We start from the raw sequence: 461,373 nt of genomic DNA, 5'->3' as shown, positions 1-461,373 counted from the left end.
ACAGCCTCGGCCTGGCACTGGGCCTCTACGACGAGGTCATCGTCGAGACGGTCGAGGCCGGCCTGGTGGTGCAGGTCGAGGGGGAGGGCGCCGGCCAGGTTCCGCTGACGTCGGATCATCTTGTGGTCCAAGGCATCCAGCGCGGGCTGCGGGAAGTCGGTGTCGACGTCCCCGGGATGGTGGTGCGCTGCCGCAACGCCATCCCGCACCAGCGTGGGCTGGGCTCGTCGGCGGCCGCGGTGGTCGGAGGCTTGGCCGCGGTCAACGGCCTTGTCGCGCAACTTGATCGGCCCGGGCTGTCGGAATCCCAGTTGATCCAGCTGGCTTCGGAATTCGAGGGCCACCCCGACAACGCCGCCGCCGCGGTGCTGGGCGGTGCCGTGGTCTCGTGGACCGCGAGCAGCGGCGAGGCTGCGGCAGAGCAGGTGGACTATGCGGCGGCGGCGCTGCGACTGCACCCCGACATCCATCTGTTCCCGGCGATACCGCAACGGCGGTCATCGACCGCGGAGACGCGCATGCTGCTGCCCGAGCGGGTCAGCCACCGCGACGCCCGATTCAACGTCAGCCGCGCCGCGCTGCTGGTGGTGGCGCTGACCGAGCGGCCCGATTTGCTGATGACGGCGACCGAGGACGTGCTGCACCAGCCGCAGCGCGCCGCGGCGCAGCCCGAGTCGGCGCAGTTCCTGCAACTGCTGCGCCGGCATGGGATCGCCGCTGTGCTCTCCGGCGCCGGTCCGGCGGTGATCGCGCTGAGCACCGCGGCCGAATTGCCCGCTGAGGTGCTGGAGGACCCGGCGGCGCGCGGGTTCGCTGTGAGCGAGATGCGAGTCGGCGACGCGGTCAAATGGAACACCGGTGTGGTGGTGCCCGGTTGAGGCACGCCGGCGCCTTTTGTTGCGTCAGGCTCCAAACCAGGTTATTCTCGGTGCCGTCCCGCATTCGCGGCATCAGCACCTGGATCAGACTGCGATGTCACTGGGATGCCACCAAATTCTTCCCGTAGCTGACGGCTTGCGATTCGATGCCGTCGATACGGGTATCACCGTTACACAGTCGACGGTGACACGCACTCGGCGACTCCGCTGAATGCACCCAACCCCTCGCGTGACAAAACCGACGAGGGAAGAAAGGAAATCCGTGACCGAAACGGACCTCTTCACGGCTGAAGGCGGCACTGGACAGGATTCTCTGTCGGCCCCCCAGAGCGCTCCCGAGAACCTCGATCAGGGCGCTCCTGCGGCCCCCGCTGCCAGCGACGATGCCACCGCGGCGTCTGCCGCGGACGCCACCTCGGCGCCGGCCACCACGGAGTCGGCGCCTGTTGCGGCACCTGACAACGGTGCCGCGACGACCACGCCGGACCCCTCGTTGTCGGCGATGGTGCTGCCCGAGCTGCGGGCGCTGGCCAACCGCGTCGGCGTCAAAGGCGCTTCCGGGATGCGCAAGAGCGAGCTGATCGCCGCGATCCGCGAGGTCGGCGACAACGGCGGCAATGGCGGTAATGGCGGTAATGGCGGCAATGCCGGCAATGCCGTGGCCCCGAAGGCCGAGGACGCGCCCGCCGAGACATCTGCCAACGGCGCGGCCAACGGCGCCGAGCCCACCCGGGCCGAGGCCGGCGAAAGCGGCGAGGCCAAAGCCACCGAGGCGCCGCCGCGTCGTGAACGGCGCAGCGCCAGCCGCGACACCGGCGCACCCGCCGCCGACGGCGGAGAGCAGGCCAAGGGTGAGCCCCGCAAGCAGGGCGAAGCCCACAAGCAGGACAAGCCCGACGAGAAAACCGAGCAGTCCGGTGGCCGTCGCGACGGCGCCAAGTCCGAGGAATCGGCTCAGGGCAAGGGCAGCGAACAAGGCGGGGACCAGAACCGGGGCCAACAGGGCGGCCAGCAGAACTCCGACGACGACGATGGGCGCGGGGGCCGGCGTGGCCGGCGCTTCCGGGACCGTCGCCGCCGCGGCGAACGGGGCGGCGAGGGCGGAGAGGCCGAACTGCGCGAGGACGACGTCGTCCAGCCGGTGGCCGGGATCCTCGACGTGCTGGACAACTACGCGTTCGTGCGCACCTCCGGCTACCTGGCCGGTCCCAACGACGTCTACGTGTCGATGAACATGGTTCGCAAGAACGGGCTGCGCCGCGGCGACGCGGTGACCGGCGCGGTGCGGGTGCCCAGAGAGGGAGAAGGCGGCGACAAGAATCCGCGGCAGAAGTTCAACCCGCTGGTGCGGCTGGACTCCGTCAACGGCGGGCCCGTCGAAGACGCCAAGAACCGTCCCGACTTCAACAAGCTGACCCCGCTGTACCCCAACCAGCGGCTGCGGCTGGAGACCTCGGGCGACAAGCTGACCACCCGGATCATCGACCTGATCATGCCGATCGGCAAGGGCCAGCGCGCGCTGATCGTGTCGCCGCCCAAGGCCGGTAAGACCACGATCATGCAGGACATCGCCAACGCGATCACCCGCAACAACCCGGAATGCCACCTGATGGTGGTGCTGGTCGACGAGCGGCCCGAGGAAGTCACCGACATGCAGCGCTCGGTCAAGGGTGAGGTCATCGCCTCCACCTTCGACCGGCCGCCGTCAGACCACACCCAGGCCGCCGAACTGGCCATCGAGCGGGCCAAGCGCCTGGTCGAGCAGGGCAAGGACGTCGTGGTGCTGCTGGACTCGATCACCCGGCTGGGGCGTGCCTACAACAACGCCTCGCCGGCGTCGGGCCGCATCCTGTCCGGTGGTGTGGACTCCACCGCGCTGTACCCGCCCAAGCGGTTCCTGGGCGCGGCCCGCAACATCGAAGACGGCGGCTCGCTGACCATCATCGCCACGGCGATGGTCGAGACCGGCTCCACCGGTGACACGGTGATCTTCGAGGAGTTCAAGGGCACCGGCAACGCCGAGCTCAAGCTGGACCGCAAGATCGCTGAGCGCCGGGTGTTCCCGGCGGTCGACGTCAACCCGTCCGGCACCCGCAAGGACGAGCTGCTGCTCTCGCCGGACGAGTTCGCCATCGTGCACAAGCTGCGTCGGCTGCTCTCGGGCCTGGACTCGCATCAGGCCATCGATCTGCTGATGAGTCAGCTGCGCAAGACCAAGAACAACTACGAGTTCCTGGTCCAGGTCTCCAAGACCACACCGGGAATGGACAACGACTGACCGGTCCGGCGCCGAAGGAATGCGCACGTCCCTCCCGACGTTTTGGGGGGCGACAGCGTAGCTGGCATAATCGAACACCTCAGGTTCCGGTTCACGTCCACCTCAAGGGCGGGCGACCCGGCGACCCACGATCGAAGAGGACATCATGAAATCTGGCATTCACCCCGCCTACGGCGAGACCACCGTGGTCTGCGGTTGTGGCAACAGCTTCACCACCCGCAGCACCAAGGAGAGTGGCCACATCGTGGTCGAGGTCTGCTCGCAGTGCCACCCCTTCTACACCGGCAAGCAGAAGATTCTCGACAGTGGCGGCCGGGTCGCCCGCTTCGAGAAGCGCTACGGCAAGCGCAAGGCCGGCTCCGCAGCCGACGCGGCAGAAGCCACCGACAAGTAGCGTCCTCACCGACGCCCGGAACGTGTCCGCACGTCGCCCGGGCGTCGGCTTGCGTTCGGGGATGGAGGTGAGATGACCCGCAGCATTCAGGCGATCGATGCCCTGCTGGCCGAACACGCGGCGCTGGAAACTCAACTCTCCGACCCCGAACTGCACAACAATCCGATCGAGGCCCGCCGCGCCGGGCGCCGCTTCGCCCAGTTGGCGCCGATCGTCGCCACCCACCGCAAGCTCGAGTCGGCCCGCGGCGACCTGGAGGCTGCCCGTGAGCTGGCCGCCGACGACGCATCGTTCGCCGCGGAGGTGCCCGAGCTGGAGGCCCGCGTCGCCGAACTGGACATCGCGCTCACCGACATGCTCGCGCCCCGTGACCCGCACGATGCCGACGACATCGTGCTCGAGGTCAAATCCGGCGAGGGCGGCGAGGAATCGGCGCTGTTCGCCGCCGACCTGGCCCGGATGTACATCCGCTACGCCGAACGGCACGGCTGGTCGGTGACGGTGCTCGACGAGACCACCTCCGACCTCGGCGGCTACAAGGACGCGACGATCACCATCGCCAGCAAGGGCGACAGCGCCGACGGCGTCTGGTCGAAGATGAAGTTCGAGGGCGGGGTGCACCGCGTGCAGCGGGTGCCGGTGACCGAGTCCCAGGGCCGGGTCCACACCTCCGCCGCCGGCGTGCTCGTCTACCCCGAACCCGACGAGGTCGGCGAGGTACAGGTCGACGAGTCGGACCTGCGTATCGACGTCTACCGGTCCTCGGGCAAGGGCGGCCAGGGCGTCAACACCACCGACTCCGCGGTGCGCATCACCCATCTGCCGACCGGGATCGTGGTCACCTGCCAGAACGAGCGGTCCCAGTTGCAGAACAAGGCCAGGGCACTGCAGGTCCTGGCGGCCCGGCTGCAGGCACTCGCCGAGGAGCAGGCGCAGGCCGACGCCTCGGCCGATCGTGCCAGCCAGATCCGCACCGTGGACCGCAGCGAGCGCATCCGCACCTACAACTTCCCGGAGAACCGGATCACCGACCATCGCATCGGCTACAAGTCGCACAACCTCGATCAGGTTCTCGACGGAGACCTCGACGCGCTGTTCGACGCGCTGGCCGCCGCCGACAGAGAATCCCGGTTGCAGGAGACGCCGTGAGCGCGCTGCGGGACGCGATCGACTCCGCGACAGCGGTCTTCGCCGACGCCGGAATCGACTCGGCCCGATACGACGCCGAAGAACTCGCCGCCCACGCCGCCGGTACCGATCGTGGCCGGCTGGCGCTGCTGGAGCCGCCCGGTGACCTCTTCTTCGGGCGTTACCGGGAACTGGTCGCCGCGCGTCGATCCCGGATCCCGCTGCAGCATCTGATCGGGACCGCGGCGTTCGGACCGGTGACGCTGCACGTCGGTCCGGGGGTGTTCGTCCCGCGGCCGGAGACCGAGGCCCTGCTCGAATGGGTTCTGAAACAGGTTGTGGATCAACGGTTTCCCCCGAGTCCGGTGATCGTCGACGCCTGCACCGGTTCCGGCGCACTGGCGGTCGCATTGGCCCACAGCCTTCCCGGCGCCCGGGTGCTCGCCGTAGATGACTCCGAGATCGCGCTGGGCTACGCGCGACGCAATTGCGCGGACACATCGGTGGAATTGATCCGAGCGGATGTCACCGCGCCCGGTCTGTTGTCCGAGCTGGGCGGCCGGGTCGACCTGCTGGTCAGCAACCCGCCCTACATTCCCGACGGCGCACAGCTGGATCCCGAAGTGGCCCAGTACGATCCGGCTCATGCACTGTTCGGCGGGCCGGATGGCATGTCGGTGATCACCCCGCTGGCGGCCCTGGCCGCACGCCTGCTGCGCCCCGGTGGCCTGTTCGCCGTCGAGCACGACGACACCACCGCCGCGGCCACAGTCGAAACCGTGCGCGGCACCGGATCTTTCGACGACGTGGTGTCCAGATCGGACCTGACCGGCCGGCCCCGGTTCGTCACGGCGGTCAGGAACGGTCAACTATGACAGAGGTTTTCGACTGCACCGACGTCGAGCAGCGTGCCGCGGGCATCGCGGCGGCGATCGACGCGGTGCGCGGCGGCCGGCTGACGGTGCTGCCCACCGACACCGTCTACGGCATCGGCGCCGACGCCTTCAATGCCGCCGGGGTGACTGCGCTGCTGGCAGCCAAAGGACGTGGCCGTGAGATGCCGGTGGGCGTGCTGGTCGGATCATGGAACTCCATCGACGGGCTGGCCCTGGTGGTGCCCGATACCGCCCGCGAGCTGATCCGGGCGTTCTGGCCCGGGGCGATCAGCATCATCGTCACCCAGGCGCCGTCACTGCAGTGGGACCTCGGTGAAGCCCACGGCACCGTCATGGTGCGCATGCCGCTGCACCCGGTGGCGCTCGAGGTACTCAAAGCCGTGGGCCCGATGGCGGTGTCGAGCGCCAACGTCTCCGGTGGCGCACCGGCCGTCGACGCCGCCGAGGCGCGCCGCCAACTCGGCGAGGCCGTCGACGTCTACCTTGACGCGGGCCCGGCCGAACAGGGGGAGGCCTCGACGATCGTCGACCTGACCGGACCCGCGCCGCGCATCGTCCGGGGCGGGCCGGTCTCGGCCGAGCAGATCGGGGCGGTGCTGGGGCTGGACCCGGCCGCGCTGACGGGGGCGTCGTGAGCAGCCTGCTCGCGCTTGCCGATCGTGGTGCCGGCGTGCCGTTGCGCGAGCTCGCGCTGGTCGGGCTGACCGCCGCGATCATCACCTACTTCACCACCGGGCCGGTCCGCTGGCTGGCCACTCGGCTCGGTGCGGTCGCCTACCCGCGCGAACGCGACGTCCATGTGCAGCCGACCCCGCGGATGGGCGGGCTGGCGATGTATGTCGGAATCGTCGCCGCGATCTTCCTGGCATCCCAGCTGCCGGCGCTCACCCGCGGCTTCGTCTACTCCACCGGCATGCCGGCGGTGGTGCTCGCCGGCGGGGTGATCATGGGCATCGGCCTGCTCGACGACAAATGGGGCCTGGACGCGTTGACCAAGTTCGCCGGCCAGATCACCGCGGCCAGCGTGCTGGTCACCATGGGCGTCGCCTGGAGCGTGCTCTACATTCCGATCGGCGGTGTCGGCACGGTGGTGCTCGATCAGGTGTCGTCGATCCTGCTCACCCTGGCGCTGACGGTGTCGGTGGTCAACGCGATGAACTTCGTCGACGGGCTCGATGGGCTCGCGGCCGGACTCGGTCTGATCACGGCACTGGCGATCTGCCTGTTCTCCGTCGGCCTGCTGCAGGATCACGGGGGCGACGTGCTGTTCTACCCGCCGGCGCTGATCTCGGTGGTGCTCGCGGGGGCCTGTCTGGGCTTCCTGCCACACAACTTCCATCCAGCCAAGATCTTCATGGGCGATTCCGGTTCGATGCTGATCGGGCTGATGCTGGCCGCCGCGTCCACGACCGCGGCGGGACCGATCTCGCAGAGCGCCTACGGCGCCCGCGACGTCTTCGCGCTGCTGTCGCCGTTCCTGCTGGTGGCGGCCGTGGTGTGTGTGCCGGCGCTGGACATGTTGCTGGCGATCATCCGCCGCACCCGCGCCGGACGCAGCCCGTTCAGCCCCGACAAGATGCACCTGCACCACCGGTTGCTGCAGATCGGCCACTCCCACCGCCGAGTGGTGTTGGTGATCTATCTGTGGGTGGGGATAGTCGCGTTCGGTACGGCCGGCACCATCTTCTTCGACCCGCGCTACACCGGGGCGGTGATGCTGGGTGCGATGCTCATCGCGATTGTCGTTACGCTCATCCCGCTGCTGCGCCGCGAGGACGGCCTGGAGGACAACCCCTACGACGCGCGGTAGTAGCACCGTCTAGGATGGTGTTGTAGGTGGTTCCGCAGCGCGTTCGGGCATCCGATACGCTCGGCGGGCAACTTCACGACAGTGACACAGAGCAAGTCGAGATTGGGGTGAGGCGGTGACGACACCAGCGCAGGATGCGCCGTTGGTGTTGCCGTCGGTGGTATTTCAGCCGATTCGGCTGCTGCTCATCTGTGCGGCACTGACCGGTGTCGCGATCGCCGCGGCCGCCCAGTTCGGCCGGCCGATGTTCGGGGTGTTCTTCGGGCTGGGCCTGGCGCTCGGGCTGGCCAATGCGCTGCTGATCCGCCGGTCGGCGCTGAGGATCACCGCCCAAGACCATCCGCTGAAGAAGAAGATGGCGCTGAACTCGGCGTCCCGCCTGCTGGTCATCAGCGTGATCGGCCTGGCGATCGCCTACCAGTTCCGGCCCGAGGGCCTCGGTGCACTGTTCGGATTGGCCTTGTTCGAGGTGGTGTTGGTGCTGACCACCATGCTGCCAGTGGTAAGAAAGCTCCGCGCGCAAGCGTCTGAGTCCGGCGCTGAAGGGACGGAAAATGACTGAGTCGATCCTGGCCGCGGGAGGCATCGAGGTCGGCCACCACGAGACCGCGGTGTGGCCGCTGCTCGGTGAGGTCAACATCGACACCATCATCTCCAGCTCGATCGCCGCAGTGATCGTGATCGCCCTGGCGCTGTTCCTGCGTGCCAAGGTCACTTCCACCGGGGTTCCCAGCGGTGTACAGCTGTTCTTCGAGGCCATCACCATTCAGATGCGCAACCAGGTCGAGGGCGCCATCGGGATGAAGATCGCGCCGTTCGTGTTGCCGCTGGCGGTCACCATCTTCGTATTCATCCTGACCTGCAACTGGCTCTCGGTGCTGCCCGTGCAGTACTCCAACGAGCACGGCGTCCACGAGTTGCTTTCTTCAGCTGCTGCCGACATCAACTTCGTGCTGGCGCTGGCGCTCTTCGTCTTCGTCGGCTACCACCTGGCCGGCTTCTGGCGTCGGGGCTTCATCGGCCACCCGCTGCGGGTGCTCAAGGGCCACGTGACGGTGCTGGCGCCGATCAACCTGGTCGAGGAGATCGCCAAGCCGGTCTCGCTGTCCCTGCGTCTGTTCGGCAACATCTTCGCCGGCGGCATCCTGGTCAGCCTGATCGCGTTGCTCGGGCCCTACTTCATGGTGCTGCCGAACGCGATCTGGAAGTCCTTCGACCTGTTCGTCGGCCTGATCCAGGCCTTCATCTTCGCGCTGCTGACCATCTTGTACTTCAGCCAGGCCATGGAGCTCGATGAAGACCACCACTAGAACCTGCACGACACATCAGACCTGGTAGAGCACTACCAGCTAGCAAGGAGGATATGAAATGGCAGATCCCAATCTGATCGGACTTGGGGCACTCATCGGCGGCGGCCTCATCATGGGCGGCGGCGCCATCGGCGCCGGTATCGGTGACGGTATCGCCGGTAATGCGCTGATCGCCGGTATCGCCCGTCAGCCCGAGGCTCAGGGCCGGCTGTTCACCCCGTTCTTCATCACGGTTGGTCTGGTCGAGGCGGCCTACTTCATCAACCTGGCCTTCATGGCGTTGTTCGTCTTCGCCACCCCGATCGCCGCGACGCAGTAACGCGCACCATGGGTGACATGAGCGTTGCTGTTCTGGTACTGAGCCAGGCGGCCGAGGAAGGCCCGAAGAAGAGCTTCCTTGTACCCGACGGCACCTTCTTCGCCGTGCTCGCGATCTTCCTGATCGTGCTCGGCGTGATCAGCACTTTCGTCGTGCCGCCGATCATGAAGGTGCTGCGGGAGCGCGAGAACATGGTCACCAAGACGCTCGCCGACAACCGCGAGTCAGCCGAGCAGTTCGCTGCCGCGGACGCCGACTACGAGAAGCAGATGGCGGCGGCGCGCCTGGAGGCGTCGACGGTTCGCGACGAAGCTCGGGCCGAGGGCCGCAAGGCCATCGAAGAGCAGCGGTCGGCAGCGGAGGCGGAGGTGGCCTCGACATTGCAGGCCGCCACCGACCAGCTCAAGCAGGAAGGCGATGCGGTGAGTGAGCAGCTGCAGGCCCGGGTGGCGACGTTGTCGACCACCCTGGCCAGTCGGATTCTCGGCGTCGAGGTCGAGACACTCTCCGCGGCGAGCACGGGGCGGTAGCAACAAAGATGTCGACATTCATCGGACAGCTGGCCGGCTTTGCGGTCATCGTCTGGCTGTTGGTCAAGTTCGTGGTTCCGCCGGTGCGCAAGCTGATGGCCGACCAGCAGGAGTCGGTGCGCCGGCAGTTGGAAGAGGCTGCCGCGGCCGCCGCCCGGCTGGCCGAGGCCGGCCAGGCGCACTCCACCGCGCTGGCCAACGCCGAGAGCGAGGCGCAGCGGGTCACCGCCGAAGCCCGCACCGACGCCGAGCGGATCGCCGAGCAACTGCGCGGTCAGGCCGGTGTCGACGCCGAACGCGTCAAGACCACCGGCGGCCAGCAGGTCGGTCTGATGCGTGCCCAGTTGATCCGCGAACTGCGGTCCGGCCTCGGGGCGGAAGCCGTACAGCGGGCGGCCGAGCTGGTTCGCGACTACGTCGCCGACCCGAAACGGCAGGCCGCCACCGTCGACCGGTTCCTCGACGAGCTCGAAGCGATGGCGCCGAAGTCGATCGACGTCGAATCGCCGATCCAGGCCCGCATGCGCTCCGCCAGCCGGGAGGCGCTGGCGGGCCTGCTGGACAAATTCGGCGAGGTGACAGGCGACCTGGATGAGCAGGGCTTGTCCGCTCTGGCCGCTGACCTGACCGCGGTCGCCGAACTGCTCGAGCGCGAGACCGTGGTGGCACGGCACCTGAGCCAGCCGACCGAGGACGCCTCGCCGAAGCTGCGCCTGGTGCAGCGGCTGTTCGCCGACAAGATCGGTGCTCCCGCCCTGGCGCTGGTGACCGACGCCGCGTCTGCCCGGTGGTCCAACCAGGCCGACCTGATCGCGGCGGTCGAACACGTCGCCCGGCAGACGCTGCTGCTCTCCGCCGAGCGCCAAGGCACGGTCGATGAGGTGGAGGACCAGCTTTTCCGGTTCTCCCGCGTGATCGACGCCCAACCCCGGCTGGACGCCCTGCTCGGTGACACCGCATCGCCGGCTGCGGGCCGGGTCGGGTTGCTGCGCAACATCATCGGCGGTGGAAGCGGCGCCAGCCCGATCACGACGGCGCTGCTGGAGCAGACCATCCGGTTGCTGCGCGGTCAGTCCGCGCACCAGGCGGTCACCGAACTCGCCCAGATCGCGGTGGCGCGCCGCGGCGAGGTGGTGGCGCACGTCGGCGCGGCCGCCGAACTGAGCGAAGCCCAGCGCAGCCGGCTCAACACCGTGCTGAGTCGGATCTACAACCACCCGGTGCGTGTGCAGGTCGGCGTCGACCCCGCACTGCTGGGCGGGCTGGCGATCTCGGTCGGCGACGAGGTGATCGACGGGACGCTTGCCTCGCGCCTGGCCGCCGCGAAGACGCAGTTGCCCGACTGACCAAGACCCACCCGGACCTACCAGGTCTCAGAGCCCAATACCCATTCGAAGGCAGGAAGACGAAAAGCCATGGCAGAGTTGACAATCTCCTCTGACGACATTCAGGGGGCGATCGAGGAGTACGTGAGCTCCTTCAGCGCCGACACCGCGCGCGAGGAGGTCGGCACCGTCATCGACGCCGGCGACGGCATCGCACACGTCGAGGGCCTGCCTTCGGTGATGACCCAGGAGCTCCTGGAGTTCCCCGGCGGGGTGCTGGGCGTGGCCCTGAACCTCGACGAGCACAACGTCGGCGCGGTGATCCTGGGCAACTTCGAGAACATCGAAGAGGGCCAGCAGGTCAAGCGCACCGGCGAGGTGCTGTCCGTGCCGGTCGGCGACGGCTTCCTCGGTCGCGTCGTCAACCCGCTCGGCCAGCCGATCGACGCCCGCGGTGAGATCGAGGCCGAGACCCGTCGTCCGCTGGAGATGCAGGCTCCCTCGGTGGTGCAGCGCCAGAGCGTCAGCGAGCCGCTGCAGACCGGTGTCAAGGCCGTCGACGCCATGACCCCGATCGGTCGCGGCCAGCGTCAGCTCATCATCGGTGACCGCAAGACCGGCAAGACCGCGCTCTGTGTGGACACCATCCTCAACCAGCGCCAGAACTGGGAGACCGGCGACCCCAACCAGCAGGTCCGCTGCGTGTATGTCGCGATCGGCCAGAAGGGCACCACCATTGCCAGCGTGCGTCGCGCGCTGGAAGAGGGCGGCGCCATGGACTACACCACGATCGTGGCCGCTCCGGCCTCGGACTCCGCCGGCTTCAAGTGGCTGGCCCCCTACACCGGCTCGGCGATCGCCCAGCACTGGATGTACCAGGGCAAGCACGTCCTGATCGTGTTCGACGACCTGACCAAGCAGGCCGAGGCCTACCGGGCCATCTCGCTGCTGCTGCGTCGCCCGCCGGGCCGTGAGGCCTACCCGGGTGACGTGTTCTACCTGCACTCGCGGCTGTTGGAGCGTTGCGCGAAGCTCTCCGATGAGCTCGGCGGCGGGTCGCTGACCGGTCTGCCGATCATCGAGACCAAGGCCAACGACATCTCGGCCTACATCCCGACCAACGTCATCTCGATCACCGACGGCCAGTGCTTCCTGGAGAGCGACCTGTTCAACCAGGGTGTGCGGCCGGCCATCAACGTCGGTGTGTCGGTGTCCCGCGTCGGCGGCGCCGCCCAGATCAAGGCGATGAAGGAGGTGGCCGGCTCGCTGCGTCTGGACCTGTCGCAGTACCGCGAGCTGGAGGCCTTCGCCGCGTTCGCCTCCGACCTGGACGCCACCAGCAAGGCCCAGCTGGAGCGGGGTGCCCGGCTCGTCGAGCTGCTCAAGCAGCCGCAGTACGCGCCGATGCCCGTCGAGGAGCAGGTGGTCGCCGTCTTCCTGGGTACCGAGGGGCACCTGGACTCGGTGCCGGTCGAGGACGTCGCCCGTTTCGAAGCCGAGCTGCTGGACCACATCCGGGCCTCGGAGGGTGAGATCCTGAGCGGGATACGCGAGTCCAAGAAGCTTTCCGATGAGGCCAGCGAGAAGCTGGTCGCGGTCATCGGACAGTTCAAGAAGGGCTTCGCCGCCACCGACGGCAGCTCCGTGGTTCCCGACGAACACGTCGAGGCGCTCGACGAAGACAAGCTCGGCAAGGAAGCGGTGCAGGTCCGCAGGGCCGCGCCGGCGAAGAAGAAGTAACTTCGCCATGGCAGCCACACTTCGCGAACTACGCGGGCGAATCCGCTCCGCCGGGTCGATCAAGAAGATCACCAAGGCCCAGGAGCTGATCGCCACCTCGCGTATCGGCCGGGCGCAGGCCCGGCTCGAGACGGCGCGGCCGTACGCCACCGAGATCACCCATATGCTCACGACGTTGGCCGCCGAGGCGGCCCTGGACCACCCCCTGCTGGTCGAGCGCGGCGAGCCCAAGCGGGCGGGCGTGCTGGTGGTCTCGAGCGACCGCGGCCTGTGTGGCGGATACAACGCCAACGTCTTCCGCCGGGCCGAGGAACTGTTCGCACTGCTGCGCTCCGAGGGCAAGGATCCGGTTCTCTACGTCGTCGGCCGCAAGGCACTGGCCTACTACAGCTTCCGGCACTGGGAGGTGACCGACTCGTGGGCCGGTTTCTCCGAGCAGCCGACCTATGAGAACGCCGCCGAGATCGCTTCGACCCTGGTCGACGCCTTCATGTCCGGTGTCGACGACGACGACGATCACCCGGGTGCCGACGGGGTGCTGGGCGTCGATGAGCTGCACATCGTGTCCACCGACTTCCGCTCGATGCTGTCGCAGTCGGCCGAGGCGCGGCGGATCGCACCGATGCTGGTGGAGTACGTCGGCGAGGAGAGCGGTCCGAAGACCCTGTACTCCTTCGAGCCCGACGCCACCACGCTGTTCGACTCGCTGCTGCCGCGGTATCTGACCACCCGCGTGTACGCGGCGCTGCTCGACTCGGCGGCATCGGAGCTGGCCTCGCGCCAGCGCGCAATGAAGTCGGCGACCGACAACGCCGACGACTTGATCAAGGCGTTGACGCTGGAGGCCAACCGCGAGCGCCAGGCCCAGATCACCCAGGAAATCAGCGAAATCGTCGGTGGTGCGAACGCCCTCGCCGACACAGCCCGGTAAGCCCCGCTAAGCACTAGGAAGCGAAGAAGATAATGACAGTTACCGCTGACAAGACAACCGCCGGCCGCGTGGTGCGCGTGACCGGGCCCGTCGTCGACGTCGAGTTCCCCCGGGGCGCGGTGCCCGAGCTGTTCAACGCTCTGCACGCCGAGATCACCTTCGAGGAGCTGGCGAAGACGCTGACCCTCGAGGTGGCCCAGCACCTGGGTGACAACCTGGTCCGCACCATCTCGATGCAGCCCACCGACGGCCTGGTGCGCGGCGTCGAGGTGACCGACACCGGCGCGGCGATCTCGGTGCCGGTCGGTCACGAGGTCAAGGGCCACGTCTTCAACGCCCTCGGCCACTGCCTGGACAAGCCGGGCTACGGCGAGGACTTCGAGCACTGGGGCATCCACCGCAAGCCGCCGCCCTTCAACGAGCTGGAACCCCGCACCGAGATGCTCGAGACCGGGCTGAAGGTCGTCGACCTGCTCACCCCGTACGTGCGTGGCGGCAAGATCGCCCTGTTCGGTGGTGCCGGCGTGGGCAAGACGGTGCTGATCCAGGAGATGATCAACCGCATCGCCCGCAACTTCGGCGGCACCTCGGTATTCGCCGGCGTGGGCGAGCGCACCCGTGAGGGCAACGACCTGTGGGTCGAGCTCGAAGACGCCAACGTGCTCAAGGACACCGCGCTGGTGTTCGGCCAGATGGACGAGCCGCCGGGCACTCGTATGCGCGTGGCGTTGTCGGCGCTGACCATGGCCGAGTGGTTCCGCGACGAGGCGGGCCAGGACGTGCTGCTGTTCATCGACAACATCTTCCGGTTCACCCAGGCCGGCTCCGAGGTCTCGACCCTGCTGGGCCGGATGCCCTCTGCCGTGGGTTACCAGCCCACGCTGGCCGACGAGATGGGCGAGCTTCAGGAGCGGATCACCTCGACCCGCGGTCGGTCCATCACCTCGATGCAGGCCGTGTACGTGCCCGCCGACGACTACACCGACCCGGCGCCGGCGACCACCTTCGCGCACCTGGACGCGACCACCGAGCTCAGCCGTGCGGTGTTCTCCAAGGGCATCTTCCCGGCGGTGGACCCGCTGGCGTCCAGCTCGACGATCCTGGACCCGGCCATCGTCGGTGAGGACCACTACCGTGTCGCCCAGGAGGTCATCCGGATCCTGCAGCGTTACAAGGACTTGCAGGACATCATCGCGATTCTCGGTATCGACGAGCTGTCCGAAGAGGACAAGCAGCTGGTCGGCCGGGCGCGGCGTATCGAGCGGTTCCTGAGCCAGAACATGATGGCGGCCGAGCAGTTCACCGGCCAGCCTGGCTCGACGGTTCCGCTCAAGGAGACCATCGAGGCCTTCGACCGGTTGACCAAGGGCGACTTCGACCACCTGCCCGAGCAGGCGTTCTTCCTGATCGGTGGCCTCGACGACCTGGCCAAGAAGGCCGAGAGCCTGGGCGCCAAGCTGTGACCCGGAATCCTGTGGCGGCGAAAGGCGGTGGGTAATGGCCGAGCTTGACGTCGACATCGTCGCGGTCGATCGCAAGGTGTGGTCGGGCAAGGCGACGTTCATCTTCACCCGCACCACTGTCGGTGAGATCGGCATCATGCCGGGTCACATCCCGCTGGTCGCCGAACTCGTCGACGACGCGATGGTGCGCGTGGATCGCGTCGAGGAGGACGAGCTGCGGTTGGCCGTGCACGGCGGCTTCCTGTCGGTGACCGACGAGGGGGTCAGCATTCTGGCCGAATCCGTCGACTTCGCCGCGGAGATCGATGAGGCGACAGCTCGCCACGAAGCCCAGTCCGGTGATCCCAAGATGGCCGCACAGGGCAGAGCCAGGCTGCGCGCCCTGGGTGTCATCGATTAGCGGAGCGTGAATCGATGAGCACGCCCATGGTGTTCATGGTCGTGCTCGTCGCCGTGCTTTTCGGTGCCGTTGTCGCGCTGAGCTACCGGTTGTGGAAGCTGCGTCAGGGCGGTACAGCGGCCATCATGCGTGACCTGCCGGCGGTAGGCGGACACGGGTGGCGTCACGGCGTGGTCCGTTACCGCGGCGGCGAGGCCGCCTTCTACCGGCTTTCGAGTGTGCGGCTGTGGCCGGATCGCCGCCTGTCCCGCCGCGGCGTGGACGTGGTGGCGCGGCGCGCTCCCCGCGGTGACGAGTTCGACATCATGACCGACGAGCTCGTGGTGCTCGAACTGTGGGACACCACGGGGGAGCGCCGGGCCGGGTTCGAGATAGCGCTGGACCGCGGCGCCCGCACCGCATTCCTTTCCTGGCTGGAGGCACGGCCGTCACCGCGGTCTCGCCGTCACAGTTACTGAGCAGCCGAAACCCGTTGGTTCCGCCTATTTTTCGGGACGATCCGTCCGATCCCCACCGGGCTGCCAAAGCACGTCGCCGTCGGCGTTGGCCACTCGGCACAGCACGAACATCAAGTCCGACAAGCGATTCAGGTATTTCGCCGGCAGTACCGACACGCCGGTCGGATAGGCATCGGCCGCCGCCCACGCCGACCGCTCCGCGCGGCGCACCGCGGTGCGGGCCACGTGCAGCAACGCCGACAGCGGCGAACCGCCCGGCAGGATGAACGAGTTCAACGGCGGCAGCGGTTCGTTGTATTCGTCGCACCACGCTTCGACGCGGTCGATGTAGTCCTGGGTGATCCGCAGCGGTGGATATTTGGGGTCCTCCACTACGGGAGTGGCCAGATCGGCGCCGGTGTCGAACAGATCATTCTGGATGTGCAGCAGTGTTGCGCCGATCGGTTCGTCAGGGTCGCCGAGCGCGATCGCGACACCGATTGCGGCGTTGGCCTCCTCACAATCGGCGTAGGCCACCAACCGGGGATCGGTCTTGGGAACCCGGGAGAAGTCGCTCAACCCCGTCGTGCCGTCATCGCCGGTACGCGTGTAGACGCGGGTGATATGCACTGCCATGGTCCAAACCGTACCGGCCGCGGCAACCGGTGGGAGTCGGGCTCGGGTCCGCGCCGGCATTCATTCGGGATCGCCGTCGAGTCCTCACTACACTGACGCGGGTGGGTGAGCGTTTCGTGGTTACCGGCGGCAATCGGTTGTCCGGTGAGGTCGCCGTCGGCGGCGCTAAGAACAGCGTCCTCAAACTGATGGCCGCGGCGCTGTTGGCCGAGGGCACCAGCACCATCACCAACTGCCCGGACATTCTCGACGTGCCGTTGATGGCCGAGGTGCTGCGCGGGTTGGGCGCCAACGTCGAGCTCGACGGGACCACGGTGCGGATCACCTCGCCGGACGAACCCAAGTACGACGCGGACTTCGCCGCGGTCCGTCAGTTCCGGGCCTCGGTGTGTGTGCTCGGGCCCCTGGTGGGCCGTTGTCTGCGTGCGAAGGTCGCACTGCCCGGCGGTGACGCCATCGGGTCCCGCCCGCTGGACATGCACCAAGCCGGCCTGCGCCAGCTGGGCGCCACCTGCAATATCGAACACGGCTGTGTGGTCGCCCACGCCGACGCCCTGCGCGGCGCCGAGATCCAGCTGGAGTTTCCCTCGGTCGGCGCCACCGAGAACATCTTGATGGCCGCCGTGCTGGCCGAGGGCGTCACGACCATCCACAACGCTGCGCGCGAGCCGGACGTCGCCGACCTGTGCACGATGCTCAACCAGATGGGGGCGCAGGTTGAAGGTGCGGGCTCCCCGACGCTGAAGATCACCGGGGTGCCGCGTCTGCACCCGACCGAGCACGAGGTGATCGGCGACCGGATCGTCGCCGCCACCTGGGCGATCGCGGCGGTGATGACCCGCGGCGATATCTCGGTGACCGGTGTCGACCCGGCCCATCTGCAGCTCGTCCTGCACAAGTTGCATGACGCGGGGGCGACCATCACCCAATCAGACAACGGCTTCCGGGTGGTCCAGTACGACCGGCCCAAGGCCGTCAATGTCGCGACCCTGCCGTTCCCGGGTTTCCCCACCGATCTGCAGCCGATGGCGATCGGCCTGGCGGCGATCGCCGACGGCACATCGATGATCACCGAGAACGTCTTCGAGGCCCGGTTCCGGTTCGTCGAGGAGATGATCCGCCTGGGCGCCGACGCCCGCACCGATGGACACCACGCGGTGGTGCGCGGTCTGCCTCAGCTCTCGAGCGCGCCGGTGTGGGCCTCCGATATCCGGGCCGGCGCCGGTCTGGTCCTTGCGGGCCTGGTCGCAGACGGTGACACCGAGGTTCACGACGTCTTTCACATCGATCGCGGCTACCCGCTGTTCGTGGAGTACCTGGCCGGTCTCGGCGCCGAAATCGAGCGTGTAAGATAGGTCAGGCCGGCGAACCGCACGCGGATCGTCGAGCAGTCTGGAAGACCTTTCCGGTAGCCCCGAAAACGTCGGAGTTGACTCAACTCCGGCGTACGAGTAGAGTGGCGGGGTTGCCTGAAAACCGGGCGTGTTGTTTGAGAACTCAATAGTGTGTTTGGTGGTTTTTGTTTGTTGTTGTTTTTTGCCATGCCTTCGGCGCCCCGTGTTGGGGGTGTGGTGTTGTTTTTGATGTCAGTTTTTGACTGATGTTTTTGGGATTGTTTCCAAATGGTTTTTGTTTGGAGAGTTTGATCCTGGCTCAGGACGAACGCTGGCGGCGTGCTTAACACATGCAAGTCGAACGGAAAGGCCCTTTCGGGGGTACTCGAGTGGCGAACGGGTGAGTAACACGTGGGTGATCTGCCCTGCACTCTGGGATAAGCCTGGGAAACTGGGTCTAATACCGGATAGGACCATGGGATGCATGTTCTGTGGTGGAAAGCTTTTGCGGTGTGGGATGGGCCCGCGGCCTATCAGCTTGTTGGTGGGGTGATGGCCTACCAAGGCGACGACGGGTAGCCGGCCTGAGAGGGTGTCCGGCCACACTGGGACTGAGATACGGCCCAGACTCCTACGGGAGGCAGCAGTGGGGAATATTGCACAATGGGCGCAAGCCTGATGCAGCGACGCCGCGTGGGGGATGACGGCCTTCGGGTTGTAAACCTCTTTCAGTATCGGCGAAGCTCCGTGGTTTTCTGCGGGGTGACGGTAGGTACAGAAGAAGCACCGGCCAACTACGTGCCAGCAGCCGCGGTAATACGTAGGGTGCGAGCGTTGTCCGGAATTACTGGGCGTAAAGAGCTCGTAGGTGGTTTGTCGCGTTGTTCGTGAAAACTCACAGCTTAACTGTGGGCGTGCGGGCGATACGGGCAGACTAGAGTACTGTAGGGGAGACTGGAATTCCTGGTGTAGCGGTGGAATGCGCAGATATCAGGAGGAACACCGGTGGCGAAGGCGGGTCTCTGGGCAGTAACTGACGCTGAGGAGCGAAAGCGTGGGGAGCGAACAGGATTAGATACCCTGGTAGTCCACGCCGTAAACGGTGGGTACTAGGTGTGGGTTTCCTTCCTTTAGGGATCCGTGCCGTAGCTAACGCATTAAGTACCCCGCCTGGGGAGTACGGCCGCAAGGCTAAAACTCAAAGGAATTGACGGGGGCCCGCACAAGCGGCGGAGCATGTGGATTAATTCGATGCAACGCGAAGAACCTTACCTGGGTTTGACATGCACAGGACGCCGGCAGAGATGTCGGTTCCCTTGTGGCCTGTGTGCAGGTGGTGCATGGCTGTCGTCAGCTCGTGTCGTGAGATGTTGGGTTAAGTCCCGCAACGAGCGCAACCCTTGTCTCATGTTGCCAGCACGTTATGGTGGGGACTCGTGAGAGACTGCCGGGGTCAACTCGGAGGAAGGTGGGGATGACGTCAAGTCATCATGCCCCTTATGTCCAGGGCTTCACACATGCTACAATGGCCGGTACAAAGGGCTGCGATGCCGTGAGGTTTAGCGAATCCTTTAAAGCCGGTCTCAGTTCGGATCGGGGTCTGCAACTCGACCCCGTGAAGTCGGAGTCGCTAGTAATCGCAGATCAGCAACGCTGCGGTGAATACGTTCCCGGGCCTTGTACACACCGCCCGTCACGTCATGAAAGTCGGTAACACCCGAAGCCGGTGGCCTAACCCTTGGGAGGGAGCCGTCGAAGGTGGGATCGGCGATTGGGACGAAGTCGTAACAAGGTAGCCGTACCGGAAGGTGCGGCTGGATCACCTCCTTTCTAAGGAGCACCACTTTTTCTCCCCCGTGCCTCACATGGGTGAGGGTTTTTGCGGTTGGGACAGTGTTTGCCGGTGCCTGTAGTGGGTGGCCGGTGGTGCAGAGGAATTACGAACAACAACAAGCTTGCGAGATCATCAACTGCCAGGAGTCCTTGGGGGTTTCTGGTGGCCGGCTTTTGTGCTGGGCACACTGTTGGGTCCTGAGGCAACAGGCCCGTTTGTGCCCCCGGGTGGGGGTGGGTGTTGTTGTCGCCTCACACTTGGTGGTGGGGTGTGGTGTTTGTTTTGTGGATAGTGGTTGCGAGCATCTAACAAGCAGATTTTTGGTCTGTTTGTTTTGCAATTTTTGTTTCTTGGTTTTTGTGTTTGTAAGTGTTTAAGGGCGCATGGTGGATGCCTTGGCATCGAGAGCCGATGAAGGACGTGGGAGGCTGCGATATGCCTCGGGGAGCTGTCAACCGAGCGTGGATCCGAGGATGTCCGAATGGGGAAACCCGGCACGAGTGATGTCGTGTCACCCTCCGGTGAATGTATAGCCGGTGGGGAGGTAACGCGGGGAAGTGAAACATCTCAGTACCCGTAGGAGAAGAAAACAAAATGTGATTCCGTGAGTAGTGGCGAGCGAAAGCGGAGGATGGCTAAACCGTATGCATGTGATACCCGGCGGGGGTTGTGTGTGCGGTGTTGTGGGGTCTGTGTTCCTCTTACCGCCGTGAGGGGCAGCAGTGAGAAAAGATTGTGTTAGCGGAAGTGGCCTGGGATGGTCTGCCGTAGACGGTGAGAGCCCGGTACGTGAAAACATGATCTCTGCTGTCACAGTGTCCCCGAGTAGCAGCGGGCCCGTGGAATCTGCTGTGAATCTGCCGGGACCACCCGGTAAGCCTGAATACTTCTCGATGACCGATAGCGGACGAGTACCGTGAGGGAATGGTGAAAAGTACCCCGGGAGGGGAGTGAAATAGTACCTGAAACCATGTGCCTACAATCCGTCAGAGCCTTCTCTTTTGAGTGGGGTGATGGCGTGCCTTTTGAAGAATGAGCCTGCGAGTCACCGGCACGTCGCGAGGTTAACCCGTGTGGGGTAGCCGTAGCGAAAGCGAGTCTGAATAGGGCGTATCGCATCCGTTGGGGTGTGTGTAGTGGCGTGTTGTGGACCCGAAGCGGAGTGATCTACCCATGGCCAGGGTGAAGCGCGGGTAAGACCGCGTGGAGGCCCGAACCCACTTAGGTTGAAGACTGAGGGGATGAGTTGTGGGTAGGGGTGAAAGGCCAATCAAACTCCGTGATAGCTGGTTCTCCCCGAAATGCATTTAGGTGCAGCGTTGCGTGTTTCTCACCGGAGGTAGAGCTACTGGATGGCCGATGGGCCCTACTAGGTTACTGACGTCAGCCAAACTCCGAATGCCGGTGAGTGTAAGCGTGGCAGTGAGACGGCGGGGGATAAGCTCCGTGCGTCGAGAGGGAAACAGCCCAGATCGCCGGCTAAGGCCCCTAAGCGTGTGCTAAGTGGAAAAGGATGTGCAGTCGCGAAGACAACCAGGAGGTTGGCTTAGAAGCAGCCACCCTTGAAAGAGTGCGTAATAGCTCACTGGTCAAGTGATTGTGCGCCGATAATGTAGCGGGGCTCAAGCACACCGCCGAAGCCGCGGCAATACGTATGTATTGGGTAGGGGAGCGTCCTGCATCCGGTGAAGCCACAGAGTGATCTAGTGGTGGAGGGTGTGGGAGCGAGAATGCAGGCATGAGTAGCGATGAGGCAAGTGAGAACCTTGCCCGCCGAAAGACCAAGGGTTCCTGGGCCAGGCCAGTCCTCCCAGGGTGAGTCGGGACCTAAGGCGAGGCCGACAGGCGTAGTCGATGGACAACGGGTTGATATTCCCGTACCCGTGTGTGGGCGTCCCTGATGAATCAGCGGTACTAACCACCCAAATGGCAGATGATCTGATCCCTTCGGGGTGAGGGCGTTCGCCGGCTGCGTGGGACCTTCGTTGGTAGTAGTCAAGCGATGGGGTGACGCAGGAAGGTAGCCGTACCAGTCAGTGGTAATACTGGGGTAAGCCGGTAGGAAGTCAGATAGGCAAATCCGTCTGGCATATATTCCGAGAGGTGATGCATAGCCAATTGTGGCGAATTCGGTGATCCTATGCTGTCGAGAAAAGCCTCTAGCGAGCACGCACACGGCCCGTACCCCAAACCGACACAGGTGGTCAGGTAGAGAATACCAAGGCGTACGAGTGAACTATGGTTAAGGAACTCGGCAAAATACCCCCGTAACTTCGGGAGAAGGGGGACCCTCATACCGTCAACACCTTCGCGGTGGGCAGCGGGAGGGGGTCGCAGAAACCAGTGAGAAGCGACTGTTTACTAAAACACAGGTCCGTGCGAAGTCGCAAGACGATGTATACGGACTGACGCCTGCCCGGTGCTGGAAGGTTAAGAGGACCGGTTAACCCTTCGGGGTGAAGCTGAGAATTTAAGCCCCAGTAAACGGCGGTGGTAACTATAACCATCCTAAGGTAGCGAAATTCCTTGTCGGGTAAGTTCCGACCTGCACGAATGGCGTAACGACTTCTCAACTGTCTCAACCATAGACTCGGCGAAATTGCATTACGAGTAAAGATGCTCGTTACGCGCGGCAGGACGAAAAGACCCCGGGACCTTCACTATAGCTTGGTATTGATGTTCGATGCGGTTTGTGTAGGATAGGTGGGAGACTGTGAAACCCGCACGCCAGTGTGGGTGGAGTCGTTGTTGAAATACCACTCTGATCGTATTGGACCTCTAACTTCGAACCATGAAGCTGGTTCAGGGACAGTGCCTGGTGGGTAGTTTAACTGGGGCGGTTGCCTCCTAAAATGTAACGGAGGCGCCCAAAGGTTCCCTCAACCTGGACGGCAATCAGGTGTTGAGTGTAAGTGCACAAGGGAGCTTGACTGTAAGACTGACACGTCAAACAGGGACGAAAGTCGGGACTAGTGATCCGGCACCCCCGAGTGGAAGGGGTGTCGCTCAACGGATAAAAGGTACCCCGGGGATAACAGGCTGATCTTCCCCAAGAGTCCATATCGACGGGATGGTTTGGCACCTCGATGTCGGCTCGTCGCATCCTGGGGCTGGAGCAGGTCCCAAGGGTTGGGCTGTTCGCCCATTAAAGCGGCACGCGAGCTGGGTTTAGAACGTCGTGAGACAGTTCGGTCTCTATCCGCCGCGCGCGTCAGAATCTTGAGGAAACCTGTCCCTAGTACGAGAGGACCGGGACGGACGAACCTCTGGTATACCAGTTGTTCCACCAGGAGCACGGCTGGATGGCCACGTTCGGACAGGATAACCGCTGAAAGCATCTAAGCGGGAAACCCACTCCAAGACCAGGATTCTCACCCATTTAAGTGGGATAAGGCCCCCCGCAGACCACGGGATCGATAGACCAGACCTGAAAGCACCGCAAGGTGTGAAGGGAACTGGCACTAACCGGCCGAAAACTTACCAACACACAACAAACAATGTGTTGCCCGCAACCACAACCACAAAACACCGTAAACCCACACCCCACCACCAAACACAAACATTGGTGACCCAGTGGACCCCCCAAAAAAAAGGGGAAACCGTCCACACACGGGGGAAAAATAAATAGAGTTACGGCGGACATAGCGACAGGGAAACGCCCGGTCCCATCCCGAACCCGGAAGCTAAGCCTGTCAGCGCCGATGATACTGCCCTACCGGGTGGAAAAGTAGGACACCGCCGAACACAACATAAAGCCCTGTGCCCCCCAAGAAATTGGGGGGCACAGGCATTTGTGTTTCATGCCCAGAAGTCAGCCACCTCCGCCGCGCATACAAAAGGCAAACGCGGCGCAGATCCCGAAATAGCCGCCGGTCGACCGGACCCTTACCAGACTGAACGTGGATCGTGGGGCAGATGGACTCGGGACAAGAATCGTCGGCTCCACCGTCGTTGTGAAAGAACCATCCCGGTTGACCCCAGTTCGTACCCTCGAGGCGAAACTCCTATTCGGCGGCGACGAGCAACTCTGCACTCGCCGGCACTGCCAATCCCACCCCGCAGCGGCCGCCACCGCGGCCAGGACCGCAACTCTGGCGATACAGGGTTTTACCATGCAGTTCTCCGGCTGGAACAGCAGGAGGCCTCCGGTGGGGTTTGCAGCCGATTCAGCGTGACGAAAACAAGAGCAAAGCCGCTCCCACCTCTACCAAACAGTAGAACCAATTGGGATAGAACGGTGTCCGGCGACGTTCGATGGCGGCGGATAGCATGCGCCCCAAAGCCATTCCGGCCAGGGCGACCGCTGCGGTAAGCGTGATTCCAGTGCGGTAGTCGGGATTGACGGCCGCGATTGCCAAGATTCCTGCCATGGCCACACCGAATCCGCCGTATACGGCGCGAACCTCCGACCGCGACGTTGAGGAGGTGAGCGTGATGCCGAACGGTCGGACCAGGGCTGTCGGTGCTGCGAGTGCGTAGAGGCCCATGCCCAGGAAAAAGACGGCTATGAAGAGTATTGCGAATACCGCCATTTCAGTGGTCCTTGCTGTCGTGGGTGCCCTGGACTAGCGGCTCCCGCAGCTCACCGGTATTGCGCGATCGACCGAGGAGCTATAGCGTTCAGGTTCAGTTAAGGAAATTAACAGGAGGATACTCGGTGCGCAGCTACTTTTGTCCGCCACTTGTTGCCGCGGTCGTAGCGGCCGGCCTGGTTGCCGGTGTGCCGGTGGTCGGAGCGCAATCGCGGGCGTTCGAGCTCACCGGCAACGGTACGTCGCTGGGTGACGGGGTCGCGTTCCTGATGGGCGGAACCGGGATCCCGCAGCCACCCCAGACTTACCTCGACGCTGTCAATGATCTGTTCTTGAGCCCGCACGGATTCGGTGGCGAGCTGGTGTCGCTGTTCACACCGGAGAACGTCAGCGACACCTCACGCGCGGTCGGCCTGCAGCTGCTCGAGAATGCGGTGGCTGAGCGACTCAACAGTGGCGAGGTCGACGCCGAGCACCCGATCGTGGTGTTCGGATATTCGCAGAGCTCCTCGATCTCGGTGGGGTTGATGCAATGGCTTGACGAGCATGACGTGTCGAACGACCTCGTCCGGTTCGTACTGATCGGCTCCCCGGCCACCAGCTCCATCCCCACCGACCTGTATCACACCGACGTCTACAACTACGAGTACGACCCGGTCGCGTTCAAGCCGACCTACTTCAACCCGCTGGCGGACCTCAACTCGGCGCTGGGCTTCATCTACGGACACTCGGTGTATCTCAGTGCGACGCCCGATGAAATCGCGAACGCTATCGAGTTGCCGGTTTCGGACCCCGATTCGCTGACCACCTTCCACATGCTGCCCTCCGAGATCCTGCCGCTATTGGCGCCGCTGCAGTTGGTCCCGATTTTCGGATTGCCGCTCTACGAGCTGTTGGAACCCGTTACCCGGATCCTGGTGAATCTCGGCTACGGCAGTATCGACCATGGTTGGCCGCCGGGTGACGTCGATGTGGCCGCGGGATCCGGGTTGTTCCCGACCGACATCGATTTCGGTGAGCTACTCACCGCGTTGGGCAAGGGTGTCGTCGACGGTCTCAACAACTCGATCGCGAGCTTGTTCGACCCCGACACCTACACGATTTACTCGTTGCAGGAGCACCCGTCGCTGGCCGGGCTCGTTAACGAGGGATACCTCGCGGGCTACCTCGATTCGCCGCACCCATCGCTCGAGGAAGCCATCACAGGTCTGTTCAACTTCGTGACGGCGTTCACCGATACCACCCCCTACGACATGCCCGAGCCGGTGGATCTGCTGGGCTAAACCGGGCCACGCCGGCCTCAGTCGAACAGCGTGGCGTGGCTGTGCTGCCGCTCCAGATCCAGCAGAAGCCGCTTCCGGTCGATACCGCCGCCGTAGCCGGTCAGGCTGCCGTTGCTGCCGATGACACGGTGGCACGGGACGATGATCGAGATCGGGTTGCGGCCATTGGCCAACCCAACCGCCCGCGATGCCGTCGGCGCCCCGATCTGCATCGCCAGCTGCCCATAGGAGCGGGTCTGGCCGTAGGGGATCGTCAGCAGGGCGGTCCACACCCGGCGCTGGAACTCGGTACCGGCCATCTGGTAACTCAGGTCGAACTCGGTGAGATCGCCGGCGAAATACGCCGCGAGTTGCTCGACGACCTCGGGGAATGCGGCGTCGTCGCGTCGCCACCCGCTGCTGTCGGGGGCGTGGGAGTGGTCGAGCATCAACAGATGGCTGAGCTTGCCGTCCTCGCCGGCCAGGGTCAGCGGCCCGATCGGGCTGTCGATGGTGCGTTGGCAGGTCATGCGGTCTCCTTGGAAGTCGGGGGCCAGTCGTTGACGGCGTGATCAAGCGCGGTCCATAGATGTTGGGTGGCGTAGGACCGCCACGGGCGCCAGCGGGCCGCGCGCCGGCTCAGCGCCCGCGGCTGATCCGGCAGGCCCAGCTGCCGGGCGGCCACCTGCACCCCCAGATCGGTCACCGGAAAGGCATCGGGGTCGCCCAAACCACGCATCGCGATGACCTCCGCCGTCCAAGGGCCGACGCCGGGAAGCTCCAGCAAAGTGTGCCGGGCCCGGTCCCAATCGCAGCCCGCGCCCAGCTCGATGGTGCCCTCTGTGAGCCCCGCGACCAGAGATAGCAGGGTGCGCCGGCGGGCCCGGGGCAGAGCGAGCTGGTCGGGATCGATGTCGGCGAGGCGCTCCACCGAGGGAAAGACGTGTGTCAGCCCGCCGGCCGGATCACCGATCTGCTCACCGTGGGCAAGCAGGAGTCGATGCGCGTGGGTACGGGCCGCCTTGATCGACACCTGCTGGCTGAGCACCACCCGCACCGCCAGTTCGGCTTCATCGACCGTCCTCGGAATGCGCTGACCCGGTGCCTTGGTCACGACCACCGCCAACTCGGGATCGTCGGTCAAGGTGTCGACGACCGCTTCGGGATCGGCGTCGAGGTCCAGCAGCCGCCGGCAACGGGTGATGGCGGCCGTGAGGTCCCGGAAGTCCTCGAGCACCAAATCGCAGCGGACGTGATCGGCGGCCGGAGTCAAGCTGACGATGCCGTTGCCGTGCGGCAGGCGCAGCGTGCGTCGGTACGCTCCGTCACGGACCTCTTCGCAACCGGGAACCGCGCAGGCAGCCAGGTGCCCGAAGACCCCTTCGAACGCGAACGGGGTGCGGACGGGCAGGCGCAGCGACACGGCTCCTGCGCCGGGCGCATTCTGGCCGGACCGGGTCTTCGACCGGGTTATCGCCTGCTGCCGCAATGCCGTTGGGGTGGTGGCGCACACGGCGCGGACGGTGTCGTTGAACTGTCGGATGCTGGCAAAGCCGGCCGCGAACGCGACGTCACCCAACGGCAGGCCCGTGGTCTCGATCAAGATCCTGGCGGTCTGCGCCCGCTGGGCGCGGGCCAGCGCCAGCGGTCCGGCGCCGACCTCGTCCTGCAGCAGCCGCTGCAACTGGCGGGCGGAGTAGCCGAGGTGGCCGGCGAGCCCGGTCACCCCCTCGCGATCCACCGTGCCATCGGCGATCAAGCGCATCGCCCGCCCCACGATGTCGCCGCGGATGTTCCATTGCGGAGAACCCGGTGCAGCGTCGGGTAGGCACCGTTTGCAGGCCCGGAAGCCGGCCCGCTGCGCGGCGGCCGCGCTGGGGTAGAACCGCACGTTCTGCGGCAGGGGCGGGCGCACCGGACAGCTGGGCCGGCAATAGATCCGGGTGGTCAGCACGGCCGTGTAGAACCAGCCGTCGAAGCGGGCGTCACTGGACTGCACGGCACGATAACAGCGGTCGAAGTCGTCGTGCACCTTGTAACCATGGCACGCGGCAGCCGACGACACTAGCGGAAATGCGACACGATAGTCCGGACCGCTGAGGCCTCCGGGGCTACCATCTGGTCGTGACGGCACTGGTACAGCGATACTTGGACGGGATACTCGCCGAGCATGCCGACGTCAACGTCGGCGCCTTGGCGAGCTACATTCCGGAGCTGTCCCGGGTTGATCCGACCGCCTTCGGTCTCTCGTTGTCCTCCTCGGACGGTTATGTCTACGAATCCGGCGATGCCGGCGTGGAATTCACGATGCAGTCGATCTCCAAACCGTTCACCTACGCCCTGGCGCTGGATCAGCTGGGGCAGGCGGCCGTCGACGCGCGGATCGGAGTGGAACCCTCCGGTGAGGGATTCAACAGGATCAGCGTCGATCAGGTCACCAACGTCCCGAAGAACCCGATGATCAACGCCGGCGCGATCGTGGCATGCTCTTTGGTCCCGGGTAAGACGGCCGACGATCGGTTCGGCCTCATCCGCGAGTTCTATAGCGCCTGCGCCGGACGCAGCCTCGACTTCGATGAGGACGTCTATCGATCCGAGAAGGCCAGCGGCAGCCGCAATCGCGGGATCGCCTATCTGCTGGACAGTTTCGGCGCTCTCAGCGCTGATCCCGATGACGCGTTGGACGTTTACATCCGCCAGTGCTCGCTGAAGGTCACCAGCACCGATCTGGCCCGGATGGCGGCGACGCTGGCGCGGGGCGGGTTCAATCCCCTGACCGGCCGGCAGGTGACCGACGCGGCGGTGGTGCGGCGCACCCTGTCGGTCATGGTGACCTGCGGTATGTACGACGCCGCTGGTGAGTGGGTCAGCGCGGTCGGGATGCCGGCCAAAAGTGGGGTGGGCGGCGGCATCGTGGCGGTTCTGCCCGGCCAGCTCGGAATCGGGGTCTATTCGCCGCGGATCGACGACAAGGGTAACAGTGTGCGCGGGGTCCTGGTGTGCCGCAGCCTTTCCCAACAGCTCGGTCTGCATTTTCTGACCGTGAGCAGCGAGGCCCACGCGGCCATTCGCGGGGTCTACACGCCCCGTCCCGGCGTCCGGGTCTACGAGGTGCACGGGGATCTGCTGTTCGCCGGTGCCGAACAGGTGGCGCGCACCGCCACCCGCGACTGCGGCGACTTCGACATCGCGATCCTGGATGTGTCCCGGCTGCACGCGATCAGCGATCCGGCGCGTGGCCTGCTCGCCGGGCTGGCAGACGATCTGCAGAGCCTCGGCAAACGGGGTCTGCTCGTCGATCCCAATGGTGCGGTGACGCCAGACCCGGCGGCCTACGACGTGCTGGTGTTCGACACGGTCGAAGACGCTCTCGCCGCGGCGGAGGAGCGGGCGGGGTAGCGCCGGCTACAGCGGCCCGGCCAGCACGGTGGGCTGGTCATAGCCGCGCAGCACCATCGACTCGCCCAGCACCCAATGCGCCTGCTCGCTGACGCTGGCGGCGCGCAGCGTCTGCGCCGTGGTCAACAGCTGGAGCTGCCGAGTCTTGGCCAACTCGCACAACCGGGCCGCCTCGTTGACCGGTTCGCCGATCACGGTGTACTCGAAACGTTCTTTGGCGCCGACATTTCCGGCGACGACCTGGCCGGCCGCCACGCCGATGCCGGCCCGGATCTCAGGTACCTCCTCGGCCAGCCGATACAGAATGCCGCGAGCGGCGGCCAGCGCTTCGTCTTCGGGCTGATCGAGGTGGTTCGGGGCGCCGAAGATCGCCAGTGTGGCATCACCCTCGAACTTGTTGATCAGGCCCCGATGACGGTCGACCTCATCGACGACCACTGCGAAGAACCGGTTCAGCAAGGCGACGACTTCGGTAGCAGGCTGGGCGGTCACGATCTGTGTCGAGCCGACAATATCGACGAAAAGGACTGCGACATGGCGTTCTTCGCCGCCGAGCTGTATCCGGTCGCGTTCCGCGGCGGCGGCCACCTCGCGCCCGACGTGACGACCGAACAAGTCGCGTACGCGTTCGCGTTCCCGCAATCCGTGCACCATCGCGTTGAAACCGCTCTGCAGCTCACCGAGTTCGGTGCCGTCGAACACCACCAGGTCGCCTTGCAGGTTGCCCTGCTCGACGCGCTTGAGAGCCGCGCGCACCACCCGCACCGGAGTTGCGGTGAGCCACGACAGAATCCACATCAACAGGAATCCGAAGACCAGCGTCGCCACCGACACCATCAACACCGCGATCCCGAACTGCGTCATGGTCAGGTTCTTCAACACCAGGGCGAACAGCGCCGTCAGTGCGATGCCCAGCACCGGAACCCCCGAGCTGAGCAGCCACACCATCATGGTGCGGCCCATGATGCCCGACAGGAACCGCCGCGGCGGTGGGCCCGCGGCCAGTGCCTGAGCGGCAACCGGCCGCAATGCGAACTCGGTGAACAGGTAGCAGGCGGTGGCGACCAGGGTGCCGCAGATGCTCAACGTGAAGCCGATGATCGGGATGAAGACTTTGTCGGCCAACCCATAGAGCACCGTGAACAGCACTGTGGCGCCCCCCCACAGGGCGAGCACGACCTGAGCGACCCGCCAGGGCGTCTGGAAGGCGTTGCGCTCGTCCACCCGAGTCGGCTCGCGTTCGATGATCGCCCAGCGCAACTTCTTGATGGTGCGCCGGGTAATCCCGTATGTGCCGCCGGCCAGTGCGGTCGCCACGTATGCGGGCACGAGCCCGTATGTCAGCCACGCCGGGGCGTCACTGAACACACTGGGAACCGGGAACGCCACGGTCACCAGCAGCGCGGCAACGCCGACACCGATCAGGTTCGTCCCCACCATGACGACCGTCATGATGAACTGGATGCGAATCCGGCGCAGATACTGACTTTCCGACACCCTGCCCAGCAACCAGGAGCCGTATTCGGGTGTCTCGGGCAACCGGCCGCTCTGGCGGGTCAGCATCTCCAGGATCCGGCCCAGGCGTTGCGCGGTCGTCAGTGGCGGCTTCATCGTGGCGTAAGAATAATTGCTCGGCGCTGCCCCTAAGGTGGTTCGGATGCGACTCGTGATCGCCCGATGCACCGTCGACTACGTCGGCCGGCTCACCGCGCACCTGCCGTCGGCCCGGCGACTACTGCTGCTGAAGGCCGATGGATCGGTCAGTGTGCATGCCGACGACCGTGCCTATAAGCCGCTGAACTGGATGAGCCCGCCGTGCCGGCTCACCGAGGAAGCCGGCGGCGAGTTCCCGGTGTGGGTGGTGGCGAACAAGACCGGAGACCAGTTGCGGATCACCATCGAAGAGATCGAACATGACTCCACCCACGAACTCGGTGTCGACCCGGGATTGGTGAAAGACGGTGTCGAGGCCCAGCTGCAGGCGCTGCTCGCGGAGCATGTCGAACTGCTCGGCGAGGGGTATTCCCTGGTGCGCCGGGAGTACATGACCGCGATCGGCCCGGTGGACCTGCTCTGCCGCGACGCGCAGGGACGGTCGGTCGCGGTGGAGATCAAGCGGCGTGGCGAGATCGACGGTGTCGAGCAGCTCACCCGCTACCTGGAATTGCTCAATCGTGACACTCTGCTCGCGCCGGTCAGCGGTGTGTTCGCCGCCCAGCAGATCAAACCGCAGGCCCGCACGCTGGCGATCGACCGCGGTATCCGTTGTCTGACACTGGATTACGACGCAATGCGGGGCATGAACAGCGACGAATACCGCTTGTTCTGATCGCCGGGCGGAATAACCGCCAAAACTCACGCGTTGGAGCGGTCCATGGCAGTCAAGGATCTTTTCCAGCCGCTGACGGTCCGCTCGCTGACCGTCCCGAATCGCTTCGCGATGGCGCCGATGACCCGTCAGGCATCACCTGGCGGAATCCCGGGCCGCGATGTCGCGGAGTACTACCGGCGGCGCGCCGCCGGCGGTGTCGGCCTGATCATCACCGAGGGGATCCGGCTGCCCGACCCAGCCGCAGGCTACCCGTTCAGCGTGCCGACGATCGCGGGCGACGAGGTGCTCGCCGGGTGGACCCGCGTTGTCGATGCCGCGCATTCCGAGGGCGCGACGATCGCCGCTCAACTGTGGCACCAGGGCGTGCAGCGCGACGACACCGACGGTGTGGTGCCCGTCGGCCCGTCCGGTATCGACGGGCAGGGCAACCCGCGGGGCCGGGCGCTGCAGACCGGGGAACTGCCGGTGATCGCGGAGCTGTACGCCCACAGTGCCGCCGCCGCGCGAGACATCGGTTTCGACGCGGTTGAGATCCACGGCGCGCACGGTTATCTGCTCGACCAATTCTTCTGGGAGCGCACGAATCGACGCACCGATGGCTATGGCGGATCGCTGGCCGCGCGGACCCGCTTCCCGGCCGAAGTGGTCGCCGCGGTACGGGCCGCGGTGGGGCCGGATTACCCGGTCATCTTCCGCTTCTCGCAGTGGAAGGGAACCGACTACACGGCGTCGATCGTCGACGACCCGACCCGGTTGCAGGAACTGCTGACACCCCTGGTCGAGGCGGGTGTCGACGTGTTGCACCCCTCGACGCGCAGGCACAATATCCCGGCGTTCCCCGACCATGATGCGAACCTGAGCCTGGCCGGGTGGACCAAGAAGGTCACCGGGGCGCCGGTCATCGCGGTGGGATCGGTCGGGCTGCAAACGCAGTTCCGCAGCGAAAAGCGCGGTGAGGTGATCCAACCTGCCCCGGTGGACCGACTGGTCGAGCAGTTCGAGGCCGGGGAGTTCGATGTCGTGGCGGTCGGACGCGCACTGCTCGCCGACCCGACCTGGGTCAACCGTCTTCGCCGGGGCGAACTGGACGGGTTCGGCGGCTACGATGCGGCCGCCGCGCTGGCGGCGCTGGCCTGACCTCGCCTGATGGCCGCTAGGCTGATCGGCATGGCTCGGCGCCGCAGCCCGTCGCACCGGCAACAGCCGTTGCGGCCGCTGCCGCTCTCACAGCGGATCGAGGCCGGACCCGACGGGTATGACTACGTCGTCGCGGCGATCGCCGGCTCGCGGGCTGTGAAGGTCTACCGGTGTCCCGGATGCGATCACGAGATTCGCCCCGGCATCGCCCATGTGGCGGTGTGGCCGCATGACTCCGCCGATGGCGACGACCGGCGGCACTGGCACACGCCGTGCTGGGCTAATCGCGCCACCCGGGGGCCTACCCGGAAGTGGTCTTGACCGCAGGTGGTCAGTGCGCCCGAGCGGCCGTGGCGGTCGAGGCGGGCTCGACCAGCTCGATCAGCACGCCGCCGGCGTCCTTGGGGTGGATGAAGTTGATCCGGGAGTCCGACGTGCCGCGCCGGGGGGCGTCGTAGAGCAGCCGCACACCCTGCTCACGCAGCCGCTCGGAGAGCGCGTCGATGTCACTGGTCCGATAGGCGAGTTGCTGCAGACCGGGGCCGCGCTTGTCCAGAAACTTCGCGATCGTCGACGACTCGTCGATCGGGGCCATCAGCTGAATCTGGGCACTGCCGACCGGGGCGCCGCGCACGGCCAGCATGGCCTCCACGATGCCCTGCTCCTCGTTGACCTCTTCGTGCAGGACGATCATGCCGAGCTGGTCGTGGTACCACTTCTTGGCCGCTTCCAGGTCCGGCACGGCGATGCCGACGTGGTCGATCGCCGTCACCAACGCGGAAGCCAGGGCGGGACGTACCTCGAACGAGCCAGCGACGGATTCGGTCGTCATAACGTAACGGTAACCTGAGCGGAAACATCGCGCTGCGCCGATCCGGCAGATCGGCCACCCACACCCGCCCGGGAGGTAGTCATGACGACATCGGTGATCGTTGCTGGGGCACGGACCCCAATCGGCAAGCTGATGGGTTCGCTGAAGGATTTCTCCGGTAGCGACCTGGGCGCGATCGCCATCGCCGGGGCGCTGGAGAAGGCGAACGTCCCGGCCTCGCTGGTGCAGTACGTGATCATGGGCCAGGTGCTGACCGCGGGAGCGGGCCAGATGCCGGCGCGGCAGGCGGCGGTGGGCGCCGGCATCGGATGGGACGTTCCGGCGCTGAGCATCAACAAGATGTGCCTATCCGGGATCGACTCCATCGCACTGGCTGACCAGCTGATTCGCGCCGGCGAGTTCGACGTGGTGGTGGCCGGCGGCCAAGAATCCATGACGAAGGCGCCGCACCTGCTGATGGACAGCCGGTCGGGCTATAAGTACGGCGACGTGACGGTGCTGGACCATCTCGCCTACGACGGCCTGCACGACGTGTTCACCGACCAGCCGATGGGTGCGCTCACCGAGCAGCGCAACGACGCCGACAAGTTCACCCGCGCCGAGCAGGACGAACTCGCGGCCGAATCGCACCGCAAGGCCGCCGCGGCGTGGAAGGACGGCGTGTTCGCCGACGAGGTGGTGCCGGTGAAGATCCCGCAGCGCAAGGGGGATCCGCTGGAGTTCACCGAGGACGAGGGAATCCGGGCCAACACCACCGCCGACTCCCTGGCCGCGCTCAAGCCGGCGTTCCGCAAGGACGGCACCATCACCGCCGGCTCGTCGTCGCAGATCTCCGACGGTGCGGCAGCCGTGGTGGTGATGAGCAAAGCCAAGGCGCAGGAGCTGGGGCTGGACTGGTTGTGCGAGATCGGCGCGCACGGGGTGGTGGCCGGGCCGGATTCGACCCTGCAGTCCCAACCGGCCAACGCCATCAAGAAGGCCATCGCCCGCGAGGGCATCTCGGTCGACCAACTCGACGTGGTGGAGATCAACGAGGCGTTCGCGGCGGTATCGCTGGCCTCGACCCGCGAACTCGGGGTGAATCCCGATGTCGTCAACGTGCACGGCGGCGCGATCGCGGTCGGGCACCCGATCGGGATGTCCGGTGCGCGCATCACGCTGCACGCCGCGCTCGAGCTCAAGCGGCGTGGTTCGGGCTACGCGGTGGCCGCATTGTGCGGTGCCGGCGGCCAGGGTGACGCGCTGATCCTGCGGGCCGGATAACAGCCTCCCTACGGTTGCGTAGGTTGCTGGATGCCGCCGGAGCGGGGCACCGAAATCGAAGTGTGATATTGGTCATAGTCGACTTCGTCGACCGGGAATCAGCCGTCGGAACCGGCGCCACGACGGCGTGACAGACTTGGTGTCGTGACTCGTCCTCGACCCCCGATCAGCCCGGCGTTGGCCGGAGCAGTGGATTTGTCCGGTCTCAAGCAGTCGGCCCCACCCAGTGGCGCCGGTGGTGACGGTTCGGCTCCGCCGGGCGCCACTGAGATCACCGAGGCCAATTTCGAAGACGAAGTGCTGGTCCGGTCCAACCAGGTGCCGGTGGTGGTGCTGCTGTGGTCGCCGCGCAGCGAGGCCTGCGTCCAGCTGGCCGACACCCTGGCCGGGCTGGCCACCAGTGACGGCGGCAAATGGTCGCTGGCCACCGTCAACGTCGATGTTGCCCCCCGGGTGGCGCAGGTGTTCGGTGTGGACGCGGTGCCCACCGTGGTGGCATTGGCCGCCGGCCAGCCGATCACCAGCTTTCAGGGCGTGCAGCCGCCCGACCAGCTCCGCCGCTGGGTGGATTCGCTGGTCTCGGCCACCGCGGGCAAGCTCTCCGGCGGCGACGAATCCGAGCAGCCCGACCAGGTCGACCCCGCGCTGGCGCAGGCTCGCGACCAACTCGACGCCGGTGACTTCGCCGCGGCCCGTGACTCCTACCAGGCGCTGCTGGATGCCGACCCCAACCACGTCGAAGCCAAGGCGGCGTTGCGCCAGCTGATCTTCCTGGAGCGGGCGACCGCCCGGCCTCCGGATGCGCCGGCGCTGGCCGACGGCGCGCCGGACGACATCGAGGCGGCGTTCGCCGCGGCCGATGTGCAGATTCTCAGCCAGGACGTCACCGCCGCCTTCGACCGGCTGATCGGATTGGTGCGACGGACCTCCGGCGATGAGCGCGGCACGGTGCGGGCCCGGCTGGTCGAGCTGTTCGAGCTGTTCGATCCGGCCGACCCCGAGGTGGTGGCCGGCCGGCGCAACCTGGCCAACGCGTTGTACTGATTCCCGGGAGAGCTTCCCGGCGAGCAGACAGAGAGTCGCACTCCGCTATGCGGATTTGTGCGATTCTCTGTCTGCTCGCGCTACTCGGGCGCCAACCACAGGGCGGACAGAGCCGGCAGCACCAGCACGGCCGAGGCGGGCCGGCCGTGCCACGGGTCCTCGGTGGCTTCGACTCCGCCGAAGTTGCCCGCCCCCGAACCGCGGTAGGCGACCGCATCGGTGTTGAGCACCTCCCGCCACCGGCCGGCGCGCGGCAGGCCCAGGTGGTAGTCGGAGTGTTCGATGCCGGCGAAGTTGAATACGCAGGCCAGCGTCGAACCGTCGGCGCCGAACCGCAGAAAGCTCAGCACATTGTTGGTCGAATCGTTGGCGTCGATCCAGGAATAGCCACGGGGGTCGGCGTCCTGGCTCCACAAGGCGGGAAGCGCACGGTAGTGGGCGTTGATGTCGCCGACCAGGCGCAGGATGCCGGCCGAGTAGCCGTCCGCCTCGAGTTCCGGGTCCAGCTGGAACCAGTCGACGCCGCGCTCGTTGCACCATTCACTGCGCTGGCCGAATTCCTGACCCATGAACAACAGCTGTTTGCCGGGATGCGCCCATTGGTAGGCCAGCAGGGTGCGCAGGCCCGCCGCCTTGCGGTAGTCGTCACCGGGCATCCGCGACCACAGCGTGCCCTTGCCGTGCACCACCTCGTCGTGGCTGATCGGCAGTACGTAGTTCTCGCTGTAGGCATAGAGCATGGAAAACGTCATGTTGTGGTGGTGATAGCTGCGGTGCACCGGATCATGACCGAGATAGGCCAGCGTGTCGTGCATCCAGCCCATGTTCCATTTCATCGAAAAGCCCAGGCCGCCAAGACCGGTGTCGCGGGTGACACCTGGCCAGGAGGTGGATTCCTCGGCGATCGTCACGATTCCCGGCGCGACCCGGTGCGTGGTCGCGTTCAGCTCCTGCAGGAATTGCACCGCCTCCAGGTTCTCCCGGCCGCCGTGAACGTTGGGGGTCCAACCGCCCTCCGGCCGCGAATAATCCAGGTAGAGCATCGATGCCACCGCGTCCACCCGCAGCCCGTCGACGTGGAATTCGGTCAGCCAGTACAGCGCGTTGGCCACCAGGAAGTTGCGCACCTCCGGCCGGCCGAAGTCAAAGACGTAAGTGCCCCAGTCGAGTTGCTCACCGCGCCGCGGATCGGCGTGCTCGTACAGCGGGGTGCCGTCGAAGCGGCCGAGTGCCCAATCGTCCTTGGGAAAATGCGCCGGCACCCAATCCACGATCACGCCGACGCCCGCCCGGTGCAGCGCATCGACCAACGCCCGGAAATCGTCGGGTGTGCCGAAGCGTGCCGTCGGAGCGTAGTACGACGTCACCTGGTATCCCCACGACCCGCCGAACGGGTGCTCGGCGACCGGCAGTAGCTCGACGTGGGTGAAGCCGTGCTGCACAAGGTATTCCGTCAGCTCCGACGCGAGCTGGCGATAGTCCAGCCCGGGCCGCCAGGACCCCAGGTGCACCTCGTAGGTGCTCATCGGCTCGGCCACCGGGTTTCGCCGGGCGCGCTGCGCCATCCAGTCCGCGTCATTCCAGAGGTAGTTGCTCTCCGTCACCCGCGACGCGGTTCGCGGCGGAACCTCGGTGGCGAAGGCGAACGGATCGGCACGGTCGCTGACCGTGCCGTCGGCGCCGTGGATGCGGAACTTGTACAGGCCGCCGGCGGGGAAGTCGGGCCAGAACACTTCCCAGACCCCGGAGGAACCCAGCGCCCGCAGCGGTGCGTCGTTGCCGTCCCAGCCGTTGAAGTCACCGATCAGGCCGACACCGGTGGCGTTGGGCGCCCACACCGCGAACGACACACCGGACACCTCGCCGTCGGCGGTGAGGAAGGTGCGGTGATGGGCGCCCATCACGTCCCAGAGCCGTTCGTGGCGGCCCTCGGCGAACAGGTGCAGGTCCATCTCGCCCAGAGTCGGCGGGAAGCGGTAACCGTCGGCGACCGTGCGGATTCCGGTGGGCTCGCCGAATTGCGCAGTGTCGGGATAATGCACCTCGAGGCGGTAGTCGGTCAGGCCGGTCAGCGGCAGAGCCGCCGCGAACAGCCCGGAACCCAGATGCCGCATCGGGAACCGGTCGGCGCCGACGAGCACCACGATGCGGGCTGCGCGCGGCCGCAGAACCCGAACCACGGTGAGTTCACCGTATTCATGGGCACCCAGGATCGCATGCGGATCGTGGTGTTCCCCGGCGAGCAGCCGGGCCAGATCCGCGCGTTCGGGCGCCAGGGGTCGCATCATCGTGCTCACCGGCGACGCAGCAGTTCGGTACGGGCATGGGCGTTGATCGGCGGCATATTGACGATGTGGGCGACCGCCCGGGCCGGGTCGAGCCGCACCCAATTCTCCCGCCCCCAGTGGTAGTCCTCGCCGGTGATCTGGTCACGCACCCAGAACCGTTGGTAGTCCTCCATTCCCAGCGCCCACATGTCCAGCCGCAGCGTCGCGTGCTCGGGGGCGAACGGGTTCAGGGTGACCACCACCAGAACGGTGTCGCCGCTCTCCGGATCGAATTTGCTGTATGCCAGCAACGCATCGTTGTCGATCGAGTGGAAGTGCACGGTGCGCAACTGACTCAATGCCGGGTGCAGCCGGCGGATCTCGTTGAGCCGGGCGATGAACGGCTCCAGGGACCTACCCTCGGCGACGGCGGCGGCGAAGTCACGAGGACGCAGTTCGTACTTCTCCGAGTCCAGGTATTCTTCGCTGCCCTCCTGCAGCGCACGGTTTTCGAACAATTCGAAGCCGGAGTAGACGCCCCACGTCGGGCTCAGGGTGGCCGCCAGCACCGCACGGATGGCGAACATTCCGGGGCCGCCCGCCTGCAGGCTGGCGTGCAGGATGTCGGGGGTGTTGACGAAGAGATTCGGCCGACGGTAGTCGGCGAGTTCGGCGATCTGCTGTCCGAACTCGGTCAGATCGTGTTTCGTTGTCCGCCAGGTGAAGTACGTGTAGGACTGGGTGAAGCCCAGTTTGGCCAGTCCGTACTGACGCGCCGGCGGGGTGAATGCTTCGGACAGGAACAGCACATCCGGGTCGATGTTCTTGACGGCGCCGATCAGCCAGACCCAGAAGTCCGGCGGCTTGGTGTGCGGATTGTCGACCCGAAAGACCTTGACGCCGTGGTCCATCCAAAACCGCACCACCCGCAGTACTTCGGCGTACAACCCGGCCGGATCGTTGTCGAAGTTCAGCGGATAGATGTCCTGATACTTCTTCGGCGGGTTCTCGGCATAGGCGATGGTGCCGTCGGGCAACTCGGTGAACCATTCCCGGTGCTGCCTGGCCCAGGGGTGATCCGGTGCGCACTGCAGGGCCAGGTCCAACGCCACCTCGAGGTCCAGCCGGCGGGCGGCGGCCACGAAGTCGTCGAAGCCGTCGATGGTGCCGAGATCCGGGTGTACCGCGTCGTGGCCGCCCTCGACGCTGCCGATGGCCCACGGCGAACCGACGTCACCGGGCTCCGCGGTCGCGGAATTGTTGCGGCCCTTGCGATGCACCCGGCCGATCGGATGGATCGGCGGCAGATAGACCACGTCGAAGCCCATCTCGGCGATCCGCGGGAGCGCTGCCGCCGCGGTGGCGAACGTCCCGTGCACCGGGCGGCCGTCGGCATCCCAGCCCCCGGTCGAGCGGGGGAACATCTCATACCAGGCCCCGCGGCGGGCCAGCGGCCGATCCACCCACACCTGGTGGTCCTTGCCGGGGGTGATCAGCTCCCGCAAGGGATGGCGGTCCAGCAGTTCGCCGACCTCTGCCGACAGGGCCAGGGCGGCCCGGGATACCGGATCGCCGGGAGTGCGCAGGGCCGCGGCCGCCGCCTGCAACGGCCGGCGCCGGGCGGGCGGGATCGCGGCCGCGGCGCGGTCGAACAACTCGGCGCCGATCAACAGGTCGTTGGAGAGCTCCGCTTCATCCTGGCCGGCGTCGAGCTTGACCGTCACGGCGCTTCGCCAGCTCTGCAGGGGATCGCCCCAGCCCTCCACCCGGAAGGTCCACAGCCCGACGGCGTCGGGGGTGAAGCAGCCGTGGAACACGTAGGCGTCGAACCCGGTCTGCATCGGCAGGTGCAGCGGCGCGGTGCCCGTGCCGGATGGGCTCACCGGCGGTTCCCCGGGCAGTGGATAGTGCCGCCCGAGGTAGCTCACCACCAGGGTCGCGGCGACCGCGTCGTGGCCTTCTCGCCACACGGTGGCCTTCACCGGCACGGTTTCGCCGACCACGGCCTTGGCCGGGTAGCGGCCGCAGGAGATGACCGGTTCGACGTCGTCGACCTCGACGCGACCAGGCACTCATACTCCGTTCGTCGTGGGGCTGTCTTTGCCCACGGTAATGGGCTGCTGATACCGACCGGAACGAAGCGGCCGGTTCGCAACCGAATCGTCAGGTTCCTATGCGGCGGCCTTCGGGCCGACTCCGGCGAGCCTCGCTGAACCGCCGGCCTGTTTCGGCGGTCCCAGCTTCGCCTCGCCTCCGCCGACCCTTCGGGCCGACTCCGGCGAGCCTCGCTGAACCGCCGGCCTGTTTCGGCGGTCCCAGCTTCGCCTCGCCTCCGCCGACCCTTCGGGCCGACTCCGGCGAGCCTCGCTGAACCGCCGTAAGGTGGTGACGCGTGAAAGCACTCCGCCGGTTCACCGTTCGTGCGCACCTTCCCGAGCGGCTGCGGGCGCTCGAGCAACTGTCGATGAACCTGCGCTGGTCGTGGGAGCAGCCGACACAGGAGTTGTTCGCCGCCATCGACCGGGAATTGTGGGCCGGATGCGGCCGGGATCCGGTGGCGTTGCTGGGCGCGGTGAGCCCGAACCGGCTTGATGAGCTGGCCGCCGACGAGGCGTTCACCGGCCGGCTCGATGCCCTGTCGGCCGATCTGACCGAGTACCTGACGCAGCCCAGGTGGTATCAGCACCAGCTGGACGGTGGCGCGGAGCTTCCCGCCGCGATCGCATACTTCTCGATGGAGTTCGGAGTCGCCGAAGCCCTGCCCAACTACTCGGGAGGCTTGGGAATCCTGGCCGGGGACCACCTGAAGTCGGCGTCGGACCTGGGCGTGCCGCTGATCGCGGTCGGCCTGTACTACCGCTCCGGGTATTTCCGCCAATCGCTGACCGCCGACGGCTGGCAACGAGAAACCTATCCGTCGCTGGACCCGCAGGGACTGCCGCTGCGGTTGCTGGCCGACGCGGCGGGCAAGCCGGCGCTGATCGAGGTGGCGCTACCCGGTGCGGGTCGGTTGCGCGCGCGGATCTGGGTCGCACAGGTCGGCCGGATCCCGCTGCTGCTGCTGGACTCCGACATCGGCGAGAACGAGCACCAGCTGCGCGGGGTCACCGACCGGCTGTACGGCGGCGACCAGGAGCACCGGATCCGTCAGGAGATCCTGGCCGGGATCGGCGGGGTGCGGGCGATCCGGGCGTTCACCGCGCTCAAGGGCATCAACGCCCCCGAGGTGTTCCACATGAACGAGGGCCACGCGGGCTTTCTCGGGATCGAGCGCATCCGCGAGCTGATGGCCGAAGAAGGCCTGGATTTCGACACCGCGCTGAGCGTGGTGCGATCGGCGACGGTGTTCACCACCCACACCCCGGTCCCGGCCGGTATCGACCGGTTCGGCGAGGGCATGGTGCGGCGCTACTTCGGCGGCGACGCTCTGGCCGCGGGGGTGCCCGTCGAGCGGATCATCGAGCTGGGTGCCGAAGACGAACCCGGCATGTTCAACATGGCCCACATGGGTCTGCGGCTGGCCCAGCGGGCCAACGGCGTCTCGCGGCTGCACGGTCGGGTCAGCCGGGCCATGTTCAACGGCCTGTGGCCCGGATTCGACGCCGACGAGGTGCCGATCGGCTCGATCACCAACGGCGTGCACGCGCCTAGTTGGGCGGCCCCGCCGTGGTTGCAGCTCGGTCGCGACCTGGCCGCAACCGACTCGTTCAGCGATCCCGCGGCATGGCAGCGTCTGCAAGAAGCCGATCCGGTTGCGCTGTGGTCGATCCGCTCCCAGCTGCGGTCGCTGCTCGTCGATGAGGTCAGGTTGCGGCTGCTGCGGTCCGGGCTGGATCGCGGTGCCTCGGAGGCCGAATTGGGCTGGATTGCAACGGCTTTCGATCCCGATGTGCTGACCATCGGGTTCGCCCGCCGGGTACCGACCTACAAGCGCCTGACGTTGATGCTGCGCGACCCGGACCGATTGGAGCAGCTACTGCTCGACGAGCAGCGGCCGGTGCAGCTGATCGTCGCCGGCAAGTCTCATCCGGCCGACGATGAGGGCAAGGCGCTGATCCAGCAGGTGGTGCGCTTCGCCGACCGTCTGGCCGTGCGTCACCGCGTGGCGTTCCTGCCCGACTACGACATGTCGATGGCGCGACGACTTTACGCCGGATGCGATGTGTGGCTGAACAATCCGCTGCGACCGCTGGAGGCGTGCGGCACATCGGGGATGAAAAGTGCGCTCAACGGCGGACTGAACCTGTCCATCCGCGACGGCTGGTGGGACGAGTGCTTCGACGGGGAGAACGGCTGGGCGATACCGACCGCCGACGGGGTGGCCGATGAGAACCGCCGCGACGATTTGGAAGCCGCGGCCCTCTACGACCTGCTGGCTCGGTCGGTGGTGCCGAAGTTCTATGACCGCGACGAACGCGGCGTGCCGCCACGATGGATCGAGATGGTGCACCACACGCTGCAGACGCTCGGGCCGAAAGTGCTGGCCTCACGGATGGTCCGCGACTACGTCGAGCAGTGTTACGCCCCGGCGGCGCAGTCCGTGCGGCGCACCTGCGAACCGATCGACGGAGTGCCCTACGGTGCGGCTCGGCGGCTGGCCGACTATCGCAGCAGGGTGGAGCGGGCCTGGCAGCAGATCGAGATCACCGACGTCGACAGCACCGGACTGCCCGACACCCCGCTGTTGGGTTCGGAGCTGACGCTGACCGCCACCGTTCGGTTGGCCGGCCTGGCGCCCGGCGAGGTGACGGTGCAGGCGGTGCTGGGCCGGCTGGATTCCGGTGACAGCCTGCTGGAACCGGCCACCGTGGTGATGACACACGAGCGCAGCGGCGCCGATGGCACCGAAGTGTTCTCGACGACCACCCCGTTACCGGTCGCGGGCTCGGTGGGCTACACCGTGCGGGTGCTGCCGAGCCATCCGTTGCTGTCCGGTGACGCCGAACTGGGCCTGGTCACCCTGGCCTGAAGATCGCCGGCCCGTTCACGGGCGGTCCGGCCCGGCGGTCCCGGGGGTGCCGGGGGTGCCATCGGCCCCGCCGTTGCCACCCGCGGTGCCGTCGCCGCCGTCGTACTGCTCGGCGGTGCCGTCGCCGCCGTTGCCGCCGTCGCCGCCGGCGCCGTTGCCGTTCGGGCCGGCGGATCCGCCGTTGCCGCCCTGCCCACCGTCGCCGCCGAACCCCCAGTTGATGCCGTCGCCGCCGTCGCCGCCGTCACCGCCGGCGGCGCCGAGGCCCCCGTTGCCGCCGTTGCCGCCGTGGCCGCCCGCGCCGTTGAAGACATCAGGGCGAACGTCGCCGTCGCCCCCGTTTCCGCCGCGGCCGCCGTCGGCGCCCGGCCCGACGCCCCCGTTGCCGCCGTTGCCGCCGTTGCCGCCGTTGACATGACCGCCGTCCCCGCCATCACCCCCGGCGCCGCCGTTGGCACCACCCCGGCCGCCGCTGCTGATGCCGCCCCAGCCGCCCTGTCCGCCGTCGCCGCCATTGCCGCCGTTGCCGGCGGTACTGCCGGGGGCGCCCGGTCCGCCGCCGCCTCCGCCGCCGTAGTTGCCGGTGCCGTCGGCGTATTGGTGGGCGAAGCCGCCTCCGGCGCCGCCCGTTCCACCGTGACCGCCGGAGAAACCATCCACCGCACCGCCGTCGCCGCCGTCGCCGCCGGCGCCCCCATGGCCGTCGCTAGCAGGCCTGATGCCACCCGCGCCTCCATAGCCGCCCCACCCGGCGTCTCCGTTGGGACCTGCGTTGCCGCCGTTGCCGCCGGCACCGCCGTCGCCGGTGAGGCTCTCGCCACCGTCGCCGCCGTTGCCGGCGTGGCCGTTCGCGCCGGCACTGCCGCCGTCGCCACCGTTGCCGGCGCGCAGGCCGCCCACCAGACTGACGCCGCCCTCGCCACCGTTGCCGGCGTGGCCGCCATCGCCGGTGCTGCCGCCGTCGCCGCCGTCGCCGCCGTCACCGCCACGATTTGGCGGACCGCCGGGAGCGCCGACGCCGAGGCCCAGACCGCGCCCCCCGTCTCCACCGTCGCCGGCATGGCCGCCATCGCCGGTGCTGCCGCCGTCGCCGCCGGCTCCACCGTTGCCGCCGTCCCCGCCACTGCCGGCGGGTACGGCGACACCGTCGGTGTTGCCGTGATAGTCGCCGCCCACATTGCCGAAGCCGCCGTTGCCGCCCTGGCCGCCATTGCCGCCGATACCGGAGTTGCCGCCGTTGCCGCCGTCGCCGCCGGCGCCGGCATCCCCGCCGTCGTGCCCCGAACCGCCTTCACCGCCCCAACCGCCGGTGCCACCCGCCCCGCCCCAGCCGCCGTCACCGGAGTCGCCGCCGGTGCCGCCGTTGCCGCCGGCACCGCCGCCGCCGGCGACGCCGGTGCGGATGGGGTCATACGGACTGGCCCAGCCGAACGAGGTGCCCCCGCCCGCGCCGCCGGCGCCGGCGTTGCCTCCCGCTCCGGCGTGGCCGCCGGCACCGGTGTCGCCGCCCTCGCCGCCGTCGCCGCCGTTGCCGCCCTGGCCTCCTGCACCGGCATTGCCGACCGATCCCGCGGTGCCGAAGAGACCGACCGCCCCGGGAAGCCCGCCGCGCGCTCCCCAGCCCCCGTATCCGCCCGATCCGCCCTCGCCGCCGTTGCCGGCCGTGCCGGGACCGTCACCGCCGGCACCACCGTTGCCACCGTGGCCGGCATCCCCGCCGTCGCCACCGATGCCGCCGTTGCCAGCCGTGCCGAAGAACAGTCCGCCGGCACCACCATTGCCTCCGACCCCGCCGAATCCTCCGGACTGACCGGCTTGGCCAGGCTCGCCGTCCTGGCCCGCGAGGCCCGCCCCGCCGTCACTGCCGTCGCCCCCGGCGGCCCCGGTTCCGCCATTGCCGCCGTTGCCGCCCTTGCCGAACCAGAGCCCTCCGGCACCACCGGCGCCGCCGTCGCCGCCGGAGCCGCCCGCCGTTCCGTTGCCACCGTTGCCACCGTCTCCGCCGTTGCCCCACCAGATTCCACCGGCGCCGCCGGCCCCGCCGGCGCCCCCGTCACCCCCGTCGATTCCGTCGGTGCCGTTGGCTCCGTTGCCCCCATTGCCCAACAGGAACGCGGCATTGCCCGCCTGTCCGGGTGTTCCGTCGATCGGCGTCTGGTAAGCGATTGCATCGAGCGCATTGATCTCCGGTGAAGGCGCCACCCCGCCGGCATCCCCGCCGTCGCCGATCAGCCAGCCGCCGTTGCCGCCGTCGCCGCCGTAGTAGCCGTCGCCGCCGTCGCCGAACAGCAGCCCGCCATCCCCGCCGTCGGGGTGCGATGCTGTCCCGTCGGCACCGTCACCGATGAGGAACTGCCCCGACCAAGTGTTGACCAGCCCGGCGAACTGTGCGCCGTCGGAGCTGTTGATCCAGTCGTCGATCGCGGTGTGGATCGGGGTGTAAATGTTTTGGTCGAACCAGGCGGCGCCGTCGACGGGGCCGGCCAGCGCGGCTCCCAGCCAGTCGGTGCCCACGTCGACGCCCCATGAGGAGGGGTCCCCCCAGGCGGCGGGATCCAGCCAGGTCCACGCCGCAGGGTCGGAGACGTCGACGCCGGTTTCCGAATTGATCAGCGGATCAAGGAGATCGACCAGCCACTCGAAGTCCGCTCGCACCGGTGGCGCGGTGACGAACGGGGTCACCCCGAACGTCACCAAGGCCGTACTCGCACCGACCACACAACGGCAACGGCGACCGTGCCCCCGACCGGTGCCCGGGCTGCCACCCTGCTGGTCGCTCTGCCGAGTTGCCATGATCCCCGTACCTCCAGGAGCGCCGCGTCATCCCGATTTTCTGGTCGCTCCGAGGTGTAGCACCCGTCGGCGGTGGGTGGCCTAAGTAGTCCACTACTGCAACCGACGGGGAGGACCGCTCAGGGGAAGCGCTGCAGGCAGCGGTCGAAGTCGCCGAGCACCCCGGTGCGGTAGGCGTCGATGCGCGAGAAGCCCGCGGGCACCGATTCACCGTTGACGTCGCCGGCGGCCAGACCGTTGGTGAGCAGGCCGGCGACGGCTTCGTCCAGATCGCCCGCGGTCAGCGCGATGGTGCTGCCGTTGGAGGTGGTCACCCCCTGGGAGAGCCTGGTGGTGGCCACCCCGGTCAGGCACGCGGTGCGCAGCGCGGCGGCGGCGTTGTCGAGCACCAGACCACCGTGCTCGATCTGCACCGCCTGCAGATGCCGCGACATCAGCACCGAATAGGCGGTGTTGTCACCGGACAGTGTCGCCAACTTCTGGTCCTTGCCGGGCGTGCCCATGACCTGCAGGGCCGGCAGGTCGACGGCGATGGTGTTGGTCGCCGGGCAGTACGACGCCGGAGGGCTGGGGCGGGCGTCAGCGCACGATGACGCGGCGGCGGCGTCGAACGTGAGTTGCGGCGGCTCGGCCGGAGTGAACGCGATGTTCATCGCGTCGACGACGACGCGCACCGAATCCTCGCTGACCGGCACCTCACCGGTCTCGTTCTGCTGCAACTGGACGGGCAGGTCACCGCGACGCTGCTCGATCTCCTTGGCGTCGATGGCGTTGCACGATCCGGCGCCGTCGGTGAACCCGAACTGGAACGCCGAGATCCGTTCGAAGGCCGAGCCGTGCTCGTTGCTGCCGACCGTCTCGCCGGGGTTCAGCAGCGGGTCGCGCAGCGCCAGCATCGCGGCCAGCACACCGTTCAACCCGTCACCGGTGCTGAGCGTGAAGCGAGGCGAGTCGCCCTGGGCCACCCAGCGCAGGTAGACACCCGCCAGACAGTCGGCCTGCTGCTCGGCCACCAGCGTCGGTGTCTGGCGCCGCTTGGTGATCCCGGCCGCCCGCGCGATCGCGTGACCGTACTCATGGGCGAGCACCATGGTGATCGCCATGTCGCCGTAGGCGCTGCGCAGCGCCGGCAACAGCAGCCGGCGGTCCCACCCGATGGTGTCGTCCAGGTAGCAGTAGGCCGCGTTGACCAGCAGGAAAGTCCTACTCTTGCAGAATGTTCCGCGTAGCTGGCCGGGATCCCAGGAGAGCAGGGACCGCACCGGCTCGAACTCGCCGTCGAAGGTGTTGGGATAGCTGATCGTCCAGAACGCCTCGAGGTCGCTGACCGACTGGGCGGCGATCTGGTCGATGCGACCGCCATCGGTACCCGCGACCTCGCGGCTCGGTGGCGGCGCGTCGGGCCGCAGCCCGGTGGGCCCGTCGACCGCCTGCAGTCCGCCCACCCGGAACGGGTCGGCGAAGATCGAAACCGGTGTGCCGTCCAGCATCCGGGCGCACCCGCTCAACAGCAGCATCAGCGTGCAGGCGGTGGCGAGAACGCGGTGCCTTCGGCGGCCAGGTCGCATGGGAGATCACGATAGTGCGCTCAACCGCCCCGTAGTCGCTGCAGCGCCAGACGGACCTTGGCGGTGTCGGTCGTCGCCCAGAACGGCGGCAGCGACGCGCGCAGATATCCGGCGTAGCGGGCGGTCGCCATGCGCGAGTCGAGCACCGCCACCACCCCCCGGTCCTCGACGCTGCGCAGCAACCGGCCCGCACCCTGGGCCAGCAACAGCGCGGCGTGGTTGGCGGCAACCGCCATGAAACCGTTGCCGCCTCGGGCACTGACCGCGCGCTGCCGGGCGGTCAGCAGCGGGTCGTCGGGCCGCGGGAACGGGATGCGGTCGATGAGCACCAGGGACAGCGACGGTCCCGGTACGTCGACGCCCTGCCACAGCGACAAGGTGCCGAACAGCGACAGGTCGGCATCGGCGGCGAACTGCTCGACCAGCGCGCCGGTGGTGTCGTCGCCCTGGCACAGCACCGGGGTGTCCAATCGCTCCCGCATCGCCTCGGCCGCGGCGCGCGCCGCGCGCATCGACGAGAACAGTCCCAGGGTGCGCCCACCGGCCGCGGTGATCAGCTCGGCGATCTCGTCGAGCTGCGCGTCGGTGCCGGTGCCGTCACGCCCGGGCGGCGGCAGGTGCGCGGCCACGTAGAGGATGCCGGCTTTGGCGTGCGCGAACGGCGAGCCGACATCGAGTCCGCGCCACCGCGCATCGCTCGGGTCGGGCGAGCCGCCGGTCAGGCCCCAGGCGCCGGCCATCGCGTCGAAGGTGCCGCCGACAGTCAGCGTCGCCGAGGTCAGCACCGTCGTCGCCCGGGCGAACAGCCGTTCGCGCAACAGGCCGGCCACCGACAGCGGGGCCACCCGCAGCACCGGGCGCACCGACCCCCGGTTGTCTTCGTGGCTGAGCCACACCACGTCGGTGCGCTCGGGGATGGCCGGTTCGAACGAGGTCAGGATCCGCGCGGCGGTGTCGGAGATCTCCGACAGTGCGGCGACCGCCTCCTTGCGGGCGGCCGCGGCCTTGGGATCTGACGGTGCGGTGTCGATCGCCGAGCGGACCGCGCCGGCGGCATCGCGCAGCGCGGTCAGGTATGCCGCCAAGTCGTCGTCGAGGTGATCCAGCCGCCCGGGCGTGCCGTCGTGAATCGCCGAGCCGAACGTCAGGGACGCGGTGTCGAGGCGCTGAACCAGCTCGGGGGAGACCAGCCGGGTGATTCGCCGCACCGCGACACTGAGCGCGGCCGCGGTGAGCTCGCCGGTGGCCACCGACGTCACTCGGTCCACCAGCTCATGTGCCTCGTCGACCACCAGCAGTTCGTGCTCGGGCAACACGTTGGTCTCCGAGATCGCGTCGATCGCCAGCAGGGCGTGATTGGTGACGACGATATCGGCCTCGGCGGCGACGCCGCGGGCTCGCTCGGCGAAGCAGTCGATGCCGAACTGGCAACGGGCAGCGCCCAGACATTCCCGCGCCGACACGCTGACCTGAGACCAGGAGCGTTCGGGCACACCGGGTTTGAGGTCATCGCGGTCACCGGAGTCGGTGGTCTGCGCCCAGGCGGTGAGCCGCTGCACGTCCCGGCCCAGGGCGCTGGCGGCGAACGGTTCGAACAGCTCCTCCTGCGGCGCCTCGTCGGAATCATCAGCCGACCCGCTATGGATCTTGTTCAGGCACAGGTAATTCCGTCGTCCCTTGAGCAGCGCGAAGGTGGGGCGCCGGGGGAGCACCTTTTCGAGGGCATCGGCCAGGCGGGGCAGGTCGCGGTCGACGAGCTGACGCTGCAGCGCGATCGTCGCGGTCGACACCACCACCGGGTGTTCGTCGGTCACCGCCCGGGCGATCGCCGGAACCAGGTAGGCCAGCGACTTCCCGGTGCCGGTGCCGGCCTGTACCGCCAGGTGTTCGCCGACTTCGAAGGCCCGCGCCACCGCTTCGGCCATACGCACCTGGCCGTCGCGTTCGCTGCCGCCCAGGGCGGCCACCGCGGCGGCGAGCAGCTCGGGTACGGACGGGTCAGCCATGGTGTGCACACGGTAGCCCGCGCCCCGGCGGCGCCGTCATCTCCTCAGTCCGAGCCGGCCGGCCCGGTGACGAAATAGGTTCCGTGCCCCTCGATGACCCGGCCGTCGTCGTCGAAGCGCAAGACCTCGTTGACCAGGCCGTGGTTCTGGTTGCGGTAGGTGATGACGACGGTGTCGATACCCCGATAGACGGCTTCGACGACGAAATGCAGGTCCGGCAGCCGCGCCAGGGCCGCGGTCCAGTAGCTGCGCAGTGCGGGCTTCCCGCGAATCACTCCCGCCGTCTCGGGAAACAACCGGGCGGCTACCGGGGAGGTGAACAGCACGTCGTCGTGGAAGTGCGCCAACACCGCCTCCACGTCGTGGGCGTTCCACGCCTGCACCCAGCGGTGGCTGAATGCTGTCGCATCGAGCTCCATTCCGCGAACTGTAGCGACACGGCCACCCCGGCCCCAGCCCTTTTCGTTGCGGTTCTCATTACCATGAAGCGATGAGCAGCCACCGGTTGCCCGGCGGGGCGGTACACGAGCTGCCCGCCGACCTGCGCGACGGGCTGCTCGTCAGCCCGACCGCGTTGGCGGCATGGCAGAGCATTACCCCGTTGGCGCGCAACGAGTTCATCTGCTGGGTCGAAGACGCCAAGCAGCAGGTCACCCGCGAACGACGAATCCGCCGGACCCGCGAGGAGCTGGAGGAAGGCAAGCGGCGCCCCTGTTGCTGGCCCGGGTGCAAGCACCGCGAACGCAACGGTCGTTAGGCCGACGGCCCGCCCGGAGTCAGCCGGGTCGGGATCGCCGGCTCACCGTGCGCCAGTTTCAGGCCCTCCCACGGCAGGCTGCGCAGTCCGGAGGCGACGCGATCCCGCGCCGCGGCCAGGGCATCGGCACCGGTAGCGGCCACCACGTCGCCGCCGCGTATCAGCGGAACGGTCAGCACCCGGCCGGAATCCGCCGGCGGGCGGCCGACGGGGTAGACCACCTCCTCGACGAGGGTGCCGCTGGGACGAGACACCCGCAGCGCCTGCTTGCGTCCGCCCGCCGAGGTCTTGGCGGCGCTGCGCTTGTGCACCGGCAGGCCGTCCACCTCGACGAGCTTGTAGACGAAGCCCGCCGCCGGGGCGCCCGACCCGGTCACCAGCGCGGTGCCGACGCCGTAACTGTCCACCGGAGCGGCTCGCAACGCCGCGATGCCGAACTCGTCGAGATCGCCCGAGACCACGATCTTGGTGCCCGTGGCACCCAGCCGGTCCAGCTGGTCGCGGACCTGACGAGCCAGCACCGCCAGCTCACCGGAGTCGATACGGACCGCGCCGAGCCCCGGGCCGGCCGCCGCGACGGCGTTGGCCACCCCGGTGGTGACGTCGTAGGTGTCCACCAACAGCGTGGTGTCGACACCCTGCGCGGCGACCTGGGAGCGGAACGCCGCCAGTTCGCCGGCGCCGTCGGCACTGTCGGCAATATCAGAGCCCGCGTGCAGCAGCGTGAAGGCGTGCGCGCTGGTGCCCAACACCGGCACACCGAACCGGCGGTGCGCTTCCAGGTTGGACGTCCCGGCAAAACCTGCCAGGTAGGCGGCCCGGGCCGCCGCCACGGCGGCCTGCTCGTGAGTGCGGCGCGAACCCATCTCGATCAGCGGCCGGCCGTCGGCCGCGCTGACCATCCGGGCGGCCGCCGAGGCGATCGCGGTGTCGTGGTTGAAGATCGACAGCATCAGCGTCTCCAGCACGATGCATTCGGCGAAGCTGCCGTGCACGCTGAGCACCGGTGAACCGGCGAAGTACAACTCGCCTTCGGGGTAGCCGTCGATGTCGCCGCGAAAGCGGAAATCATTCAGGTAGCTCAGGGTCTGCGGATCCAGGAACCGCGAAAGCAGATTCAGTGCGGCATCGTCGAAGCTGAACGCGGTCAGCGCATCCAGGAAACGGTCGGTGCCGGCCACCACCCCGTAGCGGCGTCCCTCGGGGAGCCGGCGGGAGAACAATTCGAAGCTGGTCCGCCGACCGGCCGTGCCGTCATGCAGCGCCGCGGCCAGCATGGTCAGCTCATACTTGTCGGTGAGCAACCCGCCGCGGCGGGCCGAGGTGTCCACCCGACAACCGTATCGGCTGGACTCGACCCCACCCCGGCTCGGTATCCTGAGCGGTATGGCCACGTCAGCACCGACGTCCACCCCGGTGAAACCCCAGGGCACCGGCCAGCGGCATGCGGACACGGTCGAGGACACCGCCTCGCCGTGGGTGACCATCGTCTGGGACGACCCGGTCAACCTGATGACCTACGTGACGTACATCTTTCAGAAGCTTTTCGGTTACAGCGAGCCGCACGCGACCAAGCTGATGTTGCAGGTGCACCACGAGGGCAAGGCCGTAGTGTCGGCGGGGAGCCGGGAGTCGATGGAGGTCGACGTGTCCAAACTGCATGCCGCCGGGTTGTGGGCGACCATGCAGCAGGATCGCTGAAACGTCAACCGAAGGGAATCGGGCCGCACCGTGCACAAGTGGAAGCGGGTTGAAACCGACGATGGCCCCCGCTTCCGGTCCGCGCTGGCACTGCACGAGGCTGCGTTGCTCGGGAACCTGGTCGGCTCGATCATCGGCATGCTCGAGGCACGTGAATCCGCCTCTCCGCCGGACGAACTCGAACAGATAACCGGAATGCGAACGGGCAACACCAAGCCGCCCGAGGACGCCACCACGCGGCGGCTGCTGCCGGACTTCTACCGACCCGACGGCGAGGGTGAAGGTACCCCGGCCGGCGACTGCGCGCCCGATGCGAAAGGTCTGAACGCGGTACTGCGCAGCCTGCACGAGCCGGGGATAATCGACGCGAAACGTGCTGCAGCACAACAGTTATTGGACACACTTCCGGAGCAGGGCGGTCGTTTCGAGCTGACCGAGGAACAGGCGAATGCCTGGATCGCGGCGGTCAACGACATCCGCCTCGCGCTGGGCACCATGCTCAAGATCGGCCCGGACGGCCCGGATCGGCTGCCGCCGGGTGACCCGATGGCCGGCCAGCTCAGCGTCTACCAGTGGCTGACCGTGCTGCAGGAATACCTGGTCGTCGCGTTGATGGGAGGGCCCAGGAGATGACGGGCATGGGTTCGATCACCGATGTCGCGGGCATCCGGGTGGGCCATCACCACCGGCTCGACCCGGATGCGACGCTGGGGTCCGGCTGGGCGAGCGGCGTCACCGTGGTGTTGACGCCGCCCGGGACGGTCGGCGCCGTCGATTGCCGTGGTGGTGCGCCGGGAAGCCGGGAGACCGATCTGCTGGACCCCGCCAACAGCGTGCGCTGGGTGGACGCGGTAGTGCTCTCCGGTGGGAGTGCCTACGGGCTGGCGAGCGCAGACGGCGTCATGACCTGGCTGGAGGAGCAGGGCCGCGGGGTGGCGCTGGACGGCGGCGTGGTGCCGATCGTCCCGGCCGCGGTCATCTTCGACCTGCCGGTCGGGGGCTGGGATCGACGGCCCACCGCGCAGTTCGGCTATGCCGCCGCGGCGGCGGCCGCCGGTCCCGACGGGGCAACCCCGGCGGTCGGCAGCGTGGGCGCCGGAGTCGGTGCCCGGGCCGGGGTGTTCAAGGGCGGGGTGGGAGCAGCCTCGACCACGCTGGAGCTCGGGGACCACACCGTCACGGTGGGGGCGCTGGTGGTGGTGAACCCCACCGGTGAGGTCATCGACGCCACCACCGGGCTGCCCTGGCCGGCCCAGCTCATCGAGGAATTCGGTCTGACCTCCCCGCCGTCCGAACAGCTGTCGGTGCTCGCCGGGCTGGAGCCCAAATCCCTGGCGCTCAACACCACCATCGCGGTGGTGGCCACCGACGCCGCACTCAGCCCGGCCGGCTGCCGGCGGGTGGCGATCGCCGCCCAGGACGGCCTGGCTCGCACCATCCGGCCCTCCCACACCCCGGTGGACGGCGACACGGTCTTCGCGTTGGCGACCGGGGCCGTCGAGGTTCCGGCGCTACCGGGAACCCCGGCGGCGCTCTCGCAGGAGTCCGGCCTGATCACCGCGGTCGGTGCCGCCGCGGCGGACTGCCTGGCGCGAGCGGTGCTGGTCGGGTTGCTGGCCGCCGATCCGGTGGCCGGAATACCGACCTACCGCGGCACGTTGCCGGGGGCATTCGCCGACAAGCTCACGGGAAGGCCGTGACGTGCACGACGAATCCGAGGATGGGCTGGAAGGACAATCGTGGGCATGACCTCCCGGGCCGGCTCGTCGCCCGCGCCGCGGCCCGATAACAAGTCCGCCTGGCGCACCGGCGGGGCCACCGTGGTGGGATTCGTCGCGCTGCTCTACCTCATCGAGGCCGTTGATCAGCTCGGCGGCCACCGGCTGGACCGCAACGGCATCCGGCCACTGGAGACCGACGGCCTGTGGGGGGTGCTGTTTGCACCGCTGCTGCACGCCAACTGGGGGCATCTGCTGGCCAACACCGGTCCGGCGCTGGTGCTGGGCTTCCTGGTGACGTTGGCCGGGCAGTCCCGGTTCCTGCTCGCCACCGCGATCGTGTGGCTGTTCGGTGGTCTGGGCACCTGGCTGATCGGCAATGTCGGATCGTCGTGCGGGCCCACCGACCACATCGGCGCCTCCGGCCTGATCTTCGGCTGGCTGGCCTTCCTGGTGGTGTTCGGTTGGTTCACCCGCCGTCTCTGGCAGATTCTGGTCGGGCTCGTGGTGCTGGTGCTCTACGGCGGGATTCTCTGGGGGGCGGTGCCGGTGCTGAATGTCTGCGGCGGAGTGTCCTGGCAAGGTCACCTGTGCGGGGCGATCGCCGGAGTGGGGGCCGCCTATCTGCTCTCGGGCCCCGAACGCAAAGCCCGTGCCCGTCGGCGGGCGGTATCGGCGTGATCGGGATCTTCGACTCCGGGGTCGGCGGGCTGACCGTCGCACGCTCGATCATCGACCAGCTGCCCGACGAGGACATCCTCTATGTCGGCGACACCGCCAACGGACCCTACGGCCCGCTGACCATCCCGGAAGTACGCGCGCACGCGTTGGCCATCGGCGACGACCTGGTCGATCGTGGCGTCAAGGCCCTGGTGATCGCCTGCAACACCGCGTCGGCGGCCTGCCTGCGCGATGCCCGGGAACGCTACGACGTGCCGGTCGTCGAGGTGATCCTGCCGGCGGTGCGCCGGGCGGTGGCCACCACCCGCAACGGCCACATCGGGGTGATCGGGACGAGCGCGACCATCACCAGCCACGCCTACCAGGACGCGTTCGCCGCGGCCCGCGACACCGAGATCACCGCGGTGGCCTGCCCGCGCTTCGTGGACTTCGTCGAGCGCGGCATCACCAGCGGCCGGCAGGTGCTGGGGCTGGCCGAGGGATACCTGGAGCCGCTGCAGCGCGCCGGGGTCGACACCCTGGTGCTGGGCTGCACCCACTATCCGCTGCTGTCGGGGTTGATCCAGCTGGCGATGGGTGAGCAGGTGACGCTGGTGTCCAGCGCCGAGGAGACGGCCAAGGAGCTGCTGCGGGTGCTCACCGAGCGCGATCTGCTGCGCCCGCACGGGGCTTCCGCGGCCACCCGGGTGTTCGAGGCGACCGGTGACCCGGAGGCGTTCGCCGCATTGGCCACCCGATTTCTGGGGCCGGCGATCACCGGTGTCGGCGGCGTCCGTCGTCACGCGCCGTTGAGTTAGCCACGACCGTGATTTCGATGACGAATAGCGGGCAAAGCGCCCGTGTCTTGGTCATCGTTGCGGCGAACATGGCACAGTAGGGAACGTGCGACTCACGGTGCTCGGCTGCTCCGGCAGCGTGGTGGGTCCGGACTCGCCGGCATCGGGTTACCTGTTGCAGGCTCCGGACACCCCGCCGCTGGTCATCGACTTCGGGGGCGGCGTGCTGGGCGCGCTACAGCGGCACGTCGACCCGGGTGCGGTGTGTGTGCTGTTGTCGCACCTGCATGCCGACCACTGCCTGGACCTGCCGGGACTGTTCGTCTGGCGCCGCTACCACCCGTCGGTCGCGACCCAGCCGTTCGCCAAGGGCTTCATCTACGGGCCCAGCGACACCTGGTCGCGGATGGGCGCAGCGTCCTCTCCCTACGGCGGGGAGATCGACGACATCACCGATATCTTCGATGTCCACACCTGGGTGGACGGCGAGCCGGTCGAGTTCGGAACGGTCCGTGTGCAGCCCAGGCTGGTGTGTCACCCGACCGAGTCGTTCGGAATGCGGATCACCAACGCCGCGGGCGCGACCCTGGTCTACAGCGGCGACACCGGCTTCTGCGACGGGGTGATCGAGTTGGCCCGCGGCGCCGACGTGTTCCTGTGCGAGGCGTCCTGGACCCACGAGGCCAACCGTCCGCCGAATCTGCATCTGTCCGGCACCGAGGCCGGGCGCATCGCCGCGGCCGCCGGCGTCGGCCAACTGCTGCTCACCCACATCCCGCCCTGGACCTCGCGCGAGGACGTGATCGGCGAGGCCAAAGCCGAGTTCGACGGGCCGGTGCACGCCGTGGCGTGCGACGAGAGTTTCGACATCTAGCGGTCCTGACGCACCACCGGTCCTGACACACCACTCCATTAGGGTTAACGGCGTGTCCAAACGAGAAGACGGTCGCCTCGACGACGAGCTGCGCCCGGTCGTCATCACCCGGGGGTTCACCTCGAACCCGGCCGGGTCGGTGCTGGTCGAATTCGGCAACACCCGGGTCATGTGCACGGCCAGTGTCACCGAGGGGGTGCCGCGCTGGCGGAAAGGTACCGGGCGCGGTTGGCTGACCGCCGAGTACGCCATGCTGCCGGCCGCCACGCACACCCGCTCCGATCGCGAATCGGTCAAGGGCCGGGTCGGTGGCCGCACCCAGGAGATCAGCCGGCTGGTCGGCCGTTCGCTGCGGGCCTGCATCGACCTGGCGGCGTTGGGGGAGAACACCATCGCGATCGACTGCGACGTGTTGCAGGCCGACGGCGGCACCCGCACCGCGGCGATCACCGGCGCCTATGTGGCACTCGCCGATGCGGTCACCTACTTGTCGGCCGCCGGCAAACTGTCCGACCCGCGCCCGCTGTCGTGCGCCATCTCGGCTGTGAGCGTCGGGGTCGTCGACGGGCGGGTCCGCGTCGATCTCCCGTATGAAGAGGACTCCCGCGCCGAGGTCGACATGAACGTCGTCGCCACCGACACCGGAACCCTGGTGGAGGTCCAGGGCACCGGCGAGGGGGCGACGTTCCCGCGCTCGACGCTGGACAAGATGCTCGACGCGGCACTGGCCGCCTGCGAGAAGTTGTTCGTGGTGCAGCGCGAAGCGTTGGAACTGCCCTATCCCGGGGTGCTGCCCGACGGTCCGCCACCGAAGAAAGCGTTCGGCAGCTGATCGATCTGCTGGTGGCCAGCCGCAACCGCAAGAAGCTGGCCGAACTCAGCCGGGTGCTCGAGCACGCCGGTATCTCGGGGCTGCGGCCGGTCTCACTGGATGAGGTGGCACCGTTCCCCGACGCGCCCGAAACCGGAGCGACCTTCGAGGACAACGCCCTGGCCAAGGCGCGTGACGGTTATGTGGCGACGGGATTGCCTTGTGTCGCAGACGATTCCGGCCTCAGTGTCGACGCGCTCAACGGCATGCCCGGGGTGCTGTCGGCGCGCTGGTCAGGCGAGCACGGCAACGACGGCGCCAACACCGCGCTGCTGCTGGCCCAACTGCACGACGTTCCCGACGAGCGGCGCGGGGCGGCGTTCGTGTCGGCCTGCGCGCTGGTCTGGGGAATCGGGTCCGACCACGAGGTGGTGGTGCGTGGCGAATGGTCGGGCAGCATCGCCCGGCAACCCCGCGGCGAGGGGGGCTTCGGCTACGACCCGGTGTTCGTCCCGGAAGGGGCCGTGCGCACCGCGGCGCAGCTGAGCCCGGTGGAGAAGGACGCCGAATCGCACCGGGGCCGTGCGTTGGCGCTGCTGCTGCCGACGCTGCGGCGGCTCGCGGACTGAGCCAACCGTGCATCCGACGCAGCGCGTGACCGTCACCGTGACGGAGTCGACCACGCTGCCGGCGCCGCTGATGTCGCCGCCCGCGCTCGCACCGTCCCAGACGTTCGCACCGCCACCGGCGACGTCGATCGAGCCCGTCGCGCCACCAACCGGGGCCAGCGCAGTCTGTCGTGACGGCAGCTACTCATTCAGCAGGCACCGCAGCGGTGCCTGCTCCAACCACGGCGGCGTGCAGCGTTGGGTGAACCCGCCTGCGAAGTGAGCCCGCGTCAGAGGTTGAACTGGGTTTTGATGTTTCGGCTCTGGAAGTGCTCGACGATGATGCCCAGCAGCGGAATGGTGCCGGCCAGCAGCACCCCGATGGTCTTGGGAAGCGGCCAGCGCACCTTGACCGCCAGATTGAATGTGGCCAGTAGGTAGACGAAGTACACCCAGCCGTGCACCACGCCGATCCAGGTGGGCGGGTTGTCCACCTGGACCACGTAGCGCACGAACACCTCGTAGCAGAGCGCGATCAGCCAGACACCGGTTGCCCACGCCATGACCCGATAGGGCAGGAGAGCGCTGCGGACCTTCTCCGCGGGAGCGGCCTGGGCGGGTGTCTCGGTCATGCGGGATTCCTGTTCTTTCGGTCGTTCTCGGTGAGTTCGGCCAAGTAGGCGTTGTACTGCCGCAGCGCGGGGTCGTCGGCGGGTGTGGCGGCGGCCGCGGGCCGCTCCGGCAGCAGTCCGGCCGGTATCTCGGTCACCGCATCGGGTCGGTGCGGCTCGGGCGGCGACTCTTCGTAGCGGACGAATTTGCGGTAGGCGTAGACGCAGAACCAGGCGAACAACGGCCACTGCAGGGCGTAGCCGAGGTTCTGGAACGTGCCGTTGACCTCCTGGAACCGGGTCCACTGCCACCAGCCCAGAGCCAGGCACGCGCAGGCGGCAACGATCACCAGCACGACCAGTGCCGGTCTCCGACGCCGTGTAGTGGACACCCTTTGACGGTACCGCGTCGGGATGACGGCGCCGGACGGGTTCGTGGTGGCCGGCGGATGCCATCGGAAAAGCGTGGCGCCGCGGAGGCCGGTCTGCGGGGCGATCGCGCACTCGTTCATCCCCCGGAAGCGATGCGGTGCGAGGCCCTACTGACACATTCGTTGCTGTACCGGATCGCTAGACTGAGTGGCCTTGCGGGCGTGGCGTAATCGGCAGCCGCGCGGGTTTTAGGTGCCCGTGCTCGAAAGAGCGTGAGGGTTCGAGTCCCTCCGCCCGCACGTTTTTGCCCGGCTCACAGCGACAAATCTGCAGGGATAACATCGTGCCGCCGGGCCTCAGCGGTGCAAGAATGGATGCATTAGTTTCCCCGGGGATCGGTGCAGCCTGATGAAGAAACAACTCATCGCAACGGCCCTCAGCGCGGTGCTGGCCGGCTTCGCAGTAGGGCCCGCTCCCGCGGCTTTGGCCGACGAACCCAGCAATGACGACCAGGTCTTCTTCACCGACCTCGAGGAAGAGGGGCTGCACCCGTCCTACGACCAGCAGATCTGCGGCACCCTCAAGTGCGAACCGCTGCGGGATCTTCTGGTGCAGGAGGGTCACGCGGTCTGTTCGGCGCTGAGCAGCTCCCCGCGATTGGTGCCGATCTCGGTGATCGCCAATCTGGAAGTGTCGCCTGATAAAGCGCACGCCATCATCAACGCGGCTCGGCGCGCCTATTGCCCGCAGTCGCCGGATCCGTATAACCGGACCGCCTGAACGGTCAGTGCTCCGCGGCGACCACCGAGGTGGGTGCCTCACCGAGCGCCTCGGAGTGCTGTGCCCGGCGCGCGTTGATCACCACTCCCGCGGCGGCCACCGCCCAGATGACGTACTGGACGGTCCAGGCCAGCCGGAAGGCCGAAAACGAGTAGCCGCCGGCCAGGGCGATGACGATTCCCATCGCCTGCATGATCAGCAACGTGGCGATGAAACCGCCGGTGTTGACCATGCCCTGCGCGGTGCCCAACGCGGCCGGCGGGTTGTAGGTGCGGGCGAAGTCGAAGGCCAGGATGGACACCGGCTGGCCCGCCGAGATCACCACGATCAGCACCACCAGCAGCCAATGCGGCGCGGGCGCGCTCAGTGCCAGCAGCACCGCCCAGACCGCGGCGGTCAGCGCGATCATCGCCAGCACCAACCCCGCCCGGTGCTGGGGCCGGCGCGCCGAAAGGGTTCCGGTCAACAGGCCGACCACCACGAAGGTCGCCACCGACAACGTCAGCAACGCACCGGCCACGCCACGTGAAAACCCCTGTGCGGTGGTCAGGTACGGCACGCCCCACATCAGTGCAAAGACGTTCGCCGAGAAGGGCGTGCCCATGTGGGTGAAGAAACCCAGCTTGGTGCCAGGCCGTGACCAGACCGTCTTGACGTCACCGAACACCGCTCGAAACGTCCGCGGCTGCACGGCCACCGGCGTCCCCGCCGGGGCATCCCGGCACAGGGCGAGGGTCAGCATCACGGCGAGCACACCCAGGGCGGCTGCCGAGAGGTAGGCCGCCGTCCAGCCGCCGTGCAGCAGGATCGCCAGAAACGGTACTGCCGAGAGCAGCTGGCCGAACTGCCCGCAGATCCCGGTCAGCTGAGTCAGTAACGGAACACGTTCCGGCGCAAACCAATTGGGCAGTAGCCGGATGACCGAGATGAACACGAACGCGTCGCCCAGGCCGACAACGCCATAGGCGCCGACGGCCACCGGCAGTGAATGGGTCAGCGACAGCGTCAACTGGGCGGCGGAGAGCACCGAAACCCCGCTGGCGATCATCGCCTTGGGGCCGAAGCGGTCCAGCAGCACCCCGGCCGGGATCTGCATGGAGGCGTAGACGATGAGCTGCAGGATCACGAACGACGACAACGTGCTCGGACCGGCGCTGAAGCGCTCGGCGGCGTCGAGGCCCGAAACGCCGAACGTGGTGCGGTCCAGCACCGCCACCACATAGGACAACAGCCCGGTGCCCCACACGATCCAGGGACGCAATGATCGACCCGCCTTCCACGCCCGTGCCACCCGCTCATCCTGCCCTGCGCCGGTTGAGGCTCGAGGAGGCGGCAGGGCTCTGCCGTATCCTTTGGCACGTGGTGATTTCCCGGCGTGACGTGCTCAAACTCGCCGCGACGGCTCCGGCGGCGGTCGGCCTGGGGGCCGCGGCATCGGCGCTGCTCGCCGCGACCGCCCAGGCGGCTCCGCTGGGCATCCTGCTGGACTACGCGGCCGGCGTGCTGTCCGCCGACGAGATCCGCGCGGCCGGAGCCCTCGGCGCCATCCGCTACGTGTCGGACCGCCGGCCCGGCGCCGATTGGATGCTGGGCAAGCCGATGCAACCCGCCGAGGCACACGATCTGCACGAGAACGGGCTGAACATCGTCTCCTGCTACCAGTACGGCAAGCAGGCGACCGCCGACTGGCTCGGCGGCCAGGACGCCGGCGTCGAGCACGCCAGACGGGGCGCGGAACTGCACTCCGCGGCGGGCGGCCCGGACACCGCCCCGATCTACGCCTCGATCGACGACGACCCCACCTACGAGCAGTACCAGGCGCAGGTGGCGCCCTACCTGCGCGGGTGGGAGTCGGTGATCGGGCATCAACGCACCGGTGTGTACGCCAACTCCAAGACCATCGAGTGGGCGGTGCAAGACGGCCTGGGTTCCTGCTTCTGGCAGCACAACTGGGGTTCGCCCGGCGGGGTCGCCCACCCGGCGGCCAACCTGCATCAGGTCGAGGTCGACAAACGCAAGGTCGGCGACGTCGGTGTCGATATCAACGAAATCCTCACCCCCGAGTTCGGTCAGTGGGCCTGACCCGCGGGCCGGGCGCCACCGGCCGCACCCGAGCGGCACGCGGTGGGCCGCGGGTGGTGAGGATCACGGTGCCCGGTTGACACTGCGACTTCAGCTGTCAACGACGGCTGCGACCGCCCGGACTCAAACATTACGATTAGATAACAATGCAGCCTTGATCAGCGCTGTTGTGGCTACTCGACCGTAACCCCGCGCACGCAGGAACTTTGTTCTCCGAGGATCGAGACGGCGTCGGACGGTGTGATATCCGCAGGTGGGTTACCCGGGCGTAGAACTCATGAGTAACCAATTAGCTGCAGAAACGGCACAGGTTCTTATGACACTCTTACTGCTGTAGCGCGGCCGCGACGACGCGAGAGCCCGCCGCCCGACGAGGGGCCCAGCCGGCCATGCCGGCAGGCGACGACCAAAAAGACGCGATGTGCCAGAGCAGGGGAGATATATAACGTGACGATCCACGAACATGACCGGGTGTCCGCCGACGGCGCTGGCTCGGGCCCGTTCGCCAACGCCTCGTCCGCCCTGGTGGATCGTCTGACGGCCGGCGAGCCGTACGCGGTCGCTTTCGGCGGTCAGGGCAGCGCCTGGCTGGAATCGCTCGAAGAGCTGGTGTCCTCGGCCGGGATCGAGACCGAGCTGGCCACGCTGGCCGGAGAGTCCGAGCTGCTGCTGGAGCCGGTCGCCAAGGAACTCGTCGTGGTCCGGCCTATCGGCTTCGAGCCGCTGCAATGGGTGCGGGCGCTGGCGGCCGAGGACCCGATCCCGTCGGCCAAGCAGCTGACCTCGGCCGCGGTGTCGGTGCCGGGGGTTCTGCTGACCCAGATCGCCGCGGTACGGGCGCTGGAACGTCAGGGTCTGGACCTGTCGGCCCACCCGCCGGTGGCGGTCGCAGGGCATTCGCAGGGCGTCCTGGCCGTCGAGTCGCTGAAGGCGCGTGGCGCCACCGACGTGCAGCTGCTCGCGATCGCCCAGTTGGTGGGCGCCGCCGGAACCCTGGTGGCCCGCCGCCGCGGCATCTCGATCCTGGGCGACCGCCCGCCCATGGTGTCGGTCGCAGGCGCCGACCCGGAGCGCATCCACCAGTTGCTGGAGGAGTTCGCCACCGATGTGCGCACCGTGCTGCCGCCGGTGCTGTCCATCCGCAACGGCCGGCGTTCGGTCGTCATCACCGGCACCCCCGAGCAGCTGTCGCGCTTCGAGCTGTACTGCGAGCAGATCGCCGACAAGGAGGCCGCCGAGCGCAAGAACAAGCTGCGCGGCGGCGCGGTCTTCGCGCCGGTCTTCGAGCCGGTGCAGGTCGAGGTCGGATTCCACTCGCCGCGGCTGTCCGATGGCATCGAGATCGTCGCGAAGTGGGCCGCTCAGATAGGTTTCGACGCTGAGGGGATCGCTCTGGCCCGCGCGATGGCCGAGTCGATTCTGGTGGGCCAGGTCGACTGGGTCGACGAGATCACCGCTCTGCACGAAGCGGGCGCGCGCTGGATTCTGGACCTGGGCCCCGGCGACATCCTGACCAGGCTGACCGCGCCGGTGATCCGCGGCCTGGGAATCGGCATCGTGCCGGTGGCCACCCGCGGTGGGCAGCGCAACCTGTTCACCATCGGGGCCGTTCCGGAGGTAGCCCGGCCCTGGACGAGCTACGCCCCGTCGGTGGTCACGCTGCCCGACGGCCGGGTCAAGCTCGACACCAAGTTCACCCGCCTGACGGGACGCTCACCGATCCTGCTGGCCGGCATGACCCCGACCACCGTCGACGCCAAGATCGTCGCCGCGGCCGCCAATGCCGGGCACTGGTCCGAGCTGGCCGGCGGCGGGCAGGTCACCGAGGAGATCTTCAACGACCGGGTCGCCGAGCTGACCGCACTGCTGGAGCCCGGTCGCACCGTCCAGTTCAACTCGTTGTTCCTGGACCCCTACCTGTGGAAGTTGCAGGTCGGTGGAAAGCGGTTGGTGCAGAAGGCCCGTGCGTCCGGTGCCCCGTTCGACGGACTGGTGATCAGCGCCGGCATCCCGGAGCTCGAGGAGGCCGTCGAGCTGATCGGTGAGCTCAACGAGGCGGGCATCACCCATGTGGTGTTCAAGCCGGGCACCGTCGAGCAGATCCGGTCGGTGATCCGCATCGCCGCCGAGGTGCCGACGACCCCGGTGATCGCGCACGTCGAGGGCGGCCGCGCCGGTGGTCACCACTCCTGGGAAGACCTCGACGACCTGCTGCTGGCGACCTACTCCGAGCTGCGTTCGCAGCCCAACATCACGCTCTGTGTCGGCGGTGGCATCGGCACCCCCGAGCGGGCCGCCGAATACCTGTCGGGGCAGTGGTCGCAGGAGTACGGCTTCCCGTCGATGCCCGTTGACGGCATCCTCGTCGGCACCGCGGCGATGGCCACCTTGGAAGCCACCACCTCGCCGGCGGTCAAGCAGATGCTGGTCGACACCAAGGGCACCGATCACTGGATCGGCGCAGGAAAAGCGCAGGGCGGCATGGCCTCTTCGCGCAGCCAGCTCGGTGCCGACATCCACGAGATCGACAACACGGCCTCGCGGTGCGGCCGGCTGCTCGACGAGGTCGCCGGCGACGGCGAAGCGGTCCAGGCCCGCCGCGACGAGATCATCGCCGCACTGGCCGACACCGCCAAGCCCTACTTCGGTGACGTCACCGAGATGACCTACGCGCAGTGGCTGCGGCGGTACGTGGAGTTGGCGATCGGTGACGGTGACTCGACCGCCGACACCGCCTCGCCGGACAGCCCCTGGCTGGCCGACACCTGGCGGGAGCGGTTCGGCTCGATGCTGCAGCGCGCAGAAGCCCGGCTCAACGAGATCGAGTCCGGCCCGATCGAGACGCTGTTCGCCGATTCCGAAGCAACGATCCTGGAGCGCCCGGCCGACGCCATCGCCGCGCTGCTGGCCCGTTACCCCGACGCCGAGACCGTCGTGCTGCACCCCGCTGACGCGCCGTTCTTCACCCAGCTGTGCAAGACGCCGGGCAAGCCGGTCAACTTCGTGCCGGTGATCGACAAGGACGTGCGCCGCTGGTGGCGCAGTGACTCGCTGTGGCAGGCGCACGACGCCCGTTACACCGCCGACCAGGTCTGCATCATTCCGGGTATCACCGCCGTGGCCGGTATCACCCGGGTCGACGAGCCGGTCGGCGAGTTGCTGGACCGCTTCGAGCAGGCGGCAGTCGACCAGGTGCTGGCCACCGGGGTGGAGCCCACCCTGGTCACCGCGCGCCGTCAAGGCCGCACCGATGTGACCGGCCCGCTGGCCGTGCTGCTTGACGCTCCCGACGTGTTGTGGGCGGGTCGTACCGCCACCAACCCGGTGCACCGGATCGGTGCCTCCTCCGAGTGGCAGGTGCAGGAGAACCGCGCCGCCACCCACGCGACGACCGGCGCGCGTCTCGAGGTCGTGTCGGATCAGAACGTCGTGCTCAGCGTTCCGCTGTCCGGTGTCTGGATCAATATTCGCTTCACCGTGCCGGCTTCCGTCGTCGATGGCGCCACCCCGCTGGTGTCCACCGAGGACGCCGCAGCCGCGATGCGCGCCGTGCTGGCCATCGCCGCCGGTGTCGACGGCCCGGAGGCCCTGCCGCCGGTGCACGACGGCACGGCCACCGTCACCGTGGCGTGGAACCCCGAGCAGGTTGCCGACCACACCGGGGTGACCGCCACCTTCGGCGCGCCGCTGGCGCCCGGACTGTCCACCGTGCCCGATGCCCTGGTCGGTCGGTGCTGGCCCGCGGTGTTCGCCGCGATCGGCTCGGCCACCACCGACGCCGGGTTCCCGGTCGTCGAGGGCCTGCTGTCGCTGGTGCACCTGGACCACGCGGCGCGCCTGATCGCCGCGCTGCCCGCCGAGCCAGCCGAATTGACCGTCACCGCAACGGCTTCGGCGGCCACCGACACCGAGGTCGGACGTGTTGTCCCGGTCTCGGTCACGGTCTGCGCCGCTGATGGAACCGTGCTGGCCACCCTCGAGGAGCGGTTCGCGATCCGTGGGCGCACCGGTGCGGCGGAACTGACCGACCCGGTGCGGGCGGGCGGCGCGGTCTCCGACAACGCCACCGATACCCCGCGCCGCCGCCGGCGCGACGTCACCGTGACCGCGCCGGTCGACATGCGGCCGTTCGCGGTGGTATCCGGAGACCACAACCCCATCCACACCGACCGGGCCGCGGCGCTGCTGGCCGGCCTGGAATCGCCCATCGTGCACGGCATGTGGCTCTCGGCCGCGGCCCAGCACGTGGTGACCGCCACCGACGGCCAAGCCCGGCCGCCGGCACGGCTGATCGGCTGGACCGCGCGTTTCCTGGGCATGGTCAAGCCCGGCGACGAGGTCGACTTCCGGGTCGACCGGGTCGGAATCGACCTCGGTGCAGAGGTTTTGGAGGTTTCGGCGCGAATCGGCTCGGACCTGGTGATGTCTGCCACCGCCCGGCTGACCGCCCCCAAGACGGTCTACGCCTTCCCCGGCCAGGGAATCCAGCACAAGGGCATGGGCATGGAGGTCCGGGCCCGCTCCAAGGCCGCCCGCAAGGTCTGGGACTCCGCGGACAAGTTCACCCGCGAAACCCTGGGGTTCTCGGTGCTGCACGTGGTGCGCGACAACCCGACCAGCCTGATCGCTTCCGGCGTGCACTACCAGCACCCCGAGGGCGTGCTCTACCTGACGCAGTTCACCCAGGTGGCGATGGCGACCGTGGCGGCCGCGCAGGTCGCCGAGATGCGTGAGCAGGGCGCCTTCGTCGAAGGCGCGATCGCCTGCGGTCACTCGGTGGGCGAGTACACCGCCCTGGCGTGTGTCAGCGGTGTCTACGAACTGGAAGCGCTGCTGGAGGTGGTGTTCCACCGCGGCTCGAAGATGCACGACATCGTGCCGCGTGACGCTTTGGGGCGCTCCAACTACCGGCTGGCCGCCATCCGGCCGTCGCAGATCGACCTCGACGACGCCGATGTCACCGCGTTCGTCGCCGAGATCTCCGAGCGCACCGGGGAATTTTTGCAGATCGTGAACTTCAACCTGCGTGGTTCGCAGTACGCGATCGCCGGCACGGTGGCCGGCCTGGAGGCCCTCGAGGAAGAGGTGGAGCGGCGCCGAGAGATCTCCGGCGGTAAGCGCTCGTTCATCCTGGTGCCCGGCATCGACGTGCCGTTCCACTCCGAGGTGCTGCGTATCGGTGTGGACGACTTCCGGCGTTCGCTGGAGCGGGTGATGCCGCGGGACAAGGATCCCGACCTGATCATCGGCCGCTACATCCCCAACCTGGTGCCCAAACCGTTCTCGCTGGATCGCGAATTCATCCAGGAGATCCGCGATCTGGTGCCGGCCGAGCCGCTGGACGAGATCCTCGCCGACTACGACACCTGGCGTAGCGAGAAGCCCGCCGAACTGTGCCGCAAAGTCGTCATCGAGCTGCTGGCCTGGCAGTTCGCCAGCCCGGTGCGCTGGATCGAGACTCAGGATCTGCTGTTCATCGAGGAGGCCGCCGGCGGCCTGGGTGTGGAGCGGTTCGTCGAGATCGGGGTGAAGTCCGCCCCGACGGTCGCCGGGCTGGCCACCAACACGCTGAAGTTGCCCGAGTATGCCCACAGCACGGTGGAGGTGCTCAACGCCGAGCGCGACGCCGCGGTGCTGTTCGCCACCGACACCGACCCCGAGCCGGAGCCGGAAGAGGAGGCGCCGGTTGAGGCTTCCGCGTCGGAAGCCGCTCCGACCGACGCGGCCCCGGCGCCTGCTGCCCCGGCGGCTCCCTCCGGTGGCCCGCGCCCCGACGACATCGTGTTCGACGCCGCCGACGCCACGCTGGCGTTGATCGCCTTGAGCGCCAAGATGCGCATCGATCAGATCGAGGCGCTGGACTCCATCGAGTCCATCACCGACGGCGCGTCGTCGCGGCGCAACCAGCTGCTGGTGGACCTGGGTTCGGAGCTGAACCTGGGTGCCATCGACGGAGCCGCCGAGGCCGACCTGTCCGGGCTGAAGTCACAGGTGACCAAGCTGGCGCGCACCTACAAGCCGTACGGGCCGGTGCTGACCGACGCGATCAACGACCAGCTCCGCACCGTCCTCGGGCCCTCCGGTAAGCGGCCCGGTGCCATCGCCGAACGGGTGAAGAAGACCTGGGAGCTCGGCGACGGCTGGGCCAAGCACGTCACCGTGGAGGTGGCGCTGGGCACCCGCGAAGGCACCAGTGTCCGGGGCGGTGCCCTGGGCGGGCTGCACGAGGGTGCGTTGGCCGATGCCGCGGCCGTCGACAAGGTGATCGATGCCGCCGTCCAGGCCATCGCCGCACGGCGCGGGGTGGCAGTGAGCCTGCCGTCGGCCGGCGGGGGCGGCGGTGCCACGGTGGATGCCGCCGCGCTGGGCGAATTCACCGCCCAGATCACCGGCCGCGACGGCGTGCTCGCCTCGGCGGCCCGGCTGGTACTGGGCCAGCTCGGCCTCGACGACGCGGTGAGTGCACCGGAGGCCGCCACCGACGCCGAGCTGATCGACCTGGTGACCGCCGAACTGGGGTCGGACTGGCCGCGCCTGGTGGCGCCCTCGTTCGACGCGCGCAAGGCGGTGCTGTTCGACGACCGCTGGGCCAGCGCCCGTGAGGATCTGGTCAAGCTGTGGCTGACCGACGAGGGCGACATCGACGCCGACTGGCCGCAGCTCTCCGAGCGCTTCGAGGGCGCCGGGCACGTCGTGGCCACCCAGGCCACCTGGTGGCAGGGCCGGGCACTCGCGGAGGGTCGCCAGATTCACGCGTCGCTGTTCGCCCGGATCGCCGCCGGCGCGGAGAACCCGGGCCGAGGCCGCTACTGCGACGAGGTCGCGGTGGTGACCGGCGCGTCGAAGGGCTCGATCGCCGCGTCGGTGGTCGGCCAGCTGCTCGACGGCGGTGCGACCGTCATCGCGACCACGTCCAAGCTCGACGACGAGCGCCTGGGCTTCTACCGCAACCTCTACCGCGACCACGCCCGCTTCGGCGCGGCGCTGTGGGTGGTTCCGGCCAACATGGCCTCCTACTCCGACATCGACGCGCTCGTCGAGTGGGTGGGCAGCGAGCAGTCCGAAAACCTTGGACCGCAGTCGATCCACCTCAAGGACGCTCAGACACCGACGCTGCTGTTCCCGTTCGCGGCGCCGCGGGTGATCGGTGACCTCTCGGAGGCGGGCGCGCGTGCCGAGATGGAGATGAAGGTGCTGCTGTGGGCGGTGCAGCGACTGATCGGCGGCCTGTCGAAGATCGGCGCCGAACGCGACATCGCCTCCCGGCTGCACGTGGTGCTGCCCGGCTCGCCCAACCGCGGCATGTTCGGCGGTGACGGAGCCTACGGCGAGGCCAAGGCCGCGCTGGACGCGGTGGTGGCGCGCTGGAAAGCCGAGTCGTCCTGGGCTTCTCGGGTCAGCCTCGCGCACGCCCTGATCGGCTGGACCCGTGGCACCGGGTTGATGGGCCACAACGACGTCATCGTCGACGCGGTCGAGGAAGCCGGCGTCACCACCTACTCGACCGAGCAGATGGCGGCCATGCTGCTGGGCCTGTGCGACGTCGAGTCCAAGGTCGCCGCGGCCAACGCACCGATCGAGGCCGACCTGACCGGTGGGCTGGCCGAGGCGAACCTCGACATGGCCGAGCTGGCCGCCAAGGCCCGCGAGGAGATGACGGCCGAAACGGCAACCGACGACGCGGAGGATGCCGCCAACACCATTGCGGCACTGCCGAGCCCGCCGCGCGGCTACACCCCCGCGCCCCCGCCGGTCTGGGACGACCTCGACGTCGACCCGGCCGACCTGGTGGTCATCGTCGGCGGCGCCGAGCTCGGCCCGCTGGGCTCGTCGCGCACCCGTTTCGAGATGGAGGTCGCCGGCGAGCTGTCGGCCGCCGGGGTGCTGGAGCTGGCCTGGACCACCGGACTGATCAAGTGGGAAGACGACCCGGCCCCGGGCTGGTACGACACCGAAACCGGTGACCTCGTCGACGAGTCCGAACTGGTCGAGCGCTACCACGACGCCGTCGTGGAGCGGGTGGGGATCCGCGAATTCGTCGACGACGGCGCGATCGACCCCGACCACGCCTCACCGCTGCTGGTCAGTGTGTTCCTGGACAAGGACTTCTCCTTCGTGGTCTCCAGCGAGGCCGACGCACGGGCGTTCGTGGAGTTCGACCCCGAGCACACCGTGGTGCGCCCGGTGCCGGACTCCTCGGACTGGCAGGTGATCCGCAAGGCGGGCACCGAGATCCGGGTGCCGCGCAAGAGCAAGCTGTCGCGCACCGTGGGCGCCCAGATCCCGACCGGGTTCGACCCGACGGTGTGGGGGATCAGCCAGGACATGGCCACCTCCATCGACCGGGTGGCGCTGTGGAATGTCGTCGCGACCGTGGACGCGTTCTTGTCGGCGGGTTTCACCCCGACCGAGCTGATGCGCTGGGTGCACCCGTCGTTGGTGGCCAGTACCCAGGGCACCGGTATGGGCGGCATGACCTCGATGCAGACCATGTACCACGGCAACCTGCTGGGGCGGTCCAAGCCCAACGACATCCTCCAGGAGGTCCTGCCCAACGTCGTTGCCGCGCACGTGGTTCAGAGCTACGTCGGGTCCTACGGCGCGATGATCCACCCGGTGGCCGCATGTGCCACCGCGGCGGTCTCGGTCGAGGAGGGTGTCGACAAGATCCGGTTGGGCAAGGCCGAGCTGGTGGTCACCGGCGGCTACGACGACCTGACCCTGGAAGCCATCATCGGCTTCGGTGACATGGCGGCCACCGCCGACACCGAGATGATGCGCAACAAGGGCATCAGCGACTCGAAGTTCTCCCGCGCCAACGACCGCCGCCGGCTGGGCTTCGTCGAGGCTCAGGGCGGTGGCACCATCCTGCTGGCCCGCGGAGACCTCGCGGCCAAGATGGGTCTGCCGGTGCTGGCCGTGGTGGCCTACGCGCAGAGCTTCGCCGACGGCGTGCACACCTCCATTCCGGCCCCGGGGCTGGGTGCACTCGGCGCCGGCCGGGGCGGCAAGGACTCGATGCTGGCCCGCTCGCTAGCCAAGCTGGGCGTCGGCGCCGACGACATCGCGGTGATCTCCAAGCACGACACCTCGACTCTGGCCAACGACCCCAACGAGACCGAGCTGCACGAGCGGCTGGCCGACTCGCTGGGCCGCGCGCCAGGCGCACCGCTGTTCGTGGTCAGCCAGAAGAGCCTGACCGGGCATGCCAAGGGCGGTGCGGCGGTCTTCCAGCTGATGGGGTTGTGCCAGGTGCTGCGCGACGGGGTCATCCCGCCCAACCGCAGCCTGGACTGCGTCGACGACGAGCTGGCCACCGCCGGGCACTTCGTGTGGGTGCGTGAGCCCCTGCACCTCGGGGACAAGTTCCCGCTCAAGGCCGGGCTGGTCACCAGCCTCGGGTTCGGCCACGTTTCCGGTCTGGTGGCGCTGGTGCACCCGCAGGCCTTCCTGGCCGCACTGGACCCGAGCCGGCGCGAGGCCTACCTGGAGCAGGCATCGAGCCGGGTGCTCGACGGTCAGCGCCGACTCGCCTCGGCGATCGCCGGCGGAAAGCCGATGTATGAGCGGCCCGCCGACCGGCGATTCGACCACGACACATCGGAGAAGCGACAGGAGTCGGCGATGCTGCTCAACCCGGCGGCCCGGCTCGGCGACGGCGACGTCTACATCGGTTAGCGTTAGCCCGTGTCAATCGTTGGTGTCGGGATCGACCTTGTCTCGATCCCTGACTTCGCCGAACAGGTCGACCAGCCGGGGACGGTGTTCGCCGAGACGTTCACCCCCGGTGAGCGCCGCGACGCCTCCGACAAGAGTTCGTCGGCGGCGCGGCACCTGGCGGCCCGGTGGGCGGCCAAGGAGGCGGTGATCAAGGCCTGGTCGGGGTCGCGGTTCGCCCAGAAACCGGTGCTGCCGGAGGCGATTCACCGCGACATCGAGGTGGTCACCGACATGTGGGGGCGTCCGAAGGTAAGGCTGTCCGGCGAGATCGCCCGGCACCTGGCCGACGTGACGATCCACGTGTCGCTGACCCACGAGGCCGACACCGCCGCCGCCGTGGCCATCCTCGAGGTCAGTTAGTGCCGAGCAGACACAGAATCGCACTCACGTGGCCTCGGGCGTGCGATTCTGTGTCTGCTCGCGGAGGGAAAGCGCGCCATGGGTGATCTGGTGCAGCGAGTCCGCGATGTGCTGCCGTCGGTGCGGGCCGACCTGGAGGACCTGATGCGCATCGAATCGGTGTGGGCCGACCCGGCACGGCGCCCCGAGGTGCAGCGCAGTGCGCAACTGACCGCAGATCTGCTGAGCCAGGCAGGATTTCCGGACGTGCAGATCGTCGCCGAGGGCGGCGCACCGGCCGTGATCGCCCGCTACCCGGCCCCACCCGGTGCGCCGACCGTGCTGCTCTACGCCCATCACGACGTGCAGCCCGAAGGCGACGCCGGCCAGTGGGCGTCGCCGCCGTTCGAGCCGACCGAACGCGACGGGCGGCTCTACGGCCGAGGCAGTGCCGACGACAAAGCTGGTATCGCAACACATCTGGCGGCGTTTCGGGCGCACGACGGCCGCCCTCCGGTAGGGGTGACGGTCTTCGTCGAAGGCGAGGAGGAGTCCGGCTCGCCGTCGCTGGGCGCGCTGCTGTCCGCGCACCGCGAAGCGTTGAGCGCCGACGTGATCATCATCGCCGACTCCGACAACTGGACCACCGAGATCCCCTCGCTGACGGTCTCGCTGCGCGGGCTGGCCGACTGTGTGGTCGAGGTTGCCACCCTCGACCACGGCCTGCACTCGGGACTGTGGGGTGGGGTGGTGCCCGACGCGCTGAGCGTGCTGGTGCGGTTGCTGGCCAGCCTGCACGACGACGACGGCAACGTCGCCGTTGCCGGACTGCACGAAAGCGTCGCTGCCCCAGTCGATTACCCTCCGGAGCGGGTGCGCGCCGACACCGGACTGCTGGCGGGGGTCAACGAGGTCGGTTCCGGTTCGGTACCGCAGCGGTTGTGGGCCAAACCGGCGATCACCGTCATCGGTATCGACACCACCAGTGTGGCGGCGTCCTCGAACACGTTGATCCCGCGGGCACGCGCCAAGATCAGCCTGCGGGTGGCCCCCGGCGGCGACGCGGCCGCCCACCTGGAAGCGCTGAAAACCCATCTGGAACAGCATGTTTCGTGGGGAGCGCAGCTGACCGTCACGCCCGGCGACGTCGGCGAACCCTACGCGATCGACGCCACCGGTCCAATCTACGACGCGGCCAGGGACGCGTTCCGCCAGGCGTGGGGTGCCGAACCGGTGGACATGGGCATGGGCGGTTCGATCCCGTTCATCGCGGAATTCGCCGCCGCCTACCCGCAGGCCACCATCCTGGTCACCGGGGTGGAAGATCCAGCGACTCAGGCGCACAGCGTCAACGAGAGTCTGCACCTGGGTGTGCTGGAGCGCGCCGCCACCGCCGAGGCGCTGCTGTTGGCGAAGCTGGGCCCCGCATCACAACGTTGACGGTAAGCCGAACGCTGCGAACAATTCGGGGGCAAACCAGGCGGTGACCCGTTCGATTCCGTTCGGCCCGACGTGGAGCTGCTGTAACTGGAAGGCCCGGTGCAGGCCGGCCCCTTCGCGCAGGTAGACCGCAAACGCGGGCAGCCCGTTCGCCGATGTCGGCGCCAACCGCATGTCACCGATTCCCCGGGCCGGGCACCAGGTGCCGATCAAGGTGCCCACCTGCGCGGCGCCTTGATACCAGCCGGGGAACGGGGGCATCTCCCAGACCACGTCGGCTGCCAGCAGTTCGACGATGGCCGGCACGTCGTAGTTCTCGAAGGCGCGCAGGTATGCCGCGAGCAGCCGGCGTTGTTGTTGAGTGTCTGGTTCGGTGGGAGTGGCGAGATCGGCGGATTCACCCATCCGCGCGTGGGCCCGTTGCAACGTCGAGTTCACCCCGGCGACCGACAGTCCCAGCGCCTCGGCCACCTCCCCGGCGCGGAGGGCAAGCACATCGCGCATCAGCAGCACGGCGCGTTGCTGCGCGGTCAGGTGCTGCAGCGCGGCGATGAACGCGATCCGCACCGACTCTCGGCTGATGGCACGCTCTTCGGGGTGGGGCGGTTCGCTCGTCCACAACCACGTGTCGGGGACAGGCTCCAGCCACCGGGTCGACGTGTCCTCCTCGGGCCGGTGACCGGCGTCGGTGGCCGGAGCACCCAGGCCGGTCGGTAGCGGACGGCGTCGCCGTTGGTCCAGATAGTTCAGGCACACGTTGGTGGCGATGCGATACAGCCAGGTGCGCACCGAAGATCGGTGTTCGAAATCTTGGAACGAGCGCCACGCCCGCAGGTAGGTCTCCTGCACCAAGTCCTCGGCTTCGTGCAGACAGCCGGTCATCCGATAGCAGTGGGCACGGACCTCACGGCGAAACGGATCCAGAAGGGAGACAACGTCGAGATCTGCGGCCGTCTGGGACACCGGCATACGCCCAAGCTACCGGCCGGCGCACCGTGCGGCCAGCGCCGAGCGGGCCTGTTCACCCTGCCTCGGCTGCTGCCTCCAAGGCGGCGACATCGAGTTTGACCATCGCGAACATGGCTTCCTTGACGCGTTGCACCCGCGCCGGGTCTGGATCGGTCATTAATTCACCCAGCCGCCGCGGTGTGACCTGCCACGACAGCCCGTAGCGGTCCTTGAGCCACCCGCACTGCACCTCACTGCCACCGCGGGACAGGGTGCTCCAGTAGTAGTCGAGCTCAGTCTGATCAGCGCACTCGATCTCGATCGAGATCGCCTCGGTGAACGGGAAGTCCGGGCCGCCGTTGACGGCCGAGAACTCACGGCCGTCGAGAGTGAACAACACCACCAGGGGGGTGCCTTCGCGGTCGGGGTTCTCCGGGCCCCAGTAGGAGACATGGCTGATCTGGGAGTTGGGGAAGATCGCTACGTAGTATTCGGCGGCTTCCAGTGCTTGGGTGTCGAACCACAAGCCGATACGGGTCGTGGGCATCGTCTGCTCCTCTCGGGGGCCATCGGTGAGCCGGTTGGCTCTCGGATATATCGACCGGGCCCGAGACGAAAACTCATCGCGAAGCGCTAAATCGACAGATCCCGCCGCAGTTTGGCCACATGCCCGGTGGCCCGCACGTTGTACTGTGCCTCGGCGATCTTGCCCTGCTCGTCGACGACGAACGTCGAGCGGATGACGCCCTGCACGGTCTTGCCGTACATCTTCTTCTCACCGTAGGCGCCCCAGGCCGACAGCACGGCGCGGTCCGGGTCGGACAGCAGCGGGAACGTCAGGCCCTCGGCGTCGCGGAACTTCGCCAGCTTGGCCGGCTTGTCGGGGGAGATGCCGATGACATCGAGCCCGGCGTCGCTGAAGTCACGCAGGTTGTCCCGGAAGTCGCAGGCCTGCTTGGTGCATCCGGGCGTCGACGCCGCCGGGTAGAAGTAGACGACCACCCGTCGGCCCCGGTAGTCGGCCAGTGACACGGTGTTGCCGTCGGCGTCGGGCAGGCTGAACGCGGGCGCTACATCGCCGGGCGCAAGGCGTGCGGTGTCGGTCGCTCGGTCGGTCACTGAAAGCCCCTTTCTGCTCGCCGGAGCGTGAGACCAAGCCCGGCTGCTCTAGGGTAGTTCGGCAGGGGCAGCATCGGGCGGACAGGGAGGACGACAGTGGCGGAACGCGATCCCGAGCGGATCAAGAAGGACATCGACCAGGCGCGCGACCAGTTGGCGTCGACGGTGGACATTCTCGCGGACCGGGCCAACCCCCGTCACCTGGCTGAGCGGGCCAAGACCCGGATTGTCGGCTTCGTCACCCAGCCGGTGGTGATGGTCTCGCTGGCGGGGGCCGGCGGCTTGCTCGTCGTGTTGGCGATCCGGCGCATCCGCAACCGCTGATGCCTTCGCGCCACGGCGCGAATCTGGTTCCAACCTGTGAAGGCTACGACTTCAGGACAATCGTGCGAAGGCGTTGCATCGACATTCACCTCCGGGATGGGGTGAACGGCAGACCACGCGACAACGATCCGATGTACATGTCCGGTCCGAACCGGATGGCCACAGCGACGAAAGAGCCGAGACTGTCGCGATAATGCGAAGTCGCGTCACGGTCGGCTGTCCAGCCACACTGCGACGCCCCCATGGTCCGCGCAGGAACCGCTCCGATGGCTCGAGTATGAATAGGTGCCATCTCGGCACTCCGCGGTCGCTCGGCCAGGCAACGAATTGGAGGCGGACGGCTGCGGAACGCACTCCCCATTCACATTGCGGTAGCAGGTGGAAGATGACTGCGATGTCGTCGGACGGCTACTTGTCGGCGACCAAATACCCGGAGCAGGTTCCGTATCTCCGTTTCTCGACCGGACCAGTGCCACAAGCACAACGACAACGAGAATGACGGCTGCCAGGACGAGGAGCCACTTCCACAGCGAGGGGCTGGTCGTTGTGACTGTTGAGCCAGTTGTGTCCGTCCCAGAAACGGCATCCGGCGAACGAGAGGTTTGGTCAGTCTTGGCTCGCCAGCTCTCGGCGATCGTAAGCCAGTGCTCGGAGATGCTCTTGAACCGTTTCACCTGTTCATCGGGTAGCCCGTATTCCTCCGCTTGACGGTGGAGGCGCTGCCAGACGAAGCCGTATTCATTGGCGGCGTCAGCGCTTGGAGCGGTGCCGGTGGCCGGGGGTATCGGCGAGTAGGGGTCTTCGTCGGGCGGGGCGGGAAAGCCGGGGGCGGGGAATCCTGCTGCGCGTTGCGCGGCCCAGAGCCACGCCACCGTGTCGGCGTCAGCTTTCCGTGCTTCTGCTCCTGCTTCGTCGGGCACCAGGCTCGTGATGGTTTTGATCGGAGCGCCCTTTGCATCGCCGTGGTTGCCGAATCCGGTGACAACGGCGTAGTTCTCGGGGTGCGGGGTATCAGGGACGATCACCCACTGGCCTGGAAGTGGAGGTTCACGGAAGGGCCAGTAGTAGACGTAAGGGTCTTCACGCCCGTTGTCGGGAACCGGCCTGGCCGGGGACCGGTATGCAATCCGGACGATCGTCAGACCCCTGCTGGTACCGGTGACGCCGTCGTTGTCGTTCTGCATCAGCAGGCATCGAGAATTCGGGCCAGGGCGTCGTGCTCTGGCTGGGTTATCCACAGTCCGTATCGGGTCTTCACGTCGACGATTCGTGTCGCGTAGGTGCAGCGGTAGGAGGTTCGCGGCGGGAGCCACGACGCCGCGTCGCTTGAGCCCTTTTGGTCGTTGACTGCCGCAGTTGTCGTTTGGAGGTTGATCGGGTCGTTGGCGAAGTTCCTGCGAGTCATGTAGTTCCAGTCCTGGGCGCCTTTCTGCCAGGCGTCGAGGATGGGCACGATGTGGTCGATCTGGATTCGGTTCGACGATCCGGGCCCGCGCTGGTAGAGGATCGTTTCGCCGGTGTAGGGGTCGTTGAGTATGCCGGACAGGACGATGCAGGCTTTGCGTCCCGGCCTGAAGCCTGCTCCGGTGAGGTCGCGTCGAAGGATGTCGTTGCGGGTGTCGCAGCCGTTGTGGCCGCCGTCCACGGTGACGTCGTCACTCCATGGGCTGCCGAACAGGGCGCGGTCGTAGTTGGTCTTCGGCGCGCGACCTTTGATGGGAAGAGCGGAAAGTTTCGCCGATGCTGGACTGCTCGTTGAGGTTAGGGCGCGCGATGTGGTGGGGAGATAATTCGAAGTTACTGTTGTCGCGGTGGTGGATGAACCTGAGTCGACCGCCAGGACAGTTGCGATGTAGATGATGGCGCACGCGATGGCAGCGAGGAGCGTCATTCTGGCTCGTCTACTCAAGGTCATCGCGGACGATCTGCTCATACCGACGAGAAGTGCGCCGACTGGACTGGGGTGCGGTCCATGGGCGTTGAGTTTAGGCGTGGTGCCAATTTCTCTAAGATCGTTTTAGAAAAATATCCCGAGTTGTCGCGAAGTTCCGATAGCTGCGGGTTGCGGTGGCGTGGGCGCGGGTGGGGAGTGTCCGAAGTGAGCAACGGACGGCCCCCGCGAGCCATGACGATGCGAGAACATGGCGGCGTGGGAGCGCAATCCCGCTGCGCTGGTATTCAGCCAAATGTCGACTTCGGCCGCGGCGGATCCCAGTTGGAGCCGATCGGGTACATCCTTGGGTGCGCCGGAAAATCGAAAACCCGCTCTGAACTGTGCGCCGTCAGGGTTTCGAACCCCGGACCCGCTGATTAAGAGTCAGCTGCTCTACCAACTGAGCTAACGGCGCTGGGCGGTCAAGACCGCGAGGAAGACAATAACAGGCGCTGCACCGCGAGGCGAAATCCCCTGGTGCCCGGGCGGGCGATCGCCCGGCAGCGGTACGCCCGATTAGCCACTAGACTGCCTGCGAGCAGTTTGAGCTGGGTCAGGTGGGAAAAGAGCATGGGGCAGGTTGGTTCGACACGCCGCTGTCGGGGGTATCGGTCCCGGCTTGCGGCGGTGCTGATGGTGCCGGTCACGGTGTTGGGACTGAGCGCCTGCGGCGGCAATGCCGACGCGGAGGCGACGAAGATCATCACCGACAAGGGCACCCCGTTCGCCGACCTGCTGGTGCCCAAGCTCACCGCCTCGGTCACCGACAAAGCTGTCGGCGTGGCGGTGGACGTGCCGGTGACGGTGACCGCCGAGGACGGCGTGCTCGACTCGGTCACCATGGTCAACGAATACGGTTCGGTGGTCGACGGTCGGCTCAGCCCCGACGGGCTGACCTGGTCGACAACCGAGCCGCTCGGCTACAACAAGCGCTACACGGTGAACGCCAAGTCCCTCGGGCTGGGTGGGGTGACCAGCCGGCAGATGACGTTTCAGACGCATTCGCCGCAAAACCTGACCATGCCCTACGTCATGCCCCGCGACGGCGAGGTCGTCGGCGTCGGGCAGCCGGTGGCGATCCGGTTCGACGAGAACATCGCTGATCGCGCGGCGGCCGAAAAGGCGATCAAGATCACCACCGACCCACCGGTGGCCGGCGCGTTCTACTGGCTGAACAATCGCGAAGTGCGCTGGCGCCCACAGTCTTTCTGGAAGCCGGGCACCAATATCGATGTTGCGGTCAACACCTACGGTGTGGACCTGGGCAACGGCGTGTACGGCCAGGACAACGCGTCGAGCCATTTCGTCATCGGCGACGAGGTCATCGCCACCGTCGATGACGACACCAAGTCGCTGGTGGTGCGGGTCAACGGCGAAATCGTCAAGACCATGCCGGTGTCGATGGGCAAGGACAGCACTCCGACGAACAACGGCACCTACATCGTCGGCGAACGTTTCCCCCACATCGTGATGGATTCGTCGACCTACGGGGTGCCGGTCAACTCGCCCAACGGCTATCGCACCGATGTGGACTGGGCCACCCAGATCTCCTACAGCGGAATCTTCGTGCACTCGGCGCCGTGGTCGGTGGGCGCGCAGGGTTACTCCAACACCAGCCACGGCTGCATCAACGTCAGTCCCAGCAACGCGCTGTGGTTCTACGACCACGTCAAGCGTGGCGACGTGGTGCAGATCAGCAACACGAGCGGGCCGCTGCTGCCCGGCACCGAGGGCCTCGGCGACTGGAACGTGCCGTGGTCGCAGTGGGAAACCGGCAACGCCAACGAACCGACGCGTTAGCGCCGGCCGGGCCTCGCGGCTCAGGCGGGGGCCGGCTCGTTCTCTTCGTGCAGGTATTCTTCGCCGCCGTTGGGATAGCCGCCGCCGAACGTGGTGATGTGCACGTGGTCGTAGTGGCCGTTGCCGCGGCCGCTGGGCCCCGCAGGCGTGTAGTAGGTGCCCCGCCAGATCGCGTCTTGCAGGGCGAATCGGCCGGCGTTGCGCAGCGCGTACGCCACGATTTGGTCTCCCAGCGCGATGCCCTCGGGGCTGCCGGAGTTGGGGATCATGATGTCGATCGCCAGACCCGACGGATGCCAGCGCTGGCCGTCCGGGCGCACCCCGATCATGTTGTGCACCTGCGGGAACGCCTCGCTGATGCTGCGCGAGACCAGGATGGTCTTGACCTGCATGCCGCGCTCGTTGGCGATGCCGGGCGGCAGCGCGTGCGGCGCCGGCATGCCCCAATTGCCCACGGCGAAGGCTTCGGCCGGTGGTGGCGGTAGGTCTTCGGGTGGCGGCGGGGGCCCGTCCTCCGGCGGGGGTGGCCCGTCTTCGGGAGGCGGGGGAGGCATGTCCTCGGGCGGAGGCGGTGGTGCTTCCTCGGGCGGGGGCGGCGCTTCGGCGACGGCCGCGGATTCGTCGTTGCTTCCCGGTTCCGCGCCGGCTCCGCCGGCCAACAAAACGGCGGCCGGCAACACCGCCGTCGCCGCCAAAACCGAGGATTTCATGCGCAGATCAATCAGTCCTTGCGTGAGCACGCAGGGAACCGTAACCAAAACGTGACATATCGCCAAACCGACGCGCCCCGATTTCGTTACAAATATCCACTGCGGTGACACGTTTTGGCGACCGGACTCACCGCGCTCCAGCCGGTGTCAACGGCAGCGAAGAATCATCCTGACCTCGGCAATTAAGATAATCGGCGGCTGCAGACCCACGACGCTGCCCGGTACACCCTCCAGAGCCGGTCGAGTGTGGCGCAGATCTCGTCCCAGGGCGCATGGCGAGCGGCCGCGAGCTCACCGTCGCCGGTGCGTGGACAAGCCAGGTCCGGCAACTCCGCTGCCGACGGTTAGGCCACGAAACAGATGTGGCGTCCGGTAACGGGTCCCCACGAAAGAAAAAGGTCGGAGGGCGAACCCTCCGACCTGTCGGGGTGGCTGACGGGACTCGAACCCGCGACACCCAGGATCACAACCTGGTGCTCTACCAGCTGAACTACAGCCACCATTTGCTGCCGATCGGCGAGCCGAGCACGCAGCGTCGTCGATACTAGCCGCTCGGGCGCTCGGCGACCGAATCGATTTCCTCCGGCGCGTCCGAGGGCGGTCCCAACTCGGCTGCAATTGCGGCAATGTCGCTGGTAGGCGGTCCGGGAGGGGCCACGAACGCGGTGCCCCGGTAGAACTTGAGCTCCCGGATGGACTCGTGGATGTCAGCCAGGGCCCGGTGCGCGAGCCCCTTCTCCGGCTGGCCGAAATAGATCCGCGGGTACCAGCGCCGGCACAACTCCTTGATCGAGCTGACATCCACCATCCGGTAGTGCAGATAGTCGTTGAGCGCAATCATGTCGCGGGCCAGAAACGCGCGGTCGGTGCCGATCGAGTTGCCCGCCAGCGGCGCCGTCTTGGCTTGCTTGACGTGGGTCCGGATGTAGTCGAGCACCATCGCCTCGGCGGTGGCCAGGTCGATGGTCGAGGCCCTGACCTCCTCGATCAGCCCCGATCGGGTGTGCATGGCGGTCACGACGTCGCTCATGGCGTCCAGCGTGGCGTCGTCGGTGTGGATCACCACGTCGATCCCGTCGCCGAGGATGTTCAGCTCACCGTCGGTGACCAGGGCGGCGATCTCGATCAGTTTGTCCGAAGCCAGATCAAGACCGGTCATCTCGCAGTCGATCCAGACGAGTTCGTCTCGTGCAGCGCTCACAGTTTGCCCACGTTAGCCCCTCGGGGCTCCCGTAGTCGCATGACGGTGCGGACCGGGCAAGTAATGTCGTGGCCTGTGAGTCCCGATTCGGCGGCGAACGCCGCACAGCAGATCGCGGCCGGCTACACCGCCGACGGTCAGGCCCTGGAACTGGGCGCGGTGGTCATCGACGGGACCGCCGACCCCTCGGCGCAGGTCCGGATCCCGCTGGCCACGATCAACCGGCACGGGCTGGTGGCCGGCGCCACCGGTACCGGCAAGACCAAGACACTGCAGGTGATCGCCGAACAGCTGTCCGCGGCCGGCGTCCCGGTGCTGATGGCCGACGTCAAGGGCGACCTGTCCGGGCTGTCGCGGCCCGGGGAGGCGGGCGACAAGATCAGCCAGCGTGCCACCGAGACCGGCGACGACTGGTCGGCGACCGCGTTCCCGACGGAGTTCCTGTCGCTGGGCACCGGCGGTATCGGCGTACCGGTGCGTGCCACCATTTCCAGCTTCGGCCCTATTCTGTTGTCGAAAGTGCTGGGGCTCAACGCCACTCAGGAGTCGACGCTCGGGTTGATCTTCCACTGGGCCGACCAGAACGGCTATCTGCTGCTGGATTTGAAGGACCTGCGCTCGGTGATCAGCTACCTCACCAGCGACGAGGGCAAACCGGCGCTCAAGCAGCTCGGCGCGGTTTCCCCGGCGACCGCCGGGGTGATCCTGCGAGCACTGGTCAATCTGGAAGCCGAAGGCGCCGACACCTTCTTCGGGGAGCCGGAACTGGACCCCAAGGATCTGATCCGGCTCGACCCGCAGGGCCGCGGCATCATCTCGCTGCTCGAACTCGGCGATCAGGCGGCGCGCCCGGTGCTGTTCTCCACGTTCCTGATGTGGGTGCTGGCCGACCTGTTCACCTTCCTGCCCGAGGTCGGCGACCTCGACAAACCCAAGCTGGTGTTCTTCTTCGACGAGGCGCACCTGTTGTTCACCGACGCCTCGAAGGCGTTCCTGGAACAGGTCGAGCAGACCGTCAAACTGATCCGCTCCAAGGGTGTCGGGGTGTTCTTCTGCACGCAGCTGCCCACCGACGTGCCCAACGCGGTGCTGTCGCAGCTGGGTGCGCGCATCCAGCACGCGCTGCGCGCCTTCACCCCCGACGACCAGAAGGCGCTGAGCAGAACGGTGCGCACCTACCCGAAAACCAAGGTGTACGACCTGGAGTCGGCGCTGACGTCGCTGGGTATCGGCGAAGCGGTCGTCACCGTGCTCTCCGAGCGTGGCGCCCCGACCCCGGTCGCGTGGACCCGGCTGCGGGCGCCGCGGTCCATGATGGGGACCATCGGCCCCGACGCGATCGCCACGGCCGCCAAAGCCAGTGCGCTGCAGTCTGAATACGGCCAGACCGTCGATCGGGAATCGGCCTACGAAATCCTGTCGGCGAAGCTGACAGCCGGAGAGGGCAGCCGGCCCCCGCAGGGTGACGGCAGTGTTCCGCCGCCCCCGGAGCGGCTGCACTGGTGGCAGCGTTTCGGACGCTGGCTCACCCACTTCCTGTCGACCCGGGAGGGCAAGAGGGCGGTGACCGTGGTCACCAGCGTGGTGGTCGGGCAGATCTCCCGCGGCGCGATGGGGACCGGTCGCCGCAGGCGCTAAACCGGCGCCGGCGACCCGCTTCGCCCGGCTCCGCCGCGCTACCGATCGCCGCTAGCCCCCGCCGAGCTTCTTGTAGACCGCGCCCACGATCGGCGTGACGATCGCGCGCGGGGCGTACCCGCTGGCCATCGACATGGCCTTCGACGTGATTCCGGGAACGACGCGCATCTTGTTGCGGTCCAACGCATCCAGCGACAGCTTGGCGGTGTGCTGGGTGGAGATCCACAAGAAATCCGGTATCAGCTTGTCGACCAGTGACGCTTCGGCGGCATCGGGCGCCTCGGCGCGCACCGGCCCCGGCGCCAACAACGTCACGTGCACCCCGGACTTGAGCAGCTCGCCGCGCAGCGACTCGCTGAAGGTGTTGGCGAAGGCCTTGGTCGCGGCGTAGGTGGCGTTGTTGGGTATCGGCGAGTTGCCGGCAGCCGAACCCGAGATCAGGATGCCGCCGGCGCGGCGCGCCAGCATGCCCGGCAGCACCGCCAGCACCAGGTCGTGCACCGCAACCGCGTTCAGCTGCACCTGTGCCTTCTCCGCGGCCGGGTCCAGGCCGGAGATCGGCCCGAACGTCGCGGTGCCGGCGTTGGCGCACAGCACCGAGATCTCCCGGTCGGCCAGTTCGGCGCAGAACCGGTCTCGGGCCGGCGGGTCGGCCAGGTCAACCGCCCGCACCTCCACAGCCACCCGATACTTGTCGCGCAGGCGGGCCGCCACGTCGTTGAGCACGTCCTCGCGGCGCGCGGTGATGATCAGCGCGTGGCCACGGGCGGCCAGCTCGGTGGCCAGCGCTTCGCCGATCCCCTGGGACGCTCCGGTGACGACGGCGCGGGCATCCGGACTGGGAGCAGGCACTGGCATGGGCCAATCGTAGAGTGCCAGGCATGGATGCCCCGGGGGTGGTCAGAGCCGGGCGATCGCGGATCGTGGCGTGGGCGTTGTGGGATACCGGCGCCGCGGCCGTGAGCGCGATCGTGGTGACATTCGTGTTCTCGGTCTATCTGACCAGCAGCGTCGGCCGGGAGCTGCCCGGTGCGGTGTCGCCGGCCAGCTGGCTGGGCCGCACGCTGGCCATCTCCGGTCTGACCGTGGCCGCGGTGGCGCCGGTGGTCGGGGTGTGGGTGGCCGCCCCGCACCGCCGTCGGATCACACTGGCGGTCCTGACCGGGGTCGCGGTGGTGCTGATCGCGTCGATGAGCACGATTCGCGACGCACCGGCTTACCTGGCTCCGGGGCTGGTGCTGCTGGCGCTGACCGCCGCCTGCGGTGACCTGGCCAGCGTCCCCTACAACGCCATGCTGCGGCAGGTGTCGACGCCGCTGAATTCCGGGCGGATCTCCGGATTCGGCTGGGCCGCAGGCTATGCCGGCAGCGTGGTGCTGCTGTTGGTGGTCTATCTGGGCTTCATCGCCGGCAGCGGCCCGGAGCGGGGTCTGCTGGGTCTGCCGGTCGAGGGCGGGCAGAATGTTCGGGCGGCGATGTGGCTGACCGCCGCGTGGCTGGCGATGTTCGCGCTGCCGCTGCTGCTGATCGCACACCGGCTGACGGGCACCGACGAGCCGCCCCCGCCCCGGGTGGGCCTGCTCAGCGGCTACCGCCAGTTGTGGCGCGACATCAACGCCGAATGGCACCGCGACCGCAACCTGGTCTACTACCTGGTCGCCAGTGCGATCTTCCGGGACGGGCTGGCCGGGGTCTTCGCCTTCGGGGCGGTGCTCGGCGTCAACGTCTACGGCATCTCGGCCGGCGACGTGCTGATCTTCGGGGTCGCCGCCAGTGTGGTGGCCGCGCTCGGCGCGATCGCCGGCGGCCTGCTCGATGACCGGATCGGATCCAAGACCGTGATCGTCGGGTCGCTGATCGCCATGGTGGCCGCCGGCACCACGCTGATGACGCTGTCCGGGCCGGTCGCGTTCTGGGCCTGTGGGCTGCTGCTGTGTCTGTTCATCGGGCCCACCCAGTCCTCGGCGCGCACCCTGCTGCTGAGAATGGCGCAGGAAAGCCGGGACGGGTTCGAAGGGGTGGCCTTCGGGCTCTACACGATGACCGGCCGCGCCGTGTCGTTTCTGGCGCCGTGGCTGTTCTCGCTCTTCGTCGACGTCTTCCACAGCGACCGGGCCGGTATGGGCGGGCTGTGCACCGTGCTGGTGCTCGGTCTGCTGGCGATGCTCGGCGTGCGCGTTCCGCGCCGGGCGGCGTGACGGTTTAGCCCTTCGCCGTGCAGACCGTGAGGATGGACCCGGTGCGCTGACGCACCTGGGCGCCGTCCACCGACAGCGAGCAGGTGACCTGCTCGCCGAAGTTGACCACCGTGACCGCTGCCGCAGTCGATGCGGGCGGTGTCAGGGTGACCTGCTTGGTCCAGGGCAGCGCCACGTTGAACTCGGTCTGCAGCACCCCGCCGGTGTCGATGTAGGCGATGCTGAGCGCCCGGCCGGTGCCGGTGACGCTGTAGACGATGGTCTCGGGGACCCCGGCGGTGGTCGATGTGGTCGGCGGCGGTGTGCTCGGTGTGGTGCCGGGCGTCGTCGACCGCGTCGGCGGCGGCGTGGTGGTCGGGGTGCGCTTGGGAATCGGTGTGCTCGGGGCCGTCGGTAGCGGCGAAACCGGCGTCACCGTAGCCGAATTCTGCCCCGAGCCGTTGGCGATCACCAGCGCGATCACCATGCCGACCACCAGCAGCACCGCGGCCCCGGCCACCAGCCACAGCCAGTTCGGGAACCGCGGCGGTTCCGGTGGACCGCCCTCGCCACCGCCTGCCGAGGGGCCACCCGGCGGGGGCGGTGGCGGTTCCCAGTGCTGCCGCGGCAGTTGGGCGGTCGGGTTGGGGGACTGCGGCGGATAACCCGGCGGGTACGTCGGAAGCTGTCCCGCGTAGGCCGGATCGACGTGCGGCGGAATGCCGACGGTGGGCGGTTCGCTCACCCCGTTGTGCTGCCAGGGCTGATCAGAACCCTCGGGTCGATACGGATCGGTCATACCCACCTCATGGGTTGCAGGGTACCTGCGCCGGGCCGTCCGCGACCGGACGTCGTTGCGCCATTCAGATTCCGGCGGCAGCCAGCGCGCTGATCGTCATCGCCCGCAACACCGCTCGGGAGCGCTCGGGGGCGGCAGGCCTGGCTCCCGCCGGCTTCATGCTGTACGGCGTCGAGTTCAGCAGGCCGAACACCGCGTGGGCCATCAACCGGGCGTCGGCCTCGGCCAAGCCGGGGTCGCGGGCGCACAGCACACCCACCCAGACCTCGACGTACTGACGCTGGGCACTGCGCACCTGCCGCTGCGCCCCGGCCGGCAGATGTGCCAGGTCGCGATCCTGGATCCGGATCAGGTCCGGCTCGCCGAACGCGAAATCGAGATGAAACTCGACCAGGCCGTCGAGCACCTGTTGCGGGTCGTGTCCACTCGATTCGACGGCGCGCGCCCCGGCGAGCAGTCGGGTGCTGATACCGACCAGCAATTCGACGAGAAGTGCTTCCTTGTTGGGGAAGTGCCGATAGATCGCCGGACCGCTGACGCCGGCGGCCGCGCCGATGTCCTCCAACCGCACCGCGAGAAAGCCGCGCTGGGCGAAGAGACGTTCGGCGGCCGCGAGCAACTGGGTGCGCCGGTCGGACTTCAACCGGCTGCGCCGGTTGGCCGGTTCGTCGCTTCCCGTCGAGCCGGGCGGAGCGGATGCCGCCATCACGCCCTCCGCTCATCATGGACAGCTGAGTTAATGGTCACTAACGTAGCACCCATCGCCTCGGGGCCGACCCGGCTTCGGGCGACACCGGTGGAGGCCTGATGGCAACTGCGGGACCCGCGGCACGTCGCGAGTTGTCCTACGCCCGCGGCGAGACCCGACCCGCCCTGTTGGAGACGACCATCGGTGCCGATCTGGCTGCCACCGCGAACGCGCACCCCGATCGCGATGCGTTGGTGGACGTTGCGTCGGGCCGGCGCTGGAGCTATGCCGAGCTGTCGGCTGATGTGCGACGGCTGGCGAGCGGCCTACTGCAGGCCGGTATCGGCGCCGGGGACCGGGTGGGAATCTGGGCGCCCAACTGCGCCGAATGGGTGCTGACCCAGTACGCCTGCGCCGAGATCGGAGCCGTGCTGGTCAACCTCAACCCCGCCTACCGCTCCCACGAACTGGCCTACGCGCTCAAGCAGTCCGGGGCCGCGATGGTGATCTCGGCGTCGCGTTTCAAGTCCTCGGATTACGTTGCGCTGCTGGGCGAAGCCGCCCCCGAGTGTCCGGAACTTCGTGAGGTGGTGTTCATCGACAACCCGCGGTGGCGCGAGCTGGCCGGCACTGCGGCCGACGCCGCAGCCTTGAGCAAGGCGGCCGCCGCACTGCATACCCGCGACCCGATTGACATCCAATACACCTCGGGCACAACGGGTTACCCCAAAGGCGCGACGCTGAGCCACCACAACATCCTCAACAACGGCTACCTGGTCGGGGAGTTGCTGGGCTACACCGAGCAGGACCGGGTCTGCCTGCCGGTGCCGTTCTACCACTGCTTCGGGATGGTGATGGGGAACCTGGCGGCGACCAGTCACGGTGCGGCCATCATCATCCCGGCACCCGGTTTCGATCCGGCGGCCACGCTGCGTGCCGTGCAGGATGAGGCGTGCACCAGCCTCTACGGGGTGCCCACGATGTTCATCGCCGAGCTCGGTCTGCCCGACTTCGCCCGCTACGACCTCACCAGCCTGCGCACCGGGATCATGGCCGGCTCGCCGTGCCCGGCGGAGGTGATGCGGCGGGTGATCGACGACATGCACATGACCGGAGTCGCGATCTGCTACGGCATGACCGAGACCTCCCCGGTGTCGACTCAGACCCGCGCTGAGGACTCGCTGGCGCAGCGGGTCGAGACAGTCGGGCGGGTGGCCCCGCACCTGGAGATCAAGGTGACCGAACCCGGCACCGGCCAGACGGTGCCGCGAGGGGAGGTCGGCGAGTTCTGCACCCGCGGTTATTCGGTGATGACCGGCTACTGGAACGACCCGGCCAGGACCGCGGCGGTCATCGACGCCGACGGCTGGATGCACAGTGGGGATCTGGCCGTCATGGACGACGACGGCTACGTGCGGGTCACCGGGCGGATCAAGGACATGGTGATTCGCGGTGGTGAGAACATCTACCCGCGTGAGATCGAGGAGTTTCTGCACACCCACCCCGACATCCTCGACGTCCAGGTCGTCGGCGTGCCCGACGAAACCTACGGCGAGGAGCTGATGGCGGTGGTGATGATGCGCGACGGTGCGCTGCCGCTGACCCGCGAGGCGCTGCGGGACTTCTGCGCCGGCCGGTTGGCGCACTTCAAGGTGCCGCGGTATCTGCGGGTCGTCGAGGAGTTCCCGCTGACGGTCACCGGCAAGGTGCGCAAGGATGAGATGCGCCGCCAGGCGATAGTGCATTTGAGCGGTGGCTGACAGGGTCGCGGGAGAATGGTATTCTCTGAGATCAGTTAATCAACATTAACTGAAAACGAGGAGGCGCTGGTGGCGATCGACAAGGTCGTGGCGACGGCGGCAGAAGCAGTGGCCGACGTGACCGACGGTGCGTCACTGGCGGTGGGCGGGTTCGGGTTGTGCGGCATACCGGAGGCGTTGATCGAGGCGGTGCTACGGCTCGGGGTCACCGATCTGGAGACGGTTTCGAACAACTGCGGTGTCGACGGCATCGGGCTGGGAGTGCTGTTGGAGCACAAGCGGATCCGCCGCACAGTCAGCTCCTACGTGGGGGAGAACAAGGAGTTCGCGCGGCAGTTCCTGTCCGGCGAACTCGAGGTGGAGTTGACCCCGCAGGGCACCCTCGCCGAACGGCTGCGCGCAGGCGGAGCCGGAATTCCGGCGTTCTACACCCCGACGGGCGTGGGCACCCAGGTGGCCGACGGCGGTCTGCCGTGGCGCTATGACGGGGCCGGCGGGGTGGCGGTGGCCTCACCGCGCAAGGAGACCCGCGACTTCGACGGGCGCACCTACGTGCTGGAGCGGGCGATTCGCACCGATTTCGCGCTGGTGCACGCCTGGAAGGGCGATCGGCACGGCAACCTCGTCTACCGCGAGGCCGCCGCCAACTTCAACCCGGACTGCGCCGCTGCCGGCCGCATCACGATCGCCGAGGTCGAGCACCTCGTCGAACCCGGCGAGATCGGCCCGGCGGAAGTGCATACGCCGGGGGTGCACGTGCACCGGGTGGTGCACGTACCGAATCCGATCAAGCGAATCGAGCGGGAGACGGTGCGGCAGTCATGACACTCACCAGGGACCAACTGGCAGCACGGGTGGCCGCCGAATTGGAGGACGGGCAGTACGTCAATCTCGGCATCGGGCTGCCCACCCTGATTCCCAACCACATCCCCGACGGCGTCAGCGTCGTGCTGCATTCGGAGAACGGGATCCTCGGTGTCGGGCCGTACCCGCGCCGCGAGGACATCGACGCCGACCTGATCAACGCCGGCAAAGAAACAGTGACCGTCCTTGCGGGCGCGTCCTTCTTCTCGTCGTCCACCTCGTTCGGGGTGATCCGCGGCGGCCACCTCGATGTGGCGGTGCTTGGCGCCATGCAGGTTTCAGCGGTCGGCGACCTGGCCAACTGGATGATCCCCGGCAAGATGATCAAGGGCATGGGCGGGGCGATGGATCTGGTGCACGGGGCGCGCCGCGTCCTCGTGATGATGGAGCACGCGGCCAAAGACGGCAGCGCGAAGATCGTCGAGCACTGCACGCTGCCGCTCACCGGCGCCCGCTGCGTCGACCGCATCATCACCGACCTGGCCGTCATCGACGTCACCGACGCGGGCCTGCAGTTGGTCGAGACCGCGCCGGGCGTCTCCGTCGATGAGGTCGTCGCGAAAACCGATGCGCCGATGGACCTGTCGAAACTGTCATGACGGCACCCACATTCGCCGATGAGCACCGGCGCCTGGTCGACGAGCTCAACACCAAGCTGGCGACCGCCGCGCTCGGCGGCAGTGAGCATTCCCGGCAGCGTCACGTGGCGCGGGGCAAACTGTTGCCGCGTGACCGGGTCGACCGGCTGCTGGATCCGGGCAGTCCGTTCCTGGAGCTGGCTCCGCTGGCCGCCGACGGCATGTACGACGACGAGTGCCCCGGGGCCGGCATCATCACCGGGATCGGGCGGGTGTCCGGGCGGGAATGCGTGATCGTCGCCAACGACGCCACCGTCAAGGGCGGCACCTACTACCCGGTCACCGTCAAAAAACACCTGCGTGCCCAGGAGGTCGCACTGGGCAACCAGCTGCCCTGCATCTATCTGGTCGACTCCGGCGGTGCGTTCCTGCCCCGCCAGGACGAGGTCTTTCCGGACCGCGAGCACTTCGGCCGCATCTTCTACAACCAGGCGACCATGAGTGCCCGGGGTATCCCGCAGATCGCCGCCGTGCTCGGCTCCTGCACCGCCGGCGGCGCCTATGTGCCCGCCATGAGCGACGAGGCTGTCATCGTGCGCGAGCAGGGCACGATCTTCCTCGGCGGTCCGCCGCTGGTGAAGGCTGCCACCGGAGAGGTGGTGACCGCCGAAGAACTCGGCGGCGGCGAGTTGCACTCCAAGGTCTCCGGGGTCACCGACTACCTGGCCGACGACGACGAACACGCCTTGCGCATCGTCCGTCAGATCGCGGCGACGTTCGGACCGCGCCACGAAAGTCCTTGGCAGATAGGCAGTTCGGTAGACCCTCACCATGACCCGGCAGAGCTCTACGATGTGGTGCCACCGGACCCGAGGGTGCCCTATGACGTGCGGCAGGTGATCGTCCGACTGGTCGACGGCAGCGAATTCAGCGAGTTCAAGGCCGAGTACGGCAAGACGCTGGTGACGGCGTTCGCCCGTATCCACGGCCACCCGGTGGGAATCATCGCCAACAACGGTGTGTTGTTCGGCGAATCGGCCCTCAAGGGTGCGCATTTCATCGAGTTGTGCGACAAGCGCAGTATCCCCCTGGTGTTTCTGCAGAACATCGCCGGCTTCATGGTGGGCCGCGACTACGAGGCCGGCGGTATCGCCAAGCACGGCGCCAAGATGGTCACCGCGGTGGCCTGTGCGCGGGTGCCCAAACTGACGGTGGTGATCGGCGGGTCCTACGGAGCGGGCAACTACTCCATGTGTGGCCGGGCGTATTCGCCGCGATTTCTGTGGATGTGGCCCAACGCCCGGATCTCGGTGATGGGTGGCGAACAGGCCGCATCGGTGCTGGCCACGGTCCGCGGCGAACAACTCGACGCCGCGGGCAAGCCGTGGTCGCCCGCCGACGAGGAGGCGTTCAAGGCGCCGATCCGCGACCAATACGAGGCGCAGGGCAACCCGTACTACTCAACCGCGCGGTTGTGGGACGACGGGATCATCGACCCCGCCGACACCAGAACAGTGCTGGGCCTTGCGCTTTCGGTCTGCTCGAACGCGCCGCTGGACCCGGTCTCCTACGGCGTTTTCCGGATGTGACCCAGATGAGTTCAGCCATGTTCGATACGGTCCTGGTAGCCAATCGCGGTGAGATCGCGGTGCGGGTCATCCACACCCTGCGCAGGATGGGCATCCGATCGGTAGCCGTCTACAGCGACGCCGACGCCGGGGCGCGGCATGTGCGCGAAGCCGACACCGCGGTACGGCTGGGGCCGGCACCCGTGCTGGACAGTTACTTGTCGATTCCCAAGGTGCTCGCGGCCGCCGCGACCACCGGCGCCCAGGCGATCCACCCCGGCTACGGGTTCCTCTCCGAGAACGCCGGATTCGCCGCTGCCTGCGAGCAGGCCGGGGTGGTATTCATCGGGCCGCCGGCGCGAGCCATCGAGGTGATGGGCGACAAGATCTCGGCGAAACAGACTGTCTCGGCCTTTGATGTCCCAGTGGTCCCCGGGTTGGCCAAGCCGGGCCTGACCGACGACGAACTGGTCGCGGCGGCCGCCGAGATCGGCTACCCGGTGCTGATCAAGCCCTCGGCCGGCGGCGGCGGGAAGGGCATGCACCTGGTCGAGGACCCCGCCGCGCTGCGCGCAGCATTGGTGACCGCGCGACGGGAGGCGGCGTCGGCGTTCGGCGACGACACCCTGTTCCTGGAACGATTCGTGTTGCGGCCCCGCCACATCGAGGTTCAGGTGCTCGCCGACAGCCAGGGCAATGTGGTGCACCTCGGCGAACGGGAATGCAGCCTGCAGCGGCGCCACCAGAAGGTCATCGAGGAGGCGCCGTCGCCGCTGCTGGACACCGCCACCCGGGCCCGGATCGGAGCAGCGGCCTGCAACACCGCCCGCAGCGTGGACTACGTCGGCGCCGGCACCGTGGAGTTCATCGTCTCCGCGGACAGTCCGGACGAGTTCTTCTTCATGGAGATGAACACCCGGCTACAGGTCGAGCATCCGGTCACCGAAGCGGTCACCGGCCTGGATCTTGTCGAGTGGCAGCTGCGGGTGGCCGCCGGCGAGAAACTGCCGTTCGCCCAGGACGAGATCACGTTGAGCGGACACGCGATCGAGGCCCGGGTGTACGCCGAAGACCCCGCGCGCGGTTTCCTACCCACCGGCGGGCGGGTGCTGGCGGTGCACGAACCCGCCGGCCCCGGAATTCGGGTGGACTCGTCACTGCAGGCCGGAACCGTGGTCGGCAGCGACTACGACCCGATGCTGTCCAAGCTGATCGCCCACGGTTCCGACCGGGCACAGGCGCTGGCACGACTCGACGCGGCGCTGGGCGCGACCGCGGTATTCGGAGTGCAGACCAACGTCGAGTTTCTCCGGTTCCTGCTGGCCGATTCGCGGGTGGTGGCCGGCGACCTGGACACCGGACTGCTGGACACCAGGTCGGCCGACTTCGCGCCGGCGCCCGCACCCGATGATGTGCTGGCCGCGGGCGGTCTCTACCGGCAATGGGCGCTGTCCGGGCAGACATCGCTGTGGGGATCCCCGAGCGGCTGGCGGATCGGCGCGCCGGCACCGGTGCGCACCGAAATGCGCACCCCGCTGCGCTCGGAGACGGTGTCGGTGTGGGGGCTCCCGGCCGACGCGCGGGTGCAGATCGGCGACGGCGAGATCGACTGCGGAAGCATCGAAGTCGACGACGACCGGATGATGGTGACGCTGGCCGGCCGGCGTCGCTCGTATGCGTTCGCCGAGGAGGACGGCCAGCTCTGGATCGCCGATGAGCGCGGCAGCTGGCACCTACGCGAAGCCGAAGTGGTCCGGGTGCATCGCGGCGGGGGGCCCCGCAGCGCCGAGATCCTCAGCCCGATGCCCGGCAGCGTGATCGCGGTCAACGTCGCGGCGGATTCGCCCGTCGAGGAAGGCGAACCAGTCGTGGTGGTCGAGGCGATGAAGATGGAACACACCCTGACCGCGCCGATCAGCGGACGGGTGGAGGTATTGGTGTCGGTGGGCGATCAGGTGAAGGTGGACCAGGTCCTGGCCCGGCTGATTCCCGAGTCAAGTGAGGAAGAGACGCAATGACGACGATCACGGCAGGTGTGCTGCCGAAGGAATACCAGGACCTGCGAGACACGGTCGCGGAGTTCGCTCGCACCGTGGTCGCTCCGGTGTCCGCCAAGCACGACGAAGAGCACAGCTTCCCCTACGAGGTGATCGCCAAGATGGGCGAGATGGGGCTGTTCGGGCTGCCGTTCCCCGAAGAGTACGGCGGTATGGGCGGCGATTTCTTTGCGCTGACGCTCGCGCTGGAGGAGCTCGGCAAGGTCGACCAGTCGGTGGCGATGACCCTGGAGGCCGGGGTGGGCCTCGGTGCGATGCCGATCTACCGATTCGGCACCGAGGAACAGAAGCAGACCTGGCTGCCGGATCTGGTCGCCGGCCGTGCGCTGGCCGGCTTCGGCCTGACCGAACCCGGCGCGGGATCGGATGCCGGCGGCACCCGCACCACCGCCCGGCGAGACGGCAGTGACTGGGTCATCAACGGCACCAAGCAGTTCATCACCAACTCCGGCACCGACATCACCTCGCTGGTGACCGTCACCGCCGTCACCGGCACCCGGCCCGACGGCAAGAAAGAGATCTCCACGATCATCGTCCCTTCCGGCACACCGGGTTTCACCGTGGAACCGGCCTACAACAAGGTGGGCTGGAACGCCTCGGACACCCACCCGCTCACCTTCACCGACGCCCGCGTTCCGCAGGGGAACCTGCTCGGGGAGGATGGCCGGGGCTACGCGAATTTCCTCTCGATCCTGGACGAGGGCCGGATCGCGATCGCCGCGGTGGCCACCGGGGTGGCCCAGGGCTGTGTCGACGAAAGCGTCAAGTACGCCGGCGAACGTGAGGCGTTCGGCCAGACGATCGGCTCCTATCAGGCGATCAGCTTCAAGATCGCCCGGATGGAGGCCCGCGCCCACGTCGCGCGTACCGCCTACTACGACGCCGTCGCGAAGATGCTGGCCGGCAAGCCGTTCAAGAAGGAGGCGGCGATCGCCAAGATGATCTCCTCGGAGGCGGCGATGGACAACGCCCGCGACGCCACCCAGATCCACGGCGGCTACGGCTTCATCAACGAATACCCGGTGGCCCGGCACTACCGCGACAGCAAGATCCTAGAGATCGGTGAGGGCACCACCGAGGTGCAGCTGATGCTGATCGCACGATCGCTGGGGATGGGCTGATGGCTGACGAACGCAAAACCGTCGAGCAGCGCGGGCTGTGGTTCGAGGAGTACGAGATCGGCACCACCTACGCCCACCGGCCCGGGCGCACCGTCACCGAGGCCGACAACGTGCTGTTCACCACGCTGACCATGAACACCCAGTCGCTGCACCTGGACGCAGCCTGGGCGGCGGAGCAGCCCGGCTTTCGTGGTGAGCGCCTGGTGAATTCGATGTTCACCCTGTCCACGCTCGTCGGCCTGTCGGTGGCGCAGCTGACGCTGGGCACCATCGTGGCCAACCTGGGCTTCTCGGAGGTGTCTTTTCCCAAACCGGTGTTTCACGGTGACACCCTCTATGCCGAGACGGTCTGCACCGACAAGCGCGAATCCAAAAGCCGCCCCGGCGAAGGCATCGTGACGCTGGAGCACGTCGGGCGCAACCAGCACGGGGACGTCGTCGCGCGTGCGGTGCGCACCACGCTGGTGCGCAAACGGCCGGCAGGCGAGTCGGCATGACTTTGTCATCGGCTGGACCGGCATGGCTGTTCTGTCCGGCGGATCGCCCGGAGCGGTTCGCCAAAGCCGCCGCGGTCGCCGACGTGGTGATCCTGGACCTGGAGGACGGGGTGGCGGCCGCGGACCGGCCCGGCGCCCGGGAAGCGTTGCGGGCCAATCCACTCGAACCGGAGCGGACCGTGGTACGGGTCAACCCGGCCGGCACCGAGGATCAGGCCCGCGACTTGGAGGCGCTGGCCGACACTGCGTACACGACGGTGATGCTGGCCAAGACCGAGTCGGCCGCCCAGGTGAGCGCGTTGGCGCCCCGGCACGTCGTCGCCCTGCTGGAAACTCCGCGCGGTGTCGTGTTGGCCACCGAGATCGCCGCCGAGCAGGGTTGCGTGGCGATGATGTGGGGCGCTGAGGACCTGGTCGCCGCCATGGGCGGTGGCTCCAGCCGGCACCCCGACGGCACCTATCGCGACGTCGCCCGCCACGCGCGCTCGACGGTGCTGCTCGCGGCATCGGCGTTCGGGCGCGCGGCGCTGGACGCCGTCTACCTCAACATCGGTGACCTCGACGGGCTGAAGGCCGAAGCGGTCGACGGCGCCGCGGTCGGATTCGCCGCAACGGTGTGCATCCACCCGACCCAGGTGGCGGTGGTGCGCGACGCCTACCGCCCCGATACCGACAAAGTCGATTGGGCGCGAAGGGTGCTCGCCGCAGCCCGGTCCGAGCGCGGGGTGTTCGCGTTCGAAGGACAGATGGTCGACTCTCCGGTGCTGCGGCACGCCGAGGCTATCCTGCGGCGAGCGGATTAACGCCTAGCCGGAGGAGTCACGACGCATGCGCATCACCCGGATCGTCGAGACGTCGGTACCGCTTCGCGGTGAGATCGCCAACGCACTGGTGGACTTCTCCCGGCACACGGTGTCGCTGGTCGCCGTCGTCACCGACCGGATCCGGCACGGGAAACCGGTGACCGGCGTCGCGTTCAACTCGATCGGCCGGTTCGCCCAAGGCGGCATCCTGGCCGACCGGATGATTCCGCGGGTCCTGGGGGCGGACCCGCAGTCGCTACTCGACCACACCGGCCGCATCGATCCCGCGCGAGTCCTGGGCCGAGCGCTCACCGATGAAAAGCCCGGCGGCCATGGTGATCGGGCCGGTGCGGCGGCGGCGCTGGAACTGGCCTGCTGGGATCTCAACGCCAAACTCGCCGACGAACCCGCCTACCGCACCATCGCGCGACACTTCGGCCGGGACTCGGACAGGAAAGAAGCCGTCGCCGCGGTGCCGGTGTACGCCGCCGGGGGCTACTACTACCCGGGCGACGGGCTGGATCGGCTCCGCACCGAGATGCGCGGCTATCTCGACCTGGGCTACGACGCGGTCAAGATGAAGATCGGCGGCGCGTCGATGCGTGCGGACCTGGACCGCATCGAAGCGGTGATCGACGTTGTGGGCAGCGGCGCGCGGGTCGCCGTCGACGCCAACGGCCGGTTCGACGCCGCGGCGGCGCGGGACTGGGCGCGAGAACTGAGCGGCTACGGCCTGCGCTGGTACGAGGAACCCGGTGACCCACTGGATTTCGCGCTGAACGCTGAGGTGATCGCCGGTTATCCCGGTGCGGTCGCCACCGGCGAAAACCTGTTCTCGGTGCGGGACATGACCAACCTGGTCCGCTACGGCGGCATGCGTCCGGGCCGCGACATCTTCCAGATGGATGCGGGCTTGAGCTACGGGCTGACCGAATACGCCCGCATGCTCGAAGTGCTCGAGACACACGGTTACCACCGCGGCTGTGCGTTCCCGCACGGCGGCCATCTGATCAACCTGCACATCGCGGCGGGATTGGGCTTGGGAGGTTGTGAGTCCTATCCCGGGGTGTTCGCACCCTTCGGTGGGTACTCACCTGGGTGCGTGCTGGCCGCCGGCACCATCAGACCCACCGACGCCCCGGGATTCGGGCTGGAGGAAAAACCCGACCTGGCCGCTGCGATCGCCGACCTGGTGGGATGAGCCGATGAAGATCGCGGTCATCGGATGCGGCGCCATGGGTTCGATCTACGCCGGCAGGCTGGCCGCGGCCGGCAATGACGTCGTCGCCATCGACCGGTCAGCCGGGCACGTCGAAGCCATCAATGCCGACGGCCTGCGGATCAGCGGGCCGCAACCCGACCAGGTGGTGGCCATGCGGGCGGCCACCGTGGCGCCGGCCGATCCGATGGACTTGGTGGTGCTGGCGGTCAAAGCCGCCGACGTCGGCGTCGGGGCCACCCAGGCACTGCCGCTGCTCGGCGAGCGGACGCCGGTACTGACCATCCAGAACGGACTCGGGTCGGCCGACATCGTCGCCGGCATCGTCGGGGCAGAGCGCGTGGCGGTGGGCATCGCCAGTGGCTTCGGCGCATCGCGTCCCGGGCCCGGGCATGTGCACCACAATGCGATGCGGGCGGTCCGGTTCGGCGCCTATGCGGCGCTGCCGTTTTCGGCCGTCGAGGAGATCGCCCGGGTGTGGTCCGATGCCGGATTCGATGCGGCGGCGGTCGGCGACATCGTCGCCATGCAGTGGGAGAAGCTGATCTGCAACGTCGCCTACAGCGCCCCGTGCGCGCTTACCGGCATGACGGTGGGGCAGGTCCGCGACGACGACGCAGCCATGGGCCCGGTCAGCCGCGCCGCCGCAACCGAAGCCTGGACGGTGGCCCGCGCCGCCGGGATCGACATTGCGGTGTCTGACCCGGTCGCCCACGTGCGGGCATTCGGTGCGCAGATGCCGGATGCCAAACCGTCTGCGCTGCTGGACCACCAGGCCCGCCGGGTCAGCGAGATCGACGTGATCAACGGTGCGGTGCTGCGCCGGGCCGCACAGGTCGGGGAGCAGGCCCCGGTCAACGCGACCCTGATGGCACTGGTCAAAGCCGTTGAACGGCAGTGGGTAACGGCGAAGGACTGAACACCACACCGGGCGGCGTTCAGTTCGGTCCGCCCGGCCGGTGGGGCCGCTAGCCTCGGAGTCCATGACCTCCGACAAGGCGCGGGTGGATCTGCGCGGCGCCCCGCAGACCATGCTCGCGACGCTGTACGCCAAGGCGCTGGACGCCGATCTACCCGAACCGATCCTGGGGGATCGCTTCGCCAAGGAAGTGGTCGAGCACATCGACTACGACTGGAGCAGCACCTCCATCACCGTGGCGCGATCACCGTCGGTGACCACCCGTTCGGCGCACTTCGACGGCTGGGCAGGCAATTTCCTGGCGGCCAACCCCGACGCCGTGGTGCTGCACCTGGGCTGCGGGCTTGACGCCCGATACTTCCGGCTTGCTCCAGGCCCTGGAGTCGACTGGTATGACATCGACTATCCGGACGTGGCTGCGCTGCGCCGGCGGCTACTGCCCGAGCGGGAGCACAACCATGTGCTGGCGGCGTCGGTCACCGACCCGGCATGGTTCGCCGAAATCCCCACCGGCCGACCGACATTGATGCTCGGCGAAGGCCTGACCATGTACCTCACCGAATCGGACGGGGTGGCGTTACTGCGCCGCGTCGTCGAGCATGCCCCGAGGGGGGAGCTGCAGTTCGACGCCTTCAACTGGCTGGGGATCAAGTCGCAGTGGTCCAACGCCGTGGTGCGCCGCTCCGGCGCGAAGCTGCACTGGGCGATCAACGGACCCGACGACATCCTTTCCGCCGTGTCGGGTACCCGGCTGCTGCAATGGCAGCGCTGGTTCGAGTCGGACAGCTTCGCGCGGCTGCCGCGTCGCTACCGCGCGCTGGGCAAGGCGATGTCGCTGGTTCCGGCGGCGGCGAACATGTCGCAGTACCACCGCTACGCGTTCTGAGAGATCCCCTGGGACGACCGCGCCGAAACCATTGACTATTTACGTTACGTAATGTAAATATTTGGCTCGTGAGTCGATGGCCAACACACGCGCGATGACAGCCGATTCGGAATCCGCCCCGACCGGCCGCGGGCGCCCACGCAATCCGCGCACCGAGCAGGCGATCACCGAGGCCGCCCGCCGGCTGCTGGCTCGCGACGGCTATGACCAGGTCTCCATCGAGGCGATCGCGCGGGAGGCCGACGTCAGCCGGCCGACCGTCTACCGGCGCTGGCCGTCGAAGACCCACCTGGTATTCGACGCGGTCTTTGCCGCCGAGGTCGGCGACGTGCTGACCAGCTCGGGCGACTTCGAAGCCGACCTTCGCCGATTCGTCGCCCGGGTGTTCGACTTCTGGCGCTCACCGGAGGTGGCCGCCGCGGCACTGGGCATCCTGGCCGATCGCCACCGCGACCCCGAATTGTTCATCCGCACCCAACAGCTGCTCGACGAGAACACCCGCGCCGCGTTCGGGGCGCTGATCCGAGCCGGCGTCGACCAAGGCGTACTGGCCCCCGACGTCGATGTCGAGATCGCGTATGACGCGTTGGTGGGCACCAGCTTTTACATCGCCCAGGTTCTGGCGCCCGACTCGCTCGACGGAGCCGCCGACCGGCTGTGCTCCCTGGTGCTGCGGGGATTGACAACGAAGGAGAATTGCGATGAATGACGAACTCCCCGAGCTGTCCCAGGCCTTCGGTGACCTGCTCGACGAGGTCCGCGCCGTCGAGCAGCGCCTGCTGACCGCCGATCCGCCTCTCGAGGAGGCCGACATCCTCGACGGCTACCGGTGGGCGTTGAGCCTGCTGCGGGTCGCCGCCGAGGCCTATATCTGGGGGGACTCCGACAAGCCCATCCTGGTGGACGTGATCGGGCCGTACCTGAAGTGGGGCGGCGACAATTCGGATGCCTTCTACCAGCTGGCGCCGATCGACCCGAGCCGCAGCTACCGGGTGACGGGCAACCGCGGCGATTCGGTCTATCTGTCCATGACCGTCTACGGCGGCCCCGACGACGGCCGCTACAGCGACCGCATTATCGACACGATCAACGACCGCGACCTGGGCTGCGACGCGCACGGCAACTTCGAATTCGTCATCAGTGCGCAACAGCAGCAGGGCAACTGGCTCAAACTCGAGCCCGACGCCGTGTTCATCCTGACCCGCGACTATCTCACCGAGCCCGGCACCGATCGGCGGGTGCAGTGGCGTATCGAAGCGCTCGACGACACCCCGCGCCGTGTCGACACCCGAGCCGACCTGAGCCGGCGGATGCGCGCGGCACGGACCTGGATCCGCGAGCAGGCCGCCATGGTGCCCGTGCGGCTACCGGCCAACGCCCTGCAGGACCCCTACCCGGTGCCGAGCCGCACCGTCGGCTGGGCCGCCGGTGACGCCGCCTACTCGATGGGGGCCTACGAACTGCAACCGGGCCAGGCACTGCTCATCGAGGGCACCTCCCCGGAGTGCGTGTTCTGGAACCTGTGCCTGTGGAATCCGTTCCTGCACACCTACGACTACACCCGCGAACGGGTCACCATCAATGGCGCGCAGGTCAGCTATCGGCCGGACGGGTCGTGGCAGATCGTGATCAGCGACACCGATCCCGGGCATCCGAACTGGGTGTCGACCGCGGGCCGGGCCAAAGGCCTGATCTGGCTGCGCTGGTTCCTGCCGGAAGTCACCCCGGACCCGCTGAACTGCCGCGTCGTCGACGTCGCAGAGCTGGCGTCGTGAGCGCCCCCGCCGCTCGTCCGGGCGCGATCCGGCTCGACGATCTCGCCAATCCGATCTATCCCGCAGCCGCCGTCCCGATGCGCGACGGCTTGGCCGGTTACGGTGCCGCGCTGCGGCTGACACCGGAGATGCTGCTGCAGGCCGCCGCCGAGCGCACCGGCCTGAACAACTGGGGCGACAACGGATTTCGGGAACGCCTGGACGTCCTGTGCGGGTCGTTTGCCGACGAGGCCGACCTGTCCGGGGTCGGACGGATGATGGCGTTCGAGCAATTGGTCGGCCATCTGGCCAACCGGCTGCGGCTGGAAGACCTGATCGCGACCCACCCCGAGATCGACGATGTCGAGATCGAGCGGCCGATCATCATCTGCGGGCTGCCGCGCACCGGGACCACACATCTGCACAACCTGATCGCCGCCGACCCGGCGCTGCGGTACCTGCCCTACTGGGAGAGCATGGAGCCGGTCGCCACCCCGGGCGAACCCGATCCGCAGGCCAGACGTGACCGCTGCGCCGTCGGGTTGGACCTGATCAACACCTCGATGCCCGAGTTCAAGCGCATGCACGACATGACCGTCGACCACGCGCACGAAGAAATCCAGCTGTTGGCCAACGACATCTCGGGAATGCTCTTCGAATGCAGCTACTACCTGCCGAGTTTCGCGGCGCACTACAAAGCGCACGACCAGACGCCGTCGTACGCCTACCTCAAACGCACCCTGCAGGCGCTGCAATGGCTGCGCGGCGGGACCCGCTGGGTGCTCAAATCCCCCCAGCACCTCGAGCAGTTCCCGGCGCTGTATGCCACCTTCCCGGATGCGACTTTCGTTGTCACCCATCGGGATCCGGTCGAGGTGACGCAGTCGATGGCCACCATGATCAGCTATGCGGCGCGGATGGCCTGCGACCACCCCGACCCGGTCAAGATCTCGGCGTACTGGCTCGACCGGGCCGACGACCTGCTCACCGGATGCCTGCGCGACCGTGATGTGCTGCCGTCGGGGCAGTCGGTCGACGTGCGCTTCGAAGACTTCATGGCCGACGAGGACGGCACCGTTGCCGCCATCTACGAGCTTGCCGGTCAGTCGCTCGATACCCGGGCCCGCGAAGCGATGTCGCAGTTCCGTAGCGACCATCCACGTGGGCGCTACGGCGCGGTGGATTACCGCCCGGCCGACCTGGGGCTGGATCCCGACGAGATCGCCACCCGCCTGCGCGACTACCGAAACCGATTCGTCTTCGATGCCTAAGGTCTCTTACCCCTGGTGACGCGCCCACCGTAGCCTGGCGATCATGATTCAGTTGGGGTCGCCACCACCCCCGGCGCCGGTCGCCAAGCCCCGCCGCCGCGGCGGACCGCGCGGGCCGGTGTTCCTGGGCGCCAATATCGTGGTGCTGGGCTGGCTGGCGGTCTCGGTCGCGCTGCTCATCGGGCACAATGCCATTTCGCACCCGATCTGGCTGCCGGTGCACGCGCTGCTGCTCGGCGCGGCAACCAACGCGATCGTGATCTGGTCGGGACACTTCACCACGACGCTGTGCCGGGTTCCCGACCCGCCGCACTGGCATCTCGTGGTCAAGCTGACCCTGCTCAATGTCGGCGTCGTCGCGGCCCTGTCCGGTGTCGCGTGGAACGCCGAGGTGCTGACCGGTATCGGCGGCGCCGTGGTGGCCGTGGTCGGCCTCGCCCACGGCGCCGAGTTGATCGCGATGAAGAAGCGCGCGCTCTCGGCGCGTTTCGACTACCTTGTCGGTTTCTATCTGGCCGCCGTGGTGGCCCTGCTGGCCGGATCGGCGACCGGTGCGGCGATGGCGTTCGGCATTGCACGGTGGTATGCGCGGCTGTGGACGACGCACGTGCATGTGATGCTTTACGGCTGGATCGGGCTGACCGTGGTGGGCACGCTTTTCACGCTGTGGCCCACCACGATCCGGGAGAAGATCACCCCGCGCAGCTTCGCGATGGCCCGTCGTGCGCTGCCGACCCTGACCGTCGGGTTGGCCGTCGCCACCGTGGGCCTACTCGCCGGCAGTTGGTGGCTGGCCGCGGCAGGCTTGGCCGGCTACGCGGTTGGAGTCGTACTGGCGATCGCCGGATTGTGGCCGGGACGAAGCTTCACCGGGCCTGCGGCCTGGATGCTGGTCGGTGCGGCCGGCTGGCTCGGGGTGGCCGTCGTGATCGAGGTGGTCGCGCTGATCGCGGCGCGCTCCGTCGATGTGTTGCCGGCGTTCGTGGAGCACACCCTGCTGCCCCTGCTGGCGGTGGGCTTCGTCGCGCAGATCCTGCTCGGTGCGCTGAGTCAGCTGCTGCCGATCCTGGTGGCCAACGGCCCGCCGGTCCGCAAGGCGGTCATCGCGTATCTGGACCAGGGCTGGCAGGCGCGGGTGGGGGCGATCAACGTCGCCGTGCCGCTGGTGGCCGGGCCGTGGCAGGGACCGCTGCCGGTGATCGGCTGGGTGCTGGCCGCCGTCGCGGTCGGCAGTTTCCTGCTGCTGGCGCTGCGGCTTGCCTTACCGGTGGCGCTGCGCGGCCCGATCGACATCGAGGCGATCAAGCCGCATTCGGGTGCGGTGACCGGGGCTGTTGGCCTGGCCGCAGCGGTCGGGGTCGCCTCGGCCCTGGCGCTGGGGATGGGCGCCCCGGCGCCGTCGGCAGCTGCCGGAATCGCTGGCGAAGCACGCACCGTCGACGTCACGCTGAACAACATGCGCTTCTCGCCCGACGTGCTGGACGTGCCGGCCGGAACACGGCTGGTGCTGCGGGTCACCAACGTCGACGGACTGCCGCACGACCTGCACGTCGACACCGGCGAGCACACCCCGCGGCTGAGCCGCGGCCAGACCGCGGTGCTCGATCTCGGGGTGGTCCGCCAGGACCGCGACGTCTGGTGCGACGTACCCGGCCACCGGGCCGCCGGGATGACGATGACGATCCGTGCCGTCGGCGGCGTTCCCCGCCACGAGCACAGCGGCGGCGGCCCGGGCGGGGGATCCCCGGCACCGGCCACCCTGAACCTGGCCGCCGATCCGTCGCCGGGCTGGACGCCGTACGACGCGGTGCTGGCTCCGGCCACGCCGGGCCTGCATCGGGTGGAACTGCGCGCCGTGGACCGGGAGCTGGAGGTCGCGCCGGGGCTCCGTGAGATCCGCTGGACCTTCGGTGGTGTGGAGCCGGCCCCGATCCTGCACGGCCGGGTCGGGGACATCTTCGAGATCACCCTGATCAATGACGCGACCATGGGTCACGGCATCGACTTTCACGCCGGGGCGCTGGCGCCGGACCAACCGATGCGCACGCTGGAGCCGGGGGAGCGGCTGGTCTACCGGTTCACCGCGCGGCGGGCCGGCGCCTGGCTGTATCACTGCAGTACACCTCCGATGACGCTGCATATCGCCAACGGCATGTACGGCGCGGTGATCATCGACCCACCCGGACTGCCGGCCGTGGACCGGGAATACGCCCTGGTCGGCGCGCAACTCTATGCCGGAGCGCCCGACGCCGACGCCAAGACCACGGCGATCCGCGCCGGACAGCCCGACGGCTGGATGTTCAACGGCACGGCGGCCCAGTACATGCACGCCCCGCTGCCGGCGCACACCGGCGAGCGGGTGCGGGTGTGGGTGGTCAACGCCGGCCCCGGCGACTCGATCGCCTTCCACGTCGTCGGCACGCAGTTCGACACCGTCTACAAAGAGGGCGCCTGGCTGCTGCACGAGCCCGGCGGTTCCGGCGGCTCCCAGGCCCTCGACCTGGCGCCCGCCCAAGGCGGTTTCGTCGAACTGACCTTCCCCGAGGCGGGTCACTACCCGTTCATGGATCACGACATGCGGCACGCCGAGAACGGGGCGCACGGCATCTTCGACGTCTCCGGCTAGCGCCCGACACGACGCCGCCGCCGCGCGCGCAAACCCGGGTCAGCGCGTGGTCGCTGGCATAATGGGAGCAGCGTCACAAGGAGGCTCGCATGGGCCAGCTGCCAGGCATTACCGGTCCCGAGGTCGCCCTTGAACCTGTGCAGCTCGTCGGGCCGGACGGTGCGCCGACCGCCGAGAATCGCTACAGCCGGGAGCTGCCCGAGGAGACCCTGGGCTGGCTCTACGAGTTGATGGTGCTCACCCGCGAGTTCGATACCGAACTGGTCAACCTGCAGCGCCAAGGCGAGCTGGCGTTGTACGCCTCCTGTCGCGGCCAGGAGGCGGCCCAGGTCGGTGCCGCCGCCTGCCTGCGCAAGACCGACTGGCTGTTCCCGCAGTACCGCGAGCTGGGGGTGTTCATCACCCGCGGTATCCCAGCGTGGAACCTGGCGGCCGCCTGGCGCGGAACGTGGAACGGCGGGCTGGAGTTCACCGCGAAATGCTGTGCGCCGATCGCGGTCCCGATCGGCACCCAGGCGCTGCACGCGGTGGGCGCGGCGATGGGCGCGCAACGCCTCGGCGAGGATTCCGTCACCGTCGCGTTCGTCGGTGACGGCGCCACCAGCGAGGGCGACGTCCATGAAGCGCTGAACTTCGCCGCGGTGTTCGCGGTGCCGTGCGTGTTCTACGTGCAGAACAACCAGTGGGCGATCTCGGTGCCGCTGCACCGACAGACCGCCGCGCCGTCGCTGGCGCACAAGGCGATCGGCTACGGGATGCCGGGAATCCGGGTGGACGGCAACGACGTGCTGGCCTGCTACGCGGTGATGGCCGAGGCAGCCGAGCGGGCCCGGACCGGCGGCGGGCCGAGCATGATCGAGGCCGTCACCTACCGGCTCGGCCCGCACACCACCTCCGATGATCCGACCCGCTACCGCAGCAGTGCCGAGCTCGAGCGGTGGACTGCGCTCGACCCGATCCCGCGCTACCGCGCCTACCTGCGCAACATCGGCGTCTGGACGCAGCGCCTCGAGGACCGGGTCGCCGCCCGGGCGCAGCGGCTGCGCACCGAATTGCGCGACGCCACGGTCGGCGCAGCCGATTTCGACGTCGACGAGGTCTTCACCGCCGTCTACGCCGACATCACCCCGGAACTGCAGCAGCAGCGCCGCGCGCTGCGCGTCGAGCTGGACAGGGAGCGCTGATGACCCAGATCCTCGAACCGCCGACCCGCTCGCCGAACCCGGCCTCGGCCGTGGGCTCGGGAGGGCCCAACTCGGCCACCGAGCAGCTGACCATGGTGCAGGCGCTCAACCGGGCGCTGCGGGACGCGATGGACGCCGAGCCCAAGGTGCTGGTGTTCGGGACCGACGTCGGCGTGCAGGGCGGTGTGTTCCGGGTGACCGAGGGGCTGGCCGAGACCTTTGGTGAGCAACGCTGTTTCGATACGCCGCTGGCCGAGTCCGCGGTGATCGGCATCGCCATCGGGCTGGCGATGCGCGGCTTCGTCCCGGTCCCGGAGATCCAGTTCGACGGATTCAGCTACCCGGCCCTCGATCAGGTGGTCAGCCACCTGGCGAAGTACCGGACCCGGACCCGCGGCGAGATGTCGATGCCGGTCACCGTGCGGATACCGTCATTCGGCGGAATCGGTGCGGCCGAACACCATTCGGAATCCACCGAAACATACTGGGCACACACCGCCGGGCTGAAAGTGGTTGTCCCCGCCGATCCGTCGGATGCCTACTGGCTGCTGCGGCACGCCGTCGCCGCACCCGATCCGGTGATGTTCCTGGAGCCCAAGCGGCGGTACTGGTCCCGCGGGCCGGTGGACACCACCCGCCCGCAGCCGGGCATCGGACGCGCCGCAGTGCGCCGGCCGGGCACCGACGCCACCGTGCTGACCTACGGCGGCGGGGTGGCCACCGCGCTGGCGGCAGCCGAAATCGGTGCCCAACAACACGGCTGGAGCTTGGAGGTGGTCGACCTGCGCTCCCTGGTCCCGCTCGACTTCGACGCCGTCACCGAATCCGTCCGCCGCACCGGGCGTTGCGTGGTGCTGCACGAGGGTCCACGAAACCTCGGCTACGGAGCCGAACTGGCCGCACGCATCTCCGAGGAGCTGTTCTACGAGCTGGAGGCGCCGGTATTGCGGGTCACCGGATTCGACACACCGTATCCGCCGGCCCGGCTGGAACGGCTCTGGCTGCCAGGTCCCGACCGGCTGCTCGACAGCGTCCAGCGGGTCCTGGAGCTGCCGTGAGCGCCGAACCGAAGACCTTCGCGGTCCCCGACCTCGGTGAGGGGCTCGAAGAGGTGACGGTGACCAGCTGGAACGTCGCCGTCGGCGACCAGGTGGAGCTCAACCAGGTGTTGTGCACGGTGGAGACGGCCAAAGCCGAAGTGGAGATCCCCAGCCCCTACGCCGGCCGGGTCGCCGAACTCGGCGGGGCACAGGGCGACGTGCTCGCGGTCGGGGCGCCGCTGGTGCGCATCGACACCGGCACGGCCGAGGGTTCCGGGCCCGCTGAAGCCGCCCCGGCCGGGCGTACGCCGGTGCTGGTGGGTTACGGCGCCGACGACACCTTCGACAGCAGCCGGCGCACCTGCGCCACCACCGGACGGCCCAAAGCCAAGCCGGGCGCCCGCAAGCTCGCCGCCGAGCTGGGCGTCGACCTCAGCGGTGTCCCTCCGGGCCCGAGCGGTGTGATCACCACCGACGGTGTGCTCGCGGCCGCCGGTGGCGAGGAGCTGCGGGCGCCGAGCGCCGTGCAGGCGGCGATGGCCGAACGGATGACACTGTCGCGCAGCAGAATTCCCGACGCCCACGGCAGCGTGCAGGTGGACTGCGCCAACCTCGTGCAGCTGCGGGACCGTCTTGCCGCCGGCCCGGACGGGGCTGCGATCACGCCGTTCGTGCTGACGCTGCGGCTGTTGGTCATCGCCCTGACGCGACACCCGGTGCTCAACGCGACCTGGGTCGAGGCGCCGGAGGGCCCGCGGGTGCGCACCCACCGTGCGATACACCTCGGTGTCGGGGTGGCCGCCCCCCGCGGCCTGTTGGTGCCGGTGGTGTTCGACGCGCAGCGCAAGACCACCCGAGAGCTGGCCGACTGTGTGGCCCGGCTGATCGCCGACGCCCGGGCCGGCAGCCTCAAACCCGCCGAGTTGCAGGGTTCGACGTTCACGGTCTCCAACTTCGGCGCCCTGGGCCTCGACGACGGGGTGCCGGTGATCAACTACCCGGAGGCGGCGATCCTGGGCATGGGTTCGCTCAAACCGCGGCCGGTGGCCCTCGGCGACACCGTCGCCGTGCGCCCGCAGATGACACTGACGTGTGCCTTCGACCATCGGATCGCCGACGGCGCGCAGGTCGCCGAGTTCCTCTGTGCGCTACGGGATCTGATCGAGCATCCCGACACCGCGCTGTTGGACCTGTAGCCGGGCGGGTTATCTGCGCCGCGCTGCGGCCAGCCGCGACGCGAACTCCGGTGACTCGACGGTCGCCGCCTGTGGGCCCAGCTCGGTGCGCTTGGCGAACTCGTGTTGCTCGCCTTCGACCGCGCCCGGACTGGCAGTCGTGCGCATCGTGGCCTTGGTGGCCAACACGACGTCTCGCGGTGCCGACGCGGGCCCGGCGGCCAGCGTCATGGCCGCGGCGACCGGATCGTCGGCGACCTGCAGAGCCAACCCGTGACGCAGCGCGGCCTCGGCGTCGAAACGCATGCCGAACAGCAGCGCGGCCCGGGCCACCTGGGGCCCGACCGCCCGGTGCAGCATCCAGGTGGCGCCCCCGCCGGGGTGCAGACCCAGTTGCTGGAACCGGGCGTCGAACAAAGCCGCTTGGCCGGCGATCCGCAGGTCGGCCGCCAATGCCAGGTTCAACCCGGCACCCACGGCGGCGCCGTTGACCGCGGCGATGGTGGGCAGCGCACACTGCGCGACCGCCATGAATCCGTCGTAGAGCGCCAACAGTCCGTCCTCGGTGGCGGCGCCGAGGGCCGAGAGGTCGGCGCCGGCGCAGAACGCCCGGCCCGCGCCGGTGACGATCACCGCGTGCACGCCGGAGTCGGCTTCGGCCCGCTCCACGGCAGCCCGCAGTTGCGCCGACATCGTGGCGGTGACCGCGTTGCGGCGGTCGGGATCGTTGACGGTGATCAGCGCTACCCGGTCAGTGACGCTGAACAGGACGAGGTCAGTAGGTGTCATCGACGATGACGGTACTCGAACCGGTCAGGCGACCCACGCGATGATCACGGCCGACGCCACCACCAGCGCGATCATGAAGACGGTGTAGAGGATGATCGTGCGTTCGTGGCTCATTGCCCAACCTTTCCCGGTTTACCCGGTATCTTTGCCGTTCTTCGGCAGAATGTCACGCGACGCCGTGCCCGGCGCTGCGCCTCGGTGCTGCGCCCCCGGCAGGACTCGAACCTGCGACCACAAGATTAGAAGTCATGTGCTCTATCCACCTGAGCTACGGGGGCAATGCAAACCAGTTTATCGGCTGGTGGCAGCGGATCGGCGGCGACTGAGCAATGCCGCCCGGTGCCATTTCCAATTCAGCGGGCCAACAGAGTGTTTCGTTTTGCCGACCGAGGGCCCGATCTGGACAATCGGCACCCGTCGCCATGGGCAAACAATTAGCGTTGAATGGTGCTCGTGAAGAGTGTGAGTCAGGAGGGGAACGTGGTGGTCGCAGCGTCGGGGCGCCGGTTCGGCCCGGGCGGCGGCGAACCGGTGTCGGGAACCGCACGTGGGTGACCTGGTCGACGCCGCGGGCCTGCCCACCGAACTCGGCGCCGTCGATTACCTGTTGCACCGCGGTGAGGCCAATCCGCGCACCCGTTCGGGGATCATGGGCTTGGAGCTGCTCGACACCACCCCGGACTGGGATCGGTTCCGGAGCCTGTTCGAGAACGTCTCGCGGCGGGTGCTGCGGCTGCGCCAGAAGGTGGTGGTCCCCACGCTGCCGACCGCGGCGCCGCGCTGGGTGGTCGACCCCGACTTCAATCTGGACTTCCACGTGCGGCGGCTTCGGGTTCCCGAGCCCGGCGGGCTGCGCGAGGTGCTCGACCTGGCCGAGGTGAGCCTGCAGTCGCCGCTGGACATTCAGCGCCCGCTGTGGGCGGCGACGCTGGTGGAGGGGCTGGCCGGGGGGCGGGCCGCCACCTTGCTGCACCTGAGCCACGCGGTCACCGACGGCGTCGGCGGCGCCGCGATGTTCGGGCAGATCTACGACCTGGAACGCGACCCGCCGGCGCGGTCGATGCCGCCGCAACCGGTGCCCCAGGACCTGTCGTCGAACGACCTGATGCGCGACGGCATCAACCACCTTCCGGCCGCGCTGCTCGGCGGCACCCGCGATGCGCTGGTCGGGATGCTGTCGATGGCGACCCGCACGGTGCGCGACCCGTTGTCGGCGGTGGCCGGGGTGATCGGCTACGCCCGGTCGGGGGCGCGGGTGATGAGCCAGGCGGCCGAACCCTCGCCGCTGCTGCGGCGGCGCAGCCTTTCCAGCCGCACCCAGGCGCTCGACATCCGGCTGTCGGATCTGCACCGGGCCGCCAAGGCCGGCGGCGGGTCGATCAACGACGCCTACCTGGCCGCGCTGTCCGGGGCGCTGGGGCGTTATCACCGGGCGCTGGGTGTGCCGATCGCGACCCTGCCGATGGCGATTCCGGTGAACCTGCGCGCCGAGGCCGATCCGGCCGGCGGTAACCGGTTCACCGGGGTGAACCTGGCCGCTCCGGTCGGCGTCGCCGACCCGGTGGAGCGGATGAAGCGGATCCGGGCCCAGATGACGCAGCGCCGTGAAGAGCCCGCGATGGATGTGATCGGTTCCATCGCGCCGCTGCTGAGCGTTGTCCCGAGTCCGGTCCTGGAGAAGATGACCGAAACCGTCGTCGGGGCCGACGTGCAGGCCAGCAACGTGGCGTTCTACCCCGGTGACACCTACATCGCCGGCGCGAAAGTGCTGCGGCACTACGGAATCGGCCCGCTTCCCGGCGTGGCGATGATGGTGGTGTTGATCTCGCGCGGCGGTGAGTGCACCATCACGGCCCGCTACGACCGGGCCGCGGTGCGCGACGAGAAGCTGTTCGGCACCTGCCTGGTGCAGGGATTCGACGAGGTGTTGGCGCTCGCCGGTGACCCGGCGCCGCGCTGTGTGGCGGCGTCCTTCGATCCGGGTCCGCAATCATGACCGACGACACGAAGTCGCCGCCGCCGCGTGACATGCGACTGCCGGGCTCGGTGGCCGAGATCGCCGCCAGCCCGCCCGGCCCCAAGATCGGGGCATTCTTCGACCTGGACGGCACGTTGGTGGCAGGTTTCACGGCCGTCATCCTGACCCGGGAGCGAGTCCGCAGCCGCGACATGGGGTTGGGGGAGTTGTTCGGCATGATCCAGGCCGGGCTCAACCACCAACTCGGGCGCATCGAATTCGAAGAGCTCATCACCAAGGCGTCCTCGGCGTTGCGGGGCCGTTCGATCAGTGACCTCGACGAGATCGGCGAACGGTTGTTCATCCAGAAGATCGCCGGGCGGATCTACCCGGAGATGCGCGAGCTGGTGCGGGCGCACCAGGCGCGCGGGCACACCGTGGTGCTGAGCTCTTCGGCGCTGACCATCCAGGTCGACCCGGTCGCCCGTTTCCTCGGCATCACCAACACGCTCACCAACGCGTTCGTGACCGACGAGAACGGCGTGCTCACCGGAGAGGTGACCGAACCGATCCTCTGGGGGCCCGGTAAGGCGGCCGCGGTGCAGAAGTTCGCCGCCGAGCACGACATCGACCTACAGGACAGTTACTTCTACGCCGACGGCGACGAGGACGTCGCATTGATGCATCTGGTCGGCAACCCCCGCCCGACCAACCCCGAGGGCAAGATGGCCTCGGTCGCCCGCAAACGGGGCTGGCCGATTCTGCGATTCAGCAGCCGCGGCGGCGGCGTCCTCGGCCAGTTGCGGAACCTGGCCGGACTGGGGTCGATGCTTCCGGTGGGCGCCGGCGCGATCGGGCTGGGTTTGCTGAGCGGTAGCCGGCGTCGCGGCGTCAACTTCTTCACGGCGTACTTCCCGCATCTGCTGTTGAGCCTCAATGGTGTGCGGCTCAACGTGATCGGCAAGGAGAACCTGACCGCAACCCGTCCGGCGGTGTTCATCTTCAATCACCGCAACCAGGTCGACCCGGTCATCACCGCATCGTTGGTGCGCGACAACTGGGTCAGCGTGGGCAAGCGGGAGTTGGAGCGCGACCCGATCGCCGGGCCGCTGGGAAAGCTGACCGAGATGGTGTTCATCGACCGGGACGACGCGGCGTCTGCGGTGGAGTCGCTGCACCAGGTCGAAGAACGCGCCAAACGGGGACTGTCGGTGGTGATCGCCCCGGAGGGCACCCGCGTCGACACCACCGGGGTGGGACCGTTCAAGAAGGGGCCGTTCCGGATCGCGATGGCCGCCGGGATCCCGATCGTGCCGATCGTGATCCGCAACGCCGAAGTGGTCGCCGCCCGGGACTCGATGAGCGCCAACCCCGGCACCGTCGATGTGGCGGTGTTCCCGGCGATCTCGGTCGACGATTGGACGGTCGCCAACCTGGCCGATCGGATCGAGGAGGTTCGCCAGCTCTACCTGGACACGCTGGCCGACTGGCCGGCCGATGAGCTGCCGGCGTGGTCGCCGAAGTCGGCCGCGAAACCTCCCGCCACAAAGACGGCGAAGAAGACCCAGGCCAAGAAGGCGCCGTCCAAGAAGACCCCGGCCGCGCCGCGTAGCGCAGGCCCGAAAGGGGGGCAGTGACGACGTCACCGGCCACCGACTCCGCTGGCTCCTCTGGGTCCAACCACACCGGCGACACGCTGGTGCTGGCGTTCGTGTCGACGCCGGTGGAGGGTGATCTGGTCCAGGAGTGGCTGGACCGGCATCGCGACGCGCAACCCGACGCCCGCACCGAACTGTTGCAGATCGACCCGACGGACCGGCCGCCCGCGGTGATGGCCCGGTTGGTCGGGCAGCTCGAACGCGACGAACAGCGATCCATCCTGCCGGTTCGGGTGTTCTGGATGCCGCGTGCCGGGGCCTCGGCGCTGTCGCGGGTCATCGCGCTGCTGCCCGGCTGGAATCCCTACCGGCCCAGTGAGCGTCAGCAGCGGCGCATCGTGCGCACCGAATCGTCACTGGCTCGGGTGGTGGCCGGTGAGCCGGCCAGCGTCGCCGAATTGCGTCAGCAGTGGAGCCAGAACACCGTCGGCGACAACCCGCGGGACTTCGCGCACTTCGTCACCCGCCGGGCGGTGCTGGCTCTGGAGCGCGCCGAATACCGGATCCTGGGGCCGCAGTACAAGTCGCCGCGGCTGGTCAAGCCGGAGATCTTGGCGTCCAGCCGATTTCGTGACGGACTCAAGGACATTCCGGGCGCCACGCTCGACGAGGCCGGCAAGATGCTCGACGAACTGTCCACCGGCTGGAGTCGGGTCTCGGTCGACCTGGTCGGCGTACTGACCAAGATGCTCAGCCGCGGCTTCGACCCCGAGATCGACTACGACGAGTACCAGGTCGCCGCTCTGCGCACTGCGCTGGAAAGCCATCCCGCGGTGCTGCTGTTCTCTCACCGGTCCTATATCGACGGCGCGGTCATGCCGGTGGCCATGCAGGAGAATCGCCTGCCGCCGGTGCACGTGTTCGCCGGGATCAATCTGTCGTTCGGCCTGATGGGACCGTTGCTGCGCCGCTCCGGAGTCATCTTCATCCGGCGCGCCATCGGCAACAACCCGCTCTACAAGTACGTGCTCAAGGAGTACGTCGGCTACGTGATGGAGAAGCGGTTCAACCTGAGCTGGTCCATCGAGGGAACCCGGTCGCGTACCGGCAAGATGCTGCCTCCCAAGCTTGGGCTGATGACCTATGTCGCCGACGCCTACCTGGATGACCGCACCGAAGATGTTCTGCTGCAGGGTGTTTCGATCAGTTTCGACCAACTGCACGAGACGGCCGAATACGCCGCCTACGCCCGCGGCGGGGAGAAGACACCGGAGGGAGTCCGCTGGCTGTACCGGTTCATCAAGGCGCAGGGCGAACGCAACTACGGCAAGATCTACGTGCGTTTCCCCGAGGCCGTCTCGATGCGCCAGTACCTGGGTTCGCGCGACGGACCCACCGCGAGCGACCCGGACGCCAAGCGGCTGGCCATGCAGAAGATGGCCATCGAGGTGGCATGGCGGATACAGCGCGTCACCCCGATCAGTGCGACGGGCATGGTGTCGGCGCTGCTGCTGACCACCCACGGGCTGGCACTGACGTTGGCGCAGATCCACCACTCGCTGCAGGAGGGTCTGGACTACCTGGAACGCAAGCAGACCCCGATCTCCACCAGCGCGCTGCGGCTGCGCAGCCGGGACGGGGTGCGGGCGGCGGTGGACGCGCTGTCCAACGGCCATCCGGTCACTCGGGTCGACGGCGGGCGGGAGCCGGTGTGGCGGATCGCCCCCGAGGACGAACACGCCGCATCGTTCTACCGCAACTCGGTGATCCACGCCTTCCTGGAGACCTCGATCGTCGAGTTGGCGCTGGCCCATGCCGGCCGCGGCGAAGGCGACCGGCTCGACGCGTTCTGGAACCAGGCGATGCGGTTGCGCGATCTGCTCAAGTTCGACTTCTATTTCGCCGACTCGGCCGCGTTCCGCGAGAACATCGCCGAGGAGATGTCCTGGTTCCCCGACTGGGAGGTCCGCGTCGCCGCCGGTGGCGCCGAGATCGACGGGATCTTGTCGGAGAAGAAACCCGTGATGTCCGACGTCATGTTGCGGGTGTTTTTCGAGGCCTACGAGATCGTCGCCGACGTGCTCTGCGATGCGCCGGCCGACATCGGGGAGAAGGAGCTCACCCAGTTGGCACTGGGTGTGGGCCGCCAATACGTGGCGCAGGGGCGGATCCGCAGCAGCGAGTCGGTGTCCACCCTGTTGTTCGCCACCGCACGCCAGGTGGTCGCCGATCAGCAGCTGCTGCAGGACGCACCGGATCTGGCGGAACGCCGCAGGGCGTTCCGCTCCGAACTGCGACGCATCCTGAAGGATTCCGACCACATCGGCCGGATCGCCCGCCGGGAGTTCTTCGCCAGAGATGCCGAGGCACGGCGGATTCGGCGGGCTCGCGGCGAGGGGTAGCGCGGCGGTGCCTCGATATGCACCGATTCAGGCGCGCGCCATACGCTGGGGGCCATGACGGCGATTGTGGCGACCCGCCCCCGCTCGGCCAGTTATCTGCCGGTGCTGGTCGGGGTGGCGGTTCTGGCGGGTTGTACCGCCGCGGGGCTCGCCGCGCTGTCGTTGGCCGATGCGCTGACCGCGACCGGTCTGCCCGACCCCGGCCCGGTGACCACGTTGGGCCTGCCGTTCGTGCGGGCCGCCGGTGAGATCTCCGCGGTGCTGGCGGTGGGTTCGTTTCTGCTCGCCGCGTTTCTGGTGCCCCCGCAATCCAGCGGCGTGCTCGACGCCGCCGGCTACCGCGCGCTGCGGCTGGGCACGGCGGCGTCGGGAACGTGGGCGGTGTGTGCGGCGCTGCTGGTCCCGCTGACCATCTCGGACGTCTCCGGCCATCCGCTGTCCGAACTCCTCGATCCGATGACCACCTGGTCGCTGGCCGGCCTGATCGACACCGCATCCGCGTGGCGGTGGACGGCGCTGCTGGCCGCGGCGCTGACCTTGGCGAGCCTGCCGGTATTGCGCTGGTCCTGGACGCCGGCGCTGCTGGCCGGCTCATTGCTGACCCTGATCCCGTTGGGCTTGACCGGGCATTCGGCGGCCGGCGGCTCACACGACCTGGCCACCAACAGCCTGCTGATCCACCTGGTCGCGGCGGGTCTGTGGGCCGGTGGTCTGCTCGCCCTGCTGGTCCACGCGCTGCGCGGCGGTGAACACGCCGGCCTGGCGGCGCGGCGGTTCTCCGCGGTGGCGCTGTGGTGTTTTGTGGCCATGGGCGTGTCCGGGGTGCTCAACGCGCTGGTGCGGCTGGCCCCCTCCGATGTGCTGACCACCGAATACGGCCGCTTGGTGCTGGCCAAGTTCGTCGCGCTGTGCATCCTCGGGGTCCTCGGTGCCGCGCAGCGGCGCCGAGGGGTGGCGGCGCTGCAGGCGAACCCGGACGCGCCCCAGGCACCACGTGCGCTGATCCGGCTGGCCCTGATCGAGGCCGTCGTCTTCGCGGTCACCTTCGGCATCGCGGTCGGGTTGGGCCGCACCCCGCCGCCCCCGCCGCCGGTGCTGAACCCCTCTATCCCCATGGTCAAGATCGGCTACGACCTCGCCGGCCCGCCCACCGTCGCGCGGATTCTGTTCGACTGGCGCTTCGACGTGATCTTCGGCACCGCCGCGGTGGTGCTGGCGGCCGTCTACCTGGCCGGGGTGCTGCGGCTGCGCCGCCGCGGGGACGCCTGGCCGGCCGGGCGCACCACCGCCTGGCTGCTGGGCTGTGCGACGCTGCTGATCGCCACCTCGTCGGGCACCGGGCGCTACATGCCGGCGATGTTCAGCATGCACATGATCGTGCACATGCTGCTGTCGATGCTGGTGCCGATCCTGCTGGTGCTGGGCGGGCCGACCACGCTGGCGCTGCGGGCGCTGCCCGCCGCCGGCCGCGACGCACCGCCCGGCATGCGGGAATGGTTGCTGGCGGCGCTGCACAGCCGGGTCTCGCGGTTCCTCACCAACCCGATCATCGCGGCGTCGATCTTCGTCACCGGCTTCTACGGGCTGTACTTCAGCAGCATCTTCGACTCGATCGTCGGCAGCCACGCGGGACACGTCGCGATGAACGTGCACTTCCTGCTCAGCGGGTACCTCTTCTATTGGGTGGTGATCGGCGTGGATCCCACACCACGGCCGATCTCACCGCTGGCCAAGCTGGCGGTGGTGTTCGCATCGCTGCCGCTGCACGGCTTCTTCGGGGTGTTTCTGATGGGCATGCACAAGGTGCTGGGCGAGTGGTTCTACGCGGGCCTGCGGTTGCCGTGGCACACCGACCTGGCCGGAGATCAGCACCTCGGCGGTGGCATCACTTGGGCGGGAGGAGAATTGCCCCTGCTGGTGGTGATGATCGCGTTGTTGGTGCAGTGGCATCGCAGTGACCGCCGGACCGCGAAGCGACTCGACCGTTCCGCCGACCGCGACGAGGACGCCGAGCTGGCCGCTTACAACGCGATGCTGGCCGAGGCGGCCCGCCGCGACGCCCTCGGCCGGCACTGACCCGTCACTCGCGCAGCCCGGCCTCGGCGATCGCATCGGCTTCCTGTTCGGTCGCCACCGAAGGCCCCGACCCGGGGAGGCGCTTACCGGCCGTCTCCGGGGTGAACCACACCGTGATCGCGCCCACGATGCCCGCGCCCATCAGGATGTAGGCCGGCACCAGCACGTTGCCGGTCCCCGACACCAGCGTCTCGGCGACCAGGGGAGTGGTGCCGCCGAAAGCCGAGACCGAGATGTTGAATCCCACCGCCACCGTGAAATAGCGCACCTTGGTGGGGAACAGGGCAGGCAGCGTCGACGGGGTGGTGCTGTTGAAGCAGAGCAACATCACGCCGATGAGCAGCACGCCGAGCAGTCGCAGCGGATAGCCTCCGCCATGGCGGATCAACAGGAACGCCGGCAGGGAACCGAAGATCAGCAGGGCACTGCCCGCCCACAGGATCGGTTTGCGGCCGATCCGGTCGGACAGCCTGGCCAACGGCACCACCGCGATCAGCATCAGCAGCAGTGCCACCACGATCATCGTCAGCCCGCGACTGCCGCTGATGCGTCCGACTTGTTTGAAGTAGGTCGGCAGGTAGCCGGTGAGCATGTAATTGGTGACGTTCTCGGCCAGCACCAGGCCCATGCAGATCATCAGGCCCCGGCGCTGTCGCACCACGGTCTGCCGGAACTGCTGCCACCCGCTGCTGCGGGGCCCCTGGTGGTTCTCGCTGATCTGCTCTTGCTCTTCAAAGGCCGGCGACTCGTCGATGCGCAACCGCATGTACAGCGCGACGAAGGCCAGCGGGACACCCAGCAGGAAGGGCACCCGCCAGCCCCAGTGCAGCATGTCGGCGACCGGCAGTTGCGTCTTCAGCCCGGTCACCACCGCCGCGCCCACCACATAACCGCTCAGCGTCCCCAGCGGTAGAAACCCGGTCAGTGCGCCGCGGCTGCGATCGGGGGCGTGTTCGCTGACGTAGGTCATCGCGCCCACGTACTCGCCACCGGTGGAGAAGCCCTGCATGATCTTGGTGACGATGAGAAGGATCGGGGCCCAGACCCCGATCGTCTCGTAGGACGGCAGCAGCCCGGTCACCGTGGTGCCCACCGCCATCAGCGTGACGGTCATGATCAGGACACGTTTGCGCCCGATGCGGTCGCCCAGCGCACCGAAGACGATGCCGCCGAACGGCCGCACGGCGAAGGCCGCCGCCAGGGTGCCGAACGTGGCGATCAGACCCACCGCGCTGGAGCTGTCACCGGGGTAGAACACCTGCGCGATGGTGGTGGCCAGGAAGCCGTAGATGCCGAAGTCGTACCACTCCATGAAATTGCCGACAGCCGTGCCCGCGATCGACCGCTGCATGGCCGCCGGGTCCGAAACCCGGATATCGTCGCGTGCCCATGTTCTGCGGTTCGTGTGTGCACCGCTGCCGGACCGGCCGTTGGTATCCACCGCTAAGCAACGTATACCAACTGGTTTCACACTTCTCGTTGACGCGGGAGGGCCTGCCCGCGCCGGCCGGCGCCCTCTACGATGACGGGCATGCGCAGGCTCCCAGCCGTCCTGACCGTTGTGAGCGCCGCCGCTGCCCTGCTCATCGGTTGCTCATCCGGCCCCTCGCCGTCGGCTCCGTCGTCGTCATCCGTCGCCACGACCTCGACGACCTCCGCGGCTCCGGCGACGTCGTCGCCGGCAGCGCCCTCGTCGTCGAAGAAGGCCAACGAGCCGCTTCCGGACGCCTCGGCGATTCTCAAGGAGGCCGGCGCCGCCACCGCCGGCGTGGAAAGCGTGCACCTGAGCCTGTCGGTGACCGGCAGCATCGAGAACATGGCGATCACCGCGCTCGACGGTGACGTGACCCGCCAGCCCGACGACGCGGCGAAGGGCTACGCCAAGATGGCCTACCGCGGCGCGCCCGCCTATGTCCAGTTCGTCGTGTTCGGCGGCGACCTGTACGTGTCGCAGTCGCGTGGCCGGTGGGTCGACTACGGGCCCGCCGCGAAGTTCTACGACGCGGCGACGATCCTGAGCCCGGACACCGGTCTGGCCGACATGCTGACCGACTTCGTCGATCCCGAGGTCGAGGGCCGTGAAACGATCGACGGGGTGCACACCGTAAGGGTCACCGGCGAGGTGTCGGCCGATGCGGCGAAGAAGATCGTGCCCCAACTGCAGGCGAACAAACGGACCGCATGCACCGTGTGGATCCAGGAGACCGGCGATCACCACCTGGTTCAGCTCGAGCTGGCCTCCGGCGCCGACAACGCCGTGCAGATGACCTTCTCGAACTGGAATGCGCCGGTGAGCGTCGGCAAACCGCGCGGGTAGCCGCTCGCCGCGCGGCGTTATCCCCAGTCCGTCTTTCTTCCACAGTTGCCGGTGCGCCCGCCGGTCGGTCCGGCCTGGTTGTCGGGCTCGGCGGGCTCAATGGGTGCAGCACCGGCGAGCCGGTCGGCTCCGCCGCAACCAGGAAGGAAACCACAATGTATGAAACGTCGATAACCATCATCGGCAACGTCGTCACCGACCCGATCCGCCGCCGGGTGGGGGAGCATGAACTGATCAAGTTCCGGGTGGCCAGCAACTCGCGCAAGCGCAGCGCCGACGGGAACTGGGAGACCGGCAACTCGCTGTTCATGACGGTCACCTGCTGGGACCGGTTGGTCACCGGTGTGGGAGCGTCGCTGAGCAAAGGATTGCCGGTGATCGTGGTCGGGGACGTGTTCACCAGCGAATACGAGGACAAGGACGGCAATCGCCGGTCAGCGGTGGAACTGCGCGCGACCGCGGTCGGCCCCAATCTGGCCCGCTGCGCCGCCCGGGTGGAGCGGATCATCGCCGCCGGGCCGGACAGTCCGGCCGCAGCCGCGCGCGCCGAGGAGGCCGAGGGCCCCGACGCCGGAGACACCGGATCAGACGACGCCGCCGCCGACGACGGCGCCGGGATGGCGCTGACGGCCTGAGCGCAACCGGCAGCCGGGTGACGCCACCCCCTAGGATGGGCGGCGAGCATTTTCCGAGACCAGGAGGCGACACCGCGGCATGGCTGAATTCATCTACACGATGAGAAAGGTCCGCAAGGCGCACGGCGACAAGGTCATCCTCGACGACGTCACGTTGAGTTTCCTGCCGGGCGCCAAGATCGGTGTGGTCGGCCCCAACGGAGCCGGCAAGTCGAGCGTCTTGCGGATCATGGCGGGGCTGGACACCCCCAACAACGGTGACGCCTTCCTGGCGCCGGGGGCCAGTGTCGGCATCCTGCAGCAGGAGCCGCCGCTGAACGAGGAGAAGACCGTCCGCGGCAACGTCGAGGAAGGCCTCGGCGACATCAAGGTCAAGCTGGACCGGTTCAACGAGGTCGCCGAATTGATGGCCACCGACTACTCCGATGACCTGATGGAGGAGATGGGCCGGCTGCAGGAGGAACTCGACCACGCCAACGCGTGGGACATCGACTCCCAGCTCGAGCAGGCCATGGATGCACTGCGCTGCCCGCCGCCCGAAGAGTCGGTCACCAACCTCTCCGGCGGCGAGCGGCGCCGCGTCGCGCTGTGCAAGCTGCTGTTGTCCAAGCCCGACCTGCTGCTGCTCGACGAGCCCACCAACCACCTCGACGCCGAGAGCGTCCAGTGGCTCGAAGCGCACCTGGCCAGCTACCCCGGCGCCATCCTGGCAGTCACCCACGACCGCTACTTCCTCGACAACGTGGCGCAATGGATCCTGGAGCTCGACCGCGGCCGGGCCTACCCCTATGAAGGCAACTACTCGACCTACCTGGAGAAGAAGGCCGAGCGGATCGCCGTCCAGGGCCGCAAGGACGCCAAGCTTCAGAAACGGCTGCAGGATGAGCTGGCCTGGGTGCGCTCCGGCGCCAAGGCCCGCCAGGCCAAGAACAAGGCCCGGCTGCAGCGTTACGAGGAGATGGCGGCCGAGGCCGAGAAGACCCGCAAGCTCGACTTCGAGGAGATCCAGATCCCGACCGGGCCGCGGCTGGGCAACCTGGTGGTGGAGGTCGAACATCTCGACAAGGGCTTCGGCGGTCGCCTGCTGATCAAGGATCTGTCGTTCACGCTGCCGCGTAACGGCATCGTCGGCGTGATCGGGCCCAACGGCGTCGGCAAGACCACCTTGTTCAAGACCATTGTCGGCCTGGAGGCCCCCGACAGCGGCACGGTCAGAGTCGGTGACACGGTCAAGCTCAGCTACGTCGACCAGTCCCGCGCGGGCATCGACCCGAAGAAGACGGTCTGGGAGGTGGTCTCCGACGGGCTGGACCACATCCAGGTCGGGCAGAACGAGATCCCCTCGCGGGCCTATGTGTCAGCGTTCGGATTCAAGGGCCCCGACCAGCAGAAGCCGGCCGGGGTGCTCTCCGGCGGGGAACGCAACCGGCTGAACCTGGCGCTCACGCTCAAAGAGGGCGGAAACCTGATCCTGCTCGACGAGCCGACCAACGACCTGGACGTCGAGACCCTGGGCTCACTGGAGAACGCACTGCTGAACTTCCCGGGGTGCGCGGTGGTGATCTCCCACGACCGCTGGTTCCTCGACCGCACCTGCACCCACATCCTGGCCTGGGAGGGCGACGGCGACGACGAGGCCAAGTGGTTCTGGTTCGAGGGCAACTTCGGCGCCTACGAGGAGAACAAGGTCGAACGGCTCGGGGCCGAAGCGGCGCGTCCGCACCGGGTGACCCACCGCCGACTCACCCGCGATTAAGGTAAGGCCGGTAGCGGCTGCTGCCGGAACTGACGCTTGGTCAGGAGGGGTGGGGATGACCGATTCCACCGAGCGGCGATCAGCCGCATGGACGACGTTTCCCGATCCCACTCAACCGCAGGACATTCCCGAGTGGGTGGCAGGCGCCTACACCGCCACCTACCGCGGCCCGCACAGCGATGCGCTGGGCGGCGATGACGCGTCCGACGCCGAGTCGGCGGGCCGGGCCGCGGCGGTCGTGACCCCGGCGCTACTGGCAGCCCACGCCCGGCTGGCGCAACACCGGCCGGCCGGAGAGACCCGGGTCGGGGTGTACCCGGCGAACGACGCGGCCGGGTTCGGCCCGGCCCTGCAAGCGGTCACCGGGCACGCCGGCATGCTGGTGGATTCCGTCGCGGTCCTGCTGCACCGCCTCGGAGTGGCCTACACCGGCATCATGACACCGGTGTTCGCCGTGCATCGAGATGCCCACGGCGAACTGCGCAGCGTCGAACCGAATTACCATGACGTCGAACCGAATTCGACGGACAGCGCCGTCGCGGAGACCTGGATCCACGTCCAGCTCTCGCCTTCGGTCAGCGCCGAGGCGATGGCCGAAGCCGAACAGTTACTGCCCCACGTGATGGCCGATGTCCGTCAGGTCGCCACCGACTCCCAGGCGATGCACGATGCGCTCGACGCCCTGGCCGGCGACGTCGAATCCGACCCGCAGGGACACTACGAAGCGCCGGACCGCCATGAGGTGGCCGCGCTGCTGCGCTGGCTCGCCGACGGGCACTTCGTGTTGCTCGGCTACCAGCGCGGGGTGGTACGCGACGGGCAGGTGCTGGTCGAGGATGCGGACCGGCTCGGGGTGCTGCAAGTGCGTAAGTCCCTGCGGCCCATGCTCACCGGCGAAGACCTGCTGACCCTGGCGCAGGCCACCGTGCCCAGCTACATGCGGTTCGGCTCGCACACCTACGTGGTGGTGATCCGGGAGAACACCGGTGACGACATCGTCGCGCACCGCTTCGTCGGACTGTTCACCGCCGGGGCCATGAACGCCGACGTCTTCGAGATCCCGGTCATCTCCCGGACCGTGCGTCAGGCACTGGCGCTCTCGGAGAGCGAGCCCGGCCACCCCGGTCAGCTACTGCTCGACATCATCCAAACCGTCCCGCGTTCAGAACTTTTCGCGATCAGCTCCGAGCAACTGCTGAACATGGCGATGGCCGTCGCCAACCTGGGCTCACGTCGCGGCGCGCTGCTGTTCCTGCGGGGTGACCGAACCGGGCGGTTCGTGTCCTGCCTGGTCTACCTGCCGCGTGATCGTTACACCACCCCGGTCCGGCTACACATGGAGGACATTCTGACCGCCGAATTCGGTGGTGTCGGTGTGGAGTACAGCGCCCGGGTCAGCGAAGCACCCTGGGCGCTCATTCATTTCATGGTCCGGCTGCCCGACGATCCCGAGGCGCGCACCGTCGACACCTCCGAGGCCAACCGGGTGCGGATCCAGGCGCTGTTGACCGAGGCCAGCCGCACCTGGGCGGACCGGATGGTCGGCGCTGCTGCCGGAACCCCGGCAGAGTCCCAGGCGCAGCACTACGCGGCGGCGTTCGCCGAGACCTATAAGCAGGCAGTCACACCGGCCGAGGCCGTCGACGACATCGCGATCATCGACGAACTGGCCGACGGATCGGTCCGCCTCGTGGTCTCCGGTTACGGCGAGGACGATGCGGTCCTGTTGAGCTGGTTCCTCGGCGGCCACGGCGCGTCATTGAGTCAACTGCTGCCGATGCTGCAGTCCATGGGCGTGGTGGTGCTCGAGGAGCGCCCGTTCACCGTGGCCCGCGCCGACGGCCTGACCGTGTGGATCTACAAGTTCAAAATATCGCCGCACCCCAGCATCGAGATTCCGGCGACCGGCGCCGAACGCGATGCCGCCCAACAGCGGTTCGCCGCCGGGGTCACCGCGATCTGGGAGGGCCGGGTCGAGACCGACCGGTTCAACGAACTGGTGCTGCGGGCCGGGCTGACCTGGCAGCAGGTGGTGGTGCTGCGCGGCTACGCAAAATACCTGCGCCAGGCCCGTTTTCCCTACAGCGAGGCCCACATCGCGTCGGTGCTCAACGAGCATCCGGGCACCGCGCGGGCCTTGGTGGCATTGTTCGAGGCACTGTTCGACCCCTCCCGGACGTCCCGCAGCAGCGATGCGCAGATGGCGGCCGCCGACGTCGCGGCCGGCATCGATGCCGTGGTGAGTCTGGACACCGACCGGGTGCTGCGCGCGTTCGCCTCTCTGATTCAGGCCACGCTGCGCACCAACTACTTCGTCACCCGCGCTGATTCGGCTCGTGCGCGCAATGTCCTGGCGCTCAAGCTGGACGCCCGGCTGATCGACGAGCTTCCGCTGCCGCGGCCCAAGTTCGAGATCTTCGTCTACTCGCCCCGCGTCGAAGGTGTGCACCTGCGGTTCGGCTTCGTATCCCGCGGCGGGTTGCGGTGGTCGGACCGCCGCGAGGACTACCGCACCGAGATTCTCGGGCTGGTCAAGGCCCAGGAGGTCAAGAACGCCGTCATCGTCCCGGTCGGCGCCAAGGGCGGGTTCGTGGTCAAACGCCCACCGGTGCTCACCGGCGACCCGGCCGCCGACCGCGAAGCGACCCGCGCCGAGGGGATCGCCTGCTACAAGCTGTTGATCTCCGGCATGCTCGACGTCACCGACAATGTCGACCACGCGACCGGTGCGGTGAGCGCGCCGCCGCAGGTGGTGCGGCGCGACGGCGACGACGCGTATCTCGTGGTGGCCGCCGACAAAGGGACCGCCAGCTTCTCCGACATCGCCAATGAGGTGGCGCTGTCCTACGGCTTCTGGCTCGGCGACGCATTCGCCTCCGGGGGATCGGTGGGCTATGACCACAAGGAGATGGGCATCACCGCCAAGGGTGCCTGGGAGTCGGTGAAGCGGCACTTTCGGGAGATGGGAGTCGACACCCAAACGCAGGACTTCACCGTCGTCGGTGTCGGGGACATGAGCGGCGATGTGTTCGGCAACGGAATGCTGCGCAGCGAACACACCCGCCTGGTGGCCGCGTTCGACCACCGGCATATCTTCTTGGACCCCGATCCGGATCCGGCCCGGTCCTTCGCCGAGCGGCAGCGGATGTTCGACCTGCCGCGGTCCAGTTGGGACGACTACGACAAGTCGCTGATCAGCGCCGGTGGGGGTGTCTTCCCGAGAGAGCTGAAGTCGATACCGATCAGCCCGCAGGTGCGAACGGTGTTGGGTCTGGGCGACGACGCCGCCGAGCTGACGCCGCCGGCGCTGATCCGAGCGATCCTGCGGGCGCCGGTGGACCTGTTGTTCAACGGCGGCATCGGCACCTACGTCAAAGCCGAAACCGAATCCGACAGCGACGTCGGCGACCGGGCCAACGACCAGGTGCGGGTCAACGGAAACCAGGTGCGCGCCAAGGTGATCGGTGAGGGCGGCAACCTCGGCGTCACACCGCTGGGGCGCGTCGAGTACGACCTGGCCGGCGGCCGGATCAACACCGATGCCCTGGACAACTCGGCCGGTGTGGACTGCTCAGACCACGAGGTCAACATCAAGATCCTGATCGACTCCCTGGTCACCGTCGGCAAACTCGACGTCGCCAACCGGCCGCAACTGCTGGCGTCGATGACCGACGAGGTCAGTGCGCTGGTGCTGGCCGACAACACCGCGCAGAACGACCTGATGGGCACCAGCCGGGCCAACGCGGCCAGCCTGCTGCCGGTGCACGCCGACCAGATCCGGCACCTGGTCGCCGACCGCGGCCTGAACCGCGAACTGGAGGCCCTGCCGTCGGAGAAGGAGATCCGCCGGCGCGCCGAGGCCGGGCTGGGGCTGGCCTCACCGGAACTGGCGACGCTGATGGCTCACGTCAAGCTGACACTCAAGGCGGCGGTGCTGGCCACCGACCTGCCGGAACAGGATGTCTTCGCCGCCCGGCTGCCGCAGTACTTCCCGTCGGTGCTGCAGCAGCGATTCGCCCCCGAGATCCGTTCGCACCAACTGCGCCGGGAGATCGTGACCACGATGCTGATCAACGACGTGGTGGACACCGCCGGCATCACCTACGCCTTCCGGATCACCGAGGACGCCGGCGTCGACCTCATCGATGCGGTCCGGGCCTATGTGGCGACCGACGCGATCTTCGGGGTGGGTCGGCTGTGGCGCCGGATCCGGAGTGCCGGCGAGCAGGACGGGCTGCCGGTGGCGGTGACCGACCGGATGACGCTGGACTTGCGGCGGCTCATCGACCGCGCCGGGCGATGGCTGCTCAACTATCGTCCGCAGCCGCTGGCGGTCGGCGCCGAGATCAACCGGTTCGCCGAGAAGGTGACGCAGTTGACGCCTCGGATGCCGGAATGGCTGCGCGGCGACGACGCCGACATCGTGGCCAAGCACGTCGGCGAGTTCCGCGCGCAAGGCGTGCCAGAGGACCTCGCCACCGACATCGCCATCGGCCTGTACCGCTACAGCCTGCTCGACATCATCGATGTCGCCGATATCACCGACCGCGACGCCGGCGAAGTCGCCGACACCTATTTCGCGCTGATGGATCGGCTCGGCGCCGACGGACTGCTGACCGCGGTGGCCCGGCTGCCCCGCGACGACCGCTGGCATGCCTTGGCGCGGTTGGCGATCCGCGACGACATCTACAATTCGGTGCGGTCGCTGTGCCTGGATGTGCTGGCGGTCGGCGAACCGGACGAGGACGGGATGCAGAAGATCACCGAGTGGGAATCGACCAACGGGTCGCGGGTGGAACGGGCGCGGCGCACGTTGAGCCAGATCTACGAGTCCGACCAGCGGGATCTGGCCACGTTGTCGGTGGCAGCGCGGCAGATCCGCAGCATGACCCGCGCCGGCGGCCCGGGTACGGCGTCATGAGCGCCGGCTTCGTCGCATCGGTACCGGTGCGCTGGTCGGACATCGACATGTACCAGCACGTCAACCACGCGGTGATGGTCACCATCCTTGAAGAGGCGCGGGTGCCGTTCCTGTCGCCGGCCTTCGCCGTCGACATCACAACAGTCGGCCTGCTGATCGCCGAGGTCAAGATCGCCTACAAGGGCCAGCTGCGGCTGATGGACTCACCGCTGCAGGTGACGATGTGGGTGCCGCGGCTGCGGGCGGTGGACTTCACCATCGGCTACGAGGTCCGCTCGGTCAGTGCCGCGCCCGATTCGAAGCCGGCGGTGATCGCCGAGACCCAGCTGGCCGCGTTCAGCATCGACGAACAGAAGTTGGTGCGCCTCTCGCCGGAACACCGGGAGTATCTGCAGCGGTGGACGCGTTAGCCGAACGTCGGGTTATTGCGGCGGTCGCATGATTCGGCCGGTTGCCGTGACCGTCAACCCTTACTGTGCTTAGGGGATCGTCAGTCCGGCGGCAGGAGACGAAGCGAGTGAAGAACGCTAAGTCGCTGTTGATCGCGTCGGCGATTCTGATTGCGCTGTCGGGTCTGGGCCTGCTGTGGCCGCTTGCCTCCGGACAGACGGATTCGGTGACGCCGCCCAACGATCCGGGGGTGATCAGGCGCTACGCGGCGACCTATCGGGTCGCCGCTGACGGCCGCCTCACTGCCACAGAGCGCCTGACGGTGGACCTTCCGAGCGGCCGGCACGGCATCTTCTGGTATTTCCCGGTCGCCGACCCCAGCGACTCCCATTTGCGGATTGTCCCGGCCGTCACCGGCATCACGATGAATGGCCGGGAGGTGCCGGTGGACTATTCGTGGCGAAACGGCCGCAGCGTGTACGTTGCCCGTATCGGCGATTCGTCCACGACGCTGGCCCAGGGTACATACGTGTACGAGATTGACTACACCATCGACGGCGTATTGGCGAAAACCCCTAGCGCACAAGGGGAGTTCCCGACCCAGGCGGGGGAGAACCGGATCGCGGCGGACTCGTCGTTCTACTGGAACGCGGTGGGCTTCTGGGAGATGCCGATTCGGGACGCGCAGACCGTGATCGAGCTGCCCGTCCGATCCGGGCTGGTGCAGTGTGCCGCGAGCACCGACGGGTCGATTCCGTGCGCCATCGAGGGCGCGGGCAGTGAGCGCATCACGGTCACCGCGGGAAACCTGGCACCGCGTAACCCGGTCACCGTTCGCGTTGATCTGCCGATGACGCTGCCGGCCCGGACCACACTGCCGTGGCCGGCGCGCTTCGACGGGATCCTGGGCCGCTCGACCCGCATGGCGGGTGTGGTGGCGGCATTGACGGTGCTTGCCGCGCTGGCGGGATACCTGTGGGTTCGACGGTCACGGGAGACGCCTCCGGGTTTGCCGGTGACGTATGTGCCGCCCGACGGGCTCGGGCCGGCGCAGACCGTCTACATCGTCAAGGAGACCGTCGGTGAGCACGCCCTGGTCGCGACGCTGTTGCATATGGCGGAGCGCAAGCTGGTTGAGCTGGAGCGCATCAGTTCGAAGAAGTGGGCCGTCACCGGCACCGGCACCTCAGCGGAGTGGGCGAACGTTGATCCGGTGACGCGTGAGGTCGGCGAAACGCTGGGCATCACAGAATCCGGTGGCCGTGTTGTCACCGGCGGCAAACGGGTCGGCGAGAAATTGGCGAACGCTGCGAAGACCGTCAAGTCCGCCACTCGATCCTGGTCTCGGACGGGGGGATTGTCGCGATACGAGGCCGTGGCGATCATCGGCCGAGTGCTGGTCTGCATCTGCATCCTCGTCGCGGTCGTTCGGTTCTGGGGCTATCCGACGATGTGGGGTCTGCCGTTCGCCGTGTTCGCCATCGCCGGTGTCTGGCTGTTCGCCACGGGGGCGGGTACCCGGCGCACCGCAGCGGGCCGCCAGCTGTGGTCGCGGGCCGGCGGATTCGAGCGCCTGCTGTCCACGCCGTCCAGCGAGGATCGGTTCGACTTTGCGGCGCGCAAGGACCTTTTCATGGCCTACATCCCCTATGCGGTGGCGTTCGGCGTCGCCGACAAGTGGGCCGCGAAGTATCGGACGGCGACCGGGCAGGAGCCGCCGGAGGTGCCGTGGTATCCGGCGACGCAGGCGGGCGGTGCGGCCGGGCTGTACAGCGGGACCGCGCTGGCCGGCCTGGGTGCCGCGATCGCGGCTTCGATCAGTGCGTACCAGGCTTCCCAAAGCTCTTCGTCGGGGTCTGGTGGGTTCAGCAGTGGCGGTGGTGGTTTCGGCGGCGGAGGGGGCAGCGGTGGCGGCTCCTGGTGAACGATTGATCGAGGAAAGAGGTATCAGATGAGCGCAATCACTGCCATCGCGATCCTGGCAGCGGTACTGGTGGCGGTGGTCGCCTTCGGCATCACCGCGTTCAATCTGCTGCGCACGCTCGATGTGAAGGCGCAGGAGGCATTGGGTGGTATCGATGTCCAGCTGACCCGGCGCGCCGACCTGATTCCTAACCTGGTATCCACCGTCAAAGGCTATGCGACGCACGAGAAGTCGGTGTTCGAAGAGGTCACCGTCGCCCGGGCGAAGGCGACGCAGGCGGCGCAGTCGGGCACCGTCGAGGAGAAGGCGCAGGCCCAGGACCAGCTGGACCGCGGGATCTTCAACGTGCTCGCCGTCGCCGAGAACTACCCCGAGCTGAAAGCCTCAGTCAACTTCCTGCAGCTGCAGGAACAGCTCACCGACACCGAGAACCAGCTGGCGTTCGCCCGCCAGTACTACAACGACGCAACCGCCACCCTCAACCAGCGGGTGGTCACGATTCCGTGGATGTTCTTCACCGGGATGGCCAAGGTGGCCGCGCGGCCGTTCTATCAGGCGACCGAAGGACAGCAGGCGCCGCCACCGGTGATGTTCTGAGTTCTGCGCAGATCAGCTCTCGGTCAGCATGGCGTCCAGCAGTCGGTGCACCACCGTGCTCACCTCGGCGCGGGTCTGCTCGTGGTCCTCGGCGGTCGCGATCAGCATGGCGGCCTCGTCCAGTGCGCCGATGAGGACATGCGCCAGCGCGCGGACCGGCTGCTCGGCGAGTTGGCCGGCCTTCATCGCCTCGCTGAGCAGTTGCTCGGTCATGCCCAGGCTGTAGCGCTGGGCCACATCGCGAAAACCGTCCCACCCGAGGACGTTCGGCGCATCCAGCAGGATGAGTTGGCGCACCTCCGGATCGTCGGCCACCACCAGCCAGCTTTCCGCCGCGGACCGCAACGCGGCGGCCGGGGTGGTCGTCGCGGAGGCGGCGACCGCCTCGGCGAGCCGCGCCATGACGTCGCCCTCCACCGCCTCCACGACCGCGCGGAACAGCGCCGCCTTGTCGGGGAACTGGTGGTACATCGCGCCGCGGGTCACTCCGGCGGCCTCGGCGATCTCCGGGGTGCCGACCGCGGCGAAGCCGCGCTCGCCCCACAGCCTGCGGGCCGCGCTCGTCAGAGCAGCGCGCGTTGCGGCGGAGCGCTCGGCCTGCGTCCGGCGCTTGATTTCCGTACAGGCTGTCGGTAAGTTATCGGCAGGTTGCACGTAACTATGTTAGGAGCATCCAATGCCCACCGTTGACATTGACGCCGGAACAATCCACTACGACACCGCGGGCCCGCAGGACGGCCGCCCGGTGCTGTTCGTCCACGGCTACACCATGGCCTCTTCGCTGTGGGGGCCGCTGAGCGCACGACTGGCCGCGCGAAATCTGCGCTGCATCGCCCCGACCTGGCCGCTGGGCGCGCACCCGACGCCGCTGCGGCCCGGAGCAGACCGATCACTGCCGGGTATCGCGGCGATGGTGAACGCATTCATGGCCGCACTCGCCCTCGACGACGTGGTGTTGGTCGGCAACGACACCGGGGGTGTGGTCACCCAGCTGGTGGCGGTAGACCACCCGGATCGCGTCGGTGCGCTGGTTCTCACCAGCTGTGACGCCTTCGAGCATTTTCCGCCGCCGATCCTCAAACCGTTCATGCTGGCCGCCAAGACGCCCGTCACCTTCCGTGCCGTGCTCCAACCGATGCGGCTGCGCACCTTCCGCAACCGCGGCTTCGCAGCGCTGTCACACGGTGACATCGACCCGCTGGTGGCCCAGTGGGTGAAACCGGCGCTGCGTGACGCGGCGATCGCCGAGGATCTCCGCCACCTGACCAAGTCGCTGCACCAGCAGATCACGCTGGATGCGGGCGCGCGGCTGGGCGGGTTCGCCAAGCCGGCACTCGTCGCATGGTCCGCCGACGACCTGTTCTTCCCCGTTGACGACGGCAAGCGCCTCGCCGATGCGTTGCCCAACGGCCGTTTCGAACTCATCGACGGCGCCCGGACCTTCTCGATGCTCGATCAGCCGGACCGGCTGGGCGACCTGGTGGCCGAATTCGCCGGCGCCACAAGCGGGCACGGGGGCCGCGGTCGCCGGTGAGCCGCGTCGTCAGACCAGCCAAGCCGCAGCGTCGGGCGGTAGTGCGCCGTCGGTCGCCGGGGCGCTGGCCAGGATGAGCTGGCCCTCCGGCTGCGCCACCGGCTGGTCGCCGGCGTTGAGCGTGCACACCAGTCCGCCGCACCTGAACATCACCACCCCGTCCGGGGCGGGCAGCCATTCGACGCGACTGTCGAAACCCACATGTTCCCGGCGCAATTCGACCGCCCGCTGATACAGCGTCAGGGTCGAGTCTGCGTCACCGAGTTGGCGTTCGACGGTCAGCGGCGCCCACTGCGGCGGCATCGGTAGCCAGGTCTCGGATCGCTCGGAGAATCCGAACGGCGGCGCGTCGCCCGACCACGGTATCGGCACCCGGGAGCCGTCGCGGCCGCGCTCGGTGTGCCCCGAGCGTTCCCACACCGGATCCTGCAGCGCATCATCGGGCAGCTCGACGCCGGGAAGCCCCAATTCCTGGCCGTTGTAGATGAATACCGCGCCGGGAAGCGCGAGCAGCACCAACGCCATCGCCCGTGCCCGCGCCAGTCCGGCCGCTCCGCCGCCGTAGCGGGTGACCGATCGCTGCACGTCATGGTTCTCCAGTGCCCAGGTCGGGGCGGCGTCCACCGATGCGACCGCGGCCAGTGAGTTCTCGATCGCATCGCGGATCGCCGGCGCGTCGAAGCCGGCCTGCAGCAGCCGGAAGTTGAACGCCAGGTGCAGTTCGTCGGGGCGCAGGTACTCGGCGAACAGGCCGTTGTCGTGCACCCAGACCTCGCCGACCGACACCGCGCCCGGATAATCGTCGAAGACGGTGCGGATCGCACGATGGATGCGATGGACGCCGGGCTGGTTGAACCGCGGGTCGTCGTCGCGGTGGGCCAGCAGTTTCACGTCGGTTACCGGCATGTCGGGCAGCCCTGGGGGCTTGGCCATGCCGTGCGAGACATCGATCCGGAAGCCGTCGACGCCACGGTCCAGCCAGAACCGCAGGGTCCGGTCGAAATCTTCCATGACCTCCGGGTTGTCCCAGTTCAGATCGGGCTGGGTGGTGTCGAACAGGTGCAGGTACCACTGGCCGGGGCCATCGGGTTCGGTGGTCCGGGTCCACGCCGGGCCGCCGAACACCGACACCCAGTTGTTCGGCGGCAGCTGCCCGTTCGGCCCGCGGCCGTCACGGAAGATGTAGCGCGCCCGCGCCCGGCTGCCCGGCGCGGACGCCAGTGCCTCGAGGAACCACGGATGCGCCGAACTGGTGTGGTTGGGCACCAGGTCCATGGTCAGTTTGATGTCACGTTCGTGCGCGGCCACCACCAGCCGGTCCAGCGCCGCCAGGTCACCGAAGAGCGGATCGATGTCGCGCGGATCCGCCACGTCGTAGCCGTGGTCGGCCATGGGCGAAACCGTCACCGGGTTCAGCCAGATGGCGTCGATACCCAGCCCGCGCAGGTAGTCCAGGTGGGCGATCACCCCGTCGAGGTCGCCGACCCCGTCGCTGTTGCTGTCGGCGAACGAGCGGGGGTAGGCCTGGTAAAACACGCTGTTGGCCCACCAGGGCTTGTCGGCGCCCATCAGACCGGTGCGTTGACCAGGAAGTCGGCCACTGAATGCAGGTAGTGCAACAGTTCGGCGCGATGAGCGTCGTCGAGGGTCTCGGTGTCGATCTCGTCGATCGCCGTGACCATGCAGCGCAGCCAGGCGTCGCGTTGCAGCGGGCCGATGCGGAAGGGGATGTGCCGCATCCGCAGCCGCGGGTGGCCGCGACGTTCGGTGTAGGTGCGCGGCCCGCCCCAGTACTGCTCGAGGAACATCCGCAACCGCTCTTCGGCGCCGTCCATGTCGTCGGCGGGGTACATCGGGTGCAGGATCGCATCCTGGGCGACCAGTTGGTAGAACCGCGACACGATGGCGTGGAAGGTATCCGCACCGCCGACGGCGTCATAAAACGAGGGCTCTTCTATCGGCTGCATCGCCCACCATTGTGGGGCATCGAGGAATTCCTGCCGGACACGCATCTAGAACACACAGCAAATCGACGTGCGACCAGCGCCGAATCATGGTGAACTGTTCCGCGGAGGATTTATGGTGCAGCACAAAAGCCGCCGATGAAGCGTCGGGGCCACCGCAGACCCGGTGCCCCCATGGCGAGCCTGTCCGGGCTTGCCGCCGCTCCATGCCTGCACTCGGTCGCCACTTCCAGCTCTGTTCCCGGGGCCGACGCCGCGTCGATCTGGACCCGCCGGCGGGTGTTGCTGCTCAATTCCACCTTCGAGCCGCTGACGGCGCTTCCGCTGCGGCGCGCCATTGTCATGGTGATCTGCGGCAAGGCCGACGTGGTGCACGACGACCCGGCCGGCCCGGTCATCCACTCGGCGACCCGGTCGGTGACCGTGCCGTCGGTGATCCGGCTGCGGTCCTATGTGCGGGTGCCGTATCGCGCCCGAATCCCGTTGACCCGTGCCGCGCTGATGCACCGTGATCGGCACAGCTGTGCCTACTGCGGCGGCAAAGCCGACACCGTCGATCACGTGGTGCCGCGCAGCCGCGGCGGCGACCACTCCTGGGAGAACTGTGTCGCCGCCTGTTCGACCTGCAATCACCGCAAGGCGGACCGGTTGCTCACCGAGCTCGGTTGGACGCTGCGACTGGTGCCGACGTCGCCGAAGGGCCAGCATTGGCGGCTTCTGGCGGTGATCCACGACCTCGATCCGGTGTGGATGCGCTACCTCGGCGAAGGCGCCGCCTGAGCTGGGTTTGCCTGAACTACGTGGCGCCGGTACCAGCGACGCCCATGCCAGCGCTGGTAGTGCCACACCGCGGCGGGCATGATCCCGCGGCGATGTAGCCAGAAGCCGGCCGGTGGCTCGAGCCGGGGCCGCTGGCGCTGCAGCGTGATCTCGCCCAGGACGATCCCTTCGCCCTCCTCGGCCCGCCGCTCGGCGATGACGGTGCCGTCCGCGGCGGCGATCAGGGTGGCCCCTTCGAAGTACCCGCGGTAGGGCATGGGCAGCCAGGGCATCGCGCAGTCCAGGCTGCCGGCGTGGGCGGCGTGCACGACCGGTGCACCGATGTACTGGGCGAACGAGGCCGCCGCCCGCCGGGCGGTGGCGGCGTTGTTGCGTTCCAGGCGGTCGAACAGGGCGTGCGGTGTCCAGCGCGGAATCGACCACCAGCCCGATCCGGTCATGGCCAGGTCCACTTTGCCCCGCAGCCGTCGCACGGTCTGGGTGCGCATCAGCTCCCAGCACACCGCCGCGCCGACCGCGTAGTCACCCGCGTCGAGTACGCCGTCGTCGTCGCCACCGGTGTAGAACGCGTTCTCCCACATGGTGGGCAGATCCTTGTCGTGCCGGCCCACCACACCGCCGGGGCCGGCCAGCAGGTAGGCGTTGCGGACATGGCCGTCGGAATCACGGCACAGGAATGACCCGCCGACCAGCGCCCGATGCCGGCGGGCCAGTGCGGTGAGAAGTTCGGTCGCCGCACCGTCGGGGGGCAGGGCCGCGGTGGCCAACGATGGAGTGAATCCGATGCCGGTGGTGAAGAACTCCGGCAGGGCGATGACCTCGGCGCCGGCTCGGCCGGCCTCGTCGGCGAGGCGTTCGCAGGCGGCCAGGTTGGCGGGCACATCGCCGAGTACCGCTTCCAATTGCACTGCTGCCGCAAGAACCATGCTCATCGCCTCTCAGGTATGACTGCGCAGCCCTGCACCTCGAGCAGCGTCTGCGGTAGGGACAGCCGTGCGACGGCGATCGAGGTCAGGGCCGGTCGGTGTTCGCCGACCCACGCCGCGTAGATCTGTGCGAGCGCGACCGGCAGATGCTCGATCACCGTGCTGTACATGGTAATGGCCACGATCTGCGTCCGGTCCGAGCCTATGCATTCCAGCATCGCGTCCAACTCGTTCAGGATGAACCTGACCGGAGATATCGGCTGCGGGAAAGGTGAGCCCGTCGGAATCTGTCTGCGCGGCAACGATTCCCGGCCAGTGCGCTATGCCCCGGCGGTCACGAGTTGGGAGATCCCCGACTTCCGGTGTGATCCGCTGAATCATGGGTGCGCACTGTCGGACTGGTTGACCGCGGACTGAAATCGCACTTCGTCGCCGACGCGGACGGGTCCGGCCGTGGCCACGCTGGCGTAGACCCCGAGGGATGCCAGCTTGCCTGCATCGGGGATGGGCTTGCTGTTGTGCCGTGCGATGGTCCGCAGCGTCGCCCGGTCCAACGGCACATCTTTGCCATGGGCGAGGGTGGACATCACGCAACGCGGAGTGCACCAGTCGACCCGGGCCGCGATCGTCCCACCGATGCTGAGTCGTCCGCCCACCCAGGCGTCTTCGACAAGGCCGGGTGCCGAAGTCTCGATGACCATCGTCGGCCGGTAGCGGCGCGGGTCGAAGTTCGCGCTCGGTTCGAGTTGCTGAAAATGCTCGATGGTCGACGTGGTGATGATATGCAGCGGCGTGAGGTCGAAGAACCTATCGGCTTGCAGCGGTCCGTAAGTCAGGACGTCGTCGCCGTCGGAATTCCTGGTCGTGTGGGAGTAGGCACCGTCTTTGGGGAGCCCGGTCGTCGCCTCCCAGACCAACTCGGTCTTCGCGTCGGCGGGCACCTCCGCAGCGAGCCGAACGGTGCGGCCGAGATACCGCGACATGGCCTCGTCGAGTTCGGTGCCGACGTTTCGATGCCGACTCCCGTCGGGGAAGGCGACTTCGAGCGCGGGCAACGGCCGGCCGCGTTGCGGCTCGTCGAGGTAGTAGGCCCGACACGCGAGCAGGCTGGCGTACTTGCGCGGATTCTTCGCATTGCAGAGGTTGCCGGTCTCGACATCGATGAAGGCGTACCGGTGATCCCCGAGGCCACCGTGGGGTTCGACGTATCCGCTGTCGATACCGTGACCGCCGACCGACTTGATCGGGAAGCGGAAGAGGGTCTTTACCCGGCCGACCAGATCGCCGGGCCGAGACGTGTCGTTCATGGGACTCCCACTGGCAGGACCCGTGCTGCCCAACGGTGCCCGCCTCGCGAGGAAGGGGCATCGCCGACACGGCAGCAACGGGTGATGGTCTATCGCCGAGGACCGCTTGGCGGACCTCCCATGACTGCCAGGGGCAGCCCTTCCTCACGCTGATCGCCAGTGCGAAGGTATGGCGTCACCATATAGATGCCCATCCGCTGCGCGCAAGGCAAAGCGGTGGGATACGGTCTACGGCGTGAGTGTGTTGTCATTCCTCGGCTACTTCGTCGGCATTCCGGTTTTGCTGGTCTTGTTGCTGTCGGTGCGGATCTGGGTGCAGAAGGGGCCACGCGCGGCCGTCTACCAGATGTCCGACAGCTGGACGCATCCACCGATCCTGTGGGCGGCGACCGATGAGGCGATCGGCGGCGGACATGGTCACGGCAAGTCCGAGTTCAGTGTGGGGGGTGGAGCCAGTGGCAACTGGTGAGGTCGCGACGATCGATCCGGCGGACCTGCCGTACGGGTCGGCGATCACCTACAGCGGTCGGATATCCGGGGTCACCGAGCCCGGCGAGGCCTCGTTGCACTATCCGTTCCCGGTCAAAGAGCTGGTGGGCCTCGATGACGCGCTGACCTATGGGTCGCGGGCGTGCAAGGCGCGTTTCGCCACCTACATCGGCGACCTGGGTTCCGACACCGCTGCGCGGGCCCGCGAGATCCTGGCGAAGGTGCCCACCCCCAACGACGCGGTGCTGATCGCGGTCTCACCGGACCAGCGGGCCATCGAGGTGGTCTACGGCGCCGGCGTGGGTTCCCGCATAGCCCCGGTGGCGGCATCTCAGGGTGTGGCCGCCGCGGCGGCGGCGTTCGCCGACGGCAAACTGATCGACGGCCTGGTCAGCGCGGTGCGGTTGCTCAGCGCCGGCATCACCCCGGCCTAACCCCTGTCGTATCGGTCGCGAGGGTGGGCGTCTCAGCTCGCGCTGTCGCGGTAGTGGCCTCCCCGGCGCACCGCAGCTGGCTGGCCAACCTCGACCGGCGCGCGGTCGCCCCGCAGGCCGTGGCCGCCATCGTGCGCCAGCGGCTCCTCACCCGCGACAGCTTTCGGGTCCTCGACGCGATGGAGCAGGTTACCGACCCGGACGGTAAGAGTTTCTTCGTGATTCCCCGGGGTACCGGCGGTAAAAAGGCCCGTCTCGCGACCCTGTTGACCTACATCCTCAACGCCGGCACCGGCTACGGCCGGACCGCTGTCCGCAACGACTTTCCCGAGACACCGTACGGCGCCGCCGAGGTGGGGCGGATCGTCGAGCGGCAGCACGCGAACCGGTGGAGCTACGAGGCCGTCCGAGGCATCTGCGACACCGGCGGTTGCCTGGTCACCACCCCGCACGGAGTGCTGATGGGGTTGGGCGGCAACCGGTTTCACGCCCAGCTCAGCCGTCGGGCCGGCACCATGTGGGGTGACCTCTTCCTGGTCAACGCCGATCGTGTCTCCGACCCGGCTCGCCGACTGCGTGACATCGTCGAATCCGGACGGATCTCCGGCGATGGCCCCGGCCTGGACCGGCTGCTGCATCACGAGGAGATCCACGCTCGGCAGTGGGCCGCCCTGGGGCCGCTACAGATGCCCGCGCGCTATCTCGCCGAGGAGGCAAGAGCGCGGATCTTCGGCGGCACCAACAGCTTTGAGAGGGACGCGGGGTTATCCGACGGGGGATACCGATGAACCCATCCCGGTCCTGACGGGCAACCGACGATCAGGCGGTGTCGAACGAGCGAGCCCGTAGTGACCGCTCCACCCCCGCCCGGCCCTCCAGGACCAAGCGCCTGAGCGCCGGCGGCACCGCGGGGTCGGCCAGGAACTCATCGGCGGTGTCCAACCCGGCCTGACTGACGTCCCATCCCGGATACAGACCCACCACCACCGTCTGCGCCACCTCGCTGGAGCGCCGCTCCCACACACCGGGAATCGCCGCGAAGTACTTCTCGGCGAACGGTGCCAACAGGTCGCCCTGCCCGGGTTGGACGATCCCGGCGATGATCGCCCGGCCGGTGATGTTGGCCAGGGTGTCGTCCTCGATCACCTGCTGCCAAGCCGTCTGTTTGACCGCCGCGTGCGGCCGCGCCGCCGACGCCTGGGCGCCGTGGCGTTTGCCCGCCGCGGTGGGGTCGCGTCGAACCTCGGCGTCGATCGCCTCGGAGTCCAGCACACCGCTGCGGGCCAGGGCCACCACGATCCGCCAGCGCAGATCGGTGTCGACTGCCAGCCCGGCCAGACCCTGATCCGCCGGGTCGGCATCCAGCAGCGCGGCCAGCACCGCGGTGTGTCGCTCGGACAGCACCGACGTGCACAGCGCGTTGACATAGGCCAGTTGGTGATCCGAGCCGCCCTCGGCCGCGCGGGCCAGTTCCAGCAGACGGTCGGCGAAGGCCGGCCAGCCATGCTGTGCGGCCCAGCCGGGGTCGGCGTAGTAGCCCAGCGCGGTCTGCGCCTGCAGCAGCAGCCGTGAGGCGACCCCGACCTCGGTTTCGGCCTGAATACCGCCTTGCACCAGTGCCAGGAAATCCCGAGCGCGTAGCTCGGCCTCGCGGGTCATCTCCCAGGCCGCCGACCACACCAGCGTGCGCGGCAACGGCTCGGCGATATCGGCGATGCGTTCCAGGGCGGTCGCCAACGACTCCTCATCCAGCCGCAGGGCGCAGTAGGTCAGGTCGTCGTCGTTGACCAGAATCAGCTTGCCGCGCGAAACCCCTTCCAGCCCAGGCACGGCCGTCGCCGGACCCTCGATGTCGAGTTCTTCGCGGTGGGTGCGCACCAGGCGTCCGGTGCCGTCGTCGTCGTAGATACCGATGGCCAGCCGGTGCACCCGGGTCTCGCCTTCGCCCGGGGCGGCGCCGTCCTGGGTGACGGCGAACCGGGTGAACTTCCCGGCGTCGTCGAGATCGAAGTTGGCGCGCAGGGTGTTCAGGCCGGTGGTTTTGAGCCACTGCCGGCCCCAGTCGGACAGGTCGCGGCCGGATGCCTTCTCCAGTGCGGCCAACAGGTCGTCGAAGGTCGCGTTGCCGAAGGCGTGTGCGGCGAAGTAGTCGCGCAGTCCGGCCAGGAAGTGTTCCAGCCCGACGTAAGCCACCAATTGTTTGAGCACGGAAGCGCCCTTGGCGTAGGTGATCCCGTCGAAATTGACTTCGACGGCGGCCAGATCGGGGATGTCGGCGGCGATCGGATGCGTCGACGGCAGCTGGTCCTGGCGGTAGGCCCACGACTTCTCCGCGTTGGCGAACGTCGTCCAGGCGTTGGTGTATTCGGTCGCCTCGCTCTGACACAGCACGGAGGCGAAGGTCGCGAACGACTCGTTGAGCCACAGGTCATCCCACCAGCGCATGGTGACCAGGTCGCCGAACCACATGTGCGCCATCTCGTGCAGGACGGTCTCGGCGCGCCGCTCGTAGGACGCGCGGGTCACCTTGCTGCGGAAGACGTAGTCCTCCAAAAACGTTACGGCACCGGCATTCTCCATCGCCCCGGCGTTGAATTCCGGCACGAACAACTGGTCGTACTTGCCGAACGCATACGGCGTGCCGAAGTTGCGGTGGTAGAAGCCGAATCCCTGCTTGGTCTCGCTGAACAGCCGCTCGGCGTCCATGTGCGGCGCCAGGGAAGCCCGGCAGAACAGGCCCAGCGGGATCTCACCGTGCTCGTCGCGGTAGACGTCGTCCCAGGTGGCGTACGGTCCGGCGATCAGCGCCACCAGGTAGGTGCTCATCTTCGGGGTGGTCGCGAACGTGTGCACACCCGACTCGACTGCGGCCGTGGCGCCGTTGGAGACCACCTGCCAGTGCTCCGGCGCGGTGACCGTGATGTCGAAGGTGGCCTTGAGGTCGGGCTGGTCGAAACAGGCGAACATCCGTTTGGCGTCGGCGGTTTCGAACTGGGAGTATAGGTACACCTCGTTGTCGACCGGGTCGACGAAGCGGTGCAGGCCCTCGCCGGTGTTGGAGTAGTAGCAGTCGGCGTCGATCTCGACGACGTTGTGCTTGTCTAGTCCGGTCAGCGCGATGCCGGTCGACTCGTCGTAGGCCGAGACGTCGAGCGCCCGACCGTTGAGGGTGGCGCTGCGAACGGCCTCGGCGGCGATGTCGATGACCGTGTCGGCGCCGGGCAGGGCGTCGAAGGTGACGGTCGTGGTGGAGCGGAAGGTGCGCTCGCCCGGTTTGCCGTCGCCGTCGGTCAGGTCGAGCGCGATCCGGTAATTGCCGACGGTGACCAGAGCGGCGCGTTCGGCGGCCTGGTCGCGGGTGAGGTTAGGAAGTGCCACGCCCGCCAACAGTAGCCGCCGGGCGGTGCGGGCGAGCGTTCCACCGGGTTTAATGGTCGCCATGCTTGTTGCGGGTTCGATCTTCGCCGCGCTGGCCGCGGCGGTGCACGTCTACATCTTCGTGCTGGAATCGTTGCGGTGGACATCGCCGCGCACCCGAGCGGTGTTCGGCACCACGGCGGAGGAAGCCGAGACCATCAAGATGATCGCGTTCAACCAGGGTTTCTACAATCTGTTCCTGGCCGCCGTGACCGGTATCGGCATTGGTACGTTCGCGTTGGGGCACACCGCTGTTGGGGCAGCGTTGATGTTCGCCGGGCTCGGATCGATGCTGGCCGCGGCACTGGTGCTGGTCGCCTCGGCCACCGATATGGCGCGCGCCGCCGTCGTCCAGGGGGTTTTCCCGGCGATCGCGGTCGTGCTGCTGGTGTTGGGCCTCTGAGGCGAGCAGCGGTCCCAGCGCACCGTGAGATTCCGGTGGGGTTCGGGAACACCCGCCCGGCGGGCATAGTTGTGGTCAAGGAAGCTTCTGTCGTCGGTTGAGAGGATCACCCATGCCCGTGAAATCACACGCCGAGTTCTGGTTCGACCCGCTGTGCCCGTGGTGTTGGATCACCTCGCGCTGGATCCTGGAGGTCGAGAAGGTCCGCGATATCGATGTGACCTTCCACGTGATGAGCCTCGCTGTTCTCAACGAGGGCCGCGACGACCTCTCCGAGGAGTACCGCGAGGGCTTGAAGCAGGCGATGGGTCCGGTGCGGGTGGCGATCGCGGCCGAACAGCAGCGCGGCAACGAGATCCTGCGTCCGCTGTACGCCGCGATGGGAACCCGGATCCACAACGAGAACAACAAGGACTTCACCGACGTCATCGCCGGTGCGCTGGCCGAGGTGGGCCTGCCGGCCGAACTGGCCGACGCGGCCACCACCGACACCTACGACGAGGCGCTGCGCAAGAGCCACCACGCCGGGATGGACGCCGTCGGCAAGGACGTCGGCACCCCGACCATCCACGTCAACGGGGTGGCGTTCTTCGGCCCGGTGCTCTCCCGCATTCCGCGTGGCGAGCAGGCCGGGCAGCTGTGGGACGCCTCGGTGACGTTCGCGTCCTACCCGCACTTCTTCGAGCTCAAGCGCAGCCGTACCGAGTCGCCCGAATTCGACTAGCCGGTCAGGGTTCCCGCGAGCGTGCACAGTTGCACGCCAGAGCGCGGCGTGTCGCGTGCAGACACGCACGCTCGCGGGGATTGCCTCGCGGGGATTGCGCGGGAGGGGAGCGGAGCGGGTCTGACACAATGACCGCCATGCGCGTCTACCTCGGCTGCGACCACGCCGGCTACGAGCTCAAAGAGCAGATCATCGAGCACCTGCGGCAGGCCGGCCACGAGCCGGTCGACTGCGGGGCCTACTCCTACGACGCCGAGGACGACTATCCGGCGTTCTGCATCGCCGCGGCGTCGCGGACGGTGGCCGACCCGGACAGCCTGGGAATCGTGATCGGCGGATCCGGCAACGGCGAACAGATCGCCGCCAACAAGGTGCCCGGGGCCCGGTGTGCGCTGGCGTGGAGCACCGAGACCGCGCAGCTGGCCCGCGAGCACAACAACGCTCAGCTGATCGGGATCGGCGGCCGGATGCACTCCGTCGCCGAGGCGATCGCGATCGTCGACGCGTTCCTGAGCACGCCGTGGTCGCAGGCCGAACGTCACCAGCGACGCATCGACATCCTGGCGGCCTACGAACGCACCCACGAGGCACCGCCAGTGCCCGGCGCCCCCGCCTGACCCGACAAGGACTGGCCTGACATGCCGGAGGGGCACATCCTGCACCGGCTGGCCCGGTTGCATCGGCGCCGCTTCGCCGGCGCCCCGGTGGCGGTGTCGAGCCCGCAGGGCCGGTTCGAATCCGGGGCCGCGACCGTCGACGGAAGGCCCCTGACCCGGGCCGAGGCCTGGGGCAAGCATCTGTTCCACCACTACGCCGGTGGGGCGATCGTGCATGTTCACCTCGGCATCTACGGCCACTTCACCGAGTTCCCGCTCTTTGGCGACGGTGCGGGCGTGCCGGAACCGGTCGGCCAGGTTCGGATGCGCATGATCGGCGCCGAATACGGCACCGATCTGCGCGGCCCGGCGGCCTGTGAGGTGGTCGACGAGGCGCAGGCCGCCGACGTGATCGCGCGACTCGGGCCGGACCCGCTGCGCGGCGACGCCGACCCGGCGCTGGCCTTCAAGCGAATCGCCAAGTCTCGCAGGACTATCGCTGCGCTGCTGATGGACCAGTCGGTGCTCGCCGGTGTCGGCAACGTCTACCGCAGCGAAGTGCTGTTCCGGCATCAGATCGACCCGTATCGACCCGGCACCGACATCGGCGAACCGGAATTCGCCGCGATCTGGGCGGATCTGGTGGCGCTGATGAAGGTCGGGCTGCGCCGGGGCAACATCGTCGTAATGCGGCCGGAGGACGATCACGGCGCACCCGCGTACGCACCCGGCAAGCCGCGCACCTACGTCTACCGCCGAGCCGGGGACCCGTGCCGGCTGTGCGGGACTGCTGTGCGGACCGCTGAACTGGAGGGCCGCAACGTGTTCTGGTGCCCGTCCTGCCAGACCTAGTCGTCGTAGATCGTTTCCCGCCGGGGCCGGATCGGAACGCCGAGCGCCCGATAGATCTCGTTGGACAGCACCACGCTGCGGGGGTCGGCGTTGGCCTGGGTGTGGTCGAAGCGGTTCATCACGTAGCCGTAGGCGATCCGGTGGTCGAGGTCGACGAACGCGAAGGAGCCGCCCAGGCCGCCGTGACCGAAGATTCGCCGGTTGGGCCCGTTGACGCCCTGGGCGTTGAGCATGTAGCCCATGCCCCAGCCGTGCTCGGCGACCCGGGGCCCGAGCACCAGATCGGTTTCGGTGCCGCCCTGCAACACCCGGAGCCGGTCCATGGCGGGACGGCTGAGCAGCTTCTCCTGCACCAGTGCGTTGTAGAACGTGGCCATGCCCAGCGCCGAGACCTGGGCATTGGTGCCGGGGAACTCCAGTTGCCGCCACAGGGTCAAATCGTTGGTGGCGATCTCGTCGTCGGGGGCGAACCCCATCGCCACCGCCAGTCCGGCCTTGGGATGGTCGTCCAACGACGTCGGTCGCTTCGGTGCGCCGGCCGATGCCAGCATCTCCCGGATCGTCGGCTTGCCCACCGGGTCGGCGCAGCGATAGGGCTGCTGGTCGGCCGGCACGCCGATGTGCACCTCGGCTGCGAGGGGACCGGCGACCTCGCTGCGCAGATACTGGCCCACCGTCATACCGGTTACCCGGCGGACGACCTCGCCGATGATGAAGCCGTAGGTCGTCATGTGGTAGCCCTGGGCGGTACCTGGCTGCCACCACGGTTCTGCGGCGGCCAGTCTTTGGCAGACCAGATCCCAGTCGGTGACGTCGCGCCAGTGCATCGGCTCGCGCGGCCCGATCGCCCCGGAGCGGTGCGCCAGCACCATGGCCAGCGAGATGTCACCCTTGCCGGCCCGGCCGAACTCCGGCCAGTAATGGGCCAACGGGACCCGCAGGTCCAGTTCGCCGGCCTCGGCGAGCCGGTGGACGCAGGTGCTGGTCAATCCCTTGGTGCCGGACAGCACGGTGCTCAGCGTGTCTTCCTGCCAGGGGTGCAGGCCCTCGGCATCGGTGGACCCGGCCCACAGGTTGACGACGAGTTCCCCGTCCACGTACGCCGCGACGGCGGCCCCGAGCTCTTCGCGCAGCGTGAAATTGCGTTCGAACTCGTACCGCACCCGTTCGAAGCGCGGCGAGCACGACCCATGAATCTGGACGTGCTGTGTGCCGCCCATTGGCGTGCCTTCCTGCCAGGGAAAATCCCCGTTTCGAGCGGGCGACGGGAATCGAACCCGCGTAGCTAGTTTGGAAGACTAGGGCTCTACCATTGAGCTACGCCCGCAATATCCAGGGCAGACTGTACCGGCGTAGTCGGCCTCAAATCCAATTGGCACTCCCCGTGCGGCCGTGCCGTGCGGGCGGCTGTCTTGCCGTCGGCGCCGGGCCGTAGGATCGCCTGGTCAGTGCGGGGTGTAGCGCAGCTTGGTAGCGCATCCGCTTTGGGAGCGGAAGGCCGCAGGTTCAAATCCTGTCACCCCGACCAACAGCGCGCGCCGCACCGGCACGACTGACCGTCAACGATATCGAGGAGTACGCCCGTGAAGAGCACCGTCGAGCAGCTGACCCCCACCCGGGTTCGCATCAACGTGGAGGTGCCGTTCACCGAGTTGCAGCCGGACTTCGACCGGACCTACAAGCAGCTGGCGCAGCAGGTGCGGATGCCGGGCTTCCGGCCGGGCAAGGCGCCGGCCAAGCTCATCGAGGCCCGGTTCGGCCGCGCCGCGGTGTTGCAGCAGGTGGTCAACGAGGCCCTGCCCAGCCGCTATAGCGAGGCGGTGACCAGCTCGGACCTCAAGCCCCTGGGTCAGCCCGACATCGAGGTCACCAAGCTCGACGACGGTGACCAGATCACCTTCACCGCCGAGGTCGACGTGCGGCCGGACATCGCGTTGCCCGATTTGGAGCAGCTCACGATCAGCGTGGACCCGATCGAGGTCGAAGACGACGAGGTCGACGTCGAGCTGCAGTCGCTGCGCGCCCGGTTCGGCACGCTGACCGGTGTCGAGCGCCCGGCCGCCGAGGGCGACTTCGTTTCGATCGATCTGGATGCCACGGTCGACGGCGAAACGGTGGAGGGGGCCGCCACCGAGGGCCTGTCGCACGAGGTCGGATCGGGTCAGCTCATCGAGGGCCTCGACGACGCCATCGTGGGGCTGTCGGCCGGTGAGAGCAAGTCCTTCACCACCACCCTGGCCGCCGGCCCGCACGCCGGCAAGGAAGCCGAGGTGACCGTCACGGTTCAGTCGGTCAAGGAACGCGAGTTGCCGGAGGCCGACGACGAGTTCGCGCAATTGGCCAGCGAATTCGACACCATCGCCGAACTGCGGGAGAACCTCGCCGAGCAGGTCTCCCGGACCAAGCGCATCCAGCAGGCCGAGAAGATCCGTGAGGCGACGCTGGCGGCGCTGGTCGAGCAGGTCGACATGCCGCTGCCCGAAGCCGTGGTGCAGGCGCACGTCGACAATGCGCTGCACAACGCCCTGCACGGTCTCGACCACGACGAGAACAAGTTCGCCGAGGCGCTTCAGGAGCAGGGCTCCTCGCGGGCCGAGTTCGACGCCGAGACCCGCGCCGAGGCCGAGAAGTCGGTCAAGACCCAACTGTTGCTCGACGCGCTCGGCGACAAGCTCGAGATCCAGGTGGGCCAGAACGATCTCACCCAGCACCTGGTGCTGATGTCGCGTCAGTACGGCATCGCACCCCAGCAGCTGATGCAGTTCCTGCAGCAGAACAACCAGTTGCCCGCGGTCTTCGCCGACGTGCGTCGGGGTATGGCGCTGGCAGCGGCGGTGCGGGCCGCCTCGGTCAGCGACACCGACGGCAACGTGATCGACACCGCCGAGTTCTTCGGTGCCGACAAGACCGCCGGGGACGACGGGGACGACGGGGCCAGCGGGGCTGAGGGGGCAGAGGGGGCCGCAGACGACGCGGTCGAGGCCGAGGCGGCATCCGACGAGTGACGCTGTAAGCGAACGAAGCCGGTTCGGGCCGCCCACAGCGCCGCCGGTTCGTTAGGGTCTTAAACAGGTCTCGGCATATGAATCTCGAGAAAGCAGGTATCCCACTGTGAGCCAGCCCGGTCTGAATCTCGTCGACTCCGTATACGAGCGGTTACTGCGAGAACGCATCATCTTCCTGGGGTCGCAGGTGGACGACGACATCGCCAACCGGCTGTGCGCGCAGATCCTGCTGCTGGCGGCCGAGGATCCGACCAAGGACATCTCGCTGTACATCAACTCCCCGGGCGGTTCGATCAGCGCCGGGATGGCGATCTACGACACCATGGTGCTGGCGCCCTGTGACGTCGCCACCTACGCGATGGGCATGGCCGCCTCGATGGGCGAGTTCCTGCTCGCGGCGGGCACCAAGGGCAAGCGTTACGCGCTGCCGCACGCCCGGATCCTGATGCACCAGCCGCTGGGCGGGGTGACCGGCAGCGCCGCCGACATCGCGATCCAGGCCGAACAGTTCGCGGTCATCAAGAAAGAGATGTTCCGGCTCAACGCCGAATTCACCGGTCAGCCGATCGAGCGCATCGAGGCGGACTCCGACCGCGACCGCTGGTTCACCGCCGCCGAAGCCCTGGAATACGGCTTCGTCGACCACATCATCACTCGCGCCCACACCAACGGAGCCGCAAAATGAACCTTGAAACCATGCGAGCAATCCAGCCGCAGGCGCGCTACATCCTGCCGTCGTTCGTCGAGCACTCCAGCTGGGGCGTCAAGGAGTCCAACCCGTACAACAAGCTGTTCGAGGAGCGCATCATCTTCCTCGGCGTGCAGGTCGACGACGCGTCGGCCAACGACATCATGGCCCAGCTGCTGGTGCTGGAATCGCTGGATCCCGACCGTGACATCACCATGTACATCAACTCCCCGGGCGGCTCGTTCACCTCGCTGATGGCGATCTACGACACCATGCAGTACGTGCGGGCCGACATCCAGACGGTCTGCCTGGGTCAGGCTGCCTCGGCCGCCGCGGTGCTGCTGGCCGCGGGCACGCCGGGCAAGCGGATGGCGCTGCCCAACGCGCGGGTGCTGATCCACCAGCCGTCGCTGTCGGGGGTGATCCAGGGTCAGTTCTCCGACCTGGAGATCCAGGCCGCCGAGATCGAGCGGATGCGGACCCTGATGGAGTCGACCCTGGCCAACCACACCGGCAAGGACCCCGAGGTGATCCGCAAGGACACCGATCGGGACAAGATCCTCACCGCCGCCGAGGCCAAGGACTACGGGATCATCGACACCGTTCTGGAGTACCGCAAGCTCTCGGCGCAGACGGCGTAGCTAGCTGTGCAACACCGAGCGTGCACTCAGCGCGAATTTCCGGAGGGATTTTCGCGCTGAGTGCACGTTCGGCGTAATGCGGCCGCCACGGCCGCGATGTCGGCCGGACTAACCCGGCAGCAGCCACCGACGATGCGCGCTCCGGCGGCCACCCACTGCGGCACCAGCTCGGGGGAGAAGCGCGCCGGCCCGGCCCAGCGACGATGCCGGGCGTCCCAGTCCTCCCCGCTGTTGGGGTAGACGATCACCGGCTTGCCGGTGACCTCGCGGGCAATTGCGATGGCCGGCAGCACATCCTGGGGTGCGCAGCAGTTCACCCCGACCGCGACGATCTGTGGCACCCCGGCGGCGACGGCGAAGGCGTCCCGCAGCGGCTGGCCCGCACGGGTCGATGCGCCGTCGATGGTGTAGCTGAGCCAGGCCGGTACTTCCGCTTCGCGTACCAGGCCCACCAGGGCCTCGGCTTCGTCGACGTCGGGCACGGTTTCCAGCGCGAGCACGTCAGCTTCGGTGGCGGCCAGGACCTCCAGCCGGGGCCGGTGCCAAGCCGCCAGCTGGGCGACCGAAAGTCCGTACCGGCCAAGGTATTCCGAACCATCTGCACGGGCGGCGCCGTACGGGCCGACCGATGCCGCCACCCAGCGGGTGGTGTCGTCGGCGGCGCGCGCCGTCGCGCGGGCCAGTTCCACGCTGCGGCGCAGCAACGCTTCCGCGCCGGCACGGTCGATCCCGCGGGCGGCGAAACCGTCGAAGCTGGCCTGGTAGCTGGCAGCGGTCGCGATCATCGCCCCGGCGGCGAAGAACGCGGCGTGTACGGCGGCGATGTCCGCGGGGGCGTCGAGCAGCAACCGGGCCGACCACAGCGGATCCGACAGGACGGCACCGCGGGCTTCCAGTTCGGTTGCCAGCCCGCCATCGGCGACTAGCACGGTATGGTCGGGCACGGCGAACCCCACGTTCGCCACTGTATGGCTCCTCGGTGCCGCCTGTCTCACGGCCGGGTAACGGCGACGACACGCTCACGCCACGCCAGCGCGTCACACGCAAGGGATGGCGGCACGGGCGATATCTTCGTGGAGCAGACATACCGGCCCAGAAACGAAATACCAACGACGCGATTCGGCCTTATAGGTCGCCTCGCACCGGAATGAGCGGGTAGCGTCGGGGCAGACACCGGTACCCCGACGACGAACGGCGAACAGGAAGTAGGTCCTAACGCACCATGGCGCGCATCGGAGACGGCGGTGACTTGCTGAAATGTTCGTTCTGCGGGAAGAGCCAGAAGCAGGTCAAGAAGCTCATCGCGGGTCCGGGCGTCTACATCTGCGATGAGTGCATCGACCTGTGCAACGAGATCATCGAAGAGGAGCTGGCCGACGCCGACGACGTCAAGCTCGACGAGCTGCCCAAGCCCGCTGAGATCCGGGACTTCCTGGAGGGCTATGTCATCGGTCAGGACACGGCCAAGCGCACGCTGGCGGTCGCCGTCTACAACCACTACAAGCGCATCCAGGCCGGCGAGAAGAGTCGCGATTCCCGGTCCGGTGAGCCGGTAGAGCTGACCAAGTCCAACATCTTGATGCTGGGCCCCACCGGCTGCGGCAAGACCTATTTGGCCCAGACCCTGGCCAAGATGCTCAACGTGCCGTTCGCGATCGCCGACGCCACCGCGCTGACCGAGGCGGGCTACGTCGGCGAGGACGTGGAGAACATTCTGCTCAAGCTGATTCAGGCCGCCGACTATGACGTCAAGCGCGCCGAGACCGGGATCGTCTACATCGACGAGGTCGACAAGATCGCCCGCAAGAGCGAGAACCCGTCGATCACCCGCGACGTCTCCGGCGAGGGCGTACAGCAGGCGTTGCTGAAGATCCTGGAGGGCACCCAGGCGTCGGTTCCCCCGCAGGGCGGGCGCAAGCACCCGCACCAGGAGTTCATCCAGATCGACACCACCAACGTGCTGTTCATCGTGGCCGGGGCGTTCGCCGGACTGGAGAAGATCGTCTCCGACCGGGTCGGCAAGCGCGGCTTGGGTTTTGGTGCCGAGGTCCGGTCCAAGGCGGAGGTCGACACCGTCGACCACTTCGCCGAGGTGATGCCCGAAGACCTGATCAAGTTCGGATTGATCCCGGAGTTCATCGGCCGGCTGCCGGTGGTGGCCTCGGTGACCAACCTCGACATGGAATCCTTGGTCAAGATCCTCTCGGAGCCGAAGAATGCTCTGGTGAAGCAGTACACCCGGCTGTTCGAGATGGACGGGGTGGAACTGGAGTTCAGCCAGGACGCGCTGGAGGCGATCGCCGATCAGGCCATCCACCGCGGCACCGGGGCCCGTGGGCTGCGCGCGATCATGGAGGAAGTGCTGCTGCCGGTGATGTATGACATCCCCAGCCGCAACGACGTCGCCAAAGTCGTGGTGACCAAGGAGACGGTGCAGGACAACGTGTTGCCGACGATCGTTCCGCGCAAGACCTCACGCGCCGAGCGTCGCGACAAGAGCGCCTGATCCCCGGCGGCGCCACCCGCGCCGCCGAAGGTTACTCACCGGTAGTGAAACTTTCTTAAAGTTGAGTTGCCGCCAAACGTGACCAAAACCACATTTCGGTACCCAATGGTCCGAGAACTCGGCCGTGACGTCGGGGTTTAACAATAAGTCGGTAGGGTTGCGAGACGGTGTGGCGTCGAACCGTCTCTAAGAACGGTGCAATAATCGGTACCGCCAGTGACAGAAAAAAATGTGGGTACGCCAGCCGCGCTGTGCGAGCCCGGGGAGACAGTGATGGAAGGCGGGGCCGTGGGTCCGAGCGGTAACGGAGCCGGGTCGGCGCCCGGGCGCCAAAAACTCGAGAAAGTCGTGATCCGTTTCGCCGGGGACTCCGGTGACGGCATGCAGCTCACCGGCGATCGCTTCACCTCCGAGGCGGCGCTGTTCGGCAACGACCTGGCCACCCAGCCCAACTACCCTGCCGAGATTCGCGCTCCTCAGGGCACCCTGCCGGGCGTGTCGTCGTTCCAGATCCAGATCGCCGACTTCGACATCCTGACGGCCGGTGACCGCCCCGACGTGCTGGTGGCGATGAACCCCGCCGCCCTCAAGGCCAACATCGGCGACCTGCCCCGCGGCGGGATGGTGATCGTCAACTCCGACGAGTTCACCAAGCGCAACCTGGCCAAGATCGGCTACGAGGCCAGCCCGCTGGAGACCGACGAGCTCACCGACTACGTGGTGGTCCCGGTCGCGATGACCTCCCTGACGCTGGGCGCGGTCGAGGCGATCGGCGCGACCAAAAAAGACGGCGCCCGCGCCAAGAACATGTTCGCGCTCGGCCTGCTGTCCTGGATGTACGGCCGCGAACTCGCCCACAGCGAAAGTTTCATCCGGGAGAAGTTCGCCAAGAAGCCCGACGTCGCCGATGCCAATGTGCTGGCGCTCAAGGCTGGTTGGAACTACGGCGAGACCACCGAGGCGTTCGGCACCACCTACGAGATCTCGCCGGCCAAGCTGCCGCCGGGCGAGTACCGCCAGATCTCGGGCAACACCGCGCTGGCCTACGGCGTCATCGCCGCCGGCCAGTTGGCCGACACCCAGGTGGTACTGGGGACCTACCCGATCACCCCGGCCTCGGACATCCTGCACGAGCTGTCCAAGCACAAGAACCTCAACGTGCTGACCTTCCAGGCCGAGGACGAGATCGCCGGTATCGGCGCGGCGATCGGCGCCTCCTACGGCGGCGCGCTGGGCGTCACCAGCACCTCCGGCCCGGGCTTGGCGCTCAAGGCCGAGGCGCTGGGCCTGGCCGTGATGACCGAACTGCCGCTGTTGTTGATCGACGTCCAGCGTGGCGGCCCGTCGACCGGCCTGCCGACCAAGACCGAGCAGGCGGACCTGCTGCAGGCGCTGTACGGCCGCAACGGCGAGTCGCCGGTCGTGGTGCTGGCGCCGTGCACGCCGTCGGACTGCTTCGAGGCGGCCATCGAGGCCGTGCGGATCGCGCTGGCCTACCGCACTCCGGTGGTGCTGTTGTCCGACGGTGCGATCGCCAACGGGTCCGAGCCGTGGCGCATTCCCGACATCAGCGCGATGGAACCCATCGAGCGCAACCTGGCCAAGGCCGGCGAGCCCTTCCAGCCCTACGCGCGTGACCCGGAGACCCTGGCCCGCCAGTTCGCCATCCCCGGCACCCCGGGTCTCGAGCACCGGATCGGTGGGCTGGAGAAGGCCAACGGCTCCGGGGAGATCTCCTACGAGCCGGCCAACCACGATCTGATGGTTCGCCTGCGTCAGGCCAAGATCGACGGCATCAAGGTTCCCGACCTGGTCGTCGACGACCCGAGTGGCGACGCCGAGTTGCTGCTGCTGGGTTGGGGCAGCTCGTACGGCCCGATCGCCGAGGCGTGCCGGCGGGTCCGGCGCGGCGGCGTCAAGGTGGCGCAGGCGCATCTGCGCTACCTCAACCCGCTGCCGGCCAACCTGGGCGAGGTGCTGCGGCACTACCCGAAGGTGGTGCTGCCCGAGATGAACCTGGGCCAGTTGGCGCTGCTGCTGCGCGGCCGCTACCTGGTCGACATCCAGTCCGTGACCAAGGTGGCCGGAAAGGCATTCCTCGCCGACGAGGTGGAGGGGATCATCGACGACGCGCTGGCCGGGACGCTGGCCGCGCGGGAGAACGAGAAGGCGTCGCTGGCCAAGGCCGCGGCGGTCACCATTGCGGGTACAGCAGGAGCGAACTCATGACCGCAGATCTCACGGCCGAATCACTGGTCGGTACCGAGCTGGGGCTGACCGCCCTGAGCGGGGTGCCCACCACCGACGAGGCGCAGAAGTCGAAGGACTTCACCTCCGACCAGGAGGTGCGCTGGTGCCCGGGGTGTGGCGACTACGCCATCCTCAACACGATGCGCAACTTCCTGCCCGAGCTGGGGGTGCGCCGGGAGAACGTGGTGTTCGTCAGCGGTATCGGCTGCTCCAGCCGTTTCCCGTACTACATGAACACCTATGGGGTGCACTCGATCCACGGTCGCGGCCCGACGTTCGCCACCGGGCTGGCGACCGCCCGCGAGGACCTGTCGGTGTTCCTGATCACCGGTGACGGCGATGCGCTGTCGATCGGTGGCAACCACCTGATCCATACCCTGCGCCGCAACGTCAACATCACCATCCTGTTGTTCAACAACCGGATCTACGGTCTGACCAAGGGGCAGTACTCGCCGACGTCGGAGACCGGCAAGATCACCAAGTCGACGCCGTTCGGTTCGCTGGACAACCCGTTCAACCCGGTCTCGCTGGCGATCGGCGCCGAGGCGACCTTCGTCGGGCGGGCGTTGGACTCCGACCGCAAGGGCCTCACCGAGGTGCTGCGGGGCGCGATGGAGCACCGCGGCTCGGCGCTGGTGGAGATCCTGCAGGACTGCCCGGTCTTCAACGACGGCTCGTTCGACCTGCTGCGCAAGGACGGTGCCGAGAACCGCATCATCAACCTCCGCCACGGCGAGCGGATCGTCTTCGGCGCGGAGGACGAGTTTTGCGTGATCAAGACCGGCTACGGACTCGAGGTCGCCAAGACCGCGAACGTTTCGGCCGACCAGATCGTCGTGCACGACGCCACCCTGGCCGATTCCTCCTACGCGTTCGCGCTGTCGCGGCTCTCCGAGCAGGACCTGTCGCACTTCCCGATGGGTATCTTCCGCAAGATCAGCAAGCCCACCTACGACGACCAGGCGCGCGCGCAGATCGCCGAAGCCCGGCAGGCAAGCGCACACGACACCGCCGCACTCCAGGCGCTGCTGCGTGGCCGCGACACCTGGACCGTGGACTGAGGCGAGCCTGACGTCATGACGCCCCGGTTGGCCGGGGTCGTGTTGGCCGGCGGCGCATCGCGCCGGATGGGCCGCGACAAGGCCACCCTGACCGTGGCGGGTCGGTTCGAGGGCCGGACCCTGGTGGAGCACCTGGTGTCGGTCGTCTCCCAGCGTTGCGATCCGGTCTTCGTGGTGGCCGCCCAGGAGCAGGCATTGCCCGTTCTTGCCGCGCAGGTGTTGCGCGACGAGGTGCCCGGGCTGGGTCCGCTGCCGGCCATGGGGCTCGGCCTGCGTGCGGCGGCGCGCGCCGGTGCCGAACGCGCGTTCGTCTGCGCCGTCGACATGCCGTTTCTCACTCCTGAGTTGATCGGCCGGCTGGCGGAGTGTTCCCGGGAAGTCGGAACCGCCGGTGTGGCCGACATCGTGCTGCCGAGAGCGGGGCGGGACCACTACCTGGCCGGGGTCTACCGCACCGCGCTGGCCGAGACCGTCGATGCGCTGGTCGCCGCCGGCGAACGGCGGGTGGGCGCGCTGGCCGACGTGGCCGACGTCGAACGAATCGTGTTGACCGATGCGTCCCCGCTGGCCAACCTCAACTCACCGGACGACGTGGCGGGGCTGTCGTGAGCGCAGCGCCGAAGCCGCGCGTTTCGAGCCGCTGACAGCAAATATCGTTCGGCGATTTCGACAACGGAATCCGCAGTGCCGTAATTAGCGTAAACAAATCTTATTTTTATCTCGGCGAGATAGGCCGATGATTTCGGCTGCGCGCGGACTCTGTCGCACTTCGGACCGGCCCCGGCCTGGGAGCGAAATCCCTTGCAGTCGAACGCTGTTCGTTCGTTTGCAACCGCGCGCGGGCTGACACAGTCGACAGGCTGTAATCGTCGATAAACAACGCGCATGACTTTCTCGGGCCGGGCGGAAAAACCAAGCACGGCCGACGATTATCGAAGCCCGTGACCTGGGGGGCAGAGATCCGGATTGGTGGTGGCGGCCCGGCGCCCCTGCGGCTCGATGAGGTCCACGACCTGCACTTAATGGGACAGATGTTGCGCATGTGGCGGGTTAGGCAGGCGAACCGGACCGCGTCGGCGGGCCACCCGGGCGCGAAACCTACCGTTTCAAGTGGCCCAGCCCACAAAATAGCCGTGATTTGACTCACGAATTTTCGGCGCGCGCTGAACGCACCGCGGCCCGAAAAATTATTGCTGACCTGGCGCAACCATTCGACCCCTCGCTGTAATAGTTTCGTTATTTGCCCGAAATACCCCCGTCATGCGGTTGGACTTGTCGCATCAACGTTTCGTAAATTTCCACTCGCCCGACTGCAGGGCAAACAAATTGAATCCACGGAACCGCGTGTGAGCGGGGCCGCGGGCGGCCCCTGAATGCTTCCGCGGTGCCGGGTGTCCTCCCGGCGGGCAGATCCTGCCCCCGCTGTCGTGCCTGACCGAGATGGCACGTCTCGAAGATCACTCCGCCTGGAAACCAGGCACACCAGCCCTTGCACTTCGGCGCGCGCACTGCGAAAGGAACGATGTTGAAGAAGGTCCGGAAGCCCCTCACCCTGGCCGCGATCGCCGGCGCCCTGATCACCGGCGCGGTCGTCCTGTCCGACGCCACCGCCAAGGCGGACAGCGTCAACTGGGACGCCATCGCGGCCTGCGAGTCCGGCGGTAACTGGTCGATCAACACCGGTAACGGCTACTACGGCGGCCTGCAGTTCAACGCGGGCACCTGGCGTGCCAACGGCGGCAGCGGTATGCCGCACAACGCCAGCCGGTCCGAGCAGATCCGGGTGGCCGAGAACGTGCTGCGCAGCCAGGGCATCGGCGCGTGGCCGGTCTGCGGCCGTCGCGGCTGACCTTCTCGATGACGCGGCGCCGGGCGATGAGCCCGGCGCCGTCGTCGTCAGGGGGATGAGGGCGGCGGGTAGCGTCGGGTCCATGTCTGAGACGCCACGTGAACTCGACGTCATCGTCTACGGGGCGACCGGCTTCGCCGGGAAACTGACCGCCCAGTACCTGACCCGCGCCGGCGGTGGCGCCCGGATAGGTCTGGCCGGCCGCTCGGCGGAACGACTGCACGCGATCCGCGATGAGCTCGGCGCCACCGCCCAGGACTGGCCGATCGTGGTGGCCGACGCCGACAACCCGGCGACCCTGGAGGCGATGGCGGCCCGCACCCGGGTGGTGATCACCACAGTCGGCCCCTACACCCGATACGGACTGCCACTGGTCGCAGCCTGTGCGGCAGCGGGCACCGACTACGTCGACCTCACCGGCGAGGCGATGTTCGTGCGAGAGAGCATCGACCTCCACCACAAGCAGGCCGCCGACAACCGGGCCCGCATCGTGCACGCCTGCGGCTTCGACTCCATTCCCTCGGATATGAGCGTCTATGCGCTCTACCGGGCCGCGGGCGACGACGGCAGCGGTGATCTGCTCGGCACCGACCTCGTGGTGCGGAGCTTCTCCGGCGGGGTGTCCGGCGGCACCCTGGCCTCGATGGTCGAGGTGCTGCGGACGGTCTCCGGCGACCCGGAGGCCCGACGCCAGCTCTTCGACCCCCACACCCTCAGCGGCGATCGGCCCGCCGAACCCCGCCTGGGCCCCGAACCCGACCTGGCGTGGCACCGGGGCCGCGACATCGCGCCGGAACTGGACGGAATTTGGACCGCCGGCTTCGCCATGGCGCCCTACAACACGCGCATCGTGCGGCGCAGCAACGGATTGCTGGACTGGGCCTACGGCCGCCGCTTCCGCTACGCCGAGCACATGAGTTGCGGCTCATCGGCCGCCGCGCCCGCGCTGTCGGGATTTGCGACCGCGCTCGGCAAGGCGACCTTCGGACTCGGTGGCCACCTGTTCCGGCTACTGCCGGACGGGTGGCTGGAGCGGGTGTTGCCCAAGCCGGGAACCGGCCCCAGCCAAAGCACGCGCGAAAACGGCCACTACCGCGTCGAGACTTACACCACCACGAGCAGCGGAGCACGCTACCGGGCGGTCATGGCGCAGCAGGGCGATCCCGGCTACCAGGCCACCTCGGTGTTGCTGGCGGAGAGTGCGCTGGCCCTGGCCCTGGACCGCGATGCACTGTCCGACCATTACGGGGTGCTCACCCCGGCGGCCGCGATGGGCGATGTGCTGCTGGCCCGGCTTCGCGCAGCGGGTGTGACGCTGGACGTTTCCCGGCTGAACTGACCAGTGCAGGCCGGCTGCGCTTTCCGCTAGTGTCATTTTCGACCGCTGTCACTGCAGGACCCCAGCAACGAAGGTGGACGAAATCATGGCCGAACTTGACGACCTCTTCGCGCAGATCCCCATCCAGGACATCGCCAACCGGCTTGGTGCCGACTCGGGTGAGGTGGACAGCACCATCCGCACCCTGGTTCCGGTGCTGGTCAGTGGACTCAGCCACAAAGCCCAGGACCCGGGCCAGGCCGACGACATCGCCAGCACGGCCAACACCTTCGCGGCCCAGGGGCTGCTGGACAACGCGCTCGGCGGCAACCAGGCCGAGGGTCAACAGCTGATCTCGACCATCTTCGGCGGCAACGACACCAGCCAGGTCGCCTCGGCGCTGTCGGGCGCCGGTGCCGGCAACAACGACCTGCTGCAGAAGCTGCTCCCGATCATCGCGCCGATCGTGCTCGCCTACATCGGCAAGCAACTCAGCGGTCAGAAGGCCGAGCCGGCCCAGCAGCAGGCCTCCGGTGGTGGCGGCCTCGGTGACGTCCTGGGCAGCATCCTGGGTGGCATGGCCTCCGGCGGCGGCGCCAAGAACCAGTCGATGGGCAGCATCCTGGGCAACATGCTCGGCGGTAAGACCGGCGGCGCCATCGGCGACATCCTCGGTGGGCTGCTCGGCGGCAAGAAGTAGCCGCGGAGGCCCGCGACGGTAGAAAGACCCCTGAATCCGGGTGGATTCGGGGGTCTTTTCGTAGGCGCCGCATCCCTCCGGGGGAACCACTCGGCCGTCGTTCCTAGAATTGAGCGGTGACCGCCACCCCCAACGCCGCCAACGCCGATCACCTCCCCAAATCCTGGGAGCCGGGTGCGGTCGAGGACGCGATCTACCAGCGCTGGGTGGATGCCGGCTACTTCTCCGCGGATCCGGCCAGCACCAAGCCCGGGTATTCGATCGTGCTTCCCCCGCCGAATGTCACCGGCAGCCTGCACATGGGGCACGCACTCGACCACACCCTGATGGACGCGTTGACCCGCCGCAAGCGGATGCAGGGCTATGAGGTGCTGTGGCTGCCGGGCATGGACCATGCCGGTATCGCGACCCAGAGCGTGGTCGAGCGCCAGCTCGCCGTCGACGGCAAGACCAAGGAAGACTTCGGCCGTGAGCTGTTCATCGACAAGGTGTGGGAGTGGAAGCGGCAGTCCGGCGGCACCATCGGGGGCCAGATGCGCCGGATCGGCGACGGGGTGGACTGGAGCCGAGAACGGTTCACCATGGACGAGCACCTGTCGCGCGCGGTCCGCACCATTTTCAAACGGCTCTACGACGCCGGCCTGATCTATCAGGCCGAACGACTGGTCAACTGGTCGCCCGTGCTGGAGACCGCGATCAGCGACCTCGAGGTCAAATACGAAGACGTCGAAGGCGAGCTGGTGTCGTTCCGGTACGGCTCGTCAGACGACTCACAGCCTCACATCGTCGTGGCCACCACCCGACTCGAGACCATGCTGGGCGACACCGCGATCGCGGTGCACCCCGACGACGACCGGTACCGCAAGCTGGTCGGGACCAGCTTGGCGCACCCTTTCCTGGACCGGGAGATCGTGGTGGTCGCCGACGCCCACGTCGACCCCGAATTCGGCACCGGCGCCGTCAAGGTGACACCCGCCCACGACCCCAACGACTTCGAGATCGGCCTGCGGCACCAGCTGGCGATGCCTACCATCCTGGATTCCAAAGGCCGGATCAGCGGCACCGGGACGCAGTTCGACGGCATGGACCGTTTCGAGGCGCGGGTCGCCGTGCGTGAAGCGCTGGCCGCCCAGGGGCGCATCGTCGCCGAGAAGCGGCCCTACCTGCACAGCGTCGGACATTCCGAGCGCAGCGGCGAGGTCATCGAACCCCGGCTGTCGATGCAGTGGTGGGTCAATGTGTCGTCGCTGGCCAAAGCGGCCGGCGACGCGGTTCGCAACGGCGACACCGTCATTCATCCCAAGAGCCTGGAGCCGCGGTGGTTCAGCTGGGTCGATGACATGCACGACTGGTGCATCTCCCGGCAGCTGTGGTGGGGCCACCGCATCCCGATCTGGCACGGTCCGGACGGGCAGAAGGTGTGCGTCGGACCCGATGAGACCCCGCCGGAGGGCTGGGAGCAGGACCCCGACGTGCTGGACACCTGGTTCTCCTCGGCGTTGTGGCCGTTCTCCACGATGGGCTGGCCGGATGCCACGCCCGAGTTGGAGAAGTTCTATCCCACCACCGTCCTGGTGACCGGCTACGACATCCTCTTCTTCTGGGTGGCCCGAATGATGATGTTCGGCACCTTCGTCGGTGACGACGACGCACTCACCGGCGGGGGAACGCGCGGAGCTCAGGTTCCGTTCCGGAACGTGTTCCTGCACGGCCTGATTCGCGACGAGCACGGCCGCAAGATGAGCAAGTCCCGCGGCAACGGAATCGACCCGCTGGACTGGGTGGAGGCCTTCGGCGCCGATGCCCTGCGATTCACCCTGGCCCGCGGCGCGAGTCCCGGTGGCGACTTGTCGATCGGCGAGGACCATGCCCGGGCGTCCCGCAACTTTGTCACCAAGCTGTTCAACGCCACCCGGTTTGCGCTGCTCAACGGCGCGCGACCGGCACCGCTGCCGTCGCCCGACGAGTTGACCGATGCCGACCGCTGGATTCTGGGGCGGTTGGAAGAGGTGCGCGCCGAAGTGGATTCGGCATTCGACGGCTACGAATTCGGCCGCGCCTGCGAGGCTCTCTACCACTTCGCCTGGGACGAGTTCTGCGACTGGTATGTCGAGTTGGCCAAAACTCAGCTGGGAGATGGGCTCTCGCACACCACCGCCGTGCTGGCCGCGGTGCTCGACACTCTGCTGCGGCTGCTGCATCCGGTGATCCCGTTCGTCACCGAAACCCTGTGGCAGGAGCTCACCGGGGCAGAGTCCCTGGTGATCGCCGACTGGCCGGAGCCGTCCGGAATCGTCCTGGACCAGGTTGCCGCACAACGGATCACCGACATGCAGAAGTTGGTGACCGAGGTGCGCCGGTTCCGCAGCGATCAGGGCCTCCGCGACCGGCAGAAGGTTCCGGCCCGCTTGACCGGAATCGACGGGGCCGACCTGGCCACCCAGGTGGCCGCGGTGACGTCGCAGGCATGGCTGACCGAGCCCGGAGCGGATTTCACGCCGTCGGCCACCGTGGAGGTGCGGTTGGGACCCGGCAACCGGGGAAGCACCGTGGTGGTGGAACTGGACACCTCCGGCACCGTCGACGTCGCCGCCGAACGGCGGCGCCTGGAAAAGGATCTGGCGGCCGCGGAGAAGGAGCTGGTCGCCACCGGTGCCAAGCTCGACAACGAGGCCTTCCTGGCCAAGGCTCCAGAAGCGGTGGTCGACAAGATCCGGGCCCGCCAGCAGGTGGCTCGCGACGAAGTGGATCGGATCACCGTGCGTCTCGCGGGCCTGACATGACCGATCATCCGGTCGGCACCACCGAGCCGACCCCGGACGAGATCGCGGCCCTGTTGCAGGTCGAGCACCTGCTCGACCAGCGGTGGGGCGAAACCAAGATCGAGCCGAGCCTGACGCGGATCAACGCCCTGCTGGAGTTGCTCGGCTCCCCGCAGCGCGGCTACCCCTCGATTCACGTCGCCGGCACCAACGGCAAGACCTCGGTGGTCCGGATGATCGACTCGCTGCTGACGGCTTTCAGCCGTCGTACCGGGCGCACCACCAGCCCGCACCTGCAATCGGCGGTCGAGCGCATCGCCATCGACGGCGTGCCGATCAGCCCGGCCGGGTACGTGGAGACCTACGCCGAGATCGAGCCGTTCGTGCAGATGGTCGACGCGTCCTCGCAGGAGCAGGGCGGGCCGGCGATGAGCAAATTCGAGGTGCTCACCGCGATGGCGTTCGCGGCGTTCGCCGACGCCCCGATCGACGTCGCGGTCGTGGAGGTCGGCATGGGCGGCCGCTGGGACGCCACCAACGTCGTCGAAGCGCCGGTGGCCGTCATCACCCCGATCGGCATCGACCACGTCGACTATCTCGGCGACGACATCGCCGTTATCGCCGCGGAGAAGGCCGGCATCATCCACCGGTCCGCTGATGAGCTCGTCGACACCGTGGCGGTGATCGCTCGTCAGGTGCCCGAGGTGATGGAGGTGCTGCTGGCCCAAACGGTGCGCGCGGATGCCGCGGTGGCGCGGGAGAACTCCGAGTTCGCGGTGCTCAGCCGCCAACTCGCGATCGGCGGACAGATGCTGGAACTGCAGGGCCTGGGCGGGGTGTACCCGGAGATTTTTCTGCCGCTGCACGGCGAGCACCAGGCGCACAACGCGGCGCTGGCGCTGGCGGCGGTGGAGGCGTTCTTCGGTGCGGGCGCCGAGCGCCAGCTCGACGTCGAGACGGTTCGGGCCGGCTTCGCCGCGGCGCGCAGTCCCGGCCGGCTGGAGCGGATGCGCAGCTCGCCGACGGTCTTCATCGACGCCGCGCACAACCCGGCCGGTGCGGCCGCCCTGGCGCAAGCGCTGACCGACGAGTTCGGCTTCCGGTTCCTGGTCGGGGTGGTCAGCGTGCTGGTCGACAAGGACGTCAGCGGCATTCTCGCCGCCCTGGAGCCGGTGTTCGACAGAATCGTGGTGACCCACAACGGTTCTCCGCGCGCCTTGGATGTCGAGACGCTGACCGCGGCAGCCGTGCGGTGGTTCGGCGACGACCGGGTGGTGACCACCGAGACGCTCGGGGACGCCATCGACACCGCGACCGCGCTGGTGGATGAGTTCGACTCCGAGGGGGACACCGCGGGAACCGGCATCGTGATCACCGGCTCGGTGGTCACCGCCGGTGCCGCCCGCACCTTGTTCGGAAAGGATCCGGCATGACCGACCAAACCGCGGCGCCCGATCCGTGGCGCGGATTCCGCGGCGTGATGGCGGCGACGCTGATCCTCGAGGCGATCGTGGTGCTATTGGCGCTGCCGGTGGTCCACGTGGTCGGCGGGGGACTGACACCGGCGTCGCTGGCGTACCTGCTGGGCCTGGCGCTGGTGCTGCTGCTGTTCACCGGTATCCAAGGCCGGTCCTGGGCGATCTGGGCCAATCTGGCGCTGCAGCTGGCGCTGGTCGCCGGTTTCGCGGTCTATCCCGGCGTGGGGGTGATGGGCCTGGTGTTCACCGCGGTGTGGGCACTGATCGCCTACTTCCGTGCCGAGGTGTTGCGCCGCTCATAGCGCAGCGGCTATTCGGTACGCTGACGCCGGTGCCGCTGGCGACGAGGCGGTGGGGGCGCCCCCAGCCCCGCAGCGGCGAGGGTGACGTCAGCGATGAGGAGGAGCGGCGCTTTCATGACTGAGCGGACATTGGTGCTGATCAAACCGGACGGGGTTAACCGCCGGTTGGTGGGCGAGATCATCAGCCGGATCGAGAACAAGGGCTTGACCCTGGCGGCCCTGGAGCTGCGGCCGGTGCAGCAGGCGGTGGCCCGGCAGCACTACGGCGAACACGAGGGCAAGGCGTTCTTCGCCTCGCTGCTGGACTTCATCACCTCCGGGCCGGTGGTCGCCGCCGTGGTCGAGGGACCGCGGGCCATCGAGGCGTTCCGGCAGTTGGCCGGTGGCACCGACCCGGTGGCAAAGGCCACCCCGGGCACCATTCGGGGTGATTTCGGTTTGGAGACCCAGTTCAACTTGGTGCACGGCTCCGATTCGCCGGAGTCCGCCGAGCGGGAGATCGCGCTGTGGTTCCCCGACCTCAAGCCGTCGGCTCCGACGTCTCCCATGACACTGGCCTGACGTCGTAGTTAATGCCTTTCGTCCGGCATGCGCCGGTTGTGTGGGATACTGACCAACGGGTGAACGTCACCGGACCGGTTTCCGACACCCGAATGAAGGCTTAGGCGAGTGCGACGGTCGCGATCTGTGATGCGGCGCCGATCGCCGGTCCTCATTCAGCCAGGCACCGAGTCGGTTCCACCCGAGCCCCTCGGAGCGAGACCACCACAAGCCCGGGGAAGTGAACCGGGCGAATAACGAGAAGCCCTCGCGTGGCCGCGTCGCAGCGACGCGCCCGGGGGCTTGAGGAGACGTACGTGGCAGATCCCTCTCTTTTCAAAGGCCCCTCTTCAGACGTGTCAGCAGTGCCGACCGAGCATGAGGAGTTACCGGACCGATTGAGGGTCCACTCCCTTGCCCGGGTTCTGGGCACCACCAGCAAGCGGGTCCTGGACGCCCTGACCGAACTGGACGGCCGGGCCCGCAGCGCCCATTCCAGTGTGGATCGCGTCGAGGCGGTCCGGGTCCGTGACCTGCTGGGGTCGGTCGAGGAGCCCACCGCCGAGGTGGGACCGGAGCCCGGGGAGTCCACCGGGGTTCCCGACGAGCCCGAGTCTCGGCTGCTGCTGGAGACCGCCCCGGAGGCCGTCGGCGGGCGAGCCGACTACATGCCGCTGTTCGTGGCACCGCAGCCGGTCGCGTTCGAGCGCCCGGCGCCCCGCGACGACGACGATGCGTCCGACGATGACGACGACCTCGGGTCCGACGGCGACGACGACAACGAGGACCGTCCCGCCAGTCGGCGCCGCCGGCGCGGCCGGCGCGGCCGCGGTCGGGGCCGCGGCTCCGAAGGCGCGAACTCCGATGAGGGCGCCGACTCCGACGACGACACCGAGGACGACGACTCCGCCGCCGAATCCGACGAGACCGGGGATGTCGAGGAGGCCGGCGACGACGAGGCCGATTCGGCCGACGAGCCGGGCAGCCGGCGTCGGCGCCGCCGCAGGCGGCGCAAGGCGGGCAACGGCGAGGATGACGACACCGGGGCTTCGGACGACCCCCCCAACACCGTCGTGCACGAACGGGCCCCACGCGCCAAGGCCAGCCGGTCCGCCAAGAGCGAGCGCGGCACCGGCGACGACGAGATCCAGGGCATCACCGGATCGACACGGCTGGAGGCCAAACGTCAGCGCCGCCGCGACGGTCGCGACGCCGGACGCCGCCGCCCGCCGATCCTGAGCGAGGCCGAGTTCCTCGCCCGCCGCGAGGCCGTCGAACGCCGGATGGTGGTCCGCGACCGGGTCCGCAGCGAACCTCCGCACACCGGCGCCCGCTACACCCAGATCGCCGTGCTCGAAGACGGCGTGATGGTCGAGCACTTCGTCACCTCGGCGGCGTCGACCTCCCTGGTGGGCAACGTCTACCTGGGCATCGTGCAGAACGTGCTGCCGTCGATGGAGGCCGCGTTCGTCGACATCGGCCGCGGCCGCAACGGCGTGCTCTATGCCGGTGAGGTGAACTGGGAGGCCGCAGGCCTGGGCGGCGCCAACCGCAAGATCGAGCAGGCGCTCAAGCCCGGTGACTACGTCGTCGTGCAGGTCAGCAAGGACCCGATCGGGCACAAGGGGGCCCGGCTGACCACGCAGGTGTCGCTGGCCGGCCGCTACCTGGTCTATGTGCCGGGAGCGTCGTCGACCGGGATCAGCCGCAAGTTGCCCGACACCGAGCGCCAGCGGCTCAAGGAGATCCTGCGCGAGGTGGTGCCCGCCGATGCCGGCGTGATCATCCGCACCGCGTCGGAGGGTGTCAAAGAATCCGACATCCGCGCCGACGTGGAACGCCTCCAGGAACGCTGGAGCCAGATCGAGGCCACCGCGGCCGAGACCAAGGCGAAAGCGGCCGGCGCCGCGGTGGCGCTCTACGAAGAGCCCGATGTGCTGGTCAAGGTGATCCGCGACCTATTCAACGAGGACTTCTCCGAGCTGGTGGTCTCCGGCGAGGACGCCTGGGCGACGATCAACGAATACGTGGGTTCGGTGGCACCTGAGTTGCTGCCGAAGCTGACCCGCTACCCTGGGCCCGCGCAGGGCGCGGAAGAGCAAGCCGGGCAGGCCGGGCCGGACGTGTTCGCCGTGCACCGCATCGACGAGCAACTGGCCAAGGCGATGGACCGCAAGGTCTGGTTGCCGTCGGGCGGAACCCTGGTGATCGATCGGACCGAGGCCATGACGGTCGTCGACGTCAACACCGGCAAGTTCACCGGATCCGGGGGCAACCTCGAGGAGACGGTCACCAAGAACAATCTGGAGGCCGCCGAGGAGATCGTGCGGCAGCTGCGCCTTCGCGACATCGGCGGCATCATCGTCATCGACTTCATCGACATGGTGCTGGAGTCCAACCGCGATCTTGTGCTGCGCCGGCTGACCGAGGCGCTGGGCCGCGACCGCACCCGCCACCAGGTTTCGGAGGTGACGTCGCTGGGGTTGGTCCAGCTGACCCGCAAGCGGCTGGGCACCGGATTGATCGAAGCCTTCTCGACGTCGTGTCAGCACTGCGCCGGGCGCGGCATCATGCTGCACGCCGACCCGGTCGATTCGGCCGCACCGGGGCGCAAGTCCGAGACCAGCAGCCGTCGCAGCAAGCGATCGAAGAAGCCCAAGGCCGACGAACCGGTGGTGGCCAAGGTTCCGGTGCATACCCCCGGTGATCATCCGATGTTCAAGGCGATGGCCACCATGACCAAGTCCGGCGACCGCGACGACGACGAGTCGGAGGACGGCACGGACGTCGAGGCCACCTCGGAGTCGGTGATCGAGGAGCCGCAGGCGGCCGTCGAGACAGACCAGCCGCCGGCCGGTGCGGAGTTCGAGGATGACAGCGACGACGCCGAGGACGTCGACGACGTCGATGAGGCCGACGAGGCCGATGAGGCCGACGACGGCGAGGATGTCGATGAAGATGTCGAAGTCGACCTCGACGACGATGACGACGACTACGACGACGACCTCGATGTCATCGACGAGTCCGACGAGTCCGACGAGTCCGATGAGGCCGACGAGTCAGACGAGGCCGATGAGGCCGACGAATCCGACCAGGAAACCGTGGCCGTTGCGACGGCATACGAACGTCCCCGGCGGCGACGGGCCGCGGCCCGTCCGGCGGGGCCACCCAGCTGAAAAGAGGCGAGCAACGCCGGTTTGACCCCTTAGTCGCTGGTCAAGTACCCTAGACCAGTTGTCGCCAGGCGGATATGACCCAGCTGGGCGGACAAACCCCAACCACCTGCGCAAGTCCCGATGGCGTGCGCTGCGAGCGGCACCCGAGAAGTACTCGAGAAGTAGAGGTAGACACCAACGATGGCGACGTACGCAATCGTCAAAACCGGCGGCAAGCAGTACAAGGTTGCCGTCGGTGACGTGCTCAAGGTCGAGAAGCTCGATTCCGAGCCGGGTGCATCGGTTTCGCTGCCGGTCGCGCTGGTCGTGGACGGCACCACCGTCACCACCGATGCCGCCAAGCTGGCGAAGGTCGCGGTCACCGGCGAGGTGCTCGAGCACACCAAGGGCCCCAAGATCCGCATCCACAAGTTCAAGAACAAGACCGGCTACCACAAGCGGCAGGGTCACCGTCAGCCGCTGACCGTGCTCAAGGTCACCGGAATCAAGTAGGGAGCGAACGAGATGGCACACAAGAAGGGCGCTTCCAGCTCCAGGAACGGGCGCGACTCCAACGCGCAGCGACTCGGTGTCAAGCGGTTCGGCGGCCAGGTCGTCAAGGCCGGCGAGATCCTGGTGCGGCAGCGGGGTACCCATTTCCACCCGGGTGTCAACGTCGGGCGCGGCGGCGACGACACGCTGTTCGCCACGGCACCCGGTGCGGTCGAATTCGGCCAGAAACGCGGCCGCAAGACCGTCAACATCGTGCCTGTCGCCCGCGACTAGTCGCCGGCGTAATTGGGCGCCCTGTGGCGCCGGATAGGTAGTAACGCCATGTCCCGGTTCGTCGACCGCGTCGTCATCCATGTACGCGCCGGCGACGGGGGCCACGGCTGCGCGTCGATTCACCGGGAGAAATTCAAGCCGCTCGGCGGCCCGGACGGCGGCAACGGTGGTCGCGGCGGCAGCGTGGTGCTGGTCGTTGACGCGCAGGTGCACACCCTGTTGGACTTCCACTTCCGCCCGCACATCAACGCCGCATCCGGAAAGCAGGGCCAGGGCAGCAACAAGGACGGCGCCGCCGGGACCGACCTGGAGATCAAGGTGCCGGACGGCACCGTCGTGCTCGACGAACACGGACGGCTGTTGGCCGATCTGGTGGGCTCGGGCGCCCGCTTCGAAGCCGCCGCGGGCGGCCGTGGCGGGCTGGGCAACGCGGCGCTGGTGTCGCGGGCCCGCAAGGCGCCGGGCTTCGCGCTGCTGGGGGAGAAGGGCGAGAGCCGTGACCTCATCCTGGAACTCAAGACGGTCGCCGACGTCGGCCTGATCGGGTTTCCCTCGGCGGGCAAATCGGCGCTGGTCTCGGTGATCTCGGCGGCCAAACCGAAGATCGCCGACTACCCCTTCACCACGTTGGCGCCGAACCTGGGCGTGGTCTCGGCCGGGGAGAACACCTTCACCGCCGCCGACGTGCCGGGCCTGATCCCGGGCGCCTCGGCCGGCCGTGGCCTGGGCTTGGACTTCCTGCGCCACATCGAACGTTGCGCGGTGCTGGTACACGTCGTCGACTGCGCCACCGCGGAACCGGGCCGCGACCCGCTCTCCGACATCGAGGCCATCGAAGCCGAACTGGCCGCCTACACGCCCACCATGCAAGGGGATTCAACCCTCGGTGACCTGGTCGATCGGCCCCGGGCGGTGGTGCTCAACAAGATCGACGTGCCCGAAGCACGCGAGATGGCCGAGTTCGTCCGCGACGACATCATGACTGAACGTGGCTGGCCGGTGTTCATGGTGTCCACTGTGAGTCGGGAAGGGTTGCGCCCGTTGATGTTCGCGCTGGCCGAGATGGTGTCGGCGTACCGTGCTGCGCAGCCGGAGCCGGTGGCGCGCCGGCCGGTGATCCGGCCGATACCCGCGGGGGAGACCGGGTTCACCGTGGAAGCAGACGGCGACGGTGGTTTCGTTGTGCAGGGGACACGTCCCGAGCGCTGGGTGCACCAGACCAACTTCGACAACGACGAGGCGGTCGGCTACCTCGGTGACCGGCTGGCCCGGCTCGGGGTCGAGGACGAGCTGCTGCGCTTGGGCGCCAAACCGGGTTGCGCGGTGACGATCGGGGAGATGACCTTCGACTGGGAGCCGGCCACCCCGGCCGGGGTCGACATGCCGTTGTCCGGGAGAGGCACCGACGTTCGGGTTGAGCGCAGCGACCGGATCGGCGCCGCTGAACGCAAGATCGCGCGCAAACAGCGCCGAGAACGTCCGGAGGAGTCGTGACCGGCAGCGGTGCGCGCGAAGCGATTCGCGCCGCGCGCAGCGTCGTCGTCAAGATCGGCACCACCGCGCTGACCGCCGAGAATGGGATGTTCGACCCGGCCCGGCTGGCCGGGCTCGCCGAGGCGATCGAAGCTCGGATGAAAGCCGGCTCGGACGTGGTGATCGTGTCGTCCGGGGCCATCGCCGCCGGCCTGGAGCCGTTGGGATTGTCAAAGCGGCCAACGGACCTGGCGACAAAGCAGGCAGCCGCCAGCGTCGGCCAGGTGGCACTGGTCAATGCGTGGAGCGCCGCCTTCGGCCGGTTCGGCCGGACCGTCGGGCAGGTGCTGCTCACCGCGCAGGACGTGTCTATGCGGGTGTCGCACACCAACGCTGCCCGCACCCTGGACCGGTTGCGGGCCCTGCACGCGGTGGCGATCGTCAACGAGAACGACACGGTGGCCACCAACGAGATCCGGTTCGGCGACAACGACCGGCTCTCGGCGCTGGTGGCCCACCTGGTCGGTGCCGACGCGTTGGTGCTGCTCTCCGACATCGACGGCCTCTACGACGCCGACCCGCGCAAAGGGCCGGCCCGCCTGGTACCCGAGGTGGCCGGCCCGGACGACCTCACCGGCGTGGTGGCCGGTGAGGGCAGTCACCTGGGCACCGGCGGCATGGTGTCGAAGCTGTCCTCGGCGCTGCTGGCCGCCGACGCGGGGGTTCCGGTTCTGCTGGCAGCCGCCGGTGAGGCGGCCGCGGCTCTCTCGGAGGCATCGGTGGGCACCGTGTTCGCGCCCCGGTCGCATCGCTTGTCGGCGCGCAGATTCTGGGTGCGCCACGCCGCCGACGCGGCGGGCACCCTGACGCTGGACGCCGGTGCGGTCGAGGCGGTGCTGGGCCGCCGGCGATCCCTGTTGCCGGCGGGAATCACCGCGGTGACCGGCCGGTTCCACGGCGGCGACGTGGTCGAACTGTGCGGCCCGGACGGGTCGGTGGTGGCCCGTGGTGTCGTCGGCTACGACGCGGTGGAACTCGCCGGGATGATCGGCCATTCCACCGCCGAACTGGCGCCGGACGCGCGCCGCCCCGTCGTCCATGCCGACGACCTGGTGGCGGTGTAGGACCCGCTGCGATGAGCACCGTATTCACCATCGACGGGGCGGGGTGGAGCGGGTTTCTGCGGTTCATGTGCCGCGGCGCGGTCACCAAGGGCAAGACGGTCAGACGGGTCAAGTACCCCAACACCTACTTCGACGGCCTGCGCTACGTGCCTGCGGTCACCGCGGTGCAACGCGGCGCGCGGTCCCTCGACGACATGCTGACCGCACACTTCAACGGTCACCCCGGTGCCGAGGATGTGCTGGTCTACGCGGTGAGCATGGGGGCGCAGGTCGCCTGCAAATGGCTGCGCGAGTACGGGCCGACGTCGGCGGTCCCTGCCGGCAGGGTGTCGTTTCTGCTGCTTGCCAACCCGGAGCAGCCGTTCCACGGCATCTACCAGGCCGACCCCAAGCTGGTCACGTTCATGAAACTGCCCGACTACGGTGGCGTCGGCGTGCCGGCGGACACCCGCTTCGCGGTGACGGACCTGTGCCGCCAGTACGACGGCATGGCCGACTTCCCGAATCTGCCTGCCCCGCAGGTCGATTCGTTGGCCGTCAGAAACGCTCTGCTGGGCCTGGTGACCATCCACAACAACTACTTCAGGTTCGATATCGCCAGCCCCGCCAACATCCGCACCCATCGCGGCAACATCACCTACGTCTTCTCCCCGACGCGCGTGCCTCCGGCCTGTGGCCTCAGCGCGCTGTTCCCCAACCGGCTGAAGAAGCGACGCAAGAGGATCGAGAACTCCTATGACCGCTCGGACTGGACCCGCCCGGTCGGGGCCTAGGTGCCCGAGTTATTTCTCCGCGGGATTCAGATACAGGGCGCCCCAGATGATTTCGGTCAATGCGGTGGCGAGCTCGGACTCATAGTCCGCTTCCCGGGCCGGGAGGTTCTGCTGGCAGGCCCGCTCCACCATCCAGGTCAGTGCGCTGGCGGTGGCGGTGGCGGGTAACGCGCGGCGAATGGAGCCGTCGGCCTGGCCGGCTTCGATGATCTGGGCCACCCGGCCCGAGATGGCGGTCAGCAACTCCCGGTAGGTGGCTGCCACCTGCGGGTCGTAGCCTGCCATCTCGCTGAGCGCGATCAGCAGCGGCTGGTGCCGGCGATAGCTGGCGATGATCGCGGCCATCGCCGCGCGGACATCGTCGGGGTCATGCCGGTGCGCCACACTCCACCAGCGTTCGGCGCCCGAGGCGAGATCGCCGAACACCTGGCCGGCGAGCCGGCGCAGCAGATGTCCCTTGTCCTCGAAATAGATGTAGAAGCTGGCGCGTGAGATCCCGGCCTCGGTGGCGAGCCGGTCCACGCTGAGTTCGGTGAAACTGGCGCCTTCGCCCATCAGCCGCTCGGTGGCGTCGAGCAGCCGACGCTCGATCTCCTCACGCCGCTCCCGGCGGCTGATCTGGGGCTTGCGGGTCACCGAGGCCACCCGGCGAAGCCTAGCGGGTGATGCAACATCTTGACTAGACATGATGTCTAGACTTATTGTCGGCGTGACCCGATTGTGATCGGCGTCATACGCTGAGGAGGCCCCATGACAGCATCGCCAGCCACGATCCGCGGTTATGACCCGGTGGACCTGTCCTCGCGGGCGTTTTGGTCCGGTACCGCCGCGGAGCGGGAACGCTCCTTCGCGGTGCTGCGTGCCGAACGGCCGGTGAGCTGGCACCCGCCGGTCGAAGACGCCGTGCTCGATGATCCGGACGATCCGGGCTATTGGGCCGTCACCCGCCACGCCGACATCGTCACTGTGAGCCGCACCAACGAGGTGTTCCTGTCCGGCAAGGGCGTACAGTTCGAGAACTTTCCCGCGGAGCTGCTGGAGACGACGCAGTCCTTCCTGGCCATGGATCCGCCCCGGCACACCAAGCTGCGCAAGTTGGCCACCGCGGCCTTCACCCCCCGGCAGGTCCGACGCATCGAGGACTCGATCAAGGCCAGTGCCACGGCCATCGTGCAAGAGTTGAAGGCCGCCGGCAGCGGCGCCGACTTCGTCGACTACTGCGCCAAGGAGCTGCCGCTGCGCACCCTGTCGGACATGATGGGCATCCCCGAGTCCGAGCGGGAGCGGGTCGCTGAGGCCGCGGACGCACTGGTCACGGCCAACGACCCGGTCTGTCTGGCCGGCCGTAACCCGCTGGAGGTCATGTTCGAGTCCGTGACGTACCTGCATCAGGTGGCCGGCACGCTGGCCGCGCAGCGCCGCGAGAACCCCGGTGACGACCTGTTCAGCAGCCTGGTGAACACCGAGGTCGATGGTGATCGGCTCACCGACGCGGAAGTGGCCGCCTACTTCGTGCTGCTCTCGGTGGCGGGCAACGACACCACGCGGCAGACCACCAGCCATGCGCTACGGGCACTGACCGACTTCCCCGACCAACGGGCCTGGCTGCTGGAGGATTTCGACCGGCGCATCGGGATGGCCGTCGAGGAGTTCATTCGTCACGCCACCCCGGTGATGACCTTCCGGCGCACCGCCGCAACCGATTACGAGCTCGGCGGTCAGACCATCCGGGCCGGTGACAAGGTGGCGATGTTCTATGCGTCCGGCAACCGGGACGAGTCGGTGTTCGAGGACCCGGACCGCCTGGATCTGAGCCGTGACCCCAATCCGCACCTCGGTTTCGGTGGCGGTGGGCAGCATTACTGCCTGGGGACGCACGTGGCGCGGGCCCAGCTGCGCGCCATCTTCGGCGAACTTCTCCGCCAGCTGCCGGACATCGAGGCCGGTGAGCCGGAGTACGTGGCGGGCAGCTTCATCCACGGCATCCGTGCCATGCCCTGCACGTTCTGACCCCGGGCTCGGGGCCCCCGATCGGGGCCCATCGCAGGCCCCAAACGGCCGAGCGCGCGTGTTTGCGCGGCGACACGCCGTCGGCGGGGTACAACTGTGCACGCTCGCGCCGGTGGGACGTGCCCCGTGGGAGGTCGTCGGGCAGGCGAGTTCGCGCTAGGAGGTCCCGAACCGGATCCCGGTGGCGTCCTTGCCGATCGCGGTCAGCACCACGACGGCGATCAGTGTCGGCACCACCGTGACCACCAGGGCGAACGGGTAGCCGTGAGCGGCCGCAAGGTGTTCCTGGATCGGCAGGTTGAAGGCGGCGAAGAGATTGCCCAGCTGGTAGGTCACGCCCGGATAGAAGCCGCGGATCGCGTCCGGCGACATCTCGGTCAGATGTGCCGGGATCACGCCCCACGCGCCCTGCACGCAGATCTGGATCAGAAACGAGCCGAGGCACAGCATGCCCGCGCTGTGCGACAGCGCGAACAGTGGCACGATCGGCAAGCCCATCGCCGCGGCCCAGATGATCGCGTAGCGCCGGCCCAATCGCTGTGACAGCGAGCCGAAGAACAGGCCGCCGATGATCCCGCCGATGTTGTAGATCACCGCAATCCACTTGGCCGTGACGTGGGACAGGCCCGCTCCGTCGGCCGAGGTCAAAAAAGTCGGGTAGATGTCGTGGGTGCCGTGACTCATCCAGTTGAACGCCGTCATCAGCAACACCAGATAGCAGAACCGGCGGATCACCTTGGCCTCGGTGAACACGTCACGAATCCTGGTGCGGGTCAGCCGCATCCGGTCCTGGGTGGCCTGCCACACCTCGGATTCGGTGACCCGGTAGCGGATCAGCAAGCTGACCATGGCAGGCAGGATGGAGAGCCCGAACAGCCAGCGCCAGGACAGCCCCAGCCAGTCGTTGACCAGCAGCGAGGCAACGGTGGCGGCCAGATAGCCGAACAGATAGCCCTCCTGCAGCAGCCCGGAGAAGAACCCGCGCCGCTCCGGCGGGATCTTCTCCATCGCCAGCGCGGCACCCAGTCCCCATTCGCCTCCCATGCCGATTCCGTACAGCAGGCGCAGGATCACCAGCACGGTGAAGTTGGGTGCGAACGCGCACAAGAAACCCACCGTCGAGTAGAAGATCACGTCCACCATCAAGGGCAGCCGACGGCCGACCCGGTCGGCCCACAGACCGAACAGCAGCGCCCCTACCGGGCGCATCACCAGGGTGGCCGTGGTCAAAAACGCGACCTCGGTCTTGGTGTGGCCGAAGGTCTTGGCGATGTCGGCGTAGACGAACACCACGATGAAGTAGTCGAAGGCATCCATCGACCAGCCCAGCAGGGCGGCCAGGAACGAGTTGCGCTGATCGGCGGTGAGGCGCTCTTTCACCTGGACATCGTGCCGGATGCAGCCCGATTGTGTGCGCACTCAGCGACGATTACCGTGGCGAATTCGCGCCGGCCAGCTCGGAAGCCAGTAGTGCCAGGACCGCGGAACAGCCGCCGTCGATCTTGACCGCCGCCAGCTCATCGCCGCGGGTGGGGCCGCGGTTGACGATCGCGACCGGGACACCGCGTGCGGCGGCGTGCCGAACAAACCGGTAGCCGGAAAACACCGTCAGCGACGAGCCGGCCACCAGCAGGGCGTCGGATTCTTCGAGTAATGAATAGGCCTGGGCAACACGGTCTTTGGGAACGCTCTCGCCGAAGTAGACGATGTCGGGCTTGAGCATCCCGCCGCAGCGCCGGCAGTCCACAAAGCGGAATGACGCGGTGTCGGTGACGACGGCGTCCGCGTCGGGCGCCACCGCGATCCCGCCGAGTCGTCCCGCCCGTTCGATGAACCCCGGGTTGAGCTGCTCCAACCGGTCGGCCAGCAGGGCTCGGCTCAACGATTGCCCGCAGGTCAGGCAGACCACCGTGGCATAGCTGCCGTGCAGGTCGATGACGCGGCGGCTTCCGGCTTTGGTGTGCAGCAGGTCGACGTTCTGGGTGATGACCCCGCTCACCACCCCGGCGTCCTCCAGGGCGGCCAGCGCCAGGTGCCCGAGGTTGGGCGCGGTGTCGGCCATGTGGCGCCAGCCGATGTGGTTGCGGGCCCAATACCGCTGACGAAACAGCGCGTCACCGGTGAACTGCGCGATCGTCATGGGGTTGCTCGGCGGGGAGTCCGGGCCGCGATAGTCCGGAATGCCCGAATCGGTGGAGATACCGGCACCGGTGAGTACCGCGACCCGCCGGCCAACCAGCAGCCTCAGCAGGTCGCAGACCGTCGGCTCGGCTCCGCCCATCCGACTAGCGTAGGCACTTCGCGGCGGTCGACCGTTCTGCAGCCATGTTGCGGCACATCATCTCCAGTGCGGCGGCACCCAATCCGGCATCGATGTGGGCGACGGCATCGACCGGGATCACCACCGGAAGATGACGGACGTAGGCGTCCAGGGCGGTGTAGAGAATGCACTGCTCGGTGACCTGCCCGGTTAGAATCAGCCGGCGGGTGCCCAGCCGGCCGAGCAGGTACTCCAACGGGGTGGCGTAGAAGGCGCTGTGTCGCACCTTGGTCATCTTCCGATCGCCGGCCGCCGGCACGATGGGGCGAACCAGCTCGGGGCGCGAACCGTGCAGTGCCGACGCGACGATTTCGACGAATCCGGCGGTGAAGTCGCCGTAGTTGTCATTGACGTAGATGAGGTCGACGCCGTCGTCGGCGCGGCTGCGTTCCACCAGGTCGGCCAGCGGTTCAATGATGTCTCCGACATTGTCGGCCAGTTGTTCCGCGTCGTCGTGCCGATAGGAGTTGAGCATGTCGACGACTATCACCGCGGTATCGGTCATGACCTTGGTGATACCCGAAAGCTGCACGTTGACACCGTCCGGGCGACAATGGGAGCAATGGAGCACTCTGGGGACTTCTACAACGCCTACCGGCACGGGTTCGCGCGGGTCGCCGCCTGCACACATCGCACGACGCTTGCCGACCCGGCCGCCAACGCCGAGTCGGTGCTACGGCTGGCGCGCGACTGCCACGACGACGGCGTCGCTCTGGCCGTCTTTCCGGAACTTACCCTGTCGGGATACTCCATTGACGACATCGTGCAGCAGGACAGCTTGCTCAGTGCGGTCGAGGCCGCCCTGTTCGACGTGGTCGCGGCGTCGACCGAGCTCTTGCCAGTCCTCGTGGTGGGTGCGCCACTGCGCTACGCCCATCGCGTCTACAACACCGCGGTCGTCATCCACCGCGGCCGCATCCTGGGAGTGGCCCCCAAGTCCTACCTGCCCACCTACCGGGAGTTCTACGAAGGCCGCCAACTGGCCGCCGGTGCCGGCGAACGCGGACTCATCCGGCTGGGCGATGCCGAGGTCCCGTTCGGGCCGGACCTGCTGTTCGCGGCGACCGACCTGCCAGGGTTCGTGCTGCACGCCGAGGTGTGCGAGGACATGTTCGTGCCGGTGCCCCCCAGCGCCCAGGCCGCCCTGGCCGGTGCGACCGTGCTGGCCAACCTGTCCGGCAGTCCCATCACGGTCGGGCGCGCCGAAGACCGCTGCCTGCTGGCCCGGTCGGCCTCGGCGCGGTGCCTGGCCGCATACGTCTACGCCGCCGCCGGCGAGGGCGAATCGACCACCGACCTGGCCTGGGATGGCCAGACCATGATCTGGGAGAACGGCACACTGCTCGACGACAGCGAGCGGTTCCCCAGCGGCGCCCGCCGGTCGGTCGCCGACGTCGACCTCGGGCTGCTGCGCTCGGAACGCCTGCGGATGGGCACGTTCGACGACAACCGTCGCCACCACCGGGATAGCGTGCAGGATTTCCGGCGGGTGGAGTTCGTTCTGGACCCGCCGACCGGAGACATCGGACTACGGCGGATGGTTGAGCGGTTCCCCTTCGTGCCGTCGAATCCGCAGCGGCTGCAACAGGATTGCTACGAGGCCTACAACATCCAGGTCGCCGGCCTGGAGCAGCGGCTGCGGGCGCTGAACTATCCCAAGGTGGTCCTCGGCGTGTCCGGTGGGCTGGACTCGACCCACGCCCTGATCGTCGCCGCGCGGGCCATGGACCGGGAAAACCGGCCACGCAGTGACATTCTGGCGTTCACCCTGCCCGGCTTTGCCACCGGTGAACGCACCAAGGCCAACGCGGTCGCGCTGAGCAAAGCGCTGGGGGTGACGTTCGCCGAGATCGACATCCGCGACACCGCGAAGCTGATGCTGACCGAATTGGGTCACCCGTTTGCCCGCGGGGAGGCCGTCTACGACGTCACTTTCGAGAACGTGCAGGCGGGCCTGCGCACCGACTACCTGTTCCGGATCGCCAACCAGCGCGGCGGGATCGTGCTGGGCACCGGTGACCTGTCGGAGTTGGCACTGGGCTGGTCCACTTACGGGGTGGGCGATCAGATGTCGCACTACAACGTCAACGGAGGGGTGCCCAAAACCCTGATCCAGCACCTGATCCGCTGGGTGATCAACTCCGGTGAGTTCGACGCCGATGTGTGCGCGGTGCTGGCCTCGGTGCTCAACACCGAGATCAGCCCGGAGTTGGTGCCGACGGGTGACGGCGAGGAGATTCAGCGCAGCGAGGACAAGGTGGGCCCGTATGCGCTGCAGGACTTCGCACTGTTTCAGGCGCTGCGCTACGGATTCGCGCCGGCCAAGACCGCGTTTTTGGCCTGGCACGCCTGGCACGACGTGGAGGCGGGGTCCTGGCCGCCAGGCTATCCGGCTGACAAACGGCAGGCCTATTCACTGGCAGAGATCCGGCACTGGCTGAAAATCTTTGTGCAGCGGTTTTATTCGTTCAGCCAGTTCAAGCGCTCGGCGCTCCCGAACGGGCCGAAGGTGTCGCACGGCGGCTCACTGTCACCGCGGGGGGAATGGCGGGCCCCGTCGGACATGTCGGCGCGAATCTGGCTCGACGAGATCGAGCGGGAGATTCCGCAGGCGTAGGGAGGGGCACCGGCGATGGCCGAGATTCGAAGGTTCCCGTTGTCACCGGCGTTGCAGCGGGCCATGACGCTGCTCAGCGATCCGCCGTCGGACCCGCAGGTGAGTCGAGGCTATCTCGACCTGCTCGGCGGGGCGGGGGACGCCGCGCCACCGCCGAACACCGGTGCCATCCAGCGACTGTGGGCCTCGCCGTTCGGGTCGATGTTCTACGACAATGCCCAGGCGGTGGCCCGCCGACTGCTCGAAGCCTGGCAGCACCCGATCGATTGGCTGGACATCCCGGCCGGTGGGGTGGCGCTGGACGTCGGCTGCGGTCCGGGCAGCATCACCGCCTCGCTGGCCCGCGCCGTCGGCGAGGACGGTTTGGCGCTGGGTGTCGACGTCTCCGAGCCGATGCTGGCCCGGGCGGTACGGGTGCAGGCCGGCGCCCAGGCCGGTTTCCTGCGCGCGGATGCACAGCGGCTCCCGCTGCGCGACAACACCGTTGACGCTGTCATCTCGATCGCGGTGCTGCAGCTGATCCCGGATCCGACAGCGGCGCTGGGCGAGATGGCGCGGGTGCTCAAGCCCGGCGGGCGGATCGCGCTGATGGTGCCCACCGCAGGATCGGCTTCCCGATTGTGGAAGCTGCTGCCCAAAGCCGGGGCCCGGGTGTTCGACGACGACGAGATCGCAGACACCCTCGAACGCCACGGTCTCACCAGCGTGCGGGTCAAGAACTTCGGCACCGTCCAGTGGGTGCGGGCCAAACGGCACTGATCATCTGGCAGGGTGTGGACCATGCCCACTGTCCTGATCGAGGTCCGTCGCCGCTACGAGCCGGCCGAAGAAGTCGCGATCATCGACGCCGTCCACGGCGCGCTGGTGACCGCCTTCCAGATCCCGGCCCAGGACAAGAACGTGCGGCTGATCGCCCATGAACCGCACCGGTTCGCGGTTCCCGAGCACCTGGCGCAGCCCGAGTACCGCACCCTGATCTCGATCGACTGCTTCACCGGCCGGTCCCTGGACGCCAAGCGGGCCCTCTACGCCGAGATCGTGGAACGGCTTGCCGCGTTGGGTATTCCGCGTGACCATGTGATGATCACGCTGCACGAGGTCGACCGGCAGAACTGGGGAATCCGCGGCGGCCAGGCCGCGTCCGACGTCGAGTTGGGGTTCAACGTTCGGGTGTGAGGCCGGTCAACGCCGCGCTGATGGCCTCGGCATCCGGGGCGCAGTCGCCGGCGCCGGGCACCAGCGTCGCCAACGCCCCCGCCGCACAGGACCGGCGTAACGCGTGCGCCGTGCCGCGCGGCCACTCGGCCGCCAGCACGCCGGCGAAGACGTCACCGGCGCCGGAGGTGTCGACGGCACCGACCACCGGGGCCGGAACCTCGACGGTACCGTCGGCCCCGGTGTAACGCGCCCCGCGCGCGCCGAGTGTCACCACCCGGTGCGGCACCGCATGATCGAACCGCGCCGACTCCGTCTGGTTGAGCACCGCTACGTCGATGAGGTCGATCAGGTCGCTCAGCCCGGCCGGTTCGGTCGGGGCGGCACCGATCGGGGAGACGTTGACGATCACCGTCGCCCCGGCCGCCCGAGCTATCCGAGCGGCTGCGATGGCCGTGGCGATCGGGATCTCCAACTGCACCAGCAGCACCTGGGCGCCGGCGATCAAGGCGCTCTGGCCCGAGTCCAGGGTCAGCGTCGCATTGGCGCCCGGGGCCACCACGATGGTGTTCTCCCCGGCCGGATCCACGGTGATGACCGCCGATCCGCTGGGTCCCGGCACGGTGGTCAACCCGTCGGTGCCGACACCGTTGACCCGCAGGTGCCCGCGCAACCGCACGCCCGCATCGTCGTCGCCCACCGCGCCGACGAACGAGACTCTCGCACCGGCCCGGGCGGCCGCGACCGCCTGGTTGGCGCCCTTGCCGCCGGGCTGCGTGCTCGGCGGTGAGCCCAGGACCGTCTCGCCCGGGGCCGGCAGGGCTGCCACCGCGAACACCGTGTCGAGGTTGACGCTGCCCACCACGCACACCCGCGCCGCCATGCCGTTCAGCTTCCCATTCGCGACCGCGCGACGTGGGATATCCCCTAGGGTGGGGAACCGTCCGCCTAACCGGGGAAGGGAGCGGCCGAGTGGACTCGGCACCGTCGACGATCACCACCGCGAGCGATGAACGACGACACCGGCGGTTGCCGTCCCGGATCAGCATTCAGACCAAGCTGATGCTGATCTTGCTGATGACCAGTATCGCCTCGGTCGCGGTGGTCGGATTCGTCGAGTTCCAGTACGGCGCAGCCGAACTGCAGCGTGCAGCGACGAGCAAGCTGGTGCAGGCCCGGGAGGCGCAGCGCCGGGCGGTGACCGGTTTGTTCGCCGAGATGACGAACTCCCTGATCGTTTTCAGCGGGGGAGCGACCGCGGCCGACGCGCTCAAGGCTTTCACCGCTGGATTCGACGAACTCGGTCGTGCCGCAGTCACTCCCGACCAGCAGCGGGCCATCGTGACCTATTACCGGGACCACTTCGTCGGTGCGCTGGGCGAGCGGACCGGAGAAGAGGCTGACATCGCCGCGCTGATGCCGACATCGACCGCGCAGCGCTACCTGCAGGCTCACTACACCGTGGGCTTCGCCGAGGGCGTCACGAAGCCGGGCGACGCCGGTGACGGCAGTGCATGGTCGGCGGCGAACGCCGAGTTCGACAGCTTCTTCGCCGAGATCGTCAAACGCAACGAGTACCAGGACGCATTGCTGTTGGACACCCGGGGCAACGTCGTCTACAGCGTGAACAAGGGCGTGGATCTGGGCACCAACGTGTTGACCGGCCCCTACCGCGAATCCACTCTGCGTGACGCCTACCGCAAGGCCCTGGCGTCCAACGCCGTGAACTTCGTGTGGATCACCGACTACCAGCCGTATCAGCCTTACCTGGACGCGCCCACCGCCTGGCTGGTGTCGCCGGTCGGCAACAAGGGCACGGTGGAGGGCGTGATGGCGCTGCCGCTGCCCAGCACGAAGGTCAACCGGATCATGACCGCCGACCGCAACTGGAAGGCGGCCGGGCTGGGGTACACCACCGAGACCTACCTCGCCGGACCGGACGAGCTGATGCGCTCCGACTCGCGATTGTTCCTGGAGGACCCGCAGGAGTACCGCCGCGAGGCGGTGGCGGCCGGGACCGCGGTGGCAACGGTGGAAAGGGCGCTGAAACTGGGGACCACCACCCTGGTGCAGCCGGTCGGCTCACCAGGTCTGCATGCCGCGCAACGCGGCCAAACCGGCACGCTGAACACCGGATACGACTATCTGGGCAAGCGCGAACTGGTCGCCTATGCGCCGCTGACCATACCCAACTCGGACTTGCAGTGGTCGCTCCTGGCGACCAGGGACTACTCCGACGCCTATGCCGGGGTCACCTCGTTCAGCAAGAGGGTGGTGCTGGCCACCACCGGGGTCATCTTCGTCATCTGTGTGCTGGCGATGCTGCTGGCCCGGCTGTTCCTGCGACCGATCCGGCGGTTACAGAACGCGGCTCAGCGGATCAGCGCCGGCGACTACAGCGCCGCGGTGTCAACCCGGGCGGGCGATGAGATCGGCGATCTCACACAGGCATTCAACGACATGAGCCGCAGCCTGCGGACCAAGGAGGAGTTGCTCAACGAGCAGCGCAAACAGAACGACGAGCTGCTGCTGTCGCTGATGCCCGAATCGGTGGTGCAGCGTTACCGCGGGGGCGAACAGGCCATCGCGCAGGAGCATCACAATGTCAGCGTTGTCTACGCCGAACTGCACGGCATCGACGAATTGTCATCCGAGGTCTCGGCGAACGAACTGGTGACGATGGTGGACGACTTGGTCAGGCAGTTCGACGCGGCGGCCGAAGTCGTTGGTGTCGAACGGATCCGCACCATGTACAACGGCTATCTCGCCGGGTGCGGCCTGACCACCCCACGCCTGGACGGGGTGCACCGGATCGTCGAGTTCGCCGTGGAGATGCAGCGGATCGTCGATCGCTTCGACGCCAAAACCGGTCACCGGCTGAGCCTGTGGGCCGGCGTCAACACCGGGGAGGTCGTCAGCGGCCTGGTGGGCCGATCCGGAGTCACCTACGATCTGTGGGGCTCGGCCGTCAACCTCACCTACCAGTTGCGCAGGGCCACATCGGAACCCGGAATCTACGTCACCGCCGTGGTGCGCGAGATGCTCGATGACAGCGAGGAGTTCGTCCCGGCCGGCACCGTGACCATCGGGGGAGCCGAGCAGCAGACCTGGCGATTGTCGGAGAACCCGTGAACATCTTGGGGCCGTGGTTTTACTGGGCCGTCGGTGTCGCGGTCGGGCTGCCCGCAAGCCTGACCCTGCTCACCGAATGGCATGTGGCGCTGACGCGCCGCGGCAGCTATCTGGCCCGCCCGGTGGCGCTGGTCCGCAATTATCTGGTGCCCCTGGGCGCGTTGCTGGCACTGCTGGTACCGGTGGCCGAAGTATCCGCCGAGGACCCGATGGTGCGGGTCATCTATACCGCGTTCGGCTTCATGCTGCTGGTGCTGCTGCTGTCCGGTCTCAATGTCACGTTCTTCCAAAGCGCCCCGCAAGGTTCCTGGCGAGGCCGCATCCCGACCATCTTCGTCGACGTCGCCCGTTTCCTGCTGATCGGTGCGGGTCTGGCGCTGATCCTGTCTTACGTCTGGGGCGCCAAGATCGGCGGCCTGTTCACGGCGCTGGGTGTGACCTCGGTAGTCATCGGCCTGATGCTGCAGAATTCGGTCGGTCAGATCGTCTCGGGTCTGTTCATGCTGTTCGAGCAGCCGTTCCGGATCGGCGACTGGCTGGTGACCCCCACGGCGCGCGGTCAAGTCGTCGAAGTGAACTGGCGTGCGGTGCACATCAGTACCTCGGGCGGGCTGCAGGTCACGCCGAACTCGGTGCTGGCCGGAACCTCGTTCACCAACATCAGCCGATCCGGCGGTGTGCACCGGGCAGCGGTCACCACGACGTTCGCCGTCGCCGACCCGCCGGACCGGGTCTGTGCGCTGCTGTCGCGGGTTGCCGCGGCCCTGCCGCTGCGCACCACCGGGGAGGCGCCCGCTTCGGTGGCGCTGGGTGGCGGCGAATACCGGACCACGATCGCGCTCGACTCCCCGAGTGACGACGGTGCGGCGCAAGCCACCTTCCTGCGGTGGCTCTGGTACGCCTCCCGGCGGGAAGGCCTGCATCTCGATGACGCATACGACGAGTTCTCCACACCGGAGCGGGTGGCCGAGGCACTGCGGACGGTGGTGGCACCCGCGTTGCGGCTGACCGACGCAGACCAGCAGGCCCTGGCGCCGTACGCCACCGTGGTGCGCTACGGCGCCGAAGAAGCACTCGAACAGGCGGGCCATGTGCCGACCACGATGACCTTTTTGGCCGAAGGCAGCGTTCGGATCACCTGCGCCGATCCGGCCGTCCCGGACGCCACGCTGCGGCACGGCGCTTTTCTCGGCGTCACCACGCTGACCCGGCAAGCCAGTCAGTTCGACGCATACGCGCTGGAGGAAGTGACCGCGGTGGTGATCGACCGCGAACATGTCGAGGAACTGGTGATGGCCAAGCCGCTGTTGCTGCAGGAGTTGGGCCGGATCATCGACCAGCGCCGGCGGGCGGTCTCCGCCGGGGCCGTTTCGCCGGATTCGACGTTCGCCGATACGCTGGGACGATGAGCGTCCCTGTGCTTCCCGACCTGCGCCAAGAGGTCCACGACGCCGCCCGCCGAGCCCGGATCGCCTCCCGCGCGCTGACGGCGTTGTCGACCGCGGCCAAGAACAGTGCGCTGAACACCGCTGCCGACGCGTTGCTGGCCCACTCGGATGACATTCTGGCGGCCAACGCCGAAGATCTGGCCGCCGCCCGGGCCGCCGGCACCCCGGAGGCGATGCTGGACCGGCTGGCACTGAACAGCCAGCGTGTCGAAGGGATCGCCGACGGGCTGCGGCAGGTGGCGGGGTTGCCCGATCCGGTCGGTGAGGTGCTGCGCGGCTATACCCTGCCCAACGGATTGCAGCTGCGCCAGCAGCGGGTTCCGCTCGGCGTGGTGGGAATGGTCTACGAGGGCCGGCCCAACGTCACCGTGGACGCATTCGGGCTGACGCTGAAGTCCGGCAACGCCGCGCTGCTGCGCGGCAGTTCCTCGGCGGCACACTCCAACCGAGCCCTGGTCGATGTCCTGCGAGGTGCCCTGACCGACGAGGATCTGCCCGCCGACGCCGTGCAGCTGCTGTCGTCGGTCGACCGTGCAAGCGTCACCCACCTGATCCAGGCCCGCGGGCTGGTCGACGTAGTGATTCCGCGCGGCGGGGCCGGGCTGATCGAGGCCGTGGTGCGCGACGCGCTGGTGCCGACCATCGAGACCGGTGTCGGCAACTGCCACGTCTACGTCCATGAGGCCGCCGACCTCGCCGTCGCCGAACAGGTGCTGCTGAACTCCAAGATTCGGCGGCCCAGTGTCTGCAACGCCGCCGAGACCCTGCTGATCGACCGGGCCATCGCCGCCTCCGCGCTGCCGCGACTGGTGGACGCGTTGACCGCCGCCGGTGTCACAGTGCACGGCGACGCCGACGACGCCGCCGCCGAAGACCACCTGCGCCGCGAGTACCTGACAATGGACATCGCGCTTTCGGTGGTCGACGGGCTCGAGGACGCGATCGACCACATCAACGAATACGGCACCGGCCACACCGAGGCCATCATCACCACCAACATGGCCGCCGCCCAGCGGTTCAGCGAGCAGGTCGACGCCGCCGCGGTCATGGTCAACGCCTCGACGGCGTTCACCGACGGCGAGCAGTTCGGCTTCGGCGCCGAGATCGGCATCTCCACCCAGAAACTGCATGCCCGCGGTCCGATGGGCCTGCCGGAGCTCACGTCGACCAAATGGATCGTGTGGGGTGACGGCCACACCCGTCCCGTCTAAGGAGCCGTATCCCGCATGGAAAAGCCCGCCATTCCCGCCACCCCCGCTCAGCACGCCTCGTTGTTCTCCGACATCGACGACGTGGGCCGCCGGCTGGCCGAGACCGGCTACCTGGCCGATACCGCCACCACCACCGCGGTGTTCCTGGCCGACCGGCTGGGCAAACCCCTGCTGGTGGAGGGGCCGGCCGGCGTCGGAAAGACCGAACTGGCCCGCGCGGTGGCCGCGGCCACCGGTGCCGGGCTGGTGCGACTGCAGTGCTACGAGGGCGTCGACGAGGCCCGGGCGCTCTACGAGTGGAATCACGCCAAGCAGATCCTGCGTATTCAGTCCGGTAACACAGCTGGGCCGGGCGAGGACTGGGACGCCACCAAGATGGACGTGTTCTCCGAGGAGTTTTTGCTGTCGCGCCCGCTGCTGACCGCGATCCGGCGCACCGACCCCACGGTGCTGCTGATCGACGAGACCGACAAGGCCGACATCGAGATCGAGGGCCTGCTGCTGGAGGTGCTGAGCGACTTCGCGGTCACCGTCCCGGAACTGGGCACCATCACCGCGACCCGGACGCCGTTCACGGTGTTGACCTCCAACGCCACCCGAGAGCTGTCCGAGGCGCTCAAGCGCCGCTGTCTGTTCCTGCACATCGACTTCCCCGACCCGGACCTGGAACGGCGCATCCTGCTCTCTCGGGTACCCGAGTTGCCCGAGCACCTTGCCGCCGAACTCGTGCGCATCATCGGCGTACTGCGCGGCATGCAGCTCAAGAAGGTTCCCTCGGTGGCCGAGACCATCGACTGGGGCCGAACCATACTGGCTCTGGGCATGGACACCATCGATGACGCCACCGTGGCCGCCACCCTCGGGGTCGTGCTCAAACACCAGTCCGATCAGGTGCGCGCATCCGGGGAACTGCGACTGAACTGATGGTTCGCCGTATCCGCCCAGCGCAACCCCTTGCCCCGCACGGTATCCCGGGGCACCTCGTGGGGTTTGTGGAAGCGCTGCGCGGGCAGGGGATTTCGGTGGGCCCGTCAGAGACCGTCGACGCCGGGCGGGTGCTGACCGCGATCGGGCTGGGTGATCGGGAGGTACTGCGGGAAGGGCTGGCCTGCGCGGTGCTGCGCCGGCCCGACCACCGCGACACCTACGACGCCATGTTCGACCTGTGGTTCCCCGCCGCACTGGGCGGGCGCACGGTGGTGACCTCCGATGAGGCGCAGTCGGCCGATGACGTGCCACTGCCGGAGGACGCCGAGGACATGCGGGCGATGCTGGTCGATCTGTTGACCGCCAATCCCGATCTCGCCGACACCGATCCGCGGTTGTCCGCGATGATCGCCGCGATCGTCGGTGCTTACGGGCAGTACCGTTCCAGCCGCGGCCCGTCCTACTCGGCCTACCAGGCGCTCAAGGCACTGGCGCTCGACGAGTTGGAAGGCAGGCTGCTGGCCGGGCTGCTCGCGCCCTACGGCGACGAACCCAGCCCCACCCAGGAGCAGATCGCCAAGGCGATGGCCGCACAACGGGTCGCTGCGCTGCGCAAGCTCGTCGATGCCGAGACCAAGCGGCGCACCGCCGAACAGTTGGGCCGCGAGCACGTGCAGATGTACGGCATCCCGCAACTGAGCGAGAACGTCGAGTTCCTGCGTGCCTCGGGCGAACAACTGCGCCAGATGCGCCGGGTGGTGGCGCCGCTGGCCCGCACCCTGGCCACCCGGCTGGCCGCGCGCCGGCGACGCTCACGCGCCGGCACCATCGACCTGCGCAAGACCCTGCGGAAATCGATGTCCACCGGTGGGGTGCCGATCGACGTGGTGCTGCGCAAGCCGCGCCCCGCCCGGCCCGAGCTGGTGGTGTTGTGCGACGTGTCTGGTTCGGTCGCCGGGTTCAGCCACTTCACTTTGCTGCTGGTACATGCGCTGCGCCAACAGTTTTCACGAGTTCGCGTCTTCGCGTTCATCGACACCACCGATGAGGTGACGCATCTGTTCGGGCCGGAGGCCGACCTGGCGGTAGCCATCCAACGGATCACCCGGGAGTCCGGGGTCTACACCCGCGACGGCCACTCCGACTACGGCCACGCCTTCGGCTCGTTCGTCGAGAAATACCCGAGCGTGGTCTCGCCACGCAGTGCGCTGCTGGTGCTCGGCGACGGTCGCACCAACTACCGGGACCCCGGGGCGGACGTGCTGAGCCACCTGGTGACCGCGAGCCGTCATGCGCACTGGCTCAACCCCGAGCCTCGGCATCTGTGGGGCAGTGGGGATTCCGCGGTACCGCGGTATGAGGATGTCATCGCCATGCACGAGTGCCGGTCGGCCAAGCAATTGGCCGGGGTCATCGACCAGCTCCTGCCGGTCTGAAGCCCTTACCCCGCCGGCCGCCGATGTGCGTCTTTCCCGTGGACATATCGGGCAGGGCGGACGACTGCGCACTCTCCCCGAGGGCGGGTAAGCAAGCAGGCTTTCTCTGAAAAAATAGGGTAGTTCATTACTCTATGAACCCCGCAGAGCATCGAAATAGCCTAAGGCGTCTTAGCGAGCTTTAAGCATCTCGTTGTTATGGGGAGGTCTGTGATGTCTGACAGGAACCGCACGGGGAAGCGGAACGCCACATCCAAGGGCAAGGCGCGCCGCGCCGGCCGCGTCGCCGGTGCTGGCGCGGCGGTAAGTGCGTTTCTGACGTTCGGGATGACGCCATTGGCGCTCACACCGCAGGCCCACGCCGACGACTTCGGTCTGGATGACCTGTTCGACCCCTCAATGTGGGCTCTGCCGTACGACGGCATCGACTGGGGCTCCTTCGTCGACCCGGTGGCCTGGTCATCGCTGTTCGACGCCGCGGCGTTCGATGCCACCGCAGGAACCGCGGCGGCCGACCCATTCGGGCTGGATGCCGCGTTCAACTCGTTTATGAGCGACGTCAACTCCTGGGTGAGCACCAACTGGATCGGCACCCAGTTCGGCGACTGGGTCGACACCAACGTGATCAACCCACTGGGCGCGGCATGGGCGTCGGCGGACAGTTGCGGGTTCATCTGCAACGGTGAGGCGGGGACGGCCGCGGACCCGGATGGCCAGGACGGTGGCTGGCTGTTCGGCAATGGTGGTAACGGCTGGGACAGCACGATGGCCGGTGTGGCCGGCGGAAACGGCGGCGACGCCAACTTCTGGGGCGACGGCGGTGACGGTGGTGACGGTGGTGCTGGCGCGGACGGTGGTGACGGTGGCGCCGGCGGTTCGATCTTCGGCAGCGGTGGCGACGGCGGCAGCGGCGGCGCCGGTCTAGCCGGCAGCGACGGTGACAACGGCGTGTGGGGTGTCGCCGGCAGCGGCGGTGTCGATGGCGCCGGCCAAGACGGCAGCGACGGCGGCAACGGTGGTGCCGGTGGCGCCGGCGGCGCCGCCACCGGGTGGCTGAACTTCCTCGGAGCCCACGCCGGCAACGGCGGTGCGGGCGGCTCGGGTGGCTCGGCCGGCAACGGCGGCGACGGCGCGCTCTCCAACGCCACCCACCTCAACGGCGGTAACGGCGGTGACGGCGGTGACGTCGGTAAAGGCGGGGCCGGTGGGGCGGCCGGCGCCGGTGGCGGTGGCAAGGCCGGGACGGCCGGCGCGGACGGAACCGGCGGCGGTAATGGCGGCGATGGTCAGAACGGCTTCAGCCCGACCACTCCGGGCGCCGCTGGCGGGGCCGGCGGTAACGGCGGTGACGGCGGCTCGAAGGGTAACGGCGGTAGCGGTGGTGCCGGTGGCGACGGCGCCGCTGGTGCAGCAGGGCAGATCGGTGGTGCCGGTGGTGCTGGCGGCGACGGCGGTCTGGGCGGCGCGCTAGCCGGAAACGGCGGCAACGCCGGTGCGGGCGGTCAAGGCGGTGCCGGCGGTGACGGCGCGCAGGGCAACACCGGCACCCAGGGCGTGGCCGGAGTGAACAACGGTGCGGGCGGTAACGGTGGTGCCGGCGGTGCTGGCGCGGATGGTGGTGCCGGTGGTACCGGCGGTAACGGTGGTCAGGCTCAGGCCGCCGGGTACAGCGACGGCCTCAACGGCGATGGCGGTGACGGCGGTGCCGGCGGTAATGCCGGCGCGGCCGGCAACGGCGGCGACGGCGCGGCCGGCATCTGGGGTGTCAACGGGGAGTACGGCGACGGGTCGGGCGGTGCGGGTGGTAACGCCGGCACGCCGGGAACCGTTGCCGGTAACGGCGGTGAAGGTGGTGCGGCCGGAACCGGCGGCATCGGCGGCAGCGCCGGTAACGACGGCGCCGACGGCGGCGTGCCGACACCGGGCCTGGCACACGGTGGTGCCGGTGGTGCGGGTGCCGCCGGTAACGCTGCGCATCTCGATGGCGGCCATGGCGGTGACGGCGGCACCGGTGGGACCTACGGCAACGGCGGTACCGGCGGCGAGGGCGGTGACGGCTTCCAGGGTGTGACCGGTGGGGTCTTCTCCAACGGCAACGGCATGGTCGGCGGTACCGGCGGTAAGGGCGGTGACGGCGGTCAGGGTGGTGTGGCCGGCACCTTGGCCGGTTCCGGTGGCCACGGTGGTAACGGCGGTGACGGCGGTACCGGTGGCACCGGTGGGACCGGCGCCAACGGTGAGCCCGGTACCGGTGATGACGGCGGCAACGGCGGCGACGGCGGGATCGGCGGTGGCGGTGGACACGGTGGTGACGGCGGTGGCGTTCCCGTCACCAACCTCACCGGGGGGCTCGGGATCGGCGGCAACGGCGGCAACGGCGGGAATGCCGGTGCGGGCGGCAACGGTGGGGACGGCGCGACCAACAACACGCCCGGTGGTGACGGTGGCAGTGGCGGTAACGGCGGGGACGCCGGCACGATCGGCGGTGCGGCCGGTACCCACGGTCAGCACGGCGGCAGCGATGGCAGCGCCGGCGGGGTCTCTCATGTCGCCGGTAACGGCGGTAACGGCGCGGTGGGTGCCAACAACTCCGGGACCGGTAACGATGCCGGTGACGGTGGTGACGGCGGTGACGGCGGTGCCGGGGGGACCCTGGGCCAAAACGGTAACGGCGGTGACGGCGCCAACGGCGGGACCGGCTTCAACGGCGCGAACGCCGGTGACGGCGGGGACGGTGGTAACACCACGATCGGCAACGCCGGTAACGGCGGTGACGGCGGTGACGCCTTAGGCCTACCGACGGTGGGCGCTAACGGCGGCAATGGCGGCGACGGCGGTAAGGGCGGCAACTCCGCCAACTTCGGTAACGCCGGCGACGGCGGCGACGGCGGCCTGGGCGGCAGCGACAACGGCGGGGCCACCGGCGGTAACGGCGGCAGCGGCGGTGACGGTGGCGAGATCACCGTTGTCGGGCACGGTAACGCCGGTAACGGCGGCGACGGCGCCGACGGCGGCCTTGGTGGCGTCGCCGGCGGCCAGGGCGGCGATGGCGGCGACGGCGGCGGCAACGACGGGTTCAGCCCCGGTAACGCCGGCAACGGCGGTAATGCCGGCAACGGCGGCACCGGCGACGGCTTCAACAACGGCGGCGTGGGTACCGGTGGCGCCGGTGGCACCGGCGGCACCGGCGGCAACATCACCTGGCCCGGTATCCACGGCGACGCCGGTAACGGCGGTAACGGCGGAAACGGCGGGTTGGGCACCGGCGTCGGCGGCAGCGGTGGTGACGGCGGCGGCGCCGGGGCCGGCGGGAGCACCGTCGGCACCGGCAACGGCGGCAACGGCGGTAACGGTGGGTCCGGCGGCGGGGGCCTCAACCAGGCTGCCGGTGGTAACGGCCAGGCCGGCGGCGGCGGTGGTGGCGCTATTACCGGCAACGGCGGCGGCGGTGGTAACGGCGGATCCGGCGGCAACAGCGCTGGCGGTGTCGCCGGTAACAGCGCTGCAGGCGGCGCCGGCGGAAACACCACGACCGGCAACGGCGGTAACGGCGGCAACGGCGGTAACGGCGGCAGCGGCACCGCGGGCAACACCAACGGCACCGGCGGCAGCATCGGCGGCCAGGGCGGTACCGCGGTTACCGGTAACGGCGGTGACGGCGGCGACGGCGGCGCCGGCGGCAACGGATTCGGCACCGGCAACGCCGGACCGGGCGCTAACGGCGGTGCCGGCGGCGCCACCACGACTGGCAACGGCGGCGGCGGCGGTGACGGCGGCGCCGGTGGCGATGGCGGCGTGAGCGGCTTCGGTGGCCTCGGTGGCACCGGCGGCGGCGGTGGCGCCACCGCCACGGGCACCGGCGGGTCCGGCGGCAAGGGTGGCAACGGCGGTGACACCGGCTTCAACTCGAACACCGGGGTGGGCTCGCTGGGTGCCACCGGCGGCGGCGGCGGTGATGGCGGTGACGTCAGTGTCCAAGGCAATGGCGGCGCTGCCGGTGACGGCGGTGACGGCGGTGCCGGCGGCAACGGCGGTCCGGTCGCGGCCGGCACCGCCGGACACGGCGGCGGCACGGGCGGCGCTGCCGGCGCCGGCGGTACCGGCGGTGATGGCGCGGGCACCGGCAACGGTGGCGCCGGCGGCAACGGTGGCGTCGGCGGTCTCGGCGGCAACGGTACCGACGGCAACTCCGGACCCAGCGGTCCCGGCCAGAACGGCGGTGACAGCGGTTACGGCGGCGCCGGCGGCGGTGGCGGCACCGGCGGTCAGGCACTGGGCTCCGGCGACGGCGGCGCCGGCGGCAACGGCGGTGACGGTGGGAAGGCCGGCGACGCCGGCAACGGCTCGAACGCCACCGACGCCAACGGCAGCGGCGGCTCAGGCGGCAACTCCGGTGACGGCGGTATCGGCGGTACCGGTGGTACCGGTGGCAAGGCCGACGGCACCGGAACCGGCGGGCAGGGCGGACTCGGCGGTAACGGCGGTCAGTTCGGTAGCGGCGGTAACGGCGGCAACGGCAACGGCACCGGCTCTGGCGGCAATGGCGGTCTCGGCTTGAACAACGGGGACTACGTCGGAATCGTCAACGGAGGCAATGGCGGTGCCGGTGGTGACTCTGTCGCTGGTGACGGCGGGGCCGGCGGCAACGGCGGTAACGGCGGCAACGGCGCCGCGGTCGCCGGCAACGGCGGCAACGGCGGCGACCAGGCCGGCGCGGCCGGCGCCGGCGGCACCAACGCCGGCGGAATCGGCGGGAAGGGCGGTGCTGGCGGCAATGCCCTCGGCGCGACCGGCAACGGCGGGGCCGGCGGTAACGGCGGAAAGGGCGGCAACGGTGTGGCCACCGGCGGCACCGGAGGCAACGGCGGCGCAGCCACCGCGGTCAGTCCGGGTGCTGACGGCGGCCAAGGCGGCGCCGGCGGGTTCGCCGGTCTCGGCGGCGACGGCGGCAACGGGGGTAGCGCCGCGGGATCCGGTACGGGTGGCGCCGGCGGTAACGGCGGTGACTCCGGAATCGCAGCCGGCGGCGGCCAAGGCGGCAACGGCGGCAACGCCTCCGCCAGTCAGGTCGCCGGTGCGGGCGGAGCCGGCGGGGCGGGCGGAAACGTCGGCTACATGCCCATCACCCCGACCGGCAACGGCGGAACCGGCGGCGACTCGGTTAACGGTGACGGCGGTGCAGGCGGCAATGGCGGCAACGTCGGCAGCGGCGGGCTCGGCGGTAACGGCGGCACCGGCGGAGAGGGCAACGCCGGGGGCGGCGGGCAGGCAGCCGGTGACGGCGGCGCCGGCGGCACCGGCGGCACCGGCAACGCTGGAGGTGCCGGCGGCGATGGCGGTAACACCACCGGCACCACGGTCTCCTCGACCGGTAGCGGCGGGGCCGGCGGCAACGCCGGGAAGTCCGGTGGCGGGGGTAACGGCGGCACCGGCGGCACCGGCGGTGCGGCCGCGGCCGGGACCGGCTTCGGCGGTGACGGTGGTCGGGGCGGCGACGGCGGCACGGCAGGAGGCACCAACACCGGCGGCGACGGCGGCGACGCCAATGGCACCGGTAACGGTGGCGATGGCGGTACCGGCAGCACCGGTGGCGCCGGAGGCAGCGGCGGTGCCGGGGGAACCGGCGGTGCGGGCGTCTTCGGCACCGGGGGCGGGGCCGGCGGCAACGGCGGCACCGGCCAAGACGGTGGCGACGGTGGCGACGGTGGTGCCGGTGGCGACGCCACCAACGCCGCGCTCGGCGGGGTCGGCGGTCACGGCGGCTCGGGCGGGGCCGGGGGTGCGGTCGGCGGCGGCGGTACCGGCGGTACCGGGACCGACGGGGGTGGAAACGGTTCCGGCGGCAGTTCCGGTACGACGCCGGGTGCCAACGGTACGGCCGGTCCTGACGGGACACCGCCGCCGCCCGCATGATGGTCGGCTGAGGCCGACAACACGACCACGGTCGTCGGACACTCGAATCCGGCGACCGTGGTCGCGTCATGAGTGCCGGCGGTATTGGGTTCAGGCCTCCGACTGGACGCCGTTGAGCAGCCGGATCAGCTGGTCGCGCCGCTCGATCCCGAGTTTGGCGAACATCCGGTACAGATGCCCATCGATGGTGCGCACCGAGACCGAGAGCCGGGCGGCGATCTCACGATTGGGCAGGCCCGCGGCCACCAGCATCGCGATCTCGCGCTCGCGGGCGGTGATCGGCAGGGGCTGAGTCGCCGCCGCGACTGCCGGAGTGTGGATATCGCCCTGACCCGCCAACCACTGGGTTCGGGTCGACGCCTCCAATTGCTTGCCGCGTTGACCGCTGCGGGCGTACTCGGCCGACGCCTGGGCCGCTGCATCGGCGGCGAATGCGAACGCACCCATGGCCGCGAATCTGTCCGACGTGGTGCTCAACAGGTCGCCATCTTGGTCGGTTAGGCCGCGAGCGTGGGCAGCAACCGCCTCCGACAACGGGGTGGCCAACGTCTCGGCAAGCTCTGCCAACCGATCCGCATGTGTCGGGTCGCCGAATCGGACTGCGGTGTGCAACGCCCGCAACTCCACAGCGAGCATCCCGGATCGCCGGGCGCGCTGCGCCGCCCGCAGCGCGTGGGCTCTGCCCTCAGACGTCTGGCCGTGCGATGCCCGTTCCCAAGCTCGGGCCAGCTCGAGTTCCGGCTGGAATGCGGCGATTTGCGGCCCGTAGGCTTCTTCGCAATGCCGCAGTGCGACCGAAGCCGACACAGCGTTTCCCCGCGCCGCTTCCGCTTGGGCGCACCAAGCGGTCGCCAGCATCGGCCACAGTGAGGGGGCAGCGCCCGACAATACCGGTACCGAGTCCTCAAGCACCGAGCACGCCAAGGGTAATCGGCCCCGTGCCAGGTGCACCAAGCCGAACAGCACCCCGGCCATCGCATCCGGTTCGGGCACGCCGGCGGCCATGGTGGCATAGCGTTCAGCGGCCAGCTCGGCCGCGGAGTAGTCACCAGCGGTGACCAGCGCCATGACTTCGGCGATACCGAGGTTGAACTGAATAGTGCCCGAGCGACCGCGTGCGGCGGCCCGCAAACCTATGTCGGCGATTCTGGCGACCTCATCGAAGCGCCCCGCTTTGGCCAGCGCATGCGCGGTTGACAGGGCGGTCAATACCGTTACCGCCGGCGACACCTCCTCCGCGCAGAACTGCGGTTCGGCCCGGATCGTCATGGTGAGATCGCCGGTGAAGAACGCGAACGCCACCTCGAGGGCGTGGATCAGCTCGGCGCTCACTTCCGAGTGGGCACGATCCCGCACCTCGGCCAGAACCTGGCACGCCGAATCGATTTCACCGCAGTTCCAGAACAGGTTCGACGCGCGAACACAGCCCCACTGGACTACCGACGCTTCATCGGCACCGTCGAGGTCGACATCGGTCAGTACCTCCTCGGCGTCGTCGCCACGGCCTTGCCAACACAGTGCGTTTGCGAGAACGAGTGCCGCGGGCAAACCTCCGTCGCGGTCAAAGACGAAGCGGGCCAGTTCTTCTGCGTGGCCCAGGTTGGACATGGCCGCCGCTTTGACCGCCGCGCCTAGGATCAGATCAACGTCGGGATCCAGGTCACTGCGAATCATGAATTGGGCCATCCGGATCTTGCCGCGCACGTCGGGCAACCGCAAGCGCCTGCCGCCTTTGCGCAGGTACTTGTCGAAGGCAGTGAACAGCACCCCGTTGAGCCGGCGCGAGTGCACCACCCCGACACGCTCCAGCACCGCTTCGCCGAAAATGGGATGGGTCACCTGCACCAGCGTTCCCCGGCCGTCGCAAGCCAGGTGAATCAGTCGATGGTGTTCCAGCTCGGAAACGGCTTCCGGCGAACAGAGTTCGCGGAAGACCTCCCAATCCAGCAACTCGGCGGTCGCCAGGATCTCTAGTGCCTCCAGTTCTTCCGGACGCAGGGACTGGAGCCGAAACTCAAGCAGGGCCGACAGTTCCTGGTCCGGGTGCAGCGAACCCCTGAGCTGCCAGCCGTACTCGTCTTCCACGAGGACACCGTTCTGCCGGCCGCCCCGCAGTAGCCCGCGCAGATACAGAGGACTTCCTCCACTTCGATCGTGCAGCCGGTTGATCACTTGCGGGCTGACGGCACCACCGAGGACGCGACGTGCCAGCTCGCCGGTCTGTTCGCGGGTGAACGGGTTGATACGCATGTTCCACAGCAGGCGTTCTTTGAGCAGTGCGGTCACCGCGTCGAGAAGCGTCTCGCCTGATCGGACCACCAGGATCAGTTGCGCCGTGCCTTCGGCGGCAAGCTGGTAGACCAGGGTGGCCGACAACGGATCGAGCAGTTGGGCGTCGTCGACGACGATCAGCGGGTTGTCCACGACGGCGAAATTCTGGTGTGCGGCCGCCAACATCGCTGCCGGCTCGTGGGCGGCATCGACGGTCACCGACCGGGAGAACGCCCCCAGTGGTACGTCACGCCCGGTCTGGGTGCCCAGCACAAATCGGACGCTGCGCCCGTCCGCGGTGAGCCGGGCCCCGAGCGCACGGGCCAGCGTCGATTTGCCGACCCCGCTGTCGCCGACCAGTGCGACGCCCTGGAACCCCGAATCCGGTTCGAGGGCCGTCAATGCCTCACGCAGCTCGCCGTCGCGGCCGATGATCGGCCACGTGGAAGAAGATTCAGCCGTCATGCGCAAAAGCTTCGACCTCCCCGGACAACTGCGTGCGAACTAAGTTACTCGCGGTTCCCTCGGGGCGAGGATCTTTCCGGCGTCAAATAAATCGTTACGGCAGCGTCAAATACGGTGCGCGCCAGGCTTTGAAGCGGCTACTCGCCGGCGGGTCAGCGCGTCCGCTCGAACACCAACCAGCGCAATTCGATCGGGCTCTCCTCGCGTGAGGTCCGGAACGCGTCGAGCCCGCTGACCCAGTCGGTGTACCAGCTGGTGGGCGGCCAGGCGCCGGCGGGCAGGTGCGCCTGCTCGTACTCGTACACGGACTCGTCGGCAAGGAGCGCAAGCGGTAAGCCCGCTGCCGCGGCGGATATTTCGTCACGGGTGAACAAGCTCGAGTACACCTGCTGGCACAACTCGCGCGCGGCATCGTCGGGGTGGTAGCCCTCACGCGCCAGGAACACGTTGAACACCAGCCGCCCGCCGGGGCTCAGACGGTAGGCGGCGAGCTCGAACATGCTGCGCACCTGCTGCGTCGACCGAAAATCGGTCACCACCTCTGAGAGCACGATCAGCTGGTAGTCGTCGCGCAGGTCGTCGGCATCGACGAATACGTCCCGCACGATGACGCGCACGTCCAACGAGTCCCGGACCGCCTCACCGGTAAGGATCTCGGCGAACTTCGGGGTCATCTCCACGACGTCGACCGGGTGCCCGCGACGTGCCAGCGCCAGGGCGTTACGCCCGGTGCCGGCGCCGATTTCGAGCACGCGGACAGCGGTTGGATCGTCGGCTTCGGAAGCCAGCTGCCAGACCCGGGCATCGGGCTCGGTGCCGAACAGCGGTGGCTCCCGCGTTGCCAGCCAGCGCTCGTAGGCCTCGGAGATCGAGGCCCATTCGGCGCGGACCGTGTAGTTGAGGGTGAGGCCGATCGGGGCGTCATAGGAGATGACGATGTTCGAGCGCGGCGATGCCGTGTAAGCGGCGGTCAGTTGGCCCTCCAGCACTCCTCTGAGATGGGCGAGCTCGGCGTCGTTGAAGCGCTTGCCCAGGCCGGCGAACACCCGGTCGCACATCGACACGTATTCGTCCAGCATGCTCGGAACGGCCGGCAGCACTATCTGGCCACCGATCCGCGCCCGGGTATAGAAACGCCGCAGCAGGGCGTCCCTGGCCGACTGCGTGACATCGCCCGATGGCGGCGGAAAATTCTCCACAGCCCTCTTCTACACGATCGCGTGCTGCTTCGCCTCAGCAATCGCGCCGACCTGTGGCGACCGTCTGGCGAGAGCCGTTTCCGCTGGTCCAGTAAGCTGGCGAACCATGCATGAGGGGCTACGCCGGCTGGGGGTGATGGGCGGGACGTTTGATCCCATCCACTACGGCCACCTGGTTGCGGCCAGCGAGGTAGCCCACAAGTTCGCGTTGGACGAGGTCGTGTTCGTGCCCAGCGGTCAGCCCTGGCAGAAGGATCGGCATGTCTCCGCGGCCGAGGACCGCTACCTGATGACGGTGATCGCCACCGCGTCCAATCCACGCTTTTCGGTGAGCCGGGTGGACATCGACCGTGCCGGCCCCACCTACACCCGCGACACCTTGCGGGACCTGCACGCGCTGAACCCCGACTCCGAGCTGTATTTCATCACCGGTGCCGACGCGTTGGCATCCATATTGTCCTGGCAGGGCTGGGAGGAGCTGTTCGACTTGGCGCGTTTCGTCGGAGTCAGCCGGCCCGGATTCGAGCTGCGGCACGACCACATCACCAGCGTGCTCGGCAAACTGGAGGAGAACGCGTTGACCTTGGTGGAGATCCCGGCATTGGCAATCTCGTCGACGGACTGCCGCCGACGTGCCGAGCAGCGTCGACCGCTGTGGTACCTGATGCCCGACGGTGTCGTGCAGTACGTGTCCAAGCGCCGGCTCTACCGCGCCAGCGATGGTCCGGGCGCGAAGAAGGCCGTCGGCCAATCCACCGGCCTGGCCGCCGGGAACAACTCATGACAGCCACCCCCGAAGCGATCGACATGGCGACGGTGGCCGCGGTGGCCGCCGCCTCGAAACTCGGCACCGATGTCGTCGTGATCGACGTGTCGGCCCAGCTGGTCATCACCGACTGCTTCGTCATCGCCTCGGCGTCCAACGAACGCCAGGTCAACGCCATCGTTGACGAGGTGGAGGAGAAGATGCGGCTGGCCGGGTACAAACCGGCGCGCCGCGAGGGCACCCGGGAGGGGCGCTGGACGCTGCTGGACTACGTCGACATCGTCGTGCACATTCAGCACCAGGACGAGCGGGACTTCTATGCGCTGGACCGGCTGTGGAAGGACTGCCCCCTGGTACCGGTGGACTTCGAGGACGCAGCCGCTGAACCGGCGCCGGAGGATGCGTCGTGAGGGTCCGCCGGCTGATTCTGTTGCGCCATGGCCAGACCGAGTTCAATGCCGGCAGCAGGATGCAAGGTCAATTGGACACCGTTCTGAGCGATCTGGGCCGCGCGCAGGCGGAGGCGGCGGCCGAGGTACTGCGCAAGCGCCATCCGCTGTTGATCGTGTCGTCGGATCTGTGGCGCGCCTACGACACCGCGACGGTCCTGGCCGAGCACAACGGCCTGCAGGTCCGGGTGGACACCCGACTGCGCGAAACGCACCTGGGGGACTGGCAGGGCCTGACCCACGAGGAGGTCGACGCGGTGGCCCCGGGCGCCCGGCTGGCCTGGCGTGACGACGCGCGATGGGCTCCGCACGGTGGGGAGAGCAGAGTGGATGTGGCCGCACGCAGCGAACCGCTGGTCGCCGAGTTGATAGCCGGCGAGCCGGTCTGGGGGAGCGCCGCGGATGCCGACCGGCCGGTGGTGCTGGTCGCCCACGGCGGCCTGATCGCCGCCCTGACCGCTGCGTTGCTGCGCCTTCCGGTCGAGAACTGGCCGGTGCTGGGCGGGATGGCCAACGCCAGCTGGACCCAGCTCAGCGGGTACTCCGATGACTCCGATGGTGGCGGCTTCGCCGATGTGCGATGGCGTCTGGACGTCTGGAACGCTTCAGCGCAGGTGGCCAGCGATGTCCTCTGAACCGGCGTTCTCCTCTGCAACCCGCCCGACGCTGCTGATCTTCGCCGATTCACTGTCGTACTACGGGCCCACCGGCGGGTTGCCGGCCGACGACCCGCGGATATGGCCGAACATCGTTGGGGCTCAGCTGGGTTGGGAAGTCGAGTTGATCGGACGGATCGGCTGGACCAGCCGGGACGTGTGGTGGGCGGCCACTCAGGATCCGCGTGCCTGGGCCGCTCTGCCCCGGGCCGGGGCCGTCGTCATCGCCACTGGCGGGATGGATTCGCTGCCCTCGGTGTGGCCGACCGCACTGCGCGAGCTGATCCGGTATGTGCGGCCGCCCCGGCTGCGACGTTGGGTCCGCGACGGTTATGGCTGGCTGCAGCCCCGGCTTTCACCGCTGGCCCGAGCGGCACTGCCACCGAACTTGTCCGCCGACTATCTCGAAATGACCAGGGGAGCAATCGATTTCAACAGGCCAGGGATCCCTATTGTGGCCTGCCTGCCCTCGGTCCACATCGCCGACACCTATGGTCGCGCCCACCAGGGGCGCGAGCCGACGGTGCGGGCGATCACGCAATGGGCGCAGCGGAACGACGTTGCGCTGGTCGATCTGAAATTGGCGGTGGCCGAAGAGGTCATGAGCGGGCGGGCGAACCCCGATGGCATCCATTGGAACTTCGAAGCGCACCGGGCCGTCGCCGAACTGATGCTCAAGGCGCTGGCCGAGGCCGGCGTGCCCGGGCAGGCGTAATGACCGGCCCGGCCGTTGCCGTGGTCACCGACTCCTCGGCGTGCCTGCCCGCCGAGATGCTCCAGCGGTGGGGTATCCGGGTGGTGCCGTTGCACATTCTGCTCGACGGCGCCGACCTGCGCGACGGCATCGATGACGTGCCCGAGGATATCTACGCCCGTGAGGGCGCCAGCACCGCCGGCACCAACCCGGAGGAACTGACCGGCGCCTATCGGAAAGGGTTGGCGGACAGCGGCGGTGCCGGCGTGGTGGCGATCCACATCTCCTCGGCGTTGTCCGGCACGTTCGGCACCGCCGAGCACGTCGCGACCCAGATCGGCGCAGGGGTGCGGGTCATCGACTCGAAGTCTGCGGCGATGGGCACCGGATTCGTGGCGCTGGCCGCCGCCCGCGCTGCCGCCGGCGGTGCCGATCTGGACGGTGTGGCGGCCGCTGCGGAGGCGGCCGTGCAGCGCGGACACGCCTACCTGGTCGTGCACCGACTGGACAACCTGCGGCGCAGCGGCCGAATCGGCAGTGCGGCCGCCTGGCTGGGCACCGCGCTGTCCCTCAAGCCGCTGTTGGCCGTAGACGACGGGAAACTCGTACTGGCACAGCGTATCCGCACCGTCAGTAAGGCCGTGACGTCGATGATCGACCGGGTCTGCGACGTGGTGGGTGATCGCCGGGCCGCGCTGGCCGTACATCACGTCGCCAATCCGCAGGGGGCGCAGGACGTGGCCGGCGTGCTGGCCGAGCGGTTGCCGGCCTGCGAGCCGGCCGTCATCACGGGCCTGGGACCGACTTTGGCGCTTCATGTCGGGGCGGGCGCGGTCGCGGTGTGCGTGGACGTCGATACCGGAGTGGTCCAGCGCAACTGAACCGTTACTGCGTCGGCGCTGCGAATCTGTCGGTGTCGGCGTTGGTGACGGACGGCCCGTCGTGCGGTGTGTGTGCCGCGATCCCGCGGATGTTCTTGTTGGGCCCCCACGGCCGGACCACCTGAGGCCACCAGAACCACTTGCCCAACAGCGTGGCGATCGACGGCATGAAAAATGCGCGGACCACGAAGGTGTCCAGCAGCAATCCGATCGCCACGGTCGTGCCGTACATGCCGATCGCCTTGAGATCGCTGAAGAACATGATGCCCATGGTCGCGGCGAAGACCATACCGGCCGAGGTCACCACGCCGCCGCTACCGGCCATCGCCCGGATATAGCCGGTCTTCAGCCCGGCGTGGATCTCCTCCTCGAAGCGAGAGACCAGCAGCAGGTTGTAGTCCGAGCCGACCGCCAGCAGCACGATCACCGCCAACACCAGGGTCACCCAGTAGATGTGCTGGCCGAAGATGTGTTGCCAGATCAGCACCGAGATGCCGAAGGACGCGGCGATCGAACTGGATGCGGTGCTCAGGATCACCACCGCGGCCACCAGGCTTCGGGTGATGATCATCATGATCAAGAAGATCAGGGTCAGCGACGCCACCACCGCGATCATCAGGTCGAATTCGGCGCCGTCGTGCATGTCTTTGTAGAGGGCGGCCATCCCGCCGACATACACCTTGGCGTCCGACAGCGAGGACTGCTTGAGGGCCTCCTGCGCGGCTGTGCGCTCCGGCTCGACGCGGGCGATGCCCTCTTCGGTGGCCGGGTAGGTCTGGTGGGTGACGAAGAAGCGCGCCGACTTGCCATCCGGTGACATGAACAGCCGCAGGCCGGTCTGGAAGTCCTTGTTGTCGAATGCTTCCGCGGGCAGGTAGAAGAAGTCGTCGTTCTTCGAGTCGTCGAAACTCTGGCCCATCATGATCTGGGTGTTACTCAGATCCTCCATCTGGTTGACGAACGCCGAGAACGTGGAATGCACGGTCAGAACCAGCCCGCGCATGATCTTCATGGTGTCGACCACGGCCGGGAGCAACTCGACCGCCTGCGGCAGCAGGCGTGCCGTCTTGGCGATGTCGGCGGACAGTTGGTGCAGGTGCTCGGTGAGCTGGTCGACGCCGTCGGTGGTGTCGAAGGTGCTCCGCAGCGCCCAGCACATCGGGATGTCGAAGCAGTGCGGCTCCCAGTAGAAGTAACTGCGCAGCGGCCGGAACTGGTCGTCGAAGTCGGCGAGGTGGTCGCGGATCTGGTCGGAGACCTCCACGGTGCGCTCGGTGACCTCGGCGGTGTCGTCGAAGGTCCGGTCGACCTCCTGCAGGTAGCCGTACATCTGGATCAGCAACTCGATGTCCTTGTCGAGCTGCTGGGAGATCGTGTCGATGTCCTTGATCCGGTCCTTGAGCGTCTTCATGTTTTGGATCATCAGCTGGTTGGACGCACTGAGCTGGAATGGAATAGAGCTGTGCTGCAACGGAATCCCCAACGGCCGGGTGATGTCCTGGATCATGGCGATACCGTGCACCCGCATGATGTTCTTGGCGACCCGATCCAGCACCAGCATGTCCGCCGGGTTTCGCATGTCGTGATCCGAGGTCACCATGGTGATGTCCGGGGCCATCCGGGCGGCCGAAAAATGTTTCTCGGCGGCGGCATAACTGACGTTGACCGGGGTGTCCTTCGGCAGGTATTTGCGGTCGTCGTAGCCGGGTTTGAACCCGGGCAGGGCGACCAGCCCGACCATGATGATCGCCAGGCTGGCCACCGCGATCGGACCCGGCCAGCGCACTACCGACACCCCGGCGCGGCGCCAGAACCCGCCCCGCTTGGTCTTTTTGGGGTCGAGCAGCCCGAAGCTGGTGACCACCACCAGCATGGCCGGTCCCAGGGTGAGGGCGGCGGCGACCACGACAATCATGCCCACCGAGACCGGGATGCCCATGGTGTGGAAGTAGGGCAGCCGGGTGAAATACAACACCGCCGATGCCCCGGCGATGGTGAGTCCGGACCCCAACACGACGGGGGTGACACTGCGCACGGTGGTGTAGTAGGCGTCGACCCGCTCCTCGCCGGCCAGCCGGGCCTCGCGATAACGGCCGATCAGGAAGATGCCGTAGTCGGTGCCGGCGGCGATCGCGAGCATCACCATGATGTTCACCGCGAACGTCGTCAGGCCCATCACGTTGTTGAACCCGAGGAAGGCCACGACACCGCGGGCGCAGATCAGTTCCAGCAACGTCAGGAAGAGCTGGGTCAGCATCGCTGAGATGGACCGGAAGACGATCAGCAGCATGATCGCGATGGCGGCGATGGTGAACAGGGTGATCTTGACCAGGCTGGCGTCGCCGATCTCCCGCAGGTCCGCGGTCAGCGCTGCCGGGCCGGCGACGTAGGCCTGCACTCCTGGCGGGGCTGGGGTGTCGTCGATGGCCTTGCGGACCGCGACCACCGAATCGTTGGCCTCGGTCATGCCCTGATTGCCGACCAGGTTCAGCATGATGTAGGCCGCTTTGGCGTCTGAGCTCTGCACGCCCGCCGCGGTCAGGCGGTCACGCCAGAAGTCCTGCGCATGCTCGACGTGGTCCTTGTCGGCGACCAGCTTCTTGACGATTTCGTCGTAGTAGTGGTGGGCGGGTTCGCCGAGTTCCTCCTCGCCGACCACGACCATCATCACGGTGCTGTTGGACTTGTATTCCTGAAAATTCTCGCCGACGAGCTGACTGGCGATCATCGACGGCGCGTCCGTCGGCGCCAGCGGGGCCGAATGCTCCTCGGAGATCACTTCCAACTGGGGCACGAGGACGTTCACCAGGACGGTGAGCACGATCCAGGCGATGATGATCGGCACCGCGAAAATGCGCAGCATATGGGCGAAGAACGGCCGTTTGACGTGCGGGTCCTGCTGCTGGTCGAGCTGCGCCCGGATACGTTTGATCATCCGGACTTCACCAGGCAGAAGGTCTGGGCGTTCAGCCCCGAGGCGCGTCGCTCATCGAGCAGCCGGTCGTCGATCTTGATCCGGCAGCCGATCTCACCGGTGTTGCCCTGCACGATCATGTTGGCCTGCACAGCGGGAAGCACGGTGACGACGGTGTAGGACCACGGCAGCGGCACGTCGTTGATTTGGTGGACGTTGGCCTCGGCGTCCCAGTAGTTGATGTCGGCGCGGGTGCCCGGCGGGCCGAATGCCTCGTAGGCGACGTATTTGGGGTTGAACTGCACGATCTCGATACCGGCGCCGGCGTGCGGATTGAGGTCCTCGGAGGCGAACACCTTGTGCAGCCGGGTGACGATCACACCGGATATGAAGATGACCACGATGAAGACCAGCGGAATCCAGTGCCTCTTGACTAACGCGGCGATCGGGATCCTTTTCATATCACCGCCTTCCGCTGGTCCATAGTGCGGTCGAACGCCGGCAGCGGAGAGTTTGTTCCGGCCTCGCCGGAATCGTCGAAGGCCGCCGCGAATTTCGCCCTCGGGCAGCATAACCTTCGCTTGGCTAACGATCGCACCGGGTGCCCACGCCGGGCGCACCGATTTCCCAACTGCCCGGTCGGTCGGCACCGCCGCCGGCCTTTCAGTAGCATGGCCGCTGATGCACGGTCTGGTGAATGGCGTCCGATTCGGCGCAGTGGTCATCGTGGTAGCGCTGGCGCTGGCCAGTTGCAGCGGCAACGGCAGGTCCGGCGCGAAATCGGGGGAGTCGACCACGCCGGGGGCGTCCTGGTCGGGTCCGGATGCGCCGCCGGATCCACACACCCTGCTGCGGGCGGGTGCCCTCGCCGTTTCGCAGGTGCCCGCCAGCGTGCTGATCTTCATCGAGAGTCAAAGCACCGACGCCGGAACCTGGAAGGCGCGGGTGGTCACCCCGGACGGCACCGAACGGCAACTCAAGATCGGATCCGACGGGGTGTCGGTGCTGGTCGGCCCGGCTGTCACCGACGACAGCGACGCCGACAAGGCCAAGCGTCGCGCCAATGTGGACGGCGCCCACCTGGACTACCGTGCCGCGGTGGGCAAGGTGCTGACCGCGGTGCCCGACGGCTCGATCACCGAGCTGAGCCTGCTCGACATGAACGGCACCGTGGTGTGGGACGCCGATGTCTGGGACACCGAACTGGTCGAACACGACGTCACCATCGACGCCGCGTCCGGGGCGATCACCGCCAACCGCCCGGTGTAATTCGGCGGTCCAGCTTCGGCTCTCCTGCGTCGAGCCTCGCTAACCGCCCGGTGTAATTCGGCGGCTCAGCTTGCGGCGCTGCGGCCGGTGATCGGCGGCAGGTCGGCCAGCGTGACGATGCCCGGCGCGGCCGCGACCACCGCGGGCACCGCGTTGGTCACCGGCATGGCCGTGTAGATCGAACCCAAGCCGTTGAGGTTCGGCTCGCTCCAGTCCGTGGGCGGCAGGCAGTTGATGACGGTGCGCATGTTCGGCAGCCCGAACACCTGGATCACGTGGCCGTGCGCCACCGGCTTGGGCGGGGTGACGTGGCTGCCCATGATCCAGTTGAATCCCACGCTGACCACGTTGCGCGTCCCCACCCAGCCGCGGTGATAGCCGAAGACGCTTCCCACGGTTCCGGCCGGGATCTGCATGAAGCCCAGGTCGCTGTCGCCGGTCGCGGCGGTGAACTGCACGTCGAAGGTGATCCTGTCCAGCTGCGCGCCGATCGCGTCGGCCATCATGGCCGCGGACTCGGCGAACACCTCACTTTCCCGGCGGACGCTCTCGGCCAGGCCGGGGGTGGCCGGGTCCTGGCTGAAGCCCATCGCCGCCATGGTGTCCGCGGATTCATACGTCGAGCAGTCCACCGATTCGGTGATCCGGATCTCGTCGACCCGTTCGCACGCCCCCGAGAGCACCATGCCGATCATGTTGGTCAGTCCGGGGTGCGCGCCACTGCCGAACATCGTCGAGTTCCCGGCCCGGCAGGCGTCGTCGATGCGCTTGAGGTCCTCACGCGTCTGCTTGCCGCCGGTGATCCAGGCGGCCGTGGAGCACACGTTGATCCCGGCCTCCAGCAGTCGGACCAACTCGTCGATGCTGGGCCACAGCGGGTTGTAGCAACAGGCGTCGGGCTTGAGCGCGATCAGGGCGTCGACGTCATCGGTGGCGGTGATCCCGGTCGGTTCCGGCCAGCCGGCCAGCTCCGCGGCATCCACCCCGACCTTGTTCTTCCCGTGGGCGTAGACACCGACCAGCTCCATGTCGGGACGGCCGATGATGGCGTGCAGCGAGCGCTGCCCGATGTTGCCGGTGGTCCATTGGATGACGCGCAGCGGGGTGCTCATGGCTCCACACCATATTCGGCTGCGGTGCGCCGGCCGTTGTGGCACCGTCGAAGCCCGTGACCGATGTGACCGTGCGGACCGCGAATGACGACGACTGGCCGCAGATCTCACTGCTGGAGGCCGCCGGCTTCGGGTCGTTCACCCACCCGCACCAAGTCGAGGCCATTCGCACCCTGGTCCCGCCCGACGGCGCGGTGGTGGCCTGCGCCGGCGGCGAGCTGATCGGGGTGGCGTTCTACCTCGACCTGCGGCTCACGGTTCCCGGCGGGGCGGTGCTGCCGGCCGCCGGCATCAGCGGCGTGGTCGTCGCGCCCACCCACCGTCGGCGCGGCGTACTGCGCGCCATGTACGTCGAACTGCACCGGCGCATCGCCGACTCCGGGTATCCGGTGGCGGCGCTGACCGCCAGCGAAGGCGGTATCTACGGGCGATTCGGTTACGGCCCGGCCACCGTCGAGCAGGAGCTGACCATCGACCGGCAGTTCGCGGTGTTCCACCCCGACGCACCCGACCCCGGCGGTGTCCGGCTGGTCCGGGCCGGTGATCACCGCGACGAGTTCGCCGCGATCTACGACCGTTGCCGCCAGCGCACCCCCGGTGGGCTGATCCGCCCGACCGCGCTCTGGGACGATCTGCTGGCCGACCGGGAAGGCGACCGCGACGGCGGCACCGCATGGATGGCGCTGCTGCACCCCGACGGTTACGCCCTGTACCGGGTGCACGGGGCGAAGCCCAAGACGGTGCGGGTGGCGGAGCTGCGGGCCGTCACGCCGGATGCGCACGCCGCGTTGTGGCGCGCACTGCTGGGCATGGATCTGATGCAGACCGTCGTCATCGGCACCTACCCCGACGATGCACTGCCGTACCTGCTGACCGATACCCGGTTGGCCCGCACCACCGCACGCACCGACGAGGGCTGGCTGCGGCTGATGGATGTCCCGACCGCATTGGCGGCCCGCGGCTACGCCGCCGAGCTGAGTGTGGTCCTGGAGGTCTCCGACCGGTTCCGCGGCGATGGTGGCCGATTCGCGCTGGAGATCCGCGACGGCCGGGCGCAGTGCACCCGCTCCGACGCACCCGCGGACGCCGAACTGGATCTCGACGTGCTGGGCAGCCTCTACCTGGGAACCCACCGGGCGGCGGCGCTGGCCGCGGCGAACCGGTTGCGGTGCCGCCGGCCCGAATCGGTGCGCCGGCTGGATCTGGCGTTCAGCACCGATACGCCGGCGCAGCTCGGATTCTTCTTCTGAGCAGCCCCGGTCGCGAACGTGCAGAGTCGTCTGTTGTCCCCCCAGGCGAGGCCGGTCGGGCGGGAAACTCTGCACGCTCGCCGGGCTGGCGGCTACAGCTTGGCCAGGTCGTAGCCGTCCAGGTTGGCCATCAGCACGTGCAGCTGATCCTGCGACGAGCCCAGGGTGTGCTCGATCGCGGTGAGCCGGGCCGCGTAGTGCCCGACCGGGTACTCCCAGGTCATCCCGATCCCGCCGTGCAACTGGACGGCCTCCTGGGCGATGTGCCGGCCCGACCGGCCGATCTGCAGCTTGGCGCGTGCCGCGATCAGCGGGTCGAGGTTCCCGTCGGCGATCGACATGGCCGCGTACATGCTCATGCTGCGGGCCAACTCCAGCGAGACGTACATGTCGGCGGCGCGCTGAGTGAGGGTCTGGAAGGTGTTGAGCGTGACCCCGAACTGCTTGCGGGTCTTGAGGTAGTCGGTGGTCAGCCGCAGCGCCTCTTCCATCGCACCGACCGCCTCGGCACACAACGCCGAGGAGATGCGGACGATCGCGTGCTCGATCGCGGCGGTGGCGTCGGTGGCCTCACCGAGCGGGGTTCCAGCGGCGTTGTCCAAGTCGATCTGGGCGCCGCGCCGGCCGTCGAAGGTCCGGTAGGGCCGGCGGGTCAGGCCGTCGGCGTCCCCGTCGACCAGGAACAGCCCGGTCCCACCGTCGGGCAGGGCGGCGCTGATCACCAGGGTGTCGGCACGGTCCCCGGTCAACACCGGGTTCTTGCGTCCACTGAGCAGCCACGAATCGCCTTGCCGCACGGCCGCGGTGGTCACCTTTGCGCCCTCGCCGCGCATCCCCGGCTCGGTGTGGGCGAAGGCCAGGATCTGATCGCCCTCGGCGACGGAGTCGAGCAGTTTGCGCTGTTCGGCATCACCGTGTTCGGCGATCAGCGCACCGGGCCCCAGTGCTCCGTGCACGACGGGCTCGGGGGCCACTCGCCGGCCGATCTCGGTGAGCACCACCATGATCTCCAGCGGGCCGGATTCGTCGGGGTCGAATCCCAGACCGAGAATCCCGGTGTCGGCCAGCTGTTTCCACACCTGCGGGTTGAAGCCGGGATCGGCATCGACGACCTGGTTGCGGGTCTCGGTGTCGTAGCCCGACAACATCGAACGGGTGGTGTCGCGGAGCAGGACCTGCTCCTCGCTGAGTTGAAAGTCCATGACCGTCGTACCTCCTACAGGCCGAGAATGGTGGACGCGATGATGGTGCGTTGCACCTCGTTGCTCCCGCCGTAGATGGATGTCTTGCGGTAGTTCAGGTAGGTCGGCGCGGCTTGCTGCGCCCACTCCGGAGAGGCGATGCCCTCGCCCGCCTCGAACGGCAGCGCGTCGGGACCGGCGACCTCGACGAACAGTTCGGTGACGGCCTGCTGCAGCTGGCTGCCGCGCAGCTTGAGCACCGATGACGCCGGGTTGGGCTTGCCGTCCGCGGAGTCGCTCGACACCCGCATCTGGGTGAGTTCCAGTGCGAGCAAGTCGTTTTCGGCCTCGGCCAGCCGCGCCGCGAACAACGGGTCATCGAGTGCGCCGAGCTCCTTGGCGCGCTCCTTGACCTCGGCGAGGCGTACCTTGGTGCGGGTCACCCCGGCGATCCCGGTGCGCTCGTTGCCCAGTAGGAATTTCGCGTAGGTCCAGCCGTGGTTCTCCTCGCCGACCAGCTGATCGGCGGGCACCCGCACGTCGGTGAAGAAGACCTCGTTGACCTCGTAGCCGCCGTCGATGAGCTTGATCGGTCGCATGGTGACACCCGGCGTGGACACCTCGAACAGCAGGAACGAGATGCCGGCTTGTTTCTTGGGGGCCTGCGGATCGGTGCGCACCAGGCAGAAGATCCAGTCCGCGTACTGTCCGAGCGTGGTCCAGGTCTTCTGCCCGTTGACGATGTAACTGTCGCCGTCGCGCACCGCCGTGGTGCGCAGGGACGCCAGGTCGGAGCCGGCGTCCGGCTCGGAAAACCCTTGGCACCACCAGATATCCAGATTGGCGGTGGCCGGCAGGAAGCGTTCCTTGATGGCTTGGGAGCCGAACTCGGCAATCACCGGGCCGACCATCTTGGCGTTGAAGGTCAGCGGTTCGGGCACCGACGCCAATTGCATTTCGTCGAGCCAGATCTGGTGCTGGGTCAGAGTCCAGTCCTTGCCGCCCCACTCGGTCGGCCAGTTGGGCACCGCGAGGCCGTGCGCATTGAGGATCTTCTGGGTGGCGACGATGTCGTCGGGAAAGATCGAGTGACCCTGCCGGCCGCGTTCCCGAATGTCCGCGGGGATCTCGGTGGTGAAGAAGGCGCGCATCTCGTCGCGGAACGCGGCCTCCTCGGCGGTCAGTGCCAGTCTCACGTCGACCTCCCGGTTGGTTGGGTGAACTCACGGTTGGTATGCACCCTAATCGGAACCGGCCACCGGGTGCGGTCCCGGTCCGGAAACCGAGCGGAGCCGGTGGACGCAGGCGCTGTCGTGCGTGTTTGTAGGCTGGGGGTCATGAGACGGTCGCTCGTCGCAATGTGTGTCCTGCTCTTTTGTGCGGTGTCGTGTTCGGCGCAGGCAGCCGAGGAATCCCGGTCCACGCCGTCGGCTTCGGCGCAGCAGACCCCGCCCGCCCGGCCGGCCGCGCATCGCGGCCAGACCTTGGAGCTGATGCGGATCGGCGGGCAGAAGATCGCGGTGACGTTGACCGACGTCATCGACCCCGCCACCGTCCCGAACGGCTGGGGCGAACCCGGTAAGAACTACATCGCGACCAAGCTGCGGATCGAGAACGCCGGAACGGCGACCATCGTCGGCAACAGCAACAGCGACGTCTCGGTGGTCGGCTCCGACGACCAGACTTACGAGGCCGATTTCGCCACCGTGACCGAGTGCCAGGACTTCGCCTACGGCTGGTTCCTGATCGCTGCCGGTTCGTCCAGCACCGGCTGCGTCGTGTTCGCGCTGCCCACCGGCGTCACCGCGACGAAGGTGCGCTACTCGCCGTCCTCGGGCATCTCCCATGACGTCGGGGAGTGGTTGAACCCGTAGCGGTCTTCTGCACAGTCGCGCGTTGATCCACAATTTCGGCCCGCGGCTGCTGTCGACCCCGCAGCGCGGCCGGGGGTGCGGCCTAGCGTCGGCGCATGGCACCAGAACCACCCGGCGAGCGGCTGCAACGCCGCCTCGGCCTGCTACCCGGACCCGAGCGCGGCAACGCCACACCCGAACCGGATGAGGACGCCGACCCGAATTCGTTGCTGCCGCGCTGGCTGCCCGACGACGCCGCCGACGCCGGTTGGCTTGCCAAGGTGCGGGCCGACCCGGGGCGTGCCGGGACGGTCGCCCTGGCGGTGATCGCCGCGGTCGCGGTTCTCATCACCGTGTTCACCGTGCTGCGCGACCCGCCTGCGCCGGTGCGCAGCGCCAAACTGCCTCCGGTCGAGATGGTTTCGACCGCCAGCCCGCGCGCTGACGAACCCGCTGCGGCGCCCCCGGCGCCCGGCGCCGACCAGGTGGTGGTCAGCGTGGTCGGGTTGGTGCACAAACCGGGGCTGGCGACGCTGGCGCCCGGTTCCCGGATCGCCGACGCGCTCAGCGCCGCCGGCGGGGCCCTCGACGGTGCGGACACGATCGGGTTGAACCTGGCCCGCCCCGTGGCCGACGGCGAACAGATCGTGGTCGGGCTGGCGCCGTCGACTGGCCCCCCGGTATTCGGCAGCTCGGTCGGCGCGACATCGCCGGCACCGGAGACTCCACACACCAGCACCGCGCCCACGGCGGCCGGGCCGGCCCCCAAGCCAGGCGAGCCGGTCAACCTCAACACCGCGACCGTCGAGCAGCTCGACGCGCTGCCCGGTGTGGGGCCGGTGACCGCGGCCGCGATCGTGTCCTGGCGTGACGCCCACGGCAAATTCACCAACGTGGATCAACTCGGCGATGTCGACGGAATCGGCCCGGCGCGGCTGGAGAAGCTGCGTGCCCTGGTCCGCGTCTGACGGTGACCCCGCCAGCGGCCGCGGCGTCTCCGGCGGCCCGGCTCGATGTTCGGCTGGTGCCGGCCGCGCTGATCGGCTGGCTGGTCACCGCTGCGGGCATCCAGTGGCAGATCGGCGGCACGCTGGCGGTGCTGTGTGCGGGACTGGGTGCCCTGTCGGGTGCGCTGTGCCGGTACGGCGGGCGGGCGCGGCGGCCCGGGTGGCGGCTGGGCGGTGCTGTTCTGGCGGCGGCGTTCACCGTGGGGGCGGGGTTCGGGTGGGCGGTTGCGCTGCGCACCGAGTCGGTCATCGACCACCCGATCACCGCGGAGTTCGGCCGTACCGCGGCGGTGACGGTCACCCCCAGCGAGAGTCCGATGCCCGCCGGTACCCGCCGGGTGATGTTCCGGGCCACCCTGCAGCGTCTCGACGGCGCCGAATCCTCCGGCCGGGTAGTCGTTTTCGCATCCGGTATCGAATTCGGCGAGGTGATGGTCGGCCAGTCGATGACGTTCCGCGCCAACATCGCCCATCCGGCCCGGCGTGACCTGACGGTGGCGGCGCTGACCGCCGCGGGGGAGCCCAGGCGCGGCCGGCCCGGACTCGTTGCGCGGACCGCCCACCAGGTGCGTGCCCGGTTTGCCGCCGCCGCCGGGCGGGTGTTGCCCGGCGAGCAGGCGCGGATGCTGCCCGCCCTGGTCCTGGGGGATACCTCGGCGATCACCGCCGCAACCGGGCGAGAGTTTCGGGCCGCGGGTCTGACGCACCTGATGGCGGTCTCGGGTGCGAACGTGACGATCGTCTGCGGTGCGGTGTTGTTCTCGGCGCGACTGGTGGGGCCGCGGGCCGCGGCGATGCTGGCCGGGCTGGCGTTGGCGGCGTTCGTGATCGTCGTGCAGCCGACGGCCAGCGTATTGCGGGCGGCGGTGATGGGGGCGATCGCGTTGCTGGGGGTGCTCTCGGCGCGCCGGCGCCAGGCGATTCCGAGCCTGTCCGCCGCGGTGTTGGTGCTGCTCGCGCTGGCCCCGCACCTGGCCGTCGATGTCGGCTTCGCGCTGTCGGTGGTCGCCACCGCGGCGCTGGTGCTGATCGCGCCGGTGTGGTCGGCGCGGCTGGTGGCCCACGGCTGGCCGGAGCCCTTGGCTGCCGCGGTGGCGGTGGCGTGGGCCGCCAACCTGGTGACCGCGCCGCTGATCGCCGGGATCTCCGGGCGGCTCAGCCTGGTCAGCACGCTCGCGAATCTCGCGGTGGCGGTGCTGGTCGCGCCGATCACCGTGTTGGGCAGCGCGGCCGCGGTGCTGTGCGGATGGTGGCCGGCTGCCGCCGAACTGTTGATCCGCTTCACCGGGCCCGAACTGTGGTGGGTGTGCCGCGTCGCGCACTTCAGCGGCGGGGTTCCCGTTGCCACCGTGCCGGTGCCCGTGGGGGCGGCCGGGGTGTTCGGCGTGGGCGCCGCTGCGGTACTGGTCGTGGTCTGTTGGCGATGGCGCTGTTGTCGGTGGATGCTGGCCGCGCTGGCGCTGTGCCTGCTGGCCTGGTCGGTCTCGGAGGCGTTGACCGGCTGGGCGGGTGTCGGGGCTGCGTGACACGATTGGCGGGTGAGCCAACCGGTTTCGCCGCTGCATCTGATCCTCGGTGACGAGGAACTGCTGGTCGAGCGGGCCGTCGCGCAGGTGCTGGCGGCGGTACGGGTGCAGGCCGGCAGCACCGACATTCCGGTGGACCGGTTGCGGGCCGGCGAAGTCGAGGCGGGTGAGCTCGCCGAGCTGCTGAGTCCGTCGCTGTTCGCCGACGAACGTGTGGTGGTTCTGGAAGCCGCCGGCGAGGCCGGTAAAGATGCCGTGACCCTGATCGGGTCGACGGCCGCCGATGTCCCGGCGGGCACCGTGCTGGTGGTGGTGCACTCCGGCGCCGGGCGAGCCAAGGCACTGGCCGGGCAGCTGCGCGAACTCGGCGCCCAGGTGCACCAGTGCGCCCGTATCACCAAGCCCACCGAACGCGCCGACTTCGTTCGTGGCGAGTTCCGCCGGCTCAAGGTGCGGGTCGACGACGCCTGCGTCACCGCGCTGCTCGATGCGGTGGGCTCCGACATCCGTGAGTTGGCCTCGGCCTGCTCGCAGCTGGTCGCCGACACCGGCGGCCATGTCGACGCGCTTGCGGTGCGCCGCTACCACAGTGGGAAAGCCGAGGTGAAGGGGTTCGATGTCGCCGATCGGGCCGTCGTCGGCGATGTCGAAGGCGCCACCGAGGCGCTGCGCTGGGCGATGATCCGCGGCGAACCGCACGTGGTGCTGGCCGACGCGCTGGCCGAGGCGATCCACACCATCGCGCGGGTCGGCCCCAAGTCAGGTGACCCCTACCGGCTGGCCGGCGAATTGGGTATGCCGCCGTGGCGGGTGCAGAAGGCGCAGAAACAGTCCCGGTACTGGTCGCGGGAGTCCGTGGCCGCCGCGGTGCGGCTGGTGGCCGGTCTGAACGCTGACGTCAAGGGCGCCGCGGCCGACGCCGACTACGCGCTGGAGACCGCGGTCCGCCAAGTCGCCGAGCTGGCCGCGCGCTAGAGCGGCCACGGCAGCACGAAGGCCCCTGTTCCGGGTGGAATCAGGGGCCTGCGTTCGCGGGGTGACCCGCCGGGTCAGAGCTTGTTGAGGGTCTGCGCCAGCGCCGACTTCTTGTTGGCGGCCTGGTTCTTGTGGATCACGCCCTTGCTCGCGGCCTTGTCGAGCTTGCGGCTGGTCGTCACCAGCAGCTCGCCGGCCTTCTCCTTGTCGCCGGCCTCGGCGGCCTCCCGGAAGGAGCGGATCGCGGTGCGCACCGCCGACTTCACCGACTGGTTGCGCAGCCGGGCGCGCTCGTTGGTCCGGTTGCGCTTCACCTGCGACTTGATGTTGGCCACGGAGTAGTTCCTTCTTAAAAGCTTGAGTTGGGTTCGCCTCCCGACGTGGGGGCAACGGCTGTTCAGATTACCAGCTGGGTTGTCATCTCCCCAACTCGGCTCAGCCGCGGCCCCAGCTCAGCCTTCCGCGACCACCTCGACCCGGTGCAGGTCGTCGCCGAGTTCGATCGGCCCGTCGAACTCCGCGGCGGCCAGCGCACGCCACTGCTCTTCCTGCCCGGGTGCGATGGCGGGCACGTAATGGGTCAGCACCAGCGTGTCGACCCCGGCGCGCCGGGCGGTCGCGGCGGCCTCGGCCACCGAGGAGTGGTAGTCGCAGATGTCGCGGATCCGCTGCTGGGGGAGCGCGGCGATGAGGTCCTTGCGGATCACGGTGTGCACCAGCGCACCGGCTCCGGCGGCCAACGCGTCGAGACTGTCACAGGGCACGGTGTCCCCGGCCAGCACCACCGAGGCGGTCCCGGACCCGTCGGTGTATTCGACCCGGAACCCGATCGTGGGCGTCACCGGCCGATGGTCGGTGGGCGCCACGGTGATCTGCATGCCGTCGCGATCCCAAACTTGGCCGGTGGTGTGCTCGCGGACCTCAACCGGAGGCGGTGTGGTCAGGTCTGCGTGGTGGGCGATCCGGTAACCGATGTCGTGCCCGAAGGCTCGCAGCGTCGCCTCGACGACATCCGCGGTTCCCGGCGGGCCGATGATCGGCAGTGGTGTGGGGTCGGGTGTGAACGTGGTGACCCACCGGGTGATCAGCAGGTCGCCGAGGTCGGCGATGTGGTCACTGTGCAGATGGGTGAGCAGCAGCGCCGACAGCGTGTTGGCGGATGCGCCGGCGGCTGCCATCCGCTGTAACACCCCCCGCCCGCAGTCCACCAGCAGCGCCTGGCCACCGGCCCGGATCAGGGTCGACGGTCCGGCGCGGTTCGGGTCGGGAATCGGACTTCCGGTGCCCAGCAGGGTGATCTCGATCGTCATGACGTCACATATGCCACAGATGTGCGTCCCGCGCTCGGCGATCGACAGAGTTTCCAACATCGCCGCCCCGGGCCGGAAAAAATGGCCTAGCCTGGTGTGAAGCAGATCACTGCGGCGGGAGGCTTGAATGCGGATCGCGGATGTATTGCGGAACAAGGGCGCGGCGGTGGTGACCATCCATCCGGATGCCACCGTCATGGAGTTGCTGGCCGGTCTGGCCGAGCACAACATCGGGGCCATGGTGGTGATCGGCCCCGACGGCCTGGAGGGGGTGGCCTCCGAGCGTGACGTGGTACGCCAGTTGCACGTCCACGGCGCCAGCCTGCTGGCCCGGCCGGTATCGGCGATCATGACCACGGTGGTCGCGACGTGCACCAAATCCGACACCGCCGATGAGGTCAGCATGCTCATGACCGAGCACCGGGCGCGCCACATACCGGTGCTCGAGGACGGCCGGCTGGCCGGGATCGTCAGCATCGGCGACGTGGTCAAGTCGCGGATGGAGGAGCTGCAGGCCGAGCAGGCGCAGCTTCGCTCCTACATCAGCCAGGGATAAGTCGCCGCCCTCGGGCAGGGCTCAACTCCAGGCGTAGTCGCTGCGCAGCCGGGCGGCCACCACATCGAACGCCCTGCGTTCCAGGATGGCGCCCTCGCGTCGGATCGACTCCTCGGGCACGTCGAGCACCCGGTCCAGGCGGACCCAACTGAGCCGGTGCGCTTCATCCCAGCTGCCCGCGCCGATCCCCAGCCAGTTCGCGTCGTCGGCGTGCCGCGGCTGGCTGGACAACATCAGTCCCAGCAGCATGGTGCGGTCGCGTCCGACGACCAATACCGGCCGGTCCTTGCCTTGGCCCGGATCGTCCTCGTAGGCCACCCAGGTCCAGACGATCTCGCCCGGGTCGGCTCTGCCGTTGAGGTCGGGGGCGTAGGCGAGGCGACGCGCGCGGTGCGCGGTGGGGACGCTGCTATTGGTGACCGGCCGGCCGGCCGGGATCGCCGGTGCCGGGTCCGACACCGCGCCGCTGAGCACGTCCAGTCCGATCCTGATGCCCTGCTCGATGCCCCGCTGGATGCGCTGCTGCACCAGCGGTGCCTGCTCGAGTTGGCGGATGAACCGTGGGGCTTCGTTGAACACCAGGTTCTCCGCGAATCGCTGCACCGTCTGCCAGGGGGTCTTCCGCGAGGAAGCCATGATCGCAGCATAGGCGAAGCCGGGTAGGAACCTGGACGAAGTCGCCGAGCCTGTCTGAAAACACATGTGCCGCTTGCATTGTCCCCAGCGGTGTATCGGCGTAGCGTTATTGATTACATCTCATAGCAGAGACTCGTGAGCGGCGAGATGTTGGCGCGGCGGAGTTTTCGCCGCTGCGGGGGTTGTCCGCCCCAAGGGAAGTGGAGACATGGAGGATCGCAACAGCGTTCGACGCGGGGTCGCCCTCGGCGTTGCGATTCTGACCGGACTGTCCGCGGCCGCTGTCAGCGTGGTCGGGATATCCGAACATGCCGACCGGGCCGCCCAGCGCGATGTGACGCTGGTCAGCGCCGCCGGCGACGCCCACACTGCCCTGATCGGCGCGCAGGTGGAACAGAACGACAGCCTGTTCAACCAAGATGTCGCGTTACAGCAGAGCATCTACTCCTGGGCACTGGAACCGACGACCAACGGTGGCCTGGGCCTGCCGGACGACACGCTGCTCTTCCCGGGGGACTCTGCCGATCCGGCGGACAGCCTCTTCAACGGCGCGTTCTCCCGGTTCACCGAGGCGGACCTGGTCGGTCAGGCGCTCATGCAGGCTCAGTTGGACCATTTGCTGGGGCTGAACCAGACCCTGGGGGACGGCGGTTACGAGGCGGCGATCGCAGCGAGCCTCTTCGACAACCTCAGCGGCGCGGGGATCGATCCGGACTCCGCTCTCTTCAGCGATTTGCAACTCCTGGCACCGGACTCGGACATCTTGACCAGCGCCAGCGGTTTCCAGGAAGCCCTGGGCGCCCTGCAGGGCGACCTGATGCAGGCCGCCTGGTCCGACCTGTTCGGCATGTTCACCCTCGCCGATGTGACGCCCTAGCTTAGGCTCACTAAGAGACACGCGATGTGTCCTGTTGATCTCGCCTAGCTGGGAAAATTCTGGCAAGAAATTCGCCAACTGATACTCAACTGAGCAAACCGTTGTGCTCAATCACAGGTAGCTGTTAGATTTAATGAGCTTTGCAGCGGACGGTGCTGGGGGAGCATCCGGTGGTGGCAATCCGCCGGTGGACATCGTGAAAGGCATATGGCTATGAGCATTCGCAAGATCGGCGTGGTGGGGAGCTTGGCTGCGGGTGCGGCATTCGCGTTGGCGCCGCTGGCGGCCGCGGAGCCCCCCGACTTCAGCAGCATCTTGTTAGGCGAGGTCCAGTCGATGAACTGGCTCTTCGGGAACGCGGCCACGCTGGCGGCTGTCGACCCCAACGTGATCACCGTCGGCGAGCCGACGCTGGAAAACCCGCAGTCGTTCAGCACCATCTCCCCTGAGGACCTGCACGACAACACTGCGTTCGCGGCGCTGCTGTTCGGCGTGAACTGGGAAACCGAGATGTCCGGCGACCCGGGTGCCTACAGCCTGTTCAACGGCGCGGTCACGCAGTTCGCCGACGCCAGCAACGTGATGCTCTACGCGCTGATGACCGGCGGCGGCGAGATTGCCGCCGAGGATGCCGGCAACTTCCTGATCGGCTCGGGTAGCGGGATCGCAGCCGGGCTGGCCGGGGACGGGTTCTTCGAGGACTTCACCAACTTCTTCAACGCGGGCGTGGCCGACCTGGGCGGGTACTTCGGGGCCGGCGCACTCGACGTCTGATCGTCGTTCGACACGCAAACCCCCGGAGGTGCGCCTCCGGGGGTTTCGTTTTGCAGCCGTCGCCTCGCTACCCTGACTAGACAGTAGGCAGGCACCCCCGCACCACCCGCTCACCAGGAGATTCCCATCAGCAGTTTCGCCGACCAGACCTTCACCGCGCCGGCGCAGATACGGAACTTCTGCATCATCGCCCACATCGACCACGGCAAATCCACCCTGGCCGACCGGATGCTGCAGCTCACCGGCGTCGTCGACGATCGCTCGATGCGCGCCCAGTACCTGGACCGGATGGACATCGAGCGGGAGCGCGGCATCACCATCAAGGCCCAGAACGTCCGGCTGCCCTGGACGGCGAACGGTGAGCAGTATGTGCTGCACCTGATCGACACCCCCGGCCACGTCGACTTCACCTACGAGGTGTCCCGGGCACTGGAGGCCTGTGAAGGCGCCATCCTGCTGGTCGACGCCGCCCAGGGCATCGAGGCCCAGACCCTGGCCAACCTGTACCTGGCACTGGATCGCGACCTGACCGTCATCCCGGTGCTCAACAAGATCGACCTGCCCGCCGCCGATCCGGAGCGCTACGCCGCCGAGCTGGCCCACATCATCGGTTGCGAACCCGGTGATGTGCTGAAGGTGTCCGGCAAGACCGGCGAGGGTGTGGCCGAGTTGCTCGACGAAGTCGTCAAACAGGTGCCAGCGCCCACCGGCGACGCCGACGCGCCCACCAGGGCGATGATCTTCGACTCCGTCTATGACATCTACCGCGGCGTGGTCACCTATGTCCGCGTCGTCGACGGCAGGATCACCCCGCGCGAGAAGATCGCGATGATGTCCACCGGCGCCACCCACGAGCTGCTCGAAGTCGGCATCGTGTCCCCGGAACCCAAGGCCTCCAAGGGACTTGGCGTCGGCGAGGTGGGTTACCTGATCACCGGGGTGAAGGACGTGCGCCAATCCAAGGTCGGCGACACCGTCACCACCGCGCGGGCCGGCGCCACCGAGGCGCTCACCGGCTACCGCGAACCCAAGCCGATGGTCTACTCCGGGCTGTACCCGGTGGACGGCTCGGACTACCCGAACCTGCGTGACGCCCTGGACAAGCTGCAGCTCAACGATGCCGCCCTGACCTACGAGCCGGAAACCTCGGTGGCACTGGGCTTCGGATTCCGCTGCGGCTTCCTGGGTCTGCTGCACATGGAGATCACCCGGGAACGCCTCGAACGCGAATTCGACCTGGACCTGATCTCCACTTCGCCCAACGTCGTCTACCGGGTGATCAGAGAGGGCAAGGAAGGCGCGGCCGACGAAGGCCTGATCGTCACCAACCCGTCGGACTGGCCGGAAGGCAAGATCCGCTCGGTCTTCGAACCCGTCGTCAAGACCACCATCATCGCTCCCAGCGAGTTCGTCGGCACCATCATGGAACTGTGCCAGTCGCGGCGCGGCGAACTCGGCGGTATGGACTACCTCTCGCCGGAACGCGTCGAGCTGCGCTACACGATGCCGTTGGGCGAGATCATCTTCGACTTCTTCGATTCGCTGAAGTCGCGCACCCGCGGCTACGCCAGCCTGGACTACGAGGAGGCCGGCGAGCAGGAGGCCGACCTGGTCAAGGTCGACATCCTGTTGCAGGGCGAGGCGGTGGACGCCTTCAGTGCGATCGTGCACAAGGATTCCGCGGCGGCCTACGGCAACAAGATGACCACCAAACTCAAGGAACTGATCCCGCGTCAGCAGTTCGAGGTGCCGGTGCAGGCTGCGATCGGCTCGAAAATCATTGCCCGCGAGAACATTCGGGCCATCCGCAAAGACGTTCTGTCCAAGTGCTACGGCGGTGACATCACCCGTAAGCGCAAGCTGCTGGAAAAGCAGAAGGAGGGCAAGAAGCGGATGAAGACCATCGGCCGCGTCGACGTGCCGCAGGAGGCGTTCGTTGCGGCACTGTCCACCGATGGCGGCGGGTCCACCGGGGAAAGAACCAAGAAATAGTGGCCGCCCGGGCAGGCAGAACCGCGGCAGCTGCGGCGGCGCTGATGCTGCTGGCCAGCGGGTGCACCACGGTGGTCAGCGGAACCGTCAGGCCCGCACCGGGATTGGCCCCCACACCGGTCGCCGGGATGGCAGTTCGGCAGGTGTTGCTCGACGACGCCGAGCTGTCGAAGATCGTCGGCCAGGGCTTCCGCAGTGACCCGTCTCTGCCGCCGCGGTTCGGCGGCGTCGACGACCTGCCCGACGCCTGGGACGAAGCGGAGCCGGAAGACTGCGTCGGCGCCGCGGTGGGCGGCCAGAAATCGGTTTACGGCTCCGCCGGTGCACAGGATGTCGCCCACGAGTTCTGGGACAGCACCTCCGCTCCCGACGATTCGCCGCTGACGGGGGTGGGCGAGGCCGTGATCGCACTGGCCACCGCCGCCGACGCCGAGGCGCTCTTCGAGAAGTTCTCGCAGCAGTGGGGCCACTGCGACGGGGTCACGGTGGTCCGTTCCGGTGAGGACAGCGGCGATGCCAGCGGCGAAATCATCGACGTCTCCACTGCCGACGGGGTGCTCACCGCCACCGTGCGCACCACCGTGGGCGGCGAGGTGGGCCTGCGGGTGACGCGGGCGGTGGCGGCGCGGGTGAACTGCCTCGTCGACGTCGACGTGTTCTGGTTCGCCGGCGAGGACGACCATGCCGACGCCCCACCGCCCGGGGACACCACCGCCGCCGACCTGGCGCGGGCGATGCTGGACAAGGTCCGCGTTCTCAGCGGCTGACCCGGCTGACCCGGCTGACGCAGCGAGCGCTAATTGGGTGCGTTCGCGGGCTGGAATCCCCCGGTGGAGTCGGCCTCCTCCTCGGCGCGGATCACGTGCACGACGGCGTTGATCAGCGCCAGGTGGGTGAACGCCTGCGGGAAGTTGCCCAGGTGCCGACCGGTGCGGGGCTCGATCTCCTCGGCGTAGAGGTGCAGCGGGCTGGCGAACGACAACAGCCGCTCGCACAGATGCTTGGCCTGGCTGACCTCACCGATCTCCACCAGCGCCGAGACCAGCCAGAACGAGCAGATGGTGAACGAGCCCTCGGTGCCGGACAAGCCGTCGTCGGTCTCCTCGGTCCGGTAGCGCAGCACCAGACCGTCCTCGGTGAGTTCTTCGGCGATCGCCATCACGGTGGCGCGTACCCGCGGATCGTCGGCCGGCAGGAACCGGGTCAGCACCACCAGCAGCAGCGAGGCGTCCAGTGCATCGCTGCCGTAGCTCTGGGTCAGCACACCGCGGGAATCCACCCCGTTGGCCAGCACATCTGCCTTGATCTCCTCGGCGATCACCCGCCACTGCCGGGCGTAGGACACCTCGCCCTGCAACTCGGCCAGCTTGGAGCCGCGGTCCAGCGCCACCCAGCACATCACCTTCGACGAGGTGAAGTGCTGCGGTTCGCCGCGCACCTCCCAGATGCCGCGATCGGGCTCGCGCCAGTGCGCGATCGCCTCCTCCACCTGACGCTTGAGCACCGGCCACAGGGTTTCGGGGATCTGCTCACGGGACTTGGCGTGCAGGTAGACCGAGTCCAGCATGGTGCCCCAGATGTCGTGCTGACGCTGGTTGTAGGCGCCGTTGCCGATCCGCACCGGGTGGGCGTTGTCGTAGCCGGACAGGTGTTCCAGTTCCTCTTCGGCGAGTTCGTGTTCCCCGCCGACGCCGTACATCACCTGCAGCGGGCGCTGCTGGCCGTTGTTGGCACCGGATACGTCGGCGATGAAGGAGAAGAAGTCGTCGGCCTCGCGGTCCAGCCCGAGCGTGTAGAGCCCCCACAGCGCGAATGTCGAATCCCGCACCCAGGCGTAGCGGTAATCCCAATTACGTTCGCCTTGAGGGGTTTCCGGCAGCGACGTGGTAGCCGCTGCCAGCAGGGCGCCGGTAGGCGAATAGGTCAGCCCCTTCAGGGTCAGTGCGCTGCGCTGTAGATAGACCCGCCACGGGTGGTCGGGGAAATTGCCGATGTTGATCCACTGCCGCCAGCACTCGGTGGTGTTCCACATCTTGTCGGCGGCTTCGGCGTAGGTCTGCGGCGCAGGGTGTTTGGACCAGCTCAACGCCACGAAGACGTCGTCGCCCTCGGTCAGCCGGGTGCGGGCCCGCGCCTCCCGGCCTTCCAGGCCCAGCCGCAGATTGGTCGTCAACCGCAACGTCGGGTGGGCGTCGGGGTTCTGCCGGGCCCGCGCGATCGCCTCACCGTAGGCGTTGGCCGAGTACTCCCAGGTGGCGCTGGTGCGGTGGTAGTCGAACGCCGGCTCGCAGCTCATGGTCAACTCGACCGTGCCGCTGACGCAGCGCACCGTGCGCAGCAGGATGTGCTCGGCGTCCCAGTCCATCGGGGTACGCCGATGAGTCTGCGACCGGGTTTCGATGTCGTGCCACTTGCCCATCACCAGCGCATCCCGCACGATCAGCCAGCCGGTGTGGGTCTGCCAGGTGGTCTCCATGATCGGACTGCCGGGCAGGTAGCGCCGCGCCGCGGGCACCGCGACCCCGTAGGGCCCGAGCCGAAAATGCCCGGCGCCGCGGTCCAGGATCGAGCCGAACACGCTGGGGGAGTCGGGCCGCGGCACGCACATCCACTCCACCGAGCCGGCCGCCGAGATCAGGCAGTTGGTCTCACAGTCGGACAGGAACGCGTAGTCGGCGATCGGCGGAAACGAGTTGCGCACCTGACCTGGCGCCGCCGAATAGGGCACCGGCGCGGTGGCCGACAGTGGCGGGTCGCCTTGGCGGCGACACGGCCGTCCGAGGTTTTCCCGGCGACTGCCGGAGCGGTCTTGTCGGGTGCATCGCCCGGCGGGGTGTGCAGGACCATTCCGACATCATCTCTGGCGGCCTGCCGCACGTCCACCTGACCCGCCGCTTTGTGGTTTCCGCCGGCGGCCCGCTCGAGCCGATGGCGGCGCCCCCGTTCGCCCGGCTTCGCCGCGCCTGCGATCACCGCTACAGTGGGCGGGATGGTTGGCTTCCTGAGCTGGTGGGATGGCGTTGAGCTCTGGCTGTCCGGGCTCGGTTTCGTGGTCCAGACCGCGGTGGTGATGCCGGTGGTGCTGGCGCTGGCCTATGGCCTGGCGGTGGTGCTGGACGCGGCATTGGGACAAGGAATCCGGGTGCTGGAACGTGTCCGGCACCACGATGGCGGGCCGCGCTGATGCCGCGCTCGCAGGTGACGTTGATTCTGGTCGGTCTGATCGTGCTGGTGATCGTCAGCTGGCTGCTGACCCGCTGACCCGCTGAACCGCTGGGTTCATGCCGCGGTTCCAGCTTCGGCTCTCCTCCGTCGAGCCTCGCTGAACCGCGGGGTTCATGCCGCGGTTCCAGCTTCGGCTCTCCTCCGTCGAGACCCGCTGAACCGCGGGGTTCTGTTACGCTTCCCGGCATGCTCGCAGCGTCCGGTAATGGAGAGTGCCACGTCTTGGCCCTCATTGCCGTTGGTACTTGCGCTGTGGCCGACGTGCACTGTTGTCGCTGAACACCCGCTCCGTCGACGCTTTGGTGTCCTAATGCCCGGAATGTCACCCATTGGGCAACCATCTCTGCGAAGTGACGGGACCGAATTCCCTCAGCCCGCACTGAAAGGTCATCAATGCTTCACACCGTCACACGCGGCGGCGCCCTGGCGCTGGCCGTCTGTCTGATCGCCGGCTGCGGCGGCGGGCCCAGCGACGTGGTCGGTGGTGCCGAGCGGTCCGACGCGCACACCACACTGACGCTGGTGGCCTACGCGGTTCCCGAACCCGGCTGGAGCAAGGTGATCCCGGCTTTCTACGGCACCGAGGAAGGTGCTGACGTGCAGGTCGTCACGTCCTACGGCGCCTCGGGGGACCAGTCCCGCGGTGTCGCCAACGGCAAACCCGCCGACATCGTGAACTTCTCGGTGGAACCCGACATCACCCGCCTGGTCAAGGCCGGCAAGGTGGCTGAGGACTGGAACGCCGACGTCACCAAGGGCATCCCGTTCGGTTCGGTGGTGACCCTGGTGGTGCGGCAGGGCAATCCCAAGCACATCAAGGACTGGGACGACCTGTTGGCGCCCGGCGTCGAGGTGATCACCCCCAGCCCGCTGAGCTCGGGATCGGCCAAGTGGAACCTGCTGGCTCCCTACGCCGTCAAGAGTGCGGGCGGCAAGGACCCGCAGGCCGGCCTGGACTTCGTCGACAAACTGGTCAGCGACCACGTCAAGCTGCGCCCGGGCTCCGGGCGGGAGGCCACCGACGTGTTCCTGCAGGGCAGCGGCGACGTGCTGATCAGTTACGAGAACGAGGCGATCGCCGTCGAGCGCAAGGGCAAGGCGGTGGAGCACGTGAACCCGTTGCAGACCTTCAAAATCGAGAACCCGTTGGCGGTGGTGACCTCCAGCAGGCACCTCGACACCGTCACCGCGTTCAAGAACTTCCAGTACACGACGGTTGCGCAACGCCTGTGGGCGCAGGCCGGTTTCCGTCCGGCCGACCCGGCCGTCGCGGCCGAGTTCGGCGAGGAGTTCCCGGCGCCGGACAAGCTCTGGACGATCGCCGATCTCGGGGGCTGGGACGTCGCCGACACCGGCCTGTTCGACAAGGAGAGCGGCACCATCACCAAGATCTACACCCGGGTCACCGGATGACGGCGATCGTGGTCACCGAGGCGACCCGGCCCGGCGAGGGCGGGCAACCGGTGCGCAACGGGTTCCGGCGGGAAGGCGTCTCGCTGCGGGTGGGTGCGGCGGTGATATGGCTGTCGCTGATCGTGCTGGCACCGCTGGCGGCGATCGCCTGGCAGTCCGCCGGCGGTGGCTGGCAGGCGTTTCGGCTGGCGGTCACCTCGCACTCCGCGCTGGAGTCCTTCCGGGTGACGTTGACGATCGCGGCCGGCGTCACCGTGGTCAACCTGGTGTTCGGACTGCTGATCGCCTGGGTGCTGGTGCGTGACGACTTCGTCGGCAAGCGCTTCGTCGACGTGATCATCGACCTGCCGTTCGCGTTGCCCACCATCGTCGCCAGTCTGGTGATGCTGGCGCTGTACGGCCCGGCCAGTCCGGTGCAGCTGCACCTGCAGCACACCGCCTGGGGCGTCGGCCTGGCCCTGGCGTTCGTCACGCTGCCGTTCGTGGTGCGGGCCGTGCAACCGGTGCTGCTGGAGATCGACCGGGAGGTCGAGGAGGCCGCGGCCTCGCTGGGCGCCTCCGGCGCGACGATCTTTCGCACCGTGGTCCTGCCGTCGCTCACGCCGGCGCTGCTGACCGGGGCGGGGCTGGCGTTCTCCCGGGCGATCGGCGAGTTCGGCTCGGTGGTGCTGATCGGCGGGGCCGTGCCCGGCAAGACCGAGGTGTCCTCCCAGTGGATCCGCACCTTGATCGAGAACGACGACCGCACCGGCGCCGCGGCGATATCCCTTGTACTGCTCGCTGTTTCCTTCCTGGTGCTGTTGGTGCTGCGAGTGCTGGGTGCGCGGGTGACCAAGCGGCAGGAGCGGTCGACATGAGTCCGTCACGGAAAGTCCGCTACCTGCTCCGGTTCGTGGCGCTGGTCTACGTCGGGCTGCTGCTGATCGTTCCGGTGTCGTTGATCCTGTGGCGCAGCTTCGCGCCCGGATTCGGGCAGTTCTTCGCCTACATTTCCACCCCGGCGGCGATCTCGGCGTTGCAGTTGTCGCTGCTGGTGGTGGCGATCGTGGTGCCGCTGAACGTCATCTTCGGCATTCCGACCGCATTGGTATTGGCCCGCAACAGGTTCCGTGGCAAGGGGGCACTGCAGGCGATCATCGACCTGCCGTTCGCGGTGTCGCCGGTGGTCGTCGGTGTCGCGCTGATCGTGCTGTGGGGGTCGGCCGGGTTGCTGGGCTTCGTGGAGAACGACTGGGGCCTCAAGATCATCTTCGGCCTGCCGGGCATCGTGCTGGCCAGCATCTTCGTCACCCTGCCGTTCGTGATCCGGGAAGTCGAACCGGTGCTGCACGAATTGGGCACCGACATGGAGGAGGCGGCGGCGACGCTGGGTTCGAGTTGGTGGCAGACGTTCTGGCGGATCACGCTGCCCTCGATCCGGTGGGGGCTGACGTACGGGATCGTGCTGACCGTGGCGCGCACCCTCGGCGAGTACGGCGCGGTGTTGATCGTGTCGTCGAACCTGCCCGGCACGTCCCAGACGCTGACGCTGCTGGTGTCCGACCGTTACAACCGCGGTGCCGAATACGGCGCCTACGCCCTGTCCACACTGCTGATGACGGTGTCGGTACTGGTGTTGATCGTTCAGGTGGTGCTCGATATGCGCCGGGCCGGAAAGGTAAACAGATGAGCAACGCAATCACGGTGCGGGGGGCGAACAAGCGCTACGGAGACTTCGTCGCATTGGACAACGTCGACTTCGCGGTGCCGTCCGGATCACTGACCGCGCTGCTCGGCCCCAGCGGCTCGGGCAAGTCGACGCTGCTGCGGGCGATCGCCGGCCTGGACCACCCCGACAGCGGGACCGTCACCATCAACGGCGTCGACGTGACCGGGATCCCGCCGCAGCGGCGAGGCATCGGATTCGTGTTCCAGCACTACGCGGCGTTCAAGCACATGACGGTGCGGGACAACGTGGCGTTCGGGCTCAAGATCCGCAAGCGGCCCAAGTCCGAGGTCAAGGAGAAGGTTGACAACCTGCTGGAAGTGGTGGGGCTCAGCGGTTTTCAGACCCGCTACCCCAACCAGCTCTCCGGCGGGCAGCGGCAGCGGATGGCGTTGGCGCGAGCGCTGGCGGTGGATCCGCAGGTGCTGCTGCTCGACGAGCCGTTCGGCGCCCTGGATGCGAAGGTTCGGGAGGATCTACGGGCCTGGCTGCGCCGGCTGCATGACGAGGTGAACGTCACCACGGTGTTGGTCACCCACGACCAGGCCGAGGCGCTGGACGTCGCGGACCGGATCGCCGTGCTCAACCAGGGCCGCATCGAGCAGCTCGGCAGCCCGACCGAGGTCTACGACGCCCCGGCGAACGCATTCGTCATGTCGTTCCTGGGGGCGGTCTCGTCGCTCAACGGTGCCCTGGTGCGCCCGCATGACATCCGGGTGGGCCGCACCCCGGAGATGGCGGTGGCAGCAGCGGGAGGCGCGGGTGACGCCGAGGTGTCCGCGGTGGTGCGTGCGGTGGTCGACCGGGTGGTGGCATTGGGCTTCGAGGTGCGCGTGGAGCTGACCAACGGCGCCACCAAGGTGCCTTTCACCGCGCAGATCACCCGCGGTGACGCCGAGGCGCTGGCCCTGGCCGAAGGCGACACCGTCTACGTGCGGGCGACCAGGGTGCCCCCGCTGCAGGACGTAGCGGCCGCAGACACGCCGGTGTCGGTGTAGGGGGCCTGCTCCGGCGCGCAGCCGGGAAACCAAGCGTCAGGCCGCGGCGTGACTTTCGGTGAGCGCCGCCTCCACCCGGTCCAGCACGGTCGCCGCCACCAGGCGGTGCGCGCCGAGCGGCTCGGCCATCGCGATCCCGGCTTGCGCGGCATAGGCGGCGATCTTGTCGGTGATCCGCCCGTGCGCCAGGAACCACGGGGCGATCATCAGCCTGGTGGCCCCGCGTTCCCGCAGGCGCTCGACGGCTTCGGGCACCGACGGTCCCTGCGTGGCGAAGGCGACTTCGACTCCGGCCCAACGGGTTCCGCGGGCCAACGGCGCGGCGACGCGGGCGGTTTGCGCATTAGCCGCAGCATGCGAGGAACCCACCGCGACCACCACCACGCCGAGCTCGGGGTCGAAACGGGACGCCCCGGCGGCGGTGAGCCGCTCACCGAGAACCTGCACCAGCCGGTCATCCTCGCCCAGGGTGGGAGCCACCTGCACGGCGGCCCCGGACTGGGCGATCACCCCCGGGATGTCGATGCGGGCGTGGTAGGCGCTGGCCAGGAGGAACGGGACCACGATGGTCTGGCCGGTCGGGCCGGTCACGGTGTCTAGTGCGTCGCGCAGGATCGGCGTGCTGTGTTCGCAGAACGCCACCTGCACGGTGAATTCCGGTGCCACCCGGCGCAGGTGCCCGGCGATCGCGTGGGTATTGGCAGCCGAGCGCGGGTCCCGGCTGCCGTGCGCGGTCAACACCAGCGTTGTAGCGGGACCTGTCACGAGGCGTGCAACCCGCATTCGGTCTTGGCGAGGCCCGCCCAGCGTCCGCTGCGCGGGTCGGAGCCGGCCGCGGGTTTGGCCGTGCACGGTAGGCAGCCGATCGACGGGTACCCCTCGTCGACCAGCGGGTTGACCAGCACGTTGTTCGTGGCGATGTAGGCGTGCATCTCCTCATCGGTCCAGGCGGCGAGCGGGTTGATCTTCACCAGCCCGAACTGCTCGTCGAAGCTGACCAGCGGGGCGTTGGCACGCGTCGGCGCCTCCACCCGGCGCAGCCCGGTCACCCACGCCGAGTAGCCGCGCAGCGTGCGGGCCAGGGGTTCGACTTTGCGCAGCCGGCAGCACAGCGCCGGATTGGAGGCGAACAGATCCTTGCCGTGCGCGGCGTCCTGCTCCGCCACGGTCTGCTCGGGGGTGACGTTGACCAACTGGATGTCATACATCGCCTCCACCGCGTCGCGGGTGCCGACGGTTTCGGCGAAGTGGTAGCCGGTGTCGAGGAACAGCACCGGAACACCCGCGCGGACCTTGGCCGCCAGATCCACCAGCACCGCATCGGCCATATTGGAGGCCACTACGTAGTTACAGGTGGCGCCGCCGCGCGGGCCGCGGACCCCACCGAAGTTCGCGTCGGTCCACTCCAGCAGTTCGGTGGCGCTGGCGCCATCGAGTTCCGCGGCGCCGCGGGCGGCCAGCTCGCGCAGCTGATCCTCGGTCTGCTGCCTCATCGCAGGTCGTCCTCTTCGGCCCGCACCGCCCACTGGGCGAATCGCTCACCGGCGTTGCGGCCCTTGATGAAATTGCGTACCACCCGCTCGATGTAGTCGCCGAGCTCGTCGCTGAGCACCTTGTGCTGCCGTAATTTCCGGCCGAACCCGCTGTCGGCGCCCAGGCTGCCGCCCAGGTGCACCTGGAAGCCGGGGACCGAGTTGCCGTTGCCGTCGTCGATCATCTGGCCCTTGAACCCGATGTCGGCCACCTGGATTCGGGCACACGAGTTCGGGCACCCGTTGATGTTGACCGTGACCGGCACGTCCAGGGCGGCGTTGAGGTCCTCGAGACGCTGCTCGAGCTCGGGGACCAGGCCCTGGGCCCGCACGCGGGTCTCGACGAACGACAGCTTGCAGAACTCCAGTCCGGTGCAGGCCATCAGGTTGCGCCGCCACGGGGACGGGTTGGCCGGCAGGCCCAACGCGTCCAGCTCGGCGAGCAACCCGTCGAGCTTCTCGTCAGGAACGTCGAGGATGACCAGCTTCTGGTACGGAGTGAACCGGGCCCGGTCGGAACCGACCTGCTCCATCAGCTCGGCGACCTTGAGCAGCGTCTCGCCGCTGACCCGGCCGGAGATCGGGGCCACTCCGACCGCGTTGCGGCCATTGCGGGTCTTCTGCACCCCGACGTGGTCGATGGTCGCGGTGGGCTGTGCCGCCGCCGGTCCGTCGATCAGCGGGCGCTTGAGGTATTCGGTTTCGAGAACTTCCCGGAACTTCTCCGCGCCCCAGTCCTTGAGCAGGAACTTCAGCCGCGCCTTGGAGCGCAGCCGGCGGTAGCCGTAGTCACGGAACAGGCTGGTGACGGCCTCCCAGACGTCGGGCACCTCGTCCAGGGGCACCCACGCGCCCAGGCGCTGGGCCAGCATCGGGTTGGTGGACAGGCCACCGCCGACCCACAGGTCCAGGCCCGGTCCGTGCTCGGGGTGGTTGACGCCGATGAAGGAGATGTCGTTGATCTCGTGGGCGACGTCCGGCAGGCCCGAGACCGCGGTCTTGTATTTGCGCGGCAGATTGGCGTAGTCCGGGTTGCCGATGTAGCGGCGGACGATCTCGTCGAGGGCGGGCGAGGGGTCGAGCACCTCGTCGAGCGATTCGCCGGCCAGCGGCGAGCCGAGCATGCCGCGCGGGCAGTCGCCGCAGGCCTCGGTGGTCTGCAGGCCGACCGCATCCAACCGGTCCCAGATCTCCGGGACCTTCTCGATCTCGATCCAGTGGTATTGCAGGTTGTTGCGGTCGGAGATGTCGGCGGTGCCCCGCGCGTAGTCGACGGAGATCTCGCCCAGGGTCCGCATCGCGGCGGCCGACAGCGCCTTGCCGTCGCAACGCACCCGCATCATGAAGTAACGGGCCTCCAGCAGGTCGGCGTTCTCGTCACCGGTGAAGGTGCCGTCGTAGCCCTGCTCTCGCTGGGTGTAGAGGCCCATCCAGCGGAACCGGCCGCGCAGGTCGTCTTTGGCGATCGAGTCGAAGCCCTGCTTGGAGTACACGTCGACGATCCGGGCGCGCACGTTCAGCGCCGGATCGTCCTGCTTGAACTGCTCGTTGTGGTTGACCGGTTCGGTCTCGCCGAGTGCCCATTGGGCCTCGCTGCGCTTGCGGGCTGCGCCCGCGGTGCTGGACGCAGTCGAAGTGGCGGTCATGGATTCTCCTTCACGAAGGAGCTGGCGGGATTGAGCGTAGGCAACCGGCGACTGTCTCCGGCGGCGCAGATCCGGCGGCCAGCTGGAAAATACAGGTGGGCGGTTCTACGACATCAAGGCAGACAGCGACAGCTACAAACCCGCTTGAGATCGATGTGCCGCCGAGCCACCAGGGCAACCCCGGATGCGGTGCAGTAGGCGGCAGTCACCTGGCCGATTATGCCATGGATGCCGAAAATCTTCCTTACCGGCGCAAAGTTGTGATCAGCGTGCGCGAAACTCATCTGGGACCCGACGGCGGTGCGGTCGGGACGGGAGGGTCGGAGCGGGCCGGGCCGGGACCGTGCGGACCGATACGTCGAAGCCGCACACAGCGGCGGATCGGAAGGCGGGTGGGGCAGGTGAGTGTTGTCGACTTCGGGTGGGAACCGGTGTGGGAGCCGCCACCGGTATCGGAACCGCTCCCGCGGGCAGGCGGGCGTGCTCTGCTGCGGCGCTGGCTGGCGATCGCGACTCTGATGGCCGGTGTGGGCGGTGGCTCATGGTTGGCCTTCCAGCACTACCAAACCCATCTCGCCGGCGAGCAGGCGTTGCAGGCCGCCGAGGCATATGTGTTGCGGCTGACCGATATCGACGCCGACGACGTCGACCGCAACTTCGCCGACATCGCCGACGGGTCGACCGGCGAGTTCAACCGGATGCACACCCGGACGGGGGCGAAGGTGCGTCAGCTGCTGATCGACAACAAGGCGACCGCGCGCGGCCACGTCGCCGAGGCGGTGGTCAAATCCGCCGACCACAGCCATGCCGTCGTCGTGCTGCTGGTCAACCAGGCGGTGCGCAACGCCGACAACCCCGAACCGGTGATGGACCGCAGCCGGATCCGGATGACCATGGACAAGGTCGACGGCCGTTGGCTGGCCAGCAAGGTGGAGTTGGTATGAGGAAGTTCACAGTGCTGGCCGTCGCGGCGCTGCTGGCCGGGGCCGCCGAACTGACCGGCGCGGCCAACGCCGATCCGATCAATTGGGAAGCCATCGCCAAGTGCGAATCCGGCGGGGACTGGGCCGCCGACAGCGGTAATGGCGACTACGGCGGTCTGCAGATCAGCGCTGCCGCCTGGGACGCCAACGGCGGGGTCGGGTTGCCCTCGCAGGCCAGCCCGCAGCAGCAGATCGCCGTCGCCAAGCGAATCATGGCCGACCAGGGGCCCGGCGCCTGGCCGACCTGCGCATCCCGGGGCAGTTCTGCCGCCACGGGTGCCGGGGCGGCCCCGGTCGGGTCGCTGACCCACTATCTGTCGGCGCTGTTCGCGGACGCCGACGGGCTGGACGTTCAGGCCTACTGAGACGCTGACGGGCGGCGTCGCCTGCGGCGCCGTGGGATGATCGGCCGTTATGACCACCGCGACCGCGGTAGCGCTGCCCGAGGTGGCACCGGACCGGCTCGAGTCCCCAGGCCCGTTCGGGGTGTACGTGCACGTCCCGTTCTGCTTCGCCCGGTGCGGCTACTGCGACTTCAACACCTACACCCCGGCGGAGCTCGGTGGCGCCAACCCGGACGCCTGGGTGGCGGCGCTCGCCCGGGAACTGGAGTTGGCCGCGGCCCGCCTGGGCGGCCCGCGCGCCGACACTGTGTTCGTCGGTGGCGGCACGCCGTCGCTGCTGGGCGCCGCGCGGTTGGCGCTGGTGCTCGATCACGTGCGGGAACACTTCGGTCTGGCCGATGACGCCGAAGTCACCACCGAGGCCAACCCGGAGTCGACGTCGCCGGAGTTCTTCGACACGATCCGGGCCGCCGGCTACACCCGGGTGTCGTTGGGGATGCAGTCGGTGTCGCCGCGGGTGCTGGCCACCCTGGACCGCATCCATTCGCCGGGACGCCCGGTCGCCGCCGCACGGGAGGCGCGCGCGGCCGGATTCGACCACCTCAACATCGACCTGATCTACGGCACCCCCGGCGAGACCGACGACGACCTGCTGCGCTCGGTGGATGCCGCGCTGGAAGCGGGTGTCGATCACGTCTCGGCCTACAGCCTGATCGTCGAGAGCGGTACCGCCCTGGCCCGTCGGGTGCGGCGCGGGGAACTGCCCGCCCCCGACGACGACGTGCTGGCGCATCGCTACGAACTGGTCGACACCACCCTGCGGGCCGCCGGTATGGACTGGTACGAAGTGTCCAACTGGAGCCGACCGGGTGCGGCCTGCCGGCATAATCTGGGCTACTGGGGCGGTGGCCGGTGGTGGGGCGCAGGTCCGGGTGCGCACAGCTACGACGGAGCCTTGCGCTATTGGAATGTCAAGCACCCCAACGCTTATGCGCAGATCCTGGCGGCGATGACGCTGCCGGTCGCCGGCTTCGAAGAGCTTTCGGAGTCCGACCGGCACACCGAAGACGTGATGCTGCGGCTGCGGATGCGCGAGGGGCTGGCGCTGGCTGCCCTGGATCCGGGTGAGCGGGAGCGTTCCGGGAACGCTGTCGGCGACGGCCTACTGCGTATCGACGGTGAACACCTGGTGCTGACCGACCGCGGACGGCTGTTGGCCGACGCGGTGGTGCGTTCGCTGCTGGGGTAGCCGTCCGCCGTGGTTGGCGGCCGGGTCAGCCGCTGAACCAGCCGCGGCCGCCGTCCCAGCTGCCGCAGATGCCGTTGAAGCAGCCGTGACCGAAGCCGCCCTGGCCGGGAATGAAGCCGCCGCAGCCCTGCCAGCCGGCGTCGTGGCCGCAGCCGGTTCCGCCGCCGTTGCCGTCGGGGCCCCCGGAACCGTGCGGTTGGGCCACAACGGATGGGCCCGTCGTTGCCTGCGGCGCGGTGGCCAGCATCAGGCCGGTCGGGGCGACGGCGATCGCCGCGGCGGCGCCGGCTGCGAACATCGGTCCAACGAGCTTTCGAATGCTTAGCATGTCTCTATATTCCATACGGGTGCCGTCGCTGCCAACCGTTGTGTGGTGACTGATACCGAATCGTGAACGCCCGTAACCAGATCACCACCAACGGTCCGCAGTGGCCGGCGTCACGGGCGCCCCGAGTCGCGTCGGCGGCGCCGGCCGGAGCCGGGCCCGGCGATTTCCCGGGGCGGAGCGCGCGCCACTAAGTAGGTTAGGCTACATTTACTAGCGTGTCCGAGCTCGGTGTCGAAACAGTCTCCGAAACTTCGCTGTCGGTGCCGCTGCCACCGGGTGTCGGGCCGGCCGATCTCGCGGCGGGGCTCGCCGCGGCCCTTCCCGAAATCGCCGGCGAGGAGTACCTGCTCTATGAGCGGTGCGGAACCTGGACACTGGCCACGGGTTTGCGCGCGGCCGTCGAACTGGACAGCGATGAGCTGCGCACCGTCCGCGACGGAGTGGTGCGGCGCCAGCACTGGAGCGGCCGGCCGGCCGCGGTGCTCGGCGAAGCCGTCGACCGCCTGCTGCTGGAGGCCGACCAGGTGTTCGGCTGGGTCGCCTTCGAGTTCGGTACCTACCGCTTCGGGCTGCAGGACCGGCTGGACCCCGGAACCGCGCTGGCGCGGGTGTTCTGGCCGCGGACCCGCATCGTGGTCACCGCCGAGCAGGTAGAGATGTTCGGCGCCGGCGAGCGGGAAGCCGCAGCGCTGGACCGGTTGCTGATCGACGGTGTCCCGGCGCTGGCCGACCCGTCGCGGATCGCGGTGGATGCCGACGCCGCCGGCTATCGCGACAGGGTGGCCACCGCGGTCGGCGAGATCGGCGCCGGCCGCTACCGCAAGGTGATCCTGTCGCGCTGTGTCGACGTGCCGTTTGCGCTGGACTTCCCGTCGACATATCGGCTGGGACGGCGGCACAACACCCCTGCTCGGTCGTTTCTGTTGCGGCTCGGCGGGATTCGGGCACTCGGTTACAGTCCGGAGCTGGTGGCCGAGGTGCGTGACGACGGCCTGGTGCTCACCGAGCCGCTGGCCGGAACGCGGGCGCGCAGCGGCGATCCCGCGGTGGACGGGCCGGTTCGTGCCGAGCTCGAATCCGACGCCAAGGAGATCGTCGAGCACGCGATCTCGGTGCGCACGTCGATGGATGAGATCGCCGAGGTCGCTGAACCGGGCAGTGCCGCGGTCACCGATTTCATGACCGTGCGGGAGCGTGGCAGCGTTCAGCACCTGGGCTCGACGGTGTCCGGGCGGTTGGACCGCTCGCGGGACCGGATGGATGCCCTGGAGGCGCTGTTTCCGGCCGTCACCGCGTCCGGCATACCCAAGCGCGCCGGGATCGACGCCATCCTGAGGCTCGACGAGTGCCCGCGGGGCCTGTATTCGGGTGCGGTGGTGATGTTCACGGCCGCCGGCGGGCTGGATGCCGCGTTGACGTTGCGGGCGGCCTACGAACGGGACGGGCGGACGTGGCTACGGGCCGGAGCCGGCGTCATCGACGCATCCCGTCCCGAGCGGGAGTTCGAGGAGACCGGCGAGAAGCTCGCGACTTTGGCGCCGTACCTGATCGCCCACCGCTGAGTTCCCTCCCTTGGCATACCCCGCCGGGTATCATGGGTCTCGCCGAGAGGAGCTCACGTGGTTGGCGACGACGAAAGTATCAAGGCGGTGTTGAACCGGTTGCGCCGCGCGCACGGTCAGCTCGCGGGGGTGATCACGATGATCGAGAGCGGCCGCGACTGCAAGGACGTGGTCACCCAACTGGCCGCGGTCTCGCGTGCGCTGGACCGGGCGGGTTTCAAGATCGTCGCGAGCGGGCTGCGGCAATGCCTTGCCGGCGAGTCCGCCACCGGCGACGCTCCGCTGACCGAGGACGAGCTGGAGAAGCTGTTTCTCGCGCTGGCCTGAGACGGCGAAGCTGGGACCGCCGCTTGAACCAGCCTCAGTGCAGCAGGGACTCGGCGAGCAGGCCGGTCACCATCGACTCGATGGTGGACTCGATCGACGACGCGAGGGTGGCGGTGACGGAGGCCACGGCCTGGGTGCGGAACCGCACCAGCATGCCGATCAGCTCGGCGATCTCGGTATCGGCCGGAAGCGGAGCCCCAGGCTGGATCCTGGTCAGGACGTGTTCGGCACCGGCCCGCACCAGCATCTGGCTGATCGCGTCGATGTGGGGCAGTGACTGCTCGTAGAGGTCGATGAGCTTGTCGACGGCGATGCCGTAGCCGCGGATCTCGTTGAACGCCTCGATCAGTTTGGGCCGGGTGATGGTGGCCCGGGAGCCGTCGGCCCCGTCGACGCGGATCACCCCGAGCGCCATCAGCCGCCGCAACGCCTCCGGATCGCCGATCCGCCGCTCGGCCTCGGCCCGTGACACGGTCTCGGGGCGTTCGCTGGTCCAGCTGCCGGCGATCGCGCTCTCCAGGCCCAGGATGTCGCCGAGGTCCTTGCCCTGCTCCCACGCGCCGATCATCTCTTTGACGTGCGCGATGGTGTAACCGCGGTCGAGCATCGAGGTGATCAGCCGCAGCCGGGTCAGGTGCGTGTCGTTGTACAACGCGATCCGCCCGACCCGCCGCGGCGGCGGCAACAGGTCCCGATCGCGGTACACCCGGACGTTGCGGGTAGTGGTGCCGGCCAGGCGGGCCAGGTCGTCGATCCGGTACTCCCGCGATGCGGTGTTGCCGCCGGGGTGGCGCACCACGATCTCGAAAAGCTGGGTCACCGCGGCCTCGATCACCTCGCGAGACTCGCGACGCACCCGGCGAGGCACCCGTCGCAGGTTCGCCAGCACACCGGCGATGGAGTCGGGCCTGGCTGGACGATCCGGTGCGGTCATGCCACCGCGTGGTAGTCGGCGAGGCGGAAACTGCGCATCTGCCGAAGATACTGGGTCGCGAATCCCGGGTACATCGACGCGTTGAAACCGTCCTCGGTCAGATACCAGCTGCGACAGCCCGACATCCAGGTCGTCTTGCCCAGTCGCCGCTGAATCTGCTCGTTGTGGCGACGTTGCACGTCATCACGCACGTCCAGGTAGCGCAGGTCGCCGCGGCGGATCGCGCCCACGGCGCGCACCACGTAGTCGATCTGTCCTTCGACGTACACCAGCAGCGAGTTGTGACCCGGCCCGGAGTTGGGGCCGGTCATGAAGAACAGGTTCGGGTAGCCGTGTGCCTGAATGCTTTTGAAGGCCTGACCGCCGCCGCTCCAGTCCGCGGCCAGCGACCTGCCGCCCAGTCCGGTGACCGGAAACGGCGGACCGGTCAGGTGCACGTCGTAGCCGGTCGCGAACACGATGGCGTCCAGTCGGTGTTCCACACCGTCGCTGGTGCGGATGCCGGCCGGGCTGATCGTGGCGATCGGCCAGGCGATCAGCTTGCAGTTGTCGCGCTGAAGCGCGGGGTAGTAGTCGCTGGAGACCAGCATGCGCTTGCAACCTGGAGTGAAATCCGGGGTGAGCTGACGGCGCAGCCACGGATCCTTGACCGCGGTACGCAGGTGGGCCTTGCCCAGTTGGGCCACCAGGCCGCTGAGCGGGGTGTTCCACACCAAGGCGGTGGCGCTGGCCTCGTGCCCCCAGAACAGCGCCTGGCGGGCAAGCTGCTGGGCGGCGGGCACTTTGGCGAACAGCTCCTGGACGACCGGAGGCATGGCCACGTCCAGGCGGGGGATCACCCAGCCCGGCGTGCGCTGAAAGACCTTGACGAATCCGGCCTGCTCGACCAGTTCCGGGATGATCTGCACCGCGCTGGCGCCGGTGCCGACGACAGCGACCTTCTTGCCGGTGAAGTCGTAGTCGTGATCCCAGCGCGCACTGTGAATCTTGTGGCCGGTAAATGTCTCCAGCCCGCGGATGGCCGGGAAGCTGGAGTCGGGCAACGGGCCCGAGGCCAGCACCACGGTGCGGGCCCGAAACTTCGTCCGCCCTGCCGACACCGTCCACACACCGGTGTCCTCGTCGAAGGCAAGCCCGGTGACCTCGGTGCCGAACCGGATGTGGCGGCGCAGGTCGAACCGGTCGACCATGTCCTCGATGTGCGCATAGATCTCGTCGGCCGACGGATAGGCCCGCGACCAGCCCGGGTTGGCGACGAACGAGAACGAGTAGAGCAGCGACGGGATGTCGCATGCCGCACCGGGATAGCGGGTGTCGCGCCAGGTGCCGCCGACCCGGTCACTGCGCTCCAGGATGAGGATTTCGTCCGCGCCGGCATGGCCCGCCTCGGCGAGTTTGATCGCCGCGCCGATCCCGCTGAAGCCGGCGCCCACGATCAGGGTCTGGTAGACGTGTGTGCGCGCCACGTCAGGCCGCCGGTTCGTGGGTCAGCTCTTTGAACCAGGTCGGGATGGGCTTGAGCAACCGCTTGGGGTAGAAGCCGGAGATCCACACCGCGGGGTTGGCCAGCAGGTGATAGGGGCTGTTCGGGTTGGCCATCCAGCCCGAGTAGTGCTTGACGATCTGATAGGCCGGCACCCGCCGGGTGTGCTCGCCGCGCTCACCGAACTGCGTGAAGCGCATCAGGGCGGCGTAGAGGCGCTGGGGATCCAGACCCATGCCGATCACCTCGTTGCGAACCCGGTTGAGCAGTGGGATCGAGATCAGCGCGCCGATGATCAGCGACGGGGAGGCGACGGTGCCGACGAACTCGATCGCCAATCTGCGGGCGTCGGCGTGGCCGATCATCTCCAACACCTCGAAATCAACGGCGATGTGCCGGGATTCGTCGTTGTTGATCTTCTCGAACACCTGGTGGCAGACCGGGTCGTCGACCTCGTCGAGCAGAAACTTGAGCAGAGCACCGTCGAGTGCGACTTCCAGCATCGGGATCACCGTGCCCAGTACCGACAGCGGCAAGTCGTCGGAGTAGTCGTCGAGCCATTGCATGGCCAACCGGATGTTGACGTTGGGTTCGGGCATTTCGCCGTCTTCGAGCATGCCCCAGCGCTTCATCAGCGCCAGTTCGGCGTTGGCGTGGCGCTGCTCCTCGGCGTGGAAATACCGGTAGATCTCGGCCAGTGTCGCGGTGGGCGCCTTGCGTGCCATGGCCGCGAAGCCGCGCGCGCCGATGTTCTCGATCCAGCACAGGTCGGCCATGAACTTCTTGAGTTTGGGCGCCATCTCGGGCCGGATCAACTCGGCTCCCGGTGCCTCCCAGTCGATGTCGGCCAGCGCCCACTGCCGGTCCTTGATCTTGGCGAGCATGGCGTCCATGTCGAGAGCCATCTGTTTCTCCTTCAGTCGGCCTTTCCCGGCAGTGCTGCACTGGCACGGAATGCCAGCCCGATTGTTCGGGTGAATGTCTCCGGTGCGAAACGTTTGATGTTCCAACCGATCTTGGCGTCCAGCTGCGGCATGCAATACAAGCTGCCGCGGTCGTGGGCGTCCAGGCAGTCGCGGGCAACGCGTTGCGCGGAGAGCCCGGTCCAGCGCATCAACCGGTTCGCCGCCTCGCTGGACTGTGCGGTGATCCGGCCCGATTCGACGATGTTGGTCTTGACGAACGTCGGGCACAGCACGGTGACACCGATTCCGGTACCGGACAATTCGGCGGCCAAGGTCTCCGATAGCGACAGCACGCCGGCTTTGCTGACGTTGTAGGCCGCCATATCCGGGGCGGCGCCGAACGACGCGGCGGAGGCGACATTGATGATGCCGCGGGGTTGATCACCGGCGGCAGCACGCAAGACGGGGGTGAATACGTGGCAGCCGTGGATCGGGCCCCACAGGTTGATGCCCAGGGTCCACGTCCAGTCATCGAGCGCCATGTCGCCGATCGGCTGCCCGCCGGCACCGACGCCGGCGTTGTTGATCACCAGGGTCGGCGGGTGGCCGAACCAGGCCTGTGCGGCGTCGGCCAGCGCGGTGACGGCGTCGATCTGCGACACGTCGCACTGCACGGCGGTGGCGCGCCCGCCTGCGGCGGTGATGGTGTCGACGGTGCGCTGGGCGGCGTCGACATCGATGTCGCTGCAGACCACAGCACTGCCGCGGCGGGCGAGTTCGACGGCGAATGCGGCGCCGATACCGCTGCCTGCCCCGGTCACCACCGCGGAGGCGTCATGGCTGCGTTTCGGCGAGCGCCCGAAGATCATGTGACTGAGTCAACAACCAATGGCGCCATTAGTCAATGGCAATGTTTTGAGCCGGGTTCGGGCAGTTGCTGCCCGAACCCGGCTCTCGTCCTGCGCGAAGGCGCGCAGGGGTGGTGCTAGCCGAGCAGGCCGGTCAGCCAGTCCATGTCGAACAGGCTGACGTCGGCGAGCGCCGGGTCGACCGGGACGTCGACATCGTCGACCGGCAGGTTCTGGGTCAATGCCGCGGCGATCATCTCCGGCAGGATCCGGCCGAAGTAGTCGATCGGGCCGTCCTCGGTGAGGAAGCCGACCAGCGGTGCGTGGACGGTTTCGGAACCGTCCTGCGGGTCCCATGGGACGTAGCCGTTGAGGAAGGCGTCCAACACGTCCTGCGGGGTGTGGTCACCGGTGTCGGTGAATTGGTCGCTCAGCGCGTACATGGCGCTGATCGAGGGGCTCATGAGCGCCTCGCTCATGGCCTTCCAGGTGCTGAAGTCGGAGAATACGTCCTGGACGTTGGCCCAGTCACGCATCATGCTGCTGCCCAGGCCGAAGATCCCGGCGACCTCTTCGGTCTCGCCCCGCGGGACGTAGTTGAAGAGCGGCTGGAAGATGTTCTGCATGTTGAACAGCATGTCCTTGTTGATGAGGTTGAACGCCTCGGTGGCGTTACCGTCCTTCAGGTAGTCGCTGATCAGGGGAAGAATCGTTTCGAGGCCCTGGGCGCCCCCGAGGCCCGACCAAATGCCCTCGACGCCGGCCATCGACTTCTCGATGCTGGTGCTGGCGATGTCGCTGTAGTGGCCGAATACCTGGCCGAGGGCGTTACCGACCGGGTCGGGGTTGGCGGAGATCAAGTCCATCAGGTTTGCCCAGTTCTCCGAGGTCGTGGCGGTGAGCTGCACCTCGGTCTGGTGTGCGTCCAGGGAGAGCACCGGCGCGATCGGGTTGACGGCGATCACACCGGCCCCGGCCAGGGCGATCCCGGCGGCCACTACGAGGTTGGCGCGGGTAGTCGAAGGGACGGCGGATGCGGAACCGCGATCGAGGGATCCGTCCGCATAGGCGAGCTTCATTGCTTCTCCTTATCGTGACCTCATCTGGTATGAGGTTCCTGTGTATGTAGAGCGCGGGCCTACCTTAGACAGGTTTATTGCGAGGAGGCAAGCCTTACCTAACCGTGTGTCGACCATCACAAACTAGGGTAAGGCTAACCTTACTTTCGGGTGTCGTGTAGCGTCCCTCGACATGAGTTCTTCGCCCTCCGATACCGTCAGCGCCGCGCTGCGGGAGATCCTGCGCGACGACCTGAATGTCGACCTCACTCGGGTGACTCCCCAGGCGCGACTGGTTGACGACGTGGGTCTGGACTCGGTCGCGTTCGCCATCGGCATGGTCGCCATCGAGGATCGGCTCGGCGTGGCGCTGTCCGAGGAAGACCTGCTGAGCTGCGACACCGTCGGCGACCTCGAGGCCGCCATTCGGGCGAAAGTCCCCGCCGACGCGTGAGCGTGTTGGCTGGCGCCCTGACCCGGGCGATGACCGCATCGGACAACGATCTGGTGATCCTCGACCAGGCCACCGGAGTCTGGAATCGGCACCCCTGGGCGCAGGTGCACTCCAGGGCGCAGAGCGTTGCGGCGAGGATCCTCGACACCGACCGACCCGGAGCGGTCGGCCTGGTCGGGGAGCCGACCGTGGAGTTGGTCGCCGCGATTCAGGGCGCGTGGCTCGCCGGGCGTCCGGTGTCGATCCTGCCCGGGCCGGTCCGTGGCGCCGACCCACAGCAGTGGGCTCACGCCACGCTGAACCGCTTCGACGGTATCGGCGCCGGCACGGTGTTCAGTCACGGTGCCTCGCTGCAGCTGCTCGCTGATGCCGACACCGGCGTGGCGGTGCATGATGTCACCGCCGTCGCCACCGATCGCTCGGCCGCCTTCACCCCGGTGGCGGCCGCGCCGAATACGCCGGCGGTACTGCAGGGAACGGCCGGATCGACCGGAACGCCGCGCACCGCGCAGCTGTCCCCGGCCGCGGTGCTGAGCAATGTCCAAGGGCTGCTGGCCCACGTCGCTATCGACGTGTCCGCCGACGTCGGCTGTTCGTGGCTGCCGCTGTACCACGACATGGGGCTGACATTCCTGCTCAGCGGCGCACTGTCGGGGTCGCCGGTGTGGCTGGCACCCACCGCGGCATTCGCGGCCTCGCCGTTTCGCTGGCTGACGTGGCTGCATGAGAGCGCCGCGACCCTGACCGCCGCACCGAACTTCGCCTACAGCGTGCTGGGCAAATACGCCCGCCGGATCCCCGACGTCGACCTGGGCCGGGTCCGGGTGGCGATCAACGGCGGCGAACCCGTCGACTGCGCAGCACTGCAGCGCTTCGCCACCGAGCTGGCCAAGTTCGGTTTCGACCCGGCTGCGGTCACCCCGTCCTACGGGCTGGCGGAGGCCACCTGCGCGGTGACCGCGCCACGTCCGGGCACCGGCCTGTTGTATGACGAAATCGCCGGTGCCGGAAACGATTCCGCGGTTCATCAGCATGCGATCCTGGGAGTGCCGATTCCGGGCATGCAGGTCCGGATCGCGCCGACACCCGGTCACGACGCCGACCAGCCCGGTCGCGACGTCGGTGAGATCGAGATTCGCGGCACCTCGATGATGTCGGGTTACATCGGCGAACCCGCCCACGATCCGGACACCTGGTTCGCCACCGGCGACCTCGGATATCTGACCGATGACGGGCTGGTGGTCTGCGGTCGCGCCAAGGAGATCATCTCGGTGGCCGGCCGCAACGTGTTCCCCACCGAGATCGAACGCGTCGCCGGCGAGATCCGCGGCGTCCGGGAAGGGGCGGTGGTCGCCGTCGGCACCGACGACGTTCGCCCGGCCCTGGTCGTCGTCGCCGAATTCCGGGGGCCCGACGAGGCTGGCGCCCGCAGCGACCTGATCGCCCGGGTCGCATCGCAATGCGGGGTGGTGCCCGCCAAGGTGGTGTTCTTGGCGCCCGGCTCCCTGCCCCGGACGTCGTCGGGCAAGCTGCGGCGAGTCCAGGTCAAACAGGACATGGAGGCGTTGAGGTGACTTCGGACTCCGGGGGGATCGACGCCTACCGGGCACTGCTCGACGAAGCCTTCAACGACCAGGTCTCCGACTGGACCGCCGAAGCAGAAGCGACCGAACGCTTCCCGCGAGCCTTGATCGAACACCTGGGCCGCGCCGGGGTGTTCGCGGGCAAATGGAACAAGGGTCAGCATCCCGACGTCGCCAAACTGGTGGCGCTGGCGTCGAAGTTGGGACAGCTGCGCTCGGCCGGAATCGGGGTCGGGGTGAGTCTGCACGATTCGGCGATCGCGATCCTGCGCCGCTTCGGGCGATCCGAATACCTGCAGGGCATCTGCGAGCAGGCCATCACCGGTGAGGCGGTGCTGTGCATCGGGGCCTCCGAGGAGTCGGGCGGTTCGGACCTACAGATCGTGGAGACCGAAGTGCGTTCCGCGCGCGACGGATTCGAGGTCCGCGGCCGAAAGAAGTTCGTCTCGCTGTCGCCGATCGCCGACCACATCATCGTGGTCGCCCGCGGCGTCGACCATGACGCGAACAGCCGGCACGGCAACGTTCTGGTCATCGTGGTGCCGACCGCGCAGGTACAGGTGTGTGAGCCCTACCGAAAGGTGGGCGCCGGGCCGCTGGACACCGCCGCGGTCGAGATCGACACCTGGGTGCCGGCCGACGCCCTGATCGCACGCCCCGGCACCGGCCTGGCCGCGATCTCCTGGGGGTTGGCACACGAACGCATGTCGATCGCCGGGCAGGTCGCGTCGTCGTGCCAACTGGTGCTGGGGCTCACCCACGCCCGAATGATGCGCCGACGGCAGTTCGGCGCCACCTTGTTCGAGCATCAGGCGCTGCGGCTGCGGGTCGCCGACCTGCAGGCTCGAGTCGATCTACTGCGCCACGCGCTGAACGGCATCGCCGCCGAGGGGCGCCTGGATCTGCGCGCCGCCGCGGCGATCAAGGTCAGCGCCGCCCGGCTGGGCGAAGAGGTGTTCTCCGAATGCATGCACATCTTCGGCGGCTCGGGATACCTGGTCGACGAGACACCTATCGGGCGCTGGTGGCGCGACATGAAGCTGGCCCGGGTGGGCGGCGGCACCGACGAGGTGCTCTGGGAGCTGGTGGCGGCCGGGATGCGGCCGGACTACGAGGGCTACGAGCGGCTGTTCGCCAGTGGATCGTCGTCGGGGTAGCGCAACACCGCATAGAGCGCCATCCGGCGATAACCCATGTCGTGTTCACCCAGGAAGGTGCCGCCCACATACTCGGCCAGCCGACGCATCGCCGTGTTGCGGTACTCGGGTTCGAACATCATCCGCCGGCACTGCGGTTCGAGATCGAACACGCTTTTCATAACGCGTGGCAGCAGGATCGCCGCGAATCCTCGATTGACCGCGGCGACGTCGGCGACGGCCCCGTGCATACCGAGATCATGCGGGTCGGCGGCGTAGTACTTGGCGATGGAATCCTTTGCGGCTCGGTACAACTCGATATAACCGTTGTCCTGTCCGTGCCGGCTGACGATGAGCGGCCGTGTGTAGCTGCCGGCGACCTGGGCGCTCAGATAGGCGTGCCAGCGCTCGGGTGGCCAGGCGGACTCCCAGGTCTGGGCCAGGTGCGGCCGGTTCATCCACTCGGAGACCATCTCCGCATCGGCGTCCGGGTCGGCAACCCGGATCGCATAGGGCTCGGCCAGCACTGGGATCGGTGGTGCCGGGACGCGGCGGACTTCGTCGGAAATATCCTTCAGCTCGCGGTGCAGGATTGCGGCGTCAGTCATAACGAGCAGTGAGCCTACCCCGAGGCCCTACCCGGTTAAGTGAGGGTAGGGTAACCTAGGTCGGGCTTGGCGGTGCGAGCGCCGGGTCTCACCCCGCGGGGCGGGCAACCGTTGGCGAAAGGACCTTGATGGCGCGCGGTTTTCAGGGCGCGATACTGCGGGGCTTCGGCGCCCGGGACCACATTGCAACGGTGCTCGAGACCAGCTGGATCGCTCCGCACTGCATCAGAGTCTGGATGCATTCACCGACCCTGTTCACCGACGCAACCGTCGAACCCAGCGCATGGCTGAGGTTCTGGTTCCCGGACCCGGACGGCTCGCGAACCGAGTTCCAGCGGGCCTACACCATCGCCGAGGGGGATGCCGAAACCGGCCGCTTCGCGGTGGACATGGTGTTGCACGAACCGGACGGGCCCGCGAGCCGGTGGGCGCGCACCGTCGAACCCGGCGCGCGCATCGCGGCGGTGTCGATGATGGGCTCGTCCCGCTTTGAAGCGCCGGATCCCGACGCGCCGCCTGCGGGCTACCTGTTGATGGGAGACTCGGCGTCGATACCGGGGATCAACGGGATCATCGGAACCGTCCCGCCCGACGTGCCGATCGAGCTGTACCTCGAGCAGCACGACGACGACGACCTGCTGATCCCACTGCGGGAGCATCCCCGCCTGCAGGTGCACTGGGTGCCCCGCCGCGACGCGAACTCCTTGGCCGCCGCCATCGAAACGCGGGACTGGTCGGACTGGTATGCCTGGGCGACACCGGAAGCCGCGACCCTGAAGGCCGTGCGGGCCCGGCTACGCGACGAGTTCGGCTTCCCCAAATCCGAGATCCACGCGCAGGCCTACTGGAACGCCGGACGGGCCATGGGCACCCAGCGCGCCCCGGAAGCCGACGAGCCCGCATCGTTGACTCTGCCGCCACCAGACGAAAGTGCGAGTACGGAGCCTGGTGAGCGCAGAGTCAACGCCAAGGGGGAGTGGCGCGCCCAGGCCGCAGGCCGGCTGCTGGCCCCGCTGAAAGCGCCGCTCCTGGTCTCCGGCGTTCTGCAGGCCGTGATCACGCTGCTGCAGCTGGCCCCGTTCGTCCTGTTGGTGGAGTTGGCCCGCCTGCTGGTTTCCGGTGCCGACGGGTCGCGGCTGTGGACGGTGGGCATCGCGGCGGTCTCCCTGCTCGGCCTGGGCACACTGCTGGGCGCGGGACTGACACTGTGGCTGCACGTGGTCGACGCGCGCTTCGCCAGCGGGCTGCGCAGCCGGCTGCTGAGCAAGCTGTCCCGGCTGCCGCTGGGCTGGTTCACCGCCCGCGGCTCCGGATCGATCAAGCAACTCGTCGCCGACGACACCCTGTCACTGCACTACCTGATCACGCATGCCATCGGCGACGCCGTCGCCGCAGTGGTCGCACCGGTCGCGGTGCTGGTCTACCTGTTCGTGGTGGATTGGCGGGTGGCGCTGGTGTTGTTCGTGCCGGTGCTGATCTACCTGGTGTTGATGTCGGTGATGATGACCCAGTCCGGGCCCAAGATCAGCCAGGCGCAACGCTGGGCGGAACGGATGAACGGCGAAGCCGGCACCTACCTGGAGGGCCAGCCGGTGATCCGGGTGTTCGGCGGGGCCGCCGCCTCGACCTTCCGCCGGAAGTTGGACGACTACATCGATTTCCTGGTGGCCTGGCAGCGGCCCTTCATCGGCAAGAAGACGCTGATGGACCTGGTCACCCGCCCGTCGACATTCCTGTGGCTGATCGTGCTGACCGGCACCCCGCTGATCGTGACGGGTCGGATGGACCCGGTGAACCTGCTGCCGTTCCTGTTGCTGGGCACCACTTTCGGCGCCCGGCTGTTGGGTATCGGGTTGGGGGTCGGCGGTATCCGCGGCGGCATGCTGGCGGCCCGACGGCTGCAGATCGCTCTGGACGAACCCGAACTCGTGGTGCGCGAGCCGCAATCGGCGCCGGTGCAGGACCGGCCCGGGACGGTGCGTTTCGAGTCCGTCGGCTTCGGCTACCGCCCGGGTGTGCCGGTGATCTCCGATGTGTCGCTGACACTGCGGCCGGGCACGGTGACCGCGCTGGTCGGCCCGTCGGGCTCCGGCAAATCCACCCTGGCCGCTTTGCTGGCCCGCTTCCACGACGTGGAGCACGGCTCGATAACCGTTGACGGGCAGGATATTCGCTCGTTGTCCGCCGACGAGCTCTACCGTCGGGTCGGTTTCGTGCTGCAGGAGACCCAGCTGGTGCACGGCACCGTTCGGGACAACATCGCACTTGCCGTCCCGGACGCGACCGACGAACAGGTACACGACGCCGCGCGCGAAGCGCAGATCCACGAGCGCATCCTGCGACTGCCGGAGGGTTACGACACCGTGCTGGGCGCGGCCGCCGCGCTCTCCGGCGGCGAGCGCCAACGGCTGACCATCGCGCGCGCCATCCTCGCCGACACCGCCGTGCTCATCCTGGACGAGGCCACCGCCTTCGCCGACCCCGAATCGGAATACCTGGTGCAGCAGGCGCTGAACCGCCTGACCAGGGATCGGACCGTGCTCGTCATCGCCCACCGCCTGCACACCATCACCGGCGCCGATCAGATCGTGGTACTCGATCATGGCGCGATCGCCGAACAGGGCACCCACGACGAGTTGCTCGCCGCGGGGGGCCGCTACCTGCAGTTGTGGGAGACCGGGCGCCGGGCGGTCGCTGCCGGAGCGGAGGCGGCACGGTGATCCGCACCCTGGTCCGGCTGATCCCGGTCGACCGCCGCGGCCGGCTGCTGGGCTACATCGGGCTGACATGGGCGTCGGTGGCGGTGCGGGCGGCGGGCACCGTGCTGCTGGTCCCGCTGGTGGCCGCGCTGTTCTCGGAGAACCCGCACCGGTCGCTGACCTGGCTGGGATGGCTGACCGTGGCGACCGTGGCCGGTTGGTTGATCGACTTCGCATGTGCGCGCATCGGATTCGATCTCGGATTCGCCGTCCTCGACCACACCCAACACGACGTCGCCGACCGGCTACCGGAAATCAGGCTGGACTGGTTCACGCCCGACAACACCGCCACCGCGCGGCAGGCGATCGCCACCACCGGCCCCGAACTGGTCAGCCTGGTCGTCAACCTGCTGACCCCGCTGATCAGCGCCATCCTGCTGCCACCGGCGATCGCGGTGGCGCTGCTCGGGGTGTCGTGGCAACTGGGCCTGGCCGCCCTGGGTGGGGTGCCGCTGCTGCTGGGGGCGTTGTGGGCGGCCAACCGGCTCAGCGCCCGCGCCGACACCGCCGCCGGGGAGGCCAACACCGCGTTGACCGAGCGCATCATCGAATTCGCCCGCACCCAGCAGGCACTGCGCGCGGCACGACGGGTCGAGCCCGAACGCAGCACCGTCGGTGCGGCCCTGGCTACCCAGCACGGTGCGGCAATGCGGCTGCTGCTCATGCAGATTCCCGGTCAGCTGTTGTTCAGCCTGGCCAGCCAGGGCGCGCTGATCCTGCTCGCCGGCGCCACCACCGCGCTGACCATGACCGGCACCTTGAGCGTTCCCGAAGCCATCGCGCTGATCGTGGTGACCGCCCGCTACCTGGAACCCTTCACCACCATCAGCGAGCTGGGGCCGGCGCTGGAATCGACGCGGGCCAGCCTCCAGCGGATCCGGGCCGTGCTCACCGCCCCGACGCTGACGGTGGGAGACGGCGCACTGCCCGACGGCGCCGCGGCGCCCCGCATCGAGTTCGACAACGTCACCTTCGGCTACAACCCGGCCGGCGGGCCGGTGCTCGACCGGGTCAGTTTCACCTTGGAACCGGGCACCACGACCGCCATCGTCGGGCCGTCCGGTTCGGGCAAGAGCACCATCCTGGCCCTGATCGCCGGCCTGCACGAACCGACCGGCGGCCGGGTTCTGCTCGACGGTGTCGACACCTCCGGGCTACCGGCAGCGACGCGGCGCGCGGCGAGCAGCATGGTGTTCCAGCATCCCTATCTCCTGGACGGCACGATCCGGGAGAACATCTTGGTCGGCGCCCCGGGCGCGGACGAGGCGGACGTTACTCGGGCCGGCGAGCTCGCACGGGTGGACGAGCTGACCGGGCGGTTGCCCGACGGCGCCGATTCGGCGGTCGGGGAGGCCGGTGCGGCGCTGTCCGGCGGTGAGCGCCAACGGGTCAGCATCGCGCGCGCTCTGCTCAAGCCGGCACCGGTACTGCTGGTCGATGAGGCGACCAGCGCCCTGGACACCGAGAACGAGGCGGCGATCGTCGACGCGCTGACCGCCGAACTGCGGCCCCGCACCCGGGTGATCGTCGCGCACCGGCTGGCCAGCATCTCTCAAGCCGACCGGGTGCTCTTCCTCGACAACGGTCGAGTCGTCGAGGATGGCACCCTTGAGGAATTGCGCTCCGCCGGCGGTCGTTTCGACGAATTCTGGCGGCAGCAGCGTGATGCCGCCGGGTGGCAGATCCACGCCGGATAGCGGCCGCAGGCGCGGCGGAGCCGGTCGCAGCGGGTCCCGCCGTCGAGTCAGTTGTGCGATCATCACAAGCGTGAACGCCGACGACGACCCCGAGGCCCGGATTCGGGATTTGGAGCGCCCGCTGTCGGACTTCGCCAGGGCCGCGGAATTGACCGTGCCCTCGGTCGGCACCGAGGGGCAGGCGCCGCCGCCGCGCGGCAACGGACGGGGAATCACGGTCGGGATCAGTGCGCTGGCGGCGGTTTTCGCGATCGCTGCGGCCGCGGCGGTGTTCCTGATCGCCGGCGGCCCGACGAGCACCACGCCGGGGCACCCGGCTTTGCCCAGCGGGGCCGCGCCGGAGCCGTCCACCGCGCCGGTCGACACCCCGGAGGCGCCCGTCTCACCGTCGCCGGCCGTCCCGGTGCCCGGTAGCGCCGTCACCATCACCATCTCCGGGGCCGGGGAGAACAAGACACTGGCCTGCGCCGGTCGCGATGTCACCGTGAGCGGGGTCAGCAACACAGTGGTGCTCACCGGCGAGTGCACCGGTTTGACGGTGTCGGGAATCGGCAACGCGATCACCGTCGATTCGACGCCCACGATCACGGCGTCCGGTTTCAACAACCGGGTGACCTACCGCTTCGGGGATCCGCAGGTGAGTACCTCCGGGCTCGACAACGTCGTCGAACGAGGTTAAGTCGCCGAACTCGGCTCGGTAGCGTTGCCCACCTGCCGCACGATCGCCTTCTTGTCGATCTTGCCGACTGCGGTGGTGGGCAGCGTGGGTAGCGCGACAAGCTGATCGACCCGGACATGGGTGGCTACCCCGCACTCGTCGAGATGGCGGTTCAGCTCTGCCAGCGTCAGCGGCGTCCCGTTGAAAACAATCGCAGCGCAAACTTTTTCACCCAGGTATTCATCGGGCAGGCCGACGGCGGCGGCCGACCGGATCGCCGGGTGGCGCAGCAGTTGCGTCTCCAGCTCGTCGGCCGCGATGTTCTCGCCGCCGCGGACGATGGCATCTTTGATCCGGCCGGTCACCTCCAGATAGCCGTTCGTCAGGCGGCGGACCCGGTCCCCGCTGCGGTAGAAGCCGTCCGGGCTGAAGGATCGGGCGTTGACCTCTTCGGCATTGAAGTAGCCGTTGATCGTGTAGGGCCCGCGCACCAGCAGTTCACCCTCTTGGGCTTCGGCGCCGTCCTCGTCGACCACCCGCACCTCATCGTCGGTGCACAGCGGCTTGCCCTGGGTGTTGTCGAGCAGCTCCGCGGCGTCACCGGGGCGGGTGTAGCACAGCAACCCCTCGGCCATGCCGAACACCTGTTGCAGACCCGGGGTCAGCTCCTTGCGGATCAGGGCAGCGTCCCCGGGCGCCAGCTTGGCGCCACCCACCTGCAGCAGTCGCAGCGTCGTCGGCTTCTGCGGTTCCCAGTCGCAGGCCTGCGCCCACAGGGTGGCCAGCGCCGGTACCAGCGCGGTGACCGTCACCCGGTGCCGGGCGATGGTGGCGAACGCCGCCTCGGGGCTCGGATCGGTGCCGAACACGGTGGTCGCACCCACCGACATCGCTCCCAGCAGACCGGGGCAGGCCAACGGAAAGTTGTGGGCGGCCGGCAAAGCCACCAGGTAGACGTCATCGGCGCTCAATCCGCACAGCCGCGCGCTGGCGGTGGCGTTGTAGAGGTAGTCGTCGTGGGTGCGGGGGATCAGCTTGGGCAGTCCGGTGGTGCCGCCGGAGACCAGCAGCAGTGCCGGGGTGGCCGGATCGGGGCTGAATCGCGGTGCCGCCGGGGCGTCGGCCGTGTCGCCGATGATGACCCGCCGCAGACCCAATTCGGCGGCCATCGCCGGGTAGTCGAAACCCGCAGTGGCGTCAGGGATCACGATCCCGACCGCATCGCTCACCGCGGCCAGGTGACCGATCTCGGCGGACCGGTGCCCGGGCAGGCACAGCACCGGGACGGCGCCCACCCGCAACAGGCCGAACAGCGTGACTGCGAACGTGCAGTCGTTGGGCAACTGCAGCAGCACCCGATCGCCGGCGCCGACACCCAGCCGGTGCAGGGCCGCCGCCGCCCGATCGGCGGCGGCGTCCAACTGCGCGTAGGTCAGCGTCGCGCCCGCATCGATGACCGCGGTGCGGTCCGGCCAGCGTTGGGCAGCGTCGTCGAGCAGCGATGCCAGCGGGCGGCCCCGCCAGTACCCGGCCGCGCGGTAGGCGGCCGCCCGCTCGGCCGGAAACGATACGAACCCGTGCATGTGACTCCCTGGCTTGCCGACGGTGGACCGTAGATAGAGTAGCTTCGACGAAATTAGGGCAGGCTTACTAACGAAGGGCGGGGTGGCGCGATGGGGCCCGACGAGGTTCGCGCACAGGTCGCGGAGTTGCTCGGCACCCACGCCGCTGCGGTCGATCCCGACGCTGACCTGGTCGCCCAGGGCCTGGACTCGATCCGGATGATGAGCCTGGCCGGCCAATGGCGGCGCCGGGGCCTGGACGTCGACTTCGCCGCGCTGGCCGCCGAACCCACCGTCGCCGCCTGGACGGCACTGGTCTCGGGCGGGTCGTCGGCGGCGCTGCCGAGCGCGGCTCCGGACTCCGATGACGAATCCGCGCCGTTCCCGCTGGCGCCCATGCAGCACGCGATGTGGGTGGGCCGCGACGACGACGTGACTCTCGGCGGGGTGGCCGGACACCTGTACGTGGAATTCCAATCCAGTCCGGGGGGCCCCGGGCTCGACCCGGCGCGGTTGGCCGCCGCCGCCGACGCGCTGGCGGCCCGACACCCGATGCTGCGGGTCGAGTTTCTGCCCGACGGCACCCAGCAGATCCGGCCCGATGCCGGCCTGCCGGTCGCGGTGGCCGATCTGCGCGGGCTGAAACCCGCCGAGGTGCAGCAGCGGCTGGCCGCGACCCGCGAGACGAAATCGCACCAACAACTCGACGGGGCGGTCTTCGAGCTCACCGTGTCACTGCTGCCGGACGGCACCGCACGCCTGCACGTCGACCTGGACATGCAGGCCGCGGACGCCATGAGCTACCGCACCCTGATGGCCGACCTGGCCACCGCCTATCAGGGGACGGCGCTGGCGGAGCTGGGCTACACCTATCGGCAGTACCGCCACGTCATCGCCGGACGAGTCCCCGACGAGAGCCACCGGCAGTGGTGGACTCAGCGCATCCCCGACCTGCCCGACCCGCCCAAGCTGCCGCAACCGGCCGGCCTGCCGGCCGACCCGCGCCGCAGCACCCGGCGCTGGCACTGGCTGGACCCGGACACCCGCGACGCGCTGTTCGGGCAGGCCCGCGCCCACGGTGTCACCCCGGCGATGACACTGGCCGCCTCCTTCTGCCACACCCTTGCCTGCTGGTCGGGCGGGCCGCGCTTCCTGCTGAATGTGCCGCTGTTCGGCCGGGAGCCGCTGCACGACGACGTCGATCGGCTGGTCGGAGACTTCACCTCGTCGTTGCTGCTGGATGTGGATCTGAGTGGGGCGTTGTCGGGCACCGCCCGCGCCCACGCCGTGCAGGACGCCATGCGCACCGCGGCCGCGCACGCCGACTACCCGGGTCTGGCGGTGCTGCGCGATCTGGGCCGGCACCGCGGCACCCAGGTGCTGGCGCCGGTGGTGTTCACCAGTGCGCTCGGGCTCGGCGAGCTGTTCGCCCCGGAGGTCACCCAGGTTTTCGGCACCCCGGTGTGGATCATCTCGCAAGGCCCGCAGGTGCTGCTGGACGCCCAGGTCACCGAGTTCGACGGCGGCGTGCTGGTGAACTGGGATGTGCGCGAAGAGCTGTTCGCCCCCGGCGTCATCGACGCGATGTTCGCCCACCACATCGCTGACCTGACCCGGCTGGCCGGCGGTGCGGGCTGGGCAGAGCCGGCCCCGGCCGCACTGCCCGCCGCGCAAGCGCAGGTGCGCGCTGCGGTCAATGCCGGCACCGCCGAGCCGAGCGGGGAAACCTTGCAGGACGGGTTCTTTCGGCGTGCCACCCGGGATCCCGGCGCGGTCGCAGTGCTCCACGACGGTGGCGAACTGAGCTATGGGGAGCTACGCGACCAGGCGCTGGCGGTGGCCGCTGCGTTGCGTGACCGCGGTGTGCGGTCCGGTGACACCGTGGCGCTGCTGGGGCCCAAGGGTGTCGAGCAGATCCCGGCACTGCTGGGCATCCTGGCCGCCGGCGCGGTGTACCTGCCGATCGCCGCCGACCAGCCCCGCGAGCGGCTGGACCGCATCCTGGATCTGGGTGGCGCATCGGTGGCGCTGGTGACCGGGGAATCGGTTCCGGCGCTGCCCATTCCGGCGCTGAGCGTCCGAGCGGCCGTCACGCAGCCCGGGGCCGCGGACCCGGTGGCCACCGATCCCTCGGCGTTGGCCTATGTGGTGTTCACCTCCGGGTCCACCGGCGAACCCAAGGGTGTCGAGCTCACCCACGATGCGGCGATGAACACCGTCGAAACCCTCAGCGCACGTTTCGGCTTCGGCCCCGATGATCGCAGTCTTGCGCTGCTGACCCTGGATGCGGACATGTCGGTGCTCGACGTCTTCGCCATGCTGCGCGCCGGGGGAGCGATCGTGATGGTCGACGAGACCGACCGCCGCAGCCCCGAGGTGTGGGCACGGCTGGTGCGGCAGCACCGGGTCAGCGTGCTCAACCTGATGCCCGGCGCGCTGGAGATGCTGGTGGCACTCGGCGGTGAATTACCTTCGGTGCGTGCGGTGTTGACCGGCGGTGACTGGGTGCGTCCCGAGCTGGCGCGGAGATTCCAGACGGCCGCGCCCGGCGTCCGGTTCGCCGGCCTGGGCGGGGCCACCGAAACCGCCATCCACGCCACCGTCTGCGAGGTCGACGGCGAACCGCCGGCCGACTGGGCTTCGGTGCCCTACGGCACCCCGCTGCCCAACATCGCCTGCCGCGTCGTCGGCGCTGACGGGACCGACCGCCCGGACTGGGTGGCCGGCGAGCTGTGGGTCGCCGGGCGCGGCATCGCGTCGGGGTACCGGGGACGGCCCGACCTGACCGTTGAGAGATTCGTCGAGCATGACGGTCGGACCTGGTATCGCACCGGTGATCTGGCCCGCTACCGGCCGGGCGGCATCCTGGAATTCGTCGGCCGCGCCGATCACCGGGTCAAGATCAGCGGGTACCGCATCGAGCTCGGTGAGGTCGAAGCCGCGCTGCGCCGGCTGCCCGGGGTAGCCGAGGCGGTGGTGGTGGGGCTGGCCGACGGCGCCGGTCGCGAGGTGCTGGCGGCCGCGGTGCGGGCCGACGATCCCGGGGTCAGTGTTGCCGGCCTGCGCGCCGGGCTGGCCGAGGCGCTGCCCGAGCACATGATTCCGCGGCAGCTGGTGCTGGTTCCGGCGATCTCCTACACCGTCTCCGGCAAGATCGACCGGCGGGCGGTGACGGCTGAGTTGGCCGCGGTGTTCGCCGCCGGCGACGGCTACCGCGAGCCGGCCACCCCGCTGCAGCGGGCACTGGCCGCGATCGTCGCCGAGGTACTCGGTACCGCCCGGGTCGGCGCTGATGACGACTTCTTCGCCCTCGGCGGAGATTCGGTGCTGGCCACTACCGCGGTGGCACGCATCCGCACCTGGCTGGACGCGCCCGGCACCGTGGTCGCCGATATCTTCGCCGCCCGCACCGTGGTGGCATTGGCCGACCGGCTTAACGCCCGCGAGTCTGATCCCGGTCGGTTGGATGCGGTAGCCGAGGTGTATCTGGAAGTCGCCCAGCTGGATTCGGCGGAGATAGCCGAGGGGTTGGACGCGATCGCCCGGCGGGCGTAAACGCAGACTTCAGCTCGTGGTGAAGCTGCCGCGCAGCGAAGCCAGAGTTGGGAAACGTCACGCAATCATCGGGTCGATCGCCGACCGGGGAACCAGTACCTGGAGCGCCCCGGCTGAGTCGGGCAACAACACGCCCTGGTCGAAGAAGAAGATCACCCCGTCGTTGACCACCGCGAAATTCTGATAGTTGGCAGGGTCGTACAGCGCGGTTGGCGCGATCGGCAACGGCGTTGGTGGCGTGGCCGTCGGCGTGGCCGCAGCCGTTTGCGCGGACGTGGAAGGGGCGACCGGCGGCGGCGCCAGCTGCTGCTGCAGTTCGGCCTGGACGATGGGCGCAACGGTCTTCAGCGGATCGTCCACCTGCCATAACGGCGTACGTTCCTTGTCGTCCGGTGCGGCCGCATAGGTGATGGCCTTGCGATAGGTCTGGTCCCAGTTGAACGCCTTGAACGTTGTCCGGGGATGCGCGCCGCCGTCGTTTTGGTACACCGTGAACACCACGGATTGCGTGCCGCGTGGGGGAATCGACGAGGTGTATTTCGTGGGCTTGATGCTCAACTCAGGGCGTGTGGTGCGGGGGGCGCCGGACTTGGCCGCGTTGAGGAACTCGTCGCGCGTCTGCGAGATGTACTCGGCGACCGACTTCTGGTCGGGGTGGTCCGTTGGAAAGCTGATATCGACGCTGTACGCGGGGTCTAAGAGCTGGATCTCACAGGTACTGCCGGTATTGCCTCCCTTGAGGTCCGCGCAGTAATCCCTCGGCGCCGCGACTGCCACGCCGGAAGAACCGAAGACGGCGGCAACTGTGACGAGCATGGCGACACTGCAAGAGCGCACGGGCAATCCCCTCCGAGCAAACGCGGCACCCCGCCGCAGACGACAGATTACCCAGTACGGGAGGCGTTGCCGCCGGCAAGATCGACCGCCGGGCGGCGACGGCCGGGCTGGTCGCCCGTCTGCTGGCCACCACAGGCCGGCCGTGGCGTCGGGTGGGCAGCACCTCGCCCGGCGGAAAGTGTCTGAAAAGCCCAGCTAGATGTCGCGATCAGGGGTGGTGGATCGCGGTCGCGGTGTGCCAACATCGATGAATGAAAGCGCGCCGATCGGTCGTAGTACTCGGTGTTCCTGTCCTGACGGCCTTGGCGATGCTGCCCAGCGCCCCGGTCGTCGTCCCCTCCGCGTTCGCCAGTCCCTGTCCCGACGTCGAGGTGACCTTCGCCCGCGGCACCGCCGAGCCGCCCGGTGTGGGCGCCGTCGGACAGCAGTTCGTCGATGCTTTGCGCTCGCAGGCCGGCGGGAAGTCGGTCGGGGTATATGCGGTCAACTACCCAGCCACCGAAGACTGGCCGCCCTCGGCGTCGGCCGGGGCCGGCGATGCGAACGCACACGTCCAATCCATGGTTGCGAACTGCCCCGACACCAAGCTGGTGCTCGGCGGCTACTCCCAAGGCGCGATGGTCACCGACCTGATCACCATCGCGCGGGCCTCGGTGGCGGGCTTCAACGCGGCCACGTTGTCGGAGGACCAGGCTGCACACGTGGCTGCGGTCGCTGTCTTCGGGAATCCGACCGACAGGTACCTGGGCGGACCGATCAGCGAGATCAGCCCCTGGTACGGCGCCAAAGCCATTGATCTGTGCGCCGACGGCGACCCGATCTGCACCCCGGGCGCCCTGGCACTGCCTACGCACGAGGAGATGTTCTCCGCACCGCACCTGTCCTACGCGCAGTCGCCGATGCCCGGTCAGGCCGCGGCCTTCGTGGCGAGCCGGCTCTGAGCCGGCTTCAGCCGACCACGTCCGAAGCCCAGTATTCGCGCAGACTGGCGATCTGCTCGCCGTCGAACTCCAGGATGGCTACTTCGCGCATCCGCTTGCGCCGGCCCTGCACCCGGTCGTCGAAAGTCGCCTCCCACTCGGCGATCACCGTGGTGCCGTCGGTGGCGGTATAGAGGTTGAGCAACCGGGCGTCGATATTGGCTTGTCCCTCAACCACCTTGGTCTGCCAGTAGTCGCGGATTCCGGCCCGGGTGCGAATCGGCTCTTCGAGGACCCGCTCGTGATAGGTCGCGTCCTCGGTGAAGATCGTGACGATGAGTTCGGGGTCCTGCCGCATCCAGGCCCGCAGGTAGGTGTCGATCGTGGTGCGGACGTCCATCAGGGGAGTGTGACGCAGGGTGCAGCCTTGCCTTCGCCGAACGTGCAATCAGTGCGAGGAATGGGCCAAGGAATCGCGCTCAGTGCACGTTCGGCGCGGTTCCAGGCCGCCAACTGGCGAACGACCGCCCGGATTTCCGGCCGTCCCGCGAGGGGGGTAACCTAACCCAGGAAAATTAGGGCAGCCTTTACTAACACCGGAGGGGGTCGGATGGCCGTCGACGACACCTCGGCCGTCGCGCGGTTTCCGGCCTGGATGGGCCGCTTTTCCGGGCCCGGTCCGGCGACCCTGGTGTTCCCGCACGCCGGGGGAGCAGCGGTCAACTACCGCCCGCTGGCGCTGGCACTGGCCGCCGGCGCCGACACCTACGTCATGCAGTATCCGCAGCGCGCCGACCGGTTCCGCGAACCGCCCGCCGAGACCCTGCCGGAACTGGCCCGCGGCCTGTTCGACGCAGCGCCCTGGCGCGACCTGGGCCCGCTGCGGCTGTTCGGGCACAGCATGGGCTCGATCGTCGCGTTCGAATTCGCCCGCCTCGCCGAAGAGCGCGGTATCGAGATCCAGCGACTGTGGGCCTCGGCCGCGCCTGCGCCGGGCGTGATTGCTGGGCTGCGCAAGGTGCCCACCGGTGACGCCGACCTGCGTGCCGAGCTAGAGGAACTGGGCGGCACCGACCCGCGCATTCTGGCGGACGAGGAATTCCTGGCCCTGCTGCTCGCCCCGGTGCGCTCGGACTATCAGGCGTTCAACCGCTACCAGTGCCCACCCGAGGCAACCATCCGCGCCGACATCAACGTGCTGGGCGGCCGCTCCGACGGCCGGGTCGGCACCGACCTGCTGGAACGCTGGGCCGAGCACACCACCGGCGCCTGCACGGTGTCGCTGTACGACGGCGGGCATTTCTACCACTACGAGCACATTGACACCCTGGCGAACCGGATCATCGCCGATGCCTGACCGGTGCGAGGATCCGGTCGTCATCGTCGGCCTGGGCGTCGAGGCGCCGGGTGGAATAGACACCGCCGAGCAGTACTGGTCGCTACTGGCCGACGGACGTGAGGCACTGAGCGCCATTCCCGAGGACCGGGACTGGGCGGTGCGTGAACTCATCGACGGATCGCACCGCGACGGCTTCAAACCCATCTGCAACGTCGGTGGATTCCTTTCCGGCGCCGCCGAATTCGACCCCGGATTCTTCGGGATCGCGCCACGCGAAGCCATCGCGATGGACCCCCAGCAGCGGGTCGCCCTGCGGGTGGCCTGGCGCGCGTGTGAGGACGCCGGCATCAACCCCGACGAGCTGACCGGCCATGACGTCGGGGTCTATCTCGGCGCGTCGGTCACCGGATACGGCCCGGATATGGCGCAGTTCTCCGCACACAGCGGTCACCTGCTGCCCGGAACCGCACTGTCGGTGATCTCCGGCCGGGTCGCCTACACCCTCGGGCTGGCCGGCCCGGCCCTGACCGTCGACACCTCCTGTTCGTCGGCGCTCTCGGCGCTGCACCTGGCGATACAGGCGATCCGGACCGGCGACGCCGACATGGCGCTCGCCGGCGGCGTGTGCGTGATGGGCTCACCCGGATTCTTCGTCGAGTTCTCCAAGCAGCACGCCCTGTCCGACGACGGCCACTGCCGGCCCTACAGCGCCGCCGCCACCGGAACGGTATGGGCCGAAGGCGCCGGAATCTTTGTGCTGCAACGCAAGTCAGCGGCCGTGCGCGACCGTCGGCACATCTACGGCGAAGTGTTGTCCAGCCGGCTCAACCAGGACGGTCACACCACCGGCCTGCTCACCCCCAGTGGGCAGGCCCAGCAGCGACTGTTCCGGCACGCCCTGGCCGACGCGGACGTACACCCCGGCCAGGTCGGCATGATCGAGGGCCACGGAACAGGCACCCGGGTCGGTGACCCCGTCGAATTGCGGTCGCTGATCAACGTCTACGGCGCCGACACCGAGCCGGGCGCCGGCCCACGGCTCGGCTCGGTCAAGTCCAACATCGGGCACACCCAGGCCGCGGCCGGGGCGCTCGGCCTGGCCAAGGTGCTGCTGGCCGCCGAACACCAGATGATCCCGCCCACCCTGCACGTGCGCGACGGATGGCACGACGGCATCGACTGGGACGGCGGGGACGGCGGCGGCATCACCCTGGCCGAAACCATCACCGCCTGGCCGGCGCGCGACGGCCACCGGATCGGCTCGGTCTCGGCGTTCGGCATGAGCGGCACCAACGCGCACGTCATCGTCGCCGTCGACGACGCGGAAATGGCGCCGTCGTGCTGAGCACCCACCCGACCGTCCTGCCCGACGGCCGCATCCCGGTCCTGATCTCGGCGCACGCCCGCGACCTGGTGCAGGCCGAGGCCGGCGCACTGGCTCGCTACCTGCACACCCAGCGGCCCGGCGTCGCGGCGGTGGCGCAGACGCTGCGGGCCACCCGCCCGATCCGCAGGTACCGCGCGGTGATCCGGGCCCGCGACACGGGCGAACTGATCAGCGGCCTCGACGCGGTCTACCACGACGTCGACCATCCGCTGGTGGCCCGATCGCATCACCAGGAGGCCGCCCGCACCGCCTTCGTGTTCCCCGGACAGGGCAACCAGTGGCCCGGCATGGGTGCCGACCTACTCGGCATCGCGGCCTACCGTGCCGAGGCGGATCGCTGCGAAGAGGCCTTCCGCCGCGCCGGGCACGCCTCGCCGTCGGCCTACCTGTGCGGCACCGACGACCCGGACCCGGTGGTGGTGCAGGCCGCGCAGTTCACCCACGCCGCGGCGCTGGCCGCCACCTGGCGACATTTCGGCGTCCTGCCCGACATCACCGTCGGCCACAGCCTGGGCGAACTCGCCGCGGCCTACACCGCCGGTGTGGTGGATCTCGACGCCGCGGTGGCGGTGGTGATCGCCCGGGCGGAACTGACCGATGACACCCCGGGGCGATTCGGCATGGCGATGATCGCCCTGGGCCCCGAGGCCGCCGCCGAATTCATCGCCGGAACCCCGGGCTGGGTGGAGCTGTCGGTGGTCAACGGCCCCGAATCGGTGGTCGTCTCCGGCGAATGGGCTGCGGTGCAGCGGATCCTGGAGCGGGCCGACCGCCGCGGGGTGTTCGCCCGGGAGCTGGCGGTGCGCTACCCGGCACACACCAGCGTGCTCGAGCCACTGCGCGACCGCATGTTCGCGCTGCTTCCCGATGCGCAATTCCACAGCGCGCCAGTCGAATTCATTGGCTCGGTGTACGGCGGTCCGGTCCCGCCGGGCAGGACGTTCCGGCAGTACTGGTTCGACAATCTCCGTCAGCAGGTTCGCTTCGATCTGGCCACCGCTGCCGCGGTGGCGCGCGGCGTCACCACGTTCATCGAGATGTCGGCGCACCCCACCCTGCTGGTGCCGCTGGGCGACATCGCCGATGCGGCGCAGCTACTGGCCAGCACCGACCGCGATCACCCGGCCGACGAGGCGCTGGCGGCCAACATCGCAGCCGCGGCGATCGCCGATCCCGGCTATCGCTGGCGGGACTTCGCCGCACCCGATGCAGGCGCACCGCTGCGTCATTTCCCGCACGCCCCGATGCACACCACCAGGCTGTGGGCCGGTGCCGAGCGTTCTCCGCGGCCCGCCGGGGAGCCGGTCGTCATGACCGAACAGTGGGCGCCGATCGACGAACCCACCGACCGGCCCGGCGGAGTCGCCGTCATCGACTACACCGGAGAGTCATCAGAGCTGGCCGCGCGGCTGGTGGCGGGTTTGGACGCCGGTGCGGTCGAGCCGGCGGACGCCGAGCTGCTGGTGCTCATCGCCCCGCCCGCCGACGATGTCGAGATCTCCGTGGCGGCAAGCACGTTCGCCGGTCATGCGGCCGGACAGACGTCGCCGGCACCCGGGCCCACCTGCCGACGGGTGTGGCTGATCACCCGCGGGGCCGAACGGCTCGACGGTGATCCGCCGCCGCGGCCCGGGGCCGCCGCACTGGCGGCGCTGCACCGCAGCACCGGATTCGGCTATCCCGACCAGACGTTCGCACACCTGGACCTGCCGGCCCGGCCCACCACCGCTGACCTCCGGGCCGCGATCGCCGCGCTGGCCCTGACCGACACCGAGGTCGCAGTGCGCGCCGGGCGGCTTTCGGTGCGCCGATTGGTCGAATCTCCCGCCGCGCCGGGTGTGCCAGCGATTCCCGAGACCATCGTGATCAGTGGCGGCACCGGGGCCATCGGGATGGCCTTCGCGGCGTTCTGCGCCGAACGCGGCGCCCGGGACATCATCCTGCTCAGCCGCAGCGGGGCCGCCGGCGCCACTGCGGCCCGGTTGGATGCGCTACGTGCCCGCACCGGAGCGCAGATCAGCGCGATCCGGTGCGACATCACCGACGATGCAGCGCTGGCGGCACTGGTCGACGAGCACCACCCGGCGCCGGCCGGGCTCATGGTGCACACCGCGTCGGCGGAAGCGATCGCCACCGAGCAGATCAGCGGCGGTGCCGTTCGGGATGCCCTCGGCGCCAAAGTGATCGGGCTGGACAACCTGGTACGTCGCTGGCCGCGGCATGCCGATGCACGAGTGCTGGTCTGCTCGTCGGTGCTGGCGCTGTGGGGCGGGTCGGGCCACGGCCTCTACGCGGCGGCCAACCGGATGGCCGACACCCTGGTGACGCAGCTGCGGACATCGGGCCTGAACGCGAACTCGATTCGCTGGGGGCTGTGGCAGAGCGTGGCCGTGGTCAGCGGCGAGGAGAAGAACCGGATCGCCAGGACCGGCCTGACACCGATGCCCCCCGAGGCCGCGATCACCGCCGGACTGCTGGCCGCGCCGAACGACCCGGCGATCCTGGCCGCCGACTTCGACCGGCTGGCCGTGTTCTTCGACAGCCAGGGGGTGGTGTCCCCGTTCGCCGAATCGCTGAGCGGGTCACCGGTGCAACCCGGCGCCGACCGCCAGGCCGGCGACGTGGTGGCCGCCGAACTCGCGACCGTGCTCGGCCTGGATCACCCCGACGACATCGACATGCACCGGGCACTGGTCGACCTGGGCCTGGACTCACTGCTCGCCCTGGACCTACGCAAGCGACTGGGCCGTGCGACCGGTCGGCGGGTGGCGATCGGACCACTGCTGGCCGGAATGACCGGCGCCCAGCTGACGGCGACGCTGCGTGACGACACAGCGCCGGCCGCGGCGACGGAAAGGACTGTTTTCACCCATGACTGACACCGTCGACCAGTCGACCGACGCGACCGAGCTGCGGCTGGAGTTGCTGCGCCGCCGGCTCGCCGAACGCGGGCTGTCCGCAACCGCGCCGGCCACCGAACCGGCCGAGCCCGCTCCGGTGACGATGAGCGATGGGCAGCGCCGGATGTGGTTCGTGCAGGCCCTCGACCCCGACGGCACCGTCGCCAACATCTCGGTCTCCTACCGGCTGACCGGCCCCTTGGAGCCCGCCCGGCTGCGGGCCGCCCTGACCGCGGTGGCCACCCGACATCCGGTGCTACGCACCACCTATGCCGTCGACGACGCCGGCGAACCCCGGCCGGTGATCGGGGATGTCGTACCCGGGTTGGCCGAACATGACCTGACCGACCTCGCCGAGCAGGCACGGGCGCTGCGGCTGGAGGTGCTGGCCCAGCGCGAGTTCGCCACCCCGTTCCGGCTGGAATCGGATGCACCGCTGCGACTCACCCTGATCCGGGTGCGGCCCGACGAACACATCCTGCTGCTGGTGGCCCACCACATCGCCTGGGACGACGCCTCGTGGGCCGTCTTCTTCGCCGACCTGACCGAAGCCTATGAGGCCTCCGAGGTCGGGGCCGGGTCCGAGGTGTTCGCCGCCCGTCCGCCCGTCAGCGCTGTCGCCCGGCCGGCCGGCACCGATGACGACACCGACCTGAACTACTGGCGCACTCTGCTGGCCGATCCGCCGGACCCGCTGGAGCTACCCGGCCCGCGCGGCTCGGCGGTCCCGCTGACATTGCGCGCCGGATTGTGCACCCGGGCGGTGCCTGCCGAGTTGATGGACGGCGTCACCGCGTTGGCGCGCAACAACGGCGCCACGGCCTACATGGTGATCGCCGCGGCGCTGTCCGCGCTGATCCACCGCTACACCGCCACCGACGACTTCCTCATCGCCTCACCGGTTCTCAACCGCACCGCCGGCACCGAGGACGCGATCGGCTACTTCGGCAACACCGTGGTGCTGCGCGCGAAGGTCGACGCCGCTGACCGGTTCAGCGACGTGTTGGCGCGAACGCGCGACACCGCGCTGGGGGCGTTCGCTCACCAGGGCATCAACCTCGACCGGGTGGTCCGCGAACTCAACCCGGACCGGCGGAACGGGGGAGTGGAACGACTCACCCGGCTCAGCGTCGGTTTCCGGGCCGGTGGCGTGCACTCCGGGGGCTTTTGCCCCGACGGGATCGCTTGCGCCCGGGCCGATTACCGCGGCAAGATCGCCCAGTTGCCGTTGGGGATCATGGTCGAGGCCGACGACGACGGTGCGTTGATCGAAGCCGAATACCTGCACGACGTGCTGGACGAAGCACTGGTCGACCAACTGCTGCGGCACCTGGTGCAGCTGCTGGCCGCCGCCGTCGCAGCGCCGGATACCACCGTGAGCGAACTGGACATGCTCGGCGAACAGGACCGTTCCTGGCTGGACGCGGTCTCCCACGGACCGGACTTCGCCGGCGCCCCGACCACGCTGGGCACGCTGGTCGCCGACCGGGCGGCGCGCACCCCCGACTCCATCGCCGTCGTCGACGACCACGGTCGCTACAGCTACGCCGAGATCAACGCCCGGGCCAACCGGATCGCCCACCACCTGATCGCGGCCGGCATCGGCACCGAGGACAAGGTCGCGGTGCTGATGGGCCGCTCGGTCGACCTGGTGGTCACCGCGCTGGGTATCGCCAAGGCCGGCGCCGCCTACGTGCCCGTCGACCCCGAATACCCGCCGGACCGCATCGAGTTCATCCTCGGCGACGCCCGCGCCGCCCAGGTCATACGCGAACCCCTCACGGCCGAGGAGTTGGCCGGCCGACCCGACACCGACCCGACCGACGCCGACCGGGTACGCCCGCTGCGACCGGAGAATCTCGCCTACCTGATCTACACCTCGGGTTCGACCGGGCTGCCCAAGGGGGTGGAGGTGGCCCACGCCCCGATCGCCGAATACCTGATGTGGTTCGGCGAGGAGTACGGCATCGACGACACCGACGTGCTGTTGCAGGTCGCCTCTCCGAGCTTCGACGTCTCGATCGGTGAACTGTTCGGCACCCTGGGAAACGGTGCCCGGCTGGTGATTCCCCGCCCGGACGGGCTGCGTGACATCGGTTACCTGACCGACTTGCTGCAGCGCGAGGGCGTGACCGCCATGCACTTCGTGCCGTCGCTGCTCGGCCTGTTCCTGTCGCTGCCCGGGGCCAACCAGTGGCGCACCCTGCGGCGCATCCCGATCGGCGGCGAACCGTTGCCCGGTGAGCTGGCCGACAAATTCCACGCCACCTTCGACGCGCTGTTGCACAACTTCTACGGTCCCACCGAGACGGTGGTCAACTCCAGTCGCTACAAGGTGGAAGGCACCCAGGGCAACCGGATCGTGCCGATCGGCAGCCCGAACATCAACACCACCATCCGGTTGCTCGACGACGCCCTGCAGCCGGTGCCGGTCGGTGTGATCGGTGAGATCTACATCGGCGGAACGCATCTGGCCCGCGGCTATTTCGACCGGCCCGGCCTGACCGCGGAACGCTTCATCGCCGACCCGTGGGCCGTCGGGCAGCGGATGTACCGCACCGGCGACCTGGCCCGCCGCAACGCCGCCGGCGACCTGGAATTCATCGGCCGCGCCGACGATCAGGTCAAAATCCGCGGCTTCCGCATCGAACTCGGCGAGGTGGCCGCGGCCATCTCGGTGGATCCCAGTGTCGGGCAGTGCGTGGTCGTCGTCTCCGACCTTCCCGCGCTCGGCCGCAGCCTGGTCGCCTACCTGACACCGGCCGGCCAGGGCTCCCCGGAAGACACCGTTGAGATCCCGCGGATCCGGGCCCGGGTGGCCGCCGCGCTGCCGGAATACATGGCCCCGGCGGCCTACGTGGTGGTCGACGACATCCCGATCACCACCCACGGCAAGATCGACCGTGCTGCCCTGCCCGACCCCCAGCCGATCGAGACCGCAGCATACCGGGAACCGGAGACCGACACCGAACACGCGGTGGCGCAGCTGTTCTCGCAGCTGCTCGGCCGCGAGCGGATCGGCGCCGACGACTCGTTCTTCGACCTCGGTGGTCACTCGCTGCTGGCCACCAAGCTGGTGGCGGCGATCCGCGCGCGGTGCGGAGCGGAGATCGGGATCCGTGACATCTTCGAGGCGAGCACGGTGGCCCGGCTGGCCGCCGCGATCGAGCGAGCCCTGGCCGGTGAGAACGGGCCGGGTCGCCCGCCGCTGGTCGCGGTGCCACGATCCGGTCCGCTTCCGGTGTCGGCGTCACAGCTGCGCACCTGGTTCGCCTACCGGCTGGACCCCGACGCCACCGGCGACAACATCCCGCTTTCGGCCCGGCTCACCGGGCCCTGCGACACCGCGGCCCTGACCCTGGCGATCAACGATGTGGTCGCCCGCCACGACAGCCTGCGCACCACCTTCTGTGAGATCGACGGACTGCCGCACCAGATCATCAATCCTCCCACTGCCATGCAGGTGACCGAGCTGAACTGCCCGGCAACCGATCCCGAAGAGGTGGCGCAGTGGACCCGGGCGCGGCTCGACGACCAGCGCGGCACCGGCTTCGACCTGGAGCACGATTGGCCGATCCGGGTGGCGCTGCTGCACCTACCGGGCGATGAGCGGGTGCTGTCGCTGGTGGTGCACCACATCGCCGCCGACCACTGGTCGGTGGAGGTGCTCTTCACCGACCTGCTGATCGCCTACCGGTGCCGGGCGGCCGGCGCCGAACCGTCGTGGGCGCCAACGGCTTTGCAGTATGCAGACTTCGCGCACTGGCAGGGCGAATTGCTGCGCGACGAGTCCGGTCTGATCGACGCGCAGCGCCGCTACTGGATGGAGCAACTGGCCGGCCTGGCCGACGACACCGGACCCCGACCCGACTTCCCGCGCCCGGCCGCCGCGAACGGCTCCGGTGACTCCGTCGCGTTCACCGTCTCCCCGCAGGTGCGGGCCGGTCTGGCGGCGCTGGCGCGCGAGACCGGGGCCACCGAATTCATGGTGGTCCAGGCCGCGGTGGCGGTGCTGCTGCACCTCGCCGGCAGCGGCGACGACATCCCGCTCGGGGTACCGGTCGCCGGCCGCAACGACAACGCACTGGACAACCTGGTCGGATTCTTCGTAAACATCGTGGTGCTGCGAAACCGGTTGTCGGGCAATCCGACCCTGCGTGAGGTGGTGCTACGGGCGCGGGAGGCCGCACTGGGCGCCTACGCGCACGCCGATCTGCCGTTCGACCGGCTGGTGGAGGCGCTCAACCCGGTCCGGACACTGTCGCGCAACCCGCTGTTCCAGGTGGTGGTCCATGTCCGCGACGCTGCGGAGGTCACCCACGTCATCGACAGCAACGGTAACGATGCCGCAGGCGACCTGGTATTCCGCACCGTGATGCCGACGTTCGACGTCGCGCACGCCGACTTGTCGGTGAACCTGTTCGCCACCGCCGGCAACGCCGACGGCCCCGGCTATGACGGCCACCTGATCTACCGCACCGACCTCTACGAGCGCGCCACCGTGCAGCGGCTGGCCGACTGGCTGGGCCGGGTGCTGGAGGCGATGGCCGGTGCGCCTCAGCGCACCCTGCGCGACATCACCCTGGTCGACGACGAGCAGCGCCGGCGGATCCTCGAACGGTGGAGCCGCGGCGCCGACATTGCCGAGGATGATCCGCGCACGATCGCCGAGGTGCTGGCCCCGAGCCGCAGCTTCGGCGGCGTCGCGGTGCGCTGCGCCGGCGCCGAGTTGACCTACCCGCAGCTGCACCACCGCTCCGACCGGCTCGCCGAACTGCTGATCGAGGCCGGCGTGCAGCCCGGAACACTGGTGGGCCTGTCGGTGCGGCGCGACCTGGATCTGGCGGTGGCGCTGGTCGGCATCATGAAGGCCGGCGGCGGCTACTTCCCGCTGGACCCCGGCTATCCGCGTCAGCGCCTGGAGTTCATGGTCGAAGACGTCGCACCGAAGGTGATCGTCGTCAGCGCGGCGACGCGCGGCGCCATGCCGGCCCCCGACGGCGTGACGCTGCTGTGCCTCGACGACGCCGATGTGCAGGCGGAGCTGTCGAAAGACGCCGCGGGCGCCGAACTTCCGGTGCCGCACCCGGATGACCCGATGTATCTGGTGTTCACCTCCGGCTCCACCGGCGTGCCCAAGGGCGTGGTGGGCACCCACCGGTCGATGAGCGCCCGGCTGAACTGGCAACTCGCCCACTACCCGGTAAGCGGAGAGGACATCCGGCTGGCGCAGTCCTCGATGACGTTCCTGGAGGGCGGCATGGAGCTGCTGGCCGGGCTGGCCGCCGGGGCGACGATGATCCTGGCCGACGACAACGAGTTCCGCGACCCCGAGGCGCTGGCCCGGCTGATCGCCGACGAGCAGGTGGCTCAGGTGACCGCGGTCGCCAGCCTGATCTCGGTACTGGTCGACTCCGCACCGGATGCGGTAGGGCGCCTGCGTCGCCTGGTGTGCAGCGGCGAGCCGGTCTCGGCGGACCTGCTGGCCCGGCTGAACCGGGTGCTGGACCCGAAGACCCAGCTGCTCAACAACTTCGGCGCCACCGAGACCTCCGGCGCGGTGGTGCGCGGCGAACTGGAACCGCCCACCCCGAAGCTGGGCCGGCCCACGCCCGGCTCGCAGGCCTACCTGCTCGACGACGCGCTGCAGCCGGTGCCGCCCGGAGTGGTCGGCGAGGTCTACTACGCCGGCCCGCAGGTCGTCCTCGGCTACTGGAAGCGTCCCGCGCTGACCGCGACCCGATTCGTCGCCAACCCGTTCAGTCCCGGTGATCGGCTCTACCGCAGCGGAGACCGCGCCCGCTGGAATGGCGATGGCGTACTGGAGTTCGTCGGCCGCACCGACCATCAGGTCAAGGTGCGCGGCTTCCGGGTGGAGCTGGCCGAGGTGGAGTCGGCGCTGCGGGGCGCACCCGGAGTGGCGGCGGCGGCCGCCCGCACCTGGGAACAGCGCGGCGGCACCACATTGGCCGGCTACGTGGTGCCGGCGGCCGCGGTCGCCGACGCGGCGGAGTTCATCGCGTCGGTGCGTGCCGCGGTGGCCGCCACGCTGCCCGGCTACATGGTCCCGTCGTCGCTGACGGTGCTGGAGACGATGCCGCTGACCGACTCCGGGAAGCTGAACCGGCCGGCGCTGCCACAGCCGGCGGTGGCCACCCGCGGGGAAGCCGACCCACCGGTCACCGCCACCGAAGAGGCCCTGGTGGGCATCTGCACCGAGTTGCTCGGCGTCGAACGGATCGGGCGCAGCGACGGATTCTTCGAACTCGGCGGCGACAGCATCCTTTCGGTGCAACTGGCCGCCCGGGCGCGGGCCGCCGGGCTGGACATCGACCCGCGGATGATCTTCGAGAACCCGACGTTCGCCGACCTCGCCGCGGCCGCCGACACCCGTGCCGCAGCCGGCAGCGGCCCCGACACCGCCGACACGGCGTTCGCACCGATGAGCGTCTCGGGTCTCAGCGGCGAGGCACTGGCCGACCTCACCGCGGCATGGGGCGATTCACCGTGACCGAGGCCTCAACACAGCGCAACCCAGCGTCATCGATCGAGGACGTGCTGGCACTGTCCCCGCTGCAGCAGGGGCTGTTCTCGCTGGCCAAGCTCGCCACTGATGGGTTGGCAGCCGACGACGGGGTGGACGTCTACACCGTGCAATTCGTCATCGACGTCGTCGGCGCCGTCGACGCCGGGCTGCTGCGCCGCAGCGCCGAGGCGATGCTGGCCCGGCACGCCAATCTGCGGGCGTCGTTCTGGGATGTCGACCTGCCGCACCCGGTGCAGATCATCCCCGCGCAGGCCGACCTTCGGTGGCGCGAGATCGATGCCGTCCCAGGTGAATTCGAGGAGATCGCGAACACCGAACGCACCACCAACTTCGATCTGGCCCGCGGGCCCCTGCTGCGCTTTGTGCTGGTCCGCTCCGCCGCCGACCGGCACCGGCTGATCCTCACCGTGCACCACCTGCTGCTCGACGGCTGGTCGATGGCGGTGTTCTTCGACGAACTGGTGGCGATCTACCGGGCCGGCGGCGTCGACCCGCTGCCCGCACCGCGCCCCTACCGTGACTACATCGGCTGGCTGGGCGCCCAGGACACCGATGAAGCCGTCGCCGCCTGGCGCGACTATCTGGCCCCGCTGACCGCCCCGACCATCCTGGCCGACGGCGAGCGGGCCGAATTGGGCAGCGCCATACCGCAGACCCACGAGGTGGCCCTGGGCCCCGACGACACCGCCCGGCTGAGCGAGTGGGCCCGGCGGCACGGCCTGACCCTGAACACGGTGCTGCAGTTCGCCTGGGCGGTGCTGCTCGGCCGGCTCACCGACCGCGACGAGGTGTCGTTCGGTGCGGTGGTCTCCGGGCGGCCCCAGCAGCTCACCGGCGTCGAATCCATGGTCGGGCTGTTCATCAACACCGTCCCGGTGGTCGCATCGACACCGCCGCGGGCCGAGGTGGTCGCGACCTGCCAAGCACTGCAACGTGATACCGCGGCCATGCGCGACCTGGGCTACGTGAGCCTGTCCACGGTGCAGCGGGCCAGCGCCAACGCAGTGTTCGACACCCTGCTGGTGTTCGAGAACGCACCGATCGGTTCGGCGGCAGCCGGCGTGACCACGCCCGACGGAGTGCGCTTCATCCCGGTCACGGTGGAAAGCCTCACCCACTACCCGCTGACGCTGGTCAGCTCCCCGCCCCGCGACGGCCGGCTCACCGTGCTGCTGGAGGCCGTTCCCGACGCGCTGGGGGAACTGTCGGTCCCGGACCTGGGCCGGCGGCTGCTGCAGGTGCTACGCCAGCTGGTCGACCCGGCGCGGCCCCGCATCGCTGACCTGGACGTGCTGCTGCCCGCCGAGCGGGCCCGCCGGGGCCAGCCGGTGGCATCGGTGAACGTACCCGCCGCCTCGGTTCCGGCCCTGTTCGCCGCCGCTGTCGCCGCGAACCCCGACAGCCCGGCGCTCACCGGCGAGGACCGTACCCTGACCTACGCCGAGCTGTACTCCGAAACGGCCCGGCTGGCAGGAGCCCTGGCCGGTCGGGGAATCGGCCAGGAAGACCGGGTCGCGATCGCGCTGCCGCGCTCGCTGGATTCGGTCATCGCGATACTGGCGGTGTTGCAGACCGGCGCGGCCTACGTCCCGATCGATGTCACTTTGCCCAAGACGCGAATCGAATCCATTCTGCGTCAAGCCGATCCGAAGCTGACGCTCACCGCCGAGCTGCTGGCCGAACTGCGTTCCGGCGATGTCGGGCGGGGCCCGACGCCGACGGCGATTCACCCCGACTCCGCCGCCTACGTCATCTTCACCTCCGGCTCCACCGGGGAACCCAAGGGCGTCGTCGGCACCCACCGAGCGCTCGCGTCCTATTTCGCCGACCACGAGCAGCGGATGTACGCACCCGCCGTGGCCCGGCTGGGCCGCAGACTGCGCATCGCGCACGCCTGGTCGTTGAGCTTCGACGCGAGCTGGCAGCCGCTGGTCGGCCTGCTGGGCGGGCAGAGCGTGCACCTGTTCTCGGCCGAGGAGATGCGCGACGCCGAGGCGATCATCGACGGCATCCGCCGGTACCGACTGGACATGATCGACACCTCACCGTCGATGTTCACCCAACTGTTCGACGCCGGCCTGCTCGGTGCGCAGGCCGCCCACCGCCTCAGCGTGCTGGCACTGGGCGGCGAGGCCATCGCAGCGCACACCTGGTTGAAGCTGCGGTCGGTATCGGCGGCGTCGTCGGTCGCCGTGCACAACTGCTACGGGCCCACCGAGGCCACTGTGGAGGCCGTGGTCGCCGACGTCGCCGACACGGACGTTCCGGTGATCGGAGAGGCGGTGCGGGGCATGACCGCTCACGTGCTGGACTCCGGGCTGCGCGGCGTACCCGACGGGGTGGCCGGCGAGCTGTACCTGGCCGGTGCGCAGGTCACCCGCGGATATCTGGGCCGGGCCGGCGCGACCGCCGGCCGCTACGTCGCCGACCCGTTTTCGGTCGGCGGCCGGATGTATCGCACCGGGGACCTGGTCCGGCGCCGCGCAGACGGCCGGCTGATGTATCTGGGACGCGCGGACGACCAGGTCAAGGTCCGTGGCTACCGGGTCGAGATCGCCGAGGTCGAGACCGCGCTGGCCGCGGCGACCGGCGTGACCGCCACCGCGGTGCTGCCCGTGCAGGGACCGACCGGAACCCAACTGGCCGGGTTCGTCACCGGCCCCGGCGTGGACGCCACCCGGGTCCGAGCCGAGATCGGCGCCCGGCTGCCGGCATACCTGGTGCCGGCGCGCATCACCGTGGTGGAGTCGATGCCGTTGACCCCCAACGGAAAACTCGACGCCGAGGCGCTGGTCGCCCTGGCCGGCCCCATCATCGGCAGCGGCGCGGAACCGGCCACCGACACCGAGCGGGCGCTGGTGGAGATCCTGGCCGAGGTCTTCGGGGGCCAAGCAGGCCTGGCAGGCGTGACCCCCGGTGTCGAGACCGATCTCCGTGAGCTGGGCCTGGACAGCATCGTCGCGCTGTCGATGGTCCGCGCAGCACGCCGGCGCGGGCTGCCCATGCGTCCGCGGACCGCTCTGACCTGCAACACGATTCGGGATCTGGCCGCCGCCCTGGACAACGAAGCCGCCGAGGCCGAGCGGGCCGTCGAATCAGCCGCCGACGACGGGCCGATCCCGCTGCTCCCGGCCGGCCGCTGGCTCTACCAGTACGGCAGCCCCCGCCGGCTCGGACAGGTGGAAGCGATTCGCCTTCCGGCCGGCACGGATCCGCAGCGACTGCGGTCTGCGCTGGCCGCGATCGTCGCCGTGCACCCGGTGCTGCACACCCGCCTCGATCCGGCCACGCTGATGCTGCACCCGATCGAACCCGTCGACATCCTGACCGAGATCGCCGTCGACGCCGACGATCTGCAGACGGTCACCGAGCACGGCACCCGGCTCCTGGCCGGCCTGGACCCGCAGGCCGGAGTCCTGCTGCGGGCGCTATGGCTTCGCCCGTCCGCCGGCACCGGGGTGCTGCTGCTGTGCGGGCACGTGCTGGCGCTGGACCCGGTCTCGTGGCAGGTGATCCTGGGCGAGCTGCACGCCGCGCTGGCCGGAGCCGACCCGCTGCCGGAACGCAGCGGCTACCGGCGCTGGGCCACCGCCCTCACCGAGCGCGCACACGCGCTGGACACCGCGGGGTACTGGGCTGCCCAACTGACCGGCGAGGACCCGGAGCTGGGCGCTCGGCGAGTGCGTCCCGACTGCGACCGCGCCGGCGACCTGACGGTCTCGATGGCCGTCGCCGATCCGACGATCACCGCCGCCCTGCTGGCGTCGCAGCTGCCGATGCATGACCTGTTGGTGGCGGCGACGGCGCGCATGGTCACCGCCTGGCGGACCCGGCGCGGGCAGGACGGTGCGGCGCCGCTGCTGGCGCTGGAGACCCACGGACGCGCCGAAGACGCCGTCCCCGGCGTCGACACCGCCGACATCGCCGGACTGCTGACCGCGATCTACCCGCTGCGGGTGCACCATCCCGACCCGGCGGGCGTCGCGCGGGCCCTGGCGCAGATCCCCGGCAGCGGCATCGATTACGGCCTGTTGGCCTACCTGCGCCCCGACACTGCCGTCCAGCTGGCCGCCGGTGCCGGACCGCAGGTGCTGCTGAACTACCTCGGGCGCGTCGACCGGGCCGGGGGCGGGCCGGCCGTGGCACCCGATCTGATCGCCGGCCTGCCGTCGGTGCCCGAACCCGACCAGGCGGTGCGCCACGAGCTGAGCATCTTCGCCGCGGTGGCCGACCTCGGGTCGGGCCCGGCGCTGATGACCCAGTGGCGCACGCTGCCCGACATCCTCGGCGCCGGGCAGATCACCGAACTGCAGGAACTATTCGCCCAAAGCCTGGGCGATCTGGTGGAGGAGCTGCGATGAGCACTCTGGCGGTGGTGGGCGCGGGCGCCAAGGCGGTGGCGGTGGCCGCCAAGGCGGCGGTGCTGCGCGAGATGGGTGTCGAGGCACCCGATGTGGTCGCCGTCGAACGCACCGAGGTGGCCGCCAACTGGCGGGCGACCGGCGGCTGGACTGACGGCGCGCACCGGCTGGGCACCAGCCCGGAGAAGGACGTCGGCTTCCCGTACCGCTCGGCGGTGGTGGCCGGCCGCAACGCCGAGATCGACGAGCGGATGACGCGCTACAGCTGGCAGTCCTACCTGATCGCCACCGGCCAGTTCGCCGAGTGGGTGGACCGGGGCCGGCCGGCCCCCACCCATCTGCGGTGGAGCCAGTACCTGCGCTGGGTCGCCGATGCGGTGCGGCTGCGCGTGATCCCCGGCGAGGTGGACCGGCTGTCGGTCAACGGCGCGGGCTGGTCGTTGCGCACGAGGGAGGCCTCCCGGGAGACCACAGTGACCGCCGAGGCGGTGATGATCACCGGCCCCGGCCAGGCCGAGAAGTCGATCCTGCCCGGCAACCCGCTGGTGCTCTCGATCGCCCAGTTCTGGCACCGGGCCGCCGCCGACCGGATCAGCGCCGAGCGCGTCGCCGTGATCGGCGGCGGTGAGACCGCCGCGTCGATGCTCAACGAGCTGTTCCGGCATCGGGTTTCGACGATCACGGTGATCTCCCCGCAGGTGACGCTGTTCACCCGCGGGGAAGGCTTCTTCGAGAACGCGCTGTTCTCCGACCCGACCGACTGGACCGCGCTGACCCTGTCCGAGCGGCGGGATGCGCTGGCCCGCACCGACCGCGGGGTGTTCTCGGCGCGCGTGCAGGACGCGCTGCTCGCCGACGACCGGATCCGGCATCTACGGGGCCGGGTTGCGCACGCGGTGGCTCGTGACGGCCGAATCCGGTTGACGCTGAGCACGAACCGCGGTGGTGAGAACCTCGAGACCGTGCACGGCTTCGACCTGGTCATCGACGGTTCCGGCGCCGACCCGCTGTGGTTCGTGTCGCTGTTCGGTCAGGACACCCTGGATCTGCTGGAGCTGGGCCTGGGCGGCCCGCTGTCCGGCGACCGGCTGGCCGAGGCGATCGGTCACGACCTGGCCGTCGCCGGTGTCACCCCGAAGCTGTTCCTGCCCAACCTGGCCGGACTGACCCAGGGGCCGGGGTTTCCCAACCTGAGCTGTCTGGGCCTGCTGTCCGACCGGATCCTGGGCACCCGATCGACTACCACCACCGCGGGCAGCGACCTGGTCTCTGTCCGACGGACCGATATCGAGGAGAGCCGATGAGCACCAACCCCTTTGACGACGACAACGGCGCCTTCTACGTGCTGGTCAACGACGAGGACCAGTACAGCCTCTGGCCGACCTTCGCCGATGTTCCGGCCGGGTGGCGAGTGGTCTACGGAGGTGAACAGGGTGCCGCTCGCGCGGCATGTCTGGAGTACGTCGAACAGCATTGGATCGACCTGCGTCCCAAGAGTCTTCGTGATGCCATGGCGGCCGAACAGGGGTAGCCTTTGCGCGGTAACCGTCGTCGGAGGGGTGAACTGTGACCGGAAGACTTCTGCTGAGCGGCGCCGCGGCGCTGGCCGTGATCGGGATGGCATCCGCCGGCCTGGCGTCGGCCGAGCCGGCCGCACCTCCCGACGTCGTTGCCGGCGTGCCGATTCCGCTGGACCCTCCCCCTCCGGTGCCGGAGCCCCAGCCGGCGGCCGGTGCGCCGTTGCCCACCACCGGTGAGGTCTCGGGCATGCTCACCAGGCTCAGCGACGCCGGGATCGGCTACAAGGAGAAGGGCGACCTGGTCGAGAACGGCATCACGGCGCAGGAGGGCCACGGGCTCGACCATGAGCTGCGCAAGGCTTACCGCGACGGGGAACTGCCCTACAACTTCGATGTGCTCAACGTGGTGCCGACCGGCGAGGGCCGGGCACTGTCCAACGTGACGATCACCGGGCCGAAGATGCCTGCCCCGGTGACCGTTCCGCTGCAGCTCGTCGACCAGGGCAGCTGGGTGCTCTCGCGTGACACGGCGACGCAGCTGATGCAGGTCCTCGCCGCGCACTGAGGCCTTCCCGCGCAGCAGCGGGCTAGCGTGCCAGTCGGGCGAACATGCCCTTCTGCGTCTTGTAGAGCCCGGGGAACTCGGCGAAGAGCCGGTCATAGACCGCGCGGTTCGCCGCGATCGGCTCGAAGACGCCGTCGAGCGGGATCAGATCACGCAGCTCATCGCGCTCCAATACCCCCATCCCGATACCGGCGAACAACGCCGCACCGCGCAACTGCGCGTTGAGCGGGTCGGCCACCCGTTCGCAGGTGCGCCCGCACACGTCGGCGATGATCTGGCACCACAGGTCTGAGCGGGCCCCGCCGCCGACGATCCGGATCGGTCCGTCATTGCCGGTGAACCGGTTCACACAGTCGAGCAGCCAGCGGCTGTTGTAGGCCACCCCTTCGAGCACCGCACGCACCAGATCGGCGCGAGTGGTGTCCAGCGACAGATTGTGGAAGCCGCCGCGCGCATTGCGGTCGTCGATGGGGGAGTGTTCGCCTTTGAGCCACGGGGTGAAGATGATCCCGTTCGACCCGGCCGGCGCACCGGCGGCCAGGGCGGTCAGCGCGTCGTAGTCCAGATCGTCGAAGATGTTGTCGCGCAACCATTGCAGCGCCCGGCCGGCGGTGTCCTGATTGTTGACCAGCAGGTAGCTCGACGGGTCGAGGCCCGGCACCGTGGCGAGCTGGTGGAACGCATCGGTCTTCTTGACCGCCACCGGGCAGCTGATCCACGACGTGGTGCTGATGGTCAGGTGCAGCTCGCCCTGCCGCACCGCGCCGGAACCCACCGCCGCGCTGTGCAGGTCCGGGGTGCCGGTGACCACCTGTGCCGCAGGCGAGATGCCGAGTTCGGCGGCGACCGCCGGTGCCACCGGGGAGATGATCGAACCGGTCGGCACCAGCGGCGGCAGTTTCGCCCTGTCGACGCCGGCAAGTCGCACCAGCACGTCGTCGTAGTCGAGCACGGCCAGGTTGCGGTTGTCGGTGAGCCAGGCGCCCATCATCGAGGCCCGCGACGCCGCGGCACGGCCGGTGAAACACATGCTCAGGTAGTCCACCGGCTCCAGGAACCACCGTGCCGCGCCGGACCCCGCCGGGTCGCCGTGTTGCAGATGCAGCATGTGCCCGACCGGGTCGTCGCCGCTCGGAGTCGGGATGCCGCCGTTTCGGCGCAGCCAACTGAGCAGTGCCCGCGGCCGGTAGCCCTGCAGGCGCCCGCCGAACGTCGTGCGGCTGTAGGGGGCCCCGCGGGTGTCCATCCACATCACGCACGGACCCACCGGACGGCCGTCGGCGCCGACCGGGACCGTGCTGGCCCACTGCCCGGTGATGGCGACCCCGGCCACCTGATCGCCGTGCAACCCGCTTTCGGCGAGCCCACGCCGCGTGGCGTCGCGGATGATCGCCCACCACAGACCGGCGTCCTGGGTCGCCGCCCCGCCCGGCCCGTAGTTGGTCGGGACCGCGAAGAGGTCCGACCACAGCACGGTGCCGTCCAGCGCCACGAACCCGACCTTGGGGCCGCCGGTGCCCAGGTCGACGGCCAGGACGACGCGATCCGCGGGGTTCATCCGGCAGCGCTCCTCGGCATCGCTGGCGCTCTGCATCGTCGTCGGCGCGGCGTCACGAACCGGGGGGCAGCGACTGCTGGGTGTCGAGTATCTGCTCCATGAACCCCTCGATGAAGTGGGCTGCCTCATCGGTCATCCCGCCCGGCACGCCGCCATAGACCGCGGCGCTGATCGGCGCCTCGCCGGCGGCGGTCTTCTTCTTGGCGTACTCCACGGCGTCGTCGAGGTCGGTGGCGAAGGCTTCGGCCACGCCGGGCTGCGTCTGCGGCCGGGTGACGGCCATGTGGATGGCGTTGGGGTACTGCTGGCCGTTGAACCGCCAGCCCTTGGGCTTCATGGCGTCGGCGACGTGGTAGATGTCGAATTCGTCGGAGCGGAAGCTGAAGCAGAACGTCGGCGAACCCAAAATCGTCAGCTCCGGATGGCTGCGCACCGCGTCCTTCATCACCGACGCGGTCTCAAGGATCTGCTTGGCGTAGTTGCGATATCCCTCGCGGCCCAGCTGCACCATCGAGGCCCACGCGGCGGCGATCAGCCCACCCGAGCGGGACCCTTCGATGCCCGGCGACATGTACTTCCCGCCGCTCCAGTCCGGCAGGAAGAAGTACTGCGCGTTGCGGTAGGCCTTGTCGCGGAACAGCAGGGTGGAGGCGCCCTTCAACGCGTAGCCGTACTTGTGGTTGTCCGCGGAGATGCTGGTGACACCGGGAACCCGGAAGTCGAACAACGGGACGTCATAACCCAGTTCGTGGGCGAAGGGCAGCACGAACCCGCCCAGGCAGCCGTCGACGTGCAGACCAACGCCGCGCTCGGAGGCCAGCTCTCCCAGCTGCGGGATCGGGTCGACCGTGCCGTAGCCGTAGTTACAGGCCGACCCCATGATCGCGATGGTGTTCTCGTCGATGTTGTCGGCCACCCAGTCGACGTCGACTCCGGTGGTCTGCGGGTCGATCGGCGCCCGGCGGATTTCGATGCCGAACAGGTGACAACCCTTGTCGAACGCCGGGTGGCCGGTCTCGGGCTTGATGAAGTTCGGGCGGGCTCCGCCCCGGGGAAGGCCGCGGTGCTTGGCGGCGTGCTCGCGGTAGGCCAGCAGGGCGTGGATGATGCTGCCGGTGCCGCCGGTGGTGACCAACCCGGCCGGCTCGCCGTCGGTGATGGCGTCGGCGTGCATCAGGTCCAGGGCCATCGCGATGATCTCGCCCTCGAACTTGGTCGCCGACGGGCAGATGTCGCGCTGCAACACATTGACGTGGGCGAACAGCCCGAACGCCTCGTCCAGGAAGCGGTAGTGCTCGTGGTCGCCGCAGTACATGGTCCCGGACACCCTGCCGGTCTCCCAAGTGAGATCTTCGGCCTGCGCCATCTCCCGCAGCTCGGTGAGCACCTCCTCACGTGGCCGGCCCCGCTCCGGTAGCACGCGATTGACGGTGAACCGGTCGGTGTAGGGAAAGTCGGACATCCCAGTCCTCTCTTCCGCGCCAGCGTGCGGAGATGTACAGAAATCACGGCGTGTCAGTGTGCAAACACGCACGTTCGCGCCAGGAGATAACCCAGAACGTAATCTAGTGCCTATGAGTGTGGCTGATGATCGACGCTTCGAGGTGCTGCGCGCCATCGTCGCGGACTTCGTCGCGACCAAGGAACCGATCGGGTCCAAAGCCCTGGTCGAGCGGCACAACCTCGGGGTGTCCTCGGCCACCGTGCGCAACGACATGGCGGTGCTGGAGGCCGAGGGCTACATCGCCCAGCCGCACACCAGTTCGGGGCGGGTGCCCACCGAGAAGGGCTACCGGGAATTCGTCGACCGCATCGACGAGGTCAAACCGCTGTCGGCCGCGGAGCGCCGGGCGATCCTGTCGTTTCTGGACTCCGGTGTCGACCTCGACGACGTGCTGCGCCGCGCGGTTCGCACCCTGGCCCAGCTGACCCGCCAGGTGGCCGTCGTGCAGTACCCGACCCTGTCGGTGTCGACGGTGCGTCACCTCGAGGTGATCGCGCTCACCCCGGCGCGGCTGCTGCTGGTCGTCATCACCGACTCCGGCCGGGTCGACCAGCGCATCGTCGAACTCGGGGACACCATCGACGACCACCAGCTCAGCCAGCTGCGTGAGCTGCTCGGCGCCGCCCTGGAGGGCAAGCGGATCTCGGCGGCCTCCACCGCCGTCGCCGAGCTCGCCGGGCACCTGGACGGGCGCAGCGGGCTTTCCCCCGGCCTGGCCAACGCGCTCGGGCGGTCGGCGACGGTGCTGCTGGAATCGCTGGTCGAGCACCGCGAGGAGCGCCTGCTGCTGGGCGGCACCGCCAACCTGACCCGCAACGCCGCCGACTTCGGCGATTCGCTGCGTTCGGTCCTGGAAGTGCTCGAAGAGCAGGTCGTGGTGCTGCGGCTACTGGCAGTGCAGCAGGAAGCCGGTAAAGTCACGGTGCGCATCGGTCACGAGACCGAGGCGCAGGAGATGGCCGGCGCCTCGGTGGTGTCCACCGCATACGGTTCGCAGGGCACCGTCTACGGGGGGATGGGGGTGCTGGGCCCCACCCGGATGGACTATCCGGGAACTATCGCCAGTGTCGCTGCGGTTGCAATGTACATCGGTGAAGTGCTCGGGGCCCGATAATCTCCGGCCGGAAGAAGTTGGGAAAGGTCAGGCGTGGCACGCGATTATTACGGACTGCTGGGCGTCGATAAGGGCGTCAGCGACACGGAGCTCAAGCGCGCATACCGCAAGCTGGCTCGCAAATACCATCCCGATGTCAACCCCGACGAGGCGGCGCAGGCCAAGTTCAAGGAGATCAGCGCCGCCTACGAGGTGCTGTCCGATCCGGAGAAGCGTCGCATCGTCGACCTCGGCGGTGACCCGCTGGAGAACGGCGGCGGCAACGGGTTCGGCGGATTCGGAGGCGGCTCGGGATTCGGCGGCCTCGGGGACGTCTTCGAGGCCTTCTTCGGCGGCGGCGCGGCCTCCCGCGGACCGATCGGACGGGTCCGGCCGGGGTCGGACTCGCTGCTGCGGATGCGCCTGGACCTCAACGAATGCGCGACCGGTGTGACCAAACAGGTCACCGTCGACACCGCGGTGCTCTGTGATCGCTGCCAGGGGCGCGGCACCCACGGCGATTCCCGACCGATGGCCTGCGACACCTGCCACGGCCGCGGTGAGGTGCAGACCGTGCAGCGGTCGCTGCTCGGTCAGGTGATGACGTCGCGGCCGTGTCCGACCTGCCGCGGGGTCGGTGAGGTGATCCCGGATCCGTGTCACCAGTGCGGCGGCGACGGCCGGGTGCGGGCCCGCCGCGATATCAGCGTGAAGATCCCCGCCGGTGTCGGTGACGGGATGCGGGTCCGGCTGGCCGCTCAGGGCGAGGTCGGGTCCGGTGGTGGTCCGGCCGGTGACCTCTATGTCGAGGTGCACGAGCAGCTCCACGAGATCTTCGCCCGCGACGGCGACGACCTGCACTGCCATATCTCGGTGCCGATGGTCGACGCGGCGCTGGGCACCACGGTGGCCGTCGACGCGATCCTCGACGGCCCCACCGACATCACCATCCCGCCCGGAACCCAGCCCGGGGCGACCATCGCGCTGCGCGGCCACGGCATGCCGCAACTGCGGTCCGGTGCGCGCGGTGACCTGCACGCCCACATCGAGGTGGTGGTGCCCGAGCGTCTGGACAACCACGACATCGAACTGCTGCGCACCTTCAAGCAGCACCGGGAACGCGAGACCGCCGAGGTCCGCTCGGCACACGCCCCGCACGGCGGCGGGCTGTTCAGCCGGCTGCGCGAAACGTTCAGCGGCCGCTGAGACTTGGCCGGCCTGTTCTACGTCGAGACGCTGCCCGAAGTGGGTGCGCTGGCCGACGTCGGAGGCGACGCCGGCTTCCACGCCGCGACGGTGCGCCGCATCCGGCCCGGGGAGGAACTGACGCTGGGTGACGGCGCCGGCGTGCTGGCCGAATGTCGGGTCGAGACGGCCGACCGGGGCGGTTTGCGGGCCCGGGTGCTGCAGCGCCGGACGGTCGAGGCGCCCGTGCCGCCGGTGACCGTGGTGCAGGCCCTGCCCAAAGCCGACCGCTCCGAGCTGGCGGTCGAGCTGGCCACCGAGGCCGGCGCCGACGCGTTCCTGGCCTGGCAGGCCGACCGCTGCGTGGCCCGCTGGGACGGCCCGCGGGCCGAGAAGGGTCTGCGGCGGTGGCGGTCGGTGGCCCGGGCGGCGGCCGGACAATCCCGTCGCGCTCGGGTGCCGCCGGTGGACGGGGTGCTCGGCACTGCCGAGCTGGTGTCCTGGGTAGCAGAGCAGGTCGCCGCCGGTACGACGGTGCTGGTGCTGCACGATGCGGCCGCTGCCGGGCTGCCGGGCGCGACCGTGTCCGCAGCGCCGGCATTGGCCGTGGTGGTCGGCCCGGAGGGCGGTATCACCGACGCGGAGCTGACGGCGCTGACCGGCGCCGGGGCCGTCATGGCTCGGCTGGGACCCACCGTGCTGCGCACCTCGACCGCGGCCGCGGTCGCGCTGGGCGCGCTGGGGGTGCTGACCCCGCGCTGGGGTTGAGGCCGGTGGTGCACCGGCGGGATCCGGCGTCGTCGCTGGTCATCGACGACGGCTACGCGGTGTATCGCGGCCCGGTGGGCGACGGCGGCCCGATCCACCGCCACGGCGCCTTCCAGATCGTGGTCGCCGGGCGTGGCGAACTCGCGATGGTGGACGTCTCCGGAACCCGCCACCAAGCTGCCGCGCTGGTCGTGTCACCGATGGCGCCGCACCGCATCCTGGCCACGCCGGACCTGGTCACCTACTTCATCGAGCCGCACTGCCTGTTCGCCGACCGGTTGCGCCGGCGCTACCGCGCCGGGATCACCCCCGCCCCCGAGTTGGGTGAGCTGAGCGAACACGATGTCGCGGGCGAGTGTCGCCGACCGTCGCGAGAAGTCGACGCGCGGCTGGTGGCGGCCCTGGCCATGCTGGCCGACAGCAACATTTCGATGCCGGATCTGGCTGCCGCGGTGGGTGTTTCACCGCAGCGCCTGCGGGCGCTGGCCCGTCAGGAACTGGGGATGCCGCTGAGCCGCTGGCGGGTCTGGTCACGGTTGCGCCGGGCCGTCGAGGCGTTGCAGTCCGGCGCGCCGCCGGCGCAGGCCGCGGTCATCGCGGGGTTCTGCGACCAGGCTCACTTCACCCGCCAGATGCGGGAGATGATGGGTCTGACCCCGGCGGTGGTGCTGCACGCCCTGGGTGTTCAGCGCTTGCCGGTGACATAGATCGAGATCGACCCGGTGATGGTGGGCACCACCTCGGCTTCTCGCACGTCGGCGAAGCCGGCGTTCGAAATCAGTTCCGGCAGAACACCATCGGCGTTGGGTTGGGTGTCGGTCTTGCCGTCGGCGATCTGCACGATCCGAAACGCCGTGCGCATCAGCCGCGTCCGCTGTAATCCGTAATCGGCGATCACCAGCCGGCCACCGGGCCGCAACACCGCGAACATCGACGCCAGTACGGCGCGCTTGACCGGAACCGGGCACTGGTGCAACACCAGGCTGGACATCACGGCGTCCATCGACTCCGCCCCCACCGCGTCCACCAGGGCGTCGCCCATCCCGGTCAGCCAGCGAACCCGGCCCTGGGTGTCCTTGTCGCGCGCCACCGCCAACACCTCGGGATCGGGATCCAGGCCCACGACCGTTGCCTGCGGCTGTGCCCGGGCGGCCAGCAGTGCCAGCGATCCGGTACCGCAGCCCACGTCGAGGATGGCATCGCCCGGCTGCGGTGCCAGATGCTTGACGGTCAGTCCCCGCCACAGCCGCTCGCGTGTCAGCGCCACCACATAGTCGAAGAATCGGGCCGGCGCCAGCCGTCCCAGGGCGGGGGTGAAGGCGTCCTCACTCATACCCGCAGTGTCGCCCGCCCGGTGCCATCCCGTCTTGAACGAACCGCTCACGTAACGGCGAATGATGCCAGCGTGGCGGCGATGTCCTCGACCGGCAGCTCTCCGCGCTGTGCCACGTCGTTCATGAACACCTCGGCCGCATCGACGTCGAAGTCCGGGGAGAGCTCACAGGCGTTGAGGTACAGAAACGTCCATGCCGACGCCCAGGCGGTGCGCATGTTGCCGTCCACCAGGGCATGGTTGCGGGCCAGTGATTGCAGCAACGCCGCCGCCTTCGCGTACAGATCGGGATAGGCGTCCACACCGAAGACCGTGGCTTGAGGCCGGGCGACTGCGGCGTCGAGCAACCCGTAGTCCCCGACTTCGCAGGCGTGGCTCACGGCGAACGCCCCGGCGACGAGCAGGTCATCGCGGTCGAGAAATTCGGTCAAGCCAGGCGGCGATTCAACTCGGCGGAGCGTTGTGCGACCAGCGCTGCCGCTTCGGCGACGCGGCGCCGGTGGTCGCTGGCGGCGGTGACGACCGCCCGGTGCGCGAATACCCGCAGCGAGAGGTTCTGTTCCCCGGCCGCGGCGCGGACGGCGGCCAGTTCCTCCTCGGTGAAGGTGATGTTCAGCGACGGCACCAGATCATAGTACCGTTTTCAGTACTGCTTTTGGCACTTACGAGGCGGGGCGCACTGCTGGGAACCGACGGTAGACTGAGACGTCCGACTTATCGCCGTGTGAACCCCCAGGAAAGCAGGTATCGGAAACCCCGTGACGCCCCGCGATACCCCCGCTGCCGAATCAGCCCCCCAGGTTCGTAGCAGCGTCGACATTCCACCCGACCTGGTCGTGGGTCTGCTGGGCTCCGCCGATGAGAACCTGCGTGCACTGGAACGTGTGGTGGCAGCCGATCTGCATGTACGCGGTAACGCGGTCACCATCTCCGGTTCGCCGGCCGACGTCGCCCTGGCCGAGCGGGTGATCTCCGAGCTGGTGGCGATCGTGGCGGGCGGTCAGTCCCTGACCCCCGAAACGGTGCGGCACAGTGTCGGAATGCTGGTGGGCGCCGGCAGCGCGTCACCGGCCGAGGTGCTGACCCTGGACATCTTGTCCCGGCGCGGCAAGACGATCCGGCCCAAGACGCTCAACCAGAAGCGCTACGTCGACGCCATCGACGCCAACACCATCGTGTTCGGTATCGGCCCGGCCGGCACCGGGAAGACCTACCTGGCGATGGCCAAAGCGGTCAGCGCGCTGCAGACCAAGCAGGTGACGCGCATCATCTTGACCCGGCCGGCGGTGGAAGCCGGTGAGAGCCTTGGTTTTCTGCCCGGAACGCTGAGCGAGAAGATCGACCCGTATCTGCGCCCGCTTTACGACGCGCTCTACGACATGATGGATCCGGAGCTGATTCCCAAGCTGATGAACTCTGGGGTGATCGAGGTGGCGCCGCTGGCCTACATGCGGGGCCGGAGCCTCAACAGCGCGTTCATCATCCTCGACGAGGCGCAGAACACCACCGCCGAACAGATGAAGATGTTCCTGACCCGGTTGGGATTCGGCTCCAAGATGGTGGTCACCGGCGACGTCACCCAGATCGATCTACCCGGCGGCGCGAGGTCGGGTCTGCGGGCGGCCGTGGACATCCTCGACGACATCGAGGACATCTGTGTCGCCGAACTGAGCAGCGTCGATGTCGTTCGGCACCGGCTGGTTTCCGACATCGTCGACGCCTACTCCCGCCACGAGGCCGAGCGCAACGAGCCCGGCCTGACGATGAACCGGGCGGCCAGGCGCGCGTCGGGCGGCAGGTCTCGCCGGTGAGCATCGAGGTCTCCAACGAGTCAGGCCTGGACGTCTCCGAGGTCGAGCTGGTCAGCGTCGCCAAGTTCGTGCTGGCCAGGATGGACGTCAACCCCGGCGCCGAGTTGTCGATGGTGCTGCTGGACACCGCCGCGATGGCCGATCTGCACATGCGCTGGATGGACCTGCCCGGGCCGACCGACGTGATGAGCTTCCCGATGGACGAACTGGAGCCCGGTGGCCGTCCCGATGCTCCCGAGCCCGGCCCGTCGATGCTCGGTGACATCGCCCTGTGCCCGGAGTTCGCCGCCGAACAGGCCGCAGCGGCCGGGCATTCGCTCGGCCAGGAACTGGCACTGCTCACCGTGCACGGTGTACTGCACCTGCTGGGCTACGACCACGCCGAGCCGGACGAGGAAAAAGAGATGTTCGCCCTGCAACGCCGGCTGCTCGAGGAATGGGTCGCCGACCAGGTGGAGAGCTACCGGGCCGAAACCCAGGACGAGAAGGACCGCCGGCTGCTCGACAAGTCCAGGTATTTCGACGAACCGTGACCGGGACACCGCTGTTAGTCGGCGTGATCGCGCTGATCGGTCTGGGCGGACTGTTTGCGGCGATCGACGCCGCGGTGAGCACCGTGTCGCCGGCGCGGGTCGCGGAGCTGGTGCGGGCGAAGCGACCCGGCGCGATGTGGCTGGCCCAGTTGATGGCCGAACGGCCCCGCTACATCAACCTGGTGGTGTTGCTGCGCATCGCCTGCGAGATCACCGCCACCGCGCTGCTGGTGTACCTTCTGCACGCGGTGCTCGGCCTGGATTGGGGGCTGTTCGGCGCTGCGGCGGCCATGGTGGTGGTGAGCTTCGTGGTGATCGGGGTGGGGCCGCGCACCCTGGGCCGGCAGAACGCCTATTCGATCGCACTGGCGTCAGCCCTTCCGCTGCACGTGGTTTCGGTGTTGCTCACCCCGATCAGCCGCCTGCTGGTGGTGCTGGGTAACGCACTGACGCCTGGGCGGGGCTTCCGCAACGGGCCGTTCGCCTCGGAGGTCGAGTTGCGTGAGGTGGTCGATCTGGCGCAGCAGCGCGGGGTGGTCGCCGCCGACGAACGCCGGATGATCCAGTCGGTCTTCGAACTCGCCGACACCCCGGCCCGCGAGGTGATGGTGCCCCGTACCGAGATGGTGTGGATCGAAAGCGACAAGTCCGCCGGCCAGGCGACGTCGCTGGCGGTGCGCAGCGGCCATTCCCGTATCCCGGTGATCGGCGAGAACGTCGATGACATCCTTGGCGTGGTTTACCTGAAAGACCTTGTCCAACAGACTTATTACTCGACAAACGGCGGGCGGGACACCACGGTGGCCCAAGTGATGCGCCCCGCGGTGTTCATGCCCGACTCCAAGGCGCTCAACGCGCTGCTGCACGACATGCAGCGCGGCCGGTACCACATGGCGCTGCTGGTCGACGAATATGGCGCGATAGCGGGGCTGGTCACCATCGAGGACGTGCTGGAGGAGATCGTCGGCGAGATCGCCGACGAGTACGACCAGGGTGAAGTGGCGCCGGTGGAGGAGTTGGGCAACAACAGGTTTCGAGTTTCTGCGCGGCTGCCCATCGAGGACGTCGGTGAACTGTACGGGGTGCAGTTCGACTCCGGCCTCGACGTAGACACCGTCGGCGGCCTGCTGGCGCTGGAGCTGGGCCGGGTACCGCTGCCCGGCGCCGAGGTAACCTCACACGGACTGCGACTGCAGGCCGAGGGCAGTCGCGACAGCCGGGGGAGGGTGCGGATCAGCACCGTTCTGGTCAGCCCGGCGCCACCCGCTGATGAGGAGGCCGCAAGTGAGCAGTGAACCGGCCAAGCCGGCGGTGAGAGGGCGCCGAGTGTGCGCTTTCGCACGCGACACACCGGTGCCGGCTTACCAAGGCGCACACTCGGCGAAAGGCGGCTCGTGACCGAGTTCCATTCCGGCTTCGTGTGTTTCGTCGGCCGGCCCAATACCGGCAAATCCACCCTGACCAACGCTCTGGTCGGTTCGAAGGTGGCGATCACCTCCAACCGGCCGCAGACCACCCGGCACACCATCCGCGGCATCGTGCACCGGGAGGACTTCCAGATCATCCTGGTCGACACCCCCGGCCTGCACCGGCCGCGCACCCTGCTGGGCAAGCGGCTCAACGACCTGGTCCGCGACACCTACGCCCAGGTCGACGTCATCGGCTTGTGCATTCCCGCCGACGAGGCCATCGGACCGGGGGACCGCTGGATCGTTGAGCAGATCCGGACGGTCGCACCCAAGACGACCCTGGTCGTCATCGTCACCAAGATCGACAAGACCAGCCGCGATAAGGTCGCCGCGCAACTGGTCGCCGTCGGCGAGTTGGCCCCGGAAGCCGAGATCATCCCGGTCTCGGCGGTCACCGGTGAGCAGGTCGACGTGCTGATCGATGTGCTGGCCGCGGCGCTGCCGGTCGGCCCGGCCTTCTACCCCGACGGTGAGTTGACCGACGAACCCGAAGAGACCTTGATGGCCGAGTTCATCCGGGAAGCCGCCCTGGAGGGGGTGCGTGACGAACTGCCGCATTCACTGGCGGTGGTGATCGAGGAGGTGGAGCGCCGCGACGGCCGGGACGATCTCATCGACGTGTATGCCGTGCTCTACGTCGAACGCGACAGCCAGAAGGGCATCGTGATCGGCCGCGGTGGCGCCCGGCTGCGCGAGGTCGGCACCGCCGCGCGCACCCAGATCGAAAAACTCTTGGGCACCAAGGTTTTTCTCGACCTCCGGGTGAAGGTGGCCAAGAACTGGCAGCGCGACCCCAAGCAGCTGGGCCGGCTGGGCTTTTAAAAGGGGTGGGCCACCTGCGCCGCGAACCGGTATTGGGTACATTCCAGGGGTGCCGGAACCCAAGTCGTTGGTTGTCTCCTCTGTTGCCCTGATCATGTGCGCGCAAGCACTGACCGGTTGCGGGGGATCCCACAAGCCGCTCGATACCACCAAGCTGTTCAACGTCGAATCGACGTTCGGCTCGGAGTTCAAGACCCAGACCAAGGGTCCCAACGATATCGACCCCAAGATCCTCGGGCCGCAGAAGATGCCGCCCGGGGTGACTTTCGACCCCTCGGACTGCGCCGACTACGCGGCCAGCAGCGGCCGCCCGCCCAAGGGCATCCGGGGCAAGATGTCGATGGTCTCGATCGTCGGCAACGGCAACCAGTTCGTCGCGATCGCCATGCAGGCCGACCAGGACCTGCCGTTCGACGCCGCGGCCGCCGAGAAGTGCAAGCACGTCTCGTTCCAGGCCGGCAAGCTCACCGGCTACCTGGATGAGACCGACGCCCCCCAGATCGACCACGCCCAGACGGTGGGTTCGCACTCGGAGATCGAGATCACCGGCAAGGACGGACAGCAGCAGTCCCGCGAGTCCTACACCTTCACCGCCTACCTCGGCAGTGCCCTGGTGCAGGTCACCGCGAACCCGCAGCCGGTGCGCGGGCAGCCGCTGGCGATGGTCGACGCCGACCGGGCCCGGCAGCTGCTGGTCGACGCGGTGTCGGAGCTGCGCAGCTAGCCGATGCCGCCGCTACGGGAGTCAGCGGGCGTCATGACCGACCGCGAACCCCGAGTGGTCGTGATCGGCGCCGGCGTAGCCGGTATCACCACCGCCCATGTCCTGCGTGAGCGCGGTTTCACCGATATCACCGTGTTGGAGAAGGGCTCCGACGTCGGCGGCGTTTGGTACTGGAATCACTATCCGGGACTGCGCTGCGATGTGCCGTCGCAGATCTACCAGTTCGGGTTCGCGCCGAAAGCCGACTGGCAAGACACCTGGGCGACCGGTGCGACGATCCGGCGTTACCACCGCGACGTCGTCGACCGGCTCGGGCTGGCGCCGCTGATCCGGCTCGACACCGAGGTGATCGCCGCGGAATGGGATGAGCACCGGCATTGGACACTGACCACCGCCGCCGGCCAGCGGTTGGTTGCCGACTTCGTGATCTGCGCGACCGGGGTTCTGCACCACCCGTTCACCCCCGACATCCCCGGGCTGGCCGACTTCGCCGGTCCGGTGGTGCACACCGCCCGCTGGGACGACGAGCTCGACACCGAGCGGAAGCGGATCGCGGTGATCGGTACCGGGTCGACCGGCGTGCAGGTGGTTTCCGCACTGCAACCGCGCGCCGCGTCGATCGACCACTACGTGCGGTCGGCGCAGTGGATTCTGTGGGCGCCCACCTCGCTGCGGCAGCTCCCGGGTGCGGCCGCGGTGCTGGCGCGGTTCCCCACGTTGCACCGGGCGCTTCACCGGTTGATGACATTCGCCGGGTCGGCCCTGCTGACCGACGTCACCACTCGTGCATCGTGGCGGCGCCGGGCGGTGCAGGCCTATGCCCGGGCCTGCCTGCGGATCCAGGTGCGGGACAAAGCCTTACAGGCCAAACTTGAACCCGACTACCAGCCGCTGTGTAAGCGCCAAGTGATCTCCGGGAGCTACTACCGGGCGATCCGCGCCGACAACGCCGAGCTGATCACCGACGGCATCGCCGAAGTCACCCCGCGCGGCATCCGCACCGCCGACGGCACCCACCGGGACACCGACGTCATCGTGCTGGCGACCGGATTCCACGCGCACAACTACATGCGCCCCATGCGGCTGACCGGCCGGGACCGGATCGACATCGACGACGCCTGGGCCAAGGGGCCGCGCGCCTACCGGATGACGGCGATCCCGGGGTTCCCCAACCTGTTCACCGTGCTGGGACCGAACTCACCCACCGGATCGATCTCGCTGCAGTACACCTCGGAGCTGACCGCGCGTTACATCGCGCAGTGGCTGGAGAAGTTCCGGGCGGGGGAGCTGAGCACCGTCGAGGTCACCGAACAGGCGACCACCCGGTTCAACGACGACGTCGCCACGGCGATGGGCCCGACGGTCTGGAACACCGGCTGCAACTCGTGGTACCTGACCGAGGGCGGCGCGGTCGACCTGTGGCCGTTCGACCGGGCGACGATGAACGCCATGCTGGGCAGCCCGGACCCGGCGGACTTCCACCTGGGCTGATGGGAGTACTCAGGCGTCGCCGCGGGCAACCGGGCGGGACGGGTCCGAACTCCATTGCGACCACGAGCCCGGGAACAGCGCGGCCGACCGGCCGGTGGCGGCCAGCGCCGCCACGATCACCGTGGCGCTGATCCCCGAACCGCAGTACGCCCCCACCGGGTCGTCGGCGCCGACACCGCGTTCGGAGAGCAGCCGGTCCAAGTCGTCGTCGGGCAGGAAGGTCCCGTCGGGCGCCAGCAGGGCGGTGAACGGCAGGTTCTTGGCGCCGGGGATGTGGCCGGCGGCCGCATCGACCGGTTCGTTGTCGGCGCGGAACCGCTCGGGGGCGCGCGCGTCGAGCAATGCCACGGCGCCGGAGCCGGCCTCATCGGCGGTCAGCGTGGGCCGGACGCCGTCGTAGAGGTCTTCGGGCAACACGGTGACGTTGCCCGGTTCGGGACGGACGTCGCCGGTTTCCAGCTCGCCGCCGGCCACCGTCCAGGCCGCCAGACCACCGTCGAGAATGCGCACGTCGCGCAGGCCGGAGGTGGTCAGCAGCCACCACAGGCGCCCCGACGCGGCGCGGTTCCAGTCGTCGTAGACCACCACCGGCTTGGTGCGCCGCACCCCCCACCGGCGGGCGGCGGCTTCCAGGTTGCGGCCGGTCGGCAGCGGATGCCGACCGCGGCCGGGGACGTCGTGGTCGGACAGCTCGTCCTCGAGCGAGACATACACCGCACCCGGGATGTGACCCCGCAGGTAAGCAGGACGCCCGTCGGGAACCTCCAGGCTCCAGCGGACGTCGAGGACGGTCAGCGGATCACCCGCGCGCAGCAGCTCAGCGAGCTCGGCGGCGCTGATCAGGACCTTGTCACGCAGGCCCACGGCGACGATCCGCTCAGTAGTTGTTGCAGGAACCGGCGACCGAGGTGATGGTGCCGATGTACGGCTGCGCCTCCGGCATGCTCTGGATCATGGTGGCGTACTGCTGCCGTTTGGCAGGAGGCGAGTTCAGGAACATCTGCAACATGCCACTGGCGTTGCCGGACGCGTTGAACTCCGCGGCCGCTGCCGGGTTCTCCGCATTGAGGGCGGCCACCACCTGCGAGTAGCTGCAGGTGGTGTTGATGATCGGGCCGAGGTCCGGGCTCGCGGAAGCCAATCCGGCTCCGGCGGACAGCGACAAAGCCAGACTGCCGGCTGCGACAGCAATCCTGGTCAACGACAGAGAGGCCATTTCGAAGACGCCTTTCACCTGTTGGACTGTTACGTGATTTACGAAGTCCAAAACGACCGTGTCAGCTTAGCGGAGAGTCGAAGAGGTCGCAGAAGGCAAAGGTGACAGGCCTTTCGGTGCGTTACCGACCGGTAGGGGCGTCGGTTCGCCACCACGGTGTGGGTTGCCGTGCCGCCCAACCGCTGATGCCCTCCAGCTCCGCGGCCAGCGAAACCAGCAGACCGTCGCTGTTGGCCGGCCCCATCAATTGCACCCCGATTGGCAGTCCTTCGGAGGTGAACCCGGCCGGCACGTTGATCGACGGCCAGCCCAGCAGGTTCCACGGCCAGGTCACCGGGCACGCCGCGATCATGGCGCGGTCGGTCTCGAGGGCGGTCAGATCGTCGAATGCGTGCACCAGCGGCGGCGGCTGGGCGGTGGTGGGCGCCAACACCACATCGACGATGTGGAAGATCGACCCCACCCGGCGCCGGTCTTTCGCCTCGTGGGCGCGCGCCTTACGCAGTACCGCCTGGGACAGCAGCCGGCCGGTGCGCATGTTGGCCAGCGTCCGCGGGTCGAGCGTGACGCCGCCCTCCAGGCTGCTCGCGGCGGTCAGCACACCCGCGGTGGAACGGGACAGGAAGTTCCACGACAATCGCACCCCGTAGTCGGGGTTGCCCGCAACCACGGTGTGCCCCAGTAACCGCAGCTGCTCGGCGACGTGCTCCACCGCGGCTCTGATCTCCGGGTGCAGCCGAGCGCCGAACCCGGTGTAGGGAAAACGGGTGGACATCGCGACCCGCAGCGGCCCCGGCGCGTTTCCCACGTGGTCGGACACCGTGACCGGCGGCGGCTTGTGCAGATCGCCCTCGGCGTTGCCGGAGGCCGCGTCCAGCAGCAGCGCCGCGTCCTGCACGGTGCGGGCCAGCACCCCGTTGACGGTGATGCCGTTGAACGCCTCCGGCAGCGGCCAGGTGGAGATGCGGCCGCGCTGCGGTTTGATGCCCACCAGATGCGTCCATGCCGCGGGGATGCGCACGCTGCCGGCTCCGTCGGAGCCGATCGCCGCGGCGACCAGGCCCGCGGCGACCGCGGCGGCGCTGCCCCCCGACGAGCCGCCCGGAGTGTGCCGGCGAGACCAGGGATTGCGGGTATGGCCGAACCCGGGACCGCTGGTGAACGGCCACTGTCCCAACTCGCAGGTGTTGGTCTTGCCGACGATCACCGCGCCGGCGGCTTTGAGTCGCCGCACCACCTCCGCGTCGCTGGCGGCGGGTTCGACGTAGCCGGACGTGCCGAACGAGGTCGGTACGCCCGCGATGTCGGTGTCGTCTTTGACCGCGATCGGGACACCCAGCAGCGGGGCGCGGTGCCCGGCGGCCCGGCGCCGGTCGGCTTCGGCGGCACCGCGCAGCGCCGCGTCGGTGAACACCAGCCGGAAGGCGTTCAGCGTGGACTGGCTGGCGTCGATGGCGTGCAGGCAGCGGCGGACCAGGTCGACGGAGGTCACCTCGCCGCTGGCCAGCTGGTAGAGCTGCTCGGTGAGGGTGGGAAAGCGGGTGCCGGGCGCCGCGGGCGGGTGGGTCATCGGTGATGAGACTATCCGGCGTGCCACGCCGGTGACCGTCCTCGAAACGGCCCTGCGGTGATGCGAAACTGGTGCGATGCGGCTGTACCGGGACCGGGCGGTGGTGCTGCGCCAGCACAAGCTCGGCGAAGCCGACCGGATCGTCACTTTGCTCACCCGCGACCACGGGCTGGTTCGCGCGGTGGCCAAGGGAGTGCGTCGTACCCGCAGTAAGTTCGGGGCCCGGCTGGAGCCGTTCGCCCACATCGACGTACAGCTGCATCCCGGCCGCAACCTCGACATCGTCACCCAGGTGGTGTCGGTGGACGCCTTCGCCACCGACATCGTCAGCGACTACGGCCGCTACACCTGTGCCTGCGTGATGCTGGAGACCGCCGAACGCCTGGCCGGCGCCGAACGTGCCCCGGCGACGGCGTTGCACCGGCTCACAGTCGGTGCGCTGCGGGCGGTGGCCGACGGCAGCCGCCCCCGCGAGTTGGTGTTGGACGCCTACCTGCTGCGCGCGATGTCGGTGGCCGGGTGGGCACCGGCGCTGACCGATTGCGCCCGTTGTGCCACCCCCGGCCCGCACCGGGCATTTCACATCGCGGCCGGCGGCAGCGTCTGCGGGCACTGCCGCCCGGCCGGTGCGACCACTCCGCCGCTGGGTGTGCTGGATCTGATGTCGGCGTTGCACGACGGGGACTGGGAGGCCGCTGAGCTTTCCACGGCGGCGCATCGCAGCCACGCCAGCGGATTGGTGGCCGCCCATCTGCAGTGGCACCTCGAACGCCGGCTGCGGACATTGCCGCTGGTGGAACGCGTTCAGCGGACAGCGGGATATGACGCCGAGGCTGGTACCGGGCCGCAGGCCACCGGCAGCGACGGCTGACGCGCGCCCCGATCGAACTGGCAATTGTGTCCGTTTCCCCGGGCTACCCGCCCGGCGACGGTAGGCTGATGCGACTTCACGATCCGAAGGCTCAATCTGGAAGGCAGGCCGAATGATTCACCACACCGGGTGGGGGCGCTGGGCGCACAACACTGCGCCGCGATACGCCGCCGGCCTCGGCGCAGCGGCGGGAGTCCTGCTGGTCGCGGGAATGGTCCCGGCGGTTGGTCCGGTCGCGCGGGCGGGCATCGAACCCGTCCCCGGTGTCGGGATGATGGCGCCCTTACCGGCTCATGCCCCGGGAGCCGACGGCGCTGACGGGGCCGACGGAGCTGACGGCGCCGCGGGTGCCGGCGGCAAGGGCGGCCAAGGCGGCAAGGGCGGCCAAGGTGGCAAGGGTGGCAAGGGCGGCGACGGTGGCCGGGGCGGGGCCGGTGGAGCCGGCGGTGCTGGTGGTGCCGGTGGTGCTGGTGGTGCCGGTGGCCAACCCGGCGCCGGCGGTGCCGGCGGTGCCGGCGGCGCGCCCGGAGCGGGCGGGACGCCCGGGCAGCCGGGGCAGCCCGGTCAGCCGGGTCAACCCGGGCAACCCGGGCACTCCGGACACACCCGCTGAGTTCGCAAAACATCATCAACAGGCGCGCCGGGTACGCCGCTCCGATGTGAGTCGCACCCGTCGCGCCGGCCCGAATAACCCCCGCTAGAGTCTGACTCGATCGCGGGGGGTCAACGCAACAAGGAGCCACAAAGAAGTGACTGACAACCCACGCGCAGACATCGTCTCCCGGCAGTACGAGCGGTGGACGTACCCGCCGCCCATCCATGACCTCCAGGCGTGGTCGGCGGGGAACTGGGAGTGGTTCGACCCGAGCCACGCGCACCGGGTGCTGTGGCCGGACCGGGAGTACCGACCGGACCTCGACATCCTGATCGCGGGCTGCGGCACCAACCAGGCGGCGGTTTTCGCCTACAACAACCCCAAGGCCCGGGTGGTGGCCGTCGACATCAGCCAGTCGTCGCTGGGGCATCAGCAGTACCTCAAGGACAAGCACGGGCTGTGGAACCTGGAGTTGCACCAGCTCCCGATCGAGGAGCTGTCCACGCTGGGCCAGGACTTCGACCTGGCAGTCTCGACCGGGGTGCTGCACCACATGGCCGACCCGAAGGCGGGCATGAAGGCGGTGGCGGACTGCCTGCGGCCCGACGGCGTCGCCGGCATCATGCTCTACGCGCGCTACGGCCGGATCGGCATCGAGATCCTCGAATCGGTCTTCCGGGACATGGGCCTGGAGCAGAGCGACGACTCGATCCAGACGGTCCGCCAGGCCATCCGGATGCTGTCCCAGGACCACCCGGTCCAGCCGTACCTGAAGATCGCAGGCGACCTCGCTTCGGATTCGGGCCTGGTGGACACGTTCCTGCACGGCCGGGCCAAGAGCTACGACGTCGACGGCTGCATCGACTTGGCCGCCTCGGCCGGACTCGAATTCCAGGGCTGGCTGCTCAAGGCGCCGTACTACGCCCATGATGTGGCCGCGCCGACGGGTGGCGGGTTCTACGAGAAGGTGAATGCGCTGCCCGAGGCCAAGATCTGGTCGGTGATGGAGCGCATCCACACCCTCAACGCACGGCACTTCTTCCTGGCGTGCCGCTCCGATCGGCCCAAGAGCAGTTATGTGATCGACTTCTCCACGGCCGACAGCCTCGACTACGTGCCGCTATTCCGCTTCAAGTGCGGCCTCAACGGCAATGAGATCTTCCGGCCGGGCTGGCGCATGCCGCTCAACCCGGCCCAACTGCCGTTCGTGCAGAGCATCGACGGCCGCAGGAGCATTCGCGAGATCGCCGCGAGCCTGGCGCAGGCCGGCGGGCCGACCCGGGCGAGCGCGGCGGATCTGGAGAAGTTCGGGCGGCGGCTGTTCCAATCGCTATGGCGTCTGGACTTCGTCGCGATGGACCTCAGTGCCGATTCCTGATCGTCGCGCTAACCGGTAAGCGGCGGCGGCGAATACGCGGTCGCCGCGGGCGGTGCGTTGCCGGTCGGGCAGGATAGGGCACATGGTGTTGAAGCGGGCAAATCGGAGGGTCAACTTCCCGCAGTTGCCCGCGGCACCCGAGGACTATCCGGTCTTCCCGGACAAGTCCACCTGGCCGGTGGTCTTTCCCCAGCTGCCGGCTCCGCCGGAAGGGGGACCGTGCCGTCCGCCGCAGCACACCTCCAAGGCCGTGGCCCCGCAGATCCCGGCCGAGGCACTGCCCAACCACGTGGCGGTGGTGATGGACGGCAACGGCCGCTGGGCCACTCAGCGCGGTTTGGGTCGCACCGAGGGACATAAGATGGGCGAGGCGGTGCTGATCGACATCACCTGCGGTGCAATCGAACTCGGCATCAAATGGTTGACCGTGTACGCGTTCTCCACGGAGAACTGGAAGCGCTCCGCCGAGGAGGTCCGGTTCCTGATGGGGTTCAACCGCGAGGTGGTGCGCCGCCGTCGGGAGAACCTCAATGCGATGGGTGTGCGGATGCGCTGGGTGGGTTCGCGACCGAAGATGTGGCGCAGCGTCATCAAGGAATTCGAGATCGCCGAGGAGATGACCGTCGGCAATGACGTCATCACCATCAACTACTGCGTCAACTACGGGGGGCGTACCGAGATCGCCGAAGCGGCACAGGCTATCGCCGCGGAGGCGGTGGCGGGCAAGCTGAATCCGAATCGGATCACCGAGGCTACCGTCGCACGGCATCTGCACCGGCCGGACATGCCCGACGTCGACCTGTTGATCCGCACCTCCGGCGAACAGCGGTCCAGCAATTTCATGCTGTGGCAGGCGGCTTACGCGGAGTACATCTTTCAAGAGAAGTTGTGGCCCGATTACGACCGCCGCGACCTGTGGGAGGCGTGCGAACAGTACGCCTCACGGCAGCGCCGGTTCGGGACGGCGTGATGGCCGAGCTGGCCGACCGCCTGGCCGCCGTGCTCGCCCCGGTTCTGACCACCGACGTCGAGCCAGACGGTGCACTGACCGTCCACTACGAGGGCACCCTGGCCTCCCTACGGGTGGTGCCGATCACCGACGAGCTGGAGCTGGTGTCGCTCACCCAGATCCTCGGCTGGGATCTGGCGCTGACCAAGAAGCTTCGCGAGCGGGCGGCCGAGCAGGCGCGGCTCAGCCAACTCGGGACGGTCACCCTGGTCGAGAAGGACACCAGGACCGCAGATGCCATGCTGCGCTACAACTTTCCGGGATCGGGCCTCACCGACGACGCGCTGTCCACGCTGGTTCTGCTGGTGCTGGCCAACGGCATCGACATCCGCGAGGCGCTCATCTGACCTGGGCTTCGTTGACGGCCCCCTCCAAGAGCACTAGCTTAACGTGATCTGAGTGTTCGCTGATCTGTCCCCAAAGGCGGGAGATTGGGGGCGGCGTGATAGCCAAGCATCGCGGCGGCCGGGCTGTCGTCTCTGCCGTCGGCACCCTGCTGGCATTCGGCGCGGCCCCGGCAGCCGTCTCGCCGGCGCGCGCGGACGTCGTCGATACCGACTGGCTACTCGACCTGCTGGCCCCCGAGCCCGCTCCGGCGGTCGCCTTTGACCCCGTCGATCTGAGTCACCTGTTCGACCAGTGGTTCTACACCCCGCTGCACGCCGGGGTGTCGGAGTGGCTCGACAGCACCGCCGGCCAGGAAATCGCCGCCGCGGTCAACGTGGTGCTCGGCAGCTTTGCCCTCGGCAACGGCGCGGCCGGTAGCGCCGATCATCTCGACGGGTTCGCCGGTGGCTGGCTGCTCGGTGACGGCGGTGCCGGGTACGACGGCGGCAACGGTGGCGATGCCGGGATGTTCGGCAACGGCGGGGCGGGCGGCGCCGGAACCGACGGCATGGCCGGCGGCGACGGCGGTGCCGGCGGCTGGCTGCTGGGCCGGGGCGGCGACGGCGGTGACGGCGGCGCCGGAATCGCCGGCGCGGACGGCGCGGCGGGGATCTTTGCAGACGGCGGCGAGGGTTCAGACGGCGGTGACGGCGGTGCCGGCGGCAACGGTGGCGTGGGTGGTCTGCTGTTCGGGATCGGCGGCCGCGGCGGTTCCGGTGGTGCTGCCGGGGCCGGGGGCAGCGGTGGCGCCGGTGCCGACGGCGTCGAGGGGCGCATTGACGGATGGGCGGGCGGCGCGGGCGGTAATGCAGGGGTTGCCGGCGCCGGGGGACGCGGCGGCACCGCCGGGGTGTTGGGGGCAACCGGATCGGCCGGAGCGATCGGGGCTGGCGTTACCGCGATCAGCGGCAACGGCGGCGCCGGTGGTAACGGCATGGACGCCGGCGTGGACGGTGCCGCCGGCGGCAACGGGGGTGCCGGCGGCTCCGGTGGCGATCACGGCGACGGCGGTGCCGGCGGCAACGGTGGCAACGGTGCCGCCGGCGCGCGCGGACCCGACGCCGCACCCACCGTCTCGGTGCTGTCCGCGACCTCGTTGACCGACGGCGCCGAGGGCGCGGCGGGACAGGCCGGCCAGACCGGTGGCGCCGGCGGGAACGGGGGTGCCGGCGGGGCCGGGGGCGCGATCGCCGGCAACGGTGGCGCCGGAGGACACGGCGGTGACGGCGGCCGTGGCGGCACCGGTGGTGTCGGCGCGGACGGCGGCGACGGCGTGCTCGGTGGAGATGGCGGCAACGCCGGGCTGGGCGGCGTCGGCGGTGACGGCGGTGCCGGGGGCCGGGGCGGCGACGGCGGTGCGGCCGCACACGGGCTGGCCGGTACCAACGGTGATGGCGGAAACGGCGGCGCCGGTGGGAATTCCGGTGCCGGAGGCAACGGCGGCGGCGGTGCCGACGGCACCGCCGCACACACCGCCGGAGGCAACGGCGGAAACGGCGCCGACCCCGGCGCGACCGGAGCGGGCGGTGCCGCGGGCGCGGCGGGGGCCGGCGGTCTCGCCGGCAGCGGTACAACCGGCGAGGCCGGCGCCGACGGGCTGCTGGCCACCGGCGGCGGCAACGGCGGGGTCGGCGGCCACGGCTACGACTACTCGGCAGCGGGTTCGGCGACCCGGTTCGCCGCGCTGGCGGCGACCACGGGCGGTGCCTCGACCGGCGGCGCCGGTGGTCTCGGCGGCAACGCCGCCACACTCAACGGGGCGGGCGGGGCCGGGGGCGACGGCGGCAACGGCGGTGCCGGCGGCGTGGGCGGAAGCGGCGGCTACCAGGGTGGAACCGGCGGCAAGGGCGGCGACGGCGGCGCCGGCGGCACCGGTGGAGCGGGCAGCCTGACCGGCGCCGCGGGCACCGGCGGCCGCGGCGGCAACGGCGGTGCCGGCGGTGCCGGCGGCAACTGCCTCGATCTGCCCGGTGCCAACTGTGCCGGCGGCATCGGCGCCGGCGGGGAGGGCGGCGCGGGCGGTGCGGGTGGCGCCGGAGGTGCGGGCGCGGACGGTACCGCCGGCAACCTGGCCGTCGGCAACGGTGCCGGTGGGGCCGGAACCAACGGCGGTGACGGCGGCCAGGGCGGCGTCGGGGGCCGCGGCGGTGATGCCGGCACCAACCTCGCCACCGGAGCGGTCGGCGTCAACGGCAATGGCGGTGCCGGGGGCGCCGGCGGTGTCGCCGGTGCCGGCGGCAATGGCGGTGCCGGGGCGGACAACACCACCGGAATCAACAGCGGCACTGGCGGAGCGGGCGGCCGCGGTGGCGACGCGGGAAACGGTGGCGACGGCGGTGGCGGCGGGGCAGCCGGAAGTGCGCCCGGCGGCGGAGGCGTTGCGGGCGTCACCGGTGCCGCCGGCGGGCTGCCGAGCGGGCACAGCGGCGACGGCGGCGACGGCGGACGCGGCTACGACCAGTCGGCCACTGGCGCTGCTGGGGGACAGGGCGGCCGGGGCGGCGACGGCGGCAACATCGGCAACGGCGGGCAGGGCGGCGCCGGTGGCAACGGGGGGCAGGGGACGACGGGGCAGAACCCGACGCCGAGCGGGACCGCCGCCGGCGGAGCGACCGGCACGAACCAAACGGGCAGCAGAGACGCGGGACCCGGAGGGCCCGGCACCAATGGCAGCACCACGACCGTCCAGATCGGAGGAACCGGCGGAATCGGCGGTAAAGCCGGCGGACTGCTCGGCGTGGGAGTCAATATCGGGGGCGACGGGGGTCGCGGTGGCGACGGCAGTCCGGGAGTTGCGGGTGCGCCGAGCGGAACCGGCGCGGCCGGCGGCGTCGGTGGAAACGGCGGGGCGTCCACCGTCGCGCTCCTGGGTCTATTGAGCACCGTGGTGGGCGGCGACGGAGGCCACGGCGGCACAGGTGGTTTCGGCGCGACCGGTGGTGTCGGCGGCGTGGGCGGCGCAGGTGGGGCCGGTGGTGCCGGCGGCTCGATCTCTGGTGACGGCGGTGCGGGTGGTCTCGGTGGGGCCGGAGGCCAAGGCGGAACCGGTGCCGCGGGCCTGGTCGGCGGAGCGGGCGGAACCGGCGGCCAAGCTTCTGGAACTCTGGACCTCGGCACCACCACCGGTGGTGGCGGTGGTACCGGCGGCAACGGTGGGGTGGGCGGCACCGGCGGGCTCGGCGGCACCGGCGGCCAAGGCGGTGCCGGGGGCACGGCGCTGCACGGGACGGCGGGCAGCGCCGGCGATGGTGGAGTCGGTGGTACCGCCGGAAACGGCGGCGTTGGTGGAACCGGCGGTGCCGGCGGCAATGGCGGCCGCGGGGTGTCCTTGACCGGTTCGCTGCTGGGCACGGATTCGCAAGGGGCCGCGGGCATCGGGGGCACCGGTGGGGAAGGTGGTGCGGCGGGAACCTCCGGCTCCGGAGGCGCTGCCGGTGGCAGCGGTGGCGCGGCGGGCGGAAACGGCGGCGCCGGGCAGCAGGGCCAGCACGGCGACGCCGGTGCGAACGGTTGTGTCGGCGGAGCCACACCGCCCTGCTGAGCAGGGCGCCCCGCCGATGGATTTGCGCCCGCTCGGAACCGGACCGCCACGTGAATTTCACTGATAAATCTCAGCTTTGTCCGAATTTGCGCTGCCGTTAGGCCTGGTCGATGAGACCCGGGCCAGGCCGCGCTGACTTCACCAAACCGTACTGCTGACCGCACATGCCTGGTGAGACCGGCTATGCGGGCGCGAGGTATAGGTAAAAGGTTGGCGAATCATATGAAAAAACTATGAAGAAAAACCTAGATTTTGTTTGAAAAAATTCTCCAAATACATAGACTCAGCGGTCTGATGTAACCAGTAATTCCCTAAAACGGACGCGTGGTCCGGATAGGAGACTCGGGATGACTATTGGGCGCCGCGTCACCGGACACCGAGTCTCACCCGCAGCCAGCAGGCGTCAGCGCCGCCGCGTGCTCGGCGCCGGAACCGCCGCCGGGGCCTTCCTGGCGTTCGGAACCGCACCGCTGGCCAGCGCGCCGCCGGCGCGCGCGGACCTGGACTTCAGCTGGCTGACCGACCTGTTCGATCCGGGACTGGCGCCCGATGTCGATGGCGGCCTGCTGACCGGAGCGGTTGACCTGCAGGAGTGGTTCGACTCGGCGGTGTGGACCGATCAGCTCCCCGGCCTGGCCCTGAGCTCCCCGGCCGAATGGGGCTCGACCGACTGGACCGCGCTCTTCGACCAGTGGATCTACACCCCGCTGCACGCCGGACTGCAGGACTGGATCAACAGTCCGTTCGGCACCCAGGTCGACACCGCGATCAACAGTGTGCTGGGTTCCTTCGTGATCGGCAACGGGGCCGCCGGCGACGCGACCAACCCGGACGGCGGCGCGGGTGGCTGGCTCTTCGGCGACGGTGGTGCCGGCTACGACGGCAGTGCCGACGGCGCCGCCGGCGGCGCGGGCGGCGACGCTGGCTTCCTTGGCAACGGTGGGGCGGGCGGCGACAGCGGCGGCGGCTTCACCGGTGGCGCCGGTGGAGTCGGTGGCTCGTTCATGGGTGTCGGTGGCAACGGCGGCGCCGGCGGCGACGGGGGCGCGGGCGCTTCCGGGGGCAACGGTGGCGCCGGCGGCGCCGGAATCGGTTGGCTGTTCGGCAGCGGCGGCGCCGGCGGTCTCGGCGGTGACGGTGGACTGGGCATCGCCGGAGTCACCGGGGCCCAGGGCGTCTGGGCGGCGGGCGGCGTCGGTGGGCTGGGCGGCGTCGGTGGCAGCGGTGGTGCCGGCGGAAACGGCGGAGCGGGCGGTTCGAGTTCGGCGCTGCTGTTCGGCGACGGCGGGCGGGGCGGCAGCGCCGGGAGCGGAGCCGCCGGTGGCAACGGCGGTGTCGGTGGGCTGGGCGCGGCCGGTGATTTCGCTGCTCACTCCACCGGTGCCGGCGGCGATGGTGGCGACGGGGGTAACGGTGGCGCCGGCGGCGCCGGCGGGCTGGCCGGCGCCGGTGGCCACGGCGCCCACTTCGGTAGTGCGGGGCTGGCCGGCGACGGCGGTAGCGGCGGGATCGGTGGCAACTCCGGAGCAGCCGGCGATGGCGGGGCAGGGGCCGCCGGCACCGCCGATCACGTCGACGGCGGCGCCGGCGGCAACGGCGGTGAGGTCGGTAAGGCCGGTGCCGGTGGGCTGGGCGCGACCGGGCTCGCGGCCGCCGGGCGGGCGGCCACCAGCGGTGGTGACGGCGGCGCCGGTGGAGCGGGCTGGACGTCGACCGATTCCACCCTCGACGGTGGCAGCGGCGGGGCCGGTGGCAACGGCGGCAGCTACGGAAACGGCGGAAACGGTGGCGCCGGTGGAGCCGGGGCGGCCGGAGACGACGGCGGTGATGGGGCAGCAGCGACCACGGCGGGGCAGCCCAGTACCTCGGGCGAGGTCGGCGGTGCCGGCAGCAACGGCGGAACCGGCGGCAACGGTGGGCTGGGTGGATCGGTCGCCGGCGACGGCGGCCAAGGCGGCGCCGGAGGCGCGGGCGGCGCCGGAGGCCGAGGTGGGCTGGGCGGCGACGGCTACGACGCCGCGACCGATGCCCATGCCGCCGGCGGCGCCAACGGCGGTGACGCCGCACTCGGCGGCAACGGCGGACACGGTGGTAACGGCGGCGCGGGCGGCAACGGCGGTGGTGTGGCGGCCGGCGGGTCCGGCAGCACCGGGGCCAACGGTGACGGTGGCGCCGGGGGCGCCGGGGGTGACGCCGGTTCCGGTGGTAATGGCGGCAACGCTGCCGACGGCACCGCCGGCCACGTCGACGGCGGTAACGGCGGGGCCGGCGCCAATGCCGGTGTGGTCGGCGCCGGCGGCCTCGGGGGCGCGGCCGGTACCGGCGGGTTGGCCGGCACCGGGATGGCCGGATCTGACGGCGCCGACGGCGTCAAGGGTCTGCTGGGCGGCAACGGGGGTGACGGCGGTGACGGATTCAACCGGTCACCGGTGTCGTCGCCGGTTCTCCAGGGTGGCTTCGCCGGACAGGCTGCCACCACCATGTCCGACGGCGCCCCGACCGGCCTGGCCGGCGGCAACGGTGGGTTGGGCGGTAGCGCGGCCTTCGACGCCGGTGTCGGCGGCGACGGCGGCAACGGTGGTTCCGGTGGCGCCGGCGGTGCCGGCGGATCCGGTGGCTGGGCGGCCGGCAACGGCGGTACCGGCGGGAACGGCGGCAAGGGCGGAGCCGGCGGGGAGGGCAGCTCCATTGCTGCCGGTGGCAAGGGCGGGGCGGGCGGTGCCGGGGGCAACGGCGGCGCTGGCGGCAATTGGACCGGCGACCAGTCCAGTCTTGACGCGGGCGCGCCGGGCACCGCCGGCAACGGTGGCAACGCCGGTGAAGGCGGCCACGGCGGCCAGGGTGGCGTCGGCTACATCGGTCAGCAGGGCGTGCTGTCCACCAACGACGGCGCCGGTCAGGCCGGTGGGCAGGCCGGTGACGGTGGGCAGGGCGGCGCGGGTGGCACCGGTGGCAATGCCGGCACCGGGGCCCACGACTCGGTGGGAATCAACGGCAATGGCGGGAACGGCGGCCAGGGCGGCAACGGCGGTACGGCCGGCTCCGGCGGTGAGGGTGCGACCGGCGACGCGACGCTGGCGATCAACGGGGGCGCCGGCGGCAACGGCGGCGCGGCCGGAACCGCCGGGGCGGGCGGTCACGGCGGCGACGGCGGCGCAGGTGGTTCGACCGCCGGCGGCAGCGCCGGCAACAACGGCTCCGGCGGCCAGGGCGGTAACGGCGGTGCCGGGGCCGGCGGCGGCGACGGCGGAGAAGGGGCGCAGGGGCTGGCCGGCATCGCGGGCTCGAACGGTGAATTCGGTGCCGGCGGCGACGGCGGGAACGGCGGCGACTCAGTGCAAGGCGGGGCCGCCGGCATCGGCGGCAACGCCGGCTCCGGCGGCACCGGCACTGCCGGCGCGGCCGGGGGATCCGGCAGCGCCGGTCAGAGCCTTTCGGCACCGGCGGGCAATGGTGGTGCTGGTGGTGCTGGTTATGACCCGTCGGCGGTGGGTTCTGGTGCGGCGGCCGGGGTTTCGGGCGGCAATGGTGGGGCCGGTGGTCATGGCGGCAATATCGGCAAGGGCGGTGACGGTGGTGCCGGCGGTTCGGGCACCGCGGGTGCCGATAACTCCGGGTCGGCCGGTGGAGCCGACGTTGATGGTGTGGCGCAGGCCGGTGGTGTGAATGGTTTGGCCGGTGGGAACGGCGGTGCCGGTGGTAACGGTGGGCTCGGCGGTAATGGCGGGTCGATCTCGGGTGCTGCGGGCAGTGGTGGTAGCGCCGGCAGTGGTGCCGCTGGTGGTGGCGGTGGTGCCGGCCTGGACGGGACGGCGGGTGCCGGTGGCGGTGATGCCGGAACGGTGCTGGGTAATGGTGGTGCCGGGACTGCTGGTGGTGTGGGTGGTCGTGGCGGTGATGGTGGCCTCGGCGGTAGTGGTGGTGCGGCGGGCAGTGCCACCAATGGGGCGGCCGGTTCGGTCGGCGCGAATGGTTCGGGCGGTTCCGGCGGTTCCGGTGGCGATGGTGGTGACGCCGGTGCCGGTGGCCAGGGTGCGCTGGGGGTGGCCGGGGTTGCCGGTGGCGGTGACGACGGTGCGGCGCTGGGTGGCGGTGGCAATGGTGGTGCTGCCGGCGTTGCGGGCACCGGTGGTGCCGGCGGTAACGGCGGTGCGGGTGGTTCGACTGGCGGCGCCGCGGCCGGTGCTGACGGTGCCGGCGGCAAGGGTGGTGCTGGCGGCGACGGGGCTGCCGGTGGTGGTGGCGGTCAGGGTGCTGCCGGTACCGCCGCTGATGCTGGTTTCGATGGTGTTGTCGGTTCTGGTGGGCATGGCGGTAATGGCGGGGATTCGGCTGGTGGCGGTGTCGGTGGTGTGGCCGGTCAGAACGGGGATGGCAGTACCACTCCGGGCAATGGGGGCAGTGACGGCGCTTCGGTGACCGGGCCGGCGGGCAATGGTGGTGATGGTGGTGCTGGTTATGACCCGTCGGCGGCGGGTTCCGGTGCGGCGGCGGGGACCAACGGCGGCAATGGTGGTGCTGCCGGCAACGGCGGCAATATCGGTAAGGGCGGTGACGGCGGCGCCGGTGGCTCCGGCACCGTGGGGGCCGATAACTCTGGGTCCACGGGCGGCGCCGGCATTGGCAACGTCGACGGTTTGGCCGGCGGACATGGTGGCGCCGGTGGTAACGGCGGCGTCGGCGGCAATGGCGGATCGACCTCGGGTGCTGCGGGCAGTGGTGGTAACGCCGGCAGTGGCGCCGCTGGTGGTGGCGGTGGTGCCGGCCTGGACGGGACGGCGGGTGCCAACGGTGGTGCTGCCGGGACGACGCTCGGCAATGGTGGTGCCGGCACCGCCGGTGGCCTGGGTGGTCGTGGCGGCGACGGTGGCACCGGCGGTAATGGTGGTGCGGCGGGCAGTGCCACTAACGGGGCGGCCGGTTCGGTGGGCACCAACGGCACGGGTGGCTCCGGTGGCCAAGGCGGTGATGGCGGTAACGCCTCTGCCGGCGGGACCGGCGCGCTGGGCGTGGCCGGGATTGCCGGTGGCGGTGACAGTGGTGCGGCGCTCGGTGGCGGTGGCAATGGTGGTGCCGCGGGCACCGCGGGCGTCGGGGGTGCCGGCGGCAACGGTGGTGCGGGTGGCTCGACTGCCGGTACTGCTGAGGGTGCCGACGGTGCCGGCGGCAAGGGTGGTGCTGGCGGCGACGGGGCTGCCGGTGGTGGCGGCGGTCAGGGTGCTGCCGGTACCGCCGCTGATGCTGGTTTCGATGGTGTTGTCGGTTCTGGTGGGCACGGCGGTAACGGCGGGGATTCGGCTGGTGCCGGTGCCGGTGGTGCCGCCGGCCAGAACGCGGATGGCAGTACCACTCCGGGCAACGCGGGCAGTGCGGGCACCGGGGTGAGCGGACCGGCCGGCAACGGCGGTGACGGCGGTGCCGGTTATGACCCGTCGGCCGCGGGTTCCGGTGCGGCGGCGGGCACCAGCGGCGGCAACGGTGGTGCTGCCGGCAACGGCGGCAATATCGGTAAGGGCGGCGACGGCGGTGCCGGCGGTTCGGGCACGGCGGGAACCAACGGTGCCGCGGGGACGTCGGCCAGCGTCGACGGCGGCTCGGGCGTCAACGGCGGCTCGGGCGGCGCGGGCGGCAACGGCGGACTCGGCGGTTCGATCTCCGGCGACGGCGGTATCGGCGGCGCCGGCGGTAACGGGGCGGTCGGCGGTAATGCCGGCGCCGGCTACAGCTTCGCCGGTACCACCGGCGGGACCGGCGTCAATGACATGGACGGCCAGGCCGGCGGCGACGCCGGCGGCGTCGGGAACGGTGGCAACGGCGGCCAGGGCGGTAACGGCGGCGGCACCGCGGGCGGGAGCGGCGCTCTCGGGGCGAACGGTGATGGTGGCAACGCCGGAGCCGGTGGCAACGGTGCTACCGGTGGTGACGGTGGAGCCGGTAAAGCCGGGGTAGCCGGCCAGACCATCCACGGCAGCGCCGGCGGCGGCGGCAACGGCGGTGCCGGCGGCGATTCCACCCAGGGCGGCGCCGCCGGCACCGCGGGCGCGGCCGGCGCCGGCGGGGCGGCAGGCACCGGCAGCGCCGGCGACACGGCTTCCGCCGGCACCGGCGTGGCCGGGCCGGCCGGCAACGGTGGTGACGGCGGCGCCGGGTATGACCCGTCAGCGGGCGGTGCGCCGGCGGGAACTTCCGGCGGTAACGGCGGTGCCGGCGGCGACGGCGGCAACATCGGTAAGGGCGGCAACGGCGGCGAGGGCGGCTCCGGAACCGCGGGCACCGACAACTCCGCGAACACCACCGGGTTGGCCGGCGGCGAGGGCGGCTCCGGCGGTGATGGCGGTCAAGGCGGCAACGGCGGCTCGATCTCCGGCGCTGCCGGGATCGGCGGCAACGGCGGTACCGGTGCGGCCGGCGGCGGCGGCGGAACCGGCACCGCCGGCTCGGTAGGCACCTCGAGCGTTGTCGCGGGCACCCAGGGCGGCGGCGGTGGCGACGGCGGCGACGGCGGCCACGGTGGCAATGGCGGCGCCGGCGGAAAAACATTGGGCGGCACCGGCGCCCAGGCGGCCACCGGCTCCGGCGGCGACGCCGGCCTCGGCGGGACCGGGGGCCAGGGCGGCACCGGCGGCGCCGGCTACGCCGGCAACGACGGCGTCAACACCGGCGCCACCACCGCCAACGGCGAATCCGGAAGTGCCGGCGGCACCGGCGGGATCGGCGGCCGGGGCGGCACCGGCGGCAACGGCGGGACCGGCAGCACCGTCGGCGCCAACGGAAACGGCGGCCAAGGCGGCCAGGGCGGTACCGGCGGCAACGCCGGGGCCGGCGGCGACGGCGGTAACGGCCAATCGGGCATCGCCGGCGGGACCGACACCGGCTCCGCCAGGGGCGGGGGCGGTACCGGCGGCAATGCCGGCACCGCCGGTGTGGGCGGTACCGGTGGCGCCGGCGGCGGTGGCGGCACCACCGCCGGTGCCGGAGGCACCAACGGCAGCGGCGGCGTCGGCGGTGCCGGCGGCAACGGAGCCCTCGCCGGCGACGGCGGTGACGGGGCGCAGGGCGTCGCCGGAGTGGCCGGCGGCGGCGTCGGTGCCGCCACCGGCGACAACGAAGGTGCCGGCGGCAACGGCGGCAACGGCGGTACCACCAGTTTGCGGGGCGCCGGTGGTTCCGGCGGCGCAGCCGGTACCGGTGGCGCCGGCGGCGGGGGGACGGCAGGCGGTGCCGGCACGGTCGGTAGTAACCCGGCGCCGCTGCCGGCCGGCAACGGTGGCGACGGCGGCGACGGCTACGACCCGTCGGGGACCAACAGCGGCGCCTCCGGCGGCAACGGCGGTAACGGCGGAAACGGCGGCAACCTCGGCCGAGGCGGTGAAGGTGGTGCCGGCGGCAGCGGTGCCAGCAACGGCTCGCCCGGCTGATCGGTAGCGGCGGTGCTTATTTTCGGCAGTCGGCGCAGGTTCCGAAGATCTCGATGGTGTGGCTGACATCGGAGAAGCCGTGCTCGGCGGCGATCTGGGCCGCCCACTCCTCGACCTCGTGATCGCCCACCTCGACGGTGGCGCCGCAGTGGCGGCAGACCAGGTGGTGGTGATGGTGCTCTGAGCAGCGTCGGTAGACCGACTCGCCGGTGTCGGCGCGCAACGTGTCGACCTGCCCGGCCGACGCCATCGCCTGCAGCGTGCGATAGACCGTCGTCAGTCCGATGTTCTCCCCGCGCTCGCGCAGCACGTCGTGCAGCTCCTGGGCCGAACGGAAATCGTCGATGGTCTCCAACAAGGCCGAAATCGCCGCGCGCTGCCGGGTGGAGCGCACCCCCGGGGCGGTCAACGTTCCTCGCCGGCGTGGGCGACCGCGTCGATGACGATGTGCGCCAGGTGGTGGTCGGCCAACCGGTAGAGCACCTCGCGGCCCGACCGTTCCCCGGTGACCACCCCGGCCGACTTGAGGATTTTCAGATGTTGGCTGACCAGCGGCTGGGGCACCCCCAGCGCGTCGACGAGTTCGTGGACGCAGCGGTGGGATTCCTGCAGCTGCAAGACGATCGCGATGCGCACCGGAGCGGCCAGTGCCCGCAGCAGCTCGCCTGCGGCGTCGAGGATCTCCCGCGGCGGAGTGGCGGGGAAGGCGGGCCCGGCGTGTTGGTGATCGTCGGCCACCAGACCGGATGCTGCGGGCGGCATGCAACCACCTCCGCCCATGTTGGAAACCGTTTTCAGCTGACTCCACTGTTTCATGCGTGATGATGCATGTCAAAGAAGCCAGGCGGTGTCGATACGATGTCTGGTGCTCTGCGTGTCGGCGTTGCCGACGCGGCCTCGACTAGAAGGAGTACACCCCCTCGTGGCGTCCGTCATCGACACCGTCGTCAATCTGGCCAAGCGCCGCGGACTGGTCTTCCCGGCCGGCGAAATCTATGGAGGCACCAAGTCCGCGTGGGACTACGGCCCGCTCGGCGTGGAGTTCAAGGAGAACATCAAGCGACAGTGGTGGCGCTCGGTCGTGACCGCTCGCGACGATGTCGTCGGGCTGGACTCGTCGATCATCCTGCCGCGAGACGTGTGGGTGGCCTCCGGTCACGTCGAGGTGTTCAACGACCCGCTGGTCGAGTGCCTGTCCTGCCACAAGCGACACCGCCAGGACCACATGCAGGAGGCTGCTGCGGCCAAGAGACTGGCCAAGGGCGAGCAGGTCGATCCGGACGACATCCCGATGAGCGAGATCGCCTGCCCGGACTGCGGCACCAAGGGCCAGTGGACCGAGCCGCGTGAGTTCAACATGATGCTCAAGACCTACCTCGGTCCCATCGAAAGCGAGGAGGGGCTGCACTACCTGCGCCCGGAGACCGCCCAGGGCATCTTCGTCAACTTCGCCAACGTCGTCACCACCGCGCGCCGAAAGCCGCCGTTCGGAATCGCCCAGACCGGCAAGAGCTTCCGCAACGAGATCACCCCCGGCAACTTCATCTTCCGGACCCGCGAGTTCGAGCAGATGGAGATGGAGTTCTTCGTCGAACCGTCTACTGCGCCCGAGTGGCACCGGTACTGGATCGACACCCGGCTGGCCTGGTACGTCGACCTGGGTATCGACGCCGACAACCTACGGCTGTTCGAGCACCCGCTGGAGAAGCTGTCGCACTACAGCGCCGGCACCACCGACATCGAGTACAAGTTCGGTTTCCAGAACAACCCGTGGGGCGAGCTGGAGGGGATCGCCAACCGCACCGACTTCGACCTGTCCACCCACACCAAGCACTCCGGCGTCGACCTGTCGTTCTACGACCAGGCAACTGACACCCGCTACACGCCGTACGTGATCGAGCCCGCCGCCGGGCTGACCCGTTCGTTCATGGCGTTCCTGATCGACGCCTACCACGAGGACGAGGCCCCCAACGCCAAGGGCGGGGTGGACAAGCGCACCGTGCTGCGGCTGGATCCCCGGCTGGCGCCGATCAAAGCCGCCGTGCTGCCGCTGAGCCGCAACGCCGACCTGTCGCCCAAGGCCCGGGACCTGGCCGCCGAGTTGCGGCAGTCCTGGAACGTCGAGTTCGACGACGCCGGTGCGGTCGGTCGGCGTTACCGGCGTCAGGACGAGATCGGCACCCCGTTCTGCATCACCGTCGACTTCGACTCACTCGAAGACCACGCCGTCACCGTGCGGGAACGCGACAGCATGGCCCAGGAACGGGTGGCCATCGACTCGGTCGCCGACTACCTGGCGGTTCGACTCAAGGGCTGCTGAGAGCTGCTCGCAGGACCCGGGGCGTAGCTGCCCGGTGCCGTCCTGTGACATTTCGGGGCGGCGCTGTCCGCAGCGGTGCGGGGTCACAGGCTGCCCGTGGTCTGCCCGCCGACGTGGTCCGGTTTCATGGCACACACGGCACTCCGGGGGACTGTCGCGCAGGTACAGGCACCTATGTTCCGGGCCTTCCCTGAGAGTCTGGGCCCTCGGTTTGAGGCACCGGCGCCGTTGCCGTTAACTAAGCAAAGCCTTTACTGCCGTAAGGCTTTCGGACAACCGCGGATTAGTCCACACCTGGGAGGTAGGTAGATGACTATCAGCAAGCGCACCACGAAGCACCATGCATTCGGCACGAAGACGCGCCGTCGGGTGGTCGCGGCGGGGGGCTCGGCGGCCGCGTTCTTGGCGCTCGGGATGGCCCCGTTGGCGGCCGCGCCGGACGCACACGCCGACGGACTCGACTGGCTGATGGACCTGTTCGACCCCAGCGCGCTCGCCGGCCCGGCAGTGGACACCACCGGCGTTGACGACGTGTTCGGCGACTCGCCGTTCTGGGACCAGCTGCTGCTGGCCAACCCCGATCTCGACCCCGCCGGCGTGGTCGAGCAGTGGATGTACGACCCGTGGCACACGGCCATGGAGGCGTGGATCACCAGCGACCTCGGCCAGCAGATCGACAGCGCCATCAACACCGCCTACATCCAGATGAACGGGGTGGACAGCCTCGATGGCGCGTGCGGCCTGATCTGCAACGGTATCGACGGCACCCAGTCCGACCCCGACGGTGGGGCCGGCGGGTTGTGGTTCGGCGACGGCGGCGACGGCTGGGACTCGACCGTACAGGGCCTGGACGGCGGTGACGGTGGTGCCGCCGGGTTCTTCGGCAACGGCGGCGACGGTGGCGACGGCTGGACCTCCACCGTGGCCGGGGTCGACGGCACTGACGGCGGCAACGGCGGCACCGGAGGCACGGTCATGGGCGACGGCGGGGTCGGCGGTGCCGGTGGCGCCGGGTTCCACGCCACGGCCAACGGTGCCGGTGGCACCGCAGCCGGTTCCGACGGCGGCACCGGCGGTGTCGGCGGCGACGCGGTCGCTTCGATCTTCGGCAACGGTGGTGCCGGCGGTGTCGGTGGTGCCGGTGGTGCGGCCACGGCCAACGGTGCCACGGGCACCGTTGTCGGCGGCAACGGCGGGGCCGGCGGTACGGGTGGCAACTCCGCCGCCCCCATCGGCAACGGCGGGGAAGGCGGCGCCGGTGGCGCGGGCGGCGCCGGCGGAGAAGGCACCGCCAACGGCTTCAGCGGCGATTCGACCGGCGGCAGCGGCGGTATGGGCGGCACCGGCGGCACCGCCGAGAACGGCCACGGCGGCACCGGCGGGGTCGGCGGAGCCGGTGGCGAGGCCACTTCCAACGGCTCCGAGGGCATCGCCAACGGTGGTGACGGCGGTATCGGCGGTACCGGCGGCCAGGGCCTCATCGCCGGCACCGGCGGTGACGGCGGCGCCGGTGGCGACGCCAGGGCCAACGGCGCCGGCGGCACCGCCATCGGTGGCGTCGGCGGCGACGGCGGCGCGGGCGCCATCGGCGGTACCGGCGCCGACGGTGTTGTCGGCTCGCCCGGCGGCGCGGGTGGCAACGGCGGCGCCGGCGGCGATGCGACCACCCACGGCAAGGGTGGCGCGTCGACGGCCGGTGACGGCGGCAACGGCGGCGCCGGCGGCAACGGTGGTACCGGCGGCACCGGTGCGGCCGGTGGCGAGGGCGGTCCTGGCGGTCAGCCCGGGGCCGGCGGCACCGCGACGGCGACCGGCAACGACACCGTCGAGACCAACGGGACGGCCGGTGAGGACGGGCCCGACGGTCAGCCGGGTGCGACCGGACCGACCGCCACGCCCTGACTTCGGCATAAAAGTGCCCGCACGCCCTTGGCGTGCGGGCACTTTCGCCGTGCGAGGCTAGAACCGGCCGCCACCGCCGAAGAACCCTCCACCACCGGAGGAACCGCCGAATGAGGTCGGGCTCCAGCCGCCCCCGCCACCACCGCCGAGGCCGCCGCCCATCCGGCCCCCGCTGAGGATGTTGCCGATGATGATGCCGCCGAGCATGGCCCCGGTGTCGTTGCCACCGCCGGGGCCGCCGCCGTAGCGGCCGTAGTACTCCCGCTGCGCGGATTGCACGTCCGCCTTGGCCAGTGACTGCGCCGCGGCCGCCAGCGTGGCCGCCCCGTTGGCCTGGGTGATGGCGCCGGCGACGTCGGTGGTGCGTTTGTCCTGAGCGGCGTCGAGCCGGCGTCGCGCCTCGGCCAACCGGGTGCGCGCCTCCGGCCCGACGCTGCCGCGGCGGGTGTCGATGTAGTCCGACACGGCGCGGATCCGCGACGACGCGGTGAACAGCGCCTGTTCCAGGGTGCGGGCAAGTCGCTCGGCGGCGGCGCGTTCCTCGGCCACGGTGTCCAATAGTCGGTCCAGGTCGGAGTCGGCCTTGGTCAATACGGTGAACGCCCCCAGCGGATCGCCGGTCGTCCGGGCGGCGGCGACGGCCTTGACCGCGGCGTCGCGGGCAGCGGTGAGACCGGACTTGTGGGTCCCCGCCCCGCGCTGCAGCTGCGCGTCGGCCTGCGCGATCCCGGCCTCGGCGTCGGTGATGGCCTCCGGCAGCGTGGCGACCGCGTGGCGGATGTCGCGGGCGGCGTTGTCCACCGCGTCGAGCAGGGCCCGGCCCTGGGCCAGCCCAGACTCGGCGGCCCGCAGCGCGTCCACCAGTTCGCTCTGCCCGCCGGTCACCGGGTGGTCGGCCAGCCCGCGCGCCCGGGTGATGTTGCGTTCGGCGAAGGCCGCCCGGTCCTGCGCGGTCTTGACATTGCCGGACACCGAACTGAGTGCGGTGGCGTCGAATTCGCGGTGCAAGTCGACCAGATGCTGTTCGGAGGCCGGAATGCGCCCGGTCAGCTCGACGAGCTGTCGGGTCAGGTCGTCGAGGCGTGCCGGAGCGTTGAGGACCAGGTCGCGCAATTCCTCGAAGGACGCACGCTGGGTCTCCAGTTCGCGGTCGGCTTTGGAGGCGGTGACGATCACCCCGGTCAGCAGATCGCGCTGCTGGGCAGGTGTCTCGGGGATGTCGTCGTCGAGCTGCTGGCGCACCGTGAAGGCCTGCTCCATGGCGGCCTTGGCGCTCGCGACCGCCTGCGCGAACGGCCGGGTGCGTTCCTCGCCGAACTCATCGACGGCCAGCTGCAACTCGTTGGCGCTGGTGCGCACCGCATTGTCGACCTCGACCACCTTCTCCCGCGACAGCGTGTCCAGGGCGAACACCGGCACGTCGGCCAGCGCATTCGGATCAGTCGAATCGGCCCGTCGGGCCGCTGCCAGCTCCGCGTTGTGCCGGCGCCGCCGCAGATGGCGTGCCACCAGCAGGACCACCACGCCGGCGGCCGCCACCGCGCCCAGCGCGATCAGGATCGGCGCCCAGCTCACCTCGGCCGGTGCCGCCGCTGCGTCCAGCCCGCCGGCGGCGACAGTGGCCGCCCCGGCCCAATCGCCACGGTGCAGCGCCGGCTCGATCTGGTTGCGCCGCAGCGCATCAACCTTGCCGGCGTCGATCTCGGAGATGCTGTCGGACACCAGGAACGCATAGCCCCGGTCGGCGATGGCCACCGCCAGCATGGCGTCGCTGTTGCCCAGGTCGCTGAGCCGTGCCGTGCTGCGGCCCCAGTCATCAGCGGTCTGCCCGGAGAAGACGTCGACGTAGACCACCCACAGCCGGATGTGCCGGTCGGCGTAGAGCTTGTCGATCGCGGCCTGCACCCCGACACGATCGGATGGCGAGAGCGCCCCGGCGCTGTCGGTGATCGAGCTGGGCAGCCGCAGCGGTGGTTGCGCCGCGGCGCCCGGCGCCCCCAGCAGCATGGCGATGACCACCGCGAGGGCGGCGCTGAGCAGGCGAGTGATTCGCATGCTGGTCAATGTATATGCGGTCCGCGGGCGATCGCTGGAATTCTGCGACGGGCTGCGCAGCCGGTGCCCGGCGTTTCGGCCTGGCATGTCATCGATGCGGACGGGGCCAAAATAGACTGGCTGCGGTGGCCACAAACGAGTACGACAACTACGGCGCGCACGACCGCGACCGCATCATGGGGGAGTCGTCGAAGACCGCCGGCCTGCCCGGGACCGGCGGTCAGCACCGCACCGACTTCGCCCGGGACCGGGCCAGGGTGCTGCACAGTGCCGCGCTGCGCCGGCTGGCCGACAAGACCCAGGTCGTCGGCCCCCGCGACGGCGACACCCCGCGCACCCGGCTGACCCATTCGCTGGAGGTGGCGCAGATCGGGCGGGGGATGGCGATCGGGCTGGGCTGCGACCCCGACCTGGTCGACCTGGCCGGGCTGGCCCACGACATCGGACACCCCCCGTACGGCCACAACGGCGAGCAGGCGCTCAACGAAATCGCCTCGGACTGCGGCGGATTCGAAGGCAATGCGCAGAATTTCCGCATCCTGACCAGTCTGGAACCCAAAGTCCTGGGCCCCGACGGAGCAAGCGCGGGACTGAATCTGACCCGGGCGGCGCTGGACGCGGTCACCAAATATCCGTGGCTCCGCCGGTCGGGAGACGGGCCGGCCCGGCCCAAGTTCGGCTTCTACGACGACGACCGGGTCGCCGCCGAATGGATGCGTCAAGGCGCGCCGGAGGGCCGGGTCTGCCTGGAAGCGCAGATCATGGACTGGGCCGACGACGTCGCCTACTCGGTGCACGATGTCGAAGACGGTGTCATCGCCGGCCGTATCGACCTGCGGGTGCTCGCCGACGCCGCCACGGTGGCCGAACTGGCGCGCCTCGGCGACCCCGACGGGGTCCATGACCTGGCCGCGGCCGCTCACCGGCTCACCGAACTGCCGATGGTGGCCGCGGTCGCCGCCTACGGCAAATTCCCGATGACCCTGTCGGCGTCGGTGGCGCTGAAGCAACTGACCAGTGAGCTGGTCGGCCGGTTCGCCTCCGCGGCGATCTCCGCCACCCATGCCGTTGCCGGCCGGCGGCCACTGGCCCGATACCAGGCCGATCTGGTAGTGCCCGAACTGGTCCAGGCCGAAGTGGCCGTGCTGAAAACTCTTGCGGTGCAGTTCATCATGTCCGACGATCAGCACCGCAAAATTCAGGCCGTCCAGCGCGAGCAGGTTCACGCGGTGGCCCACCGGTTGCTCTCCGGGGCGCCGCAGAGCCTGGATCCGTTCTTCGTCCCGGCGTTCGCCGCTGCCGCCGATGACGGCGCGCGGCTGCGGGTCGTCATCGACCAGATCGCGTCGTGCACCGAGGGCCGACTGGAGCGCCTCGCGAAGGGCTAGGACACGGCGAGCTCAGCCGAGCTTGGTGACCTTGTCCATCATCGCCCGTACGGCCTCGATGCTGCTGGTCTGCGGGTCGCCGGAACCGGTGGCGTTCTCGGTGCCGGTGAACGCGATCAGCACCCCGACGATGCAGTTGTCCCGCACACCGACGGCCCGGGTGTCCGGCGCCTTGGGGCTCTTGTCGAGCACGATGGAGGCCGCCAGCACGTCATCGGTGACCCGGACGTCGGTGATGTGCATCTCGGTGCCGTGCAACTGGGGCTGTCCGCCGGAATCCGCGTCGGCGTTGACCGCATGCCCGTCGCAGCGTTTCCATTGCTCGGCGAACTTCGCGAACAGCGCTTGGGCGTCCGCCGCGCTGGGCAGTGCGACCACGGCCTCCTTGACGAACATCACCTGGGTGGTCAGCGGGGTGAAGCCGTCCCGGTGGGGTTCGGAGTCGATCCAGGTCTCCCGCGCGTAGCTCTGTACGTCGGCCGAGGCGTACACGCTCTTGGGCGCGACCTCCATCACGCCGACGCATTCACCGGGCGACGACGAGTCCTCCATCGCTTCCGGACCGCCGTAGGCCGGCGGGCCGGTGACGGTCGTGAAGGGCTGATCCAGCATCTTGGTCAGCTCGGCGCCGTCGAGCAGAACCTGCTTGACGGTCTCGCCGGTGATCCCCGATGCGGCACCGCGGGAGCGGTCCGGCAGTACCAGCCAGGCGGCCGCCCCCACCACGGCCAGCGCGGCGACGGCGATCACGAGCAGCAGGCGCGGTCGTTTGGATTTCGCCGCGTTTTGCTGCTCGGACAGACTCATGCGTGCTCCCTGACGTCGACGTTGACGAACCGAGCTTAAAACATGGCGGCTGGACGCCGGCTGTGCACTCTAGACTGACCCGGTGGCAGGCCGTATCTCCGATCGCGACATCGCCGCCATCCGCGAACGTGTCCGGATCGAGGATGTGGTGGGCGATTATGTGCAGCTCAGGCGCGCTGGGGCCGACTCGCTCAAGGGCCTGTGCCCGTTTCACAACGAGAAGTCGCCGTCGTTTCACGTCCGGCCCAACCACGGCCTGTTCCACTGCTTCGGTTGCGGGGAGGGCGGCGACGTCTATGCCTTCGTGCAGAAGATCGAGCACGCCAGCTTCGTCGAGGCGGTCGAGCTGCTGGCCGACCGGGTCGGCCACACCATCACCTACACCGGCGCATCGGCCACCAACATCCAGCGTGAGCGCGGCGGTCGCAGCCGGCTGATCGCCGCCAACGCGGCGGCAGCGGAGTTCTATGCCGCGGCGCTGGGCACCGCCGAGGCGGCACCGGCGCGCAAATATCTCACCGAACGCAACTTCGACGCCGCCGCCGCGCAGCGGTTCGGCTGCGGCTTTGCCCCGTCGGGTTGGGACGGCTTGACGAAACACCTGCTGCGCAAGGGCTTCGAGTTCAAGGAGCTGGAGGCCGCGGGCCTGTCCCGGGAGGGGCGCCGGGGTCCGATGGACCGGTTCCACCGCCGGCTGCTCTGGCCGATCCGGTCCTCGGCGGGGGAGGTGATCGGGTTCGGCGCCCGCCGGTTGTTCGACGATGACCCGATGGAGGCCAAGTACGTCAACACCCCCGAGACCACGCTCTACAAGAAGTCCAACGTGCTGTTCGGTCTGGACCTGGCCAAGCGGGACATCGCGCGCGGGCATCAGGCCATCGTCGTGGAGGGCTACACCGACGTGATGGCGATGCACCTGGCCGGGGTGACCACCGCGGTGGCATCGTGCGGCACCGCTTTCGGCGACGAGCACCTGGCGATGCTGCGCCGGCTGATGATGGACGACAAGTTCTTTCGGGGCGAGCTGATCTACGTCTTCGACGGCGACGCGGCCGGAAGACAAGCCGCGCTCAAGGCCCTTGAGGGCGAGCAGCAGCTGGCCGGCCAGTCGTTCGTGGCGGTGGCCGCCGACGGCATGGATCCCTGCGATCTGCGGTTGGCACAGGGCGACGAGGCGCTGCGCGATCTGGTGGCACGCCGAACTCCGTTGTTCGAGTTCGCCGTTCGCACCGCTCTCGCCGAAATGGATCTGGACACCGCCGAAGGGCGGGTCGCTGCGCTGCGCCGCTGCGTGCCGATGGTCGCCCAGATCAAGGACCCGACACTGCGTGACGAATACGCTCGCCAGCTGGCCGGCTGGGTGGGCTGGGACGACGTCCCACAGGTGATCGGCCGGGTGCGCGCTCAGGCCAAGGGGGCCAAGGACGCCAGAGGCGGCCCCGCTCGGGCGTCCACCGCGACCGCCGCGGCGGCCGCTCAAGCGCCGGTGGCGCGCCCCAACCCGGCCGATCCGACGCTGTGGCCGCAGCGGGAGGCGCTCAAGGCGGCACTGCAGTTCCCCGCGCTGGCCGGCCCGGTGTTCGACAGTCTGACGGTGGAGAGTTTCACCCACCCCGGCTACGCGGCGGTGCGCGCGGCGATCGACACGGCCGGGGGGACCGGCGGGTCCGCTGCCGCGGCCGCCGGTGCCCAGTGGATCGAGACGTTGCGCGAGCAGACGACCTCGCCGCTGACCGTCGGGCTCATCCACGAGTTGAGCGTGGAGTCCATCCGGGTCGACGACGACAAGTTGCCCCGCTATATCGGCGGGGTGCTGGCCCGGTTGCAGGAGGTGTGGGTGGGCCGCCAGATCGCCGAGGTCAAGTCCAAACTGCAGCGCATGTCACCGGTGGAGCACAGCGACGAATATCACGCGCTGTTCGGTGACCTGGTCGCAATGGAGGCCTATCGGCGCAGCCTGCTGGAGCAGGCCAGCGGCGACGATCTGACCGCCTGACCGCAAGCCCGGCCGGAGGTCGGGTGCAGCGGGTCAGGCGTTAGGGGAGAGCCTGACCGCAAGCCCGGCCGGAGGTCGGGTGCAGCGGGTCAGGCGTTAGGGGAGAGCCTGACCGCAAGCCCGGCCGGAGGCCGGATGCAGCGGGTCGGGCGCAAAGCGCCGACCTGATCAGCGGGGGCCGGGATCCTCGGGGTCTGCCGGCCGCATCACCGTGGTGCCGTCCTCGAGTTCGGTCAGCGTCACCATCTTCTGGTCGGGATGGATCCGGTTGGCGATGCTGCGCCGGCCCTTGTCGATCACCGCTTTGGCGATCGGACTGCTGGTCAGCGCGTGGTAGCTGCCGATGATCTGCTCGTAGCGCCGACGGCCGGCTTTCGTGCCCATCACGTAGCCGACGCCCATCACGACGACGTACCCGATCAATGCTGCTCCCTACAACAGGCGGTGCGGTGGTTCCATCCTGCCCCATCCGGCGGCGGGGCGATTCGGTGCGACCCCCGTGGGACGGAGGTGCTCTCGGGATGCGCTAGAGTCGTGCAAGTCCACGCGGACAGCGGTCCCCTGTAGCTCAATTGGCAGAGCATTCGGCTGTTAACCGGAGGGTTGGTGGTTCGAGTCCACCCGGGGGAGCCACGTTTTTCCGACGCGTCGGTCCAGCCCTCAGTCCAGCCTGGGAATCACTGAGGGACCGGACTGCTTCGGCTGGGCCTGCGGCGCATACATCTGCTGCGGTTGCTGGGCTCCGGACTGCTGCTGTTTGGCGGCGCGGGCCTGAGCGAGCGCATTGACCAGCGGGCTGGCGGCCATCAATTCGCGGCGCTCTTCCTCACTCAGCTCGTAGATCGCCCAGGCGCCCCAGGCGGCCGGACGCACGTACAAGGTGACCTGCTGGCGGCCGTTGTTGAAGACGGCGGGAACCGCCACCGCCTGATCGGTTGCGGCGAAGCTGGCCATCTCCCGGGTGATCCGCTCGATATCGGCGGATTCCTGCAGCTCATAGGTCGGCGCCTGGCCGCCCTTGGTCGGGGAGGCGTTCAGCGCGAGGAACCACGCCATGAGTGATACTCCTTCGTTTGGGCTCGATGCGGACAGCCTATAAAGCGGCGGGCCGCAGGGCGAACCGGCAGCTAGTCCAAGTGTTCGGGATGCAGCATCTCGGCATAGCGCAGCGGCTCGGGGATCCCGAATCCGTCGACCAGCGTCTGCGCATGCGGCCGCAGCTTCCGGCACCGGTCATTGATGCCTCGGGTGACGGCTTTGGCCCGCTCGGTGGACAGGTACCGGTGCTCGATGTACCACGCCTTGTCGTCCTCGATGACACTGAGTGCGTACAGGTCGCACACCAACTCCAGCAACTCGCGTGCCTGCGGGTCCGGGCATGAGTCGATGCCGGCGACGAACGCCTCCAGCACCACCCGGTCGATGTGGGCGGAGGCCGCGTGCAGCACGTGGTCCTGGACCGAGTTGAAGGCGTCGAAGTCGCTCATCTCCTCGGACTTGGCCCGCAGCCGGCGGGCCACCGAGGTCAGCAGATATTCCTCGCGGTCCTCGAACATGTGCACCTGGGTGCCGCGATTGAACAGGCTGCCCTCCTCCTCGCTGTCTTGGCGGGCGTCGACGATCCGCTGGATGATCGTTTCTGCCGCGGTACGTTTCAGCACCCGGTCACCGACCGTCTCGGCGGCGAACCGCACCCAGCCGACCGGGCTCATGCCGGCGATGTCGTCGGCGTAGGCGGTCAGCAGTTGCTTGGCCACCAGCTGGGTCAGCACGTGGTTGTCGCCCTCGAAGGTGGTGAACACGTCGGTGTCGGCGCGCAACGCGATCAGCCGGTTCTCGGCCATGTAGCCGGCGCCTCCGCAGGCTTCCCGCGCTTCCTGGATTGCCCGGGACGCGTGCCAGGTGTTGGCGGCTTTCAGCCCGGCTGCCCGGGCCTCGAGCTCACGCTGCTCTTCGGCGTCCGGGTCGTCGGCGGTCTGCAGGTCGTGGCACCTGCCCACCAACTCATTCTGGGCGAACTGCAGCGCATATGACCGTGCAATCAGCGGGAACAGCCGGCGCTGGTGCGCCAGGTAGTCCATGATCAGCACCTCGTGCTCGGCCCCGTCATCGCCGGGGGCACTGAACTGCCTGCGCTGCAACGCGTATCGGGTGGCGATGTCCAGGGCCACCCGAGCGGCCGCGCCCGCGCTCCCGCCCACCGAGACCCGGCCCCGGATCAGGGTGCCGATCATGGTGAAAAACCGCCGGCCGTCGCTTTCGATCGACGAGCGGTAGCTGCCGTCGGGATCGACGTCGGCGTATCTGTTCAACAGGTTCTCCCGCGGAACCCGAACGTGGTCGAAGACGATGCGACCGTTGTCCACCCCGGGCAGGCCGCCCTTGTAGTGGCAGTCCGAGGTGGTGACACCAGGCAGGTCATTGCCTTCGGCGTCCCGGATCGGCACCAGGAAGCAGTGCACCCCATGGCTTTTGCCGCCGGTGATCAGCGCAGCGAAGACCGCGGCGACGGTGGCGGTTTCGGCTGCGCCACCGATGTAGTCCTTGCGCGCGGTACCGGTGGTGGAATCGATGACGAACTCGTTCGTCGTCGGATCGTAGGTGGCGGTCGTCTCCAGCGACTGCACATCACTGCCGTGGCCGGTCTCGGTCATCGCGAAACAGCCGAGCACCTCGAGGTCGATGATCTTCTGGACGTAGGCGCGATGGTGGCGCTCGGTGCCCAGGTTCTCCACGGCTCCGCCGAACAACCCCCACTGCACTCCGGCCTTGACCATCAGGGACAGATCGGACATCGCCAGCATCTCGATCATGCTGACCGCCGCGCCCACGTCGCCGGTTCCGCCGTGCTCCTTGCGGAAACTGTCGGCGGCCACGCCGGTGCCGGCCATGATCCGGAGCTGTTCGGTGACCTTGGCACGGGCGATCGCGGTGTTGGGGGTGTAGTGCGGCCGGAATTTCTCGTCGGAGAGGGTGGCCCGGACTCGGTTCTTCACCGCGCGCCAGCGTCCGTCCAAGGTGTCGCAGAGAGCTTCGGAGGTGGTCACTCCTGCACGGTATCCGGGCGGGGCGGCTGGTAAACCGGGTTTAAAGTGCGGTGTGCGTTCCACGTTGGCCCGGCTGCTGTCGCTGTGTGGGCTACTGGTCGCCGGCTGCACACCGTGCGAGGCCCCGGTGGCGGCGCCGGGGCTGGAATATCTCGGCCAGATCCAGCTGCCGGCGAACACCACATTCGGCGGCACGGCGGTGGGTGGTCTGTCGGGAATCAGTTATGACTCCGGCCGCGACTGCTACTACGTGATCAGCGATGACCGGTCGGCCAGCGGGCCGGCCCGGTTCTACACGGTTCGGCTCTCGGTGTCGGACCGCGGCGTCGACGATGCGACGATCAGCGCCGTCCACCCGCTGCTGGACGAGAGCGGGCGCCCGTACGGGCCGCCGTCCTTCGCCGGTTCACCGCCGGTCGTGCCGCCCGACCCGGAAGGTATCGCGTTCGACCGCGGCCGACAGCGGCTGTACTGGACGTCGGAGGGTGAGCGGCTCATTGGCGGGCCGCACGGTCCGGTGCTGGCCGACCCCTGGGTCAGGATCGCCGGGCTCGACGGCAGCTACCTCGGTCAGTTCGCCCTGCCGCCGGAACAGGCGATGTCGGCACGGCGCACCGGACCGCGCCGCAACAAGACGCTCGAAGGCCTCACCGTGACCGCCGAGGGCCGGCTGCTGTTCGCCGCGATGGAGGGGCCGGGCTACGACGACGGCGCCCTGCCGGATCAGGCTCACGGTGCGCTGACCCGCATCACCGCCTACCGTCTGGACGCGAGCGGAGAACCCGGCGCCCCGGCCGCCCAGTACGCCTACCCGCTGCAGCCGGCGACCGCGCCGGCCGAAACCAACGGCCTCACCGACCTGGTGGCACTGTCGGAGAACGCCTTCCTGGTCATCGAGCGGGCGTTCAGCGCCCGCCCCACGGTGCGGCTGTATCGGGCCGAGATCGGTGACGCCACCGACGTGCTGGGTCTGCCCGCGCTGGCCGGGCACGCCGTGACCCCGATGACCAAGACGCTGCTGGCCGACCTGTCGACCACACCGGGTCTGGACCCACTGGACAACATCGAGGGGATCACTCTGGGGCCGCGATTGCCCGACGGCCGGCAAACGGTGGTGCTGGTCAGCGACGACAATTTCGCACCGCGCGAGGTGACCCAGTTCGTGGTCTTTGCCCTACCCGCGACCTGACCCGGACCTGCGGAGACTGAAGGCCGCCCAACGTCGGTAAATTGAGGTTTTCCGGATGCCACCGGTTGTTACCGACGATTCCGAGTATAGAAAAGAGTCCACTTCAACAACGCCCTGCTAGCGTTAGCGCAATGCGGTACGACTCCCGGTCAGTGACGAGGCTGAGATCGCGCCTTGGCTGAACCCACCGACCGGCGCGCCGATGCCACGCGCCAGCAGATCATCCGCGCCGCTGCGCATCAGTTCGCTCAGCGGCCCTATCACGACGTCGGCCTTGACGACATCCTCGCGGAAGCGGAATTGACCAAGGGCGCAATGTATTTCCATTTCCGCTCCAAGCATGCGCTGGCTCTGGCCGTCATCGACGAACAATTGGCCAGGGCCGGGGCGGCGGTACAGGCGCTGGTCGACCGGAACCTCTCCGGCCTGGAGACCCTGATCGACGTCGGCTATCTGATGGCGGTCGAGGATATCTGCAGTGACTCCGCGCGCGCGGTGCTGCATCTGTTGCCGGTGGTCGGCCGTGCCGAGGGCCTGCAGACCACGGTGCTCAGCAACGCGGTCCAAGCGCTGAGCGTGGTCGCCGAACGGGCGATCGCCGATGGCGATGTCGTCGACAGCGATCCGCAGGACGTCGCCCGGGTGCTGATGACGCTGTACCTGGGGTTGCGACAAGCCAGCAACCTCGACGAACCCGAGCGGTTCCTGAATCAGATCGAGCGGGCCCTGATCGTTGTGCTCCCCGGCATGGTGCCCGCCGACCGGCTGGACTACTTCCTTCAGTTCCTCCGGCGGCGCACAGCGCTGGCCGTCAAGACCACGTCGGCGACCGCGGCGGTGGCCGGAGATCGGGTGGGCTGATGGCACGCCAGGTTCGATCCGAGGCGACTCGGCGCAAACTGCTCGACGCCGCCATCGACGTCTTCGGCGAGGTCGGCTACGTCGCCGCCGGACGAACCGCGATCATCGAGCGCGCCGGGGTGACCAAAGGCGCCCTCTACCACCACTTCGACTCGATGGAATCCCTGGTGGTTGCCATCATCGAGGGCGGATTCGCCACCATGTTGCACACCTTCCGGGGGATGTGCCAGCCGTCGTCGCCCGCGCTCGAGGGCATGATCCACGGCATGTTCGCCGTTACCGCGGTGTTGGCGACCGACAAGGAGGCGCGCGCTGCGGGCCATCTGGTCTTCGCGCTGTCGGAGTCCAACGACCTCGGCGGTGACGTCGCCGCAGAATGGGCGGCCGCGGTGGCCGCCCAGACCGCACGAGCGATCGCCGAGGGCGACCTGCGCGAGGACCTCGACCCCGCTCAGGTCGCCGAGTCGATCACCGGAGCCATGCTGGGAACATGGCTGCTGTCGCGCTCCGGCGACGGTGTCGGGCGCCTGACCCGGATGTGGGAGCTGCTGCTGCCCGCGATAGTGGCGGCGGACTCGCTGTCCTACTTTCAGCAATTCCTGGCCCGCGAGGCGCTGCGTTATCAGGCCAGCCCGGGCCCTGAGGTCGGCGATGCGGACTCAGCCGTCGAGCGCTGAGGCGTTACCGCTCATCTAGCCACAGCTGTTCGGTGAGGTCCTGGAACGTCGCGAGCGCAACCCGGTCGTCGGCGCGTTCGAGAGCCGACTTGCTCATTAACGCACGCACCGTTGAGCCGTCCCGATGTTCCAGGGAGACAACGAGATTGGCCAACGAGTGCATCACCGACAGGGCGGACTCCTCAGCGGGCGGGACGTCGCCGAAGATCTGCCGGAATTCCAGGGCCAGCACCTCTTCCTGGGTGTAGCCGAGCATGCCGGCGAAACCGGTGTTGGCGAACAAGATGGTGCCGTCGTCGGCGATCGCGAGCACCGGCACCGGGATGCGTTCGAGAGCGACCAAAGCCGGCAGTTGCCGCAAAGTCTCCATCGGGGTCTGGGGGGTTTGCGTGTTCCGGCGTCGCTCCATGCCTCTGATTATGACGGGCGGTGCCCGCGACGCGGGTGTCCTTCCCGGTGCCGGAGAGTCGGCCGGTGTGGGCGGCACCCCCGCCGCCACACGGCGCCTGACTAATAGTCTCGTGTGGGTTGGACGACATCCGAAAGGTATGTATTATCTCCATTTATGCGAGGGACTGGTTTGCACGGCTCGGGGGCGCAGCAGCGCGCCTCGTGGCCGACACCGGTGAGTTCCTCCCAGCGCTTCGCCCGGGGCACCTCGAGGGGTCCGCACCGCCGATTGCCGCCGCACGCCGAGCCGAGTTGGTGCACCGCACCGACTGCCGCGCTCGCCGGCAGGCAGCCGGGGGTGCGGTTGTGTGCCGGTTTGTACCGGGCGATGTTCTTGTCAGATCACCAGAGCCTGGCTGTCGGCCAGGAACGGCATCGCCATCCAGCGCGACGCCAGCATTGATTCGGCGGCCGGACCCGGTACCGGTCGCGAGAACAGGAATCCCTGCGCCCGGTGACAGCCGTGCCGCATCAAGGTGAGCGCGGCCGCTGACGTTTCCACGCCCTCGGCGACCACCTGCAGTCCGAATGCCTCGGCAAGGGCGATGATCGCTCGGACGATCGCCAGATCGCCCGGGTTGACGCCCAATTCCCGCACGAACACGGTGTCGATCTTCAACGTGTCGACCGGCAGGTCCTTCAGGTGTGACAGCACGGCGTAGCCGGTGCCGAAATCGTCGATCGCGATCTGCACGCCGGCTTCGCGCAGTTCGGCCAGGGTGCGCCGGGTGCTCTCGATGTTCTGCACCACCGCGCGCTCGGTGATCTCCAGACACAGCGACCCCGGTCGCAGGCCGAACTCCTCGACGGTCTCCACCACGTTCTGAACGAATCCACGGGCGCCCAACTGCACCGGGGACACGTTGACGCGCAGGGTGGCGTTGGTCCGGACGCCGTTGGCCTGCCATGAGCTGAATTCCGCGCACGCACTGCGCATCACCCACCGGCCCAGATCATCGGCCAGGTTGGCCGATTCGGCGATGCTGATGAACGAGCCGGGCAGCAGCAGCCCACGGGTCGGATGCCGCCAGCGGACCAGCGCCTCGACCGCCACGATCGCGCCACTCCACAGATCGACCTCGGGCTGGTAGTACAGCAGCAGTGATTCGTCATCGATCTTGCCCTGCAGGTGCAGTTCGATGTCCTTGCGGAACAGACTCTTCAGTGACATGTCGTCGGTGGAGCTGACGGTCTGGTTGCCCCCGCCGCGTTTGGCGGCCAGCACCGCCTCGTCGGCGCGGTGCAGCAGACCGGCGCTGGTGTCCTCGCCGGGCAGCCCCACCGTCACGCCCACGCTGACCGTGCTGGTGACGGTGTGGCCCTGGATCTCCACCTTGTCGCGCAGCGCACCTTGCAGCCGGTCGGCGAACGTCTCCGCGCTGGCCATCGACATCGGCCAATCCGGAATGACGACGAATTCGTCACCACCGATCCGGGCCGTCATGGTCCGGTTCCCGGCGTACGCCCGAAGCCGGCGGGCGAAGTCCTGGATGAACCAGTCGCCGGCCGAGTGCCCGAGGTAGTCATTGATCGGCTTGAGCCGGTCCAGGTCGATATAGAAGACACCGACGGGGCCGGGATTGCCTGCGACCAGCCGATCGGAGAGGTGCGCGACCAGGGCACGCCGGTTGTGCAGGCCGGTCAAGTCGTCGTGGTCGGCCAGATAGCGCAGCCGTTCCTCGGCGACGACTCGGGCCTGCAACTGTGCGAACAGCGACGCGATCGCTTCGATCGTGTTGAGTTCCTCCGGGCGCCACTTGGGCCGGCGGAACTTGACCAGCCCGAGCATGCCGGTGGTCACCGGGCCCGAGATCAGCGGCGCGGTGGCCACCGACAGGGACTCGATGGCGTGATCCCTCGCCATCTGGCGCACATAGCCGGATTCGGCCGGCTCCGGCCGGATGATGGCCACCTGCTTGCCGTGCGCGCAGGTGGTGAAGACCGGATCGGCGGTGGTGAACGACACGACCGCCAGGGGATCGGGCTCCGGCGGATCGGTGCGCGGGGGCCATTCGGCGACCAGCTTCGATGCCCTGATCTCGTGGTCGTTGTGCCGCAGGAACCCGGCGTCGACGTTGAGCTGCTCCACCAGCGTCTGCAGCACCCGCTCGCTGACCGCGGGCGCCGTGGACGGTGTGGTGGCCATCAGCTGGGCGGCGATCGAGGTGACCAGCGCCAATCTATCCGCCACAATGTCCTTCCCCCGAAGACCGCGGGCCCATTGCAGGAGCCGCAGGGGCCGCGGGAGGCCAGGGATCGCTTCGGGCCGATACCGCACTGAGCATATTCGACAAACCGATCAGGCCGGAAACATCTCCGCCGAATTCCCGCTGGTCCGATGGCACCGGCGCCGCCGCGCTCGCGGTCGGCGCTAGCGGACCGGTCTTGCCGGAGCGGTGTCGGCCAGGAACCGGCGCAGCACCTCGACCGCCTCGGCGAGCGTCCGGCGGTCGTCGGCGGAGAGGCGGTCCAGCTCCGGATCGATCGCCGCGGCCCGGTCCCGGCGAACCCGGTCCAGGGTGTGCACCCCTTTGTCGGTGATCCGGATCAGCACCGCGCGGGCGTCCTGCGGGTCGGCCGTACGCGTGGTCAGGCCGGCGTCCTCGAGCCGGCGCACCTGGGTGGTCATCGTCGGCTGCGAGCAGTGGTCGACCGCGGCCAGCTCGGAGATGCGGGCTTCGTCCATATCCTCGATGGTCGACAGCAATCGCGCCTGCGCACCGGGGATCGGCAGGGCGACCCGCTGGGTGGCCAGCCGGTTGAGTCGAGCGACGACGCTGAGCAGGTCTGCTCCCAGGCTGGCGTGGACGGGGGCTACCATCGCGCGAGTATTGCACAACAGTGGACAGAAGTGGATCACCTCGGGCAACGGCGCGTAACGGGTGCTGTCCGGATCGGCTGGCAGAATCAACGGGTGACGAAGACCGGCCAGGGCCACACCCGAGTCCGGGCTCGGTCTATGCAACCCGTCGAGATCGCGCAGGCCGCGGTGATGGCCGCGCTGTGCGCGGCAACGGCGATCATCGCCGTCGTGGTGCCCTTTGCCGGCGGATTGGCGCTGCTGGGCACGGTGCCGATGGGCCTGCTGGCCTACCGCTACCGGATCCGGGTGCTGATCGCCGCCACAGTGGCCGCCGCGACCATCGCATTCCTGATCGCCGGCATGGGCGGCTTCATGACCGTGGTGAACTGCGCCTACATCGGCGGCCTGACCGGCGTCATCAAACGCCACCGTCGCGGTCTGCCGACCGTGATCGTGGCCTCGGCAGTGGCCGGCGGCATCTTCGGCGCCGGCGTGGTGGCGTCGTTGGCCGTGCTGTCGCGGCTGCGCCACCTGATCTTCGATGCGATCACCGCCAATGTGCACGGCGTCGCCGCTGCCATGGCCAAGGTGCCGTTGCCGGAGTTCCAGCGGGCCGCCGCCGACCTCACCGGATTTCTCGGCGTGCTGTTGCGCTACTGGCAGTGGCTTCTCCTGGCGCAGACGACGGTCGGGGTGATGATCGTCTCGCTGCTGGGCTGGTGGGCGTTGTCGCGGGTGCTCGACCGGCTGCGCGGGGTGCCCGACGTGCACAAACTGGACCTGCCGGCCGAGAGCGGTCCGGTCGCGCCGGTCCCGGTGCGGCTGGATCAGGTGCGTTTCCGTTATCCGCAGACCGGCAACGACGCCCTGGGGCCGGTGAGCCTGGAAGTCCACGCGGGCGAACACGTCGCGGTCACCGGCGCCAACGGGTCGGGTAAGACCACTTTGATGCTGCTGCTGGCCGGGCGCGCTCCCACCGCGGGCACCGTCGAACGGCCCGGCGCGGTGGGCCTGGGCGCCCCCGGCGGCACCGCGGTCGTCATGCAACACCCGGAGAGCCAGGTGCTGGGCACCCGGGTCGCCGATGATGTGGTGTGGGGCCTGCCGCCGGGCACCACCACCGACATCGACCGGTTGCTGGGTGAGGTCGGCCTGTCCGGTTTCGCCGAGCGTGACACCGGCGGCCTGTCCGGCGGTGAGCTGCAGCGGCTGGCGGTGGCCGCGGCGCTGGCCCGCGAACCGGCGCTGCTGATCGCCGACGAGGTCACCAGCATGGTCGACCCGCAGGGGCGTGAAGTCCTGCTGGGGGTGCTCTCCGGGCTCGCCGAGCGCCACAGCACCGCGCTGGTGCACATCACCCACTACAACGATGAGGTCGGCAGCGCCGACCGGATCATCGACCTCAGCGGCTCGCGCGACAACACCGCCATGGTGGAGACGGCCGAGGTGCCCACCGCGCCGCCTCACGTCACCGCCCCCGGCCGGGCCGCCCCGCCGGTGCTGGAACTGTCCGGTGTTGGACACGAGTACGCCAGCGGCACTCCGTGGGCCAAGACCGCACTGCGCGACATCAGCTTCACCGTCGAGGAGGGCGACGGCCTGCTGATCCACGGCGGCAACGGCTCGGGCAAGTCCACGTTGGCCTGGATCATGGCCGGACTGACGACACCGACCGCCGGCCGCTGCCTGCTCGGTGGCCGGCCCGCCGACGAACAGGTCGGGGCGGTCGCCTTGTCCTTCCAGGCCGCCCGGCTGCAGCTGATGCGCAGTCACGTCGGCCTGGAGGTGGCCTCGGCGGCCGGCTTCTCGCCTCACGACCACGCCCGGATCGGCACCGCACTGGCGGCCGTCGGCCTGGATGGGGCACTGGCGGGTCGGCGTATCGACCAACTCAGCGGCGGTCAGATGCGCCGGCTGGTGTTGGCGGGCCTGTTGGCCCGCTCGCCGCGGGCCCTGATCCTCGACGAACCGCTCGCCGGTCTGGACGCCGCCAGCCGGCACGGGCTGCTACGGCTGCTGGAGGACCTGCGGCGCGAGACCGGCCTGACGGTGGTGGTGATCTCGCATGATTTCGCCGGGCTGGGGGAGTTGTGCCCCAGGACCCTGCACCTGCAGAACGGCGTATTGGTGCCGGCACCGGCGGGTGCGGCATGACCAACGAGACGCGTCGAACCCCGCGGCCGGTGGTGCTGCTGCGTCCGGTGCCCGGCGACTCCGCCGTGCACCGATGGTGGGCCGGCACCAAACTGATCGTCGTCTTCGGCATTTCGGTGCTGTTGACCTTCTATCCGGGCTGGGTGCCGATCGGCGCAGTGGCGCTGCTGGTGTTCACCGCGGCCCGGGTCGCCCGGATTCCGCGAGGTGCGCTGCCGTCGGTACCGCGCTGGTTGTGGGTGCTGCTGGTGGTCGGCGGTGCCACCGCTGCCATGGCCGGCGGCGAACCGGCCGGCCTGGGTGGACTGCTGAACTTCCTGCGGATCACCGCCCTGTCGATCGTGCTGCTGGGGCTGGGTGCGATGGTGTCGTGGACCACCAACGTCGCTGAAATCGCGCCTGCGGTAGCCACTCTGGGCCGGCCGCTGCGCCTGCTGCGAATCCCGGTGGACGAGTGGGCTGTTGCGCTGGCCCTGGCGCTGCGTGCCTTTCCGATGCTGATCGACGAGTTCCGGGTGCTCTATGCCGCCCGCGGGCTACGGCCCCGGACGCGGCCGCGTACCCGCCGGGAGCGTCGCCGCCGCTGGGCGCGCGAGGCGATCGACCTGATCACCGCGGCCATCACCGTCACGCTGCGCCGGGCCGACGAGATGGGCGATGCGATCACCGCTCGCGGTGGCGTGGGCCAGATTTCGGCGTCACCGGCGCGCCCGAAGTTCGCCGACGCGCTGGCCCTGACGCTGGTCGCCCTGGTGTGCGGCGTGGCCCTGGCCCTCGAGCTGACGGTGCTGTCCACCACCGGATAGATGGCGTTTCGCCTTTCGTCTCCCGCTTTGTCCCCGAGATTGCACTCACGCAGGCTTTTCGCGGCTTTTCCCTGCATAGTTGCAATCTCGTCGTTCTGTCGGTGCCGCGGTGCATCCTCGCCGGGTATGAAGGCGTTTCTTGGCAGCGAAGCGGTCGCCGAGGGCACGATCTCTCGACACCGGTTGGGACGGTGCCGGCGCATCTACCCCGACGTCTACCTCCCCGCTGATCGGCCGGCGCCTGCACTGTGCGACCGGATCGGTGGAGCGTGGCTGTGGTCGCGTCGGCGCGGGGTCATCGCGGGCGTCGCCGCCTCTGCAGTGCACGGAGCGCGCTGGGTCGACGACGACGCGGTGGTCGAGATGCTGTTGCGTAACGGCCGACCGCCTATAGGCGTGATTGCACGCAACGAGATGGTTGCCGATGATGAGCTGACGTTCGTCGGCCGCCTTCCGGTCACCACTCCTGCCCGTACCGCCTTCGATCTGGCACGCCACCTGCCGCGCGGGCAGTCAGTCGCCCGGCTCGATGCCCTGACGCGAGCGACTCCGTTTGAGGTTGAGCGGGTTTTGATGCTCGCGCAACGCTATCCCGGTGCGAGGGGCCTGCGGCAGCTCCGGGAACTGCTGCCGCTGGTCGACGGCGGGGCGGCATCGCCGAAGGAGAGCTGGTTGCGACTGCTGCTCATCGATGCTGGGTTCCCGGTTCCGACGACGCAGATCCCGGTGCACATCAACCAGCGGCTGTTCGCCATGCTCGACATGGGGTGGGAAGAGTTCCGCGTCGCAACCGAGTACGACGGCGACCAGCACCGTACCGATCGCCGCGAGTACGTCCGTGGTGAGCGCCGGCAGCGCACGTTGCCCCAGCTGGGCTGGCTCAACATCAAGGTAATCGCCGAGGATCGGGCGGACGACGTGATCAGACGTGTCCACGGCGCACTGAGGTCCCGCGGATGGTGCGGCGAGCTCACCCCGAGATTGCGTAGGTGCGGCCGATTCCCGACTTTTTCCGGCGTAGCTGCAATCTCGGGAGGTAGGTAAGTTATCGCCATGCCGCTGTTCGGAAAACGGAAGCGTCCGTCCACCGATTCCAGCCCCTACGAGGCGCCGCCGATCGAAGACGCGCCGACCGACAAGGTGGGTTCACTGGGGCCGCCGGCGTCGCCGGCGGCCTATGGCAGGCTAACCGCCGACGACGTCCGCAACGTGCAGTTCGGCAAGCCCCGCACCGGGAAGCGCGGCTACGACGATCTGGAGGTCGATGCCTTCCTCGACCTGGTGGAAGTGGAGCTGGAGCGACCTTCGGCGCCGCCGGGAGCCGCCGAGGACGGGCTGCGCCCCGAGGACGTCGAGACCTGGGTTTTCTCCAAGCCGCCCCTCGGGAAGCGCGGCTACAACGAAGAGCAGGTCGACGCGTTTCTGCAGCGCATCGCCGCGGAATTGCGCCAGCGCGGCACCTAGCGATAACTCGGTGTGCGGCTATCGGCGGGCTGCCGCGTTGGCGGCGTCTTGGGCCTTGCGCAGGGTGGTGGCGACGTCGGCGCGGCCCAGGAACATCTCGTCGAAATAGGGTTTGATCGCCTGGTTGCCGGCCGGAAACCCCTCGAACCCGCCGGGAGCGGGGATACGTGCGCCGGCGAGCACCGCGAAGAACGGCGTGACGTCGACCCCGCGGTGCGCCCAGTAGTCGAAGTAGACCCGCTGTGCGCTCAGCACGGCGGGGATCGCCGCCCCGTGACGGGCTAGGTATTGGTTGCCTTCGCGGCTACCGAGCCAGGCCAACACCTTTCGTACCGCCTCGGGGTGAGGTGAGGCGGCGTTGCCGGCGGCGGCGATACCGTTGGTGACGCTGACGCGGCTGCCTTCCGGCCCGCGGGGCAGCATCGCCACCCCCCAGTCGAACGCGGCCTGCTCGGCGACGGCCGCCAGGTTGTAGGTGCCGGACTGGAACAGCGCCATCTTTCCGGCCAGGAACTGGTTGCGGGAGAAGTCGCCGTTGGTGTTGGTCTCGGAGGCCGGCGGTGCCACGTGGTCGACATTGATCAAGCCCACCAGGTACTCGAAGGCGGCCACGGCCGCCGGGTTGTCGAAGGCGAACTCGTCGCCGCGCTGGAACACCCCGCCGGCCGAGCCGATGTAGTTCAGGTAGATACCCTGTGGATCGTTGGCGGCGTTGTAGCCCCACTGTTTGATGCGGCGGTGGTCGAAACCTGGTGTGCCCGCGCTGCGCCCGGCAGCGTCGCGAGTGAGCTCGGCCACTAGTGGCCGCAGGGTGTCGCCGCTGCCGTGCGGATCCCAGCGCAGTTGTGCCAACCCCGCGGGATCGACCCCGGCGGCGGCCAGTAGTTCCGCGTTGTAGTACACCGCGATCCCGGCGTCGGTCAGCTGCGGCACCCCCCACAGCGTCCCGCCCCGGGTGAACTGGCCGACCACGGACGGCTCCCAATCCGCACCGTCGGCATCGATCGCCATCAGCCGCCCGCTGCCGGCATACCCGGCCAGGTAGGCGTCGGAGAGCCAGAAGATGTCGTCGGCGCCGCCGCCGGCGACGTCGGTGCGCAGCGTGTCGAAGTACGTGGCGTAGGAGACGACGTTGGCGCGCACCTCGATGCCGGGGTGCGCCCGGTTGAAGGCGGCGAACGACTGCCGGTAGGCGGCGGCTACCTGCTCGTCCCACAGTCGCACCGTCACCACCGTCTTGCCGGCGGCCGAGCGGGTCGAGACGTCGTCGAGCAGTACCGCCGCGACACCGAGCAGCGCGGCCAGTGCGGCCACCCCCACCGCGAACAGGGTGGAGAATCGCGGCCGGCTCATTTGATCCCCGTGACGACGATCGACTGCACGATCCGGCGCTGGAACACCACGAACAGCACCACCAGTGGGATCATCGCGACCGTGGTCGCCGCCATCACCAGCGTCCACTGCGCGTTGTAGCGGGACTGCAGGGCCGCAGTCGCCACCGTCAGCACCCGCCACTTGTCGCCGCTGGTGATCACCAACGGCCACATGAAGTTGTTCCACTGTGAGACCACGGTGATCAACCCGAGGGTCACCAGAATCGGCCTGCTGGCCGGCACCATCACGTGCACGATCACGTCCAGGGTGTTCGCGCCGTCGATGCGCGCGGCGTTCACCAGGTCGTCGGGGACGGTACGAAAGTACTGGCGCAACAGGAAGATCGCATACGGCGAGCCGAACACGAACGGCAACACCAACGCCCAGAAGGTGTTCCGCAAGCCCAGTTGCGCCATCATCAGATACAGCGGCACCACCGTCACGGTGGCCGGCACCATCAGCGTGGCCACGTACACCCAGAACAGCGCGTCTCGTCCCGGGAAATCCAGCCGGGCGAACGCATACGCCGCCAGCACCGAAAAACTCAGCTGCCCCACCACGATCACCGCCGTCATCAACGTGGTGACCGCGGCCGCCCGGCCGAACCCGGCACCACCCAGATCGTGAAAGTTGTCCAGGGTCGGCGGGTGCGGCCAGGACAGCGGGGCTCCGGTGGCGAATTGGCGTGCGGGGGTGAACGACGTCAACAGCCCCAGCCCGAAGGGCGCCAAGGTGATCAGCGCGCCGAGCGTCAGCAGCGCGTAGATGGCCGAGGCGCGAATGCGCTGGTTCGGACGAAGTAGGTTGCTGGTCAACATGGTTTGGGATGACTCACCGGGGTTGTCGGTAGGCGTAGGCGGCAGCCTGGGTGCGGTTGTGGACGCCGAGTTTGGCCATGATCGCGCATACGTGGGTGTTGGCGGTTTTGGTGCTGATGTACAAAGCGGTGGCGATTTCGGCGTCGCTGTGCCCGGCGGCAAGCAGTTCGAGGACGTCGCGTTGGCGCTTGGTGAGGCCATGTGGGTCAGCGCTGGTGTCTTTGCGGCGGCGGTCGGGATCGCGACCGCGCAATTGGGCGAGGCGTTGCTGGGCGCGACGGGCCGCGGTGCGGGCACCGAGCTGGCGGAAGGTTCCCAGCGCGGTCTCGACGGCCTCGATGTCGCCGCCGAGTTGAGCGATCGCGGCATCATAGGGGCAGCCGCGGAGGATCCACTCCCGCGCGGCCGTGCACCAATCCCCGTTGATTTCACGTTCATAGGGTGTGGCGGCGATGACGTCGCTACCGGATCGGGCCCCGGCCAGATGAGCCCAGCGCCGCGGGGCACCCCCTAGCCACTCGTGGGCCGTGCCGGACGCCGTGAGGTGTGCGGTGGCGCAGCGGCGGGCCGCCTCGTCGCCGTCGGCCAGCCAGGCGGCCTCGGCGCGTGCGGCGCAGACCGACAGGCGCAGCACGCTGCCCGTCGCGCACTCGAGGGCCTCATCGAGTAGTGGCCAAACGGGTTCCTCGCCACGGCGTGCCCGGATCAAGGCGACGGTGATCAACGGCGCGATCCGGTGCTGGGGGGTGAGTCCACGCTGGGTCAGGACCTGTTCGGCCGTGAGGGCGGCAGACGTCCAGTCGCCGCACGCCAGGGCGGTCAGCGCCTGCAGCCCCGCCACCAGGGTCGCGAACATGCCGAGCTCGCGGTTGTCTAGGTGGGCGGCGGCTTCGGCGAGATAACGCTCCGCGCGACCGAATTCGCCGCGGGCGACAGCGAACATGCCGAGGAGGACGCCCAAAATTCCGCAGTGTTCTTCGAGCCCGGGGGCAGCGCACGCGTCGGCCCATACCCCCTCGAATTCGTCCCAGCCGGTGTCGCTGCGCAACACGTCGGCGAGCGCCGCGTATCCGCGGGCGCGGATCACCACGGCAGGGTCTCGGAACCGGGAACCGAGGGCCATCGCCCGGGCCGCATACCGGCTGCCGGCCGGGTCCAGGGCAAGGGTGGCGAAGTGAGCCATGTTGATCAGCGACCAGGCCAGCTGCGGGGACGGGCCGAGGTCTTCGAGCAGCCGCAATGACGCGCACGCCGCCTGCATGGCTTCGGCAGGGCGTCCCAACAGCTGCAGAAGGTGCGACAACCCGCGCAGATCCTCGGCCTCGTGGGCAGAGTCCCCCATCGCGTGGCGCAACGTGATCGCCGCTCGCCACGACGACACCGCAGCGTCGGCTTCCCCGATCAGGTAGCTGCTGTACGCGTGCCGTTCGAGCCATATCACCTTTTGCTCGTCGGGGATGGTGCCGGCGTGGCGCAGCACCAGTGCATACAGGTCGGTGGCTTGCCGATTGGCGCCACTTGCTGCGGCACGTTCGGCGGCCGCCGGGCCATAGCCGATGACTGCGTCGGTGTCGCCGGCCTGTTCGGCGTGAAATGTCAGCGCCGCCAAGGTGTCCGGGTCGATCGGCGGTTCCGACAGTGCGGTCAGTGCTCGCTTGTGGAGCACTCGGCGCTGATAATCCGGGATCTGCTCGACGGCGACTCGGCGAGCCACTTCGTGGGAAAATCCCACCGCGTCGGCGTTGGCGAACAGCACTCCTGCGTCGAGGCATTCGCTCAGCGTGGCCGCCGCGCCCGGCGACACCGCTTCGAGAAGGGCGGGGTGCGCCCGTGGTCCGCAGATGGCGGCGGCCTGCGCGGTTTCGCGGCCGGCCGCCGACAGCCTCGCGAGCCGGCCCCGCACCGCCTCGGAAATACTGCACGGCAGGCCGCCATCAGCGAGCGCGTCGGGCCCGGCGGCCAACAACTCCGTGACGAAGAACGCGTTGCCGCCGGTGAGCCGATACAGCGCGTGGGCGTTGATGCCGCTACCGGCGGCCAAGACCGCTACCGCCGCGGCGCTGAGCGGGGCCAGCGCCATTCGAGTCACGGTCGCCCAGGTCGCCACATCACCCAGCAGCACGGCCAGCGGGTGGGTGGGGCCGATCTGGTCGTCGCGGTAGGACGCCAGCACCAGCATCGGCAGCGTGTCGAGTCGCCGGGCCACATAACGCAGCAGATCCAAGGCGGCGCCGTCGGCCCAGTGCAGGTCCTCGATCACCCACACCGAGGGGTTGCCATCGCGGACGATGCCGACCAGGCGGGCGTAGATGTCCTCGGTGTCCTGGGCGTCGACGGCCGCCCGGTTCGAGATCGCCTGATCCGCGGGGAGGTCGGAGAGCATGTCGATGAACGGGCCTAACGGCCGTGGGGTGGCCGATCCGTCGCACCAACCCCGCAACACCCGGGTGCCCGGGTCGAGCCCGGCGAGAAACCGGGCGATCACCGTGGTCTTGCCCGCGCCGGCCTCCCCGCGCAGCAACACCAGCTGCCCGTGCCCTCGGGTGACGGCCCGATGGCACCGATGAAGGTCGGCCAGCGTCGTTTCGCGTTCGAGCAGACGACCAACCACGGGCACCCCCCGCCTCGGGTCCGGAACCGCGCCTCCCGGAGCAAATATCAGGTAATTACCTGATGCGCCGAGGTCGGCCCGCCCAGCACACTCGCCAAGTGAGCGTGGCGGGCGGTCTGCCACGGGCATCAGCACACCGCCATCGGATCAGGATGCGGGGTAAAGCCTAGCCCGCCAGCCCCCGCCCGCGCCCAGCAAATAGCACGAAACCAGGCACGTGAGCACCAACAACAAAGGAGTACCGGTGAAGCGTTCAGTAACGGTTGCCGCAGCAGCGGCAGCAATCGCGATCGTAGGTCTGTCCGGGTGCTCCAGCGACAAGAAGACGGAAAGCACCCCGGAAAGCACGCACGTGTCCTCCTCGACTTCCTCGAGTGGATCCAGCCCGTCGGTGAGCGTCGAGGGTGCTGCCGCAAACACCAAAGTCACCATCGACGGCCAAGACCAGAACGTCAGCGGCACGACCGTGTGTACGACGATGGCCGGCGATGTCAACATCGCGATCGGCGGAGCGGCCACCGGTATCGCCGCGGTGCTCACCGAAGCCGACCCCCCGGAGGTGAAGTCGGTCGGGCTGGGCAACGTCAACGGTGTGACGCTGGCATACACCGCGGGTACCGGTCAGGGCAACGCCGAGGCGACCAAGGACGGCAACCAATACAAGATCACCGGCACCGCGACCGGGGTCGACATGGCCAACCCGATGCAGCCGGTGAACAAGCCCTTCGAAATTGACGTGACTTGTTCCTAACCCGGTACGGCGTGTTGTAGACCGCTGCGCCGGTCGGGCCGCGTTCAATGATGGACTCGGACCGTCCAGCTAGGAGCACCATGCCAATTCCGGCGTCCAGCCTGCCACGGCAGATGTTGCGGCGCCGGCCGGTGAGCGGAGCGCAGGTAGCCGGCGGGACCTCAAACCACCTGCGACGCAGTCTCGGCGGGTTTCACCTCACCATGTTCGGCGTCGGCGCCACCGTGGGCACAGGCATCTTCGTCGTCTTCCCGCAGGCGGTACCACAAGCCGGTCCGGCTGTGGTCGTATCGTTCATCCTGGCGGGGGCCGCAGCGGGCCTGGCCGCGCTGTGTTACGCCGAATTGGCTTCGGCGGTGCCGATGTCGGGGTCGGCATACTCGTACTCCTATGCGACCCTCGGCGAAGTCGGGGCCGTGGTTGTCGGGGCATGCCTGGTGCTCGAATACGGGGTGTCCACCGCCGCGGTGTCGGTCGGGTGGAGTCAGTACCTGAGCAAGCTGTCGCTCAACGTCTTCGGACTCGCGATCCCGCAGGCTATTTCATCGGCGCCGGGGGAGTCCGAGGGCGGCGTGGTCAACCTGCCGGCCATTATCTTGGTGGCAATCTGCGCGGCTATGCTGATCGGCGGCACCAGTGAATCGGCCAAGGTCAATGCCGTCATGGTGGTGATCAAACTCGGTGTGCTGCTGGTTTTCGCGGTCATTGCGTCAACTGCGTTCAGAGCGGACCGCTTCGCTGACTTCACACCTTTCGGCTTTTCGGGAATCAGCTGGGCCGCGGGCACGATCTTCTTCTCCTACGTCGGTCTTGATGCGGTATCCACCGCCGGCGAGGAGGTCAGAGACCCGCAACGCACGATCCCGCGGGCGATCATCGCGGCACTATTGATCGTGACCGGTGTCTATGTGGTCGTCGCGGTCGCTGCGATGGGCAGCCAGCCTTGGCAGGACTTCGAGGGGCAGAACGCGGGGCTGGCCGTGATTGTGGACAACATCACCGGGAATCGCATCGGCAGCACTGTCTTGGCCGCGGGCGCGGTGATATCGATCTTCACGGTCACGTTGGTGACGATGTACGGCCAGACCCGCATCCTGTTCGCGATGGGTCGCGACGGTCTGCTGCCGGCGTCGTTGGCCAAGGTCAACCGGCGTACCGGGACACCGGTAACCAACACCGTGATCGTCGCGGTCGTGGTGGCGATCCTCGCCGGCCTGGTACCGCTCCAGCGTCTGGCCGAAATGGTCTCCATCGGCGCTTTGACCGCGTTCATCGCGGTGTCGGTGGCCGTCGTTGTACTGCGGGTCCGGGAACCGGATTTGCCTCGCGGTTTCAGGGCGCCCGGCTATCCGGTCACACCGATCTTGGCCGTGGCAGTGTGTGGATGGATCCTGTACAACCTGCACCGGTACACCTGGATGGCGTTCACCGCCTGGATGGCGATCGCGCTGATCTTCTACCTGGCGTGGGGCCGCCGGCACAGCGCACTCGATGGCGGCCAGAACGGCAGCGGCGCAGGCTCAGGTGAGGTCATAGCTGACCCGCCGTCCGAATGAAAGCTGCTGTATCACGGTGACACCGACCAGCACGGCGAACAGCACCAGCGCCATCACCGCCGCCCGGCCGATCGCCGCCGCCCCGAACGCCTCGTCGTAGATGCGGTGCGCGATCAGATCGGTGCGACCGGCGGGGCCGCCCCCGGTGAGCGCGTAGACGGTGTCGAACACCTGCGCCGCGCTGACCACCCCGGTGACCAGGACGAAGAACATGGTGGGCCGCAGCATCGGCAAGGTGACCCGCCAGAACCGCTGCCAGCCGTTGGCGCCGTCGATGCGTGCCGCCGACAGCACCTGGGCGGGGATGGCCAGGATGCCGGCCAGAAAGAACAGGGCGACGTAGCCGACGTTGGTCCACACCACCACCGCCGAGGTCACCGGCAGGGCCAGTCCGGGGTCGGTCAGCCACTCGATGCGCCTGCCCGCCAGGGCGCTCACCGCGCCGCCGGTGGGGCTCAGGATCCAGCGCCACAGCACCGCGATGGCCAGCGGCGCGCAGATCCACGGCAGCACGTAGATGGTGCGGAATGCGCCGCTGCCGGGCAGTTCGCGGGCCAGCAGCACCGCCACGCCCAGCCCCAGCACGGTCTGGACCGGGACGACGATCGCCACGAAAAGCACCGTCACCACAAGGGAATTGCCGAATGCCCGATCGGTCAGCACCGATCGCCAGTTGTCGGCGCCGGCGTAGTTGATCGGGCCCAGTAGGTCCCAGCGGTGCAGACTCAGCCACACCACCACCAGCATCGGAAGCAGCAAGAACGCCATCACCCCGAACAGGCTCGGGGCGAGCAGTGCGTAGCCGAGCGTGGTGGAGCGCCGCTGGGCGGTGCGCGGCGAGTCTGCCATGCAGCAATTAAAACCGGTCGATACCGTGGTCGGGTGACACCGAACCGGGGGATCGATGCCGAGTTTCTGGCCCTGCCCCGCCACGAGTTGGCCGATGCCGCGCTGTCGGCGGCCAGGGCGGCCGGCGCCGAGCACGCCGACCTGCGTATTCACCGGATCGCCACCGAGATCGTCCGGATGCGCGACGGCGAGTTGGAGACCGCCGTCGTCAACCGCGAACTCGGGTGCGCGGTACGGGTGATCGTCGACGGCACCTGGGGCTTCGCCTCCCATGCCGAGCTGTCGCCCGGCGTCGCCGCCGACACCGCGCGGCGGGCCGTGCAGGTCGCCACGACGCTGGCCGCCCTCAACGGCGAACGCGTCGAGCTGGCGGCCGAGCCGGTGTACCGCGACGCCAGCTGGGTATCGGACTATGCGATCGACCCGTTCGATGTGCCCACCGCCGACAAGATCGACGTGCTGGAGGACTACTCCGGCCGGCTGCTCGCCGCCGATGGGGTGAACCACGTGACGGCGGCGTTGACCGCGGTCAAGGAACAGAACTTCTACGCCGACACGTTCGGGTCGTCGATCACCCAGCAGCGGGTCCGGCTGATGCCGGTCTTTGAGGCGGTCACCGTCGGGCCGGAGGGCTTCGACTCCATGCGCACCCTGGCGCCGCCGACCGCACGGGGCTGGGAGGCGGTGGCCGGCGACGACGTGTGGGACTGGTCGGGTGAGCTGGCGCAGCTGCCGGTGCTGCTGGCCGAGAAGATGAAGGCCCCCAGTGTGCGGCCCGGGCCGACCGACCTGGTGATCGACCCGACCAACCTGTGGCTGACCATCCATGAATCCATCGGGCACGCAACCGAATACGACCGCGCCATCGGCTACGAGGCAGCCTACGCCGGGACCTCGTTCGCCACCCCGGACAAACTCGGCACGTTGCGCTACGGCTCCCCGGTGATGAACGTGACCGCCGACCGGACAGTGCCCTTCGGTCTGGCCAGCATCGGCTACGACGACGAGGGGGTGGCCGCCCAGAGCTGGGATCTGGTGCGCGACGGCATGTTCGTCGGCTACCAGCTGGACCGGGTGTTCGGCCCCCGGCTGGGGCAGGCGCGCTCCAACGGGTGCTCGTATGCCGACTCGCCGCACCATGTTCCGATCCAGCGGATGGCCAATGTGTCGCTGCAACCGGGTCCTGCGGACCTTTCCACGGCTGACCTGATCGCCCGGGTGGACGACGGCATCTACATCGTCGGGGATCGATCATGGTCGATCGACATGCAGCGCTACAACTTTCAATTCACCGGGCAGCGGTTCTTCCGGATCCGGGACGGCCGGCTCGACGGTCAGCTGCGTGACGTGGCCTATCAGGCCACCACCACCGACTTCTGGAACGCGATGGAGGCCGCCGGCGGCGCCTCGACGTGGCGGCTGGGCGGGGCGTTCAACTGCGGCAAGGCCCAGCCCGGTCAGGTGGCCGCGGTCAGTCACGGCTGCCCGTCGGCGCTGTTCCGGGGGATCAACGTGCTCAACACACGGGCCGAGGGGGGCAGGGGATGATTCCGGCGCAGCAGGTCGTCGACCTGGCCCTGAACGCCGCGGGCAGCGGCCGCCGTGCCGGAACCGATACCGAGACCATCGTGCTGGTCACCGATAGAGCCGAGGCATCGCTGCGCTGGGCGGGCAACTCGATGACCACCAACGGGGTGTCGAGCAGCCGGACCACCACGGTGATCACGATCGCCCGCGACGACGAGGGGTCCCGGGTCGGATCGCTGTGCTCGGCGGAGGTGGACCCCACGCTGATCCCCGAGCTGGTGGCGGCCTCCGCGGAGGCGGCTGCGGGCGCCCCGGAAGCCCGCGACGCTGCGGAGCTGGTGGGCGGCGCCGGTGTGCCGGATGACTGGGACGCCGACGCGCCGGAAACCGGCGCCGAGGTCTTCGCCGACCTGGCGGCGTCGTTGAGCCGCGGCTTTCGCGGCGCCGACCAGTTGTACGGCTTCGCCCGGCATGAGATGGCGACGACGTTCCTGGCGTCCTCGACCGGACTGCGGCGCCGTTTCACCCAGCCCACCGGAACGGTGGAGATCAACGCCAAACGCGACGGTGCCAGTGCCTGGGCCGGCGTCAGCGCCCCGGACTTCACTGACGTGCGATGTGATTCCTTGCTGGAGCAGCTGTCGACGCGGTTGGGCTGGGCGGCGCGCACCGTCGACCTGCCTGCCGGGCGGTACGAGACGTTGATGCCGCCGTCCACGGTGGCCGACATGATGATCTACCTGGGCTGGACGATGAGCGGCCGGGGCGCCCAGGAGGGCCGCACCGCGCTGTCGGCGCCCGGCGGCGGCACCCGGGTGGGGGAGCGTTTATCCGAACTGCCGCTGACGCTGTACTCCGACCCGCACGCCTTCGGGCTCGAGTGCGCGCCGTTCGTGGCGACCGGCACCTCCTCGGAGACGGCGTCGGTGTTCGACAACGGTCTGGACATCGGCTGCGTGGACTGGATCCGCGGCGGGGTGATCAACGCGCTGGCCTACCCGCGGGCCACCGCCGCGGAGTTCGGTGTCCCGGTCGCCCTGCCCGCCGACAACCTGTTGATGACGGGCGGTTCGGCCAGCATGGACGAGATGATCGCCTCGACCGAGCGTGGGTTGCTGCTGACCACGCTGTGGTACATCCGCGAGGTGGACCCGACGACGCTGCTGCTGACCGGGTTGACCCGTGACGGCGTTTATCTGGTCGAGGACGGCCGGGTGAGCGCGGCGGTGAACAACTTCCGGTTCAACGAGAGCCCACTGGACCTGCTGCGCCGGGCCACCCAGGCCGGTATCGCCGAGCCGACGCTGCCGCGGGAGTGGGGCGACTGGGCGACCCGCGCGGTGATGCCCTCGCTGCGGATACCCGATTTCCACATGTCGTCGGTGAGTCAGGCGCAGTGACGCCGCGGGTTCAGACCAGATCGGTGGCGTCGAACACCCAGGACATGTCGTCGGCGGCGAAGCTCTCAAAGTAGTTGGGCGGCGCGAACGCCAACAGGCTGGAGAAGTCCCAATAGTCTTTCCACACCGTAATTTTCCCGTCGGCAACCCGGTGCACCGTGGCGAACCGCAGGGTGCCCTGCTCCCCGGAGGGGAAGTGCCAGGTCTCGGAGTGCTCATACATGACATCCGCACCGTCGGCCACCAACCGGCCGCCGTGGTGCTCGTAGCCGGCCAGCCGGTCGAACAACAACCGCAGCCGTTTGACGATGTCTTCGGGGCCGCGTGCCGCCGCCGCCGGCATCGGCATGTCGACATAGAGGCAGTCCGCCGCCAGATGTGTCTTGAGTGCATCCCAATCGTGCCGTGCCAGTGCCTGCCACAAGCCCAGGACGACCTCGCTCGTCGCGGTGGCTGTATCCGAGGCGGAGGCATCCATCATGATGGTTACTGAACTGTGTCGCCGAGCCGGTTGTCAATCAGTCGAGGAGGGAAGATGTCAATGAGCGCGCGTGTGGAGCAGCTGGAGTTTCAGGCTGAGGCCCGTCAGCTGCTGGATTTGATGGTCCACTCGGTCTACTCCAACAAAGACGCGTTCCTGCGGGAGTTGATCTCCAACGCCTCCGACGCCTTGGACAAGCTGCGGCTTGAGGCGTTCCGCAACAAGGACCTCGAGGTAGACACCTCCGACCTGCACATCGAGATCGAAGTCGACAAACAAGCCCGCACGCTGACGGTCCGCGACAACGGCATCGGCATGTCGCGCGACGAGGTGGTGGACCTGATCGGCACCCTGGCCAAATCCGGCACCGCGCAGCTTCGGGAGCAACTGCGCGACGCGCAGAACGCCGAGAACGAAGCAGCGTCTGAGGAGCTGATCGGCCAGTTCGGGATCGGGTTCTACTCGGTGTTCATGGTCGCCGACCGGGTCGAGATGGTCACCCACAAGGCCGGCCAGAGCGAAGCCATCCGGTGGGAGTCCAGCGGTGATGGCACCTACACCATCGCACCCGTCGAGTCCGCGCCACAGGGGACGTCGATCACCTTGCACCTCAAGCCCGAAGACGCTGAGGATGCGCTGCACGACTACACCGCGGAGTGGACGATCCGGGGCCTGATCAAGAAGTACTCCGACTTCATCGCCTGGCCGATCCGGATGCAGGTGGAGCGCCGGACGCCGCCGGCCGAGGAGGGCGGCGAGGAGACGGTCACTGTCGAAACCCAGACCCTGAACTCGATGAAGGCGCTGTGGGCGCGCCCCAAAGACGAGGTGTCACAAGAGGAATACCAGGAGTTCTACAAACACATCGCGCACGCCTGGGACGAACCGCTCGAGGTCATCGCGATGAAGGCCGAGGGCACCTTCGAATACCAGGCGCTGCTGTTCATCCCCTCGCACGCCCCGTTCGATCTGTTCAACCGGGACGCGCAGGTCGGAGTGCAGCTCTACGTCAAACGGGTGTTCATCATGGGCGACTGCGATCAGTTGATGCCCGAGTACCTGCGCTTCATCAAGGGCGTGGTCGACGCGGCGGACATGTCGCTCAACGTTTCCCGCGAAATCCTGCAGCAGGACCGGCAGATCAACGCGATTCGCCGGCGGCTGACCAAGAGGGTGCTCTCGACCATCAAGGAGCTGCAGTCGCAGCGGCCCGAGGACTACCGCACCTTCTGGACGGAGTTCGGCCGGGTCGTCAAGGAGGGACTGCTCTCCGACTTCGACAACCAGGAGGCATTGCTCGCGATCAGCTCATTCGCCTCGACACACAGCGACTCTGAGCCGACCACCCTGGCCGAGTACGTCGAGCGCATGAAAGACGGCCAGGAAAAGATTTTCTACGCCACCGGTGAGTCGCGTCAGCAGCTGCTGAAATCGCCGCACCTGGAGGCGTTCAAGGCCAAGGGGTACGAGGTGTTGTTGCTGACCGATCCGGTCGACGAGCTTTGGGTGAACACGGTAGCCGAGTTCGACGGGAAGCCTCTGCAGTCCACGGCCAAGGGTGAGGTGGATCTGGACTCCGAGGAGGACAAGACCGCGCACGAGGCACAGCGCAAGGAGCAGGAAAAGGATTTCGCCGAGCTGATCGCCTGGCTGGAACAGACTCTGACCGAGCAGGTCAAAGAGGTGCGGCTGTCCACCCGGCTGACCGAGTCACCGGCCTGTCTGATCACCGACACCTTCGAGATGACCCCGGCGTTGGCACGCATTTACCGAGCCAACGGCCAGGAGGTTCCGGTCGGCAAGCGCATCCTTGAACTCAACCCGAACCATCCGCTGATCGCCGGCCTGCGCCAGGCGCTCAGCCAGCGGGGCGAAGACGACGGCGAATTGGCCGAGACCGCGGAGTTGCTCTACGGCACAGCGCTGTTGGCCGAGGGTGGGGCGCTGGAGGATCCGGCGCGGTTCGCCGAACTGCTGGCGCAGCGGCTGGCGCGGACGGTCTGACCTCTAGGGCACCAGCACCACCTTGCCGACGTTTTCCCGCGCGGCCAGAATGCGGTGGGCCTCCGGGGCGTTAGCGAACGGCACCGCCGCATGCACCACCGGGGCGGCGATCCCGTCGGACAACGCCGCAGACAGCGGGGCGATCCAGGGTCCGAGCGTGCCGCGATCGTCCCAGAGCCGCAGCATGTTCAGGCCGACGACGGTCTTGGACTGCTCCATCTGCGTGATCAGACTGAAGCCGCGCAGCATCGCCAGGGCTTGCGGCGCCGCCCGGCGCAGCGATCGCTTCTCGCCCTGCTGCAGTGACGAAAGGCCGTAGGCGATAAGGCGTCCGCCGGGACGCAACATCTCAAACGAGCGCCGCAACGAGGTGCCGCCGAGCCCGTCGAGCACGATGTCATAGGGCGGCAGGCCATCCCACCAGCCTTTGCGACGGTAATCGATGGCGCGGTCGATGCCCAGTGCATCGAGCTGGTCGTGCTTGCCCGGTGAGGCGGTGCCGTGCACGACCGCCCCGGCGGCCTTGGCGAGCTGGATCGCCGCGATTCCGACGCCGCCGGCCGCGGCGTGCACCAGCACCCGCTCGCCGGGCTGCAGCGAGCCGTAGCCGTGCAGCGCGGCCCAGGCCGTCGCGTAGTTCACCGGTATCGCCGCGCCCTGCTCGAAGCTCATCGATGGTGGCAGCGCGACCGTGTCGGCGGCGTTGGCGTTGACGATCTCTGCATAGCCGCCGAAACGAGTGCCGGCCAAGACCCGCTCACCGATGCGGGCCGCCTCGACACCCTCACCGACTGCCTCGATGGTCCCGGCGACCTCGTAGCCGACCACGGCGGGCAGCTTCGGCGCATCCGGATACAGCCCGACACGGGCGAGGTGATCGGCGAAGTTCACCCCCGCCGCGCGCACCGCGATGCGCACCTGGCCGGCGGACGGTGGCGGAGGGTCCGGGCGATCCTGCACCTGCAGCACCGATGGGGGGCCGTGTTTGGTGATGACGACGACGCGCATGGGTTTCAGCCTATTGCCACGGCGTACATAATCCTTGACATGGGCGTTCTTGATGAACTGAATCGGTTGGTGGCGTGCTCGAGTGACCGGTTGGGTGCTGTGGTCCGCCAGGTGTGCGGCCGGACGCTGGGGCTGCCGCCGTTGCCGGCTGAGGTCAGCGCCGATGCGTCGGAGGCCGATCCGGTGGTGGTCGAGTTCGCCGAACAGTTCAGTGTCGACGTCTCGATGATCAGCGACGCCCAGCGCGACCGGCTGCGGGCGGCGTTGGGGGATAGGGCCTTCGACACGGTCGTGCAGATGTACATCGGTGATTTCGTGCCGCGGGTGCGTGCCGGCCTGGACGCGGTCGGTGTCGCGGTGTCATGGCCGGACCCGATCGTGTGGGATCACTCGGGCCACCCGGCCGACGCGCTGTTCAACGGATTCATGCCCGCCGTGGCGCGGCTGCGATCCCTGGACGCGGTGACCTCCGAGGTGGTGCGGCTGCGCGGTGCGGCCCAGCACAATTGCCGGCTGTGCAAGTCGCTGCGGGAGACGACCGCCCTGGAGGCCGGTGGTTCGGAGTCGCTCTACGACGATATCGAGCGGTTCGAGGGTTCCGGGCTGCTGAACGAGCCGCAGAAGGCGGCGCTGCGCTACGTCGACGCCCTGATCTGGACGCCGGCGCACATCGACGCCGACGTCGCCGCCGGGGTACGCCGGCACTTCACCGACGACCAGGCCGTGGAGCTCACCCTGGATGTGATGCGCAACGCCGGTAACAAGATCGCGGTGTCACTGGCCGCCGACGCACCGCGGGTCGCCGACGGCACCGAGCACTACCTGCTCGATGCCGACGGCCAGACCGTGTTCAGCTGATCTCAGGCGGAGTGCCGTGCCAAAAACCCCAGGATGGCGTCGGCGAAGATGTCGTTGCGGTCGCCGGCGACCATGTGACCGGCCCCGGCGACGTCGACGAACTCCACCTGCGGGAACCGGGTCAGGAACTCCTCGGCGTTCGCGGCGCTGACCAGGTCGCTGAGCTGACCGCGGACCAGCAGCATCGGCACGCCGCCGTCGAGGATGGTCTGCACCGCGGCGTTGAGCCGCTCGACGTCGTGGATCTCCATCGGGCCCTGGTGCTCGGGGCCGCTGATGAACAACGGGTCCCAGTGCCAGTACCAGCGATCGCCGCGGCGGCGCAGGTTGGCGGCGAGCCCGCCCAAGTCGCTGGGGCGGGGCCGGTGCGGGTTGTAGGCGGCGATCGCATCGGCGACCTGGTCGAGGGAGTCGAACCCGGACTCCATGTTCTCTGCCATGAACGCCTGGACGCGCTGCGCGCCTGAGGGATCCATGTTGGGCACGATGTCGACCAACACCACCGCACTGGCGACCCGGGGAGCCAGCTCGCCGCCGAGCAGCATCGCGGCGCACCCACCCAGCGAGGCGCCGACCAGCACCGGGTCCGGCGGCAGGGTGCGCAGCACCTCGTGGACGTCGGCGGCGAAACTCACCAGTCGGTAGTCACCCCCGCTCGCCCAGTCCGATTCGCCGTGGCCGCGCAGGTCGACGGTGACCGCCTGCCAGCCGCGCTCGGCTACCGCCGCGGCGGCCCGCCCCCAGGATCGGCGGGTTTGGCCGCCGCCGTGCAGGAACACCACTGCGCGGGCGCCGGGATCACCGTGGCGGTCGGCGATGATGCGCACCTCGCCGGGCGCGTGGGTGACGAACGTTTCCGCGGTCATCCTCGGATCGTAAGCCGGTGTCGTTGGGCGGCGATCACTCGCCCGGGTGAAAATCCTATTGACCTGCGGATTATCCGAGTTACGATGACGTATTCATCATGTCGGGAGGGCATCATGGCCCGCTTTCTCGCACTCGTCTACGGGGTGCTCAACTATCTGGTCTTTCTCGTCGTCTTCCTCTATGCCGTCGGCTTCGTCGGCGACCTCGTGGTGCCGCGCAGCGTTGACCGCGGCCCGCCGGCGTCCGCCGGTGCGGCGATCGTGGTCGACGTGCTGCTGTTGGGTCTGTTCGCGGTGCAGCACAGCGTGATGGCGCGGCCGGCGTTCAAGCGGTGGCTGACGCGAGTGGTGCCCGTCGACCTCGAACGCAGCACCTATGTGTTGGCGTCGAATGTCGTTCTGGTTCTGTTGTTTTGGCTGTGGCGACCGATCCCGATGGTCATCTGGGATGTGACGGCGTCTGCCGGGCGGACGGTGTTGTGGGCACTGTTCTGGATCGGCTGGGTGATCGCCCTGGCGTCGACGTTCATGGTCAGCCATCTCGACCTGTTCGGGTTGCGCCAGGTGTACTCGACCTGGCGGGCACAGCCCTACACCCCGGTCGGGTTTCGTGCCACGTTGCTCTACCGGGTGGTGCGGCACCCGCTGATGCTGGGTTTCGTGATCGCGTTCTGGGCCACGCCCACCATGACCGCCGGCCATCTGCTTTTCGCGGTGGCGACCACCGGCTACATCCTGATCGCGGTGCACCTCGAGGAGCGGGACCTGGTCGGGATCCTCGGGGACCAATACCGGCAGTACCGAGCCGATGTGCCGATGCTCGTGCCCGGCAAAATCAGGCGAAGGGCTGCAGGCCGAATCGGCCCCACGCCAGAAGCGCAAACACCGCGATAAACACGATGTCGCCGGCCAGGTAGGACCACTCGCTGCGGCGGAATCTGGTGGTGGCGGCGCCGGCCATGAACAGCATCAGGCCGCAGGCGGCCAGCGGCACCAGCAGCGGTGCCACACCGAGAGCGGCCGGGACGACGAGCCCGGCCGCGCCGATCAGCTTGATCGTGCCGATGGCCTTGAGATGGCCGTCGCCGAAGTCGTCGACCCAGTGCTGATTGGCGCCCAGGGACCGGTACTTCGCCCTCGACAGCAGCAGCAGGGCGGCGCCGCCGGCGACAAACCCGGCGGCGACGACGCCGGCGATGATCCACAAGGTGGTGTTCATGGCGCACTCCTTCGTGTTCGTGGTTACCTCGGTCGGGTGGGGTTCGTCATCACCTATGACGGACCGACACCACGAGAGGTAACCGATGACGACCGAATCGCAGCTGGCCGAGGACTTCGAACAGCAGCGCCCTCGCCTGCTGGCGTTGGCTTATCGGGTTCTGGGTTCGGGGTCCGACGCCGAAGATGCCGTCCAGGAGGCGTGGCTGCGACTGTCCCGCCAGGACGTTGACACGATCGACAACCTGCCCGGGTGGTTGACGACCGTGATCAGCCGCATCTGCATCGACACCTTGCGCTCGCGCGCCGCGCGGCCGGAGATCTCGACCGATCTAGACCTTCCCGACCTCGTTGTGACCGATGACCGCGACACCCCAGAAGACGCTGCGGTGCTGTCGGATTCGGTCGGGCTGGCACTGCTGGTCGTGCTGGGGTCGCTGCGACCGGATGAACGGCTCGCGTTCGTGCTGCACGACATGTTCGCCGTCCCGTTCGCCGAGATCGGACCGATCGTCGGCAAATCGGCGGATGCCGCCAAGATGTTGGCCAGCCGGGCACGTCGAAAGGTCCAGGACGTCCCCACGCCGGCGGGGGACCGGCGTGCCCAGCGTGAGGTCGTCGACGCCTTTCTGGCCGCCGCGCAGGACGGTGACTTCGATGCCTTGGTGCGGGTGCTCGACCCCGAGGTCACCTGGCGCCGGCACACGGTCCGCGGCCTGAGTGTCACGACCGGAGCCGGCGACGTCATCGAGGCGGTCCGCCGCGGCCGGGGGGCGCGGGTCACCGCTCGTCGTGTCCTGGTCAACGGCGAGCCCGGCATCCTGGGCTGGGGTCCGACCGGGCGGCCCCTGAGTCTGATGGCGTGCACGGTGCGAAACGGCCGCCTGGTGGGCATCGTGTCGATCACCGACCCGGTCCGGCTGGGCGGCATGGAGCTGCCCGAACCTCCCGACGGGGTCTAGGCGTGCGCATCGAGCCCCCGCCGTGTCGTCGGCGGCGACCGCGAGCGCTAGTGTCATGGTCGCCAGTCAGCACCGGGGGCGGTAGCTCAGTCGGTTAGAGCCGCGGACTCATAATCCGTTGGTCGCGGGTTCGAGCCCCGCCCGCCCCACTACGTTTGATGTATTACGTCGGGTGATGGTTGACGTTTCGGCTTCGGGTGATGCCTGACAGTGTTTCGGCTGATGGTTGACGGTTACTTCGGTTGATCCTTGACACTCCCTGGATGAGGGAGTTGAGCGTGGCTGAGCAGCGGTATCAAGCGGTGTTGTCGGTGATCGCCGACGGGCTTTCGGTGGCGCAGGCCGCTGAAAAGGCGAATGTGTCGCGCCAGACGATGCATGGCTGGCTGGCCCGGTATGAAGCCGAGGGCTTCGAAGGGCTCAAGGACCGGTCGCATCGGCCGGTGCACTGTCCGCATCAGATGCCGGCCGAGGTTGAGGCGGTGGTGTTGGAGTTGCGGCGGTCGCGGCCGTATTGGGGGCCGCGGCGGTTGGTGTTCGAGCTGGATAAGCGGGAGGTGAGGCCGCTGCCGTCGGAGTCGGCGGTCTATCGGGCGCTGGTGCGGGCCGCCATGATCGATGCGCAGGCGCGGCAGCGGCGGTCGCGGAAATGGAAACGCTGGGAACGTAGCGCTCCGATGGAGCTGTGGCAGATGGATATCGTCGGCGGGTTCCCGCTGGCCGATGGCACCAGCGCCAAAGCATTGACCGGTATCGATGACCATTCCCGGATGTGCATCAGTGCGCACTTGATGACGCGGGAACGTACTCGCGCGGTCTGCGATGGGCTGCGTGCGGCACTGGATCGCTATGGGGCACCCGAGCAGATCTTGACCGATAACGGCAAGGTGTTCACCGGGCGGTTTCATCATCCGCCGGTGGAGGTGCTCTTCGATGCGATCTGTCGCCAACACGGTGTTGAGCATCTGCTGACTCAGCCGCGCAGTCCTACGACGACGGGCAAAATTGAGCGCTTCCACCGTAGTTTGCGTGCTGAGTTCCTCAGCGACCGAAAGCCTTTCGCTACTCTGAAACGTGCTCAGCAGGCCTTGGATGAGTGGGTTGGCTACTACAACACCGCCCGCCCCCACCAAGCCATCGCCATGGTGTGCCCTGCTGAGCGGTTCAGCGCGGGCGCGACCGACGCTGCGGTAGCGAGCCCCTCGAGCGCAGCCGGTACCGACCGCGGCGGTGATGACTGGGTGTCGCGCCGGGTCACCACCAACGGCGTCGTCAGCGTGGCATGGCAGCAAGTCAGCGTGGGAGCCCATCACGCCGGCTCCCGCTGCGACGTGCATGTCGACGGGGATCTGCTGCGGTTTTTCATCGGCGACGACCTGGTCAAGACCGCCGCCCGCACCAGCCGCGGTGAGGTAAGAAACAAACGGGCCTTCCGCAGCCGCGAACAGGCCTAACCACTAACCTGAAGTGTCAAGGATCAACCGAAGACGATCCGTCAAGCATCACCCGAAGTCCAACAGCCCCACCCTGTTTGAACTGCGCAAACGGTGCGGGTGACTCGTGTTCGCGGTTACCGACTGTCCGCCGTGTCGGTGACGTGTCGGTAGTCGGCCGCAAACCGCGTCGGCGCGCGCATGACCCTACTGACGAAGGGAACTAGGCCGACAAGGTTAGCGGGGCACCGAAGCCAGCGGCAGTGGATATTCGCTCATGCCGCCGCAGAGCGATGCAGAAGCGAAATTGGTTATCTGTACCGCTTCTCGATAGGTGAAGCCGCCACCAGCGTCAAAAATCTCGTATGCAACATCGTTAGGGTTTGCACCGGCAACTACCTGCGTGCAGGCTGTGTAGCCCAGTTTGACGAACATCGACAGTTCCGCATCCGACGGCGAAGCGCTCGTGATCCCCTGCGTCTGGAGCATCTGTAAATAAATCTGCTCTTGTGATTGGTCTGCAGCGGCACTTTCCGCGAACGATATCGCCAAGCCGATCAAACTGGGACTTACCGCCAGCAACGCCAAACCGCGGGCCATTTTGCTGCACCCCTTCTCTGCCGCATTGGGTTGAAAGGGTACACACATACGGCCCGATGATTGCGGGGTTTGCTGACACCGATTCAGCCCGATTCCGCGCCGGGTGCGAAAAGGCGCGCGCCGGGCGCTGACGCGCCACGTTCTTCCTGTTGATCTTCTACCTGCCCCACGCAGCCACGCACCCAGCGCAGGGCCACCCCACCGGCGGATGCCTGCAACCGGATTTGTCCGCGCGGATCTACGAACCGGCTTCGGTCTACTTAATCCGACGGCCACCGGGTGCGCCCGCACGGGCTCTGTCCTGCACGCGCGCCCGGTATCGGCCGCCGTCAGCGGGGTCTTTGTCGCGATGGTCGCGGGGTTCCAAACCACCGCCCCAACCGAACTCAGACCAGCACTGGCTGCCACGGCGGGCGGCTGCCCCGAACGGGTTGGACCGGTCCGCTTGACTGCCACGCGGGTTTGGTTGGGTTCCAGTGCGGTCCGAGGTCATGGGTGTTCTCCTCTCGGTTGCGCCGAGACCGGGTGGAAGGACTCAAGCAAAACCACCCGGCCCCGGCTGTAAGGCGACGAAACCAATTCACGTACGGAGACACGTTGACTGATTTGTCTTCCGGGGTGCTGCCGGGCACCCCGAAGTCTCTACATGCTCAAGCTCGGCGGGGTGTACTCGGCGGCGTTGGTGATCTGGCAGATGACCACTGCGCCACGGTGCCGGGTGCCAACACCAACGCCCCTGGTGAAGAACGATTCGGTGAGCGGGTAACCGGGCACCGGCCCTGGAATCTGCCGCAGTCCCTGGTACGTGGCGTCGTGGTGCTGGCGAACACCGATGGCATTCATCGGGTTGTTGGGGCCAGCCGTGGCGACAACCGCAAACCAGTGCTCCGGAATGAAGTACGACTGCACCACGTACACCGGGCCGTAGCTGCCGGAAATCTCCACACCGAACAGCTCGGCGGGTGCCTGCGCGCCGACAATCGGGCCGGTCGCCTCAAACGGCGGTGCGCCCACGCTGGGCAGCGCGTCGTATTTGGCGATGGCGTCGTTGGCGTTCTCCATGCCCTTGGCCCAGCTGGCTACTGCTTCACCGTCGTTGGGGTGGCACAGCATGAGCAGCTTTTGGCCGCTCTCGGGGATACCGAAGCCCTTGCCGCGAACTATCCGGATGGCTTGCTCCACGTCGCCGCTGTCCAAGGCGGTGTTCCCGGTAGTCAGATAGTGGGTTTCGGTGCCGGTGAAGGTTTGGCCGGCAAACGGGGGCGGGACCACGCCGTCACCGTTGTAGAGGCCGTACACCGGGACGCCCTGTTCGTTGACGGTTTGCGTAGGGTCGAACAGCAGCCGGTTCAGGATCAAGTCGTTGACGAGCCGGTTGTCGGCCGCCAAGGCGTCGTTGAGTACCGCCCGCACCTGTTCGGCCGTAGCGTCCCTAAGGAACTTCCACGTGAAGCGGCTGGCGGTGTCGTAGTCCTCGAAGTCGTAGCCCAGCAGGTGGAACCACGGACCCCGGACACCTACGGGCTCACCGAACTCGGATGCCTTCTCGAACATGCCGCGCTCCACCTGGTCGGGGATGGCGTCGGCAACGTTGGTGTGCCAGTACGACAGCAACGCGGCCAGGCTGGATGCCCGGTTGTTCCAGTTCTGCAGAACGATCGCGTATTCGTCCCACAGCGTGTTCAGGTTGATGCCATCCGCCGTGTTGAGAACACGCGGGTTGATGACGTCGCCCTCAGTTGTGTAGCCGTGCTCAAAACCAAACGGAGCAATCGGGAAAGCACCGACGCCCGACGGCAAGTTAGGGACTGCCCCCGGTTGGTTGACTCCTGACCTGTGAGGATTCGTCCTTGCTGGAAGGATCAATCTCGTGCCGAAGCCGTTTCCTGCCGAGTTCCGTGCTGACGTGATCGCTGTAGCCCGCAAGGGCGAGGCGCCGCTGCGCCAGATCGCGAAAGACTTCGGGATCTCCGAGGCCTGCCTACATCGCTGGCTCAAGATCGCCGACCGAGACGATGGCGTCGACCGGACCGGGTCTGCGGCAGCCGGTGATGATGTACTGGCGCAGCTGCGCGAAGCGCACAAGCGGATCAAGCTTTTCGAGCAGGAGGCCGAGGTGATGCGCCGCGCAATCGGCTACCTTTCCCGGGACGCCAACCCAAAATGATGTACCCGCTGGTCCTCGACCTTGCCGACGACGGCGTGCCCGTCACGGTGACCTGGCGGGTCCTGGGATTCTCCACCCAAGCGTTCTACAAGTGGCGCAAAGCACCGTTGACTCAGCGAGATTGGGACGATGCGCACCTGATCAACAGACGTGCACTCCAACCGGATTGTGGGCTATTCGATGGACTCGCGGATGAAGTCCTCGCTGGCGGTGGCCGCGCTCGATCATGCGGTCGCGTTGCGCTCACCTGTCGCGACGATCGTCCATTCCGACAGGGGCAGCCAATTCAGGTCACGGAAGTTCGTCCATGCCCTGTCGCGCAACGGGTTACATGGCTCGATGGGACGCGTCGGCGCGTGCGGGGACAACGCGGCGATGGAGTCGTTCTTCGCCCTTTTGCAACGCAACGTGCTCGACCGGCAACGCTGGTCCACCCGAGCCGAACTACGCCTGGCGATAGTGATCTGGATCGAGCGGACCTATCACCGACGCCGCCGGCAACGCACCCTCGGAAAACTCACCCCGATAGAGTTCGAACTGCTCCACACACCCGTCGCAACCGCGGCCTGAAATTCACACCCGCCGAGTCAACTGAACTCGGGGAAGTCCCCGCCTTTTTCAGCCGCCTGGAGTATGGCAGCATGCTTTGACATGACGTATTCCTTTCGCAACAGGATAGTGCTGAGTGGCGGCATGAGCACGAACGGGCTTGGCGAACCGGACGAGGTCACTCGCGTTGTTCTTGCCGATGAAGGATCTGACGGAGTTGTTGAGTTACTCGGGCCGAGCGAAGGTGAATCTATCTATGACGCTATTGAACTGGTGTTGAATGGACGTAATTTTTCGACGTTTGACGCAGCGCTCGCGGCTGCCCGATTGTGGCGAAACCACGTCACAGTCGCATTCGCGCACTACTTAGTTGGGATCAAAATTGGATCGGATAGTGACCCAACGGAGAAACAAACCAGTGGTTTCGGCAGCGCATATTATCCGAACCCCGAACGCCGCGTCCGGGAGGAACCGGGTCTGTTTGTTTGCGAGGACGGCAGGTCAGGCGGGCTGACAGTACAGATGCTCGCCGACGCCCGAGTTTTGCAAGGCTTAGACGGGTTGGTGAACTACGCGATGCGTTGGATCACGCAGCGCAGTTATCAGATAACCGACCAACAGTCGCTAGCCTATGCACTCGTACACGCTTCGTACTTTGAGGATAATCCGGAGACGAGCTACATACTACTGGCGACTGTGATCGAGGCGCTGTTACCGCCGCGAGATGAATGCCCACGCGATATTGCCGGTGTGATAGACACCCTAAAAGAAACGCTTGATGGGATGTCGGACATCGACGAGGAGCTGCGTCAGGATGTTGCGGAGGCGTTAGAGGACGACAAATTCGATCCGATCGGACGCAGGGGCCGTCAGCTAGTCGGTTGTCTTGGGACTGAGCGTTTCGCTGACAAGAAACCCAAGGATTATTTCATGCACTGCTATGACATACGCAGTAAGTTGGTGCATGGAAACGTTGAGCGCCTGACCGCCGCCGAACTCACAAGCGAGCTGCGTGACTTGCGGCGGTTTGTCCTGGCACTCCTGGGGGTTCAAGTTTTCGGCGAGCGCATGCCCGAACGTTGGACGCCCGAAACCGTTCCATGGCCCGACACTGACGGTAGCTAGGTTGCTCGCCGGTTCCGACTGTCCGCCGTGTCGGTGGCGTGTCGGTACTCGGGCGGCAAGTGCTACACAGCGAGCAAACAGCGAACTGGCCGCCACAGCCCACCTGTGGGCCGATTGTGGCTTGGAAGCCGAGCTGTTGCAACGGGTCTAGATGCCATCTGGAGTCATTCGGATGGGCTACGGTGCCAGCAGCAACGCATGACGGTCCGCCTCATAATCCGTTGGTCGCGGGTTCGAGCCCCGCCCGCCCCACTGTATTTCTGTGTTACCTCGGGTGATGCTTGCGTTTCGGCTGATCTGAGGTGAGCCCCTCGTAGTGGTCCAGTTGTTGTGCGACTCTGACGCCCGGTGTTCGGGCAGGAAGAATCGACGACGACATGGCAGCGAAGAAGCGCCGGCGGCACACGCCGGATCAGATCATCCGCAAGCTTGCCGAGGGCAACAAGCTCCTCGGCGCCGGCCAGGAGCTTTCCGCGGTGTGTCGGCACCTGGAGGTCACCGAGTCGACGTGGCATCGCTGGGTGGCCCAGTACGGCGGCATGAAGGCCAGCGACGCCAAACGCCTCAAAGAGCTCGAGGCCGAGAACGCCCGCCTGAAGAAGCTGGTCGCTAACCAGGCCCTGGACATCGACATGCTCAAGGAGATTTCGGCGGGAAACTTCTAGGCCCGAACCGCAAGCGCAGCGCCGCGGCGATGCTGCGCGAGCGGTTCGGGGTCTCCGAACGACGGGCCTGCACGGTGGTCGGCATCGACCGCTCCACGATGCGGTTGCAGCCGGCACCGATCAGCGATGAGGAAGCCGAGCTGCGGGATTGGCTTCGGAAGTTCTCCACCGACCGGCCCCGCTGGGGCTGGCGGCGAGCGGCGATCGCAGCCCGGAAAGCCGGCTGGAATGCCAACAACAAGCGCATCCGCCGTTTGTGGCGCGAGGAGGGCCTGCGGGTCCCGCAGCGCCGCAGGAAGAAACGGCTGACCGGCATCGGGACCGCGGTCGGGGCGATGTCACCAATCCGGCCGAACGTGATCTGGGCGATGGACTTTCAGTTCGACACCACCGTCGACGGCCGCACCTTGAAGATGCTCAACGTGATCGACGAGTTCACCCGCGAAGCCCTGGCGATCCACGTCGACCGGGCCATCAACGCCGACGGTGTCGTCGACGTCCTCGACCACCTGGCCCTGATGCACGGAGCACCGTGCTACGTGCGGTTCGACAACGGACCCGAGTTCGTCGCCCATGCCGTCAACGACTGGTGCCGGTTCAACGGCACCGGCTCACTGTTCATCGACCCCGGATCACCTTGGCAGAACGCCTGGGTCGAATCGTTCAACGGCCGACTCCGCGATGAACTGCTCAACTCGTGGCGCTTCGACTCGCTCCTGGAAGCCAAAGTGATCATCGAAGACTGGAGGTGCGACTACAACGCCAACCGACCCCACTCCGCCCACCGCGGGCTCACCCCAACCGAGTTCGCCCTACAGTGGACCACGACCCACCAACCCCTAGCCGCATAGCGACCGGACCAGAAACCGGGTCCCCCTCAGATCCTTGACAGTTCCTGGTTGAGGCCCAGCCGGGCATCACACGTGGAAGAACGAACTGAACAGCGCTGCGAACAACTCGGGGTAGCTGAGTTCGGGAATCTCGTTGAACGTAGTCAGGCCGTCGGTAACCGAATCCGCCGAGGCGATCTGGTCCGCCGTCAACCCGAGGTAGGCGTTGTGGACGGCCAGCCCGTACAGCACGTCCTGCCAATTCGTGTTCCCGAACAGCAGGTCTATCCAACTCCTGGTTAACGAGTTCGTCGCGTAGATGTCGCCTTCGATGTTGAAGACTTCGGTGGGGTACATGTCGGTGGGGACGGCGCCGGGGGTGGCGCCGAGCATCACGAAACGTAACGCGTCCTCGGGGACGCCGGCTTTCACGAGGTCGTCTTGGACGTTAACGGCTATCAGGCTGCTTTGGGAGTAGGTGAAAATGGTCAGCGGATCGCTGCACACACCTGCGGCGTCGCAGTCCATCGTGCCGGCGTGGTACTCGGCCAAGATCGCGTCGGTAAGGATCTTTTCGCCTTCCGGGACGCTGTCAAGGAAGTTGAAGGAGTTGGGGAGTGTCAGTGCGTGTGACGACGCAAGGTCCCCCTGGTACCCCAGCGGTTCGAGGTACAGGTCGATCCCGTTGCTGATGTAGTTGGCGCTCGGCGTCGGGATATTGGTCGGGCCCAGGACCAACGCGTCGTTGGAGCCGTAAAGGAAGTCGTACTTGTTCTCGTCGGCGGCGTTGGCCGCAGCGGCGAACGCCAGCGCGGCGCCAGCCAGCGCGGCGCCGAGGATCATTTTCTTCATGAGGTCCCCCTTGTTCGGAAGGTCACCGACTGAATGTCGACGCGCTCTGCTGGACGCGCGACGCTATGGGTCGACCTCTCCCGCGGGGAGGTCGATCACGAGCTGGCCACCGGTTGCCAACCTTTAGAATTATTACCGGTTACGTCAATTAAATCTCCGAAATCCAAATAATCGCCAAGAAATTCATTTGGCCGGCCTACACCGCCCACCGGCGGATGCCCGATTCCCGCCCGTGGTCCACGGCTCAGACAGAGGATTGATGGCGGTGGAGGCGCGGGTATGCGTTCGCCTGCGAACCAGGGCTGACGGTGAAAGGAGGGCTGCGAACCCATGGCTGACATCACCGGTTTATATAAGGCGCTACTCGGCCGCATCCTCGGTGACGATGCGGCAGCGCCGCTTGACCTGCGCCAGGCCGCCTTTGACAACGCCGGGCTCGACGAACCGATCAGCACCTTGATCGACAAGGTGGCCCTGCGCTCCTACCGGGTGACCGACGACGACGTCGCCGCCGCACGGTCCGCCGGCCTGAGCGAAGACCAGATCTTCGAGATCGTGGTGTGCGCCGCGGTCGGCCAGGCGACCCGCCAGTACACCGGTGCGCTGGAAACGCTCGGCGCCGCCGGCGAAGGGAACCCGACATGAGGCTCGCCGTTCTCGATCACGGGCACCGGCTGCGCACCAAGGCCCTGCTGGGGATGATTCGACTGGTGTCGCGCCAGCCGGTCGTCGACGCCGTCAAACTCGCGTTCTATCGCCCGGGGTTCTACGGCGGCGGACCGCTGACCAACGAGGCGATGCGCGGACCCTCGGCGTGGTCGATCGGGGAGCGGGAACTGATGGCCGCCTATGTCTCCCAGGTCAACCGGTGCCCGTTCTGCGTTGCGGCGCACACCGCCACCTCCAACCTCTGCTACGGCGACCACGCGACGGCCGCGGCCACCCTCGCCGATCTGGAGACCGCTCCCATCACCGAACCGCTGCGGGCAACGCTTGGCCTACTGGGCAAACTCACGCGCGAGCACAGCATCGATGCCGACGACGTGCGCGCCGTGCTGGTGACCGGCGTAACCGCCGAGCAGCTCAAGGACGCCCTGGCGGTGAGTCTGGTCTTCAATATCACCGACCGGTTGGCCAATGCATTCGGCTTCGAGGTGGCCGGCCCGGCTGCCATGCAGGCTGGTGCACGCCATCTGGTGAAGCGTGGTTACGGCTAGCGACCCGGACTACACTTCTGAGTTCATGGCAATCCGGCGCGCGGTACTCGTCATCGCCGACATCGGCGGTTATACCGCATACATGAACTGGAACCGCACCCACCTGGTGCACGCCCAGCTGGCGGTTGCCACCTTGCTGGAATCGGTCATCGACGCCGCCAAGGGCATGAAGCTCGCGAAGCTGGAGGGCGACGCGGCATTCTTCTGGGCGCCCGACGGCGACGCCCGAAGCCTCATCAGCGAGCGGCTGGCGCGGATGCATCAAGCGTTTCTCGACCGACGCGCGCGTATCGAGAACAGCCGCATGTGCGCCTGCAAGAGCTGCGAACAGCTGATGAACCTGTCGCTGAAGTTCGTCGCCCACCAGGGCGAGGTGGCCGAGCAGAAGGTCAAGCGCCACACCGAACTCGCCGGTGTCGACGTCATACTGGTGCACCGGATGCTGAAAAACCAAGTGCCGGTGCCCGAATACGTGTTGATGACCGATCCCGTCGCGCAGTGCCTCGACGAGCCGATCCGCCAGACCTGCCTGCCGCTGGTGCACGACTTCGAGGGGTTGGGCCAAACATCGACGTACTACCTGGATCTCGCCAACTCGGCGGTACCAGCACCCGGCGACGCCATGGGATGGCGCGACCGGATGAGATTCCGGCGGAATGGGCTGCCGTTCATGCTCGGCGTCAAGGAACCCTGCGCAGGATTCCGCAGCCTGGGCCGTGGCGAGCCGGAACTGTCGAAGGGCTGAGCGCAGTAGAGCGCTTTCACACCGGGCGGGGCGGGCTGATGGCCACCGGCTACAGCTTTCCGGCGACGAAGTCAGCTGCCTGGCCGACCATGCCCGACGAGATATAGGCGCCGGCCAGGTGTTGCGGCCAGTTGTCCTGCCAGGTGTTCGGATCGGCGGGGTTGCAGACCGGGTCGGCGCCATGACACTGCTCGATGGTCCGATCGTTGTAGATCGGGTTGAAGTTCGTGATGGGGCCGACCCATTGACTGCCGTTGCCGAAGAGCGCAACTGCGGCGATGTGCTCGTCGGCGCCCGGTGGCAGGGGATTGGTGAAACCGAACACCGAGAAGGGGACCGCAAGCACCACGTCGGTGACCGCCGCGCCCAGCGAGTAGCCGGCCGGCACAATACGGGTGTTCGGGCACCCGTTGATCGTCTTCTGGATGTGGGCGCTCATGTCGTTGGCGCCCTGGTCGATCTGATTGTCGGCGGGGTAATTCACCGCATACACACTGATGTTCTTCGAGCTTTTGGAGCGCAGCGCGCTGACGAACGCGTTGCCGACCGCGCCGGCCCCGGGCGATTCCAGGCGCCCGCGGGCGAACACCACTTCGGCGTCGGCACAGGCCGCGCCGGCCGGTGCGACAGCACCGGGTGTTCCGGCGGGGATGACGACCGGGGCGATCAGCAGGGCTGCCGCCAGCACAGCGCCGAACCCGGTGAGTCGCAGTCGGTGGGCCGAGGAATCGCTCACGAAGTGGATAGTAGTGGCCCGCAGTCGCCCTGTCGCTGCGACGGGGCACCGGTCCGGCCGGCCGTCATGGCCGGCCCGTTCGGCCACTACTCGGAGTCGGCAGGACCCAGCAGTCGTACTTCCTCCAGATCCATCGCCGCCTGCACCTCCCGTAACACGATGTCGTCTATCTGATTTCGGTCCCGAAGTTCGGTGACGGCCCGGCGCTTGTGCTCAAGGACGCCCAGATGTATTTGCCGCACCAGGTCCTCGCACCCGGCGGCGTCGTCGGCTTGATCGTCCGCCCTGACCACCGCGGCCTGATACTGGTACTCCTGGTGCAGACGGTCCAACACCTCCTGGCCGGCATTGAGCTGACCGGCCACCCGTGGCAACGCATCGAGAGCCGCCTCGGCGGCGCGGGTGTGCGCCAGACGCAATTCCTCGGCGCGCGCCGAATCCTCGGGCATCCGGGCCCAACGAACGACCGCGGGCAACGTGCTGCCTTGCAGCATCACGGTCACCAGGATCACGAACGACACCACGTAGATGATCAGGTTGCGATCCGGGAACGCCTCGCCGCTGTGGGTGGTTAGCGGGACGGCCAGCGCCGCGGCCAGCGACACCGCGCCGCGGAAGCCTGCCCAACTCGACACCGCGCGCTGCCGCCAGTCGACGCGACGGGTCCGCTGGACGGCGCGCCGGTCCACGGCACGAATGAGCAGGGTGGTGATCTCCGACCAGGCGATCCGGGTCACGATGACCACACCGGTGACCGCCAGGCCGAGCACCGTCGCATGGGCAAGGCCTTCGCCGACATTGACGATGCCGTGCACGGCACCGGGAAGCTGTACCCCGACGAACACCCACAGGGAACCGTTGATCAGAAACGTCGCCATGTCCCAGAACGCGAACGCCTGGAGCCGCGAACGGGCCGCGATGACCCGCGGGCCGACGTAGCTCAGGACCAGGGCCGACACCAGTACCGCAACGACCCCGCTGCAGTGAAACGTCTGGGCCAGCAGAAACGCCGCGAACGGCGTCAACACGCTCAGGGCGCCTTCCTCCAGCGGCGCGTCCAGCCGGCGGCGCGCCAGCGTGACCGCCCCACCGACCAGCAACCCGGCCGCGATACCGCCGAGGTAGGAGCCGACGAATCGGCCCACCAGGTCGACGGGCCCGATCGAGGGGCTGCCCGTCGCGACGGCGACCGTCACGGCGAACAGCACCAGCGCCGTCCCGTCGTTGATGATGCTCTCGGCGCGCAGCACGGTGAGGGGCCGGCGCGGCAATTTCTTCGCCAGGCCGGCCACCGCGGCGGCATCGGTGGGCGACAGTACGGCGCCCAGCACCGATGCCGCATGGGGTTCCATTCCCAGCGACCGCGCCGTCCACGACACCGCGACCGCGGTGGCGATCACCAGGCCCACGCTGACCAGGACGATCACGCGCAAATTCGCCCTGATCTCCCGAAAGCTGGTGTTCATGCTCTCCCAGTACAGGATCGCCGGCAGGAACAGCAGCAACACGATCTCACCGTCGAGGTGGATCTCGCCGAAGCGGGGGATCAGGCCCAGCATGCCGCCGAGCAGGATGAGCAATACCGGCGGGCCGACGCGATACCGCTTGCCCAGGATCGTGCCCGCGACCACGGTGGCGACGAGCGTGACAACGACGACGAGGCCAAACACCATCACATCCTGCCGTGTCCGCGCCGCGAGCGGTCAGCGCCCCGCCGCCTCCGAGCCTTCCAGATACGCCGCCAGGGCATTGGTCAGTCCCCGGCGCGCCTCGTCGAGGTCGGTGTAGGAACCCAGCTGGCGCTCGGAGACCAGCCCGCGCATCGCACCCGGGATGAGGGCGGCCACCTCGCGCACCCGCTGCGGGTCGACCCCGAGGTCGGCGAACGCGCCCTGGCAGGTAGCCAGCCAGCTCCTGCCCCAGGAGAACAACTCCGCCGCGGTGCGCGGATACAGCCGTTCCAGCTCGTGGTGGTCGCGGGGGAGTGCGGCCCGTAGGTTCTCGATCGCCCGGGAATCCTGCGACGCCAGGCCGTGATAGAGGGTGTCGATGATCGCCGCGACCCGATCTCGCAGCGGCGCATCCTTTTTCAGCCCGGCGAACGCCGATATCGTCGCATCCCGGCGCTCGGCGGTCCGGTGCAACACCGCCGCCCAGAAGCCGTCGACGTCACCGAACTGATACTGCACCGCACCCCAGGTGGCGCCGCTCTCCTTGGCGATCCGGCTGGCCGACACCGCCCCCGGGTCGCCGGTGGCCAGCGAGCGCACCGCGGCATCGAGCATCGCCTCGCGGGTCGCCTGTCCCCGCTTGTTGGTGCGTCGCGGCGCCGGTGGTGTCATCCCCGGAATCCTAGCAATATTTTCATAGCACCCACTATGATTCTGTCGCCGGGCGAACTATGCTGCGGACGTCGGCCCGCTCGAGACCACGGAGAGGACACGCACACATGGCTAAACCGCCGCTGTCGATGAAGCCGACCGGCTGGTTCCAGGTCGCCTGGTCCGACGAGATCGGCGTCGGCGACGTGCACACCATGAAGTACTTCGGCCAGGAGATGGTCGCCTGGCGCGCCGAATCCGGGCAGCTCACCGTGATGAACGCCTATTGTGAGCACCTCGGTGCGCACCTGGGCTACGGTGGCACCGTCTGTGGTGAGGTGCTGCAGTGCCCGTTTCACGGCTGGCAGTGGAACTCCCAGGGTCGCAACGTCTGTATTCCCTACCAGGACAAGCCCAACCGCGGCCGGCGGATCCGCACCTACTCGGTGGTGGAACGCAACGAGTCGGTCTACATCTGGCACGACGTACACGGACGCGAGCCGTTCTTCGACCCGCCGGACGTGTTCGCCGGCTTCGACGACCGCAGCGCAGCCGACTACTACCCGCAGCAGCGGCTCTACCGGCAGACCCTCGAGATGCACCCGCAGTACGTCCTGGAGAACGGGGTGGATTTCGCGCATTTCAAATACGTGCACCGGACCCCGATCGTGCCGGTGTTCACCCGTCACGATTTCGAGCAACCGGTGTCCTACGTCGACTTCACCATCACCTTCGAGGGCGATGACGGCCAGAAGATCGAGGACGTCAACAGCGGTGTCGAAGCCATCAACGGCGGCTTGGGCATCGCGGTGACCAAGAGCTGGGGGATGATCGACAACCGCACCATCTCGGCGATCACGCCCGTCGACGATTCCACCTCCGATGTCCGGTTCATGGTCTACATCGGCCGGACCCCGGGCGCCGATCCGGCCCGCGCCGAGGCAAGGGCGGCCGAGTTCGGGCGGGAAGTGATCCGTCAGTTCGAACAGGACATCCACATCTGGTCGCATCAGCGCTACTCGGATCCGCCGGCGCTGGCAACCGCCGAATATGAGGGCTTCACCGCGATCCGCCGGTGGGCCAAACAGTTCTACCCCGACGGCATCGGAGGCAGCGCCGCCGAGGTCGCTGAAGCCACTGCCCAGAAAGGCTCGACCGCATGAATACACCCGCCGCACCGATCCGCGTGTTCCAGGTCGCCACCGGCAACGTCGGCACCGAGATGATCAAGCGGATCGGCGTCCGCCCCGACCTCGAGCTCGTCGGCGTGCACTGCTATTCGCCGGAGAAGATCGGCAAGGACACCGGGGAGCTGGCCGGGATGGGTCCCAACGGGGTGAAGGCCACCGGCAGCGTCGAGGAGATCATCGCCGCCAAGCCGGACGTGCTGACCTTTCACGGGGTTTTTCCCGACGAAGATCTCTACGTCCAGGTTCTCGAGGCGGGCATCAACATCGTCACCACCGCCGACTGGATCACCGGCTGGCACCGCGACCACAACCACCCGCACCCGTCGGGAAAGCCGGTCACACAACTGCTTTCCGAAGCCTGCGCGAAGGGCGGCGCGACCTTCTACGGCACCGGGATGAACCCGGGCCTCAACCAGATCCTGGGCGTGGTGGCAGCAGCCGACGTGGCCGAGATCGAGAACGTCACCACCATCGAATCAGTCGACGTGTCGTGTCACCACTCCAAGGAGACCTGGATCGAGGTCGGCTACGGCCAGCCCGCCGATGACCCGGAGATCCCGGCCAAACTGGAGAAGTTCACCCGGGTCTTCGCCGACAGCGTGCTGATGATGGCCGACTGCTTCGACCTGACCCTCGACGAGGTCACCTTCGGCTACGAGTTGGGCGTGTGCACCAAGGACGTCGACCTGGGCTGGTACACCCTGCCCAAAGGATCGTTGGGCGGCAACTACATCAAATACCAGGGCATGGTCGACGGTGTGCCACGCGTCGAGACGCACCTGGAATGGCAGATGACCCCGTACACCGAACCGAACTGGAAGATCAAGGGCTGCTACATCACTCGGGTGACCGGCGACCCGTGCGTCTACAACAAACACATGATCTTGCCGAAGGCCGGTGTGGACCTGTCCAACCCGGAGAACTTCGCCTCGATCGGCATGACCGTGACTGGTCTGCCCGCCCTCAACGCGATCAGATCCGTGGTGGCCGCCCCGCCGGGCCTGTTGACCAGTGCCGATCTGCCGTTGCGGGGGTTCGCGGGACGATTCCGCACGTGACCGAACGCGGCAGCGTCGTCGCTTTGGCCCGCGGCATGCGCGAACTGGTGGCTGCCGAAGCGGCCGCATCCGAGCGGAGCCGCACGCTGACCGACCCCGTCGTCGACGAGATGTGGCGCACCGGACTGATGCCGGCGTTCAATCCGGCCCCCGCCGGTGGCCTCGAGCCGTCCTTTCCCGAGATGATCGAGACGTGGATCGAAATGGCCTGGCAGGACGGGTCGTTCGGCTGGGTTGGGATCGCCAACATGCCCTCGTCGTTCGCGGCGGCGGCGTACCTGCCCGACGACGGCTTCGTCGAGGTCTTCTCCGCCCACGACAACCGCGTCACGATGGGCGGGCAGTATTTCCCCAACGGGCAAGGCGTTGCCGTCGACGGCGGCTACCGGCTCAGCGGAGCGTGGAGCTTCGGCTCGGGCACCGGGCACTCGCAGTACATCGCGGCCGGCTTCTTCCCGATGGATGACGGCGAGATGCGCTGGGTCAGCGATGGTGTGCCCGACATGCGGGTAGCTGTCATCCCGCGTGACCAGATCTCGTTCAACGACGGCTGGCATGTCCAGGGGCTCAAGGGAACGGGCTCCTACGACTACACCGTGCAGGACGTATTCGTGCCGCACCGCCGCACATTTCCGCTGTTCTGCCGCCAGCCGTTTCGGGGTGGTTCGCCGGCGGCCCGAATGGGGCTGATGCCGGTGACGGCTGCCGGGCACGCATCCTGGGCGCTGGGTGTCGCCAAGAGCATGCTCGACGACGTCACCGAGCTGGCGGCCACCAAATACCGCATGAGTGATATGGCGGCGCTGGCCAGTCGCCCGACCTTCCAGAAGGGCCTGGCTCACCACGTCGCCGCCTGGCGGGCCGCCCGCCTGCTGGTACTTGATGCCTTCACCACGGCCGAGGCCGCCGTCGCCGCCGGCGAAGACCTGACGCCGGGACTGCGAGCCGACATGCGGGTGGCCGCCGTCTACGCGACCGACACCGCCAGAAATTGTGCCGAATGGGCACATCTGGTCGCCGGCACCACGGCGATCCGCGAAGGGGGCCGGCTCGAACGTGCGTTCCGCGACATCTACACCGGAACCCAGCACGCCTTCATCAGCGAGAAGGTCGCCATCGACGCCGCCCAGATCTGGCTCGGGCTGATCGACGACCAGTTCGGCCTGTGAGCAGCCGCTGAATCAGGGCGCCTCGGCCGGGAGCGGGGTGCCGGAGCTGCCTTCGGGCAGCGGGGTGCCCGAACTGCCCGCCGGCGGCGCAGCCGGGCCCGGACTGGCGGGGTGGGACGCCGGGCCTCGAGCGGGCGCGGGCGCCCGATGGCTGTTGCCGCCGCTGGCCGGAGCCTGCGCCGATCCACCGGCCGGAGCCTGCGGCTGTGGCGCGACCGGCCGGGCCTGCGGCTGCGGTGCCGGGGCCACCCACCGGATCAGGTCGGCGCCGCCGGCCTGATAGACCATGCTGTTCGGAGCGTCACCGGTGACATCGAAATAGACCTTGCCGCTGGTCTTCTGGCCCTGAGTCAGTCCGGTGGGCACGAGGCCCTGCGCCGTGGGCACGGTGAACAGGGACTGATAATTCTGGCCGCTGGCCGAACGGGCACTGAGGTTGGAAACGATCGGGAAAACGGTGCCCTGGATCGCCTCGTCGGTGGCGGTGGCCTCCCAGAGGGTGCCCTGCGGCTGATACGGGATGGTATCGGTGCTGGGCCGCAGGTCGTTGACCGTCCAGCCGTGCACTCCCGGGCCCTCGGGCAGCGTGCCCTGGGTGCCGAGCGGTTGGGTGGCCGGGGCCGGGTCCGGGTCGTCCGCGGTGGCGATCCCGGTGCTCAGTGCGCCGGCGACGGCCAGCGCCCCCGCTGCCAGGGCGGTCGAGATGGACTTCATGGGTCTGACTCCTCGGTTCGATGGCATCGGCGGTGATTGGTACTCAAGTACTGAATCGTAACGGCCCGGTAGTCGGGCCGCCGCGAAACGAGTCCGGCCCGACCCCGCAGGAGCGAGGCCGGGCCGGACCAACGATGGACACCGCGCCGGATGCTATCCGGTCGCGTTGCTCGCGCCGCTGGCCGTCGGGGTCCCTGCGCTGGGCGTGCCCTGGTTGCCGGCCCCGGTGCCCTGCGGGTTCGCCGGAGCGGTGCCCTCCGAACCTGCCGCCGAGGCACCGGCGGCCTCCGCCGGAAGCGGCGTGCCGGAGCTGCCGGCCGCCGCCGGGGTGTTTCCGGTAGCGCTGGAGTCGGCCGGTGCCGACGCCTCCGGGGTGCCCGCCGAAGTCGGCGTCTCCGAACCGCTCGCCGCTGCCGGGGTGCCCTCGGTGCCGCTCGCGGCTGCCGGCGTGCCGTCGGTCTCGGCCGGCAACGGGGTGCCCTGGCTGCCGGAGGCGAGCGGGGTGCCCTGGCTGCCGGTCGTACCGGCGGTGCTGTCCGTGGTCTGGTTGTCGGCCGCGGCCGGGTTGGTCTGGGTGCCCGACGGGGCCGTCTTGGGGCTGGTGGCCGCCGGGTTGGTCTGCGAGCCGGTCGCCGGGGCGGACGAACCGCCGCCGGTCGGGGCGGCCGGTGCGGCCGGGGTCCAGACCAGCTGGTCCTTTCCGGCGAACTGGTAGACCGCGCTGTTGGGCGCGTCGCCGGTGACGTCGAAGTAGACCTTGCCGCTCGTCTTCTGGCCCTGCGCCAGGTTGGAGGGGTTCACGCCCTGCGGGGTGGCCACCCCGAACAGCGCGGGGTAGGTCTGGCCGCTGGGGGAACGAGCACCGAGGTTGGCGATCACCGGCGTGACAGTGCCCTGGATGGCCACGTCGGTGGCGGTGGCCTCCCACAGCGTGCCGTGGGGCTGGTAGGGGATGGCATCGGTGCTGGGCCGCAGGTCGCTGACCGTCCAACCCTGGATCACCCCGCCGCTGTCCACGGTGCCCTGGGTGCCGATCGGCTGGGTCGTCGGGGCGGCGTCGCCGGCGTCCGCGCTGGCGGTCGCGAGGCTGACGGCTCCGGCAGTGGCCAACGCTCCGGCTGCGGCCACGGCGGTAGTGATCAACTTCATCGTTGTTGACTCCTCGGTTCGACTGGATCTCGGGGGGTGTGTCAGTCCAGACCGCAAATCCTAACGGATTTGACAGTGACGTTAGGTGACGTCTCAGGGTTGCGTCGCAAACAACGGCGATCAGGAATGCGAACTCCACCAGGTGTAGAGCTGCTCCAGGGACGGCGTGCTGTGTTCGGTGTGCAAACGGGCGATCACCAGGTTGGCATCGTTGGTCCACACCAGGGTGGGGGAACCCTGGCGCATACCGCAGAGCAGCATCCCGCTCGGTTTGTCCGGGGTGGCGGTCCGGTGCCAGGCGCCCGGCGACTGGATCCGGCCGGGGCAGGTGACGACCGTAGTGGCCTGCACCGTGTTGTCGAAGGCCAGGCGCAACGCCCCGGCGTCCGGGAACAGTGAGTAGGTCGCCGAGGGCGGGCCGTCCACGTCGATGTTGCGACCGCAGCTCACTTCCGCGATGGCGCCACCCATCGGTGTGGCCGGCCTGCAGGAATCCAGCGGATAACCGGGGGGCAGCAGCTTGAGCAACCGCGACTGGGCTTCGGTGGATGACATGGACGTCGCGGGTCCCTGCGTCGCCGTGGCGAGCCCCTGATCATCGGGGGCGGCGACGAGTTCATCCGAACCCGACCGGTTCGTCATCCAGATGATCAGCCCGAGGGCCACGGCCAGTAGCGCCGCAAGGCGCAGCAGTTGCTTGCGTTTACCGGGATCGCGGTAGCCGGGTGCGGGCCGCGCGGAGCTGAACCAGTCGTCGTCGGGGGTGGAAATGCGCGGAATGCTCGATTGCGGGGCCGGCCGTTCGGCGGCGCCGGCGGGTTCTGGCGGTGGAGCGGCTTCCTCTTGCGCAGGCGGGACCGGCGGGGGAGTCGGCGCAGACACCGGGGCGGGCGCCACCGGCGGTATCGGCTGCTCGGCGGGAGGCACCTGCGCAGCCGGCGGCACGCTCGGCTTCGGCTGCTCGATCAGCGGCGGGGTGGACTGTTGGCTGGCCTCGTAGATGTGCAACGTCCGGTGCTGATCGGGTGCACTCAACGCCTGATAGGCCGCGGTGGCCAGCTCGGCGGCGCTGGCGAAGCGCTCCTGCGGGTCCTTGGCCATGCCTTTGGCGATCACCGCGTCAAAGGTGGGCGGGATCGTCGAGCCGGCCTGGCTGGGCCGCGGAATCGGCTTGGTCTGGTGAGCACTGGCCAGCATCTTGACGCTGTCGGCCCGGTACGGCGGTGAACCCGTCAAGCACTGGTAGAGCACGCACGCCAGCGAGTAGACGTCCACGGCGGGACCGAAGTCACCGCCGGAGAAGAGCTCCGGTGCGGAGTACTTCCAGCGGGCGCCCGCATGGTCGGTGTCGGCCGCGTTCGCCCCGGGCGCACCGGCGATCCCGAAGTCCACCAGGTAGACGAAGTCATCACCGGTCAGCAGGATGTTGCGTGGCTTGACGCCCCGGTGGATCACCCCGGCGGCATGCGCGGCATCCAGTGCCGACGCGGCCTGCCACACGATGTTCACCGCCCGCGGCGGGGGCAGCACCCCGGTTCGCTTCAACAGCGCGGACAGGTCGGTGCCCGGCACCAGCGGCATATCGATGAACACGTGGCCGTCCAGCTCGCCGTAATCGCGGACCGGGACCACGTGCGGCTCCTGGACCCGCCCGACGGTGAGCGCCTCCCGCTGCAACCATTCTCGGAAAGCCGGATCCCGGCCCAACGCCGGTGAGAGCAGTTTGACCGCGGCGGCGCGGTCCTTCTGCGTGTCGACGGCCTCATAGACCGCACCGGTGGGGCCTCGGCCCAGCAGGCGTGTGAGGAGGTAGCGCCCAACCCGTGACCCAGCCCGCGAACCCGACGCGGTCTCGTCCATCATCGACTCCTCAAGTCAGACCCGTGGACACCGATCACCGAACCGGCGGCCCGACGACATCGCCGCCCATGATTTCATCATCGAAGGGGCCGGCTATCAGCCGGTAACGCGAACATCCCCCGAATCCGGTGCGGCTTTGCGATCAGCGCCCGGTCAGGTTGCTGATCGTCAGGATCTCCAGGTTGCGGTACGCGCGGCCGGTGGGCTGCACCAGATCGTGGAACCAGACCTGCGGCGCCGAGGTGTAGGGGCTGTCCCAGGAGTCCCACGGCAGGTAGGTCTGCGTCCTCCCGGCGACGAAACCCCAGTTGTAGGCGCCCACATTGTGACGCTTCATGATCGGCAGTATCCCGTCGATGGTGTTGCCCCGGGTGCGCGCCAGGTACTCGGTGCACAGGATCGGGCGGCCCAGCGGCGTCAGCTCAGCGATCCGCTCACTGAACGTCCCCGGCTTGTCATAGGAGTGGAACGTGATGATGTCGGAGCTGTTGAGCTGGGTGTTGACGATCGCGCTGCCCTGCCGCGAGCCCTCCCAGATCCCACTGGTCAGCGGCTGACGGGCATCGACCGCCCGCGCCCAGCTGAACACCTGGGGAAGGAGGTCACTGATGAGGTCGAGCTTGTCGGACCGCTCGACGCTGCTGTACTCGCGAGCCATGTTGTCCGGCTCGTTCCACAAATCCCAGGCCAGAACCCGTTCATCGTAACGGAATTGGGTCATCACGCCGGTGACGTAGTCATACAGGGTGCGGTAGTAGTTGCGGTCACCGAGGCGCTCGGCGCCCGGGCTCTGCACCCAGCGGGAATTGTGGATGCCGGGCCGCGGCGCGGGCTGCGCACCCGCCCTGGGGTGCGGGTCCCAGCAGGAGTCGAACAGCACGAACATCGGTTTGATGCGGTGGCGGGCGGCCACGGCGACGAACTGGGCCAGTCGGTACTGGAAGCCCTTACGGTCGGCCGCCCACAGCTGGTCGTGCAGGAAGACGCGCACGGTGTTGAAGCCGGCCGAGCGGGCCCACCCCAGTTCGGCATCGATGCGCCGCAGGTCGAAAGTTCCGGGCTGAAACATCTCGAGCTGGTTGACGGCCGTGGAGGTGATGTAGTTCGAGCCGACGGGCCAGCCCTGCGCCTGATACCAGCGGTTGGCCCGGTCGATCGACCACCGGCCGGGGTCCGCGACGGCCCGCGGGAGCCGGCTCAGTGTGGGACCCGCCGCCAACAGGAGCGGCAGCCCCAGCGCCGTTCGACGTTTCACGATGTGACCATAGCGTCCGGGACCCCTGCCACAGTGGTTGAACGCTCGGCCTGTCGCGGGGCAAATCGGGCGCACGTAACAGGGGTGACGGCGGCCACCTACACTGCACCGATACCTTCACTCCGATTCACGTTGTCGGGAGGCCGACTGTGTCGCAACACCTGCAGGACAAGGTCGTCGTCATCACCGGCGCCGGCGGCGGATTCGGCAAGCTCATCGCCGAGAAGTGCGCCGCCGGAGGCGCCCGCGTGGTCGGGGTGGACATCGGCGAGGCGAATCTGGCCGCCGTCTTCGACGGAATCCGCGCTGCCGGACATTCCGGCACCCACCACGTCGCCGACGTCACCGACATGGAGCAGATGAAAGCCGCCGTCGGGCACGCGGTGCAGACCTTTGGCGCGGTGGACGTCATCGTCAACAACGCCGGCGTCATGCCGCTGGCCTACTTCGCCGACCACGAGCGGGCCTGGCAGCAGTGGCACCGCGCGATCGACATCAACATCAAGGGCGTGGTGAACGGGATCTCGGCCGTCTACGACCAGATGATCGAGCAGGGCCGGGGCCACGTCGTCAACATCTCGTCGATCTACGGCAACGCCGGGGTAGCAGGCTCAGGCGTCTACAGCGCGACCAAGGCCGCGGTCACCGTGCTGTCGGACTCCCTGCGCAGCGAGGCCAAGGGCAAGATCAAGGTGACCACCGTCAAACCGACCGGCGTGCTGGGCACCAACCTGGCCAGCGGGGTGGTCAACGGAGCGGCGATCATGGGCATCGTCGGATCCCGCGCTGAGAGCTACACGCGCTCGCTCACCGCGTTCGCCGACGGCACCCTGAGCGCCGAGCAGACCGACGTCGACTCGGTGAAGTACTGGCTGATCACCCCGGAGGATCTGGCTGACGCCGTGGTCGGGGTGATCGACCAGCCGTGGGGCATCAGCATCAGTGACATCACCGTGCGGGCAAGCGGCGAAGACTACCTCTACTGACCGGAGCGGCACGTCACGATGTATCCCGGCGCTCACGCGGCGACCACGCCCGACAAGCCGGCGATCGTCGTCGCCGAAACCGGAGAGACAGTCACCTACGGCCAACTCGACACCCGCTCGCTGCGGTTCGCCCGCCATCTCTATGACGTCGGCGTCCGGCCGGGCGATCACATCGCGGTGCTGTCCGACAACCAGCCACGCGCATTGGAGATCTACTGGGCCGCTCTGCGTTCGGGACTCTACGTCACGTTCGTCAACTCGCAGCTGACCGCCGCAGAAGTCGCCTACATCGTCAACGACTGCGACGCGCAGGCGTTCGTGATCGCCGAGAGGTACGCCGGTATCGCCGCCACGGTGATCGCCCAGACACCCCGAGTCGGCCACCGGATCGCCTTGGGCGGTGCCGGTTGCGTCGACGGTTTCGACGACTACGAGACCCTGGTGGCAGCTGCTTCGACGCAACCCTTGCCGGCCCAGCCATGCGGTGCGGACATGCTGTATTCGTCGGGTACAACGGGGTTCCCCAAGGGTATCGAGGCACCGTTGCCCGGCTACGACGTCGACGAGTCGGGCGACCGGATAACGGGACTGTTCGCCCCGGTGCTGGGATTGGGCCCGGACTCGGTCTACCTGTCCCCGGCGCCGGTCTATCACGCCGCGCCGCTGCGGTTCATGGCGATGGCGCACCGAATCGGAGCAACGGTGGTGATGATGCGGCACTTCGACGCTGCGGACGCGCTGCTGTTCATCGAGCGGTACCGGGTTACCCACAGTCAATGGGTGCCGACGATGTTCGTCCGGATGCTCCGACTCGACCGGCAGATCCGTGACTCGTTTGACCTGTCATCGCACCGGTGCGCGGTACACGGCGCCGCGCCGTGCCCGGTGGAGGTCAAACGCGCGATGATCGACTGGTGGGGGCCGATCCTGCTGGAGTATTACTCGGCCACCGAAGCCGCCGGCACCACCATCATCGACAGCCAAGACTGGCTACGGCATCCCGGGTCGGTCGGCAAACCGGTGCTGGGCATTGCACACATCTGCGACGACAGCGGCGCCGAGGTCGCGACGGGCGAGACCGGAACCGTCTACTTCGAACGTGACGTCGCGCCGTTCGAATACCACAATGACCCGCAGCGCACCGCCGAAACCCGCCACCGGAGCCATCCGAACTGGACGACCACCGGTGACGTCGGGCGCTTGGACGCCGAGGGCTATCTGTATCTCACCGACCGCAAGTCGTTCACGATCATCTCCGGCGGGGTCAACATCTACCCGCAGGAGATCGAGAACGCGCTGGCGCTGCATCCGGCGGTGCTGGATGTGGCGGTCATCGGCGTACCCGACCCGGAGATGGGTCAATCGGTTGTGGCCGTGGTCCATCCGACTGTCGATCCCGGCCGATGTCACGACCTGCCGGCACTGCTGGATCGATTTCTGCGGGAGCGCATCGCGTCCTACAAGGTGCCCCGACGCTACGAGTTCAGCACCGACCTGCCGCGCACTCCGACCGGCAAGCTGATCAAGGGACGACTCCAGGAGCGTTATGCCTGAATGGGATTCGCCGGCGTTCAGCGCGGCCGAAGTGGCGCGTTATCATGACGCCGGCTGGTGGTCGCAGACCACGCTGTCGGACGCGGTTCGTCGCAACGCGCAACGCTTCTCCGACCGTGCCGCCTATGTCGACTACCTCGGCGCCGGACTGACCTGGCGGGAATTCGACGCCGCGGCAGATGCCCTGGCGGCACGGCTCGCCGGTGCGGGGGTAGTGCCGGCTGACCGGATCGCGGTGTGGCACGGTGATTCCGTCGCCATCCACGTGCTGTTCGTTGCGATCGAGCGGTGCGGCGCGGTGGTGGTCGGCATCGGTGCGCGCGCCGGAACCCGAGAGGTGACCGCGATCCTGGCCGCCGCGCGGGCCAAACTGCTGATCACCGACAAGCAGCGTCAGCCGCTCGCGGACGGTCTCGAGATCGAGACGCTGGGCATCGACGAGCTGAACTCGGCCACCGAAATCGCGCCGCCGGGACCGCAACTCGGTCCGGACGACATTTTCCTGATCAACTCCACCTCCGGCACCACCGGGTTACCCAAGTGTGTCGTCCACACCCAGAACCGCTGGCATTACTTTCACCAACTGGCCGTCGCCAACGGCCAATTGAGTGCGGACGATGTCTTTCTGCCGATCATCCCGACCCCGTTCGGCTTCGGGCTCTGGACCAGCCACACCACACCGATCCACCTCGGCACCACGGCGATCCTGTTGGACCGCTTCACCGCGGCGGCGACCTGCGCTGCGATAGCACAACACCGGGTCAACGTATTATGCTGCGTCAGCACACAATTGACGATGATGATGGCCGACCCTGCCAGTCGAGAATTCGACCTGAGCTCGCTGCGGGTGGTTTTCACCGGTGGTGAGGCATTGCCCTACCGGCCGGCCGCGGAGTTCGAGGCGCTCACCGGGGCGAAAATCTTGCAGTTCTACGGCTCCAACGAGACCGGACTGCTCAGCGCAACCACTCTCGACGACCCGCTGGAGCGGCGGTTGCGCACCGGGGGGCGGGTCGTGCCGGAGATGGCGGTCCGGCTCTTCGGGGGTGAGGACGGCGACACCGATGTGACCGACACCGGCCGGGGCCAGCCCGCCTGCCGGGGGCCGGCGACCAGCCTGGGTTATCTGGGCGGGGTCGATCACGACAAGCTGTTCACCGCCGACGGCTGGATGCGCATGGGGGACATCTGCGAGATCGACGCTGACGGCTATCTGAGCGTCACCGGCCGGACGTCGGACTTCATCCTGCGGGGCGGCAAGAATATCAGCGCCGCGCAGGTCGAGGATGCCGTCATGACCCACCCGAGGGTCGCGGTCGCCGCCGCGGTAGCGATGCCCGACGAGGTGTTCGGCGAGAAGGTCTGTGTCTTCGTCGAGCTCGGCGATGCCGAACTCGTCGGCGCCGGCGCCCTGGAGTTGCCCGAACTCCTCGAGCATCTACTGACGCTCGGGGTGTCCAAGGAGCTGTGGCCCGAAGGACTCGTCGTCGTCGATGAGCTGCCGCGGTCCTCCGGCGGCAAGATCGCCAAAGGGCAGCTGCGGCAGCAGGTCCGCGACAGTTCCGGCGCTCCCGATCATTCGTAGCCCTCGTACACCTGCGAAGGTCCGTCGGGAGTGATGAGATAGCCCACCGTGGCGACGTGCACGTCGCCGACCGGGTCGAGTTCGCGGTACCCGCCGAACAGTTCGACGTCGTCGTCTTGCAGGCCCACCCGGAAGCCCCCCCAGAGATAGGGAATCGGAAACCACAGTTGTTTTCCCGGCAGCTCGTGCAGCACGTCGACCGGCGGATAGCGGAACATCTGGCGCAGGTCGACACCGCGGAACAGCTGCTGGATCAAGTCATCGATGATTCCGGCGAGTTGTGCGTTGAGCGCGGCGATCCGGTCGCGGTCCAGCGACGGTGCCGGGGGCTTGAGCACGCCCAACAACTCGGCGGGCCGCTGGTGCTCGACGGCGATGTCGTAGGCAGTGCGGCCTGCGGCGTCGGGCTGGCTGCGCAGCGCACCCCGCTCGATCAGCCACGACGCGACGTCCGGGGGCGCCCCGTGCCAGCCGGCCTGGTGCAGCACGGTCAACCAGGTCTTGCCGCCGGGCCGCCAGGCTTTGACGTCGACGACGTGGTCGCCGCGGTCGAGTTCGCGGACCACCTTGCGCCACTTCCCCCGTTTGGCCGCGTCGGCCAGATACAGCGCGGCTTGAAGTTGCCGATTGCCCAGCAGCGAGCGGTCCATCACCCCCGGCCACAGCGGCGCATTGTTGCGGATCTCGTTGTAGGTGGTCACGGTGCCATCTTCTCGCGGTCCGGGCTTGGATACCTCACCGCCCACGGCCTATGGGTCCTCATCGTCGTCGAGGAGTTCGTCCGGATGTTGGAGATGGTTGATCCGCGGCGGGCTGGTGCCGTCGGTCCAGGCCAGGCGCCCTTGCTCGGTGACGTGAGTTTGTAGGTCGCCACGGGTGGCACCGCCGTGGTCGCCTCCGCAGGCGAAGTAGAGCTCGTCGGCATTGGTGCGGCCGTCGCGCGCCCAATCGGTCGAATGGTGAACTTCGCAGTGGTAGCCGGGTGCCGGACAGTTCGGTCTGGTGCAACCGCGGTCGCGGGCGTGGCAGATGATCCGGTGATCCAGGGTGGCGATCCGCTTGCTGCGGCCCAGATACAGCGGCCGCTCGGAGTGGTTGTCGAACACCGCGAGGTAGTGGATTGAGTTGGCCGCCATCCGGATCAGATCACGCATCGGAAGGCGGCTGCCGCCACCAGTGCGCGCCGCAGTCGGCATCGGGACGTCCGGGTCGGCCATGGCGCGGGCCGCCTGGTCGAGGTCGGCGAGTTTGGTGGTGACCACGACGGTTACCGGAACGCCGCGGTGGGTGCCCATGGCACCGGATTCGATGCCGTGGCGCAGGGCCAGCTTCAGTGCGTCGTGGTCTCGTTGTCCCGATGACCTGGAATCGCGTACTTGGGTGCTCTCGGGCTGGCGGTGGCCGGGGCGAACCGCAGCGACGGCTGCTTCGAGGTAGGCGCGGGTTTCGGGATCGATGCAGCCGGACAGTCGGCTCATCCCATCGGGGCCTTGACGGCCCAGGACCAGGTTGCGCCGCCGTGCCCGGTCTTCGTCGGTGAAGTTGCCATCGGGGTTGAGGTGATCTGCGATGGCGTGCCCGATTGCGGTCACGAAGACGGCGTCCTGCTCGGCGGCGTGGCGTACCAGGGTCCGTTCGGCGGCTTCACGATCGGCCGGTGCGACTTTCGCGGGCAGTTCGTCTAGGGCTTTGGTGACCGCTTTGATGTGATCTTCACCGATCTGGCCGTCCTCGACAGCGGCGGCGACTTCGGGAAGCTCAGGCGGAGCCGGCGGCCCGGTCAGGTTGCGCCGCGGTCGGATACGGGCGGCGATGCGGAGCCGGCGCCGGACTTCCGCGCGGGTGATACGCAAGCGCGACCACAGCAGGTCTGTGATCTTGGTATCGGCAGGCAGTCGCGGGTCCTCGGGACCGTCGGCGGGGTCGGCGATCTCGCCGAAGATGCGGTAGGACAGGCCGCGATTGACCCGGTGCTGGAGTTCGAGGTGTTCGGCGACTTCGACGCGAAACGCGTTGCCGACGATGTCGGTGTCAGTGCAGCGGAGCCGGGCTTGGGCGTCGTCGATCAGCGCCAGGTCCGCGCGGATGGCCGCACGGGCCGCCGCGGCGGGAGGAAGGACCTGATCGGGTTCGGACACCCCTCCAACGTATCGAACGTTTGTGCGAATATGAGGGCTCGAGGGCTGCCTGTGGATGAACCGGACAACTGTGGATGAAGGCGGCCGGAACTGCGGCGCGCCCGCCGGCGTGGATGTCACCGGTTCCGGTCCTGTCGGTAATGCCCTATATACAGTTCTGTTCAACCTCCGACGGCCGCAGACAGGTGGGTGCAGCAGTGATAACCGGTGAGCTCAAGGGCAAGATCGACCGGGTCTGGGATGCGTTTTGGTCGGGAGGCATCTCCAACCCGCTGGAGGTCATCGAGCAGATCACCTATCTGCTGTTCATCCGCCGGCTGGATGACCTGAACACGCTCGCCGAGAAGAAGGCTCGCATCACCGGTACCAGCGACGGCATGCTGTTCGGGGCGGGCCAGCAACATCTGCGCTGGTCCAAGCTCAAGCATGAAGACCCGACGCTGATGCACAAGATCGTCGCCGACGGGGTCTTCCCGTTCTTGCGCGGCCTCGGCGGCGACGGATCGACGTACTCGGAACACATGCGCGACGCTCGGTTCACCATTCCCACTCCGCAGTTGCTGTCGCGAGTGGTGGACCTGCTCGACGACATACCGATGGATGACCGCGACACCAACGGCGACCTGTACGAATATCTGCTGTCCAAGATCGCCGCTGCCGGTGTCAACGGGCAGTTCCGTACGCCACGGCACATCATCAAGGCGATGGTCGCGATGATGGCTCCGCGGCCGGGCGACGAGATCTGCGACCCGGCCTGTGGCACAGCCGGATTCCTGGTGGCTGCCTCCGAGTACGTCCGCGATCAGCACCCCGGCGTACTGACGAATGCCGAGCAGCGGCAGCACTTCCACGCCAGCATGTTCCACGGATACGACTTCGACGCCACCATGCTGCGCATCGGTAGCATGAACATGTTGCTGCACGGAGTGGAATCACCGGACATCCGTTACCGCGACTCACTATCCGAGGGCGCCAGCGAGGATGCCGAGAAATACACGCTGATCCTCGCCAACCCGCCGTTTGCCGGTTCGCTGGACTACGAGTCGACCTCGAAAGATCTGCAGCGAATGGTCAAGACCAAGAAGACCGAGCTGCTGTTCTTGGCACTGTTTTTGAAACTCCTGAAGCCAGGTGGGCGGGCGGCCGTGATCGTTCCGGACGGTGTGCTATTCGGATCATCCAAGGCACACAAGGAACTTCGCCGGGTGCTGGTGGAGGAGCAGAAACTCGACGGGGTGGTGAAACTGCCGTCAGGGGTGTTCAAGCCGTACGCGGGAGTGTCGACGGCGATCCTGCTGTTCACCAAGACCAATTCTGGCGGTACTGACAACGTATGGTTCTACGACGTGCAGGCCGACGGGTTCTCGTTGGACGACAAGCGCAACCCGGTGGAGGCAAACGACCTGCCGGATGTGGTGGCGCGGTGGGCCGTACGAGACGGTTCCGAACGTGAGCGAGCCCGCACCGCACAGTCATTCTGCGTGCCCAAGGACGACATCGTGGCCCAGGGCTACGACCTGTCGCTTAATCGGTACAAGGAGATCGTGCACGACGAGGTCGAGCACCGGCCGCCGCTGGAGATCATCGCCGAGATCGAGAAGCTGGAGGGCGAGATCGCTGCGGGGTTGGCGGAGTTGAAGGCGATGCTGTCGTGAAGATGGAGACGGTTTCGCTCTCGTCAGTTGCTGACGTGAACCTTGGTCGTCAGCGGTCTCCGCAAAACCATACAGGCCCATCAATGCGCAATTACTTGCGTGCTGCGAACGTTGGTTGGAATGGCCTGCTTTTAGACGATGTGAAGCGAATGAACTTCACTGATGCTGAGATGGCGGTTTTTCGTCTTGAGCTGGGTGACCTGCTGCTCAATGAAGCTTCGGGTTCGCCGCTGGAAGTTGGAAAGCCGGCTCTCTGGCAGGGTGAGATCGAGGATTGTGCCTATCAGAACACGCTTCTTCGAGTAAGGCCTGGACCCGAGATTGATCCTCGATACCTTCTTCATTTTTTCCGGTACGAAGCAGCCACAGGCGCCTTCGCGCGCGGTTCAAGGGGTGTCGGTATTCATCATCTGGGTAGGGCGGCGCTCTCTGAGTGGTCTGTGCCGCTTTGCTGTCTTGATGAGCAGCGTCGCATCGCCGCGATTCTCGATCAGGCCGATGCGCTCCGTGCCAGTCAGCGACAGGTGCTTGCTGAGTTCGAGCGCCTTGCGGAGGCCATCTTTACTGACCTGTTTGGCGACCCGGTCGGCGGAGGTTCATCGCTGCTCGGTGATATCGCCGATATCCAGATCGGCCCTTTCGGTTCGCTGCTTCACCGGGAAGACTATGTGGAATCTGGAGTCCCCTTGGTCAACCCCATGCATATTGTGGGCGGAGTTATACGCGCAGACCCGGCCTTTTCTGTCACTCCTGACAAGGCAGGATCGCTGAGTGATTATCGGCTTCATGCTGGTGACGTGATTATGGGCAGGCGAGGAGAGATGGGGCGCTGTGCAGTCGTTGCGCCCGAACATGAGGGATACCTCTGTGGCACGGGGTCTTTGATCCTTCGGCCGCGTCCGGATCGCTCCGTGGGTGGGTATCTGCACGCAGCACTGTCGCATCCCCGTGTCAAGGCAATGTTAAAGCGTGTTGCGCTTGGTTCGACGCTTCCAAATCTAAATGCCACAATTGTTAAAAGCCTACCGGTTTCGGCGCCGAGCCTCGCAGAGCAGCGGCATTTCGTGGCCATTTCTTCGCGAATTGCAGCCGTGCGAGGAGATCAGTCATCGGCTCTTTATGCACTCGACGCCCTCTTCGGCTCCCTCCAATCCCGCGCCTTCCGGGGGGAACTCTGATGGCCTTCGCGGTAATTGATTTCGAGACAACAGGGTTCGTGCCGGAGCGCGCCGACCGTGTTGTGGAGGTCGGGATTGTGCTCACCGACGACCAGGGTGCGATCGAAGACGAGTGGACAACCTTGATCAACCCGCGCCGCGACCTAGGTGCCCCGCACATTCACGGGATCACCGCCGGCGATCTACTGGACGCGCCCGAATTCGGTGACATCAGCGGTCACGTCCTCGACATGCTCAGCGGTCGCACGGTCGTTGCGCACAATGCCACCTTCGACATGCGTTTCCTGCTGTGCGAACTGCAACGGGCCAACTACGCCATCGTCGACCGCCCGGCAGCCCTGTGCTCGATGAAATGGGCCGGTCGGGTCCTCGGCGCCGCCAAGCTCGCCCACTGCTGTGAGGCGTTCGGAATCGCGCTGCCCGATGCGCATTCGGCGCTCTGCGATGCGCGCGCCACTGCGCAGCTGATGGCTCGGCTGATGGCTTCCTGTTGTGACACCGTCGACTGGCACGACGACATCAAGCGCTGCGCCGCCTACGCATGGCCAGCGCCGTCGGCGCCGACAAGGCACGTTGCCGCTGTCCTGCGTGGTCAGGCCAGTACGGATTCGCAGGAGTGGTTGCGCACGGTACTGCAAGCCTCCTGGATTCCCGGAGTTCCGGAAGACGAAGCTGCCTACCTGCTTGTCCTGGAAAGCGCCTTGTTGGACCGGGAGGTCTCCCGCACCGAGGCCAGACAGCTCGTCGATACCGCCGCTGCCGCGGGCCTCAGTCGAGGCACCCTGGAACGGCTGCACCGCGATTACCTGCGCAGCATCGCCCGGGAAGCGCTGGCCGACGGGGTCGTCACCGCGGCTGAGCGCGACGATCTCACGTGTGTTGCGGCTGCTGTCGGCCTCACTGCCCATGACGTCGCCGAAGCTCTGGAATGGGCGGCGGCCAACTCCGCTGAAGCGAAGCAGTCCAGGTTTGCCCTCAGGGCCGGAGATCGGGTGGTGTTCACCGGGGATATGAGGCGCAGTCGCGACGAATGGATCGCGGCAATCGTCGCTGCCGGCTTAACGAGCGGCGGGGTCACCAAGTCCACTCGTCTGGTGGTCGCCGCTGACCCCGATTCGCTGAGCGGCAAGGCGGCCAGGGCGCGCGCCTACGGGATTCCGGTGGTCGGGGAGGAAGCGTTTGAGCGGATGTTTGCGCAGTACAGAGCGGGTGCGGCCACGTGAACACGTAGGCCTGAACGCGATGTTCAAAAGTGACATGGATTCACCAACAATGTCACACAAGTACCACTAGAGTGACATTGTGGACCTGACAATGTTCGTAAACGAACATGCCGGCTCGCTCGTCGACATCGGGGGCGTCGATCCAGCCGGACGCGAGTGGCGACACAAGGCGTTCGTCCCAGCCCCGCTCGACGATCAGATGCCGGAGTTCACGCCGCCGACATTCCTCGCTGTTGCCGTTGCTCGCGCTGCCTTGGCGGCATTGGACAGCACCGCCGCCCAGCTTCCAGATCCCACGCTGTTACGGCTGCCGGTCTTGCGGCGGGAAGCCCAGAGCACCGCTGCGCTGGAGGGTACCTACGCCCCGCTGGATCAGGTGCTGACCGCTGACGAGGAAGAACCGACCTCGGCCGAGCTCGTCGAAATCCTCAACTACGTCCACATGGCAAGCCAGGGATTTGCCTGGGTCGCCGAAGGGCGGCCGATCTCGGCGACCCTGCTGCAGAACCTGCAGGGGCTCCTGATGCGCGGGACACCGCTCGAGCACGAATCGGGGCGGCTCCGTGACACTCAAGTCGTCATCGGCGTGCGCGACGGCGCCGAGCCCAGCACGTTGCCAGTGCACGCTGCTCGGTTCATCCCGCCGCCGCCCGGCGACCAACTGAATACTGGGTTGCAGGATCTGGTCGACTGGATGCGCCGCGACCACAGCACCACGATCGACCCCGTCGTCGCGGCTGCCATGTCTCACTATCAGCTGGAGACGCTGCACCCCTTCCGGGATGGCAACGGCCGACTTGGCCGATTGCTGATCGTCCTGCACCTGCGCGCTTTGGGCGTTTTGACCGAACCCACACTGACGGTGTCCCCGTGGTTCGAAGCCCGTCGCAGCCAGTACTACGACCGTCTGCTGGCTGTTAGCACCGCCGGAAATTGGGACGAGTTTGTGCGGTTCTTCAGCGTCGGCTTGCGTGACTCCGCAGATGCCACTCGCCTCCAAATGCTCGAACTGGTTGGAGTGCAAAACGAACTCAAAGAAGTCGTGCGTAACTCGCCATTGCGGGCTGACAGCGCCCAGTCCCTCGTTGATTTCGCGGTCGCGAATCCGTCGTTTACCGTCCGCAACGTCGAGTCGGTGCTGGGCATCTCCTACGGTCGGGCCAATAAACTCATCGGCCAGCTGATGGAACTCGGTATTCTCAACGTTCTCGATGCAGACGCCTACAAGCGCCGCTTCTTCGCGCCGCGTGTCCTTGACGTTTTGACCGGAAGGGCTGCCCGTTGACCAACTTCGCCTTCCTGAAAGTCGTTGATTGGCCCGAGATCTATGCCGACTGCGCCAAAGCGGAGAGCTACGCGACCAGCGACCCACGTTCGGCGTGTTTCTACGCCCGGCGCACAGCCGAACAACTGGTCGAATTTCTTTACGACATCATGAACCTTTCCGTCCCCTACAAGGACGACCTCTCGGCCCGGATCAACGACAGCGCATTTCGCGCGAAGGCCGGCCAGGGGATCACGCAGAAACTCAACTTGATTCGCAGGCTCGGCAACACCGCGGTGCACGATCCGCGCCCGATACCGCCGCGCGCCGCCCTGGACGCGCTCAAAGAACTGCATCACGTGATGGTGTGGGCGGCATTCCACTACTCCACCAACCCGAAGGCCGTGCCCCTCAAGGCTGTCTTTGACCCAGCACTGGCGGCCAGATCAGCTCCGCTGACCCGTGAGGATGTCGCCCGGCTCGCCGCCAAGTTCAAAGCCCAGGACGACGCACACGCCAAGGCGCTGGCCGAACGAGACGAATTAGCCGCGGCGAAGGACGCTGAGATCGCCGCTCTGCGTGCGCAGATCGAGCAAGTCCAGGCCGCGAACGCTCAGGTCGATGACCGCGACTACGCCGAGGATGAAACCCGCGACCGGTTCATCGACGTGCTGCTGCGGGAGGCCGGCTGGCCGCTGACCGACGCACGAGACCGTGAGTACGAAGTCACCGGGATGCCAAACAACAACGGCATCGGGTACGCCGACTACGTGTTGTGGGGCGCCGATGGACTACCGCTGGCCGTGGTCGAGGCCAAGCGCACCAGCAAGAGTCCCGAGATCGGGCAGCAACAGGCGAAGCTATACGCCGACTGCTTGGAGAAGATGACCGGACGTCGCCCAATCATCTTCTACACCAACGGCTATGAAAACTGGATCTGGGATGACGCGGCCGGCTATCCGCCCCGTCAAGTGCAGGGCTTCTACACCCGTGACGAATTGGAACTGGCGATTCATCGCCGCCATGCCCGGCAGCCCCTGGCTGACGCGACGATCGACACCGAGATCGTCGAACGCCATTACCAGCATCGCGCGATCCGGGCGGTGGACAAGGACTTCGCCGATAAGCGCCGTGAGGCCCTGTTAGTGATGGCGACGGGGTCCGGGAAGACCCGCACGGTCATCGCCTTGGTCGACCAGCTGATGAAGGCCGGCTGGGTCAAGCGATTGCTTTTCTTGGCCGACCGCACGGCGCTGGTCACCCAGGCCGCCAATGCGTTCAAGAAGCACCTTCCAGCGGTGACCACCGTCAACTTGGTCACGGAAAAGATCACCGATGGAAGGGTTTACGTCTCGACCTACCCGACGATGATGAACCTGATCAACGATACCGAGGGGGAGCTGCGAACCTTCGGTCCTGGCTACTTCGATCTGGTTGTCATCGACGAGGCGCACCGTTCGGTGTATCAGAAATACCGGGCGATCTTCGATTGGTTCGACTCCCTGCTGGTGGGTCTGACCGCGACACCCAAGGATGAGGTCGACCACAACACTTACCGGCTCTTTCACCTCGAAGACGGAGTACCCACGGATGCTTACAGCCTCGAAGACGCTGTTTCCGAGGGCTTCCTGGTCCCGCCGGTGGGGGTGTCGGTCGGCACCCGGTTCCTGCAGCATGGCATTCGCTACGCCGACTTGAGTGAAGAAGAGAAGGACGAGTGGGACGCCCTTGACTGGGGGGATGATGGCGTCGTCCCGGACGCTGTGACGTCGGAGGAGCTCAACAAGTTCTTGTTCAACGAGGACACTGTCGACAAGGTGCTCGCCGAGCTGATGGAAAAGGGCTGCAAGGTCGCCGGAGGAGACCGGCTGGGCAAGACCATCATCTTCGCCAAGAACCAGGATCACGCACAGTTCATCGCAGAGCGTTTCGACGTCCAATACCCAGAATATGCGGGGCAGTTTGCGCGCGTGATCACCCACAGTACCGAATACGTGCAAAACCTGATCGATGACTTCTCGATTGCGGAGAAGGCGCCGCACATCGCGATCTCAGTGGACATGCTCGACACCGGTATCGACGTCCCTGACGTGGTCAATCTGGTGTTCTTCAAGCTGGTGCGGTCGAAAACGAAGTTTTGGCAGATGATCGGCCGCGGCACCCGGCTGCGCCCCGACCTGTTCGGTCCCGGACAAGACAAGCAGAACTTCTACGTCTTCGACTTCTGCGGCAACCTCGAATATTTCAGCCAGGATCTGCCCGGATCGCAAGGGTCAATTCAGAAGTCATTGAACCAGCGGCTCTTCGAAACTCGGCTGGGCCTGATCACCGCATTGGATGCGGCAGTGCCGCCGGATGGGGTCGAGCCGGCCGAGGGAGCGGGCACTCAATCCGAACGGGGCCTGCGAGTCGATGCCGCGTGGTCGCTGCACCGAATCGTCGTTGGAATGAATCTAGAGAACTTCTTGGTCCGGCCACACCGCAAATGGGTGGAGCAATACGGAGACTGGGCGGCATGGACGGCGCTGACCGCCGAAAATGCGGGGGAGGTCGCCGAACATCTGGCCAGTCTGCCATCAGGGGCCACCGAGACCGACGAGGACGCAAAGCGTTTCGATCTACTCATCCTGCGCCGCCAGCTCGCGCAACTGGAGGGCGACACCCTGGCCGCCGAACGGCTGCGGGAACAGGTGCAAAACATCGCATCAGGGCTGCTCAATCAGACCGCGATCCCGTCGGTGGCAGCACAGCAAGAGCTGCTCGACGAAGTCTCTGGCGACCAGTGGTGGCTTGACGTCACGTTGCCGATGCTAGAACTTGCCCGGCGCCGGCTGCGCAGCCTGCTGAAGTTCCTGGAGAAGACCAAGAAGGTGCGGGTCTACACCGACTTCGAGGATGCGCTGACCGCGTCGACAGTGATCGAACTGCCCGGTATCACCCCAGGAACGAACTTGCCACGATTTCGGGCGAAGGCAGCGGTCTACCTCAAGGCGCATGAGGACCACGTCGCACTGCAGCGGCTCCGGCGCAACAAACAACTCACCGCCGCCGATCTGGAGGCGTTGGAGCAGATGCTGGTTGACAGCGGCGCGGGCGGCGCCGACGATATCGCGCTCGCCGGTGAGCAGGCGCACGGGTTGGGGTTGTTCATCCGGTCGCTGGTGGGGCTGGATCGGCAGGCGGCGGTCGAGGCCTTTGGTGCGTACTTGGACGGCACGAAATTCAACGTTGAGCAGATCCGGTTCGTCAACCTGATCATCGACGAGGTCACCGCTAACGGGGTGATGGAGCCCGGCCGCCTCTATGAATCGCCCTACACTGACCACGCACCGCGCGGGCCGGAAGGGGTGTTCGGCAACGCTGACGCGGGCGGCATCGTGGACATCCTGCGCGCGGTCAAAAGCCACGCCATCCCGGAGCCAGGAATCGTCAGCGGCTTTCGGTAGGGTCCGTCGGCGTGACCGAGAACGTAACGCTCAAACCGGTGAACGCCCGTCTTGCGCAGGAACTGGCAGTCGCGGAGCGGCAGGTCGCGGCCGCCGTCGCCCTGCTCGACGAGGGGGCGACGGTGCCGTTCATCGCCCGCTACCGCAAGGAGGTCACCGGCAGCCTGGACGACGGCCAGCTGCGCAGCCTCGAAGAGCGGCTGCGCTACCTGCGCGAGCTCGACGACCGTCGGGCCGCCGTCCTGGCCTCGATCCAGGAGCAGGGAAAGCTCACCGACCAGCTGCGGAACGCCTTGCTGGGCGCCGAGACCAAGGCTCGCGTCGAGGACATCTACCTGCCCTACAAGCCCAAGCGCCGCACCAAGGCGCAGATCGCCCGCGAAGCGGGCCTGGAACCGCTGGCCGACCGGCTGCTGGCCGACCCGACGCCGGACCCGCAGCGGATCGCGGCGGAGTTCACCGGCGAATCGGTGACCGACGCGGCCGCAGCGCTGGAAGGGGCGCGCGCCATCCTGGTGGAACGGGCCGCCGAGGACGCCGAACTGGTGGGCGCCATCCGGGAGAAATTCTGGTCGGCCGGTTGCCTGCGGACCGCGCCGCGGTCGCCCGAGGCCGCCCGAAATGCTGCGGCACAGAAGTTCCGGGATTATTTCGAGTTCAGCGAGGCGCTGGAATCCATGCCGTCGCACCGGGTGCTGGCGGTGTTGCGCGGTGAGAAGGAGGAGGCCCTGGCGCTGGCCTTCGACGGCGGCGACGGCGAGCCCTATCAGGCGATGGTCGCCCGGTCGCTGGGCGTGGACATGACCGCACCCGGCGAGGCGACGCCCTGGCTGGCCGAGACGGTGCGGTGGGCCTGGGAGACCCGGCTGGCGTTCTCCGCGGCGGTCGACGCCCGGATGCGGCTCAAACAACGCGCCGAATCCGATGCGGTCGTGGTGTTCGCCAAGAATCTCAAGGACCTGCTGCTGGCCGCGCCGGCCGGCAACCGCACCACGCTCGGGCTCGACCCGGGCTTTCGGACCGGGGTGAAGGTGGCCGTCGTCGACGGCACCGGCAAGGTGCTCGACACCTGCGCGATCTTCCCGCACCAACCCCAAAAGCAGTGGGACCAGGCCAAGGCGACGCTGGCGGCACTGATCGCCCGGCACGCCGTGGAGCTGATCACCGTCGGCAACGGCACCGCGTCACGGGAGACCGACGCCCTGGCCGGCGAGCTGATCGCCGACCTCACGTCCGCGGGCGCCGCCGCACCGGCCAAGGCGATGGTCAGCGAGGCCGGCGCCTCGGTGTATTCGGCCTCGGCCTACGCCGCACACGAACTGCCCGATCTCGACGTCACCCTCCGCGGAGCGGTGTCGATCGCCCGGCGACTGCAGGATCCGCTGGCCGAGCTGGTCAAGATCGAGCCGAAGTCCATCGGGGTCGGCCAGTACCAGCACGACGTGACACCGGGAAACCTGGCGCGCAGCCTCGACGCGGTCGTCGAAGACGCCGTGAACGCCGTGGGTGTGGACCTCAACACCGCCTCCGCGCCGCTGCTGGCCAAGGTGTCGGGGGTGTCGGAATCGTTGGCCGAAGCGATCGTGGCCCACCGCGACCAGGCCGGGCCGTTTCGCAATCGGGCCGCCCTGCTCGACGTGCCGCGGTTGGGGCCCAAGGCATTCGAACAGTGCGCCGGGTTTTTGCGCATCCGTGACGGCGACGACCCGCTGGACTCCTCCGGGGTGCATCCGGAGGCCTACCCGGTGGTCCGGCGCATCCTCGACCGCTCGGGAGTCGCGCTGGCCGAGATCATCGGCGACGAACGGCTGCTGCGGTCGCTGAAGCCCGGCGACTTCGCCGACGACCGGTTCGGGATCCCGACGGTGACCGACATCCTCGCCGAGCTGGAGAAGCCCGGGCGCGACCCGCGGCCGGCGTTCTCCACCGCGACGTTCGCCGCGGGCGTGGAGAAGGTGGCCGACCTCAAGGTGGGCATGGTTTTGGAGGGGGTGGTGACCAACGTGGCGGCCTTCGGCGCCTTCGTCGATGTCGGTGTGCACCAGGACGGCCTGGTGCACGTCTCGGCGATGTCGGACCGCTTCGTCTCCGATCCGCACGAGGTGGTCCGCTCCGGCCAGGTGGTGAAGGTGAAGGTCGTCGACGTCGACGTCGACCGCCAGCGGATCGGGCTGAGCCTGCGGCTGGGGGACAAGCCCGCCCGCGGCCCGGCCGCCAAACCGGCTGCGCGGCGCGACACCGGCAAGCAGAATCGGGGGGACCGGCGGAGTAACGCCCCCGGCCGTCGGGACGCGGCCCCGACCGGCGGGTCAATGGCCCAAGCGCTGCGTGACGCCGGATTTTAGAGAGTGAGGGCGGTTATGGGGATGGTGGACAGCGCACAGGCCGCGGTCGCGCAGGAGTTCGCCGACATCGTCGGCGACACCGGGCTGCTCACCGGCGACCAGATCGGTCCCGACTACGCCCACGACGAGGCGCTGGTCGGCGCACCGGTGACGCCGCGTTACGTCGCCCGCCCGCAGACCGCCGAACAGGTGGCGGCGCTGCTGGCCGCCGCCACGGAGGCCAAGGTCCCGGTGACCGCCCGCGGGTCGGGCACCGGGCTGTCTGCCGGCGCCCGGCCGTGTGCCGACGGGCTGCTGATCTCCTTCGAGAAGATGAACGCGATCTGCGAGATCGACACCGACAACCAGGTCGCGGTGGTGCAACCCGGGGTCACCCTGGCCGACCTCGACATCGCGACCGCCGAGGCCGGGTTGATGTACACCGTCTTTCCCGGGGAGCTGTCGGCCAGTGTCGGCGGCAATGTCGGCACCAACGCCGGCGGTATGCGTGCGGTCAAATACGGGGTGACCCGCCACAACGTGGTCGGGCTGCAGGCCGCCCTGCCGACCGGTGAACTGATCCGCACCGGAGGCCGGATCACCAAGCTGTCCACCGGATACGACCTGACCCAGCTGATCATCGGCTCGGAGGGCACCTGCGCGCTGGCCACCGAGGTCACCGTGCGGCTCTACCCGCGGCTGGCGCACTCGGCCACCCTGCTGGCCCCGTTCGCCGACCTGCCCGCGGTGATGCGCGCGGTGCCGACGGTGGTGCGCAGCGGTGTGGACCCGGTGATCCTCGAATACGTCGACAAGCTCACGCTGGCCGCGATCAGCTACTCGCAGAACCTCAACCTGGGCATCCCCGACGCCGTCCGCGAGACCGCCGAGGCGCACCTGGTGATCGGGGTGGAGAACCGTGACCGCGACCGCCTCGACGACGACGTGGCCATGCTGGGCGAGTTGCTGGGTTCGCTCGGGGCGGTCGATGTCTATGTGCTGGAGGGTAATTCGGCACACGCTTTGATCGAGGCCCGGGAGAGGGCGTTCTGGACGGCCAAGGCCGCCGGCGCCCACGACGTCATCGACGTGGTGGTCCCGCGCGCGGTCATGCATGAATTCTTCACCCGGGCACAGGGTTTCGCGCAGCAGGCGGGCGCCGGGGTGGTCGGCTGCGGACACGCCGGCGACGGCAACGTTCACCTGGCGGTGTTCTGCGCCGACGACGATGTCCGGCACCGGCTGCTGCACGACATCTTCGCCGCGGCGATGGCGCTGGGTGGCGCGATCTCCGGCGAGCACGGCCTGGGGCGGGTCAAGACGCAACATTTCCTGGAACTGGAGGATCCGGTCAAGATCGCCCTGATGCGCCGGATCAAGGAGGCCTTCGACCCGGCCGGGATCCTCAACCCCGGCGTGCTTGTATAGCCAGCAGATTGCGCGCGTCCCGCATTCCTCGGTGCCCGTCAAGAAAGGCAGCCACATGACCAACGGAGCACAGGCCCTGATCACCACCCTGGTCGACAGCGGCGTGCAGGTCTGTTTCGCCAACCCCGGCACCTCCGAGATGCACTTCGTGGCCGCCTTGGACGCGGTGCCGCAGATGCGCGGAGTGCTGTGCCTGTTCGAAGGCGTGGTGACCGGCGCGGCCGACGGCTACGCCCGCATCGCCGGGAAACCCGCCGCCACCCTGCTGCACCTGGGCCCCGGGCTGGGCAACGGCCTGGCCAACCTGCACAACGCCCGACGCGCGCACGTGCCGGTGGTCAACGTCATCGGCGATCACGCCACCTACCACAAGAAATACGACGCGCCGCTGGAATCCGACATCGAACCGCTGACCGACTGGACCCACGGCTGGGTGCGCCGCACCGGCACCGGGAGCGAGATCGGCCGGGATGCGGCCGAAGCGGTGGCCGCGTCGATGGCCAGCCCCGCGCAGGTGGCCAATCTGATCCTGCCCGCCGACATCTCCTGGGACGACGGGGCGCAAGCCGCGGGCCCGGTCGAACCGCTCGCCGCGTCCGCTCCCGACGCGCAGGCGGTCGCCGAGATCGCCGAGGTGTTGCGCAGCGGCGAGCCGGTGGCGCTGCTCATCGGCGGCCCCGCCGTGGCCGACGTCGGCGCACTGGAGGCCACCGATCGGATCGCTGCGGCGACCGGGGCCCGCGCGCTGGTCGAGACCTTCCCGGCCCGATTGGTCCGCGGTGCCGGGGTGCCGGCGATCGACCGGCTCGGCTACCTGGCCGAGCAGGCCGCGTTCCAACTCGACGGGATCAAACACCTGGTGGTCGCCGGAACCCGGGCCCCGGTGTCGTTCTTCGCCTACCCCGGAAAGCCCAGCGATCTGGTCCCCGAAGGCGCTGTGGTCCACAATCTGGCCGGCCTCGAGACCGACGTGGCCGCCACGCTCAAGCAGCTGGCCGAGGCGGTGGCACCCGGTGTGCAGCCGCGACCGGCACCCGCTGCCGCCCCGGAACTCCCGGCGGGACAACTGACCCCGCAGAACTGGGTGCAGGTGATCGGCGCGCTGCTGCCCGACAACGCGATCATCTCCGATGAGTCCAACACCTCTGGCCTGATGCTGCCGGCGGCCACCGCCGGGGCACCGCGTCACGATGTGCTCACCCTCACCGGCGGAGCGATCGGGCAGGGACTGCCGGTCGCGTTGGGCGCGGCCGTCGCCGCGCCGGATCGGCCGGTGATCGCGCTGCAGGCCGACGGCAGCGCCGTCTACACCATCTCCGCGTTGTGGTCGATGGCGCGGGAGAACGTCGACGTGACCACGGTGCTGATCAACAACAGCTCGTATGCCATCCTGCGCATGGAACTGGCCCGCGTGGGCGCCGAGGGCGAAGGGGGCCACGGCCCGAAAGCCGAAGCCCTGCTCGACCTGTCGCGGCCGAACATGGATTTCGCCAAGATCGCCGAGGGGTTCGGGGTGCCGGCGAGCGTAGCGACCACCTGCGAGGAACTCGCCGAACAGTTCCGCCGGGCCCTGGCCGAACCGGGACCGCACCTGATCGACGCGCGGGTCCCGAGTGTCTTCTGACCCCGCGGTCTAGCTGATCGTCAGGCGATTCGCGGCGAACGCGGCACCCTCGTCGGCCTTGCCGTCCTGCACATACATCAGGTGCGGGACCACGCTGCCGCTCTCTTCGCAGTAGATGTCACCGGCGAGGCAGAAGGTGATGCTCTTGGGGTGGTACGACGCGGCGAGCACCGGCAGCGGGCCACCCCACAGTGAGGTGGAGTACGGACTCGACGGCGTGCCGAAGAGCGCCACCGCGACGACATGGCGGGCGACCGCCGGCGGCAGCGAATTGCTCGACATCTCGATCACGCTCGCGCCCTGCGAGTAACCGCCGAGCACGAGTTTGGTGTTCGGGCAGTTGGCGATGGTGGCCTGGATGTGCGCGGTGGCGTCGTTCTCACCGAGCAGCGCGCTGTTGCGGTAGTCGGTGCTCGCCGGGTATTCGACCGGGTAGACCTGCACGTCGCGGCCGGACAGCTGCTCCTTGAGTGACGCGACGAAAGCCTCCCCGACGTCACCGAGACCGGGGGGCTGCCCCGAGCCACGGGCGAACACCACCTCGGTGTCCGGGCAGGGTTCGGCGGCGGCGCCCGGCGTGCCCGCCGGCGTACCCAGCAGCGCCCCCGCCAGCATCAGCGGGGCAGCGACGGTGCGAACGGTGTCACGCAGAGTCATCCTTGAATGCTGACATGCCGCCGCCCCGCGAGCCGCCCGCGGGTCGGTATTCCACCGTCGTCGAGGCCATCACCTGGGCCGTGCGAGCCGCCGCCGGCCGGCACGGACGGCGATGCCATCAGCAAACCGCAGCGCGGGTACCGGCCGGTGAACACGGTGGTTACAGCCGGTTTGCCGCGTAAGCGGCACCTTCGTCGGCGATCCCGTCGTAGGCGCCCGGTGCGTGGGCCGCAAAATTCATTCCCTCCGAGCAGACCGGGTCTTCCGGCGTGCACAGCTGGATGGTCTTGGCCATGTAGGCGGGACCGATGACCACAGGCGGCTGGCCCAGGAAGTTCATCGCCCGCTCGTTCGGGGTGCCGAAGAGGACTACGGCGGCGACATGGTCAGCCACCTCGGGGGGCATCGGCCGTGGTACATCGACCCCTTCCACCCCGTCCGGGATGGCATTGGCGGTGGAGAACCCCATCACCGCGGCGCCCTGCGAGAAGCCGCTGAGCACCATCTTGGTCTTGGGGCAATTCGCCGCGGTGGCCTCGATGTGGGCGGTGGCGTCGCGGATGCCCTGAATACCGGTCGGCCAGTCGTTGGTGGCGGGGTAGTCGACCGCGTAGACGTCCATGGAACGCTCACCGATACGGGGCCGGAGCGCGTCGACGAATGCTTGCCCGGTCTCGCCGATCCCGACGGCCTCGTCCGTGCCTCTAGCAAACAAGACTTGGACATCGGGACAGGGCTCGGCGGAGGCGGAGGGAGGGGTGACGGTGGTGCTCTGCAGCAGCCAGGTCAGCGCCAGCACCACACCGAGGGAGCGAAGGATCCGGGGTGTGTTCACCCGTACATGGTGGCATAAGTCGTGGCGCGATGTAGGCATACAATGCTGGGAATTCACGTAATAGCGGGTCCTCAGGCGACGGGTTCTCGCACCGCTGTGCAGATCATGTCGAAGGTCTGAACCACGACTGAGACCCGCTGCGGTTAGCGTGCGGTTACCGTCCCGTGTCCGGCTGGTTTCGACGGGCCGACCACCCGGTATCGGCGCTGGATCGGTCCTGGAGCAAACTCACCACGCGACAGCACCCCCCGGGTCTCCGGTGCCTGTCGCGGGCCTCACCGCGAGCCGTTCGGCGCACCAATGGCGCTGCAATGCCGGGTAAACCGAATGTTCATCGATAAAATTGCTGACGATCCGGTGCGTTCGACCGCCGGTGGACACCGTGGACGGGACAGCATGGCGCATGACACAGGCCCCGCGATGGGCATGTCCGTCGGAGCGACCACTCTGGCGGCGGTCACCGCCGATCGCGCTATCACCCGCCGGCCGGTGCTGACGCTGTTCCGCGATCGCCCCTCCCAGATCGGCATGCCGTCGGAGAATTCCGCGGTCAATGCCGCCCTCGACGAACGCGGTTTGGTGGTGACCGACTTCGTCGACCGGGTCGGCGGCGGCGGGCCGGTGGTGGCCGGTGACGGTTCCACCCACCGCGCCGAGCAACTGCTCGGCGACGGACTGCACGCGCTGGCCTACGCGGCGACCGAGGGACGGCCGATCCCTCCCGCGGTGGCGGTGACCCACCCCGCCCACTGGTCGCGGGAGGCCGTCGCGGCACTGCGTACGGCGTTGGGGCGGGTCTCGGAGTGGGCACAGCATCCGGTGACACTGATCTCGGACACCACGGCGGTGCTGACCGCTCTGCGGGCCAATCCGGGCCTGCCCGACCACGGCGTCATCGCGGTGTGCGACTTCGGCGGCAGCGGAACCAACATCAGCCTGGTCGACGCCGGGCGTGGTTGCGAACCGGTCGGCGCCACCCGCCGCATCACGACGTTCTCAGGCGATGTGATCGATCAGGCGCTGCTGGACCATGTGGTGGCCGATCTGGGCGGCAACGGCGACGGACCCCCGACGGTCGGGTCGCTGACCAGGTTGCGCAACCAGTGCCGCGATGCCAAGGAGCAACTGTCGACCGAGACGGTGGCCGAGCTCGCGGGATTTCACGGCGGTGTCTGGCTGACCCGCGCCGAACTCGACGAGGCGCTGCGCCAACCGCTCGACGGATTCTTCACGGTGTTGCAGAACACCTTGGACGACAACAGCATTACACCCGACGACCTGTCGGCGATCGTGTCTGTCGGTGGCGGGGCCAACATGCCGACCGTCACGAACGGGCTGTCGCAACGCTTCGGGGCCCCCGTCATCAGCTCGCCTCGACCACAGCTGACCGCAGCCATCGGCGCCGCGCTGAGCGTCGCCGGCAATGTGGTGGCCACCCCGAAGAAGACGCCGCCGCCGGCCGAGCCGCCACCGTTCCCCGAGACCGTCCCACCGCCGGTAGAACCCCCACCGCCGCCGGCCGACAACCCGCCGGACGCGGCGCTGAAACCTCTGATCACGCCGCCGCCGGCCCGGCCGGCCCCGGTACCGCCGCGCCAGCCTGCCGCGCCGGAACCCGAGGAGATCGGCGTCCGCGGTGGCGTCCAGTGGTATCGCCGGCCGGTGCCGGTGGTCATCCTGGCCGCACTGGTCGCGATGCTGTTGGGCACGCTGGCCGTGCTGGTGCTACGGCACGCCTCCGACGGCGAACCGGACTCCGGAGTGCCGACGATGGTGTCGGCCACGACCACCACCACCTCGCCGACCGTCGAGCCGCCACCGGCGTTCGCGCCCCGCCCCGAGCCGATTCCGCCTGCCACGCCGGGGATTCCGGAGGCCCCGGCAAGCCCCGCCTACCCGGCTCCGGAACCCACCGAGGCCCCGGCCGGCCCGTAGCTGTCACCCCGCTCGCTTGGCCAGCACCACCAGCGCCAGCGGAATCTGCACCTGCTGCGGGCTGTTCGCGAGCCGGGCGGCGACACCGGCTTCCAAACGCTGGACGAACTCGGCCGCCCGCGGGTCGCCGGGCCGGCTGGCCAGCGCGGCGGCCAGCGTCGGGAAGATCGCGGCGCTGGTGAAGGTGGCCCATTGGGTGCCGAGTGCGCCTGCGTCCCGGTCGAGCTGATAGCGGCTCCAGAACCGGTCCTCGGCGTCGAAGACCTCCAACTGCTCGATTGTCAGCGCTTCGAACCGCCCGGCCGGGGCGAACGGTGCGCGCAGCTCCTTCTCGCTGCGGCCGAGCACCGGGATCGTCATCCGGGCGAGCTCGTCGCGGCTCAGAAAGCCCTCGCGCACCTGCTCGTCGAGGACCGTGACGATCGCGTCGAGCACGGGCTGGTAGCCGGAACGGCCCGCCGCGTCGACCCCAGCGGTCAATACCAGCAGCTTGCCGCCGGGGGCCAGTTCCCGGCCGCGGAAGGCCAGGAAGTCATGCCAGTCCTGGGCGGCCCGGCGCAGATACTCCTGGCGCGCGGCGGCATCGTCGCTGTGGTCGACATGGACGTGGTCATCGAATTCGGGCAGCTCCTCGGCGGGCGGGCGCAACCACATCGTCGCCCAGGATGTCCAGCCCAGATTGACGCTCTGCGACGGCAGGATCTGGGCGTAGAAAGACCGGCCGATCGCGGAGGGGAAGCTGGCCGCGTCCTTGCGGGTGTAGCTGTCCGGATCGTCGGCCAGCGTCCTGAACAGCGCGGTGAAGTCGTTGTCGGGCAGGTCGGTGTGGGTCACCAGTACGGCGTGGTCGGGCCGGGTGCGCCGGCGGAAGGCCGCGATGGCGGCGCCGATCGGGAGCAAGGAGTTGTAACCGGTGGCCGCGCCGTAGTCGGCGACGACGATCGGGCGCGGGGCGGGGGGCAGTGGAACCGTCGCCGCCAGCTGCTCGAACACAGTGGTGGCATGGGCCAGCCCGGCAGCCTGCAATCGCCTCGAGGGGGTTCCGGCAGGCTCCGGACGGACGACGATGCTCGACTCTGGCATGTCCACCTCCGACCGCCGCAGGTTTTCGCCGACACCCCGACGGTAGCGAATGCGGCGGAAGCCGGTTCGGCGTCGACGGGATCTGCCCGGGTGCCGGCGTGGCACACTGCCCGAATGAGCGCTGCGCGGGCGATCCGACGGGTTGCGGTCCCGGTCTCGGTGGCCCTGATGATCGTCGGCGTCGTCGGTTTCGTGGTCGCGCTGGCCCTCAACGCGTTCGTGCTGGACCGCTACAACGCGTACGGCGAGGTGCCCATCCCGGGGACCGGCAGCGTCCGGTTGCCGGCGGGTGAGGTGACGGTGAGTCTGCATACCAAGGTGATCTCCAGTCCCAGCGGCGGCGGCCTGCCGGTGCCGCCGCTGAGCGTGGACGTGCAGTCGCCGGCCGGGGTGGCCGACCCGGAGTTCGAGGAGAGCATCGGGGGCACCACGACGGTCAACAACGACACCCGGCGACGGCTGTGGCGGATGCGGGTGGCGGCGGCGGGCGATTATCAGATCACCACCAATGGGGAGGTCGGCGGATTCATCGCCCCGCGGCTGGCCTTTGGAGCCCCCAGTGCCCACGGGTCGCTGGTGTGGGTGTTCCCGGTGGTGTTCGCGGTCGGCGTCGTGGGCGTGATCGGAGCACGGTTCCGCCCGGCCCCCCGCCGCCGCCCGGCGCCGGCCGGCGCGGAATTCTTTCCCGACGGCGAGGGCGTGCGTATCGAGCAGCTCAAAACGATTACGGCACTGCGTGATTGCGGGGCATTGACGCAAGCTGAGTTCGAGACCGAGAAGCGGCGAATCCTCGACGGACGCTGAGGATCAGTGGCTGTGTTGTGGGGCCGCTTCCTCTTCACCGCTCGTTCCTCGCGGTGCATCGTCAGTGGCCGCGGGCCACCCAGTCGTCGTAGTTGACCAGTTCGTCACCGATACGGGTGTTGTCCCCATGGCCGGTATAGACGACGGTGTCGGCCGGCAGCTTGCCGAGCTGCTCGGAGATCGACGCCAGGATCGTCGGGAAGTCCGAAAACGAGCGCCCGGTGGCTCCCGGACCACCGGAGAACAACGTGTCGCCGCTGAACACCGCGCCCAGATCCGGCGCGTACCAGCACACCGAGCCCGGCGAGTGACCCGGGGTGTGCAGTGCCCGTAGCTCGGTGCCGGCCACCCGCAGCGTCTGGTTCTCCGAGATCGGCTCGAAGTTGCTGTCCGGATGCGTCATCCGCCACAGCATCTCGTCGGCCGGATGCAGCAGCACCGGGGCATCGAGGGCTTCGCCCAGCTCCGGCGCCACCGTGATGTGGTCGTTGTGCCCGTGCGTACACACCACCGCCGTCACCCTGCGACCGCCGACCGCATCGAGGATCGGGGCCGCATCGTGGGCGGCGTCGAAGACCACCACCTCCGAGTCGTCACCGACGATCCAGATGTTGTTGTCGACTTCCCAACTGCCACCGTCGAGTTCGAAGGTGCCGTGGGTGACGACGCGCTCGATGCCGCTCACAGCACCACCACCGAACGCAGCACCTTGCCGTCGTGCATTTTGTGGAAGGCTTCCTCGATGTCGTCGAGACCGATGCGTTCGGAGACGAATCTCTCCAGCGGCAACCGGCCCTGCAGGTACAGGCTGATCAGGGTCGGGAAGTCGCGTTCGGGCAGGCAGTCGCCGTACCAGGACGACTTCAGCGACCCGCCGTGGGAGAAGAAGTCGACCAGCGGCATCTCCAGGCGCATGTCGGGCGTCGGAACACCCACCAGCACAACGGTTCCCGCCAGGTCGCGGGCGTAGAACGCCTGCTTCCAGGTCTCCGGGCGGCCCACCGCATCGATCACCACGTCGGCGCCGAAACCGTCGGTGAGCTGCTGGATCGTCTCGACCGGGTCCTGGGTGCGGGCGTTGACGGTGTCGGTGGCGCCGAAGTCGCGGGCCCAGGCCAGCTTGGTCTCGTCGGTGTCGACGGCGATGATGCGCCGGGCACCCACCAGGGCCGCACCGGCGATCGCAGCATCGCCCACGCCGCCGCAGCCGATCACCGCCACGGTGTCGTCGCGGGTGACGCCGCCGGTGTTGATCGCCGCGCCCAGACCGGCCATCACCCCGCAGCCCAGCAGCCCGGCCACCGCGGGATCGGCGGCCGGATCGACCTTGGTGCACTGCCCTTCGTGCACCAGGGTCTTGTCGGCGAATGCTCCGATACCCAGCGCCGGGGTGAGTTCGGTGCCGTCGGCCAGCGTCATCGGGACCGACGCGTTGAAGGTGTCGAAGCACAGGTGCGGCCGGCCGCGCTTGCAGGCCCGGCACTGCCCGCACACCGCACGCCAGTTCAGGATCACGAAGTCTCCGGGCTCGACCGCGGTCACCGCCGAACCCACCGCCTCGACGGTGCCGGCGGCCTCGTGGCCCAGCAGGAACGGGTAGGAGTCGTTGATGCCGCCGTCCCGGTAGGTCAGGTCGGTGTGGCACACCCCGCAGGCGGTGATGGCCACGACGACGTCGTTAGGGCCCGGATCGGGGATCACGATATCGGTGACCTCGACCGGTTTGCCCTTTTCGCGGGAGATCACGCCGCGCACTGTCTGACTCATGGGGACAACCTTAGGTGCCCGGTGCGGCGCCCTGCGCTGTGGCTTGCGCCGCGACCGCGGGGGTGCGGGTATCGGCGCGCAGGAAACTTCCGGTGCGTTGCGTGCCGAGCACGTCGGTGGACCGGCCGTTCAGGAACACCGCGCGCCCGGAGACGAACACGGCCGTCACGGTCTGGTCGTTGCGGTTCACCATGCGCGACATTCCGCCGTACTGCGCGAAGGGTTCCTCGACGTAGGCGTCCAGCGTGGCGTCGAGGTGGGCGGGGTCGACGACCAGTACGTCGGCACGATCGCCGACCCGCAGGTGCCCTGCGTCGATGCGGTACCAGTCGGCCAGTTCGCCGGTCAGCCGGTGCACCGCCTGCTCGACGGTCAGGAACGGCTGCCCGGCCTGCTCGGCAGCGGTGACGTGGCGCAGCAACCGCAGGCCCATGTTGTAGAACGCCATGTTGCGCAGGTGTGCGCCCGCATCCGAAAAACCCATCTGGATCCCGGGCTCTCGGGCGATCTTCTTGAGTACCTCGGGCCGGTGGTTGGAGATCGTGGTGTGCCAACGCAGCGCGGTGCCGTGTTCGAGCACCAGGTCGAGGAACGCGTCGACCGGGTGCACCCCGCCGCGGTCCACCCCGACCTGACCGAACGACTTGCCGATCACCGACGCGTCGGGGCAGTCGACGATCTCGGCGTCGAAGAAGTCACGATGCCAGACCCGCGGACCGTACTTGTTCGCGTAGTCCTTGCGGAAGCGCCGCCGGTAACCCTCGTCGCGCATCAGCTCGTCGCGTTCGACGTACTCCCGCAGGTGCAGTGCCTCGGCGCCGGAGCCGAACTCTTCGAAGATCACCAGGTCGATGCCATCGGCGTACACCTCGAACGGCACCGGCAGGTGCTGCCAACGGAAGTCACCGCCCAGCTTGTTCAGCATGCGCGACGCCTTGATCATCGCCGGGATAGCCAGCGGATTGCTCTTGACGTCGGCGGCGGCCAGCAGGCTGGTCTTGAGCGGGCGGCGGAAGATCCCCAGGGCCTGGGCCAGTTGTGACAGCACGTCGAACGGGTTCTTGACGTCCGGGCCGGCCTGCAGAATCCGTCCGCTGCGGCGCAGCTTCGACTTGAGCCGGCGCAGTTCCTTCGGCTTGGCATACGTCGACGGCAGGGTGCGCGAGCGGCAGGTATCGCCATCGATCTTGTCGAAAAGCAGCTGCTGGGAAGACATTCCGACAAACCCCGCCTGCAGCGCCTCGTCGAGCATCTGCTCCATGCGGGCCTGCTCGGCCGCCGTGGGCCGCACGTCGGCGCGGGTGGCGCGGTCGAGTCCCATTGTCGCGGTGCGCATGTCCGAATGCCCGATGAACGCGGTCACGTTCGGGCCCAGCGGCAGCTGCTCGAGGCTGGCGATGTAGTCCGCACAGCTCGACCAGGTCTTGAACCGGTCAATGGTGTCGACCACGTACTGGCGCGGGATGGCCTCCACCCGTCCGAACAGGTCGCCGGCATCCTGACCGTCGACATGGATGATGGACAGTGAGCAGGAGCCCACCAGCACCGTCGTGACGCCGTGGCGTAACGACTCCGACAGCGACGGGGCGGCGAGAATCTCGACGTCGTAGTGGGTGTGGATGTCGATCAGCCCGGGCAGCACCCATTTGCCGGCGGCGTCGATCACCTGGCCGCAGCCCGCCTCGTCGAGAGGGTCGGCGGTGATCGCGGCGATGTGGCCGTCGCGGATACCGATGTTGCGGATCGCCGACGGGGCGCCGGTGCCGTCGAACCACCGGCCGTCGCGTATCACGGTGTCAAAGCTCACGGGTGGTCTTCCTTTCCACGGGGTGCCACTCCAGCATGGCCCGCGCTACCGCCGAAGTCTTGACATCTGCGGACTTACTTCGACCGGAACGGACCCTGCGCGGTGCGCGGCAGGAGCAGAGCCCGAAGCTAGGCTGGCTGCCGATGTCCGCAGCTGAAACCCTAGCCGTCCTCGATGACTGGCCCGTGGACCACGCGGCCGCCGCCGTCATCGGTCCGCAGGGGGTGCTGGCCAGCCACGGCGACACCTCGCGGCCGTTCTACCTGGCGTCGGTGACCAAGCCGCTGGTGGCTCGGGCGGTGCAGGTCGCGGTCGAGGAGGGGGCCGTCGAGCTGGACACCCCGGCCGGGCCGCCCGGCGCGACGGTGCGGCATCTGCTCGCACACGCGTCCGGGCTCTCCGCCGACTCCGACCGGGTCCTGGCCAAGCCGGGCACCCGGCGGGTGTACTCCAACCACGGCTTCGCGGTGCTGGCGCAGGCGGTGCAGGACGCGTCCGGGATCGAGTTCGGCCGCTACCTGACCGAGGCGGTGTTCGAACCGCTGGCGATGTCGGCCAGCCGGCTCGACGGTGGCGCCGCGGCGGCCGGCTTCGGGGCCACCTCGACCGTCGCCGACCTGGCCGCGTTCGCCGGAGACCTGCTGGCACCGGTCACGGTGTCGCGGCAACTGCACGCCGAGGCGATCAGCGTGCAGTTTCCCGGACTGGACGGCGTGCTGCCCGGTTACGGGCCGCAGCGGCCGAACGACTGGGGGCTGGGGTTCGAGATCCGCGACGGCAAGTCGCCGCACTGGACTGGGGCGGCCAACTCGGCGCGGACCTACGGTCATTTCGGCCAGTCAGGCACTCTGATCTGGGCAGATCCCGCGATCGAGCGGGTGCTGGTGGTGCTCACCGACCGGGACTTCGGTGATTGGGTGACGCCCCGGTGGACCGAGCTGGCCGACGCGGTCGTGTCGGAGTGCAGCAGGGACTAGCCAACAGGCGTCTCACGAGGCACAATAGACACATACATCACTAATAACCCGGAGTTCGCGGCAGCACCGTTCCGCACGGTTCCACCAGGTCGTTGGGGAAGACGTCCCTCGTGGATCCGAAGGAGCAACTGATGCGCGCGACGAATCAATTCGCCGACGTGACCAGCGGCGTGGTGTACGTCCACGCGTCGCCGGCGGCGGTGTGCCCGCATGTCGAGTGGGCACTGACCTCGACGTTGAACGCCCAGGCCAAGCTCAACTGGACGCCACAGCCGGCCATGCCGGGACAGCTGCGTGCGGTGGTCAACTGGGTCGGACCGGTGGGTACCGGAGCTCGACTGGCCAGCGCGCTGCGTTCCTGGTCGGTGCTGCGTTTCGAGGTGACCGAAGACCCCAGCGCCGGGGTGGACGGCCAGCGGTTCAGCCACACCCCGCAGCTGGGGCTGTGGAGCGGGGCGATGAGCGCCAACGGTGACGTGGTGGTCGGTGAGAACCGCCTGCGCACCATGATGGCGGCCGGCGCCGACGCGCTGGCCGCCGAGTTGGAAACCGTGCTGGGCACCGCCTGGGACGAGGCCCTGGAGGCCTACCGCGACGGCGGCGACGGCGCGGAGGTGTCCTGGCTCAGCCGCGGCGTGGGCTGAGTCCCTAGCGCGAGCAGACGCAGAATCGCACGGCGCAATCCTTGCGCGTGCGATTCTGCGTCTGCTGGCGGGGCTAACGGCGACGCAGGATCTGCAGCGCGCCCGGCACCGCCGACACCGTCACCGGCAACGGGGCGACGAAGTCCCCGTCGGCGTAGGCGTTGATGCCCGGGCACTCCACCCGGATCGAGGCCGCCCGCCGGGTGCTCACCTCGTCGAGGTCGACATGGGTGCCCTTGAACACGGTGGGGAACAGCCGGATCAGCTTGGTCCGCGACCCCGAGTGCACCATCGTGACGTCGAGCAGCCCGTCGCTGTGATCGGCGCCCGGACAGATCTTCATACCGCCGCCGTAACTGCGGGTGTTGCCGAACGCCGCCAGCGTCAGATCGATGGCGAGCGGCTCGTCGTCGTCGAAGGTCAGCCGGAACGGCAGCAGCCGCAGCTTGGAGATCTCGGCCACCATGGCCAGGTTGTAGCGCATCCGGCCGTGCGGCCAGCGCATCCGGTTGACGCGATCGCTGACCAGTGAGTCGAATCCCGCGGCCATCACGGTGCCGAACCAGGACGGTTCGCCGGTGTCGGGGGCGATACGTCCGAGGTCGACCGTCTCCGTCCAGCCGTCGACGACGATGTCGGCGGCCGCCTCGGGATCACCGGTGGGCAGGCCGTATTCGCGGGCGTGATCGTTTCCGGTGCCGGCCGGCACGATGCCCAGTGGCACCTCACCGAGCGCCAGCGCCTGCAGCGCCAGCGAGATGACGCCATCGCCACCGGCCACCACCACGGCGTCGGTGCCCGCCGCCAGTGCCTCGTCGAGCAGCTGGCGCGCCTGGCGGGGATCGGCGCCGACGAGGTGGTTGACGTCCACGCCGCGTTGCTGGAAACGGGCCAGTGCCCGCTCGGCCGCGTGCCGCGCGTTGCCGTGCCCGGCCGCCGGATTGGTCAACATGGTGACCCGGCTGATGGAGCGCGTCACGGGATCAGCTTGCCGGGGTTGAGGATTCCCGCGGGATCCAGGGTGGCCTTGACCGCCCGCAGCACCTGCACCCCGAGTTCGCCGACCTCGTCGCGCATCCACGGCCGGTGGTCGGCGCCGACGGCGTGGTGGTGGGTGATGGTGCCGCCGTTGCTCATGATCGCCTCGCTCGCAGCGGTTTTCGCTGCGCGCCACTGCTCGATCGGATTGCCGCGCTGTCCGGCGACAACTGTGAAGTACAGCGACGCGCCGGTCGGGTAGACGTGCGAGATGTGGCACAACACCAGCGCGGGCGTGCCGCTGTCGGCCAGCGCGGTGGTCAGCGCCTCGGTGACGGCGGCCTTGAGCGTCCCGATATTGGACCAGTCGGTGGCGGTCTCCAGCGTTTCGCACAGCGCCCCGGCGGCCAACAGTGAATCCCGCAGGTACGGAGCGGAGAATCGGCCGTGCTCCCAGGCGCGTGCCGGACTCTCACCCAGCGAGGTGCCGCCGTGCGCGGCCAACACCGCCCGGGTTTCGGCGTGCCGGCTCTCGGTGTGCTCGGCGGTTCCCTCGAACAACGTGATCGCCAGGCAGCCGCCGGTGATCTGCTGTTCGCCGATCTGCTCGGTGCTGGCCAGGTTGACGCCGGTCTCGGCCTCGTCGGAGAGCCGGACGACGGTTGCGCCGGTCCCGGTCTGGGTGATCGCCCGCAGCGCCGCGGCGCCGGTGGCGAAGTCGGGGAACGACCAGGCCTCATAGCGCGTGGTCGCCGGCACCGGATGCACCCGCACCCGGACCCGGGAGATGACGCCGAACACACCCTCCGAGCCGATCAGCAGCTGGCGCAGGTCCGGCCCGGCAGCCGACGCCGGGGCGCGCCCCGGGTCCAGCACCCCGGCCGGGGTGATCATCCGCAGCCCGCGGACCATGTCGTCGAACCGGCCGTAGCCGGCCGAATCCTGGCCCGAGGAACGGGTGGCGGCGAATCCGCCGAGGGTGGCGAACTGGAAGCTCTGCGGGAAATGGCCGAGCGAGAAGCCGCGCTCGCCGAGCAGCCGTTCGGCGTCCGGCCCGGTGACCCCGGCGCCGAACTCCGCTTCGCCGGAGATCTCGTCGAGGCTGATCAGTTGATGGAAGCGCCGCAAGTCCAGTGACACCACCGCGGCGAAGTCGCCGCGAATCGGATCGAGGCCGCCGACCACGCTGGTGCCACCGCCGAACGGGACCACCGCGATGCCGTGTGCGCTGCAGTAGGTCAGGATCTCGCTGATCTGGTCTTCACCATCGGGACCGCCGGGCAACAGCACCGCATCGGGTGCGTCCTGGGGACCGGATCCGTTGCGCCGCAGCAGGTCCAGGGTGGACTTTCCTCCGGCGCGCAACAGCCGGCCGGGCTGATCGACCCGGCAGAACTCCTCGCCGACGATCGCGGCCAGGGCGCGGCGGTCGGCATCGGGGAGCGCCGACGGTCGCAGCGGAACCTGACCCGGGTCGGCTTCGGCGGCGTCGGCGCCCTCGATGCCGAGCGCCGCTTTCAACAGTTGACGGATGCCGTCGGACAGCGGTTTGGCCGCCGTGGGGTCGCCCCAGGCGTTCCACTTCATCGGGGGAGAGAGAACATCCTGGGCGTCGGACGGAGTCATGCGTTACAGTATTACATATGCTGTCAACCAGTAATGATGAACAGCTCGATGTGGGGGAGCGGATCCTCGACGCCGCGGCGAGCTGTCTGCTCGCGCTCGGAGTCGAGCGGGTGACCCTGGCGGCCATCGCGCGCCGCGCCGGCGTCAGCCGTCCCACCGTCTACCGGCGCTGGCCCGACAGTCGATCGGTGATCGCCGCGCTGCTCACCGCACGGGTCACCGATGCCTGGACGGGGCTGGCGCCAACCGGTACCGGGCGCCAGGCGCTGGTCGACCGGATCGTGGCGGTGGCCGCGCGGCTGCGGCACGACGAGGTGGTCATGCAGGTGCTGCATCACGCGCCGGACTTGGCGATGGTCTACATCGCCGAGCGGATGGGAGCCAGTCAACGGCGGCTGGTCGACCTGGTGGCCGCCGAGCTCGCCAGCGCCCAGAACGGCGGCGGGGTCCGGGCGGGTGATCCGCGTCAGCTGGCCGCGATGTGTCTGCTGATCACCCAGTCGGCGATCCAGTCGGCGCAGATCGTCGCGCCGATTCTGGACGAGAACGCACTGGCCGCCGAACTGGCCTACGCGCTGAACAGGTACCTGTCGTGATAGCCGACGCGGCACTCCACGCCGTCCGCCGCTCCGCCGAGCTGACGGCTCTGGCCGAGCGCCCGGCTGTTGATGTCGTCGTGATCGGCGGCGGGATCACCGGCGCCGGCATCGCCCTGGACGCCGCCAGCCGGGGCCTGCGGGTGGTGCTGGCCGAAAAGCACGACCTGGCGTTCGGCACCAGCCGGTGGAGCTCCAAACTGGTGCACGGCGGGCTGCGATACCTGGCGACCGGCAACGTGGGCATCGCGCGGCGCAGTGCGGTCGAGCGCGGAATCCTGATGACCCGCAACGCTCCTCACCTGGTGCGGGCGATGCCGCAGCTGGTGCCGTTGCTGGGTTCGATGCGGCGGCGCGATCGGGCACTGGTGCGCGCCGGGTTTCTCGCCGGTGATGCGCTGCGCCGGCTGGCGGGCACGCCGGCGACGGTGCTGCCCCGCTCACAACGGATCTCACGCGAACAGGTCATCGACTTGGCGCCGACCGTACGCCACGACGGCCTCGACGGTGGGCTGCTGGCCTACGACGGGCAGTTGATCGACGACGCCAGGTTGGTCACCGCGGTGGCCCGCACCGCAGCCCAACACGGCGCGACGATCCTGACCTATACCGCGGCGTCGAACGCCACTGGCGAGTCGGTTCGGCTGACCGACCAACGTTCCGGCGAGTCGCTCGACGTCACCGCGCGGGCCGTCATCAACGCGACCGGGGTGTGGGCCGCCGACATCGACCCGGCGCTGCGGTTGAGGCCGAGTCGCGGCACCCACCTGGTCTTCGACGCGGCGGCCTTCGGCAACCCGACGGCCGCGTTGACCGTGCCGATACCGGGTGAGCTGAACCGGTTCGTCTTCGCCATGCCCGAACAGCTCGGCCGGGTCTATCTGGGACTCACCGATGAAGAGGCGCCCGGACCAATTCCCGATGTGCCGCAACCTACTTCAGGCGAAGTATCTTTCTTGTTGGACACCGTCAACACGGCGCTGGGAACCACCCTGGGCGGCGGTGACGTCATCGGTTCCTATGCGGGTCTGCGCCCGCTGATCGACACCGGGCAGGGCCGTACCGCCGACGTCTCGCGCAACCATGCCGTCGTCGAGTCGGCGTCGGGGGTGCTCAGCGTGATCGGCGGCAAGCTGACCGAGTACCGGCATATGGCCGAAGATGTGCTGGACCGGGCTGTGCGATCGCGGGCGCTGCGCGCCACCCCCTGCCGGACCCGTGACCTGCCGCTGGTGGGTGCGCCGGCCAACCCGGGAGTTGTCCCTTCGGCGGCGCCCGCACCACGCGCCCTGCCCGAATCGCTGGTGGCACGCTACGGGGCGGAGGCGGCCAACGTGCTCGCCAGCGCTACCTGCCGGCGACCGGAAGACCGCGTGGCCGACGGGATCGACGTGATCCGCGCCGAGTTCGAGTACGCGGTCAGCCACGAGGGGGCCCTGACCGTCGAGGACATCGTGGATCGGCGGACTCGGATCGGTCTGGTTGCTGCCGACCGGGAGCGGGTGCTCGGGGTGGCGCAGGAGTTCGTCGCGGCCACCGATTGAGTCACCGGACCCGGCTACGGTATTCGCCGTATTCCGGGCCGTGGTGCTGACGCAGGAAAGCCTCTCCCGCAACACCTGAGGATGGAACAGCCACAACGCGGCGACGAGGTAGGTCAACGGTATCCAACCGGATCCTCGTGGGCCGGCCCGCGAGCGTGCACAGTTGTACACCGCGACCGGCGTGTCGACGGGCAAACACGCCCGCTCGCGGGAGAAGAGGAGAGGAGAGAAGAGGAGAGGGGGCCGGGGCCCTGGGAAAGGGGCGGCCCTACAGCGGGATGTTCTTGTGGCGACCGCGGCGGGCCGGCGCCTCGGCCAGCGCCTGGGTGATCTTGCCGCGGGTATGCGACGGATCGATCTTCTCGTCGACGACGCCGATGTCGATGGCGCTGTCCACTCCGCCGGCGATCCGCTCGTGCTCCAAGGCGAGCTCCTCGTGCAGGGCCTCGCGCTCGTGATCGGGGGCGGCGGCCAGCTTCTTCTTGTGCAGGATGCCGACCGCGGCCTTGGCGCCCATCACCGCGACCTCGGCGTCCGGCCAGGCGAACACCTTGGTGGCGCCCAGCGACCGGGAGTTCATCGCGATGTAGGCGCCGCCGTAGGTCTTACGGGTGACCAGCGTGACCCGCGGAACGGTGGCCTCGCCGAACGCGTGCAGCAGCTTGGCGCCGCGGCGCACCACGCCACCCCACTCCTGTCCGACACCGGGCAGATAGCCCGGCACGTCGACGATCACGATCAGCGGAATCCCGAACGCGTCGCACAACCGCACGAAACGGGCTGCCTTCTCAGCGCTTTCGGAGTTCAGGCAGCCGCCGAGCCGCAGCGGGTTGTTGGCCAGCACCCCGACGGTGCGCCCCGACAACCGGCCCAGCCCGACCACCATCGACGGCGCCCACTTGGCCTGGAACTCGTCGAAAGGTGCGTCTGAATCGAGCAGCTTGTGCACCAGCGGGTGGACGTCGTAGGCCCGCCGCGCCGACTCCGGCAGCAGCGCGTGCAGGTCGATCTCTTCCGCCTCGGCCTTGTTACGGTCGAAATGGCCCTGCTGGCAGAACAATCCGACCAGGCGGCGGCCGCGCTCGTAGGCATCGAGTTCGTCGTCGGCGACGATGTGGCATACCCCCGACTTCTTGTGGTGGGTGTCGGGGCCGCCGAGCGCAGCCATGTCGACGTCCTCACCGGTGACGCTGCGCACCACGTCGGGACCGGTGACGAACACCCGGCCCTCCGGCGCCATCACGATGACATCGGTCAGCGCCGGACCGTAGGCGGCGCCGCCGGCGGCGAAGCCCACCACCACCGAGATCTGCGGGACATAGCCCGAAGCCCGGATCATCGCCTCGAAGACCCGCCCCACCGCGTGCAGGGCGCGCACCCCCTCGGCCAACCGGGCGCCGCCGGAGTGCCACAGACCCACGATCGGGCTCTGCTCGGCGATCGCGGTGTCGTAGGCGTTGACGATGTGGTCGCAGCCGTCGATACCCATCGCACCGCCCATCACGGTGCCGTCGGTGCAGAACGCGATGGTGCGCACCCCGTTGACCTCACCGGCCGCGGCGAGCACTCCCGAGCGGTCCCGCTCGTGCAGCAGTCTGACGGTGCCGTCGTCGAAGAACGTCGACAGACGCAGCAGGGGATCGCGTGGGTCGAGTGATTCGCCCACCGTCTCGGGAGCCATGGTCGTCATCGCGCGTCTCCTTGTCGTTTGATGCTTATGCCGCTGTCGCGGCCGTCAGTAGCGGCCGAAGACGAGCGCGACGTTGTGCCCGCCGAATCCGAACGAGTTGTTGATCGCGTACTGGTAGTTGCCCGACCTGGGTTCGCCGGCCACCACGTCCAGGTCGATCTCGGGGTCGAGATTCACCAGGTTCAGGGTCGGCGGAATGACCTGGTCACGCAGCGCCATCACCGTCAGGATCGACTCGACCGCGCCGACCGCACCGACCGAGTGGCCGAGCGCCGCCTTGGGTGCGTACACCGCGGCGTTGCCGCCGTGCGGGCCCAGGGCGAGGTTGATGGCGTGGCCTTCCGCCACGTCGCCCACCGAGGTCCCGGTGGCGTGCGCATTGACGTGATCGATGTCGCCGGGCGCCAGGCCGGCCACCTGGATCGCCCGCGACATCGCCCGTCCGGCGCTCTCACCGTTGGGGTCCGGCGCGACGATGTGGTAGCCGTCGGAGGTGATCGAGGCCCCCATGATGCGCGCGATGATGTTCGCCCCGCGGGCCTTGGCGTGCTCCTCGGTCTCGATCACCATCAGCGCGGCGCCCTCACCGAAGACGAACCCGTTGCGGTCGCGGTCGAAGGGGCGGCACGCGCCCGTCGGGTTGTCGTTGGTGTTGGACAGCACGATGCGCATCTGGGCGAAGCCGGCGATCGGCACCGCTTCGATCCGGGTCTCCACGCCGCCGCAGATGGCGATGTCGGCTTCGCCGAGCACGATCTGCTGCCAGGCGTGGGCGATGCCCTCTGAACCGGACGCACACGCCGAGATCGGGGTGATCACCCCGGCCTTGGCCTCGCGGTCCAGCCCGACGGCCGCGGCCGCCCCGTTGGGCATGTACTTCTGCACGGTCAGTGGGGAGACCGCCCGGAAACCGCGTTCCCGCATGCCGTCATAGGCCCAGACCAGCTCTTCGGTGGAACCCAGCCCGGTGCCGATCGAGACCAGCAACCGGCGGGTGTCCACCTCCGGTGAGCCCACCTGCTCCCACAATCGCCGACTCAGCACCGTCGAGAGTTTCTGCAGGTAGGACAGTCGTCGCAGCTCGGTGCGACTCAGCCCTTCGTCGAAGCACTCCGGTGTCTCGACGAGATGCCCCCCGATACGAACCGGAAGGTCGTACTCCTCGATGAACGAATCGGTGAGCTTGCGGATGCCGCTCTGGCCGTCCAGCAGCCGCTTCCAGGTCTCTTCCGCGTCGGCGGCCAACGCCGTCGTCATCGTGATGCCGGTGACGACGACGTTGGGGAGACCGTTTCCCGTTGCCAGCGTTGACATGGCTGTTGCGAACTTCCCTTTCCTGGGTACTGAGGATCAGTACCGCCCGAAGGCGAGCGCGACGTTGTGCCCACCGAATCCGAATGAGTTGTTGATGGCGTACTTGTAGTCGCCGTAACGGGGCTCGCCGGCGACGATGTCGAGGTCGATCTCGGGGTCCGGTGTCTCGTAGTTCAGCGTCGGCGGGATGACCCCGTCACGCAGCGTGAGCACCGTGAGCACCGACTCCAGCGCACCGACCGCTCCGATGGAGTGGCCGAGTGCCGACTTGGGTGCGTACACCGCGGCGTGCTGGCAGCCAGCTTCCCGGATGGCGTTCGCCTCGGCCGTGTCACCGATCGGGGTGGCCGTTCCGTGCGCGTTGATGTGGTCGACGTCCTTGGCGGACAGGCCCGCCAACTCCAACGACCGCGTCATCGCCCGGCCGGCCCGCTTGCCGTCGGGCCCCGGCGCCACCATGTGGAAGGCGTCGGAGGTGATGCCGGCGCCCAGCAGCCTGGCCAGCGGCTTGGCGCCGCGCGCCTTGGCGTGCTCCTCGGTCTCGATGATCATCATCGCGCCGGCCTCGCCGAACACGAATCCGTCCCGGTTCTTGTCGAACGGCCGCGACGCACCCTCGGGGTCGTCGTTGCGGGTCGACATCGCGCGCATCATCGAGAACGTCGCGATCGGCAGCGCCTCGATGCCGCCTTCGACACCGCCGCAGACTGCGAAGTCCGCGTCACCCATGACGATCTGGCGCCACGCGTGCGCGATCGCCTCCGAACCCGACGAGCAGGCCGACACCGGGGTGATGACCCCGGCGCGGGCGCCGAGCTGCAGACCGACCACCGCGGCGGCGCCGTTGGGCATGATCATCTGCACGGCCAGCGGCGACACCTTGCGGGGGCCGCCCTCGTTCATCAGGTCATAGGTCTCGACGATTTTCTCGCCGCCGCCCAGTCCGGTACCGACGACTACCGCGAACCGGTCCGGGTCGACCTCCGGGTTACCGGCGTTCTCCCACAACCGGCCGGAGAGCAGCTTGGCCATCCGCTGGACATACGACATCCGTCGCAGGTCCAGCCGGCCCATGTGGTCGTCGACCGGGTCCTTGAGGTGGCCGCCGATCTTGACCGGCAGGTCCCATTTGGTGACGAAATCGTCTTCGAGAACGTGGATTCCACTCTCGCCGGCCAGCAGGCCCTTCCACGTGCTCTCGACGTCCGCCCCGATTGAAGTGGTGGCCTCAACGGCGGTTACCACCACATTGGGGTAACCGCCGTTGGCCGTAGAAGGAGCAGCGGGCTTGGACACTTAGCTCTCCGAGCCGAACTTCTCGCGCAGCGCGGCGGCGGCCTCGGGGTTCTCGGCCTCGAGCTTCTGGATGTAGCCGACCACGTCTCCGACGGTGCGCAGACCGGCGAGGTCCTCGTCGGGGATCTTCACGCCGTACTTGTCCTCGGTCTGGACGGCGATCTCCACCATCGACAGCGAGTCGATGTCCAGGTCGTCGACGAAGGACTTCTCGACCGTGACCTCAGACGGCTCGATACCGGTCACCTCTTCGATGATCTCGGCGAGACCGGCGATGATTTCTTCCTGACTGGCAGGCACAGTGTGTTCCCTTCGGTTGGTTCCGCACGGGGTGTGCGGGGTGATTACTGCGTATCTGGTTGTGCAGGTTGGAGCGGGCCTAAAGGGTTAGAACTCGGGAAGCCCGTCCAGATCCGCGGGGGACTTGACGGCGTGCGTCGGGGTCCCCCGAAGTTCGCGTTTGGCGATACCGGCGAGTGTTCCCGCGGGCGGGAATTCGACGATCGCCGTGACCCCGCGTGAGCGGAGTGTCTCGGTGCACAGGTCCCAGCGCACCGGCCGGGTCAGCTGCGCGACCAGGTGATCCATCGCCACGGCCGCCGAAACCACCGGCTGCCCATCGCGGTTGGACAACAGTGTGGCGGTGGGCTCCGATGTGGCGACCTGGGCCGCCGCGGCGGAATAGGCCTCCAGCGCGGGAGCCATGTACTGAGTGTGGAACGCCCCCGCCGTCGCCAGCTTACGCACCCGGGCCTTGGCGGGCGGGTCTTCGGCGAGTTTGTCCAATGCGGGCAGCGGGCCGGCGGCGACGATCTGGCCGGCGGCGTTGCGGTTGGCCGGGATCAGGTCGAGCTGCTCGAGGCGGGTCAGCACCTCGGCTTCGTCACCGCCCAGCACCGCGGCCATGCCGGTCGGCTCGAGTGCGCAGGCCTTGGCCATCTCGCGGCCGCGGGTGGCGGCCAGCATGACGGCGTCGTCGGGGGAGATGACGCCGGCGATGGCGTAGGCGGCGATCTCGCCCACGGAGTGGCCGGCCACGATGACATTGCCCAGGTTGTCGTTCCGCTTGGCCAGCTCGGCGTAGGCCAGCAGGGTTGCCGCCACCACCAGCGGCTGGGTGACCGCCGTGTCGGTGATCTCCTCGGCGGTTGCGGTGGTTCCCAGCGCGACCAAATCCAGGCCGCTGATCGTCGACCAGGCGGCCAGCCGGGCCCGGGCGTCACCGGAATCCGGCGTCTCGAGCCACGGCAACAGCATGCCGGGGGTCTGCGATCCCTGTCCGGGAGCGAGCAACGCAATCACGTCTTTAAGAGAACATTGTGAAGCGGGTTTTGCAGGATGTCCTAGATTATGAACATTGTCTTATGTTTTTGTGGAAGTCCTACAAAACAGTCATCCGATGCGACATGTTCGATACCGTCCTGCGACAACTGCCCGGGCGGCGCCGGGGCCGGCAGGGGCGTCCCGGCGTCCCGGCCGCCCCGGGCTCACCCCACCTGATGCTCCTCGGGTGGGGGCGCCGCCGCCGGTGGTGCGGCGTATGTCGCCTGTGCGCTGCTGAAGCTGGCATGTTGGGCCTGATTGGCCAGCCGGCCGACGGTGGCGGCCACTCGCAGCACATAGGCGTCGCGGGGCTGGGTGGGATCGCGACCGGTGAAGTCGGCGATCCGCTTGAGTCGGTAGCGGACGGTGTTTGGATGAACGAACAACTTGCGCGAGCAGGCCTCGATCGCGCCGCCGCAGTCCAGGTAGGCGTCCAGCGTCTCGGTCAGGGACGGCCCGGCCTCGGCCAGGGGCCGCATCACGTCGGTGTGCAGGGCCGCGATCGCCGAGGGGTCCCCGATCAGGGCCCGCTCGGGCAGGAGCTCGCGGGCCAGCACCGGGCGCGGCGCTCCGGTCCAGCCGACCACGGCGTTCATCCCGGAGATCGCCTCGCTGGCGCTGTGGTAGGCCGCGGTCAGGCTCGGCGCGGTCGGGCCGATCACCACCGGCCCGTCGGAGAACGCGCCGAGCAGGTCGGCCAGAAACTTCTGGGTCGGTGACAACGGGCCCGACACGATCGCCACCAGCCAGGTGCCGTGCACGTCGGTCAGCGCCGCCCGGCCGTGGCGTCCGGCGACGTCGCGGACGTCCTGGCTGGCCTTCTGGCCGGAGTAGGCGTCCGGCCCGGGCGGCGCGGTGCCCACCACGACCGTGGCCGGTGCGGTGGTGTCCCAGTTCAGTGCCGCCGCCCGGCTCAACAGCTCCGGCCCGGTGTCACCGCGCACCACGGCGTCCACCACGCTGGCCTCCATCCGGGAATCCCAGGTGCCCCGGGCCTCGGCGGCGTCGGCGTAGGCGGAGGCGGCGGTGAAGGCCAGGTCGCGGCTGTACTTGAGGATGCCCACCGTCAGCGCGGTCACCTGCTCCTCGGAGCGGGCCAGCATCGGCACGACCTCCTCGAAGAACTCCATGGTGACCCGCACCATGTCCACGGTGTGGCGCAGCGCGATGTGCCGGGTCAGTTCCTGGGGCACCAGCTCGAAGGCCTGCGCGGTGTGGCTGACGTTGCCGTGCGGGTCGTGCATCCATTCGGCGAAGTTGACCACGGCGGTCTGCACCACCAGGGCGACGCTGGCGCGCTGGGAGGCCTCCAGGTCGCCGAAGAACGGCAGCCGTTCGCCCATCGCCGACACCGCTTCGGTGGCCAGTCGGCCCGAATAGTGTTTGAGCCTGCGCAGCAGGGTGTCCGGGACGGCGCTCAGCAGATCAAGAGTGGACCGCGGCAGGACCGGGCCACCCGAGCTGTTGTCGACCATCCCTAAAAGCTACGCCTGATTTCTGGCCAATCCCAACAAGTCTGTGTCAGGCGACACCCGAGTCGGATGTCTGCTCCGGGGCGGCCAGCACGTCGTCGATCTGGTACCGGGTCGCGGCCGTGGCCGGGACCGATGCCTCGACGGCCCCGTCGCGGGCCAGCGCGGCCAGTACCGCGACCACCACCGACTCCGCGTCGGTGTTGAAATAGCGCCGCGCGGCCGGGCGGGTGTCGGAGAAGCCGAACCCGTCGGTGCCCAGGGTGACGAAGGTGCCGGGCACCCAGGGCCGGATCTGCTCGGGTACCGCGCGCATCCAGTCCGACACCGCGACGACCGGGCCGGGCTTGTCCGCCAGTGCCTCGGACAGGACGCGGCCCACGTAGGGCTCCTGGGTTGGGCGCTCGGGGTGGCGCAACCGCTCGCGTTCGACCGCCACGCCGTCGCGGTTGAGCTCGCCCCAGCTGGTCACCGACCACACGTCGGCGGTCACCTCCCAGTCGGCGGCCAGCAGCTCGGCAGCGCGCAGCGCCTCGGGCATCGCCACCCCCGAGGCCAGGATGTGGGCGGTGTGGGCGCCCGACCCCGAGGCCTTCTGATAGCGGTAGATGCCGCGCAGCAGGCCTTCCGGGTCGAAGCCGTCCGGTTCGGCCGGCTGGACGTACGGCTCGTTGTAGATGGTCATGTAGAAGTACACGTTCTCCGGGTTCGCGCCGAACATGCGCTCCAGCCCGCTTTCGATGATGTGGGCGACTTCGAAGGCGAACGCGGGATCGTAGGAGACCACCGCCGGGTTGGTGCTGGCCAGCAGTAGTGAGTGCCCGTCGGCGTGTTGCAGGCCTTCGCCGGTCAGTGTGGTGCGGCCCGCGGTGGCGCCGAGAACGAAACCGCGCGCCATCTGATCGGCGGCCGCCCACAGGCCGTCGCCGGTGCGCTGGAAGCCGAACATCGAGTAGAAGATGTAGATCGGGATCATCGGCTCGTCGTGGGTGGAATACGACGTCCCGACCGCGGTGAAGGAGGCCGTCGAGCCGGCCTCGTTGATGCCCTCGTGCAGGATCTGGCCAATTTCACTTTCCTTGTATGCCAGCATCAGATCGGCATCGACGGAGGTGTAGAGCTGCCCGTTGCGGTTGTAGATCTTCAACGACGGGAACCACGAGTCCATCCCGAAGGTGCGCGCCTCGTCGGGGATGATCGGGACCAGACGCGGCCCGATTTCCTTGTCCCGCAACAGTTCTTTGAACACCCGCACGGTCGCCATGGTGGTGGCGACCTCCTGGTTGCCCGATCCCTTCTTGACCGCCGCGTACGCGTCGGAGGCGGGCAGGGGCAGCGACCGGACCTGGGTGCGGCGGTGTGGAACGAAGCCGCCGAGGCTGTGCCGGCGGTCCAGCAGGTAGCGGATCTCCGGTGTGTTCTCGCCGGGGTGGTAGTACGGCGGCAGGTACGGGTTTTCCTCGAGTTCGGCGTCGGAGATGGGGATTCGCATCTCGTCGCGGAAGTCCTTGAGGTCTTGCAGGCGGAACTTCTTCATCTGGTGGGTGGCGTTGCGGCCGGCGAAGTAGCTGCCCAGGCTGTAGCCCTTGATGGTCTTGGCCAGGATGACGGTCGGCTGGCCCTTGTGTTCGACGGCCGCACGGTAGGCCGCATGGACCTTGCGGTAGTCGTGCCCACCGCGCTTGAGGTGCCAGATGTCCTGATCGGACAGATCCTGGACCAGGGCCTTGGTGCGCGGGTCGCGGCCGAAGAAATGCTCCCGCACATAGCCGCCGTCGTTGGCCTTGTAGGTCTGGTAATCGCCGTCGGGGGTGACGTTCATCAGGTTGACCAGGGCGCCGTCCCGGTCGGCGTGCAGCAGGGCGTCCCACTCGCGGCCCCAGACCACCTTGATCACGTTCCAGCCCGCCCCGCGGAAGAACGACTCGAGCTCCTGGATGATCTTGCCGTTGCCGCGCACCGGCCCGTCCAGGCGCTGCAGGTTGCAGTTGATCACGAAGGTCAGGTTGTCCAGGCCCTCCAGCGCGCCGACGTGCAGCAGGCCGCGGCTCTCCGGCTCGTCCATCTCGCCGTCGCCCAAAAAGCACCACACGTGTTGGTCGGAGGTGTCCTTGATGCCGCGGTCGTGCAGGTAGTGGTTGAAACGGGCTTGGTAGATGGCGTTCATCGGACCCAGCCCCATCGACACCGTGGGGAACTCCCAGAAGTCGGGCATCAGCCGCGGGTGCGGGTAGGACGGCAGGCCACCACCGGGGTGGCTGTGCTCCTGACGGAAACCGTCGAGCTGGTCGGTGCTCAGCCGGCCCTCCAGGAACGCCCGCGCGTAGATGCCGGGGGAGGCGTGGCCCTGGATGAACACCTGGTCTCCGCCACCGGGGTGGTCTTTGCCGCGGAAGAAGTGGTTGAAGCCGACCTCATAGAGCGTCGACGACGAGGCGTAGGTCGAGATGTGCCCGCCGACGCCGACCCCGGGCCGTTGCGCGCGGTGCACCATCACCGCGGCGTTCCAGCGGATCCACCTGCGGAAGCGGCGTTCGGTGTCCTCGTCGCCGGGGAACCAGGGTTCCAGTTCGGTCGGGATGGTGTTGACGTAGTCGGTGGAGGTGAGCGCCGGGATCGCCACCCGCTGCTCGCCGGCGCGTTCCAGCAGCCGCAGCATCAGGTAGCGGGCGCGGGTCGGGCCGGACCGGGCCACCAGTTGGTCGAAGGACTCCAGCCATTCGGAGGTCTCTTCCGGGTCGATGTCGGGAAGGTAGGACGCCACACCTTCGCGGATCACCCGGACCCGGTCGGATTCGCTTGCGCCGCTTGGTTTATTGCCCAGATCCTGGTGCACGGCCTCGGTTGTCACCGCATTACTCCTTGGTTTGGAGGTGAAGTCGTGTCTTCCGGCTTGTGGCCAGAACGACACCGGACCGATCGCTTCGTCGGCCCCGTCTTTTCTATCCTGCCCCACCGGGCCCGGGACCGGCGGTGGGTGAGTGGCGGGTGGGGTGGGTTGATCTCGGCCTGCCACCGTCTAGGCGGTAACGTTTGACGATGTGCTGACCGGATGGCGGACCGTCCCGCGGGGGCGGGCGCGGCGACACGCCCGGCTGGCTGCGCTGGTGGCCGGTGGAACCGCGGCGGTCGTGATGGGCGTCGTCGGCTGTACCAGCATCATCGGCGGGACCCCGGAGGCGGACACCTCGGCGGCGCCGGCGTACCGCTCCTCGGTCTCGGCATCGGTGTCGGCCTCGGAGGCGACGTCGAGTATCCGCGAGACCCAGCGTCAGCAGTCGATGACGACCCAGGCGGTGCGCGGCGCATGCGGCCGGTTCGCCTCCAGCAGCAGTGACGCCGTCGACACCGTGAACAAATACGTGGAGGCGTTCAACAACGGCGGCGACATCCCCGGAACCGCCGGGCCGGCGGTCGAGGCGCTCAACCACAGCGCCGAGGAAGTGGCCGGCGCCATCAATGAGAAGTTGTCGACGGAGCTCAAGGACGCGTTCACCACGTATTCCGAAGCCGCGCGCGGGGTGGCGAACGCGATTTCCGCCAAGGCGCCGGTCTCGGTGTACAACGCCCGCAAGGACGAACTCAACCGGGCCAGGGAGAAGGGGATGCAGCTGTGCCGAGCCTTCTGAGGTCACCGATCCCCGCGGACCCGGTGATTCGCCCGCGAGTGACTCGCGGTGCTGTGCAACGATGATGCCCAACACACGGCGCGCTGATGGTTGAAGGAGGTCACACGGTGGTCGCGGCGGACAACGCCCCGAACTTCGCCCGCAAGCTGGGCATCCAGAGCAAGCAGTTGATCCAGGAGTTCGGCTGGGACGAGGATGCCGACGATGACATCCGTGTCGACGTCGAAGAGGCCTGTGGCAGTGAACTGCTCGACGAAGACACCGACGAGGTGGTCGACGTGGTGCTGCTGTGGTGGCGCGACGGCGACGGGGACCTGGTCGACACTCTGATGGACGCGATCTCCGCGCTGGCCGACGACGGCGTGATCTGGGTGCTGACGCCCAAGACCGGCAAGTCCGGCCATGTCCAGCCCGCCGAGATCGCGGAGTCGGCGCCGACCGCCGGCCTGATGCCGACCTCGTCGGTCAATCTCGGCGACTGGAGTGCCAGTCGACTGGTTCAACCCAAATCAAGGATGGGAAAACGTTGATGTTGGAAGTCGGTACCGAAGCTCCTGATTTCACCCTCAAGGACCAGGATCAGCAGCTGGTCACCCTGAGCGACTACCGCGGTGACAAGAACGTCCTGCTGGTGTTCTTCCCGCTGGCCTTCACCGGCATCTGTCAGGGCGAGCTGGACCAGTTGCGCGATCACCTGCCCAGCTATGTCAACGACGACAGCGTGGCGCTGGCCATCTCGGTCGGCCCGCCGCCCACGCACAAGGTCTGGGCCGCCGAGAGCGGATTCCTGTTCCCGGTGCTCTCCGATTTCTGGCCGCACGGCGCAGTCAGCGAGGCGTTCGGGGTGTTCAACTCCGAAACCGGATTCTCCAATCGCGGCACGTTCGTCATCGACAAATCCGGGATCATCCGGTTCGCCGAGATGAAGGCGCCCGGCGAGGCGCGCGACCAGAAGCTGTGGGTCGACGCGCTGGCCGCCGTGAAGGGGTAGTTCCTCGGCGTTTTCCGCCGCGAGATTGCATTGACGCAGGCCTTTCACGGTTGTTTCCTGCATCAGCGCAATCTCGCTGTTTTGGGCACCCGGCATTCTGCCGGGTAACCTGCCCGAGGCAGGGGCGCGTAGCTCAGTGGTAGAGCTCTGGTTTTACACACCAGCGGTCGGCGGTTCGATACCGTCCGCGCCCACCATCTAAAGGCAATGCCTGGGTTTGACGCCGGCGTCGACGGTCAATGCACCCGGCCATGACTACTTACCCGAGTCCGGACCAAGATCCCACGCCACCGCCGCCGCCAGACACACCCGGCGCGGTGCCCACCGGCAAATGGGGTGTGCCGCCGACGACCAGTCCGCAGCCGACGCCGACGGGACGCTCCAGGGCCACGTCAGGGGGCCGGGCCACGCTGTGGGCGGGCTTGGCGGTGCTGATCGGGATCATCGCCCTGCTGATCATCCTGTCCGCCTAGCCCAGGGTCAGCTCAGGGCGGCGGCCAGCCGGCGCCACTGCTCACGCGGGAAGGCCCGCGGGTCTGCCTCGAGCAGCTGTACGCAGACATGGTCGGCCCCGGCGTCCCGGTGCTCGGCGATCCGCTTGGTCACGGCCTCCACGGTTCCCCAGGCGATGAGCGCGTCGAACAGCCGGTCACTGACTCCCATGATGTCGTCGGTGGAGAATCCCGAGCGCAGCAGGTTGTTGGCGTAGTTGGGCAGCGCCAGGTACGAGGCCAGCCATGCGGTACCGATCTCGCGGGCCGCCGCGCGGTCAGAGCACAGGATTGCGGTCTGTTCGGGCGCCAGCAATGGGCCCGCCCCCAGCTGTTCCCGGGCGAACCGGGTGTGCTCAGGGGTGCTCAGATAGGGGTGGGCACCGCGGCTGCGGGCGGCGGCCAGGTCGAGCATCTTCGGGCCCAGTGCCGCGAGCACCCGGGACCCGACCGGGACGGGGGCGTCGGCGGCGTCGAGGCCGTCGAGGAAGGCGGTCATCGCGCGCAGCGGCCGCCGGTAGCGACCGGGATCCCCGGCGTCGATCAGCGGGGCGTGGCTGACACCGATCCCCAGCAGGAACCGATCACCGTGGGCCGCGGTCAGCGACGCGTAGGAGGCGGCTACGTCGGCCGGAGTGTGCATCCACAGATTCAAGATGCCGGTGGCGATCACCGCCTGCCGCGTCGCGGTGAGAAGATTGGCCACCGCGTCGAACAGCGGGCCGCCGACATCGGGGATCCACAGGGTGCCGAAGCCCAACTCCTCCAGCTCGGCGGCCGCCTCGGCGGCCTCGCCCTGATCGCCGTAGCGCAGCGGCGCACTCCAGATCCCCACACCCGAGATGTTCACCATCAGCCCAGGATGGCACGGCGCCGGCGCGCTAGACGACGCGCATGCCGTTTCGGGCCCGAAAACGCATGTCCCACAAATATGCCCGATAACCCAGCACCCAGGCCTGGTGTGGAATCAGCCGGTCGGCCAGCCTCAGCGCGGACAGCAGCCATTCGAACCGGCGTTGCTGCGACGCCGACCAATCCAGCTGCATCATCTGGCGGAACTCCGCGGGCAAGAACCCCGTCGTCGCGAACAAGTTAAGCGGTCCGGCCAGCCGCAGCGGCCAGGGCAGGAACACCATCGACGCCACCCCGCGCAGATGCTCACGCACCGGCGGATCGATGCGCAGCTCGTGCAGCGCCTGCTTCCAATACTCTTCGAACGCCTTGCGATCGGCCGGCCACATCTCATCGCGCACCTGCAACGTGGTGCCGAGTTTCTTGGCGTCCGCGTAGACCGCGTCGGCGGCCGCGTCGTCGAGCGGGCCGTGCAGGAACTCGTGTTGGTCGACGAAGTAGCGGTACAGGCAGGCCGCCACCCACAGTTGCAGCTCGGGGTCGAACGCGCTGTAACGCACCGGGCTTTCGGGCGTGGAACGCACCTGCCGGTGTGCGGTGTCCACGGCGGCACGGTAGAGCGCCCGGTCGTCATCGGTGCCGATGGCGGCCACCGCCAGGTAGGTGCCGGTGGTGCGGGCCCGCTTGAACGGATGCTTGTACACGTTGCCGGAGTCCACCCGGCTTTCCTGCACGCCGTAGCCCACCCCGGGCAGCGACAACTGCATGATCACGTTGGCGGCCGGCATCAGCATCGCGGCGGGGTTCAACAGGTCGACGATCTTGGTGGTCCGTTTCATCGGCACTGCTCCATGGCTGGAGTATGCCCGAACACCGGGGCCGGTACGCCGCACTCGGGCAGTTGGCCCCGCTGAACTTCTCAGCCGTCGATGTGTTGTTGCGGGGTGAAAGGATTCGGCGGCGGATTAGCGCCGCCCAAGGTCATGCAGTCGCTGCCGCCCGGCAGGAACCCTCCGATACCCCCCGAGCCATCGAAGAACGGCTGGGGCTGCCACTGAACGCACCGCCGCCAGGTGCCGTCCGGCTGGACTGGGTCATCGCAAGCCATCGCACTATTACCCAGCCCATACCCTTGGCAATGCGTCTCCGGTCCGCCGGGCATCCCCGGATCGGCCGAGGCGGTCCCCACCGCACCCCACAGCGCGACGGTGGCGAGCACCGTGCCCACCGCTCCGGTGAGCATTCTGACGAGCAATCCCCAGATCATGGGGTAGGTATATCGAACGGCTCTGACATCAAGCGGCTCAGCGGCGCCGGCCGTACCGGTCGGCGAGCTTCTGCTCGACGGTCATCGGCGCCGCCGGCTCATCGGTATCCGGTCCGGCATCGGGGGCCGCGTCGACCTCGGCGGTCGATCTCTCCGACCGCCGCGCGCGCACCTCGGCGAACGCGAAGTAACCCAGTCCGATCGGGGCGAGGATCCCGAACGCGATCCACTGGATCCCGTAGGACAGGAACGGCCCGTTATCGCGGCGCGGTAGCGCGATCAACCCCAATCCGCCGGGCTGCCCCTCAACCAGTTGCAGATAGGAGCCGGTCAGCGGAACCTTGGTCAGCGCCGCTACCTGTTCGGTGTTGATCGAGTACACCTGTCGGAAACCGTTCTCGCTGAACGGGTTCTTGCCCGGAATGGCCCCCTGCGAATCCCGCAGTCGCGCGGTGATCGTGACCTGCCCGTCCGGTGGCGGCGCAATCTGCGGCATCCGCGAGCCGCCGTCGTCGGTGCGCACATAGCCGCGGTTGACCAGCACGGTCGGCCCGCCGCGGACCGCGAACGGCGTCAGGACCTCGACGGCCGGCACACCTTCGACCAGCCGCAGCCGCACCAGCACCTGCGCCTCGCCAAGGTAATGTCCGGTGGCGGTCACCGGCCGCCACTGCTCATCCGGTGCCGACGAATCCTGGTGCGGTAGCAGCGTTGTCAGCGGCACGGGTTGCGCGGTCAGCGCGCGTTCGAGTTGGCTGTTGGCGCGTGAGGTGGTGGTGTTCTTGCCCAGTTGCCACGGCGCCAGCACGGTGAAGCACAGATAGGCGAAGGCCAACACCACCACCGCCAGGGCCAGCCAGCTCGGGCGCAGCAGGAAGGCCAGGCGCCGCATCAGCCGCCCTCGCCGGACGCCAGCTGGGCGTCGACCCAGTCATGCAGGCCCGGCAGTGCGGCTGCGATGACGGTGAAAGCCCGCTCGAAATCGTCGTGGCCGCCGTAGTAGGGATCGTCGACGTCGGGCACGGCCGCACCCGAACGCGGATCGAAGGACCGCAGCATCCGGATCCGCTCGGCCGGCACCCCCAGACCTTCGAGGAGCCAGACGTGGTTGCGCCCCAAGGCCACCACCAGGTCGGCGGCCATGTGGTCGGCGCCGACCTGTGCAGCACTGTGCTCCACCGGATAGCCGTGCGCGCGCAGCACCCGGTCGGTGCGCTCGTCGGCGCGTTTGCCGATATGCCAATCCGCGGTCCCGGCGCTGGTGACACGCACCAGCTCACCCAGGCCGCGCTGCGCAAGCTGGTGGGCGAACATCTTCTCGGCCATCGGGGAGCGGCAGATGTTGCCGGTGCAGACGAACGTCACATGCAGCGCCGGGTCAGACACCGAGCACCTCCCGCAACTCGGCCATGGTCTGCACCCGAGCGAGCGGGCCGTCGGGAATCGGGGAACCGGCCCCGTCGTCGTCGTAGTCGGACCGCCCGTAACCCCAGCCGACCAGCACCGTGTCGATACCGTGCGCGGCCGCGCCCTCCACGTCGTGACGCCGGTCGCCCACCATCAACACCCGGGCCGGCAGCGGCGTCAATTGCTCGAGCGCGCGGGCCAGCACCTCCGACTTCGCCGCCCGGGTGCCGTCGACGCTGGCACCCGCGACGACCTCGAAATACCCGTCCAGCCCGAAGTGGGCCAGGATCTTGCGCGCCGTCGGCTCGACTTTGGAGGTGGCTACGGCCAACCGGACCCCGGCGGCCCGCAGGTCGGTCAGCAACGCCGCGACGCCGTCGAACATGGTGTTCATCTGCCAGCCACGGCTGGTGTAATCGGCGCGGTAGGCGGCGATCGCCGCGTCGGTCTGCTCGCCGAGGCTCATCGCCGCCAGCGTGTGGTGCATCGGCGGGCCGACGAGCCGCTCGGCGAGATCACCGTCGGGCACCGGTGCGCCGATGTGCTCCAGCGCGTGGCGGAAGCTGGCGACGATCCCGGCGGCGGAGTCGGTCAAGGTGCCGTCCAGGTCGAAGATCACCAGCTCGGCGCTGACAGTGGTAGTGCGGGTCACGGCCCCATTGTCCCCGACGTGGGCGGCAGGCCCGCCGGGTGGCGCACTACTGTCTTGGAGTGTGACCGCGCGGCTGGCTGATGTCATCGACGTGCTCGATGCCGCCTACCCGCCGGAATTGGCCCAGTCCTGGGATTCGATCGGGCTGGTCTGCGGCGACCCGGACGACGTGGTGGGCTCGGTGACGATCGCGGTCGACGCCACGGCGGCGGTCATCGACGAGGTTCCCGACGGCGGCCTGCTGCTGGCCCATCATCCGCTGCTGTTGCGCGGGGTGGACACCGTGGCGGCGAGCACGCCCAAGGGGGCCCTGATCCACCGGCTGATCCGTTCCGGGCGTGCCCTGTTCACCGCCCACACCAACGCCGACTCGGCCGCCCCCGGGGTATCGGATGCGCTGGCCGAGGCGCTGGGTCTGACCGTTCAGGCCGTACTGGAACCGGCCAACCGGGCTCCCGACACCGACAAATGGGTGATCTACACCCCGATCGAGCACGCCGAGGCGGTGCGGGCCGCGGTGTTCGCCGCCGGGGCCGGACACATCGGCGACTATGCGCAGTGCAGCTGGAGCGTGACCGGGACGGGGCAGTTCCTGCCCGGCGACAAAGCGGCACCGGCGATCGGTCAGGTGGGTGCGGTCGAGCGTGTCACCGAGGACCGTGTCGAGGTGGTGGCTCCGGCATCCGCCCGCGCCCGGGTCCGCGCGGCGCTGCTGGCCGCGCATCCCTACGAGGAGCCGGCATTCGACGTCTTCGCGTTGCAGCCGCTGCCCGCCGGTGTCGGGATCGGCCGGATCGGCACGCTGCCGGCGCCGGAGCCGCTGAGCGCCTTCGTGGCCCGGGTCGCCGCCGGACTGCCGGCCACGTCGTGGGGAGTGCGCGCGGCGGGAGATCCGGATCTGCCGGTGTCGCGGGTCGCGGTCTGCGGCGGAGCCGGGGATTCCCTTCTGGACGCGGCGGCCAGGGCCGACGCTCAGGCTTACGTCACCGCGGATCTGCGTCACCACCCGGCTGACGAGCACTCCCGCGCCTCGGCGGTGGCGTTGGTCGATGTGGCGCACTGGGCCAGCGAATACCCGTGGTGCGGGCAGGCCGCAGATGTCCTGCGTTCACATTTTGGTGCGGCCCTCCCGGTGCGGGTCAGCGCACTGCGCACCGACCCCTGGAATCTTGCGCTCGAAGGAGACCGCCGATGAAAGCTGAAGTCGCACAGCAACGTTCGCTTCTGGAATTGTCGGAGCTCGATGCCGAGCTGGCCCGTATCGCGCATCGGGCCGGTCATCTTCCCGAGCGGCAGGACCTCGAGCGTCTCCAGGGTGAGCACACCGCCGCCGCCGATCGGCTGGCCGCGTTGGAACTGGCGTTGGAGGACCTGGACGCCCAGGCCGCCCGCTTCGAGTCGGAGATCGACGCGGTGCGCCAGCGCGAGGATCGCGACCGCGCCCTGCTGGACTCGGGGCAAACCAACGCCAAGCAGGTCGTCGATCTGCAGCATGAGCTGGAGACCCTGCAGCGGCGGCAGGCCAGCCTGGAGGACTCGCTGCTGGAGTTGCTGGAGCAGCGCGAGCAACTGCAGGCCCAGGCGACCGCCGAGGCGGCCGGGGTCGAGGGACTGGCCGCCGACCTGGCCCGGGTACAGCAGAGCTTGGACACCGCGTCTACCGAGATCGAGGCCACCCGCGCGCAACGCGCGGCGAGCCGTGAGGAGCTGGTCGCAGCGCTCGACGGTGCGCTGCTGGCGCTCTATGAACGACAGCGGGCGTCTGCCGGCATCGGGGCGGGACCGCTCCGCGGCGGCCAGTGCGGGGCCTGCCGGATCGAGATCGACCGCGGTGAGCTGGCGCGGATCTCGGCCGCTCCGCCGGAGGAGGTGCTGCGCTGTCCGGAATGCAGTGCGATTCTGTTGCGGGTCAAGGACTTCGGGTAGTGCTCGGGCGATGAGGGTCGTGGGATGAAGGTCATCGTCGAGGCCGACGGCGGTTCGCGCGGCAATCCGGGGCCGGCCGGCTACGGAACGGTGGTGTGGTCCGCGGATCGCGCCGAGGTGCTGGCCGAAGCCCGGGAGTCGATCGGTGTGGCCACCAACAACGTGGCCGAATACCGCGGCCTGGTCGCCGGTTTGACCGAGGCGGCACGGTTGGGCGCCGCAGAGGTTGCGGTCTTCATGGACTCCAAGCTGGTGGTCGAGCAGATGGCGGGCCGGTGGAAGGTCAAGCATCCGGACCTGATCCCACTGCACCGGCAGGCCCGCGAATTGGCGTCGAAGTTCGACCACGTCCGCTACAGCTGGATTCCGCGGGAGAAGAACTCGCACGCCGACCGGCTGGCCAACGCTGCGATGGACGCCGCGGCCGCGCCGGCCGCGGCCGCGCCGGCCGCGGGCGAGCCGGTGGAATCGGAGGGTGAAAGACCCGGGAAGTCTGCGGCGCCAACGGCTCCCGGCTGGACGGGCGCAACCGGAACGCCCACTCGACTGCTGCTACTGCGGCACGGGCAGACCGAACTGTCGGTGCAGCGGCGCTACTCCGGACGGGGCAACCCGCCGCTGACCGACATGGGCCGGGCGCAGGCCGATGCGGCGGCCCGTTATGTCGCCCAGCGCGGTGGCATCGCCGCGGTCATCAGCTCGCCGCTGCAGCGCTGCTATGACACGGCCACCGCAGCGGCGCAGCTGCTGCGCCTGGACGTGACCGTCGATGAGGACCTGACCGAGACCGACTTCGGGGCCTGGGAGGGGCTGACCTTCGCCGAGGCGGCCGCCCGCGACCCGGAGCTGCACCGGCGCTGGCTGAAGGACACCTCCACGCAGCCTCCGGCGGGGGAGAGCTTCGACGCGGTGCAGCAGCGGGTGTCGCGGGCACGCGACCGGATCATCGCCGAACACGCCGGCACCACCGTGTTGGTGGTGTCGCACGTGACTCCGATCAAGACCGTGCTGCGCCTGGCGCTGGACGCCGGCCCGGCGATCCTCTACCGGCTGCACCTGGATCTGGCGTCGTTGAGCATCGCCGAGTTCTTCGGTGACGGGCCCGCCTCGGTGCGGCTGGTGAACCAGACCGCCTACCTGTAGTCGGCCTCAGTCTTGCAGGTGCACCCGTTCGCCGTGGGCGCCGAAGATCATGATCGCCTCGGCAGGCCCGTCGACCGCGCCGAACCAGTGCGGGGTCCAGGTCGAGAATTCGACGGCCTCGCCCGGGCCGATCAAAAAGTCGTCGTCGCCGAGCACCAGCCGGAGCCGGCCGGACAGCACGTACATCCACTCGTGGCCCTCGTGCACCGGTAACTCGGCCGGGCGGCGGCGCCGCACGCTGACCCGGATCTTGAAGGCGTGCAGACCACCGGCCGGACCGTGCCGGGTCAGCGGCCAGTAGGTGATGCCGTGGCGGGTATGGGAGGTGCCTCGCACCCGCGGGTCCGGGTGTTCGGGGGCACGCAGCAACTCGTCGGTGCTGACCGACAAGGCCTCGGCAAGCCGGGGCAGATGGTCCAGGGCCAGGCGCCGCTTGCCGGACTCCAGACGGCTCAGCGTGGAGACGTCGATGCGGGCCCGGGTGGCCACGTCCTCCAGCGTCAGGCCTTGCTGCATGCGCAGCTCACGCAGGCGACGCCGCACCCGCAGGTCGACGCCGCCTTCCCCGTCGTTTGCCTGCATGGCAAATAACCTTGCCAGTTGGACGCGACCCGCGCAATCGGCCCTGCCGAACGGGTGTCAGATGTACATCGCCGGGTCGATGTAGGACGTCGGGTCGACACCCGGCTCACGCTGATTCTCGGTGCGGGCGCGCACCACCGCTGGGATTCCGGTGGCGATCGAATTCGCCGGTACGTCATGGGTGATGACGGCATTGGCGCCGATAGCGGAATCGTCGCCGATGCTCAACGGACCGAGGACTTTTGCGCCGGCGCCGATGGTCACCCGGTCGCCTACCGTCGGGTGGCGCTTGCCCCTGTTCAGGGAGCGCCCGCCCAGCGTCACCCCGTGATAGAGCATCACGTCGTCGCCGATCTCGGCGGTCTCACCGATCACCACACCGATCCCATGGTCGATGAAGAACCGCCGGCCGATGGTCGCACCCGGGTGGATCTCGATCCCGGTGACCACCCGGGTGAACTGCGAGAGCACCCGGGCGGCGCCACGCAGGGCCGGACGGCGCCAAAGCCGGTGTGCCAACCGGTGCGACCAGATGGCATGCAGACCCGAATAGACCAGGGCGTTCTCGAGGTCCCCGCGTGCCGCCGGGTCGTGCGCTCGCGCGTTGCGCAGGTCTTCGCGTACCGCCGATAGCAGGCTCATGGCGTGATCATTCCCTGATGTGCTCGAACAGCGGGGTCGAGATGTAGCGTTCGCCGAAGTCCGGGATGATCACCACGATGAGCTTGCCGGCGTTCTCCGGGCGTCTGGCCAGGTCCAATGCGGCCCAGACGTTGGCGCCCGCGGAGATTCCACCGAGGATGCCTTCGTCGGTGCCGAGTGCGCGGGCGACCCGGATGGCGTCTTCGGAGGTGACATCGATGATCTCGTCGTAGACGTCCCGGTCGAGCACCTCGGGCACGAAGTTCGGCCCGAGGCCCTGTAGCTTGTGCGGTCCGGGGTCGCCGCCGTTGAGGATCGCGGAGTCCTTCGGCTCGACGCCGACGATGCTGACCTCGGGCTTGCGTGCCTTGAGGGCGTGGCCCACCCCGGTCAGGGTGCCCCCGGTGCCGATGCCGGCGACGAAAATGTCGACGGCGCCGCCGGTATCCGACCAGATCTCCTCGGCGGTCGTCACCGAGTGGATCTGCGGGTTGGCGGGGTTGGCGAACTGATCGGCGGCCACCGCGTTGTCGGTGTCGGCGATGATCTGCTTCGCCTTGGCCACCGCGCCGGACATGCCCTCGGCGCCGGGCGTCAGCACGATCTCGGCGCCGAAGGCGCGAAGCATCACCCTGCGCTCGGTGGACATGGTGTCGGGCATGGTCAGGATCACCTTGTATCCGCGCGCCGCACCGACCATCGCGAGCGCGATACCGGTGTTGCCACTGGTGGCCTCGACGATCGTTCCACCGGGCCGCAATTCACCGGAGCGCTCGGCTGCGTCGATGATCGCCACCCCTATTCGATCTTTGACACTGTGAGCCGGGTTGTAGAACTCCAGCTTGGCCACCACCTCCGCACCGAGGCCGTCGGTCAGCCGGTTAAGGCGCACGAGTGGCGTGTGCCCGACCAGTTCGGTGACGTTGTCGTAGATCCTGCCCATAGGCGACCTTATCTCTCGCTGCGTGTCCGGTGCCGCGCGGCCACACCGGATAGACCCCGTAAACGATGCTAGAAGTCGGCTTCGGTGTCGTGGCGGACGGCCCTGAAGAACAGCTCGATTCTCCGGGTCGGCGCGGCGCGCAGCCGTGGCGACGCTGCTCCGTCCCTCGCGGTATTTGCCTGTATGGCAAATTTCCTTGCCACTCGTGGGCGTGGCCCGGCACGCTCGGCTGCATGGACGGAATCTGGGATTGCATCGTGGTGGGCGGCGGGGCTGCCGGGCTCAGCGCCGGCTTGGTGCTGGGCCGGGCCCGGCGCAAGACGCTGCTGATCGACGCCGGGGAGCAGAGCAACCTGGCCGCAGCCGGTATCGGCGGCCTGTTGGGCCACGACGGCCGCCCGCCGGCCGAACTGTATGCACTCGGGCGCAGCGAACTCGGGTCCTATGGTGTGCAGATCCGCGCCGGTGAGGTGACCGACATCGGCCGCGTGGACGGGGCTTTCACAGTGCGTGTGGCCGACGGCGCCACCGAGCGGACCCGCCGGGTGCTGCTGGCCACCGGGATGGCCTACCTGCCACCGGAGCTGCCCGGCGTGGACGGGCTGTGGGGCCGTTCGGTTTTCCACTGCCCGTTCTGCCACGGCTGGGAAATGGCCGATCGACCGCTGGCGGTGCTGGCCCGTGGTGACCGCGCGGTGCACTTGGCGCTGTTGTTGCGGTGCTGGAGCGAGGACATCGTGGTGCTCGGCGACGGCTCTGCCGACCTCGACGACGCCGGCCGGGCCCGGCTGTCCGGTGCCGGCGTGAAGGTCGACGAGCGGACGGTAGCGGCACTCGATGCCGCCGACGGTGAGTTGTCGGCTGTGGTGTTCGCCGACGGCAGCCGGCTGCCGCGACGGGGACTGCTGGTCGCGGTGGGCATGCGGCAGCGCGATCGGCTCGCCGCGCGACTCGGTGTGGATATCACTGCTCCCGGCCTCGCCGAAGACCCGGTCGGGGTGGATCCGCTGTGCCGCACGTCGATTCCCGGAGTCTTCGCCGCCGGGGATCTGACCGCAGAGATGCCGCAGGTCGCCGCGGCGGTCGCGGCGGGCTCTCGGGCCGCAGCGGCAGTGGTGCGGAGTCTGGCGGCCGACGACTACGGTCTGGCGCTGCCTGGCGTAGCCGCCGGCGGGGGTGAGCGATGACTGAGTCCGTGCAGGACGCCGGGGAGTTCTGGGAACAGTTCTACGGCGGTGACGAGCGGGTGTGGAGCGGACGCGTCAACGCCCGGCTCGCCGAGGCCACCGCCGACCTGGCGCCGGGCCGGGCGCTGGACCTGGGCTGCGGAGAGGGCGCCGATGCCGTCTGGCTGGCCGAGGACGGCTGGCAGGTGCTCGCCGTCGATATCTCCGCCAACGCCCTGAATCGGGCCAGGGACGCGGCGGCGCAACGGGATGTGTTGTCACGCATCCGCTTCGAGTGCCACGACCTGTCCACCAGCTTCCCCGACGGCCGGTTCGACTTGGTGTCGGCGCAGTTCCTGCACTCCCCGGCGCCGCTGGACCGCCAGACGGTGCTACGCCGCGCCGCCGACGCCGTAGCAGTGGGTGGGATGTTGCTGATCGTCGACCACGGGGCGGCGCCGCCGGGTGCCGGGGAGCATGCCCGCGACCATCATTTCGCCGGCGTCGCCGAAGTGTTGGCGTCGTTGAACCTCGACGGTGAGAACTGGGAACGGATCCGCGCCGAGCAGTCACGACGCGCGGGCGTCGGGCGCGACGGGCAACCGGCGACCTGGATCGACAATGTGATCCTGTTGCGGCGGACCGGGTAAGCGGCGTCTTTCAGGCGCCGCCTTCACGCCGCGTCGTGAAAGATCAGTCCGAGGGTGTAGCGCTCGCCGGAGCGGATGGCCGAGACGCCGTGGCGCACCGGTGCGGTCGACCAGCCGCGGGTCGAGCGCACCGGCCGGTCGCGGGTGGTGAACACGTAGCCGTGCCCTTGCGGCAACTGTGTGGCGGTGCCCCGCGACTGGGCTCGCGGCCGCTGTTCGACCAGCAGGAATTCGCCGCCGGTGTAGTCGACTGTCGGGTCGCTGAGGTTGATGACAACCTGCAGTGGAAATACCAAGTCGCCGTAGAGGTCTCGATGCAGCGCGTTCCAGTCGCCGGGACCGTAACGCAGCATCAGCGCGGTGGGCTTCGTCTGCCCGGCCCGGTGGCAGTGATCCAGCCATTCGTCGAAGTCGTCCTGCCAGGGCGTCTCCCGGCCCAGCCGGGCCGCCCAGTCCCGGGCGATCGGCAGTAGGTGCGGATACAGCGCTCGTTTGAGGTGATCCACCGGCCCCGGTGCCGGCGCCGCGAAATACCGGTATTGCCCGGAGCCGTAACGATGGCGCTGCATGTCGACGGTGGCGCGAAAGCGTTCGTCGCACGCGTAGACCCGGCGCAGCCGCGCGGCTTCGGCCGTCGTCAGCAGCCGGGGCAGCAGCGCGCCGCCGCACTCGTCGAGATCGGCGGCGATGGCGTCCCAGTCGCCGGCGTCCACCCGCTTTCGCCACGGTGTCGTCGTCATCGGCCCTCCGCGTTGATTCTGCTCGGAGAAGAGCTCTCGCTCCGCTCGCTTCGATTAAATCGCGTTGCGCGTAATCGCCGGTGCCGGGCAACCAGCGAGTTTCACGAATGACGCGGTAGTAGGTCATTTCGGTGCGTCGACAGCTAACGGGTGCGCTCTACTGTTCCGCCCAGGCTTCGTGACGAGGGGAATGGCGATGCCGGTGAGATCCGCAGTGATGTGCCCGATCGGCAGGGCAGGGGCCCCGCCCTGGCTATCAGCGGTCTGGAGATCCTCAACCGCTGGTACCTGACCCGGCGGATTTCGCGAACATGTCCGACTGCGCCGACAACGCCATCCGGGGTGTGGTCGGAGAGCACGGTGGACCGGACCGTGGTGGCCGCTGTTTACGGCCGCAACTGAGGCGTTCCGGCGCGTCGCGTAGTACGGTGATCAGCGCGGACGAGTTGGCCGGGCGACCGCGGCTCGCGCGAGCGGGTCGAGGAAAGTCCGGACTTCACAGAGCAGGGTGATTGCTAACAGCAATCCGAGGTGACTCGCGGGAAAGTGCCACAGAAAACAGACCGCCACCTGTCGGTGGTAAGGGTGAAACGGTGCGGTAAGAGCGCACCAGCGTCCCGGGTGACCGGGACGGCTCGGTAAACCCCACCCGAAGCAAGGCCAAGAAGGCCGCATTTCGGTGCGGTCGCGCAGGCGCCTGAGGGCTGCTCGCTCGAGCCTGCGGGTAGGCCGCTTGAGGTACCCGGCGACGGTGTGCCCAGATGGATGGTCGCCACCGCATCGCATCGCGGTGCGGTACAGAATCCGGCTTATAGGCCAGCTCGTCCGCCCCGCCACATCGCCATCGACTCGGCGAGCTCGTCGAGCGCCTCCTCGAGCTGGGCGCGGCAGCTGCGGGCGATGTCGCGCTCCTGCTGGTAGAGCAACCCGTAGCTGAAGGTGTCCTCACCAGCCGCTTCGGCGGCTCGCGCCTCCTCGAGCAGGTGCGAGCGGCTGACCACGCTGTCCTGATGCTCGCCGAGCAGGGTCTGGATCGTCTTGGCCTGCTCGGCGATCGCCGGCTCACCCACCGCAGCGGCGGTGTAGCGCAGCCGTTTGGCGGCCTTGCGGATCCGGTGCAGCGCTTCATCGCGGCCGGCGCCGGCCACCCGGGTGGCCTTGGCGGCCTTAAGCAGCCGCCGGAAGGCGGCGTGGATCGAGTCGGGGGAGCGGCCCCCGGGCTCTTCGGCGGCGGGTTCTTCGGCCAGGGCCCGGAGGTCACCGAGCAACTGCCGATAGTCCGGCGAGTCCAGCGCGGCCACCGAGTCGGCCCACCCGGCCCGATAGTGCTCCTGGGCGGCGTCCACCAGCCGCTCGACGACCCGGCCACGCACCAGGGGCGGTGCCATCCGGTCCAGCGCCCGGCGATAGCGGTGCGCCAGCACCTCGGCGTCCCGGGCGGTTCCGAGCACCCCGGCCAGCCGGCGCAGCTCGCAATCGGGCGAGGCGACCGCGGTCGGACCTCCGAACGCATCCGGCGCTGCCCGCAGCAGGCTGCGGATCCGGCGAATGCTCACCCGCATCTGATGCACCGCGTCGTCGGCATCGGCCCGCACGGCACGCTCGAGCACCGGCAGGGAAGCGACCTGTTCGGCAATCGCACGGCGAATCGGATCGCCGGTGTCGTCGCCGGTCATAGGCCCAGCGTGTCACACACCGAGCCCGATGGCGCCGGCTAGAAGCAGTGCTCCTCGGCGGGGAAGGTTCCGGCCGCCACCTCATCGGCGTACCGCGTCGCCGCGCGGCGCAACTCCGCCCCCACGTCGCCGAAGCGCTTGACGAAGCGGGCAGTTTTGCCGGTGGTCATCCCGGCCATGTCCTGCCACACCAGAACTTGCGCGTCGCAATTGGGGCCGGCGCCGATCCCGACGGTGGGAATGGTCAGCTTGCCGGTGATCTGGGTGGCCAGCTCGGCCGGCACCATCTCCATCACCACCGCGAACGCTCCCGCTTCGGCCACCGCGATCGCATCGTGGATGGTCTGCTCGGCGGCGTCACCGCGTCCCTGCACCCGGAAACCGCCGAGGGTGTTGACGCTCTGCGGGGTGAACCCGATGTGCGCCATCACCGGAATGCCGGCCGCGGTCAGCATCGCGATCTGGTCGGCCACCCGCTCACCGCCCTCGAGCTTGACCGCGTGCGCACCGCCCTCCTTCATGAACCGGGTGGCGGTGGCCAGTGCCGCCGCGGGGCCGCCCTCATACGAGCCGAACGGCAGGTCGGCGACCACCAGCGCATGCGGGGCGCCGCGCACCACCGCGCGCACCAGCGGGATCAGTTCGTCGATGGAGATCGGAACCGTGCTGTCGTAGCCGTAGACCACGTTGGCGGCCGAGTCGCCGACCAGCAGCACCGGGATTCCGGCGTCGTCGAAGATTCGGGCGGTGGAGTAGTCGTAGGCCGTCAGCATCGACCACTTGCGGCCCTCGCCCTTCAGCTGTTGCAGATGATGGACGCGGGTCTGCGGAGCGATGCGGACCGGGTCGGGCCGTGAATCGTTGGAGGCGCCATAAACGTGCTCAGACATCGTTGTCCCTCGAACTGGTCGGGTCGATCCTCGAAGCCCTCACTCGGGTCCCCGGGTCGTCTGACATCAGCCAGTGTGCCACCTGCGGCCCTGCTGGTGAATCACCAGGTGAGTGGATTTCCTCACACCGGCCCAGGCAGATCGCCGACCAGGTGGGGCGGCCGTGCCAAGAAGCAACCGCCGGACGCCACGCGCTGACGCCCTGGTGTCGGGGTCTGCCCAGCTGTGCATGGCAGCATGTGGTGTCATGACCCCGCCGACCCGCCGCGACAGGATCGTGCGCACCACCTTGACCTGCCTCGCGATCGCGGTGGTGGTCCTGACGGTCGGCAGCTGCACCCGGATGATTCCGGGTCACGCGGTGCTGGCCGCGCCACGGGTCGGCCAGCCGGTCCAGTGGGACAAGTGCCGATTCACCGCCGACACCAACATCAAGGTCCCCGACGACGCTCAGTGCGGGTTCATCGCGGTGCCGGTCGACTACTCCAAACTGCAGGGCGACGTCGCGCGGCTGGCCATGATCCGGTTCCCGGCCACCAAGGACAAGATCGGCTCACTGGTGATCAACCCGGGCGGGCCGGGGGAATCCGGGATCGAAACCGCGGTCGGGCTGGTCTCCACGCTGCCGCGCAAGATCCGCGAGCGGTTCGACCTGGTCGGTTTCGACCCGCGCGGGGTGGCGTCGTCGCGCCCGGCGGTGTGGTGCAACTCCGACAAGGAGAACGACCGGCTGCGAGCCCTCAACCAGGTCGACTACAGCCCGGAGGGCGTGGAGCGCATCGAGAACGAGACCAAGGAGTACGTCGCACGCTGCCTGGAGAAGACCGGCAAGGATTTTTTGGCCAATGTCGGCACCGTCAACGTCGCCCGTGACCTCGACGCGATCCGGGCCGGGCTGGGCGACGAGAAGTTGACCTATCTGGGCTACTCCTACGGCACCCGGATCGGTTCGGCCTACGCCGAGGCCTACCCGCAGAACGTCCGCGCGATGATCCTCGACGGTGCCGTGGACCCCAACGCCGACCCCATCGAGGAGGATCTGCGCCAGGCACAGGCCTTCCAGGGTGCGTTCGACGACTTCGCGGCGGACTGCGCCAAGGAACCCGAGTGCCCGTTGGGCACCGACGCGGTCAAGGCCGTCGACGTCTATCACAGCCTGGTAGACCCGCTGGTGGACAAGCCCGCCAAGACCAAGGATCCGCGGGGGCTGAGCTACAGCGACGCCATCGTCGGCACCATCATGGCGCTGTACTCCCCGACGTTCTGGAAGCACCTCAACGACGGCCTGTCGGATCTGGCCGATGGCCGCGGCGACATCATGCTCGGGCTGGCCGATCTGTACATGCGCCGCGACGCCAACGGTCACTACACCAACGCCACCGACGCCCGGGTGGCGGTCAACTGTGTCGACCAGCCACCGGTCACCGACCGCGCCAAGGTGATCGACGAAGATCGGCGTTCGCGTGAGATGGCGCCGTTCATGAGTTACGGAGAGTTCACCGGCGACGCGCCGCTGGGCACCTGCGCGTTCTGGCCGGTGCCCCCGACCACCGAGCCGCACACGATTTCGGTGCCCGATCTGCCGCCGACGATGGTGGTGTCCACCACCCGCGACCCGGCCACCCCGTATCAGGCCGGCGTCGACCTGGCCAAGCAGCTGCGCGGCGGCCTGCTGACCTTCAACGGAACCCAGCACACGGTGGTGTTCCAGGGCAACGAATGCGTCGACGGCTACGCCACGCGTTACCTGGTCGACGGCACGTTGCCACCAGACGATGCGAAGTGTTGAGCGCTGCTACGCTTCGCGGTATGGACCGTCAGAAGGAGTTTGTGCTCCGCACGCTGGAGGAGCGCGATATCCGCTTCGTCCGGCTCTGGTTCACCGATGTCCTCGGGTATCTGAAGTCGGTCGCGATCGCACCGGCCGAGCTCGAGGGCGCCTTCGAAGAGGGCGTGGGCTTCGACGGTTCGGCGATCGAGGGCTTCGCGCGGGTCTTCGAATCCGACATGGTCGCCCATCCCGACCCGTCCACCTTCCAGTTGCTGCCGTGGACGTCGGATAACGGCCGGCAGTACTCGGCCCGGATGTTCTGCGACATCACCATGCCGGACGGTTCCCCGGCCTGGGCATCGTCACGGCACGTGCTGCGCCGCCAGCTGGCCAAGGCCGGGGAGCTGGGCTTCGCCTGCTACGTGCACCCCGAGATCGAGTTCTTCCTGCTCGAGCCGGGCCCCTACGACGGCACGACACCGGTTCCGGCCGATGACGCCGGGTATTTCGACCAGGCGATCCACGGGTCGGCCGCCAACTTCCGCCGGCATGCGATCGACGCGCTGGAAACCATGGGCATCTCGGTGGAGTACAGCCACCACGAAAACGCCCCGGGGCAGCAGGAGATCGACCTGCGCTACGCCGACGCGCTGTCGATGGCCGACAACGTGATGACCTTCCGCTACCTGATCAAGGAGATCGCGCTCAAAGAGGGAGTGCGGGCGTCGTTCATGCCCAAGCCGTTCCGCGAGTACGCCGGCTCGGCCATGCACACCCACATGAGCCTGTTCGAGGGGGAGGTCAATGCCTTCCACAGCCCCGACGACCCCTTGCAGCTGTCCAAGACTGCCAAGTCGTTCATCGCCGGAATCCTCGAGCACGCCAACGAGATCAGTGCCGTCACCAACCAGTGGGTCAACTCCTATAAACGGCTGATCCACGGCGGGGAAGCCCCCACCGCGGCGTCCTGGGGCGCGTCCAACCGCTCGGCGCTGGTGCGGGTGCCGATGTACAGCCCGCACAAGACGTCGTCGCGGCGCATCGAGGTGCGCAGCCCGGACTCGGCGTGCAACCCCTATCTGGCGTTCGCCGTGCTGCTGGCAGCCGGCCTGCGCGGAGTCGAGAAGGGCTACGAACTCGGCCCGGAGGCCGAGGACAACGTGTGGGCGTTGACTCCCGAGGAGCGCCGGGCGATGGGCTACCGGGAACTGCCCGGCACCTTGGAGCGCGCCCTTTCCGAGATGGAGAACTCCGAGCTGGTCGCAGAAGCGTTGGGGGAGCAGGTTTTCGACTTCTTCTTGCGTAACAAGCGTCAGGAGTGGGCGAACTACCGCAGCCACGTGACCCCCTACGAGCTGCAGAATTACCTGGCGCTCTGACCCGGACGGTCGTGACCTACCCCGGAGCGCAGCGCCGCAAGCTGCCTAGCGTCGGGCGACTGGGTCTGGTCGACCGGTACGCTGCGGCGGATCTGACCCAGCTCGGTTGGTACAGCTCCTACACCCAGGCGCATGTCGATGTCCTGTGGGCGCTGTCGCGAGCGCCCGACGCCGATCTTGCGCTGCGCACGCTGGTCCGGCTGTCGGAGGCGCCGGGGATCGACTGGGACGAGCTGAGCGCGGCGCTGCTGGCCGATCGCGGTCTGCGTGGGCGGCTGTTCGGGGTGGTGGGATCCTCGCTGGCGCTGGGGGATCACCTGATCGCCCACCCGCAGTCCTGGAAGCTGCTGGCGAGCTCGGCGGACTCCGAGAGCTACACGCTCACCCTGCCGTCGGCGGATGCGCTGCGCGCCATGTTCGCCGAGTGCGTCGCTGAGACGATCGACGGTGCCTACGTCGAGCGGCTGCGGGCGCTGTACCGCGACCGGCTGCTGGTGCTGGCCGCGTTGGATCTGGCGCCGACCGTCGAGAACCTGCCCGAACTGCCGTTCGTGACCGTCGGGGCGCATCTGTCCGACCTGGCCGACGCCGCGCTGGCGACGGCGCTGCAATTGGCCGAGACGACGGTGTGCGGCGCGGACGACACCGCCGCCGTGCCTCGCCTGGCCGTTATCGCGATGGGCAAATGCGGTGCGCGCGAACTGAATTACGTCAGCGATGTCGACGTCATCTTCGTCGCCGAGGAAGCCGACGCGGTGAGCAGCCGGGTCGCCGGCGAGCTGATGCGGGTGGCCGGCGAGGCGTTCTTCGAAGTGGATGCCGGGCTGCGGCCGGAGGGCCGGCACGGTGCGCTGGTGCGGACCTGCGAGTCGCACATCGCCTACTACCAGCGGTGGGCCAAGACCTGGGAGTTTCAGGCGCTGCTCAAAGCGCGCCCCGCCGCCGGTGACGCCGAACTGGGCCGAGCTTACGTCGAGGCGCTGCTGCCGATGGTCTGGACCGCTTGCGAGCGTGAGGATTTCGTCACCGACGTGCAGGCGATGCGTCGGCGGGTGGAGCAGCTGGTACCCGCCGAGATCCGGGCCCGCGAGATCAAACTCGGCGCCGGGGGCCTGCGCGACGTGGAGTTCGCCGTGCAACTGCTGCAGCTGGTGCACGGCCGCAGCGATGAGTCGTTGCATGTGGCGTCAACCGTCGACGCCCTGGCCGCACTGGGCGCCGGCGGCTACATCGGCCGCGAGGATGCGGCGACGCTGACCGCGTCATATGAGTTCCTCCGGCTGCTCGAACACCGACTGCAGTTACAGCGGCTCAAGCGCACCCACATGCTGCCGCCGCCCGACGACGACGAGGCGTTGCGCTGGCTGGCCCGCGCCGCCCACGTCCGGCCGGACGGTCGCCACGACGCGCTGGGGGTGCTGCGCGAGGAGCTCAAGGCCCAGAACCTACGGGTGTCACGGCTGCACGCCAAGCTGTTCTACCAGCCGCTGCTGGAGGCCGTCGGCCCTGCGGGCCTCGAGCTGGCCGGCGGCCTGACGCCCGGCGCCGCCGAACGACAGCTCGCCGCGCTGGGCTACGAGGCGCCGCAGAACGCCCTGACGCACCTGGCGGCGCTGACCAACCAGAGCGGCCGCCGCGGCCGGGTCCAGACGGTGCTGCTGCCCAAGCTGCTGTACTGGCTGTCGGATACGCCCAGCCCCGACGCCGGACTGCTGGCCTACCGCCGGCTCAGCGAGGCGCTGGCCATGCAGCGCTGGTACCTGAGCACGTTGCGCGACAGCAGCGCCGTGGCCAAGCGGCTGATGCGGGTGCTGGGCACCTCGGCCTACGTCCCGGAACTGTTGATGCGGGCACCCGACGTCATCAAGGCCTATGGCGACGGTCCGTCCGGGCCGAAACTGCTCGACACCGAGCCCGACGCGGTGGCGCGGGCGCTGATCGCGTCGGCGGCCCGCCACGCCGACCCGGTCCGCGCGATCGCCGCGGCGCGCAGCCTGCGCCGCCACGAACTGGCCCGGATCGCCTCGGCGGACCTGCTCGGCATGCTCGAGGTGCGCGACGTCTGCAAGGCGCTGACCACGGTGTGGGTGGCGGTGCTGCAGGCCAGCCTGGACGCGATCATGCGGGTCAACCTGCCGGACGACGGCCCCGGGTCGGCTCCGGCGCGTATCGCCGTCATCGGCATGGGCCGGCTGGGCGGGGGCGAACTCGGTTACGGCTCGGACGCCGACGTGATGTTCGTCTGCGAGGCCAATGACCAGGCGGCAGGGGTGAGCGACGCCGACGCGGTGCGCTGGGCGACGACGATCGCCGAACAGGTGCGGGCGCTGCTGGGCACCGCCAGTGTCGACCCCCCGCTGCAGGTCGACATCAACCTGCGACCCGAGGGTCGCACCGGCCCGCCGGTGCGCACCCTGGCCTCCTATGAGGCCTACTACGCGCAGTGGGCGCAGCCGTGGGAGATCCAGGCGCTGCTGCGGGCGCACTGGGTCGCCGGTGACGCCGAACTGGGCCGACGTTTCCTGCTGATGGTCGACGAGACCCGCTACCCGGCCGGCGGGGTCTCCGCCGAGGCGGTGCGGGAGATCCGCCGGGTCAAGGCGCGCGTCGACTCCGAGCGGCTGCCGCGGGGAGCCGACCCCAACACGCACACCAAGCTGGGCCGGGGCGGGCTGGCCGACGTCGAGTGGACCGTGCAGCTGCTGCAGCTGCGCCACGCGCACCGGGTTCCGGCGCTGCACAACACTTCGACGCTGGAGACCCTGGACGCCATCGCCGCTGCCGGCCTGCTCGAGGAAGACGACGTGGACCGGCTCCGGCAGGCGTGGCTGACCGCGACCCGTGCCCGCAATGCGTTGGTACTGGTCCGTGGCAAACCCACCGACCAGCTACCCGGGGCGGGGCGCGCGCTGAACGCGGTCGCGGTGGCTGCCGGCTGGCCCGGCGGCGACGGCGGTGAATTCCTGGACAACTACCTGCGGGTGACGCGACGTGCGAAGGCCGTGGCACGCAAGGTATTCGGTGATTAGAGGAGAACATCTGTGGTGAATCTCGGAGCGGACTCGAACGTGCCCACGATCAGCGCTGACGAGAGCGCGCTGCTCTTGCAGCGCTACGGACCGCTGGCGCAGGCGGTACGCGAGCTGATCGACGCCACTATTCGCACCCAGGCCGACGACACCACGGCCGGGGAGGTGACCGCCCAGGTGCGCCAGCTGACCGAGCGGCTGCGCGCCGGGACACTCAGCGATGCACCGGGATTGCGTTACATCGTCGACGGGCGCCCACTGGCATGGGGCAACGCGGTGATCGGCCTGCGCAATCCGATCGCCCCGCCGCTGGTGATCCAGCACGGCGAGAACGGCCACTGCTGGACCGACTTTCACCTCGGCGCGGCCTATGAGGGCCCGCCTTCGCTGGTCCACGGCGGGGTGAGTGCCCTGGTGCTCGACCATCTGCTCGGTGAGGCGGCCAGCGACGGACTGACCAAGCCGCTGTTCACCGGGACGATCACCATCAAATACCTGCGCGGCACGCCGCTGGGCCCGCTGCGCGCGGAAGCCTCGGTATACCGCCGGGAACGCATCAAGTCCTATGCCCGCGGGCATATCTCCGACGCCTCCGGTGTCACGGTGGAGGCCGAAGGCGTGTTCATCATGCCGGCGTGGGCGCGCGACGCGGGCGAGGTGGACTGGCGCCACGCGCCCTGACGAAACGCCGGTCAGGCGGCTTCGTTACTGGGCGGGTCGGGGTCGCCGCGCAGTAGTTCTTCGGGGTGGTGGGCGTGGTTGATCTCGGGTGGGCCGGTGCCGTCGGTCCAGCCGAGGCGGCCGGAGGCGGTGGCGACGGTCTGTTGTCGTCCTTCGGTGGTGTCGGTGTGATCGCAGCCGCAGGCGAAAAACAGCTTGTCGGCGTCAGTGCGGCCGCCGTTGGCCCAGGGATCGCAATGGTGGACCTCGCAGTGGTACCCGGGCACGAGGCAGTCGGGTCGGGTGCAGCCGCGGTCGCGGGTATGGAAACCGCGTTAATGCACTTATAGGCTAGCTGCCATGCGCGCCGCCGTCTACACCAGAATCAGCCAAGACACCGCCGGGCAGGCCCTCGGCGTGAAACGCCAGCTCGAGGACTGCCTGGCCCTCGCCGACCGGCTCGGTTGGGAGGTCGTTGCCCACCACGACGACAACGACCTGTCCGCATTCAGCGGCAAGACCAGGCCCGGTTTCGAGGCCCTGCTGGCCGCGATGGAAGCCGGCGAAATCGGCGGCCTGCTCTGCTGGCACACCGACAGGCTGTACCGATCCATGAAAGACCTCGAACGGCTGATAGAGATCGCCGACGCCCGCCGCGTGCAGATCAGGACGGTCAACGGCGGCGACCTGGACCTGTCCACCAGTGCCGGCCGAATGCTGGCCCGCATCCTGGGCAGTGTGGCCCGGCAAGAGTCGGAACACAAGGGTGAGCGGCAGCGCCGCGCAAACGATCAGGCTGCCGCCGCCGGCAAGTGGGTGTCCGCTAACCGGCCGTTCGGGTACACGATCAAGGGCGAGATTGTACCCGAGGAGGCCGCCATGATCCGGCAGGCCGCCCGGGATGTGTTGGCAAGCAAGAGTATTCGGGCCGTGTCGAAAGAGTGGATCGCGGCCGGCGTGACCGGCACCCGCGGACGGCCATTCACCAGCCCGAATGTGCGCCGCCTGCTGATGAACCCACGCTATGCGGCGATCGTCGTGCACCGCGGCCGCGAGGTTGGGCCGGGGCAATGGGAGCCGATCTTGGATGTGGACACGCACCGCGGGCTGGTGGCGTTCCTGTCCGATCCGGCGCGACACCCAGGCGTGAACTTCGACCGGAAGTACATCGGCTCCGGGGTGTACCTGTGCGGGCTGTGCGGCGGCCCGATGCGGCACGCGCTGGCCGGCAACCCGACCGCCCCACGTTATGAGTGCCGCGACCACCAGCACGTCGTACGCCGCGGCGAACCCGTAGACGAGTGGGTCGAAACAGTTGTACTGCAATATCTGTCACGCCCAGATATACCGTTGCGTCTCGATGATGGGCGCACCGTGGACGTTGCCGAGCTACAGGCCCAACGCGCTGGGTTGCAGGCCCGGCTCGATGAGTTGGCCGGCCTGTTCGCCGATGGCGCGGTGGATGGCTCGCAGCTACGCCGAGGCACCACCCAGCTCCGCGGGCAGTTGGCCGGCATCGACGCGGAGCTGGCCGAGCTGGCCCGCAAGAATCCGGCCGCTGATCTGATCGGCGCCGGTGAGCAATTGCGGGAACGCTGGGACGCGCTGACGCCGGACCTTAAGGGGAAAGTCATCTCGGAGTTGGTGACGGTCACGATTATGCCGGCGGGGCGCCGCGGCCCTGGTTTCGATCGGTCTCTGGTAGTGGTCGAGCCGAGGGCATAAAACTTGCGCCTAGTAATTAACGCCAATTACCCTGGTAGTAGCCGGGAAACGGAAATCACCTGAAACCCCCGAGCGAGCGGCAAACCGATAAGGGTGCGACGCGACCCGCCCCAACACCGGTGGCGGCTCAACTTGAAAATCCCGCCCACTGTGGGCAATTCAACCGGGATTTTCCGCGCTCAAAAACAGGTGAACAATGGCACGCGCCTACCGTATTTCTCCCGCCGTCGCACAACTCCGCGGCCGCGTAAACGCCCTCCAACGCTACCGGCCGGCAGACGATCTCGAACTGCTCACCACCCGGCAATCCCTCTCCTACGAGAGGCTCGCACAGCAGGCCGCCCAAGTGGTCGCCGACTGGCCCGCACCGACCACCGAACAGTTGAACCGCGTCGTCGCCATCCTCAACGCCGGCAGTCGTAACACCGCGGCGGCATCGTGACAAACGAAAACCCCCGCAGCGCGGGGGCTTCCGAGGTGGGCACCTCAAAACAGTCTAGCGGATCAACCACGACCCCGGCCAGTGTCGATCTCGCCCGAGTGCTGGGATACCTGCCCGCCGAGCGTGTTTCGCTGAACTGGCAGACCCGCCCCCGCGGCCGGTTTACGTCCCGCATCGTGGACGCCGCCGAGCTGCCGGCCGCAGTCGGTCAGGTTCCGCAGCCGTCGTGCGTATGGTTCGGGGTCAACCCGACCAGCGCACAACATGGCCGCGGGACCGCTGCTGACGTGACCCGGCTCGCTGCCCTGTACTGCGAACTGGACGACGACGACACCAGCCCGGCACAGATGGCGGCGATCCTCGCCGACATAATCCGGGTGCTCGGCGAACCCGCCGCCGTCGTCGCGTCCGGGCACGGCCGGCACGTTTACTGGCCGGTCACCGGCGGCACCATCACCGACGAGTTCACCCGCGACGACGCCGCCGCCCTACTGGCCCGCCTGTATCGGATCGTGTGCGCTGTCGCGGCCCAGCATGGCGCCGGCACACCGGACAACGTGTGCGAGCTGGCCCGCGTACTGCGCGTACCCGGCACCGTCAACCACAAACGGGACCCGGTGCCGGTCACGCTCACAGTCAATGCCCACGCCGACGCCCTCACCGTCGCCGACGCCCGGCAACGACTCGACGCCGCCGAACAGCAGTACCCGGCACCGCCTGCACCACCGCCACCGCCGGTGGCCCCCGGTGACAGCAGCGCGGACAGACGGTACGCCCTGGCGACGCTAGACAGCCATGCCGGCCAACTGGCCGGCATGGCACCGGAGACGGGACGCAACAACGCCCTCAATGCCGCGGCGCTGCGCTGCTACCGGCTCGCAGACGGCGCCGGCATGGACCGGGCCATCGTCACCGCCACACTCACCGACGCCGCCCAGCGGGCCGGCACGGAAGGCATCGCCGGCACCCTGGCCTCGGCGGCACGCAAAGCAGACCAGGAAGGCGCCGCGTACCGGCCCAACAACAGCACCGGCCCAGACCTCGGCGACACCACCGTGACCGCCGCCGAACTCGGCGCCGAAGATCAACCCCACGATGGGGAACCGCGGCCCGGCACTGACAAGGCGGCCGGCTGGCAGCCAATGGACCTCGGCCCGTACCTGCGCGGCGAAATCCGACGCCCCACACCCGAACTTGGGCCACCCCGATCGGACGGGCTGCGGTTCCTCTACCCAGGCAAGGAGCACGCCATCATCGGCGAAACCGAGTCGGGCAAAACGTGGTTCGCGCTCGGTGCCGCAGCTGTCGAAATGAAAGCCGGCCGTGACGTGGTCTACATCCACTACGAGGAAGCCGACCCCGGGTCCACGATCGAACGGCTACGCCGCCTCGGGCTGCCGGATGCCACGATCGCCGCCCGGCTGCGGTTCGTTGCGCCGATCAACCCGGTGCAGTCCGACTGGCTCGCCGCACTGCTAGACCCGGCGCCCCGCCTCGTCATCCACGACGGGGTGAACGAGGCGATGGCACTGCACAGCGCCGGCATTAAGGACGTTGAGGGGGCCGCCGAGTTCCGGCGTCGCCTCATCCTGCCCTGCCTGCGCGCCGGCGCCGCCACCCTGGCGTGCGACCACCTGCCGATGATCCGCGACGCCGGCCGCCGCGACGCCATCGGCAGTGTGCACAAAGGCAACGCGCTCGACGGTGCCCGCATCCTGCTGGAGAACGTCGAACCGTTCGGCCGTGGCCTGCGCGGCGCATCCCGCGTCTACATCACCAAGGACAGGCCCGGATACCTGCGCGCACAGGGGGAACCCAGCCGGGCAGTGCCGGGGAAAACCTATATGGGCACGCTCGTGGTGGACGACACCGACAGCGCCGGCCCGGACTTCATGACGATATGGGCACCCAAGGCCGACAGCGACGGCACCAACCTCAACGTCGGCCCCGACGCCAGCCCGGTAGCCGACGCGGTGGTCGCCGTCATCGCTGCCCAGGATGGGCAGCGGGTGGAGTCCTGGCGGCAGCTCTGCGCCCACCTACGGGCCGGCGGCCACAAGCTCGGCGACGCCGCGATCCGTGACGCCGTGGACGACCTCGTGGTGGCTCAACGGATCACCGCGGCGAGCGGGCCAAGGGGGGCGACGGCCTACCAGTTAACTCCCGCGACTGCGGCTGGGGCATCCAATGAGTGACCGCGGCTGGGACTGCGGCAGTGACTGCGGCGCCGACTGCGGCTCTCTAGTACGAGCCGCAGTCGGCCGCAGTCACTTCCCGACTGCGGCGCACTGCGGCCGCCGCAGTCAGCCACAGTCAGCCGCAGTCGATATTTCAGGCCATCAGCAAACACCAGCGGCACCCCCGGCAGCCGGCAGCTGGCGTGGCCGGCAGGCCCGCCACGCGCTGCGCCGCCGCGCAGCCCAGCCGCCACGGACGCGGCCCGCCGGGTGACGGTAGGGGGAAACGCTCTGTGGGCCGTACGGGGGGCAAAGGCAGCCCCGGGGTGTAGACCAGTCTACGAAAATTGCTGCGGCACAACAGGACACGATAGACTGGATGGTGCGCCACCCCGACCCCCCGGGAACAGTCGAACAGATAGGACCACCCGCCACCGGCGGGAGGACAACAGCACCGATAGGGGAAAAATCGTGGCAGCAGACCAGCAGACAAAACAGCAGGCCGCAGCCGAAGCACTACGCGGCCTGCTCCGCAGCGGTGGTGCCGCCGTCCGCGCAACCATTCAACACCCCGACCCCGATGTGCGGCGGGCCGCAGCGAAACGCCTCCTGACCGGAACCCCGCTCGGGGACCCCGAGGCCGCCGCGCTCCGCAAAGACGCCGCCCAGGCCGCGCTCGCCGACTACGGCGCCACCTCGTTGGGCCGCGGCTGGCCCGCCTACGACCCCGACGCCGCCGCAGCAGCGATCGAAGCCACCGGCGTCACCTACGCCGGCCACGACAGCACTGGCGAAACACTCTAGACCGCAACACGATAGGAGAAAACTGTGTCTTTCAACGACCGACCCGGACTGCAACACGTCCGAACCCGCCAGGCCATCCGCGACTTGCAGCAGTTCGACTGCCCGATCCCCACGCCAGTAGCCGAGGCACTCGCCGAACTGGACGCGCTCACCGCGAGGGCACCGCGCAAGCCCGACGACGCCGCCCTTGCTGCGGCCGCCGCAGCCGGCGACGACACCGAACTGGCTCGCCTCGCCACCGAAGTCGTCACCCTCGATGTGCGGGCGCAGGCCCACGGCGCCGCCGTTGAAAACGCCGCGCACCACGTCAGCGGGGTGCTGGCCGAGCACGGCGCCGAAGTGCTGCCCCGCCTCGATGAAGTTGCGGCCGAGGCTGCCGCTGTCATCCGCGAAGCGCAGCGGCACCGCGGCCGAAGCATCGAGGCCCTGGTGCGGGCAGGCAAACCGGAGGCGGCCACCGCGGTCGCATCTGCCGCCGCGGCCCGCCAAACGTTCCAGCGGGTCGCCGAGCTGGCCGACCGGCACCTCCACCGGGCCTTGACCACACCGTGGCCGGCCGACGCCGAAACAGTCGGCGAATGATCGTGGCCCCGACCGACTGTCGCAGCCCCCGGTCCGTCCCTATCCGGTTTCCCCGGGGGCGCCGGCGGTCGGGGCCACCCCCAAACCGTGCGGCCCGAGCCGGCCGCACCACACAAGCCCCGGCCCCCGCCAGAACATCCGCGGTTACTTGGAAGCTGGGGACGCAACCGCGATCCCAGAAACTGTGTTGCGGCGGGGGCCGGCTACACGTGAGGCCCCGACCCGCGCACCGCGGGCGGGGGCCTGCCACCGACCCCGGGCTTAAGGACCCCGGGGGCCGGTGGCGCCTGCCGGGCCGCCCCCAACGCAACACGGCGCCCCACCATTCGTTCCGGTGGGATCAGCGCCCACTCGGCCCAAGATGCGCCGGGGTTTCTTCACTGAGCACGCGGACCATCACAGCTACCACCGCAACGCTCGGCGCGGCGGCGGCGGCCCGGCAGGCCACCACGACCAGACCAGGACGGAGCACGCGATGAGCGGCAGCAGATCAGCCAGCGGTTGGCCGCCACCAGGACCCGAACGCAACCCGTCATCGTCACGCTGGACACGACGCAGCGAGAGCGCGAAGGTCACCAACACCTGGGAGTGGAAACAGCTACGCAAACAGGTACTCGATGAAGCCGATGAAACCTGCCAAGTGCGCGCCAAAGGCTGCCAAGGTCGCGCAACCCAGGTCGACCACATCCTCAGCGTTGACGAACGCCCAGACCTTGCGTACGAGCCAAGCAACTGCCGCGCAATCTGCAAACGCTGCCACGCATCCATCACCGGTAAGCAAGGCCGGGCCAAACAGTTGGGCACCAATCGGAAGCGGCCACCGCGACTGCACCCGTCCCAGTGCGACCCCGACACCGGTGAGCAGTACCGATGACCTGCGGCGATGGGGTGGGGGCCGCCCCCGGCCGATCGCGCGTTCTGTCGGCTGCCATAGGGGCTGCCGGTAAGCCCGAAGATACGAGTCCCCATGGGGAGCCGCCCGAACCGGGCGAGGAAGGAGACCACCGTGACGGTGGCAGATGTTGAGGCGCGGGTCCGTGCCGAGTACGCCGAGCTGTTGAACGAAATCGGCGGCGGCCGAGTGCAGTTCTCCCCGGATGAGTCGGCGATGGTCGACGCCGGTGTGCGGCTGGCTTGCCGGATCGCGATGCTGGAAGTTGCGCTGGCTGCTGAGGCCGGTGGTGCCGAGCCTGACCCGGCGATCCTGGTGCGGCTGTCGGCTGAAATAAGGGCCAGCGAGAAGGAGTCGGTGCTGATGTGGGGCCGGGTGCGGCGTGGTCTGGAGCGCACCGTGGCCGCGGCGGGGCCGGCGGCGTCGGCGGGGCGGCCGGCTGCGGTGCGGGGCGCCGGCCACAACGGGGGGCGCCGCAACCATGGGTAGATTTGTTGCCCCGGCGGGGCCGCCGTTGGATTACGGGTCGGCGGGTGATTGGTTCCGGGCGGTCCGGTGCCTCGACGTTGCGTTGCATTACGGGCAGGTGGACGAGTCCTGCGGCCGGGTGGCGAACTTCCTTGATAGCTGGGAGGCGGCGAACGGTGGGCCGCCGCATAGGGCGCCGGGTGTGGGTGGCCGCATGTCGACGTGGTTGGTGCAGGTCGCCGCTGGGCGTGGACAGTTCCCGGCGGTGACCGGGGAGCAGAAGTTGTCGGATCATGCGGTGCGGGATGGCTGGTATCCGGGGCTGCCGCCGGCGCCCGACCTGGCTGATTATCGGGACCTCGAGTGACCGCCGGCGATGATGGGACGGCCGCGGTTGCGGCCGAGTTGGGCGCCGCGGTGGCGGCGCGTCTGTTGCGGCTCGAGGAGCGTGTGCGCGCATTGGAAGCGCAGCAGCCGCGGATCATCGCGGTCGGTGGTGGGCCTGGACTGGTCGATCATGCGGACTGACCAAGGGCGGCCGTTGCCGCCGTGCGAGCTGCGGGCGATCCAGGCCGCTGCCGACGAGGCTGGCAGGTGGATCGCATCGCCGGGTACCCGCTTGCGCGCCAGGTGGATTGAACTGCACTCGGTGCTGATCGAGTGGACCGGTTGGGGCGTGCCGTTACCGACGCCGGCTGAGTGGTCGGCGATCGTGGCGGCGGTGCGCGCTGCCCGGGCCGACGAGGCCCTGGCCCGGGCAGCGGTTGCCGGCTAGCTGGCCCATTTCGACCCGGCCGGAAGGTTGACGTACGTGTTCTTACCTGACTGCATACCGTCACCATGACGATGTGTGCCGTTCACACTGATCACCGACGAGCGATACCGGGTGGACGGGTGTGGCAACTGTGATCGTTGCCCTACGCTGAGGCTGCCTCCTGGCTTTGTCGTGTCGATATTCGGTATTGCGCGAGCTTCTGAGCAAGGCGAGACGCGATGGCCTCTATCTGGGGTTCCAGCGGCTGGGATCGATCGACTGTCTCGCCTCCTACATCTCGAGAAATGTCGAAAGAACTATAGTTGACGCCTGCGAACCAAATCGGGATTACGGAGTCTTCACCGAATCTTTGCTTGAACTGCTCTGATTCAAATTTCGTCCAGATCCTCTGAGGGTATTCTGGGCCCAAAATCACCACCACAAAAGTCGCTTCACTCTTGTAAATGGGCGCTAGGTACTCTTCAACGTTTTTGGCAAGAATGCGCGCTTGCTCATTCTGGTCGTAAAATATTTCGTGTTCAAGTTCTGACAATTCGTCAAACAACAGTCCCGCTACATCCCGGTCCGCGCCCGCAAATGATAGTGCAAAATCATAACGATTTTCGAACGATACATCGAAGTACCCGATCCTCTCGGCGAACTTATTCCATGCTAGGTTCTTGATAAAAAAGAAGAACTTCGGATCTTCTACCGCCAGGACACGGGCTTCTGCATCGTAATGCAGCAAGCCGCCAAGCATTTCCTCTTGTTCCGATATGTGCCGCTCCAAGTGGCCCTTTTCTACGACCTGACCGACACTGCCTCGTAATCCGGGGTTTCTGGCCATCTCTCGATCGAGATCGATTGTCCATTCATCGCTCATCGCGAGCCATCTAAGGATCTGCAAATACGGCGCCCTGCCTTCGCGTCGAAGTTTCTTGCCTTTGGCGAACACTTCGGCTTGTCGATAAAAAGAGCCAGTTAGACGATCGAGCACTCTCTCACGGACCAGCTCGAAGGAGACTCCCAATTCTGTGGACGCTTCAGCGGATTCCGTTACTCCTGCGGTCAAGCATGCGTCATGACAAAGCATTTGCGCAATATTGAAACTACCATCGGCCGCTTGAACTATATTGTCAATTATCGGAATGGTAATGTTTAACGCATCGCATCCAAGTTCTATCAGTCGCGTCACCCGGTCGTCTGGGTTGATCCCGAACTTGATGATCTCGATTCGTCCGCTTAGGTCCGGAGCAAGAGAAATCAGCGACTCGCCGGCGCGATTAATGCCAATTACTATAATTTTTGCTTCCCCACGTTCCTCGTCTGCGAGGATCTTCAAGTGGTCCGCAATTTCTAGGCGCAACGCTGTGTCAAGTTTATGGAAGTCATCGATAACTACGACTCCAGCATCCGGAATGCTTGGTAGCTCAGCTATTAGTTCTCGATCTTCCTTGCGGCGTGCGGTCAAAGGCAAGACACTTGTTCCTAGTTGATCGGCCAGTCTCTCGATAGCCTTTGCAACGGCGCTCGTCTTGCCAATTCCTGATGGGCCCTCGATTATGACGCCGCGGCCTCGGGTGCGCAGCGCGACCAAAAGCCTGTCAAATTCGACTGGCTCTACAAACGTCGCGTCGGGGACACCCGCCAGCTTGAAAACATCCTCCAACTTATAGTCGGACACCTGTCTCAACCTCCTTGGCCTACGTTGACCTTGGTCGACAGGGCAGCTTTGGGCCCTCCGCCGACTTTGTTGACGGAAGTTTATGGCTATGGCCGCAATCCTGCCGCCAGTGGCTCCTGTGAGCTGTCCGGTCTCAGTACTGACGAGGGCGCAACCGTTCGCGTTCGCTCGCACCTCGGGTCGGTGGGGCGGGCAAGCGAACAACAGACGCCCCGTGAAGCTACGACCTCCGGCGACCGACCCGGCGAATAACACTGACGCGTGTGGCAAAATAAGTGCACAAGCAATGACTACTTGGGCGTAGCAGATCAATCGTTGGTCGGCAGTGGCCACTCGCTTCTGCCGACCCAGGTACAGCGGCCGTTTGGTGTGGTCGTCGAACACAGCCAGGTAGTGAATCGCGTTGCCCGCCATGCGGATCAGGTCGCGCATGGGAAGCCGCGACCCACCGCCGGTGGTAGCGGGCGTGGGCATGGGGACCGAGGGATCGCGTGCCGCGTGGGCAGCTTGGTTGAGTTCGGCCAAAGTAGTGGTGACCACGACGGTGACCGGATGCCCACGGTGAGTGCCCAAGCCCTTGGAGGAGAGGGCGGTGGCCATGGCGAGTTTGAAGGCGTCGTGGCGGCGCTGGGCGTCGGTGCGCTCATCACGGCCTGGGGGTTGCCCGTTGGGTTGGTGCCGGCCAGGCCGTACCGCGGCGGCCACGGCCTCGAAGTAGGCACGGGCCTCGGGATCCAGCAGCCCCGAGAGCTTCGACATGCCGTCCGGGCCTTGGCGGCCCAGGACCAGGCCGCGGCGGCGTGCCCGGTCTTCATCGCTGAACAGTCCGTCGGGGTTGAGGTAGTCGGCGATGCGCTGGCCGAGTTTGACCACGACGCCCGAATCCACCCGGCTGGCGTGGGTGACCAGGGCGGCTTCGGCCTCGGCGACGTCGGCCGGCGGCACCGACGCCGGCAGCACGTCGACGGCTTGGCAGACCGCCCGGATGTGGTCCTCCCCAACCGCACCGGCTTCGACCGCCTGCGCCAAGGCGGGTAACTCTGGGGGGATCTCGGCGCCGGTCAGCGAGCGGCGGTGCCGGATGCGGGCGGCCAGCCGGCAGCGGCGGGTGATCTCGCGCGGGGTGATCCGCAGCCGCTTCCACAGTGCGTCCCGCACCGCAGCGATCGAGCCCTCCCCATCGGGCGGGTCGGCCAGCTCGCCGAAGATCCGGTACATCAACCCCCGGTTGGTGCGCTCCTGGGTCTCCAGGCGCGCGGCGACATCGACGCGAAAAGCGTTGCCCACCAGATCCGAAGAGGTTTCCCGCAGCACCGCATGGGCGGCATCGATGGCATCCAGTGCCGCGCAGATCTGCTCCCGCGCCGCTACCGCACTCAGTGCTGTTGCCATACCCCGACGCTAAGAACCAGGCCTGACACCATCGCCGAACCCGACAGCGCCGAACCACCCAACTGTGGATGAAACCTCAATTGTGGATAAGCGGCGCTGAGGCGGGGCCCACACCCTCGCGAATTCCGGTTCCATGTCGGAGTTGATTGACAGCTGTTCTTCGTGCCGCTCAACCAGCAGTGGGCGGATGCCGGCGAATCGATGCTCAGCGCCGCGCAGGCGTTCGACACTGCGATCGCAGACGGCTCGCTATCGGATGCGGTTTCGGCTCAACTCCAGATATTCGGGGTCGACTTCTTCCCGTTGATCCCGGCGGTGATTGCGTCCATCCCGGTCGTGTGGATCGGCAACCTCTTCGGCGACGCGAACGCTGTAGTGAGCCCGCGGGCGACATCCGCCGGCCACTGAACCTGCCTCGTGGCATTCCCGCCGACCGGCTGGTGCCCGCACTGAACTTCGCGCGCTTTGCGCCGCCGATCCATGCCCACTCGCGGATTCGTGGGCTTCGGTTGATCGCCACTGACCTGGACTGGGCCGTCGGACGTGGGCGTGATGTCTACGGTCGGGCGGAGGCCCTGTTGTTGGCCCTCGCCGGGCGCCACGGCGTCACTCGCGAACTCAACGGTCCAGGGCTGGCGTTGCTGCACAACCGAATCGGCGGCTGACGCCCCGCTCACCAGCCTAGGACGGCCACGTTCCCGCGGGTGTTGGGAGGCGACCTGGTCGGCGGATGCCCACGCCGCCGCATCTCGACTCAGCAGTCGTAGTACAGCGCGAACTCGTAGGGGTGCGGGCGCAGGTTGACCGGGGTGATCTCGTGGTCCCGTTTGTAGCGCAGCCAGTTCTCGATCAGATCCGGGGTGAAAACCCCGCCCTCGGTGAGGTATTCGTGATCGGCCTCCAGGTTGTCCATCACCTGGGCCAACTGGGTCGGGGCCTGCGGAATGCCGGCGGCCTCGTCGGGGGGCAGCTCGTAGAGATCCTTGTCGACCGGCGCAGCCGGCTCGATCTTGTTCTTGACGCCGTCGATGCACGCCATCAGCATGGCCGCGAACGCCAGATACGGGTTGCCCGAGGAGTCCGGGCAGCGGAACTCCAGCCGCTTGGCCTTCGGATTGGTGCCGGTGATCGGGATGCGCACGCAGGCCGACCGGTTGCGCTGGCTGTAGACCAGGTTGATCGGCGCCTCATAGTGCGGCACCAGGCGCTTGTAGGAGTTGATGGTCGGGTTGGTGAACGCCAGCAGCGACGGCGCGTGGTGCAGGATGCCGCCGATGCAGTAGCGGGCGAGGTCGGACAGCCCGGCGTAGCCGGCCTCGTCGTAGAACAGCGGCTCGCCGTCCTTCCACAGTGACAGGTGCACGTGCATGCCCGAGCCGTTGTCGCCGAAGAGCGGTTTGGGCATGAAGGTGACGGTCTTGCCGTGCGCCCAGGCGGTGTTCTTGATGATGTATTTGAACAGCATCAGATCATCGGCGGCGTGTAGCAGCGTGTTGAACTTGTAGTTGATCTCGGCCTGCCCGCCGGAGCCGCACTCGTGATGGCCGCGTTCCAGGGTCAGGCCGGCGTTGGTGAGGTTGGTGGTCATGGCGTCGCGCAGGTCGACGTAGTGGTCGTTGGGCGCCACCGGGAAGTAGCCGCCCTTCGGGCGCGTCTTGTAACCGCGGTTGACCCCTCCGCCGATCTCCGTCGGTGAGCCGGTGTTCCACCAGCCCGAATCGGAGTCGACGGCATAGAAGGTGCCGTTCATCTGGGAGTCGAATCTCACCGAGTCGAAGATGTAGAACTCGGCCTCGGCACCGAAGTAGGCGGTGTCGGCGATGCCGGTGCTGGCCAGGTAGTTCTCGGCTTTGCGCGCGACGTTGCGCGGATCACGCGAGTAGGGCTCGCGGGTGAACGGGTCGTGCACGAAGAAGTTCAGGTTCAGCGTCTTGGCCGCCCGGAACGGATCGATCTGCGCGGTGGAGAAGTCCGGCAGCAGCATCATGTCCGACTCGTGGATGGACTGGAAGCCGCGGATCGAGGAGCCGTCGAAGGCCAATCCGTCCTCGAAAACGCTCGCATCCAGCGTGGAGGCGGGGATCGTCAGATGCTGCATCATGCCCGGCAAGTCGCAGAACTGGATGTCGATGTACTCCACGTTCTCATCGGCGACGAGTTTGAGAATGTCGTCGGCCGTCTTGTCGGTCACAGAACTGTTCTCCTCCGGTGGCTGCCACGGTCGGACGCTGGCTGCTGACGTTACGCAACGGCGACGGGGCCGGGCGAAGCCGGGTCGGGTCCCGCCCCGCTTATCGTAGGGACCATGAGCCGCACCTTCTCATCGTGGCTGTCCGGGCCGGAGTCGGCCGGACCGCAGCCTCCCGACGGCGCCCCGGGGCAGGCTCTGGGCCTGCCACCCACCGGTCCCGGCTCGCTGGCCTCGACGGGGCGTCGCGTGCTGGCCCTGGCCGTCGACTGGCTGGTGGCCTACGGGATCGCCGGCCTGGGTCTGGTACTGGGCGTGCTGACCCAGGACTTGCTGGCGACCGCCGTGCTGGTCATCTGGCTGGTGCTCGGCGCCGCGGCACTGCGACTGTTCGGCTTCACGCCGGGCCAGTACGCCTGCGGGCTACGGGTGATCGCGGTGGACGGGGCCGGCCCGGGAGTCGGAATCGTGCGCGCGGTGCTCCGCGGACTACTGATCGCGCTGGTGGTCCCGGCGCTGTTCACCGACGCCGACGGTCGCGGTCTGCAGGACCGCGCCACCGCCACCGCGGTGGTGCGAAGCCGCTAGCGCCGGCGCACGGCGCGCTGCACACCGCGCAGCTTCGCACCGCCGGGCAGCGGGCCTTTGGGCATGGCCGCGGTGCCGGTCCGCGAGCCCAGTGCGCTCAGCCGCGACTCCAGCGAATCCATCTGCTTGGTCGAGATGTTGGCCGGGAGCTTGGTCAGGAACCGTTCCAGCTTGGCCAGCGGAACCTCGCCGTCACCGGGGCCCACCACCACGTCGTAGATCGGGACGTCGCCGACCAGCCGGGCGGTGCGCTTCTTCTCTTGGGCCAGCAGTGGTTTGAGCCGGGAAGCCGAGCCTTCGGCGACGAAGATGATGCCCGGCCGTCCGATCACACGGTGCACCGCGTCGAGCTGGCCGGTGGCGGCCACCGCCGAGGTGACCCGCCACTTGCCCCGGAGATTCTCCAGCGCCCACGCTGCCGCACCGGCCTGCCCCTCGGCCTTGCGATACACCGTCCGCTGGGCACGGCGGCCGAAGATCACGAACGCCACCAGCGCGCCCAGCACCAGGCCGAGCGGAATCGTCGTCAACTTGGCGAAGGTGCCGCCGTTGAACGCCAGGGCGGTGGTCACCCCGGAGACCAGCACAAAGGCGCCGATCATATACGGCAACAGCCGCTTGTCCTCTTTGCGCTGCAGCTGGAAGGCCTGCCAGAGCTGGGTGCGGCGCTCCTTGGAGGCGGCCTTGCGGGTGGCTTTGGCCGCCGCCCGGGCAGCCTTGTTCTCGGCGGTGGTGCGCGGTCTGGACATAGCTACCAAGGATACCCAGCAGGGGTTACCGTCAGCCGTGGGCTGCGGTGCGGCCCAGCTCGGCGCGACGCTCCATGGCCTGCTGATAGAGCCGGCCGGCCCGATACGACGAGCGCACCAGCGGCCCCGACATCACCCCGGCGAACCCGAGCTCTTCGGCGTACCGGGCGTGCTCGACGAACTCTTCGGGCTTGACCCACCGGTCGATCGGATGATGGCGTTCGCTGGGCCGCAGGTACTGGGTGATGGTGACCAGCTCGGCGCCGGCGTCGTACATGGCCGACAGCGCCTCACGGATCTCCTCGGCGGTCTCTCCCATGCCCAGGATGAGGTTGCTCTTGGCGACCAGCCCGGCGTCGCGGGCCTGGGTCAGCACGCCGAGGCTGCGCTCGTAGCTGAATCCGGGCCGGATCAACCTGAAGATGCGCGGCACCGTTTCGACGTTGTGCGCCAGCACTTCCGGGCGGGATTCGAAGACCTCGCCCAGTAGGTCGGGCCGGCCGCCGAAGTCCGGGATCAGCAACTCGACACCGGTCGAGGGGTTGAGTGCCTTGATGGCACGCACCGTCTCGGCGTAGAGCCAGGAACCCTGGTCGGCCAGATCGTCGCGGGCGACACCGGTCACGGTCGAATACCGCAGCCCCATCGCCTGCACGCTCTCGGCGACCCGGCGCGGCTCATCGCGGTCGAGTTCGCTCGGCTTACCCGATTTGATCAAGCAGAACGAACAGTTACGGGTGCAGACCTCGCCGCCGATCAGGAAGGTGGCCTCTCGGTCTTCCCAACACTCGTAGATGTTGGGGCAGCCCGCCTCCTCGCACACGGTGTGCAGCTTCTCCCGCTTCACCAAGCCCTTGAGGTCGGTGTAGTTCGGGCCCATCCGGGCGCGGGTTTTGATCCACGAAGGTTTGCGCTCGATCGGCGTCTCGGCGTTGCGTGCCTCGGCACGGCGTAATCTACGGCCTTCCGGAACGACGCTCACCGGGTCGATGTTACGCGCGACTCGAAGTGTTCGCGCACCGGCAGCACGCCGTCCAGAGCGTCGACGACCGCGCTGGCGACCGCGTGCCGGACGTCGTCGACGCTGGTCACAAAGTCCAACTCCGCCGACAGCGATGTCACGCCCGCGTCGGCGATCCCGCACGGCACGATCGAGCTGAACGCACTGAGGTCACAATCACAATTGAGCGCGAACCCGTGCAGGGTGGTCGCGCGGGCCACCCGTACGCCGACCGCGGCGACCTTGCGAGCCGGGCGGACGCCGTCGGCCGGAAGCCAAACCCCCGACCGTCCATCCACGCGAATCGTGTTGAGGCCCAAGGTGTTGCACACTTCGATGAGTGACTCTTCAAGCCGTCGTACATAATTGACCACATCCATCGGCTCGGCCAGTCCGATGATCGGGTAGCCGACCAGCTGGCCGGGGCCGTGCCAGGTGATCCTGCCGCCCCGGTCGACGTCGACCACCGGGGTGCCTTGAACAGATGCGAGCGGGCGTTCGTGCGGCTCGGTGCGCCGCCCGGCGGTGTAGACCGGCGGATGCTCCAACAGCAGCAGAGTGTCCGGGCCACCGGCCACCCTGGCGTCGGCCAGATCACGCTGCAGCTGCCAGGCGGTGCCGTAGTCGACGGTGCCGAGCTGACGTACCTCGAGCGGCGCGGTGTCAGACCGGATGGACCTCATGCTCGCAGGCTACCCGGCTTGGCACCGGCCGCCGGAACGGGTCCGCGGGGCGCCGGGGACGGGGGATCACAGCGGGGTGGGGCGCGCGGTGGCGTAGTCGAGCGCCTCACCGATGGTGTTGTGCCGGAATTGGAAGCCGGCCTGCTCCAATGCGGCCGGAATGGCGCGCTGACCGGTGAGCAGCCCCTCATCGGCGAGTTCGCCTAAGGCGACCCGGGCCGCGAACCCGGGCAGCTGCAGCGGTGCCGGCCGGTTCAGCGCCCGGCCGAGCGCGGCGGTGAACTCGGCGTTGGTGACCGGGGCGGGCCCGGTCAGGTTGACCGGCCCGGCGATCGTCGACTCGGCCATCGCGAACCGCAGAGCCCGGATCTCGTCGTCCAGGCTGATCCAGGGCATGTACTGGCGGCCACTGCCCAGCCGGCTGCCCAGCCCCAGCGAGAACAACGGACGCAGCCGGGCCAGAAGCCCGCCCGAGCGGGCCAGCACCAACCCGGTGCGGGCCAGCACCACCCGGGCGCCGGCATCCCGGGCCGGCCCGGTAGCTGCTTCCCAGTCCTGGGCGAGCCGGGCCAGGAACCCGTCACCGGCCGGTGCGGACTCGTCGACCGTGCGGGCGCCGGTATCGCCGTAGAAGGCGACCCCGCTGGCATTGATCAGCACCGGCACCCCAGCCCGCGCCACCGCCGTCGACAGCACCTCGGTCGGGGTGATCCGACTGTCGCGCAGGTTCTGCTTGAATGCCCCGGACCAGCGGCGGTCACTGATGCCGATGCCGCACAGATTGACCACCGCGTCGACCCCGGTCAGGGCGTCCACGTCGATCTCGCCGGCCTCGGGATCCCAGCGCAGCTCGCCGGTGCCGGTCGGTGCCCGGCGCACGATCCGCAGCACCTGGTGGTCGGCGGCACGCAGGGCCGACGCCAGAGCGGAGCCGATCAGCCCCGACGACCCGGCGATCGCGACGATGGGGTAGTCCACAGCTGAAACCTCTTGCAGCCCTTCCTAAAGCCCCTAAGGCCGCTACAGCCCCAGCTCTGCCTCGAACGCGCCTTCTTCGAGTCGATTCTTGATCGTGGTCACGAACCTGCCGGCGTCGGCGCCGTCGATCAGCCGGTGGTCGTAGGTCAGCGGCAGGTAGCAGACCGACCGTACCCCGACCGACTCGTTGCCGGCCTCGTCGATGACGACCCGCGGCCGCTTGACGATGGCCCCGGTGCCGAGCATGGCGGCCTGCGGCGGAACCAGGATCGGGGTGTCGAACAGCGCGCCCTGACTGCCGATGTTGGTGATCGTGAAGGTGCCCCCGGACAGTTCGTCCGGTTTGAGGGCGCCCGACCGCGCTCGGGCGGCGATGTCGGCGATGGCCCGCGCCAATCCCGCCAGCGAAAGGTCGCCCGCGTTGTGGATCACCGGGGACAGCAGCCCCTGTTCGGTGTCGACGGCGAAACCCAGGTGCTCGGCGTCGTAATAGGTGATCTCACCGGCGTCCTCGTTATAGCTGGCGTTGACGTTCGGGTGCGCCTTGAGCGCGTCGATCACCGCGCGGGCGATGAACGGCAGGTAGGTCAGGTTGACCCCCTCGCGCTCGGCGAAGTCGGACTTGGCCCTGGCCCGCAGCGACACGATCTTGGTCATGTCGACCTCGTGGGTCTGGGTGAGTTGAGCGGTGGCCTGCAGGGATTCGCGGGTCTTCTTGGCGGTGATCTGCCGGATCCGGCTGGCCTTGGCCGTGCTGCCGCGCAGGTGTGCCAGCGCCGAGGCCGGAGCAGCGGCCGGCGCCGGGGCGGCTGCGGGCGACGGTGCCGCGGGACGCTCGGCGGCCGGGGCGGCCGGTGCCTTCTGCTGTTCTGCAAAGGCCAGCACGTCCTGCTTGCGGATCCGCCCGCCCACCCCGGTGCCGGTGACCTGGCTCAGATCGACGTTGTTGTCGGTGGCGAGCTTGCGCACCAGCGGGGTGACGTAGGGCGTGGCGTCGGAGCCGGGGGAGGGCTGCGCCGGTGTGTCGCGCCGGGCTGTGGCGGCGGGCGCGGGCGCCGGTGTCGGTGCGGGCTCGGGCTCGGGCCGGGCCTGCGGTGCGGGCGCCGGTTCCGGTTCCGGTTCCGGTTCCGGCTCCGGCTCGGGTGCGGGTGCCGGTGCCGGTGCTGCCGCCGGTGCGGCCCCGGACGCCGAACCGATCCTGGCCAGCTCGCCGCCGACCTCGACGGTGGCGTCCTCTTCGGCGGTGATCGCCAGCAGGGTCCCGGCCACCGGCGACGGGATCTCGGTGTCGACCTTGTCGGTGGAGACCTCCACCAGCGGTTCGTCGACCTCGACCGAGTCGCCGACCTGCTTCAGCCAGCGCGTCACGGTGCCCTCGGTGACCGATTCGCCCAACTCGGGCATCAGCACCGGGGTGCCGTCACCGGCCGGTGCCGGCGCCGCGGGCTCGGGTGCGGACGCTGCGGGCTCGGGCGCGGACGCCGCGGGCTCGGACGCTGCGGGCTCGGGCGCTGCGGGCTCGGCCGCGGGGGCGGCAGGTGCTGCCGCCGGCGCCTGGGCCTGCTCGCCGGCCTCGCCGATCAACGCCAACTCGCCGCCGACCTCGACCGTGGCGTCCTCCTCGGCGATGATCTTGGTCAGCACGCCGGACACCGGCGCGGGGATCTCGGTGTCGACCTTGTCGGTGGAGACCTCCAGCAGGGGCTCGTCGACCTCGACGGTGTCGCCCTCCTTCTTGAGCCAGCGGGTCACGGTTCCTTCGGTGACGCTCTCACCGAGTGCCGGCATCTGAACTGAGAACGCCATCGCTGTTGACTCCTCGTCGGTCGGTGGGCCGCCCTGGCTCGCCTTCTGGCTTACCACAGCGGGATGCGTCGAGTGGCCCGCCCGGCGGATTCTCGCGGGCCACAAACCATCCTGTCATTGCGGCGTCGTCGTCACCCTTCCAGGGGTCGGTGGCCGAATCGGTGGGCTAGCATCCCGATCGTGGCCACGGGATCTGGCGGTGAACCCTGCGTTTTGTGGTCGGGATTCGACATATCGGGCGTAGCCAGTAACTACCAGGCGATCGCCGGAATCCTTGCGGGCTTCACCTTTGCCGCCGTCACGGTTGTGCTCGACCGCTCCCATCGGCATCGCACGGGCGGGAACCCGGTCGGCGCCCGCGGGCTCGAATATGAGAAATTGACCGGAATCGCACTGGTCGCTGCATTTCTCGGCCTGCTTTTCGCCAGTTTCCAGTACGGAATCCTGTCCGGCGAACGGGGGTGCGCCCTGACCGGTGGACGCGCGGCCTCCGAAGAACTGCTCGGCGACGTGATGTTTGCTGCCTCGATCTACATCCTGGTCTATGGCCTGGTCCAGCTGGCCTCGAGTTCGGCCACCGCTCTCGCCAAACATGCCCGGTTCATCGTGGCAGTGCTGGTACCGCCGGTTGTCGTCTGTTTCGCCGAGATCAAACTCATGGATCTCGCGATCTCGCTCGGTTCGACCGAAGATCAGCAACCACTTCAGCCGTTGTGGGACCACGCCAATCGGCTCTCCGCCCCGATCGGGTTGACGATCCTGACCGGGTGCGGACTGCTGTGGTGGCTCGGATCCAAACGGCGGCGCACCACGGCACCGCCCGACCGGTTCTCGCGCATCACCCAAACGGCGCTTCCGTACCTCACCATCGCCGTCGTCATCTGCGCCCGGATTCATTCCGTGGTGGCGTTGCCGACGGTGAATCCGGCCGCGCACATCACACCGGCCGAGGGGTGGTCGTGGGTGATCGTGCTTACCGCCGTGGTGCTGGTGCAGAGCACTGCTCTGTCGTTCCAGAAAGGCGTGGACGGTTTCGATCCCGACCCGGAGTCGAAACTGCCGGACTGAGGCGACTTCCCGGATCGGCTAGCCGTTTTCTGCGATGTCCTCCAACACCGCGAACATGGTCCGGGTCGGCACCCCGGTGCCCCCCTTGGGGGTATAGCCCCAGGCGCCGGCGGTGTTGTAGGCCGGCCCGGCGACATCGATGTGGGCCCAGGCCACGCCCTCGGCCACGAACTCACGCAGGAACACCCCGGCGACCAGCATCCCGGCGAAGCGCTGCCCACTGACGTTGGCCAGATCGGCCACCGTCGACTTCAGGTCCTCTTTGAGCTCGTCGGGCAACGGCATCGGCCAGGCGTTCTCGCCGACGGCCTGCGAGATCCCCGCCACCCGGTCCCGGAACTCATCTGAGCCCATCACCCCGGGGGTGCGCGCACCGAGCGCCACGGTCTGGGCGCCGGTCAACGTCGAGGTCTCGATCAGGTAGTCCGGGTTGTCCTCGCAGGCCCGCACGATCGCGTCGGCCAGGATCAGCCGGCCCTCGGCATCGGTGTTGAGCACCTCGACGGTGATGCCGCCGTACTGGGTGAGCACGTCGCCGGGGCGCTGCGCGGTGGCCGAAGGCATGTTCTCGGCCATCGGCACCGTGGCGATCACCTCGATCGGCAGCCCACGCCGCGCGGCCAGCACCACGGTGGCGATCACCGCGGCGGCGCCACCCATGTCAGAGGTCATGTGGTGCATCGAGGCCGCCGGCTTGATCGAGATGCCGCCGGTGTCGAAGGTGATGCCCTTGCCGACCAGCGCCACCCGGGTGGGTGACGCCGTGCCCGCGGGCCGGTGGATCAGCCGCACCAGTCGAGGCGGACGGGCGGAGCCCTGGCCGACACCGACCACTCCGCCGTACCCGGCGTCGGCGAGTTCCTGCTCGTCGAGCACCTCGACCTCCAGGCCCGCGGATTCGCCCAGCGCCCTGGCCCGCTCGGCGAAGTCAGCCGGGAACAGGTGACTCGGTGGGGTGTTGACGAAGTCGCGCGCGGTGGCGACCGCCGCGGCGACGTCGGCCCCGTGTGCCGCGCGCGCCGCGGCGTCCTCGGCGGCGCACACCACGGTGACGGCGCGCAGGCCCGGATCCTTCGGGGCGGTCTTGTCGCTGCGGAACGCCGTGAAGCGGTAGCCGCCCAGCAACAGCCCCTCGACGGCGGCGGACACGATGTCCTGATCGCGGTCCTGACCCGGCTCGCCGGGCAGCCCGGCCAGGGTGCTGATCACCACAGCCGTGCCGTTCAGCGAGCGCGCCGCCGTGCCCGCGGCGCGCCGGATCAGCTCGGCGGGCCAGAAGTCGCGGGCCTTGCCCAGTCCGACGGTCAGCACACTGGCCACCGGCAGCGACGCCACCACCAGCCGGTTCACCTGGTCGCTGCCGCCCTTGGCGTTCAGCGCCCGCAACCCGGCCTCGATCTCGGCGATCGCCTCGGCGGGAAGCGCCGGTGCGGTCGCGGCGACCACGGCGCCGGGTTCATGCTCGTCGCCGGCCGAGACGACCGGCACGATCAGCACGGCCTCTCCGGCGGCTTCGTCGGTACCGGAGGGCAGCGAGTCGGCGGCGGTGACGGTGGGGGCGGGATATCCGGGTTGAGTGCTCACAAGCACTCACCCTAACGACCGGCGGGCGGGCCCAGCTCGTATGCCGGGATGGGCTCGTCGAAACCCTTGAGCGCCAACGGCCCCCGTTCGACAGCGGGCCAGTCGGGCAATTCCTTGACCACGCCGGCGCAGGCCAGAACCTGCCCGGGGGCAGCGGCATCCACCAGGCGCGCGGCCAGATTCACCGGGTTGCCGAAGTAGTCGCCGTTGATGGCCAGCACTTCGCCGTAGCCCAGCCCGGCCCGCACCCGCAGACCCACCTTGCGGGCTTTGGGGTGGTTGACCAGGTCGCACGCCGCCTTGGCCAGCAGTTCCGCGCTGGCGCTCACCCACATCACGGCGTCGCCGATGAACTTGACCACCCGTCCGCCGTCGGCATGCACCACGTCGGAGACGCTGCCGCCGAACTCGGTGAGCAGGTTCGCCAGTTCCTCGGACGAGAGCACCTGGGTCAGCGCGGTGAAACCGGTCAGGTCGGCGAAGCCCACGCCGCACATCATGCTCGCCGTCGGCCCAGCGGCCAGCCCCTCGAGGAACGTCCGGGCGCTGACCTGATGCTGGCGGTGCACGGCGTCGATCATCGCGCCGAGGCGCGGGATGAACTCCGCGACGGACCGCCAGGCCCGCGCGGTGGAGAGTTCGTCGAAGGTGTGGCCCAGCCACACGTCGGGCTCGCTGATCCGGATCATCGACGACTCGGCCTCGGCCAGCCGGGCCATCGTCGCCCCGAGCACCCGCAGGAATCCGTCGACCGGCTCGCCCAGGTTGGACCGCATCTCGACCCAGGTGGCCAGCCCGTCGACGTCGGCCTGGCTCAGCGCGGGCGTGTCCGCACTGGCGACGCTGAGCCCGAGCATCGTCCAGGCGCGCTCGACATCGCCCACCGGTACGCCCAACGCCTCGGCGGCGGTCCGCAGTGTGTAGTCGGGCGGACCGGAGCGCCCCACCACGTCACCGGCCAGCCCGAACAGCCGGCCCTGGCGCTCGGCCTCGGCCATCTGCTCGGTGGTGAAGCCGAGGTGATCCAGGTACTCAAGCAGGCCGGCGCGCTGGCGCGCGTCGGCGATTCCCGCGCTTTCGAGCGCGTCCCAATCAACCACCTACACAAGTGTGCCGATTAGGCTGGCTCGTCGTGAGCGAACTGCAACACGGACCCCTGGAAGACCGTCACCGCGAGCTGGGCGCCAGCTTCGCCGAATTCGGTGGCTGGCTGATGCCGGTGTCCTATGCCGGCACCGTGTCCGAGCACAACGCCACCCGCAGCGCGGTGGGTCTGTTCGATGTCAGCCACCTGGGCAAGGCGACCGTGGCCGGCCCGGGCGCCGCGGCGTTCATCAACGCGACGCTCACCAACGACCTGGGCAGGATAGGGCCGGGCAAAGCGCAATACACGTTGTGCTGCAACGAATCCGGTGGCGTCATCGACGACTTGATCGCCTACTACGTCGCCGACGACGAGATTTTTCTGGTTCCCAATGCGGCCAACACCGCGGCGGTGGTGGCCGTCCTGCGGGAGGCTGCGCCGGCCGGGGTGACGATCACCGACGAGCACCGCTCGCGCGCGGTGCTGGCGGTGCAGGGCCCGCGATCGACCGAGGTGCTGGCCGGTTTGGGACTGCCGACCGAGATGGACTACATGGCGTTCACCGACGCCAGCTACGCCGGCGTGCCGGTGCGGGTATGCCGCAGTGGCTACACCGGCGAACACGGCTATGAGCTGCTGCCGGAGTGGGACACCGCGGCGGTGGTGTTCGACGCGCTGGTGGCGGCGGTGGCACAGGCCGGAGGGGAGCTGGCCGGTCTGGGCGCCCGCGACACGCTGCGCACCGAGATGGGCTATCCGCTGCACGGTCACGAGTTGTCGCCTGCCATCTCGCCGCTGCAGGCGCGCTGCGGGTGGGCGATCGGCTGGAAGAAAGAGGCGTTCTTCGGACGTGAGGCGCTGCTGGCGGAGAAGGCGGCAGGCCCGGAACGGCTGCTGCGCGGGCTGCGCGCGACCGGGCGGGGCGTGCTGCGGGCCGACCTGGCGGTGCTCGACGGCGACCGGCAGGTCGGGATCACCACCTCGGGCACCTTCTCGCCGACGCTCAAGGCCGGTATCGCGCTGGCGTTGATCGACGTGCACGCCGAGATCGCCGACGGCGCGCAGCTGACCGTCGACGTGCGGGGCCGCCCGGTCGAGTGCGAGGTGCTACAGCCGCCGTTCGTGACGGCAAAAACCCGCTAGCGCACCGGTTATACAATCGCTGCATGAAAAGCGGCCTCCTCGAGTTCCACGTGTCGGTCACAGCGAACCCGACTCCTGACGAGGTACGCGAATCCATCCTGGCCGACCCGGGTTTCGGCAAGTACCACACCGACCACATGGTCTCGATCGACTACACCGTCGAGGCCGGCTGGCACAACGCGCGGGTCATGCCCTACGGGCCGATCGAACTGGACCCGTCGGCGATCGTCCTGCACTACGCGCAGGAGGTCTTCGAGGGGCTGAAGGCCTACCGCTGGACGGATGGTTCGATCGTGTCGTTCCGGCCGGAGGCCAACGCCGCCCGGATGCGCGCGTCGGCTCGGC

General features: G+C 68.5%; 385 protein-coding genes, 9 tRNA genes, 3 rRNA genes, 1 other RNA gene and 6 pseudogenes (2 of these 404 running past the window's edge). 257 read left to right on the top strand and 147 right to left on the bottom strand.

Annotated elements, in window-relative coordinates:
- The 17 genes from thrB to G6N23_RS14015 all read left to right on the top strand — a co-directional run.
- On the top strand, positions 1 to 878 hold the 3' portion of the coding sequence (gene thrB, locus G6N23_RS14095) for a homoserine kinase (protein ID WP_085261892.1). Its footprint begins 79 nt before the window's first position; the window shows 878 of its 957 coding nt (coding positions 80-957); the start codon falls outside the window, past its left edge; its stop codon occupies positions 876 to 878.
- Positions 879 to 1,140: 262 nt separating this feature from the next.
- Complete coding sequence (gene rho, locus G6N23_RS14090; protein ID WP_085261891.1) at positions 1,141 to 3,156, top strand: transcription termination factor Rho; 2,016 nt, start codon at positions 1,141 to 1,143, stop codon at positions 3,154 to 3,156.
- A gap of 145 nt (positions 3,157 to 3,301) precedes the next feature.
- On the top strand, positions 3,302 to 3,550 hold the full coding sequence (rpmE, locus tag G6N23_RS14085; RefSeq protein WP_085261890.1) for a 50S ribosomal protein L31: 249 nt from the start codon (positions 3,302 to 3,304) through the stop codon (positions 3,548 to 3,550).
- A 72-nt stretch (positions 3,551 to 3,622) separates the two neighbouring features.
- Positions 3,623 to 4,699 carry a peptide chain release factor 1 gene (prfA, locus tag G6N23_RS14080; RefSeq protein WP_085261889.1) on the top strand — a complete coding sequence of 359 codons (1,077 nt, stop codon included), beginning with the start codon at positions 3,623 to 3,625 and terminating at the stop codon, positions 4,697 to 4,699.
- The gene (gene prmC / locus G6N23_RS14075; RefSeq protein WP_085261888.1) at positions 4,696 to 5,553 is read left to right on the top strand and encodes a peptide chain release factor N(5)-glutamine methyltransferase; all 858 of its coding nucleotides are present in this window, start codon (positions 4,696 to 4,698) and stop codon (positions 5,551 to 5,553) included. Before prfA ends, prmC begins: the two co-directional genes overlap by 4 nt.
- Positions 5,550 to 6,209, top strand: a complete 660-nt coding sequence (locus G6N23_RS14070) for an L-threonylcarbamoyladenylate synthase (protein WP_085261887.1) — start codon at positions 5,550 to 5,552, stop codon at positions 6,207 to 6,209. Before prmC ends, G6N23_RS14070 begins: the two co-directional genes overlap by 4 nt.
- Positions 6,206 to 7,384 (top strand): glycosyltransferase family 4 protein, encoded by a 1,179-nt coding sequence (locus G6N23_RS14065; RefSeq protein WP_085261886.1) that lies wholly within the window; start codon positions 6,206 to 6,208, stop codon positions 7,382 to 7,384. The genes G6N23_RS14070 and G6N23_RS14065 overlap by 4 nt, the downstream gene beginning before the upstream one ends.
- Before the next feature lie 115 nt (positions 7,385 to 7,499).
- Positions 7,500 to 7,946, top strand: a complete 447-nt coding sequence (locus G6N23_RS14060; protein WP_085261885.1) for an ATP synthase subunit I — start codon at positions 7,500 to 7,502, stop codon at positions 7,944 to 7,946.
- Positions 7,939 to 8,694 carry a F0F1 ATP synthase subunit A gene (atpB, locus tag G6N23_RS14055; RefSeq protein ID WP_085261884.1) on the top strand — a complete coding sequence of 252 codons (756 nt, stop codon included), beginning with the start codon at positions 7,939 to 7,941 and terminating at the stop codon, positions 8,692 to 8,694. The genes G6N23_RS14060 and atpB overlap by 8 nt, the downstream gene beginning before the upstream one ends.
- A 58-nt stretch (positions 8,695 to 8,752) precedes the next feature.
- A complete protein-coding gene (locus G6N23_RS14050; protein ID WP_085261883.1) occupies positions 8,753 to 9,013 on the top strand; it encodes a F0F1 ATP synthase subunit C in 261 nt (86 codons plus the stop codon).
- Positions 9,014 to 9,021: 8 nt separating this feature from the next.
- Positions 9,022 to 9,543, top strand: a complete 522-nt coding sequence (locus G6N23_RS14045) for a F0F1 ATP synthase subunit B (RefSeq protein WP_085261882.1) — start codon at positions 9,022 to 9,024, stop codon at positions 9,541 to 9,543.
- A gap of 8 nt (positions 9,544 to 9,551) precedes the next feature.
- Positions 9,552 to 10,889, top strand: coding sequence for a F0F1 ATP synthase subunit B/delta (locus tag G6N23_RS14040; protein WP_085261881.1), 1,338 nt, complete (start codon positions 9,552 to 9,554; stop codon positions 10,887 to 10,889).
- Between the two features lie 69 nt (positions 10,890 to 10,958).
- The gene (atpA, locus tag G6N23_RS14035; protein WP_085261880.1) at positions 10,959 to 12,608 is read left to right on the top strand and encodes a F0F1 ATP synthase subunit alpha; all 1,650 of its coding nucleotides are present in this window, start codon (positions 10,959 to 10,961) and stop codon (positions 12,606 to 12,608) included.
- 7 nt (positions 12,609 to 12,615) lie between these two features.
- Complete coding sequence (locus G6N23_RS14030; RefSeq protein ID WP_085261879.1) at positions 12,616 to 13,539, top strand: F0F1 ATP synthase subunit gamma; 924 nt, start codon at positions 12,616 to 12,618, stop codon at positions 13,537 to 13,539.
- A 32-nt stretch (positions 13,540 to 13,571) separates the two neighbouring features.
- Entirely contained in the window at positions 13,572 to 15,002 is a 1,431-nt protein-coding gene (gene atpD, locus G6N23_RS14025) for a F0F1 ATP synthase subunit beta (RefSeq protein ID WP_085261878.1), read from the top strand.
- A gap of 34 nt (positions 15,003 to 15,036) precedes the next feature.
- Complete coding sequence (locus tag G6N23_RS14020; RefSeq protein WP_085261877.1) at positions 15,037 to 15,402, top strand: F0F1 ATP synthase subunit epsilon; 366 nt, start codon at positions 15,037 to 15,039, stop codon at positions 15,400 to 15,402.
- 14 nt (positions 15,403 to 15,416) lie between these two features.
- Positions 15,417 to 15,860 carry a DUF2550 domain-containing protein gene (locus G6N23_RS14015; protein WP_085261876.1) on the top strand — a complete coding sequence of 148 codons (444 nt, stop codon included), beginning with the start codon at positions 15,417 to 15,419 and terminating at the stop codon, positions 15,858 to 15,860.
- 24 nt (positions 15,861 to 15,884) lie between these two features.
- Here G6N23_RS14015 and G6N23_RS14010 read toward each other — a convergent pair whose 3' ends face one another.
- Positions 15,885 to 16,475 (bottom strand): cob(I)yrinic acid a,c-diamide adenosyltransferase, encoded by a 591-nt coding sequence (locus G6N23_RS14010; protein ID WP_085261875.1) that lies wholly within the window; start codon positions 16,473 to 16,475, stop codon positions 15,885 to 15,887.
- Between the two features lie 101 nt (positions 16,476 to 16,576).
- Here G6N23_RS14010 and murA point away from each other — a divergent pair, with 101 nt between their 5' ends.
- From murA to rrf, 4 genes are all read left to right on the top strand, one after another.
- A complete protein-coding gene (gene murA / locus G6N23_RS14005; RefSeq protein WP_085261874.1) occupies positions 16,577 to 17,830 on the top strand; it encodes a UDP-N-acetylglucosamine 1-carboxyvinyltransferase in 1,254 nt (417 codons plus the stop codon).
- 275 nt (positions 17,831 to 18,105) lie between these two features.
- Positions 18,106 to 19,639, top strand: a 16S ribosomal RNA gene (locus tag G6N23_RS14000).
- A gap of 367 nt (positions 19,640 to 20,006) precedes the next feature.
- Positions 20,007 to 23,128: ribosomal RNA gene (locus G6N23_RS13995) — 23S ribosomal RNA — on the top strand.
- A 146-nt stretch (positions 23,129 to 23,274) separates the two neighbouring features.
- Positions 23,275 to 23,387: ribosomal RNA gene (gene rrf, locus G6N23_RS13990) — 5S ribosomal RNA — on the top strand.
- The 16S, 23S and 5S rRNA genes sit together here, the layout of an rRNA operon.
- A gap of 422 nt (positions 23,388 to 23,809) precedes the next feature.
- Here rrf and G6N23_RS13985 read toward each other — a convergent pair.
- Complete coding sequence (locus G6N23_RS13985; protein WP_085260396.1) at positions 23,810 to 24,175, bottom strand: DUF4345 domain-containing protein; 366 nt, start codon at positions 24,173 to 24,175, stop codon at positions 23,810 to 23,812.
- Between the two features lie 125 nt (positions 24,176 to 24,300).
- Between G6N23_RS13985 and G6N23_RS13980 the strand changes: the two genes are divergently transcribed.
- Entirely contained in the window at positions 24,301 to 25,458 is a 1,158-nt protein-coding gene (locus G6N23_RS13980) for a PE-PPE domain-containing protein (protein ID WP_234808567.1), read from the top strand.
- 17 nt (positions 25,459 to 25,475) lie between these two features.
- Here G6N23_RS13980 and G6N23_RS13975 read toward each other — a convergent pair whose 3' ends face one another.
- Together G6N23_RS13975 and G6N23_RS13970 are read right to left on the bottom strand one after the other, a co-directional pair.
- On the bottom strand, positions 25,476 to 25,967 hold the full coding sequence (locus tag G6N23_RS13975; protein WP_085260395.1) for a methylated-DNA--[protein]-cysteine S-methyltransferase: 492 nt from the start codon (positions 25,965 to 25,967) through the stop codon (positions 25,476 to 25,478).
- Positions 25,964 to 27,469 carry a DNA-3-methyladenine glycosylase 2 family protein gene (locus tag G6N23_RS13970; RefSeq protein WP_085260403.1) on the bottom strand — a complete coding sequence of 502 codons (1,506 nt, stop codon included), beginning with the start codon at positions 27,467 to 27,469 and terminating at the stop codon, positions 25,964 to 25,966. Before G6N23_RS13970 ends, G6N23_RS13975 begins: the two co-directional genes overlap by 4 nt.
- Before the next feature lie 92 nt (positions 27,470 to 27,561).
- On the opposite strand from G6N23_RS13970, the gene glsA reads away from it, so the two are divergent.
- Positions 27,562 to 28,836, top strand: coding sequence for a glutaminase A (gene glsA / locus G6N23_RS13965; protein ID WP_085260394.1), 1,275 nt, complete (start codon positions 27,562 to 27,564; stop codon positions 28,834 to 28,836).
- 6 nt (positions 28,837 to 28,842) lie between these two features.
- Here glsA and G6N23_RS13960 read toward each other — a convergent pair whose 3' ends face one another.
- Positions 28,843 to 30,447 carry an adenylate/guanylate cyclase domain-containing protein gene (locus G6N23_RS13960; protein WP_085260393.1) on the bottom strand — a complete coding sequence of 535 codons (1,605 nt, stop codon included), beginning with the start codon at positions 30,445 to 30,447 and terminating at the stop codon, positions 28,843 to 28,845.
- 46 nt (positions 30,448 to 30,493) lie between these two features.
- On the opposite strand from G6N23_RS13960, the gene nucS reads away from it, so the two are divergent.
- Genes nucS through G6N23_RS22045 form a run of 3 tightly spaced genes read left to right on the top strand, consistent with a single transcriptional unit; the run spans position 30,494 to position 32,626 of the window.
- Complete coding sequence (gene nucS / locus G6N23_RS13955; RefSeq protein ID WP_085260392.1) at positions 30,494 to 31,165, top strand: endonuclease NucS; 672 nt, start codon at positions 30,494 to 30,496, stop codon at positions 31,163 to 31,165.
- 45 nt (positions 31,166 to 31,210) lie between these two features.
- Positions 31,211 to 32,305: an NADH:flavin oxidoreductase gene (locus G6N23_RS13950; RefSeq protein ID WP_085260391.1), complete on the top strand. Its 1,095-nt coding sequence runs from the start codon at positions 31,211 to 31,213 to the stop codon at positions 32,303 to 32,305.
- Between the two features lie 30 nt (positions 32,306 to 32,335).
- Positions 32,336 to 32,626: an Rv1322 family protein gene (locus G6N23_RS22045; protein WP_085260390.1), complete on the top strand. Its 291-nt coding sequence runs from the start codon at positions 32,336 to 32,338 to the stop codon at positions 32,624 to 32,626.
- Between the two features lie 10 nt (positions 32,627 to 32,636).
- Here G6N23_RS22045 and mce read toward each other — a convergent pair whose 3' ends face one another.
- Complete coding sequence (gene mce, locus G6N23_RS13945; RefSeq protein WP_085260389.1) at positions 32,637 to 33,137, bottom strand: methylmalonyl-CoA epimerase; 501 nt, start codon at positions 33,135 to 33,137, stop codon at positions 32,637 to 32,639.
- Positions 33,138 to 33,218: 81 nt separating this feature from the next.
- Here mce and G6N23_RS13940 point away from each other — a divergent pair, with 81 nt between their 5' ends.
- The gene (locus tag G6N23_RS13940) at positions 33,219 to 34,400 is read left to right on the top strand and encodes an acetyl-CoA C-acetyltransferase (protein ID WP_085260388.1); all 1,182 of its coding nucleotides are present in this window, start codon (positions 33,219 to 33,221) and stop codon (positions 34,398 to 34,400) included.
- Between the two features lie 144 nt (positions 34,401 to 34,544).
- Positions 34,545 to 35,444: a thioredoxin family protein gene (locus G6N23_RS13935; RefSeq protein ID WP_085260387.1), complete on the top strand. Its 900-nt coding sequence runs from the start codon at positions 34,545 to 34,547 to the stop codon at positions 35,442 to 35,444.
- 80 nt (positions 35,445 to 35,524) lie between these two features.
- Here the strand turns inward: G6N23_RS13935 and glgB are convergent, their stop codons facing one another.
- Together glgB and G6N23_RS13925 are read right to left on the bottom strand one after the other, a co-directional pair.
- A complete protein-coding gene (gene glgB / locus G6N23_RS13930; protein WP_095174157.1) occupies positions 35,525 to 37,732 on the bottom strand; it encodes a 1,4-alpha-glucan branching protein GlgB in 2,208 nt (735 codons plus the stop codon).
- A 5-nt stretch (positions 37,733 to 37,737) separates the two neighbouring features.
- Positions 37,738 to 39,783, bottom strand: coding sequence for an alpha-1,4-glucan--maltose-1-phosphate maltosyltransferase (locus G6N23_RS13925; RefSeq protein WP_085260386.1), 2,046 nt, complete (start codon positions 39,781 to 39,783; stop codon positions 37,738 to 37,740).
- A gap of 320 nt (positions 39,784 to 40,103) precedes the next feature.
- On the opposite strand from G6N23_RS13925, the gene glgP reads away from it, so the two are divergent.
- Positions 40,104 to 42,680: an alpha-glucan family phosphorylase gene (gene glgP / locus G6N23_RS13920; protein ID WP_085260385.1), complete on the top strand. Its 2,577-nt coding sequence runs from the start codon at positions 40,104 to 40,106 to the stop codon at positions 42,678 to 42,680.
- 15 nt (positions 42,681 to 42,695) lie between these two features.
- Here glgP and G6N23_RS22605 read toward each other — a convergent pair whose 3' ends face one another.
- The 4 genes from G6N23_RS22605 to G6N23_RS13900 all read right to left on the bottom strand — a co-directional run bounded on the left by G6N23_RS22605 (position 42,696) and on the right by G6N23_RS13900 (position 49,466).
- The gene (locus G6N23_RS22605) at positions 42,696 to 45,473 is read right to left on the bottom strand and encodes a PE family protein (RefSeq protein ID WP_163769699.1); all 2,778 of its coding nucleotides are present in this window, start codon (positions 45,471 to 45,473) and stop codon (positions 42,696 to 42,698) included.
- Positions 45,474 to 45,592: 119 nt separating this feature from the next.
- Complete coding sequence (locus tag G6N23_RS13910; protein WP_085260384.1) at positions 45,593 to 47,041, bottom strand: neutral zinc metallopeptidase; 1,449 nt, start codon at positions 47,039 to 47,041, stop codon at positions 45,593 to 45,595.
- A 20-nt stretch (positions 47,042 to 47,061) separates the two neighbouring features.
- The gene (locus G6N23_RS13905; protein WP_085260400.1) at positions 47,062 to 49,047 is read right to left on the bottom strand and encodes an ATP-dependent DNA helicase; all 1,986 of its coding nucleotides are present in this window, start codon (positions 49,045 to 49,047) and stop codon (positions 47,062 to 47,064) included.
- 44 nt (positions 49,048 to 49,091) lie between these two features.
- A complete protein-coding gene (locus tag G6N23_RS13900; RefSeq protein WP_085260383.1) occupies positions 49,092 to 49,466 on the bottom strand; it encodes a nuclear transport factor 2 family protein in 375 nt (124 codons plus the stop codon).
- A gap of 71 nt (positions 49,467 to 49,537) precedes the next feature.
- Between G6N23_RS13900 and G6N23_RS13895 the strand changes: the two genes are divergently transcribed.
- A complete protein-coding gene (locus tag G6N23_RS13895; RefSeq protein ID WP_085260382.1) occupies positions 49,538 to 49,804 on the top strand; it encodes a YdeI/OmpD-associated family protein in 267 nt (88 codons plus the stop codon).
- Here G6N23_RS13895 and G6N23_RS13890 read toward each other — a convergent pair.
- The gene (locus tag G6N23_RS13890; protein WP_234808569.1) at positions 49,801 to 51,081 is read right to left on the bottom strand and encodes a nicotinate phosphoribosyltransferase; all 1,281 of its coding nucleotides are present in this window, start codon (positions 51,079 to 51,081) and stop codon (positions 49,801 to 49,803) included. The genes G6N23_RS13895 and G6N23_RS13890 overlap by 4 nt on opposite strands.
- A 109-nt stretch (positions 51,082 to 51,190) precedes the next feature.
- Between G6N23_RS13890 and clpS the strand changes: the two genes are divergently transcribed.
- The 9 genes from clpS (at position 51,191) to G6N23_RS13845 (ending at position 57,256) form a co-directional block, all read left to right on the top strand.
- Positions 51,191 to 51,505, top strand: coding sequence for an ATP-dependent Clp protease adapter ClpS (gene clpS / locus G6N23_RS13885; RefSeq protein ID WP_085260399.1), 315 nt, complete (start codon positions 51,191 to 51,193; stop codon positions 51,503 to 51,505).
- 30 nt (positions 51,506 to 51,535) lie between these two features.
- On the top strand, positions 51,536 to 52,138 hold the full coding sequence (aosR, locus tag G6N23_RS13880; RefSeq protein WP_085260380.1) for an oxidative stress transcriptional regulator AosR: 603 nt from the start codon (positions 51,536 to 51,538) through the stop codon (positions 52,136 to 52,138).
- A gap of 5 nt (positions 52,139 to 52,143) precedes the next feature.
- Positions 52,144 to 53,205, top strand: coding sequence for a P1 family peptidase (locus tag G6N23_RS13875; RefSeq protein WP_085260379.1), 1,062 nt, complete (start codon positions 52,144 to 52,146; stop codon positions 53,203 to 53,205).
- A 45-nt stretch (positions 53,206 to 53,250) separates the two neighbouring features.
- Complete coding sequence (locus G6N23_RS13870; RefSeq protein WP_085260378.1) at positions 53,251 to 53,904, top strand: rhomboid family intramembrane serine protease; 654 nt, start codon at positions 53,251 to 53,253, stop codon at positions 53,902 to 53,904.
- A complete protein-coding gene (murI, locus tag G6N23_RS13865; RefSeq protein WP_372508956.1) occupies positions 53,895 to 54,701 on the top strand; it encodes a glutamate racemase in 807 nt (268 codons plus the stop codon). Before G6N23_RS13870 ends, murI begins: the two co-directional genes overlap by 10 nt.
- A gap of 85 nt (positions 54,702 to 54,786) precedes the next feature.
- A complete protein-coding gene (locus tag G6N23_RS13860) occupies positions 54,787 to 55,554 on the top strand; it encodes a cyclic nucleotide-degrading phosphodiesterase (RefSeq protein ID WP_085260376.1) in 768 nt (255 codons plus the stop codon).
- A 52-nt stretch (positions 55,555 to 55,606) separates the two neighbouring features.
- On the top strand, positions 55,607 to 56,386 hold the full coding sequence (rph, locus tag G6N23_RS13855) for a ribonuclease PH (protein WP_085260375.1): 780 nt from the start codon (positions 55,607 to 55,609) through the stop codon (positions 56,384 to 56,386).
- A complete protein-coding gene (locus G6N23_RS13850) occupies positions 56,383 to 56,994 on the top strand; it encodes a non-canonical purine NTP pyrophosphatase (protein WP_085260374.1) in 612 nt (203 codons plus the stop codon). Before rph ends, G6N23_RS13850 begins: the two co-directional genes overlap by 4 nt.
- Positions 56,995 to 57,019: 25 nt before the next feature.
- Positions 57,020 to 57,256: a DUF3761 domain-containing protein gene (locus G6N23_RS13845; protein WP_235653470.1), complete on the top strand. Its 237-nt coding sequence runs from the start codon at positions 57,020 to 57,022 to the stop codon at positions 57,254 to 57,256.
- Between the two features lie 7 nt (positions 57,257 to 57,263).
- Here G6N23_RS13845 and G6N23_RS13840 read toward each other — a convergent pair whose 3' ends face one another.
- Together G6N23_RS13840 and G6N23_RS13835 are read right to left on the bottom strand one after the other, a co-directional pair.
- Positions 57,264 to 57,605, bottom strand: a complete 342-nt coding sequence (locus tag G6N23_RS13840) for a DUF3817 domain-containing protein (protein ID WP_085260373.1) — start codon at positions 57,603 to 57,605, stop codon at positions 57,264 to 57,266.
- Complete coding sequence (locus tag G6N23_RS13835; RefSeq protein ID WP_173675011.1) at positions 57,602 to 57,976, bottom strand: hypothetical protein; 375 nt, start codon at positions 57,974 to 57,976, stop codon at positions 57,602 to 57,604. The genes G6N23_RS13840 and G6N23_RS13835 overlap by 4 nt, the downstream gene beginning before the upstream one ends.
- A 195-nt stretch (positions 57,977 to 58,171) precedes the next feature.
- On the opposite strand from G6N23_RS13835, the gene G6N23_RS13830 reads away from it, so the two are divergent.
- Both G6N23_RS13830 and G6N23_RS13825 read left to right on the top strand, forming a co-directional pair.
- Positions 58,172 to 58,255, top strand: a tRNA-Leu gene (locus tag G6N23_RS13830).
- A gap of 109 nt (positions 58,256 to 58,364) precedes the next feature.
- Complete coding sequence (locus G6N23_RS13825) at positions 58,365 to 58,736, top strand: DUF732 domain-containing protein (protein ID WP_085260371.1); 372 nt, start codon at positions 58,365 to 58,367, stop codon at positions 58,734 to 58,736.
- 4 nt (positions 58,737 to 58,740) lie between these two features.
- On the opposite strand, the gene G6N23_RS13820 is transcribed toward G6N23_RS13825, so the two are convergent.
- Entirely contained in the window at positions 58,741 to 59,982 is a 1,242-nt protein-coding gene (locus G6N23_RS13820) for an MFS transporter (RefSeq protein WP_085260370.1), read from the bottom strand.
- Positions 59,983 to 60,095: 113 nt separating this feature from the next.
- Between G6N23_RS13820 and G6N23_RS13815 the strand changes: the two genes are divergently transcribed.
- The 4 genes and pseudogenes from G6N23_RS13815 (at position 60,096) to G6N23_RS13800 (ending at position 72,317) form a co-directional block, all read left to right on the top strand.
- Positions 60,096 to 60,818 carry a DUF1906 domain-containing protein gene (locus tag G6N23_RS13815; protein ID WP_085260369.1) on the top strand — a complete coding sequence of 241 codons (723 nt, stop codon included), beginning with the start codon at positions 60,096 to 60,098 and terminating at the stop codon, positions 60,816 to 60,818.
- 447 nt (positions 60,819 to 61,265) lie between these two features.
- Positions 61,266 to 70,496: a type I polyketide synthase gene (locus G6N23_RS13810; RefSeq protein WP_085260368.1), complete on the top strand. Its 9,231-nt coding sequence runs from the start codon at positions 61,266 to 61,268 to the stop codon at positions 70,494 to 70,496.
- A 9-nt stretch (positions 70,497 to 70,505) separates the two neighbouring features.
- Complete coding sequence (acpS, locus tag G6N23_RS13805; RefSeq protein WP_085260367.1) at positions 70,506 to 70,898, top strand: holo-ACP synthase AcpS; 393 nt, start codon at positions 70,506 to 70,508, stop codon at positions 70,896 to 70,898.
- A pseudogene (locus G6N23_RS13800) lies at positions 70,898 to 72,317 on the top strand (M20/M25/M40 family metallo-hydrolase). Before acpS ends, G6N23_RS13800 begins: the two are co-directional and overlap by 1 nt.
- On the opposite strand, the gene G6N23_RS13795 reads toward G6N23_RS13800, so the two are convergent.
- From G6N23_RS13795 to bcp, 3 genes are all read right to left on the bottom strand, one after another.
- Positions 72,306 to 73,286 (bottom strand): sigma-70 family RNA polymerase sigma factor, encoded by a 981-nt coding sequence (locus G6N23_RS13795; RefSeq protein WP_085260365.1) that lies wholly within the window; start codon positions 73,284 to 73,286, stop codon positions 72,306 to 72,308. The pseudogene G6N23_RS13800 and the gene G6N23_RS13795 sit on opposite strands and share 12 nt — an antisense overlap.
- 52 nt (positions 73,287 to 73,338) lie before the next feature.
- On the bottom strand, positions 73,339 to 73,812 hold the full coding sequence (locus tag G6N23_RS13790; RefSeq protein ID WP_085260364.1) for a VOC family protein: 474 nt from the start codon (positions 73,810 to 73,812) through the stop codon (positions 73,339 to 73,341).
- Between the two features lie 86 nt (positions 73,813 to 73,898).
- Positions 73,899 to 74,384 (bottom strand): thioredoxin-dependent thiol peroxidase, encoded by a 486-nt coding sequence (gene bcp / locus G6N23_RS13785; RefSeq protein WP_085260363.1) that lies wholly within the window; start codon positions 74,382 to 74,384, stop codon positions 73,899 to 73,901.
- 96 nt (positions 74,385 to 74,480) lie between these two features.
- On the opposite strand from bcp, the gene G6N23_RS13780 reads away from it, so the two are divergent.
- Positions 74,481 to 74,708, top strand: coding sequence for a DUF3618 domain-containing protein (locus tag G6N23_RS13780; RefSeq protein ID WP_085260362.1), 228 nt, complete (start codon positions 74,481 to 74,483; stop codon positions 74,706 to 74,708).
- A gap of 206 nt (positions 74,709 to 74,914) precedes the next feature.
- On the opposite strand, the gene G6N23_RS13775 is transcribed toward G6N23_RS13780, so the two are convergent.
- The 3 genes from G6N23_RS13775 to G6N23_RS13765 form a co-directional block, all read right to left on the bottom strand.
- On the bottom strand, positions 74,915 to 75,892 hold the full coding sequence (locus G6N23_RS13775; protein WP_095173785.1) for a DUF3761 domain-containing protein: 978 nt from the start codon (positions 75,890 to 75,892) through the stop codon (positions 74,915 to 74,917).
- Positions 75,892 to 76,599, bottom strand: coding sequence for an HNH endonuclease family protein (locus G6N23_RS13770; RefSeq protein WP_234808550.1), 708 nt, complete (start codon positions 76,597 to 76,599; stop codon positions 75,892 to 75,894). Before G6N23_RS13770 ends, G6N23_RS13775 begins: the two co-directional genes overlap by 1 nt.
- Positions 76,600 to 76,983: 384 nt before the next feature.
- Positions 76,984 to 77,056: transfer RNA gene (locus G6N23_RS13765), tRNA-Lys, on the bottom strand.
- A gap of 155 nt (positions 77,057 to 77,211) precedes the next feature.
- Here G6N23_RS13765 and G6N23_RS13760 point away from each other — a divergent pair.
- On the top strand, positions 77,212 to 78,441 hold the full coding sequence (locus G6N23_RS13760; RefSeq protein WP_085260202.1) for a L,D-transpeptidase: 1,230 nt from the start codon (positions 77,212 to 77,214) through the stop codon (positions 78,439 to 78,441).
- Positions 78,442 to 78,461: 20 nt separating this feature from the next.
- Here the strand turns inward: G6N23_RS13760 and G6N23_RS13755 are convergent, their stop codons facing one another.
- From G6N23_RS13755 to orn, 3 genes are all read right to left on the bottom strand, one after another.
- The gene (locus tag G6N23_RS13755) at positions 78,462 to 79,151 is read right to left on the bottom strand and encodes a VldE C-terminal domain-containing protein (protein ID WP_085260203.1); all 690 of its coding nucleotides are present in this window, start codon (positions 79,149 to 79,151) and stop codon (positions 78,462 to 78,464) included.
- A 427-nt stretch (positions 79,152 to 79,578) separates the two neighbouring features.
- A tRNA-His gene (locus G6N23_RS13750) sits at positions 79,579 to 79,651 on the bottom strand.
- Between the two features lie 44 nt (positions 79,652 to 79,695).
- Positions 79,696 to 80,310 carry an oligoribonuclease gene (orn, locus tag G6N23_RS13745; RefSeq protein ID WP_234808553.1) on the bottom strand — a complete coding sequence of 205 codons (615 nt, stop codon included), beginning with the start codon at positions 80,308 to 80,310 and terminating at the stop codon, positions 79,696 to 79,698.
- 117 nt (positions 80,311 to 80,427) lie between these two features.
- Between orn and G6N23_RS13740 the strand changes: the two genes are divergently transcribed.
- On the top strand, positions 80,428 to 81,990 hold the full coding sequence (locus G6N23_RS13740) for a helicase HerA-like domain-containing protein (protein ID WP_157997517.1): 1,563 nt from the start codon (positions 80,428 to 80,430) through the stop codon (positions 81,988 to 81,990).
- 51 nt (positions 81,991 to 82,041) lie between these two features.
- Here G6N23_RS13740 and cmrA read toward each other — a convergent pair whose 3' ends face one another.
- Positions 82,042 to 82,848, bottom strand: coding sequence for a mycolate reductase (gene cmrA, locus G6N23_RS13735; RefSeq protein ID WP_085260206.1), 807 nt, complete (start codon positions 82,846 to 82,848; stop codon positions 82,042 to 82,044).
- A gap of 23 nt (positions 82,849 to 82,871) precedes the next feature.
- Between cmrA and G6N23_RS13730 the strand changes: the two genes are divergently transcribed.
- The gene (locus G6N23_RS13730; protein ID WP_085260207.1) at positions 82,872 to 84,188 is read left to right on the top strand and encodes an MFS transporter; all 1,317 of its coding nucleotides are present in this window, start codon (positions 82,872 to 82,874) and stop codon (positions 84,186 to 84,188) included.
- A 4-nt stretch (positions 84,189 to 84,192) separates the two neighbouring features.
- Here G6N23_RS13730 and G6N23_RS13725 read toward each other — a convergent pair whose 3' ends face one another.
- Together G6N23_RS13725 and G6N23_RS13720 are read right to left on the bottom strand one after the other, a co-directional pair.
- Positions 84,193 to 84,966 (bottom strand): MmpS family transport accessory protein, encoded by a 774-nt coding sequence (locus G6N23_RS13725; protein WP_085260208.1) that lies wholly within the window; start codon positions 84,964 to 84,966, stop codon positions 84,193 to 84,195.
- Between the two features lie 64 nt (positions 84,967 to 85,030).
- The gene (locus tag G6N23_RS13720) at positions 85,031 to 85,672 is read right to left on the bottom strand and encodes an SACE_7040 family transcriptional regulator (RefSeq protein ID WP_085260209.1); all 642 of its coding nucleotides are present in this window, start codon (positions 85,670 to 85,672) and stop codon (positions 85,031 to 85,033) included.
- A gap of 101 nt (positions 85,673 to 85,773) precedes the next feature.
- Here G6N23_RS13720 and G6N23_RS13715 point away from each other — a divergent pair, with 101 nt between their 5' ends.
- From G6N23_RS13715 to G6N23_RS13630, 18 genes are all read left to right on the top strand, one after another.
- Entirely contained in the window at positions 85,774 to 87,414 is a 1,641-nt protein-coding gene (locus tag G6N23_RS13715; RefSeq protein ID WP_085260210.1) for an AMP-binding protein, read from the top strand.
- 75 nt (positions 87,415 to 87,489) lie between these two features.
- Positions 87,490 to 88,239, top strand: a complete 750-nt coding sequence (locus G6N23_RS13710; RefSeq protein ID WP_085260298.1) for a CoA transferase subunit A — start codon at positions 87,490 to 87,492, stop codon at positions 88,237 to 88,239.
- A complete protein-coding gene (locus G6N23_RS13705; protein ID WP_085260211.1) occupies positions 88,236 to 88,877 on the top strand; it encodes a 3-oxoacid CoA-transferase subunit B in 642 nt (213 codons plus the stop codon). The genes G6N23_RS13710 and G6N23_RS13705 overlap by 4 nt, the downstream gene beginning before the upstream one ends.
- On the top strand, positions 88,874 to 90,445 hold the full coding sequence (locus G6N23_RS13700; protein ID WP_085260212.1) for a carboxyl transferase domain-containing protein: 1,572 nt from the start codon (positions 88,874 to 88,876) through the stop codon (positions 90,443 to 90,445). Before G6N23_RS13705 ends, G6N23_RS13700 begins: the two co-directional genes overlap by 4 nt.
- A gap of 17 nt (positions 90,446 to 90,462) precedes the next feature.
- Positions 90,463 to 92,442, top strand: coding sequence for an acetyl/propionyl/methylcrotonyl-CoA carboxylase subunit alpha (locus G6N23_RS13695; protein ID WP_085260299.1), 1,980 nt, complete (start codon positions 90,463 to 90,465; stop codon positions 92,440 to 92,442).
- Positions 92,439 to 93,602, top strand: a complete 1,164-nt coding sequence (locus tag G6N23_RS13690; protein ID WP_085260213.1) for an acyl-CoA dehydrogenase family protein — start codon at positions 92,439 to 92,441, stop codon at positions 93,600 to 93,602. Before G6N23_RS13695 ends, G6N23_RS13690 begins: the two co-directional genes overlap by 4 nt.
- Positions 93,602 to 94,099: a MaoC family dehydratase gene (locus tag G6N23_RS13685; RefSeq protein WP_085260214.1), complete on the top strand. Its 498-nt coding sequence runs from the start codon at positions 93,602 to 93,604 to the stop codon at positions 94,097 to 94,099. Before G6N23_RS13690 ends, G6N23_RS13685 begins: the two co-directional genes overlap by 1 nt.
- Entirely contained in the window at positions 94,096 to 94,902 is an 807-nt protein-coding gene (locus G6N23_RS13680) for an HpcH/HpaI aldolase/citrate lyase family protein (RefSeq protein WP_085260215.1), read from the top strand. The genes G6N23_RS13685 and G6N23_RS13680 overlap by 4 nt, the downstream gene beginning before the upstream one ends.
- Positions 94,903 to 94,927: 25 nt before the next feature.
- Positions 94,928 to 96,103 (top strand): enolase C-terminal domain-like protein, encoded by a 1,176-nt coding sequence (locus tag G6N23_RS13675; protein ID WP_085260216.1) that lies wholly within the window; start codon positions 94,928 to 94,930, stop codon positions 96,101 to 96,103.
- Positions 96,104 to 96,107: 4 nt separating this feature from the next.
- On the top strand, positions 96,108 to 97,040 hold the full coding sequence (locus tag G6N23_RS13670; RefSeq protein WP_085260217.1) for a ketopantoate reductase family protein: 933 nt from the start codon (positions 96,108 to 96,110) through the stop codon (positions 97,038 to 97,040).
- A 64-nt stretch (positions 97,041 to 97,104) separates the two neighbouring features.
- Positions 97,105 to 97,926, top strand: a complete 822-nt coding sequence (locus tag G6N23_RS13665; RefSeq protein ID WP_085260218.1) for a class I SAM-dependent methyltransferase — start codon at positions 97,105 to 97,107, stop codon at positions 97,924 to 97,926.
- A gap of 94 nt (positions 97,927 to 98,020) precedes the next feature.
- Positions 98,021 to 98,635, top strand: coding sequence for a TetR/AcrR family transcriptional regulator (locus G6N23_RS13660; RefSeq protein WP_095173789.1), 615 nt, complete (start codon positions 98,021 to 98,023; stop codon positions 98,633 to 98,635).
- Complete coding sequence (locus G6N23_RS13655; protein ID WP_085260220.1) at positions 98,628 to 99,701, top strand: DUF1214 domain-containing protein; 1,074 nt, start codon at positions 98,628 to 98,630, stop codon at positions 99,699 to 99,701. The genes G6N23_RS13660 and G6N23_RS13655 overlap by 8 nt, the downstream gene beginning before the upstream one ends.
- Entirely contained in the window at positions 99,698 to 100,951 is a 1,254-nt protein-coding gene (locus G6N23_RS13650; protein WP_085260221.1) for a sulfotransferase family protein, read from the top strand. Before G6N23_RS13655 ends, G6N23_RS13650 begins: the two co-directional genes overlap by 4 nt.
- A gap of 43 nt (positions 100,952 to 100,994) precedes the next feature.
- Complete coding sequence (locus G6N23_RS13645) at positions 100,995 to 103,577, top strand: multicopper oxidase domain-containing protein (RefSeq protein WP_085260222.1); 2,583 nt, start codon at positions 100,995 to 100,997, stop codon at positions 103,575 to 103,577.
- A gap of 89 nt (positions 103,578 to 103,666) precedes the next feature.
- Positions 103,667 to 104,761: a pyruvate dehydrogenase (acetyl-transferring) E1 component subunit alpha gene (gene pdhA, locus G6N23_RS13640; RefSeq protein WP_085260223.1), complete on the top strand. Its 1,095-nt coding sequence runs from the start codon at positions 103,667 to 103,669 to the stop codon at positions 104,759 to 104,761.
- Complete coding sequence (locus G6N23_RS13635) at positions 104,761 to 105,819, top strand: alpha-ketoacid dehydrogenase subunit beta (RefSeq protein WP_085260224.1); 1,059 nt, start codon at positions 104,761 to 104,763, stop codon at positions 105,817 to 105,819. The genes pdhA and G6N23_RS13635 overlap by 1 nt, the downstream gene beginning before the upstream one ends.
- Positions 105,816 to 106,997, top strand: a complete 1,182-nt coding sequence (locus G6N23_RS13630; RefSeq protein ID WP_085260225.1) for a dihydrolipoamide acetyltransferase family protein — start codon at positions 105,816 to 105,818, stop codon at positions 106,995 to 106,997. Before G6N23_RS13635 ends, G6N23_RS13630 begins: the two co-directional genes overlap by 4 nt.
- 9 nt (positions 106,998 to 107,006) lie before the next feature.
- Here the strand turns inward: G6N23_RS13630 and G6N23_RS13625 are convergent, their stop codons facing one another.
- Positions 107,007 to 107,765, bottom strand: a complete 759-nt coding sequence (locus G6N23_RS13625; protein WP_085260226.1) for an enoyl-CoA hydratase — start codon at positions 107,763 to 107,765, stop codon at positions 107,007 to 107,009.
- Between the two features lie 204 nt (positions 107,766 to 107,969).
- A tRNA-Arg gene (locus tag G6N23_RS13620) sits at positions 107,970 to 108,043 on the bottom strand.
- Positions 108,044 to 108,312: 269 nt separating this feature from the next.
- Between G6N23_RS13620 and G6N23_RS13615 the strand changes: the two genes are divergently transcribed.
- The 4 genes from G6N23_RS13615 to G6N23_RS13600 are packed head-to-tail and all read left to right on the top strand — an operon-like array spanning position 108,313 to position 115,798.
- Entirely contained in the window at positions 108,313 to 109,761 is a 1,449-nt protein-coding gene (locus G6N23_RS13615) for a wax ester/triacylglycerol synthase family O-acyltransferase (RefSeq protein WP_085260227.1), read from the top strand.
- Positions 109,758 to 111,359: an HAD-IB family hydrolase/lysophospholipid acyltransferase family protein gene (locus tag G6N23_RS13610; RefSeq protein ID WP_085260228.1), complete on the top strand. Its 1,602-nt coding sequence runs from the start codon at positions 109,758 to 109,760 to the stop codon at positions 111,357 to 111,359. The genes G6N23_RS13615 and G6N23_RS13610 overlap by 4 nt, the downstream gene beginning before the upstream one ends.
- Complete coding sequence (locus G6N23_RS13605) at positions 111,356 to 113,722, top strand: glycerol-3-phosphate 1-O-acyltransferase (protein ID WP_085260229.1); 2,367 nt, start codon at positions 111,356 to 111,358, stop codon at positions 113,720 to 113,722. Before G6N23_RS13610 ends, G6N23_RS13605 begins: the two co-directional genes overlap by 4 nt.
- A gap of 54 nt (positions 113,723 to 113,776) precedes the next feature.
- Entirely contained in the window at positions 113,777 to 115,798 is a 2,022-nt protein-coding gene (locus G6N23_RS13600) for a bifunctional copper resistance protein CopD/cytochrome c oxidase assembly protein (protein WP_085260230.1), read from the top strand.
- Positions 115,799 to 115,802: 4 nt separating this feature from the next.
- Here G6N23_RS13600 and G6N23_RS13595 read toward each other — a convergent pair whose 3' ends face one another.
- A complete protein-coding gene (locus tag G6N23_RS13595; RefSeq protein WP_085260300.1) occupies positions 115,803 to 117,149 on the bottom strand; it encodes an MFS transporter in 1,347 nt (448 codons plus the stop codon).
- A 180-nt stretch (positions 117,150 to 117,329) separates the two neighbouring features.
- Between G6N23_RS13595 and G6N23_RS13590 the strand changes: the two genes are divergently transcribed.
- The 7 genes from G6N23_RS13590 (at position 117,330) to G6N23_RS13560 (ending at position 128,338) form a co-directional block, all read left to right on the top strand.
- Positions 117,330 to 118,115: an LppX_LprAFG lipoprotein gene (locus G6N23_RS13590; protein WP_085260231.1), complete on the top strand. Its 786-nt coding sequence runs from the start codon at positions 117,330 to 117,332 to the stop codon at positions 118,113 to 118,115.
- 155 nt (positions 118,116 to 118,270) lie between these two features.
- On the top strand, positions 118,271 to 118,750 hold the full coding sequence (locus tag G6N23_RS13585) for a single-stranded DNA-binding protein (RefSeq protein ID WP_085260232.1): 480 nt from the start codon (positions 118,271 to 118,273) through the stop codon (positions 118,748 to 118,750).
- A 79-nt stretch (positions 118,751 to 118,829) separates the two neighbouring features.
- On the top strand, positions 118,830 to 120,506 hold the full coding sequence (gene ettA, locus G6N23_RS13580; RefSeq protein WP_085260233.1) for an energy-dependent translational throttle protein EttA: 1,677 nt from the start codon (positions 118,830 to 118,832) through the stop codon (positions 120,504 to 120,506).
- 55 nt (positions 120,507 to 120,561) lie between these two features.
- Positions 120,562 to 125,427, top strand: coding sequence for an NAD-glutamate dehydrogenase (locus tag G6N23_RS13575; RefSeq protein ID WP_085260234.1), 4,866 nt, complete (start codon positions 120,562 to 120,564; stop codon positions 125,425 to 125,427).
- Complete coding sequence (locus G6N23_RS13570) at positions 125,424 to 125,837, top strand: acyl-CoA thioesterase (RefSeq protein ID WP_085260235.1); 414 nt, start codon at positions 125,424 to 125,426, stop codon at positions 125,835 to 125,837. Before G6N23_RS13575 ends, G6N23_RS13570 begins: the two co-directional genes overlap by 4 nt.
- 107 nt (positions 125,838 to 125,944) lie before the next feature.
- Positions 125,945 to 127,741 (top strand): DUF2207 domain-containing protein, encoded by a 1,797-nt coding sequence (locus tag G6N23_RS13565; protein WP_157997518.1) that lies wholly within the window; start codon positions 125,945 to 125,947, stop codon positions 127,739 to 127,741.
- Positions 127,742 to 127,768: 27 nt separating this feature from the next.
- Positions 127,769 to 128,338 (top strand): LemA family protein, encoded by a 570-nt coding sequence (locus G6N23_RS13560; protein WP_085260237.1) that lies wholly within the window; start codon positions 127,769 to 127,771, stop codon positions 128,336 to 128,338.
- Between the two features lie 12 nt (positions 128,339 to 128,350).
- Here the strand turns inward: G6N23_RS13560 and G6N23_RS13555 are convergent, their stop codons facing one another.
- The gene (locus G6N23_RS13555) at positions 128,351 to 128,992 is read right to left on the bottom strand and encodes a TetR/AcrR family transcriptional regulator (RefSeq protein ID WP_085260238.1); all 642 of its coding nucleotides are present in this window, start codon (positions 128,990 to 128,992) and stop codon (positions 128,351 to 128,353) included.
- A gap of 22 nt (positions 128,993 to 129,014) precedes the next feature.
- Here G6N23_RS13555 and G6N23_RS13550 point away from each other — a divergent pair, with 22 nt between their 5' ends.
- Positions 129,015 to 129,872: an alpha/beta fold hydrolase gene (locus tag G6N23_RS13550; protein ID WP_085260239.1), complete on the top strand. Its 858-nt coding sequence runs from the start codon at positions 129,015 to 129,017 to the stop codon at positions 129,870 to 129,872.
- 9 nt (positions 129,873 to 129,881) lie between these two features.
- Here G6N23_RS13550 and G6N23_RS13545 read toward each other — a convergent pair whose 3' ends face one another.
- Complete coding sequence (locus G6N23_RS13545; protein ID WP_085260240.1) at positions 129,882 to 131,441, bottom strand: glycoside hydrolase family 13 protein; 1,560 nt, start codon at positions 131,439 to 131,441, stop codon at positions 129,882 to 129,884.
- Positions 131,441 to 131,839, bottom strand: a complete 399-nt coding sequence (locus tag G6N23_RS13540) for a globin (protein ID WP_085260301.1) — start codon at positions 131,837 to 131,839, stop codon at positions 131,441 to 131,443. The genes G6N23_RS13545 and G6N23_RS13540 overlap by 1 nt, the downstream gene beginning before the upstream one ends.
- 135 nt (positions 131,840 to 131,974) lie before the next feature.
- Here G6N23_RS13540 and G6N23_RS13535 point away from each other — a divergent pair, with 135 nt between their 5' ends.
- Positions 131,975 to 132,616, top strand: coding sequence for an HNH endonuclease (locus tag G6N23_RS13535; RefSeq protein WP_085260241.1), 642 nt, complete (start codon positions 131,975 to 131,977; stop codon positions 132,614 to 132,616).
- Here G6N23_RS13535 and G6N23_RS13530 read toward each other — a convergent pair.
- The 3 genes from G6N23_RS13530 to G6N23_RS13520 form a co-directional block, all read right to left on the bottom strand.
- Positions 132,592 to 133,542 (bottom strand): carbon-nitrogen hydrolase family protein, encoded by a 951-nt coding sequence (locus tag G6N23_RS13530; protein ID WP_085260242.1) that lies wholly within the window; start codon positions 133,540 to 133,542, stop codon positions 132,592 to 132,594. The two genes, G6N23_RS13535 and G6N23_RS13530, sit on opposite strands and share 25 nt — an antisense overlap.
- A 2-nt stretch (positions 133,543 to 133,544) precedes the next feature.
- The gene (locus G6N23_RS13525) at positions 133,545 to 133,760 is read right to left on the bottom strand and encodes a Rid family hydrolase (RefSeq protein ID WP_234808554.1); all 216 of its coding nucleotides are present in this window, start codon (positions 133,758 to 133,760) and stop codon (positions 133,545 to 133,547) included.
- Between the two features lie 159 nt (positions 133,761 to 133,919).
- Positions 133,920 to 134,849, bottom strand: coding sequence for an MOSC domain-containing protein (locus tag G6N23_RS13520; RefSeq protein WP_085260244.1), 930 nt, complete (start codon positions 134,847 to 134,849; stop codon positions 133,920 to 133,922).
- Positions 134,850 to 135,084: 235 nt separating this feature from the next.
- Here G6N23_RS13520 and ctaJ point away from each other — a divergent pair, with 235 nt between their 5' ends.
- From ctaJ to G6N23_RS13505, 3 genes are read left to right on the top strand one after another with little or no spacing between them, the layout of a single operon-like run.
- A complete protein-coding gene (ctaJ, locus tag G6N23_RS13515) occupies positions 135,085 to 135,318 on the top strand; it encodes an aa3-type cytochrome oxidase subunit CtaJ (protein WP_085260245.1) in 234 nt (77 codons plus the stop codon).
- Positions 135,305 to 135,772 carry a DUF5130 family protein gene (locus G6N23_RS13510; protein ID WP_085260246.1) on the top strand — a complete coding sequence of 156 codons (468 nt, stop codon included), beginning with the start codon at positions 135,305 to 135,307 and terminating at the stop codon, positions 135,770 to 135,772. The genes ctaJ and G6N23_RS13510 overlap by 14 nt, the downstream gene beginning before the upstream one ends.
- A 23-nt stretch (positions 135,773 to 135,795) precedes the next feature.
- Positions 135,796 to 136,560 carry a hypothetical protein gene (locus tag G6N23_RS13505; protein ID WP_234808552.1) on the top strand — a complete coding sequence of 255 codons (765 nt, stop codon included), beginning with the start codon at positions 135,796 to 135,798 and terminating at the stop codon, positions 136,558 to 136,560.
- Positions 136,561 to 136,591: 31 nt separating this feature from the next.
- On the opposite strand, the gene pepN is transcribed toward G6N23_RS13505, so the two are convergent.
- A complete protein-coding gene (pepN, locus tag G6N23_RS13500) occupies positions 136,592 to 139,150 on the bottom strand; it encodes an aminopeptidase N (protein WP_085260302.1) in 2,559 nt (852 codons plus the stop codon).
- A 61-nt stretch (positions 139,151 to 139,211) separates the two neighbouring features.
- Here pepN and G6N23_RS13495 point away from each other — a divergent pair, with 61 nt between their 5' ends.
- The 4 genes from G6N23_RS13495 (at position 139,212) to G6N23_RS13480 (ending at position 141,764) form a co-directional block, all read left to right on the top strand.
- A complete protein-coding gene (locus G6N23_RS13495; protein ID WP_085260303.1) occupies positions 139,212 to 139,592 on the top strand; it encodes a DUF1304 domain-containing protein in 381 nt (126 codons plus the stop codon).
- A 112-nt stretch (positions 139,593 to 139,704) separates the two neighbouring features.
- Positions 139,705 to 140,316 (top strand): DsbA family oxidoreductase, encoded by a 612-nt coding sequence (locus tag G6N23_RS13490; protein WP_085260248.1) that lies wholly within the window; start codon positions 139,705 to 139,707, stop codon positions 140,314 to 140,316.
- 137 nt (positions 140,317 to 140,453) lie between these two features.
- Positions 140,454 to 140,933 carry a ribose-5-phosphate isomerase gene (locus G6N23_RS13485; protein WP_085260304.1) on the top strand — a complete coding sequence of 160 codons (480 nt, stop codon included), beginning with the start codon at positions 140,454 to 140,456 and terminating at the stop codon, positions 140,931 to 140,933.
- A gap of 21 nt (positions 140,934 to 140,954) precedes the next feature.
- Positions 140,955 to 141,764, top strand: a complete 810-nt coding sequence (locus G6N23_RS13480) for an Fpg/Nei family DNA glycosylase (protein WP_085260249.1) — start codon at positions 140,955 to 140,957, stop codon at positions 141,762 to 141,764.
- Here G6N23_RS13480 and G6N23_RS13475 read toward each other — a convergent pair.
- Both G6N23_RS13475 and G6N23_RS13470 read right to left on the bottom strand, forming a co-directional pair.
- Positions 141,761 to 142,984, bottom strand: coding sequence for a serine hydrolase domain-containing protein (locus G6N23_RS13475; protein ID WP_085260250.1), 1,224 nt, complete (start codon positions 142,982 to 142,984; stop codon positions 141,761 to 141,763). The genes G6N23_RS13480 and G6N23_RS13475 overlap by 4 nt on opposite strands.
- Positions 142,985 to 143,020: 36 nt before the next feature.
- Positions 143,021 to 143,091, bottom strand: a tRNA-Gly gene (locus tag G6N23_RS13470).
- 124 nt (positions 143,092 to 143,215) lie between these two features.
- Between G6N23_RS13470 and G6N23_RS13465 the strand changes: the two genes are divergently transcribed.
- From G6N23_RS13465 to clpP2, 4 genes are all read left to right on the top strand, one after another.
- Positions 143,216 to 143,292: transfer RNA gene (locus G6N23_RS13465), tRNA-Pro, on the top strand.
- Positions 143,293 to 143,347: 55 nt separating this feature from the next.
- Complete coding sequence (tig, locus tag G6N23_RS13460; RefSeq protein WP_085260251.1) at positions 143,348 to 144,769, top strand: trigger factor; 1,422 nt, start codon at positions 143,348 to 143,350, stop codon at positions 144,767 to 144,769.
- Between the two features lie 106 nt (positions 144,770 to 144,875).
- Positions 144,876 to 145,454, top strand: a complete 579-nt coding sequence (locus G6N23_RS13455) for an ATP-dependent Clp protease proteolytic subunit (RefSeq protein WP_085260252.1) — start codon at positions 144,876 to 144,878, stop codon at positions 145,452 to 145,454.
- Between the two features lie 11 nt (positions 145,455 to 145,465).
- Positions 145,466 to 146,098, top strand: a complete 633-nt coding sequence (gene clpP2, locus G6N23_RS13450) for an ATP-dependent CLP protease proteolytic subunit ClpP2 (protein ID WP_372508940.1) — start codon at positions 145,466 to 145,468, stop codon at positions 146,096 to 146,098.
- A 26-nt stretch (positions 146,099 to 146,124) separates the two neighbouring features.
- On the opposite strand, the gene mmuM is transcribed toward clpP2, so the two are convergent.
- Entirely contained in the window at positions 146,125 to 147,054 is a 930-nt protein-coding gene (mmuM, locus tag G6N23_RS13445; RefSeq protein ID WP_085260305.1) for a homocysteine S-methyltransferase, read from the bottom strand.
- A gap of 266 nt (positions 147,055 to 147,320) precedes the next feature.
- Between mmuM and clpX the strand changes: the two genes are divergently transcribed.
- The 17 genes from clpX (at position 147,321) to G6N23_RS13360 (ending at position 168,175) form a co-directional block, all read left to right on the top strand.
- Positions 147,321 to 148,604, top strand: a complete 1,284-nt coding sequence (clpX, locus tag G6N23_RS13440) for an ATP-dependent Clp protease ATP-binding subunit ClpX (RefSeq protein ID WP_085260254.1) — start codon at positions 147,321 to 147,323, stop codon at positions 148,602 to 148,604.
- 288 nt (positions 148,605 to 148,892) lie between these two features.
- Positions 148,893 to 150,833, top strand: a complete 1,941-nt coding sequence (locus G6N23_RS13435) for a 2-oxoacid:acceptor oxidoreductase subunit alpha (RefSeq protein WP_085260306.1) — start codon at positions 148,893 to 148,895, stop codon at positions 150,831 to 150,833.
- A complete protein-coding gene (locus tag G6N23_RS13430) occupies positions 150,830 to 151,915 on the top strand; it encodes a 2-oxoacid:ferredoxin oxidoreductase subunit beta (RefSeq protein WP_085260255.1) in 1,086 nt (361 codons plus the stop codon). Before G6N23_RS13435 ends, G6N23_RS13430 begins: the two co-directional genes overlap by 4 nt.
- 15 nt (positions 151,916 to 151,930) lie before the next feature.
- Positions 151,931 to 152,524 carry a molybdenum cofactor guanylyltransferase gene (gene mobA / locus G6N23_RS13425; protein ID WP_085260256.1) on the top strand — a complete coding sequence of 198 codons (594 nt, stop codon included), beginning with the start codon at positions 151,931 to 151,933 and terminating at the stop codon, positions 152,522 to 152,524.
- Positions 152,525 to 153,440: 916 nt separating this feature from the next.
- Positions 153,441 to 153,764, top strand: a complete 324-nt coding sequence (locus G6N23_RS13420) for a transglycosylase family protein (protein ID WP_197701545.1) — start codon at positions 153,441 to 153,443, stop codon at positions 153,762 to 153,764.
- A gap of 82 nt (positions 153,765 to 153,846) precedes the next feature.
- Positions 153,847 to 155,103 carry a saccharopine dehydrogenase family protein gene (locus tag G6N23_RS13415; protein WP_085260258.1) on the top strand — a complete coding sequence of 419 codons (1,257 nt, stop codon included), beginning with the start codon at positions 153,847 to 153,849 and terminating at the stop codon, positions 155,101 to 155,103.
- Positions 155,104 to 155,188: 85 nt separating this feature from the next.
- A complete protein-coding gene (locus tag G6N23_RS13410) occupies positions 155,189 to 155,782 on the top strand; it encodes a DUF937 domain-containing protein (protein WP_085260307.1) in 594 nt (197 codons plus the stop codon).
- 116 nt (positions 155,783 to 155,898) lie between these two features.
- A complete protein-coding gene (locus G6N23_RS13405) occupies positions 155,899 to 158,565 on the top strand; it encodes a valine--tRNA ligase (protein WP_085260259.1) in 2,667 nt (888 codons plus the stop codon).
- Entirely contained in the window at positions 158,562 to 159,977 is a 1,416-nt protein-coding gene (gene folC, locus G6N23_RS13400; RefSeq protein ID WP_085260260.1) for a bifunctional tetrahydrofolate synthase/dihydrofolate synthase, read from the top strand. Before G6N23_RS13405 ends, folC begins: the two co-directional genes overlap by 4 nt.
- A complete protein-coding gene (locus G6N23_RS13395) occupies positions 159,974 to 160,324 on the top strand; it encodes a DUF4233 domain-containing protein (RefSeq protein WP_085260261.1) in 351 nt (116 codons plus the stop codon). The genes folC and G6N23_RS13395 overlap by 4 nt, the downstream gene beginning before the upstream one ends.
- A gap of 114 nt (positions 160,325 to 160,438) precedes the next feature.
- Positions 160,439 to 160,885, top strand: coding sequence for a nucleoside-diphosphate kinase (ndk, locus tag G6N23_RS13390; RefSeq protein WP_085260262.1), 447 nt, complete (start codon positions 160,439 to 160,441; stop codon positions 160,883 to 160,885).
- A 344-nt stretch (positions 160,886 to 161,229) separates the two neighbouring features.
- Positions 161,230 to 164,040 carry a ribonuclease E gene (locus tag G6N23_RS13385; RefSeq protein ID WP_095173796.1) on the top strand — a complete coding sequence of 937 codons (2,811 nt, stop codon included), beginning with the start codon at positions 161,230 to 161,232 and terminating at the stop codon, positions 164,038 to 164,040.
- A gap of 180 nt (positions 164,041 to 164,220) precedes the next feature.
- The gene (gene rplU / locus G6N23_RS13380) at positions 164,221 to 164,532 is read left to right on the top strand and encodes a 50S ribosomal protein L21 (RefSeq protein WP_085260264.1); all 312 of its coding nucleotides are present in this window, start codon (positions 164,221 to 164,223) and stop codon (positions 164,530 to 164,532) included.
- 12 nt (positions 164,533 to 164,544) lie between these two features.
- On the top strand, positions 164,545 to 164,805 hold the full coding sequence (gene rpmA, locus G6N23_RS13375; RefSeq protein WP_085260265.1) for a 50S ribosomal protein L27: 261 nt from the start codon (positions 164,545 to 164,547) through the stop codon (positions 164,803 to 164,805).
- 48 nt (positions 164,806 to 164,853) lie between these two features.
- Positions 164,854 to 166,299 carry a GTPase ObgE gene (gene obgE, locus G6N23_RS13370; RefSeq protein ID WP_085260266.1) on the top strand — a complete coding sequence of 482 codons (1,446 nt, stop codon included), beginning with the start codon at positions 164,854 to 164,856 and terminating at the stop codon, positions 166,297 to 166,299.
- Positions 166,296 to 167,402, top strand: a complete 1,107-nt coding sequence (proB, locus tag G6N23_RS13365) for a glutamate 5-kinase (RefSeq protein WP_085260267.1) — start codon at positions 166,296 to 166,298, stop codon at positions 167,400 to 167,402. The genes obgE and proB overlap by 4 nt, the downstream gene beginning before the upstream one ends.
- An 11-nt stretch (positions 167,403 to 167,413) precedes the next feature.
- A complete protein-coding gene (locus tag G6N23_RS13360) occupies positions 167,414 to 168,175 on the top strand; it encodes a PE-PPE domain-containing protein (RefSeq protein ID WP_085260268.1) in 762 nt (253 codons plus the stop codon).
- 9 nt (positions 168,176 to 168,184) lie between these two features.
- Here G6N23_RS13360 and G6N23_RS13355 read toward each other — a convergent pair whose 3' ends face one another.
- Complete coding sequence (locus G6N23_RS13355; protein WP_085260269.1) at positions 168,185 to 168,820, bottom strand: TetR/AcrR family transcriptional regulator; 636 nt, start codon at positions 168,818 to 168,820, stop codon at positions 168,185 to 168,187.
- A gap of 105 nt (positions 168,821 to 168,925) precedes the next feature.
- Here G6N23_RS13355 and G6N23_RS13350 point away from each other — a divergent pair, with 105 nt between their 5' ends.
- A complete protein-coding gene (locus G6N23_RS13350) occupies positions 168,926 to 170,185 on the top strand; it encodes a cytochrome P450 (RefSeq protein WP_085260270.1) in 1,260 nt (419 codons plus the stop codon).
- Between the two features lie 156 nt (positions 170,186 to 170,341).
- Here G6N23_RS13350 and G6N23_RS13345 read toward each other — a convergent pair whose 3' ends face one another.
- The 3 genes from G6N23_RS13345 to G6N23_RS13335 form a co-directional block, all read right to left on the bottom strand.
- The gene (locus G6N23_RS13345) at positions 170,342 to 171,502 is read right to left on the bottom strand and encodes an MFS transporter (RefSeq protein WP_372508959.1); all 1,161 of its coding nucleotides are present in this window, start codon (positions 171,500 to 171,502) and stop codon (positions 170,342 to 170,344) included.
- Between the two features lie 112 nt (positions 171,503 to 171,614).
- The gene (locus G6N23_RS13340; RefSeq protein WP_085260272.1) at positions 171,615 to 172,466 is read right to left on the bottom strand and encodes an NAD-dependent protein deacetylase; all 852 of its coding nucleotides are present in this window, start codon (positions 172,464 to 172,466) and stop codon (positions 171,615 to 171,617) included.
- A gap of 4 nt (positions 172,467 to 172,470) precedes the next feature.
- Positions 172,471 to 173,010: a cysteine hydrolase family protein gene (locus tag G6N23_RS13335; RefSeq protein ID WP_085260308.1), complete on the bottom strand. Its 540-nt coding sequence runs from the start codon at positions 173,008 to 173,010 to the stop codon at positions 172,471 to 172,473.
- Positions 173,011 to 173,067: 57 nt separating this feature from the next.
- Between G6N23_RS13335 and G6N23_RS13330 the strand changes: the two genes are divergently transcribed.
- The 3 genes from G6N23_RS13330 to G6N23_RS13320 are packed head-to-tail and all read left to right on the top strand — an operon-like array spanning position 173,068 to position 176,298.
- On the top strand, positions 173,068 to 175,122 hold the full coding sequence (locus G6N23_RS13330; protein ID WP_085260273.1) for an NAD(+) synthase: 2,055 nt from the start codon (positions 173,068 to 173,070) through the stop codon (positions 175,120 to 175,122).
- A gap of 15 nt (positions 175,123 to 175,137) precedes the next feature.
- Positions 175,138 to 175,881 carry a class I SAM-dependent methyltransferase gene (locus G6N23_RS13325; protein ID WP_085260274.1) on the top strand — a complete coding sequence of 248 codons (744 nt, stop codon included), beginning with the start codon at positions 175,138 to 175,140 and terminating at the stop codon, positions 175,879 to 175,881.
- A 21-nt stretch (positions 175,882 to 175,902) separates the two neighbouring features.
- On the top strand, positions 175,903 to 176,298 hold the full coding sequence (locus G6N23_RS13320; protein ID WP_085260275.1) for a tautomerase family protein: 396 nt from the start codon (positions 175,903 to 175,905) through the stop codon (positions 176,296 to 176,298).
- Here G6N23_RS13320 and G6N23_RS13315 read toward each other — a convergent pair.
- Positions 176,282 to 177,160 carry a PfkB family carbohydrate kinase gene (locus G6N23_RS13315; protein WP_085260276.1) on the bottom strand — a complete coding sequence of 293 codons (879 nt, stop codon included), beginning with the start codon at positions 177,158 to 177,160 and terminating at the stop codon, positions 176,282 to 176,284. The genes G6N23_RS13320 and G6N23_RS13315 overlap by 17 nt on opposite strands.
- 89 nt (positions 177,161 to 177,249) lie before the next feature.
- Here G6N23_RS13315 and G6N23_RS13310 point away from each other — a divergent pair, with 89 nt between their 5' ends.
- From G6N23_RS13310 to G6N23_RS22415, 6 genes are all read left to right on the top strand, one after another.
- Positions 177,250 to 179,409 carry an adenylate/guanylate cyclase domain-containing protein gene (locus tag G6N23_RS13310; RefSeq protein ID WP_085260277.1) on the top strand — a complete coding sequence of 720 codons (2,160 nt, stop codon included), beginning with the start codon at positions 177,250 to 177,252 and terminating at the stop codon, positions 179,407 to 179,409.
- The gene (locus G6N23_RS13305) at positions 179,406 to 180,818 is read left to right on the top strand and encodes a mechanosensitive ion channel domain-containing protein (protein WP_085260278.1); all 1,413 of its coding nucleotides are present in this window, start codon (positions 179,406 to 179,408) and stop codon (positions 180,816 to 180,818) included. The genes G6N23_RS13310 and G6N23_RS13305 overlap by 4 nt, the downstream gene beginning before the upstream one ends.
- Positions 180,815 to 182,068 carry a glutamate-5-semialdehyde dehydrogenase gene (locus G6N23_RS13300; RefSeq protein ID WP_085260279.1) on the top strand — a complete coding sequence of 418 codons (1,254 nt, stop codon included), beginning with the start codon at positions 180,815 to 180,817 and terminating at the stop codon, positions 182,066 to 182,068. The genes G6N23_RS13305 and G6N23_RS13300 overlap by 4 nt, the downstream gene beginning before the upstream one ends.
- A 15-nt stretch (positions 182,069 to 182,083) precedes the next feature.
- Positions 182,084 to 182,992 (top strand): AAA family ATPase, encoded by a 909-nt coding sequence (locus tag G6N23_RS13295; RefSeq protein ID WP_085260280.1) that lies wholly within the window; start codon positions 182,084 to 182,086, stop codon positions 182,990 to 182,992.
- Positions 182,989 to 184,431 (top strand): vWA domain-containing protein, encoded by a 1,443-nt coding sequence (locus G6N23_RS13290; protein WP_095173798.1) that lies wholly within the window; start codon positions 182,989 to 182,991, stop codon positions 184,429 to 184,431. The genes G6N23_RS13295 and G6N23_RS13290 overlap by 4 nt, the downstream gene beginning before the upstream one ends.
- Before the next feature lie 213 nt (positions 184,432 to 184,644).
- Positions 184,645 to 190,344, top strand: a complete 5,700-nt coding sequence (locus G6N23_RS22415; protein WP_157997519.1) for a PGRS repeat-containing protein — start codon at positions 184,645 to 184,647, stop codon at positions 190,342 to 190,344.
- A 90-nt stretch (positions 190,345 to 190,434) separates the two neighbouring features.
- Here the strand turns inward: G6N23_RS22415 and G6N23_RS13280 are convergent, their stop codons facing one another.
- Both G6N23_RS13280 and G6N23_RS13275 read right to left on the bottom strand, forming a co-directional pair.
- Positions 190,435 to 193,080 carry a helix-turn-helix transcriptional regulator gene (locus G6N23_RS13280; protein ID WP_085260282.1) on the bottom strand — a complete coding sequence of 882 codons (2,646 nt, stop codon included), beginning with the start codon at positions 193,078 to 193,080 and terminating at the stop codon, positions 190,435 to 190,437.
- Positions 193,081 to 193,232: 152 nt separating this feature from the next.
- The gene (locus G6N23_RS13275) at positions 193,233 to 194,279 is read right to left on the bottom strand and encodes a class I SAM-dependent methyltransferase (protein WP_085260283.1); all 1,047 of its coding nucleotides are present in this window, start codon (positions 194,277 to 194,279) and stop codon (positions 193,233 to 193,235) included.
- A 136-nt stretch (positions 194,280 to 194,415) separates the two neighbouring features.
- Here G6N23_RS13275 and nadD point away from each other — a divergent pair, with 136 nt between their 5' ends.
- Genes nadD through G6N23_RS13250 form a run of 5 tightly spaced genes read left to right on the top strand, consistent with a single transcriptional unit; the run spans position 194,416 to position 197,725 of the window.
- A complete protein-coding gene (nadD, locus tag G6N23_RS13270) occupies positions 194,416 to 195,063 on the top strand; it encodes a nicotinate-nucleotide adenylyltransferase (RefSeq protein WP_234808556.1) in 648 nt (215 codons plus the stop codon).
- On the top strand, positions 195,060 to 195,455 hold the full coding sequence (gene rsfS, locus G6N23_RS13265) for a ribosome silencing factor (protein WP_085260285.1): 396 nt from the start codon (positions 195,060 to 195,062) through the stop codon (positions 195,453 to 195,455). The genes nadD and rsfS overlap by 4 nt, the downstream gene beginning before the upstream one ends.
- A complete protein-coding gene (gene gpgP, locus G6N23_RS13260; protein ID WP_085260286.1) occupies positions 195,452 to 196,129 on the top strand; it encodes a glucosyl-3-phosphoglycerate phosphatase in 678 nt (225 codons plus the stop codon). The genes rsfS and gpgP overlap by 4 nt, the downstream gene beginning before the upstream one ends.
- Positions 196,119 to 196,865, top strand: coding sequence for a diglucosylglycerate octanoyltransferase (octT, locus tag G6N23_RS13255; protein WP_085260287.1), 747 nt, complete (start codon positions 196,119 to 196,121; stop codon positions 196,863 to 196,865). Before gpgP ends, octT begins: the two co-directional genes overlap by 11 nt.
- Positions 196,865 to 197,725: a DegV family protein gene (locus tag G6N23_RS13250; protein WP_085260288.1), complete on the top strand. Its 861-nt coding sequence runs from the start codon at positions 196,865 to 196,867 to the stop codon at positions 197,723 to 197,725. Before octT ends, G6N23_RS13250 begins: the two co-directional genes overlap by 1 nt.
- A gap of 4 nt (positions 197,726 to 197,729) precedes the next feature.
- Here the strand turns inward: G6N23_RS13250 and G6N23_RS13245 are convergent, their stop codons facing one another.
- A complete protein-coding gene (locus G6N23_RS13245) occupies positions 197,730 to 200,660 on the bottom strand; it encodes an MMPL/RND family transporter (RefSeq protein WP_085260289.1) in 2,931 nt (976 codons plus the stop codon).
- A complete protein-coding gene (locus G6N23_RS13240) occupies positions 200,657 to 201,100 on the bottom strand; it encodes an MmpS family transport accessory protein (RefSeq protein ID WP_085260290.1) in 444 nt (147 codons plus the stop codon). The genes G6N23_RS13245 and G6N23_RS13240 overlap by 4 nt, the downstream gene beginning before the upstream one ends.
- A 220-nt stretch (positions 201,101 to 201,320) precedes the next feature.
- Here G6N23_RS13240 and G6N23_RS13235 point away from each other — a divergent pair, with 220 nt between their 5' ends.
- Positions 201,321 to 201,908, top strand: a complete 588-nt coding sequence (locus G6N23_RS13235) for a PepSY domain-containing protein (protein ID WP_085260291.1) — start codon at positions 201,321 to 201,323, stop codon at positions 201,906 to 201,908.
- Between the two features lie 65 nt (positions 201,909 to 201,973).
- On the opposite strand, the gene G6N23_RS13230 is transcribed toward G6N23_RS13235, so the two are convergent.
- Positions 201,974 to 203,020, bottom strand: coding sequence for an NAD(P)H-dependent amine dehydrogenase family protein (locus tag G6N23_RS13230; RefSeq protein ID WP_085260292.1), 1,047 nt, complete (start codon positions 203,018 to 203,020; stop codon positions 201,974 to 201,976).
- A 56-nt stretch (positions 203,021 to 203,076) separates the two neighbouring features.
- Between G6N23_RS13230 and G6N23_RS13225 the strand changes: the two genes are divergently transcribed.
- Positions 203,077 to 204,270, top strand: a complete 1,194-nt coding sequence (locus tag G6N23_RS13225) for an enhanced intracellular survival protein Eis (RefSeq protein ID WP_085260293.1) — start codon at positions 203,077 to 203,079, stop codon at positions 204,268 to 204,270.
- 92 nt (positions 204,271 to 204,362) lie between these two features.
- On the opposite strand, the gene G6N23_RS13220 is transcribed toward G6N23_RS13225, so the two are convergent.
- Together G6N23_RS13220 and G6N23_RS13215 are read right to left on the bottom strand one after the other, a co-directional pair.
- Complete coding sequence (locus G6N23_RS13220) at positions 204,363 to 205,472, bottom strand: acyl-CoA dehydrogenase family protein (RefSeq protein ID WP_085260294.1); 1,110 nt, start codon at positions 205,470 to 205,472, stop codon at positions 204,363 to 204,365.
- Between the two features lie 14 nt (positions 205,473 to 205,486).
- On the bottom strand, positions 205,487 to 206,647 hold the full coding sequence (locus G6N23_RS13215; protein WP_085260295.1) for an acyl-CoA dehydrogenase family protein: 1,161 nt from the start codon (positions 206,645 to 206,647) through the stop codon (positions 205,487 to 205,489).
- A gap of 141 nt (positions 206,648 to 206,788) precedes the next feature.
- Between G6N23_RS13215 and G6N23_RS13210 the strand changes: the two genes are divergently transcribed.
- From G6N23_RS13210 to holA, 4 genes are all read left to right on the top strand, one after another.
- Positions 206,789 to 207,325, top strand: coding sequence for a DUF4352 domain-containing protein (locus G6N23_RS13210; RefSeq protein WP_085260296.1), 537 nt, complete (start codon positions 206,789 to 206,791; stop codon positions 207,323 to 207,325).
- A gap of 95 nt (positions 207,326 to 207,420) precedes the next feature.
- Complete coding sequence (locus G6N23_RS13205) at positions 207,421 to 208,272, top strand: ComEA family DNA-binding protein (protein WP_085260297.1); 852 nt, start codon at positions 207,421 to 207,423, stop codon at positions 208,270 to 208,272.
- A gap of 2 nt (positions 208,273 to 208,274) precedes the next feature.
- Positions 208,275 to 209,837, top strand: a complete 1,563-nt coding sequence (locus G6N23_RS13200; RefSeq protein ID WP_095173800.1) for a ComEC/Rec2 family competence protein — start codon at positions 208,275 to 208,277, stop codon at positions 209,835 to 209,837.
- A 12-nt stretch (positions 209,838 to 209,849) separates the two neighbouring features.
- Entirely contained in the window at positions 209,850 to 210,812 is a 963-nt protein-coding gene (gene holA / locus G6N23_RS13195; RefSeq protein WP_085259632.1) for a DNA polymerase III subunit delta, read from the top strand.
- Positions 210,813 to 210,886: 74 nt separating this feature from the next.
- On the opposite strand, the gene rpsT is transcribed toward holA, so the two are convergent.
- Positions 210,887 to 211,147, bottom strand: coding sequence for a 30S ribosomal protein S20 (gene rpsT, locus G6N23_RS13190; protein ID WP_085259633.1), 261 nt, complete (start codon positions 211,145 to 211,147; stop codon positions 210,887 to 210,889).
- Between the two features lie 117 nt (positions 211,148 to 211,264).
- Positions 211,265 to 212,122 carry a ribonuclease Z gene (locus tag G6N23_RS13185; protein WP_085259634.1) on the bottom strand — a complete coding sequence of 286 codons (858 nt, stop codon included), beginning with the start codon at positions 212,120 to 212,122 and terminating at the stop codon, positions 211,265 to 211,267.
- A 127-nt stretch (positions 212,123 to 212,249) separates the two neighbouring features.
- On the opposite strand from G6N23_RS13185, the gene G6N23_RS13180 reads away from it, so the two are divergent.
- A complete protein-coding gene (locus tag G6N23_RS13180; protein WP_085259635.1) occupies positions 212,250 to 212,678 on the top strand; it encodes a CBS domain-containing protein in 429 nt (142 codons plus the stop codon).
- A gap of 21 nt (positions 212,679 to 212,699) precedes the next feature.
- Here G6N23_RS13180 and G6N23_RS13175 read toward each other — a convergent pair whose 3' ends face one another.
- Positions 212,700 to 213,314, bottom strand: a complete 615-nt coding sequence (locus tag G6N23_RS13175; RefSeq protein ID WP_085259636.1) for a type II toxin-antitoxin system PemK/MazF family toxin — start codon at positions 213,312 to 213,314, stop codon at positions 212,700 to 212,702.
- A gap of 208 nt (positions 213,315 to 213,522) precedes the next feature.
- Here G6N23_RS13175 and G6N23_RS13170 point away from each other — a divergent pair, with 208 nt between their 5' ends.
- The 4 genes from G6N23_RS13170 (at position 213,523) to G6N23_RS13155 (ending at position 217,724) form a co-directional block, all read left to right on the top strand.
- Positions 213,523 to 214,191 carry a hypothetical protein gene (locus tag G6N23_RS13170; protein WP_085259637.1) on the top strand — a complete coding sequence of 223 codons (669 nt, stop codon included), beginning with the start codon at positions 213,523 to 213,525 and terminating at the stop codon, positions 214,189 to 214,191.
- Positions 214,192 to 214,404: 213 nt separating this feature from the next.
- Positions 214,405 to 214,965, top strand: coding sequence for a hypothetical protein (locus tag G6N23_RS13165; RefSeq protein ID WP_085259638.1), 561 nt, complete (start codon positions 214,405 to 214,407; stop codon positions 214,963 to 214,965).
- Between the two features lie 120 nt (positions 214,966 to 215,085).
- The gene (lepA, locus tag G6N23_RS13160) at positions 215,086 to 216,957 is read left to right on the top strand and encodes a translation elongation factor 4 (RefSeq protein WP_085259639.1); all 1,872 of its coding nucleotides are present in this window, start codon (positions 215,086 to 215,088) and stop codon (positions 216,955 to 216,957) included.
- Positions 216,957 to 217,724 carry a sensor domain-containing protein gene (locus G6N23_RS13155; RefSeq protein ID WP_197701540.1) on the top strand — a complete coding sequence of 256 codons (768 nt, stop codon included), beginning with the start codon at positions 216,957 to 216,959 and terminating at the stop codon, positions 217,722 to 217,724. Before lepA ends, G6N23_RS13155 begins: the two co-directional genes overlap by 1 nt.
- 29 nt (positions 217,725 to 217,753) lie before the next feature.
- Here the strand turns inward: G6N23_RS13155 and G6N23_RS13150 are convergent, their stop codons facing one another.
- Positions 217,754 to 219,703, bottom strand: coding sequence for a glycoside hydrolase family 15 protein (locus tag G6N23_RS13150; RefSeq protein ID WP_163769709.1), 1,950 nt, complete (start codon positions 219,701 to 219,703; stop codon positions 217,754 to 217,756).
- Positions 219,704 to 219,946: 243 nt separating this feature from the next.
- On the opposite strand from G6N23_RS13150, the gene G6N23_RS13145 reads away from it, so the two are divergent.
- From G6N23_RS13145 to G6N23_RS13125, 6 genes and pseudogenes are all read left to right on the top strand, one after another.
- Complete coding sequence (locus G6N23_RS13145) at positions 219,947 to 220,141, top strand: hypothetical protein (RefSeq protein WP_085259640.1); 195 nt, start codon at positions 219,947 to 219,949, stop codon at positions 220,139 to 220,141.
- Between the two features lie 227 nt (positions 220,142 to 220,368).
- Positions 220,369 to 220,461, top strand: a complete 93-nt coding sequence (locus tag G6N23_RS22705) for an Ms4533A family Cys-rich leader peptide (protein WP_372508950.1) — start codon at positions 220,369 to 220,371, stop codon at positions 220,459 to 220,461.
- 114 nt (positions 220,462 to 220,575) lie between these two features.
- A complete protein-coding gene (locus tag G6N23_RS13140; RefSeq protein WP_085259641.1) occupies positions 220,576 to 221,595 on the top strand; it encodes an extracellular solute-binding protein in 1,020 nt (339 codons plus the stop codon).
- 64 nt (positions 221,596 to 221,659) lie between these two features.
- A pseudogene (gene cysT / locus G6N23_RS13135) lies at positions 221,660 to 222,452 on the top strand (sulfate ABC transporter permease subunit CysT); the annotation flags it as partial.
- Positions 222,449 to 223,264: a sulfate ABC transporter permease subunit CysW gene (gene cysW, locus G6N23_RS13130; RefSeq protein WP_085259643.1), complete on the top strand. Its 816-nt coding sequence runs from the start codon at positions 222,449 to 222,451 to the stop codon at positions 223,262 to 223,264. The pseudogene cysT and the gene cysW, both read left to right, overlap by 4 nt.
- Positions 223,261 to 224,298, top strand: coding sequence for a sulfate/molybdate ABC transporter ATP-binding protein (locus tag G6N23_RS13125; protein WP_085259644.1), 1,038 nt, complete (start codon positions 223,261 to 223,263; stop codon positions 224,296 to 224,298). Before cysW ends, G6N23_RS13125 begins: the two co-directional genes overlap by 4 nt.
- A gap of 36 nt (positions 224,299 to 224,334) precedes the next feature.
- Here G6N23_RS13125 and G6N23_RS13120 read toward each other — a convergent pair whose 3' ends face one another.
- From G6N23_RS13120 to G6N23_RS22700, 4 genes are all read right to left on the bottom strand, one after another.
- Positions 224,335 to 225,081 carry a sirohydrochlorin chelatase gene (locus G6N23_RS13120; protein WP_085259645.1) on the bottom strand — a complete coding sequence of 249 codons (747 nt, stop codon included), beginning with the start codon at positions 225,079 to 225,081 and terminating at the stop codon, positions 224,335 to 224,337.
- Positions 225,060 to 225,791: a phosphoadenylyl-sulfate reductase gene (locus G6N23_RS13115; RefSeq protein WP_085259646.1), complete on the bottom strand. Its 732-nt coding sequence runs from the start codon at positions 225,789 to 225,791 to the stop codon at positions 225,060 to 225,062. Before G6N23_RS13115 ends, G6N23_RS13120 begins: the two co-directional genes overlap by 22 nt.
- Entirely contained in the window at positions 225,788 to 227,476 is a 1,689-nt protein-coding gene (locus G6N23_RS13110) for a nitrite/sulfite reductase (RefSeq protein WP_085259647.1), read from the bottom strand. The genes G6N23_RS13115 and G6N23_RS13110 overlap by 4 nt, the downstream gene beginning before the upstream one ends.
- Before the next feature lie 113 nt (positions 227,477 to 227,589).
- Positions 227,590 to 227,760: an Ms4527A family Cys-rich leader peptide gene (locus G6N23_RS22700; RefSeq protein ID WP_372508952.1), complete on the bottom strand. Its 171-nt coding sequence runs from the start codon at positions 227,758 to 227,760 to the stop codon at positions 227,590 to 227,592.
- A gap of 117 nt (positions 227,761 to 227,877) precedes the next feature.
- Here G6N23_RS22700 and G6N23_RS13105 point away from each other — a divergent pair, with 117 nt between their 5' ends.
- From G6N23_RS13105 to hemW, 3 genes are read left to right on the top strand one after another with little or no spacing between them, the layout of a single operon-like run.
- On the top strand, positions 227,878 to 228,420 hold the full coding sequence (locus G6N23_RS13105; RefSeq protein WP_234808499.1) for an Rv1363c family protein: 543 nt from the start codon (positions 227,878 to 227,880) through the stop codon (positions 228,418 to 228,420).
- Positions 228,417 to 228,824, top strand: a complete 408-nt coding sequence (locus tag G6N23_RS13100; RefSeq protein WP_085259648.1) for a transglycosylase family protein — start codon at positions 228,417 to 228,419, stop codon at positions 228,822 to 228,824. Before G6N23_RS13105 ends, G6N23_RS13100 begins: the two co-directional genes overlap by 4 nt.
- A gap of 49 nt (positions 228,825 to 228,873) precedes the next feature.
- Positions 228,874 to 230,052, top strand: a complete 1,179-nt coding sequence (gene hemW / locus G6N23_RS13095) for a radical SAM family heme chaperone HemW (protein ID WP_085259649.1) — start codon at positions 228,874 to 228,876, stop codon at positions 230,050 to 230,052.
- 25 nt (positions 230,053 to 230,077) lie between these two features.
- On the opposite strand, the gene G6N23_RS13090 is transcribed toward hemW, so the two are convergent.
- Positions 230,078 to 230,350, bottom strand: a complete 273-nt coding sequence (locus G6N23_RS13090) for a hypothetical protein (protein WP_372508960.1) — start codon at positions 230,348 to 230,350, stop codon at positions 230,078 to 230,080.
- A 245-nt stretch (positions 230,351 to 230,595) separates the two neighbouring features.
- On the opposite strand from G6N23_RS13090, the gene G6N23_RS13085 reads away from it, so the two are divergent.
- Both G6N23_RS13085 and G6N23_RS13080 read left to right on the top strand, forming a co-directional pair.
- Complete coding sequence (locus G6N23_RS13085) at positions 230,596 to 231,942, top strand: salicylate synthase (RefSeq protein ID WP_085259651.1); 1,347 nt, start codon at positions 230,596 to 230,598, stop codon at positions 231,940 to 231,942.
- Between the two features lie 57 nt (positions 231,943 to 231,999).
- Positions 232,000 to 232,269, top strand: coding sequence for a metal-sensitive transcriptional regulator (locus G6N23_RS13080; RefSeq protein WP_085259652.1), 270 nt, complete (start codon positions 232,000 to 232,002; stop codon positions 232,267 to 232,269).
- 34 nt (positions 232,270 to 232,303) lie between these two features.
- On the opposite strand, the gene G6N23_RS13075 is transcribed toward G6N23_RS13080, so the two are convergent.
- The 5 genes from G6N23_RS13075 to G6N23_RS13055 all read right to left on the bottom strand — a co-directional run bounded on the left by G6N23_RS13075 (position 232,304) and on the right by G6N23_RS13055 (position 237,518).
- Positions 232,304 to 233,203, bottom strand: coding sequence for a MerR family transcriptional regulator (locus G6N23_RS13075; protein WP_085259653.1), 900 nt, complete (start codon positions 233,201 to 233,203; stop codon positions 232,304 to 232,306).
- Positions 233,200 to 234,669, bottom strand: a complete 1,470-nt coding sequence (locus G6N23_RS13070; protein ID WP_085259654.1) for a flavin-containing monooxygenase — start codon at positions 234,667 to 234,669, stop codon at positions 233,200 to 233,202. The genes G6N23_RS13075 and G6N23_RS13070 overlap by 4 nt, the downstream gene beginning before the upstream one ends.
- Position 234,670: 1 nt before the next feature.
- The gene (locus G6N23_RS13065) at positions 234,671 to 235,591 is read right to left on the bottom strand and encodes a reductase (RefSeq protein WP_085259655.1); all 921 of its coding nucleotides are present in this window, start codon (positions 235,589 to 235,591) and stop codon (positions 234,671 to 234,673) included.
- 11 nt (positions 235,592 to 235,602) lie between these two features.
- Positions 235,603 to 236,460, bottom strand: coding sequence for an SDR family NAD(P)-dependent oxidoreductase (locus G6N23_RS13060; protein ID WP_085259656.1), 858 nt, complete (start codon positions 236,458 to 236,460; stop codon positions 235,603 to 235,605).
- 116 nt (positions 236,461 to 236,576) lie between these two features.
- Positions 236,577 to 237,518: a hypothetical protein gene (locus G6N23_RS13055; protein ID WP_234808500.1), complete on the bottom strand. Its 942-nt coding sequence runs from the start codon at positions 237,516 to 237,518 to the stop codon at positions 236,577 to 236,579.
- 172 nt (positions 237,519 to 237,690) lie between these two features.
- Between G6N23_RS13055 and G6N23_RS13050 the strand changes: the two genes are divergently transcribed.
- The 3 genes from G6N23_RS13050 to mbtN are packed head-to-tail and all read left to right on the top strand — an operon-like array spanning position 237,691 to position 240,691.
- Positions 237,691 to 237,951, top strand: a complete 261-nt coding sequence (locus tag G6N23_RS13050; RefSeq protein ID WP_085259658.1) for a mycobactin biosynthesis acyl carrier protein MbtL — start codon at positions 237,691 to 237,693, stop codon at positions 237,949 to 237,951.
- Positions 237,948 to 239,525, top strand: a complete 1,578-nt coding sequence (mbtM, locus tag G6N23_RS13045; RefSeq protein ID WP_085259659.1) for a long-chain-fatty acid--ACP ligase MbtM — start codon at positions 237,948 to 237,950, stop codon at positions 239,523 to 239,525. Before G6N23_RS13050 ends, mbtM begins: the two co-directional genes overlap by 4 nt.
- Positions 239,522 to 240,691, top strand: a complete 1,170-nt coding sequence (gene mbtN, locus G6N23_RS13040; RefSeq protein ID WP_085259660.1) for a mycobactin biosynthesis acyl-ACP dehydrogenase MbtN — start codon at positions 239,522 to 239,524, stop codon at positions 240,689 to 240,691. Before mbtM ends, mbtN begins: the two co-directional genes overlap by 4 nt.
- Here the strand turns inward: mbtN and G6N23_RS13035 are convergent.
- Positions 240,652 to 241,278, bottom strand: coding sequence for a GNAT family N-acetyltransferase (locus G6N23_RS13035; RefSeq protein WP_085259661.1), 627 nt, complete (start codon positions 241,276 to 241,278; stop codon positions 240,652 to 240,654). The genes mbtN and G6N23_RS13035 overlap by 40 nt on opposite strands.
- Positions 241,279 to 241,406: 128 nt before the next feature.
- Between G6N23_RS13035 and G6N23_RS13030 the strand changes: the two genes are divergently transcribed.
- From G6N23_RS13030 to G6N23_RS13020, 3 genes are all read left to right on the top strand, one after another.
- The gene (locus tag G6N23_RS13030; protein ID WP_085259662.1) at positions 241,407 to 243,998 is read left to right on the top strand and encodes an ABC transporter ATP-binding protein/permease; all 2,592 of its coding nucleotides are present in this window, start codon (positions 241,407 to 241,409) and stop codon (positions 243,996 to 243,998) included.
- Positions 243,995 to 245,734: an ABC transporter ATP-binding protein gene (locus tag G6N23_RS13025; RefSeq protein ID WP_085259700.1), complete on the top strand. Its 1,740-nt coding sequence runs from the start codon at positions 243,995 to 243,997 to the stop codon at positions 245,732 to 245,734. Before G6N23_RS13030 ends, G6N23_RS13025 begins: the two co-directional genes overlap by 4 nt.
- Positions 245,735 to 245,804: 70 nt before the next feature.
- Positions 245,805 to 246,413 (top strand): DUF3060 domain-containing protein, encoded by a 609-nt coding sequence (locus G6N23_RS13020; RefSeq protein WP_085259663.1) that lies wholly within the window; start codon positions 245,805 to 245,807, stop codon positions 246,411 to 246,413.
- Here the strand turns inward: G6N23_RS13020 and G6N23_RS13015 are convergent.
- Positions 246,410 to 247,975 (bottom strand): (2,3-dihydroxybenzoyl)adenylate synthase, encoded by a 1,566-nt coding sequence (locus G6N23_RS13015; RefSeq protein WP_085259664.1) that lies wholly within the window; start codon positions 247,973 to 247,975, stop codon positions 246,410 to 246,412. The genes G6N23_RS13020 and G6N23_RS13015 overlap by 4 nt on opposite strands.
- A 90-nt stretch (positions 247,976 to 248,065) precedes the next feature.
- Here G6N23_RS13015 and G6N23_RS13010 point away from each other — a divergent pair, with 90 nt between their 5' ends.
- Positions 248,066 to 251,509 carry a non-ribosomal peptide synthetase gene (locus tag G6N23_RS13010; protein WP_085259665.1) on the top strand — a complete coding sequence of 1,148 codons (3,444 nt, stop codon included), beginning with the start codon at positions 248,066 to 248,068 and terminating at the stop codon, positions 251,507 to 251,509.
- Positions 251,510 to 251,566: 57 nt separating this feature from the next.
- On the opposite strand, the gene G6N23_RS13005 is transcribed toward G6N23_RS13010, so the two are convergent.
- Positions 251,567 to 252,346, bottom strand: a complete 780-nt coding sequence (locus G6N23_RS13005) for an RsiV family protein (protein WP_095173801.1) — start codon at positions 252,344 to 252,346, stop codon at positions 251,567 to 251,569.
- A 251-nt stretch (positions 252,347 to 252,597) separates the two neighbouring features.
- Here G6N23_RS13005 and G6N23_RS13000 point away from each other — a divergent pair, with 251 nt between their 5' ends.
- Positions 252,598 to 253,287 carry a cutinase family protein gene (locus G6N23_RS13000; RefSeq protein ID WP_085259667.1) on the top strand — a complete coding sequence of 230 codons (690 nt, stop codon included), beginning with the start codon at positions 252,598 to 252,600 and terminating at the stop codon, positions 253,285 to 253,287.
- A 7-nt stretch (positions 253,288 to 253,294) separates the two neighbouring features.
- On the opposite strand, the gene G6N23_RS12995 is transcribed toward G6N23_RS13000, so the two are convergent.
- Positions 253,295 to 253,666, bottom strand: coding sequence for a nuclear transport factor 2 family protein (locus G6N23_RS12995; RefSeq protein WP_085259668.1), 372 nt, complete (start codon positions 253,664 to 253,666; stop codon positions 253,295 to 253,297).
- A gap of 210 nt (positions 253,667 to 253,876) precedes the next feature.
- On the opposite strand from G6N23_RS12995, the gene G6N23_RS12990 reads away from it, so the two are divergent.
- The 8 genes from G6N23_RS12990 to G6N23_RS12955 are packed head-to-tail and all read left to right on the top strand — an operon-like array spanning position 253,877 to position 271,885.
- The gene (locus tag G6N23_RS12990) at positions 253,877 to 254,623 is read left to right on the top strand and encodes a thioesterase II family protein (protein ID WP_085259669.1); all 747 of its coding nucleotides are present in this window, start codon (positions 253,877 to 253,879) and stop codon (positions 254,621 to 254,623) included.
- Positions 254,616 to 255,950: a beta-ketoacyl [acyl carrier protein] synthase domain-containing protein gene (locus tag G6N23_RS12985; protein ID WP_085259670.1), complete on the top strand. Its 1,335-nt coding sequence runs from the start codon at positions 254,616 to 254,618 to the stop codon at positions 255,948 to 255,950. The genes G6N23_RS12990 and G6N23_RS12985 overlap by 8 nt, the downstream gene beginning before the upstream one ends.
- Positions 255,944 to 258,871, top strand: a complete 2,928-nt coding sequence (locus tag G6N23_RS12980) for an SDR family NAD(P)-dependent oxidoreductase (RefSeq protein WP_085259671.1) — start codon at positions 255,944 to 255,946, stop codon at positions 258,869 to 258,871. Before G6N23_RS12985 ends, G6N23_RS12980 begins: the two co-directional genes overlap by 7 nt.
- Positions 258,864 to 265,403 carry a non-ribosomal peptide synthetase gene (locus G6N23_RS12975; RefSeq protein WP_085259672.1) on the top strand — a complete coding sequence of 2,180 codons (6,540 nt, stop codon included), beginning with the start codon at positions 258,864 to 258,866 and terminating at the stop codon, positions 265,401 to 265,403. Before G6N23_RS12980 ends, G6N23_RS12975 begins: the two co-directional genes overlap by 8 nt.
- Positions 265,400 to 269,800: a non-ribosomal peptide synthetase gene (locus tag G6N23_RS12970; protein WP_234808501.1), complete on the top strand. Its 4,401-nt coding sequence runs from the start codon at positions 265,400 to 265,402 to the stop codon at positions 269,798 to 269,800. Before G6N23_RS12975 ends, G6N23_RS12970 begins: the two co-directional genes overlap by 4 nt.
- A complete protein-coding gene (gene mbtG / locus G6N23_RS12965; protein ID WP_085259674.1) occupies positions 269,797 to 271,104 on the top strand; it encodes an NADPH-dependent L-lysine N(6)-monooxygenase MbtG in 1,308 nt (435 codons plus the stop codon). The genes G6N23_RS12970 and mbtG overlap by 4 nt, the downstream gene beginning before the upstream one ends.
- The gene (locus tag G6N23_RS12960; protein ID WP_085259675.1) at positions 271,101 to 271,331 is read left to right on the top strand and encodes an MbtH family protein; all 231 of its coding nucleotides are present in this window, start codon (positions 271,101 to 271,103) and stop codon (positions 271,329 to 271,331) included. The genes mbtG and G6N23_RS12960 overlap by 4 nt, the downstream gene beginning before the upstream one ends.
- Positions 271,332 to 271,366: 35 nt before the next feature.
- Positions 271,367 to 271,885 carry an MTB12 family secreted protein gene (locus G6N23_RS12955; RefSeq protein WP_085259676.1) on the top strand — a complete coding sequence of 173 codons (519 nt, stop codon included), beginning with the start codon at positions 271,367 to 271,369 and terminating at the stop codon, positions 271,883 to 271,885.
- 22 nt (positions 271,886 to 271,907) lie between these two features.
- Here G6N23_RS12955 and G6N23_RS12950 read toward each other — a convergent pair whose 3' ends face one another.
- Positions 271,908 to 273,443, bottom strand: coding sequence for a xylulokinase (locus tag G6N23_RS12950; protein ID WP_234808502.1), 1,536 nt, complete (start codon positions 273,441 to 273,443; stop codon positions 271,908 to 271,910).
- A gap of 52 nt (positions 273,444 to 273,495) precedes the next feature.
- Complete coding sequence (locus tag G6N23_RS12945; protein ID WP_085259678.1) at positions 273,496 to 274,905, bottom strand: pyridoxal phosphate-dependent decarboxylase family protein; 1,410 nt, start codon at positions 274,903 to 274,905, stop codon at positions 273,496 to 273,498.
- 112 nt (positions 274,906 to 275,017) lie between these two features.
- Between G6N23_RS12945 and hrcA the strand changes: the two genes are divergently transcribed.
- From hrcA to G6N23_RS12925, 4 genes are read left to right on the top strand one after another with little or no spacing between them, the layout of a single operon-like run.
- The gene (hrcA, locus tag G6N23_RS12940) at positions 275,018 to 276,061 is read left to right on the top strand and encodes a heat-inducible transcriptional repressor HrcA (RefSeq protein ID WP_085259679.1); all 1,044 of its coding nucleotides are present in this window, start codon (positions 275,018 to 275,020) and stop codon (positions 276,059 to 276,061) included.
- A gap of 33 nt (positions 276,062 to 276,094) precedes the next feature.
- Entirely contained in the window at positions 276,095 to 277,246 is a 1,152-nt protein-coding gene (dnaJ, locus tag G6N23_RS12935) for a molecular chaperone DnaJ (protein WP_085259680.1), read from the top strand.
- Positions 277,247 to 277,249: 3 nt separating this feature from the next.
- Entirely contained in the window at positions 277,250 to 277,993 is a 744-nt protein-coding gene (locus tag G6N23_RS12930; protein ID WP_085259681.1) for a 16S rRNA (uracil(1498)-N(3))-methyltransferase, read from the top strand.
- 5 nt (positions 277,994 to 277,998) lie between these two features.
- On the top strand, positions 277,999 to 278,700 hold the full coding sequence (locus G6N23_RS12925) for a helix-turn-helix domain-containing protein (protein ID WP_085259682.1): 702 nt from the start codon (positions 277,999 to 278,001) through the stop codon (positions 278,698 to 278,700).
- Here G6N23_RS12925 and G6N23_RS12920 read toward each other — a convergent pair.
- The 3 genes from G6N23_RS12920 to G6N23_RS12910 are packed head-to-tail and all read right to left on the bottom strand — an operon-like array spanning position 278,679 to position 279,951.
- On the bottom strand, positions 278,679 to 279,326 hold the full coding sequence (locus tag G6N23_RS12920; protein ID WP_085259701.1) for a class I SAM-dependent methyltransferase: 648 nt from the start codon (positions 279,324 to 279,326) through the stop codon (positions 278,679 to 278,681). The genes G6N23_RS12925 and G6N23_RS12920 overlap by 22 nt on opposite strands.
- 47 nt (positions 279,327 to 279,373) lie before the next feature.
- Positions 279,374 to 279,757 (bottom strand): type II toxin-antitoxin system death-on-curing family toxin, encoded by a 384-nt coding sequence (locus tag G6N23_RS12915; RefSeq protein WP_085259683.1) that lies wholly within the window; start codon positions 279,755 to 279,757, stop codon positions 279,374 to 279,376.
- Complete coding sequence (locus G6N23_RS12910) at positions 279,754 to 279,951, bottom strand: antitoxin Phd (protein ID WP_085259684.1); 198 nt, start codon at positions 279,949 to 279,951, stop codon at positions 279,754 to 279,756. Before G6N23_RS12910 ends, G6N23_RS12915 begins: the two co-directional genes overlap by 4 nt.
- A 133-nt stretch (positions 279,952 to 280,084) precedes the next feature.
- On the opposite strand from G6N23_RS12910, the gene G6N23_RS12905 reads away from it, so the two are divergent.
- From G6N23_RS12905 to G6N23_RS12880, 6 genes are all read left to right on the top strand, one after another.
- A complete protein-coding gene (locus G6N23_RS12905) occupies positions 280,085 to 281,137 on the top strand; it encodes a PhoH family protein (RefSeq protein WP_085259685.1) in 1,053 nt (350 codons plus the stop codon).
- On the top strand, positions 281,134 to 281,670 hold the full coding sequence (gene ybeY, locus G6N23_RS12900; RefSeq protein WP_085259686.1) for an rRNA maturation RNase YbeY: 537 nt from the start codon (positions 281,134 to 281,136) through the stop codon (positions 281,668 to 281,670). Before G6N23_RS12905 ends, ybeY begins: the two co-directional genes overlap by 4 nt.
- Positions 281,667 to 282,965, top strand: coding sequence for a hemolysin family protein (locus G6N23_RS12895; protein ID WP_085259687.1), 1,299 nt, complete (start codon positions 281,667 to 281,669; stop codon positions 282,963 to 282,965). Before ybeY ends, G6N23_RS12895 begins: the two co-directional genes overlap by 4 nt.
- 99 nt (positions 282,966 to 283,064) lie before the next feature.
- On the top strand, positions 283,065 to 283,961 hold the full coding sequence (era, locus tag G6N23_RS12890; RefSeq protein ID WP_085259688.1) for a GTPase Era: 897 nt from the start codon (positions 283,065 to 283,067) through the stop codon (positions 283,959 to 283,961).
- A 49-nt stretch (positions 283,962 to 284,010) separates the two neighbouring features.
- Positions 284,011 to 284,685 carry a DUF5642 family protein gene (locus G6N23_RS12885; protein ID WP_165758668.1) on the top strand — a complete coding sequence of 225 codons (675 nt, stop codon included), beginning with the start codon at positions 284,011 to 284,013 and terminating at the stop codon, positions 284,683 to 284,685.
- Between the two features lie 33 nt (positions 284,686 to 284,718).
- Positions 284,719 to 286,176 carry a flavin-containing monooxygenase gene (locus tag G6N23_RS12880; RefSeq protein WP_085259689.1) on the top strand — a complete coding sequence of 486 codons (1,458 nt, stop codon included), beginning with the start codon at positions 284,719 to 284,721 and terminating at the stop codon, positions 286,174 to 286,176.
- A gap of 9 nt (positions 286,177 to 286,185) precedes the next feature.
- Here the strand turns inward: G6N23_RS12880 and G6N23_RS12875 are convergent, their stop codons facing one another.
- The 3 genes from G6N23_RS12875 to G6N23_RS12865 form a co-directional block, all read right to left on the bottom strand.
- Positions 286,186 to 287,040: a sulfurtransferase gene (locus G6N23_RS12875; RefSeq protein ID WP_085259690.1), complete on the bottom strand. Its 855-nt coding sequence runs from the start codon at positions 287,038 to 287,040 to the stop codon at positions 286,186 to 286,188.
- A 13-nt stretch (positions 287,041 to 287,053) separates the two neighbouring features.
- Positions 287,054 to 287,392: a hemophore-related protein gene (locus G6N23_RS12870; RefSeq protein ID WP_065024088.1), complete on the bottom strand. Its 339-nt coding sequence runs from the start codon at positions 287,390 to 287,392 to the stop codon at positions 287,054 to 287,056.
- Between the two features lie 121 nt (positions 287,393 to 287,513).
- On the bottom strand, positions 287,514 to 288,962 hold the full coding sequence (locus G6N23_RS12865) for an amidase (protein WP_085259691.1): 1,449 nt from the start codon (positions 288,960 to 288,962) through the stop codon (positions 287,514 to 287,516).
- 76 nt (positions 288,963 to 289,038) lie between these two features.
- Between G6N23_RS12865 and recO the strand changes: the two genes are divergently transcribed.
- The 7 genes from recO (at position 289,039) to G6N23_RS22405 (ending at position 304,161) form a co-directional block, all read left to right on the top strand.
- Complete coding sequence (gene recO / locus G6N23_RS12860) at positions 289,039 to 289,833, top strand: DNA repair protein RecO (protein WP_085259692.1); 795 nt, start codon at positions 289,039 to 289,041, stop codon at positions 289,831 to 289,833.
- 112 nt (positions 289,834 to 289,945) lie between these two features.
- Positions 289,946 to 290,446: a hypothetical protein gene (locus tag G6N23_RS22410; RefSeq protein WP_268876944.1), complete on the top strand. Its 501-nt coding sequence runs from the start codon at positions 289,946 to 289,948 to the stop codon at positions 290,444 to 290,446.
- A 136-nt stretch (positions 290,447 to 290,582) separates the two neighbouring features.
- Positions 290,583 to 291,806 (top strand): class I SAM-dependent methyltransferase, encoded by a 1,224-nt coding sequence (locus G6N23_RS12850; RefSeq protein WP_085259693.1) that lies wholly within the window; start codon positions 290,583 to 290,585, stop codon positions 291,804 to 291,806.
- Positions 291,807 to 291,888: 82 nt separating this feature from the next.
- On the top strand, positions 291,889 to 292,776 hold the full coding sequence (locus tag G6N23_RS12845; protein ID WP_085259694.1) for a decaprenyl diphosphate synthase: 888 nt from the start codon (positions 291,889 to 291,891) through the stop codon (positions 292,774 to 292,776).
- Positions 292,776 to 293,162 carry a hypothetical protein gene (locus G6N23_RS12840; RefSeq protein WP_085259695.1) on the top strand — a complete coding sequence of 129 codons (387 nt, stop codon included), beginning with the start codon at positions 292,776 to 292,778 and terminating at the stop codon, positions 293,160 to 293,162. Before G6N23_RS12845 ends, G6N23_RS12840 begins: the two co-directional genes overlap by 1 nt.
- Before the next feature lie 95 nt (positions 293,163 to 293,257).
- Positions 293,258 to 296,743, top strand: a complete 3,486-nt coding sequence (locus G6N23_RS12835; protein ID WP_157997520.1) for a PE family protein — start codon at positions 293,258 to 293,260, stop codon at positions 296,741 to 296,743.
- 347 nt (positions 296,744 to 297,090) lie between these two features.
- Positions 297,091 to 304,161, top strand: coding sequence for a PGRS repeat-containing protein (locus tag G6N23_RS22405; protein ID WP_157997521.1), 7,071 nt, complete (start codon positions 297,091 to 297,093; stop codon positions 304,159 to 304,161).
- Between the two features lie 16 nt (positions 304,162 to 304,177).
- On the opposite strand, the gene G6N23_RS12825 is transcribed toward G6N23_RS22405, so the two are convergent.
- Both G6N23_RS12825 and G6N23_RS12820 read right to left on the bottom strand, forming a co-directional pair.
- Complete coding sequence (locus G6N23_RS12825; RefSeq protein WP_085261158.1) at positions 304,178 to 304,570, bottom strand: Fur family transcriptional regulator; 393 nt, start codon at positions 304,568 to 304,570, stop codon at positions 304,178 to 304,180.
- Complete coding sequence (locus G6N23_RS12820) at positions 304,567 to 304,923, bottom strand: ArsR/SmtB family transcription factor (RefSeq protein WP_085261181.1); 357 nt, start codon at positions 304,921 to 304,923, stop codon at positions 304,567 to 304,569. Before G6N23_RS12820 ends, G6N23_RS12825 begins: the two co-directional genes overlap by 4 nt.
- A gap of 160 nt (positions 304,924 to 305,083) precedes the next feature.
- Between G6N23_RS12820 and G6N23_RS12815 the strand changes: the two genes are divergently transcribed.
- Together G6N23_RS12815 and G6N23_RS22400 are read left to right on the top strand one after the other, a co-directional pair.
- A complete protein-coding gene (locus G6N23_RS12815) occupies positions 305,084 to 306,481 on the top strand; it encodes a glycine--tRNA ligase (protein WP_085261157.1) in 1,398 nt (465 codons plus the stop codon).
- A gap of 309 nt (positions 306,482 to 306,790) precedes the next feature.
- Positions 306,791 to 308,383 (top strand): PGRS repeat-containing protein, encoded by a 1,593-nt coding sequence (locus G6N23_RS22400; protein ID WP_085261156.1) that lies wholly within the window; start codon positions 306,791 to 306,793, stop codon positions 308,381 to 308,383.
- Between the two features lie 57 nt (positions 308,384 to 308,440).
- Here G6N23_RS22400 and G6N23_RS12805 read toward each other — a convergent pair whose 3' ends face one another.
- Positions 308,441 to 310,438 (bottom strand): TPM domain-containing protein, encoded by a 1,998-nt coding sequence (locus G6N23_RS12805; RefSeq protein WP_085261155.1) that lies wholly within the window; start codon positions 310,436 to 310,438, stop codon positions 308,441 to 308,443.
- Positions 310,439 to 310,563: 125 nt separating this feature from the next.
- Here G6N23_RS12805 and G6N23_RS12800 point away from each other — a divergent pair, with 125 nt between their 5' ends.
- The gene (locus tag G6N23_RS12800) at positions 310,564 to 311,826 is read left to right on the top strand and encodes a deoxyguanosinetriphosphate triphosphohydrolase (protein WP_085261154.1); all 1,263 of its coding nucleotides are present in this window, start codon (positions 310,564 to 310,566) and stop codon (positions 311,824 to 311,826) included.
- Positions 311,827 to 311,838: 12 nt separating this feature from the next.
- Here G6N23_RS12800 and G6N23_RS12795 read toward each other — a convergent pair whose 3' ends face one another.
- Entirely contained in the window at positions 311,839 to 312,633 is a 795-nt protein-coding gene (locus G6N23_RS12795) for a sensor domain-containing protein (protein WP_085261153.1), read from the bottom strand.
- Positions 312,634 to 312,715: 82 nt separating this feature from the next.
- Between G6N23_RS12795 and dnaG the strand changes: the two genes are divergently transcribed.
- Positions 312,716 to 314,629, top strand: a complete 1,914-nt coding sequence (gene dnaG, locus G6N23_RS12790; protein ID WP_085261152.1) for a DNA primase — start codon at positions 312,716 to 312,718, stop codon at positions 314,627 to 314,629.
- Positions 314,630 to 314,797: 168 nt separating this feature from the next.
- On the opposite strand, the gene G6N23_RS12785 is transcribed toward dnaG, so the two are convergent.
- On the bottom strand, positions 314,798 to 315,052 hold the full coding sequence (locus G6N23_RS12785; protein WP_085261151.1) for a hypothetical protein: 255 nt from the start codon (positions 315,050 to 315,052) through the stop codon (positions 314,798 to 314,800).
- Positions 315,053 to 315,186: 134 nt separating this feature from the next.
- Here G6N23_RS12785 and G6N23_RS12780 point away from each other — a divergent pair.
- Positions 315,187 to 315,262 (top strand) — tRNA-Asn (locus G6N23_RS12780).
- Positions 315,263 to 315,289: 27 nt separating this feature from the next.
- Here the strand turns inward: G6N23_RS12780 and G6N23_RS12775 are convergent.
- Positions 315,290 to 315,685 (bottom strand): hypothetical protein, encoded by a 396-nt coding sequence (locus G6N23_RS12775; protein ID WP_085261150.1) that lies wholly within the window; start codon positions 315,683 to 315,685, stop codon positions 315,290 to 315,292.
- 71 nt (positions 315,686 to 315,756) lie between these two features.
- A complete protein-coding gene (locus G6N23_RS12770) occupies positions 315,757 to 317,676 on the bottom strand; it encodes an acyl-CoA dehydrogenase family protein (protein ID WP_085261149.1) in 1,920 nt (639 codons plus the stop codon).
- A 52-nt stretch (positions 317,677 to 317,728) separates the two neighbouring features.
- Here G6N23_RS12770 and G6N23_RS12765 point away from each other — a divergent pair, with 52 nt between their 5' ends.
- From G6N23_RS12765 to G6N23_RS12755, 3 genes are all read left to right on the top strand, one after another.
- Positions 317,729 to 318,865, top strand: coding sequence for an esterase-like activity of phytase family protein (locus tag G6N23_RS12765; protein ID WP_085261148.1), 1,137 nt, complete (start codon positions 317,729 to 317,731; stop codon positions 318,863 to 318,865).
- Positions 318,866 to 319,039: 174 nt separating this feature from the next.
- The gene (locus G6N23_RS12760) at positions 319,040 to 319,726 is read left to right on the top strand and encodes a TetR family transcriptional regulator (RefSeq protein ID WP_085261147.1); all 687 of its coding nucleotides are present in this window, start codon (positions 319,040 to 319,042) and stop codon (positions 319,724 to 319,726) included.
- Entirely contained in the window at positions 319,726 to 320,403 is a 678-nt protein-coding gene (locus tag G6N23_RS12755) for a TetR family transcriptional regulator (RefSeq protein ID WP_085261146.1), read from the top strand. Before G6N23_RS12760 ends, G6N23_RS12755 begins: the two co-directional genes overlap by 1 nt.
- 4 nt (positions 320,404 to 320,407) lie before the next feature.
- On the opposite strand, the gene G6N23_RS12750 is transcribed toward G6N23_RS12755, so the two are convergent.
- The 3 genes from G6N23_RS12750 to G6N23_RS12740 all read right to left on the bottom strand — a co-directional run bounded on the left by G6N23_RS12750 (position 320,408) and on the right by G6N23_RS12740 (position 323,674).
- Positions 320,408 to 320,773, bottom strand: a complete 366-nt coding sequence (locus tag G6N23_RS12750) for a PAS domain-containing protein (RefSeq protein WP_019737033.1) — start codon at positions 320,771 to 320,773, stop codon at positions 320,408 to 320,410.
- 417 nt (positions 320,774 to 321,190) lie between these two features.
- Positions 321,191 to 322,999 (bottom strand): sensor domain-containing phosphodiesterase, encoded by a 1,809-nt coding sequence (locus tag G6N23_RS12745; RefSeq protein ID WP_085261180.1) that lies wholly within the window; start codon positions 322,997 to 322,999, stop codon positions 321,191 to 321,193.
- Between the two features lie 225 nt (positions 323,000 to 323,224).
- Positions 323,225 to 323,674, bottom strand: coding sequence for a MarR family winged helix-turn-helix transcriptional regulator (locus G6N23_RS12740; RefSeq protein ID WP_085261179.1), 450 nt, complete (start codon positions 323,672 to 323,674; stop codon positions 323,225 to 323,227).
- Between the two features lie 138 nt (positions 323,675 to 323,812).
- Here G6N23_RS12740 and G6N23_RS12735 point away from each other — a divergent pair, with 138 nt between their 5' ends.
- The 4 genes from G6N23_RS12735 (at position 323,813) to G6N23_RS22600 (ending at position 328,080) form a co-directional block, all read left to right on the top strand.
- On the top strand, positions 323,813 to 325,810 hold the full coding sequence (locus G6N23_RS12735; RefSeq protein ID WP_085261144.1) for an ATP-binding cassette domain-containing protein: 1,998 nt from the start codon (positions 323,813 to 323,815) through the stop codon (positions 325,808 to 325,810).
- Positions 325,807 to 326,616 (top strand): CbiQ family ECF transporter T component, encoded by an 810-nt coding sequence (locus G6N23_RS12730; protein ID WP_085261143.1) that lies wholly within the window; start codon positions 325,807 to 325,809, stop codon positions 326,614 to 326,616. The genes G6N23_RS12735 and G6N23_RS12730 overlap by 4 nt, the downstream gene beginning before the upstream one ends.
- A gap of 126 nt (positions 326,617 to 326,742) precedes the next feature.
- On the top strand, positions 326,743 to 327,660 hold the full coding sequence (locus G6N23_RS12725) for a type IV toxin-antitoxin system AbiEi family antitoxin (protein WP_085261142.1): 918 nt from the start codon (positions 326,743 to 326,745) through the stop codon (positions 327,658 to 327,660).
- A 9-nt stretch (positions 327,661 to 327,669) separates the two neighbouring features.
- Positions 327,670 to 328,080: a DivIVA domain-containing protein gene (locus G6N23_RS22600; RefSeq protein WP_085261141.1), complete on the top strand. Its 411-nt coding sequence runs from the start codon at positions 327,670 to 327,672 to the stop codon at positions 328,078 to 328,080.
- A gap of 18 nt (positions 328,081 to 328,098) precedes the next feature.
- Here the strand turns inward: G6N23_RS22600 and G6N23_RS12715 are convergent, their stop codons facing one another.
- From G6N23_RS12715 to G6N23_RS12705, 3 genes are read right to left on the bottom strand one after another with little or no spacing between them, the layout of a single operon-like run.
- Positions 328,099 to 329,433 carry an ABC transporter substrate-binding protein gene (locus tag G6N23_RS12715; protein WP_085261140.1) on the bottom strand — a complete coding sequence of 445 codons (1,335 nt, stop codon included), beginning with the start codon at positions 329,431 to 329,433 and terminating at the stop codon, positions 328,099 to 328,101.
- Positions 329,430 to 330,272: a carbohydrate ABC transporter permease gene (locus G6N23_RS12710; protein WP_085261139.1), complete on the bottom strand. Its 843-nt coding sequence runs from the start codon at positions 330,270 to 330,272 to the stop codon at positions 329,430 to 329,432. Before G6N23_RS12710 ends, G6N23_RS12715 begins: the two co-directional genes overlap by 4 nt.
- A 13-nt stretch (positions 330,273 to 330,285) precedes the next feature.
- Positions 330,286 to 332,883, bottom strand: coding sequence for a helix-turn-helix transcriptional regulator (locus G6N23_RS12705; protein WP_235653471.1), 2,598 nt, complete (start codon positions 332,881 to 332,883; stop codon positions 330,286 to 330,288).
- 244 nt (positions 332,884 to 333,127) lie between these two features.
- Between G6N23_RS12705 and G6N23_RS12700 the strand changes: the two genes are divergently transcribed.
- Together G6N23_RS12700 and G6N23_RS12695 are read left to right on the top strand one after the other, a co-directional pair.
- The gene (locus G6N23_RS12700; protein ID WP_085261177.1) at positions 333,128 to 333,634 is read left to right on the top strand and encodes a lipoprotein LpqH; all 507 of its coding nucleotides are present in this window, start codon (positions 333,128 to 333,130) and stop codon (positions 333,632 to 333,634) included.
- A gap of 80 nt (positions 333,635 to 333,714) precedes the next feature.
- Positions 333,715 to 335,190 (top strand): amino acid permease, encoded by a 1,476-nt coding sequence (locus tag G6N23_RS12695; protein ID WP_085261138.1) that lies wholly within the window; start codon positions 333,715 to 333,717, stop codon positions 335,188 to 335,190.
- On the opposite strand, the gene G6N23_RS12690 is transcribed toward G6N23_RS12695, so the two are convergent.
- Positions 335,155 to 336,039, bottom strand: a complete 885-nt coding sequence (locus G6N23_RS12690) for a carbohydrate ABC transporter permease (RefSeq protein ID WP_085261137.1) — start codon at positions 336,037 to 336,039, stop codon at positions 335,155 to 335,157. The genes G6N23_RS12695 and G6N23_RS12690 overlap by 36 nt on opposite strands.
- Positions 336,040 to 336,072: 33 nt before the next feature.
- Between G6N23_RS12690 and G6N23_RS12685 the strand changes: the two genes are divergently transcribed.
- Positions 336,073 to 337,587, top strand: coding sequence for a TldD/PmbA family protein (locus G6N23_RS12685; RefSeq protein WP_085261136.1), 1,515 nt, complete (start codon positions 336,073 to 336,075; stop codon positions 337,585 to 337,587).
- On the top strand, positions 337,584 to 338,966 hold the full coding sequence (locus G6N23_RS12680; protein WP_085261135.1) for a metallopeptidase TldD-related protein: 1,383 nt from the start codon (positions 337,584 to 337,586) through the stop codon (positions 338,964 to 338,966). Before G6N23_RS12685 ends, G6N23_RS12680 begins: the two co-directional genes overlap by 4 nt.
- A gap of 10 nt (positions 338,967 to 338,976) precedes the next feature.
- On the opposite strand, the gene G6N23_RS12675 is transcribed toward G6N23_RS12680, so the two are convergent.
- On the bottom strand, positions 338,977 to 339,444 hold the full coding sequence (locus tag G6N23_RS12675; protein WP_085261176.1) for a nuclear transport factor 2 family protein: 468 nt from the start codon (positions 339,442 to 339,444) through the stop codon (positions 338,977 to 338,979).
- 63 nt (positions 339,445 to 339,507) lie between these two features.
- On the opposite strand from G6N23_RS12675, the gene htpG reads away from it, so the two are divergent.
- Positions 339,508 to 341,451, top strand: coding sequence for a molecular chaperone HtpG (htpG, locus tag G6N23_RS12670; protein ID WP_085261134.1), 1,944 nt, complete (start codon positions 339,508 to 339,510; stop codon positions 341,449 to 341,451).
- Positions 341,452 to 341,454: 3 nt separating this feature from the next.
- On the opposite strand, the gene G6N23_RS12665 is transcribed toward htpG, so the two are convergent.
- Positions 341,455 to 342,459: a zinc-binding dehydrogenase gene (locus tag G6N23_RS12665; RefSeq protein WP_085261133.1), complete on the bottom strand. Its 1,005-nt coding sequence runs from the start codon at positions 342,457 to 342,459 to the stop codon at positions 341,455 to 341,457.
- Positions 342,460 to 342,498: 39 nt separating this feature from the next.
- On the opposite strand from G6N23_RS12665, the gene G6N23_RS12660 reads away from it, so the two are divergent.
- A complete protein-coding gene (locus tag G6N23_RS12660) occupies positions 342,499 to 343,317 on the top strand; it encodes a carboxymuconolactone decarboxylase family protein (protein WP_085261132.1) in 819 nt (272 codons plus the stop codon).
- Positions 343,318 to 343,319: 2 nt separating this feature from the next.
- Here the strand turns inward: G6N23_RS12660 and G6N23_RS12655 are convergent, their stop codons facing one another.
- Positions 343,320 to 344,183: an alpha/beta fold hydrolase gene (locus tag G6N23_RS12655; protein ID WP_085261131.1), complete on the bottom strand. Its 864-nt coding sequence runs from the start codon at positions 344,181 to 344,183 to the stop codon at positions 343,320 to 343,322.
- 114 nt (positions 344,184 to 344,297) lie between these two features.
- On the opposite strand from G6N23_RS12655, the gene mddA reads away from it, so the two are divergent.
- Complete coding sequence (gene mddA, locus G6N23_RS12650; RefSeq protein WP_085261130.1) at positions 344,298 to 345,077, top strand: methanethiol S-methyltransferase; 780 nt, start codon at positions 344,298 to 344,300, stop codon at positions 345,075 to 345,077.
- Here the strand turns inward: mddA and G6N23_RS12645 are convergent.
- Entirely contained in the window at positions 345,019 to 345,402 is a 384-nt protein-coding gene (locus G6N23_RS12645; RefSeq protein ID WP_085261129.1) for a DoxX family protein, read from the bottom strand. The genes mddA and G6N23_RS12645 overlap by 59 nt on opposite strands.
- An 85-nt stretch (positions 345,403 to 345,487) precedes the next feature.
- Between G6N23_RS12645 and G6N23_RS12640 the strand changes: the two genes are divergently transcribed.
- The 3 genes from G6N23_RS12640 to G6N23_RS12630 all read left to right on the top strand — a co-directional run bounded on the left by G6N23_RS12640 (position 345,488) and on the right by G6N23_RS12630 (position 347,817).
- The gene (locus G6N23_RS12640) at positions 345,488 to 346,363 is read left to right on the top strand and encodes a sigma-70 family RNA polymerase sigma factor (protein ID WP_085261128.1); all 876 of its coding nucleotides are present in this window, start codon (positions 345,488 to 345,490) and stop codon (positions 346,361 to 346,363) included.
- Between the two features lie 75 nt (positions 346,364 to 346,438).
- A tRNA-Ile gene (locus G6N23_RS12635) sits at positions 346,439 to 346,512 on the top strand.
- A gap of 114 nt (positions 346,513 to 346,626) precedes the next feature.
- Complete coding sequence (locus tag G6N23_RS12630; RefSeq protein WP_085261127.1) at positions 346,627 to 347,817, top strand: IS481 family transposase; 1,191 nt, start codon at positions 346,627 to 346,629, stop codon at positions 347,815 to 347,817.
- A 216-nt stretch (positions 347,818 to 348,033) separates the two neighbouring features.
- On the opposite strand, the gene G6N23_RS12625 is transcribed toward G6N23_RS12630, so the two are convergent.
- On the bottom strand, positions 348,034 to 348,396 hold the full coding sequence (locus tag G6N23_RS12625) for a DUF732 domain-containing protein (RefSeq protein WP_157997522.1): 363 nt from the start codon (positions 348,394 to 348,396) through the stop codon (positions 348,034 to 348,036).
- 642 nt (positions 348,397 to 349,038) lie between these two features.
- Entirely contained in the window at positions 349,039 to 350,196 is a 1,158-nt protein-coding gene (locus tag G6N23_RS12620) for a hypothetical protein (RefSeq protein ID WP_085261125.1), read from the bottom strand.
- Between the two features lie 70 nt (positions 350,197 to 350,266).
- Here G6N23_RS12620 and G6N23_RS12615 point away from each other — a divergent pair.
- The 3 genes and pseudogenes from G6N23_RS12615 (at position 350,267) to G6N23_RS12605 (ending at position 353,753) form a co-directional block, all read left to right on the top strand.
- A pseudogene (locus G6N23_RS12615) lies at positions 350,267 to 351,133 on the top strand (IS3 family transposase).
- Between the two features lie 81 nt (positions 351,134 to 351,214).
- Positions 351,215 to 352,237 (top strand): HEPN domain-containing protein, encoded by a 1,023-nt coding sequence (locus G6N23_RS12610; protein ID WP_133055477.1) that lies wholly within the window; start codon positions 351,215 to 351,217, stop codon positions 352,235 to 352,237.
- A gap of 377 nt (positions 352,238 to 352,614) precedes the next feature.
- A protein-coding gene (locus G6N23_RS12605) for an IS3 family transposase (protein ID WP_095173805.1) occupies positions 352,615 to 353,753 on the top strand; the annotation gives its coding sequence in 2 pieces (ribosomal slippage) (positions 352,615 to 352,885 and positions 352,885 to 353,753; 1,140 coding nt in all).
- 66 nt (positions 353,754 to 353,819) lie between these two features.
- Here G6N23_RS12605 and G6N23_RS12600 read toward each other — a convergent pair.
- A complete protein-coding gene (locus G6N23_RS12600; protein ID WP_085261123.1) occupies positions 353,820 to 354,584 on the bottom strand; it encodes a PE-PPE domain-containing protein in 765 nt (254 codons plus the stop codon).
- 330 nt (positions 354,585 to 354,914) lie between these two features.
- On the opposite strand from G6N23_RS12600, the gene G6N23_RS12595 reads away from it, so the two are divergent.
- From G6N23_RS12595 to G6N23_RS12585, 3 genes are read left to right on the top strand one after another with little or no spacing between them, the layout of a single operon-like run.
- Positions 354,915 to 355,229, top strand: a complete 315-nt coding sequence (locus G6N23_RS12595) for a carboxymuconolactone decarboxylase family protein (RefSeq protein ID WP_085261122.1) — start codon at positions 354,915 to 354,917, stop codon at positions 355,227 to 355,229.
- Entirely contained in the window at positions 355,226 to 355,801 is a 576-nt protein-coding gene (locus tag G6N23_RS12590) for a carboxymuconolactone decarboxylase family protein (RefSeq protein WP_085261121.1), read from the top strand. Before G6N23_RS12595 ends, G6N23_RS12590 begins: the two co-directional genes overlap by 4 nt.
- A 25-nt stretch (positions 355,802 to 355,826) precedes the next feature.
- A complete protein-coding gene (locus G6N23_RS12585; protein WP_085261120.1) occupies positions 355,827 to 356,546 on the top strand; it encodes a DUF2652 domain-containing protein in 720 nt (239 codons plus the stop codon).
- 49 nt (positions 356,547 to 356,595) lie between these two features.
- Here the strand turns inward: G6N23_RS12585 and G6N23_RS12580 are convergent, their stop codons facing one another.
- The 3 genes from G6N23_RS12580 to G6N23_RS12570 form a co-directional block, all read right to left on the bottom strand.
- Positions 356,596 to 357,282 (bottom strand): cutinase family protein, encoded by a 687-nt coding sequence (locus G6N23_RS12580; RefSeq protein ID WP_085261119.1) that lies wholly within the window; start codon positions 357,280 to 357,282, stop codon positions 356,596 to 356,598.
- 86 nt (positions 357,283 to 357,368) lie between these two features.
- A complete protein-coding gene (locus G6N23_RS12575) occupies positions 357,369 to 358,952 on the bottom strand; it encodes a Na+/H+ antiporter (protein WP_085261175.1) in 1,584 nt (527 codons plus the stop codon).
- Between the two features lie 33 nt (positions 358,953 to 358,985).
- Entirely contained in the window at positions 358,986 to 359,624 is a 639-nt protein-coding gene (locus tag G6N23_RS12570) for a TetR/AcrR family transcriptional regulator (RefSeq protein WP_085261118.1), read from the bottom strand.
- Between the two features lie 107 nt (positions 359,625 to 359,731).
- Between G6N23_RS12570 and G6N23_RS12565 the strand changes: the two genes are divergently transcribed.
- From G6N23_RS12565 to G6N23_RS12555, 3 genes are read left to right on the top strand one after another with little or no spacing between them, the layout of a single operon-like run.
- Positions 359,732 to 360,766 carry a Rieske 2Fe-2S domain-containing protein gene (locus G6N23_RS12565; RefSeq protein WP_085261117.1) on the top strand — a complete coding sequence of 345 codons (1,035 nt, stop codon included), beginning with the start codon at positions 359,732 to 359,734 and terminating at the stop codon, positions 360,764 to 360,766.
- On the top strand, positions 360,763 to 361,851 hold the full coding sequence (locus G6N23_RS12560) for an NAD(P)H-dependent amine dehydrogenase family protein (RefSeq protein ID WP_085261116.1): 1,089 nt from the start codon (positions 360,763 to 360,765) through the stop codon (positions 361,849 to 361,851). Before G6N23_RS12565 ends, G6N23_RS12560 begins: the two co-directional genes overlap by 4 nt.
- Before the next feature lie 35 nt (positions 361,852 to 361,886).
- Entirely contained in the window at positions 361,887 to 363,020 is a 1,134-nt protein-coding gene (locus G6N23_RS12555; RefSeq protein ID WP_085261174.1) for an acyl-CoA dehydrogenase family protein, read from the top strand.
- Positions 363,021 to 363,032: 12 nt separating this feature from the next.
- On the opposite strand, the gene G6N23_RS12550 is transcribed toward G6N23_RS12555, so the two are convergent.
- The 4 genes from G6N23_RS12550 to G6N23_RS12535 form a co-directional block, all read right to left on the bottom strand.
- Entirely contained in the window at positions 363,033 to 363,734 is a 702-nt protein-coding gene (locus tag G6N23_RS12550; protein WP_085261115.1) for an MPT63 family protein, read from the bottom strand.
- A 153-nt stretch (positions 363,735 to 363,887) separates the two neighbouring features.
- Positions 363,888 to 364,883: a DUF1942 domain-containing protein gene (locus tag G6N23_RS12545; protein WP_085261114.1), complete on the bottom strand. Its 996-nt coding sequence runs from the start codon at positions 364,881 to 364,883 to the stop codon at positions 363,888 to 363,890.
- Between the two features lie 120 nt (positions 364,884 to 365,003).
- Positions 365,004 to 366,746 (bottom strand): serine/threonine-protein kinase, encoded by a 1,743-nt coding sequence (locus G6N23_RS12540; RefSeq protein WP_085261113.1) that lies wholly within the window; start codon positions 366,744 to 366,746, stop codon positions 365,004 to 365,006.
- Between the two features lie 139 nt (positions 366,747 to 366,885).
- Positions 366,886 to 367,998 (bottom strand): cellulase family glycosylhydrolase, encoded by a 1,113-nt coding sequence (locus G6N23_RS12535; protein WP_085261112.1) that lies wholly within the window; start codon positions 367,996 to 367,998, stop codon positions 366,886 to 366,888.
- Between the two features lie 149 nt (positions 367,999 to 368,147).
- Here G6N23_RS12535 and G6N23_RS12530 point away from each other — a divergent pair, with 149 nt between their 5' ends.
- The 3 genes from G6N23_RS12530 to G6N23_RS12520 are packed head-to-tail and all read left to right on the top strand — an operon-like array spanning position 368,148 to position 372,123.
- Positions 368,148 to 368,984: an SDR family oxidoreductase gene (locus G6N23_RS12530; protein WP_085261111.1), complete on the top strand. Its 837-nt coding sequence runs from the start codon at positions 368,148 to 368,150 to the stop codon at positions 368,982 to 368,984.
- 18 nt (positions 368,985 to 369,002) lie between these two features.
- Positions 369,003 to 370,538 (top strand): acyl-CoA synthetase, encoded by a 1,536-nt coding sequence (locus tag G6N23_RS12525; protein ID WP_085261110.1) that lies wholly within the window; start codon positions 369,003 to 369,005, stop codon positions 370,536 to 370,538.
- A complete protein-coding gene (locus tag G6N23_RS12520) occupies positions 370,531 to 372,123 on the top strand; it encodes a class I adenylate-forming enzyme family protein (RefSeq protein WP_085261109.1) in 1,593 nt (530 codons plus the stop codon). Before G6N23_RS12525 ends, G6N23_RS12520 begins: the two co-directional genes overlap by 8 nt.
- On the opposite strand, the gene G6N23_RS12515 is transcribed toward G6N23_RS12520, so the two are convergent.
- Positions 372,114 to 372,824: an ankyrin repeat domain-containing protein gene (locus G6N23_RS12515; RefSeq protein ID WP_085261173.1), complete on the bottom strand. Its 711-nt coding sequence runs from the start codon at positions 372,822 to 372,824 to the stop codon at positions 372,114 to 372,116. The two genes, G6N23_RS12520 and G6N23_RS12515, sit on opposite strands and share 10 nt — an antisense overlap.
- Before the next feature lie 48 nt (positions 372,825 to 372,872).
- Positions 372,873 to 374,261 carry an HNH endonuclease signature motif containing protein gene (locus G6N23_RS12510; RefSeq protein WP_085261108.1) on the bottom strand — a complete coding sequence of 463 codons (1,389 nt, stop codon included), beginning with the start codon at positions 374,259 to 374,261 and terminating at the stop codon, positions 372,873 to 372,875.
- A gap of 197 nt (positions 374,262 to 374,458) precedes the next feature.
- On the opposite strand from G6N23_RS12510, the gene G6N23_RS12505 reads away from it, so the two are divergent.
- The 8 genes from G6N23_RS12505 (at position 374,459) to G6N23_RS12470 (ending at position 388,403) form a co-directional block, all read left to right on the top strand.
- Positions 374,459 to 375,916 (top strand): type I restriction-modification system subunit M, encoded by a 1,458-nt coding sequence (locus G6N23_RS12505; RefSeq protein ID WP_085261107.1) that lies wholly within the window; start codon positions 374,459 to 374,461, stop codon positions 375,914 to 375,916.
- Positions 375,917 to 375,918: 2 nt separating this feature from the next.
- Complete coding sequence (locus G6N23_RS12500) at positions 375,919 to 377,094, top strand: restriction endonuclease subunit S (RefSeq protein WP_234808630.1); 1,176 nt, start codon at positions 375,919 to 375,921, stop codon at positions 377,092 to 377,094.
- Positions 377,094 to 378,317 (top strand): exonuclease domain-containing protein, encoded by a 1,224-nt coding sequence (locus tag G6N23_RS12495; protein ID WP_085261105.1) that lies wholly within the window; start codon positions 377,094 to 377,096, stop codon positions 378,315 to 378,317. Before G6N23_RS12500 ends, G6N23_RS12495 begins: the two co-directional genes overlap by 1 nt.
- Positions 378,318 to 378,396: 79 nt before the next feature.
- On the top strand, positions 378,397 to 379,602 hold the full coding sequence (locus G6N23_RS12490) for a Fic family protein (protein WP_173675012.1): 1,206 nt from the start codon (positions 378,397 to 378,399) through the stop codon (positions 379,600 to 379,602).
- Positions 379,599 to 383,027 carry a DEAD/DEAH box helicase family protein gene (locus G6N23_RS12485; protein ID WP_085261103.1) on the top strand — a complete coding sequence of 1,143 codons (3,429 nt, stop codon included), beginning with the start codon at positions 379,599 to 379,601 and terminating at the stop codon, positions 383,025 to 383,027. Before G6N23_RS12490 ends, G6N23_RS12485 begins: the two co-directional genes overlap by 4 nt.
- 11 nt (positions 383,028 to 383,038) lie before the next feature.
- A complete protein-coding gene (locus G6N23_RS12480) occupies positions 383,039 to 385,372 on the top strand; it encodes a Tex family protein (RefSeq protein ID WP_085261102.1) in 2,334 nt (777 codons plus the stop codon).
- 15 nt (positions 385,373 to 385,387) lie between these two features.
- Positions 385,388 to 386,779: an FAD-binding oxidoreductase gene (locus G6N23_RS12475; protein ID WP_372508899.1), complete on the top strand. Its 1,392-nt coding sequence runs from the start codon at positions 385,388 to 385,390 to the stop codon at positions 386,777 to 386,779.
- Between the two features lie 55 nt (positions 386,780 to 386,834).
- On the top strand, positions 386,835 to 388,403 hold the full coding sequence (locus G6N23_RS12470; protein ID WP_085261101.1) for an acetolactate synthase large subunit: 1,569 nt from the start codon (positions 386,835 to 386,837) through the stop codon (positions 388,401 to 388,403).
- A gap of 9 nt (positions 388,404 to 388,412) precedes the next feature.
- Here the strand turns inward: G6N23_RS12470 and G6N23_RS12465 are convergent, their stop codons facing one another.
- Positions 388,413 to 389,060, bottom strand: a complete 648-nt coding sequence (locus G6N23_RS12465; protein ID WP_085261100.1) for a cutinase family protein — start codon at positions 389,058 to 389,060, stop codon at positions 388,413 to 388,415.
- Between the two features lie 160 nt (positions 389,061 to 389,220).
- A complete protein-coding gene (locus G6N23_RS12460) occupies positions 389,221 to 389,934 on the bottom strand; it encodes a cutinase family protein (protein ID WP_085261099.1) in 714 nt (237 codons plus the stop codon).
- A gap of 357 nt (positions 389,935 to 390,291) precedes the next feature.
- Between G6N23_RS12460 and G6N23_RS12455 the strand changes: the two genes are divergently transcribed.
- Entirely contained in the window at positions 390,292 to 391,830 is a 1,539-nt protein-coding gene (locus tag G6N23_RS12455; protein ID WP_162291749.1) for an Hsp70 family protein, read from the top strand.
- 3 nt (positions 391,831 to 391,833) lie between these two features.
- On the opposite strand, the gene G6N23_RS12450 is transcribed toward G6N23_RS12455, so the two are convergent.
- A complete protein-coding gene (locus G6N23_RS12450) occupies positions 391,834 to 392,913 on the bottom strand; it encodes a class I SAM-dependent methyltransferase (RefSeq protein WP_085261171.1) in 1,080 nt (359 codons plus the stop codon).
- 114 nt (positions 392,914 to 393,027) lie between these two features.
- Between G6N23_RS12450 and G6N23_RS12445 the strand changes: the two genes are divergently transcribed.
- On the top strand, positions 393,028 to 393,717 hold the full coding sequence (locus G6N23_RS12445) for an SHOCT domain-containing protein (RefSeq protein WP_085261097.1): 690 nt from the start codon (positions 393,028 to 393,030) through the stop codon (positions 393,715 to 393,717).
- 61 nt (positions 393,718 to 393,778) lie between these two features.
- On the opposite strand, the gene G6N23_RS12440 is transcribed toward G6N23_RS12445, so the two are convergent.
- From G6N23_RS12440 to G6N23_RS12430, 3 genes are read right to left on the bottom strand one after another with little or no spacing between them, the layout of a single operon-like run.
- A complete protein-coding gene (locus G6N23_RS12440) occupies positions 393,779 to 394,402 on the bottom strand; it encodes an MBL fold metallo-hydrolase (protein WP_085261096.1) in 624 nt (207 codons plus the stop codon).
- Entirely contained in the window at positions 394,399 to 395,484 is a 1,086-nt protein-coding gene (locus G6N23_RS12435; RefSeq protein WP_085261095.1) for an S-(hydroxymethyl)mycothiol dehydrogenase, read from the bottom strand. Before G6N23_RS12435 ends, G6N23_RS12440 begins: the two co-directional genes overlap by 4 nt.
- 10 nt (positions 395,485 to 395,494) lie before the next feature.
- Positions 395,495 to 397,291, bottom strand: coding sequence for an N-acyl-D-amino-acid deacylase family protein (locus G6N23_RS12430; RefSeq protein WP_085261094.1), 1,797 nt, complete (start codon positions 397,289 to 397,291; stop codon positions 395,495 to 395,497).
- Positions 397,292 to 397,434: 143 nt separating this feature from the next.
- Here G6N23_RS12430 and G6N23_RS12425 point away from each other — a divergent pair, with 143 nt between their 5' ends.
- Positions 397,435 to 398,268 (top strand): serine hydrolase domain-containing protein, encoded by an 834-nt coding sequence (locus tag G6N23_RS12425; RefSeq protein WP_085261093.1) that lies wholly within the window; start codon positions 397,435 to 397,437, stop codon positions 398,266 to 398,268.
- Positions 398,269 to 398,399: 131 nt separating this feature from the next.
- Complete coding sequence (locus tag G6N23_RS12420; protein ID WP_085261170.1) at positions 398,400 to 398,912, top strand: DUF3145 domain-containing protein; 513 nt, start codon at positions 398,400 to 398,402, stop codon at positions 398,910 to 398,912.
- Positions 398,913 to 398,985: 73 nt separating this feature from the next.
- On the opposite strand, the gene G6N23_RS12415 is transcribed toward G6N23_RS12420, so the two are convergent.
- A complete protein-coding gene (locus tag G6N23_RS12415) occupies positions 398,986 to 399,864 on the bottom strand; it encodes a diacylglycerol kinase (RefSeq protein ID WP_234808629.1) in 879 nt (292 codons plus the stop codon).
- 23 nt (positions 399,865 to 399,887) lie between these two features.
- Positions 399,888 to 401,477 (bottom strand): FAD-binding oxidoreductase, encoded by a 1,590-nt coding sequence (locus G6N23_RS12410; protein ID WP_095173810.1) that lies wholly within the window; start codon positions 401,475 to 401,477, stop codon positions 399,888 to 399,890.
- 56 nt (positions 401,478 to 401,533) lie between these two features.
- On the opposite strand from G6N23_RS12410, the gene G6N23_RS12405 reads away from it, so the two are divergent.
- Positions 401,534 to 402,112, top strand: a complete 579-nt coding sequence (locus G6N23_RS12405; protein WP_085261090.1) for a TetR/AcrR family transcriptional regulator — start codon at positions 401,534 to 401,536, stop codon at positions 402,110 to 402,112.
- Entirely contained in the window at positions 402,109 to 403,656 is a 1,548-nt protein-coding gene (locus tag G6N23_RS12400; protein ID WP_085261089.1) for a glycerol-3-phosphate dehydrogenase/oxidase, read from the top strand. Before G6N23_RS12405 ends, G6N23_RS12400 begins: the two co-directional genes overlap by 4 nt.
- Positions 403,657 to 403,924: 268 nt before the next feature.
- Here G6N23_RS12400 and G6N23_RS12395 read toward each other — a convergent pair whose 3' ends face one another.
- From G6N23_RS12395 to aceE, 7 genes are all read right to left on the bottom strand, one after another.
- Positions 403,925 to 405,346 (bottom strand): acyl-CoA carboxylase subunit beta, encoded by a 1,422-nt coding sequence (locus G6N23_RS12395; RefSeq protein ID WP_085261088.1) that lies wholly within the window; start codon positions 405,344 to 405,346, stop codon positions 403,925 to 403,927.
- Between the two features lie 45 nt (positions 405,347 to 405,391).
- Complete coding sequence (gene kasB / locus G6N23_RS12390) at positions 405,392 to 406,660, bottom strand: 3-oxoacyl-ACP synthase KasB (protein WP_085261087.1); 1,269 nt, start codon at positions 406,658 to 406,660, stop codon at positions 405,392 to 405,394.
- 36 nt (positions 406,661 to 406,696) lie between these two features.
- Positions 406,697 to 407,956, bottom strand: coding sequence for a 3-oxoacyl-ACP synthase KasA (kasA, locus tag G6N23_RS12385; protein ID WP_085261086.1), 1,260 nt, complete (start codon positions 407,954 to 407,956; stop codon positions 406,697 to 406,699).
- On the bottom strand, positions 407,957 to 408,256 hold the full coding sequence (gene acpM / locus G6N23_RS12380) for a meromycolate extension acyl carrier protein AcpM (RefSeq protein WP_024440584.1): 300 nt from the start codon (positions 408,254 to 408,256) through the stop codon (positions 407,957 to 407,959). It lies immediately after the preceding gene.
- Between the two features lie 87 nt (positions 408,257 to 408,343).
- Positions 408,344 to 409,258, bottom strand: coding sequence for an ACP S-malonyltransferase (locus G6N23_RS12375; protein ID WP_085261085.1), 915 nt, complete (start codon positions 409,256 to 409,258; stop codon positions 408,344 to 408,346).
- Between the two features lie 185 nt (positions 409,259 to 409,443).
- Positions 409,444 to 410,754 (bottom strand): PucR family transcriptional regulator, encoded by a 1,311-nt coding sequence (locus tag G6N23_RS12370; RefSeq protein WP_085261084.1) that lies wholly within the window; start codon positions 410,752 to 410,754, stop codon positions 409,444 to 409,446.
- Positions 410,755 to 410,800: 46 nt separating this feature from the next.
- Complete coding sequence (gene aceE / locus G6N23_RS12365) at positions 410,801 to 413,602, bottom strand: pyruvate dehydrogenase (acetyl-transferring), homodimeric type (RefSeq protein ID WP_085261083.1); 2,802 nt, start codon at positions 413,600 to 413,602, stop codon at positions 410,801 to 410,803.
- Between the two features lie 190 nt (positions 413,603 to 413,792).
- On the opposite strand from aceE, the gene G6N23_RS12360 reads away from it, so the two are divergent.
- From G6N23_RS12360 to G6N23_RS12340, 5 genes are all read left to right on the top strand, one after another.
- A complete protein-coding gene (locus tag G6N23_RS12360; RefSeq protein ID WP_234808626.1) occupies positions 413,793 to 414,380 on the top strand; it encodes an Rv2240c family protein in 588 nt (195 codons plus the stop codon).
- Between the two features lie 107 nt (positions 414,381 to 414,487).
- On the top strand, positions 414,488 to 414,910 hold the full coding sequence (locus tag G6N23_RS12355) for a DUF3052 domain-containing protein (protein ID WP_085261168.1): 423 nt from the start codon (positions 414,488 to 414,490) through the stop codon (positions 414,908 to 414,910).
- A complete protein-coding gene (locus G6N23_RS12350) occupies positions 414,910 to 415,371 on the top strand; it encodes a peroxiredoxin (protein WP_085261082.1) in 462 nt (153 codons plus the stop codon). The genes G6N23_RS12355 and G6N23_RS12350 overlap by 1 nt, the downstream gene beginning before the upstream one ends.
- A 122-nt stretch (positions 415,372 to 415,493) precedes the next feature.
- Positions 415,494 to 415,568 (top strand) — tRNA-Val (locus G6N23_RS12345).
- A 120-nt stretch (positions 415,569 to 415,688) separates the two neighbouring features.
- Positions 415,689 to 415,844, top strand: a complete 156-nt coding sequence (locus tag G6N23_RS12340) for a hypothetical protein (RefSeq protein ID WP_157997523.1) — start codon at positions 415,689 to 415,691, stop codon at positions 415,842 to 415,844.
- Positions 415,845 to 415,851: 7 nt separating this feature from the next.
- On the opposite strand, the gene G6N23_RS12335 is transcribed toward G6N23_RS12340, so the two are convergent.
- The 6 genes from G6N23_RS12335 to G6N23_RS12310 all read right to left on the bottom strand — a co-directional run bounded on the left by G6N23_RS12335 (position 415,852) and on the right by G6N23_RS12310 (position 420,040).
- Positions 415,852 to 416,712: an LLM class F420-dependent oxidoreductase gene (locus G6N23_RS12335; protein WP_085261167.1), complete on the bottom strand. Its 861-nt coding sequence runs from the start codon at positions 416,710 to 416,712 to the stop codon at positions 415,852 to 415,854.
- 31 nt (positions 416,713 to 416,743) lie between these two features.
- Positions 416,744 to 417,553, bottom strand: coding sequence for an oxygenase MpaB family protein (locus tag G6N23_RS12330; RefSeq protein ID WP_085261166.1), 810 nt, complete (start codon positions 417,551 to 417,553; stop codon positions 416,744 to 416,746).
- 80 nt (positions 417,554 to 417,633) lie between these two features.
- A complete protein-coding gene (locus tag G6N23_RS12325; protein ID WP_085261081.1) occupies positions 417,634 to 417,981 on the bottom strand; it encodes a CDGP domain-containing protein in 348 nt (115 codons plus the stop codon).
- 37 nt (positions 417,982 to 418,018) lie between these two features.
- A complete protein-coding gene (locus G6N23_RS12320) occupies positions 418,019 to 418,873 on the bottom strand; it encodes an SURF1 family cytochrome oxidase biogenesis protein (protein WP_173675014.1) in 855 nt (284 codons plus the stop codon).
- Positions 418,873 to 419,367, bottom strand: a complete 495-nt coding sequence (locus G6N23_RS12315) for a low molecular weight protein-tyrosine-phosphatase (protein ID WP_085261079.1) — start codon at positions 419,365 to 419,367, stop codon at positions 418,873 to 418,875. Before G6N23_RS12315 ends, G6N23_RS12320 begins: the two co-directional genes overlap by 1 nt.
- Positions 419,360 to 420,040, bottom strand: a complete 681-nt coding sequence (locus G6N23_RS12310; RefSeq protein ID WP_234808625.1) for an HAD-IA family hydrolase — start codon at positions 420,038 to 420,040, stop codon at positions 419,360 to 419,362. The genes G6N23_RS12315 and G6N23_RS12310 overlap by 8 nt, the downstream gene beginning before the upstream one ends.
- Before the next feature lie 61 nt (positions 420,041 to 420,101).
- Here G6N23_RS12310 and G6N23_RS12305 point away from each other — a divergent pair, with 61 nt between their 5' ends.
- From G6N23_RS12305 to G6N23_RS12295, 3 genes are read left to right on the top strand one after another with little or no spacing between them, the layout of a single operon-like run.
- Entirely contained in the window at positions 420,102 to 421,235 is a 1,134-nt protein-coding gene (locus tag G6N23_RS12305; RefSeq protein WP_085261077.1) for a Nif3-like dinuclear metal center hexameric protein, read from the top strand.
- Entirely contained in the window at positions 421,232 to 421,966 is a 735-nt protein-coding gene (locus tag G6N23_RS12300; protein WP_085261076.1) for a zinc ribbon domain-containing protein, read from the top strand. Before G6N23_RS12305 ends, G6N23_RS12300 begins: the two co-directional genes overlap by 4 nt.
- Before the next feature lie 24 nt (positions 421,967 to 421,990).
- The gene (locus tag G6N23_RS12295; protein WP_085261075.1) at positions 421,991 to 423,109 is read left to right on the top strand and encodes a bifunctional RNase H/acid phosphatase; all 1,119 of its coding nucleotides are present in this window, start codon (positions 421,991 to 421,993) and stop codon (positions 423,107 to 423,109) included.
- A 6-nt stretch (positions 423,110 to 423,115) separates the two neighbouring features.
- On the opposite strand, the gene G6N23_RS12290 is transcribed toward G6N23_RS12295, so the two are convergent.
- From G6N23_RS12290 to cysK, 3 genes are read right to left on the bottom strand one after another with little or no spacing between them, the layout of a single operon-like run.
- Positions 423,116 to 423,691 carry a type II toxin-antitoxin system RelB family anti-toxin gene (locus tag G6N23_RS12290; protein ID WP_085261074.1) on the bottom strand — a complete coding sequence of 192 codons (576 nt, stop codon included), beginning with the start codon at positions 423,689 to 423,691 and terminating at the stop codon, positions 423,116 to 423,118.
- Between the two features lie 57 nt (positions 423,692 to 423,748).
- Positions 423,749 to 424,333 carry a serine O-acetyltransferase EpsC gene (gene epsC, locus G6N23_RS12285; protein WP_085261073.1) on the bottom strand — a complete coding sequence of 195 codons (585 nt, stop codon included), beginning with the start codon at positions 424,331 to 424,333 and terminating at the stop codon, positions 423,749 to 423,751.
- A gap of 7 nt (positions 424,334 to 424,340) precedes the next feature.
- On the bottom strand, positions 424,341 to 425,276 hold the full coding sequence (gene cysK, locus G6N23_RS12280; protein WP_085261072.1) for a cysteine synthase A: 936 nt from the start codon (positions 425,274 to 425,276) through the stop codon (positions 424,341 to 424,343).
- 233 nt (positions 425,277 to 425,509) lie between these two features.
- Here cysK and G6N23_RS12275 point away from each other — a divergent pair, with 233 nt between their 5' ends.
- Complete coding sequence (locus G6N23_RS12275; RefSeq protein WP_085261071.1) at positions 425,510 to 426,463, top strand: NAD(P)/FAD-dependent oxidoreductase; 954 nt, start codon at positions 425,510 to 425,512, stop codon at positions 426,461 to 426,463.
- Positions 426,460 to 427,092 carry a class I SAM-dependent methyltransferase gene (locus G6N23_RS12270; RefSeq protein WP_085261070.1) on the top strand — a complete coding sequence of 211 codons (633 nt, stop codon included), beginning with the start codon at positions 426,460 to 426,462 and terminating at the stop codon, positions 427,090 to 427,092. The genes G6N23_RS12275 and G6N23_RS12270 overlap by 4 nt, the downstream gene beginning before the upstream one ends.
- Positions 427,093 to 427,115: 23 nt before the next feature.
- On the opposite strand, the gene G6N23_RS12265 is transcribed toward G6N23_RS12270, so the two are convergent.
- A complete protein-coding gene (locus tag G6N23_RS12265) occupies positions 427,116 to 427,832 on the bottom strand; it encodes a 2OG-Fe(II) oxygenase (protein WP_085261069.1) in 717 nt (238 codons plus the stop codon).
- Between the two features lie 442 nt (positions 427,833 to 428,274).
- Between G6N23_RS12265 and rnpB the strand changes: the two genes are divergently transcribed.
- An RNA gene (gene rnpB / locus G6N23_RS12260) (RNase P RNA component class A) lies at positions 428,275 to 428,660 on the top strand.
- Positions 428,661 to 428,872: 212 nt separating this feature from the next.
- On the opposite strand, the pseudogene G6N23_RS22695 reads toward rnpB, so the two are convergent.
- Positions 428,873 to 429,508, bottom strand: a pseudogene (locus G6N23_RS22695) (CHAD domain-containing protein); the annotation flags it as partial.
- A 38-nt stretch (positions 429,509 to 429,546) separates the two neighbouring features.
- Positions 429,547 to 430,398 carry a 3-methyl-2-oxobutanoate hydroxymethyltransferase gene (gene panB, locus G6N23_RS12250; RefSeq protein WP_085261068.1) on the bottom strand — a complete coding sequence of 284 codons (852 nt, stop codon included), beginning with the start codon at positions 430,396 to 430,398 and terminating at the stop codon, positions 429,547 to 429,549.
- A 247-nt stretch (positions 430,399 to 430,645) separates the two neighbouring features.
- On the opposite strand from panB, the gene G6N23_RS12245 reads away from it, so the two are divergent.
- The 4 genes from G6N23_RS12245 to G6N23_RS12230 are packed head-to-tail and all read left to right on the top strand — an operon-like array spanning position 430,646 to position 437,258.
- Positions 430,646 to 432,187, top strand: coding sequence for an alpha/beta hydrolase (locus tag G6N23_RS12245; RefSeq protein WP_085261067.1), 1,542 nt, complete (start codon positions 430,646 to 430,648; stop codon positions 432,185 to 432,187).
- A 20-nt stretch (positions 432,188 to 432,207) separates the two neighbouring features.
- Entirely contained in the window at positions 432,208 to 433,548 is a 1,341-nt protein-coding gene (gene glnA / locus G6N23_RS12240) for a type I glutamate--ammonia ligase (RefSeq protein ID WP_085261066.1), read from the top strand.
- Complete coding sequence (locus tag G6N23_RS12235) at positions 433,545 to 436,577, top strand: bifunctional [glutamine synthetase] adenylyltransferase/[glutamine synthetase]-adenylyl-L-tyrosine phosphorylase (protein WP_085261165.1); 3,033 nt, start codon at positions 433,545 to 433,547, stop codon at positions 436,575 to 436,577. The genes glnA (G6N23_RS12240) and G6N23_RS12235 overlap by 4 nt, the downstream gene beginning before the upstream one ends.
- 15 nt (positions 436,578 to 436,592) lie before the next feature.
- Positions 436,593 to 437,258: a PaaI family thioesterase gene (locus G6N23_RS12230; protein ID WP_085261164.1), complete on the top strand. Its 666-nt coding sequence runs from the start codon at positions 436,593 to 436,595 to the stop codon at positions 437,256 to 437,258.
- Between the two features lie 11 nt (positions 437,259 to 437,269).
- Here the strand turns inward: G6N23_RS12230 and G6N23_RS12225 are convergent.
- A pseudogene (locus tag G6N23_RS12225) lies at positions 437,270 to 437,563 on the bottom strand (HNH endonuclease signature motif containing protein); the annotation flags it as partial.
- A gap of 34 nt (positions 437,564 to 437,597) precedes the next feature.
- Here G6N23_RS12225 and G6N23_RS12220 point away from each other — a divergent pair.
- The 5 genes from G6N23_RS12220 to G6N23_RS12200 all read left to right on the top strand — a co-directional run bounded on the left by G6N23_RS12220 (position 437,598) and on the right by G6N23_RS12200 (position 442,967).
- The gene (locus tag G6N23_RS12220) at positions 437,598 to 438,962 is read left to right on the top strand and encodes a recombinase family protein (protein ID WP_085261064.1); all 1,365 of its coding nucleotides are present in this window, start codon (positions 437,598 to 437,600) and stop codon (positions 438,960 to 438,962) included.
- Between the two features lie 196 nt (positions 438,963 to 439,158).
- Positions 439,159 to 439,404 (top strand): hypothetical protein, encoded by a 246-nt coding sequence (locus G6N23_RS12215; protein WP_085261063.1) that lies wholly within the window; start codon positions 439,159 to 439,161, stop codon positions 439,402 to 439,404.
- Positions 439,405 to 439,502: 98 nt separating this feature from the next.
- A complete protein-coding gene (locus tag G6N23_RS21995) occupies positions 439,503 to 441,599 on the top strand; it encodes an AAA family ATPase (RefSeq protein ID WP_234808623.1) in 2,097 nt (698 codons plus the stop codon).
- A 453-nt stretch (positions 441,600 to 442,052) separates the two neighbouring features.
- Complete coding sequence (locus tag G6N23_RS12205; RefSeq protein ID WP_085261062.1) at positions 442,053 to 442,385, top strand: hypothetical protein; 333 nt, start codon at positions 442,053 to 442,055, stop codon at positions 442,383 to 442,385.
- A gap of 24 nt (positions 442,386 to 442,409) precedes the next feature.
- Positions 442,410 to 442,967 carry a hypothetical protein gene (locus tag G6N23_RS12200; protein ID WP_085261061.1) on the top strand — a complete coding sequence of 186 codons (558 nt, stop codon included), beginning with the start codon at positions 442,410 to 442,412 and terminating at the stop codon, positions 442,965 to 442,967.
- A gap of 598 nt (positions 442,968 to 443,565) precedes the next feature.
- Here the strand turns inward: G6N23_RS12200 and G6N23_RS21990 are convergent.
- Positions 443,566 to 443,727: a hypothetical protein gene (locus G6N23_RS21990; RefSeq protein WP_234808622.1), complete on the bottom strand. Its 162-nt coding sequence runs from the start codon at positions 443,725 to 443,727 to the stop codon at positions 443,566 to 443,568.
- Between G6N23_RS21990 and G6N23_RS22690 the strand changes: the two genes are divergently transcribed.
- From G6N23_RS22690 to G6N23_RS12175, 5 genes are all read left to right on the top strand, one after another.
- On the top strand, positions 443,653 to 443,841 hold the full coding sequence (locus G6N23_RS22690) for a hypothetical protein (RefSeq protein ID WP_372508900.1): 189 nt from the start codon (positions 443,653 to 443,655) through the stop codon (positions 443,839 to 443,841). The two genes, G6N23_RS21990 and G6N23_RS22690, sit on opposite strands and share 75 nt — an antisense overlap.
- Positions 443,842 to 443,973: 132 nt before the next feature.
- Positions 443,974 to 444,348, top strand: coding sequence for a hypothetical protein (locus G6N23_RS12190; protein WP_234808621.1), 375 nt, complete (start codon positions 443,974 to 443,976; stop codon positions 444,346 to 444,348).
- A gap of 193 nt (positions 444,349 to 444,541) precedes the next feature.
- A complete protein-coding gene (locus G6N23_RS21985) occupies positions 444,542 to 444,694 on the top strand; it encodes a hypothetical protein (protein WP_234808620.1) in 153 nt (50 codons plus the stop codon).
- Positions 444,691 to 444,855 carry a hypothetical protein gene (locus tag G6N23_RS12180; RefSeq protein ID WP_157997525.1) on the top strand — a complete coding sequence of 55 codons (165 nt, stop codon included), beginning with the start codon at positions 444,691 to 444,693 and terminating at the stop codon, positions 444,853 to 444,855. The genes G6N23_RS21985 and G6N23_RS12180 overlap by 4 nt, the downstream gene beginning before the upstream one ends.
- Entirely contained in the window at positions 444,845 to 445,102 is a 258-nt protein-coding gene (locus G6N23_RS12175) for a hypothetical protein (RefSeq protein WP_085261058.1), read from the top strand. Before G6N23_RS12180 ends, G6N23_RS12175 begins: the two co-directional genes overlap by 11 nt.
- Positions 445,103 to 447,059: 1,957 nt before the next feature.
- On the opposite strand, the pseudogene G6N23_RS21980 reads toward G6N23_RS12175, so the two are convergent.
- A pseudogene (locus G6N23_RS21980) lies at positions 447,060 to 448,157 on the bottom strand (DUF222 domain-containing protein); the annotation flags it as partial.
- Between the two features lie 162 nt (positions 448,158 to 448,319).
- On the opposite strand from G6N23_RS21980, the gene G6N23_RS12160 reads away from it, so the two are divergent.
- Together G6N23_RS12160 and G6N23_RS22685 are read left to right on the top strand one after the other, a co-directional pair.
- Positions 448,320 to 448,565, top strand: a complete 246-nt coding sequence (locus tag G6N23_RS12160) for a hypothetical protein (RefSeq protein ID WP_179961133.1) — start codon at positions 448,320 to 448,322, stop codon at positions 448,563 to 448,565.
- Positions 448,566 to 448,666: 101 nt separating this feature from the next.
- Complete coding sequence (locus G6N23_RS22685) at positions 448,667 to 448,822, top strand: hypothetical protein (protein WP_157997526.1); 156 nt, start codon at positions 448,667 to 448,669, stop codon at positions 448,820 to 448,822.
- 89 nt (positions 448,823 to 448,911) lie between these two features.
- On the opposite strand, the gene glnA (G6N23_RS12150) is transcribed toward G6N23_RS22685, so the two are convergent.
- Positions 448,912 to 450,348, bottom strand: coding sequence for a type I glutamate--ammonia ligase (gene glnA / locus G6N23_RS12150; protein WP_085261056.1), 1,437 nt, complete (start codon positions 450,346 to 450,348; stop codon positions 448,912 to 448,914).
- A 114-nt stretch (positions 450,349 to 450,462) separates the two neighbouring features.
- Between glnA (G6N23_RS12150) and G6N23_RS12145 the strand changes: the two genes are divergently transcribed.
- Positions 450,463 to 450,933 carry an RDD family protein gene (locus G6N23_RS12145; protein ID WP_085261055.1) on the top strand — a complete coding sequence of 157 codons (471 nt, stop codon included), beginning with the start codon at positions 450,463 to 450,465 and terminating at the stop codon, positions 450,931 to 450,933.
- Here the strand turns inward: G6N23_RS12145 and G6N23_RS12140 are convergent.
- The 5 genes from G6N23_RS12140 to sucB form a co-directional block, all read right to left on the bottom strand.
- Positions 450,930 to 451,682, bottom strand: a complete 753-nt coding sequence (locus tag G6N23_RS12140; protein ID WP_085261054.1) for a DUF4191 domain-containing protein — start codon at positions 451,680 to 451,682, stop codon at positions 450,930 to 450,932. The genes G6N23_RS12145 and G6N23_RS12140 overlap by 4 nt on opposite strands.
- 31 nt (positions 451,683 to 451,713) lie before the next feature.
- Positions 451,714 to 452,664, bottom strand: a complete 951-nt coding sequence (locus G6N23_RS12135; RefSeq protein WP_085261053.1) for a lipoyl synthase — start codon at positions 452,662 to 452,664, stop codon at positions 451,714 to 451,716.
- Positions 452,661 to 453,365 carry a lipoyl(octanoyl) transferase LipB gene (lipB, locus tag G6N23_RS12130; RefSeq protein ID WP_085261052.1) on the bottom strand — a complete coding sequence of 235 codons (705 nt, stop codon included), beginning with the start codon at positions 453,363 to 453,365 and terminating at the stop codon, positions 452,661 to 452,663. Before lipB ends, G6N23_RS12135 begins: the two co-directional genes overlap by 4 nt.
- A 66-nt stretch (positions 453,366 to 453,431) precedes the next feature.
- Complete coding sequence (locus G6N23_RS12125) at positions 453,432 to 454,343, bottom strand: TIGR01777 family oxidoreductase (RefSeq protein WP_085261051.1); 912 nt, start codon at positions 454,341 to 454,343, stop codon at positions 453,432 to 453,434.
- 42 nt (positions 454,344 to 454,385) lie between these two features.
- Positions 454,386 to 456,149 (bottom strand): 2-oxoglutarate dehydrogenase, E2 component, dihydrolipoamide succinyltransferase, encoded by a 1,764-nt coding sequence (sucB, locus tag G6N23_RS12120; RefSeq protein WP_085261050.1) that lies wholly within the window; start codon positions 456,147 to 456,149, stop codon positions 454,386 to 454,388.
- Positions 456,150 to 456,221: 72 nt separating this feature from the next.
- Here sucB and G6N23_RS12115 point away from each other — a divergent pair, with 72 nt between their 5' ends.
- Complete coding sequence (locus G6N23_RS12115) at positions 456,222 to 457,217, top strand: hypothetical protein (protein ID WP_234808619.1); 996 nt, start codon at positions 456,222 to 456,224, stop codon at positions 457,215 to 457,217.
- Between the two features lie 18 nt (positions 457,218 to 457,235).
- Here the strand turns inward: G6N23_RS12115 and G6N23_RS12110 are convergent, their stop codons facing one another.
- Positions 457,236 to 458,801: a leucyl aminopeptidase gene (locus G6N23_RS12110; protein ID WP_095173816.1), complete on the bottom strand. Its 1,566-nt coding sequence runs from the start codon at positions 458,799 to 458,801 to the stop codon at positions 457,236 to 457,238.
- 11 nt (positions 458,802 to 458,812) lie between these two features.
- A complete protein-coding gene (locus G6N23_RS12105) occupies positions 458,813 to 459,901 on the bottom strand; it encodes an adenylate/guanylate cyclase domain-containing protein (RefSeq protein ID WP_085261047.1) in 1,089 nt (362 codons plus the stop codon).
- A gap of 32 nt (positions 459,902 to 459,933) precedes the next feature.
- On the opposite strand from G6N23_RS12105, the gene gcvT reads away from it, so the two are divergent.
- Both gcvT and G6N23_RS12095 read left to right on the top strand, forming a co-directional pair.
- Positions 459,934 to 461,028, top strand: coding sequence for a glycine cleavage system aminomethyltransferase GcvT (gcvT, locus tag G6N23_RS12100; protein ID WP_085261046.1), 1,095 nt, complete (start codon positions 459,934 to 459,936; stop codon positions 461,026 to 461,028).
- Positions 461,029 to 461,051: 23 nt separating this feature from the next.
- A protein-coding gene (locus tag G6N23_RS12095; RefSeq protein WP_085261045.1) for a branched-chain amino acid aminotransferase crosses the window boundary here: on the top strand, positions 461,052 to 461,373 show its 5' end (the start). 785 nt of this gene lie beyond the right edge of the window; the window shows 322 of its 1,107 coding nt (coding positions 1-322); the start codon lies at positions 461,052 to 461,054; its stop codon lies off the right edge, out of view.

It is taken from the genome of Mycolicibacter terrae (assembly GCF_010727125.1).
GTDB lineage: Bacteria > Actinomycetota > Actinomycetes > Mycobacteriales > Mycobacteriaceae > Mycobacterium > Mycobacterium terrae.
This window is presented reverse-complemented; position numbering and strand designations above follow the sequence as displayed.

Coding starts and splice junctions, on each gene's coding strand:
- rpmE (WP_085261890.1), top strand. CDS start 3,302: ATGAAATCTGGCATTCACCCCGCCTACGGCGAGACCACCGTGGTCTGC.
- prfA (WP_085261889.1), top strand. CDS start 3,623: ATGACCCGCAGCATTCAGGCGATCGATGCCCTGCTGGCCGAACACGCG.
- G6N23_RS14070 (WP_085261887.1), top strand. CDS start 5,550: ATGACAGAGGTTTTCGACTGCACCGACGTCGAGCAGCGTGCCGCGGGC.
- atpB (WP_085261884.1), top strand. CDS start 7,939: ATGACTGAGTCGATCCTGGCCGCGGGAGGCATCGAGGTCGGCCACCAC.
- G6N23_RS14050 (WP_085261883.1), top strand. CDS start 8,753: ATGGCAGATCCCAATCTGATCGGACTTGGGGCACTCATCGGCGGCGGC.
- G6N23_RS14045 (WP_085261882.1), top strand. CDS start 9,022: ATGGGTGACATGAGCGTTGCTGTTCTGGTACTGAGCCAGGCGGCCGAG.
- G6N23_RS14040 (WP_085261881.1), top strand. CDS start 9,552: ATGTCGACATTCATCGGACAGCTGGCCGGCTTTGCGGTCATCGTCTGG.
- atpA (WP_085261880.1), top strand. CDS start 10,959: ATGGCAGAGTTGACAATCTCCTCTGACGACATTCAGGGGGCGATCGAG.
- G6N23_RS14030 (WP_085261879.1), top strand. CDS start 12,616: ATGGCAGCCACACTTCGCGAACTACGCGGGCGAATCCGCTCCGCCGGG.
- atpD (WP_085261878.1), top strand. CDS start 13,572: ATGACAGTTACCGCTGACAAGACAACCGCCGGCCGCGTGGTGCGCGTG.
- G6N23_RS14020 (WP_085261877.1), top strand. CDS start 15,037: ATGGCCGAGCTTGACGTCGACATCGTCGCGGTCGATCGCAAGGTGTGG.
- G6N23_RS14015 (WP_085261876.1), top strand. CDS start 15,417: ATGAGCACGCCCATGGTGTTCATGGTCGTGCTCGTCGCCGTGCTTTTC.
- G6N23_RS14010 (WP_085261875.1), bottom strand. CDS start 16,475: ATGGCAGTGCATATCACCCGCGTCTACACGCGTACCGGCGATGACGGC.
- G6N23_RS13985 (WP_085260396.1), bottom strand. CDS start 24,175: ATGGCGGTATTCGCAATACTCTTCATAGCCGTCTTTTTCCTGGGCATG.
- G6N23_RS13975 (WP_085260395.1), bottom strand. CDS start 25,967: ATGACCTGCCAACGCACCATCGACAGCCCGATCGGGCCGCTGACCCTG.
- G6N23_RS13960 (WP_085260393.1), bottom strand. CDS start 30,447: ATGAAGCCGCCACTGACGACCGCGCAACGCCTGGGCCGGATCCTGGAG.
- nucS (WP_085260392.1), top strand. CDS start 30,494: ATGCGACTCGTGATCGCCCGATGCACCGTCGACTACGTCGGCCGGCTC.
- G6N23_RS13950 (WP_085260391.1), top strand. CDS start 31,211: ATGGCAGTCAAGGATCTTTTCCAGCCGCTGACGGTCCGCTCGCTGACC.
- G6N23_RS22045 (WP_085260390.1), top strand. CDS start 32,336: ATGGCTCGGCGCCGCAGCCCGTCGCACCGGCAACAGCCGTTGCGGCCG.
- mce (WP_085260389.1), bottom strand. CDS start 33,137: ATGACGACCGAATCCGTCGCTGGCTCGTTCGAGGTACGTCCCGCCCTG.
- G6N23_RS13940 (WP_085260388.1), top strand. CDS start 33,219: ATGACGACATCGGTGATCGTTGCTGGGGCACGGACCCCAATCGGCAAG.
- glgB (WP_095174157.1), bottom strand. CDS start 37,732: ATGATGCGACCCCTGGCGCCCGAACGCGCGGATCTGGCCCGGCTGCTC.
- G6N23_RS22605 (WP_163769699.1), bottom strand. CDS start 45,473: ATGGCAACTCGGCAGAGCGACCAGCAGGGTGGCAGCCCGGGCACCGGT.
- G6N23_RS13910 (WP_085260384.1), bottom strand. CDS start 47,041: ATGCGACCTGGCCGCCGAAGGCACCGCGTTCTCGCCACCGCCTGCACG.
- G6N23_RS13905 (WP_085260400.1), bottom strand. CDS start 49,047: ATGGCTGACCCGTCCGTACCCGAGCTGCTCGCCGCCGCGGTGGCCGCC.
- G6N23_RS13900 (WP_085260383.1), bottom strand. CDS start 49,466: ATGGAGCTCGATGCGACAGCATTCAGCCACCGCTGGGTGCAGGCGTGG.
- G6N23_RS13895 (WP_085260382.1), top strand. CDS start 49,538: ATGAGCAGCCACCGGTTGCCCGGCGGGGCGGTACACGAGCTGCCCGCC.
- G6N23_RS13890 (WP_234808569.1), bottom strand. CDS start 51,081: ATGCTGGCCGCGGCGCTGCATGACGGCACGGCCGGTCGGCGGACCAGC.
- clpS (WP_085260399.1), top strand. CDS start 51,191: ATGGCCACGTCAGCACCGACGTCCACCCCGGTGAAACCCCAGGGCACC.
- G6N23_RS13875 (WP_085260379.1), top strand. CDS start 52,144: ATGGGTTCGATCACCGATGTCGCGGGCATCCGGGTGGGCCATCACCAC.
- G6N23_RS13870 (WP_085260378.1), top strand. CDS start 53,251: ATGACCTCCCGGGCCGGCTCGTCGCCCGCGCCGCGGCCCGATAACAAG.
- G6N23_RS13840 (WP_085260373.1), bottom strand. CDS start 57,605: ATGACCGAGACACCCGCCCAGGCCGCTCCCGCGGAGAAGGTCCGCAGC.
- G6N23_RS13825 (WP_085260371.1), top strand. CDS start 58,365: ATGAAGAAACAACTCATCGCAACGGCCCTCAGCGCGGTGCTGGCCGGC.
- G6N23_RS13795 (WP_085260365.1), bottom strand. CDS start 73,286: ATGCCGGTGTCCCAGACGGCCGCAGATCTCGACGTTGTCTCCCTTCTG.
- G6N23_RS13790 (WP_085260364.1), bottom strand. CDS start 73,812: ATGCCCACGACCCGTATCGGCTTGTGGTTCGACACCCAAGCACTGGAA.
- G6N23_RS13775 (WP_095173785.1), bottom strand. CDS start 75,892: ATGCAGAACGACAACGACGGCGTCACCGGTACCAGCAGGGGTCTGACG.
- G6N23_RS13770 (WP_234808550.1), bottom strand. CDS start 76,599: ATGACGCTCCTCGCTGCCATCGCGTGCGCCATCATCTACATCGCAACT.
- G6N23_RS13760 (WP_085260202.1), top strand. CDS start 77,212: ATGGGGCAGGTTGGTTCGACACGCCGCTGTCGGGGGTATCGGTCCCGG.
- G6N23_RS13755 (WP_085260203.1), bottom strand. CDS start 79,151: ATGAAATCCTCGGTTTTGGCGGCGACGGCGGTGTTGCCGGCCGCCGTT.
- orn (WP_234808553.1), bottom strand. CDS start 80,310: ATGACCGGTCTTGATCTGGCTTCGGACAAACTGATCGAGATCGCCGCC.
- cmrA (WP_085260206.1), bottom strand. CDS start 82,848: ATGCCAGTGCCTGCTCCCAGTCCGGATGCCCGCGCCGTCGTCACCGGA.
- G6N23_RS13730 (WP_085260207.1), top strand. CDS start 82,872: ATGGATGCCCCGGGGGTGGTCAGAGCCGGGCGATCGCGGATCGTGGCG.
- G6N23_RS13725 (WP_085260208.1), bottom strand. CDS start 84,966: ATGACCGATCCGTATCGACCCGAGGGTTCTGATCAGCCCTGGCAGCAC.
- G6N23_RS13720 (WP_085260209.1), bottom strand. CDS start 85,672: ATGGCGGCATCCGCTCCGCCCGGCTCGACGGGAAGCGACGAACCGGCC.
- G6N23_RS13715 (WP_085260210.1), top strand. CDS start 85,774: ATGGCAACTGCGGGACCCGCGGCACGTCGCGAGTTGTCCTACGCCCGC.
- G6N23_RS13705 (WP_085260211.1), top strand. CDS start 88,236: ATGACACTCACCAGGGACCAACTGGCAGCACGGGTGGCCGCCGAATTG.
- G6N23_RS13700 (WP_085260212.1), top strand. CDS start 88,874: ATGACGGCACCCACATTCGCCGATGAGCACCGGCGCCTGGTCGACGAG.
- G6N23_RS13695 (WP_085260299.1), top strand. CDS start 90,463: ATGTTCGATACGGTCCTGGTAGCCAATCGCGGTGAGATCGCGGTGCGG.
- G6N23_RS13690 (WP_085260213.1), top strand. CDS start 92,439: ATGACGACGATCACGGCAGGTGTGCTGCCGAAGGAATACCAGGACCTG.
- G6N23_RS13685 (WP_085260214.1), top strand. CDS start 93,602: ATGGCTGACGAACGCAAAACCGTCGAGCAGCGCGGGCTGTGGTTCGAG.
- G6N23_RS13680 (WP_085260215.1), top strand. CDS start 94,096: ATGACTTTGTCATCGGCTGGACCGGCATGGCTGTTCTGTCCGGCGGAT.
- G6N23_RS13675 (WP_085260216.1), top strand. CDS start 94,928: ATGCGCATCACCCGGATCGTCGAGACGTCGGTACCGCTTCGCGGTGAG.
- G6N23_RS13670 (WP_085260217.1), top strand. CDS start 96,108: ATGAAGATCGCGGTCATCGGATGCGGCGCCATGGGTTCGATCTACGCC.
- G6N23_RS13665 (WP_085260218.1), top strand. CDS start 97,105: ATGACCTCCGACAAGGCGCGGGTGGATCTGCGCGGCGCCCCGCAGACC.
- G6N23_RS13660 (WP_095173789.1), top strand. CDS start 98,021: ATGACAGCCGATTCGGAATCCGCCCCGACCGGCCGCGGGCGCCCACGC.
- G6N23_RS13655 (WP_085260220.1), top strand. CDS start 98,628: ATGAATGACGAACTCCCCGAGCTGTCCCAGGCCTTCGGTGACCTGCTC.
- G6N23_RS13645 (WP_085260222.1), top strand. CDS start 100,995: ATGATTCAGTTGGGGTCGCCACCACCCCCGGCGCCGGTCGCCAAGCCC.
- pdhA (WP_085260223.1), top strand. CDS start 103,667: ATGGGCCAGCTGCCAGGCATTACCGGTCCCGAGGTCGCCCTTGAACCT.
- G6N23_RS13635 (WP_085260224.1), top strand. CDS start 104,761: ATGACCCAGATCCTCGAACCGCCGACCCGCTCGCCGAACCCGGCCTCG.
- G6N23_RS13625 (WP_085260226.1), bottom strand. CDS start 107,765: ATGACACCTACTGACCTCGTCCTGTTCAGCGTCACTGACCGGGTAGCG.
- G6N23_RS13610 (WP_085260228.1), top strand. CDS start 109,758: ATGACCGACGACACGAAGTCGCCGCCGCCGCGTGACATGCGACTGCCG.
- G6N23_RS13600 (WP_085260230.1), top strand. CDS start 113,777: ATGACGGCGATTGTGGCGACCCGCCCCCGCTCGGCCAGTTATCTGCCG.
- G6N23_RS13595 (WP_085260300.1), bottom strand. CDS start 117,149: ATGCAGCGGTCGATCGCGGGCACGGCTGTCGGCAATTTCATGGAGTGG.
- G6N23_RS13590 (WP_085260231.1), top strand. CDS start 117,330: ATGCGCAGGCTCCCAGCCGTCCTGACCGTTGTGAGCGCCGCCGCTGCC.
- G6N23_RS13585 (WP_085260232.1), top strand. CDS start 118,271: ATGTATGAAACGTCGATAACCATCATCGGCAACGTCGTCACCGACCCG.
- ettA (WP_085260233.1), top strand. CDS start 118,830: ATGGCTGAATTCATCTACACGATGAGAAAGGTCCGCAAGGCGCACGGC.
- G6N23_RS13575 (WP_085260234.1), top strand. CDS start 120,562: ATGACCGATTCCACCGAGCGGCGATCAGCCGCATGGACGACGTTTCCC.
- G6N23_RS13570 (WP_085260235.1), top strand. CDS start 125,424: ATGAGCGCCGGCTTCGTCGCATCGGTACCGGTGCGCTGGTCGGACATC.
- G6N23_RS13560 (WP_085260237.1), top strand. CDS start 127,769: ATGAGCGCAATCACTGCCATCGCGATCCTGGCAGCGGTACTGGTGGCG.
- G6N23_RS13550 (WP_085260239.1), top strand. CDS start 129,015: ATGCCCACCGTTGACATTGACGCCGGAACAATCCACTACGACACCGCG.
- G6N23_RS13545 (WP_085260240.1), bottom strand. CDS start 131,441: ATGGGCGCCGACAAGCCCTGGTGGGCCAACAGCGTGTTTTACCAGGCC.
- G6N23_RS13540 (WP_085260301.1), bottom strand. CDS start 131,839: ATGCAGCCGATAGAAGAGCCCTCGTTTTATGACGCCGTCGGCGGTGCG.
- G6N23_RS13535 (WP_085260241.1), top strand. CDS start 131,975: ATGAAGCGTCGGGGCCACCGCAGACCCGGTGCCCCCATGGCGAGCCTG.
- G6N23_RS13530 (WP_085260242.1), bottom strand. CDS start 133,542: ATGGTTCTTGCGGCAGCAGTGCAATTGGAAGCGGTACTCGGCGATGTG.
- G6N23_RS13525 (WP_234808554.1), bottom strand. CDS start 133,760: ATGCTGGAATGCATAGGCTCGGACCGGACGCAGATCGTGGCCATTACC.
- G6N23_RS13520 (WP_085260244.1), bottom strand. CDS start 134,849: ATGAACGACACGTCTCGGCCCGGCGATCTGGTCGGCCGGGTAAAGACC.
- G6N23_RS13495 (WP_085260303.1), top strand. CDS start 139,212: ATGCTTGTTGCGGGTTCGATCTTCGCCGCGCTGGCCGCGGCGGTGCAC.
- G6N23_RS13490 (WP_085260248.1), top strand. CDS start 139,705: ATGCCCGTGAAATCACACGCCGAGTTCTGGTTCGACCCGCTGTGCCCG.
- G6N23_RS13485 (WP_085260304.1), top strand. CDS start 140,454: ATGCGCGTCTACCTCGGCTGCGACCACGCCGGCTACGAGCTCAAAGAG.
- G6N23_RS13480 (WP_085260249.1), top strand. CDS start 140,955: ATGCCGGAGGGGCACATCCTGCACCGGCTGGCCCGGTTGCATCGGCGC.
- G6N23_RS13475 (WP_085260250.1), bottom strand. CDS start 142,984: ATGGGCGGCACACAGCACGTCCAGATTCATGGGTCGTGCTCGCCGCGC.
- clpP2 (WP_372508940.1), top strand. CDS start 145,466: ATGCGAGCAATCCAGCCGCAGGCGCGCTACATCCTGCCGTCGTTCGTC.
- clpX (WP_085260254.1), top strand. CDS start 147,321: ATGGCGCGCATCGGAGACGGCGGTGACTTGCTGAAATGTTCGTTCTGC.
- G6N23_RS13430 (WP_085260255.1), top strand. CDS start 150,830: ATGACCGCAGATCTCACGGCCGAATCACTGGTCGGTACCGAGCTGGGG.
- mobA (WP_085260256.1), top strand. CDS start 151,931: ATGACGCCCCGGTTGGCCGGGGTCGTGTTGGCCGGCGGCGCATCGCGC.
- G6N23_RS13415 (WP_085260258.1), top strand. CDS start 153,847: ATGTCTGAGACGCCACGTGAACTCGACGTCATCGTCTACGGGGCGACC.
- G6N23_RS13410 (WP_085260307.1), top strand. CDS start 155,189: ATGGCCGAACTTGACGACCTCTTCGCGCAGATCCCCATCCAGGACATC.
- folC (WP_085260260.1), top strand. CDS start 158,562: ATGACCGATCATCCGGTCGGCACCACCGAGCCGACCCCGGACGAGATC.
- G6N23_RS13395 (WP_085260261.1), top strand. CDS start 159,974: ATGACCGACCAAACCGCGGCGCCCGATCCGTGGCGCGGATTCCGCGGC.
- ndk (WP_085260262.1), top strand. CDS start 160,439: ATGACTGAGCGGACATTGGTGCTGATCAAACCGGACGGGGTTAACCGC.
- rplU (WP_085260264.1), top strand. CDS start 164,221: ATGGCGACGTACGCAATCGTCAAAACCGGCGGCAAGCAGTACAAGGTT.
- rpmA (WP_085260265.1), top strand. CDS start 164,545: ATGGCACACAAGAAGGGCGCTTCCAGCTCCAGGAACGGGCGCGACTCC.
- obgE (WP_085260266.1), top strand. CDS start 164,854: ATGTCCCGGTTCGTCGACCGCGTCGTCATCCATGTACGCGCCGGCGAC.
- G6N23_RS13360 (WP_085260268.1), top strand. CDS start 167,414: ATGAGCACCGTATTCACCATCGACGGGGCGGGGTGGAGCGGGTTTCTG.
- G6N23_RS13350 (WP_085260270.1), top strand. CDS start 168,926: ATGACAGCATCGCCAGCCACGATCCGCGGTTATGACCCGGTGGACCTG.
- G6N23_RS13345 (WP_372508959.1), bottom strand. CDS start 171,502: ATGGATGCCTTCGACTACTTCATCGTGGTGTTCGTCTACGCCGACATC.
- G6N23_RS13340 (WP_085260272.1), bottom strand. CDS start 172,466: ATGGGCGGAGCCGAGCCGACGGTCTGCGACCTGCTGAGGCTGCTGGTT.
- G6N23_RS13335 (WP_085260308.1), bottom strand. CDS start 173,010: ATGACCGATACCGCGGTGATAGTCGTCGACATGCTCAACTCCTATCGG.
- G6N23_RS13330 (WP_085260273.1), top strand. CDS start 173,068: ATGGAGCACTCTGGGGACTTCTACAACGCCTACCGGCACGGGTTCGCG.
- G6N23_RS13325 (WP_085260274.1), top strand. CDS start 175,138: ATGGCCGAGATTCGAAGGTTCCCGTTGTCACCGGCGTTGCAGCGGGCC.
- G6N23_RS13320 (WP_085260275.1), top strand. CDS start 175,903: ATGCCCACTGTCCTGATCGAGGTCCGTCGCCGCTACGAGCCGGCCGAA.
- G6N23_RS13315 (WP_085260276.1), bottom strand. CDS start 177,160: ATGGCGGCGCGGGTGTGCGTGGTGGGCAGCGTCAACCTCGACACGGTG.
- G6N23_RS13300 (WP_085260279.1), top strand. CDS start 180,815: ATGAGCGTCCCTGTGCTTCCCGACCTGCGCCAAGAGGTCCACGACGCC.
- G6N23_RS13295 (WP_085260280.1), top strand. CDS start 182,084: ATGGAAAAGCCCGCCATTCCCGCCACCCCCGCTCAGCACGCCTCGTTG.
- G6N23_RS22415 (WP_157997519.1), top strand. CDS start 184,645: ATGTCTGACAGGAACCGCACGGGGAAGCGGAACGCCACATCCAAGGGC.
- G6N23_RS13280 (WP_085260282.1), bottom strand. CDS start 193,080: ATGACGGCTGAATCTTCTTCCACGTGGCCGATCATCGGCCGCGACGGC.
- nadD (WP_234808556.1), top strand. CDS start 194,416: ATGGGCGGGACGTTTGATCCCATCCACTACGGCCACCTGGTTGCGGCC.
- rsfS (WP_085260285.1), top strand. CDS start 195,060: ATGACAGCCACCCCCGAAGCGATCGACATGGCGACGGTGGCCGCGGTG.
- octT (WP_085260287.1), top strand. CDS start 196,119: ATGTCCTCTGAACCGGCGTTCTCCTCTGCAACCCGCCCGACGCTGCTG.
- G6N23_RS13250 (WP_085260288.1), top strand. CDS start 196,865: ATGACCGGCCCGGCCGTTGCCGTGGTCACCGACTCCTCGGCGTGCCTG.
- G6N23_RS13245 (WP_085260289.1), bottom strand. CDS start 200,660: ATGATCAAACGTATCCGGGCGCAGCTCGACCAGCAGCAGGACCCGCAC.
- G6N23_RS13240 (WP_085260290.1), bottom strand. CDS start 201,100: ATGAAAAGGATCCCGATCGCCGCGTTAGTCAAGAGGCACTGGATTCCG.
- G6N23_RS13235 (WP_085260291.1), top strand. CDS start 201,321: ATGCACGGTCTGGTGAATGGCGTCCGATTCGGCGCAGTGGTCATCGTG.
- G6N23_RS13230 (WP_085260292.1), bottom strand. CDS start 203,020: ATGAGCACCCCGCTGCGCGTCATCCAATGGACCACCGGCAACATCGGG.
- G6N23_RS13220 (WP_085260294.1), bottom strand. CDS start 205,472: ATGGACTTTCAACTCAGCGAGGAGCAGGTCCTGCTCCGCGACACCACC.
- G6N23_RS13210 (WP_085260296.1), top strand. CDS start 206,789: ATGAGACGGTCGCTCGTCGCAATGTGTGTCCTGCTCTTTTGTGCGGTG.
- G6N23_RS13205 (WP_085260297.1), top strand. CDS start 207,421: ATGGCACCAGAACCACCCGGCGAGCGGCTGCAACGCCGCCTCGGCCTG.
- G6N23_RS13185 (WP_085259634.1), bottom strand. CDS start 212,122: ATGACGATCGAGATCACCCTGCTGGGCACCGGAAGTCCGATTCCCGAC.
- G6N23_RS13180 (WP_085259635.1), top strand. CDS start 212,250: ATGCGGATCGCGGATGTATTGCGGAACAAGGGCGCGGCGGTGGTGACC.
- G6N23_RS13175 (WP_085259636.1), bottom strand. CDS start 213,314: ATGGCTTCCTCGCGGAAGACCCCCTGGCAGACGGTGCAGCGATTCGCG.
- G6N23_RS13170 (WP_085259637.1), top strand. CDS start 213,523: ATGGAGGATCGCAACAGCGTTCGACGCGGGGTCGCCCTCGGCGTTGCG.
- G6N23_RS13165 (WP_085259638.1), top strand. CDS start 214,405: ATGAGCATTCGCAAGATCGGCGTGGTGGGGAGCTTGGCTGCGGGTGCG.
- G6N23_RS13145 (WP_085259640.1), top strand. CDS start 219,947: ATGGTTGGCTTCCTGAGCTGGTGGGATGGCGTTGAGCTCTGGCTGTCC.
- G6N23_RS22705 (WP_372508950.1), top strand. CDS start 220,369: ATGCTCGCAGCGTCCGGTAATGGAGAGTGCCACGTCTTGGCCCTCATT.
- G6N23_RS13140 (WP_085259641.1), top strand. CDS start 220,576: ATGCTTCACACCGTCACACGCGGCGGCGCCCTGGCGCTGGCCGTCTGT.
- cysW (WP_085259643.1), top strand. CDS start 222,449: ATGAGTCCGTCACGGAAAGTCCGCTACCTGCTCCGGTTCGTGGCGCTG.
- G6N23_RS13125 (WP_085259644.1), top strand. CDS start 223,261: ATGAGCAACGCAATCACGGTGCGGGGGGCGAACAAGCGCTACGGAGAC.
- G6N23_RS13120 (WP_085259645.1), bottom strand. CDS start 225,081: ATGCGGGTTGCACGCCTCGTGACAGGTCCCGCTACAACGCTGGTGTTG.
- G6N23_RS13115 (WP_085259646.1), bottom strand. CDS start 225,791: ATGAGGCAGCAGACCGAGGATCAGCTGCGCGAGCTGGCCGCCCGCGGC.
- G6N23_RS13110 (WP_085259647.1), bottom strand. CDS start 227,476: ATGACCGCCACTTCGACTGCGTCCAGCACCGCGGGCGCAGCCCGCAAG.
- G6N23_RS22700 (WP_372508952.1), bottom strand. CDS start 227,760: ATGAGTTTCGCGCACGCTGATCACAACTTTGCGCCGGTAAGGAAGATT.
- G6N23_RS13100 (WP_085259648.1), top strand. CDS start 228,417: ATGAGGAAGTTCACAGTGCTGGCCGTCGCGGCGCTGCTGGCCGGGGCC.
- hemW (WP_085259649.1), top strand. CDS start 228,874: ATGACCACCGCGACCGCGGTAGCGCTGCCCGAGGTGGCACCGGACCGG.
- G6N23_RS13090 (WP_372508960.1), bottom strand. CDS start 230,350: ATGTTCGCAGCCGGCGCCGCCGCGGCGATCGCCGTCGCCCCGACCGGC.
- G6N23_RS13075 (WP_085259653.1), bottom strand. CDS start 233,203: ATGACCGCACCGGATCGTCCAGCCAGGCCCGACTCCATCGCCGGTGTG.
- G6N23_RS13065 (WP_085259655.1), bottom strand. CDS start 235,591: ATGGCTCTCGACATGGACGCCATGCTCGCCAAGATCAAGGACCGGCAG.
- G6N23_RS13060 (WP_085259656.1), bottom strand. CDS start 236,460: ATGATCTTCGGGCGCTCGCCGAAACGCAGCCATGACGCCTCCGCGGTG.
- G6N23_RS13055 (WP_234808500.1), bottom strand. CDS start 237,518: ATGAAGCTCGCCTATGCGGACGGATCCCTCGATCGCGGTTCCGCATCC.
- G6N23_RS13050 (WP_085259658.1), top strand. CDS start 237,691: ATGAGTTCTTCGCCCTCCGATACCGTCAGCGCCGCGCTGCGGGAGATC.
- G6N23_RS13035 (WP_085259661.1), bottom strand. CDS start 241,278: ATGACTGACGCCGCAATCCTGCACCGCGAGCTGAAGGATATTTCCGAC.
- G6N23_RS13030 (WP_085259662.1), top strand. CDS start 241,407: ATGGCGCGCGGTTTTCAGGGCGCGATACTGCGGGGCTTCGGCGCCCGG.
- G6N23_RS13015 (WP_085259664.1), bottom strand. CDS start 247,975: ATGCACGGGTTCGTATCGTTTCCGGCCGAGCGGGCGGCCGCCTACCGC.
- G6N23_RS13010 (WP_085259665.1), top strand. CDS start 248,066: ATGGGGCCCGACGAGGTTCGCGCACAGGTCGCGGAGTTGCTCGGCACC.
- G6N23_RS13000 (WP_085259667.1), top strand. CDS start 252,598: ATGAAAGCGCGCCGATCGGTCGTAGTACTCGGTGTTCCTGTCCTGACG.
- G6N23_RS12995 (WP_085259668.1), bottom strand. CDS start 253,666: ATGGACGTCCGCACCACGATCGACACCTACCTGCGGGCCTGGATGCGG.
- G6N23_RS12990 (WP_085259669.1), top strand. CDS start 253,877: ATGGCCGTCGACGACACCTCGGCCGTCGCGCGGTTTCCGGCCTGGATG.
- G6N23_RS12985 (WP_085259670.1), top strand. CDS start 254,616: ATGCCTGACCGGTGCGAGGATCCGGTCGTCATCGTCGGCCTGGGCGTC.
- G6N23_RS12975 (WP_085259672.1), top strand. CDS start 258,864: ATGACTGACACCGTCGACCAGTCGACCGACGCGACCGAGCTGCGGCTG.
- mbtG (WP_085259674.1), top strand. CDS start 269,797: ATGAGCACTCTGGCGGTGGTGGGCGCGGGCGCCAAGGCGGTGGCGGTG.
- G6N23_RS12960 (WP_085259675.1), top strand. CDS start 271,101: ATGAGCACCAACCCCTTTGACGACGACAACGGCGCCTTCTACGTGCTG.
- G6N23_RS12950 (WP_234808502.1), bottom strand. CDS start 273,443: ATGAACCCCGCGGATCGCGTCGTCCTGGCCGTCGACCTGGGCACCGGC.
- G6N23_RS12945 (WP_085259678.1), bottom strand. CDS start 274,905: ATGTCCGACTTTCCCTACACCGACCGGTTCACCGTCAATCGCGTGCTA.
- hrcA (WP_085259679.1), top strand. CDS start 275,018: ATGAGTGTGGCTGATGATCGACGCTTCGAGGTGCTGCGCGCCATCGTC.
- G6N23_RS12920 (WP_085259701.1), bottom strand. CDS start 279,326: ATGAGTGAGGACGCCTTCACCCCCGCCCTGGGACGGCTGGCGCCGGCC.
- G6N23_RS12880 (WP_085259689.1), top strand. CDS start 284,719: ATGACCGACCGCGAACCCCGAGTGGTCGTGATCGGCGCCGGCGTAGCC.
- G6N23_RS12870 (WP_065024088.1), bottom strand. CDS start 287,392: ATGGCCTCTCTGTCGTTGACCAGGATTGCTGTCGCAGCCGGCAGTCTG.
- G6N23_RS12865 (WP_085259691.1), bottom strand. CDS start 288,962: ATGACCCACCCGCCCGCGGCGCCCGGCACCCGCTTTCCCACCCTCACC.
- recO (WP_085259692.1), top strand. CDS start 289,039: ATGCGGCTGTACCGGGACCGGGCGGTGGTGCTGCGCCAGCACAAGCTC.
- G6N23_RS22410 (WP_268876944.1), top strand. CDS start 289,946: ATGATTCACCACACCGGGTGGGGGCGCTGGGCGCACAACACTGCGCCG.
- G6N23_RS12845 (WP_085259694.1), top strand. CDS start 291,889: ATGGTGTTGAAGCGGGCAAATCGGAGGGTCAACTTCCCGCAGTTGCCC.
- G6N23_RS12840 (WP_085259695.1), top strand. CDS start 292,776: ATGGCCGAGCTGGCCGACCGCCTGGCCGCCGTGCTCGCCCCGGTTCTG.
- G6N23_RS22405 (WP_157997521.1), top strand. CDS start 297,091: ATGACTATTGGGCGCCGCGTCACCGGACACCGAGTCTCACCCGCAGCC.
- G6N23_RS12820 (WP_085261181.1), bottom strand. CDS start 304,923: ATGCCGCCCGCAGCATCCGGTCTGGTGGCCGACGATCACCAACACGCC.
- G6N23_RS22400 (WP_085261156.1), top strand. CDS start 306,791: ATGACTATCAGCAAGCGCACCACGAAGCACCATGCATTCGGCACGAAG.
- G6N23_RS12805 (WP_085261155.1), bottom strand. CDS start 310,438: ATGCGAATCACTCGCCTGCTCAGCGCCGCCCTCGCGGTGGTCATCGCC.
- G6N23_RS12795 (WP_085261153.1), bottom strand. CDS start 312,633: ATGAGTCTGTCCGAGCAGCAAAACGCGGCGAAATCCAAACGACCGCGC.
- G6N23_RS12775 (WP_085261150.1), bottom strand. CDS start 315,685: ATGGCGTGGTTCCTCGCGCTGAACGCCTCCCCGACCAAGGGCGGCCAG.
- G6N23_RS12755 (WP_085261146.1), top strand. CDS start 319,726: ATGGCACGCCAGGTTCGATCCGAGGCGACTCGGCGCAAACTGCTCGAC.
- G6N23_RS12750 (WP_019737033.1), bottom strand. CDS start 320,773: ATGGAGACTTTGCGGCAACTGCCGGCTTTGGTCGCTCTCGAACGCATC.
- G6N23_RS12745 (WP_085261180.1), bottom strand. CDS start 322,999: ATGGCCACCACACCGTCCACGGCGCCCGCGGTCAGCGAGCGGGTGCTG.
- G6N23_RS12740 (WP_085261179.1), bottom strand. CDS start 323,674: ATGGTAGCCCCCGTCCACGCCAGCCTGGGAGCAGACCTGCTCAGCGTC.
- G6N23_RS12735 (WP_085261144.1), top strand. CDS start 323,813: ATGCAACCCGTCGAGATCGCGCAGGCCGCGGTGATGGCCGCGCTGTGC.
- G6N23_RS12730 (WP_085261143.1), top strand. CDS start 325,807: ATGACCAACGAGACGCGTCGAACCCCGCGGCCGGTGGTGCTGCTGCGT.
- G6N23_RS12725 (WP_085261142.1), top strand. CDS start 326,743: ATGAAGGCGTTTCTTGGCAGCGAAGCGGTCGCCGAGGGCACGATCTCT.
- G6N23_RS22600 (WP_085261141.1), top strand. CDS start 327,670: ATGCCGCTGTTCGGAAAACGGAAGCGTCCGTCCACCGATTCCAGCCCC.
- G6N23_RS12715 (WP_085261140.1), bottom strand. CDS start 329,433: ATGAGCCGGCCGCGATTCTCCACCCTGTTCGCGGTGGGGGTGGCCGCA.
- G6N23_RS12710 (WP_085261139.1), bottom strand. CDS start 330,272: ATGTTGACCAGCAACCTACTTCGTCCGAACCAGCGCATTCGCGCCTCG.
- G6N23_RS12695 (WP_085261138.1), top strand. CDS start 333,715: ATGCCAATTCCGGCGTCCAGCCTGCCACGGCAGATGTTGCGGCGCCGG.
- G6N23_RS12690 (WP_085261137.1), bottom strand. CDS start 336,039: ATGGCAGACTCGCCGCGCACCGCCCAGCGGCGCTCCACCACGCTCGGC.
- G6N23_RS12680 (WP_085261135.1), top strand. CDS start 337,584: ATGATTCCGGCGCAGCAGGTCGTCGACCTGGCCCTGAACGCCGCGGGC.
- G6N23_RS12675 (WP_085261176.1), bottom strand. CDS start 339,444: ATGGATGCCTCCGCCTCGGATACAGCCACCGCGACGAGCGAGGTCGTC.
- htpG (WP_085261134.1), top strand. CDS start 339,508: ATGAGCGCGCGTGTGGAGCAGCTGGAGTTTCAGGCTGAGGCCCGTCAG.
- G6N23_RS12665 (WP_085261133.1), bottom strand. CDS start 342,459: ATGCGCGTCGTCGTCATCACCAAACACGGCCCCCCATCGGTGCTGCAG.
- G6N23_RS12660 (WP_085261132.1), top strand. CDS start 342,499: ATGGGCGTTCTTGATGAACTGAATCGGTTGGTGGCGTGCTCGAGTGAC.
- G6N23_RS12655 (WP_085261131.1), bottom strand. CDS start 344,183: ATGACCGCGGAAACGTTCGTCACCCACGCGCCCGGCGAGGTGCGCATC.
- mddA (WP_085261130.1), top strand. CDS start 344,298: ATGGCCCGCTTTCTCGCACTCGTCTACGGGGTGCTCAACTATCTGGTC.
- G6N23_RS12645 (WP_085261129.1), bottom strand. CDS start 345,402: ATGAACACCACCTTGTGGATCATCGCCGGCGTCGTCGCCGCCGGGTTT.
- G6N23_RS12640 (WP_085261128.1), top strand. CDS start 345,488: ATGACGACCGAATCGCAGCTGGCCGAGGACTTCGAACAGCAGCGCCCT.
- G6N23_RS12630 (WP_085261127.1), top strand. CDS start 346,627: ATGAGGGAGTTGAGCGTGGCTGAGCAGCGGTATCAAGCGGTGTTGTCG.
- G6N23_RS12625 (WP_157997522.1), bottom strand. CDS start 348,396: ATGGCCCGCGGTTTGGCGTTGCTGGCGGTAAGTCCCAGTTTGATCGGC.
- G6N23_RS12610 (WP_133055477.1), top strand. CDS start 351,215: ATGACGTATTCCTTTCGCAACAGGATAGTGCTGAGTGGCGGCATGAGC.
- G6N23_RS12600 (WP_085261123.1), bottom strand. CDS start 354,584: ATGAAGAAAATGATCCTCGGCGCCGCGCTGGCTGGCGCCGCGCTGGCG.
- G6N23_RS12595 (WP_085261122.1), top strand. CDS start 354,915: ATGGCTGACATCACCGGTTTATATAAGGCGCTACTCGGCCGCATCCTC.
- G6N23_RS12590 (WP_085261121.1), top strand. CDS start 355,226: ATGAGGCTCGCCGTTCTCGATCACGGGCACCGGCTGCGCACCAAGGCC.
- G6N23_RS12585 (WP_085261120.1), top strand. CDS start 355,827: ATGGCAATCCGGCGCGCGGTACTCGTCATCGCCGACATCGGCGGTTAT.
- G6N23_RS12570 (WP_085261118.1), bottom strand. CDS start 359,624: ATGACACCACCGGCGCCGCGACGCACCAACAAGCGGGGACAGGCGACC.
- G6N23_RS12565 (WP_085261117.1), top strand. CDS start 359,732: ATGGCTAAACCGCCGCTGTCGATGAAGCCGACCGGCTGGTTCCAGGTC.
- G6N23_RS12560 (WP_085261116.1), top strand. CDS start 360,763: ATGAATACACCCGCCGCACCGATCCGCGTGTTCCAGGTCGCCACCGGC.
- G6N23_RS12555 (WP_085261174.1), top strand. CDS start 361,887: ATGCGCGAACTGGTGGCTGCCGAAGCGGCCGCATCCGAGCGGAGCCGC.
- G6N23_RS12550 (WP_085261115.1), bottom strand. CDS start 363,734: ATGAAGTCCATCTCGACCGCCCTGGCAGCGGGGGCGCTGGCCGTCGCC.
- G6N23_RS12545 (WP_085261114.1), bottom strand. CDS start 364,883: ATGAAGTTGATCACTACCGCCGTGGCCGCAGCCGGAGCGTTGGCCACT.
- G6N23_RS12540 (WP_085261113.1), bottom strand. CDS start 366,746: ATGATGGACGAGACCGCGTCGGGTTCGCGGGCTGGGTCACGGGTTGGG.
- G6N23_RS12525 (WP_085261110.1), top strand. CDS start 369,003: ATGTATCCCGGCGCTCACGCGGCGACCACGCCCGACAAGCCGGCGATC.
- G6N23_RS12520 (WP_085261109.1), top strand. CDS start 370,531: ATGCCTGAATGGGATTCGCCGGCGTTCAGCGCGGCCGAAGTGGCGCGT.
- G6N23_RS12500 (WP_234808630.1), top strand. CDS start 375,919: ATGGAGACGGTTTCGCTCTCGTCAGTTGCTGACGTGAACCTTGGTCGT.
- G6N23_RS12495 (WP_085261105.1), top strand. CDS start 377,094: ATGGCCTTCGCGGTAATTGATTTCGAGACAACAGGGTTCGTGCCGGAG.
- G6N23_RS12475 (WP_372508899.1), top strand. CDS start 385,388: ATGGGGATGGTGGACAGCGCACAGGCCGCGGTCGCGCAGGAGTTCGCC.
- G6N23_RS12470 (WP_085261101.1), top strand. CDS start 386,835: ATGACCAACGGAGCACAGGCCCTGATCACCACCCTGGTCGACAGCGGC.
- G6N23_RS12465 (WP_085261100.1), bottom strand. CDS start 389,060: ATGACTCTGCGTGACACCGTTCGCACCGTCGCTGCCCCGCTGATGCTG.
- G6N23_RS12460 (WP_085261099.1), bottom strand. CDS start 389,934: ATGCCTACATCGCGCCACGACTTATGCCACCATGTACGGGTGAACACA.
- G6N23_RS12455 (WP_162291749.1), top strand. CDS start 390,292: ATGGCGCATGACACAGGCCCCGCGATGGGCATGTCCGTCGGAGCGACC.
- G6N23_RS12450 (WP_085261171.1), bottom strand. CDS start 392,913: ATGCCAGAGTCGAGCATCGTCGTCCGTCCGGAGCCTGCCGGAACCCCC.
- G6N23_RS12445 (WP_085261097.1), top strand. CDS start 393,028: ATGAGCGCTGCGCGGGCGATCCGACGGGTTGCGGTCCCGGTCTCGGTG.
- G6N23_RS12435 (WP_085261095.1), bottom strand. CDS start 395,484: ATGAGTCAGACAGTGCGCGGCGTGATCTCCCGCGAAAAGGGCAAACCG.
- G6N23_RS12425 (WP_085261093.1), top strand. CDS start 397,435: ATGTCCGCAGCTGAAACCCTAGCCGTCCTCGATGACTGGCCCGTGGAC.
- G6N23_RS12420 (WP_085261170.1), top strand. CDS start 398,400: ATGCGCGCGACGAATCAATTCGCCGACGTGACCAGCGGCGTGGTGTAC.
- G6N23_RS12415 (WP_234808629.1), bottom strand. CDS start 399,864: ATGTTGACCAATCCGGCGGCCGGGCACGGCAACGCGCGGCACGCGGCC.
- G6N23_RS12410 (WP_095173810.1), bottom strand. CDS start 401,477: ATGAAGTGGAACGCCTGGGGCGACCCCACGGCGGCCAAACCGCTGTCC.
- G6N23_RS12405 (WP_085261090.1), top strand. CDS start 401,534: ATGCTGTCAACCAGTAATGATGAACAGCTCGATGTGGGGGAGCGGATC.
- G6N23_RS12395 (WP_085261088.1), bottom strand. CDS start 405,346: ATGACGACCATGGCTCCCGAGACGGTGGGCGAATCACTCGACCCACGC.
- kasB (WP_085261087.1), bottom strand. CDS start 406,660: ATGTCAACGCTGGCAACGGGAAACGGTCTCCCCAACGTCGTCGTCACC.
- G6N23_RS12370 (WP_085261084.1), bottom strand. CDS start 410,754: ATGGTCGACAACAGCTCGGGTGGCCCGGTCCTGCCGCGGTCCACTCTT.
- G6N23_RS12350 (WP_085261082.1), top strand. CDS start 414,910: ATGTTGGAAGTCGGTACCGAAGCTCCTGATTTCACCCTCAAGGACCAG.
- G6N23_RS12330 (WP_085261166.1), bottom strand. CDS start 417,553: ATGAAACGGACCACCAAGATCGTCGACCTGTTGAACCCCGCCGCGATG.
- G6N23_RS12325 (WP_085261081.1), bottom strand. CDS start 417,981: ATGATCTGGGGATTGCTCGTCAGAATGCTCACCGGAGCGGTGGGCACG.
- G6N23_RS12320 (WP_173675014.1), bottom strand. CDS start 418,873: ATGCGGCGCCTGGCCTTCCTGCTGCGCCCGAGCTGGCTGGCCCTGGCG.
- G6N23_RS12300 (WP_085261076.1), top strand. CDS start 421,232: ATGAAAGCTGAAGTCGCACAGCAACGTTCGCTTCTGGAATTGTCGGAG.
- G6N23_RS12295 (WP_085261075.1), top strand. CDS start 421,991: ATGAAGGTCATCGTCGAGGCCGACGGCGGTTCGCGCGGCAATCCGGGG.
- G6N23_RS12290 (WP_085261074.1), bottom strand. CDS start 423,691: ATGCAGGCAAACGACGGGGAAGGCGGCGTCGACCTGCGGGTGCGGCGT.
- epsC (WP_085261073.1), bottom strand. CDS start 424,333: ATGAGCCTGCTATCGGCGGTACGCGAAGACCTGCGCAACGCGCGAGCG.
- cysK (WP_085261072.1), bottom strand. CDS start 425,276: ATGGGCAGGATCTACGACAACGTCACCGAACTGGTCGGGCACACGCCA.
- G6N23_RS12275 (WP_085261071.1), top strand. CDS start 425,510: ATGGACGGAATCTGGGATTGCATCGTGGTGGGCGGCGGGGCTGCCGGG.
- G6N23_RS12270 (WP_085261070.1), top strand. CDS start 426,460: ATGACTGAGTCCGTGCAGGACGCCGGGGAGTTCTGGGAACAGTTCTAC.
- G6N23_RS12265 (WP_085261069.1), bottom strand. CDS start 427,832: ATGACGACGACACCGTGGCGAAAGCGGGTGGACGCCGGCGACTGGGAC.
- panB (WP_085261068.1), bottom strand. CDS start 430,398: ATGTCTGAGCACGTTTATGGCGCCTCCAACGATTCACGGCCCGACCCG.
- G6N23_RS12245 (WP_085261067.1), top strand. CDS start 430,646: ATGACCCCGCCGACCCGCCGCGACAGGATCGTGCGCACCACCTTGACC.
- glnA (WP_085261066.1), top strand. CDS start 432,208: ATGGACCGTCAGAAGGAGTTTGTGCTCCGCACGCTGGAGGAGCGCGAT.
- G6N23_RS12220 (WP_085261064.1), top strand. CDS start 437,598: ATGCGCGCCGCCGTCTACACCAGAATCAGCCAAGACACCGCCGGGCAG.
- G6N23_RS12215 (WP_085261063.1), top strand. CDS start 439,159: ATGGCACGCGCCTACCGTATTTCTCCCGCCGTCGCACAACTCCGCGGC.
- G6N23_RS21985 (WP_234808620.1), top strand. CDS start 444,542: ATGTCGACGTGGTTGGTGCAGGTCGCCGCTGGGCGTGGACAGTTCCCG.
- G6N23_RS12175 (WP_085261058.1), top strand. CDS start 444,845: ATGCGGACTGACCAAGGGCGGCCGTTGCCGCCGTGCGAGCTGCGGGCG.
- G6N23_RS12145 (WP_085261055.1), top strand. CDS start 450,463: ATGAGCCGCACCTTCTCATCGTGGCTGTCCGGGCCGGAGTCGGCCGGA.
- G6N23_RS12140 (WP_085261054.1), bottom strand. CDS start 451,682: ATGTCCAGACCGCGCACCACCGCCGAGAACAAGGCTGCCCGGGCGGCG.
- lipB (WP_085261052.1), bottom strand. CDS start 453,365: ATGAGGTCCATCCGGTCTGACACCGCGCCGCTCGAGGTACGTCAGCTC.
- sucB (WP_085261050.1), bottom strand. CDS start 456,149: ATGGCGTTCTCAGTTCAGATGCCGGCACTCGGTGAGAGCGTCACCGAA.